Origin of the sequence: Paenibacillus sp. OK076 (assembly GCF_900110055.1) — a bacterium.
Classification (GTDB): domain Bacteria; phylum Bacillota; class Bacilli; order Paenibacillales; family Paenibacillaceae; genus Paenibacillus.
Window position 1 is genome coordinate 57,672 of the sequence record NZ_FOCH01000004.1, and the last position, 378,830, is coordinate 436,501.

335 protein-coding genes, 4 pseudogenes, 5 riboswitches and 1 other annotated feature are annotated in these 378,830 nt (G+C 48.0%); of the genes and pseudogenes, 247 read left to right on the plus strand and 92 right to left on the minus strand.

Annotated features, from left to right (window positions below):
- Positions 1–169: 169 nt before the first annotated feature.
- Positions 170–1,213, plus strand: coding sequence for an alkene reductase (locus tag BMY78_RS25060; protein ID WP_256222402.1), 1,044 nt, complete (start codon positions 170–172; stop codon positions 1,211–1,213).
- A gap of 126 nt (positions 1,214–1,339) precedes the next feature.
- Here BMY78_RS25060 and BMY78_RS25065 read toward each other — a convergent pair whose 3' ends face one another.
- Both BMY78_RS25065 and BMY78_RS25070 read right to left on the minus strand, forming a co-directional pair.
- Complete coding sequence (locus BMY78_RS25065) at positions 1,340–2,614, minus strand: MFS transporter (protein WP_177185869.1); 1,275 nt, start codon at positions 2,612–2,614, stop codon at positions 1,340–1,342.
- Positions 2,615–2,679: 65 nt separating this feature from the next.
- Positions 2,680–3,921, minus strand: a complete 1,242-nt coding sequence (locus BMY78_RS25070) for an ATP-grasp domain-containing protein (protein WP_090904071.1) — start codon at positions 3,919–3,921, stop codon at positions 2,680–2,682.
- A gap of 184 nt (positions 3,922–4,105) precedes the next feature.
- On the opposite strand from BMY78_RS25070, the gene BMY78_RS25075 reads away from it, so the two are divergent.
- Both BMY78_RS25075 and BMY78_RS25080 read left to right on the plus strand, forming a co-directional pair.
- Positions 4,106–4,669, plus strand: coding sequence for a type 2 periplasmic-binding domain-containing protein (locus BMY78_RS25075; RefSeq protein WP_090904072.1), 564 nt, complete (start codon positions 4,106–4,108; stop codon positions 4,667–4,669).
- Positions 4,666–5,076 (plus strand): DUF2000 family protein, encoded by a 411-nt coding sequence (locus BMY78_RS25080; protein ID WP_090904073.1) that lies wholly within the window; start codon positions 4,666–4,668, stop codon positions 5,074–5,076. Before BMY78_RS25075 ends, BMY78_RS25080 begins: the two co-directional genes overlap by 4 nt.
- A gap of 67 nt (positions 5,077–5,143) precedes the next feature.
- Here the strand turns inward: BMY78_RS25080 and BMY78_RS25085 are convergent, their stop codons facing one another.
- Positions 5,144–6,349: an MFS transporter gene (locus BMY78_RS25085; RefSeq protein ID WP_090904074.1), complete on the minus strand. Its 1,206-nt coding sequence runs from the start codon at positions 6,347–6,349 to the stop codon at positions 5,144–5,146.
- Positions 6,350–6,613: 264 nt separating this feature from the next.
- On the opposite strand from BMY78_RS25085, the gene BMY78_RS25090 reads away from it, so the two are divergent.
- Positions 6,614–7,195, plus strand: a complete 582-nt coding sequence (locus tag BMY78_RS25090; RefSeq protein ID WP_090904075.1) for a TetR/AcrR family transcriptional regulator — start codon at positions 6,614–6,616, stop codon at positions 7,193–7,195.
- 98 nt (positions 7,196–7,293) lie between these two features.
- On the opposite strand, the gene BMY78_RS25095 is transcribed toward BMY78_RS25090, so the two are convergent.
- Positions 7,294–8,418, minus strand: coding sequence for an LLM class flavin-dependent oxidoreductase (locus BMY78_RS25095; protein ID WP_090904076.1), 1,125 nt, complete (start codon positions 8,416–8,418; stop codon positions 7,294–7,296).
- 269 nt (positions 8,419–8,687) lie between these two features.
- On the opposite strand from BMY78_RS25095, the gene BMY78_RS25100 reads away from it, so the two are divergent.
- From BMY78_RS25100 to BMY78_RS25160, 13 genes are all read left to right on the plus strand, one after another.
- On the plus strand, positions 8,688–10,082 hold the full coding sequence (locus tag BMY78_RS25100; RefSeq protein WP_079695876.1) for a hypothetical protein: 1,395 nt from the start codon (positions 8,688–8,690) through the stop codon (positions 10,080–10,082).
- A gap of 272 nt (positions 10,083–10,354) precedes the next feature.
- A complete protein-coding gene (locus tag BMY78_RS25105) occupies positions 10,355–11,020 on the plus strand; it encodes a hypothetical protein (protein WP_090904077.1) in 666 nt (221 codons plus the stop codon).
- Entirely contained in the window at positions 10,986–11,741 is a 756-nt protein-coding gene (locus BMY78_RS25110) for a hypothetical protein (RefSeq protein WP_090904078.1), read from the plus strand. The genes BMY78_RS25105 and BMY78_RS25110 overlap by 35 nt, the downstream gene beginning before the upstream one ends.
- 132 nt (positions 11,742–11,873) lie before the next feature.
- Positions 11,874–12,035 (plus strand): aspartyl-phosphate phosphatase Spo0E family protein, encoded by a 162-nt coding sequence (locus BMY78_RS25115; protein WP_111620111.1) that lies wholly within the window; start codon positions 11,874–11,876, stop codon positions 12,033–12,035.
- Positions 12,036–12,196: 161 nt separating this feature from the next.
- Positions 12,197–12,706: a DUF1453 family protein gene (locus BMY78_RS25120; protein ID WP_090904080.1), complete on the plus strand. Its 510-nt coding sequence runs from the start codon at positions 12,197–12,199 to the stop codon at positions 12,704–12,706.
- Between the two features lie 247 nt (positions 12,707–12,953).
- Positions 12,954–13,142 carry an aspartyl-phosphate phosphatase Spo0E family protein gene (locus BMY78_RS25125; protein WP_064642743.1) on the plus strand — a complete coding sequence of 63 codons (189 nt, stop codon included), beginning with the start codon at positions 12,954–12,956 and terminating at the stop codon, positions 13,140–13,142.
- A gap of 228 nt (positions 13,143–13,370) precedes the next feature.
- The gene (locus BMY78_RS25130) at positions 13,371–15,194 is read left to right on the plus strand and encodes a cache domain-containing sensor histidine kinase (RefSeq protein WP_090904081.1); all 1,824 of its coding nucleotides are present in this window, start codon (positions 13,371–13,373) and stop codon (positions 15,192–15,194) included.
- A 5-nt stretch (positions 15,195–15,199) separates the two neighbouring features.
- Positions 15,200–15,967, plus strand: a complete 768-nt coding sequence (locus BMY78_RS25135; RefSeq protein ID WP_090904082.1) for a response regulator transcription factor — start codon at positions 15,200–15,202, stop codon at positions 15,965–15,967.
- Positions 15,968–16,070: 103 nt separating this feature from the next.
- Positions 16,071–17,366, plus strand: a complete 1,296-nt coding sequence (locus BMY78_RS25140; protein ID WP_090904083.1) for an ABC transporter substrate-binding protein — start codon at positions 16,071–16,073, stop codon at positions 17,364–17,366.
- Between the two features lie 30 nt (positions 17,367–17,396).
- Entirely contained in the window at positions 17,397–18,098 is a 702-nt protein-coding gene (locus BMY78_RS25145) for a beta/alpha barrel domain-containing protein (RefSeq protein WP_256222404.1), read from the plus strand.
- Between the two features lie 34 nt (positions 18,099–18,132).
- Positions 18,133–19,047: a carbohydrate ABC transporter permease gene (locus tag BMY78_RS25150; protein ID WP_079695868.1), complete on the plus strand. Its 915-nt coding sequence runs from the start codon at positions 18,133–18,135 to the stop codon at positions 19,045–19,047.
- Entirely contained in the window at positions 19,031–19,885 is an 855-nt protein-coding gene (locus tag BMY78_RS25155) for a carbohydrate ABC transporter permease (protein WP_090904085.1), read from the plus strand. The genes BMY78_RS25150 and BMY78_RS25155 overlap by 17 nt, the downstream gene beginning before the upstream one ends.
- 48 nt (positions 19,886–19,933) lie before the next feature.
- Positions 19,934–21,277, plus strand: coding sequence for an FAD-dependent oxidoreductase (locus BMY78_RS25160; protein ID WP_090904086.1), 1,344 nt, complete (start codon positions 19,934–19,936; stop codon positions 21,275–21,277).
- A 527-nt stretch (positions 21,278–21,804) separates the two neighbouring features.
- Here the strand turns inward: BMY78_RS25160 and BMY78_RS25170 are convergent.
- The 4 genes from BMY78_RS25170 to BMY78_RS25185 all read right to left on the minus strand — a co-directional run bounded on the left by BMY78_RS25170 (position 21,805) and on the right by BMY78_RS25185 (position 25,028).
- Positions 21,805–22,455 carry an amino acid ABC transporter permease gene (locus BMY78_RS25170; RefSeq protein ID WP_063566273.1) on the minus strand — a complete coding sequence of 217 codons (651 nt, stop codon included), beginning with the start codon at positions 22,453–22,455 and terminating at the stop codon, positions 21,805–21,807.
- Between the two features lie 131 nt (positions 22,456–22,586).
- Positions 22,587–23,309: an amino acid ABC transporter permease gene (locus BMY78_RS25175; protein WP_090904088.1), complete on the minus strand. Its 723-nt coding sequence runs from the start codon at positions 23,307–23,309 to the stop codon at positions 22,587–22,589.
- Between the two features lie 103 nt (positions 23,310–23,412).
- A complete protein-coding gene (locus BMY78_RS25180; RefSeq protein WP_090904089.1) occupies positions 23,413–24,243 on the minus strand; it encodes a transporter substrate-binding domain-containing protein in 831 nt (276 codons plus the stop codon).
- 32 nt (positions 24,244–24,275) lie between these two features.
- Positions 24,276–25,028 carry an amino acid ABC transporter ATP-binding protein gene (locus BMY78_RS25185; RefSeq protein ID WP_079695864.1) on the minus strand — a complete coding sequence of 251 codons (753 nt, stop codon included), beginning with the start codon at positions 25,026–25,028 and terminating at the stop codon, positions 24,276–24,278.
- Between the two features lie 436 nt (positions 25,029–25,464).
- On the opposite strand from BMY78_RS25185, the gene BMY78_RS25190 reads away from it, so the two are divergent.
- Positions 25,465–27,078, plus strand: coding sequence for a glycoside hydrolase family 28 protein (locus BMY78_RS25190; protein ID WP_090904090.1), 1,614 nt, complete (start codon positions 25,465–25,467; stop codon positions 27,076–27,078).
- 114 nt (positions 27,079–27,192) lie between these two features.
- Here the strand turns inward: BMY78_RS25190 and BMY78_RS25195 are convergent, their stop codons facing one another.
- Positions 27,193–28,044, minus strand: a complete 852-nt coding sequence (locus BMY78_RS25195) for a helix-turn-helix transcriptional regulator (protein ID WP_090904091.1) — start codon at positions 28,042–28,044, stop codon at positions 27,193–27,195.
- 258 nt (positions 28,045–28,302) lie between these two features.
- Between BMY78_RS25195 and BMY78_RS25200 the strand changes: the two genes are divergently transcribed.
- On the plus strand, positions 28,303–28,761 hold the full coding sequence (locus tag BMY78_RS25200) for a cupin domain-containing protein (RefSeq protein WP_024632300.1): 459 nt from the start codon (positions 28,303–28,305) through the stop codon (positions 28,759–28,761).
- A 96-nt stretch (positions 28,762–28,857) separates the two neighbouring features.
- Here the strand turns inward: BMY78_RS25200 and BMY78_RS25205 are convergent, their stop codons facing one another.
- Positions 28,858–29,685 (minus strand): aldo/keto reductase, encoded by an 828-nt coding sequence (locus BMY78_RS25205; RefSeq protein ID WP_090904092.1) that lies wholly within the window; start codon positions 29,683–29,685, stop codon positions 28,858–28,860.
- 336 nt (positions 29,686–30,021) lie between these two features.
- Between BMY78_RS25205 and BMY78_RS25210 the strand changes: the two genes are divergently transcribed.
- From BMY78_RS25210 to BMY78_RS25225, 5 genes are all read left to right on the plus strand, one after another.
- A complete protein-coding gene (locus tag BMY78_RS25210) occupies positions 30,022–31,278 on the plus strand; it encodes a DUF445 domain-containing protein (RefSeq protein ID WP_090904093.1) in 1,257 nt (418 codons plus the stop codon).
- Between the two features lie 340 nt (positions 31,279–31,618).
- Complete coding sequence (locus BMY78_RS25215; protein WP_063566264.1) at positions 31,619–31,900, plus strand: hypothetical protein; 282 nt, start codon at positions 31,619–31,621, stop codon at positions 31,898–31,900.
- A 40-nt stretch (positions 31,901–31,940) separates the two neighbouring features.
- Positions 31,941–33,092 (plus strand): Tle-like phospholipase domain-containing protein, encoded by a 1,152-nt coding sequence (locus tag BMY78_RS25220; protein WP_256222408.1) that lies wholly within the window; start codon positions 31,941–31,943, stop codon positions 33,090–33,092.
- On the plus strand, positions 33,052–33,234 hold the full coding sequence (locus tag BMY78_RS33530) for a hypothetical protein (protein ID WP_256222409.1): 183 nt from the start codon (positions 33,052–33,054) through the stop codon (positions 33,232–33,234). Before BMY78_RS25220 ends, BMY78_RS33530 begins: the two co-directional genes overlap by 41 nt.
- Positions 33,235–33,287: 53 nt before the next feature.
- A complete protein-coding gene (locus tag BMY78_RS25225) occupies positions 33,288–33,560 on the plus strand; it encodes a hypothetical protein (protein WP_053780102.1) in 273 nt (90 codons plus the stop codon).
- 202 nt (positions 33,561–33,762) lie between these two features.
- Here BMY78_RS25225 and BMY78_RS25230 read toward each other — a convergent pair whose 3' ends face one another.
- From BMY78_RS25230 to BMY78_RS25245, 4 genes are all read right to left on the minus strand, one after another.
- The gene (locus tag BMY78_RS25230) at positions 33,763–34,533 is read right to left on the minus strand and encodes a YcnI family copper-binding membrane protein (RefSeq protein WP_339848275.1); all 771 of its coding nucleotides are present in this window, start codon (positions 34,531–34,533) and stop codon (positions 33,763–33,765) included.
- Between the two features lie 312 nt (positions 34,534–34,845).
- Positions 34,846–36,561, minus strand: coding sequence for a copper resistance CopC/CopD family protein (locus BMY78_RS25235; protein ID WP_177185870.1), 1,716 nt, complete (start codon positions 36,559–36,561; stop codon positions 34,846–34,848).
- Between the two features lie 159 nt (positions 36,562–36,720).
- Entirely contained in the window at positions 36,721–37,377 is a 657-nt protein-coding gene (locus BMY78_RS25240) for a response regulator (protein WP_090904095.1), read from the minus strand.
- Position 37,378: 1 nt separating this feature from the next.
- Positions 37,379–38,209: a sensor histidine kinase gene (locus BMY78_RS25245; RefSeq protein WP_090904096.1), complete on the minus strand. Its 831-nt coding sequence runs from the start codon at positions 38,207–38,209 to the stop codon at positions 37,379–37,381.
- A 302-nt stretch (positions 38,210–38,511) separates the two neighbouring features.
- Here BMY78_RS25245 and BMY78_RS32980 point away from each other — a divergent pair, with 302 nt between their 5' ends.
- Positions 38,512–38,679, plus strand: coding sequence for a hypothetical protein (locus BMY78_RS32980; protein WP_162842449.1), 168 nt, complete (start codon positions 38,512–38,514; stop codon positions 38,677–38,679).
- Between the two features lie 127 nt (positions 38,680–38,806).
- On the opposite strand, the gene BMY78_RS25250 is transcribed toward BMY78_RS32980, so the two are convergent.
- The 3 genes from BMY78_RS25250 to BMY78_RS25260 all read right to left on the minus strand — a co-directional run bounded on the left by BMY78_RS25250 (position 38,807) and on the right by BMY78_RS25260 (position 43,199).
- Positions 38,807–40,639, minus strand: a complete 1,833-nt coding sequence (locus tag BMY78_RS25250) for a bifunctional diguanylate cyclase/phosphohydrolase (protein ID WP_090904097.1) — start codon at positions 40,637–40,639, stop codon at positions 38,807–38,809.
- A gap of 254 nt (positions 40,640–40,893) precedes the next feature.
- Complete coding sequence (locus BMY78_RS25255) at positions 40,894–41,526, minus strand: DUF5317 domain-containing protein (RefSeq protein WP_177185871.1); 633 nt, start codon at positions 41,524–41,526, stop codon at positions 40,894–40,896.
- A 239-nt stretch (positions 41,527–41,765) separates the two neighbouring features.
- Positions 41,766–43,199 (minus strand): hypothetical protein, encoded by a 1,434-nt coding sequence (locus BMY78_RS25260; protein WP_090904098.1) that lies wholly within the window; start codon positions 43,197–43,199, stop codon positions 41,766–41,768.
- Positions 43,200–43,476: 277 nt separating this feature from the next.
- Here BMY78_RS25260 and BMY78_RS25265 point away from each other — a divergent pair, with 277 nt between their 5' ends.
- The 6 genes from BMY78_RS25265 to BMY78_RS25290 all read left to right on the plus strand — a co-directional run bounded on the left by BMY78_RS25265 (position 43,477) and on the right by BMY78_RS25290 (position 49,564).
- The gene (locus BMY78_RS25265; RefSeq protein ID WP_090904099.1) at positions 43,477–44,508 is read left to right on the plus strand and encodes a BMP family lipoprotein; all 1,032 of its coding nucleotides are present in this window, start codon (positions 43,477–43,479) and stop codon (positions 44,506–44,508) included.
- Between the two features lie 104 nt (positions 44,509–44,612).
- The gene (locus BMY78_RS25270; RefSeq protein WP_090904100.1) at positions 44,613–46,112 is read left to right on the plus strand and encodes an ABC transporter ATP-binding protein; all 1,500 of its coding nucleotides are present in this window, start codon (positions 44,613–44,615) and stop codon (positions 46,110–46,112) included.
- The gene (locus tag BMY78_RS25275; RefSeq protein ID WP_024632283.1) at positions 46,109–47,176 is read left to right on the plus strand and encodes an ABC transporter permease; all 1,068 of its coding nucleotides are present in this window, start codon (positions 46,109–46,111) and stop codon (positions 47,174–47,176) included. Before BMY78_RS25270 ends, BMY78_RS25275 begins: the two co-directional genes overlap by 4 nt.
- On the plus strand, positions 47,160–48,083 hold the full coding sequence (locus BMY78_RS25280; protein WP_076290669.1) for an ABC transporter permease: 924 nt from the start codon (positions 47,160–47,162) through the stop codon (positions 48,081–48,083). The genes BMY78_RS25275 and BMY78_RS25280 overlap by 17 nt, the downstream gene beginning before the upstream one ends.
- Positions 48,084–48,129: 46 nt before the next feature.
- Positions 48,130–48,801, plus strand: a complete 672-nt coding sequence (locus BMY78_RS25285) for a sulfite oxidase-like oxidoreductase (protein WP_053779836.1) — start codon at positions 48,130–48,132, stop codon at positions 48,799–48,801.
- A 1-nt stretch (position 48,802) separates the two neighbouring features.
- Positions 48,803–49,564, plus strand: coding sequence for a nucleoside phosphorylase (locus BMY78_RS25290; protein ID WP_090904101.1), 762 nt, complete (start codon positions 48,803–48,805; stop codon positions 49,562–49,564).
- Between the two features lie 187 nt (positions 49,565–49,751).
- Here BMY78_RS25290 and BMY78_RS25295 read toward each other — a convergent pair whose 3' ends face one another.
- On the minus strand, positions 49,752–50,639 hold the full coding sequence (locus tag BMY78_RS25295) for a LysR family transcriptional regulator (protein WP_090904102.1): 888 nt from the start codon (positions 50,637–50,639) through the stop codon (positions 49,752–49,754).
- A gap of 210 nt (positions 50,640–50,849) precedes the next feature.
- Here BMY78_RS25295 and BMY78_RS25300 point away from each other — a divergent pair, with 210 nt between their 5' ends.
- Together BMY78_RS25300 and BMY78_RS25305 are read left to right on the plus strand one after the other, a co-directional pair.
- Positions 50,850–51,740, plus strand: a complete 891-nt coding sequence (locus BMY78_RS25300; protein ID WP_090904103.1) for a DMT family transporter — start codon at positions 50,850–50,852, stop codon at positions 51,738–51,740.
- Positions 51,741–51,890: 150 nt separating this feature from the next.
- Positions 51,891–52,502, plus strand: a complete 612-nt coding sequence (locus BMY78_RS25305; protein WP_090904104.1) for a hypothetical protein — start codon at positions 51,891–51,893, stop codon at positions 52,500–52,502.
- 65 nt (positions 52,503–52,567) lie between these two features.
- Here BMY78_RS25305 and BMY78_RS25310 read toward each other — a convergent pair whose 3' ends face one another.
- Positions 52,568–52,753, minus strand: coding sequence for a hypothetical protein (locus BMY78_RS25310; RefSeq protein WP_090904105.1), 186 nt, complete (start codon positions 52,751–52,753; stop codon positions 52,568–52,570).
- A gap of 180 nt (positions 52,754–52,933) precedes the next feature.
- Here BMY78_RS25310 and BMY78_RS25315 point away from each other — a divergent pair, with 180 nt between their 5' ends.
- The 8 genes from BMY78_RS25315 (at position 52,934) to nfsA (ending at position 60,373) form a co-directional block, all read left to right on the plus strand.
- Entirely contained in the window at positions 52,934–53,116 is a 183-nt protein-coding gene (locus BMY78_RS25315; protein WP_063566250.1) for a hypothetical protein, read from the plus strand.
- Between the two features lie 212 nt (positions 53,117–53,328).
- Positions 53,329–53,811, plus strand: coding sequence for a GNAT family N-acetyltransferase (locus tag BMY78_RS25320; protein WP_090904106.1), 483 nt, complete (start codon positions 53,329–53,331; stop codon positions 53,809–53,811).
- A 166-nt stretch (positions 53,812–53,977) separates the two neighbouring features.
- Complete coding sequence (locus BMY78_RS25325; RefSeq protein ID WP_090904107.1) at positions 53,978–54,379, plus strand: metal-sensitive transcriptional regulator; 402 nt, start codon at positions 53,978–53,980, stop codon at positions 54,377–54,379.
- A 48-nt stretch (positions 54,380–54,427) separates the two neighbouring features.
- Entirely contained in the window at positions 54,428–54,628 is a 201-nt protein-coding gene (locus BMY78_RS25330; RefSeq protein ID WP_090904108.1) for a copper ion binding protein, read from the plus strand.
- Positions 54,629–54,788: 160 nt separating this feature from the next.
- Positions 54,789–57,317, plus strand: coding sequence for a heavy metal translocating P-type ATPase (locus BMY78_RS25335; RefSeq protein ID WP_256222413.1), 2,529 nt, complete (start codon positions 54,789–54,791; stop codon positions 57,315–57,317).
- Between the two features lie 332 nt (positions 57,318–57,649).
- Complete coding sequence (locus tag BMY78_RS25340; RefSeq protein ID WP_090904109.1) at positions 57,650–58,810, plus strand: YhgE/Pip domain-containing protein; 1,161 nt, start codon at positions 57,650–57,652, stop codon at positions 58,808–58,810.
- Positions 58,811–59,037: 227 nt separating this feature from the next.
- Entirely contained in the window at positions 59,038–59,646 is a 609-nt protein-coding gene (locus BMY78_RS25345; protein WP_090904110.1) for a TetR family transcriptional regulator, read from the plus strand.
- Complete coding sequence (gene nfsA / locus BMY78_RS25350; RefSeq protein ID WP_090904111.1) at positions 59,630–60,373, plus strand: oxygen-insensitive NADPH nitroreductase; 744 nt, start codon at positions 59,630–59,632, stop codon at positions 60,371–60,373. The genes BMY78_RS25345 and nfsA overlap by 17 nt, the downstream gene beginning before the upstream one ends.
- A 112-nt stretch (positions 60,374–60,485) precedes the next feature.
- Here the strand turns inward: nfsA and BMY78_RS25355 are convergent, their stop codons facing one another.
- The 7 genes from BMY78_RS25355 to BMY78_RS25385 form a co-directional block, all read right to left on the minus strand.
- Positions 60,486–61,292 carry a TatD family hydrolase gene (locus tag BMY78_RS25355; protein WP_090904112.1) on the minus strand — a complete coding sequence of 269 codons (807 nt, stop codon included), beginning with the start codon at positions 61,290–61,292 and terminating at the stop codon, positions 60,486–60,488.
- 95 nt (positions 61,293–61,387) lie between these two features.
- Positions 61,388–62,287 (minus strand): ABC transporter ATP-binding protein, encoded by a 900-nt coding sequence (locus tag BMY78_RS25360; RefSeq protein WP_090904113.1) that lies wholly within the window; start codon positions 62,285–62,287, stop codon positions 61,388–61,390.
- Between the two features lie 45 nt (positions 62,288–62,332).
- A complete protein-coding gene (locus BMY78_RS25365) occupies positions 62,333–63,091 on the minus strand; it encodes an ABC transporter permease (protein ID WP_090904114.1) in 759 nt (252 codons plus the stop codon).
- Positions 63,091–63,381 carry a thiamine-binding protein gene (locus BMY78_RS25370; protein ID WP_090904115.1) on the minus strand — a complete coding sequence of 97 codons (291 nt, stop codon included), beginning with the start codon at positions 63,379–63,381 and terminating at the stop codon, positions 63,091–63,093. The genes BMY78_RS25365 and BMY78_RS25370 overlap by 1 nt, the downstream gene beginning before the upstream one ends.
- A gap of 223 nt (positions 63,382–63,604) precedes the next feature.
- A complete protein-coding gene (locus BMY78_RS25375; protein ID WP_090904116.1) occupies positions 63,605–64,645 on the minus strand; it encodes an ABC transporter substrate-binding protein in 1,041 nt (346 codons plus the stop codon).
- Between the two features lie 221 nt (positions 64,646–64,866).
- Positions 64,867–64,979: riboswitch (TPP riboswitch) on the minus strand.
- A 145-nt stretch (positions 64,980–65,124) separates the two neighbouring features.
- Entirely contained in the window at positions 65,125–65,880 is a 756-nt protein-coding gene (locus BMY78_RS25380) for an NAD-dependent epimerase/dehydratase family protein (RefSeq protein ID WP_090904117.1), read from the minus strand.
- Between the two features lie 18 nt (positions 65,881–65,898).
- The gene (locus BMY78_RS25385; protein ID WP_090904118.1) at positions 65,899–66,285 is read right to left on the minus strand and encodes a VOC family protein; all 387 of its coding nucleotides are present in this window, start codon (positions 66,283–66,285) and stop codon (positions 65,899–65,901) included.
- Between the two features lie 191 nt (positions 66,286–66,476).
- Here BMY78_RS25385 and BMY78_RS25390 point away from each other — a divergent pair, with 191 nt between their 5' ends.
- Positions 66,477–66,965, plus strand: a complete 489-nt coding sequence (locus BMY78_RS25390; RefSeq protein WP_090904119.1) for a DUF2798 domain-containing protein — start codon at positions 66,477–66,479, stop codon at positions 66,963–66,965.
- A gap of 449 nt (positions 66,966–67,414) precedes the next feature.
- On the opposite strand, the gene BMY78_RS25395 is transcribed toward BMY78_RS25390, so the two are convergent.
- Positions 67,415–68,650 (minus strand): MFS transporter, encoded by a 1,236-nt coding sequence (locus tag BMY78_RS25395; protein ID WP_090904120.1) that lies wholly within the window; start codon positions 68,648–68,650, stop codon positions 67,415–67,417.
- Positions 68,651–69,031: 381 nt separating this feature from the next.
- On the opposite strand from BMY78_RS25395, the gene serS reads away from it, so the two are divergent.
- The 29 genes from serS (at position 69,032) to sdaAA (ending at position 100,953) form a co-directional block, all read left to right on the plus strand.
- Positions 69,032–70,330 carry a serine--tRNA ligase gene (gene serS / locus BMY78_RS25400; RefSeq protein WP_090904121.1) on the plus strand — a complete coding sequence of 433 codons (1,299 nt, stop codon included), beginning with the start codon at positions 69,032–69,034 and terminating at the stop codon, positions 70,328–70,330.
- Between the two features lie 219 nt (positions 70,331–70,549).
- Positions 70,550–71,197 (plus strand): response regulator transcription factor, encoded by a 648-nt coding sequence (locus BMY78_RS25405; protein ID WP_090904122.1) that lies wholly within the window; start codon positions 70,550–70,552, stop codon positions 71,195–71,197.
- Positions 71,190–72,575, plus strand: coding sequence for a sensor histidine kinase (locus BMY78_RS25410; protein WP_090904123.1), 1,386 nt, complete (start codon positions 71,190–71,192; stop codon positions 72,573–72,575). Before BMY78_RS25405 ends, BMY78_RS25410 begins: the two co-directional genes overlap by 8 nt.
- Positions 72,576–72,743: 168 nt before the next feature.
- Entirely contained in the window at positions 72,744–73,769 is a 1,026-nt protein-coding gene (locus BMY78_RS25415) for a polysaccharide biosynthesis protein (protein ID WP_090904124.1), read from the plus strand.
- Entirely contained in the window at positions 73,718–74,824 is a 1,107-nt protein-coding gene (locus tag BMY78_RS25420) for an undecaprenyldiphospho-muramoylpentapeptide beta-N-acetylglucosaminyltransferase (RefSeq protein ID WP_090904125.1), read from the plus strand. The genes BMY78_RS25415 and BMY78_RS25420 overlap by 52 nt, the downstream gene beginning before the upstream one ends.
- Before the next feature lie 450 nt (positions 74,825–75,274).
- Positions 75,275–76,381, plus strand: coding sequence for an Ig-like domain-containing protein (locus tag BMY78_RS25425; protein ID WP_090904126.1), 1,107 nt, complete (start codon positions 75,275–75,277; stop codon positions 76,379–76,381).
- 307 nt (positions 76,382–76,688) lie between these two features.
- Positions 76,689–77,240 carry a GrpB family protein gene (locus BMY78_RS25435; protein ID WP_090904128.1) on the plus strand — a complete coding sequence of 184 codons (552 nt, stop codon included), beginning with the start codon at positions 76,689–76,691 and terminating at the stop codon, positions 77,238–77,240.
- 3 nt (positions 77,241–77,243) lie between these two features.
- Positions 77,244–77,648, plus strand: coding sequence for a ribosomal maturation YjgA family protein (locus BMY78_RS25440; RefSeq protein ID WP_090904129.1), 405 nt, complete (start codon positions 77,244–77,246; stop codon positions 77,646–77,648).
- A 15-nt stretch (positions 77,649–77,663) separates the two neighbouring features.
- The gene (locus BMY78_RS25445) at positions 77,664–78,221 is read left to right on the plus strand and encodes a GNAT family N-acetyltransferase (protein WP_090904130.1); all 558 of its coding nucleotides are present in this window, start codon (positions 77,664–77,666) and stop codon (positions 78,219–78,221) included.
- Positions 78,222–78,272: 51 nt separating this feature from the next.
- Positions 78,273–78,602, plus strand: coding sequence for a DUF952 domain-containing protein (locus tag BMY78_RS25450; protein WP_090904131.1), 330 nt, complete (start codon positions 78,273–78,275; stop codon positions 78,600–78,602).
- 33 nt (positions 78,603–78,635) lie between these two features.
- Positions 78,636–79,226, plus strand: a complete 591-nt coding sequence (locus BMY78_RS25455) for a DUF1572 family protein (protein WP_306459226.1) — start codon at positions 78,636–78,638, stop codon at positions 79,224–79,226.
- On the plus strand, positions 79,223–79,813 hold the full coding sequence (locus tag BMY78_RS25460) for a histidine phosphatase family protein (RefSeq protein WP_090904133.1): 591 nt from the start codon (positions 79,223–79,225) through the stop codon (positions 79,811–79,813). The genes BMY78_RS25455 and BMY78_RS25460 overlap by 4 nt, the downstream gene beginning before the upstream one ends.
- A 109-nt stretch (positions 79,814–79,922) precedes the next feature.
- A complete protein-coding gene (pxpB, locus tag BMY78_RS25465; RefSeq protein WP_090904134.1) occupies positions 79,923–80,633 on the plus strand; it encodes a 5-oxoprolinase subunit PxpB in 711 nt (236 codons plus the stop codon).
- Complete coding sequence (locus BMY78_RS25470) at positions 80,630–81,655, plus strand: 5-oxoprolinase subunit C family protein (protein ID WP_090904135.1); 1,026 nt, start codon at positions 80,630–80,632, stop codon at positions 81,653–81,655. Before pxpB ends, BMY78_RS25470 begins: the two co-directional genes overlap by 4 nt.
- Positions 81,655–82,422 carry a LamB/YcsF family protein gene (locus tag BMY78_RS25475; protein ID WP_090904136.1) on the plus strand — a complete coding sequence of 256 codons (768 nt, stop codon included), beginning with the start codon at positions 81,655–81,657 and terminating at the stop codon, positions 82,420–82,422. The genes BMY78_RS25470 and BMY78_RS25475 overlap by 1 nt, the downstream gene beginning before the upstream one ends.
- Positions 82,423–82,485: 63 nt before the next feature.
- Entirely contained in the window at positions 82,486–82,944 is a 459-nt protein-coding gene (locus BMY78_RS25480) for an NUDIX domain-containing protein (protein WP_090904137.1), read from the plus strand.
- Between the two features lie 423 nt (positions 82,945–83,367).
- On the plus strand, positions 83,368–83,784 hold the full coding sequence (locus tag BMY78_RS25485; RefSeq protein ID WP_076290637.1) for a pyridoxamine 5'-phosphate oxidase family protein: 417 nt from the start codon (positions 83,368–83,370) through the stop codon (positions 83,782–83,784).
- A 477-nt stretch (positions 83,785–84,261) separates the two neighbouring features.
- Positions 84,262–86,520, plus strand: a complete 2,259-nt coding sequence (locus tag BMY78_RS25490; RefSeq protein ID WP_090904138.1) for a bifunctional 2',3'-cyclic-nucleotide 2'-phosphodiesterase/3'-nucleotidase — start codon at positions 84,262–84,264, stop codon at positions 86,518–86,520.
- A 213-nt stretch (positions 86,521–86,733) separates the two neighbouring features.
- Entirely contained in the window at positions 86,734–87,777 is a 1,044-nt protein-coding gene (locus BMY78_RS25495; RefSeq protein ID WP_090904139.1) for an EAL domain-containing protein, read from the plus strand.
- 227 nt (positions 87,778–88,004) lie between these two features.
- Complete coding sequence (locus tag BMY78_RS25500) at positions 88,005–90,107, plus strand: methyl-accepting chemotaxis protein (protein WP_090904140.1); 2,103 nt, start codon at positions 88,005–88,007, stop codon at positions 90,105–90,107.
- Between the two features lie 181 nt (positions 90,108–90,288).
- Positions 90,289–91,581, plus strand: a complete 1,293-nt coding sequence (locus BMY78_RS25505) for an arsenic transporter (protein ID WP_090904141.1) — start codon at positions 90,289–90,291, stop codon at positions 91,579–91,581.
- 762 nt (positions 91,582–92,343) lie between these two features.
- A complete protein-coding gene (locus BMY78_RS25510; RefSeq protein WP_090904142.1) occupies positions 92,344–93,267 on the plus strand; it encodes a phosphate ABC transporter substrate-binding protein in 924 nt (307 codons plus the stop codon).
- 139 nt (positions 93,268–93,406) lie between these two features.
- A complete protein-coding gene (gene pstC / locus BMY78_RS25515; protein ID WP_090904348.1) occupies positions 93,407–94,315 on the plus strand; it encodes a phosphate ABC transporter permease subunit PstC in 909 nt (302 codons plus the stop codon).
- Between the two features lie 2 nt (positions 94,316–94,317).
- Positions 94,318–95,205 carry a phosphate ABC transporter permease PstA gene (gene pstA, locus BMY78_RS25520; protein WP_090904349.1) on the plus strand — a complete coding sequence of 296 codons (888 nt, stop codon included), beginning with the start codon at positions 94,318–94,320 and terminating at the stop codon, positions 95,203–95,205.
- Positions 95,206–95,217: 12 nt separating this feature from the next.
- On the plus strand, positions 95,218–95,973 hold the full coding sequence (pstB, locus tag BMY78_RS25525; protein WP_090904143.1) for a phosphate ABC transporter ATP-binding protein PstB: 756 nt from the start codon (positions 95,218–95,220) through the stop codon (positions 95,971–95,973).
- 188 nt (positions 95,974–96,161) lie between these two features.
- Entirely contained in the window at positions 96,162–97,298 is a 1,137-nt protein-coding gene (locus BMY78_RS25530; RefSeq protein ID WP_090904144.1) for a phosphotransferase enzyme family protein, read from the plus strand.
- Positions 97,299–97,333: 35 nt separating this feature from the next.
- Complete coding sequence (locus tag BMY78_RS25535; RefSeq protein ID WP_090904145.1) at positions 97,334–98,611, plus strand: MFS transporter; 1,278 nt, start codon at positions 97,334–97,336, stop codon at positions 98,609–98,611.
- Positions 98,612–98,948: 337 nt separating this feature from the next.
- Positions 98,949–99,072: riboswitch (glycine riboswitch) on the plus strand.
- Between the two features lie 257 nt (positions 99,073–99,329).
- Entirely contained in the window at positions 99,330–100,019 is a 690-nt protein-coding gene (gene sdaAB, locus BMY78_RS25540; protein WP_076290630.1) for an L-serine ammonia-lyase, iron-sulfur-dependent subunit beta, read from the plus strand.
- The gene (gene sdaAA / locus BMY78_RS25545; protein WP_090904146.1) at positions 100,009–100,953 is read left to right on the plus strand and encodes an L-serine ammonia-lyase, iron-sulfur-dependent, subunit alpha; all 945 of its coding nucleotides are present in this window, start codon (positions 100,009–100,011) and stop codon (positions 100,951–100,953) included. The genes sdaAB and sdaAA overlap by 11 nt, the downstream gene beginning before the upstream one ends.
- A gap of 184 nt (positions 100,954–101,137) precedes the next feature.
- On the opposite strand, the gene BMY78_RS25550 is transcribed toward sdaAA, so the two are convergent.
- A complete protein-coding gene (locus BMY78_RS25550; protein ID WP_090904147.1) occupies positions 101,138–102,892 on the minus strand; it encodes an alpha-glycosidase in 1,755 nt (584 codons plus the stop codon).
- Positions 102,893–103,109: 217 nt separating this feature from the next.
- Between BMY78_RS25550 and BMY78_RS25555 the strand changes: the two genes are divergently transcribed.
- The 6 genes from BMY78_RS25555 (at position 103,110) to BMY78_RS25580 (ending at position 110,773) form a co-directional block, all read left to right on the plus strand.
- The gene (locus tag BMY78_RS25555; protein ID WP_090904148.1) at positions 103,110–103,793 is read left to right on the plus strand and encodes a response regulator transcription factor; all 684 of its coding nucleotides are present in this window, start codon (positions 103,110–103,112) and stop codon (positions 103,791–103,793) included.
- Positions 103,790–105,334, plus strand: a complete 1,545-nt coding sequence (locus tag BMY78_RS25560) for a HAMP domain-containing sensor histidine kinase (RefSeq protein WP_256222414.1) — start codon at positions 103,790–103,792, stop codon at positions 105,332–105,334. Before BMY78_RS25555 ends, BMY78_RS25560 begins: the two co-directional genes overlap by 4 nt.
- An 84-nt stretch (positions 105,335–105,418) precedes the next feature.
- Positions 105,419–106,333, plus strand: a complete 915-nt coding sequence (locus tag BMY78_RS25565; RefSeq protein WP_090904351.1) for an ABC transporter ATP-binding protein — start codon at positions 105,419–105,421, stop codon at positions 106,331–106,333.
- The gene (locus tag BMY78_RS25570) at positions 106,330–107,046 is read left to right on the plus strand and encodes an ABC transporter permease (RefSeq protein ID WP_090904149.1); all 717 of its coding nucleotides are present in this window, start codon (positions 106,330–106,332) and stop codon (positions 107,044–107,046) included. The genes BMY78_RS25565 and BMY78_RS25570 overlap by 4 nt, the downstream gene beginning before the upstream one ends.
- Before the next feature lies 1 nt (position 107,047).
- The gene (locus BMY78_RS25575) at positions 107,048–107,782 is read left to right on the plus strand and encodes an ABC transporter permease (protein ID WP_090904150.1); all 735 of its coding nucleotides are present in this window, start codon (positions 107,048–107,050) and stop codon (positions 107,780–107,782) included.
- Between the two features lie 276 nt (positions 107,783–108,058).
- Positions 108,059–110,773, plus strand: a complete 2,715-nt coding sequence (locus tag BMY78_RS25580; protein ID WP_090904151.1) for a PAS domain-containing hybrid sensor histidine kinase/response regulator — start codon at positions 108,059–108,061, stop codon at positions 110,771–110,773.
- 129 nt (positions 110,774–110,902) lie between these two features.
- Here the strand turns inward: BMY78_RS25580 and BMY78_RS25585 are convergent, their stop codons facing one another.
- The gene (locus tag BMY78_RS25585) at positions 110,903–111,856 is read right to left on the minus strand and encodes an L-lactate dehydrogenase (protein ID WP_090904152.1); all 954 of its coding nucleotides are present in this window, start codon (positions 111,854–111,856) and stop codon (positions 110,903–110,905) included.
- A 500-nt stretch (positions 111,857–112,356) separates the two neighbouring features.
- Between BMY78_RS25585 and BMY78_RS25590 the strand changes: the two genes are divergently transcribed.
- From BMY78_RS25590 to BMY78_RS25610, 4 genes are all read left to right on the plus strand, one after another.
- Positions 112,357–113,010 carry a hypothetical protein gene (locus tag BMY78_RS25590; protein ID WP_090904153.1) on the plus strand — a complete coding sequence of 218 codons (654 nt, stop codon included), beginning with the start codon at positions 112,357–112,359 and terminating at the stop codon, positions 113,008–113,010.
- A gap of 113 nt (positions 113,011–113,123) precedes the next feature.
- Positions 113,124–113,966, plus strand: a complete 843-nt coding sequence (locus BMY78_RS25595; protein ID WP_090904154.1) for a serine/threonine protein kinase — start codon at positions 113,124–113,126, stop codon at positions 113,964–113,966.
- Positions 113,967–114,511: 545 nt separating this feature from the next.
- On the plus strand, positions 114,512–115,258 hold the full coding sequence (gene map, locus BMY78_RS25605) for a type I methionyl aminopeptidase (RefSeq protein ID WP_090904156.1): 747 nt from the start codon (positions 114,512–114,514) through the stop codon (positions 115,256–115,258).
- Between the two features lie 174 nt (positions 115,259–115,432).
- Positions 115,433–116,446: an NADP-dependent oxidoreductase gene (locus BMY78_RS25610; protein WP_090904157.1), complete on the plus strand. Its 1,014-nt coding sequence runs from the start codon at positions 115,433–115,435 to the stop codon at positions 116,444–116,446.
- Between the two features lie 100 nt (positions 116,447–116,546).
- Here BMY78_RS25610 and BMY78_RS25615 read toward each other — a convergent pair whose 3' ends face one another.
- Positions 116,547–117,032 (minus strand): CcdC family protein, encoded by a 486-nt coding sequence (locus BMY78_RS25615; RefSeq protein WP_177185872.1) that lies wholly within the window; start codon positions 117,030–117,032, stop codon positions 116,547–116,549.
- 461 nt (positions 117,033–117,493) lie between these two features.
- Between BMY78_RS25615 and BMY78_RS25620 the strand changes: the two genes are divergently transcribed.
- On the plus strand, positions 117,494–118,624 hold the full coding sequence (locus BMY78_RS25620) for a hypothetical protein (RefSeq protein WP_090904158.1): 1,131 nt from the start codon (positions 117,494–117,496) through the stop codon (positions 118,622–118,624).
- An 88-nt stretch (positions 118,625–118,712) separates the two neighbouring features.
- On the opposite strand, the gene BMY78_RS25625 is transcribed toward BMY78_RS25620, so the two are convergent.
- Complete coding sequence (locus BMY78_RS25625) at positions 118,713–119,285, minus strand: TetR/AcrR family transcriptional regulator (protein WP_090904159.1); 573 nt, start codon at positions 119,283–119,285, stop codon at positions 118,713–118,715.
- Positions 119,282–119,933: pseudogene (locus tag BMY78_RS25630) on the minus strand (MBL fold metallo-hydrolase). The gene BMY78_RS25625 and the pseudogene BMY78_RS25630 overlap by 4 nt, the downstream one beginning before the upstream one ends.
- Positions 119,934–120,369: 436 nt before the next feature.
- Here BMY78_RS25630 and BMY78_RS25635 point away from each other — a divergent pair.
- Together BMY78_RS25635 and BMY78_RS25640 are read left to right on the plus strand one after the other, a co-directional pair.
- Complete coding sequence (locus tag BMY78_RS25635; protein ID WP_090904160.1) at positions 120,370–120,834, plus strand: Rrf2 family transcriptional regulator; 465 nt, start codon at positions 120,370–120,372, stop codon at positions 120,832–120,834.
- 248 nt (positions 120,835–121,082) lie between these two features.
- Positions 121,083–121,709, plus strand: a complete 627-nt coding sequence (locus tag BMY78_RS25640) for a nitroreductase family protein (RefSeq protein WP_063566195.1) — start codon at positions 121,083–121,085, stop codon at positions 121,707–121,709.
- 114 nt (positions 121,710–121,823) lie between these two features.
- On the opposite strand, the gene BMY78_RS25645 is transcribed toward BMY78_RS25640, so the two are convergent.
- Positions 121,824–122,507, minus strand: a complete 684-nt coding sequence (locus tag BMY78_RS25645) for an S-layer homology domain-containing protein (protein WP_090904161.1) — start codon at positions 122,505–122,507, stop codon at positions 121,824–121,826.
- Between the two features lie 325 nt (positions 122,508–122,832).
- Here BMY78_RS25645 and BMY78_RS25650 point away from each other — a divergent pair, with 325 nt between their 5' ends.
- The 6 genes from BMY78_RS25650 (at position 122,833) to BMY78_RS25675 (ending at position 130,060) form a co-directional block, all read left to right on the plus strand.
- Positions 122,833–123,888: a lactonase family protein gene (locus tag BMY78_RS25650; RefSeq protein WP_090904162.1), complete on the plus strand. Its 1,056-nt coding sequence runs from the start codon at positions 122,833–122,835 to the stop codon at positions 123,886–123,888.
- Positions 123,889–124,137: 249 nt separating this feature from the next.
- A complete protein-coding gene (locus BMY78_RS25655) occupies positions 124,138–126,012 on the plus strand; it encodes a rhamnogalacturonan lyase (protein ID WP_090904163.1) in 1,875 nt (624 codons plus the stop codon).
- Positions 126,013–126,493: 481 nt separating this feature from the next.
- Positions 126,494–127,573, plus strand: a complete 1,080-nt coding sequence (locus BMY78_RS25660; protein WP_090904164.1) for a sulfate ABC transporter substrate-binding protein — start codon at positions 126,494–126,496, stop codon at positions 127,571–127,573.
- Between the two features lie 82 nt (positions 127,574–127,655).
- Positions 127,656–128,492, plus strand: coding sequence for a sulfate ABC transporter permease subunit CysT (gene cysT, locus BMY78_RS25665; protein ID WP_063566191.1), 837 nt, complete (start codon positions 127,656–127,658; stop codon positions 128,490–128,492).
- A 226-nt stretch (positions 128,493–128,718) separates the two neighbouring features.
- A complete protein-coding gene (gene cysW, locus BMY78_RS25670) occupies positions 128,719–129,594 on the plus strand; it encodes a sulfate ABC transporter permease subunit CysW (RefSeq protein WP_090904165.1) in 876 nt (291 codons plus the stop codon).
- A 226-nt stretch (positions 129,595–129,820) separates the two neighbouring features.
- Entirely contained in the window at positions 129,821–130,060 is a 240-nt protein-coding gene (locus BMY78_RS25675) for a YezD family protein (protein WP_062322628.1), read from the plus strand.
- 148 nt (positions 130,061–130,208) lie between these two features.
- Here BMY78_RS25675 and BMY78_RS25680 read toward each other — a convergent pair whose 3' ends face one another.
- Positions 130,209–131,129 carry a hypothetical protein gene (locus tag BMY78_RS25680; protein WP_090904166.1) on the minus strand — a complete coding sequence of 307 codons (921 nt, stop codon included), beginning with the start codon at positions 131,127–131,129 and terminating at the stop codon, positions 130,209–130,211.
- 217 nt (positions 131,130–131,346) lie between these two features.
- On the opposite strand from BMY78_RS25680, the gene BMY78_RS25685 reads away from it, so the two are divergent.
- From BMY78_RS25685 to BMY78_RS25725, 10 genes are all read left to right on the plus strand, one after another.
- Positions 131,347–131,760 carry a GNAT family N-acetyltransferase gene (locus BMY78_RS25685; protein ID WP_090904167.1) on the plus strand — a complete coding sequence of 138 codons (414 nt, stop codon included), beginning with the start codon at positions 131,347–131,349 and terminating at the stop codon, positions 131,758–131,760.
- Positions 131,761–131,973: 213 nt separating this feature from the next.
- A complete protein-coding gene (locus tag BMY78_RS25690; protein WP_090904168.1) occupies positions 131,974–132,351 on the plus strand; it encodes a ribbon-helix-helix domain-containing protein in 378 nt (125 codons plus the stop codon).
- On the plus strand, positions 132,332–133,612 hold the full coding sequence (locus BMY78_RS25695) for an MFS transporter (RefSeq protein WP_090904169.1): 1,281 nt from the start codon (positions 132,332–132,334) through the stop codon (positions 133,610–133,612). Before BMY78_RS25690 ends, BMY78_RS25695 begins: the two co-directional genes overlap by 20 nt.
- A 185-nt stretch (positions 133,613–133,797) precedes the next feature.
- On the plus strand, positions 133,798–133,935 hold the full coding sequence (locus BMY78_RS32985) for a hypothetical protein (protein WP_157258615.1): 138 nt from the start codon (positions 133,798–133,800) through the stop codon (positions 133,933–133,935).
- Positions 133,936–134,049: 114 nt separating this feature from the next.
- Positions 134,050–136,791, plus strand: coding sequence for a class III lanthionine synthetase LanKC N-terminal domain-containing protein (locus BMY78_RS25700; protein ID WP_090904170.1), 2,742 nt, complete (start codon positions 134,050–134,052; stop codon positions 136,789–136,791).
- Entirely contained in the window at positions 136,769–137,569 is an 801-nt protein-coding gene (locus BMY78_RS25705) for a hypothetical protein (protein ID WP_090904171.1), read from the plus strand. Before BMY78_RS25700 ends, BMY78_RS25705 begins: the two co-directional genes overlap by 23 nt.
- On the plus strand, positions 137,566–139,026 hold the full coding sequence (locus tag BMY78_RS25710; protein ID WP_090904172.1) for a hypothetical protein: 1,461 nt from the start codon (positions 137,566–137,568) through the stop codon (positions 139,024–139,026). Before BMY78_RS25705 ends, BMY78_RS25710 begins: the two co-directional genes overlap by 4 nt.
- Positions 139,008–140,777, plus strand: a complete 1,770-nt coding sequence (locus tag BMY78_RS25715; RefSeq protein WP_090904173.1) for an alpha/beta hydrolase family protein — start codon at positions 139,008–139,010, stop codon at positions 140,775–140,777. Before BMY78_RS25710 ends, BMY78_RS25715 begins: the two co-directional genes overlap by 19 nt.
- A gap of 253 nt (positions 140,778–141,030) precedes the next feature.
- Entirely contained in the window at positions 141,031–141,663 is a 633-nt protein-coding gene (locus BMY78_RS25720) for an NAD(P)-dependent oxidoreductase (protein WP_090904174.1), read from the plus strand.
- Positions 141,664–141,765: 102 nt separating this feature from the next.
- The gene (locus tag BMY78_RS25725) at positions 141,766–143,436 is read left to right on the plus strand and encodes an NAD(P)H-hydrate dehydratase (RefSeq protein ID WP_090904175.1); all 1,671 of its coding nucleotides are present in this window, start codon (positions 141,766–141,768) and stop codon (positions 143,434–143,436) included.
- 514 nt (positions 143,437–143,950) lie between these two features.
- Here BMY78_RS25725 and BMY78_RS25730 read toward each other — a convergent pair.
- From BMY78_RS25730 to BMY78_RS25750, 4 genes are all read right to left on the minus strand, one after another.
- The gene (locus BMY78_RS25730) at positions 143,951–145,603 is read right to left on the minus strand and encodes a methyl-accepting chemotaxis protein (protein WP_090904176.1); all 1,653 of its coding nucleotides are present in this window, start codon (positions 145,601–145,603) and stop codon (positions 143,951–143,953) included.
- A gap of 27 nt (positions 145,604–145,630) precedes the next feature.
- Positions 145,631–146,638: a BMP family lipoprotein gene (locus BMY78_RS25735; protein ID WP_090904177.1), complete on the minus strand. Its 1,008-nt coding sequence runs from the start codon at positions 146,636–146,638 to the stop codon at positions 145,631–145,633.
- A 419-nt stretch (positions 146,639–147,057) separates the two neighbouring features.
- Positions 147,058–148,668: a gamma-glutamyltransferase family protein gene (locus BMY78_RS25745; protein ID WP_090904179.1), complete on the minus strand. Its 1,611-nt coding sequence runs from the start codon at positions 148,666–148,668 to the stop codon at positions 147,058–147,060.
- 206 nt (positions 148,669–148,874) lie between these two features.
- Positions 148,875–149,774, minus strand: coding sequence for a glucose 1-dehydrogenase (locus BMY78_RS25750; protein WP_090904180.1), 900 nt, complete (start codon positions 149,772–149,774; stop codon positions 148,875–148,877).
- 168 nt (positions 149,775–149,942) lie between these two features.
- On the opposite strand from BMY78_RS25750, the gene fosB reads away from it, so the two are divergent.
- Positions 149,943–150,362 (plus strand): metallothiol transferase FosB, encoded by a 420-nt coding sequence (fosB, locus tag BMY78_RS25755; RefSeq protein ID WP_090904181.1) that lies wholly within the window; start codon positions 149,943–149,945, stop codon positions 150,360–150,362.
- 129 nt (positions 150,363–150,491) lie between these two features.
- On the plus strand, positions 150,492–152,303 hold the full coding sequence (locus BMY78_RS25760) for a S9 family peptidase (protein ID WP_090904182.1): 1,812 nt from the start codon (positions 150,492–150,494) through the stop codon (positions 152,301–152,303).
- A 173-nt stretch (positions 152,304–152,476) separates the two neighbouring features.
- Here the strand turns inward: BMY78_RS25760 and BMY78_RS25765 are convergent, their stop codons facing one another.
- From BMY78_RS25765 to BMY78_RS25780, 4 genes are all read right to left on the minus strand, one after another.
- Positions 152,477–153,514, minus strand: a complete 1,038-nt coding sequence (locus BMY78_RS25765; RefSeq protein ID WP_090904183.1) for a phosphotransferase family protein — start codon at positions 153,512–153,514, stop codon at positions 152,477–152,479.
- Between the two features lie 21 nt (positions 153,515–153,535).
- The gene (locus BMY78_RS25770; protein WP_090904184.1) at positions 153,536–154,510 is read right to left on the minus strand and encodes an SMI1/KNR4 family protein; all 975 of its coding nucleotides are present in this window, start codon (positions 154,508–154,510) and stop codon (positions 153,536–153,538) included.
- A 166-nt stretch (positions 154,511–154,676) separates the two neighbouring features.
- Complete coding sequence (locus tag BMY78_RS25775) at positions 154,677–155,708, minus strand: ribonucleotide-diphosphate reductase subunit beta (RefSeq protein WP_024632189.1); 1,032 nt, start codon at positions 155,706–155,708, stop codon at positions 154,677–154,679.
- Positions 155,709–155,866: 158 nt separating this feature from the next.
- Entirely contained in the window at positions 155,867–158,200 is a 2,334-nt protein-coding gene (locus BMY78_RS25780; protein WP_090904185.1) for a ribonucleoside-diphosphate reductase subunit alpha, read from the minus strand.
- A 762-nt stretch (positions 158,201–158,962) separates the two neighbouring features.
- On the opposite strand from BMY78_RS25780, the gene BMY78_RS25785 reads away from it, so the two are divergent.
- From BMY78_RS25785 to BMY78_RS25805, 7 genes are all read left to right on the plus strand, one after another.
- Complete coding sequence (locus BMY78_RS25785; protein ID WP_024632187.1) at positions 158,963–159,289, plus strand: MTH1187 family thiamine-binding protein; 327 nt, start codon at positions 158,963–158,965, stop codon at positions 159,287–159,289.
- A 207-nt stretch (positions 159,290–159,496) separates the two neighbouring features.
- Positions 159,497–159,613, plus strand: coding sequence for a YjcZ family sporulation protein (locus BMY78_RS33105; protein WP_208642743.1), 117 nt, complete (start codon positions 159,497–159,499; stop codon positions 159,611–159,613).
- 44 nt (positions 159,614–159,657) lie between these two features.
- Complete coding sequence (locus tag BMY78_RS33110; RefSeq protein WP_212677023.1) at positions 159,658–159,762, plus strand: YjcZ family sporulation protein; 105 nt, start codon at positions 159,658–159,660, stop codon at positions 159,760–159,762.
- A 164-nt stretch (positions 159,763–159,926) separates the two neighbouring features.
- Positions 159,927–160,232 (plus strand): hypothetical protein, encoded by a 306-nt coding sequence (locus tag BMY78_RS33535; RefSeq protein ID WP_090904186.1) that lies wholly within the window; start codon positions 159,927–159,929, stop codon positions 160,230–160,232.
- Positions 160,233–160,807: 575 nt separating this feature from the next.
- Entirely contained in the window at positions 160,808–161,404 is a 597-nt protein-coding gene (locus tag BMY78_RS25795; RefSeq protein ID WP_090904187.1) for an RNA polymerase sigma factor, read from the plus strand.
- On the plus strand, positions 161,401–162,381 hold the full coding sequence (locus BMY78_RS25800; RefSeq protein ID WP_090904188.1) for an anti-sigma factor: 981 nt from the start codon (positions 161,401–161,403) through the stop codon (positions 162,379–162,381). The genes BMY78_RS25795 and BMY78_RS25800 overlap by 4 nt, the downstream gene beginning before the upstream one ends.
- Before the next feature lie 241 nt (positions 162,382–162,622).
- Entirely contained in the window at positions 162,623–164,146 is a 1,524-nt protein-coding gene (locus tag BMY78_RS25805) for an HD domain-containing phosphohydrolase (protein WP_090904189.1), read from the plus strand.
- Here the strand turns inward: BMY78_RS25805 and BMY78_RS25810 are convergent.
- A complete protein-coding gene (locus BMY78_RS25810) occupies positions 164,139–164,792 on the minus strand; it encodes a phosphatase PAP2 family protein (RefSeq protein WP_090904190.1) in 654 nt (217 codons plus the stop codon). The genes BMY78_RS25805 and BMY78_RS25810 overlap by 8 nt on opposite strands.
- Positions 164,793–165,024: 232 nt before the next feature.
- On the opposite strand from BMY78_RS25810, the gene BMY78_RS25815 reads away from it, so the two are divergent.
- The 4 genes from BMY78_RS25815 (at position 165,025) to BMY78_RS25830 (ending at position 169,030) form a co-directional block, all read left to right on the plus strand.
- Positions 165,025–166,440: a sensor histidine kinase gene (locus tag BMY78_RS25815; protein ID WP_090904191.1), complete on the plus strand. Its 1,416-nt coding sequence runs from the start codon at positions 165,025–165,027 to the stop codon at positions 166,438–166,440.
- Between the two features lie 208 nt (positions 166,441–166,648).
- Complete coding sequence (locus BMY78_RS25820) at positions 166,649–167,806, plus strand: MFS transporter (protein ID WP_256222440.1); 1,158 nt, start codon at positions 166,649–166,651, stop codon at positions 167,804–167,806.
- Between the two features lie 20 nt (positions 167,807–167,826).
- Positions 167,827–168,507 (plus strand): oxidoreductase, encoded by a 681-nt coding sequence (locus BMY78_RS25825; protein ID WP_256222415.1) that lies wholly within the window; start codon positions 167,827–167,829, stop codon positions 168,505–168,507.
- 148 nt (positions 168,508–168,655) lie between these two features.
- Positions 168,656–169,030, plus strand: coding sequence for a RidA family protein (locus BMY78_RS25830; protein WP_024632179.1), 375 nt, complete (start codon positions 168,656–168,658; stop codon positions 169,028–169,030).
- Between the two features lie 99 nt (positions 169,031–169,129).
- On the opposite strand, the gene BMY78_RS25835 is transcribed toward BMY78_RS25830, so the two are convergent.
- Positions 169,130–169,888 carry a tryptophan-rich sensory protein gene (locus BMY78_RS25835; protein ID WP_090904194.1) on the minus strand — a complete coding sequence of 253 codons (759 nt, stop codon included), beginning with the start codon at positions 169,886–169,888 and terminating at the stop codon, positions 169,130–169,132.
- A gap of 655 nt (positions 169,889–170,543) precedes the next feature.
- Here BMY78_RS25835 and BMY78_RS25840 point away from each other — a divergent pair.
- The gene (locus tag BMY78_RS25840) at positions 170,544–171,539 is read left to right on the plus strand and encodes an arsenic resistance protein (protein ID WP_177185873.1); all 996 of its coding nucleotides are present in this window, start codon (positions 170,544–170,546) and stop codon (positions 171,537–171,539) included.
- 165 nt (positions 171,540–171,704) lie between these two features.
- On the opposite strand, the gene BMY78_RS25845 is transcribed toward BMY78_RS25840, so the two are convergent.
- Together BMY78_RS25845 and BMY78_RS25850 are read right to left on the minus strand one after the other, a co-directional pair.
- Positions 171,705–173,336 (minus strand): response regulator transcription factor, encoded by a 1,632-nt coding sequence (locus tag BMY78_RS25845; protein ID WP_090904196.1) that lies wholly within the window; start codon positions 173,334–173,336, stop codon positions 171,705–171,707.
- A 5-nt stretch (positions 173,337–173,341) separates the two neighbouring features.
- Positions 173,342–175,168 (minus strand): cache domain-containing sensor histidine kinase, encoded by a 1,827-nt coding sequence (locus BMY78_RS25850; RefSeq protein ID WP_090904197.1) that lies wholly within the window; start codon positions 175,166–175,168, stop codon positions 173,342–173,344.
- A 143-nt stretch (positions 175,169–175,311) separates the two neighbouring features.
- Here BMY78_RS25850 and BMY78_RS25855 point away from each other — a divergent pair, with 143 nt between their 5' ends.
- The 21 genes and pseudogenes from BMY78_RS25855 to BMY78_RS25960 all read left to right on the plus strand — a co-directional run bounded on the left by BMY78_RS25855 (position 175,312) and on the right by BMY78_RS25960 (position 202,525).
- On the plus strand, positions 175,312–176,193 hold the full coding sequence (locus tag BMY78_RS25855) for a carbohydrate ABC transporter permease (RefSeq protein WP_063567994.1): 882 nt from the start codon (positions 175,312–175,314) through the stop codon (positions 176,191–176,193).
- Positions 176,194–177,030 carry a carbohydrate ABC transporter permease gene (locus tag BMY78_RS25860; RefSeq protein ID WP_076290578.1) on the plus strand — a complete coding sequence of 279 codons (837 nt, stop codon included), beginning with the start codon at positions 176,194–176,196 and terminating at the stop codon, positions 177,028–177,030. It abuts the gene before it with no gap.
- Positions 177,031–177,634: 604 nt separating this feature from the next.
- Complete coding sequence (locus BMY78_RS25870) at positions 177,635–178,933, plus strand: ABC transporter substrate-binding protein (RefSeq protein ID WP_090904199.1); 1,299 nt, start codon at positions 177,635–177,637, stop codon at positions 178,931–178,933.
- Positions 178,934–179,419: 486 nt separating this feature from the next.
- On the plus strand, positions 179,420–180,010 hold the full coding sequence (locus tag BMY78_RS25875) for a TetR/AcrR family transcriptional regulator (protein ID WP_090904200.1): 591 nt from the start codon (positions 179,420–179,422) through the stop codon (positions 180,008–180,010).
- 78 nt (positions 180,011–180,088) lie between these two features.
- Positions 180,089–182,110, plus strand: coding sequence for an alpha/beta fold hydrolase (locus BMY78_RS25880; RefSeq protein ID WP_090904201.1), 2,022 nt, complete (start codon positions 180,089–180,091; stop codon positions 182,108–182,110).
- A gap of 228 nt (positions 182,111–182,338) precedes the next feature.
- Complete coding sequence (locus BMY78_RS25885) at positions 182,339–183,289, plus strand: DUF1177 domain-containing protein (RefSeq protein ID WP_090904202.1); 951 nt, start codon at positions 182,339–182,341, stop codon at positions 183,287–183,289.
- 96 nt (positions 183,290–183,385) lie between these two features.
- Entirely contained in the window at positions 183,386–184,057 is a 672-nt protein-coding gene (locus BMY78_RS25890) for an AroM family protein (protein ID WP_090904203.1), read from the plus strand.
- Positions 184,058–184,076: 19 nt separating this feature from the next.
- A pseudogene (locus tag BMY78_RS25895) lies at positions 184,077–185,013 on the plus strand (aminopeptidase).
- Positions 185,014–185,242: 229 nt separating this feature from the next.
- Positions 185,243–185,875, plus strand: a complete 633-nt coding sequence (locus tag BMY78_RS25900) for an aspartate/glutamate racemase family protein (RefSeq protein ID WP_090904204.1) — start codon at positions 185,243–185,245, stop codon at positions 185,873–185,875.
- A 396-nt stretch (positions 185,876–186,271) separates the two neighbouring features.
- Positions 186,272–187,804, plus strand: coding sequence for a PucR family transcriptional regulator (locus BMY78_RS25905; RefSeq protein ID WP_090904205.1), 1,533 nt, complete (start codon positions 186,272–186,274; stop codon positions 187,802–187,804).
- 312 nt (positions 187,805–188,116) lie between these two features.
- Positions 188,117–189,127 carry an ABC transporter permease gene (locus BMY78_RS25910; RefSeq protein WP_177185880.1) on the plus strand — a complete coding sequence of 337 codons (1,011 nt, stop codon included), beginning with the start codon at positions 188,117–188,119 and terminating at the stop codon, positions 189,125–189,127.
- Between the two features lie 51 nt (positions 189,128–189,178).
- Positions 189,179–190,054: an ABC transporter permease gene (locus BMY78_RS25915; protein WP_063568004.1), complete on the plus strand. Its 876-nt coding sequence runs from the start codon at positions 189,179–189,181 to the stop codon at positions 190,052–190,054.
- Positions 190,055–190,317: 263 nt separating this feature from the next.
- A complete protein-coding gene (locus BMY78_RS25920) occupies positions 190,318–191,901 on the plus strand; it encodes an ABC transporter substrate-binding protein (RefSeq protein ID WP_090904207.1) in 1,584 nt (527 codons plus the stop codon).
- 95 nt (positions 191,902–191,996) lie between these two features.
- Positions 191,997–193,334, plus strand: coding sequence for a M20 family metallopeptidase (locus BMY78_RS25925; protein ID WP_256222416.1), 1,338 nt, complete (start codon positions 191,997–191,999; stop codon positions 193,332–193,334).
- Between the two features lie 59 nt (positions 193,335–193,393).
- Entirely contained in the window at positions 193,394–194,371 is a 978-nt protein-coding gene (locus tag BMY78_RS25930; protein ID WP_090904208.1) for an ABC transporter ATP-binding protein, read from the plus strand.
- Positions 194,368–195,330 carry an ABC transporter ATP-binding protein gene (locus BMY78_RS25935; protein ID WP_090904209.1) on the plus strand — a complete coding sequence of 321 codons (963 nt, stop codon included), beginning with the start codon at positions 194,368–194,370 and terminating at the stop codon, positions 195,328–195,330. The genes BMY78_RS25930 and BMY78_RS25935 overlap by 4 nt, the downstream gene beginning before the upstream one ends.
- A 257-nt stretch (positions 195,331–195,587) precedes the next feature.
- Positions 195,588–196,040 (plus strand): chemotaxis protein CheW, encoded by a 453-nt coding sequence (locus BMY78_RS25940; RefSeq protein ID WP_090904210.1) that lies wholly within the window; start codon positions 195,588–195,590, stop codon positions 196,038–196,040.
- A gap of 286 nt (positions 196,041–196,326) precedes the next feature.
- On the plus strand, positions 196,327–199,530 hold the full coding sequence (locus tag BMY78_RS25945) for a DEAD/DEAH box helicase (RefSeq protein WP_090904211.1): 3,204 nt from the start codon (positions 196,327–196,329) through the stop codon (positions 199,528–199,530).
- Between the two features lie 246 nt (positions 199,531–199,776).
- Entirely contained in the window at positions 199,777–200,595 is an 819-nt protein-coding gene (locus BMY78_RS25950) for a hypothetical protein (RefSeq protein WP_090904212.1), read from the plus strand.
- 317 nt (positions 200,596–200,912) lie between these two features.
- A complete protein-coding gene (locus BMY78_RS25955; RefSeq protein WP_090904213.1) occupies positions 200,913–201,887 on the plus strand; it encodes a M15 family metallopeptidase in 975 nt (324 codons plus the stop codon).
- Positions 201,888–202,108: 221 nt separating this feature from the next.
- A complete protein-coding gene (locus tag BMY78_RS25960; protein ID WP_090904214.1) occupies positions 202,109–202,525 on the plus strand; it encodes a RidA family protein in 417 nt (138 codons plus the stop codon).
- Positions 202,526–202,690: 165 nt separating this feature from the next.
- On the opposite strand, the gene BMY78_RS25965 is transcribed toward BMY78_RS25960, so the two are convergent.
- The gene (locus BMY78_RS25965; protein ID WP_177185874.1) at positions 202,691–203,764 is read right to left on the minus strand and encodes a copper amine oxidase N-terminal domain-containing protein; all 1,074 of its coding nucleotides are present in this window, start codon (positions 203,762–203,764) and stop codon (positions 202,691–202,693) included.
- A gap of 282 nt (positions 203,765–204,046) precedes the next feature.
- Between BMY78_RS25965 and BMY78_RS25970 the strand changes: the two genes are divergently transcribed.
- Together BMY78_RS25970 and BMY78_RS25975 are read left to right on the plus strand one after the other, a co-directional pair.
- Complete coding sequence (locus tag BMY78_RS25970) at positions 204,047–204,523, plus strand: GNAT family N-acetyltransferase (RefSeq protein WP_090904216.1); 477 nt, start codon at positions 204,047–204,049, stop codon at positions 204,521–204,523.
- A gap of 38 nt (positions 204,524–204,561) precedes the next feature.
- Positions 204,562–205,632, plus strand: a complete 1,071-nt coding sequence (locus tag BMY78_RS25975; RefSeq protein ID WP_090904217.1) for a Gfo/Idh/MocA family protein — start codon at positions 204,562–204,564, stop codon at positions 205,630–205,632.
- A gap of 115 nt (positions 205,633–205,747) precedes the next feature.
- Here BMY78_RS25975 and BMY78_RS25980 read toward each other — a convergent pair whose 3' ends face one another.
- From BMY78_RS25980 to BMY78_RS25995, 4 genes are all read right to left on the minus strand, one after another.
- Positions 205,748–206,788, minus strand: a complete 1,041-nt coding sequence (locus BMY78_RS25980; protein ID WP_090904218.1) for a zinc-binding alcohol dehydrogenase family protein — start codon at positions 206,786–206,788, stop codon at positions 205,748–205,750.
- A gap of 204 nt (positions 206,789–206,992) precedes the next feature.
- A complete protein-coding gene (locus BMY78_RS25985) occupies positions 206,993–207,361 on the minus strand; it encodes a hypothetical protein (protein WP_090904219.1) in 369 nt (122 codons plus the stop codon).
- A gap of 78 nt (positions 207,362–207,439) precedes the next feature.
- Positions 207,440–207,775, minus strand: a complete 336-nt coding sequence (locus BMY78_RS25990; RefSeq protein ID WP_090904220.1) for a hypothetical protein — start codon at positions 207,773–207,775, stop codon at positions 207,440–207,442.
- 267 nt (positions 207,776–208,042) lie between these two features.
- On the minus strand, positions 208,043–210,727 hold the full coding sequence (locus BMY78_RS25995) for a UvrD-helicase domain-containing protein (RefSeq protein WP_090904221.1): 2,685 nt from the start codon (positions 210,725–210,727) through the stop codon (positions 208,043–208,045).
- 345 nt (positions 210,728–211,072) lie between these two features.
- On the opposite strand from BMY78_RS25995, the gene BMY78_RS26000 reads away from it, so the two are divergent.
- The gene (locus BMY78_RS26000; RefSeq protein WP_090904222.1) at positions 211,073–211,864 is read left to right on the plus strand and encodes a zinc ribbon domain-containing protein; all 792 of its coding nucleotides are present in this window, start codon (positions 211,073–211,075) and stop codon (positions 211,862–211,864) included.
- A 73-nt stretch (positions 211,865–211,937) separates the two neighbouring features.
- Positions 211,938–212,729, plus strand: coding sequence for a TrmB family transcriptional regulator (locus tag BMY78_RS26005; RefSeq protein WP_090904223.1), 792 nt, complete (start codon positions 211,938–211,940; stop codon positions 212,727–212,729).
- A gap of 194 nt (positions 212,730–212,923) precedes the next feature.
- Here the strand turns inward: BMY78_RS26005 and BMY78_RS26010 are convergent, their stop codons facing one another.
- Positions 212,924–213,607 carry an NUDIX hydrolase gene (locus tag BMY78_RS26010; protein WP_090904224.1) on the minus strand — a complete coding sequence of 228 codons (684 nt, stop codon included), beginning with the start codon at positions 213,605–213,607 and terminating at the stop codon, positions 212,924–212,926.
- A 79-nt stretch (positions 213,608–213,686) separates the two neighbouring features.
- Between BMY78_RS26010 and BMY78_RS26015 the strand changes: the two genes are divergently transcribed.
- On the plus strand, positions 213,687–213,989 hold the full coding sequence (locus tag BMY78_RS26015; RefSeq protein WP_063567890.1) for a hypothetical protein: 303 nt from the start codon (positions 213,687–213,689) through the stop codon (positions 213,987–213,989).
- Positions 213,990–214,277: 288 nt separating this feature from the next.
- Here BMY78_RS26015 and mscL read toward each other — a convergent pair whose 3' ends face one another.
- Positions 214,278–214,772 carry a large conductance mechanosensitive channel protein MscL gene (mscL, locus tag BMY78_RS26020; RefSeq protein ID WP_090904225.1) on the minus strand — a complete coding sequence of 165 codons (495 nt, stop codon included), beginning with the start codon at positions 214,770–214,772 and terminating at the stop codon, positions 214,278–214,280.
- Between the two features lie 268 nt (positions 214,773–215,040).
- A riboswitch (purine riboswitch) is annotated at positions 215,041–215,140 on the plus strand.
- A gap of 299 nt (positions 215,141–215,439) precedes the next feature.
- On the opposite strand from mscL, the gene BMY78_RS26025 reads away from it, so the two are divergent.
- Together BMY78_RS26025 and BMY78_RS26030 are read left to right on the plus strand one after the other, a co-directional pair.
- Positions 215,440–216,027: a xanthine phosphoribosyltransferase gene (locus tag BMY78_RS26025; protein WP_090904226.1), complete on the plus strand. Its 588-nt coding sequence runs from the start codon at positions 215,440–215,442 to the stop codon at positions 216,025–216,027.
- Between the two features lies 1 nt (position 216,028).
- Positions 216,029–217,390, plus strand: a complete 1,362-nt coding sequence (locus tag BMY78_RS26030; RefSeq protein WP_090810282.1) for a nucleobase:cation symporter-2 family protein — start codon at positions 216,029–216,031, stop codon at positions 217,388–217,390.
- A gap of 322 nt (positions 217,391–217,712) precedes the next feature.
- Here the strand turns inward: BMY78_RS26030 and BMY78_RS26035 are convergent, their stop codons facing one another.
- Positions 217,713–218,051 (minus strand): DUF4870 domain-containing protein, encoded by a 339-nt coding sequence (locus BMY78_RS26035; RefSeq protein ID WP_090904227.1) that lies wholly within the window; start codon positions 218,049–218,051, stop codon positions 217,713–217,715.
- Positions 218,052–218,334: 283 nt separating this feature from the next.
- On the opposite strand from BMY78_RS26035, the gene BMY78_RS26040 reads away from it, so the two are divergent.
- The 8 genes from BMY78_RS26040 to BMY78_RS26075 all read left to right on the plus strand — a co-directional run bounded on the left by BMY78_RS26040 (position 218,335) and on the right by BMY78_RS26075 (position 228,688).
- The gene (locus tag BMY78_RS26040) at positions 218,335–219,915 is read left to right on the plus strand and encodes a contractile injection system protein, VgrG/Pvc8 family (RefSeq protein WP_090904228.1); all 1,581 of its coding nucleotides are present in this window, start codon (positions 218,335–218,337) and stop codon (positions 219,913–219,915) included.
- 277 nt (positions 219,916–220,192) lie between these two features.
- On the plus strand, positions 220,193–221,092 hold the full coding sequence (locus BMY78_RS26045) for a pentapeptide repeat-containing protein (protein ID WP_177185875.1): 900 nt from the start codon (positions 220,193–220,195) through the stop codon (positions 221,090–221,092).
- A complete protein-coding gene (locus tag BMY78_RS26050; protein ID WP_143067083.1) occupies positions 221,068–221,565 on the plus strand; it encodes an imm11 family protein in 498 nt (165 codons plus the stop codon). Before BMY78_RS26045 ends, BMY78_RS26050 begins: the two co-directional genes overlap by 25 nt.
- Complete coding sequence (locus BMY78_RS26055; protein ID WP_090904231.1) at positions 221,562–222,212, plus strand: hypothetical protein; 651 nt, start codon at positions 221,562–221,564, stop codon at positions 222,210–222,212. Before BMY78_RS26050 ends, BMY78_RS26055 begins: the two co-directional genes overlap by 4 nt.
- A 20-nt stretch (positions 222,213–222,232) precedes the next feature.
- A complete protein-coding gene (locus tag BMY78_RS26060) occupies positions 222,233–222,610 on the plus strand; it encodes a DUF4280 domain-containing protein (protein WP_090904232.1) in 378 nt (125 codons plus the stop codon).
- Positions 222,611–222,640: 30 nt separating this feature from the next.
- Positions 222,641–225,877 (plus strand): AHH domain-containing protein, encoded by a 3,237-nt coding sequence (locus BMY78_RS26065; protein WP_090904233.1) that lies wholly within the window; start codon positions 222,641–222,643, stop codon positions 225,875–225,877.
- An 18-nt stretch (positions 225,878–225,895) separates the two neighbouring features.
- On the plus strand, positions 225,896–227,173 hold the full coding sequence (locus tag BMY78_RS26070; RefSeq protein ID WP_090904234.1) for a suppressor of fused domain protein: 1,278 nt from the start codon (positions 225,896–225,898) through the stop codon (positions 227,171–227,173).
- Positions 227,174–227,446: 273 nt separating this feature from the next.
- The gene (locus BMY78_RS26075; RefSeq protein ID WP_090904235.1) at positions 227,447–228,688 is read left to right on the plus strand and encodes a M48 family metallopeptidase; all 1,242 of its coding nucleotides are present in this window, start codon (positions 227,447–227,449) and stop codon (positions 228,686–228,688) included.
- 103 nt (positions 228,689–228,791) lie between these two features.
- Here BMY78_RS26075 and BMY78_RS26080 read toward each other — a convergent pair whose 3' ends face one another.
- A complete protein-coding gene (locus BMY78_RS26080) occupies positions 228,792–229,073 on the minus strand; it encodes a transposase (RefSeq protein ID WP_090904236.1) in 282 nt (93 codons plus the stop codon).
- 395 nt (positions 229,074–229,468) lie between these two features.
- Between BMY78_RS26080 and BMY78_RS26085 the strand changes: the two genes are divergently transcribed.
- The 9 genes from BMY78_RS26085 (at position 229,469) to BMY78_RS26125 (ending at position 237,157) form a co-directional block, all read left to right on the plus strand.
- On the plus strand, positions 229,469–229,657 hold the full coding sequence (locus tag BMY78_RS26085; protein ID WP_017690840.1) for a hypothetical protein: 189 nt from the start codon (positions 229,469–229,471) through the stop codon (positions 229,655–229,657).
- Between the two features lie 233 nt (positions 229,658–229,890).
- On the plus strand, positions 229,891–230,652 hold the full coding sequence (gene map / locus BMY78_RS26090) for a type I methionyl aminopeptidase (RefSeq protein WP_090904237.1): 762 nt from the start codon (positions 229,891–229,893) through the stop codon (positions 230,650–230,652).
- A gap of 569 nt (positions 230,653–231,221) precedes the next feature.
- Complete coding sequence (gene coxB / locus BMY78_RS26095) at positions 231,222–232,274, plus strand: cytochrome c oxidase subunit II (protein ID WP_090904238.1); 1,053 nt, start codon at positions 231,222–231,224, stop codon at positions 232,272–232,274.
- Positions 232,275–232,345: 71 nt separating this feature from the next.
- Positions 232,346–234,196: a cytochrome c oxidase subunit I gene (gene ctaD / locus BMY78_RS26100; protein WP_371129195.1), complete on the plus strand. Its 1,851-nt coding sequence runs from the start codon at positions 232,346–232,348 to the stop codon at positions 234,194–234,196.
- Positions 234,193–234,819 carry a cytochrome (ubi)quinol oxidase subunit III gene (locus tag BMY78_RS26105; RefSeq protein WP_090904240.1) on the plus strand — a complete coding sequence of 209 codons (627 nt, stop codon included), beginning with the start codon at positions 234,193–234,195 and terminating at the stop codon, positions 234,817–234,819. Before ctaD ends, BMY78_RS26105 begins: the two co-directional genes overlap by 4 nt.
- Positions 234,820–234,822: 3 nt before the next feature.
- On the plus strand, positions 234,823–235,143 hold the full coding sequence (locus BMY78_RS26110) for a cytochrome C oxidase subunit IV family protein (RefSeq protein WP_076290536.1): 321 nt from the start codon (positions 234,823–234,825) through the stop codon (positions 235,141–235,143).
- 106 nt (positions 235,144–235,249) lie between these two features.
- Complete coding sequence (ctaG, locus tag BMY78_RS26115; RefSeq protein ID WP_090904241.1) at positions 235,250–236,173, plus strand: cytochrome c oxidase assembly factor CtaG; 924 nt, start codon at positions 235,250–235,252, stop codon at positions 236,171–236,173.
- A 36-nt stretch (positions 236,174–236,209) separates the two neighbouring features.
- Positions 236,210–236,674, plus strand: a complete 465-nt coding sequence (locus BMY78_RS26120; RefSeq protein ID WP_024632131.1) for a DUF420 domain-containing protein — start codon at positions 236,210–236,212, stop codon at positions 236,672–236,674.
- A 111-nt stretch (positions 236,675–236,785) separates the two neighbouring features.
- Positions 236,786–237,157: a hypothetical protein gene (locus BMY78_RS26125; protein WP_090904242.1), complete on the plus strand. Its 372-nt coding sequence runs from the start codon at positions 236,786–236,788 to the stop codon at positions 237,155–237,157.
- Between the two features lie 109 nt (positions 237,158–237,266).
- On the opposite strand, the gene BMY78_RS32650 is transcribed toward BMY78_RS26125, so the two are convergent.
- Positions 237,267–237,593, minus strand: coding sequence for a hypothetical protein (locus BMY78_RS32650; protein WP_143067084.1), 327 nt, complete (start codon positions 237,591–237,593; stop codon positions 237,267–237,269).
- Positions 237,594–237,767: 174 nt separating this feature from the next.
- Here BMY78_RS32650 and BMY78_RS26135 point away from each other — a divergent pair, with 174 nt between their 5' ends.
- The 7 genes from BMY78_RS26135 to BMY78_RS26165 all read left to right on the plus strand — a co-directional run bounded on the left by BMY78_RS26135 (position 237,768) and on the right by BMY78_RS26165 (position 245,265).
- The gene (locus BMY78_RS26135; RefSeq protein WP_090904244.1) at positions 237,768–238,574 is read left to right on the plus strand and encodes a hypothetical protein; all 807 of its coding nucleotides are present in this window, start codon (positions 237,768–237,770) and stop codon (positions 238,572–238,574) included.
- A gap of 92 nt (positions 238,575–238,666) precedes the next feature.
- On the plus strand, positions 238,667–239,056 hold the full coding sequence (locus tag BMY78_RS26140; RefSeq protein WP_063567922.1) for a GntR family transcriptional regulator: 390 nt from the start codon (positions 238,667–238,669) through the stop codon (positions 239,054–239,056).
- 20 nt (positions 239,057–239,076) lie between these two features.
- Complete coding sequence (locus BMY78_RS26145; protein WP_090904245.1) at positions 239,077–239,973, plus strand: ATP-binding cassette domain-containing protein; 897 nt, start codon at positions 239,077–239,079, stop codon at positions 239,971–239,973.
- Between the two features lie 20 nt (positions 239,974–239,993).
- Positions 239,994–240,896: an ABC transporter ATP-binding protein gene (locus tag BMY78_RS26150; protein WP_090904353.1), complete on the plus strand. Its 903-nt coding sequence runs from the start codon at positions 239,994–239,996 to the stop codon at positions 240,894–240,896.
- Positions 240,889–242,184, plus strand: coding sequence for an ABC transporter permease (locus BMY78_RS26155; RefSeq protein WP_090904246.1), 1,296 nt, complete (start codon positions 240,889–240,891; stop codon positions 242,182–242,184). The genes BMY78_RS26150 and BMY78_RS26155 overlap by 8 nt, the downstream gene beginning before the upstream one ends.
- Before the next feature lie 166 nt (positions 242,185–242,350).
- A complete protein-coding gene (locus tag BMY78_RS26160; RefSeq protein ID WP_090904247.1) occupies positions 242,351–243,571 on the plus strand; it encodes a TraB/GumN family protein in 1,221 nt (406 codons plus the stop codon).
- 464 nt (positions 243,572–244,035) lie between these two features.
- Positions 244,036–245,265, plus strand: a complete 1,230-nt coding sequence (locus BMY78_RS26165; RefSeq protein ID WP_177185876.1) for a family 8 glycosyl hydrolase — start codon at positions 244,036–244,038, stop codon at positions 245,263–245,265.
- 255 nt (positions 245,266–245,520) lie between these two features.
- On the opposite strand, the gene BMY78_RS26170 is transcribed toward BMY78_RS26165, so the two are convergent.
- The 6 genes from BMY78_RS26170 to BMY78_RS26195 all read right to left on the minus strand — a co-directional run bounded on the left by BMY78_RS26170 (position 245,521) and on the right by BMY78_RS26195 (position 252,255).
- Complete coding sequence (locus tag BMY78_RS26170) at positions 245,521–246,846, minus strand: 6-phospho-beta-glucosidase (RefSeq protein ID WP_090904248.1); 1,326 nt, start codon at positions 246,844–246,846, stop codon at positions 245,521–245,523.
- Between the two features lie 53 nt (positions 246,847–246,899).
- The gene (locus tag BMY78_RS26175; protein ID WP_090904249.1) at positions 246,900–247,892 is read right to left on the minus strand and encodes an N-acetylglucosamine kinase; all 993 of its coding nucleotides are present in this window, start codon (positions 247,890–247,892) and stop codon (positions 246,900–246,902) included.
- Positions 247,893–247,927: 35 nt separating this feature from the next.
- Positions 247,928–248,941 (minus strand): LacI family DNA-binding transcriptional regulator, encoded by a 1,014-nt coding sequence (locus BMY78_RS26180; RefSeq protein ID WP_090904250.1) that lies wholly within the window; start codon positions 248,939–248,941, stop codon positions 247,928–247,930.
- Positions 248,942–249,071: 130 nt separating this feature from the next.
- Entirely contained in the window at positions 249,072–250,463 is a 1,392-nt protein-coding gene (locus BMY78_RS26185) for an ABC transporter substrate-binding protein (RefSeq protein ID WP_177185877.1), read from the minus strand.
- Between the two features lie 53 nt (positions 250,464–250,516).
- Positions 250,517–251,401: a carbohydrate ABC transporter permease gene (locus BMY78_RS26190; RefSeq protein ID WP_090904251.1), complete on the minus strand. Its 885-nt coding sequence runs from the start codon at positions 251,399–251,401 to the stop codon at positions 250,517–250,519.
- Positions 251,398–252,255, minus strand: a complete 858-nt coding sequence (locus tag BMY78_RS26195; protein ID WP_090904252.1) for a carbohydrate ABC transporter permease — start codon at positions 252,253–252,255, stop codon at positions 251,398–251,400. The genes BMY78_RS26190 and BMY78_RS26195 overlap by 4 nt, the downstream gene beginning before the upstream one ends.
- 489 nt (positions 252,256–252,744) lie before the next feature.
- Here BMY78_RS26195 and BMY78_RS26200 point away from each other — a divergent pair, with 489 nt between their 5' ends.
- Positions 252,745–253,101 carry a FlxA-like family protein gene (locus BMY78_RS26200; protein WP_090904253.1) on the plus strand — a complete coding sequence of 119 codons (357 nt, stop codon included), beginning with the start codon at positions 252,745–252,747 and terminating at the stop codon, positions 253,099–253,101.
- 128 nt (positions 253,102–253,229) lie between these two features.
- Here BMY78_RS26200 and BMY78_RS26205 read toward each other — a convergent pair whose 3' ends face one another.
- The gene (locus tag BMY78_RS26205; RefSeq protein ID WP_090904254.1) at positions 253,230–257,735 is read right to left on the minus strand and encodes an AAA family ATPase; all 4,506 of its coding nucleotides are present in this window, start codon (positions 257,733–257,735) and stop codon (positions 253,230–253,232) included.
- Between the two features lie 316 nt (positions 257,736–258,051).
- Here BMY78_RS26205 and BMY78_RS26210 point away from each other — a divergent pair, with 316 nt between their 5' ends.
- The 11 genes from BMY78_RS26210 (at position 258,052) to BMY78_RS26260 (ending at position 270,448) form a co-directional block, all read left to right on the plus strand.
- Positions 258,052–261,726, plus strand: a complete 3,675-nt coding sequence (locus BMY78_RS26210) for an invasin domain 3-containing protein (RefSeq protein WP_090904255.1) — start codon at positions 258,052–258,054, stop codon at positions 261,724–261,726.
- 111 nt (positions 261,727–261,837) lie between these two features.
- Positions 261,838–262,572 carry a class I SAM-dependent methyltransferase gene (locus BMY78_RS26215; RefSeq protein WP_090904256.1) on the plus strand — a complete coding sequence of 245 codons (735 nt, stop codon included), beginning with the start codon at positions 261,838–261,840 and terminating at the stop codon, positions 262,570–262,572.
- Between the two features lie 175 nt (positions 262,573–262,747).
- Positions 262,748–263,326, plus strand: a complete 579-nt coding sequence (locus BMY78_RS26220) for an RNA polymerase sigma factor (RefSeq protein ID WP_090904257.1) — start codon at positions 262,748–262,750, stop codon at positions 263,324–263,326.
- A complete protein-coding gene (locus BMY78_RS26225; protein ID WP_090904258.1) occupies positions 263,323–264,591 on the plus strand; it encodes a hypothetical protein in 1,269 nt (422 codons plus the stop codon). The genes BMY78_RS26220 and BMY78_RS26225 overlap by 4 nt, the downstream gene beginning before the upstream one ends.
- A gap of 60 nt (positions 264,592–264,651) precedes the next feature.
- Positions 264,652–265,110, plus strand: a complete 459-nt coding sequence (locus BMY78_RS26230) for a 2-thiouracil desulfurase family protein (protein ID WP_090904259.1) — start codon at positions 264,652–264,654, stop codon at positions 265,108–265,110.
- 272 nt (positions 265,111–265,382) lie between these two features.
- A complete protein-coding gene (locus tag BMY78_RS26235; protein ID WP_090904260.1) occupies positions 265,383–266,060 on the plus strand; it encodes an NAD(P)H-dependent oxidoreductase in 678 nt (225 codons plus the stop codon).
- A 102-nt stretch (positions 266,061–266,162) separates the two neighbouring features.
- Positions 266,163–266,606 carry a MarR family winged helix-turn-helix transcriptional regulator gene (locus tag BMY78_RS26240; RefSeq protein ID WP_371129193.1) on the plus strand — a complete coding sequence of 148 codons (444 nt, stop codon included), beginning with the start codon at positions 266,163–266,165 and terminating at the stop codon, positions 266,604–266,606.
- Between the two features lie 179 nt (positions 266,607–266,785).
- Complete coding sequence (locus tag BMY78_RS26245) at positions 266,786–267,367, plus strand: NAD(P)H-dependent oxidoreductase (protein ID WP_090904261.1); 582 nt, start codon at positions 266,786–266,788, stop codon at positions 267,365–267,367.
- A 93-nt stretch (positions 267,368–267,460) separates the two neighbouring features.
- The gene (locus BMY78_RS26250) at positions 267,461–267,772 is read left to right on the plus strand and encodes an ArsR/SmtB family transcription factor (protein ID WP_063567799.1); all 312 of its coding nucleotides are present in this window, start codon (positions 267,461–267,463) and stop codon (positions 267,770–267,772) included.
- 164 nt (positions 267,773–267,936) lie between these two features.
- Positions 267,937–268,971 (plus strand): LLM class flavin-dependent oxidoreductase, encoded by a 1,035-nt coding sequence (locus BMY78_RS26255; RefSeq protein WP_090904262.1) that lies wholly within the window; start codon positions 267,937–267,939, stop codon positions 268,969–268,971.
- Positions 268,972–269,287: 316 nt separating this feature from the next.
- Positions 269,288–270,448, plus strand: a complete 1,161-nt coding sequence (locus BMY78_RS26260; protein WP_090904263.1) for an AI-2E family transporter — start codon at positions 269,288–269,290, stop codon at positions 270,446–270,448.
- 139 nt (positions 270,449–270,587) lie between these two features.
- On the opposite strand, the gene BMY78_RS26265 is transcribed toward BMY78_RS26260, so the two are convergent.
- Positions 270,588–270,959, minus strand: a complete 372-nt coding sequence (locus BMY78_RS26265; RefSeq protein WP_053779670.1) for an ArsR/SmtB family transcription factor — start codon at positions 270,957–270,959, stop codon at positions 270,588–270,590.
- Positions 270,960–271,222: 263 nt separating this feature from the next.
- On the opposite strand from BMY78_RS26265, the gene BMY78_RS26270 reads away from it, so the two are divergent.
- The 7 genes from BMY78_RS26270 (at position 271,223) to BMY78_RS26300 (ending at position 279,261) form a co-directional block, all read left to right on the plus strand.
- A complete protein-coding gene (locus tag BMY78_RS26270; protein ID WP_090904264.1) occupies positions 271,223–273,604 on the plus strand; it encodes a heavy metal translocating P-type ATPase in 2,382 nt (793 codons plus the stop codon).
- Between the two features lie 117 nt (positions 273,605–273,721).
- Positions 273,722–274,081: an SdpI family protein gene (locus BMY78_RS26275; protein WP_090904265.1), complete on the plus strand. Its 360-nt coding sequence runs from the start codon at positions 273,722–273,724 to the stop codon at positions 274,079–274,081.
- A gap of 244 nt (positions 274,082–274,325) precedes the next feature.
- Positions 274,326–274,763 carry a MerR family transcriptional regulator gene (locus tag BMY78_RS26280; protein WP_090904266.1) on the plus strand — a complete coding sequence of 146 codons (438 nt, stop codon included), beginning with the start codon at positions 274,326–274,328 and terminating at the stop codon, positions 274,761–274,763.
- A gap of 141 nt (positions 274,764–274,904) precedes the next feature.
- Positions 274,905–276,122, plus strand: a complete 1,218-nt coding sequence (locus BMY78_RS26285; protein WP_072734865.1) for an MFS transporter — start codon at positions 274,905–274,907, stop codon at positions 276,120–276,122.
- Positions 276,123–276,141: 19 nt separating this feature from the next.
- The gene (locus tag BMY78_RS26290) at positions 276,142–276,564 is read left to right on the plus strand and encodes a universal stress protein (RefSeq protein ID WP_090904267.1); all 423 of its coding nucleotides are present in this window, start codon (positions 276,142–276,144) and stop codon (positions 276,562–276,564) included.
- A 90-nt stretch (positions 276,565–276,654) separates the two neighbouring features.
- Positions 276,655–278,079, plus strand: a complete 1,425-nt coding sequence (locus BMY78_RS26295; protein ID WP_090904268.1) for an aldehyde dehydrogenase family protein — start codon at positions 276,655–276,657, stop codon at positions 278,077–278,079.
- 366 nt (positions 278,080–278,445) lie between these two features.
- Positions 278,446–279,261, plus strand: coding sequence for a MerR family transcriptional regulator (locus BMY78_RS26300; protein ID WP_177185878.1), 816 nt, complete (start codon positions 278,446–278,448; stop codon positions 279,259–279,261).
- A 154-nt stretch (positions 279,262–279,415) separates the two neighbouring features.
- On the opposite strand, the gene BMY78_RS26305 is transcribed toward BMY78_RS26300, so the two are convergent.
- Positions 279,416–279,904 (minus strand): GAF domain-containing protein, encoded by a 489-nt coding sequence (locus BMY78_RS26305; RefSeq protein ID WP_076290504.1) that lies wholly within the window; start codon positions 279,902–279,904, stop codon positions 279,416–279,418.
- 186 nt (positions 279,905–280,090) lie between these two features.
- Here BMY78_RS26305 and BMY78_RS26310 point away from each other — a divergent pair, with 186 nt between their 5' ends.
- The 5 genes from BMY78_RS26310 to BMY78_RS26330 all read left to right on the plus strand — a co-directional run bounded on the left by BMY78_RS26310 (position 280,091) and on the right by BMY78_RS26330 (position 283,694).
- A complete protein-coding gene (locus BMY78_RS26310; RefSeq protein WP_090904270.1) occupies positions 280,091–280,387 on the plus strand; it encodes a hypothetical protein in 297 nt (98 codons plus the stop codon).
- 197 nt (positions 280,388–280,584) lie between these two features.
- On the plus strand, positions 280,585–281,157 hold the full coding sequence (locus BMY78_RS26315; RefSeq protein WP_090904271.1) for a GNAT family N-acetyltransferase: 573 nt from the start codon (positions 280,585–280,587) through the stop codon (positions 281,155–281,157).
- Between the two features lie 204 nt (positions 281,158–281,361).
- Positions 281,362–282,870, plus strand: coding sequence for an MDR family MFS transporter (locus tag BMY78_RS26320; protein WP_256222442.1), 1,509 nt, complete (start codon positions 281,362–281,364; stop codon positions 282,868–282,870).
- A 118-nt stretch (positions 282,871–282,988) separates the two neighbouring features.
- Positions 282,989–283,477, plus strand: a complete 489-nt coding sequence (locus tag BMY78_RS26325; RefSeq protein ID WP_090904273.1) for a hypothetical protein — start codon at positions 282,989–282,991, stop codon at positions 283,475–283,477.
- A gap of 31 nt (positions 283,478–283,508) precedes the next feature.
- Positions 283,509–283,694 carry a hypothetical protein gene (locus BMY78_RS26330; protein WP_143067085.1) on the plus strand — a complete coding sequence of 62 codons (186 nt, stop codon included), beginning with the start codon at positions 283,509–283,511 and terminating at the stop codon, positions 283,692–283,694.
- Between the two features lie 90 nt (positions 283,695–283,784).
- Here the strand turns inward: BMY78_RS26330 and BMY78_RS26335 are convergent, their stop codons facing one another.
- Complete coding sequence (locus tag BMY78_RS26335) at positions 283,785–284,246, minus strand: MarR family winged helix-turn-helix transcriptional regulator (protein ID WP_062326256.1); 462 nt, start codon at positions 284,244–284,246, stop codon at positions 283,785–283,787.
- Between the two features lie 294 nt (positions 284,247–284,540).
- Between BMY78_RS26335 and BMY78_RS26340 the strand changes: the two genes are divergently transcribed.
- A complete protein-coding gene (locus tag BMY78_RS26340) occupies positions 284,541–285,857 on the plus strand; it encodes an MFS transporter (protein ID WP_090904275.1) in 1,317 nt (438 codons plus the stop codon).
- A 103-nt stretch (positions 285,858–285,960) separates the two neighbouring features.
- On the opposite strand, the gene BMY78_RS26345 is transcribed toward BMY78_RS26340, so the two are convergent.
- Entirely contained in the window at positions 285,961–286,239 is a 279-nt protein-coding gene (locus BMY78_RS26345) for a hypothetical protein (RefSeq protein WP_256222423.1), read from the minus strand.
- 299 nt (positions 286,240–286,538) lie between these two features.
- Between BMY78_RS26345 and BMY78_RS26350 the strand changes: the two genes are divergently transcribed.
- From BMY78_RS26350 to BMY78_RS26360, 3 genes are all read left to right on the plus strand, one after another.
- Positions 286,539–287,270, plus strand: a complete 732-nt coding sequence (locus BMY78_RS26350) for an ABC transporter ATP-binding protein (RefSeq protein ID WP_063567817.1) — start codon at positions 286,539–286,541, stop codon at positions 287,268–287,270.
- A 20-nt stretch (positions 287,271–287,290) separates the two neighbouring features.
- A complete protein-coding gene (locus tag BMY78_RS26355; protein ID WP_090904276.1) occupies positions 287,291–288,541 on the plus strand; it encodes an ABC transporter permease in 1,251 nt (416 codons plus the stop codon).
- A 112-nt stretch (positions 288,542–288,653) separates the two neighbouring features.
- Positions 288,654–289,040: a hypothetical protein gene (locus BMY78_RS26360; protein ID WP_090904277.1), complete on the plus strand. Its 387-nt coding sequence runs from the start codon at positions 288,654–288,656 to the stop codon at positions 289,038–289,040.
- A gap of 176 nt (positions 289,041–289,216) precedes the next feature.
- Here the strand turns inward: BMY78_RS26360 and BMY78_RS26365 are convergent, their stop codons facing one another.
- Positions 289,217–290,485 carry a BaiN/RdsA family NAD(P)/FAD-dependent oxidoreductase gene (locus tag BMY78_RS26365; RefSeq protein ID WP_090904278.1) on the minus strand — a complete coding sequence of 423 codons (1,269 nt, stop codon included), beginning with the start codon at positions 290,483–290,485 and terminating at the stop codon, positions 289,217–289,219.
- Positions 290,486–290,654: 169 nt separating this feature from the next.
- Between BMY78_RS26365 and BMY78_RS26370 the strand changes: the two genes are divergently transcribed.
- From BMY78_RS26370 to nadE, 3 genes are all read left to right on the plus strand, one after another.
- Positions 290,655–292,376 (plus strand): two-component system sensor histidine kinase NtrB, encoded by a 1,722-nt coding sequence (locus BMY78_RS26370; protein WP_090904279.1) that lies wholly within the window; start codon positions 290,655–290,657, stop codon positions 292,374–292,376.
- 168 nt (positions 292,377–292,544) lie between these two features.
- The gene (locus BMY78_RS26375) at positions 292,545–292,979 is read left to right on the plus strand and encodes a BrxA/BrxB family bacilliredoxin (RefSeq protein WP_090904280.1); all 435 of its coding nucleotides are present in this window, start codon (positions 292,545–292,547) and stop codon (positions 292,977–292,979) included.
- A 137-nt stretch (positions 292,980–293,116) separates the two neighbouring features.
- Positions 293,117–293,926 (plus strand): ammonia-dependent NAD(+) synthetase, encoded by an 810-nt coding sequence (gene nadE / locus BMY78_RS26380; RefSeq protein WP_090904281.1) that lies wholly within the window; start codon positions 293,117–293,119, stop codon positions 293,924–293,926.
- Between the two features lie 99 nt (positions 293,927–294,025).
- On the opposite strand, the gene BMY78_RS26385 is transcribed toward nadE, so the two are convergent.
- Positions 294,026–294,841: an alpha/beta hydrolase family protein gene (locus BMY78_RS26385; protein ID WP_090904282.1), complete on the minus strand. Its 816-nt coding sequence runs from the start codon at positions 294,839–294,841 to the stop codon at positions 294,026–294,028.
- Positions 294,842–295,027: 186 nt separating this feature from the next.
- Here BMY78_RS26385 and acpS point away from each other — a divergent pair, with 186 nt between their 5' ends.
- Both acpS and mutY read left to right on the plus strand, forming a co-directional pair.
- Entirely contained in the window at positions 295,028–295,444 is a 417-nt protein-coding gene (gene acpS, locus BMY78_RS26390; RefSeq protein WP_090904283.1) for a holo-ACP synthase, read from the plus strand.
- A gap of 58 nt (positions 295,445–295,502) precedes the next feature.
- Positions 295,503–296,834: an A/G-specific adenine glycosylase gene (gene mutY, locus BMY78_RS26395; protein ID WP_090904284.1), complete on the plus strand. Its 1,332-nt coding sequence runs from the start codon at positions 295,503–295,505 to the stop codon at positions 296,832–296,834.
- A gap of 116 nt (positions 296,835–296,950) precedes the next feature.
- Here mutY and BMY78_RS26400 read toward each other — a convergent pair whose 3' ends face one another.
- Positions 296,951–297,562: a superoxide dismutase gene (locus BMY78_RS26400; RefSeq protein ID WP_024632995.1), complete on the minus strand. Its 612-nt coding sequence runs from the start codon at positions 297,560–297,562 to the stop codon at positions 296,951–296,953.
- 537 nt (positions 297,563–298,099) lie between these two features.
- Here BMY78_RS26400 and BMY78_RS26405 point away from each other — a divergent pair.
- The 9 genes from BMY78_RS26405 to BMY78_RS26445 all read left to right on the plus strand — a co-directional run bounded on the left by BMY78_RS26405 (position 298,100) and on the right by BMY78_RS26445 (position 309,131).
- Complete coding sequence (locus tag BMY78_RS26405; protein ID WP_024632996.1) at positions 298,100–298,525, plus strand: GNAT family N-acetyltransferase; 426 nt, start codon at positions 298,100–298,102, stop codon at positions 298,523–298,525.
- Between the two features lie 433 nt (positions 298,526–298,958).
- Complete coding sequence (gene lepB, locus BMY78_RS26410; protein ID WP_256222425.1) at positions 298,959–299,564, plus strand: signal peptidase I; 606 nt, start codon at positions 298,959–298,961, stop codon at positions 299,562–299,564.
- 178 nt (positions 299,565–299,742) lie between these two features.
- Positions 299,743–301,584, plus strand: a complete 1,842-nt coding sequence (gene queG / locus BMY78_RS26415) for a tRNA epoxyqueuosine(34) reductase QueG (protein WP_090904285.1) — start codon at positions 299,743–299,745, stop codon at positions 301,582–301,584.
- 15 nt (positions 301,585–301,599) lie between these two features.
- A complete protein-coding gene (locus tag BMY78_RS26420) occupies positions 301,600–302,631 on the plus strand; it encodes an HD-GYP domain-containing protein (protein ID WP_090904286.1) in 1,032 nt (343 codons plus the stop codon).
- 223 nt (positions 302,632–302,854) lie between these two features.
- Positions 302,855–303,118, plus strand: a complete 264-nt coding sequence (locus BMY78_RS26425; RefSeq protein WP_076290490.1) for a YneF family protein — start codon at positions 302,855–302,857, stop codon at positions 303,116–303,118.
- Between the two features lie 88 nt (positions 303,119–303,206).
- On the plus strand, positions 303,207–303,800 hold the full coding sequence (folE, locus tag BMY78_RS26430; RefSeq protein WP_076290489.1) for a GTP cyclohydrolase I FolE: 594 nt from the start codon (positions 303,207–303,209) through the stop codon (positions 303,798–303,800).
- A 268-nt stretch (positions 303,801–304,068) separates the two neighbouring features.
- Positions 304,069–304,923 (plus strand): lipoate--protein ligase family protein, encoded by an 855-nt coding sequence (locus BMY78_RS26435; protein WP_090904287.1) that lies wholly within the window; start codon positions 304,069–304,071, stop codon positions 304,921–304,923.
- Between the two features lie 70 nt (positions 304,924–304,993).
- The gene (locus tag BMY78_RS26440) at positions 304,994–305,218 is read left to right on the plus strand and encodes a hypothetical protein (protein ID WP_053779639.1); all 225 of its coding nucleotides are present in this window, start codon (positions 304,994–304,996) and stop codon (positions 305,216–305,218) included.
- A gap of 271 nt (positions 305,219–305,489) precedes the next feature.
- Positions 305,490–309,131 carry an S-layer homology domain-containing protein gene (locus BMY78_RS26445; RefSeq protein WP_090904288.1) on the plus strand — a complete coding sequence of 1,214 codons (3,642 nt, stop codon included), beginning with the start codon at positions 305,490–305,492 and terminating at the stop codon, positions 309,129–309,131.
- Between the two features lie 135 nt (positions 309,132–309,266).
- Here the strand turns inward: BMY78_RS26445 and BMY78_RS26450 are convergent, their stop codons facing one another.
- Both BMY78_RS26450 and BMY78_RS26455 read right to left on the minus strand, forming a co-directional pair.
- Positions 309,267–310,586, minus strand: a complete 1,320-nt coding sequence (locus BMY78_RS26450) for a Fe-Mn family superoxide dismutase (RefSeq protein WP_090904289.1) — start codon at positions 310,584–310,586, stop codon at positions 309,267–309,269.
- 199 nt (positions 310,587–310,785) lie between these two features.
- Positions 310,786–311,814, minus strand: coding sequence for an alpha/beta hydrolase (locus BMY78_RS26455; protein WP_090904290.1), 1,029 nt, complete (start codon positions 311,812–311,814; stop codon positions 310,786–310,788).
- 358 nt (positions 311,815–312,172) lie between these two features.
- On the opposite strand from BMY78_RS26455, the gene BMY78_RS26460 reads away from it, so the two are divergent.
- Both BMY78_RS26460 and thiC read left to right on the plus strand, forming a co-directional pair.
- The gene (locus BMY78_RS26460) at positions 312,173–312,916 is read left to right on the plus strand and encodes an IclR family transcriptional regulator (RefSeq protein WP_063568040.1); all 744 of its coding nucleotides are present in this window, start codon (positions 312,173–312,175) and stop codon (positions 312,914–312,916) included.
- Between the two features lie 119 nt (positions 312,917–313,035).
- Positions 313,036–313,149: riboswitch (TPP riboswitch) on the plus strand.
- Between the two features lie 342 nt (positions 313,150–313,491).
- Positions 313,492–315,297, plus strand: coding sequence for a phosphomethylpyrimidine synthase ThiC (gene thiC, locus BMY78_RS26470; RefSeq protein ID WP_256222427.1), 1,806 nt, complete (start codon positions 313,492–313,494; stop codon positions 315,295–315,297).
- Positions 315,298–315,808: 511 nt separating this feature from the next.
- Here thiC and BMY78_RS26475 read toward each other — a convergent pair.
- From BMY78_RS26475 to BMY78_RS26485, 4 genes are all read right to left on the minus strand, one after another.
- Positions 315,809–316,507 carry an aspartate/glutamate racemase family protein gene (locus BMY78_RS26475; protein ID WP_143067086.1) on the minus strand — a complete coding sequence of 233 codons (699 nt, stop codon included), beginning with the start codon at positions 316,505–316,507 and terminating at the stop codon, positions 315,809–315,811.
- Positions 316,508–316,709: 202 nt separating this feature from the next.
- The gene (locus tag BMY78_RS32990; RefSeq protein WP_161490662.1) at positions 316,710–316,877 is read right to left on the minus strand and encodes a hypothetical protein; all 168 of its coding nucleotides are present in this window, start codon (positions 316,875–316,877) and stop codon (positions 316,710–316,712) included.
- Between the two features lie 545 nt (positions 316,878–317,422).
- The gene (locus BMY78_RS26480) at positions 317,423–318,241 is read right to left on the minus strand and encodes a zinc ribbon domain-containing protein (protein WP_090904293.1); all 819 of its coding nucleotides are present in this window, start codon (positions 318,239–318,241) and stop codon (positions 317,423–317,425) included.
- A 74-nt stretch (positions 318,242–318,315) separates the two neighbouring features.
- Positions 318,316–319,260, minus strand: coding sequence for a helix-turn-helix transcriptional regulator (locus tag BMY78_RS26485; RefSeq protein ID WP_090904294.1), 945 nt, complete (start codon positions 319,258–319,260; stop codon positions 318,316–318,318).
- An 83-nt stretch (positions 319,261–319,343) separates the two neighbouring features.
- On the opposite strand from BMY78_RS26485, the gene BMY78_RS26490 reads away from it, so the two are divergent.
- From BMY78_RS26490 to BMY78_RS26520, 7 genes and pseudogenes are all read left to right on the plus strand, one after another.
- On the plus strand, positions 319,344–320,039 hold the full coding sequence (locus BMY78_RS26490; protein WP_090904295.1) for a response regulator transcription factor: 696 nt from the start codon (positions 319,344–319,346) through the stop codon (positions 320,037–320,039).
- A complete protein-coding gene (locus BMY78_RS26495; RefSeq protein ID WP_090904296.1) occupies positions 320,032–321,120 on the plus strand; it encodes a HAMP domain-containing sensor histidine kinase in 1,089 nt (362 codons plus the stop codon). The genes BMY78_RS26490 and BMY78_RS26495 overlap by 8 nt, the downstream gene beginning before the upstream one ends.
- A gap of 431 nt (positions 321,121–321,551) precedes the next feature.
- Positions 321,552–321,879: pseudogene (locus BMY78_RS33815) on the plus strand (M15 family metallopeptidase); the annotation flags it as partial.
- A gap of 231 nt (positions 321,880–322,110) precedes the next feature.
- Positions 322,111–322,662, plus strand: coding sequence for a VanZ family protein (locus BMY78_RS26505; protein WP_090904298.1), 552 nt, complete (start codon positions 322,111–322,113; stop codon positions 322,660–322,662).
- 13 nt (positions 322,663–322,675) lie between these two features.
- A complete protein-coding gene (locus tag BMY78_RS26510) occupies positions 322,676–322,891 on the plus strand; it encodes a hypothetical protein (protein WP_143067087.1) in 216 nt (71 codons plus the stop codon).
- Positions 322,892–323,018: 127 nt separating this feature from the next.
- A complete protein-coding gene (locus tag BMY78_RS26515) occupies positions 323,019–323,417 on the plus strand; it encodes a hypothetical protein (protein ID WP_090904300.1) in 399 nt (132 codons plus the stop codon).
- Between the two features lie 34 nt (positions 323,418–323,451).
- Positions 323,452–323,766 carry a hypothetical protein gene (locus BMY78_RS26520; protein WP_090904301.1) on the plus strand — a complete coding sequence of 105 codons (315 nt, stop codon included), beginning with the start codon at positions 323,452–323,454 and terminating at the stop codon, positions 323,764–323,766.
- Between the two features lie 108 nt (positions 323,767–323,874).
- Here BMY78_RS26520 and acnA read toward each other — a convergent pair whose 3' ends face one another.
- Positions 323,875–326,589 (minus strand): aconitate hydratase AcnA, encoded by a 2,715-nt coding sequence (gene acnA / locus BMY78_RS26525; protein ID WP_090904302.1) that lies wholly within the window; start codon positions 326,587–326,589, stop codon positions 323,875–323,877.
- Between the two features lie 362 nt (positions 326,590–326,951).
- Between acnA and BMY78_RS26530 the strand changes: the two genes are divergently transcribed.
- The 7 genes from BMY78_RS26530 to BMY78_RS26560 all read left to right on the plus strand — a co-directional run bounded on the left by BMY78_RS26530 (position 326,952) and on the right by BMY78_RS26560 (position 333,621).
- On the plus strand, positions 326,952–327,971 hold the full coding sequence (locus tag BMY78_RS26530; RefSeq protein ID WP_090904303.1) for an amidase domain-containing protein: 1,020 nt from the start codon (positions 326,952–326,954) through the stop codon (positions 327,969–327,971).
- A 138-nt stretch (positions 327,972–328,109) separates the two neighbouring features.
- The gene (locus tag BMY78_RS26535) at positions 328,110–329,210 is read left to right on the plus strand and encodes a D-alanine--D-alanine ligase (RefSeq protein ID WP_090904304.1); all 1,101 of its coding nucleotides are present in this window, start codon (positions 328,110–328,112) and stop codon (positions 329,208–329,210) included.
- Between the two features lie 31 nt (positions 329,211–329,241).
- Positions 329,242–329,565 carry a hypothetical protein gene (locus BMY78_RS26540; protein ID WP_053779624.1) on the plus strand — a complete coding sequence of 108 codons (324 nt, stop codon included), beginning with the start codon at positions 329,242–329,244 and terminating at the stop codon, positions 329,563–329,565.
- Between the two features lie 155 nt (positions 329,566–329,720).
- Positions 329,721–330,722 (plus strand): UV DNA damage repair endonuclease UvsE, encoded by a 1,002-nt coding sequence (uvsE, locus tag BMY78_RS26545; protein WP_090904305.1) that lies wholly within the window; start codon positions 329,721–329,723, stop codon positions 330,720–330,722.
- Positions 330,723–330,829: 107 nt separating this feature from the next.
- On the plus strand, positions 330,830–331,693 hold the full coding sequence (locus BMY78_RS26550; protein ID WP_371129194.1) for an inositol monophosphatase family protein: 864 nt from the start codon (positions 330,830–330,832) through the stop codon (positions 331,691–331,693).
- A 25-nt stretch (positions 331,694–331,718) separates the two neighbouring features.
- Positions 331,719–332,009, plus strand: coding sequence for a hypothetical protein (locus tag BMY78_RS26555; protein WP_090904307.1), 291 nt, complete (start codon positions 331,719–331,721; stop codon positions 332,007–332,009).
- A 295-nt stretch (positions 332,010–332,304) separates the two neighbouring features.
- Positions 332,305–333,621: an SGNH/GDSL hydrolase family protein gene (locus tag BMY78_RS26560; protein ID WP_090904308.1), complete on the plus strand. Its 1,317-nt coding sequence runs from the start codon at positions 332,305–332,307 to the stop codon at positions 333,619–333,621.
- A 118-nt stretch (positions 333,622–333,739) separates the two neighbouring features.
- Here the strand turns inward: BMY78_RS26560 and BMY78_RS26565 are convergent, their stop codons facing one another.
- Entirely contained in the window at positions 333,740–334,294 is a 555-nt protein-coding gene (locus BMY78_RS26565; RefSeq protein WP_090904309.1) for a hypothetical protein, read from the minus strand.
- A 203-nt stretch (positions 334,295–334,497) separates the two neighbouring features.
- Here BMY78_RS26565 and BMY78_RS26570 point away from each other — a divergent pair, with 203 nt between their 5' ends.
- From BMY78_RS26570 to BMY78_RS26600, 7 genes are all read left to right on the plus strand, one after another.
- Complete coding sequence (locus BMY78_RS26570; RefSeq protein WP_090904310.1) at positions 334,498–336,285, plus strand: sensor histidine kinase; 1,788 nt, start codon at positions 334,498–334,500, stop codon at positions 336,283–336,285.
- On the plus strand, positions 336,260–337,813 hold the full coding sequence (locus tag BMY78_RS26575) for a response regulator transcription factor (RefSeq protein WP_090904311.1): 1,554 nt from the start codon (positions 336,260–336,262) through the stop codon (positions 337,811–337,813). The genes BMY78_RS26570 and BMY78_RS26575 overlap by 26 nt, the downstream gene beginning before the upstream one ends.
- Before the next feature lie 221 nt (positions 337,814–338,034).
- Positions 338,035–339,318: an ABC transporter substrate-binding protein gene (locus tag BMY78_RS26580; RefSeq protein WP_090904312.1), complete on the plus strand. Its 1,284-nt coding sequence runs from the start codon at positions 338,035–338,037 to the stop codon at positions 339,316–339,318.
- Between the two features lie 140 nt (positions 339,319–339,458).
- A complete protein-coding gene (locus BMY78_RS26585; RefSeq protein ID WP_076292266.1) occupies positions 339,459–340,361 on the plus strand; it encodes a carbohydrate ABC transporter permease in 903 nt (300 codons plus the stop codon).
- A 2-nt stretch (positions 340,362–340,363) separates the two neighbouring features.
- Entirely contained in the window at positions 340,364–341,203 is an 840-nt protein-coding gene (locus tag BMY78_RS26590; protein ID WP_024633028.1) for a carbohydrate ABC transporter permease, read from the plus strand.
- A 174-nt stretch (positions 341,204–341,377) separates the two neighbouring features.
- Complete coding sequence (locus tag BMY78_RS26595) at positions 341,378–342,502, plus strand: rhamnogalacturonan acetylesterase (RefSeq protein ID WP_371129196.1); 1,125 nt, start codon at positions 341,378–341,380, stop codon at positions 342,500–342,502.
- Between the two features lie 196 nt (positions 342,503–342,698).
- Complete coding sequence (locus BMY78_RS26600; RefSeq protein WP_090904313.1) at positions 342,699–343,109, plus strand: sensory rhodopsin transducer; 411 nt, start codon at positions 342,699–342,701, stop codon at positions 343,107–343,109.
- Between the two features lie 72 nt (positions 343,110–343,181).
- Here the strand turns inward: BMY78_RS26600 and BMY78_RS26605 are convergent, their stop codons facing one another.
- The 5 genes from BMY78_RS26605 to BMY78_RS26625 form a co-directional block, all read right to left on the minus strand.
- A complete protein-coding gene (locus tag BMY78_RS26605) occupies positions 343,182–344,339 on the minus strand; it encodes a Ger(x)C family spore germination protein (protein ID WP_090904314.1) in 1,158 nt (385 codons plus the stop codon).
- Entirely contained in the window at positions 344,336–345,805 is a 1,470-nt protein-coding gene (locus tag BMY78_RS26610; protein WP_090904315.1) for a spore germination protein, read from the minus strand. Before BMY78_RS26610 ends, BMY78_RS26605 begins: the two co-directional genes overlap by 4 nt.
- Positions 345,786–346,892, minus strand: coding sequence for a GerAB/ArcD/ProY family transporter (locus BMY78_RS26615; RefSeq protein ID WP_090904316.1), 1,107 nt, complete (start codon positions 346,890–346,892; stop codon positions 345,786–345,788). Before BMY78_RS26615 ends, BMY78_RS26610 begins: the two co-directional genes overlap by 20 nt.
- A 69-nt stretch (positions 346,893–346,961) precedes the next feature.
- Positions 346,962–347,954 (minus strand): tryptophan--tRNA ligase, encoded by a 993-nt coding sequence (gene trpS / locus BMY78_RS26620; protein WP_090904317.1) that lies wholly within the window; start codon positions 347,952–347,954, stop codon positions 346,962–346,964.
- 162 nt (positions 347,955–348,116) lie between these two features.
- Positions 348,117–348,419 (minus strand) — a binding site (T-box leader).
- Positions 348,420–348,446: 27 nt separating this feature from the next.
- Positions 348,447–349,382 carry a DMT family transporter gene (locus BMY78_RS26625; protein WP_090904318.1) on the minus strand — a complete coding sequence of 312 codons (936 nt, stop codon included), beginning with the start codon at positions 349,380–349,382 and terminating at the stop codon, positions 348,447–348,449.
- 133 nt (positions 349,383–349,515) lie between these two features.
- On the opposite strand from BMY78_RS26625, the gene BMY78_RS26630 reads away from it, so the two are divergent.
- Complete coding sequence (locus BMY78_RS26630; protein ID WP_090904319.1) at positions 349,516–350,910, plus strand: aminotransferase-like domain-containing protein; 1,395 nt, start codon at positions 349,516–349,518, stop codon at positions 350,908–350,910.
- An 83-nt stretch (positions 350,911–350,993) separates the two neighbouring features.
- On the opposite strand, the gene BMY78_RS26635 is transcribed toward BMY78_RS26630, so the two are convergent.
- Positions 350,994–352,313, minus strand: coding sequence for a glutamate-1-semialdehyde 2,1-aminomutase (locus BMY78_RS26635; RefSeq protein ID WP_090904320.1), 1,320 nt, complete (start codon positions 352,311–352,313; stop codon positions 350,994–350,996).
- An 81-nt stretch (positions 352,314–352,394) separates the two neighbouring features.
- Entirely contained in the window at positions 352,395–353,438 is a 1,044-nt protein-coding gene (locus BMY78_RS26640) for an LCP family protein (RefSeq protein ID WP_090904321.1), read from the minus strand.
- Positions 353,439–353,642: 204 nt separating this feature from the next.
- On the opposite strand from BMY78_RS26640, the gene BMY78_RS26645 reads away from it, so the two are divergent.
- The 4 genes from BMY78_RS26645 to bcp are packed head-to-tail and all read left to right on the plus strand — an operon-like array spanning position 353,643 to position 356,788.
- A complete protein-coding gene (locus BMY78_RS26645) occupies positions 353,643–354,689 on the plus strand; it encodes an ABC transporter ATP-binding protein (protein ID WP_063568167.1) in 1,047 nt (348 codons plus the stop codon).
- A 1-nt stretch (position 354,690) separates the two neighbouring features.
- Complete coding sequence (locus BMY78_RS26650) at positions 354,691–355,485, plus strand: ABC transporter permease (RefSeq protein ID WP_024630763.1); 795 nt, start codon at positions 354,691–354,693, stop codon at positions 355,483–355,485.
- Positions 355,486–355,498: 13 nt separating this feature from the next.
- On the plus strand, positions 355,499–356,275 hold the full coding sequence (locus BMY78_RS26655) for an ABC transporter permease (RefSeq protein WP_170867911.1): 777 nt from the start codon (positions 355,499–355,501) through the stop codon (positions 356,273–356,275).
- A 48-nt stretch (positions 356,276–356,323) separates the two neighbouring features.
- Positions 356,324–356,788 carry a thioredoxin-dependent thiol peroxidase gene (bcp, locus tag BMY78_RS26660; protein ID WP_090904322.1) on the plus strand — a complete coding sequence of 155 codons (465 nt, stop codon included), beginning with the start codon at positions 356,324–356,326 and terminating at the stop codon, positions 356,786–356,788.
- Positions 356,789–356,881: 93 nt separating this feature from the next.
- Here the strand turns inward: bcp and BMY78_RS26665 are convergent, their stop codons facing one another.
- The 5 genes from BMY78_RS26665 to BMY78_RS26685 are packed head-to-tail and all read right to left on the minus strand — an operon-like array spanning position 356,882 to position 362,154.
- Positions 356,882–358,006 (minus strand): GerAB/ArcD/ProY family transporter, encoded by a 1,125-nt coding sequence (locus tag BMY78_RS26665; RefSeq protein WP_090904323.1) that lies wholly within the window; start codon positions 358,004–358,006, stop codon positions 356,882–356,884.
- 45 nt (positions 358,007–358,051) lie between these two features.
- Positions 358,052–359,158 carry a GerAB/ArcD/ProY family transporter gene (locus BMY78_RS26670; RefSeq protein ID WP_090904324.1) on the minus strand — a complete coding sequence of 369 codons (1,107 nt, stop codon included), beginning with the start codon at positions 359,156–359,158 and terminating at the stop codon, positions 358,052–358,054.
- Positions 359,159–359,178: 20 nt separating this feature from the next.
- Positions 359,179–359,415: a hypothetical protein gene (locus tag BMY78_RS26675; RefSeq protein WP_090904325.1), complete on the minus strand. Its 237-nt coding sequence runs from the start codon at positions 359,413–359,415 to the stop codon at positions 359,179–359,181.
- A gap of 6 nt (positions 359,416–359,421) precedes the next feature.
- Positions 359,422–360,624: a Ger(x)C family spore germination protein gene (locus BMY78_RS26680; protein WP_090904326.1), complete on the minus strand. Its 1,203-nt coding sequence runs from the start codon at positions 360,622–360,624 to the stop codon at positions 359,422–359,424.
- An 18-nt stretch (positions 360,625–360,642) separates the two neighbouring features.
- On the minus strand, positions 360,643–362,154 hold the full coding sequence (locus tag BMY78_RS26685) for a spore germination protein (RefSeq protein ID WP_090904327.1): 1,512 nt from the start codon (positions 362,152–362,154) through the stop codon (positions 360,643–360,645).
- Positions 362,155–362,327: 173 nt separating this feature from the next.
- Between BMY78_RS26685 and BMY78_RS26690 the strand changes: the two genes are divergently transcribed.
- Complete coding sequence (locus BMY78_RS26690) at positions 362,328–363,638, plus strand: MFS transporter (protein ID WP_090904328.1); 1,311 nt, start codon at positions 362,328–362,330, stop codon at positions 363,636–363,638.
- A 147-nt stretch (positions 363,639–363,785) separates the two neighbouring features.
- Here BMY78_RS26690 and BMY78_RS26695 read toward each other — a convergent pair whose 3' ends face one another.
- Positions 363,786–364,430: a DedA family protein gene (locus BMY78_RS26695; protein ID WP_090904329.1), complete on the minus strand. Its 645-nt coding sequence runs from the start codon at positions 364,428–364,430 to the stop codon at positions 363,786–363,788.
- Positions 364,431–364,675: 245 nt separating this feature from the next.
- Between BMY78_RS26695 and BMY78_RS26700 the strand changes: the two genes are divergently transcribed.
- From BMY78_RS26700 to guaA, 5 genes are all read left to right on the plus strand, one after another.
- Positions 364,676–365,947, plus strand: a complete 1,272-nt coding sequence (locus BMY78_RS26700) for a polysaccharide deacetylase family protein (RefSeq protein WP_090904330.1) — start codon at positions 364,676–364,678, stop codon at positions 365,945–365,947.
- 103 nt (positions 365,948–366,050) lie between these two features.
- The gene (locus BMY78_RS26705) at positions 366,051–367,040 is read left to right on the plus strand and encodes an AAA family ATPase (protein WP_090904331.1); all 990 of its coding nucleotides are present in this window, start codon (positions 366,051–366,053) and stop codon (positions 367,038–367,040) included.
- Complete coding sequence (locus BMY78_RS26710) at positions 367,037–368,263, plus strand: DUF58 domain-containing protein (protein ID WP_090904332.1); 1,227 nt, start codon at positions 367,037–367,039, stop codon at positions 368,261–368,263. Before BMY78_RS26705 ends, BMY78_RS26710 begins: the two co-directional genes overlap by 4 nt.
- Entirely contained in the window at positions 368,250–370,613 is a 2,364-nt protein-coding gene (locus tag BMY78_RS26715; protein ID WP_090904333.1) for a DUF4129 domain-containing transglutaminase family protein, read from the plus strand. The genes BMY78_RS26710 and BMY78_RS26715 overlap by 14 nt, the downstream gene beginning before the upstream one ends.
- 315 nt (positions 370,614–370,928) lie before the next feature.
- A complete protein-coding gene (guaA, locus tag BMY78_RS26720) occupies positions 370,929–372,467 on the plus strand; it encodes a glutamine-hydrolyzing GMP synthase (protein WP_090904334.1) in 1,539 nt (512 codons plus the stop codon).
- Between the two features lie 138 nt (positions 372,468–372,605).
- On the opposite strand, the gene BMY78_RS33660 is transcribed toward guaA, so the two are convergent.
- Positions 372,606–373,883: a flagellin N-terminal helical domain-containing protein gene (locus BMY78_RS33660; RefSeq protein ID WP_090904335.1), complete on the minus strand. Its 1,278-nt coding sequence runs from the start codon at positions 373,881–373,883 to the stop codon at positions 372,606–372,608.
- Between the two features lie 135 nt (positions 373,884–374,018).
- Between BMY78_RS33660 and BMY78_RS32655 the strand changes: the two are divergent.
- The 5 genes and pseudogenes from BMY78_RS32655 to BMY78_RS26745 all read left to right on the plus strand — a co-directional run.
- Positions 374,019–374,081 (plus strand): annotated as a pseudogene (locus BMY78_RS32655) (hypothetical protein); the annotation flags it as partial.
- 50 nt (positions 374,082–374,131) lie between these two features.
- A complete protein-coding gene (locus tag BMY78_RS26730; RefSeq protein ID WP_090904336.1) occupies positions 374,132–375,172 on the plus strand; it encodes a leucine-rich repeat domain-containing protein in 1,041 nt (346 codons plus the stop codon).
- Between the two features lie 96 nt (positions 375,173–375,268).
- Entirely contained in the window at positions 375,269–375,520 is a 252-nt protein-coding gene (locus BMY78_RS26735; protein WP_090904337.1) for a hypothetical protein, read from the plus strand.
- A gap of 397 nt (positions 375,521–375,917) precedes the next feature.
- A riboswitch (purine riboswitch) is annotated at positions 375,918–376,017 on the plus strand.
- Between the two features lie 180 nt (positions 376,018–376,197).
- Positions 376,198–377,574, plus strand: a complete 1,377-nt coding sequence (locus tag BMY78_RS26740) for an NCS2 family permease (protein WP_090904338.1) — start codon at positions 376,198–376,200, stop codon at positions 377,572–377,574.
- Positions 377,575–377,810: 236 nt separating this feature from the next.
- On the plus strand, positions 377,811–378,200 hold the full coding sequence (locus BMY78_RS26745) for a hypothetical protein (protein ID WP_090904339.1): 390 nt from the start codon (positions 377,811–377,813) through the stop codon (positions 378,198–378,200).
- The last annotated feature ends 630 nt before the right edge of the window (positions 378,201–378,830 follow it).

Here is a 378,830-nt window from a genome sequence, read left to right on the forward strand (position 1 = left end):
CCAGATTGTTTAGTTAGGTATCTCTATGAGAGATACATCTATATATTTCAATCATTTTACGATATATATATGCCGGCTTACAATATCGTTATCAACAGCGCATTTTTAGAACAATGGAATATGCAAAAATGCTGACAATGACAATGGAGAAGGAGTAGTGATGAAGAATATGTCTACATTATTGAGTCCGGTGACGATCAACACATGGCATTTGAGAAACAGAATAGTGATGGCGCCTCTTACCCGAGGGTTTGCCAATGATCAGGATGGGACTGCGACGGAAGAGATGGTGGCGTATTACGAGCGACGTGCCCGGGATGGTGTGGGGTTGATCATTACAGAGGGGATTAATCCCTCGTTGGCAGGCAAAGGAACCTATGGCATCCCTGGATTATATACAGCTGAACAGACCGACTCATGGAAGAAAGTAACGAATGCCGTCCATAAACACGGAGGAACCATCATCGCTCAGTTGTGGCATGTGGGCAGACTGTCTCACTCCGATCTGATCGGTACCCCGCCACTGGCACCTTCAAGCATTCCCGCTCAAGGAAGAGTCCATAAATTGCATAAGCCATATCAGATACCTCAAGCTATGAGTGTGCAAGATATCCGGGATAGCATTCAACAATTTCAAACGGCTGCCCGCAATGCGGTACTGGCTGGATTCGACGGAATTGAGCTGCATGCAGCACATGGTTATCTGATCGACCAGTTTATCAATGAGAAGACGAACCACAGAACAGACGAATACGGAGGCGATATCCAGGGTCGATTGCGTTTTCTGAAGGAGATCATTATTGCAGTTCAAAAAGAAATCAGCGTGGATCGCATATCGGTACGATTTTCCGAGAAAAAAGATGATGACCCTTCCTATGTCTGGGCAGACAAGGCTGGAGTGCTGAACGCCTATCTGAATCTGTTCCGCGAGACAGGCATTACAATCTTGCACCCATCAACAGATCGATACACCACAGTCTGGACTGGGGAACAGAATTTCCACGAGGCGATTCGCGAGCAGTGGGACGGTATCATCATTGGCGTAGGGGACCTTGAGGCAAAAAAAGCAGAGCAGGCTGTACAGAATCGGAGCATTGATTTGGCAGCGTTCGGCAGACCGTTTATCGCCAATCCCGATCTGGTGCAAAAATTGCGTACGGGGCAGCAGTGGGTCGAGTACGATGCCAATGCACATCTGATTATGTTGGTGTGAATGTAGCAAGAAAAGGGCAGAAGCTGATCCTGTGAATCACTCTGCCCGTTGTTTCTGTTTTCGATGCTAACTATGATTAAATGTCTTCCATGCTGCAGCAACTTGCGGAGGGTTGGGTCAGAGTGCTCAAACACTTTGTGATAAATCCAGCGGTTCAATTTCACTTTTTCTGGTTGAGCTTTTTTCGATATACCATAGGATGATCATGCACAACGCATAGACCAAGCTGAAGGCCAGAATAATGATCCATAAGCTCCCCATGTCCATGTTTTTGATGAAAATACCTGTCAAGTATGGGCTAAGTGTATAACCCAGACAGCCTACGAACAGCAGCAAGCCGTTAAACCGCCCCTGATGTGTATCCGGCACTCGCGAAGCGATATATAGATTGATATTGGTTTGCACCAGAATCTCTCCGACGGTCCATAGTACCGTAGAGACGGCGACGATGGCGAAATGGGGAAAATAACCCATCAGGCTCAATGCACCAAATCCAATGCCATAGAAGAGCGCACCTGTGGCAATGGAGTTTAGCGCAGTTAACTTACGTGTAACGGATAGGATCAAGGTGGTCAGGATAATGACGCTGATAGCATTAATGGTCATGACTGAGCCGTAATAGGCTGCCCCGTCTTCTCCGAACGAATCATTCATTTGTAGCGGAAGGCTAAACGAGGATTGCATATAAATAAAATAGTTGAGAAATGATACCAAGATGAACAAGGCGACGAGCGGATTTCTCATAAGAAGTGTGAATAAAGGAGTGGGAGGTTGGCTCGATTGTAGATGTGCAGAATTCTTGCTGCCCGTAGACGCCATTACCTTGCTTGTACCGATCTTTACCTGGTTGATGATAATGAAGGTGGATATCAGAAATACAGTGCTGATACTGATAAAGACGATATGGACATGATCCTTGATGAAAAAACCGGCTACCAATGGTCCGATGGCTATCCCCAAATTGGCTCCCAAATACATAAGAGAGAAGGCCGACTTTCGCTCTTTCTCCTCCGTGCACAGTTGAATGATTAATGCGTTATACGCAGGGCGGGTAATGCTGATGAAGAACATGACAGCGATCAGTAAATAGCCAACCGTAATAGTGCCCGACCAGAACGAACAGCATAGTATCATTGTGGCGGACAGCAATTGCCCGGTAACGATAATTGTTTTTTTGCCCATAAGATCACTTAAATAACCGCCAAGAAGGACACCTGGTCCACTAATCAAGGCTGCCAGTGATACAAAGATACCTGCACTGACAACATTCATCCCCATCTGTAAAGTCAGGACTAAGGTAATAAGGGAAAACACAAAATCTCCTGCGCTGTTAATCGTTCTGGCTAAACAGAGGTAATATATTTCACGGCTCAAACCCGCGTATGATTTAAATAAAGACAATAATTCCAGCCCTCCCCCATACCACTGTCAATTCAAAAACAAGCCTTTATGGTCCATCCCGCGTTTTATACGGGTTCGGTAACAGTAACTTCAATCTTGAAGCGATCGTACATATTCAGCAGTGTTTGACGCAATTCTTCGAATGAATTCCCTTCCACAATGGCAAAACCCGATCTGGTCATCGTATCGCTCACGTCCCCGGCACGTTGTCCCACTTGATAGGATACATTGAAATCAATGATGCCGGAGATATCTTCATAATCTTCTATCCCTGATATGCTTTGAATCATTCCTGCGCGAGAAGGGAAGCAGATCATACCCGTATATTTATTATTCGTCTGTTGTTTGTTGAACTCATATATTCCAACTTCCAGATCGCTGACTGCCTCGAATAAATCAACACCATGTGTGTTCTTGATACAAGGAGGCATAACCTGTGAACCCCCGATTCTTGCACCGATCTCTCCAAATACCACTTCTCCCTCCGAAGTTAGAAAAAGCTCGGCATGTGTTACGGAATGATTAATCCCCAGTGCAGCAATGACCTGTTCATTGACTTCCTTGATGTGGTGAATAAAGTCAGCCTCAGTGCCTTCAGGAAACGTAATGCTGGCCGGCGGCTTCTGCTTAGTAGCAATATCCAAGCAGTTATACAGGTATTGGGAAACGGATGAAAATAGAACTTTCCCCTTGGAGACAATGGAATCACAGTGAAACTCTGTACCGTTGATGAACTCCTCCAGCAAGTCCCGTTGCTGCGCTTGTCTAGTATGGTGAAGATAATGGATCAGTTCTTCCATGCTGGACAATTTGAACGTATTTATACTTCCATATCCGCTGAGTGGCTTCACAATAATTGGGAACCCGTGTGTATCAGTGAAACGAATGTAATCCTGTTCATGAAGAGCGATTGCAATGTCAGACGTCCGAATTCCTCGTTGATGGAGCATCTGTTTCATAATCCATTTATTGCGGACGGCTTCAGCCTGGTTGCGCTGCATGCCGGAGATACCAAATTCGGATCGAATCTGGCCACCGATCTCAATCGCATTCTCGCCCGGAGTTAACAAAGCTACGATGGAGTGGGAACGTCGGATTTCAATAATGTGTTCCCTGATGTCATCCACGGATTCCAAGTGGTCCACGTATCTAATCTCATCGAAGAAATCCTCAAGCAAATCATCATGAAGCAGATTGTGACGTTCAATAATCAGAATTTTTTTGTAATCAGCAAATTTTTTCAAAGGTTTTACGAAATTTAAGCCTGATGGAAGCCTGAAATCAGATATGTATACAATTGTTTTCATAAATCCTCCTTCAATGAAGAACAAAAATTAGAAAAAGACCATTTCATAACATTATATATAAAAATATTCCATTTTCAATACGGTTTTTGTAAAATTTTTGTTACGTTAAAGTGTTAATTGACAACAGGATTTTTTTGGTATACGATCGTACCGGATTTGAATAAAAGGGAGGAAATAGAAAAAAATGGAGATTACTGAAAGCAAATATGCCATACTGGGAACATTGGGAGACGATGAAGGATTCCTGACTTGCAGCATGCATATCGCTAAGAAACTCAACAACTCTGATATAATCAAACCGTACCCCGAATTTGAAGCGGCCGCGGAAGACTTGAAATCAGGGGAAATTTCCTGCCTATTGGTCCCCGGGGCTTATCCCAAGCTCAACAGTTTCATCATGGATTCCGAATTAGTGGTGTCTGAGAGCTTTGTAGAGAAGATTCCTGCGCTGGTTCTATCCGGATTCCATGCGGAATGTCCTGATCAGATCGACGTTATTTTTCATCATCCGGCAACTACATACTTGTTATCTGAACTCAGTATAATCTATAGAGAGAGCAGCACCGTATCGTCCAACCCCGAAGCCTGCAGGAAGGTCATGCATCACACTGAAAGGTCCATTGCGGTCACGAATCAGCTTTGTGCCGATCATTACGGGCTCGTGACCTACAAGGTATTGCGTGAGGGAATCAATATGCCGTGGGTATGTTTTACAAAAAATGTACAGAGGATGAATGCACTCGTATGAAGAGAATAGCTATTATATTGGATAAAAATTTGGAGATTGGCGCCGCAGCGAATGTAGCTGCCTTATTGATGGGACAAGCAGCCCTTAAAGAGCCGGATTTATATTCTGATACACCTGTACTGGATCTTAGCGGCGTTCAGCATGCAGGCATCCGGTATAGCACGGTTATTTTGAAGGCTGGGGAGAATCAATTGATCCAGTTGGCTAAATCCTGTTCAGCTGACAACGACGAAGTGAGCTATGTTGTGTTTTCACAGAAGGGTCAATCACTCAATAATGCATTCGAACAATATGCAGATGAGATCGCTTCGATGGAAATGGAAGTTACCAAAGTTGTAGGTGTCATTGTGTGGGGAGAGGATGACAAGGTTAGGGCCACAACCAAGAAGTTTAGTGTCATGAAATGATGATGGACAAAGGGCAGAAGCTGATCCTGTGGATCACTCTGCCCTTTGTTTACGTATGGAAGGATGGTTACGGGTTACTGACAACGGTGACTTTCTTTTCCGTTAAGTAGTATACAAGCGCCAGCAGAGGCATCACCAGACCAATCAATGTGGTGAGACTCCAACCTCCATGTGCGTAGGACCAGCTGCCAAGAGATGATCCAATTGCGCCCCCTACAAAAAAGATCGACATAAATATCCCGTTTACCCGTCCTCTTGCTTCGCTTAACGAATAAATGATGCGTTGTCCCAGCACCAGATTGCCCGAGACCGCCATATCCAGTGTGATGGCAACGACCACAAGCAAAATAAGGGTAGCGGTAGAGTGACCCTGGAACAGATAGGCAAGCCCAAAAGATGCAACCGCGATGACCATGGCGAGTCCGGTTAAGATGCGGGTTAAACCTTTATCCGCCCATCTTCCGGCAATAGGTGCTGCGATGGCACCCCCAACACCAGCCAGTGCAAACCAGGCAATTCCCTGCTGGGACATGCCATATTCGTTGGCGAGCTGCAAGGGAACTGTAGTCCAGAACAAGCTGAAGGCGCCAAACAGACTGGCCTGATAGAGAGCTCGGCGGCGAAGCATGGGAAATGTTTTGAGCAGGGAACCTAATGACAAAATTAATTGTCCGTACTTCATCGCAGGTTGTGGCTGACGTGCAGGAAGTGCACGTGACAGGAGCAATGTAAGCAATCCGATAATGATTGCCGAGAAGACAAAGACCGCTTGCCAACCGAGCAGGCTTGTAATAAAACTGGCGACTGGCCGAGCCAGCATGATGCCCAGCAGCAGACCACTCATCACATTGCCGACAACCCGTCCGCGTTGCTCCTCAGAAGTGAGGTAGGTGGCATAGGGAACTAGAATTTGCGCAACGACTGAACTAATCCCGATGACGAGGGAAGCAGTCAGAAATAATACGGCATGGGAAGAGAAGGCAGCGGCAATCAATGCAACGCCCAGAATGATGAGGAAAAAAGTGACCAGTCGCTTATTCTCCAGAACGTCACTGAGCGGAACGATAAACAGCAGGCCAATAACATATCCGATCTGTGTTAATGTCACAATCAGTCCAGCAGCAGCAGAGGAAAGCCCTGTTGTCACGCCGATTGGTCCTATAACCGTCTGAGCATAATACAGGTTTGCCGCAATCAGCCCGCACGCCGCAGCCAAAAGCAAAATCAACCAGCTTGGAACTGAATGTGACTTCACATCAGGTTGTATATCCATGAGTATCACCCTCCACATGTTCTTAAATTATTTTTTATTCAAGTAAATTAGTATTGCAAATTTTGAATTACTAAACGGTGCGTTTACTAATTACAAACATATAATAAACTAAACGTTTAGTATTGTAAATAGGTGTGGGGATTTTTTTTTGCATGTCGGAATTAAGGTAAGAACGAAATTGTTTAATGTATCGGTGTTTTAGTATAATGAACGTACAGTTTTTATGAATCACAGATGCATTTGTTGCACCAAGGAGGGCTTATGATGACAGCCAAAAGAGGGCGTCCCCGCAATGTGGAAACCCAGAATGCGATTCTTGCAGCTTCCTATGAATTATTACTGGAACACGGCTTCGGAGCGGTTACGATCGAAAAAATTGCTGAACGTGCTAAGGTGAGCAAAGCAACGATATATAAATGGTGGCCCAATAAAGGTGCTGTCATTATGGATGGGTACATGTCTGCGACAACGGCAAGATTACCTGTACCGGATACAGGATCGGTATTTGAGGATGTGCGCATTCATGCGAGCAATCTGGTTGTTTTTTTGAGCAGCCGGGAAGGAAAAGTGATCACACAGATTGTCGGAGAGGGACAGTCTGATCCAGGGCTTGCAGAAGAATACCGAACCAGATACATTCAGCCTCGTCGGCGCGAAGCGTGGGGAATTTTCGAAAAAGGTGTAGAACGGGGAGAGTTGAAAAAGGATTGTGACATCGGACTGTGCATAGACCTCGTCTATGGAGCGATGTTCTATCGCATGCTGGTGACTGGCGAAGCGATAGATACTGAATTCGTGCAGCGTTCGTTGATTTCCTTATTTGAAGGGATTAAATCTGGATCATAGAGAAAGACATCTTGGGGGAGGGATAGGGCGATTCGCAAGAATCACCCTGGATACATAAAGGCTTGTGGATGAATGGGGAATGTGTGGAGAATTGAGAACTACACCTGGAAGATCGGTGAGATGGCTGGGGGCCATGAATCGGGAGAAGGCGAAGTGGAAGAGGGAAGAGACTGGTTCAGGATCGGGGGCTCGTTCCATATGAAACTGGGTATTTCGCGTCGTAACACTGGTGCTACATCCTGGGCGAAGCGTTCTACCTGCTCCAGCTGCTCCGCATGGCTGAGTCCATCCACGCTGATGCTCAGTACCTGATGTCCATATGCGGCATGGTAATTGAGGATCTTTTCAATGACCTGCTCTGGACTACCAATCAGTACAGGGCCATGTGCAATGTTATCCTCCAGGTCCTTAAAGGGTGACTGATTGTGCTGCGCAGCGGCCGTAGCATGAAAGGCCTCATAATAAGGCGTATAACGACGGATCGCCTCTTCGCGTGTATTCGCGAGGTACAGGCTGCCTGCCCCGGAGCCGACCACCGCTCGGTTCGCATCATGACCATAATAATCGAGACGCTCCCGGTAATGGTCAATTAACGCTTTATATTTTGCCTGCGGGTGGAAGGAATTCGAGCTAAATATCGGTTCGCCATACTTCGCTGCAAGCTCGGTGGAGCGGGTGCTTGATGCGCTGCCATGCCAGATCGGAATGGATTGCTGGAGCGGTCTCGGCTGAGTGGTAACCTCTTGAAGGGGAGGGCGATACGTTCCCTGCCAGGTTACATTCTCTTCAGTCCACAGCCGTTTCAGCAGTTCGTAGCGTTCACCGAGCGAATCCCATTGTTCCTCTTCGCTAATGCCAAACAGGGGATAGTGCCGCGGATCATTGCCTTTGCCGATGATCATCTCCAGCCGTCCACCCGATAATTGATCCAGCGTGGCATAATCCTCGGCAACCCGTACCGGGTCAAGTATACTAAGAACAGTGACTGTTGTTAGCAACCGGATACGTGAAGTCGCAGCAGCGACGGCGGTCAGCACGACGGGAGGTGAGGAAGACAGAAAAGGTGCGCCATGCCGCTCACCGATCCCATATGCATCGAACCCCAGCCGTTCGGCCAGCTTGGCTTGTTCCAGAATATTGTGAAACTTCTGTTGTGTCGTTAATGATTCACCAGTTACGGCATTTGGAAGATTCATCATGAGACTAAATAAGGCAAATTTCATCTAACCATCCCCTCGGATTGGATTGGAAAAGCACCTGGGTTGTCTAATCCTATGGAAATAGTAGGATATTCAAGCTAAAACTAACTTTACCATGTTGCCCTGCATTCTTCTAATGGATTTTTTCTATAAGGCGGATTAAAGCTGCTCAAACCTGGACAAATGGGCAGGAAATTGCCACGATTTTTATTGACCGCTGTAAAATTTAGGATTAAAATTGTGCATATCATATAAATTCAAATTTTTGGATTTTCATTGTGGAGGTGGGAGACATGGAACCTACAACTACGATACGCTCCTTTATTGAGGACTACATCAGGAAACAGGGCTATACCCTGCAATACTTTGCCGATATATCGGGTGTGAACGCTGGAACGTTAAGTGCGATCATCAAAGGAACGCGGCCAATTGCCATGGCTCAACTGGATCTGATTACTCAGGGCATGAAGCTGGAAGAAGGTCATTTCTACGAAATTTATGGCGCTGAGTGTTTTGTGGAATCTGCACCGCACTGGAGAAGACTGGAGCCTTTTCTGCAACGTTGCGCCGAGTTGGACAAGCTCGAGTGTATTCAGCGGATAATCCAGCAAGTGACGGATGACCGCTCCTATATCTCCGAATTGTTTGAAATGGCAGAAGGCATGCTTGAACGAGGACAAAAGAAAGCGGCCCGCATGTTATATGAATGTGTCGCGGAGTGTGAGAAGTACCAACACTCGGAACGTCTCGCATTGTGCCAATATCGTATTTTCACACTATCTCTGGGTCAGGATCAGCATGAAAATCTCAGGGCGGCCGTGCACTTCGAGCCATATATTAATAGGCTGGATGAAGAGCGGCAGCTGGATGCGATCAAGGACCTGGCGAATACATACTCAGCCCTACGTTATTGGGACAAGCTGTTCGCCCTAGCAGATGAATTGGGGCGTAAAGCTGAATTAATACAATCTTTTACTAAGAAAAAAGTCGATAAAGTAAACAGGGTAACTGCATATCCATTATTCGTATATAGGGCTTACTCGAATCTCCTCAAGGCAAATGCAAGTGAGTGGAGTGGGAAATATACTGAAGCACTCGGCTATACACAAAAATATGCTGATATAGTTAATATTGCAGATCCTAGTGAGGAAGATCAGATATATATCAATATGTTTATTGGTTGGATTGAAGCGAACACCTATTTGTACAGCCTGATGATGGGAAAGAAAGAAGTACTCCCAGCTTATGTGGCTTGGATTGAACAAAATGAGGAAGAATTACTTACTGCTCTCGTGAAAATTGTAGAAGCAGCAAACACTTATGATATGAACATAGATCATGTCCTTTTGAAGTTTGATAGTAAAATTAATACAATTTTGAGTGATAGGGCTTTAAGAGAAGGGTATAATGAGCAAATTAAGGATGATTTACACAGTAAATTTCTAATTGAGTTCGCAATATATCATTTTAACCAAAATCGTTATTCGGATGGGATGCTACACCTTGTTACTTGTTTGAGTTCAGCTATTAAAATTAATAATCATACTGATATCATACAATGTGTTGCTCTCTTTGAGAGATACAGGTCTTTTGCATCTAAAGAAGTAGAGATAACGTACCGATATCTAATGGAGGAGGTATATAATTATTATGAAAATAAAAAAAGTCATGGCTATATTTTTGTGTAGTGTAATTTTTGTTTTTGCATTCCATATAAATCCAATTAATTTAGATCAGAAATATACCCCGTTAACACATGGTACTGGAAATTTATAATCTTATTTGGCTGCAATGTTATATAATATTTACTCTGAGATTTCAACAGCGGTTTATTTCCGGAAGCGGGGGTAAACCGCTTTTTATTTTGCTCAGATTGACCATTGTAAAATTCAGGATTAAAATTACATATATTAAGAAATGATGAATCCTTAAGTTAGTTTGGTTGATGGGGGTGGGAGAATTGAAACTTGCACCTACGATACGCACATATATAGAGAATCACATAAGAGAACGAGGATATAAACTACAGCAATTTTCAGATATCACGGGTGTTAACGTTGGTACATTAAGTGCCATCCTCAAGGGCAGCAGACCTCTGGCTATGAATCAGTTGGATCAAATCACTTCTGGTATGGGGCTGGAGAAGGGATACTTCTACGAAATGTACAGTGTGGAATGTTTTGTCGAAGCTGCACCTCATTGGAGGCGTTTGGAACCGTTCCTGTATCGCTGCGCTGAACTTAACAAGCTAGGCTGTATTAAAAAAGTGGTTTATCAGGTTACAGATGATCGATCCTATATTTCACAATTATTTGAAATGGCAGAGAATCTATATTCCAAAGAAATGAATGAAGCGGCGCTTATTTTATATGAATGCGTAGCCGCAGGTGAGAAATATCATCACTCGGAACGGTTGGCGTTATGCCAGTACCGTATTTTTTTGCTTCATAAAACCATGAGCAAATTCGATAATCTGGCAGCAGCGGTCCAATTGGAACTCTATATTGAGAAATTGGATGAAGAAATACAACTGGATGCTGTTAAAGATTTAGCGAATGTTTATAATACAATACATCATTGGGATAAGGTATATGAATTGGCCGAAGAACTGGAACGAAAAGGTTGATTTTCAACTTGAACTTCTATCTCGAAGACGCAAAAATAAAAAAAGAATTGCCTTTTACCCCATATTTACATATAAAGCATATGCAAATCTATTGAAGGCAAGTGTCTGTGAAGTACGTAAGGAATATGTAAAAGCTTTGGAATATACAGATGTTTACGTGAATGTTATTGAAGTCTCTAATCCAACAGAAGAAGAGCAAGAATTAATAGAACGTTTCAAAGGATGGGCAGAGGGGAATCGGTATTTATACCATTTGATGAATGGGAACCATGAGGTTATTGACCCTTATCTGAATTACCTGGATGCTAATCCTCATGAGATTTTAATAGCATTCGTAAATATTGTGCAAGCAGCTAACCAGCACTCACTGGATATTGATTATGCCTTGGATAGATTCGATCCTTATATTAAACAATTCAACACGGATATGCATTTAAAAGGGACGTACAATATGCAGATGTTGAATCATAGATATATACGTTTTTATTATGAATTAGCGAAGTACAGGCTCAACCAACAAAGATACGCAACGGGGATCGAAACTTTGCTCACGAGCCTGGAGTTATCATCATCAAGTAACGATGACCTAATGTCTATTAAATCTATTGATCTATATGGTAAATTCAGAAGGCATGTAACGAACCAACAGGAAGAACAGTACACTAGGTTAATAGAGGGCCTGAGCTCGCAAAATTTTGGGAGTAGAATTAAAAGCATATAACTACAGAGAGCTAGTATTGTTTGACGTAACCAACTTTACTATGAAGATTTATTATACAATTTTTGCAAAGCATTCTATTATGAATTTTTAGATAAATGTACCCTAAAATAGGTTGAAAAAGGGGTGCATGCTGTGAGAGAAATCAAACAGATCAAAGATCAAATCGAGCAGAATCGGCAACATTTGCGTCGGTTGGTGGAGAAACATGGCATGCATGATGATAAGGTTCTTAAGCAGTCTATGGTGCTGGATGAACTGATTAATAAATACATTCGACTAAGAGAGAAATACTAATTTGTTAATGCTCTTATCCTCCACTATGATCCACCCACAGGTGGACCTCGTTATCCACCCACAGGTGGACCTCGTTATCCACCCGTTTGTGGACGCTAGAGCGATGTTCTCCCTGCTATGCTTAAAGCATCAAATCAAGCAAATTACAGGGGGAACAACATATGACAACGAGCATGTGGATTCAGATGATTATCATGTTTGCGGTATTAGTATTTACTTCAATTGGACGAAAGCCAGTACGTTATTATCGGTTATTGCTACCTTTCGTTATTATGGGTTATTATGCAGCCAAATTTCTTAAATACATGACTTTTACAGGCAATAATGTGCTGTTTTTGTTGGTGGCTGTGATTGTAGGAGCAATGTTTGGAATGATTGTGCTGGGAATAACGCGTATGGAATTCGATGCGACGGCAGGTAAGTGGTATACCCGAGTGGGGATAGGTAGTGTGGTCGTTTGGGCGGCGGCATTCCTGCTACGCATTGTCCCGGTGGAATGGATTACGCATCATCCGCAGCAAGCATATCACTATGCAATTGAGCATCAATTGGATCTTCAGAATATCGGTCCTGCATTTATATTAATGACGGCTGCTATGGTTTTGGTGCGTGTGGCAGGGATTCTAATCCGCTCCAGAACGAGCAAAGTACAGCATACGATTGGAACATAATTTATAATGGGTTTCTGTCTTTAGTTTTTACGTTAAGGGACTCCATTTTTTCCATGAGTACGATATGTAGTTTGGCGTGAGTGAACTATATCCATATGCGGTAGTTGTGACAATTTTCACAAATCAATGCAAAATGTTGGTTATGAAAATATTATTATGTAAGCAAACATTTTATTTTGCAAAGGAATAAAATATGAATTTTTTGGCAATGTATCCTAAAATGTTTTAAAAAGAGGGGGTGCATGCTGTGAGAGAACCGAAGCAGATTAGAGACCAAATCGAACAGAACAGGCATGAGTTAAGTCGATTGGCGGAATATCATGGCATGCAAGACTACAAAGTCCTTCAACAATCGATGGTATTGGACGAACTAATTAATGAATATAATCGCTTCAAATATAAAAAACACTTTATGAAAAGACAGCCGATTGCATAATGCAGTCGGTTTTTTGATGCAATAGAAGAGTAGTCGACTGTAGCGATACAGTTGGCTTTTTTGCGTTCCCCCGAAAGCCTGCGCTTCAATCTTGAAATTCCGTACCAATCCCATGGTTGGCAGGATAGCCATCGATCATTAAAACTGGATATGATGACCCCAGTTATATCCAGATTGATCTATGAAGAGGGATTATACAATGATCGGGAGAGGGAGGGATGAACGGAAATGATGGACAAGGTACAGGGTTATTTGGGAAGAAATATGAATCTGCGCACCAAGCTGCTCCTGTTGTTCCTGGGGCTGACCTTGCTGCCGCTAAGCTTGCAGGGAGTAGTGAATTACCTGCATTTCTCGCAGACGATTGATCGCAAGACGGAGCAGTTCACCATTGATATTGTTCGCCAGATTAACACCAATCTGAATCGGCTGCTCAAGGACTTCGAGCGGTTGTCGCTCTTGCCGCTCTACGATCAGATGGTGCTCGGCATTCTGGGCAAATACAATGCTCCGATGGGATCGGGTACATGGGCGAGGTCCGATGATTATCTGAAAATGAAGCTCTACACGTCCGGTCAGGCGTATGACCGACCGGAAATTCGTGGCATCCATCTGATTAGCAACAGCGGCATTTTGTTCTCCAATCTGGATTCACTGGCAGTGAATCCGGTATGGGACAGCAGGCAGGATGACTGGTTTGCAGAGCTTAACGGCTCGGAAGGCGAATGGCGTCTGCTTCCTCCGCACGAGCCCAGCTATTACACGGGCAGTCATGAAGAGCCGTATATATCGGTTGCCCGTGAGATTCGTGATCCGGGCACACTCCAGCGACTGGGCTACATCCTGATCGACATCCGGCTGGAAGCCTTCGGCCAACTCTTGTCCAATCTGAATTTTGAGCAAAATGCGAGCCTGATGATTGTCGACAGCAAGCAGCGGCTCCTATTCGAACGCACCTCAGCCGGAGGCTTGTCCGCATACGACCAACTGTTAACGCATGGCCAGCTTCAAGGCTACGCAGGCAACCAGAAGGTTGTCCTTGATGGGAAGCCCTATCTCTACGTACAGCACCATTCCAGCTATTCAGGACTTTCGGTGATCAGCCTGACACCTATTGCCGTTATTCAGAAGGAATCAGGCGAGATGCTCACGTTTACGTTTGGATTCGCTGTGTTATGTATGGCGGCGGTAGCAGTTCTCGCGGTTCTCTTATCCTACCGCATAACGAGGCCGCTGATTCGATTGAAGCACAATATGATTCGGGTGGAGCAGGGAGACTTTAGCCAGCGCGTAGTGCACTTTAGCAATGATGAGTTCGGACAGATTAGCAGGGGTTTTAACCGGATGATGGAAGAGATCCATCGACTGTTCAACGAGGTATTTCTGTTGGGCATTCAAGAGCGAGAGGCGGAGTTGTCAGCATTGCAGAGCCAGATCAATCCCCATTTTATATACAACACATTAGAGTCCATCAACATGATGGCGGTCCGCAAGAAGCACGCTGAGGTGTCTGATATGGTGACGGCACTTGGCAAGCTGCTGCGTTATACGATTGATAAGGTGGACCGGAGGGTTCCGCTTCAGGAAGAATTGGCGTTTGTACAATCCTATGTACGCATTCAACAAGTACGTTATGACGGCAAGCTGGAGGTAATCTACGACATCGATGAAGCTGTTACAGATTGTCTGATTCCCAAGCTGGTATTGCAACCGCTGGTGGAGAACGCTGTCTATCATGGCATTGAAGGGCAGACCGATGGCGGAGTGATCTGGGTATCTGCATTGAAATTCGATGATGAGCTGCTGATTATTGTACGTGACAATGGCAAAGGCATGGCTCAGGCGGAGATTGATGAATTAAATGAATCCATTGCTCGGCAACCATCCAATGAGGCATTGCGCTGTCATGCGGGGGACAGGCTGGGACTTAACAATATCGCCCAAAGGCTCCGCCTCATGTATGGAGAAGGTGGCAGCTTGAGCGTCGATGGCAGTCCCGGGCAGGGCCTGGCGGTGACAGTATCCATTCAACTTCAACCGAAAGGGGAATGAAGCGCATGTATAAAGTATTGCTTGTGGAGGATGAGACGGTCATCCGTCAAGGACTGAGAGAGCTGATTGTACAGGCGGCTCCTCAGTTCGAGGTAACAGGTGAAGCTTCGAGCGGAGTGGAGGCACTGGATTTTCTGAGATGTGAAGTACCGGATGTGTTGATCACGGATATTCGCATGCGTGGAATGGACGGGCTGACACTGGTATCCAAAGCAAGAGATATGTACCCTGAACTGCTGATGATCATCATAAGCGGGTACGGGGAGTTTGAATATGCACGCAGGGCGATGGAGTACGGGGTGTTGAACTATCTGCTGAAGCCGATTGAACGTCATGAACTGGCGTTATGCATCCAAAAAATTCAGTTGCTGCTGGATCGCAGGTACGGCATTTCAACCCTTCCAGTCACGGAGCCATCTGGGAAAGCAGAGCACTCCGGCGGAGATGCGCGAAAGATTATCCGAGATGTGAAGGAGCACATCAAGCAGCACCCCGATGGGGACCTGCGACTTCAGACCATAGCAGCTCTGGTTCATCTGAACCCCACCTATCTAAGCCAGTTGTTCAAGAACGAAACAGGAACCAATTACTCCGAATACGTTGCTGAGGCTCGTATGGAACGGGCCAAGTGGCTGCTGGTTAACACAGGGCTCAAAATCTATGATGTTGCAAGGTTATCCGGGCATCAGAGTCCCAAGCACTTCATGCTGGTATTCAAGCAGCAGGTGGGATGGACAGCAGGGGAATATCGTGACCGATTCAGCATTTCTTGAAATACCATACCATTTCTGTAATTGACGTGATTTATGAGCGGGCGATGCCTTCGTTATACTTTGGATGCACATGTATACCACTACGTCCATAAGGGGGATTTTCATGAAAAAAGCAGGACTGATAATGCTACTCTTACTCATGATGGTTGCTTCAATCGGGTGCACAAGCTCCAATTCCGGAAGTGATTCTGGGCAAGCAACCGGGGAGAATGGAGAGGTTGAGCTGAAATTCATGATGTGGGGCAATCAGGCACATATGGATGTATACAACAAGCTGATCGATGGCTTCACGCAGGAGAATCCAGGCATCAAGGTGACGATGGAATCCGTTCCTTTCGCAGAATACCAGCAAAAAATTTCGGTGCTTGCCGCTGGCGGCTCTCTCCCAGATATCGCCTGGGTATCGGAGCGGATGGTGCCACAATTCAAATCCAATCACATCCTGGCTGATGTATCCGAGTTCAAGGATGATGCCCAGTTCAAGCTGGATGATTATATACCAAGTACACTGGATTTGTTCCGTGATGGCGATCAGCTGCTGGGGCTGCCCTTCTCCACACCTCCAGTGGTCATGTTCTACAATAAAACGCTGTTCGACAAGGCCGGCCTGACCGACCCGAATACACTTGCCAGCCAAGGGCAATGGACATGGGAACAGTTCGAGAAGTCCGCCAAGACGATTACCAGCAAGGAGGCGACCAACCGGATCTATGGCGCCAACTTTTTTCGCGACTGGAAGACCTGGGCTGTGCTCTCCTCGTATTCATGGTCCAATGGCAGCGGCCCGTTCGACGAAGGCATGACGAAGTTCACCTGGAACGATGCTTATGGCGTACAGACCTTTGAACTGCTGGAGCGCATGATGTTCACCGATGAATCGCATCCAAAAGCAGGCGAGCAGGTCAGCTTCGATGCTGGCAATGTGGGCATGTTCTTCGATAACTACAGCTATGTTTCCAAGGCAAGAGAGATTACGGATTTTGAATGGAGTATCGCTCCTATGCCTTCCGGCTCACAGGGCAGCGTACCGATGCTGGGGCAGGCTGGATATGCCATGTTCAACGACAGCAAACATCCGGAGGAAACCAAGAAGCTGTTGAAGTATTTTGCCAGTGAGCAGGGTATTCAGGCGACGGCCACCTATTTTGTGCCTCCGCGTACCTCTGTGCTGAACTCCGATGCGTTCATTAATCAGCCGAATAATCCGAGCAAGGAGCATATTGTGCAGGCGGTGATTAATGAAATGCCAAAAGCGCGCTTGATTCCCGGTCATATCCGTTGGCAGGATATCGACAATGTGGTATTGCAGGGATTTGATCGATTGTTCGCTCGTTCAGCGACACCCGAGGATAATCTGAAGCAAATGCAGGAAGAGATCCAAAGCGTACTGCAACAATAAATCATTTTATAGAAACAGGAGGTGAGCATAGTGGGCAAATTCAAGGAATTGCTTGATCGGAAATCGCTGTCACTTGTGGTCAGCCTACCCGAGAACGACCTATCTTTGGCCCGGGCAGCAATTGAAGAGGGCGCTGATGCACTGAAGGTGCATTATAATGTCGGTCATCGCGCAAGCGGGAATCATTTTGGTCCACTGTATAATTATGCCGAATTTTTTCAGGCGATTCGTAGCGAGTTTGGCGGCCCGCTTGGGGTCGTACCGTCCGGCAGTATTGATGGAGCAAGGCGAGAGGATGTGGAGAGGCTTTCCGGGCTGGGTTTTGACTTCTATTCGATCTATGCACATCACTTGCCTTCCTTCATGCTGGATGATCTGGGGTTGGACCCCACGTTTGCAATCAATGACGAATATGAACCTTCTCTCATCACGTCGGCGGCTCATTACGGCTTCACCGCCCTGGAGGCATCCATTGTGCCTGGGAATGAATATGGTACACCGCTAAGCTTTGCGGACGTGCTCAAGTACCGCCGTCTGGTCTTGCAGGCGCAAATTCCGGTATTGGTTCCTTCCCAGCGTAAGCTGGTGCCGGAGGATGTTCTGGTGCTGCACGATACCGGAGTCAAGGCGATCATGCTTGGAGCGGTCGTAACAGGCAGAGCGGAGGAGCAGCTGCGAAGGGCTGTTAACGCCTTCCGTAATGCGGTGGACAATCTGAACCGTCCAGACTAGAGGGAAGAAATTTGATAAAGGGGAGGGCCTGACTGTGACCCATTCACGCAAGCGTACAGGAAGAGGTCCGCTCGCCAGAGAGGCCCAGATCGCGGGATGGCTGTTTGTATCACCGATGGTGCTCGGGTTTACCCTGCTGCTGCTGTTTCCCATGGGTCTCGCGCTATACATGAGCCTGACCGACTGGCCGCTGCTGGGGGATCATCATTTTATTGGACTGGAGAATTACCGGAATGTGATGACAGACGCCATGTTCTGGAAAGTGCTCGCCAATACGGTTTATTTCACTGCGGGGCTTGTGCCGCTTAACATTGTGCTTGCTCTGCTGCTCGCATTGCTGCTATCCAGAAGTTTGCGCGGCATCGGTATTTTTCGAACAGCCATCTTCGTTCCGGTCATGACCTCGCTGATTGTATGGTCTATCGTATGGAAGCTGATGTATGCCACAGAGTCGGGACTGATCAATCAGCTTCTGTTAATGATAGGCATCAAGGGGCCTGCCTGGCTCTACAATCAGGATCTGGCGATGCCTGCGGTTATTGTGACGAGTGTACTGAAAAATGTGGGGCTGAACATGGTGCTGTTCATTGCAGCCATTCAGCAGGTGCCGCGTTCACTTTACGAAGCGGCAACCCTGGACGGCGCGGGCAGAAGGGGAACTTTCTTTCACGTCACGCTGCCCATGATTACGCCAACGGTGTTTCTAACCATGGTCATGACCGTGATTGGCTCGCTCAAGGTGTTTGGACAGATCTACGTCATGACACAGGGAGGGCCGAGCAACAGCACGAAGGTATTGGTCTATTATATCTGGGAAAAAGCATTCAAACTATTTCAGTTCGGCTACGCTTCTTCGCTTGCGTATGTGCTGTTCTTTATCGTGCTGATTTTGACACTGCTGCAATGGCAGCTTCGAAAGAGGTGGGTATTCAATGAAGGCGATGCCTAATTCTTCGATTCGCAAGACAGGCAGTGCCCTTGGGACGTATTTGCTGCTGACTCTGATCTCGCTGATCATGCTTGTTCCATTTATCTGGATGATATCGACGTCATTCAAGGAGCCCCAGAGCATATTTACCTATCCACCACAGTGGATACCGGATACCTTCCGATTTCAGAACTACATCGATGTCTTTCGATTGATTCCGTTTCATCGTTTTTATTTTAACAGTGTATATATTGCTGCTGTGGTTGTGTTGGGTACGGTGTTCTTTGCATCACTCGCCGGGTATGCATTTGCCAAAATTCCGTTCAAGGGACGTAATGTGGTATTTCTCATCCTGCTGAGTGCGATGATGATTCCCCATGAGGTGACGGCAATTCCCATGTTTCTGTTCATGCGGCAGCTGGGATGGATTGATACACATCTTCCGCTGATTTTACTGCCGATTTTTGGGGCGGGCGGCGTGTTTGGCATCTTTGTGATGCGGCAGTTCTTCATTACAGTACCCACCGAGCTGGAGGAAGCGGCGATGATTGACGGCTGCAACCGATTCCGGATCTATGCACGTATTATGCTTCCGATTGCCAAGCCCGGTATGGCTACGCTGACAATCTTTACGTTTGTGACGATCTGGAATGAGTTTTTCGATCCGTTGATTTTCATTAACTCGCGAGAACTGATGACGCTGCCGCTTGGGTTATCCTTGTTCACGGATGAAGTGGGAACAGCCTGGCAATATCTGATGAGTGCCACTGTTATGGCGACCCTGCCGCTGCTGATTGTCTTTTTCCTGGCACAACGGCGCTTCATTGAGGGAGTTGCCATGACAGGACTGAAAGAGTAGCCCATGCAATAGAACGGAAGGAGTGATAACTTGAGTGAACGGATAAGGATGAGGTTGAAAAGGGAAGAAGCGGATGTGGTTGTTGTGGGAGGGGGTCCGGCGGGTATAGCGGCAGCCATTGCTGCTGGACGACAAGGTGTTCGAGTAGTACTGGTGGAGCGGTACGGGTTCGTTGGTGGAATGTCGACTGCCGCCATGGTCTACCCTTGGATGACCTTCCATACGGAGAGTGGTGAGCAGGTGATTCGAGGCATCGCCCAGGAAATCGTTGACCGACTGCAGGCACGTGGCGGCTCTCCGGGGCATCTTCGGGATACGGTTGGATTTGTTCATACGGTTACGCCTTACCATCCGGCGATCTATCAGGTGGTAGCGGCAGAAATGCTGCAGGAGGCGGGTGTCCGGTTGTTATTGCACAGCTTCGTGGATGAAGTGGTTATGGTGGATGATCGGGTAGAGGCGGTACGTCTGACGAATAAATCTGGGCGAATGGAGCTAAGAGCGAACGTATTCGTGGATGCCAGCGGTGATGCGGATGCGGCTTATCTTGCGGGCGCTTCTGTTGCAAAGGGGCGAGACGGCGATCACCAATCACAGCCGATGACCATGAAATTCCGAATGCGTGGTGTGGACCTTGGACGAGTAAAACAATACATGCAGGAGCACCCGGAGGATTTCTATGCCAAGACCCCTTTCTCCGAACTGGACAGTATTCCGTTAACCGGGGTGAGCGGCTTCTATTCCCAATGGAAAAAAGCAGGTGTGCCGATTAATCGGGATCAGGTATTATTTTTTACCGGACCGGCTGAAGATGAAGTATTGATTAACTGCACCCGGGTGCAGGGGCTGGATGCTACAGATGCAGAGGATCTGACTTCTGCGGAACAGGAAGGTCGGAAGCAGGTGCTGATGATCGCTGAGTTTCTGCAGCGCGACGTGCCTGGCTTCGAAAGGGCTTCCATCTCAGCGGTAGCACCGCAGATCGGTATCCGTGAATCCAGACGAATCATCGGGCATTATGCGTTGACCAAGGACGATGTGGTTGCAGGGCGAAAGTTTGACGATGTAATCGCCAGAAGTGGCTATCCGATTGATATTCATGATCCTTCCGGTCAAGGCGTCGTAGCCGCTTTTATAGAAGGAGACGGAGCATACGATATTCCGTACCGCTCTCTGATTTCCCGCAATATTCGCAATCTGCTGGCGGCAGGACGCTGTATCTCCACCACACATGAGGCTCACGCAACGACAAGGCTGACTCCAAGCTGTATGGCTACGGGGCAGGCTGCGGGAACAGCAGCCGCTTTAGCTGTTCAGATGAAGCTAGATCCGTTGGAGCTGTCGGTAGCGGTGCTGCAAAAGGAACTACGCCGTAACGGAGCAGCGATCTAGGGGATGAGCTGGTTGTGGGCGAATTAATAGTGGGAGTGAGTTTTAATTGAATCACTGGGGCGTAAATTTTAACGAACCTGAGACGTCTAATTTGGGGATATCAGCTGATATGAAAAATGTAACGAATCTCAGTGAAGTTATTTCACCTCAAAACACTGAAATAGCGGGTAAAAGCAGGGGAATCAGAGGAATAGAGCGTCTACGATTCGTTAGATTAGAAACTGTCTCACAAATGGCTAAATAAGCTTCCCTCAGTTCGTTAGAAATTGGTGGGAAGTCCTAGTGAATTTATGAGCATAACTGTAGGTCCCAAAAAAACTCTAAGTCCACTGCATACGTGGATTTAGAGTCTTTGGGACGCTTTCCTTCTTTTTATCAAATTCGGTTCTTTCCTTCATATCTATTTCCATCGTATCTAATCAACCATGAAGCCTAGGTTGCTTCAAGTTACTTCAAGTTACGTTACTTCAAGTTACTTCATGTTACTTCATGTTTCATATTCCTTCTTGCCTTATTCCTTCCATGCATCAAGTCATTCGTGCTTCAAGTCGCCGTGCCACAATGGACAACGTATAGTTAATGACGAAGTACAATACGGCTGCGAGCAGCAGGGCAGGGATGACGTAATCGAAGCTCTGCCCACCAAGGATCTGCACATTGTGCATCAGTTCCGGCAGGGAGATGATGATCGCCAGTGAAGTGTCCTTCAGCAAGGAGATGAACTGGCTCACCATCGGTGGCGACATGCGCCGCAAAGCCTGAGGCATAATGATGCCGCCAAGTGTCTGCATGTAGCTCAGTCCCGAGGAACGGGCGGCTTCCACCTGACCACGTTCTATCGATTTGAGTCCGCTGCGGACAATCTCTGCGATCATGGCGCCTTCGAACAGACTTAGTCCAACAACCGTGGACCAGAAGACAGACATTTTGATCCCGAGCTGGGGAAGTACGATATGAATGAAGAAAATGATCAGCAGCAGCGGCAGATTCCGAATCGTATCCACGATGACGGCCACAATCTGTGACAGGACCGGAATTCGGGTGTATCGAACGGTACCAAGCACGGTGCCGAGTACAAAGCTGAATACAATCGACAAACCTGCCACTTGCAGAGTGATCAGGAATCCGTGCAGCAGGAAACGAAGGTTGGGCCAGGCGTAGGCCCCGCTAAAGTCCATGGATCATCGGCCTCCTTCTGTGTGCGGACAGAAAATGAAATAATTTGGAAAAATTAGCTGCATAGCATAGTAGATAGTAGAGTTGCACCTTAAACTGGTGTACTAAACACAGAGAGAATATCGTTCGAATTTTACATGGTGACCTGACCCGTTGGTTTGTTCTTTTTTGGTTTGCCTTTGGTTCGGCTGGCGTCAGCATCGCTTTGTCCGAAACGGCGCTCCATATAGTGAACCAGGAAGCTGAGCGGTAAAGTCAACACCAGGTAGAATAGCGCAACAATGGTGTAGACGCTCAGTGGTAGGAATGTATCCGAGTTGATCAGATCGGCAAAATACATCAGATCCATGCCCGCTACGACCGCGAGGATGGATGAGTTTTTGACCAAATTGATAAACTGGTTGCCAATGGACGGCAATACAATCTTGATCGCTTGTGGCAAAATGATCAGGTTCATGGCCTGTACGTAGGACAGACCGGAAGATCTCGCCGCCTCTAACTGCCCGCGGGGGACTGTCTGAATGCCCGCCCGGATTGCTTCGGCAATGAAAGCGGCCGTATAGATGGTCAGACCGAGTGTACCCGAGATGAAGCCATCCAATGAAATGCCGAGTGCCGGCAAGCCAAGGTAGAAGAAAAATACGACGAGCAGCAGCGGGATGTTGCGGATAAACTCCACAAAAGCCGTGCCGATCCAGTTGAGCGGTTTAATGGGGGATATCCGAAAGATAGCCATAATTGCACCAAGAATAAAGCTGCCAATCAAGGCCATGATGCTCACCTGGATGGTGTTGAGGAACCCTTCCAGGAATCGATCCGAGTGTTTAATCAGTATACTGAAGTCCAATTTGCCCATGTAGGCGAAGCCTCCGTTCTCCAGAGGTAGAAGCGGCGATTGCGTCCTATCCATGCATGGCACAGCATAGGCGAGGTCGCCGCTTAACCATCATTAATCGGGGTTACTCGGGCTTGCTGCCCAGCCATTTCTCGTGCAACGTATCATATTCTCCGCTGTCCTTCATGCTTTTGAGCAGGCTGTTTACTTCTTCAACGAAGGCAGTGTCGCCTTTGCGAATCGCCATGCCGTAAGGTTCGCTCGTGAAATTGCCACCAACCAGCTTGAAGTTGTTATCGGTCTGCTGCATGCCGATCAGGATAATGTTATCGGTCGTCAATGCTTCGCCTTTACCCGCTTTGAGGGCTGTGAAGGCATCCTGATAATTGTCGTATTCGAGGACCTCGGCATCCGGGGCTTTTTCCCGAATATTTTGCGCAGAAGTCGAGCCTTTGACGGCAAGTACCTTCACACCGCCGAGACTTTCGAGACCGGTAATCGGGCTGTCGTTTTTCACAAGCAGGGATTGCCCGGCTTCAAAATAGACATCACTGAAATCCACTTGTTCCTTACGTTCATCCGTAATCGTCATCGTGGCGATGATGATATCAATGTCGCCGTTTTGCAGCATCGGAATGCGCGTTTTGGACGTTACTTCCTTCAGTTCTACCTTCGTTTCGTCTCCAAGAATCTGTTTGGCAAGTGCTTTGGCGATATCAATATCGAATCCTTCGACTTCGCCGCTTGCGGGGTCTTTCAAACCGAACAATTTGGTATCATATTTCACGCCGGCAATGAGCTTGCCGCGCTCTTTAATCTGTTCAATGGTGCCTTTGGCTTCGGTACTCCCACCAGAACCGCCGCTGCTGCTTTCCTCTCCAGTGCTACAACCGGACAATACAAGGGATAGAATCAAAACAAGCATAAACGACGGCCACTTTAATACATTTTTCATTTGGTAAAGACCCCTTTCAAAATGGATTATTCTCAGTGGTGAATCAGACGACTCAGGAATTGCTTGGCCCGTTCTTCTCTCGGGTTGTCGAAAAATTCAGCGGCGGAGGCTTCTTCCACAATTCGGCCTTCATCCATAAAGATGACTCGGTCTGCGACCTCGCGCGCAAATCCCATCTCATGGGTAACGACAACCATCGTCATCCCGTTGTGGGCAAGAGACCTCATAACATCCAGAACTTCCCCGATCATTTCGGGGTCCAGTGCAGAGGTGGGTTCGTCAAAAAGCATGATTTTGGGCTCCATGGCAAGACCTCTTGCAATGGCTACACGCTGCTGCTGTCCACCGGACAACTGGGAAGGATAACTGTCTGCCTTGTCGGCAATGCCTACCCGGGTCAGATACTTCATCGCCGTAGAGGCTGCCTGTGCTTTGGGCTGTTTACGCACCTTCATGGGTGCAAGGGTAATGTTATCGATGACTTTTTTGTGAGGGTAGAGATTGAAGTGTTGAAATACCATGCCGATATCACGGCGGAAGAGGTTGATGTCCACCTTTTTCTGATGTAAAGGGACACCGCTGACGACAAGTTCACCTTCGGTAATCGTCTCCAGACGATTGATGCAGCGGAGCAATGTACTTTTGCCTGAGCCGGAAGGGCCGATAATGACAACGACTTCTCCTTCTTCAATGTGAAGATGAATATCTTTGAGGACATGAAAATGGCCAAAATGCTTCTGGACACCCCTAAATTCAATCAAGAGACCCCATCCTTTCTGCAGCATCTGTGTGTAAAAGGAATTATAAGGAATAAATTGAAACTAGTTATTTAATCATACATACTCATCCTGCTAAAGGCAATTGGTTTGTGATAAAACATGACATAAGTAATGGGTTTTATAGGGCTATAGCCAGTAATTATGTTATATATTTGTTATATTACTAACCTATTTATGACGAATCCTGACAGAAAAATGAATCCATTCTCCTAGTTGTTTTACAACCATTGGAATAGATGTATAGAGTATACTGGAAGAGATGTTTACTTTATGACTCTGATCATAAAAACAAATAACCTCAAATTCTGAATGTACATGGCAAAAAAGCTCAACCCTATGCCCTATGGCATTGATATGATGGAGCGAGAATGCGCTTTCCAGTAAGTAATCCAATATTATAAACAGTCCGATCCAATTATAGTTAGAGAGGATGTTCTGAACGATGAATACATATTACTCCCCACTGGACACAGGAGAAGGTATTGAATTTGATACGAAGGCTTATGAAGTGAGTTTACCTGTCATCCCGGCACGGGATTTTCAGATTACGGATTATGGTGCGGTAGGGGATGGCTTGACGGATAATACCGAGATGTTCCGGCTGGCTATAGCAGCTTGTGCAGAAGCGGGCGGAGGTCGAATTGTCATTCCGGAGGGTGTTTGGTTAACGGGGCCGATTGTGCTTCGCAGTCGAATTGAGCTTCATGTTCAGGCGGGTGCTCTGGTTACGTTCAGCCGTAATTTCGATCAATATCCCCTGATTGCGTCCAGCTTCGAGGGTTGGCAGGCAGTGCGGTGTCAGTCGCCCATTGATGGTGAGCAGCTGGAGGATATTGCGATCACGGGTGAGGGGATTTGGGATGGCGGTGGAGAGGCATGGCGTCCGGTGAAACGATCCAAAATGACTGCATCGCAGTGGAATCGACTGGTTTCTTCGGGCGGTGTGGTGGAGCAGGCTGACGGAGATGAAGCCATTTGGTGGCCATCGACTTCTGCCCTTGAAGGCGGTGCGATTGCGAATCGTCTGCATCTGGAGCAAGTGTGTGACGTGGCTGCTTATGAGGAAGTCAGAGACTTTTTGCGTCCTAACATGGTCAGCTTGCGTCAATGTAAACGAGTGCTTTTGGACGGCCCAACGTTCCAGAATTCGCCGGCATGGAACCTGCACCCCTGGGCATCCGAGCATGTCACGATTCGTAAAGTGAGTGTGCGGAATCCATGGTTTTCCCAGAATGGGGATGGGCTGGACATCGAATCCTGCCGTCATGTCGTTGTGGAGCAGAGTGTATTCGATGTTGGTGATGATGCGATCTGCCTGAAATCCGGCAAGGATGCAGAAGGTCGTGAACTCGGTCTGCCCTCGGAATATATTACGATCCGCAATTGCACCGTGTATCACGGTCATGGCGGTTTTGTCATTGGCAGTGAAATGTCCGGTGGCGTGCGGCATGTGCGTGTCTCGGACTGTACGTTTATTGGAACAGATATTGGGCTTCGCTTCAAAAGTGCGCGTGGGCGCGGCGGGGTCGTTGAAGATATTCAGGTGGAGCGAATCTATATGAAAGATATCATAATGGAAGCTATCTCGTTTTCCTTTTTCTATGCCAATCAGGAGGGATCAGCTCGCGGTAGCGACTTGACTCAGGAGATTAGTGAGGAGACTCCGGTGTTCCGGGATATTCGGATATCGGATGTAGTCTGTGCAGGAGCGGAAACCGCGTTATTGGTGAGTGGACTGCCGGAAATGCCGCTGGACGGTCTGGTCATTCAGGGATATACGGTGACGGCTCGTAACGGGGTGCAATGCGCTCATGCGAAGCACCTGCGAATCGCCGAAATGAACGCACATATTACCGAAGGATCGTTAATTCATTTGCATCAGTGTAAGGGTGCGGAGCTGGAATCGATTGAGGGTGTGGGCGCAGACGGTCGGCTCCTAATGGTGACAGGACATGAATCGGCAGGGATCGTATGCCGGGAAAGTGATGCAGATACAGAGGGGCGCCAAATCTCCGTTGGTCCTGAAGTAAGAAGTGGTGTAATCATCCGCAGGTAAGAAGGGTTCGACGTTGCATAGGTTTATCTTATCACCGCGGGCATATCCTGGCGCGCGATGTCATGGCAGATTGTCGTATGACAGACGTCCGGCTTCGCCAGTCGCTTTGAAGATCTATCGATGTTCTTTGCGATAGCGAAGCGGCGTAGTCCCGGTCACCTGTTTAAACGTTTTATTAAAATGGGCTGTATGCTCAAATCCTACCTTCTCCGCAATCAGCTGCACCCGTTCTTGGGTGGACAATAAACGTCTCTGTGCCTCCCGAACCCGGGTAACACGCAAATATTCGCTGAAGCGAAATCCGGTAAAACGGCTGAACATTCGGCTAAGATAAGATGGACTGATATAAAATCTCGCTGCGGCCTCTTCCAATGTAAGGGGCTCATTATAATGATTGTTCACATAAGTGACGATCTCACTGATCTTATCCTGCATGGGATGATGCGGAGCCGGAGAGGTTTGCCGAGTATTCTCTTGCACCCGGTGGATCTGAATCAGGATCTGGGCGAGCAGGCTTCTCACCACGATTTCATAATGAGGTCGGCGCTCCTTGCATTCTTTCAGCATCTGCCACAGCATTCGTTCGATCTCAGGCTGCTCCGCATCAGGAAAGTGCAGCAGCCTTGAACGATCGAAGGGAAGCAGACCGCATATTCCAAACTCCATCCCGGTGGCAAAAGAAGGCGAGAACCCGATCAGAATTCGTTCAAAGCCGGGAATGCTTCCTTTGGACGTCGTATGTACATCATGGGGATTGATCAGGATCAAATCACCTTTGCGGGCGGTAAGAAGCTGACCATTCATGGAATAGACACGTTCTCCTTCAAGCAGATAATACAGTTCGTAAAAAGGGTGTGCGTGAGGCTGTGGCATGGCGTTCCCGTTGTGTCTGCTCATGTGTTCAATGGTGAATGAACTCTCGCCAATTCGATATTTGGGTCCAATCCGATTCTCTATAACACTCATAACACGTCTCTCCTCTGCGCCAGCTGATTTACGGTTAATATCCATATCATAACGGAAAATCCAGTTTGTTGTAAACGCTATCATTTAAATGAGGGTCCGACCAGACGTAATGAATAGAATGTGGGCGGAATGATTTTCGGAAAGCTAATATAGGCTGTAAAGGTGACAAAAGTCTATTCATGTTTTACAGTAGGGGGAGTGAGGCTAACCTCTGGATAGGGGTGTCTCCAATTCGATTTGGAAGGAAGGAAACAGAATATGACGACGCATGAATTATCGCCACTCGTTGCTGCATTGAATATGCAGCCACACGTTGAAGGCGGTTGGTATAAGGAAGAATGGAAGGCATCGTATCAAATTCCACAATCCGTACTGCCGGATACATACTCAGGCCCTCGATTCTCGGCAAGTTCGACATACTTCCTGCTGCACTCGCACGAAGTCTCGGAATGGCATACTGTTTTGTCTGATGAGCTTTGGTTATGGCATAGCGGCAGTCCGATTGAATTGAAATTGGGCGGCAACGGAGAAAACCCGGAAAATGAAGAAGTGCTCGTACTGGGTATGGATATTGCTGCGGGTCAATCGCCGCAGGTACTCGTTCCAGCCGGAGTATGGCAAACCGCACGCCCGCTGGGTGATGAGCCTGTACTGGTAACGTGCGTTGTAGCACCAGGTTTCCATTTTGATGATTTCAAACTGGTTTCCAAAGGCTAATATAACCATAAATTAACAAGCAAAATCCCGATTCAGGTGCGTGTGCATCCGGATCGGGATTTTTTGATGTTTTCTAGCTGTGATTATATATTGAAATTAGAAGTTAAAGTTGTCCGGATCGGAACCAAAGCGTTTATTCTCGTTCAATTGGTTAATGCGTTCGATTTCTTCCGTGGTCAACTCAAAATCATACAGGTCCGCATTATCGCGAATGCGCTGTGGTGTAACGGATTTAGGTATGGTCACAATACCATTTTGCAGATCCCAACGTAGAATGACCTGTGCCGGTGACTTGCTGTACTTGGCAGCGATCTCCAGAAGTAGCGGATGCTCCAGCAGATGTCCCTGACCCAGTGGAGACCATGCTTCAATCTGGATCTGATGTTTGCTGCAATACTCCCTTAGCTCCGTTTGGATCAACAGCGGATGCAGTTCCACCTGATTCACAGCAGGTTTAATGGTTGCATCGGTCATCAGGTCCTCCAGATGGTGAATCTGGAAGTTACTCACCCCAATGGCGCGGATGCGTCCTTCCTTATGCAGCTTCTCCAACGCTCTCCAGGTATCCTTATACTTGCCCTTGACAGGCCAGTGGATCAGATAGAGATCCAGATATTCCAGTTCGAGTCGTTCCATACTTGCTTCAAAAGCGGCCAGTGTGGATTCGTAACCTTGATCCCCGTTCCACACTTTGGTCGTAATGAACAGATCCTCGCGGGCGATTCCGGATTCACGAATACCTTGAGCTACACCCGTTTCGTTGTTATACGCTTTTGCTGTATCAATACTGCGATAACCAGCCTGGATAGCCGTTTTGACGGCTTCAACCACTTCTTCTCCATCTTTAACTTTGAATACGCCAAAACCCAGCCAAGGCATTTTGACTCCGTTATAAAGTGTCGTTGTGTCCTGCACATGTTTCATGGTCCGAAATTCCTCCTCTGATTCATTCATTATTTCATTATGTAATTACCCTGATGATCGGCAGCCAATCGTAAATGGATGACTGTCTGTATTGATTATACTAAAACCTTTTTGGTAATGGGAAAGAATACGAGCATTTCGATAGGAAAAACCCCTCTTTTATCCTTTTTCGCCAGCCAGAGGTTTGGTTTTGACGCGTGCGGGTGATAAGATGAAGTATACGAAATATGGAAACAGAAGCTTTCCTATGGAAGGGATCACATGAAGAACAGAGGAGCACGGGAAAGTTGGGTGTCATTGAACCCGTGTGATTAACGATAAAGGAGTAAGAATACAATGGCTAAACCTAAACAAACCAAAAAAGCAGCAGCTTGGTCTCTTGTTGTTATGGGAGCGGGATTTGCCGCATCATTGCCGTTTCAGGGCGGCGTAGTAGGCAAACTGCTGGTAGGTTCATTTGAAGCGGGCTTGGTAGGTGGACTAGCGGACTGGTTTGCCGTAACAGCGTTGTTCCGTCATCCACTGGGTATTCCGATTCCCCATACGGCATTGCTGCCCAAGAATCGGGACAAATTGACCGAAGGCCTTGTTTCCGCAGTGGAAAACAACTTGCTGAACAAGGATAGCATCACCGAGAAAATTGCGGGTTTCAAGGCGGCAGAAATCGTTCTGGATACGATGACACGGGAACTTCACAACGATGGAGTCAAAACCATGATTGATACGCTCTGCAAACGAATCCTTGCAGGCCTGCCGCTCGAGCAGATTGCTCCATTGGTTGCGGGCGAGATCAAATCACAAGCGGGGGCCTTCGATCTGGGTCCGATTCTGGAACGGGCTTCGATCCAGATGAGTGAGCGTGGATATGATGCCAAAGCACTGGACTATGGTCTGAAGCAGGCAGAGGAATGGCTGGTGAAGCCGGAGACCATTATGTTTTTGGGTGAAAGTGGCTTAAAGGCGATCAGTGGCATCCAGATGAACGGATTAATGCAATTTGCGATGAATGCGTTCATGGGTTATCTGAATGAGGAGCGTCTGGGCAGCATTTTGCAAGGGTATCTGTTTGACCGAGTAGAGGACATGAAGCGTGAGGGCAGTGCTCTTCGTTACAAAGTGCTAGATCTGTTGCGAACCCAGGCTATCCGGCTGGCGATGAGTGAAAGTGTTCAGGATGGAGTCAACGGCTGGAAAAACAACATGCTGGATGGATGGAATGCAGAGGAAACCGTACTGAACAAGCTCATTGAATTGAGGGATAAGGCGCTCACTGCAATGGAAGATGGTCAGTATGTGGATACGTTTGCTCTGCCTGCGATTGAGCGGGTATTGTCCGATTTGCGGTCAGACGATGCTTTATTGGCAGGGTTGAATGCGAAGATTGTGGAAGGCGTAACGACGCTGCTGGAGAAAAACCATTCCAAGATCGGCAATCTCGTGCGCGAAAATGTCAACAAAATGGACAATGCCTCATTGATCTCCTTGATTGAGGATAAGGTTGGACAGGATTTGCAATGGATTCGGATTAACGGGGCTGTTACCGGATTTATAATCGGGATTGTGTTAACCGCCCTGCGGATGGTATTGGAGTAACTCATTGATAATGGCAAGATTAGGGCCGCTCACTGGAGTGGCTCTTTTTCGTCTGGGCAATTATAAATGGCGAACTGATGCATAATCCAGAAAATGGGGTAATGTACACCCAAATGACCGATTGGAATCATGTAGGAACAAAGTTACATAAAAACGATGCCAACAGCCGATGTGATCATGTTGATTTTGTACTATGATGCACATAACAGAAGAAAAGAGTGGATATACGAATATATTTAATGAAAAAGAAAAGGTGATTGATATGAGGTTGAAGCGGCGGCTCGCATGTATATTTTTTTTGACCATACTATCCACTTTCATTTTGGGAGGGTGTCAGAACATGAAGGAAAGTGAAAAACAGGCTTATTTTAAAGAAGCGGAAGCGGAAGCCGTAAAATATTTGAAAAATAAATATGAACTGGATGTCGTGATTACGAACAAAGAGTTGTTACCTGAGATGGCGCTTGATTCTATTGCTATGGAAGGACATGTGGTTGAACATGAAGAGCAAGAATTTACGATCTCGTATGACTATGAGGATAAAAAAATCAAAAACTTTGGCATGAGTCCGGCAATTAAGGAAGCCATTATAGCTAAGGGATATGATCCGTTTAACAAATAAATCATAATTCAGGATTGATTTTCTTGGAGGTGCGACGGCTGTGAGTAACTCACCTAAAATTGATGACGAAACATACAACAAGATGTCTGAATTAGCATATGAGAATCTGAAAGCAGGTATGGAGTTTGAGAATCTTCCTGGATGGCAAGTTCTTGAGGACACGCATGGAAACAAAAAATCCGGCTTTGATGCGGTGACCTTCTACAATCCCGAGACCAAACAGGCGGTAATCGCATATCGGGGCACGGAGGGAAGTGCTTCGCTGGATCGCAGCGTTCCTGATTATTACGCGGATGCTCAAATCGGTTTGCCTGAGCTTGGCAGAAAGATCGAACAAAGTACGGATTTTACACCGGATTGGTTGGCAAATGGCATTCAGAAGGTAAGAGATGTTACGGGGATCACTACAGTCGAGAATGCTGTGGGAGAACTGGATAAAAAGCTGGATAAAACGTTCAGTCTGGGACCGAACCAGATGTATGAGGCGGAAGACTACGCCAATGATATGCAGAAAAAATACAAGGATCTGGATTTCTCGCTGACAGGGCATTCGCTTGGAGGGGGGAATGCCCAGTATGCGGCTGCATACACGGGACTCTCCGCGGTGACGTTCAGCGCGCCATCCGTAATCTCCAGTCTCACGCCAGAGGCAAAACGAAAGGCCGAAGAGGGTGGGTTTGATAGCCAAATTATCAATTATGGGCATCCCGGAGACTTTGTAACGAGCGGCTTTTTTGGTGGATACGATCGTCACGTAGGTTCCATGTATTACATCAATTCCAACTATGAGGATATGAATGATGACATGGGCATGTGGGATAAAATCAGCAACACCTTTGGTGGTAAAGAGTATCACAGTTTGAAACAGTACAATTTTGAGAACGGCTATATTTCCAACGATCTATATGATCCGGTTACAGGCGAGCAAATCCATTATTCACCACGTCAGCCGTTCAATGTCCTGTCTGATCTCGCAGCATTTATGCGGAACCTGGGTGGGCAGGCAGGCCGGTTTTACAAGAGGTATGGCCTCGGCAGCAGGAGCGTCTGGCCTGATTCAGGTAACGCCCGAGGAACTCAAAAGTGTCGCTGCCCGTTGGAAGCAAAATGCACAACAGTGCAATGCAGAATTGAATACGGTACGGAGCCGGATGGCTCAATACCTGCATTCCAGCCGCAGTCGCAGACTTGAACCTATCGTCACTCATCTGGATGCGTCTATTAACGAATTGAGCACATGGCATATGAAACATACGAGTCAGTTCTTGAACTTTATCGAAGAGAAGGCGGAAGCCTTCCGTCAAGCGGATGAGAGTCAGGTCAGTTTTAAATAGAATTTTGCGTGAAGGGCCTGGCGATTGGCAATTACATAAGGGAGGGAATACGAGTGAGCGGACAATTGCTGGTAGAGCTGAATGATCTTCGGATTGCGGAAAAAGAATTGACCCAGCTGCTTGCCCGTCTCCAGGCAGATGAGCAGGAGGCGAGGAGCCTATACAATCGTCTCGACGACTGGAAGGGACAATCGGCCGATTATACAAGGCAGCAGATTGAAGCGTTCTTCGCGGGTCTGTCTGGACGAATACAGTCGATTGAACAACAGAAGAAGAGCTTGCTGCAATATATTGAAATCATGATCCAGACGGATCAGGGACGATAGAGGAAAAGTTGTATGGGAACGCTGCTCTTAACCGGTGAACTTAAACATGAGTTTGAGTTTTGAAACCGAAGTTTGAATTCGAAGTTAGCGTAAGCGTACAGCTAACAAAAAGGAGCCTTGGCACATCGGGATAAATCCCGTTCGCCAAAGGCTCCTTTCTTTTTTGTTTACATACAAGACTGCATGTTTTGCATGTTAGCTTTTAACGTTTTTTGCGGCGTGTTGCCAGAGCGATACCCAGGAAGGATAGGATCAACGCCAGAATGGATACGATCAGGGTAGCCTGTTGCAGCTTCAATGTGCCTGGATCTGAATCCGTGTTGTTTGGCTCACCAGTAACGGTGTCGTTCAACGCGTCACCCAATGTGGTATCGTCGTTTGCCTTCGTATCGCCACCCGTTGCAGCTTCATCATCATGACCCGCATTGCCGGCTGTACCTGCGCTGTCATGACCTCCGCCTGCAGCGGCATTACCTGCAGCAGCAGGATCTTGGCTGATTGCCGTGATACTGTGCGGGTTGCTGTCACTTGGTCCGCCTGTCCATTCCACGATGCTGCCATCGCTATAATACTGGAACGCATCCCAGGCGACTTCCGTTTCCGCATCCGGATTCTGTGCTACGAAGTTGAACTGCTGGAATTGACCAGCCAGAATGCCTTCGTTATCTCCGTCCACTTCCCAAGTGATAGATGTTACTTCATTGGAATCATTTTTTTCGGTAGTGATTTTCCAGCCTGCCAGTGGTTGGTATTGCTTGAATGCAACGCCTTGCGGTACTTTCAGCGTGACTTTGGTGGTAGGCAGCTCTTTTTCGGATGGAATCTTGATGCTATACGTCTGCCATGCGCCTGTCTGTGCCACAGTTGGGTTAACGGTAACGTGAGCGCTGGCGAATCCGGCGAACAGCATCAGCGCGGCGGCTCCAGCAGCGAGGCTGGATGTCAGTTTGGAAGTCCATGATGTTTTCTTCAAAATAAATTACCCCTCTCAAATCTTATCATTTATGTTTCGGCCCATTTTTTAAAATAAGTGCCTGATGTGCTGCAAAGCCAACGTTCCGGTTACGAATCGTTCTTTCAATCGCTGTTATTCCCAGATTTTTGATTCACTTTATAAGTGAAAATCCGGGAATAGCGTATGCTTCCGAAGCAGCTTTCTTGCAGAAAGCTTTTAGGTGAACATTACACTTCTCCAGAATCGATTTCGTCCCCTTCACTACAATTGCAGCTTGTTGAGACACTGATTTTAGGCTGAGTCGCCTTTCAAATCTGAATCGGTTTTAACCTATGGATTAGCGGTGTCGATCTCAAATTCGGTATCAAGTGAATCCAGAGATCGGGTTAGCAGATGCACCTTGATATTCCAGCGTCCTGGCATGGAGATGTATTCTTCTGCCTCATATACGCCAGTATCATTTTTCGGAATCGTGATCTCGTAAATGCCCATATCCATATCCAGGTGGGTCAGTGACAGTGTGATCTGTTCCAGATCGTTAACTGTAGTGCCGTCCGGTTTCTTCACATCGACCTTAAACTGATTCTCTCCGGTACGATTTGGGCTTACCTGAAGTGTAATTGTGGTTCCGTCGTCCATGGTCTGCGCTTCTTTATAAGGTCCTGCGGCTGCCGGTTGTCCAGGAGACAGGTGTGTCAGTACGGCGGCCAGCGCAAGCACGACGGCACCAGCAATCAGTTCCGCCTTCAGGCTGCCGGCGAGTCGGTTACCGCTGCTTGTACGTGCCATTCTGGCATGACGCCAGGCCAATAGAAGCATCACCACAAGCAAGACAACTTTAGCGATAAGCACGAGACCATACGCCGTTGTGAACAAAGACGTAAGGAGAGGTGCAGGCAAAATGATCAGGCTGCTGTATATCCCCGTAGCGACGAGAGCAGCAACAGCACCAATGCCCCATGCTGTGAATCGTCGGATCGCCGTCCAGTAGACCTCTCCTCGCACCGTGGAAGGCAGTTTATCCGCGAGCGGAGGCAGACACGCAGCCATGGCGGTTAGAGCGCCGATCCAGAAAGCGGCTCCGATCAGATGAACGAAGTCCATTGCGATGGCGAGCTCACGTTGCTCCGCCGCAGCCGGATGTCCTGTCATGGCATGGGTGAACAACCAGCCAAGAACGAGGACCAGTGATCCGTATGATGACCAGATCCGGATACGCAGCGAGCGATCCCGGTCATATCCGGAGAGGATAGTAACCGCCAGCAGCATCACAATGAGCATCTGTACCATCCAGATCTGGCCGAATGACGTCAATTTGAGTGCACTGCCCATCAGTGCCCAGCTGAACTCCCCGATGGAAACGCCTGATTCATACAATGTGTTCAGGGGCAGGCTGATCAGAGCGGCAACAGAAGCGGCACCATAATTGATCCATAACAGCCTGTAGCTCCTTGGCACTTCCAGTGGTTCTCTCGCCATGGAAGCAGGCGCAATCCGGAACAGCAGGAAAGCAAGTGTGCCTAGAATCACAGACAACCCCAGATATTGGATCCAGTCGGTCAGCGACAAAATCCATTTTAACGGTCCGCCAACCTGGCCTGAACCAGAAGTTAAATCTGCGAGACCAGCAGGAGCGCCAGATGGTTCCCCGATATGAAACACATAGGCTCCCTGAATGGGGTGACCATCCGCAGACACGGCCTTCCAATTCACGGCGTAGGTTCCGTTTCCAAGTCCGGTCCGCAGTCCGGTCTCCAGAATATGAGGACGAGCCTCATCGACGTGCACATTGCCGTCATCTGCCTGTGTTCCGTCAGGTGCGGTGATTTTAATATCATAAAAGGCCGTTTGCAAAGACTCATTGAACTCCAGAGTCAGTTGTTCAGGCGCAGTCGCAACCAGTTCATCTTCACCTGGTGAGGCCTGCACAATATAAGCATGGGCAGATGCCCATTGTGGCATAACAAGGCAACACAACAACATCAGAGCGACCATCAGTGCCCAGTGCCGTTTGCCCAATTTCATGGTGAATCTACTCAAAATCAAAAAATCATCACCCTTAGGTCTAGAATTGTAAGTCATTCTTTGTTATCTGAGCACAATCTATACCATTATAACTTTGTCCAAAATAACACCGTATGACTACATTGGGCTATAAAAAAACGAAATGATCCATGGAATTGTGACAAAAACATGAATGCCCTGCTATTTACGCAGCTTACGGCCTGCGAGTCCGCTTTCCAATGCATAGCGGGTTAATTGCACACGATTTTCGAGATGCAGTTTCTGTAAAATATTCTTCAGATGATTTTTAACCGTTTGGTCCGAAATGCCAAGTTGGTCGGCAATCTCACGGTTGGTATATCCCGCAGATACCCATTGCAGGATCTCAAGCTCCCGCGTAGTCAGCGGATTATCGGGTACATCCTCCGTGCGAGGCGCAGGGAACTCCTGGAGGATTCGATAGGCAAGCTCCTTGCTCAGGGGTGCATCATCACTGACGATGGCGCGAAGGTATTCAAGCCAGGTGGAGGGAGCCAGATTTTTGAGCAAATATCCCTGGGCCCCCTGCTTCAGCGCTTCGAACAGGTACGTGACATCATCCGATACAGTAACCATGACGATAATGACATACGGAAAGCGCAGTTTGATCTGGCGGGTGGCTTCCAGCCCATCCATATCCGGCATCTGCACGTCCATCAGAATAAGATCGGGCATCCATTGCCCGGTAAGCTCCAGCGCCTCCAGTCCAGTCGAAGCGGTACCAATAACTTCAAACAGACTGTCCTCGGATAAAATACTGCAGATCGCCTCACGCGCGTGCGCGTGATCATCGACGACCAATACCCGTACAAGTTCCATATTAAGCATGCCCCTTTCCAATGGTTATTCGTGTGTAACCAGGCCTTGAATCAAGGGCGAAAGACCAGCCCATCTGAGCTGCACGTTCCTTCGTAATTCGCAGGCCGTACCGATCCTTCAGGTGCAGTGGATCACCGCTCACACCAATACCGTTATCCTGAATGAAGATCGACCAGGCAAAAGGAGTCCCTTCTGCAATCACCCGAATATCTGTAGCCCGGGCATGTTTGCGTACATTAAGCAGTGCTTCCCGAATGCAGGCGAGCAGTTCTACCTGCTCCTTGGGGGAGAAGAAGGTGCTGTCCAGATCCCATGCCAGATGCGCCGAAGGAACCGTCTCCTCTATGAGCAATTCCACCTGTGACAGCAGGGAAGTTCCCTCCGGTACTGCCGCTTGTCCAGGGACGTAGCGGAGCTGGGCGATGGCCTGCCGTACGTAAGCGTTGACCTCGTGTACGGTTTTGCGTATTTCCTGAATTTCATTCTCGTGACCACTTCCAGCCAAACTGCGCTCGGCCTTGTCTGTTTTTACCGACAAGAGAAAAAGAGACTGTGAGATGCCGTCGTGAAGCTCGCGGGCCAGTTGGTCCCGAGCTTCGAGTGCCACTTTGGAAGCACGCTCCTGCTCCAGAGCGGCCCTGGCACTCTCCAGCATGTTGAATAAGCGACTTAGCAAGGTGACGCTTATGAGGTATAGGATTAGAGGGGTAAGCCAGTTACCCACATCCATGGAGAGGTACGGCATCAAAAATTGGTGACGGATGTATTCCCAGAGACCAACCGTAAATGTGGGGACCAGCAGAATCATCCATTTAATCTGTTTGTATGACATGAATACAGAGCTCCTTTGATATAAGGTCCACTTATATGTATCCGTTTCAAGGGTTGGCACCATTATAACGCATGCTTGCTTCAGACCCTAGTCTGGCTTTCTTCGGAGGAACCTCGGGTGGATAAGGGAGCATTTAGAAGGATATCTAAGAACAATACGGGGTGAAATTATGTCACGCAGGGTGAGCCTTGATGAGTACAGATGAGGGGGGCTGCATCCATTTTCCCTATTGGAGGAGGTCCTCTATACTTATATAGAACGCAAATTTATTACAAAAGATGTTAAGGAGTGAACGCAACAACATGAATCAAGAGGTATTGGAACGTCGCAGCGAGTTGCTTAAGAAGAACATTCATCAAATGCTTCTTCAAGACAATCAGCACGGAATCAGTCGTCAGGATAACATGTTTTTGCAGCAGATGATTAAAGAGCTGCATCAGACTTCACATGAGATGAATACCACTCGATAACGCAGAATCTGCACAAGAATGAAATAATCTGGTGCATGATTTACTCTATGATGAACATGAAAATGGCGCTATCCCCGATTCGGCCGGGGGTAGCGCTTTTGGCTTTTTAAGGGGGATTTCTGAGGTGTTACACAAGTTGTTGCTGCACCGTTCGTGTCTGAATATATCGGATGAACAGTTCGGCTAGCTCGGGATCGAACTGAGAACCGGAGCACATCTTCAGTTCCTTGATCGCTTCATCCACATTTTTCGTTTCCTGATACGGCCGCTCCGTCGTCATTGCATCAAAGGAATCAATGACCGTGAGCATCCGGCACAGCCTTGGAATCTCACAGCCTTTCAGACCATAAGGGTAGCCTGCCCCGTCATACCGTTCATGATGCAATTCAATATAGGGAATGAGATCGGCAAAACGCTCGTTGGTCATGGCCATTTTTTTGCCCCAGGTGACATGGCCCTTGATCGTTTCCCATTCTTCAGCGGTGAGCTTTTCTTTCTTATTCAGGATGGACCACGGAATTTCAAGCTTTCCGATGTCATGAATCAATGCGCCCAGTACAAAATTGCGCTTCTCCACATTATCGAGTTCCAGCAGCTCACTTATATCGAGAGCATACTTATATACGCGTTTGGAATGTTTGAATGTATCCATATCCTTATATCTGAACAAGTTGAGCTGCTGCTCAATGTCTCGCACATCCTGCACCAGATCAATCTCTTGCTCCATGCCGTCGTTACTGCCGTGGCGATGCACATTGTTTTTGCCCTGCTTTTTGGCATAATACAGCGCTTTATCCGCCTGATCTACAAGTTGTGACTTGTTGTACATATCGACCTCATAACGTGCAACACCCGCGGAGAACGAGAGACAGCCGTGCGGAAACACTTCAACTCCTTCAAAAGGTGTATCGTTCAGCTGCTTGCGCAGCTTGTTCATGAACGCATAAGCCTCGTCCAGGTCCATGCCTGGCATGAGTAAGGTGAACTCTTCTCCGCCGTAACGAAAGGCGGTGACCGGAGTACCTTCCGTCTTCCGATTGAGGAAATCTCCCAGAAGAGCCAGCAGGCTGTCACCCTGGAGATGACCGAAGCGGTCGTTGTATTTTTTGAAATCATCAATATCGATGAGTCCCAGTGAAAGCGGGGTTCCCTGGGAACGGGCGTTAGCAAGCTCGCTTTCCAGCATACTTTCAAAATGGCTGTGGTTAAACAAACCTGTGCGTTGATCCGTATTCGCCTTTTCCTCAATACTCTGATACATCACAAACAGCTGTTTGAACGCATGCGATAGTAGAATGCTAAGACTGAGATAGAGCAGCAGGCCGAGAACGCCGTTATGCACAACGAGAATGGTCAGCACAAGTGCCAAAATCAATGTACATAAATAGACGAGCAGTGATTCGGTAACGAACACACGCTTCATCTGCTGTAAAGCATCCTTTGTTGAGAAATGAAAGAACAGGCCGAGCGTGATTGTATTAATGATGAAGTAGGCTGCAAGTGCCGCAAAATAGGGCAGCAGGTTATATCCATCCAGTGCTCCTGGAACTCCTCCAGTCCAAGTAAATACATAAGCAGCTCCAGCAATCATAAGGCTGTAAATGCTGAAATTGACGATATGTTTCCACCAGGTGAGTTTGCGGTCCTTGATTAACAGAATGAGGGAAACGGGCAGCAGTACAGACAGACTGAATGCACCACCAAACATGAAGATAGAGGCGAGGTACACGGAAGAGTCCATGGATTGCTGATTGCCTTTGGGCGGAATTTGAAACGTGAAGTAATCCAAAATCAGCGCCGCACCGAGCATCGTGTATACCATTACCCATTCTTCAGCGGATAGATGGAGATAAGACCACTTGTTCATATACAGAAAAATACCGATGCCCGTGCAGCTAAGCAACACGACATACATGCTGCTTCGATCTGCTTTATGGATAAGGTTACGAATAAAGTTCATAAAAATTCTCCTGCTTGGTTTAGTCTGCTCTTGATGTGAATATATCGGCTTGTACTATATTGATGTATAACATAACAAGTTACCTCCCAAAAATCCAGAAAGAAAAAACAGGCCGCTGGCAGCCTGTTTGTCTTGGTTGGCGAAGTATATGTACTAGCCGCCCAACTTGTATCCTGAAGTCAATGCAACAACGACAGAAGCTACGATGATTGCGTTGATAACAAGACGAGAATATTTAATGCCTTCGAATTTTTTCATGGAAAAGACCTCCCTTCCTTGGAGTCTGTCCGAATCTCTTCAGGCCTGATTGAATTAACTGGCTGCAGAGCATCTCTGGTTCGATTCACCATCATGTACTGGATAAACAGGAATATGCCAATGTTCATGACCACATCGCCGATGCTGATTACCTGGGTCCGCGGATAAGGGCTGGACAGCGGGATGATATCACCTAGAAACGAAAGATGTGTGGAAGCATCCATCATATAATGCTTTGATACGGCTCCGCCTTCGCGCAGCATGTCCACATAATAGGGCCCAAGAACAGCCGAGGCGTCCACGGAAACAGGCATACGCCCACCGTTCACCGCCATGACGATGAAATTGAGAAAGACACCGATCCAGATCAGCGTAAAACCCTTGTAATGTCGATTAAGCCACAAAAATGCCAGACCTGTGACATAAACGGCAGCAAACAGGTATCCATTGATGGATGCAACCCAATCAAGCCTTTCCTGCAAGAAAAAGATGAAGAACTGGGCCAGCAGCAACAGCGGGAAAATCCATCCGCCTCGCAGCTTGAGTGCTGCAAACTGGTGGAGACCATACCGAAATCCTCCCCGGAACAGTCCAACGATCAAGCCGAGCAGAATGCCGTCGTATACCATGATTAACTCCTGTCTTACAGATATGTGTAAATGTGATTGCGTGTTTATGTACCTATTGTTATTCGACCTTTTACTGGTAAATCCTGCAATGAAAAATATTTTTTTAGAAGAAATTTGCAAAAAAATAAGCAAAAAACCGCCTTTACGAACAAATGGGTCGAATCCATTGTAAAGTTCGGTAAAGTCGGCTTTATATTGTGTCAAAATGCGAGCTTTAATGCACTTGATATTTGTTCAGTTTATTCTGATTCTCCGTTCAGATAATTGAAGAACGGATGGTCAACCCAGAAGGTGTAACTGGATATGTCCGCATCAGGGGCGAGCTTACGGAATCCTTCCTGAATCACCTTGGAATTCTCTTTAAGGGAGAAGGATTGTGCGTAATAGTTGCCAAGTGAAATTTTATTGTTGGCAATGACCGGATATTCCGCCAGAGCAGTTGGCGAATAATACAGCGGCTGCCACCAGGAAGCATGAATCAAGGCGGAGGTGTCATCGCTATTCTTTTTGGCGTACTTCAATATAATGTCGTTGAAGCGGGCTTTGTCCGCTGTGTTATTGAACTCGAACTGAATGTCATACTCTTTGGCGTAAGCGATGTAGTTGCCATTCTCGATCTGGGTTACTTTGTAATCCGGTGTTTCCTTGGGCTCTCCCCATTCCTTCAAATAAATGAAGGCAGATGTCTTCGGCTGGAACTGTACGTCAGCATCAATGCCTTCGCTGCGCAACAGTCCAATTAACTGCACCGCGTGTTTAATATCATCATGTCCGTAAGTTAAAGTCAGTTCATCGATGAAGTTGGAATCAAAGCGACTATCCTTAAGATTGTAACCAGTGACGAGATCATTCCGCAGTGCTTGATCCACAATGGTCCGCAGTTCCGGTGCTTCTATTAAATCAGCGGTGCGATAGGCAGCGTACAATTTGGAGTAAATGTCAGCGTCGCCGGAGCGGCCAATTTCATTTTTATATTTTCCCTGACTGGTTAATACCCGTCCAAGCAAAATGTTGGCAAAATCGGAACTTGCTTCGCCGCCCTTACGGAGAGCGGGGTACAGACTTTCCGGGATCAGACCGGTATCAATGGCAGCGGCCAGTTCTTGCGCAGCTTGTCCCTGAACGCGTCCTGAGCTAATGCCAAGTTTCGCGAGTGCCTTCGCTGTTTTGTCTTCAGGGTATGTATAGGCCAGCTCTTTGAATCCGGCTGCTTTGATTGCGATGAAAACAGCGGCATAAGTGCTAAGTTTGTCATTGGCACGCACTTCCGTACCGGATAGGATGCCGTTGTTATATAAAGAAACGGCAGCTTTATACGCAGAATCACTCGAGTTCAGATCAGTGAAGGCCGGAGCCTTGACTTCACTGTCACTTGCTTCATATGTAGCCGGAGCAGCTTGATCGGCTTCAAAAATGGAAGCAACCGCCTTGATGAAGTCCCCCTTTGTTAACTGCTTCGGCAATTGGATATTGTATTTGGCTTGCAGGAATTGGGCGTAATCGGCCGCACTCTCAGTATAGACTGAAGGAGCTTGTGCTACTGGTCCTTTAACTGCTTGCGGGGGAGTTTGTCCGGTTGGAGTGGCGGATGCCGAAGCAGGCAAGCTGAGGCTGCCGAGTGTAACCGGAGCGGCAAGCAGAGCGGCCAATGTGATCTGGGTGATTTTTTTCATATGAATAGCCTCCTCAAAATAGGGTTGGAAAATAAAGAAGATCGGGTTATAATTCTGACAAATCCTATCTGAATATAATAATTGGATTGACTTTAGCATGGAGCAGCTCTGGATGTCAACGGAAAAAACCTTGGTATAGAGAGGCTTCGGAGGCTTTATGGAAGGCAAATCAACTATTATATTCCATTTAGTGTATACGCTCAAAGATTTATTGACAAGGATCGACAGTATCCGCTAGGATTATAAAAAAAGAATAGTGAAAAGGGGAATTTTCAAAATGAAAAGAGGTTTATCGTTCGTCTTATCGATCATCATGTTGGCTATTTTACTGGCGGCTTGTGGAAATTCTGCTTCCAAAGACGAACAATCGGCCCAAGGTAGCGATAGTGAAAAATCACTGCGCATGGCGCTTGTACTTCCTGAAAAAATCGGGGTTAACCCGTTCTTCGTACAGATGGATGAGGGTTTCAAAAAAGCGGGTGAGGAATTCAAGGTAGATACCAAGACGATTGAATCGACTGACCCGGCTGCATTTGAGCAAAACCTGCGTGCTGCAGTTGCTGAAAACTATGATCTGATTATTACAGCAACGTTCCAGGCAGAAGATGCATTGAAAAAAGTGGCTGCTGAAAACCCGGACAAGTCCTTTGCTATTGTGGACACAACGGTTGATCTGCCTAACGTTCGTAGCGTTGGTTTCCATGAATATGAAGGAGCGTACCTGCTTGGTGCAGCTGCCGGACTGTCTACGAAAACAGACAAAGTCGGCATGATTGCCGCGATGGACGTTCCATTGATCAAGAAATATACAGAAGGTTTCAAAGCTGGTCTGGAATCGGTTAACCCAAAAGCGGAATTCCTCGTGAACTACGTTGGTGGATTTAATGACCCGGCCAAAGCAAAAGAGCTTGCGCTGGTGCAATTCGGCAAAGGGGCTGACTTCATCGCTGGAGCATCTGCTGTAGGCGATCTGGGCGTGTTCGAAGCTGCGAAGGAAAAAGGCTTCTATACTTCCGGTCAGGATACAGACCGTACCGTTGAAGATCCGGAGCATATTGTATTGTCTCAATTGAAGTCAACCGACACGGTTGCTTATCAGACAGTGAAGGATTTTGTAGAAGGAAACTTCAAAGCAGGTGCTGTGAACTACGGCTTGAAAGAAGATGGCGTTGGCTTGACGTATGTAACACGTGACAGCGAATCTCCATTGAATGCTTTTGTTGGACAAGAGGTTATCGACAAGGTTAAAGCGATCAAGGATGATATCGTATCCGGCAAAATCGTTGTGAAAGATCCTTTGCAACAATAGTATTCTTTGTCCCATAGGATGAAGTGATGGAGTTGATCAGCCGGCTGCCCGATCAGGCAGCCGGTTTTGCTGCTATTTAAGACCGAGAGGAGAGAACGCGAGATATGCTGTTGGAGATGGAGCAGATTACGAAGAAATACGGCGGCTTCACCGCTAACCGGGACATCCGTTTTAATTTGCGAGAAGGAGAGATTCATGCCCTCGTGGGTGAGAACGGCGCTGGTAAAACAACCCTGATGCGTATGTTGTACGGAATGGAGCAGCCGACATCAGGCACAATCAAAGTTCGTGGACGCGAGGTCAGCTTCGCTACCCCGTCTCAGGCCATGGCAAGCGGTATCGGCATGGTGCACCAGCATTTCATGCTGTTTCCTTCCTTTACGGTTGCCGAGAACATCGTGATCGGGCGTGAACCGTCTGCGGCAGGTGTATTTGACCGCAAACAGGCAGCGGCCCAGGTGAATGAGTTGGGCAGAACGTATGGCATGCCGGTGGATCCGTGGAAAAAAGTATTTGAATGCCCTCTGGGCATGCAGCAGCGTGTTGAAATTCTCAAGGTGCTGCATCAGGGCGCAGATATCATTATATTGGATGAACCTTCAGCGGTACTGACACCGCTGGAAGTGAAAGAACTGCTCGCGAATATGAAGTCCCTTGCCAAGCTGGGCAAAACCTTCGTATTGATCACGCACAAGCTGCAGGAAGTTATGGATGTGGCAGACCGGATCACGGTTCTTCGGGATGGTCAGGTGACAGGTACATTGGAAGCAAAAGACACGAATGTAGAGGAATTGTCCCGCTTGATGGTAGGTCGTGAGCTGGTTCGCATGGACAAGCAGCCATCCGTTCCGAGAGAAGCGGTGCTTCAGGTGGAAGCGGTCAATCTGTCAGGGGCAGAGGATCGTTCTGCACTCAAGGATATCCATCTGCAAGTGCGGAAAGGCGAGATCGTTGGAATCGCGGGTATTTCCGGCAATGGCCAGTCTGAACTGATCCAGATCATTGCGGGTCTACGCAAGGCAGATAGCGGACGCGTCCTGCTGTCAGGGCAAGATACAACCAATTGGCCAGTGCGGCGCATTCGGGAGCATGGACTTGCCCATATCCCGGAAGACCGTTATATGTGGGGAGCGGCGAAGGATGCGAGCGTCCGTGAAAATGGACTGATGGGCCATCATCACCGGCTCCAATCACGCGGTATCATTAAAGCGAAGGCAGCACGGACCATGGTGGAGAACTGGATCAAGCAGTTCAGCATCAAAACGGGTTCTGCGGAAACAAAGGCACAGTTCCTTTCGGGCGGTAACCTGCAGAAGCTGATTGCTGCGCGTGAGTTTGCCCAGGATACGCCGTTTCTGATTGCGGCTGAACCTACACGGGGTGTAGACATCGGAGCGATGGAGACCATCCACGCTGAATTGCTGCGCAAACGGAATGAGGGGGCGGGTATTCTGCTCGTTTCCTCTGAATTGTCTGAGATTTTGCAATTATCGGATCGGATCATTGTTATGTATGAAGGCGGAATTGCCGGGGAACTGAAGGCAGATGAAGCAACAGAAGAACAGATCAGCTTGTTGATGGCAGGAGGGAAAGAGCGGATATGAATCGGGTAAAAGAAACACTTCGTGGACTCGTACAGCCGCTGCTTGCCGTATTCATCGGTTTGCTGGCAGGTGCTGTAGCCATTCTGGTCGTTGGCGGGTCTGTGGTGGATACGTATGCGGAGATGTGGAAAGGGGCCTTCGGCAACTTCTACTTCTTCACTAACACACTGGCACGTTCGACGCCCATTATTCTTGCAGGGCTGGGCGTAGCCCTGGCGTTCCGCGCCGGATTTTTCAACATGGGTGCTGAGGGGCAGATGGTTCTGGGTGGACTTAGTGCAGCGCTGACGGCGCTCTACCTGCCGGGCCCAGGCTGGTTTGTCTGTATTGCAGCCATTGTGGCGGGGATTATTGCCGGTGGAGTCTGGTCGCTGTTTGCAGGCTGGCTGGATGCCCGCTTTGGCATGAATCTGTTGATTACAACGCTGCTGCTCAACTACATTGCAATATATTTTGGAGGATACATGGTATCCTACCCGTTTAAAGACCGCACGGGATCGGCGGCAATGGCTCAGACGCCCATGATTGATCAGAGTGTCTGGCTGCCGAAGCTGTTCCAGGGCATGGGACTGCATGCCGGCTTCATCATTGCTATTGTGGCAGCGATTCTCATCTACTGGTTCACACACAAGACAGTAACCGGTTATGAGATTCGCATGTTGGGAAGCAATCCTTCGTTTGCAACGTATGGCGGCGTGCGCCGTATCCGCATGATGATGCTGTCCATGATCATCAGTGGTGGACTTGCAGGTCTTGCGGGTGCAGGGGAAGTGTTGGGTACACAGTACCGTTTCCTTGATGGGTCGTTGTCATCTGCAAGTTATGCATGGAGCGGTATTATGGCGACATTGCTTGCCCGCTCGCATCCGCTAGGAACAGCTGTGGCGGCCATCCTGCTTGCAGCGTTGCAGACAGGTGCCATGGGGATGGAACGAAATACGGATGTGCCGCTGGAAGTGGGCAGTGTCATCCAAGCGGTATTGACGTTATTTGTATCGGCTCAGATCGGATATTCATTCCTGAAGCGGAGAAAGGAGAAAAAGTCCAATGCAACAACTGTTTGATGCAGCCATGTTTGGCTCTACCTTGCGGATTATGACGCCGATCCTGCTTGCAGCGCTCGGTGGGGCTTTATGCTCTCGTGTCGGTCTGTTCAACGTGGGTCTGGAAGGACTCGTACTGATCGGTGCTTTCTCCGCTATTGTCGGTAACTATCTGTTCGGTAATGTACTATTGGCCGTACTATTCTCGATTGTGATCGTCATGTTGTTCTCTGCGCTATTTGCCTTTATCAGTATTAATCTGAAGGCCAACGCCATTGTGGTCGGGATCTCGCTTAATTTTCTGGCGACAGGACTGACGACTTTTGCGCTTCGTGCGATTTTTGATGTAAAAGGTGCTTACTATGACAAGGATATGGTGGGACTCCCCAAATGGGACATTCCTCTTATTAAGGACATACCGTGGGTAGGCGATGTGATCTCAGGGCATAGCCCGCTCGTATATCTCGGGATTATTATCGTAATTGCCTTGCAGTTTTATCTGTTCAAAAGTGTCTCTGGTTTCCGTCTTCGTTCCGTGGGTGAGAATCCGGTAGCGGCACAAAGTATCGGCATCAAAGTGCGCGGCATTCAATATGGTGCAGTTCTGATGTGCGGCGTATTGTGTGCCTTGGCGGGCGCACAGTTATCGCTAGGTCAGGTTACGATGTTTACCGAGGGCATGACCGCAGGTCGCGGCTTCATCGCATTGGTAGCAACGATGCTGGGTCAAGCGAATCCGCTTGGCGTTATGGGGTCCAGTGTGCTGTTCGGGTTCATGGAAGCTCTTAGTATCCGATTGCAGGGCTTTGCGCTGCCAACCCACTTTACCATGATGCTGCCGTATATTGTGACACTGGTGGCGATGTTCTTCTTCAAGGACCGTACTTATGCACAAGACGCACTGAAAGCGGGCGGAAGCTCACGTTAATTCCTGAGTGTTATGCTGGAAGCATATAAAGAAGGAGGAATCACACTTGCATAATAAGGCTGAACGTCTGAAAAAAACGAAAAGCCCGGCACCCAAAGCGGGTGCCGAGCACGGAGACCGGCTGCCGCCGGGGCAGGTACTGACCGAGAAATTCCCGATTCTGCACGAAGGTGAAGTGCCGGAATACGACCTTTCCACCTGGGATTTGAAGGTATTCGGTGAAGTTGAAGAGGAGAAAGTATTCTCCTTCGCCGAGCTTCAGGCGATGCCTCAAGTGAACACAGTGAGCGATATTCACTGTGTTACCCGCTGGTCCAAGTTCGACACGCCGTGGGAAGGCATCCGGTTCTCGGATTTTATCAAGCTTCTTGGCGTCAAACCGGAGGCAAAATACGTCATGATCCACGCAGACCATGATTATGAGACCAATGTTCCGCTCGAAGAACTGATGCATGATGATGTATTGCTTGCTTTTAAATTTAACGGTGAGCCGCTCACACCGAAGCACGGTTATCCGCTGCGCTTGGTTGTTCCACAACTCTACTTCTGGAAGAGTGCGAAGTGGATACGCGGTCTGGAATTCATGAAAGAAGATCGCAATGGCTTCTGGGAAGTCAATGGTTTCCATCATTTTGCCGATCCGTTCAAGGAGCAGCGCTTCTCGGGTGAAGATATTCCGATTCCGGAAGACGAATGGACGAAAAAGGAGTTTGATTAAGATGTTGATGCCTATTTTGCAAATTCATTCCGAGGATATGCCTGCATATGCCATTGTCTGTGGTGATCCGGCACGTGCAGAAAAGATCTCCCGTAAGCTGGAGCAGGCAAGAGAACTGGCGTTCAGCCGGGAGTATCGCACGTTTGTAGGATTGTACGAAGGTGTACAAATGGCCGTGGTCAGCCATGGCGTAGGATCACCCGGAGCAGCCGTCTGCTTCGAAGAACTGATCCGGGCAGGGGTAACGACCCTGATTCGTGTAGGTACAGCGGGCTCGTATACCGCGGATTATCCTGCGGGAAGTGTAATCGTCAGTACAGCTGCTGTACGTACGGACGGGCTTACGCGTCAGCTCGTACCGGATGGTTTCCCTGCGGTCGCGGACCTTGGCGTTACGCAAGCGTTAATCGAGGCAACTCGTGAGCATGCAAGTGGAGTGAAAGAAGCTTCTGATGCGGGTAAAGTTGGCGTAGGCATTACCGTTACGCTGGATGCTTTCTTCACCGGGGTTGAAGAGATTCCTCACCGCAAGTACAAGCAGGCGGGTGCTCTTGCCGCTGAGATGGAAATTGCTGCGCTCTACATCGTAAGCACACTGCGCGGTGCTCGTGCCGGAGCTATTGTGGCTATCGATGGATTCGCAGATAGCGACTTGGCGGCAGAGTATGATCCGCATACCAATGCGGTAGCTGATGCAGTAGAGCGTGAGATCGAAGCCGCTCTGCGTGCACTGGCTGCACTCGCTCGCCAGGATCAGGCGTAAAGCTGAGATCATCAGGGTATTTTGTAGTACTACTACTGGTAAAATTGCAAAATACGCAAATGATGTCCATCTGAGGTGGACAATATAAAAGGGCGTCCCATAAGGTCATGAACATGACCTAGGGGGCGCCCTTTTGAATTTGAAATAGAAAGTGACTGGCGCTAGATTGGAAGGTGCAATCGATTCGTTAGCGTTGTCCAAACAACTGCTGCGCCGTCTCAATAAATAACCGGGATGCGGGAGAAGCATCAACAAGTGAAGGAACGGCAATCTCGATATTGCGGTAGGCTTTCGGCTCTGTGGGGAGTGCTTTGACACCCGGAGGCAGCCAGGATAGTGAGATTGCAGGCAGCATGGCGGTTCCGAGTCCCTGTTCAATCATGCTGAGGCAAGTGTTTACGTTATAAACCACAAATCCGAAATGTAATTCTGCATCTGCTCGATTGAACAGATCAACAATCGGTACCTCGTAGCCGCCTTTGCAAATAATCATGGGGTGTTTGTCCAGCATTTGTACGGGAAGTATCTCCTGATCAGCAAAAGGTTCATCGTCCCGAAACACCGCGAGCATCTCTTCGCTATAGAGTGGAAGCGTCTCATAAGCCACTTCTGCTGGCTCTTTGTCGGTTGCAATAATGAGAGCCACATCAATGGCGCGTGAGCTTAACCACTCCTGAATTTCAAGGATGTTCCCCTCGTGCAGTTCAAACTGAATCTGAGGATAGCGATCCCGAATCGAGCGGATAATTTTCGGAAGCAGATGGGCAGATGACATGGGGAAAGAGCCAATACGAATCGTACCAATCTCCAACCCTTTTTCGGCGGCAACGACCTGCTGTACCTTATCAAATTGCTGTAAAATCCGGCGGAAAATGACCAAAATTCGCTGTCCCACATCCGTAAGCACGATGCCGTTCCTGCGATCTCGTATGATTAGAGTGACATCCAGTTCATTCTCCAGCGAAGAGATGGCCCGACTGACTGCGGGCTGTGTCATATTCAGTTCCTGGCCTGCACGGGTGAAACTTCCCGTCTCTGCAATTTTCACAAATAACTGCAACTGTGAGTTGTTCATAACAAATATGGTATGCTCCTTATGATTAACATGCATTTCAATTATTTCGATCATTATTGTATCATGAAGACACGGAACGATCAAAGAACGGATGTAAAACGGGTCTGGATCGGATTCCAAATGGTTTGCAGGCATAGAAAGAGCGCAGGATAATGTACACGATTGATTAAACTGCGCCTGTAGATGTGTGCCGGATAGGAGAATAAACATATGGCTTTATCACGTGCAAAAGCAGGCTGGGTCCTGGCTTTTCTGGTACTCATGTGGGGAGTAAACTGGCCCCTGACCAAATACGCATTAAATTTTACACCGCCGCTTATATTCGCAGGCATGCGCCTGTTAATTGGGGGTCTGGTGCTGGGGTCGTATGCTTTTCCCCGCTACAAAACGCTGCGGCTGAAGCAAACCTGGCATATTTATGCCATATCTGCGGTGCTTAACATCATCTTTTTCTACGGTTTTCAGACCGTGGGGCTGACGGAAGTACCGGCAGGCTTATTTTCATCCATCGTGTTCCTACAGCCTGTGCTGCTCGGAATCGGGGCATGGTTGTGGCTGGGTGAGTCCATGTATGGACTGAAGATTGCCGGATTGGTGCTCGGTTTTGCAGGGGTGGCTACGATCAGTATTGGCGGCATGACAGGCAAAGTATCCCCTGAAGGGGTTATGCTTGGGCTGTTAAGCGCAATTAGCTGGGCGATCGGGACCGTATATATGAAGAGAAATTCAATGAAGGTCGATGGCATCTGGATGACAGCCATTCCGATTCTGATCGGCGGAGTTGTTCTGACGTTGACAGGAACGGTCACAGAGAGCTGGGCTGATGTGCAGTGGGTGCTTCCTTTTATACTGGATACGCTGTTTATTTCGGTGTTTGTCATTGCGTTGGGCTGGCTCGCGTTCTTCAAACTGGTCAGCTCCGGTGAAGCCAGCAAAGTAGGATCGTTTACGTTCCTGATTCCGTTGATTGCCCTTCTATGCAGTGTGCTGTTCCTCGGAGAGTCGGTGACGGTCAATTTGATCGCAGGTCTGGTCATGATTATTGCAAGCATTCTGCTTGTGAATGTTAAAGTGAAAGGCAGTAAGGTAGCGAAAATATAAAGTATGCGGTGAACTTTCTCAAATTGGCTGTTGTAGCTGAAAGGGAAGGTTCGCCTTTTTTTGGTTAAACCGAGAAAAGAAGAGGGGATGCAGGTGCAACAGCGAATTGTATTTGCGTGGTATGTCATTAAATTAAGAGGGTGATTGAATATGGGCTGGAGTGAATTACGTGAAATCCCGAATGAATACAGCGATGAGGTACAGCAGATTGATGAGCAACTCTTGAAGATGGTTACAGCCAGAAAGAACATAACCGGAACTACCCAATACCAGCCCCCTAAAGATGTCATCGATAAATGGGTGAAATTACTGGATATGAAGGAGGAAGATATCCGTTATGTACTCCGTAGCGTGCAGCCGATGCCGCAAAGGCACTACTTTCCACGTGAACCCCTCCAATTGAAGAGTGTGGTGCCGATCATGAAGAAAACAATCAAAGATTCGTGTGAGTATATGATCACGCATTCGATGCAATATGAAGGAGAAAGTCTCGTCTATGTGGAGATTCAATATAAGGGGAATAATGCTGAGCGTATACAAATGGTACCACATTTAGCTCTGGAGATAATCGGTGCACAGATACATACAACCATGAGACACGGCAGTCGTGGAGGCGGTGGCGAGACACAACTCACTTTCCGAGTAATTCCTGCCCTTCCTTCTTCTCTGGAAAACGTGCGATTCTCCTTAATTCCTTCAATACCAGAGTTGGAATACAAAGTGGAGGAAGTCTTTTTGGATAAACAGGTGGACTTCGATTAACAGGAATCAGGATTTATCATGAAAAATGACGTATGGATGATGCGCATGTACTAAGGGCGCACGATCTATACGTCATTATGTTTATCACGGGAAATAATGCCTTTCTCCTTCTCATAGGCTTCAATATGCTGTTCAATCAGATACTCAATTTGCATCGCGATGGATCGTTTGTTTTTGTCAGCAATCACTTTAATTTTCTCGAAATTCTTTTCTCGCAGCCTAAGTGTAAAGACTCTTTTATCTGTAGCCATGAAATATAAAACTCCTCTAAAAATGATATTAATATTGTAGCATTACATGCTAAATTTCATTTTTCATCAAAGTGGAATACATAAATCAGAGGATATAATTCCTCGTCAGAATGACAATGCAATAAATGGGTAAGTTATATATAGGAACATCACCATGATATCGAAAAGGAGGACTCCAGCATGACACAGAACAATCAACCTCAGGATGAGGCGGCAATTCGCAACAAACTGGATGAAGACGGGGATTCCTTGATGGAGAAAAAGAAAATTTTGAGCGGTGTGGATATTGAGCCGCAAGCAGACGAGTGGTCTGCGAAACCTTCACCTGTAGCATTTGATGAAGGTAAATCATCCAAAGAATAAGAGGTACCAGATATAGGTTGAGAAGAAGCGGGTACCGTTAAGGTATCTGCTTTTTTTTATAAAATAAGAAAAGGATTAGCTCTGGATGAGGGTCATCGTTCTGATATTTAAGGTAATTGTCCGCAACACGCAGTCGGGGTTCATGAAGCACATCGACAGATGTTTTTTTGTTGTATAATCATGGAAACGTTTTGTGAGGGGAGAATGTGAAGATGAGTGAGATTAACATTAGACGGGCTGTCATCGGAGATTATAAGGGAGTATCTGCATTAATGGACGAGCTTCATCGCCTGCATGTAGAGGCCAGGCCAGACGTATACAGAGAGCTGCAGCCGAGAATGAGTCATAAGGAATATGAACAACTACTAGAAACGGATCATCGTCATCTCTATGTTGCGGAATTGCTGGAACAGGGTGAGATTGTTGGATATGCGAGCGCACAGTTAAATGTTATTCAGAATGTGACTTTGTTAAACGATCGAAGGATGTTATACATCAATGAAATCATCGTTGGCAGCAAACATCGTGGACATGGGACAGGTAAACTGTTAATGCAGGTGTTAATTGAACTTGGTAAAGAAATTCAGGTTGACAGTGTTGAACTGACCGTGTCTACATTTAATACCGGTGCACAGGCTTTCTATGAGCAGTTGGGTCTGTCTGTACGCAGCAGCAGAATGGAATACATACTATAATGCACCTGTTCGAAGACGATTCAGATGTCTGGAAGTTAGTGTAGACGTAGGAAGCATGGAATACATCCATTTGATTTGCAGCAAAATAAAAATAAAGAAATGGTCTTGCATACCCCCATGGGGTATGTTACTCTTATAACAGAACGAAAGAAAAGGGGTGTTCGCGATGGAACATCAGAGCCATCCCAAGGAACCTTTGGAGTCATCCGTAACAGAGGTGAACGAAGTGTCACAGTCCGATGATCAGCAAGCTGATTCATGTCATACGGCAGGCAGTGATGGAAAGCATGTGCGCAAGAGCCATCACTCCCAAGAGATGAAGGGCAACCTGATTTCGCGATTGAACCGTGTTGAAGGACAGATCCGCGGGATCAAGGGCTTGATCGAAAAGGACACCTATTGTGATGATGTGCTGACGCAGATCGCGGCGGCTCAGTCTGCTCTTAATTCAGTAGGCAAGCTGTTGCTGGAAGGTCATATGAAGAGCTGTATCGTTGAGCGTATTCAGGCCGGAGAGCATGAAGTTGTGGATGAATTATTGGTAACGGTAAGGAAGTTAATGAAGTAATTATTTTTGAATGAATTCATCATTTATATATCTAAGGAGGAACTATCCATGTCTAATATTACGTTGAACGTTACAGGAATGTCTTGCAATCACTGTGTGAAATCGGTTGAAGAAGCCGTGAAGAATGCGGGAGCGAGTGGTCAGGTTGATCTGGCAGCAGGAACTGTCGCAGTTGAATATGACGAGCAAAAAGTCAATGTGGATCAGATCAAGGCAGCCATTGAAGATCAAGGGTATGACGTAGTCTAATCATCGCAGGCTTAAACTGAACTTGCCTTTGCATGGAAAGGAATTCAACAGCTCTTTTCCGATAAATAAGTTCATTGTTTAAGCCTGATTTTTCGTCTTTTATATACCCCTTGGGGGTATTGAATGAATAGAATATTTCATAGAGAAAGGAGCTAACAACATGGATAAGTCATCAACAACGGCAAACGCAACAGCATCAGAATCCGCACCATCGCCAGAAGCAGCTGGATTACAGACAACTCTGCAAATTACAGGCATGACCTGTGCTGCCTGCTCTACCCGGATTGAGAAGGGATTGTCCCGAATGGAAGGGGTCAATCAGGCGAATGTGAACCTCGCCATTGAACAAGCAACGGTATCCTATGATCCGAAGACAACGAACATCAATGCTTTGCGGGATAAGGTGGAGGCGCTTGGCTACGGTACAGTAACGGAATCCGTGGATCTGGACATTACAGGCATGACCTGTGCTGCTTGTTCTGCTCGAATCGAAAAGGGTCTTTCCCGGTTACCGGGTGTATCCCGAGCTAACGTGAATCTGGCGCTTGAGACGGGACATGTGGAGTTCGCAGCGGGAGCGTTGAAAGCATCCGATATTACGGCGAAGATCAAGCAGCTTGGTTATGGCGCGGAATTGCAGCAGACACAGGAAGATACCCAATCAGTGCGAGAGCGTGAATTACAGCGCAAAAAGTGGAAATGGATGATCTCCGCCCTGTTATCTTTGCCGCTGCTTTGGGCCATGGTGGGTCACTTCTCATTCACTTCGTGGATCTGGGTACCGGACCTGTTCATGAACCCATGGTTCCAACTGGTGTTGGCAGCGCCAGTACAGTTTGTGATCGGATGGCAATTCTATGTAGGAGCCTATAAAGCGCTGCGCAATGGCAGTGCCAATATGGATGTACTGGTTGCTTTGGGTACAAGTGCAGCGTTCTTCTACAGTCTGTATCTGACCCTGATCAGCGGCAATGCAGCTTCGACCATGATGGATCATGGCGGGGCGGGCATGGCTGCAGCAGCCATGCCAACTGTGGAACTATATTATGAGACGAGTGCAATCCTGATTACGTTGATCCTATTGGGAAAATGGTTCGAAGCCGTAGCCAAAGGGCGCTCTTCTCAGGCGATCAAGAGCCTCATTGAACTGGCTCCACGTGAAGCCAGAGTGATTCGTGATGGACAGGAGGTTATTGTACCGTCGGCATATGTTGTGGTAGGTGATCTCGTTCTGGTCAAACCCGGAGACAGCATTCCTGTGGATGGCATCGTGGAGGAGGGGCAGTCTTCTGTTGACGAATCCATGTTAAGCGGAGAGAGCCTGCCCGTGGATAAAAAACCGGGGGACACCGTTACAGGCGCTACGCTGAACAAAAATGGAGTATTACGACTGCGTGCCACCCGCGTTGGCTCGGACACGGCATTATCTCAGATTATTAAAGTAGTTGAGCAAGCGCAGGGTTCCAAAGCCCCTATTCAGCGGATTGCCGATGTGATTTCAGGCATCTTTGTTCCGATTGTTGTAGGCATCGCGGCAGTGACGTTCCTGATCTGGTATTTGTTCGCAAGTCCCGGTGACTTTGCCGGTTCGCTGGAGAAGGCGATTGCTGTTCTGGTCATTGCCTGTCCTTGCGCGCTGGGCCTTGCAACGCCAACGTCTATTATGGCTGGATCGGGACGTGCGGCGGAATACGGTGTATTGTTCAAAGGCGGCGAACATCTGGAATCGGCACAGCAGATCCAGACCGTTGTATTGGACAAAACAGGTACAGTTACCCAAGGCAAGCCCGTGCTTACAGATGTGGTGACCGCTCCAGAGTGGTCGGAAGCAGAGCTGTTGCAGCGAGTGGGGGCAGCTGAGCAGAGTTCGGAGCATCCTTTGGCTGAGGCGATTGTAGAAGGAATCCGAGCTAAAGGTCTGGAGTTAACCCAATCCGAGCAATTCGAGAACATACCGGGATATGGTGTGCGAGCTCGGGTTCAGGGACAAGAGGTCCTGGTCGGGACACGTAGACTGCTTACGGATGCGAAGGTGAATGTCTCCGAGGAAACCATGCAGCAGATGAACAACCTTGAAGAACAAGGGCGTACAGCGATGCTGGTCGCGGTAGACGGTCAATGGGCTGGGGTTGTTGCCGTGGCTGACACTATCAAGGATACTTCACGGGAAGCCATTCAGCGGCTTCATGCTATGGGAATCGATGTCATCATGATTACGGGAGACAATGAGCGGACAGCACGCGCTGTAGCGGAGCAAGCCGGAATTAATAAAGTTCTGGCTGAGGTGCTGCCAGAGGGTAAAGCGGCAGAAGTGAAAAAACTTCAGGAAAGTGGCCTCAAGGTAGCGATGGTTGGAGATGGAATCAACGATGCTCCGGCCCTTGCTACAGCCGATATTGGTATGGCGATTGGAACCGGAACCGATGTAGCGATGGAAGCAGCGGATATTACGCTAATGCGCGGGGACCTGAACAGTATTGCAGATGCGATCGAGATGAGCCGGCGCACGATGGGCAATATCAAGCAGAACCTGTTCTGGGCACTTGGTTATAACGTGATTGGTATTCCAATTGCAGCAGTGGGCTTCCTGGCTCCTTGGTTGGCAGGTGCGGCCATGGCGTTCAGCTCCGTGTCGGTTGTACTGAATTCGCTGCGTCTGCAACGAATGAAACTGAAAAGCAATGACTGATGTCCATTGAGGGACGTGATTCAACTTTTTATTATGCTCAAAAGTAAGCAAGGTGCGGTCCGCTACGGCGATCCGCGCCTTTTTTTGTTGGGGAACGATGTTTGAGATATGTTAAAGGAGCTGTCCTTTCCTTGTTAAAAGAGGTGAGGATGTGAAGTGATGTCCTCTTATGAAATGGAATTCATTGTTTGCGAAACACATCTTTATCTTTCTGAACCTTTCAGAAATAGTTTGACAATATAGACATATAGACTTAAAATTTAAAACGATCGTTTGATTTAAACAATCGTTTACATCAAATTCGAACTAATGAGTAATGGAGGACATCATTTATGTTGCAGGCTTTACGTATATTGTTGAAAAAACCGCCAGTAATTGTGGGGATCGTGACGGCACTTATGTTCCAAGTGATCTTCAGCGTGATCTGGATGACAGCATATTCCGGAGTGAATGACCGGATGAATGAATTGACGGTTGCCGTTGTCAATGAGGATGGAGAGCAGTCCAAGGGGATCGCAGATCGTATGGCTGAGACACTTCCTTTTCATACCGTAACGAATCTCAGTGCTGCTGAAGCACTTGACCAGTTAAATCATCGCAAGATTCATATGGTGCTCAATATTCCTGCAGGGTTTAACGAGATGATTCAGACAGCCGGTTCCACTGCCGAAATCAAATACACCATTAACGAGGCGAACCCGGTGACGATCAAAAGCATGATGCAAGGTGTATCGCAAAGTGTGACGAACACGATTAACAAGCAAGCAACCGCACAAGGTGTGCAAGCTGTGTTGACCGCTTCCGGAGCGCCTGCAGCTCAGGCAGCTGAAGCTGCTGCCAACCTGACTACACGAGTGGAAGGTACAACCACTTCCATTAATCCGGTTAACGGCATGAACAACCAAATGGTTCCGATGATGATGGTACTCGCTTCTTATGTGGGAGCCATGATTATGGGGATGAACCTGCAGACAGCGATGGGTATGCTGTCCGCTACTCACTCCCGCTGGACATTGTTCGGTGCCAGAGTGGTTATCAATCTGGGGTCTGCTCTTGTCGTTTCCCTGCTGGGATCATCACTGATAGTGTCCCTGGGCGGACAGATCGAGCAAGGATTTATCGCATTCTGGTTGTTCCAGGCGTTGTTCCTCTGCACGTTCATGTTCTTCTCCCAGTTCTTCCTGATCTGCTTTGGACCAGCGGGAAGCTTGTTCAACATCATTTCCCTGTCCCTGCAACTGGTATCCTCCGGTGCAATGGTGCCACGTGAATTGCTGAACAGTTTCTACAGTGGTATTGGCCAGTATCTGCCAGCCACATATGCCGTTCAAGGTGTTCTGAGCGCTCAACTGGGCGGTCCTGGAGTTCAAGCCGCTGCTGGCTCGATTACCATTGTATTGCTGGTTGCTGTAGCCCTTTCCCTGGTGGTGACGTTGTTGAAAAAACAACGCATGCCAGTTGGGGCACCAAGCCCGGCTCAAATGAACAGCTAATATTCCAGACGTAATGGTTGGTCTTCATAGGATATGATCAAGCACCCCGGTGATATTCACCGGGGTGCTTGGTTTAATAGTAGCTTAAGGTGGCTAGCCTTGCAGGATTGCAGGCCACACACCTTGCGCTTTGATGCACAAACTTTCATAATGAAACGATAGAGTAGTCTCGCTGCAGCCTGGTGAGCTGGAGCAAATGAATAGAACGGACAAGAGGAGCGGACGGAATGACGGAACCGGAATTGGATATAAAAACGAGGATTTTGCTTGCAGCCAAGAAGCTTTTTGCACAGCAGGGGTATGACGGGACAAGTGTTCGTCAAATCTGTGATGAGGCGGGTGCAAATGTATCGCTGGTCTCGTATCATTTTGGCGGAAAAGAAAAGGTGTTTGAAGCCTTATTTGAACACTTTTTTCCTGATCATATGATGAACGAGTTGGCTGAAGAGTCCATGTCCTCCCCCGTGGAGGGTATCCGACGAATCATAGGTGAAGTCGTAAAGTTCACGATGACGGACCGGGAGATGAGCGATATTGTGCAGCTTGAAATTACGCTGCGTACCCATCGTACAGCTACCGTGTTTCGTTTTCTGGACCCCGTCTGGACCAGAGTGAGAGAACTGCTGCAAGAAGGCAAGGAGCAGGGCGTGTTTCAGATTGAGTCCGTATCTTATGCGATGCTTCAGGTCATGGGTGTGGCTTTGGCACACAAACGGGCCAAGAATTCACGATTTAGCTTTGACTATCAGGACATGAACACAGATGAGCTGGCCGAGCAGACCATTGAATTCGTACTACGAGGATTGGGAGTGAATAGCGATGAACGAAACCATTGAATTGATGATGAAGCACCGCTCTGTGCGGAAATTCAAGTCAGACCCGGTAAGTGAGGAACAGCTGGCAGCCATCGTGGCGGCCGGGCAGATGGCTTCCTCTTCAAGTAGTGTACAGGCCTATACTGTAATTGCTGTTACCGAACAGGAGCAGAAGGCCAAATTGGCTGAATTGGCAGGCAATCAGTCTTACGTGAACGAATGCCCTGTGTTTCTCGTATGGTGTGCTGATCTATATCGGTTAAGTGATGCTGCCAAGCGTCATTTGCCTGAAAAGGAATCCTATGAGGACTCCACTGAAAACTTTATGGTGGCGACAATCGATGTAGCACTCGCATCGCAAAATGCTGCACTTGCAGCAGAGTCACTGGGTTTCGGAATTGTATATATTGGTGGGCTGCGCAATCGCATTGAGGAAGTTAGCGAAGTATTGGGCTTGCCTGAGGGAGTATATCCAGTATATGGAATGTGTATTGGTGTTGCTGATCAGGAGACGGGTATTCGTCCGCGTCTACCGCTGGATGCGGTCTTACACCATGGCCGCTATAACGCCGAGCAGACCCTCAAAGGCGTCGAGAGCTATGACGAAACGACTGCTGCATACATGAAGGAGCGCACCCAAGGGGAACGCTCTACGCCGTGGTCCGAAATGATGGCGAAACGTCTCACAGAGCCGGTACGTCTACAGATGAAGCCATTCCTCGAAGGCAAAGGATTCTTGAAACGTTAAGCGTAAATACAAAAGAAGTCAGTTCGGCGGATGCCAACTGACTTCTTTTTTGTATACTATACTGTACCCATTTAGTTGAGGAATCAGCACAAGACTGGACGCCAACTCGTCTCTAAGGGAGACCGTAGAAGCGTTTCGTATTCTGATAAAAGAGACGCGCAGCCCGCTCCGTTCCCATACCGGTCACTTCACTCCAAGCTTGAATGACCTGTCTCGTCATGGCAGGGTGCGTCATTCTTCCCTGGAAAGGTCCCTCGAAGGGCCAAGGCCCATCGGTCTCTGCCATAACCTGCTCGGAAGGATACTGGCGAGCTAATTCGCGAATTTCCTCTTCGTATATGATATCAGGTGTGAATGAGACGAAATATCCGTTGTCAGCCATTCGCTGGACGGTCCGCTTGGAACCCTTGAACCAGTGAAAATGAGCCCGGCGATGATGATATTGCTCCAGCAGATCACAGGCGATATCGGCATCCTCGTATACAGCGTGCAGTATAATCGGTTTACCGTGTCGCTTGGCTAGCTGGATAAATCGCTCCAACAGATCGATATAGCCGCGCTGATCAAAGCATTGTCCTAATTGTTCGGCTTCCTGTCGGTTGTAATAAGGCAATCCAACTTCCCCAATCGCTGTGGCTTGTTCCATATGCTTTTCGATCCAGTCGAAGAACAGATCCTGCTCTGCCAGGGACGGCAGGGGCTGCTCCGGATGGAAGCCAAAGGCCGGATATACGGTACGGGGGTATTGTGAAGCGAGTTCCAGGTTGGTCTGGGCAGATGCCAGATTCATGGAAACGGCGATGACGGCCTCAACCTGTTGGGACGGGAAGGAATGCAGCATCTCACGTTGTTCTTCAGGTGTATATTTGTCCAGGTGAAGATGGGCATCGATCAAGGGTGCAAAAGCGGTTGATTGCATGGCTGGACCCCTCCTTTTTATCTTTTACCAATGATACGCAGAGTAGTTAATCTTAGATCACCCATTTTAGGAAAATAATAACTTAAAAACCCGCACTATTTAGATAGGCGGGTTTTCTGCTGTTCTTCTCTCATCCACTGGGAAATCTGCCGTTTCCGTTCAAGAAAAGCAGACTCCTCCGTAATCGCTTCCCGACGTGGACGATCAAAGGGAACATCGACCTCGTGAAGTACAGTCGCAGGCCGATTCGACAGGACGTAGATACGGTCAGCGAGCAGCAGTGCTTCCTCGATATTATGCGTAATGAACAGCACCGAGCGGCGGTTTTGTTCCCAGATATCGAGCAGCCAGCGCTGCATATCGCTGCGGGTCAGTGCATCCAGCGCACTGAAAGGCTCGTCCAGCAGCATCAGCTCCTGCGGACTGAGTAGGGCGCGCAGAAAGGCAACCCGCTGCTGCATACCGCCCGATAACATATGCGGATAGGCTTGTTCGAACCCGGCCAGTCCGACACTGCCCAGCCACTTTCGGGCATCTGCAAGCGCCTCAGCCCGGGGGGGTGCATCCGCAGACACTTCACCTGCAAGCAGCACATTGTCCTCAATGGTACGCCATGGGAAGAGGGCAGGCTGCTGCGGCATATAGCTAATCTTGCCGCGTTGCCCGGTAACATTCTGACCATTCATCAGGATTTGTCCCTCCTGTGGTTTCAGCAGGCCGCCGATGATGTGAAACAGGGTGCTTTTGCCGCAGCCGGAAGGGCCGACGATGGCTACGAATTCTCCTTGTTCCACGGTCAGGGACAGGCCATCCAGAACAGGCAATGTGCTGCGTCGCTCGCGGAACGAAGCATGCACGTTCAGAACTTCGAGCGCTGGTGATGATTGATGTGCAGGTAAGGCCACGTTTTCTTGCTCGGGACCTCCGCTGCTCGTTGGAAGGGTTGCACCTTCATCCGGCTCAGCAGCTACCCGCTCGTTGTGTTCGGGTGTCATCTTGTCATCACTTCCTAACCTTTATAGGGTGCATATATTTCAAAGTTATCGCTTTTGTGGTCGCCAGCGTACGAGCAGCTTCTCCAGTAGCGCAATGAGCAGGAAGAGCAGCAGGCTCAGTGCTACAATAATCATGATTGCCACGAAAAGACGATCCGTCCGATAGGCTGATTTTTGCAGCATCATATAATAACCGATCCCCTTATCTGCACCGATCCATTCGGCGATAATCGCACCCATGACGCTGTACGTAGCGGCGATTTTAATCCCCGAGAATACCGAGGGCAATGCATGTGGAAGTTCGAGCTTCCAGAAGATTTGGCCGCGTTTTGCACCAGCCATGCGCATATAGTTCATCATCGCTGCATCGGTGCGGGTCAACCCGTCCATAGCAGCTACAGCCACCGGGAAGAAGCAGACCAGGATGATAGTAATCAATTTGGGCAGCAGCCCAAATCCGAACCAGATTAACAGGAGCGGCGCGAGCGCGATGGTCGGAATATTTTGACTAAGGATAAGTAATGGATAGAGTGCAGATTTCAAAAATGGAATCAAATGCAGCACCATCGCAATCAGTAATCCCACGAGCGTACCTGCTGCGAACCCAATCAATGTCAGCTGGATTGTTGCCCATGCATGCATGCCAAGTCGATCTGCTTGGGACGCTGCTTCATGGGCGATGTCCGAAGGCGCAGGCAGCATCCATTTCTCAATATGGAACAGGGAGACAGCTCCCTGCCATATCGCTATAAAGAGAATAACCGCCACAAAGGGCGGCCATACGCTTTTCCAATAGGCATGCATTAGCGATATTTCTCCGTCAGGGTGTCCATGCTGAAGCCGCTTGGGCTATGGGCGATCTTGATCTGTGAGATGATGCTTGGACTGCCGGCTTCCACGAGAACTTCGTGCATTTTGCGGACAACCTCCAGCAGTTCCTCCAGTTCACCCTCCATCGTGGTATCCAGTGCATTAACCTGATATTTCAAGCCGGACTGCTGAATCACTTCAATGGCACGATCAACATAAGGATAGGAATTTTCGCCATTTGGCGTTTTAGGAATGACTTGAATGCTAAGTAGTGTGCTTGCCATGAAAGATCACTTTTCCTTTCGAGTTAAATTGCATGAGTTAAACCAGCTTTACACTTGACCACTCCGATTGCAGTACCCTCTTCCGATCGCTGTTATCCCCGAATTTTTTTGATTTCATTTTCCGCAAGGGGAAAATCCGGGGATAAAGGCGACCACTTCGTTTCTTCAGATGGGTTCTGCACTCTTCGTTCTGGTGTAAAAAAAAGTTAAACTTAAAAAATTTTTATTGGGGTAAGAACTCGTTTGTATACGCTTTGGATACATCTACCTGCTCATCGAGCAGTTTTTTGCTAAACATCCAATCTGTATAGTTCTGCCATACTTCCTGCTTCTGCTCACCCCAGCGCGGTGCGTCATCCTGATATTTCGGACTCAGCCACTTCTGGCTTGCGAGTACGAGGTCCTTATCCAGATCCGGTACGGCCTTGATCAGAATGTTCGCAGCGTCTTCGGGATGATCAATCGCATATTGATATCCTTCGGAAGTGGCTTTCAGGAATGCTTTGACCAGCTCGGGATCGTTCTGAATCGTCTTTTCATTGGTAACGAGTACAGGAGTGTAGTAGTCCAGTGCCTCGGAATAATCCTTCACATATAACATGTCGATCGGTTCGCCGCGCAGTTCGGCTTCAATACCCGTCCACGCGTAGAAAATCCAGGCAAAGTCGATATCACGTTTCACAGCGGTGAAAAAGTCGGCGTCACCCATGTTAATGTTTTTCACTTTGGATACATCGGCGCCTTCACCTTCCATAATGGATTGCATCACGGCTTCTTCGACTGGGGAACCCCAGCCGCCATAGGTTTTGCCTTCAAAATCTTTGGGAGACTTGATGTTTCGATCCACCGGAGCGGCAAATCCGGACGTGTTATGCTGAATAACCGCAGCGATGGACACGAGTGGTACGCCTTGTGTGCGGGCCTGAGTCACGCTCTCCTGATAACTTACGCCAAAAGGCACTTCATTTGATGCAACCATCGTATCTGCGCCACCGGCACCTGGTTGTACAATCTCTACGTTCAAGCCTTCGGCCTTGTAAAAACCTTGATCTACGGCCGCATACAGGCCGGTATGATTCGTATTTGGTGTCCAGTCCAGCACTACTTTAATGTCCTTGAGGGCTGCGTTGTCACCTTCATTGCTGTTTTCGGTATTGCTGCTGCCAGTTTCTCCTGAAGGTGCAGCTTCTTTGCCGCCACATGCGGCCACAGCCACTAGTAGTACGCATAAGAGCATTAGGCCCATCATTTTACGCCATCTCATCTTCATTTCTCTCCTTCATGTTGTCCGGCCAGTGGCACGGGGTACTCCTTGGCTTCATATCCAAGCATCTTGCATAAATCGACAGATTTATACCAGCTATGATCCGGATGACGTCATTTTTTTTAGCTCTCTGGCTATATAAAAGAACATTAAAAAAGCGCCCCGTTAATCCGGGACGCGTGCAGGCGTTAGAGATGTGGCACTCAGCAAAGAGGCTGGGCCAATTCGATATACTCCGATTCCTACGCTGGCATGATCCAGATCAGGTCTAAGGGTCAGTATCTTGGTGGGATACACTCTCAGTCGGCCTATTCCGACTCCCCTGGGAAACTATGAAGTTACGGGCATTACTATGTGTAATTATAGGCCAGAGGCCTATGCATGTCCAGTCAGGAACTGGATGGGGACACGTATGAAGTTATCAAACAGGCCGTTATACATATGTATAACGGCCTGTTAAGATGTGTGATTTTCAACAATTATCGTGGCGAATCATATAAGGAAATCTGACTGAGTGCAAAAGCATCGGATTTCGGGTCATAGCCTACCTGTTTCTGAGTGGCTTCCAGATTCAACCGTTTAAACCTATTATTCGATATCCCATGCAGTATGGTGAAGGGCTCCAGCTCTGTAGCTGTAATTGCTTTGAACATCAAATTACACAAGTCAGCCGGACTAATATACGCGCTCATATCCCTTGCCTCCAGCACGGGTCCATCCGGTTGAAAATCATCATATGCACCGATACGTATTGCAACACTTTGTAAACCTTCGGTATACGCAAAATAGGAAGCAAGCGATTCTCCAAAACATTTGCTAACCCCGTACAAATTCCGTGGGCGTGTCGGCATGTCTGGATAGACCTGAGCATCAATGGGATACCCCTCGATCGTCTGTGCACTGCTTGCCAGAATGACTCTTTGCACACCTTGGTCCTTGGCTGCACGGAATACATTAAATGTACCTTTGATATTGATGTCCAACAACGATTCATAGAATCCGGCATGCGGGGAAGGATCTCCCGCCAGATGTACAACCACATCCATGCCTTCGCAAGCGTGCTGACAGGCTTCGGGATCTGTCACATCCAGTGTCATGATCTCATGGTCTGTCCCTTGATACGTATGCAGTCTGTCGATATTCAAATCTGTTAGTCGCAGGTGAAATGCTTCTGACAAGTGTTGGGACACGTCACGTCCAATTTTTCCGGCTGCACCGGTAATTAAAATGTTCATAAAAATCAGCTCCAATTTTTAGCGCTGGAAGAACTCAATCCATTCCTTTTCAGGTCCATAGATGAAGAAATAACGGTAACCGTTAGGCAGTGTAATCATCTCTCCATCAATAAACTCGGCCTCGGTTTCTTTAATGCGGTTATACTCGGCCTCAAGGTCATCGACATGGATGGCAAAGTGGTGCACCGTACCTTCGGAAGGCAGCTTGTCGCTGTATCCCTGAATCAACTCAATCTCGGTCTCATCGCTTCCGTTGAAGCCGAGAAAGGCGAGCTGAATGACACCGTTGGTATGGGTTACCCGGTCTTTCAATTCAAGACCAACAATCTCCGTGTAGAAACGCAGCGTGGTCTCCAGATCGCGAACGGCAATGCCGACGTGGTCAATGCGCTTTTGAAAACTCATAATCAAAAATCCTCCTTTAAATATGCAGTGGATCTTTTCTACCATTTTAAGGGATATCATAGGGCTGTACTACGGGGTTGTCAAATCCGATTTTTAATTTGGGAAAATTATAATTGTTCACAGAATGTTCACTTATGAGGAAGGCTTCATCATCTCTATAATTACGAAGGTAAACAGAGAGGATGAGAGATTTGCCAACGACGAAGAAAGAACAGATTGTTTTTGGAATGATGATGTGCACAGGAATGGTCATCGTCATGATGACTTTCAATTTATGGCACAATGGGTTATTGAGCAAGATGTCCGCGCTAGATATACTGCTTCAATTCATATTGTGTTTTATTATTGCGTTTCTGGTGGAGTTCTTCATTGTTGGACCTGTAGCGAGAAAAATTGCATTTTCCTTACCTTTTGACAAATCCAATAAAATTTTGGGCGTGCTCGCTATGTCATTTTTCATGGTCATTGGGATGGTTCTGATCATGTCCTTGTACGGAATGATTTCCGCTTATCTTGCGAATCAGTTAAATGGAGCCTCCGTACTAAGTACGTATCTTCATACGATTGCTCGTAATTTCAGTCTGGCGCTTCCTTACCAAATTATTATTCTGGGACCACTCGTTCGATATGTATTCGGTAAATTCATTAAGGATAAGGGGAGTGTAGTCCCTTCAACCTAAATAACGTTAGTTCCGATTTAGAGCACCTGAAAGTATTTCCTGGGCAATCTTGTGCAAATAAATAGATCGTATGATCACCTTCAATGAAAGGTGATCTGAGGCAAAGGTAGGACACTTTCTACCATGATTACAGCGCTAACGAATCGAGAACATCTTATTAGGCCGGTTTTTAAGGAATGAAAAATCTAACGAATCTCAGCGGCGTTATTATGCTAAGAAACTGCAACGAGACCTTGATTTGGAGCTAATTATCTAGAATAACGTCTCTAGGATTCGTTAGATTTCAAACATGCAGAAATGGAGATGAATAGCGTGTACCAGGTTCGTTAGAACAGAATAACGCTACAACAAAATGTCCACCGCCAATTCATGGCGGTGGACATCTCAATCTCTATAATAGGTATTCTATTTCTGATTCTAATTCTCAGGTCTGCCTCGACACATAACTGTTAAGTCACTGTATCGACCACATGTTTGTTCTGCCATTGATACGCAATCACGCTGATCATCAGCAGACCAACTGCTAAAATGGCAAGCATCCATGCGGACTGGTTAACCTCCAGATGGTCCAGACTCCAGCCTGTAACCAAAGGCAGAATGGCACCACCAACCCCACCTGACGCAATCAGGATGCTGGGCGTTGATTCTTCTGTTCCAGGCAGCATTTTGCTGGCGAAGACGAGGGCAATGGAGAATACACCAGATAATGCGAGCCCGAGCAACAGAATGATCAGAAATGCCGACCAGATCTGGTTGGTAAAAGGAAAGATCATCAGCAGCACAACTGCTGCAAGGCAACTGTACAGAACGTAGACGCGATATTGGAATTTCTCCGCAATATATCCGGCAAACAGTCGTCCAACGGACATGGCGATCCAGAAGCAGGTAACACTAAGTGCAGCACCTGCTTCCTTCATGTTCATTTTCTCAATCAGAATGGCTGGCATGAAGTTGGCAAGGCTCATTTCAGTGCCGACATAGAGAAAGAAAAATAAAACAAATAAAGACAGAAGAGCCAAATTACGGCCGTGATAGGTTGAGCGAGTTGGTTTAATGTCTTCAGGATTCGATCCTTGAGGCAATTCAGCAGCTTGAGTGTGTACAGAAGTCTGGTCTGAGCTGCGTCGACTCAGCTCGTTGTCCAGCTCACCGAATGAACTTTTGGCCCAGAAGATAAAAGTCATCGCTGCACAGACGGCAACCACGAGGAACGACATGCGCCAGTACCCGGCAGAAATCAGACCGCTGGCAATGAGCGGCATGACCATGGCGCCGATACCAAATAACACTTCAAGTCGGCTCATGGCAACCGCCGTGTTATCTTTAATTGCTGCAATGATAATTGTACCGATGACAGCTTCTATCATACCGAATCCGAATCCGGCTGCAGGTGCAATGACGAACATCCAGCCCCAAGGAGGCAGCAGCATATAGGATAACTCTGCAATGCAGAGCAACGCTGCGGCAATTAATAGACCGCCTCGTTTCCCGAAGCGTTTATTCAACCACGGAGATAACAATACACCACCCAGGAACCCGGCAAATTGGGCAAATATCAGTGTGCCTCCCTGACTATAATCCTTGCCATAATGTTCAAGAGCAACGGGTAGGATGGAGCCGAGAACCACATGGGCAAGTCCGATGAGGAAATAGGACAAGCATCCAATCCAAAGCAATTTTTTCATGAAGAAAAACTCCTTCTAGATATTATGTTATGTAGTAAGTCTGCCATTCAGGAGTATTTCCTAAAAACAAACAATCTCTATCATAACAGGACATGTAAGGGTATGCACGGATAACTTGCAATGGAGGCTAAAGTTCGTATATACTGAAAAACAACAATTACAGATCGGACCATGCCGTTGAAGAGCATCCAACTCGGAGGCGTTTTCGCCAGGGGAGCGAACCATTCCCCAAGTTAACCGGAACCGCCCGTTATCGCGGACCAAGAGGCTGAACCAGAATATTCTGGTTCAGCAAGTTGGGTGGCACCGCGAGCAGAGCGCTCCTCGTCCCAAGGGATGAGGGCGCTCTTTGTATTTTTACAGCCAAAGGAGACGGTGACCATGTTGGAAATGAAGTGGATTCGGGAACATGCAGAAGAGGTGCAAGCTGCGGCAGTTGGCAAGAGAATGAATATCAGTATTCGCGAATTGTTGGAACGGGACGAAGAGCGCAGAGCTCTTTTACTGGAAACGGAAGAAGGGCGTAGAGTACGTAATTCGTTATCTGCGGATATCGGCAGACTGATGCAAGCTGGTGAGCGTGAGCAAGCCGAGGGTTTAAGAGGACAGGTGAAACAGCTGAATGATCAGTTGGCGCATGTTGAAGCCAAGCTTGCCGTTGTGCAGGAGGAAGTGACAAGGCTGCAATGGTTGGTACCCAATGTTGTATCGCCGGATACGCCATTGGGCGTATCGGATGAGGACAATGTGGAGGTGAGACGTGTGGGTGAGCTGCCGGTATTCGATTATGAGGCCAAGGATCACGTGGAACTCGGTGAACGGCATGATCTAATCGACATCCCACGTGGGGTGAAAATCGGCGGAACACGAAGCTATGTGCTCAAAGGAGCAGGGCTGCTCCTGCACCGGGCTGTACAGCAACTTGCGCTTGATCTGCTGCTGAAGCATGGATTTACGCCAATGGAAGTTCCTCTGATGGTGAGGGAGAATACCCTTTTGAACACGGGGTTCTTCCCCACAGGGAGGGATCAGGTCTATGAATTACAAGGCGAGAACAAGTGGCTGGTGGGAACATCGGAAGTGCCGCTGGTTTCGTATTATGCGGATGAGATTGTGGATGTGCAGGAGCCAATCAAGCTGGCTGCCACATCGACATGTTTCCGCAGTGAGGTTGGCTCAGGCGGGCGGGACGTACGCGGATTGTACCGGGTGCATCAATTTGCCAAAGTGGAACAAGTCATTCTCTGTGCACCGGATGCGAAAGAATCGGAGCGAATGCTGCAGGAAATTACAGGACACGCCGAAGAATTACTGCAATTGCTGGAACTGCCTTATCGAGTAGTTGCTGTGTGTACAGGGGATATGTCGCAGAAAACGTACAAACAGTACGATATTGAGACCTGGATGCCAAGCCGCAATGCGTACGGGGAGACACATTCGTCGTCGAATCTGCATGATTTCCAGGCTCGGCGTTCGAATATTCGTTGTCGTGATGCCCAAGGCAAGCTTGCATACTGCCATACGTTGAACAATACGGCTGTGGCTTCGCCACGTATACTGATCCCATTGCTGGAGAATCATCAGCAGGCGGATGGAAGCATTCGTATTCCAGCCGCACTTCAGCCTTATATGGGCGGTGCCGAATATTTGATTTTGCCGCACGAAGATGAAGAGATTTAAAAGGATTACACGCTGTGTTGAGAAGTAAAAAGGGAACCCTTGTGGGGGTTCCTTTTTGTTTTGCCTGTGATGTTGGGACCAGTGAAGAGTGTTCAGCGCTTTTGTGTTACGAAGGCCACAGTATAGAGATGTGGGAAATGGCCAAACCAGACGGGTATGTCACACAGCTGTAACGTACAGATTGTATAGTAGAATCCAGTTTGGAAAGGAGGTGCAGATATGAACCTGCTGCTGGCGGATGATGAACCGCTGATGCTGCAAATATTGAAGGCCTATTTTGTTAAAGAGGGCTTTCAGGTGTTTTTAGCCGAGGATGGGGAAGCGGCCCTGAATCTCTTTTATAATAATCAAATTGATTTGGCGGTTTTGGATTGGATGATGCCAGGTCGCAGCGGTGTCGAGGTGTGCCGGGAAATCAAGCGTACGAGTCGGGCGAAGGTACTGCTGCTGACAGCCAAAGGGGAATCGGATGATGAGTTTGTTGCCTTGAAGGCCGGGGCGGATGATTATCTGCGCAAGCCGTTTGATTCGCGTATCCTTCTGTTGCGTGTAAAGAAGCTGCTGCAACTATCCTCCAAGATCATGGTGGGAGAACTGACCATCGATCTGGAAGGCCAGAAGATCTACCGTGGTGGAGTGGATGTAGGGGCTACCCATAAGGAATTTGAATTAATGAGGGTTCTGGGAATGAACAAGGGGCAGATCGTAACCCGTAAAATTTTGCTGGATCAGGTGTGGGGTTTCGATTATTTCGGTGAGGAACGCACCGTAGACACTCATATCCGCAGACTGCGTGAGAAAATTGGAGAAGATTCGATCAAAACGTACCGGGGAATGGGCTACTGCCTAGAGGATCAAAATGAGTAAACTGACCCGAAAACTGCTCGTGCGCATTATTGGTGCATTGTGTGTTGTCTTTTTCCTATCCTTTATCGTCAATACGTTTTTCCTGCCCAGCTATTTTTTGTATCAAAAAAAGCAGAAATTGGCCGAGTTAACGACTGAAATCTCTGCTTCAGAACATGGCGTTCAGCTGCCACGGATTGAGGGCCTTGAAAGGCAATACGAGGTCGCTATCGCTTATGCTTCGTTGAAGGATAGCGTGAATGATATTAACGATCAATTGTTATTTCAATATAACCGCAAGGGGATTGCCCTCAGTAAATTTTGGCTGACAGAGGAGAGTATTTCTGCGCTGCGTGAGGGTGCCCGGGTTAATAAATTCTATGATCAGACCAAGTTGAAATCAAGCTTTCTCGTGAACTTTGTGAAGGTGGGGGATTCTGTGTTTGCTGTCGGCGAATCCATCTCCCATTCAGCGGAGACGATTCGAATTATTAATCAGTTCAACGCGTACATATGGCTCGGCATGCTGCTGTTGCTTATCCTGCTTTCCGTGTTGTATACTGCCCGGATTGTTAAACCGCTCGCAAAACTAAGCGAAACGGCTGAGGCCATTTCCAATTTATCGTTTACGAAGGTGGATATAAAGACAGGTGATGAGATTGAGTCTTTAGGACGCAGCATCAATGTGATGAGCGACAAATTGCAGCAGGCGCAGCATTCTTTGGAAATGAAAAACGCCAATCTGCGAACGTTCATCTCGGATATCTCGCATGAATTGAAAACACCGCTCTCCCTGATTCGAGTCTATGCCTCTGGTATTCAGGATGGCCTGGATGACGGAACCTATGCTGGGGTAATCGAGCAACAGAGCGAAGAGCTGGCTGGTTTAATTGACCGTCTCTTGGAGCTATCCCGATTACAGGCTGAAGTATATGATGTTGAACCCGTTGATCTTCGCCAACTGCTCACGGAGACCCTTCATACCTATGAAACCGTATTTCAGCAGCATGGCTTGCATGTGGAAGTGGAGGATGGATGGACTGCCGAGACCTGGGTGCTGGCTGATCGACGAAAGCTGGAGTCTGTTCTGCACAATTGGATGACCAACGCGGTGAAATATACAAGCGGTGACCGAATAACCATTACACTTGAACTGAAAGAGGAAGCGGCATATTTCGGTATCGCCAATGAAACGGATAAGGAAGAGCATGAACAGTGGGATCAGGTTTGGGAGCCCTTCTATGTAATGGATAGTTCGCGCAGCAAAAAGTTTAGCGGGACGGGACTGGGCTTGTCTATTGCCCAGACGATTCTGGAGAATCACCATGCCGACTATGGCCTTAGCGTAGCCGATGGAAAAGTTATGTTTTATTTTTCTTTACCTTTAATACAACGTTAATGAAGGAGCCGCCATGCAAATGGTGGTTTTTTTGTGTGTGAGAAGCAACCTGAATTAGAGCTTGTTAACGTTGGGAAAAGCCAATTGTTCCCCTGTCATACTGATGTAACACAATTGCCTTAGGATAAGGCCTATCACCAAATCTGAACTTTTATGGAGGGATATCCGATGTTCAATAAAACCTTTTTAATAACGGGAGGCACTGGCTCATGGGGAGAAGAGTTGGTCAAACAATTGCTCGTTCAGGAGCCAAAAGAGATACGTATTTTCTCACGAAATGATTCGCTTCAGGCTCAAATGAGACAAGCCATCCCTGACCCGAGAGTGAAGTTTGTACTGGGGGATATCAGAGACCGCTGGGAGCTGGCAGGTGCCTGCAAGGATGTAGATGATGTCTTTCATCTTGCGGCGCTTAAACATGTTCCGGTCTGCGAGGACCAACCGGATTGTGCAGTCAAGACCAATATTATCGGAACGCTGAACGTCATTGATGCTGCAATCGAGAATGGCGTGCGGAAGGTGGTATATGTCTCTACGGACAAGGCAGCGAATCCTTCCAGCATGTACGGGATGACCAAAGCCATCGGGGAAAAATTGATTTTATTAGCTGACATTCGTTCCGCTACAAGCTTTGTTTGTGTACGAAGCGGGAATGTTCTTGGTTCCACGGGCAGCGTAGTACCGTTATTCAAACGCCAGCTTGAGTTGAAGCAGCCACTTAGCGTTACCGATTCCAGAATGACACGTTTTTTTCTTCCCCTTGGAGACGCCGTGGAAATTATCCTGTCGGCCATGGAGCAATGCAAGGGCGGCGAGATTATTGTACCCCGAATGCCATCCTGCAAAATAACGGATATCGCACAGGTTTTGGCAGAGGATGCTGGGCAAAAGGATGTTCCGATACAGTTCATCGGTGCCCGTCCGGGTGAACGGCTTTATGAAACGCTGATTTCAGATTGGGAAAACGTTAAGGAAGCGGAGGAGGAGAAGTCCTACTTTGTTGTTACGACCTCCCCTTCAGCCAAATTAGCGGATAAAGAGGGTTGTGGGACATCTATTCTTCCTGGCAGAGGATATCATTCGGAGGATGTCATCATGACCAAGGCGGAAGTACGCGATATGCTGTGGAGAGGGGGATTTCTGTGTTCAAACGGAGGATCATATTTACAGGAGGCGGCTCCGCCGGTCATGTGACAGCCAATCTCATTCTGATCTCCAGATTGCTTCAGGAGAAATGGGAAATCCATTATATCGGTTCCAAGCATGGCATCGAGCGTCAATTAATCGGCAAAATCCCGGCAGTTCACTATCATGCGGTTGCAACAGGCAAGTTGAGAAGGTATTGGTCGTGGGCGAATATTTCCGATGTGTTCAAAATTATGCTAGGAGTGCTGCAGGCTTATCTGCTCATTTTAAGAATTAAACCTCATGTATGCTTTTCGTTAGGGGGATTCGTAGCTGTTCCTGCTGTAGTGGGTGCTAGGTGGAACCGGGTTCCGGTGCTGATTCTGGAGCCGGATCTACATCCGGGTCTGGCCAACAGGCTGTCACGGCGATACGCCCAAATGATGTGTACTACGTTTATGGATACCGCGACGTTCGCCTCCACGAAAGGTTCAGGAAAGACGATGTACGTGGGACCTGTAATCAGGGAGGAGTTGAAGCTTGGCAGCCGAGCACGGGGGATTCATTTTTGCCGATTTGTCTCCGACAGACCTATTCTGTTGATTATGGGTGGCAGTCAGGGCTCGGAAAAGCTTAATCATATGGTACTTGAAACACTGCCGGAACTGCTCAAGCGTTATCAAATCATTCATATATGTGGTACAGGTAAATTGAACTCATCCTTCCCAAGTTTTGCAGGCTACAAGGCATTTGAATATGTGCATGAAGAACTTGCGGATTTAATGGTTATGGCGGATATGGTCGTGTCACGTGCTGGCTCCAATGCGATCCATGAGTGGTTGTTGCTGCGGAAGCCGATGCTCCTGATTCCCCATGCCAACGGCGGATCTCTTGTTGGACAGACGCTGAACGCGAAGTATTTTCAGGAGCGAGGTTATGCAAGAGTTCTCCAGGAAGAGCAGCTGAGTCCTCAGACATTCCTGCGAGATATTGACCTTGTATATATGGAGAGGGATCATATGGTAGGCCATATGAAGGCGAGTGGAACGGACAACGCCGTTGACAAGGTTCTGCAGCTTATTCGTACAACGGTTTCTTCGGTAGAAAGAGCTGAACATGAGTAAAAGATTTCCCGAGCTGCTGCTGGTCATGTTCTTTTTTCTCATCGTATCTATCCTGATTATCTCAAAACATTTATTGAATTAAACTATATAAGTAGAACTAAAGATTTTACACTGAACACTCCGATGACAGAATAACCTTCCAATCGCTGTTATCCCCAGATTTTTAAAATTTCCTTTTCTCAAGGGGAAAATCCGGTGATAAAGGCGAACGCTTCGCTTTTCCAGGTTTTTTCTGTCCTCTCCGTTTCTGTGTAAATGAATAGTTTAATTTATATAGGATTGCAGCCTGTTACAATTCCGTTCTTATTCTGAATAAAGAGGCATTTTTCAGTCACTTCCTAGTGACTTGAAGAATGCCTCTACTTATTTGGGATATTCACTTTTATGTAATGAGTTTCCGATATAATATAATAGAAGTAAAATATTGGATTACAGGAGATGAGGATTGCAATGAATGGAATGAAATTAGCAATACGAGGCGCCTTGGCCTTTATTTTAGTATTGGCAGCATTGGCTCCTTCGCTTGCCCTAGCAGCCACGGGTGACGTGACATCTATCGAGATTACCAACAGTAGTCCGCAACAGATGAGTGTGTCCCAGACAGCTACGCTTCAGGTGATGGCGGTTATTGAAGGATTTGATAACAAGCAGGATGTTACGGGTGGCGTCACATGGTCCACGAGTAACGAAGCTGTTGCCACCATTATTAAAGGCAAATTGAAGGCTGTGGCAGCGGGAGAAGCGACAATATACGCACAGGTAGATGGCGCCAAAGCGCAATTGGTGGTTAAGGTTCAGGATAAAATTAAAAGCATCAAAGCTTCGCCAAGTTCCTATAATTTTGTCAAAGGTAGTGAAAGTACGCTGCCCAAAGTAAGCATTGTGCGTGCAAACGGCAAGGAAGAAGACGTGACATCCGAGATTGTATGGACGGTATCGAGTGCTTCCGCGGTGCTGGAGAGTGGCAAAATCAAAGGAATTACGCCTGGCAGAGTGATGTTACAAGGCAAATATGGCTCAGAGACGGTTAAAGTTCCCGTAGCGATTACGGACCAGATTACCAAAGTCGAAGTGACTCCTGCTGTCATGCAGCTGAATATTAAGAAATCGAAAGCGTTGAAGGTCATCGGTACATATGCCAATGGGAAAACGATTAATCTTTCGAAACAGGTAACGTGGACCTCTTCCAACAATAATGTAGCCATCGTCAAGAATGGTACAGTCAAAACACTGACGGAAGGACAAGCCACCTTGACAGGAACTTATCAAAATCAGACAATAAAGGCAGAGGTTACCGTTGTTCCTTTGCTCAAGAAGCTGATCACAGGCCAGAAAACACTCGTCTTATCGCCACAGGCAAGTACAACACTGAGTGTGATGGCGCAGTATGATACAGGCAAAACCACGGTTGTAACGAGCAGTGCGGTATGGAGCAGCACCAAACCAAGTGTAGCCACAGTAACGGGCGGCAAGATTGTGGCCGTGGGTAAAGGCAAAACATCCATCACTGCCAAGTGGGGCAATAAAAAAGTTACTATACCGGTAACGGTAAAATAAAATTTTCAACGAATGAAGTATATCCATTAAGGTCATTTCATCATCGTGAACAGAAACAGATGGGGCGTAGACATACGCCCCTTTTAAGTATAAAAAAATTGGATGTGATGAAACTGAATTCTTCAATTATAAGCTCAGATAACAATTTCTATGGTTTGACTTACGTAAAGTATCTTCTTCTCATCCTACTTTCGATACTGACACTCGGGATGATTGCCACAGTTGAGGACGCGAAGAAACGATCCCATATGAAGTACCTGGAAGAATACCGATTGAAATTCAGTCCTGCAAAGGAGGGAGCATCTGCATGACAGTTCATCTGCAACCGGAAAATTGGCCTAAATGGGCGACAGAATCGGTAGAGATTGTTGAAGCTAACCCTATGTGGGGCCTACAGGCTCAGGAAGAGATTCGCCAGCTCAGAGAACTATTACAGCAGCTCAATATTCATCGATTTGAACATATCGGAAGCACGTCCATTCCCGGATTGCCCGCAAAGCCCATTATTGATTTGATGGGAGAGGTGCAGTCGTGGGAGGACATGGACTTGATTGCCGATCAGCTGAATCCGGTCGACTGGAACTACGTTCCACCTGAACTGGATGGTCGGGAATATAGACGTTTCTGGGTCAGAGTGAAAGATGGCAAGAGGGCTGTACATCTTCATCTGATGCGCCCAGGCGAAGAACGTTGGGATCGCCAAATCCAGTTTCGGGATGTGCTAAGACAGCGGCCGGATCTGGTAGAGGTTTATGCGGCTTTGAAAGCTAAACTTGCTAATAAGAATAAGGATGACAGAGAAGCATATACCGCTGCCAAAACGGATTTTATTTTACAAGTGCTTGATGAAGGCATTTGATCCATGATGAAGGCGTTTTTCAAAGAGAGGCTGATTTATTTCTTCGCAGTGATCATAACCATGGCGGCAGGACTGGCGTCCAGACACTTTGGTGAACTTTTACCGGATTTTGTACGTGAGCATTTTGGTGATGCCTTGTGGGCAGCGATGATTTATTTTGGGGTACGGATGGTTTGGATTAATCGCAGCAAAGAGTTGGCGCTGATGGTGAGCCTGCTTTTTAGCTGGGCCGTCGAATGTTCGCAAATGATTCAGACTTCTTGGCTGAACGAAGTGCGTTCAACGGTGCTGGGTGCGCTTATTTTGGGACGTGGATTTCTGGTAATGGATCTGTTGAGGTATGGTGTCGGCATTCTGTGTGTGTATGGGATTGATCGTTATTTCCTAAGAAATAAGAAGGCTAGATGATGGGGAGGGACTTAAGTGAAGGTAGAGAAGCTTTTTACGGAATCACCTGAGTTTGAGACAGATCGCTTGGTACTGAGACGTCTTACGCTTAACGACCTCGATGATTATTTTATGTTTGCCTCCGATCCCAACGTGAGTCAGCAAAGTCTGTGGAACTGTCATGAAACGTTGGACGACTCCGTTCAATATATTCAAAGGGTGTTGGACAATTATGAGAAAAAGACGGTCTATATATGGGCCTTTATTCTGAAGGAAACGGGGAGGCTGATCGGGCGAGGTGGCATTTTTCATCTCAATGAATCCATGCAAAGTGCTGAGCTGGGGTACGCGATTGCCAGCAGTTGCTGGGGCAAAGGCCTTGCGGCAGAAGCGATGCAGCCGATTGTTGCGTACTGTTTTCAGGAATTGGACTGCAATCGGCTGGAGGGGAAATGCAATGCAGGCAACATCGGCTCTGCACGAGTGATGGAGAAGCTGGGCATGTCATATGAAGGTTTGCTGCGTAAACAATTGAAGATTAAAGGTGTGTTTACAGATCAAAAATTGTACTCCCGTATCCGGGATGATCTATAATACTTCCAATGACATGCAGGATACATAGAAGAAATTGAAGGAGGCGGAACAATGATCTACAGTATTATTTCCCAAGCGGTATGGGAGCAGGTGTCCAAACAGAGCGTGTATGCACCGGATAGCCTGGAGACGGACGGTTTCATTCATTGTTCCACTAAAGAACAGATTCCATGGGTAGCGGCTCAATATTATCAAGGGCGTACGGATTTGTTATTGCTTGGCATTGATGAGAGGGCCTTGAAACCGGAACTGGTGTATGAGGACCTGTATGAGTTGAATGAACTATTTCCGCATATCTATGGTGAACTTAATTTGGATGCTGTACGGAAAGTCATTTCCTTTGAACCGAATGAGGACGGGACGTTTTCTTTTCCTGAATAAATACATTTTGTGAAGGGTTGTGGACGTGTGGATATGAATCAGGTATTTCTGGATACAGCCGAGAAGCAATTTTTGTATTACAAGCAGCTTGGGGAAAAGGCCATGGAGCAACTGGAATCCGAGCAGCTGTTTCAATCCTGGAATGAAGATGCCAACAGCATTGCGGTTATTGTGAAGCATCTATGGGGCAATATGCTGTCCCGTTGGACGGATGTGCTGACGACCGATGGAGAAAAGCCATGGCGTGAACGTGATGCGGAATTTGTGAATGATATTTCTACCCGGGAAGAGCTGCTCGCCAAATGGGAGGAAGGCTGGAACTGTCTGCTTGGAGCCATTCGTTCTTTTACACCGGAGCAACTGTCTCATATTATATATATTCGCAATGAAGGACATACCGTCATGGAAGCAATTATCCGGCAATTGGCGCATTACCCCTATCATGTGGGGCAGATTATCTATGCGGCCAAAATGCTCAAAGAAACCTCATGGAACAGTCTTTCCATTCCGAGAAATGGTTCGGATCAATATAATGGTGGCAAATTTGCCAAGCCGAAGGCACGAAAACATTTTACAGATGATGAATTACACATAGAAAAAGGTAAAGGTGAGGAACAGCAATGACACAGATCGCATTGATTCGCCATGGAAGCACGGCGTGGAATAAGGAAAAACGTTCACAGGGACAAACGGATAATCCGCTGGATCAGGAAGGAAGAGAACAGGCACTATTGCTTGCTGCAAGACTGAGTGAGGAAACGTGGGATGCCATCTATGCAAGCGACCTGGAGCGTGCAAGTGAGACGGCTCGCATCATTGGAGATCGTTTGGGAATACAGGAGATTCATTTGGACCCGAGGTTGCGTGAAATGGGCGGTGGGCAGGTGGAAGGTACGACCGAGGCTGAACGTGTAGCCAAATGGGGAGCAGATTGGAACACTCTGGATTTAGGCCGAGAGCTTGCGGATGCAGGTACAATTCGAGGCATTGCCGCGTTAGAAGATATTGTACGGCAGCATCCCAATGGAAAAGTGATTGTTGTCAGCCATGGCGCTATTCTCCGGAATACATTGCGAGGTCTGGTGCCTGAAATTGATGTGAGCGCAAAGCTGTCCAACACGTCGATCACCCGGATTTCTTGGGAAGCGGAGTCCTGGCAATGCGAGCTATACAATTGCAGCGCACATCTTGATTCCTACAAGGAGTTGTGATAGATAGAAGACGCAGAGCCCTTTCCCGCTGTTCATTCACTTATTTTGCAGGCTTTGGAGAAAAAAATGATCAAGGGATTATAAACTTGTGGACAAGGAGGGTGATAGCATGACTAAACTGCCATATTCATGGACTGAGGATGCGCTGTCTCCTCTGGGCGAAACAGGGGTTATGATCCGTTGTGGGGACACCATATCTGAAGCGGTGCACCAGAGGGTGATGTCGGTATGTGCTTTGCTGGAAAAGAGCCGGCTGCCGGGCATCTTGGAGTGGCTACCTTCATTTGCATCGGTCACACTGTTCTATGATCCATTGCTCTCCCCATACCACGAGGTATGCGGGATGCTGCTTCATGAGTTGAATAAGATGCAAGAGGTGACGCTAATTCAACCCAGAACGATCATTATTCCTGTATGTTATGGTGGTGAATTGGGTCCTGACCTGGAATACGTCGCTACTGAACATGGGCTTACGCCAGATGAGGTCATAGCTATTCACACATCCGGAGATTACCTGGTTCACATGATCGGATTTGCGCCGGGTTTTCCGTATCTGGGCGGATTAGCGGAGAAGATCGCTACGCCCAGACGCTCTACACCTCGGCTTCGGGTTGAAGCGGGAACGGTAGGCATTGGTGGAAAACAAACGGGAGTTTACCCGGTAACGACCCCAGGGGGATGGCAGTGCATCGGGCGTACGCCACTAGCGTTGTTTCGTCCGATGGAAAATCCGCCAAGTCTGCTGGCAGCTGGTGATCGGGTTCGTTTTGCATCGATATCTCATCAGGAGTATCTGGAATTAAAGGAGGGCGAACGATGAGTATTGAAGTCATTCGCCCAGGTTTGTTATCCACCGTTCAGGACGAAGGAAGAACAGGATTTCGCCGGTATGGGATTCATCCGGGCGGAGTTATGGATACCTTTGCAGCCAGAGCAGCCAATGCACTGGTTGGGAATTCCCGTGATGCGGCTGTGCTGGAGATGACGATGACGGGACCGGAGCTTCGTTTCCATAAGACTCGGCTGATCTCTCTATGTGGTGCGGATCTGACGGCAACTGTGGATGGCCTGCCTGTTCCGCTATGGCGTCCGGTCGTGCTGCTTGCTGGAAGTGTGCTGAGATTTGGGCGATGTCGTTCTGGCTTGAGGTCTTATATGGCGATTGCCGGTGGAATCGCAGTACCTGAGATGATGGGTAGTCGCAGTACGGATCTTAAGACAGGTTTTGGTGGGGTTGAAGGACGTGCCCTGAAGGTGGGTGACAGGTTGTTTGCGGGGGAAGCTTCTTATGAAGCGCAATCGGCGTTGCATGGATTGAGTGTAGAAGCCGAGAAGAGCAACCGGCGGATGCATGCACCTGCCTGGTACTTGTCCAGCAGGGAATGGCCCGCCTACCATGCTGAACCTGTTATTCGTGTCATGCCGGGCAAAGATATTGCAGCGTTTGATGAAGATAGCCTGGAACGATTCCATAAAGAACGATATGTGATCTCTCCCCAATCGGATCGAATGGGGTATCGCTTGGAAGGTGCGAAGCTGGAACTCGGTCAATCAATGGATCGGCTGTCTGAAGCCGTCACCTATGGCACAGTTCAGGTGCCATCAGACGGTCAGCCCATCATATTGATGGCGGATCATCAGACCATTGGGGGTTATCCAGTGATTGCACAGGTGGCCCGGGTAGATTTGCCGATACTTGCACAGGCTAGGCCGGGTGCACGGGTTGCTTTTGAACGGATTACATATGAAGAAGCACAGCAGCTATTCCTGGAGCAGGAGTTGGAGTGGCGGCTAACCGATCAGCTGATTCGCAGGAGATTGGCAGAAATGGGGGACCATTAATGAACACGGTGGATATCAACTGTGACCTTGGTGAAAGTTACGGGGTGTACCGGATGGAGTCGGAGGAGTCGATTCTGCCGCTAATCACTTCAGCCAACATCGCTTGTGGGTTTCATGCGGGTGATCCGGCAACGATGCGACAAACGGTGCAGCAAGCATTGGAGCATCAGGTCGCTATAGGCGCCCATCCCGGTCTGCCGGATTTACAGGGTTTTGGCAGAAGACGTATGGACATTACACCCCGGGAAGCCTATGACATGGTAGTGTATCAAATGGGTGCGCTGAATGCTTTTGTCCGTTCATACGGAGGGCGCATGCATCATGTGAAACCTCATGGAGCCTTGTATAACATGGCTGCTGAAGATGATCGTCTCGCTGAGGGAATCGCTGAGGCGATCTATAAAGTACAACCGGAATTGTATCTCTATGGCCTGGCCGACAGTGCAATGATACAGGCAGCGGATCGCATTGGACTGCGCAGCGTCAGTGAAGTTTTTGCAGATCGAACCTACGGCCCGTATGGGAAGCTAACCCCACGCAGTCAGCCAGGAGCTGTCATTCAGCAGACGGAACAAGCTCTTGCTCAAGTGCTGCGTATGGTGAAAGAGGGCATTGTTGTGTCGACGGGAGGTACACCTGTATCCATAAAGGCAGAAACCATTTGCATCCACGGTGACGGAGCGCATGCCCTTGCATTTGCTCAAGAGATACGTACGTTGCTTGAATCTGAGGGAGTTAGGCTGTCTGCACCTGGAGATGCTAGATGATTGCTATAGTATCCGAGGGCCAGAGGTTGAAATATACGAGTTTGTAAGGAGTGAAAGTAGAGCATGAAACCGATACGTAATTCGGCGAAGGCTGTTATTGTACAGGATGGACGTTTGCTGGTGATCCGGTTGGAGGATCAATATGGGGACGCTTATGTTTTCCCCGGCGGAGGACAGGAGAAAGGCGAAGAACTCAAGGATGCCGTTGCGCGTGAATGTCTGGAGGAGATTGGACAGGCGGTGACGGTGGGAGAACTGCTGCATATCCGGGAGTATATCGGAAAAAACCATGAATTTGCAGAGTGGGATGCTGATGTCCACCAGGTTGAATTCTATTTTGAATGCAAGTTAGTTGACCCAAAAGCTACGATCTTTGAAGGCTCCAGTCCAGACGACCATCAGGTCGCTGTAGAATGGATTCCTATCGAAGAGCTGTCCAAGGTTCGCTTATATCCGAAAACCATTGGTGAGTTGCTGCAGAATAAGAATTCATCACGCATTTATCTTGGAGATTTGAATTAAAACGGTCACGTTTACGAACAGGTTCATGGATTCACCATAGATGAGGTGGGTACACTATAAGTACAGGCTTATATATAAAATCTTAATATAAGCGGAACCAAGAGTTACACGGCAACGAAGTGGACAGAAGTCTAATTAAGCGAAGCATTTCTATCTAAACTTTGGCTTAGCATCTTAATTGGAAGAACTGTAGAAGTAGTGGAGGGGACGGAATCGATTCTGGAGAAGCGGTAGCGTTCGCCTTTATCCCCGAGATTTTATCCTATGAAATAGGATTTCAAAAAAAATCTGGGGATAACAGCGATCGAAAGAACGATCCGTACCCGTAACGGCTACCCACGCAGGTCGTCTGTCAGTGGAGTGCTTCAGTGTAATGATAGTTAGTTCAGCTTATATACCCCCAAATCGAAAGGAGCATTTCCCATGAACCAGACTGAACTGGAACAAAACATTGTAAAAGCATTGGAAAACAACCCTTTTTGCAGTTTCTCCACGGTGGAGAACGGTAAACCGAAATCCCGCTATATGGCGCTTTTCAACGATGGAATGAACATTCATCTGGCGACAAACCGCCGTACACACAAGGTAGAGGAGCTGGAGAATAATCCGAACGTCAGCCTTTTGTTAGGTTATGAAGCGGGCGGCTCCAAGGAAGTGGTCGAGATTGAAGGAACATGCGAAGTGACGAAAAATGAAGGTTTGCGCGAACAGGTATGGAATGATGAACTAAAAGCTTGGTTTGACGGCCCGAACGATCCCAATTATGTCATTCTGGACATCACCCCAAATCGGATTGAATACACCGGCAAAGATCATGAGCATCAGGTGTGGGAGCAGTAATTTCGCATATTGAAAATCACCTTTTCTGAGTGGAGGCCGTGCCAACAATTCGGAAAAGATATAGCCAACCGTGAACGCCAGAAGGCTTCACGGTTTTTTGATATGAAAAGATTCAGCTAATATGGATATAGATGTAAGACACATGTAATATACGTTTTTAACAACGCGAGTAAACTATTTTCATCCAAAAACATGCAAAAGATGTCGAAATCACGCATGTTATTGTAAACTGGGGCAGGTATGTGCGGATAACGTAAAAAATAATGCTTTTCAATGGCTAAACATTGCGTTATGATTTGGAATGTAAACGATACGCACAGATATGAATAGATGTTCATGTGAGATAAACTAACCTGAGATTCTGAACCATACGATCGGAAAATCAGTACGCACAACCCATGAGATCTTTCGCATTTCTGCGCTTATTCGTTTGCCCACTAATGCATGATTCAATGTACATAACCGGGAGGGGTTATTTTGAGAAAGAGTAAAAAAGTATTATCGAGCCTGACTGCCGCTTTGGTTGCATTAAACGTGCTTGCGGTATTTCCGGTACCTGTATCGGCTGCGGACGCAACCAAGGTTAAATTGCGGATCATGGAAACAACGGACATTCACGACAACCTGATTAACTATGATTACTATTCCGACAAAGAGACAGACCAGTATGGTCTGGCGAAGACAGCTACACTGATCAAAAAAGCCCGTGACGAAGCGAAGAACAGCCTGCTGTTCGACAACGGTGACCTGATCCAGGGTAACCCGCTCGGGGATTATGTAGCGAAGATTGATCCACTCAAAAAGGGTGAGACTCACCCTGTATATAAAGCGATGAACCTGCTCGATTATGATGCAGGAAACATCGGTAACCATGAGTTTAACTATGGTTTGGATTTCCTTGACATGACGCTGGAAGGTGCAAACTTCCCTTACATCAATGCCAACGTATATGTAGATGACGGTGACGACGATGAGACAAATGACAAGAACTATTTTACCCCGTATAAAATTCTAGACAAAAAAGTTACCGATGAGAGTGGCAAAGAGCACACCATCAAGGTGGGTGTCATCGGATTTGTACCACCACAAGTGATGCAGTGGGACAGCGCTAATCTGGAAGGCAAAGTCATTGCCAAAGACATTATCGCTACTGCGAAAAAATTCATTCCTAAAATGAAGGCTGAAGGTGCCGACATTATTGTGGCTATTCCTCACTCCGGTTTTGAAGATATTCCGCAAACGGATCTGATGGAAAACTCGGTATTGTATCTGAGCCAGGTTGAAGGCATTAATGCCATCCTGTTTGGACATGCCCATAAAGTATTCCCGAGCGCTGATTTTGCCGGTAAAAAAGGTGTAGACCTTGAAAAAGGTACAATCAATGGCGTTCCTGCTGTAGAGCCTGGTTTCTGGGGTGACCACCTTGGTATTATCGATTTGGATCTGGAACTGGTAGACGGTAAGTGGAAAGTGGCAGACTCCAAAGTGGAAGCACGCCCTATCTATGACACAGCCAACAAAAAAGCTCTGGTAGATGCTGATCAAGAGATCGTTGATGCTGTTCATGACGAACATGAAGGTACGCTTGAGTATGTGCGTGGCCCAGTCGGCGAAACGACAGCTCCAATCAACAGCTTCTTTGCACTGGTTCAGGATGATCCATCCATTCAGATCGTAACGAATGCACAGAAATGGTATGTTGAAAAACATATGCAAGGAACAGAATACGAAGATATTCCAGTCTTGTCTGCAGGAGCTCCGTTCAAAGCAGGCGGACGTTCAGGTGCTTCGTATTACACGAATATTCCTAAAGGCACCATTGCGATCAAAAACGTAGCTGACTTGTACGTGTATCCAAATACGGTACATGCCGTGTTGGTTAATGGCGCTGAGCTGAAAGAATGGTTGGAATGGTCTGCTGGCCAATTTAACCAGATCGACCCGGCAAAAGGCGGACAACAGCAGTTGGTTAATATGGACTTCCCAACGTATAACTTTGACGTTATCGATGGTGTTACGTACCAGATTGATGTAACTCAACCAGCGAAATACGATAGCAAAGCAACGATTGTGAATGCTTCGGCTAACCGGATTAAAGACCTGAGCTTCAATGGCAAACCAATTGATCCGGCACAAAAATTCATCGTGGCAACGAATAACTATCGTGCTTCTTCGTCCAAACTGGCTAACCCGGACGGTAAACGCATCGTCTTGGCTGCACCGGATGAGAATCGTCAAGTAATCATTGATTATATCCGTGAGAACAAAACGATTAACCCGGCAGCAGATGGCAACTGGTCGCTTGCGCCAATTAAGCCTTCTGCAGGTGTAACGGCAGCTGCACTTAACGATCTTGAAGTGGTGTTCGCGTCTTCCCCAGATGCCAAAGCATTGGTTGAAGCGAACCCGGCGATGTCCTTCATTGGGACAAACGATGATGGTTTTGCTGAGTATGGCTTGAAATTGACAGGAGAAGCAACAACGACTCCTGAAACAGGTACGGAGCCTGCTCCAACGCCTACGAAGCCAGACCCAACTCCAACTAAACCTACAACCAAGCCACAACCTGAGAAACCAACAGGCAGCAAAGTGGTATATGTAGTGAAAAAAGGAGATAACCTCTACCGCATCGGTTTGAAATACGGGGTGGACTGGCGTAAGTTGGTTTCCGCAAACAAAATTACAAATGTGCACAATCTTAAAGTTGGACAGAAAATCGTAATTCCCGCTTCTTAAGATGAATTAGCGGTAAATGAAGACCGACAGTCAGCAGACTGTCGGTCTTTTTCATGCTATGCTGATCCGTTAATGCATCAGTAACCGTCATAGTTGAAGTCATCAAAACAGTAGAGATAAATTTCAATACCCATGCTATAATATTTACAAACTTTGGGTATATACCAGTAAACATTAATGAGATAGAATCACAAACTGGCAAGGGGGTTCTACATGAATTGCAGTGGCTGCAGCCCAATTCATCCTATAGAGGATCAAGGTACCCTGTATTTGCGTCCCATCTCCCCCGCTTTGCTCGAAGCACTGCAAGTGCAGGGAAGATATGTCGAACATTCGGATGAACTCGTCTGGATGCATTTTTTGAATCTTGAATCTGCACAGCAATGTATTGAGGATATTCGGAAGATTGAAGCGACCCTGCCGGATAAGTTAACGGTTCAGGTCACTCAACTATATGGTCAGGCTGATGCGGATAGCTGGATCAGTCTCTCCATGCAGGAAGCTCGCCTCAAACATGCCGATCTGGTTTCCGTTATCCTGGAGCATCAATTTAGCAGTCATATGCAGCCGATCGTAGATGCATCGGAGCAGATCATCGGATTTGAGTTTTTACTTCGTCCTGCTGAACAGGGCAGATCGTTCAGTGCTTATGAATTATTTGAAGTTGCACGGGATACCGGATTGCATTCTTTTCTGGATCGGACAGCACGTATTGCTGCCATTGAGACGAGTGCCGTTCTTTTACCGCATGGTGTCAAACGTTTCGTGAATTTCCTTCCTTCTTCCATCTATAACCCCGAATTTTGCCTGACGCACACCTTTGAAGCGATTGAACGCCTTTCGCTAGACCCTAAGGATTTTGTGTTTGAAGTGGTGGAAACGGAACAGATTCAGCATATGTCCATTTTGCAGCGTATTTTTGAGGTGTATCGTTCTCATGGGATGTCGGTTGCCTTGGATGACGTGGGAGCCGGATTCTCGACGATCGAAGTAATGAATCGGCTGGAGCCGGATTTTGTCAAAATAGATCGGAGTCTCATTGATCATTGTGATCATGTTCTAAACAAACAACAGCAAATTATCGATATTGTTGAGATGTCGCGTCGATTTGGCGGGCGAGTACTTGCTGAAGGCATTGAACGAATTGAGGAATTTGAATTCTGTCGATCCGTGGGTATTGATTTGGCACAAGGATATTATTTTGGTAAGCCAACCGCATATCCTCCACAAGGTCCTTACGGAAAAACCTCTGCGTGAATGTAATAAAATATGGATGTACCCACAAGTCACTTCGCATGATCGGAGTGGCTTGTTTGACATGCCATGGAATTTTTTCAATCAAATAAATACGCTCATTCAGCCGATATATAGGATAGGCCTTTAGATTAGATCGGCGTCTATATGACACCTTATTTAATCAGGTAAAGAGGTCCTACATAAAAAAAGAAAAAGGGCAGATTTATATTTGGAGGGGGAGAAGCAAGATGGGTAACATTCGGGGGAACGAGCAAGAAAAGGCAGCAACCAAGCCGGTCAAAGCAAAAGACAATAAAACGAAAAAGAAAAACAAAAAGAAAAAAGGCTTCGTTTGGAGCATAAGAAACAAATTATTGGTATCCTTCCTGGCGATTCTGCTCTTGCCGAGTCTAACCATAGGGATCGTTACGCTGATTATCGCTGATGATACAGTGGAAGACCAGCTGATGGACAGTGCCAAACAAAGTGTAGACACAACGAATTCAATCATTGGCACACATGTGGATGCGAAGATTCATGATATCAATTATTTTGCCAGTCTGATTGTGACTGACATGATAAAAGGGCAAAATGAAAGCCCTGAGCTTGAGCTGAAATTGAAACAGTATCTTGGGTTGCATCCGGATGCTTTAAATATCTTTGTGGGAACCAAAGAGGGAGTCATGGTCCGAGGTAAGGAGTCTGCGGGCAGCTCACAAGGGTCCGCTTATGATCCCCGGGAACGAGAATGGTATAAGCTTGCGATGGAGAAGCCAGGTGCTCCAGTAGTTTCACCTGTATCCAAGAACACGGACGGCATTGCTGTTGTCTTTGTCTCCAAAACGCTTGATGATCAATCGGGTGTCGTTGGTTTGTCCATGGATCTAACAAAGCTGCGAGAACAGGCATCCATTAAGGTTGGCAAAGAAGGGTATGTCATTATCATGGATGCGGATAAAAATTACATTGTATCTCCAGTCGCGGATGCTGGTACAAAAGAACAAACAACAGCGCTGGATCCAATGTTTGAGAGCAAGGAAGGCGAATTCAGTTATATCTATAATGATGATCCAAAGACCATGATTTTCTCTACTAATGAAGAAACCGGGTGGAAGATTGGCGGCACAATGTTCAGAAGTGAAGTATTAAATGCAAGTAAAGACATTCGGATGGCTACCCTGTTGGTCATTCTGACGGCAACCTTCTTAACGCTGATATTTATTATCTGGTTTACACGTTCGATGCTACGTCCGATTAAACGTCTGCAGGAATCCGCTAGAGCAGTGAGCAAAGGCGACCTTACGGTAAAATTGGACACAGGGCGCAAAGATGAGGTAGGCGATCTGGCGAAATACTTTGAACGGATGGTCGACAATCTGCGCATGATGATTCTGGGTGTGCAGGAAACGGCAGAGCAGGTGTCTGCCTCCTCGCAGGAATTGTCCGCCAGTGCGGATCAAACAACCAAGGCCATTGAGCATTCAACGATGGCGATTCAGGAACTTGCCGAGGGTGCGGAGCAGCAAGTGAAGAGTGTAACCGATGGATCAGGACAAATGAGGCAAATCGCGGAAGATGTTCGCATGATGTCTGAGCGTGTGCAATCCATTACAACGAATATGCGACATACATCTGGAGCGGCCTATTCAGGCAACGAGGCAGCAGGTCAGGCAGTTGAGCAGATGAATAGCATTCAGGAAACGGTGGAACAGCTCGCGACGGTGGTTCAGTCACTGAATGCACGGTCCGTTGAGATCGGCAGCATGGTAGATGTGATTGCCACAATCTCGAAACAGACCAATCTGCTGGCACTGAACGCTTCCATTGAAGCGGCAAGAGCGGGTGATGCTGGCCGTGGCTTCGCAGTCGTAGCGGGTGAGGTGCGGAAGCTTGCAGAGGAATCGGGAAGCTCGGCTGCGCAGATCGGTGAACTCGTTCATAATATTCGTCAGGATATGGATGCTGCTCTGAACGCTATGAATGCAGCCCAGACTCGGGTTGGAGACGGAATTCAGGCCGTGAATACGTCTGGACAATCCTTTGCACAGATTCGGGAGGCTGTAGAGGATGCTGTTCATACGCTGGACAATTTGTCCGAAACAACGAAACAGTTGGAGAGTGGTGCTTCCCACGTTGCCAAAGCAATGAACGATATATCGACCGTGACCCAAGAATCTGCTGCGAATACGGAATCCGTCTCGGCATCTTCTCAGGAACAGCTGGCATCTGTGGAGGAGATCGCTTCGTCTTCAGCACATCTGAACAGTATGGCGGAGCAACTGCAAGGATTGTTGGGTATGTTCAAAATGGTGGAGGACACGCCGAAGGATAAGGACAATTCTAACCATTAGACGATATCTTTTACCGCAGTTTCTATAGAGATAGAAGGAAATAAAGATAGACATTTCTCCTGAAGCCCTGTATAACTATAGCGTCTGGTTTATCCGCAAGAATTGCGGTGTAATCATATCGCGCAGGCCATTCTCATATCATGCTCCAAAACATGATGAATATAGCGGAACAGGAGGCTTTATGACATATGTAGCAATTTTGATTTTTGTCCTGACCATCACATTGGTTATCTGGCAACCACGCGGATTGGGTATTGGCTGGTCCGCCATGGGCGGGGCTTTGCTGGCGTTGATGTGTGGTGTCGTCAGTCTGAACGATGCCTCTGATGTGGCATCCATTGTATGGAATGCAACGCTCGCTTTTGTCGGTATTATTATGATTTCATTAATACTCGATGAGACAGGTTTTTTCGAATGGGCAGCTCTTCATATGGCAAGATTGGCGGGAGGAAATGGACGCAGGCTGTTTATCTATTCCATTTTGCTCGGGGCGGCGGTATCAGCTCTCTTCGCCAATGATGGTGCAGCGCTCATTCTTACCCCGATTGTGCTTGCGATGGTACGTGCATTGAAGTTCGATGAGCGCATGGTGCTTGCCTTTGTTATGGCCAGTGGATTTATCGCGGATACAACGTCGTTGCCGCTGGTCGTCAGCAACCTGGTGAATATCGTATCTGCGGATTATTTCGGTATTACATTTGTGGAGTATGCGGTGCGGATGATTGTGCCTAATCTCTTTTCCATCGTGGCGAGTACGGGGATGTTGTTCTTGTTTTATCGTAAAAACATCCCGCTCCGCTACGATATCTCTGCAGCACGTGATCCACGGGAAGCCATTCGTGATCCGCGGATGTTTCGCATCGCCTGGTTTATGCTGGTGCTGCTGCTCGTGGCCTATGCTTCCAGTGAGTTTTTGCCGATCCCCGTATCGGTTATCGTCGGTGCAGTAGCTCTTTTGTTTGCCATATTGGCGAGAAAGAGCGAAGCCGTGGACCTGAAACGCGTAATCAAGGAGGCCCCATGGTCCATTGTCGTGTTCTCGGTCGGTATGTACATCGTGGTGTATGGGCTGCGTAATGCCGGATTAACCGATCACCTGAGCCGCTGGCTTGATGCCATCGCAGACCATGGTCTGCTGGCTGCCTCAATGGGAATGGGCATGATCGCAGCAATATTGTCATCTGTAATGAACAACTTGCCTACCGTGTTAATTAACGCACTCGCGATTCAGGGTGCACACACCGATGGCATTGTGCGTGAGGCCTTGATCTATGCCAATGTGATTGGTTCGGATCTGGGTCCCAAAATGACCCCGATCGGTTCACTTGCCACATTACTGTGGCTGCATGTGCTGTCCCGCAAAGGTGTGAAGATTACATGGGGATATTATTTCAAGGCAGGCATCATCTTAACCATTCCCACCCTATTAATTACCTTGGCCGGATTAGCTTTGTGGCTATGGATATTGGGTTAGTAAAATCGCATTTTACATTAACAATCATCAAATGATCCAATATATTGTAAAAAGCTGCTCTCACACGCTGGTGTTACCTACTAGCTATGAGGCAGTTTTTTTGTTTCTTCTATAGAAGAAACAAATTCTCTTTCTTCATTATGCATTTACACTAAGGCCAGCCTTCTATAGACTGGCCTTCTTTTTGCCATCCCCCAGGCTGAGGATTAAAATGCCTGGGACCCCACCAGCGGTGACACAGCGCAGGGAACGGAAAGATTGTGTAAAAGCGAAGCGTATTCTATGTAAGAATTTTAATTGTAAGAAAAGATCAAAATGATCATTTGTTCTTGATGGGTAGATTGAGTAGATAAAAAAACTGAACGTAGTGGAGGGGACGGAATCGATTCTGAAGAAGCGGCAGCGTTCGCCTTTGTCTCCGAGTTTTAACATTATACATATCAAATCAAAAAAAATTGGAGACAACAGCGATCGGAAGAACGATCCGTAACCGGAACGGCCACTCGAAAGTATTAGCGACTTATTCATTATGTGATGAAAAACTGGACACAATACGGATTGAAACAACGTCCGTTCACGAAGCGGTCACTTCAGCGCAATTTGTCTCAGGTAAATTTCAATCCACAGTAAACATTTTTAACATTGCGTTTACAAAACATTGATTTTGAGATGACATAACGAAACTACAATGAATAAAGAGTTGATGGTGAACAAAAATAAAAGCCAAATCACCGTCACTAAATTGGGGGAGGAAAACAAAACATGTTTAAAAAGTTGCCGTTCATTTTGATGACCTTAACGTTCGTACTGGTTCTCGCAGCATGCGGATCGAAAAATGACGCTGGTACAGAGGGAAGTAATAATTCCACAGGAGAAACTGCTACTGAACTTAGCGGTAACATTCTGGCTGTTGGTTCAACAGCACTGCAACCTCTGGTAGAGCAAGCTGGACAAAAATTTATGGCAGTTGATGAATATAAGAACGTAACAGTACAAGTGCAAGGCGGCGGTAGTGGTACGGGTTTGACACAAGTATCCGACGGACAAGCTACAATCGGTAACTCTGACGTATTTGCAGAAGAGAAAATCGATGACGCAGCAAAAGTAAGCGAATTGAAAGATCACCAAGTGGCTGTTGTAGCCATCGCTCCAGTAAGCAACAAAGATGCAGGTGTACAAGATTTGACGAAGCAACAACTGATCGACATTTTCTCTGGTAAAATCACAAACTGGAAAGATGTTGGCGGTAAAGATCAAGCTATCGTTATCGTAAACCGTCCTAGCAGCTCCGGTACTCGTGCAACATTCGAGAACTTTGCACTGGGAACAAAAGTTGAAGATATCCAAGGTTCTATTCAGGAGGATTCCTCCGGTACAGTTAAAAAGCTCGTAGCTGAAACGCCAGGCGCAATTGGTTATCTGGCTCTGTCCTACCTGGATGACAGCCTGCAAGTTTTGAAATACGAAGGTGTAGAAGCAACAGTTGAGAACGTAGAAGCAGGAACTTATCCGGTATGGGCTTACGAGCACATGTACACTAAAGGTGACCCGGATGCAGCAACAAAAGCATTCCTTGACTACATCTTGAGTGACGAAATTCAACAGAAAGATGTGACGGAGCTTGGTTACATCCCAGTATCCGGCATGAAAGTAAAACGTGACGCTGCAGGCACTGTGACTCAATAATCTTTGAACTTGCGCATACAGCGAGAGAGGCGGACCCAGGTCCTGCCTCTTTGCGCGGTTTGCTCTGGAATAATCCCATATTTATGAATTCTACTATAGAAGGATGGTTGTTATGGAACAGACCGAAGGGGGAACGGTAATGAACAACAAGTTGAAACCGCGCCGGCCCTTGAGAGAGAAGCATTATTGGGAAGAGTGGACGGGACGGATCTATACGTCGATTTGTGTCGTTTTCCTGATCGTTGTCATGTTTTCCATCGTTTATTTTGTAGCGTCCAAAGGCTTGTCGACCTTTTTCCAGGATGGCGTAAGTTTGCGCGAATTTATATCCGGAAAAACGTGGAACCCAACGGGGGAACCTGCTGCCTATGGAGCGTTGCCGTTCATTACCGGTTCATTCATAACAACATTGCTTGCAGCTCTGATTGCAAGTCCGCTTAGCTTGTGCGCAGCGCTCTTCATGACCGAGATTGTACCAGGTAAAGGTAAAAAGATATTGCAACCTGCGATTGAATTGCTGTCCGGTATCCCTTCCGTTGTGTACGGGTTTATCGGTCTCAGTGTGATCGTTCCATTGTTGCGCAGCATGTTTGGCGGAGCCGGCGTCGGGATTGCAGCCGGATGTTTGGTTCTGTCTGTTATGATTCTGCCTACCGTAACTAGCATTATGGCAGATGCATTGTCTGCACTGCCGAAAGGTCTGCGTGAATCATCCTATGCGCTGGGGGCAACTCGCTGGCAAACGATCTACCGTGTCATTATCCCGACGGTTCTTCCAGCTTTGCTGACAGGGATTGTACTGGGCATGGCACGCGCATTTGGTGAAGCTCTGGCCGTACAGATGGTCATCGGGAATGCCCCGCATGTACCGACATCATTGCTCGAATCGGCTTCAACATTAACGAGTGTAATCACCCTGAGTATGGGTAACACCACGATGGGATCTGTTCATAATAATGCACTGTGGAGTATGGCGCTTGTCCTGCTGGTGATGACCTTTGTCTTCGTCATTCTGGTTCGCCTGCTTGAAAGGAGGAACCGGGTATGAAAATGAAGGCTAAAACGGTAGATAAAGTTGCCACTTCCATTATCGTTGTTCTGGCCCTGTTCATTGTTGTTCTCTTGCTCGGTTTGCTTGGCTTCATTCTGGTACGTGGGATTGGGCAGATTAACTGGCACTTCCTGACCAGTGCACCACAGCTGCTCAAAGGTGGTGGCGGGATTGGACCGCAATTATTCAACTCGATCTTCCTGCTTGTTCTGACCTTGATTATTACGATTCCGCTCGGATGGGGCGGCGGTATTTATATGGCTGAGTACGCCAAGCCAGGCCGGATCACAAGCTTTATTCGACTGGTTGTCGAAGTGTTATCCTCGTTCCCGTCTATCGTTATTGGTTTGTTCGGACTCTTGTTGATTGTTAATACATTTGGTCTCGGATTCTCCCTTCTATCGGGTGCTATGGCCTTGGCAATATTCAATCTTCCACTCATGGTGCGGACAACGGAGCAGGCGTTCCGGGCCGTTCCGAAAGAGCAGAAGGAAGCGGGTCTTGCACTCGGATTGTCCAAATGGAAAATTATTACCTCCATTCTGCTGCCTGTGGCATTGCCAAGCTTAATCACGGGTACGATCCTGGCATCAGGACGGATCTTCGGTGAAGCAGCAGCCCTGATGTTCACAGCAGGTATGAGTAGTCCGCCGCTGGACTTCACGGACTGGAATCCAACAAGTCCAAGGTCTCCGATCAATCCATTGCGTCCGGCAGAGACGCTGGCCGTGCACATATGGAAAGTAAACAGTGAAGGCATTGGCCCGGATTCCAAAGAAATAGCAGCTGGCGCTTCAGCCGTGCTTGTACTTCTCGTACTGGCGTTCAATCTCAGTGCACGCTGGATCGGTCGGGTGGTTTACCGCCGCATGACAGCTTCGAAATAAGGAGGAACCAACATGGCCATACCTTTTGGTACGGAACAGTTAAGCATATATTATGGGCATTTTCAGGCCGTTAAACAGATCAGCCTGACGTTTCCCGAAGCCAGTGTAACGGCACTCATTGGACCATCCGGCTGTGGTAAATCCACGTTCCTGCGGTCGCTCAACCGGATGAATGACGAGATTGCCGGTTCCCGCACGGAGGGACATATCTGGATGGATGGCAATGATCTGAATGAGCCAGGCACAGATGTAATCAAACTTCGCCAGAAGATTGGCATGGTGTGGCAGAAGCCGAATCCTTTTCACAAGTCCATTTACAATAATATCGCGTTTGGCCCCCGCTACCGCGGTATCAAGAGCAAGAAGGCATTGGATGAAATTGTGGAAAAAAGCTTGCGCCGCGCTGCGCTCTGGGACGAAGTGAAGGACAGACTGAATGAATCTGCCCTGGCCCTTTCGGGTGGACAACAGCAGCGGCTTTGTATCGCGCGCGCGTTGTCGGTTGATCCACAGATATTGCTGCTCGATGAGCCGGCATCTGCGCTTGACCCGGTATCTACGGGTAAAGTGGAGGAGTTGATCTCGGAGCTCAAGAAGGATCTTCGGATCGTAATTGTTACCCATAATATGCAGCAAGCGGCACGCATCTCGGATTATACGGCTTATTTTTATCTGGGAAGCATGGTTGAGCACGGAGATACGGAGCATATTTTCACCAATCCGGACAATCGTCTGACTCAGGAATATATTATGGGACGTTTCGGTTAACTGTTATATTGGATGGAGTATGAGATAGAGATAGTTTTATAGAGATACAAGGAAGCATAACACTCGGGCGAGGTCGTTCGGGAGTTATGCTTTTTTACATCTTCGTAAATATGGAATAGTTTGCCAAAGTAAAAACAATCATGCTACGATATTTGTAAACACTTCCTTTAATTTGATAAGAGAAGGAGATGTGGATTATAACTACCCATAAGATTTCCCATGACACCATGGCAACTGAAATTATCTCGCATTATTCCATAGAAAAGCCTTCGGTTTCCTTTATCCGACATAATGAAAATCTAACGTATCAGGTGGTTGATGAATCAACCGGACAGAAGTATCTATTGCGAATACATAAAGCCGCTTTTGCAAGCATGACGGGCATTCAGCATACACGACCTGCACTTGAAGCAGAGATGAATCTACTTCATGAATTACGGGCTACCAGTCCATTGCGGGTGCAGACACCCGTTCGCAATACATCGGATGAGTGGGTTACCGTCTGGTTGGACGAAACAGGAGAAGAGATCTGTTGTACTGTTCTGGAATGGATTGAGGGCAGGGATATCAAGCAGGGAGAACGTCTGACAACAGCGCAGATTCATGATTTGGGTGTACAGTTGCAGATATTGCATCAATATGGACGACGACCGAAGGAAACTCCCAAGCCGGGGGCTGGTTCATGGGAGTCTGAAAGCGGACAGCAGGTGAATGACCGTGAACAGCATGCTGATAAGACGACCATCTCAGGGGAGTATACCGATAGCGACAGCCCTACCTTGAAGCAAAAGGAAGTAAGACCAGCCTATGGCTCGATCAAAGAGAATCTGGTCATGCTGGAGCAATTGGAGGAAGGCGTTAGACGTGGCATCTTTACTCCTGAAGATTTCGATCTGATTCGCGAGACGTTTGAGAACATTAACGGGCAACTCGATACGTATCCGTATAATGCTGAGACATGGGGAATAATTCACGGGGATATTACTCGCGGCAATCTGTTAGTGACGGATCAAGGCATATCCATGATTGATTTTTGTTTATACGGTTATGGCTACTATCTGTTTGATGCCGGTGGTGCAGCTCTTATTTTCAATCCGGAGGAACGGGATGTCTTCCTATCGGGTTATACGGAGCAGACAGGACCACTAACGAAGCGTGATATTCGGTTAATGGAAGGATTCATGCTGATCTTTACGTTTGGCTATTTCGCATTCCAGATGGAGAATGAATCCAGGTACGAATGGATGAAAGAGCGAATGCATCTTATATGCAGCAAATTTTGCAGACCATATCTGCAGAATGAGAGTATTTTCTATGATTTATGATTTATAATTTCTGATTTCTAGTGGGTGGTAGCGCTATGAAGAACATTCGTGCAATAAGAGTTGCATCAAATGGGCAGTCTGGTGGCTGGAAGCATGCCGGATTGCTGCTTAGTGGAGTGGGCATATCCAATCTGGGTGATTTCATATATATTGTGGCAATTAACCTGATGGTTTTGGATATGACACAGTCTCCAGCGGCAGTCGCAGGGTTATGGATTATCTCGCCGATTGCTTCGGTGTGTACTAAGTTTTGGTCAGGCAGCCTGATTGATCGTTATGATCAGAGGCAGTTGATGATTGGTGCTGATATGCTACGGGCATTGTTGGTGGCGATGCTCCCACTGATGTCCAGTCTATGGATGATGTACGCAGTGATGTTTCTGATCAGCATGTCCTCCTCCATATTTGTCCCTTCCTCTCAGGTATATATTACCCGGCTGGTGCCTGCTGAACGGCGCAAGCGCTTTAATTCCCTACAAGCTCTGATCAGCTCAGGGGCATTTATTACCGGTCCGGCAGTCGCAGGAGTGATGCTGATATATTTATCTCCTTCGGCAGCCATTTATGCCAATGCGGCTTCCTTTGCTGCTTCTGCATTGATTCTAATGTTTCTTCCCAAACTGGGCATTGGAGAACAGAATATAGGGACAGGCAGCAGACTGACCCCTCGGATGGTTGCCCAGGATTGGAGAGCTGTACTGAGCTTTAGCCGGAAGTCGGGCTACGTGGTCGGTATATATGCTCTGTTCCAGATTATTCTGGTCGTCGGCATGTCGCTGGATGCCCAGGAAGTGGTATTTATCCGTCAGGTGATGAACCTGCCTGAATCGCAGTACGGAGCATTAATGAGTATCACCGGGATTGGTTATTTGGCAGGCTCCATGCTGGTTTGGCTGTTCGCCAAACATTTGCCGATCCGTCACATGATGGGTGGCGGTGTACTTCTGGTTGCGCTGGGTTATTTCCTGTTCGCCCGTTCATTCTCGTTTGAGCTGGCGGCGGTTGCTTTTATTCTGCTCGGTCTCTGTTCGGCACTGGCGGATACGGGCCTGGTTACCTTTTATCAAAATAATATCCCTGTGGATATGATGGGGCGAATGAGCAGTGTACTTGGACTGGTGTTAAGTGTGCTGCAGGTGGCTTCCATTTTGATTGCAGGGGTAATAGCAGAGCAGTTGTCACTTCGTATGGTATATACAGTTGTATCTGGGGTCATGCTGTTAGCTGCGTTGGGATTGTGGGTGACGAGCATGTTTCCTTCCCGAAGCAGGTATTACGATGAACCGGCGAAGTCCAAGGCGATGGTGGGGTAACAGGCAGAAATAAGGCAATTCCAGTACAGAATAATGGTTGCCTGAATACCCGAACCGTTCAGTGGAACATAACATAAATAGTATTAAACACAGATATTGGCTAATAGAAAATGAAAAATGTATACGCTTTCTAGATGAAACGCATTAACACATTCATGTGATGAAAGTTTACAGTTCATCAGTTTATCTTGTGTATAAAATGGAAAAAAGCAAATATTCACAAAGAAATCGTTAAGTTTGTTGACACTGATCTTCCTGTCGATTAATCTTAATGAGAAAGTATTAAAAACTTCAATTATCGTTCTGGTACAAGATCAGAATGGTTCCATACAGCGAATGATAGCGAGCGGGAGAGACCTGGGCATGTCGAGTAAAATGGCAGCTGTCGGGCACCGAAGGAGCAAGCTGCTGCGCACCCGGCGCAGCGGTTAATCTCTCAGGTAAATGTACCATCGTTGGACGCAACTCTGGAGAGTGCGCGAACTGCGCCACCCAAGGGGTATATGGTCAAGCAGCACGGTGTGCAGGGTGACATCACCTGTGAATACAGGGATGCATCGATTCGCCGCGCTTCTTATCATGAAACTCTCAGGTATCGAGGACAGAGAGAGGGCCTAGGGCCTTCTTCTGTCCTTTTCTCATGTCATCATTCAGTAATAAAGGAACATTATGGGTGTACGTCTGGATGAAAATGACGATTATAAATGGAGGGTTTGCGATGCGTTTTAAAGACGTTTTTTCAATTATTGGTCCGTCCATGACAGGTCCATCAAGTTCACATACGGCTGGAGCGGCAAGATTGGGGCGAATTGCTCGTCAGTGGCTGGGATGCACGCCTGAACGCGCCCGATTAACGCTGTACGGCTCGTTCGCCGATACGTATCAGGGGCATGGTACGGATCTTGCGTTGATCGGTGGCCTGCTTGATTATGTGACGGATGATCCACGTATACCGGATGCAGAACAATATGCAGAGGAAGCGGGGATGGAGGTAGAGTTTTTTACAAGCGGCCTGCCTGCTCCTCATCCAAATACGGTCAAGATTGAACTGTGGCATGGAGACCGTCAATGCTCACTAATTGGTGCTTCCATTGGCGGAGGTAGTGTATCGGTGCATGCATTGAATGATTTTCGTGTACAGATCAGCGGAGAGTTTCCCACACTTGTACTGCGCCATTCGGACAAAGCAGGGGTGCTCGCTTCCGTAACCTCCACCATCAGTTCGTCCGGGGTGAACATCGGGTACATGCAAGTGGATCGGAAAGCCCGGGATGGTGAAGCATTAACAGCGATGGAGATGGATGGTGTGCCGAATCCTGAGATGTTGAACCGTCTGCGGTCACTGGATCATATGCTGGACATTCGCGTGATTGATTTAAAGAGAGGGGTCGAGCCTGATGCGGTTTAAACATCTACATGAACTGAATACCATCTGTACAGCAGAATCCAAAACCATCGCCGAGCTGATGATCGAAGAGCAGGTTCAGGAGACGAATATCCCGGAAGCGGATGTTGTACGGGAGATGTCGGATTACTATCAGGTGATGAAGGAAGCTGTACACAAAGGGCTGACAGAAGATACGACATCACGCAGCGGTTTGACTGGCGGAGACGGCAAAAAAATGGCTGAGTACATTCGTAAAGGTGAGACTTGTTCTGGAGATGCCTCTGCACTGGCCATGGCGTATGCCCTTTGTGTATCGGAAGTGAATGCCTCCATGGGCCGGATCGTAGCGACACCGACAGCCGGTTCTTGCGGCATCATTCCGGGTGTGTTTATCAGCTCCCAAGAGCGTTTTGGCTGGAGTGACGAGCATCTGGTCAACGGTCTGTTCTGTGCGGGAGCGATTGGTTATGTCATTGCCAACAATTCATTTATCTCCGGTGCCGAGGGTGGCTGTCAGGCTGAAGTGGGTTCTGCCATCGGTATGGCCGCTGGAGCCATGGTGGAGCTGCGAGGAGGGACGCCGGAGCAAGTGGTTCATGCGGTTGGCCTCGCGTTAAAAAATACATTAGGCCTCATCTGCGATCCAGTGGCAGGCCTCGTGGAAATTCCGTGCATCGTCCGTAACGGACTGGGTGCCGTAACCGCTTTGGCTGCAGCCGACATGGCGCTGGCCGGGGTACGAAGTGCAATTCCTTCTGACGAAGTCATTGATGTCATGCTGGAAGTGGGCAGTGCGATGCCGAGCAGGCACCGTGAAACGGCCCAAGGTGGGCTTGCCCAAACACCGACAGGACGGAAAATGATGGAGAAGCTTGCTAAACCGAAGGCGAAGCGTGCTGAGCCTGAGGTTGAAGCTGAGTCCCCTGCTGAAAATAAACCAGAAGCCAAGGCGTAACATCCATGAACGAACATGAACTGAATTTAACTCGTGGAGCCTGGATCATGAACGGTGATCTGTTCCCATCATAATATAAAAGCCGATACGAATTCTTCCTGATGAAGAAGCGTATCGGCTTTTTTGCTTATTCGGGGTTGCTTTCAATGCGTTGGAATGGCAAGGACACCACAATATGAAGATGCTATGCGATATCTGTACTTAGTACAGCATATCCGTATGCGGGCAACTCAACGACCAGGATTCCTTCTTCCTTGGCTGTGCGATAATTCTCGCCAAATAACTCCGTCCATTCCCCTGCGCCCGCCTCCAGCTCGACGATCGCTGTTTCTTCCGAACGATTGAACAGGATCAGAATACGCTCATTATCATCCTGTCGTTCCATCACAAGCTGGCTCCCGCCTTCACGGGCCTGCAGGAATCGAATGCTGCCTTCTGCACGCAGGGCAGGATGGGCATGACGAAGTGCAATCAGCTTTTGATAAAAGGTGAACAGCTCGCGGTCCTGCTTCGTCTCATCCCACTCCATACATTTCCGACAACCGGGATCATGCTCTCCGTCCAGCCCAATCTCGTCTCCGTAATAGATGCACGGAGTACCCATATAAGTGAATTGGAACAGCGCAGCCAGTTTCATCTTCCGCTGGTCGCCCTCACATAAGGTGAGCAGCCGTGGTGTATCGTGGCTGTCCAGCAGGTTGAATGCCACTTCGCTGGCTTGCAGCGGATAGCGGGACAGTTGTCGACCGATCGAGTTCGCAAACTGTTCGGCGTGCATGGCATCTTTTACAAAGAAACGATTTACGGCTTCCGTAAATGGATAGTTCATCGAGGCATCGAACTGATCACCTTGCAGCCAGGAGGAGGACTCATTCCATACCTCACCCAAGATATAGGCATCCGGATTCGCAGCCTTCACTACACGGCGGAAGTCGCGCCAGAACGCATTATCCACTTCATCCGCGACATCCAGCCGCCAGCCGTCGGTACCCATTTCCTTAATCCAGTATTCCGCCACCTCCAGCAAATACGCCTTCACCTCCGGATTTTCCGTGTTCAGCTTCGGCATGTGAGCTTCGAATCCAAACGTTTCATACGTAGGAATGCCATCCTTCACCTCCAGCGGGAATTCATGCACATGGAACCAGTCCTTGTATTTGGAATTCTCCCCATTCTTCTGCACATCAACAAACGGCGCGAACGTCTTCCCGGAATGATTAAACACCGCATCCAGCAGCACCCGGATTCCGCGTGCATGGCACAGCTCAACAAGCCGTTTGACCGTATCTGCATCACCAAAATGACGATCTACTCGCAGATAATCTTCGGTATCGTATTTGTGATTGGTCGTTGCCTCGAAGATCGGTGTGAAATAAATGGCGTTAATACCCAACTCTTCAAGGTAATCCAGATGGTCGATGACGCCCTGGAGATCACCGCCGAAGAAGTTAAACGGGGTCGGCTTGCCTCCCCACGGTTCCACATGTTCCGGATTGAGGTCGGGGTTGCCATTTGCGAATCGTTCAGGGAAGATCTGATAGAAAATTGCATCCTTAACCCATGCAGGCGGTGTAAATACAGCCCCAGGGTGGATATATGGGAACTGGAACATGTGACCAGGGTCGTCGGGTTCATGGTCTTGGAAATCCGTTTCGGTCATCCAGATTTGTTCTGTGCCACTTTTCAGCAGGAAGGAATACTTCAGTCGATGATACGGAGGCTTTACTTGCCCCTCATAATAGTCGAACATGGAGTCGGATGTATATTTGGTTAAAGGAACCAGCTCTTTGGTGCGATCCCAGGCGTATTTGTCCCCAGTCAGGGCATGTACCTCGGTAAGATCATTCTTTTTGGCACGCAGACGCAGACGAATGGTATCCTTATCGTAGGCATAGGCCCAGTTCCGTTTTGGTTGATGATAGATGGCTTCCAGCAGCATGTTGAATTTCCTCCCGTCGTATACACATGTATTATGTGAGCAAGTCGAAGCATTCGATGCAGAATTATGCGAAGCGGATGATTAAGGTATAATTTAAAATAAAAGGACATCAATGATTGCGGAATCAACATTTGTACAATTTATATAAACAAGATATCTCATTATGTTTCAAATATATAATTAACCCAAAGGGTGCAGAAAGGAAACGAATACACGCATGAAAACGAAACTGTTATACATTGAAGACGATACGGAAATTGCCACCTGGGTCAGAGCCGACTTGGAGGAGCGTGGATATGAGGTGCTGTGGCTCGGAAGTGGTGAAGGTGCGGCTGAAGCTGCCGGGGGCTGTTCGTTGGTTATTCTGGATGTCATGCTGCCGGGACTGGATGGATTTACGGTAGGACAGCGACTCAAAAAGGAACATCCAGAAGTGCCCATTGTCATGCTTTCGGCCAGAACGTCCATTGACGACAAGCTGCATGGGCTTGATTTTGCCGATGATTATGTAACCAAGCCATTCCATCCCGATGAACTCGCCGCACGGATTGAAGTCCAGCTTCGAAAGGCAGGAACGGCAATCTCCGCCGATACCGTGGTGAAACTGGACCACCTGTCCATCTACGAGAAGGACCACCGGATCGTGAATGAGGAGACGGGGGAAGAAATTATTTTATCAGGCAAACAGTTTCATATCTTCGCCTACCTGCTCAGGCATATGGGCATGATTCGAACCAAGGAACAGATCTACGAAGCCGTTTGGAACGAATCTTACCTCGACGGAGACAAGACATTAATGGTACATATTCGGCATCTGCGTGAGAAGCTGGAGCGTGATCCGGCGAACCCGACTATCATTCAGACCGTTCGCGGTGTCGGGTATCGTGTGAAGAAGCCATGAGCAAAAAGGCGACGATGCGCGATTCATCCAATAGGGATAGAGGAGTGAAAAGAAGCTTTCCAGGCAAACGGAAAATGCGTTTTGGACGGACCCTGATGTCCCGATATATTCTTCTGATCTTAGCAGCGGTTTTGTTTGTGCCGGTCATTCTCCCCATTACATCCATCATCTATGTGGTGGTGGTGAACAATACAGATAAAGAGAATACGGCACCTTATGGGGATAGCACGAAAATCAGTAACCTGTGGACCCGGGAATCCGAGAAGCTGGATGGGGCGACATCTGAAAAAATCAATCAACGTATGGAGCAGCTGCACCGCAAATATCCCAAATCTTCGATGTACCGTGTGGACCAAAAAGGTGAAACAGCATTTATTCTCGCTGGAGAGGATGTTGATGTATCGGAATCCACCGTGGATGGAACAACAATGACGACATTGAAGTGGACGTTGAATCATCAGACAACCGAGACCCGGATTCCTTCGATATGGAATGCAAACACCTCCCTGGAATTTATGAAGGAAGCCTCCTATCGTGATCCGCTAACGGTGGTTTCTTTTGTAGGGGGAGATAGCGAAGACAAGGGACAAGGCTTTATGGTGATTGAAGTCCCACGGTATCTTTTGCAAAAGCCGCAGAACAACTGGCCTATGGAACTCTTGTATTTGGGTGGACTGATGATGATTATCTTCCTGTTATTTATCATCATGTCGATCCTGTTCTTTGCGCGAATTCGCAAGCGGCTCATCCGGCTCCAGACGGCGATGATCACTCCGGGCAAGGAGGGTATTCCACTTCCTGTTGAGATTCGCAGATCAGACGAGATCGGACAGCTGGAGGAATCGTTCAATGAAATGGTGCATCAGTTGACAGACAGCCGTCACCGGGAGCGGGAGGAAGAGCAGCTTCGCAAACGTCTTGTCGCGGGACTGTCTCATGATCTGCGCACACCGCTGACTGTTATTCGTGGGCATATGCATTCTCTTCACAAAGAACCACTAAGCACGGCTGCGGATACTTCATTGCGTCGTATGGAAGCCAAGATGGATGACTTGAGCGGACTGATCGATAACATGTTGTCGTACAACCTGCTCACCAGCGGAAAATATACATTGAAGCTGGAACAGAAGGACGTCCTGCGAATCGTTAGAGAAACGGCAGCAGCATGGTATCCTGTGTGGGAGAAAGAGCAGTTTGAGATTGATATCGATCTGCCGGAAGAACCATTGACCTGGCAGGTGGATGAACAGGGCTTGCGTCGTGTTCTCGATAACCTGTTTCAGAATGTCATCCGTCATGCAGCGAGTGGGAGATATATTGGCATATCGACAGAACAGATCCATGGGGAGATAGCTCTTGTCATTCAAGATAGGGGACCAGGATTGCAGGAAGATTCGGATACCAAGGGAACAGGTCTCGGGTTATCTATCGTGGATCTGCTGATTCGTGAGATGGGTCTGCGGAAGAGGGTGGACAGCTCCGAGAACGGACTGCGGGTGTGCCTCTATAGCGGCGAGGGAGCTGGGAAACCAAGGGCCTAACCTTTTTTTTAAACTAAACTTAAACTTCAGGCGACTTCAGCTTTAACCTTGGAAGGTTATGATGATATCCGAGGTGATCAAACAGTGAGTAATAACATTATTCAAACCGCTAACTTATGGAAAACATACCGGGACCGTGCGGCGGTCCGTGAACTTGATTTGCATATTAAAAAGGGAGACATTTACGGCTTCCTTGGTCCCAACGGCGCTGGTAAAACAACAACCATTCGTATGCTTCTTGGCTTAATCAAGCCAACCAAAGGTGTCATCCGTGTATTCGACAAGGATATCCGCAAAGATCGCATGGACATTCTGCGACGTGTAGGGTCATTGGTTGAATATCCTTCATACTATGGACACCTGAACGCCGTGGAGAATCTGGAAACCTTGCGTCGGATATTGAATGTCCCCAAATCGAGGATTGCCGAAGTTCTTTCCATTGTGGATCTGACCCGGGATGCCAAACGTTCCGTAAAAGGTTATTCGCTTGGAATGAAACAGCGTCTGGGGATTGCAAGTGCCCTGCTGGGCGAGCCGGAGCTGCTAATTTTGGACGAGCCGACGAACGGCCTTGATCCGGCGGGCATTCAGGAGATTAGGGAATTAATCAAACGCATGCCGCTGGAGCACGGCATTACCGTCCTGGTGTCCAGCCATTTGCTGAGTGAAGTGGAACAGATGGCGAGCCGGGTCGGCATTATCCGTGAGGGGAAAATGGTCCTTCAGGATACGATTGCCAATCTGCATAGCCAGACGGGCAGTTCCATTCGACTGACGGTTTCCGAGCCGGAAGAGGCGATGAAGCTGGCAAGAGAGCAGGGACAGTTCGGTCAACGTGAGGGAGCCGCTCTCACGTTCCCGTATATGGATAATAGCGCGATTGCATTGCTGGTTCGCCGATTGGTTGAGCAGGATCACGCAGTCTATCGTGTGGAAGAGCACCGTCAGTCTCTAGAAGACTTGTTCATGCGAGTCATCGGTGAGGGGGCAACGGTATGACGGGCCGTGCGTTATCGTCCGATTGGCTCAAAATTCGTGGCAAAGGCATCTGGTTCCTCGTTTTCTTGGCCCCCATCGGACTGACAGCGATGCAAGCTTTGAATTTCGGGCTTCGTTTGGACTATCTGAAAGAACAGTATGGGGGCCATCTGTGGGAGAGTTTGCTGGATAATGTGGTTGTTTTTGTACCACTTGCCTTGATGCTGGGGGCGACGATTCTCAGCTCAATGATCGCAAATGTGGAACATGAGCAGGGATCATGGAAGCAATTGCTGGCGATGCCGATCTCAAGACCTGCGGTATACCTGGCCAAGTTCCTGCTCGCTTGTATGCTGCTCATCATCTCATGCTTGTTATTATCAGCGGGAATTATTGGTCTGGGTCTGGTGCTTGGATTCAACGCGGGTGAGATTCCATGGATACATGCAATTAAACTGGGTTTACTGCCACTGGCTGGCGCGCTTCCGGTGTTATCGCTGGAGCTATGGCTGACAATGGTAAACAAAAATCAGGCTCTTCCCGTCACGCTTGGCATTGTCCTCGCGGTAATGGGCATGTTCGCACTAAGTATCTCACCGTACTTTCCGCTTGCATGGGCACAGATGGCTTGGGCCAGCCCAACACCATTCGTGTATGTCGGTTTGGGCGTAGGTTCGGGTCTCTTGATCATGCTGCTGGGGATGCTGCACTTTAGCCGGAAGGATGTGGCCTGAGATGAATTTTGCAACGACTTATCTTCGAATCCTGTCCTCTGAGCGGCTCAAAATGGGCAAATCACCTGTCTGGCTTCTGATTCTGCTTAGTCCATTGATCGCACTGCTTATCGGGCTGCTGTCCACACCATCAGGTCAATGGAGTGTACTTATGGGTTCAATGGTCTTTCTTCACGGTTTGTTATTGCTGCCCATTCTGACTGGTGTATTCACCTCTTTCGTCTGTCGTTTCGAGCATGCGGGGGGAGGCTGGAAACAAATGCTGGTGCTGCCGCTTACCCGTACAGGCGTATATGCAGGTAAACTGACCATCGTGATTTTGCTTCTGGCAGGCACACAATTGCTGCTGTTGGGGTCCATCCTGCTGGCGGGTACGATCCAGGGTATGACCGGTCCTATCCCTTGGGGGTTCCTTACAGGTAAGCTGCTGCTGGGACTGTTTGCTTGTGTGCCGCTCGCTGCTCTCCAAATGTTCGTTTCCTTGATATGGAGCAGCTTTGCCGCACCGCTGGCATTGAATTTTGCGTTGACCGTACCGAACATTCTGATCGTGAACTCGGCTACATTTGGCCCGTATTACCCTTGGGCGCAACCGATGATTCTAATGACACCGATCGAAGGTGGAGGATTCGGAGCGTACAATGTTCCGCTTGGGACCATGCTGGCGGTTGTCGGGGGCAGTGCAATTCTCTTCATTTTGATTGGCGTTTTATATTTTAGAAAAAAAGAAATTTAATTACCGGATCTCACAATTCGTTGTGTAATAAATTCCTTTTAAGCAAACATAGACCTCGGTTATTGACGGACTATGTCGCTTAAAGGGGATTTTTTTGTCGTTTTTACATGGTTATGGTGAAGAGATTTTAAGCAAATTTGAACTGGAATCTGGTAAAATAAAAAAAGCTGTTTCTAGGAAGGCTTACATGGTTATTCGAGGGTAGGCCCATTTCGCAGATAATTATATTTTTTGGTTGTTAGATGAAGATATAGGCTAAGAAAAGAGGGGTAAGCCTTGGATATTAATAAAACGGAAACCCTGAAGCGCATTATTTCTGAGGGAAGTTCTTACCAATCATTGTTTTTTAATCACCCGGATGCCATATATGTGATGGACATCCATGGAAACTATATTGATGCCAATCCCTCGATTGAGAGGATTTCAGGGTATACATTTGAAGAACTCCGTCGGTTGAATCGAGATGTGATCTGTCCTCCAGAGAGCGAGGAGTTACGAGGAAAATACATTAGTGAGGTACTGGCTGGACATTCAGTCAGTAATTCAATCACGTTTTATCATAGAGACGGTTCTCTGAAACAGGCCGAGATTACCTATGTTCCCATAACGGAGAAAGATGAGATTGTGGGGATATACGGTATTGCCAGGGATGTAACTGAGATCGTAGAAGTGGAACGTAAATTGCATGAAACGCAGGAGAAATATCAGATGTTGGCGGACCATGCTCAGGATCTGATTACCACGAGTTCAATGGACGGCAAGCTGCTCTATGTTTCTCCTTCCGTCTATCCGTTGCTCGGATATCGCCCGGAAGAGGTGACAGGAAAGTCCCTGAAGGATTACTGTTATCCTGGGGATTATCCTGAACTTTTGGAAATGTCATCGAGTGGGAATGGCTGCAAGATGCGAGTGCTTCATAAGAAGGGTCACTACATCTGGATGGAAACGCTGGCGAAGCCTGTGGCTGGAGAAGAGGGCAAAAATACTCAGATTGTAAGCATCAGCCGGGATATTACCCAGCACAAAAATGCAGAAAGACGTCTTAGAGAGAGTCGTCAACGGTACAAATCTCTCTTCGAACATAATCCGGCAGCGGTATATTCGCTCAATCTCGAAGGTAAATATACGGCAGTGAACCGAAATCTGGTCAAAATGCTGGATGTGCCTCGAAGCAAATTGATCGGGCAGTCCTTTCTTACGCATCTGGATAAAAGTGAAGTACACAGCGGGCAGGCATACTTCGAACTGGTGAAGCAGGGTAAACCTCAACATTATGAAACTCGGATCGTGAATTCCAGTGGCAGGAAGGTTGATGTATCTATCATTAATGTTCCCATCATTGTGGATCAGGAACTTGTGGGTGTGTATGGGATCTTGTCTGATATTACGGAGCGTAAGGATTATACGGAGCAGATTCAGGAGCTTAGCAAACAGCATGCCCTGATTCTTAACTCGGTTACAGAGGGCATCTATGGATTGGACGCAGATGGCATCACCCGATTTATGAATCCGGCTGCTGCTTCCATGTTTGGCTATGAAGCGGAAGAGTTTGTCGGCAAAAATTCGCATCCCATCATTCATCATTCACGTGCAGATGGCAGCTATTTCCCAAAAAATGAATGTCCTATTCATATGACGGTGATGGACGGGCAGCGGCGCACGGTGAAGGAGGATGTGTTCTGGCGCAAAGATGGAACCAGCTTTCTGGTGGAGTACCAGGTTACACCGATTATCGATGAGGGTCAGATTCGTGGTGCCGTTATCGTGTTCAATGATGTGACTGGTGATCGCGAAATTGTGCGTGCCAAGGAAACCGCTGAACTCGCGGCACAGGCCAAGTCGGAATTCCTGTCCATGGTCAGTCATGAAATTCGTACACCGATGAATGGAATCGTGGGGATGACTGAATTGCTGATCGGGACCGATTTGTCAGAGGAACAGCGAGAATACGCCGAGATCATCCGTGAGAGCGGCGATGCACTATTAAATATTCTGAATGACATCCTTGATTTCAGTAAATTGGAGTCCGGTAAAATGGCTTTGGCCTACGAACCGTTCTCGCTGCGCATCATGCTGGAACAGGTTGCGGAACTTTTCTCCCCAAAAGCGGAAGAGAAGCAGCTGAAGATCCGATATCGACTTAATCCCGATATTCCTGAGTTTATGGTGGGAGATGCGATGCGTATTCGGCAAATTCTCGTCAATCTGGTGAGTAATGCCTTGAAGTTTACGGATCAGGGCAGCATTGATGTCACGGTGGATATTATTCGCGGCAGTCGACCGGAAGCGAGTGTGCTGGACTTTGCGGTGAAGGATACGGGGATCGGTATTCCAGAAGATAAGCTGGATCAGTTGTTCCAGTCGTTCTCTCAACTGCATCCTGTAATTAACCGCAAATATGGCGGGACAGGTCTTGGATTGGTCATCTCGAAGCGACTTGTGGAGATTATGGGGGGTAGTATCAGTGTGGAGAGTGAAGATGGGAAGGGATCAACCTTCCGCTTCGCAGTGCCAGCCACAAGTGTAGATGCGACTGCAGAGGCAGAGCAATCTGCACGTCAATTCAACCATGATCGCACACGCCAGGGGGATAAGGTGGCGATGCGTATTCTGGTTGCCGAGGATCACCCGGTAAACCGGAAGATTTTATCAGAGTATCTGGAGAAGCTTGGTTACCAGGCAGATGTATGCACCAATGGGGTTGAAGCGATCGAGGCTATTTCACAAAATGCCTATGATATTGTTCTTATGGATCTTCAGATGCCTGTTATGGATGGGCTGAAAGCGACAGACCTTGTACACCGATTAATTCCGCAGGAGCGAATTCCGGCTATTATAGCGGTAACCGGAAATGCCAAACGTGAAGACAAGGAAGCTTGTTTGGAGATTGGGATGCGCGACTTCATCAGCAAACCAATCATGCTGAGTGAATTAAAACGGGTATTACAGCAATGGGGACCAACAGATGAACCTCAGCTTGCACCGAGCTGAAGACTCGTACTCCCAAGGTGTATTAAAATAAACAAACATAAAAACGCCAATGACGCTTCTGTATCAGGAGGTTATTGGCGTTTTTGTGTTTCTGGTTATTTTGTTATGGGCCATCCTTGAATGAACTGGTCAAACCAAGGTAAGACGGTTGATATTACCCGACAGTACCTCACAGGAACGCTCGAATTTCTCACGTTCAGATGCATCCAGATTCAATTCGATAATCTCCTGAATTCCATTCCCGCCAATAATGGCTGGAACACCTGCACAGACGTTGCTCTGTCCATACTCGCCATCGAGGATCGCGGAGACAGCAATGATCTTGTGTTCATCGTTGAGAATCGAACGGGTAATATGTGCGAGTGCGTTACCGATTCCGAATTGAGTGGAACCTTTACGGGTGAAAATTTCCCAACCGGCATCTTTCGTCTTGCGGGCGATATCTTCCAGGTCCAGATGTTTGAAACGTTCCTTGTGCTGCTCCATAATGTGCATAATCGGTTTGCCTCCGATGGTGACATGCGACCATGCCACGAATTGAGATTCCCCATGCTCCCCGAGAGCATATCCGTGCACGCTGCGTGGATCGATGGAGAAGACTTCGGACAACAGTGTTTTGAGCCGGGAGGAATCAATAGACGTACCTGTACCGATGACTCGTTCACGCGGAAGACCGGACAGCTTCCATACCATATAAGTTACTATGTCAACCGGATTGGCCGCGACGACAAAAATCCCCCGGAATCCACTATTCATGATAGGAACAACGATATCTTTGGCAATGGACTCCGCTTCCTCCAGAATATCCAGACGAGTCTGCCCCGGCTTCGGATTCGCTCCGGCAGTCAGGACAATGACGTCCATGCTGCCGCAATCTGCATAAGTGCCAGCGTATACCTTCGTGCGGTTATGTGTGAAGTCCATGCAATGGGAAAAATCCAGCGCCTGTGCAACCGCGCGGTCATACGTCCGGTCAACCATCATAATCTCTCTGCATATCGATTGATTAATCATCGAATACGCACAACTTGAACCGACAAGTCCCGCCCCGATCACCGCTACTTTACCTGATTTGCCTAACACTGCCGTTCAGCCCCCATTTACATTTGATTTATCCGTTCACAATGAGACTTATGTTAAGTATAGTCCTTTATTTTATGCGAATAACTGCTTCTACGTTACATAAGATAACACATGGAAAAGCTGTGCAGCAATGATTTCCTCTGTCGCGGGAGCGTATTGGAGTAATGGGGTTAACAAAATTGACATGTATAATTCATATTCATAAAAAGTGACGGCGTTTGCACCAATCAATTTCGACATGACAGCATTCATGCTCCTTGTCGGATGAAGGGTTATTTTTACGAATGAGGCAGCTGACAAAAGTTCTTATGAATCCGCAGAAACAGAAGAAAAGCGTCAAAGGGATCTGCAACGAGACTGACGAATACATACGGACAAGCAAATGAAAAATGCGTACTTGATCCATGAGACAGGTTGACCCGATCCGATGACAGTTCCAGAAGGGAACGCTGAAGCCACTACCTTGTATCAAAAAGACTTCATTCCGGGAGGGAATAATAATGATTGAAGAAGCAGGAGCAACGACGGAAACGGCCAAGAGCCTGGGCATTGGTGCCAGTACTCTTCGTAAATATGCGGCGGCGCTTGAGGAACATGGGTATCGATTCGAGCGTTCCGCCAACAAATCCAGGTTGTTCAAGTCGGACGATATCGAGTGCATCGAACGTCTGATGACAGAACTTAGGGAACATAACCTGCCACTTGCAGATGCTGTGGTGACTGTACTGACTCCGGATGTGCCTGTGATGGCAGTGGAGGATGTTTCGAAGATGGAGGTTGCCGCAACAGGGATGCCCACAGTATTCCCTGAGGGACCTGAGCCAACTGGAGCCTTGAGATCTTATGAAGGTCTGGGACAACTGGTGAGTGAAGTGACATATGGTGCTGTTGGACAGCAGGATGATCAGGTCCAGCTGCTGCAGCATCGGGTGGACGAACTGGAGTTAACGCTGCAGCATCTGGCGGATACCCATCTTGCTCTTCAGGAGCAGATGGAGAAGCAGCGCCTGTGGATGAATGAGAAGCTCGAAGAGGAGCGGGACCGTGAACTGGTCACCAATCTGCGCAGCTTCCAGGGCAGAAAACGCAAACCCAAAGGAGCGTCGCTCCGAATGTTGTTCGGGCTGCTGCCCAAAAAGCATAAAGAAGCTTGAGGGTCTGGTCCATGCTCGTCGTGATTTTACACAGGCAGCTTGATATAATGAGCCCATACAACAACAAGACTGGCTGCTGATCTGTTCTGCTTAAACGGAGAACAGGAGATCAGATGGCTGGCGTGGGAGGACCTGTGGAGCTGCGACGAAGCTGGCAAAAACTGCTTGGCCTATGGACTGATCGCCCCCGGCGGAAAGGTACGAAGATCGCCGGGCGTTATACGATATATGACCTGCTCGGCATGGGGAGTTATGGACTGACATACCTGTGTACCGATGAACAGACTGGCCAGGATGTGGCTTTAAAAGAATCCAAACCCAGCAAGGGTAAACTCGCTGTACGGTTGCTGGACAGGGAGGCGGATGTGATGAATCGGATGGAACATCCGGCCATCCCACAGTTGCTGGATGTGTTCACATACCGGGCGCGCAGTTACATTGTTACTGAGTATATCTTAGGGGAGACACTGGAACAGTGCATATTCGATCAAGGCCGCAAATATACGGAACAGGAATGTCTGGAGCTGGTAAGGCAATTACTGGCTCCCATTATGCATGTTCATGAGCAGGGATTTATCCATGGGGATGTGCGTATTCCGAATGTCATTTTACGTGACGGACAGACGCATTTAATTGATTTTGGCCTGGCACGGCGCATGGGGGAGCCGTTGTTGCCTGAGCTGAAACGCCGGATGCGTGAATTACCCGAGCCTGAAGATGAACTGGCTGCTCCGGACCAGGATTTGCAGGATCTCGGTCATTTTCTTTTGTTCATGCTGTATTCCGCTTACGAGCCAGAAAAGGGTCGCAAACCGGCCAGCTGGCAGGAAGAGCTCAAGCTCACGCCGGGAGTTCGCGATATGCTGGAACGACTGCTTGGACTTCGTCCAGGCTATGAAGGCGATGCGCTGGAATTACAGGCGGATATTGACCGTGTACTGATGAAATTGCGATGAAGAAATAAATAAAGGGTGTTTTGCTAACCGTGAGGACGGTTGGCAGAACACCCCTTTTAATACATATACGATGATTTAGCGCCAGTCTACCTGATACGAACCATTCTGTTTTGAAATTGTAATACCCGTTTAGCTGGAGCTGTACTTTCTGCTTTTATAATAACCGGAGCCGTGGCGGCTATCCCGGTGCTTTGCATCCGAAGATGAATATCGTCTGTAGTTGCGTTTGCCAGAGGAACTGCTGTAACGTTTATATGAACGTCGATCTGATGAGCTGCGCCTACGGTGAGATGAAGATTTAGAATCCAGAAGTTTGCCTATAATCTTTTTGAACATGAACGTTCATCCTTTCGACTTCAGCCGTTTTAAGCATATACGGGGCTTCGATTGGACAGGTTTCGGATTTTTTTAAGTAGGATTGTATTCATTGGACAGGGGCTGGGCGTATAATAGGATGCTCGACGATTACACGGAATTTTTTATTTTGAGCAATTCGCGTTACAATAGAAGACAGGATGAGATTTTAACGGACAGGAGTAGTTGTAATGATTACGTTGAAGACCAAAGAACAAATCGAACTTATGAAGAAGGCCGGAGAAATTCTTGCCGCATGCCATAGAGAAATCGCAGGAATGATCCGTCCAGGGATCACGACACAGGAAATTGATCAGTTTGCAGAAGCTTTTATGAAGAAAAATGGCGCTACACCGGAACAAAAGGGGTATAACGGGTACCAATATGCGACATGTGCGTCGGTTAATGATGTGATCTGTCATGGATTTCCGGGAAAATATGTACTCCAAGATGGAGATATCGTTACGATTGATATGGTCGTGAATCTGAATGGCTGGCTGGCCGATTCCGCATGGTCGTATGCGGTGGGTCAGGTGACTCCAGAAGCACAACACTTGTTGGACGTCACCAAAACATCGCTCTACAAAGGGATTGAAATGGCTGTGATCGGCAACCGGATCGGTGATATCTCCAATGCGATTCAGACGTATGCGGAAGGTGAAGGCCTATCAGTTGTCCGTGAATTTATCGGTCATGGAATCGGCGAGAAGATGCATGAGGAACCACAAGTGCCTCACTACGGCCCACCACACCGTGGTCCACGTCTCAAGGAAGGTATGGTTATTACGATTGAGCCGATGCTGAACATTGGTACGTATCGCAGCAAGCTGGACTCGGATGGTTGGACAGCACGTACTCAGGATGGAAGTCTGTCTGCCCAATATGAGCATACGATTGCCATTACAGCAGATGGTCCTGTCATTCTGACTGCGCAATAATGGCCCCAGATGTCTCCAATGTGATGATATTTGCATATTTCAAGGCGGCCCACGTTTGTGATCCGCCTGTTTCGGTTTAAACTATTTAGAGGCGATACACATAGAGCCAGTGGTGAAGGATATCAGCTGACAGAGGGTTAACCCCTGTCCACTGGCAAGAAGGAGGTCATTTTGGTGTCTGAAAATAAACAGATCGTACTTGCGTCTCGTCCCGAAGGTGCCCCATCCAGAGAAGACTTTAAATTCATTGATGCACCGCTTCCTGAACCGGAAGCAGGACAAGTCCTGGTACGTACGCTATATTTGTCTGTAGACCCATACATGCGGGGCCGCATGAAAGATACAAAATCCTATGCTCCCCCCTATGCGTTGAATGAAGTGATCAAGGGCGGAACGATTGGGCAGGTGGTGGAGTCTTCGGAACCCAATCTGCGCAAAGGGGATTTAGTATCCGGCATGTGGGGCTGGCAGCAGTATGCAGCCGTAAATACGGGAGACATTTCCCTGATCGATACAGAAGAGGCTCCGATTACGGCTTACCTGGGTGCACTTGGCATGACTGGTTTGACCGCTTATTTTGGCATGGAAGATATCGGTAAGCCGAAGGACGGCGAAACGGTGGTCGTATCGGGAGCAGCCGGAGCGGTAGGCATGATTGCGGGTCAGATCGCCAAGATTGTAGGAGCACGTGTAATCGGGATTGCAGGTTCTGACGAAAAATGTGCTTATTTGAAAGAACAACTGGGATTCGACGTGGTGTTGAACTATAAGCACGAAGAGGATATGTCTGCTGCTATTGAACGGGCTTGCCCGGCTGGCGTAGACGTTTATTTCGACAATGTTGGCGGTGAAATCTCCGATGCGGTACTGCGCCATATTAATCGGAATGCACGTATACCGCTCTGTGGACAGATTTCGTCATATAATCTGGAGAAGCCGGACATCGGCTTGCGCCCGCAGACGTTACTGTTAACCAATACAGCGTTGATGAAAGGCTTCCTGGTGGGTGACTATGCCAAATCCTTTAAGGAAGGCCGGGCCAAATTGGCAAAATGGATCAAGGAAGGTCATATTCAGTTTGAAGAAAACATTGTGGAAGGTTTTGACCAGACGCCGGAAGCATTTATGGGCCTCTTCTCTGGAGATAACCTGGGCAAACAGCTAGTAAAGGTTGCGGACCCTGAATAGATATAGACCCTTGAACATATGCCAGAACAGGAAAAGACACGTTCCGCACGGTGAAGTGCACAGAACGTGTCTTTTTAGTTGTTAGAATGTTGCGATGATGCTAGGATTCCGCAGCAACAACTTCCTTATAGTGCTTGTACATGTATACCCGCCAGCGTACGATCATACCGAAGGCCAGAAGGAAGAACAAGCCACCCGTTTGAGGAATGCTCACATAACGCTGAATGACTTCATGCAGGATTAGACGTATAGCCAGCAATCCAAGCAGAATGAACGCGAAGCTTCGTGAACGTGTGGCAAAAATTTCATCGTTAACTCGTTCAAAGCGAGTACTGCGAATGAGGGGATACGAGAATATAAACCAGCCCACCAACAGCGCAATGAGTGCCCATAGAAGCGGGACATGTGTCTGGGGTACAACAAACATGAGAAAACCCGTGCTCATTCCCAGCGGGGGAATAAGTATTTTGCGAATGGTTACCGGACGATGGCTAGCTTTCATTCGAATAAAAATGGCAAGCAGGGCCATGACGAGCATACCCACAGTTGCACCGATCTGAAGGTAAAACGGACTGATTTGAGCCACGTAGAACTCCCTCTTTCTGGAATAATATGTTATCCGGACATCCGGAACATGATGCGAATTACCGGAATTTTCTGTTTCTATTATATCACAAACGAAGAAAGCCGATAGAATGCTTAGTGTATCATTTACCCGGATTGTATATAGAGGGTTCATTTGAAAAATTTGTATTATTGTACCCAATGTGAAGCCGTTTATTCGAATAAGGGGAAATCAGGAAATGAACGAACATGTAGGGTCATAAAAATCGACGGTGACTAGACAGATAACCAAGTGGGTCATATAGAGCTTGTCAGGCGACTGCACAAACATATGAAACAGATGAAAGAGCGTGGACGTATTATATACATTCCCGATTCAATCTATGGGTGGATGGGCTACAGGAGGAAGGACAGTAAGAACGGAAAGGAGTAATATGCTGATCATAGGAATACCTTGGAACAGAGCAAGGAGGAATACGCTTCATGAATAGAAATCACAGGCCACTCACGGTATGGACATTGGCTTCTCTGACTGTGGTATCAGTGGTCCTGGTTATCCCCTGGATTATGTGGCAATCACAGGCACCAACACCGCTTAACATCATGATTGTCGACAAAAGTAAACCGGACTTGTCCTATGTGGGACATAAAGGACTGGTATGGATTTTGAATCAGCAGAAGATTGTTCAGCAGACAGGGGAACATTATAATTATGAAGAAGATTACTACGGGTATGATATACAGAATGGGATCTCCCGTATTGAGCGGAAATTGCCGGATGAGGTGACCGACACGGACCTGATCTATCTGACGGCGAATCATCATCTTTCATCTACAGAAACGAATGAACGTATACAAGACAAAGCCTATGAAGGTCTTACGATATATGATGCGCACAAAATTCGTGAAGCTGCGACCAAAGGCGTAACGATTGTCGCTGAGTTTAGCGCCTTGTCGAATGCTGTTTCGGACATGACAAGAGAGCAATTGTATCCGATTCTGGGCATGAAAAGCAGCGGATGGCAAGGGAGATCGGTATCGGATCTGCAGAGCCTGGATGAAGTGCCTCAGCAGTTAAGAATGAACTACGAGCTTAGGGAGAAAAGGCAGTGGCCTTATCATGGAGCAGGCATTGTACTGGTTCACAACGATGGACGGGTGATTGTACTGAAGCAAGGCCGGGATGTAAAGACCGGTGACATAAAATTCGTCTTCACACAGGAAGGTGGGGAATGGAGTGGAATTACCCGAGACATCCATTACAGCGAATGGTTCGACATCATTGTGCCTGAACAACAGGCTACGGTTCTGGCCTGGTATAAGACGGATCTAACGGAGAATGGACAGCAGAAACTGATGGACGCAGGTATTCCGGGGGGATTTGCTGCTCTTACCCGGTATGAGGGCCATAATCGGACGTATTATATGGCGGGATCCTTCGGAGAGCTGGAACATTATTCGTTCTGGCGCCGTATCAAGGGATGGGATGTGGTGAAAACGAAGCTTACTCCGGATCAAAAGAGCGTTCCGGATCGGTTTTACTGGAAAGTATACGTACCCGTGATGAAGAAGATTTTGCAGGAAGTCCAGACAGGGCAAGCACCCTGGCAATAGAAAAACCGTTCTTTCGGTAGCGAACGGTAGGATACATAAAGAGGGCTGCAGATGATCTGCAGCCCTCTTCCATTGGGTATCGAGACCATCAGGCTTTATGAAGGTGTCGCAACCCATCCAGGAAAGCAGTCACGGTCAGCTGCAGGCTCTCATCCGGGTCAAAGTTCATGCCGAAGCCTCCTTTTTCACCGATGGAGGCGAAGCCGTGGCAAAGACTGCGTAAACCGCGAACGGCATGGAGCGCTTCCGCCTCACTTAGCGAATAGGGCTGCAGCAGGCGGAGCAGCAGATCCAGGGCAGCTGTACTCTCGACTACGAGCTGCGGTTCCTGACGGTCCGGGGCATGGAAGAAGGCTTCATACAGCCCTGGATGCTTGTGGACGAAGCCGATATATGCAGCAGCGACCTCCTGAATGGCTTCGTCGCCCGAACGGCCGGCCGAAGCCTCAGTTAATGTACGCCTGAGCTGCTGTGCGGACAGTAACGCCAATTCCTGGCGAAGCCCGGGAAGACCGTTGATGTGGTTGTAGAGCGACGGAGAGCGCACATCCAGCCGCTGGGCCAGAGCGGCCAGTGTTAGCGAATGGAATCCGTCGCTGTCGGCAAGCTGGGTGGCGGCGCTTAACAGAGCGCCGCGATCCAGCCCTTGACGGGGGCTCACAGATGCCCCCCGGCAGGGCGCAGCCGCTGCTCTGCGTCTGCCGTAGCTGCGCGCATGGCCGCGGCGGGCTGATGCAGCATTCGTCCGTGCCCTACTGCGAGCACGGACGGTTCCAGCTCAGCCAGGCGCTTGGCGCTGGCAAGAGCAAGTTCACGGTTCCACGTCGCCAGCGATGAGCACGCGGCTGCGCGTATCCATGAAGGCCATATGGCCCGGCGTATGGCCTGGGGTGGCAATGGCGACCAGGGATCCGATTCGGTCGCCATCATCGAGCAAGCGGTCCGGGCGGGTGCGGATCGCTTTGGGGACACTGCCGCGTACCGGGGTCTGCGGCTCGTCGGGAAGCAGGGAAGCGTCTCCGGCCAGCAGCGGGGCATCTCTTCTGGAGATGCAGACCTCGGCTTTAGGCAGCGCATCCTTAAGACCATCCAGTGCTCCAACATGATCGCCATGGGCATGAGTCAGAATGATTCTGGTAATCGGTTTGCCTAGCGATTGTGCTGTAGTCAGAATCCCCTTCAGACTGAATGGCATTCCGGCATCAATAAGAGTAAACCCATCATCTTCTTCAACAAGATATACGTTCACAGGGAAGAGGCGTGGGAGGAATGAAACTTGGACAACAGCATGCTCACGTGTAATTCGCATCATTAAATCCTCCTTAAAACTAATGTTGTTAGTAATATAACTAATGTAATTAGTTTTTGCAATACCCTATGTGAATATGCTTAAAAAATAGGATATTTTAAAATCTCAAAACACTTTACAAAAAAAGCGTTTTCAAAATAAGGATAACCGATTATAATAATCTCGTAAGCCCTTTCATATGTCTATCTTATTGGAGCCTTTCGCGAAGCGAGGGGCTCACTTTTTTTGTTCTTTTCCCTTAAACAACGTATAGAACTCAGCCGTTTTGCTTAGCCTGTGAAGGGCCTATATATACTGATATGACAGGGGATAACAGGATTTTCAACCACCGGGTGGAGAGTGTTGACAAACATAACTGTTATTCCTATAATAACAGTTATACTTACCTTGGATTGAATTTTCATCGGTGAACGTTATGCCGGGAAGGGAGTAAGTAATGAACAGTGAATTTACCATTGCTGTGCACTGTCTGGTCTTTCTGTCCATGAAGGATGAGTGTATGGCCAATAGTGAAGACTTGTCTCAAAGTGTGGGTACGCATCCAGCCAGAGTACGCAAGGTGCTTAGTGTGCTGCGGAAGCATGGATATCTGACCACTAAGGAAGGTGCCCATGGTGGATATCTGCTCAGCCGTCCGAGTGAAGAAATCAAGCTTGGGGAACTGTACAGACTGGTAGCAGGTGGATCGCTTGGTCCCAGCTGGTGTTCGGGAGAATCCGGTTCAACGTGCGTTGTTTCTTCCAATATGCAGGATGTGATGGGAAGTATCTACGATGGAGGCGAAGAAGCATTAAGCGCTTATTTTGACCGTATATCCATTGAGGATGTGAAGCATCGTATCGGTAATGGGGAAGAATGTTCCTTGGCTATGGAACCCTTGTCCATGAAGGAAAGATCCTGACAGATTGAATCGTTAACCGTTCTTCATGATCTGGCCTTGGACTGCTGCTGTCAGGCATGGTGGACAGGCTATATAAGGGCGTTTGCTCCGGTTGTAAGATCCGTTGATGTTTCAGGCGATTCCGGGCATAACGTGAACACAGATGGAAGCGATCGTCTGCGCTGATGTTATTTTCGGAAGGTGAGTACTCGGTAGAGTTTGGCCTTGCGAACGTAAAAAAATAAAAAAGAACTTGGGGAGTGGAACGCATGTCCAGCATTGAAAACAATGAAACACTTCGCGTGATTAACGAACGTCACGCTGTCAAAAAGTACGAAAGTGGTTTTGTTATGCCTGAAGCAGATCTGAACGCTATCCTGACAGCCGCTTCCGAAGCACCGTCTTCATGGAACCTGCAGCACTGGAAATTCCTCGTGATTGAATCCGAAGCAGACAAAGCCAAGTTGCTGCCAATCGCTTACGGCCAAAGTCAAATCACAGACAGCTCCGTTACGATTGCTGTACTCGGAGATCTGGAAGCAAACCGCAACGCCGTGATTTATGATCAGGCTGTTGAAGCAGGTGCGATCCCGGCTGAAGTTCGTGACGCATTGGTTGGACAGATCAATGGTGCTTACCAAAATCCGCAAATCGCCCGTGATGAAGCAATCCGCAATGCATCTTTTGCTTCACAGAACATTATGCTTGCTGCACGTTCCCTGGGATATGATACTTGCCCAATGGGTGGTTACAACCCGCAACAATTGATCGAAACATTCAACATCCCTGCGCGTTATTTGCCAACGTTGTTGATCACTGTAGGTAAAGCTGCAGTTCCAGCTCGTCCGGCAGGTCGTTTCCCGCTGTCTGAAGTTGTTGTTAAAGGTTCTTTCTAAGACTGATTTTGGATCAGTTATCGCTATAGATATCAATAGATATAACATAAATAGCCGCATGTCCCTTCTAGAGGGAACATGCGGCTATTTGGTATTTAAAATAAAGATGGGGCATTATTTCTCTGGTGTTTCCGGGATTTTCGGTGCATTGAAATCTTCCAAATACTCAATTGCGTTATACATCATAACCGCAGCTTCAGCGCGGGTAATCGTATCCTTCGGATTGAAGTTGCCCTCGGCATCGAGCGTGTTAATCTTCAAGACAAGGGAGCGTTGAACAGCGCCTTGAAATTCTGGCGTAAGCTCTTTTTCATCCGTGATATTTACAGGTTTGATGTTAATCATCGGCAGGCCGCCTTTGGCTTCAATGCCCTGCATCAAGAAAAGGGTGTACTGTTCACGGGTCAGCGCCTTGGAAGGATCGATATCGTTGGACATCTTAATACCATTGAACTGGGCACGGACAAAAGCATCGCTGTACCATACGCCATCTTTTACGTTGGAGAAGTAGTCACTTGGCAGGGGTTGTTTGACAAAACGAATCGTGTCCAAATTCAGATTCAGACCATCTGCAATGAGCTGAATACCCTGAGCCGTGTTTAGTTCCTGTTCCGGTTTGAACAAGCTATCACTCACGCCTTTGATTAAGCCATCCTGATGCAGGGATTCAATCTTGTCTGCCCCTGCAATACCTTGAATATCAGTGAATTCCGCTTGAGCGGCGTGAATTGGACCAGCGCTCAGAGAAAGGGTAAGTAAAGCTCCGGCTGTTAATGCAGCCAATATATTTTTTTTCATGTCAGGTTCGCCTCACTTTTCCAGGGAATATCCCTTTGTTTATAAGCTATTTGTCCCTATAGACGACCTTATTCCTCAAAAGGTTGCTGCAATTTTCCATTGGTTTTCAATATGAAATTCCGTTGGATTAGGTACAATGTGGTTGGACTATTGTAAGCCCTCTTGCTTTGTATTATGTTGAGGGAGGATAACCGCTGAAGCAAAAGACAGTGAATTGGGTAAGTACATAACAGTGGAATCAACTATTCGGGTTAATACTTCTTATCATTGCTTGTAATTACGGAGTAAGGTCAATCATTTGAATCAATAAGGAGAGAATGAGACGATGGAACCGACAGCAACGAATGAAGCTTTTTTCTATACAGGTACTTATGCATCAGCAGATCAACCGGGGATTTTTCTCTGTGCGTTGAACAAGGATACAGGCGAGTTGCGGATTGTAAGTCATATGGATGGGGTGGATAATCCATCCTATCTGGCTTTATCTTCGGATGGGGATTGTCTCTACGCGGTAAGTGAGACAGATGAGGGAGAGGTGCTGGTCTATCGCAGGGATGCCGCAACGGGTGAGCTGCACCTGATGGATCGCAAGTTGACGAAGGGCGCTTCGCCTTGTTATGTGTCTGTCAGTGAGGACGGCAAGTGGGTGCTGACTTCGAACTACAGCAGCGGCAGTGTGAACGTATTTCCGGTAGGAGATCAAGGCACGCTTGAAGAGATGAGTGCTTTGATTGAGCATACGGGAAGAGGGCAGAACGATGACCGTCAGGAAGGGCCGCACGCTCACTCCATTCAACCGGACCCTTCGGGTCAGTACGCCGTTGTCTGTGATCTGGGTCTGGATCAGATTATTGTGTATCGTCAAGAAGAAGGCCGCTTAGTAACGCATCGTGAGACGAATCAGCCTCCAGGCTCTGGACCGAGACATCTCGTCTTCCACCCAAACTCGCAATGGGCCTATGTGATTAATGAATTGAGTAACACCGTTACGGCATTCATGTATGATCAGCGTCGAGGTGAGTTCACTACGTTGCAGCATATCACCACACTGCCTGAAGGACATTCTGGAGAAGGTACGGCAGCGGACATCCGTGTCTCCCCGTGTGGTCGCTTCCTGTATGCTTCCAACCGCGGGGACGACAGTATTGTGCTGTATCACATTGACCAGGAATCCGGTGAGCTGGAGGCGATAGAGTGGACTTCCACTATCGGTCAGACTCCGCGTAACTTCAACCTGCTTCCCGGTGGTATTCTGCTGGTGGCCAATCAGGACAGCAACAACCTTGTTGCTTTTCAGATCAATGGTGAAGATGGACGTCTGACACACAACGGATTCAAGTTGGAGATACCCCGCCCAGTGTGTATTACTCCGGTAGTATAAAGTGAGATGACACAACATTCTTTGTTACGTTCAGATTCCGAAAGATCGAGCGTGCGAGAAAAGAAGCATTCCAGTCGAAAGATTCATCTTTCGGCTTTTTTCCTTTTTTTCATATATGAAATTACTAAGCTAGACCTATAGATGGAATTATATGTTTATTTTAAAATGATTGTATTAAAGCGCTTATATATAAGATGGCGCTACCAAGGGCATCGGGCTTACCAATTCGATTGGGGAGGCAATGGCTTTATGGGAAAACGATCGTTATGGAAGCGTACATTGCGGACCGCGGGGGTATCCCTGCTGAGTTCTGCGTTACTGGTTACTTCGCTCGGTCTTGGAAACACGCCAGTCACTCATGCTGCGGGTGCCCGTCAGATGGAGTTTCTGGACCGCGGTGTGGTTGCAGTGAAGACAGGTACAGGTGTGTTTGTCAGTTGGCGGCTTCTGGGTACGGAAGGATCGAATGTATCGTTTAATGTCTATCGGGATGGAACCAAGGTAAACGCATCGCCCATAACGAACAGCACCAACCTCCAGGATACAAGTGGGACAAGCAGTTCCAAATATACAGTTCGAGCCGTAGTCAGTGGAACCGAGCAGGCTGCTTCGGCGGCAGCGAGCGTATGGGGCAATAATTATTTGTCTGTACCTCTCAGTGTACCCACAGGAGGCACAACACCGGATGGTGTAGCTTACACGTACAGTGCCAATGATGCGAGTGCAGGCGATGTGGACGGGGACGGCGAGTATGAACTGATCGTGAAGTGGGACCCGTCCAACTCCAAGGATAATTCCCAAAGCGGCTATACGGGTGAAGTATTTATCGATGCGTACAAATTAAATGGAACACGCCTGTGGCGTATCAGTCTGGGTAAAAATATCCGTGCGGGTGCCCATTACACCCAGTTCATGGTGTACGATCTGGATGGAGACGGCAAGGCCGAAGTGGCGATGAAAACGGCTGATGGTACCAAGGATGGTACGGGTGTAGTCATCGGGGATGCCAGCAAGGATTATCGTAATTCTAGCGGATACGTTCTGTCCGGACCGGAGTTCCTTACGATCTTTAATGGACAGACCGGCAAAGCACTTTCCACGGTGAACTACGAACCGGCGCGCGGCAATGTGTCCGATTGGGGAGACAACTACGGCAATCGGGTCGATCGATTCCTTGCAGCCATTGCGTATTTGGATGGGGAGCGGCCAAGTCTGGTCATGGCGCGTGGATACTATACCCGAACCGTGCTGGTGGCGTACAACTGGCGGGATGGGCAATTGACGAAACAATGGACTTTTGATTCCAATACATCAGGTAATTCCGGTTATGGTGGACAAGGTAATCATAATTTGAGTGTGGCAGACGTGGACGGTGATGGCAAAGATGAGATCGTATATGGCGCGATGGCGGTGGATGATAACGGCAAAGGACTCTACACGACAGGACTTCATCATGGGGATGCGATGCATCTCAGTGATCTGGACCCGGATCGTGCAGGACTTGAAGTATTCCAGGTGCATGAGACACCGTCCAATGCCGGAGTGGAATTCCGCGATGCGCGTACAGGTCAGTTGATCTGGGGCGTACCTACGACCAAAGATATTGGGCGCGGCATGGCAGCCGATATCGATCCACGTTATAAGGGTGCCGAAGTGTGGGCGGATGGTGGTTTGTATACAGCCAAAGGACAGAAAATTGGGACAACCCTGCCTTCCTCCACGAATTTTGGCATCTGGTGGGACGGTGACCTGCTCCGTGAACTGCTGGACAGCAACCGGATTGATAAATGGGACTACGCCAATAGCAAAACGGTTAATCTGTTGACCGCATCCGGTGTTTCTTCCAATAATGGAACGAAATCCACACCGAATCTGCAGGCTGACCTGTTTGGCGACTGGAGAGAAGAAGTGGTATGGCGGACCAATGACAGCTCTGCACTGCGCATCTACACGACAACAGCCGTTACGGACAAACGGATCTACACCCTGATGCATGATCCGGTATACCGTCTTGGTGTAGCTTGGCAAAATGTAGCCTATAACCAACCGCCACATACTGGCTTTTATTTAGGAGATGGCATGAGTACACCTCCCGTACCGAATATCCGGTACGCTGGCAAATAAGAGGGAAAGGGCATGAACTCATGCCAATCCCAGGGCTGATGTTACAGCGTATAAAGCTTACCGCTGACAAGGGAACAACGGTCTTTGGTCCGTTGTTCTTTTTTTTCTGCCATTTCCACAGATATTCGGTAGAAATCGGAAAAAAACGTTTGACAGTCATGTGTACTGCCCTTATGATACGTATATAACTCACTAAACAGGTAGGAATAATAAAAATGACTAAGCCCTATTTTCGGGAGCAGTCATTTACAGTCACATGAGAGATCGTAACGTGAACAGAATAACGTTCTCACCGTATAGACGGAGGAACACCGCAGCGCATCATTTCTGGATGAAGCATACACGGCCTTTGGGCCGGCATGACTTTATGAGGGAGAAGTGCGCGGGGGTTCCTCCGTTTTTTGTTTTTTTTTCGGTGCGTTCCATGCTGTTCAGCCTGCCTGAGGTAATCTTGCAGATCCATTCGGGGGGAGTGTTAGCTATGAAAAAGAGAATTCATAAGGGTATTTTGGTTGGTCTGGCATTGGTGTTAACAGGGGTACTGGCGGCATGCGGATCGGAAAGTGGTGGCACGAATGCGACAGCAACATCGGGAGGAACGGAAGGCGGCAAAGAAGGGGCAAAAGCGATCGAGCTGCTGAATGTATCCTATGATCCGACACGTGAACTCTATGAGCAATATAACAAGGCGTTTGCGGCGTATTGGCTAAAAGAGAAAGGTCAGGAAGTAACGGTTAAGCAATCTCATGGCGGTTCAGGTAAACAGAGTCGTTCTGTCATAGATGGGCTGGATGCGGATGTGGTTACGCTGGCATTGGGATACGATATCGATGCTATTGAAGACAAAGGTCTGATCAATGCGGGGTGGCAGGACAAATACGAGCACAACAGCTCCCCGTATACTTCAACGATCGTGTTTTTGGTACGCAAAGGCAATCCGAAAGGCATTAAGGACTGGGATGATCTCATCAAGGGAGATACCCAGGTCATTACCCCGAATCCGAAAACGTCCGGTGGAGCACGCTGGAACTATCTGGCGGCATGGGGATATGCGCTCAAACATAACAACAATGATGAAGAGAAGGCCAAAGCATTTGTTGCAGAACTGTTCAAACATGCGCCTGTCCTTGACTCTGGAGCACGTGGGGCGACGACTACGTTTGTAGAGCGCGGTATTGGTGATGTACTGCTTGCATGGGAGAATGAGGCTTTCTTGTCAGTTAAAGAGCTGGGACCGGACAAATTCGACATTGTTGTGCCTTCGGTCAGTATTTTGGCTGAACCACCTGTAGCAATTGTAGATAAAAATGCAGACAAAAAAGGTAGCCGCGAAGTGGCTGACGCCTATCTGAAATATTTGTATAGCGAAGAGGGGCAAACCATTGCTGCTGAGAACTATTACCGTCCAACCCTGGACAGCGTGAAGGAAAAGTTCAAGGATCAGTTCCCGCAGCTTGAGCTGTTCACATTGAACGATGTATTCGGTACATGGCGCGATACCCAGGCCAAGCATTTTAATGATGGCGGTATCTTTGACCAGATTTATGTTCCGGGCAGCTAATGCTTCTGACGTCGATGATGTTGCTTGACCATGTAAGCGGCCAACCAGTCCGACCGACTGAAGGCAGAGAGGATGAACGTGCATGAGCAAGGTGATGGTGGCCCGGAGTCGCACACTGCCGGGATTCGGATTAACGATGGGTTACAGTGTGCTTTACCTGAGCCTGGTTGTACTTATTCCACTCGCAGCGCTCTTGTTTAACTCCACGGGGCTGACCTGGTCCACACTGATTGAGGTGGCGACGAATCCCCGGGTACTTGCTTCTTTCCAGGTGAGTTTTCTGACTGCAGGTGCAGCGGCGCTGATCGATCTGGTTCTCGGGTTACTCTTGGCTTGGGTACTTGTCCGGTATGAGTTCCCTGGAAAACGGCTGTTTGATGCCGTTATTGATCTGCCTTTTGCTTTGCCGACGGCAGTGGCCGGGGTTGCCTTAACGGCGCTGTATGCCGGAAATGGCTGGATTGGGCAGTTTGTGGAGCCTTTGGGCATCAAGCTGGCCTATTCACAGGCGGGCATTACGCTCGCGCTGATGTTTATCGGGATTCCGTTTGTGGTGCGTACGGTGCAGCCGGTTTTGCAGGAACTGGAGACTGAGGTGGAGGAAGCTGCCGCTACGCTGGGAGCGGGAAGATGGCGGATATTCCGGAAGATCCTGCTTCCGGATCTGATCCCGCCGCTGCTGACAGGTTTTGCGTTAGCCTTTGCCCGAGGCATTGGCGAATATGGCTCAGTGGTATTTATCTCAGGCAATATGCCGATGAAAACGGAGATTGCGCCCTTGCTGATCATGGCGAAGCTAGAGCAGTTCGATTATGCGGGAGCCACGGCGGTAGCCTTGCTGCTGCTGTTGGTCTCTTTTGTCCTGCTCTTGATCATTAATTCACTTCAACGCTGGAGCCGTAAGGCAGGCAGAGCCTAATGCATAAGCCCACCTATATAAGTTGAACTTAACATTTACACGATAACGGAGAGGACAGAAAAATCTGGAGAAGCGGAGCGTTTGCCTTTATCCCCGGATTTCCCCTTTTTAGGAGTGGTTCATAAAAAATCTGGGGATAACAGCAATCGGAAGATGTTCTGACCGCGCAGTGGTTTAGTGTAAAATCATTTGTTCAACTTATATAAACCAAAAGGAGGTACATAATATGGCGGGTTCCGTTCCATTGACGCCTGCATCCAGTGTGCGAACCGGGCCGGGGCCAAACCGTGCAACCACGGAAGCACCATGGGTCAAATGGTTGTTGATCGGATTGGCAAGTCTGGTGCTGCTCTGGCTGCTCATCTTGCCGCTGGTGATCGTGCTGATGGAAGCGTTAAAGCAAGGCTGGGGTGTCTACATCGCCGCGCTTACCGAGCCGGACGCGATGTCGGCATTGAAACTTACGCTGCTGGTTGCCGGGATCACCGTACCGCTCAATACGATATTCGGTGTGGCGGCTGCGTGGGTCATTACCAAGTTCCAGTTCAGGGGCAAAGGACTCATGATCACCCTGATCGATCTTCCTTTTTCGATCTCGCCTGTGGTAGGCGGATTGATCTTTGTCCTCGTCTTTGGTTCGAATGGATGGTTTGGACCGTGGCTGGCCGAGCATGATATCAAAATTATTTTTGCCCTGCCCGGCATTGTCATCGCAACGTTGTTCATTACGTTTCCCTTCGTCGCCAGAGAACTGATTCCGCTAATGGAAGATCAGGGCACGAGGGAAGAAGAAGCGGCGGTTACACTTGGGGCATCCGGGTGGCGGATTTTCTGGAATGTGACCCTGCCCAACATCAAGTGGGGACTGTTGTATGGCATTATTCTGTGTAATGCGCGGGCGATGGGCGAGTTTGGGGCCGTGTCTGTTGTATCGGGACATATTCGCGGGGAGACCAACACCTTGCCGCTGCATGTCGAGATCCTGTATAACGAATATCAATTCTCCGCTTCGTTTGCCGTCGCCTCCTTGTTGCTGATTTTGGCTCTGGCAACGTTGCTGCTCAAGAGCTGGTTGGGTCATAAAACGATTCCCGAAAAGTGATTTAACACTCCTGTATCCCTGCCAATCATCTTGGTTTTGAAGAGGGTTCCGAATGTAAATGGTTTTTGTTTAAAGTTCATGAAAATTCGGATTGACAGCTACTGGAAGCCCTGCTAATGTATAAACCAAGTATATGGGTTGGATAAGAATGAATTATAAGTCGGGTTGGATGACAGCGCACTTGAGGAATATAGCGGGCAGTAGCCCGAGAAGAGGAGGCGGCTCTATGGCTAAGCCGTTAAAAGTGGATGAGGTATGGATGGATCGAATTGCCGGACAACTGAATGACATGGAGTTTGGCTCGTTACACATCGTTGTACACGAAGGCCAGATTGTGCAGATGGAGCGGACCGAACGCAAGCGTTTTGAAAATACGCCCTCCGGCAGCGCCTCCAAATCCGGCAGCACTGCACGAAGCAGCTCACCCCGTTCATTGCGCTCATCGAATGCAAGCGCGAAGGGATAGGGTTTATGTAATTCAGGATCGAATTAGGCATAATGCAAAAATAGTAGAAATCAAAAAAAGAGAAGCCGATGATTTTGCCGGCTTCTCTTTTCTAGTTTTGAATGAACTGAGTCTGATGATGCCGGGTAAACCAAGTTAAAATAAAGGTTTATTTTTCGGAAATGGCTCCAGATGTGCGTGGTTTATAGAGGTTTAGCTCCACATCCAGGTTCTCATCCTCATGTGCTTCTGTACTGTGATTCAATTCCTTATCCGAATCGGTGTGTCCCGCGTAGGGGCGATCACTGCGAGAGGGCGCTCCTGTCAGGCTGAAGCCGGAGATGAACAGGATGAGTTGCAATCCTAATGCGTAGGGCGCAGCAGCAAGTCCGATCAGATGAAGCAGGGAGCACATGGCAATTAGGGTAAAGAGTGCTTTGGTTACTGTGCCCGATGAACCTTGTCTTGGGCTGGACCAGAGCAGATAACCATAGAATACCGTGATGATTAAGGAAACGAAGCGTATCCATGGCAAAGCGTTGGACCAGGAATGCCAGAAGGGATATAACAACCCTTGTTGACGAAACACAAAATCAGCGATCAGGTACAGTACAGCCACGACAGCGGCAGGCTCAGCAGCCGGACGAATGACATTCCAGATCGCCCTTCCCCAATGATCAGGATGTGCGTATCGATTCAATTCATCGGACAATGCTGCACTCTCTCGCTCCAGAGCCCTGTGCATCAATGCCAGTCGAGCGGGATCAACATCGATGATACAGCTGCGGATTTGATCCTGAAGCTGTGGAGACAGATGCACTGCGGCTCTGCAGGACAGCATAGCACTTAATAATTCATGATGCTCATGTTCCGTTAGATCAACATTCCGATGTTCTTTGGCTGTGAGTTGTCCCAATAGGGTTGTACTTATGTATAATGTATCTCGTATCTCTTGCATTCGCCTGTCACGGCTTCGTCTGACCTCAGTTGCAGACCATACGTAGAGTCCAAGCAGTACAGTGATCATTCCGAGTAGTACCGCCACGTAGCCCGGATATGAGAATAGAGCAAGCATCCAGCGTTGAAGCACAGTGGTTCCTCCTTTGCAAAAACTGTAGCGTAGCATGAAACACGGTTCACATAAGCTTTCTCTCACTATTACACAGGAATTGCGTGAATTCAAGCAGGAACAGTAGGAATTTACTGTCATAAGAAGGACCAGAGCACCCATGCAAAGAAGATGTAAATTCTATGAATTTTTTAATTCTGTCATAATCATCGGTTTAATTAGGAAGGGAGCATGATCTATGAACCAGATCAACATTGAACACACACCGCCCTCAGCAGCAGAATACCTAGCGTTACGGAAAAGCGCAGGTCTTAGTGCGATGAGCAAGGAGGGAGCGGAGATTGGGCTGCCGAATAGCCTGTTTGCCGTATGTCTGCGTGCAGAAAATGAAATCGTAGGCATGGGCCGGGTCATCGGGGACGGTGGTTGCTTCTTTCAGGTGGTGGATATCGCCGTGCGCCCGGATCAGCAGGGAAGAGGATATGGCAAATTGATCATGAGCGAGATCATGAATTATTTGCGTGAACATGTGCCTGCTCGTGGACTGGTTAGCCTGCTGGCTGACGTCCCTGCCGATCGTCTGTACGCTCAATATGGCTTCACCTATACCAGTCCGAAATCGGAAGGCATGTGGTGGAGGCAAGGGGAATAGTTGATAGAAACAAGGAGAATTAAGCCTCGCCTTGTGTATATGGAATTAGTCTAGCCAAACTCAATTCGTACAATCGGTTATTCAAACCTTTGGTTGTCATCCAAAGGTTTTTTGCTTTACATCCAATTATTTACAGGTATAATGTAAATCAAATACAATTTACGATTTACAAATTACGATAATAACAATAAATGCAGAATGGAGGATACGAATTTGGATAAGAACCAGCGGACTCAATTTAATCAAATGGTGGAACGATCCATGGAGCAGGCCAGCAGAAACCTTTCGGGAACCAAGGGGGTCGTCTCGGTAAGATTAAGTCAGGAAGAGATTGATATTATTGATCAGCTTGTATTTCTTGAACTGGCCAAGAATCGATCTGATGCAACGGCTATGTTAATTAGGGAAGGGATTCGGACTCATCAATCGCTATTGAACGAGATTCAGGAGTATACGGCAGAGCTTGAGCGCGTAAAGGCCAAGATACAACGGTCCATTCGCAATTCAGGTTTGTTGACACGTCTGCAAAATGAAACTGAAAGTGATAGTGAGGGGAAAGGAGAGGGAGTGAATGAAACAGACGAAAAATGAAATCCATAACGACAGTTACGGATCTGTTCTGCGTCTTCCATCTTTTTGTGTACTTCTTGCAGGCAGACTGATATCCGGTGCAGGTCAAATTTTATTTTCCATGGCTACGATGTGGTATATTCTTCAACTAACCGAGTCAGCACTCGCAGCAGCACTGATTCCTATGTTGCCATACTTTATCTATGCTTTTTTGGGCATACCACTGGCTACAATCAGTGATCGGCTGCCCAAAAAGCAGCTCTTGATCTGGACAGATATACTTAGAGCGTGCGTGGCCTGTATATTGGCGCTTTTATTCATGAGTGGTCAGATGGTACCGTGGCATATCTATGCTGCCAATTTGCTCATTGCGATTCTTGGATTTTTGTTCAATCCGGCAACCCAGACCGTCATCCCCGCAATTCTGCCCGACCCGTCGAAACAGTTAGCACCAGCCAACGCACTTCTAAATTCATCTTCCAAAACAATTGAATTGCTTGGATATGCTGTAGGTGGCATATTGGTGGCGTTCATCTCAGTCCAGTCAATCCTTTTCATCTATGCACTTACCTTTCTGCTATCTGCTTTCTCCATTGTCTTTATTCATATTCCGGTGACCAAAGTGGTCAAACAAAAAGGGATTTCTGGCTTCATGAAGGATAGTTTGCAAGGGATTACCTTTTTGTTCTCACGTAAAATTCTGGCCAGCTGCATCATTTTTGGTGCCATTATCAACTTTGCTGGTGCGCCTCTGCACATCTTCACTCCGATTTTTGCTGACATGGTTCTTCATGCCGGACCACAAGGGTACGGTCTTCTCCAATCGGCCTTTGCCGCTGGTAGTATTGCAGGCTCTTTGCTCAGCGGGAAATATGCCAAACGGCTTTCGCTTGCTCGATGGTTCCTGATCAGTTACCTCATCTCAGGTGCAAGTTTGTTACTCATGCCTATGTTTCCTAATCTGTATATCGCCATCGCCTGTTCATTCTTGTTAATGCTGGGGCTTGCCCTCGTAAATGTACCTCTGGTTACCTCGATCCTTCTATCCACACCGGAAGAAAAGAGAGGGCGTGTCATGAACAGTATGGGAGTCTTAATGAGTGGTGTCAGTAATCCACTCGGTTTATTGCTCGGAGGCTGGTTTATTGAAACGTATAATCCATCCTGGGTGTACATGGGGATTGGTATATTTGTTATTGTGATGGGGCTGGGGAGCATGTTTGTTAGGCCTTTCCGAGAGGAGCAGGGGAAACATTCCAGACAGCAAGCGGCATCCGTTTAATTATAATCAATGTGAGAATACCTCCATTTTTTATACGATAATTCCGATTGGGTTAACATGAGTATGTCGCGTAAATGGATATCTTAAATAATTTATGTAAAATAATTCAATTAAAAAGAAGGAATATCAAAATTTATGTAGAAATTGGTTATTAAGAGGGGGAGACAAATGGGAGGTAATTTATCATGGAAAACAAGGAAATTTTATCTGTACAGGACTTGATGGCATTAGAGGTTGAAGAGGATAACTACATGTTCGAGGAAACCAGCCTGTGTACCGTGTGCAGCTGGACAAGCTCACAGACAATCGCTGTCGAGAGCTAGGAACATCTTCATTAAACGCTCTATCCAGTAAATTTAAGGATAAGTCTTTGATTTTCGCATTACTAAAATAATTGTACCTCCCCCTCTAACTTTAACCAACAGGAGTGATTCTCATTGAAATTCGCAAATGTATCCGTTAAGAAGGACGCCTTTGAGAACGCTTTGGAACATATAATCAGGGAACTTCCCCAATCCATCCAATGGTCGAATGACGGCCATTGGATTTGTTTTAGACCAGAGGATTTGAAACTTCCTTCACAAGGCTGGAAAATACATCTATCTGTGGTTCCTGGAGAAGGAGCTGAACTGTTACGCCGCATTACACCTGTTTTGACGGAGCACGGTGTACAGTGGAAGGTTGTGAACAGTGGATTGAAATTGATTGAAACTTCTAACGGATCGATCCCCCTGCCTCAAACGGGTAAATGTGTCACGATCTATGCAGCAAACGAGAAACAGTTTCTGCACCTGCTTGAGGATATGCATGTATGCACCATCGGGTTCGATGGCCCGGCTATTCCTACAGATCGGTCATACCGCGGGAGCGCATGCGTATTTTATCGTTATGGTGCGTTCACAGACCGATTCTATTATGACCGATATTCGGCAGCAAAAGTGCATGCGATCCAGAATATTGAGGGAAATCTGGAGGAGGATCGCCGTGTACCTGGCAGGTATAAGCCGGAATGGGTCAACGAGCCGGAGGAACTACTTCACATCCAGGCCACCAAGAAGGATATTTCTTCTTCCAACGTATCCAGTCCTAATAACAATGAGTTTGGAATACGAAATATTCGTGTGAAGCGTGTGCTCAAGAAGTCTGGCAAGGGTGGCGTATTTCTTATTTCCTGTACGCAGCATGCACAAGCCGTTATGAAAGAAGCGGTCCATCGCATGCGTGTCGATAGAGCAGGACGCTCTGCCCACGACTATGTAGAAAATGAATATCATGTACTTGAATTATTGAAGGAAACGGGCTATACACCCCAGCCACTTGATTTGTTTAATTATGAGAAAAATCGGTATCTGATTCTGGAGTATTTTGATAGCATCAGCTTGCGCGAGTATATTCATCGCAGACATGTTGCTGCAGATTATACATGGACGGAGATGGCTCGGATCTGCCAGGATATTCTGGATATGGTTGAGACCTGTCATCGTAAGGGAGTCATTATTAATGATTTAACACCTAACAATATTGTCGTAATGCCGGATGGTAATGTACGTCTAATTGACCTCGAATTGGCTTACTTACGAAATGACGAGAGGGAGACCAAGCCATTGACTGGGCATACGCCTGGATATGTGTCTCGTGGACGGGAACACAGTCAGAGATCAAGCTTCCAGGATGATATCTATTCACTCGGGGCTGTTTTCTATTATATGGCATCATCTGTGGACCCCTATTTCAAATATCAGACGGACTACCTCAAATGTGGTCAGGCTTTGTTGAAAGGTCTGGTTAATATGGAAGAACTGCGTTCCCTGGGTAATCTTTCTGTACGGATCATGACTGGTGTTTATGAGCAGTTGGCAGATATTCGCAACGATTTGGATGCAATTTCAAAAGAGCCGATGAATGAATGGCAAGGATCATCTCTGCCATTGAACAACGAACTAACTGGAGCCGAGGTATTGCGTCAGGCACAAAGGATGGCCGATTGGCTTTATACATCGCTTGATTTTGATAATAGGCAAGAACTTTATCCGGAAAACAGCATGAGCCGGATGTTTCATCCGGCAAATTTTAACTTTGGATGGACAGGCATGGTCTACGGCTTTAACCAGCTTGGTCATATTACACAACTTATTCAGTATCATCAGTATGCCCGAGAAGTTATGGAATGGATTTTGGTTCATCACCCATACATTCCGGACGAGACACCGACCGGATTATACTTTGGGTATGGGGCAGTTCCGTGGAGATTGGCTGAGACTGCAGAGGCGTTAAATGATTCTTCATTGCTTGATCTGGCGGAGAATCTGGCATTACAGCTAACTCAGAATGGACCGACCCAAACCAATATCAGTCATGGAGCTGCAGGTCTGGGATTAATGTTATTGGAGATTTATCGCATTGGGGGCCGCGCGGAACTACTTGAACGAGCTGAGTTATTGGCTGCTTATATATTGAATCAGGAAGAACGGAACGAGGATGGACTGAGTATGTGGAAAGTGAAAGAGCAGCCAAGTAAGAAAAATGGTGGGCATTATTCCCTGGGATTTTCTCACGGCATCGCGGGGATTGGTTATTTTCTACTCGCAATTGCAGATCAAACCAATAAGGAAGTCTATTTATCAGCAGTGAAACGAATTGTCTATACATTGGATCGTACCAGTCATACCGGTCAGAATGGCCAGAAGATGTGGCCTGCAACATCTGAAAAACCGGATACGCTCTGGGTACACTGGTGTAATGGTTCGGCTGGCATCGGGCGTTTTCTTCTGGCAGCTGCTGATGTGTTGGGTGATCCGGTGTCTGCGAGGCTTGGCAGAGAAGCTGCAGATGCGGTGGAACAGACCACGATCTTTGCTTCCTTCGGGCAATGTCATGGGTTAGCTGGCAACGGTGATCTGCTGCTTTTGGCGGAGCGTTGTCATCCTGGCCGGTATGCGGCCAGACTGGAACAATATGCACAGACGCTGTTGGCGATGAGAAGTGACGAGCACGACATGTGGATGTGGCCACTGGAAGATATGGAATCATTCTCACCGGATTATATGACAGGATATATGGGCGTATACTCCTTTCTGCTTCGTCTTTATTACCCTTCAGTGTGTGCAGAACCGTTGGTATATTCAGGTTTTAACCCTGTCAAGGAGGCGATGAATTATGATATTAACAGCTATATCTGATGTTCTTCCTCAATTTCGGCATGAACAGGGCGAGTACGGGCATCGTTATTATGCAGCAGCCCCAGATTACTGCGAAACCGGATCTTCATTAATGATCATTGATCACGGACAAAGGCAGTATACACTCGATTTATGGAGTGATGCAGGTTCCATGACGTATTGGAAGGATCGGGTTCAACCCATACTTGAGTCACTCGAATGGGATGCTCTATATGCAACGTTTCCTGTCTCATTTCCATGGGAAAAACTTGGATTACGGGTGGATGTTCTTGCGCATAGGCATCGATTTATCGGTAAGTTGAAGGATATCCCGGCTTCTGATATTCCTGATGATGCTGCAACATGGATTTCTACACTGGGACAGGCGGAGGGGGTAGCGCAGATTCTTTTGGAAAGCGATCCCTCCTGTCCCGGCTTGGAAGCTGCACGTCAGGCAGTCAAAGATATCTATAGAGGAGCATATGGAACTTTGCTGAAGGGGTCCGGATTGGTTGAATTAGAGGGGCAACAGATGGGAGCTTGCTTACTCAGTGATGAGTTCGGATCTGTATTGATTGCTCATATATGCACAGTACCTAATGTGAAACGTAAGGGCTGGGCGCGCTGGCTTGCTGCTTACGGTCTTCAACGATGTATAACAGAACAATATGAAACGGTAAAAGCTTCGCTCGATGCGAACAATATCGGCAGTTATCGATTAATGGCTTCACTGAATTTGCAGCAGATTCCCGAGCCTGCACAGGTATGCCGGATTACGAAAGAGCGTGATTGCTCATGATCCCTGTATTACTTGAGAGTACGCAATATCGTGATCTGCGAAGCAATTGGCTTCGTTCGAGTCATGAGCCTGGGCTGTTTGTCGCTCAAGGGGAGCCGGACGCAGTGAAGCATGAGGTCCAAAAGCTGCACACTCACTGGCAGGATCAGGCTATTGTAATATCGGTGGATCATCCGTATTATTCTCTTCCCATCATCTATCAGCTAAATGCAATTCAGCCTTCCGGCGATCTTGTGGCCTGCAAAAACGCCTTATTAAGATTCAAAACAGCGGGCTGGGCTCCGGGTAATAGGAAATGGGTATTGGTGGAGGTAGCGTCCCATTTACATGCATCTGATCTCGGGGCTATCCACCATCTTCTGTATCGTCAGAAACTAAGAGGGGTCAGTGTACTGGTATTTTTCCACCGATATCCTTCCAAAATGCCGACACGCGGTGAGATGCACTGGCTTCCAATTTCGCTTGTCAGAGAAACACCGGACCATACCCGAAGTTCATTGGATAAACATCTTGCCATGGCGAGAAAAAAAGGCGGACAAGAGAAAACATTGGCGCTCTACAACAGGATGGCCTGGATTTTGCTGTCCAAGTCGGATGATCCGGTCCGGTATAAGGCTTGTTTGCATTTTTTTAAACAGAATACATTATTTCAACGTTTGTCAGCGGCTCAGCAAGCGGTTTTATGGTTCGAATTGGCACAGCTGCTAACCAAAAAAGGCAGGGATTATTCGGGAGCACGATACTGTTATTCAGAAGCTCGAAAGCTGCTCTCACATAAGGAATTAACCGAGTCTTTCCGGGTTGGGAAATGCTGTGCGCTGGATAATGGTGAAGCATTGATTGAACTGCAGGAAGGCAATGCTGATCGTGCAATTGAGCTGGAACGGCAGGCCAGTCGGCGTATTCAGTTGCTTCCTGATGGTCCTGAGCAGCGTACTTTTCAGATTCAGACTGCGTTAAATATTGCAGGGTTGCAGCTTAGATCAGGCCAATGGGCTGAGGCTCATACAACTCTGCTGGCAGCGGAGAAACTGTGCACTGAGCAGTATGTCGATTGGCTCAGTCCCATACTCGATTTAAGAATGGAAATACATCGGCAGTGTGGTGAAGAAGAGAAGGAGTACCAACTGCTGATTCGGTTGCTTCGATTAAAGACTGCCTCCGTCAATGCCAAGCGGCTCCGTCGTGCGGTGGAGATTGCTGGAGAACAAGTACGCCGAGGGTCAACCGACCTGGCTACCGAGGTTTATCACCTATTAATGATGTCCCTTCCTGCTGCCAATCTGCCACAAATTGAGAAGATCCAGCAGGCCATAAGAGAGCTTGAAACAGATGTCTCACCTGAAACTTCTGTCCTGGATCAATACATCAACAGATTACGTAGCCAGTTGGAGGAGTGGGAGCAACTGAAGCTCTGGAATGAGAGGAGGGAATCCAGTTGCGTCGTACCTTCCTGACTCGAATGAGCATTAATCGGGAGCGGACTGGAATGCTGTTGTCCTATGATAATGGTCATACAGAATGGTGCACACTTGATGAGACAGGTCAGACAAAAGACAGGCATTGGCTGTATGAACATACGTCAGATTCAATGGATCGGACGGAGCATATTCAGTTTATTGCACCTAATCAGGTTCTGATAATCACTCAAGGAGATGCCGGGAAACGGCTGCATCTGTATGAAATGCAAGCTCAAGTGAAGCTTGTCCATACCTGTGCGCTGCAATTACCTTTTGCTGTTCTACAGGCGGCTTGGCAAGACGAAAAGTTGCAGTTGCTTTTTGCCATCCGAAATAAAGGGGGTTCTGTTCGATTAGGGCTTTACGATACGAAACGAGATGAGGCTAGATGGATTACAGCTAATCTGAATCATCCGCAATTGGCTTTCTGGTCGGGAATTGAACAGGAAATCGGTCTGAATGTTGATGGACAGGGGAGAGTGTATTCATACAGGGACAAAGTCGTTCAAAGTGCAGAATGGATGTATACGGCATATCCGTATCCAGTCATGGACAAACAGGGGGATATCATTGCGGTATCCATCCCTTCAGAGCAGGGATTCAAACCGGGATGGCTGAAACAGGGTGAGGATGTTGTGCACGAATTGTTCCCACAGTGTGAAGCGTTCTCTGAACTGGCAAGGGTACAGATTGATCTAGATACACAGAAAATTCTGTGTGAAGGTATAACTTGTGGCAGATGGCATTATGTGCAATATGCATTACAGGAGAAAAAGGAAGTATTTCAGCTGCGAGATTATCCAGGGACGCTGACACAGGCTGTTCTCAGCAGGGACAAGCAGGGGCTGGTGGGCAAATACGAGACTATCGCGACAGCTCCGAGACCAGGTCTATTTCGTTTTCAAGATCAAACCAACGCCATTCCTTGGGTTCAAGGGCAGCAGGAAGTTATAACTAACGGTCGCAACGGTGGAGAACTGAAGGTGGAATACGGGGAAGCCTCCTATCGGTCCGAGATCATTCCCTATCTGGATATCCATCCAAAAGGTGCTGTACAGGCCGTCATTTACCTGCACGGAGGCCCACATAACTGTCTGTTCGACAGTTATAGTCCAGTAATGAAGAGGTTATCCGAGGCTGGTGTACGGGTGATCGGGCTCAACTATCCGGGCAGCTCCGGCTTTACTGGTGGATACAGGAGTCGTAATGAGAACGATTGGGGCGGTGTGGACGCAGATGTGGTCCGGTTTATTCGGGAACAGGTCTTATCCTCCTATTCAGACGTAGCTCTGTATGGCGTCAGTTATGGCGCCTATCTTGCATTGCTGGCTGCGGGCAGAGACCCAGTACTGTGGAGTGCTGTGGTAGCGTGTGCCCCCTTTACGGATTTGGGCAAGCTGTATACAGGAGGAGGGGCAAAGCTCAGATCTTTTTTGCAAAAAGAGATCGGTGAACTTCTTGAGGATGAATCCGCGCTGAGGACCCGAAGCCCGGTAGCCTACGCTTCTGCGCTAAGCGGAAGTGATATCTTGTTTATTCATGGGCAAGCAGATCAACTTTGTCCGGTGGAGCAGACGGAACAAATCTATCAGGAAATATTGAAATACAAGCTGGCTCTGGACGAACCCTCAGGCAGACTGGAACTTCATATCATTAAAGACTTAGAGCATGAAATTTATTCGGAACGGTTCTGGGCCCAGAAAGCAGTCGATTTTTTAACCTTTACCAAGGTGGGACAGGCAAAATAGAGGTATGCCAAAGCCGCTTTGCGGCTTTTTTGGCATGGGTTGGAGTGTCTTTTTGAACGGAAAAGGGAGTTGTGATTCCTTGTTTTAATAACGAATGGACCCGGGAATGGGGAGATGAGCTAGACTCATGGTTTACAAGAGAGTGAAGACGGTTTAAGATGGCGTGAGCCGTTTAAGGTATATAACAATGGGATTAAGTATTAAAATAACGGTAAGTTGACAAGATGATATCTACTGAAAAGAGGGATTTGATATGAAAGTTGCCATTTTTGGAGCAACCGGAGCGATTGGAAAGACGATACTGTGGGAGTTGATGGACCGCGGACATGAGGTAACGGCGATTGTTCGTGATCCTTCGAAGGTTGAGATGGAGCATGAACGTTTGCGTGTGGTAGAGGGGGATTTGCTTAACCCGGACCAGGTTGCCGATTTTACAGCCGGACAGGAAGCTGTTGTGAGTGCCTATGGACCGAAGTTTGGTGCGGAGGAAGAGATGCTGGAAGTTACACGTTCATTAATTGAGGGTGTTCGCCGTGCAAAAGCAGGACGTTTGGTTGTCGTTGGCGGAGCAGGAAGCTTACTTACGGATTCTGGAGAAATGCTGATGGACACACCAGGATTCCCTGAGGAGGTTAAACCATTGGCGAAAGCTCATGTTGATGCGTATAACCTGATCGAGGCATCGGATATCCACTGGACTTACATGAGTCCTGCCGCTACGATCACAACAGGAAGACGGACAGGCCTGTTCCGGGTTGGCATGAATCGTGTGATTACCGATGATCTGGGTGAGAGTTCGATTTCCGTTGGTGATTTTGCAGCCGCTTTGGTGGATGAACTGGATGATCCGCAATTTATTCAATCCCGGTTTACGGTGGGCTATTAATCGTTATTTGTTTAAACCAGATCGATGAAACGGAAACTCAATAGTTAAGGCTTGCTAGGCAGAAATATTTCGAAAAGGGTTGTCACCGGGGAGGGATGAACGTTGTTTATCGTAACCGCTGAACAGATGAGAGCTGTGGATGAGCATACGATTCAGACGCTTGGCATTCCTGCTGCCAGTCTGATGGAGAACGCAGGCAGAGCCATCGCCGAGGAGGTTATCCGGCTGTGCCGGGAAGGCGATGTTGACCATCGTTCGGAGCAGAATGCCTGCTGGAACGATGTAAACGGGAAGTGGGCGCACACCGGGCCCGGTGATCGGCCTGCTCATGGTGGCGACATCATCGCCGATCCGGCGCTCGTGATGGAGCAGCCCGGCGATCAGCAGTGGTACATGCTGATCGGCAAGGGTAATAATGGCGGCGACGGGCTGGTTGCGGCGCGCCATTTGGTTGAAGCTGGGCTCGGCGTGACTTTAGTCTACGCCGATGCGCCTGATGCATTGCGGGGCGAAGCCGCAGTGCAGCGGGATGCCGCCGCGCAGCTCGGCATCCCTGCTCTGGTCCACGGGCGCGAAGCCGTGGACTTCAGCCGGTGCACAGGCATCGTAGATGCGCTGTTGGGCACCGGCTCGCGTGGGGCGCCGCGCGGAGCATATACGGCGCTGATCGCGGCGGCGAACGACAGCGGCAAGCTGGTCGTGTCCGCCGATGTGCCAAGCGGGCTGAATGCCGACACCGGGGAGGTATATGAGCCCTGCATTCAGGCCAGGGTAACTGTATGTCTCGCGCTGCTTAAGTGCGGACTCGTGCAGTACCCGGGTGCCTCTGCCGCGGGGCGCATCGTGGTGCGCTCCATCGGCATTCCCGCGCGGCTTGCGCCGCAGCATGGCCCCTCGGTCCGTCTGCTGACGGAAGAGGTGCTGCGCAGCGCGCTGCGCGTGGACACGGGCCGCCTCCGGGCACCGGACGGCCACAAGGGCACTTACGGCCATGTGCTGCTGGCCGCAGGAAGTCTGCCGATGAGCGGCGCAGGCCTGCTCTCGGCCAAGGCTGCGCTGCGCGCTGGCTGCGGGCTCGCCACATGGGCGCTGCCCGCGGCACTGCTGCCGCATGTCATCGGCACCGTGCCCGAGCTCATGCTCGCTGCCGCCGCAGATGGCGACAGCGGCGAATGGAACGCGGCTTCCGCGGACGCCGTGCTGCGTCTCGCGGAAAGCCGCGACGTGCTCGCGACCGGCCCGGGCCTCGGCCGCTTCAAGGACGACACAGACTGGCTGCGCCGTCTGTGGCAACATTCGGATCGCCCGCTCGTCATCGACGCGGACGCCCTCAACATGCTGGCAGACGCTGGCCCAACAGGGCCCCGCGACTGGGGCAAACGAAGTGCGGCGACTATCCTGACGCCGCACCCGGGGGAGATGGGCCGACTGCTGGGCATGTCGACCCCCGAAGTGCAGCGTGACCGAATCGGACACGCTGTACGGTACGCCCGCGAGCAGGGCGTGACCCTGGTGCTCAAGGGAGCACGAACGGTCATCGCAACGCCATCCGGCGAGGCGTATATCAACACCACCGGGCACGCCGGCATGGCAACCGGAGGTGCCGGAGACGTATTGACCGGCATTATCGCCGGTCTGCTCGCCCAAGGGCTCAGCGCGGAGCAGGCTGCCTCCTTTGGCGTGTTTCTACACGGCCGGGCAGGGGAGAGAGCCGCGCTGCTGCGTGGTGATCCGGCATCCCTGCTCGCCGGGGATATCGTGGATGCACTATAAATCTTGAGCATGATTGGTGCCGCACTCTTGGTGCATTCGTTACTGCATAAGCTGCATTTACACCGCGCTTTGAGCTCGTGTGACAGGTGCAGTTAGAGAGTGCATGTCCTTCATATGCTGCTTGTCTCTGCACACAGCATAATGATATAAACCATTCATAACATTAAGAAAGGGATGTCCCGCAAGTCATCAACATGACGTGGACATCCCTTTTTAGTGTGAATACCGTTTAACGAACCGAGCACACGCTATGAGCTGCATTTTCCAATGATCTGCGTTTTAACGAATCACAGCGACGTTATTTTCACTGATCGGCAGGCTCTGGCCCAAGTCTGTACCAGTATAACGAGAATAACGTGGCTGAAGTTCGTTAACCTGTACATTCGATCCAAATCCCCCAATTAAGGTGTGGTCGATTCATTAGAATTGATTAGCGATTCGAGACGAGAAGGGAAGTCTCTTCCAGCCTTCGGTACAATCGCTTCTCTTCTTTCTTTCTTTCATCCTGACTCCACTACAACCGGAACCGTAAAAGCTCCTGATGCATCTCTGCACTGATATCCCGCAGGGTTTTCACCTTAGTGCTTGCTTCGGCGAACGAACGTTGCTGCTCGGCCGTTGAAGCTGTAATTTCCTCACTGCTTGCAGCCGATTGTTCCGTTATGGCACTTATATTTTCAATCGCCTGCTGAACCTGTGCGCTAAGTTCACTGGACTGCTGCATGTCTTCCGTAAGCTGATTAATACTTGTGCTGATCCGCTCTACACTGTGACGAATTCCGGAGAAGGATTCGCCGGTTTTTCCGGTGGCCTGCTCCTGTTCTGCAAAGAGCTGGATGCTCTGTGTCACAGAGTTTTTCACTTTGCCCATAGCTGCTGTGATTTCGCCGACAGCCGCAAAGATATGCTGTACCGATTGCTCAGATTGCTCAGCCAGTTTCTTCACTTCCCCCGCGACGACAGCAAAACCGCGTCCCGCTTCACCAGCACGTGCCGCTTCGATGGAAGCGTTCAGAGACAGAAGGGTTGTCTGTGTAGCAATGCTTGATACATAGCCGGTCATCGTTGCGATCCGGGAGGCGCTCTCCTCCAGTTCCTGGACAGTCTTCTCTACCTCAGACATGGCAATCCGGTTTACTTCAGCCAGTCGAAGCTGTTCCTGTACGGCAATATGTCCCTCCTGAACGGAACTCAAAACTTCGTTACCATAAATGGCCGATTGTGAAGTCGCCTGTAGATTGCTTTCAAACATATGCTGCATTTTGTCCACGACCATGACTGTGTCGCTTAGATCCTCAGCAATTTTCTGACTGCCAATCGACAGTTCTTCGGTTGTTCGGGATACTTGCTGAACAATGGCCTGCACGGTATCATTGCCGCGGTCAATGTCCTGCGCCATCCCATCAACACGGTTTCCTGCGGCACCAATGGATTGAATGATACCGCGTATGTTCCCCGTCATAAGACGGAAGGAGCGGTTTAAGTCATCCAGTTCATCTTTGCCACGTGTCTCCGTAAGCTGCTGCGTAAGATTGCCGTTTGCAATCTGTCCTGCAGCTTCCTTCAAGGTGCGAATGCGCCCCGCCAATTGTCGTGAAGTGTACATGTTGAACAGCAGGACAGCGACCAGCAGGACGATGGCTCCGACGAGAGCAATCTGCCAGGTTCGCTGGATGTCTTGTTCAAGATCTACTGTGTATTGGTCATATCGATCCCGGGTCACCTCATCCAGCATATAGATATCATTTTGTATGCCTTTGACCCGTGAGCTGAAACGTTTGGCGTCCGAACTGTTCATGGCTGTGATGGCTTCGGTGGCGCCCGTGTCAAGAGCCGTCAATTTGGTTTGGATCGATTGGATCAGGCGAAGCTGTTCATCCGTTTCCAACAAGCCTTCTGTGAGCTGCTTTACCATGGTTTTACCTTCATTCAGCAAGCGTGCTACATTATCCTGATTGCCAGCTGTCATGGAGAACGAGTACACATCGAGCGCCTGTTCGGTCTGTATCTGGTTAGCGTTCAGCTCCGTGACCTTCAGCATGGCAGGCACCAGATTTTGATTTTTGGCATTCATGTTTAGCAATTGAATGATGATATAGGCTACTAGCAAAAGGCATAACAGTAACGATACGATGGCGTTCAATATCAGCTTTCCCTGCAATTTCATAAGCGTGCCTCCATATTAGCAATTGGTTTATTGATCTAGGGTAATTTTGGTTTTGCCGGAAGCGATCTGTGCTTTCAAATCTTCGAATGTTTGCTGTTGTTCGTCCGTGAGTGTGATGTTATGTAGGGCGGTTAAACCTACGCCGTTTTCTGCCAGACCATAGAACATTTCTTTTTCGGGAAATGAATGCTGGTTCTGAATGAACGTATTAATGGCGTTATGAAGAGAGACATCTACATTTTTGAGCATGGAAGTGAGTACTGCTTTTTCTGCTAAAAAGAACTGATCCTGGTCCACGCCAATGGCGTATTTACCCAATCGCTGAATCTCTGAAAGTGAGCCTATACCGGTAAGTCCGGCAGCAACATAAATCACGTCAACTCGTTGTTCCTGAATCATCTGTGCTGCGAGCTTACCTCCAAGATCAGGATTGCCGAAATCCCCGGCGTACACGACATGCACTGCGGCATCGGGATTAGCGGCCTTTACACCTTGCTCAAAACCTTGCTGGAAATCGTGAAGCACCGGAATATCCATTCCACCCAAGAAGCCTACATGGTCTTCATTTGTTGCAAAGCCAGCAATGATACCTGCAAGATAGCTGCCTTCTTCTGCTTTGAAGGACATGGAGGTCACATTGGGGAGATCGGAATGCCCGTCAATGATGAGAAAACGCTGATCGGGATATTTTTGAGCAACCTTCTCCAAATCGGCTTTTATCGTGTCGCTTAGACCAATAATCAGATCAACCTTATCCTTCGCAAATTGCTCAAAGGCTGCCTCGGATGTCAGATCCTTTCCCGGTTCCTTGTAATCAAACACAATACTGTTCTCGTTTCTTGCCTGTACCAATCCTTCAAAAGATGCGTCACTGAAGGAATGATCACCCAGGCCGACATCTGTAAGAACGATTCCGACTTTGGTTCGCTGATCTGCGGGGGACACCTTATCGGTTGCCGAGCATGCTCCCAGGACCATAATAACCAGAACCATCATCATGGTGAACCAGAATTTGATTTTCCCTTGTGTTTTCATGTGCGTATGCCCTCTTTTCTATAAGATGGAGATGACGTGTGAGGTGAGCAATTCCTCTATATGTATATCGGACGGGAGCAGAGTCTCTGTAATGGGAAGGATGAAAATTTACGGAAAATCTATGAAAATAAAATGAAAACTATGAATTATACATGGGATTTACATTTGAAGAGACATGAATTCTATACAGAACCTGTAATACGTCTTGCTGGTCAACGGGGAAAAAAGATAAAAAAAGCAAAGAAGAGACCGATCAGATCTCTTCCTTGCCTCTTTCCTGAAACCAAACGAATGATGAATGACTACATATCATGAATCAAAAAATTCATATATATGAACGGTTTTCCCTGTTCCCCTTAGCATATGCAATACGCCTGAGCGTTACGTTCCCGCTCTCATTCAGCTGCACCTGCAGCCTATTACCACGCTGCTACCGAGCCATCGGCCCGGCTTTCCGTACCGCCGCACAATACGCCGTTGTCCGGGTTGCGCCAGATGATCTGGCCGCGACCAAACATCGACGGATCGAGGGCGACTTGTATATCATGCCCTTTGCGGGCAAGTGCCTGTGCAATATGCTGAGGGAATCCGGGCTCAACCAGGATCGTTTTGCCTTTGGTCCACTGCCAGCGCGGAGAATCGAGCGCAGCCTGTGGGTTGAGGTGGAAGTCCACCGTATTCATGACGATCTGCACATGACCCTGGGGCTGCATGAAACCGCCCATGACCCCGAATGGTCCGATCGCTTCCTCGCCGCGTGTCAGAAAGCCCGGGATGATCGTATGATATGTCCGTTTGCCCGGCGCTAGCGCGTTGGCGTGATCGGGATCAAGTGAGAAATTATGTCCCCGGTTTTGCAGGGCAATGCCTGTGCCTGGCACAACTAGTCCGGAGCCGAAGCCCATATAATTGCTCTGGATGAAGGAAACCATGTTGCCCTCACCATCTGCCGTTGCAAGATACACCGTTCCGCTTGCCTTTGGATCGCCTGCTTCAGGTGGAAGTGCCATATCACCAATGAGTTTGCGCCGTTCGTCTGCATACGCTTCGGATAATAATTCCTGCACGGTTACGCCCATCTTGCGTTCCTCGGTAATGTATTTCTCCCCATCGGCAAACGCCAGCTTCATGGCTTCCAGCTGCCTGTGGTATGCCAGGACGGATTCCTTTTCTTCAAAATCAAAGACCTTTAGCAGATTGAGCGCTGCCAGAGCAATCAGCCCCTGACCGTTCGGTGGGATCTCCCACACGTCATATCCGCGATAGGAGACCGAGATCGGATCAACCCATTCAGGCTGAAATGCAGCCAGATCTTCTTTGGTGAGGTAACCTCCGTGTTCTGCCATAAAAGAGTGAATACGCTCCGCGAGTTCACCTTCATAGAAGTCTCGCGACTCGCTCTCGCCAATCCGGCGCAGTGTTGCCGCATGATCCGGCGAACGCCACATCTCGCCCACGGCGGGAACACGCCCGCCTGGGGCAAACGTCTCAAACCACGCCCGCCCGGCTTCCGCATCGCCTTGGCGTGCATAGATGTCGGCTGCCCGTGCCCAATGGCGGGCCAGCCCCGGCGCAAGCGGGTAACCTTCTTCCGCGTAGCGGACAGCCGGTTCCAGCGCTTCCGCCAGCGTGAGCCGCCCGAATCGGCGGCTCAGCTCAGCCCAACCAGCCGGTGCGCCAGGCACCGTCACCGGGATGACCCCAAGCTTCGGCATCTCCGAATAGCCTGCCGCCTTGAGCGCCTCAATCGATATACTCTGAGGCGCAGGCCCGCTGGCATTCAGGCCATGCAGCTTGCCCTCGGTCCAGACGAGGGCAAAGGCATCGCCCCCAATGCCATTGGACGTTGGCTCCAGCACGGTGAGCGCAGCAGCGGTGGCGATCGCGGCATCAATGGCGTTGCCGCCCTTTTTTAACACGTCCAGACCGGCTTGTGCAGCCAACGGCTGTGAAGTGGCGACCATACCTTGTTTGGCATAAACGGGCACACGGTAAGACGGATACGGTTGGTAGAGTGGATCGTAGTTCATCAGGTTGTTCAGCTCCTTGTCGCAAGATGTCAGGTTCCGGCTCGCCGGATCATTTACTCCTAACCCTCTTCGGAACAGATGACGTGTTCTCCTGCTGCCAACGCGAAATCCAACCTGACATGGCTCGTGAACGGGGATGATACAGTTGAATTCATATCAATGCAATTATATTTTTTTTACAAAGATTTGAGGTGTTCTCCAGATGACTAGGTTGTTACCATGTCGCCGCCATTGACATGAATGCACTCACCGGTGACATAGGAGGAGTCGCGAGATGCAAGATAGACGTAGGCAGCCGCAAGTTCATAAGGTTGGCCTGCCCGGCCCATCGGCGTCTCGGTTCCAAATACCTGTACATCTTCAGCGGAGAAGCTGGATGGAATGAGTGGTGTCCAGATGGGTCCCGGAGCCACGCAATTCACCCGGATTCCTTCCGATGCGAGCGATTTGGCGAGTACACGAGTCAGGGAGACGACAGCCCCTTTGCTGGATGAGTAATCGATCAGCTGCACTTCACCTTTATAGGCCGTAATGGAAGCTGTATTGATGATGGATGCTCCTTTGCACAGATGCGGGAGAGCCGCCTGAATAAGAAAGAAATAGGCAAACACATTCGTTTGGAACGTATGGTACAGCTGTTCTTCCGTAATATCGACAATGCTCGGCTGTACGTACTGCACGCCATGATTGTTAACAAGGACATCGATCTTTCCGAAGGTTTCCATGGTCGTACGGATGACAGCCTCGCAGTTTTTCTTCAACCGCAGATCAATCTCGATTAACAGACACCGTTGTCCCAGCTCTTCAATGCGTTCACGTGTCCTTTCGGCGTCGGTCCGTTCATATAAATAAGCGATGGTGATATCTGCACCTTCCTTGGCAAAAGCAATAGCTGCTGCTCTGCCGATTCCACTGTCACCACCGGTTATAATAGCAACCTTGCCTTCCAGCTTGCAGCTGCCAATATAAGCAGGATCTTCGCTGATCGGTTCAGGCACCATCAGGGTTTCCAGACCTGGCTGCAGGTCCTGATGCTGGGGCGGGAAAGCCAACTTTTGTGGCTTGCACACCGTTTTCTCACCGTAAAAAGGATAGACAGGATTCATTCGGTTTACATCCTCCTCGCACGTTCGTTCATACGTCTAAACTATGCATTCGCCCAGAAGAAGGTGCGGCAGGAGCAAGAAGGGCATTTGTTTTTGGTCCAAAATATACCATAATAAGGATGTAGCTATTGCAACAGTTCATTAAAATGTGGAGGTGTAAGGAGCCAAATGAATATTCAGGGGATTAATCATCTGTGCTTTTCCGTATCCAATCTGGAGCGGTCCATTACCTTTTATGAGCAGGCTCTCGGTGCCCGTATTCAGGTGAAAGGCCGGAAGCTGGCATATTTCGAACTTGCCGGACTGTGGATCGCTTTGAATCAGGAAGATGTTATTCGCAACTATACGGAACGAACGTATACACATATTGCCTTTACCGTAAAAGAAGAGGAATTCGACGAATCTGTGCAGCAGCTGCGAGCAGCCGGGGCTCACATTCTTCGCGGAAGACCACGTGACCCTAAGGATGCATTATCCGTTTATTTTACCGATCCTGATGGTCATCTGTTCGAGCTACATACCGGAAATATGAAGCAAAGGCTGGAATATTACAGGGAAGACAAACCCCATATGACCTTTTATACGTAATCAATGAGTTAAAATGGAAAAAAATGTGCCATATCTATTGTACAAACAATGGATGTACATATAATATGGACAAATATACCCTTAATTTACCACCGTTTGATACTTAGTTCATACTTAAGGAGGTTTGTCATGATTCAGTTTCCCAAACCGGATGTAGAACAGTATTTCCAGACGTATCGGATTTCCCATTTTGCCGTATCGGCCGATGAGAAACGTTTGTTTTTTGACAGCAATCTGAATGGCCAGCCCAATATCTGGGCGATGGATCTGCCGGGTGGCTACCCGTATCCTTTGACATATTTGAATCAGAGCAGCCAGTTTATCAAACCAGACCCAGAAGGACGTCATATTCTCACGGCGTTTGATCGGGACGGGGATGAGAATTATCATCTGTATGCACTTCAACCGGAAGGCGGGGTCCCATTTCCTGTCGTTCCGGCAGAGCCCAATGATCGTTGTTATTTCTCCCATCTGTCCGAGGATGGACAGCGTCTTTATTATATGACAAGTAGGGATAACCCGAACTATCTCAATTCACGCCGGATTAACCTGGAAACGGGAGAGGATGAGCTGCTGCATCAGGGGGAAGAGGTCACAAGCAATCTGGTTACTGTGAGTTCGGATGAACAGGCCTATGTGATCTTGAATGTATACTCCAATACCTACCAGACAGCATACGTGTATCGGAACGGTCAGTCAGAATCCATTATTCCAGTCTCCGAGCGGCAGAGTCAGGTCTCGTATGTCTTATTTGCAGACAATAATCGGCTTCTGATGATTACAAATGATAATGAACCGTACACCTATGTGGCCGAATACCGGCTGGATACTCATGAATTTCGTCCTCTGTGCAAAGTGGAGGGAGAAGACGTGGATATCATCCGCTGGCACAAGGATTCAGAGACGTTATACTTCTGGACGTTTACAGGTCCCGAGAATCGGATGTACGCGCTGGACAAAGGTTCGGAGCAGCCTCGGCGTATGGACATGCCACTGGATACGGTGGAAGATGTGACGGTTACCAAGGCCGGCAATGTGTATATCTTGGGGCGTGGAGCTATCCAGCCGCATAATATCTATCGGTTGATGGCAGGTAGTGAGTCCTGGGAACCGTTGACTGCGAATCGGGTAACAGGGCTTGATCCGAGCGATCTCGTCTACCCGGATGTCATTCGATATAACTCCTATGACGGACTGGAGATCGAAGCGCTTTTTTTCAACGCGAAGCCGGAGCAGGCTAATGGTTACACAGTATTTTGGCCGCATGGGGGGCCACAGGCATCGGAAGCGAAATTCTTCCGTCCGATGTTCCAAATGATGCTGGCTCAGGGTTATCATATTTTTGCTCCGAACTTCCGAGGGAGCACTGGATATGGCGCCGAGTTTGGCAAAATGGTCGAGAGAGATTGGGGCGAGGGCCCAAGGCTGGACTGTGTTGCCGGTATAAACTGGCTCTTTGACGAGGGTATCTCATCACCGGATCGCCTGTTTGTGGTGGGAGGCAGTTACGGCGGGTATATGACCTTGCTGCTGGCAGGGCGTCATCCGGAATTATTCCGCGCTGCGGTCGATATTTTTGGACCTAGTAACCTGTTCACCTTCCTGGAATCCGTGCCGGAAGACTGGAAACCGATGATGGACAACTGGCTGGGTGATCCGGTCCGTGACCGCGAACGTTTAACGAAGGACTCACCAATTACGTATCTCGACCAGATGGTGAACCCGATGCTGGTCATTCAAGGGGCCAATGATCCAAGGGTCGTCAAGGCGGAATCCGATCAGATCGTGACCGCGTTGCAGGGGAAAGGGGTAGACGTGGAATACATCGTTCTGGATGATGAAGGCCATGGCTTCTCCAGAAAAACGAATGAGATTCTCGTTTATCGGCGGATGCTGGAGTTTTTGCAGAAACATCAGGAGTCACCCGTCGCACAGGCTTAAGGTGAGCGAGGTTTCGTCTTTGATCGAAATATATATGGGTATGACGAAAACCGCCAGAGATCATCCTTGATCTTTGGCGGTTTCATTCGTGCTCCCGCATGTTGGGCGACATATATGGAACGATACATACCTTAGTTTGGAGGGTTGTTATCCATTGGGAGACCTGTCCAAATCTACTCATCCAGCAATGCGAGAATTGAATCGATGGACTGCTCCGCCCACTGTGCAAAAGGCAGGTCGGCTGCCCACGTCACTTGTCCTGTTGCTTTGGCTTCACCCCACCACAAGATACGTTGATAGAGCAGATGCATGCTGAGACGTGTACGGAAGTGTTGGCATTTCTCCTCATCTGCTGCACAGACCAGATCCCGGTAGCAGCGAAGGAACTGTGCGGCCAGTTCTGGTTGACCCTCACGAACATACCTGGTGGATATTTTGGTTAGGTCGGCTGTGCCGTCTCCGAAATAGGCGGTTGTAAAATCGAACAGACCACTAATCTGCCACCCTGAAGAACGGCTGTCCAGATTTTGAATCAAAATATTCTCGACCTTGAAGTCTCCCATGACAAAACCCGGAACAGCTTTGGAACGAAATGCCGGTTCAGCATTCTTGAATTGCTCGTCCACCCACTGAACATCTTCATTCGTAATCACCGAGTACTGTTCAGCATCATGTAACCAGTGACGAATGGTTCCGTACAACCAGTCCAGATAATCGCCTGCAAAGGAAACAATCTGCTGCGCTACAGGGTCATATTCCCCGGCATCAGGCACCTTCCAGCGGTGCAGTTCAGCCAAAGTATGGGCAAACATACAGGCGATTTCTTCCTGATCTTGCTGTGACAGTGAAGCCTGGAATGTTGGATCATACAGGTGATTCCCGGGCAGGCGCGGCATTATGGCATAACTCCAGCCTAGCAGATGGGTATCTTCATGTAATAAATATGGATCAGGGACAGGAATGGACGTATGTTTCGCCAGTTGTTCTACAAAGAACTTTTCTTCCTGTAACTGTCCTGCATATAAAGGATTGCCTTTCAGAACATACTCTCCACGGGAAGAGCGAATGAGCAGGGTCTGACCCATAACCCCTTTATCCGTTCGTCGATAATCTTCAAGGGTTCCCAGGTCAAGCTCATTCAGCGCATCCTGCAATGAAACTGCGGCCACTTCGCCAAGTTGATTGGAACCAAAATATATACGGGTTGTCATATGGTCGGACCCTCCTGGATTTTAGTCCTCATTCTCTTCGTCAGACAGGTCATACGTATCCTCATCGACCAATCCACGGATGAAAGCTTCAAAATTCGGCGCAAGATATGTAATCTCATAATCATTTTCCTGATCCACATGAACTACACAGGGTTCACCTTCAGGACCACAGAAGCGATAATCCAGCATAACGACATCATGACCAGCGGATGGACAATCACAGATCACAATCCCCAGATCGGGGTATCCCCAATCTTCGATCATGAACCGACTTCCCAGCTCACCAGCGAGTGCGTATATTTTATCGTGTCCGATTCCCATAAGGCTTGAAATGGCTATGTGATCCTCAGCCCATGAAGTTGCTTCTTTGGTGGGAAATACAGTGAGCGCAGGTATACCGCCGTTCTGCGTATTCATCAGTTGAATATAGGATGCGGGCAGCTTGTAACCTAGTTCTTGCTCAATAGACACAATTTCTTCTTCGTCAAATGGGTCTGATACATGATTGTCCTGCGCATAATCGCTCTGTACCCAGAACGTTGCAGGATCATAAGTCCCTGAAGCGGCTCTTAGATGGTTCTGTATACCGCTCTGCTTGAATGCGGCAAGCTCCTCTTCATGACGCTGGCGATCTCGACGCATCTTGTCCGCTTCGGGACGAATCTGACGAAGGAATTCCAAGGTAGATTCATCGTGCGGCATGAGTTCGTCCGCTCTCTCAAAAGCCAAAAGTGCTTGTTCATAGTTGGCGATATAACAGTACGCGTAACCCAAGCGATATTGCCAGAGCGGGTCAGATGCCCCTTGTTGATGAACAGAAAGCAATTGCTCGACAGCTTCGCGATAACGCCCTGTATTATTATAAGCTCTGGCGAGCTGGCCGATGAGATTATAGTCTCGTTCCGTTTCCGGTATAGCTTCAATACGTTCAATGATACGTCCAAATTCATCCTGCTCATGCCACGATTGGAGTTGTTCCAACAGTTCACTTTGCATTACGTAGGCCTCATTTCAGTAGGGGATGAGAATCTCTTCCAACTATTTTACAAGGTTCAGAGATAAAAAAACACTCCTGCTTGTAGACAACCACGATGGCTTTCTACTAACAAGGAGTGCTTTAATGTAATAATTATGAATGATTGAAGAATGCAATTAGCTGGGTTTACAGATCGTCAAATCCGTTATCGTCGCCGACTTTGCCGTAGTTACGGGATTTGGCTTCGAAGAAGTCTGTTTTCGTCGCATTCAGCGCTTCGTCGGAGAATGGTTTGATCCAAGGCATGCAGTTCACATCCACGCCTTCATAAGCTTTTTCCATACCCATCAGACGCAGACGTTTGTTAGCGATGTACTTGATGTAGTCTTCCAACTCATTCAGGTCAATTCCGCGTACATTGCTGAGTGTGTAGTGCGCCCAGTTGGTTTCGAGTTCAACGGCACGGTTAATCGTTTTGTACACATAGTCCATGTTCTCTGGTGTGTTCAGTTCAGGGAAGTCTACCAACAGCTGTTTGTACACTTCAGCGAAGAAGTAGCAGTGTTGGTTCTCGTCACGCTGAATATAAGAGATCATTTGGCTGGTTGCCATCATCTTCTGGTCACGGGCCAGGTTGTAGAAGAAGGCAAATGTACTATAGAAGAAAATACCTTCAAGTACCAGATCGGCTACCATAGCCTGGAAGAACGTCTGTGGAGACGGGTTATCCCGGAAGGTTTGGTAGATGTCGGCGATGAACCGGTTACGGTCAAGCAGCACCGGATCATGTTTCCAGTATTCAAAAATTTCCTTTTGCTCCCGATCGGATACGATGGAGGACAGAACGTAAGAGTACGATTGGTTGTGTACAACTTCCTGTTGTCCGATGATTGCCGAGATCGCTTCCAGTGAGGAATCCGTGAAATAACGTTTCACGTCACCTACAAACATTGTTTGCATGGAGTCCAATACAGCGAGCAGGGAGATATTGACTTTGAATGTACGCTGTTCTTCCGGGTCCAATTGGGCAAATTGGGAAGCATCCTTGGACATTGGAATTTCATCCGCGATCCAGTGGTTGAGCAGCAGTACTTTATATAGTTTGTACATATGAGGCATACGAATATCGTTCCAGTTCAGAATGCCTGAGCATTCCCCTTCAATGATACGGGTAGACTGGTTAGGCGCTTCGGTATTGAAAATTTTCTGCAATTGCATAATCCGTTCACTCCTTTTGTAACATCTATATCAACATCTCATGATGTTGTGGTCGTGTTTTGGGCAAAAAAGTACCAGGGCAACGCCATTTTGCAATCAAAACAGGATGCCCTGGTGGTCATCGTAGATCTAGTGAGCTTTCAGCATCACGATAAACATTAGCTTGCGCAAGAATCGCATTCTTCAATAGTCAATGCCCGACTGCGGACATAATAAGTTGATTTAATGCCGGCTCTCCAGGCGTGCAGATGCAGTTCCAGGAATTCCGTTGCTTTGATATCTGGACGAACATACAAGTTGAAACTTTGTCCCTGATCGACGTGACGCTGACGGGCGGCAGCCATATTGATGGAAGCATGTTGATCCACCATGAACGCTGTTTTGTAGTACCAGATCGTTTTTTCGGACAGGTCAGGTGCCGGGTTGGCAATCTTATATGTCGTTTTCTCTTCATAAGACAACAGTTCGTAAAGCGGATCAATGCTGGCTGTTGAACCGGCAATGATGGATGTTGAACCATTTGGTGCAATGGCGAACAACCAGGCGTTACGTACACCGTTTTGCTGTACTTGTGCTTGCAGTTCTTTCCATTGTTCAGTTGTAACGAATTGACCTACGCGTTCACCAGTCGTGTAATCCCGTTGGTCGAAGTATTTACCCGTTTGCCAATCGGAACCTTGGAATTTCGGATAATGTCCTTTTTCCTTGGACAGCTCCATGCTGGCTTTTACGAGCAAATAGTTAATTTTTTCATACAAGTTATCGTTATAAGTGACTGCTTCTTCCGATTCCCAACGAATGCCTTCAAGAGCAAGTAGGTGATGGAGTCCGAATGTTCCCAGACCAACTGCACGGTATTGACTGTTGGTGTATTGGGCTTGCAGTACTTCAATGTTGTTAATGTCGATTACGTTGTCCAGCATACGAACCTGAATCGGTACCAAACGCTCCAATACATCATGAGGTACAGCACGTGCCAAGTGAATGGAGTTCAGGTTACAGACTACGAAATCGCCCGGCACTTTGGAAATCACGATGCGGGTTTGTCCATCTTTGGTTACGAGTTCTTCCTTTTCAACAACAGTTGCAGATTGGTTCTGCATGATTTCCGTACAAAGGTTGGAAGAGTACACCATGCCGTGTGCACTGTTCGGGTTCGCACGGTTAACCGTATCCCGGTAGAACATGTAAGGCGTACCGGTTTCCAGTTGGGATTTCATAACACGTTTCATGATGTCAATCGCCTGAACCGTGATCCGGGACAACAGCGGGTGGTTGACCGCTTCTTCATATTTCTCACGGAACGCGCCTTCGCCTACGGACTCATCATAGAAATCTTCCAGTCCGAGTGGACGACCGTTCTCATCTTTCCAGCCCATCACTTTTTTCGTTTCATGCGGGCAGAACAGGCTCCATTCGCCGCGGCTGGCTACTCGCTCCATAAACAGGTCAGGCAGGCAGATGCCGTGGAATACGTCATGCGCACGCATCCGCTCGTCACCATTGTTCAGCTTCAGATCAAGGAAGGCCAGAATGTCTTTGTGGAAAACGTCCAGATAAACGGCGATCGCACCTTTACGTGTTCCGAGCTGGTCTACGCTGACCGCAGTATTATTCAGTTGACGAATCCAAGGGATTACGCCAGAACTTGTGTTTTTGTGACCACGGATGTCCGAACCGCGAGCTCTGACTTTACCGAGGTAAACGCCGATGCCGCCGCCCATTTTGCTGAGACGTGCTACATCTGTGTTGGAATCGAAGATGCCCTCAAGGGAATCATCCACGGTATCAATGAAACAGCTGGAGAGTTGTCCAGCCACCTTTTTGCCCGCATTGGACATTGTAGGTGTAGCTGCCGTCATGTACATGTTGCTCATTGCCCAGTAAGCTTCTTTAACGAGATCCATACGTCTCTCAGCAGGCTCCTGATGCATCAGGTACATCGCGATAACCATGTAACGCTCTTGAGGCAGCTCCATGACTTTTCCGTCAAAATCATGAGCCAGGTAACGTTCTGCCAGTGTGAGCAAGCCGATGTAGTCGAACAACAGATCGTTTCGGTAGTCGATGCATTCAGCAAGTTCGTCGATCTGCTCTTTGGTGTAACATTCCAGCAGTTCTTCGCGGTAGATGCCTTTCTTCACAAGATCCACTAGAAGCGGGTGGAAAGCACCGTAAGGCTCTTCTGGGTAAGATTTGTATCTGCGGTTGGTTGCCGCTTTCTTGTAAAGGGAAGTAAGCAGGGAGCGTGCCGCTGCAAATTTCCAGTTAGGCTCTTCCTTCGTTACCAGTTCCAGCGCGCTCATCATAAAAGCGTTGCTGATCTCGTCTCCGGTCACTTCGTCACGACGGAGCTTGCTGTTTACCCCGCGTACCAGACGTTCCTTGTCGAGCATGTCCAGTCCTTCCAGAATACGATCTGCATATACCGAGATGCGCATATCATCAAAGGCAAGCTGGCGGTTGTTCGGCTTGGTCACAACTTGTGGCATGAATATTCCTCGCTTTCGCATGTTTAAGAGATAAATTGGAGAAATTCTTTATATAAAGAATTGAGTGTCTTCTTACGGTGAGATAAAGAAAATAGCTGCATATTGCGGACTGAACGGCGGTGATCGCGAGTCTTGCCTTATCTTGCACATAGGAGCAGCACGCAGAACATGGTCACATAAAAAGCATTCTCTCTGCCTATTGGCTGAAAATGCCCATGGATGTTCTGAGTTCCTTGCTGTCTTTAAAGGTTCATAAAGAGACAGAAAAGGGTGCTTATGTAATCTTTTGTCTATAAGCAGACACGCCTGTAAATAGAGGATACCGGTGCAGTCCAAATAGCCCCGTTGACCTCCGAGTCAAGTCTGTTTCGAGAAAACGATTTACACCTACAGGGACGTGCCTTTGGAGGTGATTTCATCCTGTTTTTCGCGAGATTTCAGAAGATGACTAATAGAAGTGGGGTAATTCAATTTTACTACATTTTGTTGCTGTTCTCTAACTGTAACCCAACATATAGTGTTTGTAAACAGGGTCAACACAGTGAAACGTAATTCCGAGTATACCATTTAAGCCAGGATTCCGCAAAGGAAAAGGACTGGAAGATTTGAAGATTTATCAAAAAAAAATTTTGGTCAAATCAGATGACGTTATCACGTCAGTTTGAATTATGCCTCCTTCAACTGGTAGAATAAAAACAGGCAAAAATCGACTAAAAATGAGCGGCACCGGTAACTTGCGGGGCCCAAGGGAGGCGGAGCGAAATGGCAATAGCAGAAGTGACCGTAATTCCAATTGGCACCGGGACAACCAGCTTGAGCAGTTATGTGGCAGACATGCAGAAAGTATTGGAAAACCAGCGGGGCATTACATATCAGTTGACCTCCATGAGTACCATTATCGAAGGCCCGCTCAATGAAGTATTTACAGCCATTGCGGCTCTGCATGAAGCTCCGTTTCTATCGGGAGCTCAGCGTGTCTCCACCTCCGTCAAGATTGACGATCGTCGTGACAAACCGGATGCCTCCAGTGTGCAGAAGCTGCAATCGGTTCAGGAGAAACTGGCATCCCGTCAGGCACGGCCGAACTAACGGAAGTCAGCAGCGTACGGAAAATGGCTTTATACAATGTACTGCAAGTCTCTGTCTGAGGCTTGCAGTTTTTTGCATTCAATGGGAACAGCGGAAAAGGCATTTTGCTTTCCTTCATAGTGACCTGCCCAAATTTAACCAGAGCCCGATCTAGCGTGTGATTTTTGCATATAGTGAACTGTACCTCAAATCAAAGGAGGGTTTTCAATGAGTGGAGTAGTTGGAGGAGTAGGTTACGGTGTTGGCGGAGCATGGACATCGACTGGCGCCATTTTGGTACTCTTCATCCTGTTGGTCATCATCTCTAAAGCATTCCTGATCTAATAAGAGTATCTGGACCCTAATACTTTAGTAAAGGAGGGTTCCCCATGAGCGAAGTTGGAGGCGTAGGATACGGCGGCTGGACATCGACTGGTGCAATCTTGGTTCTGTTCATTCTCCTTGTCATTATCACTAAATCTTTCTGGGTATAATGTGTTGAACTCCGCCTTAACCGGTGGGGTTTTTTTTGGTTTAAGGACAAGCCTATATCCATAGTGAAAACGCCTATTTTGTCAAAGTAGGGCCATAGCCCGGTCCAGAGGTAGGCATAATACATAGCTTAGGGGTGTAGGCAAATGTTAAGGAGGAATGAACAATGAGCGAAGTAAAACCGAATTCACCGAACGGACAGGGACACGTATACGGATACGTGGGAGGGTATGAGCACATGCATGGATACACAGGTCATGAAATGCATGGGTACGGGTATGGTTGTGGAACAATGCCAGCGGGCTATGGCTACGGATACGCTCATCATCCCAATCATGCGCCAATGCTGCACGGTTACCACCAAGGTTGTGGAACTTCCTATGGACACGGCGGGGGAAGCTGGGGATCGATGGGTACGATTCTCGTACTGTTCATCCTGTTGGTTATTATCTCCAAAACAATGTTTATCTAAATTGTGCAACAGCAACTGTATTAGGGAGTTGATCCATACAACTCCGTTGAAAGGCACCGAGATTGTATCGGTGCCTTTTGGCTGTTTGGACACTATTTATTAAAAATGGACATGGAAAAACACCCGGAACCCAATTCCGGGTGCTTTGTGTATGTTTTCAATCTTCTCAAGAATAAGTGACATCCAAAACAACAAAAGCCCTACCTCTCTTTTGTCCTTGCGGCTCCGATGACCGCGCCAGTGTGAATGGGAACATCTTGTGAAACTCTGTACTACCGGGTTATTGTGATTCAGGTTCTTCAATCTTCATAGGTTAATGTGCATATTCGCTGCGGTCGCAGCATGAAGAAAATATTCCGGGGTTTAAAGAAGACAGAAAATCATATGAGGTTGTTTAAATACCAACTCTTATAGTGTACCACAGGCTGTAATTTTTTGCAATAAAAAGGAAGGTTGAAGCTTTTTTTGAAAACAATTGCGAAAACATTTCAGATTATTTCTTCAATAAGGTAATCCTCTTCAAATGATTCTGCGTAGGTTATAATAAGAGGGATGACACGGAAAGGGGCCCTCGCATGACTGAATCAATAGAGGACAGCAGGTTGATGCGGCAGATTGCGGAGCGAGATGCTTCTGCACTGGAGCTTTTATATGACCGCTACGAGCGGGCGGTGTATTCTTTTGCTTATCGGATCGTTGGTGATCCAATGACAGCAGAAGAGACTGTCCAGGAATTATTCCTGCGGGTTTGGAACAATGCTGAACGATATGAGGCCTCACAGGGGAAGCTGACCACGTGGATGTTCGCCATAACGCGCAACATTGCAGTGGACATGCTGAGGCGAAAATCCAAAAGCGCAGCTACAACCTCAGTGGAGAACGAAACACTGGCGGCCTATGCCGATGAACATACAAATACAGAAGAAGAAATAGAGCGCAAGTGGGAAGGTGTCCGAATCAAGGAAGCCCTGTCCCAGTTGAATGGTGACCAGCAACAGGTCATTGAATCGATCTATTATGCAGGTTTAACCCAACAAGAGGTATCCAGCAGATTCGGGATTCCGCTGGGTACAGTAAAGAGCCGTGTCAGGCTTGCGATGCGGCAGCTTCAGAAGCTGCTCGCCGATGCTGAAATGCATCCGGACGCGGGAAGGGAGGGCATACATCCATGATAGAACGACATGAGGAATGGTCTGATCTGGCACCGGTGTATGTGCTGGGAGGACTCGAAGCGGAGGAAGTGGCAGCATTTGAAGCGCATTTGGCCCATTGTGAGTCTTGTCGCCAGGAGGTGAGGGAATTGCAGGAAGTAACAGGCTTCCTGCCACTCGCGGCGGAACCTGTTGCACCGCCGCCTGGCATGCGAGCACGTGTGCTGGGCAACGTGCTCGGACACGCGCAGGAGAGCGCCGAAGCGAAGCCGGCGGCTGCTCCTGCGCAGCCTGAAGCACCCGCGGTGCTTCAGGAGGATCTTGCGCCGCAGCATGAAGCGGCGCAGCCCGGGCAAGGCTTGCCGCCGGAGACGGCGGTGCCTGCAGCCCGGGCAGAAGAGGCTGCACAGGCACAGCCGTGGCAGCCTCAAGGGCGCGCGCGTGCGCGCAGCAGCCGCGCCTGGCGCATAGCGAGCGCAGCCCTCGCGGCAGCGGCGCTTGTGCTCGGCATCTACGCCGGGCAGCTGCAAGGCCAGGTCGATTCGCTGAAGCAGCAAGCTGCGGGCTCATCAACAGTGGAAGAGCAGCTTGCTCAGGCGCAGGCGCAGAATGCGCAGCTGCAAGAGCAGCTTGCTTCATCCCTGCAGCCTGCACAGGGAATGCAGACAGGCGAAGCCGTCAAGCTTAGTCCTGCGACACAGGACATTGTGGCCCAAGGACTGGCTACTATCGTTATTGACAGCAAAGGCACTCACCTGGTCGTACAGGCGGAGAACCTGCCTACGCTTGAAGGCAAAGAGGCGTTCCAGGTGTGGCTGATCAAGGGTGATACACCTCAGAATGCGGGGACCTTCCTGAGCCATAATGGAACGGGAGCAGTATACTACACGTTAGACTCTGTCAATGACTACGACACGGTCGCGATCACACTTGAACCGGATGCGATGGGTGATGAGCCGCGTGGTACAATGATTCTGGCTGCCAAGATTAAAGGATAAGAAATGTTTTGCCATATCAGGCTGTTTCCTACGGGAGGCAGTCTTTTTTGTATGGTTGTACGCGTACATATAAGTAGATGAGCGATTCATAGTTAATTCCAGTATGGGGGGTTCCCGTCCGTGAAATGAATTAATTTTTTCAGTCCGAATAACCGATAACAAATAGGAGGCTGTACCCTTGATCTCCCTCTGTGGCATCAATGGGGAGAACTGGTTTACACCTAGAGAGTGAGGGGTTGGGGTGGAAGTATACCGTTCATTTATCTTTCGTCTGATACGAAATTATCTTATCGGTTCGATGGCGGCTGTTTTTGTGGTAGGTACAGTGGTTATGGTGTCTACCTTACAAATACCGAATATTCAATTTGTACGCCTCATTTTCATTGTGTTGATTTCACTATTGTTCATGCTTGTTGCTGAACTGATTACGCTCTGGGCACAACTTGGCCCCATTCGGCAATTCTTTGCCGCCGAACATCATGAAGAGTCCGAACTGACGAAGATGTATGAAAGGATTCACCGGTTTCCGGGACAAACGATTTATCGTATTTTGGGTCCGCATATGCTTGGTTTTTCCCTGCCTGCTGCCGGATTGACATTATGGATGATCTCCACGGGATGGCTGGAGTTTCCTTATGGCTACGTAGCCGTTGCAGCTGCGTGTGCCTTATTGATTGCCGTGATGCATGCCCTGATTGAATATTTTCTGACGGTTCGAACCGTGAGACCGCTGCTGCTGGAAGTTCGCCGCAGAGGTAAAGAACAGCATGGTATGGAGCCCTCTCTCGGAGGACGTGTTCTGGTGTCCATTCAGCGTAAATTTCAGCTGAGTACGGCGCTGATCGGTTTATTTCCATTATTTCTGTTCTTCTTGGCTACATCGATCCGTCTTCAATATATGGATAGCGAGTTTGCGAAAGAGTATACTCTGTGGGCCATTCTTATCGTTGTGCTGGGCGGGGGCTTCGCCCTTGTGGGAAGCTGGCTGCTGATTCGGGATGTTCGCGGTCCAGTTGCGGAGCTGACGGAGGAGATGAACCGAATTCAAGAGGGAGACCTCGGCAGAAGAACGCCTGATCTCTACGCGGATGAATTTTCTGCACTCATCTCCGGATTCAATATGATGATTAATCGGCTTGAGATGAGACAGGAGCGCAATCGACAGTTGCTGCAAAGTTATTTTTCCACCTTGGCGGCTGCATTGGACGCAAGGGATAAATATACGGCCGGTCATTCCATGCGGGTGGCAGAGTATTCCCTTATGATTGGCAAGCTGAGCGGCATGAACGAAGAGCAAGCAGATTTGTTATACAAATCAGCACTGCTGCATGATATCGGGAAGATCGGCATACCCGACGAAGTGTTATTGAAAGATGGAAAACTCACCGATGAGGAATTTGCCATCATTCGCACACATCCCGTTCTTGGAGAGAGTATTTTGTTACAGATTGAACCGATCGATGCGATGGCAGATTTTCTGCCGGGTGTAAGGTCTCATCACGAAAGATATGATGGCAAAGGGTATCCGGATGGCATAGCAGGCGAAGAGATTCCGCTATTTGGCCGTATCATTGCCGTGGCTGATGCTTTTGATGCCATGACGTCTGATCGTCCGTACCGGAATGGGATGAGTCATGAGAAAGCGCTATCTATTTTGGAACAAGGAAAAGGGACCCAGTGGGATCCCTATTTTGCAAGCTTGTTTATTGATGAATGGAGACGACAACAGCATCTCCAGAAATCGTCGGAGCGAGGGGTCAGCTGATCCCCTCTGTCCACTTCGATTCTTTTCTGCGACGACGGTGCAGCGAGAGCCCGGTGATAATTGTGAAAATGCATTCACCCAGTACGACCGCACCAAGGGCGTCATAGATGACATGTTGTTTAATCATCAAGGTGGATAATATAATCAGTGCTGCCCCGGCAGCAACCAACACCTTAACCTGTTTGCGAATGCTCTGAACGGAGAGAACAGCACGCATCACCAGATAAGAATGAAGAGCATGAATACTTGGAAAACAATTATATGGACGGTCCTGGCTGTAGAGCCACCCAAGAAGAGATGCACCGAGACCTGTACCTGTTAACTCGGGACGCGGCACCATGGTCTGAAAATTAAAGTAGATCAGGTAGCAGATCCAGACACAGATGTTCATGGATAACAGGACGCGATAATAAGTGAGCCGATCCTTGGCGCATAAATAAGCCAGCACACCGAAGACAAACGGATACCAACCCAGATAGGGTATGGACATAGATGGTACATAAGGGATGATCCGGTCCAACGGGGAATTCAGCACATAGAAACCACGTTCCGGACTATTCAGAATATCATAGAACATCCCCATGACAGCCAAGGAAAGCATCAAGCTTAACGACAGCCAGTAGGATTTGCTTTTTAACACGTGCACAACACCGTTTCTCCTTTCATCCAGGTCCGCAAGGAACTGGATCACAGCAAATAAAATCGAACAACAATATATTCTACTACTTTCGGCGCACAAATTGAATCCTGATTTGTGTATTTTTGTGCATTTTTTTGACGACGAAGCAATGTCGAAGGTTGAATGGGCATGATATGATAGAGATGCATACGAACTATAGGTTTTATGTCAATGAATACACGACAACAGGAGTGAGTGAATGCAATTTTCAAAAATGTTCGTATTAAATATGGGGATGCTCATTACCATTGCTTACCTTGCTAGTGTGTTCTATAAATACATCGTAATACGAGCTTCATCACAAGTAAAACAGATCAGTTCGTTGTTTGTGCTTATTTTTGCAGGCTGGATCAGCACGGTATTTGGATTTCAGCTTAATGATGAAGTGGTTTTCGATCTTCGCTTTGTTCCTTTAATTGTTGCCGTTTTGACGTACAGACAACCCTATAGCGTTATTATTGTTGGTGTTGGGATTGGACTGACCCGTTTAACTTTCGGTATCAATGATGCTACGGTGGCTGCACTGATCAACATGTCAATCTTGGGTGTGCTGTGTGCAGGGTTAAATATATGGATGAGACGCAGTGACTACAGGCTAATTGTTAAAGGTATCATCGTCATATTGATTGTAAATGTGGTCAATAGTGTGAACATTGCTATCGTCGGCGTTATCCCGGCTACATATTTTTTCTCTCATATTATGCCGTATACCCTTCCTGTTGGCATTTTACTTAGTCTTATTTTTGCTTTTATTTTACGAGATTTCCAGAACGAACAGAATCGGATTTTGCTCATCCAGAGCACCAATCGTTTGTTGTCTGTCCAAAAAGAAGAGTTGCAGAAAGCCCAGATTGTGCTGGAAGACCGCGCCAAGCAGCTGAGTATTGCTTCCCAGTACAAATCGGAGTTTCTGGCGAATATGTCGCATGAACTGCGAACACCGCTGAACAGTGTTATTAACTTTGCCCAGATGATCAGCGAGAACGGTGATACGATGGAGCAGGAAGATGTCGTACGTTTTGCCACAATGATTGAACATTCGGGTCAGGAGCTGCTAACGTTAATCAATGACATTCTCGATCTGTCCAAAGTGGAGGCGGGCAGACTGGATATTGTCTTGGAGGATATCAGTATTGCACAACTCACGGAAGATGCCATGACTCACTTTCAGCTGGTTGCTGAGAAAAAGGGAGTAGAGCTGCAATTGGTCAAAAAGCCAGGATTGCCAGAGACCCTCTGGTCTGATCCCCAGCGAGTCCAGCAGATATTACGTAATCTCATGTCCAATGCCATCAAGTTTACGGTTAAGGGGAAGGTCACACTGACCGTGAGCACCAAGCAAATCAAGAAGTCAGGCATTCTGAGTCAATGGATTGTTTTTTCGGTGCAAGATACAGGAATTGGCATTGCCAAAGATAAACATCAGTCCATTTTTGAAGCATTTCAACAGGCTGACGGGTCCATCACCCGGAAATTTGGGGGTACAGGACTTGGCCTGTCCATTAGTAGGGATCTGGCGAGATTACTGGACGGATCGATCGAACTTGAAAGCGCTGAAGGCAAGGGTAGTACCTTCTATCTCTACCTTCCGTTGAACCGTGAAAAAATGAGTTGACAACCTTCACGCTGTGAGTAGAATTTGGGGTGACAACTAGCATCGACCGGCACATGAAACCCGGTCTAAGGAGTGTATCCCCATACAGAAGACGGTCAACGTTAACCCTCCTCCGTTTGTAGGCAAGCCACGGCGCAAGGGTTCGACACAACGCACGAATTTATCCATTGCAACATGGGAGGGTGTACCGGCAATTATTTTGCAGACGTTGCTGGGAGGCCCATTTTTAACCGGATTTCTGCTGTACCTTGGGGCCGGGTCAAGACATATTGGCTTTGTGCTCGCTATTACAACGTTTGTCAATATCGCCCAGATTGGAGCGGCTTACTGGATGCAGCGCATTCGCAGCCGCAAACGCATGCTTATATTGTTTGTGGGGGTGCATCGCATCCTGTGGAGTTCGACGGGACTCATTCCGTTCCTGTTTCCCAAGGAGTGGTGGGTAGGCATTTATATTGGTGTGTATACGGTTGCATTCATAGCCAATACGATTGGCGGGATGATCTGGACCTCGTTGATTGGAGATATTGTTCCTGCCAAGGTGAGAGGGCGTTATTTCGGAATCCGAAACACGATTCTGAACGCACTTGGAAGCGCATGCTTATTTGCGGGAGGCATCGTTCTGGATCGTTTCCCCGGAGAGACTGGCTTCTTAATCCTGTTCATTCCTGTGTGGATCTGCGCCATAGCCAATACGGTTATTTATTTCTTTTATCCGGATGTACCGTTTGAACGTTCAACTGAAAAGGTTTTTTGGGGGATGTTCAAAAAGCCGTTTCAGGATCCTTCCTTTCTGAAGGCTGCACTGTTCCTCGCGGCCTGGTTACTGATCCAGACGTTGATCGTTCCACTATTTTCCTATGTAATGCTTGACCTGCTTAACATTAATTATCAGACGGTATCCATCATTACTGTAGTGCAGACGCTCGTCATGATGGCCGGATTCTATATCTGGGGCAATCTGAACGCGAGATTCAGCAACAAAACCTTATTATTTTGGACATTACCGATCATCGCCTTCTCCTGTCTGTCATGGGGATTGATGTCGTTTATGCCTGTTTTGATAGCGCTTTTTTTATCCCATATTTTTCTCGGTATTGGTGTGGGTGGATTCAACCAGCTTGCCTTTAACTTCACAATCGGGGATACACCGAAAAGCGAAAGACCTATGTTTGTCGCTGTGTATTCGGCACTGACCGGAGTGACCTCGTTTCTTGGACCACTGATTGGTGGCTGGTTATATGAGAGAATGGAAACCTGGCCAGATGCGATGAATTGGGTTTCCGCCTATGGATTCCAAGTGGGTGTTGGTGCAGCGATGCTGGTTCTTACGTTTACGCTTGGACGTCGTGTGCTTCTGAAATAGAGAGATGTGGAGGGATGTACTTGGAGAATCACGAACGGCAAGCTCTTGTGATTGGAGCCACTGGGCTTGTGGGTGGACTATTGGTACGCAGCTTGCTTCAGAATCCGGCTTATGGCCGGATTCGTGTATTGGTCAGACGCCGGCTTGAATTGGAGCATCCAAAGCTGGAGCAGCACATCGTGGATTGGGAACAGCTTGAGGAGCAAAAAGATCTGTTTCGCGATGTTGATGACTTATATTGTTGCTTGGGTACAACGATTAAAAAAGCCGGAAGTCAGGAAAACTTCCGGCAAGTGGATTTTCACTACCCCGTTAGAGCTGCCAAACTTGCCAAGGAGCAAGGTGTATCCCAGATGCTTGTCATTTCTTCCATGGGAGCCGATGCCGGGTCACGGGTATTTTATAGTCGGACCAAGGGAGAGATGGAAGACGCGTTATCGGCTATCGGTTTACGTTCACTGCATATATTCCGTCCGTCGTTAATCCTCGGAGATCGCAAAGAAAAACGGTTGGGTGAGCAGTTGGCAGCTCATGCCATGACGTTTCTGGATCGCTGGATGAAAGGCAGAGTGGATAAATACCGGGCAATCCAAGCTGCAACCATAGCTCGGGCCATGATAAACATTGCACTTGTTCAAACCAATGGAAACCACGTCTATTCCAATGATGTTATTCATGTGCTTGGACTGGATGAGTCCTGAGATATTCATGGTTTGCCCATATCGGAATGAGAGCTAAGGATAGACGTTTCTTGCCTGGGCGGGATCATGTTATAATAAGCTTCAAAAATGAGTTCGAGGCTTGTCTCCTTGCGGCGGCAGGACAGCGAACATGAAGGAGAACTCGTCCATGAAAAAACCAATCTCTACCGATCAGGCGCCAGGCGCTATTGGTCCATACAGTCAGGCTGTTGAAGCAGGCGATTTCATCTATACATCCGGTCAGCTTGGCCTCAACCCGCAAACAGGGGAATTTGGAGCCGATGTACAGGAGCAGACTCGTTTGTCCCTGAGCAATGTGAAGGCCATCCTTGAAGCAGCAGGCACGAGTATGGACAAAGTTGTGAAAACGACGGTTTTCCTGAAAGATATGAATGATTTTGTTCCGGTAAACGAAGTGTACAGCACGTTCTTCGAACAGCCTTATCCGGCACGCAGCGCAGTTGAAGTTGCTCGTCTGCCGAAGGATGCACTTGTGGAAATTGAAGTCATTGCCCTCAAATAGGGGAAACTGATATCCGCCAAGTAAGAAAGATACATAAAAAGCCGATTTCGGGTCATATGACCGAAATCGGCTTTTTGAATTTAAATGAACAGATCCGGATTAATCCCGATCCTGATTACGGGCGAAGAACAGCCATACCGCATAAATGGCCAGTACGATCGCAATGATAATTGCCGTATAATACACGGAGGTGACGTCTTTTTGTTTGAGTGCGATGGCAATGTATGCCCATGTAAAGACAAGTGGGTATACACTATCCCGGTAAGGAAAGCTCACCAGTACAGCCAGCACCAGGCCTACAATTAACATGATGATGGTCCAGGTAGTTTCACTGAGTCCAAAGCCATCCCAGCCAATTTTATATAATAATACAGCCGCATTGATAATGGTTGCCACGCTAACCCATCCAAGATATATGCTGAACGGCAGCTTCACAAGCCAGATTTCGGCAGTTGTAGGAAGGGTGATTGCACGCGTTTTTACATACAACATGATAAGGGTGAGCAGAAGCAGGACGATGACGACTAAGGCGAGACCGATTTTGAGATTTTGAAAAGCAAAGATCCACGCTACATTAAAGGCACAACTTGCCAGAAACCAGTAACCGAGGCGGGTAATGGAGTCCCTTTTCCACGAAGAGGGAACGAATTGATAGATGACAAAGCCAGCGAGCAGCAGATAGATCAGTCCCCATATGGAGAAAGCATAGCCCGAAGGGGTGAGCAATACAGGGTACATATCCGATACTTCCTTGTTGGTCCTGCCTCCGATCGGCAGCGCGTTGGAAAGGTAGTTTACTACGATAACAGCGATAAACCCAATCGCGTTTAACCACTTGTACGGATTGTTACGTGACATTGTGTTTCCTCCTTGGTTTAACAAAAATGAATGAACCACGGGTCAGTCTATAATGAATATACCCAGTTCTTTCGCATTCTAATAAGAAGCCGCAAAAAATTCACAGGATCATTGTCTGACTGTCCTGCGGTTTGCCGCTCTCTTATTCGTTGTGCTACGTCTCAATGTACGCTGGTTGAAGCAGAGTTATGTTAATCCATGAAATTCTATCTTATTAATTTGGCTGGTAAGTTTATCTATATTTTGTTCATAACGTTCTGCTATACTCAAATTTAGGAGAAATGTAATCGGTGGGAAGACACGGCGAAGCTGCTCCGAAAGGAGGTGGAGCCGTGTCCCTTGATTTGATCGTGAAGATTCTGGACGCTTTATTAAAGATCGTCAGTATTTGTACTGGCCTGATAACTTTATTTGGCGTAAAGAAGACACGTAAAAACAAGAAAAACCACCGACGATAGGTTGGCCCCTTAATTCGGTGGTTTTTCATGCATTTGAAGTTCGCGCCGTGGTCACCCATCGGTCTTTTGTCTGGATATCCGCAATGTTAGCGCATTGCGGATATTTTCATATTACCCAGAACTGCTTTCTAATATGACAATAACATATACTACAACTCACTACAAACGTACAATTATCATTTTGATATTGTGATAAAATGCTAATTCTCAGAGGGAGAGGAAGAAGGTTGTTTACGAGAGAAACGATGGAGAAGCAACAAACGTGGTTTTATGTCGTGGCCCTATTCGTGGGAGCAGCGATTGGGCTGGGCACCCCTGAATGGGGGGCAGCGATGCATTATACGGTTTCACCTGTGCTTGCCATTTTGTTATATAGCATGTTTGCACAGATTCCTTTTTTACAGCTCAAAGAATCCTTGTCTAACCTGCGATTTATTGGTGCTTTGCTGGTCGCTAATTTTATCGTTGTACCTGTGGTTGTGTCATTGTTAACCCTGGCGTTTCCACAGCCTCCGGCCGTGCTCATCGGCGTTTATCTGGTACTACTAACCCCTTGCATTGATTACGTCATTGTTTTTACACAGTTGGGTCGGGGCAATGAGAGACTGATGCTGGCTGCAACGCCAATCCTGTTTGTTATACAGATGGTTTTATTACCGGTATATTTGTGGCTGTTCATCGGGAAGGAAGCGGCACAGGTCATGCAAGTGGGGCCTTTCGTGGAGGCTTTTCTGTTCCTGATCGTTATTCCGTTGCTGTTGGCTATTCTTACGCAATTTGTGACCAAAGGCAAGGCCGGAGGAGAACGGGTGATGAACGCAACCGCCTGGTTGCCTGTACCCCTGATGGCTTTGGCATTGATAGTGGTTGTCGCGTCGCAAATCGGGAAGGTCTACGATGATTTTGCTGTAATTGTGGATGTTCTGCCCATCTATATTATTTTTCTGATGGTTATGCCCTTCATCTCACGAATCGTAGTGGCTCTATTCCGATTGGACACAGGCGCAGGCAGGGCCGTTATTTTCAGTGCAGGGACCCGGAATTCACTTGTTGTTCTGCCATTGGCACTTGCATTGCCGCAAGAGTGGGCCACAATTGCTGCCGCAGTGATTGTAACCCAGACGATCGTCGAGCTGGCAGGAGAGTTAATCTATGTTCGTATTGTTCCTTCCGTCATACTGCGGGATCGCTGATCCCTTAGAAAAGAAGATCAGAGTGTATCCATCAATATGCATTCATATATGTAAAAGGGAAAGGGGCTATTCCCAGAGTCATGAACATGACGGGATGCCCCTTTTATCGTTTAACGAATCGAGCATGTTCTATTAGACAGATTTTCAACAGATCCGGCGTCTCAATTAAGCATTTCCGTCAGATAACGTTTTGCGGTACTCCCCCGGTGTGATGCCCTCCATTTTTTTGAACACTTTACTGAAATACTTCTCGTCCTGATAGCCGACCATCTCCGAGATTTTTGCAATTCGTAGTGAAGGATTCTGTAACAGCAGCTTGGCGTTATTGATTCGCAGTTTGCCCAAATACTCCGACCAGTTCAATCCGAACTGCTGTTTGAATTTGCGAGATATATATTCACGACTCAGGTAGAACCGTGCAGCAATCTGCTGCAGAGACAGGTCTTCCTGATAATGAGCATCCATATAACGAGCGATCTCACTCATTGGGTCCGGTGTGGCGTGATGATGTGCGGTGAGGGCTTTTCCGGCTGCGAGCAACCGCTGTTCCAGCAGGGAGCGGAGCAAGGGCAGTGATAACAGCCCATCATGATCCAAAGGCAATTCGGCGAATGGAATGGATTGTTCCTCTATCGCTTCATCTTCCTCCTTCGGTGGGGCGCCGGCGGCATCGTCGAGCCAACGGCCAATCATCCATTCCATTTCATCCATCCATTGCTGTATCTGCTCTGCAGTTATGACATCGAGCCGGGTGATGGGATCAATCCATTCTGAAACGGCATTGGACACGCTGGAAGCGCGCCCGCTCATCGACGCGAGACGTAAGGACTCCTCAAAGGTAGATAACCGCAGCCCTTTGTTTCCGTTGGAGGGCTCCAATGCATTGTGAATACACCGCTTCATTTGCAAGGCATTGCGTCGCCACAACCGCAAACTGGCTTCCTGATAGGCTCCCGAGGTTCCAGTAGGGTAAAACTCACAGCTGGAGATACCAAAATGGAGACGGCGTTGGATGATCTGTTCCAGACCATCGTTCACTTTTTCGAGAATGGTTTGAAGTGTCGAGCACTGACCCCAATACAGGAGAACGACTTCATCCGGCTGATCAAGCTGGCGGAACACGACACCTTCGGCAGGTGGGGATAACATCTCCGCACAGATATTCAGAACGGAGAATACAAGAAGGTCAGGCTGGCTGCGATATTTTGCCAAGCATTGAGCATCGAGATGCGAAAGGCTGGTGACGGCCACACTGCAACTGTCGATATCCTTGGGCAGATTTAATTCATCCCGCAGCCGCTGGAATTGGGTATTGTTGCTTCCGCGTCCCACGACAAGCTCTGTGAGCAGTCTGTCATGATAATGCGGACGCATCTGATTAACCACCATGGATTGTCTTGTGGACTGCACACGAACGGCATCGGCTTCTTTCCAGGCATCGACTGCCCTAAATAAGGATGAATTCAGTTCATCTGCTTCGACTGGTTTGAGCAGGTAGTCCGTACCCCCATATCGAATCGCATGTCTGACCAGTTCAAAATCATCATATCCGCTGATGACCAGTACCTTGCTGTGTGGGGCATGAACAGATATCCATTCGAGCAGAGCCATACCATCCTTGCCAGGCATTCGCATATCGCTGAGTACAATTTGCGGTTGATGGGCCGTGATGGCAGCGACCGCTTCGTGACCATCTGCCGCTTCATACAAGGTATCAATTCCTGCGGCTTCCCATTGACCAAGCAGCTTTATCGCATCGCGGACGTGTTTTTCATCATCGACAATCAAGGCTTTCATGTTGTTCACTCTCCCGCGTATATTTTGACTGTGATCTCTACGCCATTCGGTTCCATATTGCCAATCGTAAGCGTCGCATTGTATCCCGGAGGTGAGTTCAGTTGCAGTCTGCGCATCACGTTACGCAATCCAATCGACTCAGTCTCGTCCGGTTCCTGAGAGGAATCGGAAGATATAGATTCCGGACGCAACCAACGCTGAATCTCGGACAACTTCTCTTCGGGTATGCATGGTCCGTTATTTTCCAGTCGAATCTGAATCCAATCGTCAGCCGTTCGCTGACTGGATATGCGTATCCTGCCTTTGCCAGGCTGAACATCTGCTCCATGCTTAAAGTAATTTTCAATTAAAGGCTGCAAGGTCATCCTCGGCATTTCGGCGCGCAGGGTATCTTCGGCAAAATCCAGTTCAACTTCCAGGCGGTCAGCGAACCGCTCTTTTTGCAGTTCCAGATAGAGCCGTGCATGCTCGGCTTCTTCGTTCAAAGTGACCCGGGTCTGGTCACGCATGCTGTAGCGCAGCATTTTGGATAGGGAAGAGAGCAGCACATACACCCGTTGTCCTTGCTGTTGAAGCGCCAGTGTACCGATAGATTGCAACGTATTATACAGAAAATGGGGATGGATTTGGGCTTGCAGCGCTTTGAGCTGATTGGTTTTATTCGCTATTTCAAGGCGATATTCCCGCAAAATCAAGTTGTTCACCGTATCCATCATATCCCGGAAATGACGGGCCAGCACACCGATCTCGTCCCGACTCGTTAAACGGATATCCACATGCAGGCGTCCTGCCTGAATCTGGTTCATATAACGCATTAATTGCTTGAGCGGTCCGGTGATCCGGATCGAGATGAACAGGGTTGCCACGATGACCAATAACAGTGCGGCAATAGCGATCATGGCATTATTCCACGTTAAGGTGGTGGCACTCGCGTAAAGTGTTTCATTCGGAATCTGTTTAACAATGGTCCAGTCTGCAAATTGGCTTCCTAACTGCTGGTACACATACATGGAATGATCCTGTTCAAAATGACCTGAAGCGCTCTGTGCTGTCCCTGCAATGGAACGTGCCGAATTCAGCTCAGTCGCTGCCTCCTGCCGTAATGCATCCGTTCCGCTGACTTCCGACTTTCCCTCGTAAATAATCTGGTTCTGATTGTCGATGACATAGATCTGTTCCTTTGTCGGATCATACAGTCTGCTGCAGATTTCGGCAATGGTATCCATGTTCAAATCGATGGCGAGTACACCCAACCGTTCTGTTGATGGCACATCCTTGATCACACGATGAAGGGTAATCACTGTTCTTGGTGGATCATCCGCAGACGCTGCCTTGAAGCCGTAGGAATGACTAAGGTGCGCCGATTCGACCCAGATATCCTGACTTTTAGCGTCCGATTTTCCATGAAGCGAGTCAGAGTAGGCCTGTTTGCGCTCTTCCCGCTTCGGGAAAGGGTTCGCAATTAATGTCGATTGATTGGCAGCAAAGGAGTGCAGATACAGCTGGAATACATCGGGTACAGCCGAACGTATCGTCTGCAAGGTGGTGTATACCTCGGCAACTGCACGATAGTCGCCGGGAATTTTCGCCAGATTCCGTAGAAAATTTGGATCGTTGTACACAGCAAGCGAAGCTCTTGCCACGTTATCCACGTAATTGTTGAGATTGGTGGACGCCTGGAAAATCAGGCGTTTGTTCTCTGCGACGGCCTGCTCGCGCAGGGCGGTTTTGGTCTGGATAAACGTCATGCTGATGGATGCCAGCAGCGGAATGGTTGTGGCAATGAGCATAAAAGCGATTAGCTTGGTGCGAATGCTGTAGTATTTTGACATCGTGACACCCCTTCTGGTTGCAGGTTAAGAAAGGACAATATTTTACACCCAACTGTTCACCAGGGTCGGTGTTTCCCTGTGCGAGATTGGAGTTTAATAGAACAAGAGACCAATTTCATCCATCTATAGAAGGGGAGAACGATATGAAGCATCGCAAATCTTCACAGCTGTTACAGCAGCTTGTGTTCGTGGGTCCCTCCATCGTCTTTTTTATTCTCATTATCGTGGTCCCTTTCCTGCTTGGCATGGTGTATTCCTTTACCGACTGGAACGGGGTGTCGGCGAACATTCATTGGGTAGGATTCGACAATTTCAAGCAAATTTTTGCGAATGATCCCAAGTTTCTATCTGCGTTTTGGTTTACGGTGCGCTTCACCGTGGTTGGTGTAATCTTGACCAATGTTATCGGTTTTTTCCTGGCGTATTTCCTGACCAAGCCGCTCAAGACGAGAAACTTTCTGCGCACGATCTTTTTTATGCCTAACGTGATCGGTGGATTGTTACTCGGCTTTATCTGGCAGTTCATATTTGTGAAAGGGTTTTCAGCAGTAGGCGACGTAACCGGATGGTCCTTCTTCAACCTCCCATGGTTGGGAGACGAGCCGACCGCCTTCTGGGGTATCGTCATTGTATTTGTCTGGCAGACCGCAGGGTATCTGATGGTTATCTACATCTCGTCCTTGACCAACGTATCACCCGATCTGCTGGAAGCTGCCGAAATTGATGGTGCCAGCCGCTGGCAGGTACTGCGCAGCATTATTTTTCCGCTCATTATGCCGGGAGTCACAATCTGTCTGTTCCTTGCCATCTCCTGGTCATTCAAAATGTTCGATCTCAATCTGTCGCTGACCAAAGGCGGACCGTTTGGATCAACAGAATCGGTAGCGCTGAATATTTACAATGAGGCTTTTGTGAATAATCGGTACGGCATCGGTACAGCCAAAGCACTTGTGTTCTTCGTCATCGTTGCCATTATCACCATGATTCAGGTGCGTGTGACGAAGAGCAAGGAGGTGGAGGCATAGATGGAAACGTCAAAAAATTACCGCTTCAGTACCATTGTAACCGAGATTGTTATGGTGCTCATTGGTTTATTGTTCCTGGTTCCGTTTTACTTCCTGTTTGTCAATTCAGTCAAAACATTCGGTGACCTGCTTACCAATTCGGCCGCATGGCCGGAGGTGTTCCAATGGGGCAACTATGCAAACGCCTGGGAGAAAATTAAATTCCCGTCAGCCCTGATGAACTCGCTCATCGTCACCGTAGTCAGCAATCTGCTGCTCGTGTTGATTAGCTCCATGGCCGCCTACCGAATGGTACGCAGCGATACGCGCTTCAACCGGATTTTGTTCGGCGTGTTTATTGCCGCCATGGTGATTCCGTTTCAGTCTATCATGATTCCACTCGTTACCGTAACCAGTAATCTTGGACTGATCGATAGCCTCTTCGGACTCATCATCTGTTATCTTGGTTTTGGCGCACCGATGTCCATCTTCCTGTTCCACGGATTCGTCAAATCAGTTCCGCTCGAAATTGAAGAGGCAGCTCGGGTGGATGGAAGCTCCGCCTACGGCGTGTTCTTCCGGATTGTATTCCCGCTCATGAAGCCGATGTATGTAACCGTCATCATCCTGAATACACTCTGGATCTGGAATGACTATCTGCTTCCATCCCTGATTCTGCAAAGCTCCAATTTGCGTACCATTCCGATTGCGACCTTTGCGCTCTTCGGACAATATACGAAGCAATGGGATCTTGCCCTGCCTGCACTGGTGCTTGGCATCATGCCAATTATCATCTTCTTCCTGCTGATGCAGAAATACATCATTCAGGGCATTACCGCTGGATCAGTTAAAGGGTAAGTACGGGGTAGGAGCCACTCCGGGATCATGTGGGGGAGCGAGGGAAGTCCACTCCGAGATCATGTGCGCTTACGGTCGCAGTTGCTCCTCGGTGGCCTGAATGAATGAAGGCAAAGAAGCCACCAAGTATCAAAGGCGAGCGCTTCGCTCCTCCAGCGCATCATGATCCCTCCGCTCCGACCTCGCACGGAGGTGAGCAAAGGGATTCAGGCCCGCAAAGCATGGGCCTGACTCCTGGGAAAAAGATAAAAACATGGGTCAAAGTTTTAACGAACTCACCGCATCTTATGAGGTGAATAATTGAGGTATAGAAAGTTTAACGAACCTCAGTAACGCTAGTCTGGTGCAAAACGGCATCAGAGCCTTAAAAATCGACCATATCGGCGAAATAACGCTTCCAGGATTCGTTAGAATGCAAACCATAGCAAATAGGAGCGATTAGCGTGCGCTGGGTTCGTTAAACTGGATGAACGAGATCACTAAGTAAGTGCAGGGGTTAACGACTTGCGGAATTTCGGTTGTGAATCAATCGCCGCCTGCATCCTGGTGGCTAAAAAATGCAACGAAGCTGTTATACTGAAACTACTATAGGGAGAGTGTATGTATGAAAAGAATGACCAAGTTGACGTTGCTTATGCTGATTGCTTTTTCTGTAATGCTTGCGGGTTGTGGCAACGGAGATAAGAGTGGAAGTCCTGTCAACACAGACACCCAAGGTGGCGGAGAGGCTGCTGCAGGAGACAAAACGATTAAAATATTCCAGTACAAAGTCGAAATTGCGGAAGCGTTTAACCGTCTCAAAGCGGAATATGAGTCCTCCCATCCAGGAATTAAGCTGGACATTCAGACCGTGGGCGGCGGCAGTGACTACGGTGCTGCATTGAAAGCCAAGTTCGCTGCTGGCGAGCAACCGGACATTTTCAACGTTGGTGGTTATCGTGAGCTGGACACATGGCTCGAATACCTGGAGGATCTGTCAGGTGAAGCATGGGCAAAAGATGTGCTTGAAGTTGCCAAAGAGCCGATGACCAAAGACGGCAAACTGTATGGACAGCCGCTGGCACTGGAAGGCTATGGCTTCATTTATAACAAAGACCTCTTCCAAAAAGCAGGCATCACTGAAATTCCAACGACACTGGAACAATTGGATCAGGCTGCACAAAAGCTTCAGGCCGCAGGCATTACCCCGTTCTCCAATGGATATCAGGAATGGTGGGTACTCGGCAATCATAACGTAAACGTGGCATTTGCGAATCAGGCAGATCCGGTGAAATTTATTCAAGGTCTTAACGAAGGTACGGAGAAAATCCCTGGCAATCAGGTGTTCACGGACTGGATGAATCTGCTCGACTTGACGCTGAAATACAGCAACAAAAACCCGCTCACAACCGACTACAACACTCAGGTAACCCTGTTTGCCAGTGGGGAAGCAGCGATGATGCAGCAAGGGAACTGGACGCAGGTACAAATTGATGGCATTGATCCTAATCTGAATCTCGGCATTCTGCCGATGCCAATTACGAATGAACCGAACGACAAATTGTTTGTTGGCGTACCGAACTACTGGGTTGTGAACAAGAATTCGCAAGTGAAACCGGAAGCGAAAGAGTTTCTGGAATGGCTCGTCACATCCGACATCGGGAAACAGTATATGACCAAAGAATTCAAGTTTATCCCGGCATTCAGTTCCATTCAGGCATCCGAAGAGGATCTGGGTGACCTCGCAACGGATATCATGAAATACAGCCAGGAAAACAAAACATTAAGCTGGAACTTTAACCGTTTCCCTGAGGGTGTTCCACAAGAATTCGGCAGCACGATTCAGGCATATGTAGCAGGCAAATCGGACAAAAAAGCCCTGCTTGACGCATTGCAGCAAAACTGGGATAGTCTGAAAAAATAATCACTCGGATGAGCTATCCGTATAAGTGTATAAGTAAAATAGTGCTGTCTCATCCTTGAATGGTTATCCACATACTAGTATCCACAGGCTATTGGAGCCATTCGCAACTGATTTGATTCGATGGACAGTTCATATTATGTAATTCATATTTCGAGTATCTCGAGCCTCGAACAGGTCAGCCAGAATTTCATTCTGGTTGGCCTGTTTTATTGTAAGTGGACGCCATCATCATTGCCGAATGGAAGAACAAATGGCGAACCCGCTCTTGAAATGTGGATAACTCCATCATATGGTGAGGCCCAATGACATATTTAACACAGAGTTAATACTATATGTGGATATCCTGTGTGTACAATGTTCTAAATGTGGACAAGTACGAGAAATATTTGGGCAAAGATCATCTTTTGTTAACAACATAACTTGTATTTGTTTGATTAGTACTGTATAGTTCTATTTATGAAAAATGAAAATTCAAATTCTGCTTCTATGAAATCCAAAAGTTCCAATCCGGTTAATCGGACCAAGGCAGTCGAAGTGGCTGCTCAGTTATTTTTGCGTCAGGGTTACAGCTATGTCAGCATGGATGAGGTCGTGCGGGCAAGCGGGGTATCCAAATCGAATATTTATTACCATTTCAAAAACAAGGAGGAATTGCTCCAGGCCGTGGTGCAGTACTGGATTGCCCAGTATGAATCGGAGATCTACCTGCTGCTCAATCAGCGTGAACGAGAGGTCACAGAACGGATCTATTCGTTTATGGCCTTACTGTCCGCAGGCATGGAAGGGCGCGATTATAAAGGGAGTTGTCCGTTTATTACATTGTATATGCAGACACCAGCCAGCGCACCCGAAGTGAAAGAGAGCATAGCCCGTTTCTTCCGTGAGCTGCAGCCGATGATGGAAAAGCTGTTGCAGCAAGGGGTGGATCGTGGCGAATTTCGTAAAGGGATTGAGCCGGGACCCGCGGCTGCTTTATTTATCGCTGCATTCGAGGGTTCACTTGTACTCGCGGAGACTGCACGTGATATAGGGATAATTGAACAGTCAGCACGTACATTTTGTCAGATGCTTCGGTAAACGAAGCTCTTTTTTTGATCATAACTAGTACTGTATAGTACTAAAATAAATAATGCTAAAAAGGGAGAGAGATTAGAAATGAGTATACATAATTCATCATCATCATTAAACGCAGGAGGTAAGACTGATTCCAATCCAGCTAAGAACAACATAGCGACTGAATCAACCACTATTTTGATGACAGGCAGTACCGGATTTATAGGCAAGGAGGCAGTAAAACAACTTGGGCACAGTGAAGTGCAGTTATTACTGCTTGTACGCTCGGAATCCAAAGCGAGGATGGTTCTGAATGCATACGGAGTAACGGATTTCAGCCGAATAACTTGTATTCAGGGAGATCTGTCAGCTCCTGGCCTCGGACTGACCAAAGCTGATCGTGAACGTGCTCTTCAGGCCAATGTCATAATTCATGCAGGTGGAACGATGGATGTCACATTGCAACCGAAGGTGGCAGAACAGATTTTTATGAATGGAGCAAGAGGGATGGCCGAATTGGCCGAAGAAATCCAGCGTAAACAAGGATTGAGGCACTTTATCCACGTGGTTGGTTTTATGAGTCCGTATGGAAGGAAGGATTCTCCGCCTATATCTTCAACGAATGAAGATGTTGGGGATAAGTCGAGCGGTCAGAAGTCATTGATTAGCAAAGCCTTCCATTCGGAAAGTGCTTATGAACATATGAAATTCGAAGCGGACCGCTATATTCGACAGCACGCTGAGCAGCATTCGTATGTCTTATCTGTTGTTAACCCGAGTACAATCGTGGGTCCATATCCTACAGGGGCAACCGAACAAACGGGCGGAATTGGCATGATGATACAGGCAATGAGAAGGCGTAGAATGCCGGTGATTCCTGGCGGTCGACAGCATTGGCTGCCCCTTGTATCCAATGATGTGGTTGCAAGGACCCTTGTTTTTCTGACTCAGGATAGCAATCCGTCTGGCGGGACATATCCCTTGTTGTCCAGAAAAGCGGACGGACCGGATATGAAGGAACTGATTCGGTTACTGGCGGCAGAGTTGGATGTATCTGCACCTCGATGGTCAGTGCCTCTGCCCATGATCCATGCAGCGATGAAGGCTGGTGGTACAAAGATCAGCGGGATACCGCCTGAATCGATCGCGTTTATTACCAAACAGGAGTTTGAAGTGCAGCAGACGGAGCGGTTATTTCGACGAATGGGACTAAACTTGCCTGAAGTTAGCGAGCTATTACCTTACGTAACAGCCGATTTGGATTATCGTTTCAGCTATCCTGCACAGGAGGATCTGCCTCAGAGCTGGACTAGGGCACGTAAGGGCAGTCTTGCGGTGCTGCTCCATGAGGGTCAAGGGGAGCCGTGGGTGATTGTTCATGGTTTGATGAGCAGTGCTGACGATATGATCCCGCTGGGAGATGCGCTATGGAGTATGACGGGAAACCCTGTATGGCTTGTGGATCTTGCCGGATTTGGGCGTTCTCCGGTTCATCGGAACAAGATAATAGGTGCGGCCTTCAAAGGGCAGGTCGAAGCGATGCGAAGTGTGCTGGATGAGATACAAGGTCCGGTCAAACTGTTAGGACATTCTGTTGGGGCAGCCATAGCCGCGGCGGTGATGCAGGAGAGTGGACGTGAAAATATCCAGCTTGCCTTGCTGCAACCCGTATGGGGAGCTTCAAAAGACGGAATGCAGCGCCTGATATCAAGGCTCCCGAGAAGAATGCTGCAAGGACTGTTATCTCGGATGACTCCACAGCAAGTGGCTGGACAGTTAAAAAGAGCAGATGTTTCGGAGATCAATCCAACCCTGCTGAAAGGTTATGCGAGAAGAGTTTCTTCTGGTTTGAAGTCTCCCCGCATCGCAGGAGCGAATGCTGATTTGCTCCACTGGATACAGTCTCATTCAAATGATAAAGTGTCGCAGACAAGTGCAGATGCGCAGCGCACACTTATGGTTTGGGGGACAAACGATAAGGGATACGCGCGCCCCGAAAATATCCATTCCTCCGTTCAACATGTGGAACTTCCCTATGGGCACCAATTTCCCCTGTTTCATGCGGAAGAAACTGCTTCGCTGCTTGTGGAGTGGCAAATGAAAAGAGGGTATGCGAAGAAATGAAGTGTGCATTCCCAAAATTACATGATATTCAAGTCGCTCGATAATAAAATGTTAAATTATATTACACATACAGTTAGATAAACGGAATGAAAACGTTATTTTCACTTCCATTTATACTTGTCGCACAATAAAGCGATGCTCATTTTGGCAAGGCAGTACATTGTGAGCCTCTTCTGAACTGCGATAGACTTGATTTCAAGATCAACAGCTAAGAGGAGGATGTGTACAATGCCACTTCAAAAAACGTTATTGGCACTGGACGCGCTGGACAGCGCTTATGTAAATGGTGAAAGTGTAAAGCAACTATTTGTTCAATACCCACAGGTTTCCGTTGAAGTGCTGACCGTACAAGGGGAAAAGGGAAGCACGGATTTTGTTAAAATCATCATCCCTGGTACACAAGGCAAGCTGTCGGGAGGGCAGGCCCCGACCATGGGGATTGTCGGACGACTGGGTGGAATCGGTGCCCGTCCTACACGCATCGGACTCGTCTCGGATGCCGATGGCGCCGTTGCTGCTGTCGCAGCAGGACTGAAACTCGCCGATATGCAGACCAAGGGTGATTCGCTCAAAGGTGATGTCATTGTAACTACGCATATCTGTCCGGATGCTCCCACGCTTCCGCATGAACCGGTTGATTTTATGGACTCTCCGGTCGACATTTTGCAGATGAACGAACATGAGGTTCTGCCTGAGATGGAAGCCATTTTGTCCATTGATACAACCAAAGGAAACCGGGTGATTAACCATAAAGGCATCGCCATTTCGCCAACAGTGAAAGAGGGATATATTTTACGGGTGAGCGATGATTTGCTCCGAATTATGGAGATGACCACAGGGCAGCTGCCTGTGACCTTCCCGATTACAACGCAGGATATTACGCCATACGGCAATGACTTATACCATATCAATTCCATTTTACAGCCAGCTGTGGCTACACACGCACCTGTTGTAGGCGTAGCAGTAACTGCTCAATCCGCAGTTCCGGGATGCGGCACAGGAGCGAGCCATGAGGTTGACATTGCAAGCGCAGTTCGTTTGGTCGTGGAGACAGCCAAGGAATTCACGAATGGCACCTGTTCTTTCTACAATGTGGAGGAATATAACCTGATTACTCGTCTGTATGGATCAATGAAAGTACTTCAGACCCCAGGGATCCAGGCAGCTCCGTCTGCATAGTTTAGTCGAGAAGTTCACGGTTGAAGCGGCAGGTGAAAATAATGCTGTGGACATACGTGGCTTCTACAGCCGATCTGATATGTAGGAGGCAATAAGATGACCAAGCAGCTTGGCATGATTACGATTGGACAAGCTCCGCGAACCGATGTTGCGCCTGTCATAGAAAAGTATCTGGAGGGGCGGGCGGAACTCCTTCAGGTCGGAGTGCTGGACGGGCTGTCGGCAACTCAGATTGCTGCGCTGGCCCCGGAACCTGGTGAATATGTGCTCACTTCCCGTCTACAGGATGGCAGTGCGGCTATCGTATCCCGTGAAAAAATCAGACCGATGCTGAATCAAAAGATTCGTGAATTCGAAGCAATGGGTGTCCCCAATATTCTGCTGCTGTGCACAGGTTCCTTTCCAGGTCTGCGTTCAGCCAAGGTGCACCTCATTGAGCCTGACCGCATTATTCCTCCAGCCGTACAGGCGATGGCCGATGGCCGCCGTCTGGGGCTTATCGGACCATTGCCAGAGCAAGCGGGACAGCTTGATTTGAAGTTTTCCTCCCTGGTCCAGCCTGCGTTTGCCGCTGCTTCTCCCTATACATCCGGGGAGGCTGAGTTCCGGCAGGCGACGGAATCATTAAAGGGGCGTGTTGAACTTATTTTACTGGATTGCATGGGGTATGATGAGCGCCACCGTCAGTGGGTTGCCAATGCCAGCGCAGGAATCCCGGTCATTTTGTCGAATGCTCTAATGGGGAAGCTAGTAGCGGAAATGGTCTGACACAGGAGGAGACGAACCAATGAACCAGCAACGAATTGACGTCAGTAAAAATGTTTTGGTGGAATGCCTTGGACTTCGCAGTAGTGAGACACTGGCTGTCGTAGCGGATGATGCCAAGAGAGAACTGGCCGAGTCCATATATGAGGCAGGCAAGGCACTGGGAGCAGATGCGGTACTAATGGTGATGAAGGAACGGAGCAAATCCGGTGAAGAGCCGCCTGCGCCGATTGCCGAAGCGATGAAGTGTGTGCGTAACTCGTTATTCATTAACCCATACGCAGGCGCGTAAACAGGCGGCAGCTGCTGGAACCCGGGTAGCTACGATGCCGGGCATGACGGACGATATGTTCATGAACGGAGCCATTACCGCAGAATATCCCAAAGTGAAGGCATTGACAGATAAGGTTACGGCCATGCTGAGTGCAGGGAGAAGTGTCCGTATCGAAAAAGATGGACACCAGCTGTCGTTCTCCATTCAGGGTCGTAATGGCGTACCGAGCACAGGTATGTACCTCAATCCAGGTGAATCCGGCAATTTGCCTTCCGGTGAAGCGTACATCGCCCCCGTTGAAGGCATTGGCGAGGGTGAAATCCTGGTGGATGGCTCAATTGCAGGAATAGGTGCGATCAGTGAACCTGTTCTACTGACAGTTAGAGAAGGGCGCCTTGTTACAGCAACTGGCGTTGAAGGAGACAAGTTGTTATCCATGCTGGGTGAAGGGGATGGTCGGATTCTTGGCGAATTTGGCATTGGCACCAATGACAAGGCCCGAATTACAGGTGTTGTCCTGGAGGACGAGAAAGTCTACGGTACGATTCATGTTGCTTTTGGAAGTAATAATACCTTTGGCGGCACAGTTGCAGCAGGTGTTCACATTGATGCCGTTGTGCAGAAGCCGGATGTGTACATTGATGATGTGTTGATTATGCGTCAGGGAGAACTGCTCGATCAATAACAGAGCAGAATATTCAAGGGATAACCTTGTAGATCAAAAAAAAGTGAATGAGAGCGTATGCACAACATATCCACAGTGGGGACCAATGCGTAAATTACGCGGTAGTTTTAGCGACAAATACACAACATATTCACAATATATAAAGAGATATCCACATAACTGGGGGTAACTATCAACAGTTTGTGGGTAACATATGCACAAGATATCCACAGCCTGGGGAGGAATGCTGATGTTGGGTCTTATCAGAGTGATTACGCTTCATCATGAAGAAGATATCCACAGACACGGGGCATTGATTGAAGGACGTTATGGCATTCAGGTTCGGAGTCGCTGCATTCCCGATCAACCGCTGGGGGTATATGATCAGGCCACAGAGCTTGAATCGATTCCCAAAATTGTGGATCTGGCACGAAAACTGGAACAGGAAGGCTGTACCTCCATCGGTATCAGTTGTGCAGCCGATCCGGCTCTCGCAGAAATGCGTGCCGCTGTTGACATCCCAGTCTATGGTGCTGGATCATGTGCAGCACATCTTGCGCTCACTTCAGCGGCGCGTGTAGGTGTATTGACCATCCTTGAGGAAGTGCCTCATCTAATTCGAGGAATACTAGGTGATGCCTATATTGGGATGGAGCGTCCCGAAGGTGTGGTAACTACGCTGGATCTCAACACGCCACAGGGGCGAATCGCGGCTATGGAAGCCGCCAGAAGACTGAAGGCGGAGGGCGCCGAGTCCATTGTTCTTGCGTGTACAGGTTTTGCAACGATGGGATTCGCCTTGGAAGTGGAAAAAGAACTGCATATCCGGGCGCTTGACCCGATCTATTCATTGGGAGCAGCTGTGTCTGCGTTGAATGTCTGATCTATGGAATGCCGGATGTGGATATGTGATGATTTTATATTTGGGTTAATTTGATGTTGACGCCGATGCAATGTGTATAACTGCATCGGCGTTATTTGTGTTGGATAAGGTGTTATCGGGGCTCTTGGAATAGCATGGCGCAGGTGTGCGAGGAGCGTGGATATAATTATCCTATTTTGTAATGTGAAGCGATAAAGTAATGAATTTATTTTCCATGCAATTAACTTCTACTAACAACGTATTGTTAATACTATAATTTATAAAATGAATACATAACATACGGATATCACAGAAATTCCCGTTTTTTTTGATCAGATAGTCTGGTAAACTATCCAAAAAAATTAGATACAGTATGCAAAAATGATTTGCAAATCTGGCTCAGGGTGGTCGATAGGTTTGAAAACGACAGGTATAACATTGAAAGAACTGTTGAATATTCCTATACTCAGCAAGGCCAAAGTCATTAGTGGGCACCAGGGATTGGATCGGGTTGTGCGGTTCGTGGATATTATGGAGGTGCCCGATCTGCAAGGGTGGTTGCGAAAAGGCATGCTTATGCTGACGACAGCCTATTCAATTCGTGATAATCCCGGCTTGCTCGGAGAACTAATCTATACACTTAATGAAGCAGGGGCGGCTGCTCTGGCTATCAAGCCTGCGCGTTTTCTCAAAGAAATCCCGAAAGAAGCCGTTGCAGCCAGTAATGACTGCGGCCTGCCCATCATTGAAATTCCTCCGGAAATACCCTACATGGATATTACGCAGCCTGTTATGGAATTGGTACTGGATCGACAGGCCGCACTTCTCCGCAGGTCAGAGGAAGTATATCGGACACTGATGACCATGGTACTTGAAAACAGCGGAATACAGGCGGTGGGGGACAATGTGGCTGAGCTGCTTCAGGCACCCGTGGGTGTTATCGACAATGCTGGTCAGATGATTGTGTCTTCACCGCCGGATTATGATTGGAAAGAAGCTGTGGACCCACTCGTATGGGAGATAAATCTCGATCGGCGGAAGGTTGCCCGACTGCTGGTGGACAAGGACTCCCTGGATGAAATGGAACAAGTCGGTATTGAGCAAGCCAGATTAGTATTATCCCTGGAATTGATGAGAAACAAGGTGGCGGAAGATACCGAATTGCGTCTTCGGGGCAACTTCATTGACGAACTGCTGACACCACCTCTGCTGTTGCCACATGAAGCCGAATCGAGAGGTCGCAAGCTTGGCATGAATCCGGAGCATTTATGGGAAGTTGCCGTGATGGAAGGTGAGACTGCTCCGGATGAAGACTTATTGACCGAATTGCTTGGTCAGGAGGCCAGAAAACGGAGGGTGGCGCCTCATATTGAGTTTCGGACCAACAGGGCGGTGCTCTTCTTGCCAACACCGGAGTCCCGGGATGCGGTATGGATAGATGACGTTCAATCCTGGTCTGATACGATCGGGCTATGGCTCGAAGATCCGGCCAACAAGCTTGGACAATTCAGGACAGGCGTAGGCACCCAGGTTCCACTTTGGAATATGCATCAAAGCTATGGCGAGGCCAGAAATGCACTCCTCGTATCCTCCCGTTTGTCCGGTGGGCGTACAACCCGGTTTGAGGATGTAGAGGTATATCATTTGCTGAGCGAAACGGCGAATGATCCGGGTTTTGCGGCATTGTTTGAGCGGAAGCTTGGGAAATTGCGTGCTTATGATGATGAACACAGCGGTGATTTGCTGCGAACGTTTTTTTATTATCTGGAGAGCCGGGGCAGCCTGATCGAGACAGCAAACCGGCTCTATATTCACCGGAATTCCGTGAAATACCGACTGGAGCGAATACGGGACATTACGGGATTCGACCTGAATCACCCGCGTGAACAATTTGTCTGTCATCTGTGTCTTGTGTATTACTACATGAAGCAGGATAAACAAGAGGTGTAGGACCTGCCAATCGGACATTTGTTTCTACAGCAATACCAACGATGAACTTTATGGTAGATATAGGTCGAAAAATAGCGAACTATGTCTTAGAGTGTAATTTAACATGACATAAATAGGAGACATTAGTGCACAACCGACAAACGGTTGTGCTTTTTTTTAGCTAAAAGGGACGTAGTTCGACGCTCGGATTCTAGGTAAAATAAGCACAATTACAAAGAAGAGACGGATAAACAGACAAGTTTTCAAGACTGGGCCGTCCACAGAGAAACGTAAAACAGCAAGTGAGACATGAGAGTTAAAGGGGTTGATCGATTGTTTGCTTACACGCTCCGAAGGCTGCTGCAGATGATTCCGGCACTGATCGGCATTGTGGTGATTACCTTCATCCTGTCCCGCGTTCTTCCGGGAGATCCCGCCATTGTCATGGCTGGCGAACAGGCCACGGATGATGTCATTGCCAAAATCCGAATGGACATGGGATTGGACAAGCCATTATTTGTACAGTTTTTTAGTTACGTGGGACAGTTGCTTCAAGGGAATCTGGGATTCGCCTACCATACCGGTCATACGGTACTGAGTGATTTCGCTACCCGCTTTCCGGCAACCATTGAGCTGACGTTAGCCAGTGTGATTATAGCCATCTGTGTTGCGATTCCGGTAGGCATTATCGCTGCAACTCGAAAAGAGTCCTTTATGGACCACATCTCCAGGGTGTTCTCCTTGATTGGAGCATGTGTACCCATCTTCTGGCTGGGACTGCTGTTTATTTACATCTTCTATTCCATCCTCGGCTGGGCTCCGGCTCCGATGGGACGCATCAGCGGAGACCTCAATCCACCGACGCATATCACCGGATTGTACGTGGTAGACAGTCTTATGACCGGAGATATGGTTGCACTCAAAAGCAGTCTTGCTCATTTGCTGCTCCCAGCCATCTGCTTGAGCACAGGGACAATGGCGATTGTGGCGCGTATGACCAGGTCCAGCATGCTGGAAGTCATCGGACAGGATTATGTGCGTACCGCACGAGCCAAGGGCTTGAGCGAAACCGCGGTCGTCGGCAAACACTCCCTGATCAATGCGCTGATTCCCACGTTGACCGTTCTTGGCCTTCAGTTTGGCGGATTACTCGGTGGTGCGGTCATCACGGAAACTATCTTTTCCTGGCCTGGCGTCGGCGGTTATGTCACAGATTCGATTCTGGCTGCTGATTATGCACCAATTCAGGCTTTCACACTGGTAAGTGCCATTCTGTTCAGCTTTATAAATCTGGCGGTGGATCTGGTCTATGGATTGATTGATCCACGAATCCGTTATGAATAGGGTCGCCGCGAAAGGAGGAGTACCGCTGTGAGTACTGCCGCACCGACTTCCATGGGAACCAAACCTGCACCGGCGGTTGTTCCCAAACCTAAAACCTTTCTGAGATTGTTGCTCCGCAATCGGCTCGCTGCTATTGGTCTGGCCTTTATCGTGATGTGGACTGTCATCGCAGCGATTGCCCCATGGATTGCCCCTTATGATCCGTACGTGACGAATACGGCTGTGAAGCTGGAATCCCCGTCAGGTGGTCACTGGTTCGGTACCGATAACTATGGTCGTGACATTCTGAGTCGTGTTCTGTATGGAGCCAGAATCAGCATCTGGACAGGCTTGATTGCTGTCAGCATCTCGTTTGTCATCGGGGTTCCGCTGGGCGGAATTGCTGCTTACTACGGCGGACGTACTGGCAATATCATCATGCGGGTGATGGATGTGTTGCTTGCATTTCCCTCGCTGGTACTCTCCATGGCCATTGCGGCTTCCATCGGCAACGGACTGACGAGTGCCATGATTGCTGTAGGGATTGTGGGCATTCCCGAATTTGCCAGATTGATGTATGGGCAGACGGTATCCCTGCGCGAAAAGGAATATGTGGAAGCCAGCAGAGCGATTGGTGTGAGGGACAGAGTGATTCTGTTTCGCCACATCTTGCCGAATGCTTTGGCACCGCTGTTGGTACAAGCTACGCTCGGTATGGGCTTTGCCATTCTGACGGCATCCAGTTTGAGCTTTCTCGGTCTTGGCGTCAAACCGCCTACAGCCGAATGGGGAGCCATGATCTCTGAAGGCCGGGAGTATATCATTTCCGGACAATGGTGGCTCGTGACATTCCCTGGACTGGCTATAGCCACATCCATTCTTGGCTTTAACCTGCTCGGAGATGGTTTCCGTGATGTACTGGATCCAAGGTTGCGTTCGGGAAAATAGAGGTGGGTCACCATCAGCCTCTACAGAACCGATTCATAGATAGCTAGCTGGCGGAACCGACTTGCGGGGAATGCCTTGGACTAATGGCATGCAAGGTTCCATCGCCGGCAGTAGGCAGAATGAATGCTGCTGCGGTTGGTATCAGGAAATGGGTAAGTTGCTTTCCAAGGTACTGGTGCACACATTTACTTTGTCTAATAAAAGCTGCAACGTTTTATAGTATCACATCATAAGACTGGTTCAAAAAGGGGAGGAAACTAAACATGAAAAAGCTCAAATGGTTTTCTGCAATGATTGCTCTTACCGTTGTTCTTGGCGGCTGTGCCAGCAATGCCAACCAGCAGCCTGCGGCATCCGGCTCAGGAGAGGAAACAAAACCCGCGCCAACACTTACGGTTGCTTATTCTGAGGGGGGAACCACGATGGACCCGGCGGAGGCGAATGACCTGACCTCGGATACCTTGGTACTGGCAACCTATGACCAGTTGGTAACCTATGGTGTCAAAACGGTGGATGGTGCTGACGTAGCCAACACGGAGGATATTCAGCCGATGCTCGCCGAGAGCTGGGAAGTGTCTGATGACAATACAACGTATACGTTCAAAATCAAAAGCGGTCTGAAATTCCAAAGTGGAAATCCGGTCAATGCGGATGCGGTTGTGTACTCTTTTGATCGTGTGGCGAAGTCCAGCTCCGGCAGCTTTCTATACGGAATGGCCGACATCAAGAGCGTGACCGCCAAGGACGACTCCACCGTGGAGATCGTACTGAATAAAGCAAACCACATGTTCACCCAGATCATTGCCATGTATACCTTCTCCATTGTGGACCAGAAGCTGGTCGAGGAAAAAGGTGATGATTATCTGAAAACGAATGCTGCCGGATCAGGCCCGTTCACGCTTGAAAAGTGGGACCCGGCCAGTGAAGCAGTCTTCCAGGCTAACAACGACTACTGGCAGGGTGCACCGAAGCTCAGCAAAGTTACGCTGAAATTCACGAAGGAAGCCTCCAACCGTGTTCTGCTGCTGAACAAGAGTGACGTGGACATGGCGATCGAGATTCCTCCCAAAGATGTTGCAGCTTTGCAGGAGAACAGTGATTTGACCATCAAGTCGAATGCGAGTAACCGCATTTTGTTCTTCGCGATGAACAACAATGTCAAACCGTTTGATAATGAAAAAGTGCGTCAGGCCATCAACTATGCGATCCCTTATGATCAATTGATTAACGATGTTATGTACGGTCAAGCCAAAGAGATGAAAAGTGCTGTAGCAAGTAACACACCGGGCTTTACGGATGCAGGCTATGTGTACGAGTACAATCTGGACAAAGCCAAGGCGTTGTTGAAAGAAGCAGGTTATGCGGAAGGGTTCAGCTTTGACTTTACCCTCGGTTCCGGCTTTGACGACTGGGAGTATGATGCGGTTCTGATTCAAGCAGAGCTGGCCAAGATCGGTGTCAAAATGAACATTAACAAAGTCGCTCGTGCACAGTTCCTGGAACAGCAAAAAGAAGGGAACTTAGTCTCTTACATCTCCAAATGGACTTCATTTGTTAACGACCCTGGGTACCATCTGGGCTTCCTGCTCTATGGCAAAGGCTCTTCCAACTACATTCATTACAACAATGCGGAAGTTAACAAGCTGTGGGAAGAAGCAGGTGCCGAACCGGATCAGGCGAAACGCAACGAGCTATACATGAAGGCACAGGAGATTATTACGACAGAAGCGCCATGGGCGTATCTATACGAATACAACCGGGTTGTCGGCATGAATAACAAGGTCAGCGGATACGTGTATTATCCGGATGAGGTTCTGCGTTTCTACCCGCTTAGCAAAGAGCAGTAAACGAACGGACGATCTGGGGGACAGGCAATCATGCCTGTCTTCTGACGATTCGTACGGACCACCATACAGCCCATATTGAAAGGAGCCTGAACAGGATGGATTGGAAAAGGAAGGTACTTGATGCAATCGAGGAGGGCCAGGACGAACTACTGGAGCTCTGTTCACAATTGATTCGTTTTCCGACGGAGAACCCTCCAGGGGATTCGCGTGAGATTAGTGCTTTTATTATCGAATATCTGCATCAGGCCGGAATCGACACCAAAGTACATGCGGCAACGGAAACGATGTTTAACCTGATCTCCACGTTGAACGGAGAAGGGGCAGACAAGTCAGACAAACATCTGATTTTCTGTGGTCATACCGACGTTGTGCCAGCCGGGGATCTTTCCCGTTGGGATTTTGATCCGTTCTGCGGTGAAATCAAGGACGGATATATGCTGGGACGCGGGGCATCCGACATGAAAGGCGGACTTGCTGGCTTAATCTTTGCGACGGTTATTCTGGCGAAGCTGGGTGTACCTTTGCGTGGAGATCTGTCGCTGATGATTGTTCCGGATGAAGAAACAGGCGGTGACCTGGGGGTACCATGGGTTCTGGAACGTGGTCTTGCAACCGGTACGGCGGCAGTCATTGCAGAGCCGTCCAGCCCGCAGCATCCAACCATTGGACAAAAGGGAAGCTGCTGGTTTGAATTTACGGTGGAAGGGACACCGGGTCATGGCAGTCTTCAACCTATTGTAGGCGATAATGCGATTGTGAAGGCAGCTAAAGGCATTGAAGCCTTGCAGCGGCTGTGGGACATCAAACCAGACATCCCGGAAGAGGTGAAGGAGATTATCCGCATCTCGCAGGAGTACGCGCGTGATCGGGAGAAGGCAGGTCTGGCTTATCAGGTGTTCGACCATGTCACGGTGAATATCGGTTCCATTCAGGGTGGAACCAAGGTGAATGTGGTAGCGGATCGCTGCACTGTTCAGGTGGACTCTCGCGTTCCATTTGGTGTGGATTACCGGGATGTATTGGACCGTGCTCGCTCGCTTCTGCTTGAAGCAGGAATAGAATCGGAGCTGAAGCCGTTTGGCTTCCAGGGCAATGCCAACTGGACTCCAGCGCATGAACCAATCGTGAGCCAACTGGTGGAGAGCATCAGCGAAGTGAGCGGCGAAGAGGCGTACGGTGTGCTGCAATGGGCATCCAGCGATGCACGCCACTTCCGGAATCATCAGATTCCGGTATTGCAATATGGTCCGGCAGAGCTGTCCACAATTCATAATTTCAACGAAAAAGCACCCGTATGGCAGATTATCCAGTGCGCCAAAGTATACGCGCTGAGCGCGCTTAAATATTTGGGCGTGGAAGGTATGGAAGATGAAATGTCCTTGAAGAATTCGAAGACTGCTGCTTCCGAAGAAGCTACGACGTCCAAGCGTTAATTCTTTTAGAAGAAAAAAGAAAAAAAGTTCAAAACGTAATGGTAGGGGAGGGGAACAACATGGCTGAACTGCTCGAAGTTTCGGATTTGCGGACAGAATTCATCACGGATGCAGGCGTAATCCGTGCAGTGGACGGGATCAGTCTTTCCATACGGCAGGGTGAAACGCTGGGTATTGTCGGAGAATCGGGATGCGGGAAAAGTATTACATCGTTATCAATCATGCAGCTGCTCCCCAAAAAGATCGGACGCGTGGCGTCAGGGGAAGTCCGTTTCCAGGGGAAAGACATGCTTAAGCTGTCCGGGCGAGAAATTCGTCGAATTCGGGGCAACCGAATGGCCATGATTTTCCAGGAGCCGATGACCTCGCTCAATCCGGTATTCAAAATCGGCAAACAAATCTCGGAAGCGGCACGATATCATCTGAAGCTGGGCAAAAAAGAGGCTTGGACACGGTCGGTTGATATGCTTCGCAAAGTCGGCATTCCCCGTCCTGACAAAATTGCAGAACAATACCCGCACCAGCTCTCAGGTGGCATGCGCCAGCGGGTGATGATTGCCATGGCGATGGTGTGCAGTCCGCAGCTGCTCATTGCAGATGAACCGACAACAGCCCTGGATGTGACCATCCAGGCACAGATTCTGGACTTGATGCGTGACCTCCAGCGGACGGAGAATATGGCAATCATGATGATCACTCATGATCTCGGCGTAGTAGCTGAGATGTGTGATCGCGTCATGGTGATGTATGCCGGACAAGTGGTGGAAGAGACGGATGTCAAAACCCTTTTTGCCGATCCCAAGCATCCATATACTCGCGGTCTACTCGCTTCGCTGCCGCAGCTTGCAGGGGATCAGGATCGTCTTCAATCCATTCCAGGTCAGGTGCCGAATCCGGCCCATATGCCTTCCGGCTGCCGTTTTGCCCCTCGTTGTCCGGTGAAGGAAGCACGATGCGAGACGATACAGCCCGAATTACTGGAGACAGCACCAAGCCACAGCTGCCGCTGTCTGCTGCAACAGGAGGGGATTATATGAGTGCGATATTGGAAGTCAGAAACCTCAAGAAGCATTACCCTATCCGCAAAGGCCTGTTCTCCAAACAGGTCGGTGCCGTCAAAGCAGTCGATGGTGTAACACTGTCTGTGGAGCGCGGGGAAACACTCGCCGTGGTTGGAGAGTCCGGCTGCGGAAAATCCACCACGGGGCGTGCCATCCTGCGTCTGATTGAACCAACAGATGGTGAAGTATTCTTCGAAGGCAAGGATGTACGGAAGCTGCCGCCAGAAGAGCTGCGTCGTTTCCGAACGGATATGCAGATGGTGTTCCAGGACCCATACGCCTCCCTTGATCCTCGATGGACAGTACAGCGTACACTGGAGGAGCCGCTGCTTACCCACCACAATCTGGGCAAAAACGAGTTAAAGAGCCGAATCGAAGAACTGATGGAAGTGGTCGGATTATCCCCCTACCAGGCACATCGCTTTCCGCACGAGTTCTCGGGTGGACAACGCCAACGGATCGGGATTGCCCGTGCTCTCGCTTTGAATCCCAAATTCATTGTGTGTGACGAGCCTGTGTCAGCGCTGGATGTGTCCATTCAGGCACAGGTGCTGAACCTGATGCAGGATCTGCAGGAACAATTTGGACTGACGTATATGTTCATCTCTCATGACTTGTCTGTCGTTAAGTTCATCAGTGATCGTGTGGCTGTCATGTATCTGGGCAAAGTGGTCGAGCTTGCGCCAACATCCGAACTGTTTACCGAGGCGCTGCATCCATATACCAAAGCATTAATGTCCGCTGTTCCGGTTCCTGATCCGAATGTGCAAAAGGAACGGATCGTCCTGGGCGGCGATGTGCCCAATCCGGAAAATCCACCGTCCGGCTGCACCTTCCATACCCGCTGTCCGTATGTGAAGGACGAATGCCGCTCCGTCATCCCGGAGCTGCGGGAGATTTCACCAGGGCGTCAGGTGGCGTGCCATTTGTATTAGAGTGATCATTCGAACTGAAAAATACGTTCAGAAATTGCAAACAAACTCCCGGTTTACTTGGAGCTCTGTTTGCATTTTTCTTTTTATATCTGCTCTGCTGCCTTTATTTTCTGACGATAGAATCTTCATATTAAGAAATGGGTAAAAATTTATCTCGCTTTAACCGATATAAACACAGAGAAAGCAACATGAAATGTAATGATTCATGATCAAGATGACTATAAAAAGCTTCTATTGAAACTGAAAACAAGAAGGGTATGAAAACATCTATGGATGAGGAAGTTCAAATTCAATACATCAATTTCTCGGTCGGAAATCAGATTTGTGCGCTTCGAATTGATGAAGTTCATGAAATTATTAAAATGCTCCCGGTAACCACCGTTCCTTTTGGCAGTCCTGAGATCAAGGGTTTCACACCCTTGTACGGCAAAGTGGTCTCTGTTGTGAGTGTCCGCGTCCTGCTCGGCATGCCTGACGAGGAGCCTACACCTTCGACGCGTATCATTGTTGTACCTTACCACGACGATTATGTACCGCTCGTCGTCGATTCCGTGGATTCCGTGGTGATGTATGATCGGTTTGAAGAGCCTACGGAAGAATATCGACGTTACACAACGGGCATATTCAAGGAAATCGCACACAATGACGATCATGAGGCGGGCATTCTTAATTTGGATGTATTGCTCGGTAATTTAACCAAATCGCAGTAAACGCAACGTTGAAATGTTATATACAAAGCACATATCCGCTTGATTTAGATAATGCTCCTTATCCCTTTTTGGGAACGAGGGGCATTTTTTAGTGTGATCACCTAATCGTTGAATGCAATGACGTGGTGTGTTTCACCTTTTAACAGCCATACATAATATAGTACGAAGTGGTTTGAAGATGGTTTTTCGAAGTGATGTAGCACTTTTTATGCGTAAACGTTTTTAAATCCGAGCATTTTCGTATATGATGGAGAGTAACAATGCGAAGGGATGACGGGAGACTGTAATGATGCAATCGCTGTATGGAGTATGGCTTGGTGACGTATTTTTTTGTTTTTCCGGTGAAACATCGGAGCCACGTGTGGATGCGTGGAGCCACGTGGTACGGAAGCTGAATTTTGGCGACGGGGGTCGTCTGTTTCAGCCTGCCGCTCTGCGCCTTGCGGAGCTTCGTTGGCCCAATCCGATGCGTAATGCCGCGGAAGCGAAGGGTACGAAGCGGCGTCAATTGCTCGGACGGACGTTGGAAGGGCTGGCAATCTCGCCTAAAGATACATTCAAGCTGCTGCTCCATTGGGACGAAAGTATATTGAATGCGGCAGGAATTCAGGCCGGAGAAGAGATTCGCTATTGGGTGAAAGCAGCACAGTTTACACAGGAACTGCTGCTGCGTGGAGAATTTGCTCCATCCGCTGAGTTTGCGGCCAAGACGGGTGCGCGTCGGCGCACCGGACAGGAAACACTGACAGGTGTATGGCGTCCGCGTCTGCTGCAGGAAGCGGATGTGGAACGATTCCGGGAGTTGGCGGAATCCATGCCGCCGATCGGATTGTCTGCACCTGGAGCATACGCATCTTCTGAACCGGAATCACGGGAGGAAGCGGGAGCAGCCGTATTATTTTCATTTATGAGCGGAATGATTCATGCGGTTGTCACGAGTGAGATGGAAAGCATGGACAGTGAGCTGTCTCGTTACCGCACGCCATTCCGGCGTGGGTCCTCTCCGGTAGCAGAGCTGTGGTGGAATAGTCTGATCTCGATGTTCCGCCCGGTGACGGTGCAGGGACCTACGGAAGAAATGGCAGAACTCATTGGAACGCTGCAAGAAGCTGGCGGTACGGCGAGACCCGTGGTAGGCAGTGAAGAAACGGCTCCCACGGAAGGGGAGCTGAAGCTGGTACTGCGGCTGGAACCGCCCCTTGGTGATCATGAATCATTGTGGGGGATTACCTTCTGGGCAGACAGTGTGCAGGAATCTGGGCTGAGATTGCCTGCGCGCACAATCTGGGCACATCCGGAACGAGATCTGGACCGAGGTAAAGTGCGTTATATTTCAGCTGCAGAACAGTTCCTGATGGCGTTGGGGCATGCATCAGAACTGGCACCGGAGCTGGAAACGGCGCTTCTTCATGCACGACCGGAAGGAATGAAGCTGGAACAGCAAGCCTTTTTTGAATTTTTGACCTATGCTGTGCCTCGTCTGCAGAAGGCGGGAGTAACCGTGTTAATGCCTTCCCGCTGGAGCCGAGCAGGGAAACGCCGCGCTGGGCTACGTCTGGAAATGCTCAATCGTGGCATAGAAAGACCGGTCGGGGCCCCGTCTGCACTGGGCATGGAGCAGCTGGTTGCCTTCAAGGCAGAACCGATGCTGGACGGCAAACCGGTTACGGCGGAGGAGCTGGCTGCCCTTGCAGAAGCAACGGTGCCTTATGTGATGTTCCGCGGCGAATGGATTGAAGTGGATACAAAAGAGATTCGCCAGGTTCTGCGTTATATGAAAAAAGAAGAAGAACAATATATGCCTCTATCCGAATGGCTGCATCTGGCAGCGGAAGAAGGCGAAGATACCGCATGGAAGGGACTTTCCGTCTTTGGTGCGGAATCCGAGGGGCTGCTGTCCTTTTTGCTCGACGGGCAGGTGCTCCGCAGTATTGAGCCTCGTCAAGTTCCGGCAGAGCTGCAAGGCGAGCTGAGACCCTATCAAGAGCGGGGATACCAATGGTTATCCGCCATGCGTGAGCTTGGGTTCGGAGTATGTCTTGCCGATGATATGGGACTGGGAAAAACGATTCAGGTTATCACCTGCTTGCTGGACTTGAAACAGGAGGAACAGCAAGCCGCGGCAGATGAAGCGCGTGAGCACGAAGCGTTTATGGGGATGGAAGAAGAGTTCGGGAACAGTGAACAACCGCATGTGCATGATGCGCATCTGCCTGCACTTATTGTGTGTCCTACCTCGTTGCTCGGGAACTGGCAGCGTGAGCTGAAGCGTTTTGCTCCGAATCTGTCGTTATATATTCATCATGGCGGACAACGGTTGCACGGCAATGCCTTCCAGGCGGAAGCACAGTCCCATGATATTGTGCTGACGACCTATCATCTGGCTGGCCGGGATGGCCCGGATCTGGCTTCATTGCACTGGTCTACCGTTGTGCTGGATGAGGCGCAATATATTAAAAATTACCGTACAAAGCAAGCGCAAAGCGTCATGCGTCTGTCTACGCCGCATCGCATTGCGATGACGGGTACGCCAGTGGAGAATCGACTAAGCGAGCTGTGGTCCATTTTCCAATTCCTCAATCCGGGGTATCTGGGCACGGCTTCTTCATTCCGCCAGCGCTATACCGGACTGGGCCCATCCGAAGAAAATGCAGCCTCTTTGCGTGAGCTTCATCGGCTTGTATCGCCCTTTATGCTGCGCAGGCTGAAAAGTGATCCGGATATCCGCAAGGACCTGCCGGAGAAGCTGGAACTGAAATCCTATTGTTCCCTGACACCAGAACAGACCGTTCTGTATCAGCGGGTGGTGGATGATCTGATGGGCGGATTGGATGGACGAAACGGTATCGCTCGTAAGGGAATTGTGTTGTCATCACTGACCAAGCTGAAGCAGATCTGTGACCATCCGGTGCTGGCGGACAGCAGCCGGAAGGAACATGGCAAGGCTGAGGCATCCGGCAAAATGGAACGTTTGCTGGAATTGCTGGATGCAATCCGTGACAACGGGGAGTCGGCGCTGATTTTCACTCAGTATGTGGCGATGGGGGAACTGCTCGTATCCCGGCTTAAACAGCGCTATGAGGAAGAACCTTACTTCCTGCATGGCGGAGTATCGAAGTCGCAAAGAGATGATATGGTGGAAACCTTCCAAAAAGGGGAAGGGCCATCGTTGTTTGTCCTGTCTCTTCGTGCCGGAGGTGTGGGCCTGAATCTGACGCGTGCCAGTCATGTCGTTCACTACGATCGGTGGTGGAATCCTGCGGTGGAGAATCAGGCGACGGACCGGGTATTCCGGATTGGGCAGAATCGAAACGTGCAGGTGCATAAGCTGATCTGTCAGGGTACCCTGGAGGAACGGATTGATGAGCTGATTGAGAGTAAAAAGGCACTTTCTGAGCAAGTGGTCGGTTCCGGTGAGAACTGGCTGACCGAGATGTCGGACGATGAGCTGCGTGGCCTGATCTCGCTTCAGGGCGAGACATGGCTGTAAGTTGCTATATAAGTTCAACTAATGAATATTTACACTGGCACTCCGATGACAGAACAACCTTCCGATCGCTGTTATCCCCAGATTTCTTTAATTCCTTTATAAAAGGGGAAATCCGGGGATAAAGGCGAACGCTTTGCTTCTTCAGGTTATTTCTGTCCTCTCCGTTATTGTGTGAATGTTTAGTTAAACATATATAGATACACACTCACATAAATGAAGAGTGTAATGACAGGAAGGGGGATTGTTGTGAGCGAAAAATGGAATGTAGAGCTGCATATGTCCCCCGGTGGATGGATAGCAGAAGTTAGTGCGGCTGCTAATTCAGGCAAAGAGGCATTAGCAGCCGCAGGCAAGACCGAATCAGCCGAAGGCTTGTTTACGGTAACAGGCACGCTGCCGCAGCTCAGTGAAGCTGAACGCGAGGCTGTGCTGGAACAGCTGCGCAAGCGCCCGCTGGCGCTGTACGCGCTGCTGCGCGGCGGCCCTGCCCCGGCGGAGCAGGGCGGGCTGCTGCCGCGGTATGCGCCAAGCGAGGCTGAGCACGGCACAGCCGCTGGCAGCTCGCTGAGCGCGGGCGGCGCAGCGACGTGCACCTGCGGCCGCACGGGCTGCGCGCATGCCGCGGCCGCTGGGCGCGCCGTTGCCGCGCGCTTCGCGGCCGAGCCGCTGCTGCAGCTGGCGCACGCCGGCCTGCCGCGCGAAGCGCTGCTCGCCGGCGTGCTGGGATCATGGGCGGAGGAACTGGCCCATGATCCCAGCGGCCCCGGCCGCGCAGCCGAAACGGCCGGCCGCCCGCAGGCGCGGGGCGGCGAAGGCGGCGCAGCCGTCGGCGAGTGGATCGCCGAGGCAGCCGCGGACGGCGCCATGCACCAGCCGGGGCCTGGCTTCGGCGCCGTGAAGGTGCGGCTGGCGCAGCCGGGCAAGCCCCCGGCAACGCCAGAGCTGGCGGCCCTGCTGCCAGGCGTGCCTGCCACCGCAGGGCTGGCATTGATCCGCGAGCGCGTAGCTGCGCGGATGTGGGAGGCTGTCCAAAAGAAGAAGAAGGACAGCCCGGCAACCAAATGATGCACCATTACGAGCGGGGGGAGATCTTAGATCATCCCCGCTTGTTTGTGCTGTGCATCGGCGTAATCCTTTTGATCCAAAATGGATATATACATTTCTAATTCGCTTCTATGGCGTTGAACCTTGGGATAGGGCTCTAAAAGTCCAAAAAACGACCGTACAAGCTGTACACCCGGCATATCTTTAGGGTGACCTCCTCTCAAGGAGGTCTTTACCGGTGGAGCTTCGCAGCAATTTGAGGTATACTGTCGCAGGGGAAGACAAGCCCACATGCACGAATACGGCAATTATTATTACTATGCGATAGGAGTTTTTACATGAAATTACGTACAGGACGACAGCGCCACATTGCGGTTATGCTGTCCTCACTTATGATATGCGCCGCTTTGTTATCTGCTTGCCAGGACGGCTCAGGCTCGGAGGAGAACCAGAATCTGAACGCAGCAGGAAGCGCACAGCAAGAGTCGGACGGTACCACGGTTCATTTGACGGAGGATACTGGCAAGGATGGCAGCAACACAGGTGGGGCTGACAGCTCATCTTCGGACAATAACAATGAAGGTACAGATAGTGGTTCCGGCAATGCATCAACTGGGGGAGCGGGTTCTTCTGACGCAGGCAATGGAGCCACCACAGCAGAGAATTCCCTGATGGAGAAACGCAGCATTAGCGCGCTGCAAACGACGATTGATGCACAAGCGGTAGTGACCAATTCAGAAGCGATGACAGTGATCGTTAACAAACAGCGCAGCTTGCCAGAAGGATACGAGCCGGATGATCTGGTGGAGCCTAACGTACCGTTCTCCTTCGACGGGCCGCATGAAAAGCGTCATATGCGCAAGGAAGCTGCCGAAGCGTTGGAGAAGCTGTTTGCCGGTGCCAAAGCGGACGACATTGAGCTTCGTGCGGTATCTGGATATCGTTCTTATCAGCGCCAGGTGTCGATCTATAACAACAATGTCAAAACCAAAGGTCAAGAATACACGGATCGTGTAAGCTCTGTGCCAGGCCACAGCGAACATCAGACCGGACTAGCGATTGACGTTTCCAGTCCAAGTGTAGGCAATGCCATAGAAGAGGTGTTTGGCACATCGAAAGAAGGCCAGTGGTTGGCTGAGCATGCAGCAGAATATGGGTTCATCATCCGTTATCCAAAAGGTGAGGAAGCGATAACCGGCTATGTGTACGAGCCATGGCATATTCGCTATGTTGGCACTGATCTGGCTCCTGATATTGTGAAAAGTGGACTGACACTTGAAGAATACTTTGACGAAGCTAATATCAAGCTGTAAGCCTGATGCTTCATCTTTTGATTGAGGAATAGGATCTCAATCTCCAAAGCCGCTGAATGATTCAGCCCCTGTCCAAGGCACGGGAAATCACTCAGGGGCTTTTTGATTTGAGCTAAGTTCAGCTAATATCCTATTTATTTGCTTGTTCAGCAAGTCGGCAGGCTGATATAATTCATGTTTAATCAGGAATCGAAATCACAGTTAAAGCGAGGGAAAGCAGAATGAACAGACAGCAGGTGTTTACCGGTTCTCCTTGGGAGCCGCTTGTAGGATATTGCCGTGCCATTCGTGTTGGCAACCGAATTGAGGTTGCGGGTACTACAGCCATGCAGGATGGTGTTGTGGTTGAAGCAGGAGATCCATATGCACAGACGAGATTTATTTTGCAGACCATCGAAAATGCACTGAAAGAATTGGGAGCAGACATGTCTCATGTCGTGAGAACCCGCATGTTTGTTACTGACATTTCCCGGTGGGAAGAAGTGGGCAAGGCCCATGGTGAATTTTTTGGTCAGATCCAGCCTGTCGCCACAATGGTGGAGGTCAGTGCACTCATTGATCCTTTGCTGATGGTAGAGATTGAGGCAGAAGCGATTGTTGAAGCACAAGCTGAAGTTGATGCCGAAATAACGGAATAGAGCTGTTATATACATATTGTCAAAATGCAGTATAGAGAAAAAAAACCTTACCCCCACCTCCATAAAGGAGGAAGCGTGGGATAAGGTTATTTCTGCATTGATATAGTGTAATCTAGCTCTACTGAGCTCTACGCCTAAATTAGGCTAGCCTTCTTTTCTGAGAGCTTATTTCGCTTCAGGTTGATCGGCTGGTGTTTCGATGACCACTTTCCAAGCCGTTCCGATTGGTGGCAGGCTGCGAGTCAGGACCGGGCTATAGAATCCAATCACTTTAGCACCTTTGGTCAGTTCCTCTGGTTTGATCGTTTCCCCTTTATGATTCACCAGTTGTGTATCTTTGGTAATGTTAAGGATAACATGGTCAGGGGCCGTCTCTGTCAGACGGGAGCCAGAGATCTCGATCTGAGTACCATTATCTTCTGTTGTTTTTACATTTTCAATTGTACCTGCTGTACCCAGAACCTCTTTGGGTTGTGCTTCGGATTCAGAAGCAGCAGTATCCAGTACAGTGACTTTGTAAGTAGGGGTTTGCGGCGGTAAACTGAGGGTTGCAATCTCTGAATGCTCAGCTTCCACGTTCATGCCAATGGTCAAATCGGTAAGCTTGATATCTTTGCCATCCGCGGATTTGAACACGGTATCTTCACTAACATTAAGGACGATACCCTCTGTACCTGCACCGCCGATATGGATGGATTGATACTTGCCTTCACTGTTAATTCCCGTAATGACCCCACGCTCAGTAACGGTTTTCACTTCCTCTTCACTGGAGATGGTTACTTGGTTACCTGTTGTATTCACTTGTGCGTGCAGTACTTTATCTGCAAAAGAAGCGGGTACAAACAATGTACCATTTGTGATTTCAGGTGCTGTTCCCAGCTTAAGCAGCATTTTATTGACTGAATACTGGTCTTTGCCTGTGGTTACAAGTGTCCAGAGGGTACCTTTTGTCAGCTCCGCAGATTTGTTTTCCTTGTTCCATTTCAGTTCAATGCCAAGTGCTTCGGTGAGATCACGAAGTGCGATCATAGGTACTTGACCATCCTTGTTCCAATAACCGTCAGTCATCGGAGCACCGTTCACAGATACTTTTACAGCTTCAGTTGCTTTGCTATCGGCTGATACGGAAGTTGAATTAACAGGCTGAATGCTGTCCAGGTTTGCTGCGTATGCGGCTCCCCCGCCCAGGGCCAAGGACAGGACCATCAGGGCACTAACTTTTTTCATGTTGTTGTTCATCGTTGATTTCATCCCTTCTCATCTTGGTTATGACGCGGTAAACTCCTATTAAGGCCACGTTCCATCCTTATAGACGGGACAACTTCGTCCAGTGTTGCACTTTAAGGTAATTAATGTGAGCAGCATGGTAGTCTATTATTTGAAAAACATGCCAGATTCCCGGTTATAAGAAGCAGGATGCGGTTAAGGATCAATGAGTGGAAAACGTGTGATTCAGACGTGGAATTAACCCTGGATTACATGGGGGTGGGGAGCACCCAGATAAGAGGAGGGGGAAGTCACATGAGTGATATGTTAGTGGCGCTTTACCATTTGCCAGAGCAAGAGAGTGGACTGAAAAAGTTGGAGGAGTCCTCTATTGTTATCCGTAGAGCCATTGCACCAGAGAAGCAGGTTGTGCTGGATTGGGTGAAATCCCATTTTAGCCAGCCCTGGGTGGATGAATGTGATGTAGCTTTTGCACGTCAACCTGTGACTTGTTATATTGCACTTGAGCATGGGAAGATGATCGGCTTCGCTTGTTATGAAGCAACATGTCGTAATTTCTTTGGTCCAACAGGTGTGGGTCAGGAGGCACGGGGCAAAGGTGTCGGTACAGCGCTGCTGTTGGCCTGTATGCATGCCATGAAGGCAGATGGTTACGCTTACGCGATTATTGGATCGGCGGGACCCGTGGATTTCTATGCTCAGACCCTGGGGGCCGTGAAGATCGAAAATTCAACACCAGGGATTTACAAAGGCATGCTCCGGGCAGACTAGACGATATTCATGTTCTGGAAAAGGAAGGGAGGAAGAAGATGACCACGAGCAAAATGCTGCATATTGGCATGATCGGCACAGGCTCCATCTCGGATCTTCATATGAGGTGTTATGCCAAGAACGAGAATGCCGTCATTTACGCCATCTGTGACCTGAACGAACAGCGTGCAGCCGCGGCTGCTGAGAAGTATGATGCACAATCTGTGTACACCGATTATCGGGAGATGCTGAAGGACCCGCATGTGGATGCCGTTAGTATCTGTACATGGAATAATACACATGCCGAATTTGCGATCGCTGCCCTGGAGGCAGGTAAACATGTGCTGCTGGAAAAACCGGTAGCAACCAATGTGGAAGATGCGCTGCGGATTGAAGAGGCTGTGAAGAGAAGCGGATGTACCTTTGTCGTGGGCTTTGTGCGTCGTTATGACAACAATATGCAGATGATGCGCGGTTTCATTGATGCCGGTGAGTTTGGTGAGTTGTACTATGCCAAAGCTTCTATCCTGCGTCGCTTGGGAAATCCCGGAGGCTGGTTTGCGGACAAAAACCGTTCCGGCGGTGGCCCGCTCATTGATCTTGGCGTACATATTATCGACCAATGCTGGTATCTGATGGGCAAACCGAAACCTGTTTCGGTGAGTGGCAATACGTATCGAAAACTGGGCAATCGTGCCCATATCGAGCATCTTTCTTTTTACAAAGCCGCAGATTACAGTTCAGCTGTCAACAATGTGGAGGATATGGCGAATGCACTGATTCGCTTCGAGAACGGGGCTTCTTTGGCCGTAGATGTGAGCTTTACCCTGCATGCACGTGGGGAAGAATCTTCAGTCAAATTGTACGGTGAGCGTGGTGGAATTGAGTTGGAGCCTGCAACGCTAATCGTCACCGAGAAACACAATACGATCTTAAACATTGAACCTCAGACAGACTATAAAGGTCTCGATATTCACGGTGCCTTCCAGAATCAGATTGATCACTTTGTGGATTGTTGTCTGAATGGTACCGAACCCATCAGTCCCATTGCGGATGGTGTGGCTTCGACAAGAATGCTGTGCGGAATCTACGAGTCAGCCGAAAAAGGTCAGGAGATTCGTCTGGACTGATATAGAGGTTGAATTTAATGTGGTATGAAAGGGTGTTGTTTCTCCATCTTATCTTTGGAGAGACAACACCCTTTGGTGGATTCATTGATCGTGATCAGACAAAACGGATGTACATTTATTTTTCAAACCCTTCCAACACGATTTTGCCAATCGCAGTGCCCGATTTACTTTTTCGGTAGGCTTCCAGCAGATTAGCCGCATTAATGGGTTCAATCCGCTCTGCCATCGTTGTATGAATCTTGCCAGCCTCCACCAGATCTGCGATTTCATTAAGCAGAAGATGCTGTTCAATCATATCATCAGTCTGGAACATCGGGCGGGTGAACATCATTTCCCAGACGAGCGTTACGCTTTTTGAGAATAACTTTTGAAGTTCGGGTGGTTTTTCGAAGGGTAGAATGGAGCAAATTTTCCCCTGCGGCAAAATAACGTCTGCCATCTGTTCCATATGCTCATCTATATGATTTAGCACGAAAATGTATTGTACACCAGCGAGTCCAAGATCTTTAAGTTGTGGTCCAAATGGTTGATGATGGTTGATCACGTGGTCTGCTCCGTTTGATTTTGCCCAAGAGACGGATTCGGGACGAGAGGCAGTTGCTATAACTTGAAGTCCAGCGAGCTTGGCTAATTGAGTAGCGATCGAGCCGACGCCTCCCGCTGCCCCGATAATAAGCATGCTATTGCCTTCGTTATCCGATGCATTCCTGGAAATGCCCAAGCGCTCAAAAAAAGCTTCTCCTGCCGTAAGGCTTGTCAGAGGTAAAGCTGCTGCCTGGGCAAAATCCAGATTTTTCGGCTTTCTGCCGACAATGCGTTCATCCACTAAATGAAACTCACTGTGTCCGCCTGGGCGTATATTGCTCCCCGCATAATATACTTCGTCACCAACGTTGAACAAATGGCAATCGGAGCCGATGTCCACTACCACGCCCGCTACATCACGACCAGGCACGGTCAGGGATAAGTCGTTCGGTTGTTTGGAAAGATGCGACCTCCAATCCGTCGGATTGACAGACACCGCCTTCACCTCAACGAGTAAATCCTTTCCTGTAGGTTTGGGTTTCTCCAGTTCTACCTCCTGAAATGGCGGTATGTCAGTCTCTAGCCCGGGTTCGTAATATCCGAATGCTTTCATCATGATTGGGTTTTCCATCGCTATAGTTATCCTCCTCGCAGAAATAAGTGTATATATATAAACATATATCATAATATCAAAAATAAACAGTAGTATCATTTTTGGTTTATAGTATCAATAATGATACTATTGGAGTTAAATTTATAAAAAAGACTCCCACCACTCCTGAAGCAGACAGGTCGTCTGGTTTCATCGGAGCGAGGAAGTCTTTGATAAAAAAGTTCATTTATTCAGCGGTGAGTTCTCATACCCTGGATCATCATAATCCGTATCTTGCAGCCGTGAAAGTACATTCATGCTCTCAATCGCCTGCCGGGTATCCGAAGTGCCATGGTCGTAAAGAAACGTGTACAGCAACGTCATGCCATCTGAGAATTGTTCTGTTGCTTCGTCATGATCCGCCGATTTGTAGGGTACCGGAGCTCGTTGCAGTGTATAGGCGTCTTCATCCTCCAGCACTTTCATCAGGTCTTTCAGCCGATTTAACTGTTCATCGTTCACCATGACTTCAAACGGAGTTGATTCGTTCTTGGTCTGTTCAATAAGATTATGGGTTACCGATACATAGTAATGCTTTTTGCCGTCCTGCATAATCCAACCTCCATTCTAAAATGGAAAAAAGACGCTTCTACTGTTAATAAACAGCAGGAAGCGTCCTGAAACGAATGGCTATCGTTTGCCTTCGTCTTTCTCATCAATGTGCTCAGTTACAACCGACCATCCATTGCCTATGCCATCCAAACGACCTTGTTCAAAAAAATCAATTCCATTAACTGTGATACTCACTGCAACCATTTCCGGTTCATTTTCTACGGGATCTACAACAATAAATCCTTTGTTCAATAAATATGTGATCGTTCTCTGTCTCTCTATGTGTGCATCCGGATAGAATCTTTTTTTGGGGACGATACAAGAAGGGTTTTCAGTAAACCATATCGTATACAGTTCTTGTAATATATCGAATCTTTCTTGTATCCGCTCTTTAATTACAGCTTCCAGTTCCATAACTCACCTCTTCTAATTTGTGCAAAGGGGCTATCTCGAAAGGGATGCTCCTCTCGCTCCAAGCGTTAACGAACCTACCGCATACTAAAAGACTAATTCTCAAAGATTACATATTTTAACGAACTTCAGTGACCTTATTTAGGTAAAAACGGACGTGCGAACCTAAAAATCGGTCAACATTGAAGAAATAAGGTCACTATGATTCGTTACACCTCAGTTTTGCGCAAATCGGAGCAAATAGCGTGTGCTAGGTTCGTTAAACCTAACTCATCTTCCGAACCGGCTAGTTACCGGAACCTTCCGTGTACCGGCCTCCATCGTGCCTGAACATAGTGGACAGGGCGGAGGACCAGAGGTCGCTTTTTTGGATGAATTGGCAGAAGAACCATCCGGTTTCTGGCGCAACCACGCTTTGCAGGTGGACGAGCTGCACTTCCAGATTGCCACGGTCTCCGTGCGTTCTGTCTTTCCTGAGGAATGCGACCCAGAACGGTTTGATGAAGACGAAGCGGCCTGACTTACACCCGTGGTGCTGAACGCCGTGTGATTGCGAATCACCCCGCTGCCGCGCCGCTCACTGAGACGATCCTCGTCTCGTTCATCGAGTACTTCCAAATCACGCCGATCACTTTGACGGATCGCGCTGCGCTGACCTGCACTTCGTAGATCTGAACCACGCTGAACGGGACTCATTGCATCCCGTCCCTGCGGCCGCGATCCTGAACGGACGGATGCTGCATTTCCATTTCTAGTTCTACTCTCATTGCCGTTAGCTTTACCATTCGTGTTCCCGCTACCCTTCCAGCTGCTGCTACCACTGCCGTATGACGTGTGATTGCCAGTCTGGCCATCCTCGCGGTTTTTGCGTTTATCCGGTACCTCCATGCCGAAGGCTTCGAGCAGAAAGCGGGAAACGTCCGCCGGTTTTCCGTGATGACTGGCGGGAGAAGTGATGTATAAGTACTGTTTGGCCCGTGTGATTGCGACATAGGCGAGACGTCGCTCCTCTTCCAGAGCCATATCCAGTTCGGCATCTGTCTGCTGCACCGTAAGAGCAGCCTTCTGGTCTTCCGGGATATCCTGCCGCAGTGCCGTGCTGTGAGGCACGATTCCTTCGCTGGCGCCGATCCAGTATACACATGGGAATTCAAGTCCCTTGGCCCGGTGAATGGTCATCAGTTGGACTGCATCGCTGTCCTGTGAACGGCGCAGTGATTCCATCTCGCGGTGTCTGCGGGAGAGTTCATCGGCGAATTGGATGAACTCTTCAACGGTTTCGAATTTTTTGGCGGCAGCTTCGAATTCGTCCAGTGTCTCCAACATCGTTTCCTTATAATGGGTAAAGATGCTGGGATCACCGCTTTCCATATACTTGTCGTAAAACTGGCGGCGCATCTCCTGGATCGCGATCACCGGTTTCAGCTTCGTCAGTGATTTGATCAGCTTGATGCGTTCCTTGACCTGTTCCTGCTGAAAAGGCTTCAGCTTGTCCCATTTGGCCAGATGGATGAGCGGATATTTCTTCGCTTGCTGCTCTTCACTGCGCTGAATCCACTCCAGTCCGGCATCACGGGATACATAGAGAGGCCCCAGCGCACTCGGCAGAGCCTCTACAGCACGTGGATTCAGAGACAAGCGCATATGATCCATCAACGGTCGAATCAATGACTGGTCATAGAAGACCGGGGAAGCGCCGTGTTGTACAAACGGCACATCTTTCAACACAAGCTGCTCAAATATAGCCCGACTGCTGCTGGCTGTCCTGTGCAGGATTGCGATATCCCGATACGTATGCAAACCTTCCTCAACTTGCTGACACAACTGGTTAACAACCCAAGCTGCTTCTTCCTCGGCATTGGAGGGGGTTGCGAACCGTGGCGCATCTCCGCGATGTCCGGCTGCGCGCAGCCGCTTGTCACGTCTTCGTTTGTTCCGGGCGACCAATTCACTGCCCAGTCCCAGAATACGCGCATCGCTGCGGTAGTTAATATCCAGCGTCACGATGCGTGCACCGGGGTAAACTTTATCGAATTCCAAAATGGATTCCTGGCGTGCCCCATTAAATGTATAGATCGTCTGGTCATCGTCTCCCACAACCATCAGGTTGCGGTGGGCAGCAGCCAGTTTTTGCACAATTTCATATTGCAGACTGTTGGTATCCTGGAACTCATCCACCATGATGTACTGAAAACGCTGCTGAAGCGGCCCCAGTACAGCAGGATCACGAAGCAGAGCGGCGGCTCGCAGCAAAATATCGTCAAAATCCATCTTGTTGCGATCCCGCTTCCAGGCTTCATAACCAAGGAGAACACGTTTGGCATCCCGTTCCTCCTGTGATTTCTCAGGAAGATCGCTTGTTTCTGAGCCTTGCATTTTCCAAGCAGACAGCATGGCCAGCAGACTCTCAGGCTGAAAAGCCTCACTCATGCCATTCTGACGCAGAAGCATCTTGAGCACGGTATGCTGCGCACGGGACTCGCCAAAAATCTCCTCCTGCACGCCGTAATGACGCAGCAGCGTCAACGCGAACGAGTGGAATGTACGGGCCTGCACCGCTCGTGCGGCTGCGGGACGAATGCCAGGCAGCGATGCGATGCGGTCCTTCATCTCAGTGGCAGCTTTGTTCGTGAACGTCACCAGCAGGATGCTTCCCGCTTGAGCGCCACTAACCTCCATCAGGTAGCCGGCACGTGCAGCCAGTACGGTTGTTTTGCCGCAGCCAGCTCCTGCGAGAGTCAGCAGGGGTCCTTTGCCGTGGCGAACCGCTGAGATCTGGGGTCCGTTCAGACGGATGCCTACCTCTTCCAGAGAGCGGAAATAAGGCGCATCCCGATCATCGCTGCCCACGAGCTGCCTACTGGTCTCCAGCGGAGCTGAAGGGGACTGGGGCAGGGATGCCGCCGGGGTAACCCCGAGCGGACGGGGGTAAAACGTTGAGTTCGGACTTAACATCATTCATCCACCTCTATATGCATTCAGGGATAGGACTATCCCGGCTTAAAAGTAATTCATTTGCCCTTTTCACAATCGCATTGTAAATTGGTATGATAGGGATAACCGCCCAAGTAGGCGGATCAGTAGGGCCAAAGCTTTATTATACCCGAACGTATGGTCCTGGCGAAAGCCCCCGAATTCATCCAGCATCGGCAGAAAACGGGCATTCACGCGAGATTTCGCAACTTTTTGGTATGATATCGTATAAGTTATATACTATAAAAAATCAAATGAAAATGGGTTTTGGAACAAATGGTGTTGAATCAAAAGGTTCAACTCTGACGGGACAGAGGAGGAGAAGTCATGAAACTGCTTCAGCGAATTAAGAACGGAGCAAACAAAGCAACAGAGCGTGCCCAGCACGCCGTTGAAATCGGTAGAATTAATAATCAGATTGTGGGCTTGCAGCAGGAACAGGAAGTCCATTTTACAGATATGGGTCGTATCTTCTATGAAGGTTATCGCGCACAGGACATGACGCGTGCCGAAAAAGAGATGGTGGATCTATCGGGGCTGTGCGATGAATTGCAGGACGAGATCGATGGACTGCGCAACAAGATTGCACAACTGAAAAATGAGCGGTTATGCGAGTGTGGACACGTCGCTACACTGGATGCCAACTTCTGTCCGAAATGCGGACGCAAGTTGGGTGAGTTCAAACCCGCAGCAGCATCTGTAGGGGGAACAAGCCCTGCGAGACAGGAAGCAGCCGTGGCCCACAGCCCGGAGCGACCGATCTACGATGCGCCAGTTGAAGAGGAACTGGAGGAAGCTGAGCCGTATCACACGGTGATTCCGTCCATTGCGGACCTGGAGACCGAATCCGAGTATAACAGTACGGAGTTTACCCAAGAGGAAAAGGAAGCGTTCGATGCCGAGTGGGAACGCCGTCGGGATGAAGAAATGCAACGGGAGCGTGAGCGCCAGCAGGAGCTGGATGAGCGTATTCGGTACTGGAAAGAAAATAATCCAATCGTGAACACCGTGGACGTACAGACCGAAGTGCCACGCGAAATGGTGAACTGTCAGATTTGTGCAGCAGAGCTGCCCAAAGGCTCGAAATGGTGCCCACGCTGCGGAGCAGAACAGATCTGATTTGATGCAGTAGACGCGCAGCTGAATCATTGTGGGGCAGCGCTGGTTGCTTACAGCATGGGGGGACGGGAATATGGACCAACTGCTGCATCATTTGCGTCATCTGGGGTTTACCGAGATGGAATCTAAAATTATGGTGGAACTCGCTCGCCAAGGTTCGGCCTCGGGATATGAGGTTGCAAAAAGGCTGGGTGTGTCCCGTTCCAATGTATATGCCACCCTGCAACGGCTGGAACAGCGGGGATTCCTGCGCTGCAGCGCTGGTGAGCCTGCGAAGTACAGTGTCTTGAAGCCTGAAGAGATGACAAGCATGATCTCAAGTCAGATGCGTGCATCTCTTGAATATGTGCAGAGCAGTATGCCGCAGCATGAGCCGGAGAAGCCGGTCTTTTACAACATTGAAGGCGACAAAAATGTATTTGAGAATCTAAGCCGTGAACTGGCTGAGGCCAAACATGAGATTGTGGTGGACGTGTGGCGTGAGGAAGCGGAGTTGTTGCGTGCAGACTTGCAGCGTGCTGAAGATCGAGGTGTGCGCCTTTTATGGTCATGTGATGGCGGAGAGGGTATTATGGATCAGCCAGCTCCTTGGCCTGGTTTGCCCTCATACGGAGCAGATAATGGCCGAAAGTTCTCTTTAGTGGTCGATCGTCGTTGGTGTATGTTAGGGATGCGCGGGGAATCTTGCGCCACTCAAGCGATGGTAACAGAACATCCGGTCATGACCGGACTGCTGCTGAATCATTTTGCTCAGGAATTGGTGTTGTATGAGCTGGAGCAAGACATGGGGGATGAACTGGAGTCTCGTTACGGGACTCGATACGAAAACCTCTCAGCACGTTATTGGTCCGTACCTTCAGAGTGAGTATGAACTCCAAAATACATGCTTAAAGGAAGCAGGCGCTGCCATGTGGCAGACGCCTCTTCATGCTAGTTAACAGAAGCAGTGATGTTCATCACAGCAAATGTTCCCTGTTGAGCTAATGTAATAGGGTATGAATTCATGCTATTTTTGAGAAAATGAAGCTATGAACGTAACTTTGTTATAGGCAAAATTGGTTAGTTTTTGCGCAAGTGAACTAACGCTTCAAGTACATCGATATAATATTCCGTACCGTGTGGCACGAACTCGGCTGCTCTAATCTCGCGCATGTGACGTGTTTGAACGGGGAGAGGAACAGAGTTTCGATTTGCCTGATCCATCTGATTGGACACTGACTGCACGGCTTGCACTCCTGCGGCTTGAATCACATGGATATCGCCACGGAACAAGGCAATCAAGTCTTCCAAAGGCACTTCGTAGAGGCTGTCGACCTCGCTTGCCTGCAAGGTATAGGCTTCGAGAGGCTGGTTCAAGCACAGTCCAAAGACAGAGCTGAATTCCCGATCAATAAAAGGTACGCCGCGAACCTGCCCTTCAAGTTGCTGTCTTGCCGTCAACAGGTAGGTCAGCGTTTCAAAAGGTGCTTGCACGCCCAGTTCTTCCTCAAGCTCACGACTGGCTTCATGCAGCTGTTCTCCGGCTGTGAGATGCCCTGCTGCGGTAATGTCGTAACATCCGGGGAAGGTATCCTTGATATCCCGTCTTCGCTGAAATAGAACCAACCGCTGTGAACCTTCGTCCCGCACGATCCAGCAGTGGAATGAACGGTGCCAGAATCCCTCGGCATGGACCACGCTGCGCAGCTCTGTACCTATCCAATTTTGCTGATCGTCGTAAATGTCGAAACGTTCTGGGGTCATGATACGTATCTCCTTATATAGCAAGTTTTAAAGTTCAAAATTTCACAAAGTGTGTTTTAAACGAAAGGGGAACCACCTTATGGAATGCATTGTACACTTTCAGGTCATTTATCCGCAACCTCAGGAACGTAAAAGTCTTAGAGGGTTGATTATGGTAGGGCAAGGTCAGGAACCGGCAAATAGCCAGCTAACAACGATGTTTAAGGATATGGGATTCAACGTACGTTTGGAAGACGAGAGCCAATTGTTGTTCAAACCTGTGGATGCGTCGATGAATTTTGATTATATCCGGGTAACGGAGCTCGATACCGGGGAAGAGGTTTATAAGGAAGATCGGGATTTGAAGTCGATTTTGGAGCACTTGCTGCCGCGTCGATTCTAGTTTGTACATTTGGTGAGTGTAAGGATAGTAATGAGAGTAAAGTAACATACCCTGCTTGTGAGATTAAGAAAGGCCCCACCATTACGGTGAGACCTTTCATGTGGAAGCCGATTGAATTCCACCCGCCCCGTGCGGGATTGCAACAACACGGATGAAGAAGAATGACGGACAGATCAAGCAGGATTTTTTTTACATAAACCTTTATATATTAACAATTATCCTCTACTATTCGCTATATAGAGTTTTGGGTACACTTTAAATTCTAATGAACTCAAAGCATGGAATCGATTAAACCGTTGCGCCGTTACCTTCAGCTTCCAGCTCTGAAGTACAGTGCGAACAGCGAGTAGCCGCAGCCGGAATTTCAGAGAGACAGTATTTGCAAGCCTTGGTCGTTTTTTGCGGCTCGGGCTTTTTGTGTTCTTTGCTTTTGATGTAATTGATACCCTTCACCAGCATGAAAATACAGAATGCAACGATGAGGAAATCAATCATCACGTTGATGAACTGCCCATATGCAATCACCGTAGCGCCAGCCTCATTGGCTTGAGCGAGTGTTGTGATCTCCTGTCCACTGGCAGTTCGCATATCCCAATCCAGATTAAAAATTTTCTGACTGAAATCAACTCCTCCAAGCAACTTACCTACAGGTGGCATGATAATGTCATTCACGAGGGACGTGACAATTTTACCAAAAGCAGCCCCGATAATGACACCGACCGCCAGATCGATGACGTTGCCACGTACAGCAAATTCTTTAAATTCCTTCAGTACGCCTTTCATGTCTGCAAATCTCCTTTACCCAATAAATTCATAATACAGGCGGCGTTTCCATCGATTCTCCGTTCAGACACGCGCTTCCGTTCTCATATTGTACATAAAAACACCGCAGCAATCATCCCTTTATTGCAAATTAAGACAAGTTTCCGCAACTTCCATGAAAATACTTCTTTATTTCACGGCGCCGATTCGGTATACTTCTAACATTATCAGTTCCGTTCACACTTTTACATTCAGGTTCGCGATCATACATTGTAACGAATCATGGAGCTTAAAATTAAATATGCCGACTCGTATATGTGCAGGAATAGGCCTGCATGTTTCTACCCGATCACCGGAATGATCGGACTACGGGAAAGATCTGCAACGTTTTAAGGTATGGAGAGAGAGGATTCTCGGGCAGCGTGTCTGAAAAAGCATGTTCAGGCCCTTTCATATCCCTTCTTGGATAGGGAGTTTTGAGGTTTGCTCGGAGTTAACCAGTTATCAAGCTCGTCCATTACACTACACTTGCAGTACCTATGCGGCTTGTCCACATACGTACAAGTCCGTCTTTTCCCGTCTCCGGTTCTTCCGCAGCGTGTAAAAAGGCGGGCTTTTTGTTTTTTTACAGCGGGGATCGGGTCATGCAGGCTTCTGTACGAGAGGGCGCACAGGGGGAAGAATGACGATGCAATTGTTAAAAGACAAGGTAATACAGGAAGGCATTGTCCTGTCCGAGCAGGTACTCAAAGTGGATTCATTCCTGAACCACCAGATGGACCCGGTTCTGATGAAGGAAGTGGGCAAGGAGTTCATCCGCCGTTTTGACGGGGAGAACATTACACGTGTACTGACGATTGAATCCTCAGGGATCGCACCAGGCATCATGACTGCGCTGGAACTCAACGTTCCGCTTATTTTTGCACGGAAGCAGAAGTCACTTACACTCACGGAAGACATTCTGGTTGAGAAAGTTTACTCCTTTACGAAGCAGGAGACCAATGAAATTACAGTTGCGAAGAAGTTCATGCAGCCTGGTGACCGTGTACTGATCATTGATGACTTTCTAGCCAATGGCGAGGCAGCATTTGGTCTGGCCCGCATTGTGGAGCAAGTAGGTGCTGAAGTAGTGGGGATTGGCATCGTGATTGAAAAGGCGTTCCAACCGGGAGGCCGCTTGCTGAAAGAAGCAGGATACCGTGTGGAATCACTGGTTCGCATTGGGGCGTTGTCAGACGGGAAAGTTACGTTTGCGGACGAGGAGGTCACGATCTAATATGGCACGCGAACGTATTTTCCAGCGGCATCGGCATCCGATCAAAACGTTCTCGCTAGGTCTCCAGCACGTACTGGCGATGTATGCAGGAGCTGTCGTTGTACCGATTATTGTCAGCAAAGCCCTTGGTTTTACAACGGAGCAGTTAACCTATCTGATTGCCATTGACCTGCTCGCCTGTGGTGTGGCAACTCTGCTTCAGGTATGGGGCAATCGGTTCTTCGGAGTGGGGCTGCCCGTCATGCTTGGCTGTGCATTCCAGGCTGTATCACCGATGATTTTAATTGGGATGAAGAGCGGCGTGTCTGCCATTTATGGTGCGATTATTGCATCAGGGATATTCGTTGTATTGTTCTCGGGCATTTTTGGCAAATTGATTCGGCTCTTCCCGCCAGTCGTCACCGGATCAGTAGTAACCATTATTGGTCTGACCCTGATTCCAGTTGCGTTCAACGATCTCGGCGGCGGTCAGGGCGCAGAAGATTTTGGCAGTGGTGTTCATCTTCTGCTCGGTTTCGGCGTATTGGTGTTCATCATTCTGATGACACGGTTCACGACGGGATTCGTTCGTTCCATCTCGGTGCTGATCGGCCTTCTCGTGGGCACAGTGGCAGCAGGGCTTATGGGTGAAGTGAACTTCGCTCCAATTCGTGAAGCAAGCTGGTTCCATGTCGTGCAGCCATTCTACTTTGGTACGCCGACGTTTGAGATTGTACCGATTCTGACCATGATCCTGGTGGCGATTGTCAGCGTGGCTGAATCCACGGGTGTATTTATGGCTCTTGGCAAAATTTTGGATAAAGACCTGTCTTCCAAAGATCTGGCCCGTGGCTATCGTGCAGAAGGTTTGGCGATTGTGCTGGGTGGTATCTTCAACTCATTCCCGTACACGACCTATTCACAAAACGTAGGGCTTGTACAGATGACTCGTGTCAAAACGCGCGATGTTATCGTTGTAGCGGGTGGACTGCTTGTGGTTATCGGCTTTGTACCGAAGATTGCTGCATTGGCACAGCTAGTTCCAGGTTCTGTTCTTGGCGGGGCCATGGTTGCATTGTTCGGTATGGTAGTATCGTCTGGTATTCGTATTCTGGGCAGCCAGGTTGATCTGAACCGTCATGAGAACCTGTTCATCATCGCCTGCTCTGTAGGGATGGGGCTGGGTGTAACGGTTGTACCTCAATTGTTCGCAGGTGCACCGGACTGGGCACAGATTATGCTGGGTAACGGAATTATTGCAGGTAGCTTTACTGCCATTTTCATGAATTTGCTCTTTAATGGTCTGGGTACTCAAGCAACGGCGGCCAAAATGGCTGAGCGTCAAGCAGATGTGATCCTTGGAGATAATGGCAAGTCGGCGTAAAAAGTAAAGAGCTGAAATCTTCGTTGCCATTACCGGACGCCTTCAACATGTATATTATGTTAACTTTAAATTCCTCATGGATTGAATAATAAATGTTGTGAATCAAAAAGTTAAACGGCCTGAACGATTCAGGGGATGAATCATCTATCCTGTGAATCGTTATTGAAGTCATAATGAATGAAATAAACGGAACACCGGAGACCTTGCTCATTAGAGAGCAGGAGATCCGGTGTTTTTTCTTTTTTTGCCCAAAACAAGATGGATTATTATGTAGACTCACGGGATGAATTACTTTGGGAGGAAGCCGATAGAGCGTTACATACTACAGATGGCGCAGCTGTTTCTCTGCAAAGTCTCCGACCCATGGCAGCTTCAGCCATTTGCCTTGCAAACTGGTGACTACCATGAGAAGCCAGACCACCACACCAAGCATGGACAATAGCGATGCCAGCAGTGGCCCAAAAAGTGGGAGAAATGCACACAACACATGACCGACCATAATGAGGCCAAATACCGTGACGGATTGAAGTGCATGAAACAGAACGAATCGGCTTCGTTTCTCAACAGCCAGAAAGACGATTCCGCCTATAAAAGTGAACAGATAACAGAGCATGCCGGCAATATTTTCATCCAGACCGCTTGATGATTTCATGGGGGACATTCGGTCCAGCCTCCTTTGTCCTTTTTAACTAGGTTATGAGGGAGTGGGACAGAACTGAACCGGTTTGATCAAGGAATGTTCCAGATGGACAAAGAAAATGTAACACTCAATATAGGTAAACACCACGTGAGACTATAGATTCATTTGAAAATAGAAGTGCGTATATATACATCCAATTTGAGACTTTCTACATATTCAAAATATTCCATAAAATTCCGAATTATATAAATACAATTATAAAGGGTAAACCATTAATTAATTTGAGATACAAGGAGGCTTATTCATGAATACATCCGCAACAACATACGGTCAGGTTCGGGTAACACCTTACGAAATCGTTCGTCTTCAGACCCTTGAAGTGAATAAAACGATGAACGGACATGCACGAATGAGAATGACGGCAGTGATCCCGGAAGCTCGAAAAGACAGCTATGTGCAAGCAACAACATCCCAAACCGATATTAAAGTGAAAATTACCGATGACGAAGGACATGAGAAGGTGTTCTTCTCCGGTGTGGTGCTGCATGTGAAAGTGAACGTCATTAATGATGTACATACACTAATGGTTGAAGCGGTGTCCCATACCTACTTATTGGATGTAAAACTGCACAAGCGCTCCTTCCAAAACCCTAATCTGTCCTACAAGAATTTGGTGCGCAAGATTATTTCTCCCTATGAAGGTTCAGATGTCATTGACTTTGCTACAGATGGCCGTAAAATCGGAGATTTTGTGATGCAGTATGAGGAAACAGATTGGCAATTTATCAAAAGGATGGCTTCCCATTTCTACACTGGAGTTGTTCCGGATACATCTTCAGGAAAACCCAAGTTTTATTTTGGCTTACCCGAAGGCCAGTATAAGGGTGAATTGCAAGCATCCCATTACACAGCAACCAAACGAATTGCCGACTATCGATCTGCCAAGGAAAATAAAGTACCGGGTGTCAAAGATCCGGATTATATCGTATACGAAGCGGACAGCAGGCAATGGTTCGAAGTAGGGAATGAAGTAGAGTTTAAATCCAAAAAGTGGATTGTAGGTGAGGCGAAGACCCGATTCATCGATAGTTTGCTAAATCATACATACTTCTTATTTCCAGTGGAGGGGCTTCGTTATAAGAAGAGCTACAATACTTCCATTATTGGCGCTTCCATTCAGGCTTCGGTTCTTCAAGTCAAGGGGGACAAAGTTCGTGCGAAGCTCGATATGGATGAGCAGCAGGACGAGAGCACAGCCTATTTCTTTCCCTATTCAACGATTTATGCTTCCGAGAACAATACGGGCTGGTATTGCATGCCTGAAGTGAATGATAGCATTCGTATTTATTTTCCAAGCAAAAAAGAGGAAGACGGCATTGCCATAAGCTCTGTAAAAAGGCAAGATCCTGAGATTGTGCCAGCTGCACCGAAACAGGCTTCAACCGCATCACCAGCGGCTGGAAAGGGTGGCGCCTCGGGACAGTCTGGGGGAAGTCCAAGCGGGAGTAATCGTAATAGTTCAGGCGCGGCTGGAGGTGGAAGTAAATCTAGCCCGGCCAGCAGAGTAGCCCCGCCCCCAGTGCCCGAAGATCGAATGGGTAATCCAGACATCAAGACATTCCGAACCAAGTATGGGAAAGAGATCATGCTGGCTCCAGACAAAATTGTGATCTCGGCGGGTGGAATGTATATCACGGTCAGTGACGAGAATGGCATCGAGATTGTAAGCGATCAGAATGTCAGCATTACAGCGGGTCAGGATGTCGTCATGTCCGGACAAACGATTCGGATCGCAGGCGAGAAGGTTGAGTTAACCGGAAAGGGCAATACCATCACGTTGGAAGAAGAGTTGAAGATGCACGGGGCGGAGATCAAGATGAATTAGCCATGAGTGGTAGAAAGGAAGAGAAATGAACAAAGCGGAAGCGATTGCACATTTACAGCAGGAAATATTGGAGCCCGCACTTCAGGAACATCTCTCGTCACTTAGGGTGTACATCATGCAACATCAGAACTCGTTAATCCAATCGTTCGTAGAGTCTATGCGGCAACTCTGTGTAAAAGCAGAATGGGCCCAACAGGAACTCGGGAAACAACCAGTCTCAATCCTTCATTGTTCCATGTTGAGAACATCTATATTGGAGGGGAGTTACACCTGCTTAATGGAAGCCTACTCCGATCAATGGTATTGGGATGAGGTGGAGTGTATGCACACATATGATGCGACGTGGGCATTCCAGCCGTTGTCTTCGTTACAACAGCTGCTTCATATCGAGATGAGACGTTATGGAGGTGTACTGAATGCTTCTGATGTTGAACGGATGATGTTGCAGTCCGCGGGGAGATTCAATGCCTACGTCATTGCGCTTGCACGTCTGGCCGTTCCTCATGTTGTGAATTTGAAAGAGATGGAACACATCGACCGTGCAGATCAGTTTCAGATCAGGGTAGGTGAATATAAGGACTGGAGTGAACCCGTGTATATCAGGGACTATGGGTATAGGGACATGCAGAATATCCGCAAGAAATTATCAGTAGCGGAAGGGCTGGAATGTGCTTATGGAGACTATACGTCACTATCCTTGGCAGAAGGATTATATGACCACGTTGATATCAGGTATTCCGATTTCAGTCATGCCGATCTGAACAAGAGTAACTTAAGAGGTGCTGTGATGATTGGGACCAAATGGGAACAGAGTGATCTGAGTGGAGCTGACCTCAGAGGGGCGCTACTTATGGATGCTGTGTTCCGGGAATGCAGTCTGCGTGGAGCCAACCTGTCTGATGTCAGTGACGGAGCGAGTATGGAATTCGAGGAAAGTATTCTTGGTCTTCAGGGAATCTGTTTTGCCGGGGCCAATCTGGAAGGCGCCGACCTTCGGGGAGCACAGTTATTCCATGCTGATTTCCAGGGGGCTAGGCTGAGTCAGGCACAGATATGGATTCATGACCGTGAGAGGTATACACATGTTTTGAATGAAGAGCAGATTGAATCGATACGCTGGGTTGTATCCCATGAGGAAGAGGAGGAGGAGCTATGGTCCCACGATTTTATGAACTGACCGAAGATCATCGGATATTGAATCCGTTCAGGCCTCCCATATTACAAACCAGTTTTGATGAGTTGCCCATTTCATCTGTCATGATGATTGAACGCAGACTGAATGAAGAGCCGACCGATTGGATAAGTAGGCCTTCATATTTTGTTAGTGATCGCATGAAGCGGCTGATGGAATTGGTCGATGAAGCAATGTTGTTCAAATCCGTCACCTTCATCGATCAGGGGAGTGGGGAACAGTTGAGCTACTGGGCGAGTCATATCCCTGCTGTGCTGGCTTCGTCTGACCATAGCCTGTTTTATCCGAATGGTTCAATACAGCAGCTTGTATTGCAGGGTGAGGCGGTTAAAGATCAACGCATATTTACATTGGAGGGTGTAAGAGGGAGTGGTGTAATCGTGCGTCTTGATGTAGCAGAGAGCATGCTTCGCAGAGGGTTAAGTGGCTTTGTTTTACGAAAGGTGGATCTGGAATGAACCGATATGGTGATGAGATGCTGCTGAAAATGGATCGGGATTTGCGTTTGGCAAAGCGCATTCAGGAAGCTGAAGCGGCAAGTGGGGAGCTGATGACGCAGGAAGAGGTTACATTCGGAGTACGCCAGGGTCTGATCGAGACCGAAGCAGATATCATCACGTTGAACAATCACCAAATCTGGGAGGGGATAATAACCCTTCCTTTACCGGATCGTCTGGTCCGGGTTCCCCGAGGCAAACTACAGGAGGGCAGAAACAGCCATGGACGAGATGAGGTCATGTGGATTGATGAGCAAAAGGGTATCAGCTTAAGCCTATCTAGATCATCTCATCCATTGCACGTAAGCCAGATTGAGGGAATGGGCAGGATCATCACGGACCAGATGCGAACGCTCAAAAAGGATGCGCAATGGTTACATGAGGAGACGGTACAAGGAGATAGCCTGATTGTCTTCTATGGAGAATCCATTCAGCCCTCAACCTCGGGATTGGCTTACGATATTGTGATCGTTACATCGGTAAAAGGAAGAGCGGTCACAGGGAATGTCCGTTTTCCGGTTGAACAGCTTCATCTATGGCGACTTCTAACAAGGGCGATATTCACATGTGCCCGGATGAGTGAAAACCGAAATGGACCAATCCATTAATTAACATAGGGGGGACTAGAATGCTGCTACCCATGCTGTTCAAAGCTTTGATGTCAGGAGGGTTCGGTGGTGAATTTACCTATGTGGTCAGAGGTGCCGAGATTTCCTGCAGTCAGGGATCAGATCCGGGTGTGCTGAACCTGCCTCTTTCCCACGGCATCTATATCAAGGAACAGCCTGTATTAAACGTTGCGGACGTGATTCCACTGGCTAACGTTGGACGATGCGGGTTTTGCAAAATGGACGGAGCATTGTGTGAACCAGATACGTTCTTTAACAAATGGAGCCAGGGCAAGGAGGATGTGCTGGTGGAAGGTGAGGCTGCTCTACTCAGTCGATCTGAACTGATATGCCGAAAAGGCGGGATTATCAAGATTGAGGTCGATGGTCAGTTGTAAGATGCAGACGGATAAGAAAGGGGAAACACTGTGCAGACCTTGGAAAAATCAACGCTAACCTATGGGGATATCCATGTCCATTGGCCGTATGGCAAGATACGCCTGGATAAGCTGGAATTGATCCAGCAAGCAGGAGCACATGGTCGGTTATCCTTCAGTGGATGGGTAGATGAAGAATGGGAAGAAACCATTATCCAGAAAGCTGGGAGTCACGATCGAGTCGGATTCATCCAGATAGATGAATCCGGAAGGGAGTTACCCCTGTTCAAGGGACAACTCCATGAGATCAAAGTCGAAGCAACCAGAGGGATCGTATATGTGATGGCTGTAGTCATCTCACATACCTATGAACTGGATGCCTTACAGAGAACGAAATCCTATCAGAACGAGAATCTACGTTATCTGGACATTGTTAATCGTGTTATGAAGGGGTATCCTGAAGGAGACTATATTGATTTTGCCTTTGATGAGACGAAGACGGGCGCTTTTATCATGCAGTACCAGGAGACTGATTGGAGCTTTCTGAAAAGGCTCGCTTCTCATCTGGGAGCAGATCTGGTGCCGGATGTGACTGCACACAAGCCCAGGTTCTGGATTGGTTATCCCGAAGGCAGAGGGGCATTTGAGCTGAAAGCCATCCCTTTCGAGAAGAGTCGTAATATTGAGCGTTTTTTACATACCGAAGCCCAGGGAAAACATGCGGTAACGGAGGCGGAGTATACAACGTATACCTTCGATCTGGGGCAGGAGCTTCAATTGGGGGATGAAGTATCCTCTGATGGCCGTATCTACAACATAACCTCTCGCCAGGCGATGCTGGAACGGAGCTTGCTACAGTGGAAATATACATGTGCATTGCCAGCATCGCATCCACTGCCCAGACAGCTTCAAACGATGATCACGGGTGCGGCTATCGAAGGAAAAATCATTGATGTGAAACGTAACCAGGTGAAGGTTCATCTGGATATGGATGAGGGTCAGCAGGCTGGGGAGGCACGCTGGTTCCCGTATGCCGCGGAAGGCAGTCAAGTATGGTACATGATGCCCGAACCCGGCGCGAAGGTGAAACTGTATTTCCCAAGTGCGGAAGAAGACGAAGCCATGGTGATGCAGTCGGTTCGTCAGGAACCAACGGAAGCGGGACATGTGGAGAAGAGCGGTAAAGTGATGCAAGACCCGGGTGTAAAGTCTTTCGGTAACCCGCAGGGGAAATCGTTCACCCTTGGCGACAGTGAACTTGTCATGAACGCTCAAGAGGGCGCCTTGTATATCTCGATGGCTGCGGGTAACGGGGTTACATTGAACAGCACAACCCACGTGCAGATCCAATGCATGGGTGACCTGAACATCAGCGGAGCCAGCGTCAGTCTGGAGGGTACAGAAGGTCTGTATATTCAGACGATGACAGATCATGTGGAGCTTGTGGAAGAGGTCAACGGCAAGAGTGAGAATGTAGTCCTGGAAGCCGAGATCCATCGTTCCTTTGACATGATTCAGTCTGCGTTCGACCAGAGTCTGGCCAGTATGGGAGAGAGCGCGCTGAAGGAAGCGCGGCTGAAACGGAACTGGGATGCACGTGAAAAGGGCAAATTGGACGGTGTGATCGAAGAGGGAAAAAGCCTGCTCAGTATGGTCGGTGATGTGGCTGACCTTGCATTTACAGGGATCGTCGGGGGTGACAATGCCCAGGGATTATACAGCTGGGTCAAGGGAGAAGAAGTAGGGTCATTAACGGAGCGGAATGCCACGGTACAAGGAACGATTACGGGCGTAAATAACGTCATTGATTATACGGGAGACTTGGTCACGGGCCAGAAATCAGGGAAAGAGATCTGGCAGGATGTATCCGGTGCGGGAGAAGCGTATGCCAAGCCATTCATGGACCTGAAAGGCGAAGACAACCGCACGATGCTGACCCTGAAGGAACAAGAGAGTTACGACGCTGGTCGGAACGATGTCAACGCTGCGGTACGGGTTGTTGATACGGTAACGGCTGTAGCTGGCGGAGCATCCTTGGTCAAAAATGGCGTCAAGGTGCTCAAGGGTGGTAGTAAGAAGTCTGGTCATGCAGATGGAGATGGAGCCAAGGGCGGCGTTCCACATGGTCATGGAGATGGGCCAGATGGAGCCTCAGGCGGTGCTATGAAGGATGGCAAGCTCAAGACCAATGCGGCATTAATGCCTTCATCTCTCGCGGAACTGGGAGAACGAATCAACCAGGCTATGGGTAAAATGACTGCAGGTGCAGCAGCCAGTGTTCCATGGCGAGTTCAACGAGTGAGGCTGAGCAACGGCCAGACCGTGCCTGTGATTGTGAAGAATGACAGTCACATGTTCTCCGATACAGGTGGAAATCATGGGAAAGGCAGTGATTCTGGTAGCTCGAAGGGATCGCCGAGCACTTCTCATGTGGATTCGAAGAAGACAGGGAAGTCACAAAATGTGGAGTCTAGTCCTTCATTCATTTCACCGAAGGTTGAGGCATCCAAACCCCAAAATACATGGATTCCCAAAGATAGTCCATCTGAAAGTACCAAGCCGAGGACTAGAAATCACCAGGAATACTATGATCCACATCTGAATCAACAGAGTATTTCCAAACTAAATGCAGCAGCAGATGAAGGAATCATTACTCCCAACCAATGGACCGGGAAATTGGAATGTAAGAGTGGGGATCTGGAACATCTAACACAACGTGAGTTACAAGAGATTAATAAGCTGCTCATCGCTGGAAAAAATGTGAATGCAGATCGGATAATGACGTTACGCAATCAGTCTTCGAAGCTTGCAGAAGATTATTCTGATAAAGTTAAGGAAAGTAACGGATGGGAGCTCAGCAAGGAATATCCTGCATCCAGGCAGGATTCCGTAGTACTTGGAAAGGAACTAGAAGAAGCAGGTATTACCCGTCCGCCGGATTCTCAAGCGCATCACCTCGTGCCTGTAAATCAAGGGGGGCTCCGAGAGCTAATCGAGAAGTATGGAATTAACATCAATTCCTCGGCAAACGGAGTCTTTCTTCCTCAGAAAGCAATGTCGGACTGGCCGGGGCAAGTGACGCATTTCCCGTTCAACAACATAGATAAAAAAGGGAATCCTATGTTCAGACATGGTCAGGAGTATATTGATTACATGAAAGAGAATTTACGAGATATAGATACATCTAATTTAAGTCCAGAAGTAAAGAAAGAGCGTATTTTATCTTTTTTAGAGGAAACAAGGGAAGGTTTGTTAACCGGTAAGTTGGAAATTCTATATCAAGATTAGTGAAATGAGGAGATATAAATGAAAGTTTGGAAGCTGTCTGAGGACTCTGTTAATCAATTACTTGATTTTACAGAAGTACGAGGAGTGAACGAGGGTATTAATAAAGGGAACTCACTCGCTAAATTATGGAATGAAGTAGAGATGATTACGTATAGTGAAGGAGAATCTGCTGATATTTACAGCATCGCAAGTCAAGTAACAGATTTAGTTTTGAAAGAGCGTGCTGCGAATATATTAAGTGATTTACTAGAAGACAAGGTTGAACTTTTGCCAGTACATCATAATAAAGAGAAATACTACGTAATGAATATATTGAATATTTTAGATTGTGTTGATATAGATCAGTCTATACCTAGTAAATATGGTGGATTTAAGAATTTTGTATTTGAGGAAAATGAAATTCAAAACCAGCACATTTTCAAGACGTTGTCTTACAACTACGAAATCCAGAATGAGCCGTTTATTTCGAGTCAAACGTTTGTTTCCGATGAGTTCAAACAACGCGTCGAAGAGGCAGGGTTACAGGGATTTCGCTTCCGTTTAGCTTGGTCAAGTGAACCCGAAGTCTACGTGGAACGTAATCCACAGATTCGAGTAACGGATCGTCAGGATGCGGAAGCACATATCGGCACATTCTATGGACCTATTCATAATATGATTCCCGCAGATTCGAACGATGCAGGCGACCCGGAAATCTATATAACCGAACCGACTCCTGCCGTACCGTATCAAACGCTCGTTTCTTTTGGAAACAGTTACTTCCGGGGTGTGACACCAGCTTCGCTGGACACCGGATATGCAGAAATTGTTATGCATCTACCAGCGGATGCGCAGTTGACGAAAGAAAACTGGGAGAATCGTCCGCTTGGCTGGGTCGTACCTATGATGCGGCATTTTGTAAAAGAAATCATGCAGCGTGGATATTTTATAGGGCAGTGGCTTGTCTTTCCCAACCAAAGTGAAGAGGATTTGGCGGACACGTATCGGGAAATGTTTAGTGAGACAGGAGTACCTGCGCATACACAAATCCTGCCGTACGACGATAGTACCTCCTACTGTGGAGTCATGATTGTCCCACCGCTTCCACAATGCGCAGAAGCGTTGAATATGCCGTACCGGGATGAGGGGAAGGAGATGGAGGGCGAATGGCCGATCTATTTCCATACGTTGCTGCCCTTGTACCGGGAGGAGATTATACACTTTTTTGAGAAAGGCCGGGATTCCCTGATCAGCAAGTTGATGGCCAATGGCGTTGAGGCAGTATATCAGTGGGATCGGAAGAATAGTTGTCTGTAGGTAATTGAAATACTTGAAGATATAGAATAAGAAGCTTTTAAATAAAACAGATTGATCTCGGTCAAAGGGGATCAATCTGTTTTTTGTTGAAAACTTTAGTGATAAGAACATATTTGAAAAATAGAAGTGCGTATATACACATTCAATTTGAGACTTTCTACATATTCAAAATATTCCATAAACTTCCGATTTAAATTTAGATAAAAGGGAGGGGATAGCAAGCTTCATTCGGAATTTAACATTACATAGTGTAGTTGAGGAGTGAAAGGAATTTTGCATTACACAGAGCAAGAGACTTGTCCGGAATGTGCAAACAAGATGAAAGTGAATCCGGGGTATAGCACCTGGTGTGAGAAGTGTAATTGGAATGTTTATGAGGATGAAAGAGGACAAGGAACTGATAAGGGGGTAAACGGAACGGACGGGAATGGTAATGAACGATCATCAGACCGATTGTTAGAGGAGCTTAAGTATAACGTCAATCGGGAACTTCCCTTCACTAAACAGAGGTTTTACACCTATTTGGTTGCTCTAATCGTGCATCTGTCAACGTTATCCATTTTAGGCGTAGCAATCTTTTTCTTTTCAACCAATTCAACATGGCTGGGTATATTTGGTATTTCGTTGCTTTTCCTCTGGATCACAATTATATTGCCATACCGGAAGCGGCTTCCAGGCAGGGTGATCTCTAGAGACGATTATCCAGAACTGTATGGAATGATTGACGAGATTGGGGAGCGATTGAATGTTCCACCTGTGGATATGGTCATCATTAGTGAAGAATATAACGCATACAACCTGCATCTCAAAAGAAAAAAGAGAGCACTTGTCCTGGGCATTCCCTTTTTTGCAGCCCTAACGTTACAGGAGAAGATAGCCGCCATCAGTCACCATATGAGTCAATTTGCACATCCGAACATTTCCAACAGCTCATTGGTCGAGAGAGCCATGCATGTACTGAATTCTTGGATTGACACCGTTGATCCACAAGATAGCGGCCTGTTATATTGGGTGGTGTTTCCACTTATAATACTACGCTTATTGTTATTTGCTGTTATAGGCGGTATCTATGTATTGTTAATCAAAAGCATGCGGAATGAGATGCAGCGAGTATTCTACATCGCAGATAATGAAGCATCGGAGACAGCTGGCAGTGAGGCAGTGTTATCTCTATTATTGAAGGCCGAGATGGAAGGTCTTTTTTCACAAACGGCTGAACAGGTTGCGGAATATCAATATAACAAAGAGCTGTATGAGGAGTTTAGAAAACGGATTTCTGCCGTTCCAACTCAGGAAATTCTTCGTATTCAGCGGATACAGGAAATGAATGATACTCAAAACCGTAGCTACCATCCTCCAATGAAGAATCGCATCGAATTGATACGTGAGCACTGGGCAATGATTCCTGCGTATCAGCCGGATGCTGCTAAAGAACGAAGAATCAATGGGGAGTTTCGACAGCTGGAACAGCGTTCCCAGAAAATTCTTCTTAACGATCTAAGGGATGCAAGTTAACTCTCTGTATTCTCAATTGCATATAGTATAGAAAACAGGGCAGCACCAACCAATGATTGGTATGATGCGCCCTAGTTTTAAAGTGATTTATTGCGTTTAGAACTTAACGGTCGCCACGCTGAAAATGTCTACGTGGATGTGTGGTCTTGCCGATCTTATCGGTGTCATTCTCTTTAGGAACCAAACGCTCGTCAGTACGACCATCGTGATGGTTGTCAAAAGCGAATTCCGTCAGTTCCCATTCTGTCTTGCCGAGAACGGGATCGGCCGGGAAGTGTTGTCCGCGATGCAGATGTTCTTCTTGTCCGGCTTCGTTGGTATATATTCCGTCCACTTCCACCTTTTCATGCGAAAGGGGCAGCATTTCTTTATCCTTTTGATCCATAAAACAACGCCTCCTTGATCCCAGTGTTTTAACTGTATGGGTTGTCCGTGATAATATCCCCCGAATAGTTCAGTGTTATGCTGGATATATTAGTTCCGTATAGAAGTATCGTATTTGTAAAAATAATTCGGAATTAAACTTTTTGGGCATAGAAACCGTTATAAATATTAGGTAAGATTGTCAAGTCGTAAGATACTTCCGAATATGCTACAATAAGATTATGATTCAAACCGAATCATATCGGGTATTTATAGTGTCAGGTACTTGCTTAAGCAAGGGTTCCCGACCTAAAGCTTGCTTTGAGCCGCGCACACAACTTCATGAATGGCATTTAAGACTTATTCGGCATTCTCTAAACGGAGCATTCACTTTCAACGTTTTGGGAGGGAATTACAATGGCAACGAAAGGTCACAATGAGGTCAAAGAAAGTTTGAGGGAAATGACTCGGATTTTCCGTCCTAAAGATCCAAAAAAATTCGTGAAGGAGTACGTGAGAAAATACCGGATTACGGGTGGATACGAGGAAGAATTGACTTCTGTGGTTGAGCATGAACTTGTCAAGATGGATTCTTCCGTGTCCTGAAACACACACAACTCTGATTATACTGTTCCGATATGAATAGAACCGTCTCCCGGGCTTTAAGCTCCGGCAGACGGTTTTTTTTGTTTTGAAAATAATATGTACATACTTGCAATGGGTCACCCGCTTACCTAAAAGAAAACCGAATAAGCAGCATAAGCTTTGTTCCATTTTTAGGGGCTTTGTTCCTTGCCTGCTGCATATACATGGAAGTACACATATGGCAGGAAGGATGAATGCATGTGGACCCTATTTTAAAAACAAAAGAAGAGATCGGCTACATGCGGGAAGCGGGACGAATCCTGCGAAGCTGTCACGAGCAGATTGAAAAATGGCTTGCCCCCGGAGTGACGACAGGAGATATTGACGAGCGGGTGGAGGCTTTTCTGGCTGAGAGAGGAGCTACACCTGAGCAAAAGGGGTATAGAGGTTATCCTTACGCTACATGCGCTTCAGTTAATGAAGTGGTTTGCCACGGCTTCCCTGATGACCGGAAATTGGCCCAAGGGGATGTAGTGACTATTGATATGGTGGTGAACAAAGACGGCTGGCTTTCCGATTCTGCATGGACGTATGGGATCGGTGAGCAACGAAGGTCCATCAGCAAGCTAATGCATCGAACGGAAAGGGCACTTCATAAGGCGATAGCACAGGCCGTGCCAGGAAATACGCTGGGGGATATTGGAAACGCGATTGAACGGACAGCAAGGCTGTATCGTTACGGGATTGTGAAGCCTCTTATTGGTCATGGGATCGGTCAATATATCCATGAACCACCAAACGTCCTCCCTTACGGGAAACGCAGAACAGGTATGATGCTGACAGAAGGCATGGTCATTACAATTGAACCCATATTTACAAAAGGCAGCTCTGGAGCGGTTGTATGGGATGAGGATGGCTGGACGGTGAGAACGGTGGATGGAAGCTGGGGCGTTCAGTATGAGCATACGGTAGCCATAACAAATGATGGTCCCCTTATATTAACTGACGGGACTTAGATGCTGTATCTATGGGAAGCTGGTAAGAGCGTGTGTAATGGTGTCCGGGATGTTCAATAGGTTCAGGCTCCATGCCGTTTGGTTCTAAAAGGGAGCGGTATGGAGCTTTACTGCGGCTTCCAGTAGTTGTAAGAGAGACAACCTGGTGCATGCTTTTCTGTTTTGCATAATACTGCATGTTTTCAATGTGAGAAATATCGGCAAAAAAATCAATTTCATCACCGAAATTTTCAAAAGTAGAGAGTAATATTTTTAAGTGAAATCGGTTACAAATCAAGTTGTGGTGCGGTTTTTTACATATAGTGAACAATTTGTGAACATGTGTCCAAAGATTGACAAAATCATACCCTCAACTTATATTTAATAAGTGATTGAACCATATAGAATGAATTGGAAGAATGCGCAGACATGCCCTTAGCAGGAAATGACGGGAGTGGTGGAAGCGTTATTTTTGTAAGCATTCTGTATGTCGGACAGGATTACGTGTATCGTGCTGAAATGGGTTAAATTGAGTTTATTTCGGGCGACAACGGCAATCTACGAAAATGTTAAAAAAGTGGGGTAGATCAATGATGAAACAGTGGCAGGTTGCAAAGCGAATTCTCCCCTTGCTGGCGGTGTTCTCTTTGCTGCTATCCGCATGCGGGCGGGAAGACTTGTCGGTAATGAAACCTCAGGGTCCTGTGGCGCAAGGCCAATATGATCTGATGAAGCTGTCCATTACGATTATGATCGTGGTGCTCATCATTGTATTTGCTATTGCTGCGTATGTGTTGATCCGGTTTCGCAGACGAGCCGGGCAGAATGAAGTGCCCGAACAGGTTGAAGGCAATTTCAAGCTGGAAGTAATATGGACAGCCATTCCGTTGCTGCTCGTTATTGTTCTGGCAGTACCGACGGTCAAAACGATTTTTGCCCAAGGCGAAGATCTGTCCAACGACAAAAATGCAGTTCAGGTCAAAGTCACCTCGCATCAGTACTGGTGGGAATTCACTTATCCTCAATATGACGTAACCACCGCTCAAGACCTCATCATCCCGACCGGAAAGAAAATCGCATTCGAATTGAAAACCGCTGACGTGCTTCACTCCTTCTGGGTGCCGTCACTTGCGGGTAAAATGGACACAAACCCGGATGGAACGCTTAACAAGTTCAGTTTCTCGGCGCCAAATGAAGGCGTTTACCGAGGTAAATGTGCTGAATTATGCGGCAGATCGCATGCCTTCATGGAATTTAAGGTAAAAGCGGTCAGTCAGGAATCCTTTGACAAATGGGTCAATGAAATGAAAGCCCCGGCGGTACTTCCGGAAGATACCCAATTGGCTGAGAAGTTCAAAACAAACTGCCTTTCTTGCCATGCAGTTGGGGATCAGGGTGGACCAGTTGCGCCTAACCTTACAGGTATCGGTGGCAAGCAATCCGTGGCAGGTATTCTGCTGAACCAGGGCGAAGGCCAGGAAGACGGTAATCCGGTGCTGGACAACATGAAAGAATGGCTCCATGATCCACAATCCGTGAAGCCGGGCAATACGATGCCTAATCCGAAAGACCTTGGACTCACAGATGAAGAAATCGACGGAATTGCCGAATATCTGGCCAACTACAAATTGGACTATGAATAGAACAGCAAGGACGAAGAAGGGGGTACACAACCTTGGCTCATGCTCATAGCGTCAAGCGTTACAGGGGCTTGATGGATTGGATTACCACCGTCGATCACAAAAAAATCGCCGTTCTCTACTTAATTGCGGGTGGATTTTTCTTTGGAATCGGCGGCATTGAAGCCATTTTGATTCGGATTCAGCTCATGAAACCGATGAATAATTTTGTGTCGGCGCAGGTCTTCAACGAATTGATTACGATGCACGGAACAACGATGATTTTCCTTGGTGTCATGCCTATTATTTTTGCCGTAATGAATGCCGTTGTGCCTTTGCAGATTGGGGCACGGGACGTTGCTTTCCCTTTTGTTAACGCGCTGGGTTTCTGGACATTCCTGTTTGGCGGACTGCTCTTGAACCTGAGCTGGTTGATGGGAGGGGCACCGGATGCCGGATGGACTTCGTATACGCCTCTCTCTGGCAGCGAGTACAGTGGGACGCACGGTGTGGATTTCTACACTATAGGACTCCAGATCGCCGGTCTAGGGACACTCATCGGGGGCATTAACTTTCTCGCCACCATCATTACGATGCGTGCGCCGGGAATGTCCTATATGCGGATGCCGATGTTCACCTGGACCACATTTATTACATCAGCCATCATCCTTTTTGCATTCCCTGCCATAACGGTAGGACTTGTATTGTTAACGTTTGACCGTATACTGGGAGCCAATTTCTTCGATGTTGCAGGTGGCGGTAACCCGGTACTCTGGCAGCATATCTTCTGGATCTTCGGGCACCCGGAAGTATACATTCTCATTTTGCCAGCATTTGGTATTATTTCTGAGGTTATTCCAACCTTTGCACGTAAAAGATTGTTTGGTTACAGCTCCATGGTGTTTGCAACCATTCTGATTGCCTTTCTGGGATTCATGGTATGGGCGCATCACATGTTTACGACAGGTCTGGGAACCGTCGCTAATGCATTGTTCTCGATCTCAACCATGCTGATTGCTGTACCAACAGGGATCAAAATATTTAACTGGCTCTTTACGATGTGGGGCGGACAGATCCGTTTTACGGCAGCAAACCTGTTTGCTGTTGGATTCGTTCCAACCTTCGTTATGGGCGGGGTAACTGGTGTCATGCTGGCCTCTGCGCCTGCGGATTTCCAGTTCCATGATACGTACTTTGTTGTCGCTCACTTCCATTACGTTATCGTTGGTGGATTGGTGCTAGGTTTGTTCTCGGGGCTACATTACTGGTGGCCGAAGATGTTCGGTCGTGTTCTGAGCGAAACGCTCGGAAAGTGGACGTTCTGGACGTTCATGATCGGTTTCCAATTAACGTTCTTCGTACAGCATTTCCTTGGATTGATGGGGATGCAGCGCCGGATCGTTACATACTTGCCGAATCAGGATTTTGACCTGCTTAACCTAGTCAGCTCCGTTGGTGCATTCCTGATGGGTGTTGGGGTTATCCTGTTCCTCGTGAACATCGTGATCACAACGAGAAAACCAGCAGACGCACCGAATGATCCGTGGGAAGATGGCCGTACGTTGGAATGGTCGATTCCATCTCCACCGCCGGAATACAACTTCAAGCAGACGCCTCTGGTACGTGGAATCGATGCGTATTGGAAGGAAAAGATGGCAGGACATACGGAGATGACACCAGCTGAACCTGTAGGTTCGATCCATATGCCGTCAGCGACGCCGCTGCCGTTTGTTATGTCCGTCGGTATATTCATTGCTGGACTTGGTCTCATGTTCAGCAAGGATGATTTTGGCAATGCGTTTATGAACGGATTGTTCAACAATTATATTGTGGTCATTATTGGCCTTCTGATTACATTTGGTGCGATGGCGCTGCGGTCACTTTACGACGATCATGGCTGGCATATTGAACCGGAGGATCAGGATGAGAAGGGGGTTAGAACATGACAACTTCACATGCCGAACCGGTAGACGGCAAATTGCCGCATGAGCCGGAGAAAGCAACGCTGGAAGGACGCAACAAGCTTGTCGGCTTCTGGTTGTTCCTTGGCGGCGAGACCGTATTGTTCGGAACCCTCTTCGCAACCTTTTTGGCCCTTCGTGGGCAAACGAATGACGGACCGACGGCAAATGAATTGTTTCATCTGCCCCTCGTGGCTGCCGCAACTTTTATTCTCTTGGTCAGCAGTTTGACAAGTGTATTTGCCATCCAGGCTATGCATAAGGGCAAGCGCAATGCTCTTGCTCTCTGGCTTAGCATCACCGTTGTACTGGGTCTCGGATTCCTCGGTCTGGAAATTTACGAGTTCTATGAATATGTGAAACATAAAGAGTTCGGCATGACCACAAGTGCATTCAGTTCAGCGTTCTATACGCTGGTCGGGTTCCACGGAGCTCACGTTGCATTCGGTATTATGTGGATCGGGCTCATTATCGGTCAACTGTTCAGAAAAGGATTAACGGTCGTAACTGCACCTAAAGTATACGTCTCCGCAATGTACTGGCACTTTATTGACGTGGTCTGGGTGTTTATCTTTACGGTCGTGTACCTGCTCGGAAAGGTGGGGTAACACATGTCGGTACAGGATAAGAGTGATCAGCAGCCTGTGAAGCATCGTCACCGGGCGGAAGGTCCACAGAAACACGTTGTTGTTTTTATCTTCTCGATCGTCCTGACGCTCATTGCATTCGCGGCTGCCGCCGCGGGAGGAGTTAATACGACCTTTACCATTATTATATTGGTGGTTATGGCGATCCTGCAGGTGTTTGTACAGCTCGGTTACTGGATGCACTTGAAGGATAAAGGGCATTTGATGCCGATCCTGTTCATGTGCTTCGGATTTTTCGTAGCTTTTACGTGCATCATTATGGCACTCTATTGGGTTTGGTGGTAAAAGAGATGGCGGCGGCGCAGTGTCGCCGTCTTTTCCCCTTTTAGGCGAACCGATCGGTCAATGAATTCAGGCAATAACCAAAACAGGTCACGGGGAGGTTTCCCGTATGCTCGGGTTGCAATATTTTAGTTTCAACGATTTATGGAGTCCACTTATTATGGCATTGTTTCTGCTCATTGCCGCAGCTTATCTGGTGCTCGTTGGTCCGTTCAGTGAGCGAATCAAGGGGGCAGATCAGGCCACAACTGCACAGAAAATGATGTTTATCACAGGGCTTACGGTGCTGTATCTTGCACAAGCAGGGCCATTCAATCTGCTGGGTCATGTGATGTTCAGTTTCCATATGGTGAGTATGGCTCTGTCCTATCTGGTTGCGCCACCGCTACTGATGAAGGGATTGCCCCTTTGGGTATGGCGCGGAATCATAAGGTGGCTGCCGACACGGCAGTTATCTTTTTTGACTCATCCAATCGTGGCGGCTGTGCTGTTTAACGGGTTGTTCTCGTTATATCACCTGCCCGTAGTACATGATTACGTGATGTTAAACTTTACGGTTCACCGTTTGTATTACATTGTACTTTTCATTACTTCCATGCTGATGTGGTGGACGCTGCTCAATCCGTTGCCGGAAGGCAGACAAGCGTCGGGGCTGTCCAAGATTGGATTTATTTTTCTGAACATGGTGCTTCTGACACCAGCCTGTGGACTGATTATCTTTGCTTCCGAACCCTTGTATGCGACCTATAGCAATCCCGCCGTATGGGCTGAGGCGATGCGGTATTGTGTGTCCGGGGATTCTACGGCGTTGCTGCGATCGTTCGGTGGACCGGCGTTCTTCAACTTCCTGTCCTCTGCCAAGGAGGATCAGCAGGTGGGCGGTATTTTGATGAAATTTATACAGGAAGGCATCTTTGTCTCCATGCTGGCGTATGTCTTTTTCCAATGGTACCGCAAGGAAAAACGGGAAGATGATGATGATCCATACCCTGTAGAGAAAACGGGAGGACCGCTTAATCCTGCAGCGAAATAACACAAGTTTTGTTTGGACAAGAGGGGGAAACACACGATGGATATGTATTTTCTGCTACCCACGATCAGTACTTCTTTCATTGTGATTAGCGCGGTGCTGGTTGGAATTGGCTGGGTGCTAATTATCCGTGGCAAACGGGAGGCGCACCAAACCGCGATGATTGCAGGGGCCATTGCTGCCCTTCTGTTCTTTGTCATTTATATGTCTCGTACCATCTTTGTCGGGAATACGGCTTGGGGCGGGGATCCGGAGATGGAGATCTTCTATCGAATATTTCTGATCTTTCATATTATCCTTGCCACGGTGGCAGCGGTCTTCGGGATTTCCACTTTAGTGCTTGGTTTCAAAAAGAAATTCAAGACACATCGCCGCTGGGGGAGATTCACATCCATGATCTGGTTTAGCAGTGCGATCACAGGCGTTATTGTATACGTTCTGTTGTACTTGCTTTATCCTGGTGGGCACACACGCCCGGTATGGGAAGTCATCTTGGGTGTTTAATGCGATGAATTAAATTCTTTGAAAATATGAAAATGGATGAATCCATCCGTTGATTGGTCCAAACTTCCTCTCGCATTCATTCATAGAATGAGTTCGAGAGGGGGGAAACAAATGAAAAAAACAGTCCATGTAAGTCAAACGTATCCACGCCTTACGGTGTATTCAGAAGAGGCTTATCGCGGAAGAAGCAGGGTATATCGTGGTAACACGGGTCTCCGTAATCTGGACAACATCCTGGGTGGGGTAGAGAGCCTGCGTTTTTTCTCGACAAGTTTGAATGCAACGTTGGTTGTGTTTACGCGACCTAACTTTCAAGGTGGGTTCCGCGTCTTTCGTGGGAATACCAATTTGAGAGATTTGGATGATCTGATCCGTGGCAATGATGTGGAATCCCTGATCTCCACCAATCAGCGATTGACTCTGGAGGAGATTCGTGAAATCCGTAGAAATCGGACTCTGCCGAGTGGCTACGATCTCGTTTAAGAATTAGACCTCTTCTGTATTTCAGGTGCCGGGAAACAGGAAAGAGCTGTTCCGAATTGTGTTCGCACAATATCGGATACAGCTCTTTTTTTGGTTTGAGGAGTTAAATTCAATCTCCACCACCGCCGCCACTGTCCCCACTATCTCCACTGCTGTCGTTGCTGCTTCCGCTATCGCTGCTGTGATGGTGATTAGATCCCGAAAAAGGATCGCTGTCATGATGCTTGTGATCGTGAAAATGTTTGGAATGATGAGTGTAGGAGTCATCATTGGTCATGACCGGGTATGCCGGAGAAGAGTCGGTGTAGCCGCTGTTACGCTGTACACGATGTCTGCCTTTTTTGGTAGTGTGCCGTTTGGGTTCGTCTCGAACAATGAGCCAGATAACCACGATAAGGAAGAGGAGCACAAACCCGATCTCAACTAGCCAATCCATGAGTGAATCCATCCTTTCTATTTATCTCTGTAGTATCTCTATAAGTTGAACAAATGAAATTACAATAAATCACAATAAATCACTGTACGTTCAGAATCAAGTTTTATTTTATCTTATCTCTAACCTGAATCCTATCCAAACTTCCTGATTCAGGAAAATAAGGGGTTGACGGGAATGAGGAACGGTCTGTATACTGTGTATATTGATATATACAGTAGATACAGTGAGCAAGGTGTTCCAATGACTGATGGAAAGGCAGGCAATGATATGAACGAATGGAAGCAGGCTTGGTGGCTGACCCGCAGCGAGATGAACAAGGATAAGCTCCAATGGCTGTGGACCGCAATTTTTATGATATACACGGGTAGCATGAGCGGTGTGTTGTTATTAGGACAACAGAAGACAGATTTCATTAATCCTGTTGTAGATACTTTCTTTTTGATCATGGTGCCATTTCAGGGATTTGTGTTCAGCAGGCGTTCCTTCCGTTATATACAGGAGGATTCCTATACACAGATGTTGGCCTACTATCGCAGACTTCCCATTCCAAACGAAACGGTGATGTGGTCGAGACTTCAGCAGTCTCTGATGGCGTTTACGTATAATGGTATCTTTTTCTATGGATCACTGTATGTGGTTGGGTTGCACGAGGAAGGATTCCGGTGGGATCAGTACCTGGCCTTTGGCCTAACTTGTACAGGTTACGGACTTCTCATGACAGGCTTATATATTTACGGAGAGTTTCTGTACAGTGGTAAAAAATATTTGCTTCTCAGTTCGCTGTTCTTGCCGCTTACGATCATCATATCTTTGCTGATCCGAACGTCGGGCAGTTACGGATTTTCGATTGTAATTGATATGAGTAAATCATGGGGGCTGCTTTCCCCGATTATGTGGGTTGCTTTGGTGGCTGGCATAGCAGGATTATGGCTTTTCAGTCGATTGACGCTGAAGAAACTTTCCACTCGGGATTTGAGTTAACGGTATGAGGGATGAACGCAAAAATGAATACAGGATGAAACCGGCACGGACAGGTAACAGACTGGAGTGTACCGGAGGGCGAGGTGCAAGATGTGAAAATACCCATTCAAATTAATGAAAATAGCGCTGAACCTCTATACCACCAAATTGAAAATCAGTTAAGATCGTTAATTGTTACGGGTCAGTTGGGGGAGGGAACACATTTGCCGTCCATTCGCGAATTCGCCGGATCACTGAATTGCAGTGTTATAACGGTTAGACGGGTCTATCAGGATCTGGAGAATGAAGGGCTGCTTCGTACGAAGCAGGGGACGGGTACATTTGTGGCCCAGGTAGAAGCCGGCGACAGAGAACATTATAGATTGAAGGCCGCGCAGGAAGCGATGCAGGCAGCGGTGCAGTCCGGAAAATCGGTAGGATGTACGGAAGAAGAACTGGAGAGTCTGTTCCGGGAAGTCCTGAAGGCTGTTTACTCGAAGTGAAGTGAGGGAGTGATTCATACATGGAGCCCATCGCAGTTCAGTTGAACGGCGTATCCAAAATGCGAAAACGCAGAGTTATTGGTCCAATCGATCTGACCATACCGGAAGGGTATGTAGTTGCTATTCTCGGTCATAACGGTTCAGGTAAAAGCACACTTCTTAACATGCTACAACAAGTGGTACTGCCAGATGCAGGGCAGATTATATGGTTTGGGAAGGAACATGAGGGGCCTCTTCCTATTGAACTGAGACAACAGATCGGTTTTGTGGCTGACAACGCTGGGCTCGAAGAGAATCGGATAACTGCACAGGAAGCAGCTAATTTTCGGGCCTACTGGTACCCGCGTTGGGATATGAAGTTGTTCGACCAACTGATTCACGATATGGAAGTACCTGTTGATGTGAAGCTGAACAAGATGTCCAAGGGTGAACGGCGGAAATTCGAGATCGCTGCTGCAATCGCAGCTCGCCCAAGACTATTGCTTTTGGATGAGCCTTCATCAGGGCTGGACCCCTTTGCCTGGAAAGTGATGATTGAGCAGTTCCGTACCTTCATGGCGGAGGGAGACACCACGATTCTGATTGCCACACATATTGCGGATGAAGTCAAAAGGCTTGCAGATTACATCGTATTGATGCACCGTGGTCAGTCGCTGGGGATGGCCGAGAAAGATATGGTGCTCGATCAGTGGAAAGAAGTCTGGTATGAAGGAGACTTGCGACCAGAGAGTATCCCCGGTGTTGTGGAATCTTCTTTGGAAGAGAGGGGTCTGGTTCGCGTCATTACAACCCGGATCAGCGAAGCGCAGGAAAGGCTGGAGCTGGCAAATAACCGGGTATTGAAAATCCGCAACTTGGAATTGGATGAAGTCCTGGCATTCTGGATTGCCGGGTATGCACCCGTACAGTGGAAATAACCGAAGGGAGACGATAAATGATGAACCGATTGGAATTGAAGCAGGTAGTCAAGCAATACGCAGACAAAACGGCAGTTAATGGTGTGACGCTTAATGTACAAGAAGGGGAGATTTACGGTCTGCTCGGAGCCAACGGTGCTGGTAAAACAACAACAATGCGTATGGTGCTCGGATTGATCCATCCGGACGGAGGGAATATCCTGTACAACGGCAAGCCCTACAACACGGAGTTGCAGCAGATTATGGGCTATCTTCCGGAAGAGCGCGGTTTGTATCCGAAGGTAAAGGTCAGTGAACAGATCAACTATCTGGCCCGTCTGCGCGGCATGAATGGAAAGGATGCGGATCAGAGTCTGAAGTATTGGTTGGACCGATTCGAAGTGCCGGAGTATTACGACAAAAAGATTGAGGAACTATCCAAAGGGAATCAGCAAAAGATGGGCTTTATTGCCGCAGTGGTGCACAGACCGCAAATTCTCATTCTGGATGAAGCCTTTAGCGGACTCGATCCGGTCAACGTGGAATTGCTGAAATCCACGGTGAAGGAGCTGCGTGATGAAGGCACAGCCATTCTGTTCTCGACACACCGGATGGAGCACGTTGAAGAATTATGTCGTCAGATAACAATTCTGCATCGCTCCAATACCGTTGTGCAAGGAGAGATCAAGGAGATCAAGAGCCGTTATCCGCGTGAGCATGTATTCCTGAGCACCACGGGTAATGTAGGTGGTCTGGAACAGCTGCCGGGTGTGAAAAAGGTAGAGCAAAATGAGCGTGGATACCTGATCCATATTGGTCAGATGGAAGCAGCTCAGGAAATTCTGAGAGCAGCCATGGCTCAGACGACCGTTGAACATTTTGAAATCAAGGAACCAACGCTTAACCAAATCTTTATTCGTGAGGTAGGTGAGTCGAATGAATAAAATGGGGACAATTATCGGATTTACGTTCAAAAACAAAGTAAAAACGAAGTCTTTCATGGTAACGACTATTGTACTTGCACTTTTAATTACGATTGGACTCAATATTCCATATTTCATTACCCTATTTAATGGTGGTCCCATCGGTGGAGGCTCGAGCACAAATCCGGTGAAGATCGGTCTGCTGAGCACGGGACAAACGGAGGTAGCTGAGAAGCTGGAGACATACTCCTCCGCACAAGGAAATGAAGCATACCACTTTGTTTCGGACGCGAGTAAAGATGAAGCGGCCCTCAAAGCCGATGTGGAGTCGGAGCTTTTGGATGGGTACCTGAAGTTTGAACCTGTTGCTGGGCAAGACTTCCCACAACCTGTCTTGTATTCAAGCGAAGATATCTCCCCGCAGGTTATAGCACCTATTGAAGCTGCGCTGCAAATTGTGAAGCTTGATGTCGTGGTGAAGGATACACTCACGGCGGAGCAAAAACAGCTCATCAGCACGCCGGTAAAACTGACAGAGCAAAGCCTTGATTCTAGCCAAAGTGGAGCTGCTGCGGAGTCGGAAGGTACCATGAGTGGCATCAACTACATTGTGGTATATCTGCTCATTATCCTGTTGTTCACATCAACGATGATGACAGGGAATATGATTGCTTCCGAGATTACAGCTGAGAAGAGTTCGCGTATTATGGAGATTTTGATTACGAGTGTATCTCCGCTCAGTCAGATGTTTGGTAAAATCATCGGTATTTTCATGGTAGGTTTGCTGCAAATCGGTATTTTCGGTGCAGTAGTTGCTGGCAATATGCTGCTACCGCATAACCGTGATGTATTGAGCGATTTCAATATGAATCTGAGTGATGTGAACGTCGCAGTCATTGTATATGGACTTATCTTCTACATTCTGGGTTACTTCCTGTATGCGGTGATGTTCGCAGCCATTGGTTCCATGGTGAGTCGGACAGAAGAACTGGGTCAGGCCGTGCTGCCAATTACGATGTTGTCCCTGGTGTCCTTCTATATCGCGATCTTCAGTATTGCTACACCGAACATCCTGTTATTGAAAGTAGCAAGCTTCATTCCGTTCACATCGCCAACGGCAATTCTGGTTCGGATCGGGGCAGGCGTTGCGCCAACCTGGCAGATCTGGACGTCCCTGGCCATTCTCGTGGTATCCATTATCATCTTCGGTTGGCTCGCAGCGAAAATCTATCGTACAGGTGTGTTGATGTATGGTAAACGCCCAACCTTCAAGGAATTGTTCAAAGCGATGAAGGCGTATAAAATTTGATGTAACTTTACGGAGGAGTAGTAGGTAGTGGTTTTTTGATCTCTCAGTAAAACAATTGAATGGGAGCAGGTGCTGCACTAAAGATAGTGGGTGTGGCACCATCTCTAATTTCTCTTCTAGTGAACATATCTTTTCATTATTTCATTCTTAAAGGAGAATACATAATATGAAAAACTGGAAACGTATGCTCTTGTCCCTGACAATCTCGGTCGGTTTGCTCGCATCGGCAGTACCGGCTATGGCCTCTCCGCAAGAGACATCGGTAAAGGTGAATGACGAAACGGTTGAATACACCGCAGGTGCACCGATTAACAATAAAGGAACAACACTTGTTCCGCTTCGTTCCACGCTGGATGCGATGGATGTGAAGCTGACGATAGCAACAGATGATACAATTACAGCCGTCGTTAACGGCAAGACGATTACTTTGAATAGCAAGCTTACACGTATTAATGGCGTAACATATGCGCCGATTCGTATTGTAGGGGATGCAACTGGTTATGAGGTCCGTTGGGATGCTGCTGCACGCACAGTGCTGCTGGTTTCCAAAGGTGGCGAAACAGAAACTGTTCAAACCGGTGGACGTGGCTTCATGTGGGAAGTCGAAAGCAACGGCAACACCGTGTACCTGGTAGGTTCTATGCATATTGCGGATGAAAGCTTTTATCCATTGCGTAAGGAGTTTGAAGAAGCCTTTGCCGAGGCAGATTACCTAGGCGTAGAGATCGATATCAGCAAAGCAGCTGAAGAAGCGCAGCAGAAGATTGTTCTGGATATGGGCTCGTATCAGGATGGCACAACACTGAAAGATCACATCTCCAGCGAGACGTATACTCAACTGGGCGATATTTTGAAGAAGAATGGATTGGAAGCGAACGCACTGGATACCTTTAAGCCTTGGGTGGTGGAGAGCACGTTAGCCAGTCTGAAGTCTATGAAATCTGGTTATGAAGCTTCTGCGGGGGTTGATCTGTATTTCATTCAGAAGGCAATCGAGCGCAAACTTCCGGTGATCGAGCTGGAATCCTATGAATCTCAATTGGGAATGTTCAATGACTTCTCCAAGGAGCTGCAAGAAAAAACATTGAAAGCGACTTTGGACAATTTCGATGTGTTGGATGACAGCGTGAACCAAATGGCCGAAATGTGGAAAACAGGGAATGACGAGCAACTGCTGGAGCTGACGAACAGCTTTTCTGATGATGAAGAGTACAACAAAGCAATGCTCACTGATCGTAATGTGGGGATGGCTGACAAGATCGATGGTTACCTGAGAAACGGCAAAGGTGAAGAGTACTTCATCGTAGTTGGTGCAGCGCACTATCTGGGTGATCATGGGATCGTGAAGTTGCTGAAAGATAAAGGATATACAGTGGTACGAAAATAAAAGAATTATAGCTCCTTTTATGGGAGCCTGGTATTCTCCCCTCATGGTAGACAATAGATAGTGAAAAAAGAGATTAGTAAAATCCCCCTCAAGCACTGGAAGAGGGGGATTTTTGTATGCCTGTGAAGAAAGGAGTACTGTTCCGTCCGTGAGTAAGGCTGGATGTACAGCTGGATTATGGAGAAAATTAATTAGGGTAAGAAAACGGTGGTCTCTGCCAAAATGTCGAATCAGGACTTTAGATTCAATCTCGGAAATGTCTATTTACAAATATTAGAAGAACAATTAAAATAAATGTAAGCGTTTTAAAAGTTAAAGCGCTTTAACTTTTAGATGGAGGTGATTGTGTCTCTGGATGCCAAAAACGAATCATGGTTTCTCCATCAAGATGCTGCACTGAATTTTCGGCTTAAAGGTTATGTCACGGATCAAGACCCATTTGGATCTAAAAGGAGCGTAAATTTATGAGAAAAAGTAAGGAATTTTCGGTTAGCAGCAAGGCTGTTATGATGTGTTGTCTCGCTTTTCTTCTGATTCCGGCGGGCTTTGCCTTCGCCGCTCCAAACAAGCCATTCCCGCAGCATACGACATATACCAGCGGTTCGATCAAGCCGAACCATGTTACGCAAAATGCGATGGACAGCGCCGTGAAAGCGAAATGGGACAGCTGGAAATCAGCATATTTGAAGACAGCAGGCACAGGCAAGTATTATGTGAAATATCAGTCCAACGGGGATACTGTATCTGAAGCTCACGGGTATGGAATGCTGGCAACGGTTCTAATGGCTGGTTATGACAGCAACGCGCAGACCTATTTCGACGGACTTTATCAATATTATAAGGCTCATCCGAGCGCCAACAATTCGAAACTGATGGCATGGAAACAAAACAGCAGTTTTCAGAACATTGAAGGCGCCGACTCGGCCACGGATGGAGACATGGACATTGCTTATTCGCTCCTGCTTGCGGACAAGCAGTGGGGGAGCAGCGGCAGCATCAACTACCTTCAGGCCGGCAAGGACATCATCAATGCCATTATGCAAAGTGACGTGAATCAGTCTCAATGGACGCTGCGTCTTGGCGACTGGGCAACGGACAACACCTACAAAAATGCTACCCGTCCATCAGACTTTATGCTGAATCACTTGAAGGCGTTCCAGGCTGCAACGGGTGATGCCAGATGGGCGAACGTGATCGACAAAACCTATACCATTATCAACTCCTTATACAACGGGTATAGTTCATCAACCGGATTGCTTCCAGACTTCGTCGTTCTGTCGGGTTCAACGTACAAGCCGGCTTCAGCCGATTTTCTGGAAGGGGCCAACGATGGTAACTACGATTACAACTCGTGTCGTACGCCTTGGCGGATCGCAACGGATTATCTGATGACGGGTGACAGCCGGGCGCTCAATCAGCTCAGCCAAATGAACAGCTGGATTACGACCAAAGTAAGCGGCAACCCTAGCAGCGTAAAGGATGGTTATAAACTCAACGGCACGGTTACAGGTTCCGGTGGCAGCGGCGCGTTCTATGCACCGTTTGGTGTCAGCGCTATGACCTCGTCCACGAACCAAAACTGGCTGAATTCCGTATGGACCAAAACGGCGGGCAGCTCCAATGAAGGCTACTATGAAGACAGCATCAAGCTGTTCTCCATGATCGTGATGTCCGGCAACTGGTGGACATACTAAACAACTTGAAATGGATTGATTGCTCATATGCAAGCAGGCAGGGAGATTAGCTCCCAGCCTGCTTTTTAAATGGAAGGAGAGCTAGAAGAATGATTTATTGACCTATTGGAGCGAGTGATATAGATGGGCAAATGCTTGGAAACGACAAACCGCCATAGCTCAGGAAATCCTGGGATACGGCGGTTTCGTTTGGTGTGAAGGTACGCTGATCGACGTTTTTTATGGCATTAGGAAGAATGGGTCATAGCCGAATTATTATGCATTAGCTGCAGTTTCAGTAAAAAACTGCGGCAAATATTCCTTGTTGGCTTCGAGCATTTCATCCAGCATCTGAATCGCCACTTCGACCGAAGGGACCAGAGGATGATGGACCAATGCCTGTAGTGCCAATCCACGATCGCCGGTTACGGCAGCATCGATGGCGAGGCGCTCATAGGTTTTAACCGCATGGATCAGTCCGACGGCCATAGGAGGAACCTTGGTTAGCGGCAGGGGCAGCGGGCCGGTTTTGGTGACAACGCAGTTGACTTCAATGCTGGCATCGTCCGGCAGGAAATCAATAATGCCTTGATTGGCTACGTTCAACGTCTGAATGTCATTCGTTCCGTTGTACAGTGAGCGCATCAGGTTTACGGCTGCTTCGGAATAGAAGGCGCCGCCCCGCTGCTCCAGCTGTTTCGGTTTATCTTTCAGGTCCGGGTCATTATAAAGCTCGAACAGTTCTTCTTCGACGCGTTTAACCACTTCCGCACGGTTTCCGCCTGTTTGTAAGGATTCCAGCTGTTCTTCAAGCATGGCATCGGTCATATAGAAATATTTCAGATAGTAGGAAGGAAGGGCATGCAGGGATTGCAGGAATTCCGGATTCCACTCCCGTACAGGCACGTTCTTCGCGCTGTAACCGGCTGTATCAGCCAACATCTCATCCAGTTTGTCTTCTCCGTTCACATCAATACGCGTAATCCAGTGCAGATGGTTCAGGCCGACAAACTCGGCATAGATGCGGTCCGCTTCTACGCCGTATTTGGCCGAAGTCTGCTTGATCAGGCCGATCGGCGCATTACAGAGACCGATGCTTTTAACGTTGGAATACTTCAGAATGGCTTCCGTGACCATACCCGCCGGATTCGTGAAGTTAAGCAACCAAGCATGGGGAGCAAGTTCTTCAATATCACGGCAGATATCGAGCAGGACCGGAATCGTCCGCAGTGCCTTCATCATACCTCCGGGACCAGTGGTTTCTTGGCCGATCACACCGTATTTCAAGGGAATAGATTCATCGCGGCCACGGGCGTCAAGCATGCCGACACGCATTTGAGTGCTGACGAAGTCCGCACCCTTGATGGCTTCGCGGCGGTCGAACGTCAAATGAACCTCAATGGGGAGACCGGATTTCTCCACCATACGTTTGGCCAAGTTGCCGACAATATTCAGTTTGCGCTGTCCTGGCTCAATATCGACCAACCACAGCTCGCGTACCGGAAGCTCGGCATGGTGAAGTATGAACCCCTCAACGAGCTCCGGAGTATAGGAAGATCCACCGCCGATTACCGCTATTTTCAGTCCTTGTTCATATGCCATTTTACACACTCCAGTCTTTTAAAATTTTTTGAGTTGAAAGTGTTTGTAGACGTTTATCTTGTTGTTTGCTTGATATGTTCGAATTCGCGGAAGGTCCGCATTTTGTCATATACATCCTGGCTTACCGCATGTCCGCTCGCATCCATAGCAGACCATAAGGCACCGACAACAGGCTCGGTGGCCAACGTTACAATGGTCGCATTCGGAGCGATGGTTGCAACAGTCTGTTCAATCTTGCTCCGAATCCAGCCACGATCCCCCCTTGTTAGCAGACTTCCAGCCAGGACTACGTCAAAAGTATCCTTTTCCATTTCAAGTTTGTGGATCACCGCAGCCGCTGATTTGCCAAGCTCTACGCCTTGACGGGTCAGAATTTCCAGAGCTACAGCATCGTCCTCTGCGGCAGCTTTAAATAGCAGCTTCGCTGCATGGACAGGCACATGCTTGCCATGATCCTGATAGTCATCGAACATATCGCTGACACTGTTATACCCAAGAAAGTTCAACAGCAGGGGAGTCAGGAGCGTTGGCTGCTCACGACCGTCCCAAGAACGGATGACAGAGCGGAACACCTCAATATTGAGGGAACCGCCACCGCCGAAATCACCGTACATATAATCAAAACCGCCGACCTGCACATGTTCTCCTGCCGGATTGCGGCCAGCGGAGTTGGTACCTGTGCCGCAGATCAGTGCGACCCCGTAAGGTCGGTTCGTACCTGCGCGCAGGCTGATCATGGTATCACAGTTAATCGAGTAATTCTGGGTGAATCCGATTCCCTGAACCAGAGGGTGCAGGATTCGGTAATCTACTTCCCGGTCTGCTCCTGCAAGTCCAAAATAGGTGTGGGAGACTTCATGAATCTGCAGTCCTGCCTCGTTCAGGGCTCCTTCCGCGGCTTCTCGTATGCTTTGCGCGGCCAAGGCGCGGTCAATCTGGTGATTGCCGTTGCCGCCCATGCCTTTGCCAAGCACATTGCCGCAGTCATCGGTCAGCAGGGCGTATGTTTTTGTTCCTCCCCCGTCGATTCCCAAGTAGTAAGCCAATGGTCGTCACTCCTATATATAAGGTTATATTATTTTTATCCAGTTGTACTTTTGGTTGGTGATCCAGATCCAGTAGATTCTCTCACGATGAGTTCAGGGTCGATCTTTACATTAGCCCCGCGTTTCATCGTACCCTCCATGCGTTTCAGCAGCATATCTGCAGCAGCAATCCCGATGCGGTCGGCAGGCTGCCGGACCGTTGTCAGATGGGGGTGCAGCTTGGATGAAATATACTGATCGTCATAGCCGACGATAGCTACCTGTTCAGGCACCTTGATGCCTTCTTCCATGAGGGCGTTCACGACCCCAAGCGCGATATGGTCATCGCCCGCGAACACCGCGGAAGGAAGGCGTCCCTCTCGCAGCCATTTGCGGCAGATGTCATAACCAAAATCGATTTCGAAATCACCTGTAATCATGTCGAACGGTGCCAGGTCTTTTTCCTTGAGTGCATCCAGAAAACCGCTGCGGCGCTCCCTCGTACTGCGGAACATGTTCTGTCCGCTTAAGTGCGCGATGGAGGTATGGCCGAGATCAAGCAGATGCTTCGTAGCGGCATAGCCGCCTTTGTAGTTATCGATGGTTACCGAAAAAGCATCGTTCTCCGGCTTCTGATTGTCGATGAGCACATAAGGAATATTGCGTCGCTTCAGTTCCACAATGTAGTTATCCTCTTCCATCGGGGAGAGCAGGATCAGACCGTCCACCCTGTCCTCCTGGATCAGGTAATGGGTTTCATCAGAGCCAATGCCGGTAGAGACCGAGACGGCAAGAAAATAGCCGTGAAGTGCAAGCACTTCGTTCAGCTCTTTAACGACGGTGTCGAAGAAGGAGTCCTGAAGAGTGGTCATGATCAAACCGACGATTCCTGTCTTGCCGCGAGCTAAACTCCGCGCAGCAGCGTTAGGATGGTAATCGAGTTCCTTGATGGCCTCCAGAACCTTTTGCCTATTTTTCTCTCGCACGGATTCGGCACCGTTTAAAACGCGAGAAACCGTCACGACGGACAGTCCTGATTTCTTTGCAACATCAAATATACTAACCTTCATTGTGTACTCTCCTTGCGGCAGATTTTCCGTACTTTATATTGACTTAACATTAGTATACATGTACGGAGGCTTAGCCGCGAAGCTAATTTGATAGATGTACCGCCCCTTGCGGGACGGCACAACTCTAGCGTTAACGATTGATAATTTCCATGACCTTTTTCTGAATCGTCGGCATCACTTCTTCAACGGTGTTGTGTCCGGTATCAATCGGCTGCATCTCGTTGATGAACATGTCGTTGATCTGAGAATAGTGGGTGATCAGGTGGTTATAGGATTCAAATCCGTATTTTACAGCACCTTCGTAAACCTTCTTCACATCTGCTGGATCGATGCCATCAAAATGCTTGTAATAGGTTTCGGCAGCCTTCGTATTTACAGGAGGGTTGCCACCGCTCAGTTCGATGGATTTTTCCTGAATCTCGTCGCTGACCAGATACTTGATCCATTCAAAAGCTTCCTTCGGATGTTTGGAGCCCTTCAGAATCAAGAGCGGATCGACGAAAAGTACACTGCGGACCTTGTCATTGCCGCCGGCAGGTACTGCAGCCACGCCAACCTTGAAAGGGAAATCATTGGAGCCCGCAAGGCTCCATGAGCCGCTGACGGTCATACCCACCTTGCCGGTTACGAACGCATCACCGTTTTGCCCCGCTACGCTTTTGCTCCATTCCGTTGTCGGAGACACTTTATCTTTTAAGATCAGGTTGAACAGCTTGTTATAGGCTGCGATGACTTCCGGCGAATCGAAATGAGTCTCGGATGGTACACCGCCGTTGGTCCAGGTATCCTCGGAGTAGGGCTCAGCTCCGAAATAGAGCGGGCGCATATCGCGCTCGGACCATGTGAAGTCAACGCCATATTGAGTTTTGGCAATATCATTGGATACATGCGTCATTTGCTTCGCATCTTCAACCATTTTGTCAAACGTCCAGCTCTTGTCCTCGTAATCGCTTGGAGGATAAGGAACGTTGGCTGCGTCGAACATGTCTTTGTTGTAGAGCATTAGAGAGACGTACATGTTGACCGGGATACCGTAGACATGGTCTTTGACGGTATAGATTTTCATGAGATCATCCGGGATGCTGTAGTCAGATGCTTTAAATCCGTCTTCCTTAATCATGTCGTTCATGTCGAGCAGCATGTCTTTGTTGTAATACTCAGCAAAACCGCCGTAACCATAGTGGCTTGTGACGTCAGGAGATTTGCCGCCGGCAATCAGCGTTTGGAGTTTACTGTCGAACTGCTCGTAAGGAGCTTTCTCGACTTTTACCTTAATATTCGGATGTTGGGCTTCAAAATCCGGAACCAGCTTTTCGATAAAGGTGCGATCCTCGGAATCAATGGTGTAGTGCGTTATGGTGACTTGCCCTCCTGAGGAGCCGGAGTTAGCGTTATCGCCATCGTTCCCGGTTACGATATCTCCCGCAGATTTGCCGCCGCTACAGCCGGACAATGCGAATACGACGAGCATGCTGGTCGCAAGCAAGAGTGTAAAAGACTTTTTGATCCTTAGCGTTTTCATGAACTACAGTCCCCCATATATTCAAGTTTTTTGCCGCCCCTGCGGCGGAGCCTTTACTTGATGCCTGTAAGTACAATTCCTTCTACAAACCGCTTCTGGGCTATCGCAAACAGAGTCACGATCGGCAGCATGGCGAGCACGGAGGCAACCATGAGCAGATGCCATGGCGGGATTCGGAAACGCGAAGATGTGAAGGAAGACATACCGACCGGAAGCGTAAACTTATCCGATGAGCTTAAATAGAGCACTGGTGTCAGAAGGTCGTTCCAGCTGTAAATGAAAGCAAAGATTGCAACGGTTGCAAGCGCGGGACCGGACAGAGGCAAAGCGATCTGTCGCCACATCCGGAACTCGCTGCAGCCATCTATGCGTCCGGCGTCAAACAGCTCATCCGGCAGGGTGGAAAAGAACTGTCGCAGCAAAAAGATGTTGTATGCCGAACCGAAAAATGCAGGGACAATCAGCGGCAGGAAGGTATCGATCCAGTTCAGCTTGGAAAAGAGAATGAACTGCGGGATCATAATCGCCGGATATGGAAGCATCATGGTGCTGAGCATGAGCATGAACCACAAGTTGCTGCCCTTGCCCCGATATCTGGCGAAGCCATAGCCTGCAAGCGCCGACGAAAACAGGGTGCCCACAACGGTCAAAATGCCGATAATGAGACTGTTCATATACATTTGACCGAAGTTCAGCGTGTCGAAAATCTCTCTGTAGTTACTCCATTGCCATGATTCCGGCAGAAAGGTCGGAGGAAACTTCAGCAGTTCCTTCTTCGATTTCAGCGAGGTCGAGACCATGAAAAACAAAGGGAGGAGCATGAGAAAGGTGGTGACCACAAGGGCAATGAAGCTGGCAATGCTAACCGCATCGATTTTGCGCCGGCGTTTATTTACAGAAGGTGAAGCCCCTGGTCCGGCAGTCGGAATCGTACTCATTTGCCCCCGCCTCCTTCATAGTGAACATACCGGTTCGAGAGTTTGATAATGAGCGCCGTAAACGCCATGACGACGATCAGCAGCACCCAAGCGAGTGCCGAGGAGTAGCCTGCCCTGTATTCCTTGAAGGCGCTGGTGTAGAGGTTGTAAACGTAGAACCAGGTCGAGTAGTTTGGACCCCCTTGGGTCATTACATACGCCTGAGTGAATACCTGGAAGGAATCAATGACGCCCATAATCAGCTGGAACAAAAGCACCGGTGAAATCATGGGCAGCGTCACGTTCAGGAAAATTCGGAAGCGTCCCGCACCGTCAAGCTTGGCGGCTTCCACGAGACTTGAAGGAACGCCTTGAAGTCCTGCAAGGAACAGGATCATGCCTGAGCCCACCGTCCAGAAGGACATAATCATCAGAGCATAAAGCGCATAATCAGGGCTCATGAGCCAGGCTGGGCCGCTAATGCCGAACCAAGATAGCACGTAATTGAACAGACCGATTGATGGGTTGAAAATCCAGTACCACAGCAAGGACATGGCGACGCCGGATACCATACTCGGAAAATACATGGCCGTGCGGAAAAACCCGCGAAACGGTATTTTTGCATTGAGCAGGAGCGCGAATCCGAGTGCCAGCAGCAGCTGGATCGGTACACTGATAAAGGTATAGCGCACCGTTACGAAAACAGATTTCCAAAACAGGTCATTTTGAAACATTTCTTTGTAATTCGCGAGTCCGACATATTTCGGCGGGTGGATAATGTCATAGTCCGTGAAGCTGTAATAAAGGGATGACAGAATCGGATACAAGGCAAACACGAAGAAACCGATAAGCCATGGAGAGATGAAGAGGTACATGTAAAATGTCTGCCGCCGGCTTTCGCGATGGGTCACATAAACACCAACCTTTCTATCGGGTATAAAGTTATAACGCTTTAACTTTCAGAGTTGGGTTTCTCATAAATAAAAGGTTTCACATGATGTTATGTAATTGAAAGTTAAAGTGCTTTAACTTTATTATCCGGACTGATGACAATATCATAGTGGATGGTTTCTCATTTATCAACCCTTTTTTTGGATGGTTGTAAGCGCTACCTTCATGGATGCTGCCGAATTTCTTTTAAGAAGCCTGACGAAGGCTGATATAGAAAGGTATGGGGGGAATTTTATAGCGTTAGGAAATTCATGAAATTTCTTGTGAGAAATTTTCACGAAAGGACCTCGTAGCTTTGTCCGAAAAACTAGAAAGGGCCGACAGCCAATCATTCAGCAACCTTTCAGTTGAAATTAACGTGCCTTTCGTCTGGATGGGATATAGTGGAACCAAGAAAGAGGAGGAGATCAACGATGAATATTTCTTCAGCAGCAAGTTCCACGACATCCTACATATCCACATCTTCATCCAGTTCGAACAGCACAAGTGAGTTGGAAAAACAAAAGACGAAGCTTGAGGCCGAATTGGAAAAGGTACAATCCAGCAAGGACGATGAGAAAACCAAGGAGACCAAAACGAAGCAACTGCAGCAGCAAATCAAGCAAATTGAAGCTCAAATCTCACAGCAAAGCTCCCAGAGCAGCGGGGCAAGAATAACCAAAGAAGCACTGCCGGCCAAACCACCAACCAATGGCATGCAAGCAGCCTCCCCGCAAGAAATTGCAAATGCATCAACGGACAGCAATGGCCGATTTGACATTCGGGTCTAAGATATTGAAATAAACCGAATTAATTCATGAATTTTTCTATATAGCAATAAATATCCCCGATCATTACATGATCGGGGATATTTATTATGTGAGACGAAAACGAAAATGATATTTATGCTCAGCAAAGCTCATTCGAGCAGATTAAGCTCCTTAGCCTGAGCAATAGCTTTGGTACGCCGGTTAACTTTGAGCTTGGCAAAAATATGTTTGACGTGGACCTTTACTGTACCCATCGCAATGACCAGATGCTCTGCAATTTCCTTGTTGGACAATCCGGCTGCAATCAGTGCCAGCACCTCCAGTTCGCGTTCCGTGAGCGGCTCTTCAATCAAGGTCGAAAGAGAATCTGTTCCTTTCGCGATGTCTTGCGAAGACTGAGAAGGATCAGATGTTTCATGGGAATGGTGAAGCAAGCCCATCAGGATAACATGAGACGCCATCGTCACGAGTACAGAGTTTTGCTCCTCATGGAACACGCCTCGTGTGAGCCTGTTTTCCAGGTAAAGGACGCCCAGCAATGTGCCATGAACCGCTACAGGAATACACAGAACCGATTGCGGCTGATGCTTCGACATATAAGGATTGTGTATGAGCCAGCTATCCTCGCCTCCGTTATAATAAACCCTTTCCTGGGTGCGGAACACATAGCGAATGATGCCTTCCGGCAACCGGTTCATGTCATGAATGTTTTCATTAGAGGATGCAGAGGAACTCTCCATATCCGAATAACCCTGTATGAAAAAGGGCTCTGCACTGCCTGTCAACAAGGCCCCTTTGCTTGCACCTGCATAGATCAGGATGGATTTCATGATGTCTGCCACCACAGTATCCATTTCCGTCTGACTGGACGTGTCCTGCATCGTTTGCAGGAGAGGAGAGAGGCCAAGGCGGTCTATGGCAGCAAGCTGATCCGGGAAGGAGGCAGATCGCATACTTTGCTCCATCTTCTCCATTTTATCGCTGCTATCTGAAGGGGGCAGGGAGGTGTGTGAAGCATGCTCCGGCTCTTGTTCCTGGTGCCAGTGCTGCTGCAATTTTTTCAGTTGGGTTACTTTGATACGCACCTCCCACTGCTCATATCCCTGAATTGAAGATTGCAAATAAAAAGAAGCGCTCTTCCGCTTGCCCTGATTCTCATAGTGAGTGGCAGCAATCTCGCTGGCGAGACTGGCGACCCTCAGATCGCCCCGCTCCCTGGCTTCCCGGATGCATTGATCATACAGATGCTCAGCCCTCTGCATATCCCGCGAGACACGAGCAAGCTCAGCCTCAAGCAACAGCAGCCTGGACTGGTAGTTTACTGGACTCCATGCCGCCCATTGGCGAAAACGACGTATATTTTGATTGAAACGCCGCTTGAGGGTCGGCCATGTGGACCGTTGATGGGGCTGGATACAGGCGGCCACCATGGCGAGTGATTCATAGAACAGGCATTCCGGCAAATGGGGCAGATGCGTCGCATAAATTTTATGGGATCGGGCTTGCCTTGCCCATTGCATCGCTTCCTCGTAATGACCTAGCAGATAACATAGCTGCGTTTTGTAGGTATTATATTGAAACAGAGTGGTGCCAGATGTCTCTTCCCCCGATATCCGCTCCAGAAATTCATTTTCATCAAAATGGGCACGGCTGAATGAGTCCGGTGCATCTGTCTTTCCTTGAAGGGCAAGGATATATTGCTGATACAGGTAAATGTTTTGTCTTACAAATTCATCCTTTGTCGTCTCCAGCACCGTCAGATAATCGGCAAGGTTTTTGGAAAATTGCCCAAGGGGTGCCCTTGTGTATAAAGAGTTCACATGTGCGCCGATGGCATAGCTGGCAAATATATAATCCCCTGAATTCATGCCCATCTGGATGGCATCTTCCAGATACATATCCCCTTCCCTCGCATCCCCGACAAACTGGCACAGTACACCGCCAAACATCGTATAGGTTCTGCTTTGAATGGATGGAATGTTGTAACGATTAGATAATTCCATCCCGACCTTGCCCATGGCATATCCTCTTTCAAATTTCCCCAACGCAATGCCCTGAAGCAGGCCATAGGCCGAATAAACTGCTGCGGAAACCGGCGTGTTTCCATATTGAAGAGAGAGCTGGATGGCCCGACACATGAGCAGAAAAAAAACTTTTTTATTGGTGAAGAAGGTTGAGGGCGTAATGGCAAAAATTAGATTCATGGCTGAAATTCGTTCCTGATCTTGCATTTCCTCCAAGTGAGTCAACTGCTCGTATCGATTTTGAAGCATCCATTCTATTCGTTTGCTTTCTATAAACAGCGTGAATTTCCCGGGATTAGGCGTGATGGAAATCCGAAGGTCATGCAAACATTCGAGGCCAAGGGCGGTGCCTTCCGAATATTTTCCCTGGTTAATATATTGCATAATTCGAATCATCTGTACTTTGCTCCGCTCGACCGGATTGCGCGCACGTTCAAGCAAGAGTTCAATCTCCTGTTCGGATTGCGCATGGTGGCCGCATAAATATTCGCATTCCGCCCTTTGGATATGTAATTCAAAGCACGTTTCAAATGCCATTTCCCAATATCCCGCTGGGAGTAGCTCAATCGCTTGCCTGAAATAACCTAACGCAACATCGTGGGCGGAGGCTGATTTGGCACGGTGACCCGCATCCGCATTCAATTGTACGAGCCGCAGAATCTCCTGTGGATCTGCTATGCTGGCGGAACCACGATTCAGATGATGAACCTTCTCATAGGTGTGCTCTTCATTCTCCGGGTACAGATCCCTCAAACAACTGCCAATTCGGAGATGAAGGGCTTGTCTGGAGGTGACATCCATGGAGCTGTAGATCTGCTTCTGAATATGGTCATGAGCGAATTTGAATTGTTGATCGGAGGTAGGCATAATCATCCCTTCGGCAACGATCATGGACCATAACGGAAGCAGCACTTCGGCGTGTTGGTTCACCACCAGGGCAATGAATTTAGAATGAAACGTGCTGCCTACACAAGCTGCCACCTGAAGAAGCTCCTGAGCCTCCTCGTTAAGACGGCGCAGTTTAAGTGTGATCAGATCCTGAACCGAGTAGCTAAGATTATGCTCAATAATCTGCCCAAGGTCCCACTGCCAATGGCGGTGCTCTTCATCATACAGCAGTGTTTGATCGTCCTGGAGACGAAGCAGAATTTGTTGAAAATGAAACGGGTTTCCACCCGATTGCTGATACAGCAATTCCGTCAATGACTGTGTAGCATGTGTATCGCTGTTTAGCTTCGCCGTCACGATTCCGTTCATATCCTCCAGACCTAGCGGACTGAGATGGATATGTCTGATGACCGCTTGCAGGGCAGCGCTTCCGTCAGCCTGATATCCGGGCAGCTGACTCACGTCGGTTTCCGCCTGACGATAGGCGCACACAATCATCAAATACTGGGATTCCGGATCACAGAGCAAGGCATCAATTAATTGAAGAGAGGAAGAATCCGCCCATTGCACATCATCGATAAATAACACAAGCGGACATTCCCTGGTTGCGAGTGTCTGTACAAATTTGCGAAAAGCATGGACGAACCGTTTCTTGGATTCATTGGCAGGCAGTTCCTCTACAGCGGGTACTTGGCCCAATATCATGTCGGCTTCAGGGATAATGCTCGTGATCACTCCTGCGTATATCCCCAATGCTTCGCGCAGCTTGTGTCCCCACTGCATAGAGGCTTGTTTAGTCTCTCCGAGCAAATGGCGAATAAGTCCACGGAACGCCTGAATAATCGGCTGATAGGGGCTTTCCATGGATAACTGCTCGAATTTTCCGGTGATATAGAAAAATGGTCTTGCATGCTGTTCATTGCGGAAGACCTGGTGGATCAGGCTTGTTTTGCCCATTCCAGCTTCGCCTGCAACGTACATCATCTCGGTTGAGCCTAAGCAAGCGGAATCGAAAGCCTGAATGAGGACTGACATTTCATGCAACCTTCCGTGAAAGTCCGACTCTGTGAGAAGTGTATCCGCAGATTGTCCAATACGATCCAGATCAGCGAGCAGATAAGCTGTGTTTGGATAGCGAGAGTCCGGATTTTTCTCCAGCAGCTTCATCACGATGGATTCCAGCGCATCTGATCCATGTATACCAGACAAATTTAAGGGGGAGGGGCTTTGAGCGAGATGCAGATACACCCATTCAAGTGCAGTATTAGCGAGAAAAGGAAGTCGACCTGTGAGCATTTCGTAAAAAATTGCACCAAGGGAATAAAGATCGCTCCGCTCGTCAATTTGTCGCTGCATTCTGCCTGTATTTTCAGGTGAGCAATACGGCAGAGACCCTTCGGGTATACCGCTCTCAATCGGGTGTGGGCGTATATAACCTTCCGCTGAACGCAGCACCGTACAACCGGAAGTATTCAAAGAAACCTCGTAACCATTATTCAGCACGTCAATGTGCTCGGGCCTTAGATCCAGATGTAGGGTCTGCAGTCGATGAACATTCCCGACACAGGATACAATGGCTCTCGCCAGAGGGAGAAACACTTCAAGCTTCATGGGAGAATAATGTTCAATGAATTCTTTGAGGGTTATCTTAGGTGCATCGTTTCTTATCCGATCCAGGGGAAGTCCTTCTTTTCCTGAATCTCTATCTTCTGTTGCATGTTTAATAATGTTAATTCCTGTCATGGCTGTGCACCTCATACATCAACATACTAGCTATTAGGTCTTATTGTAATGGAAGATCAGTCCACGTTACAGACCAAAAGAATAATTATCGAGCAATGATTCCTTATAATGATTCCCTTATCATATCCCGCTTTCAAGAAGAACTCTATACCTCCATGGGATTAGCATTTCAGCGTTGGTTTGCTGAGGATTAGGTATAAGATACCCCTTTGGAGGTATGGCCTAAGAGAACGGTCCCATTTTATGTTATTGGGTACGTGGGTATAGTTCACGGCATGAAGCAAGCGAACAGCAACGATTAAGAAGGGGGATATGAATGAACAGTTGGAACAAGGGAAAGAAATGGTTGATCCTGATTCTATGTATTATGGTTGCAACAGGGGGAGCATCAGGTGCATATGTGATGGCTGACTCGCCTGAGGTCCTGGATCAGGAGCAAGCGAGTTGGTCGGGAAATTCATTTGTTAATCGGGATTATCCCAGATATCAGACGTTTACTCCGGCTATAACAGGCAATCTGAGCAGGATTGATCTGAACATATTCGATAGTTATAACGGTTTGGGTGCCATTCAGATTAAAATTTATAAGGAAAGTGACCTGTCCACCGCAATTGCTGAGGCAAAGACTGTTGTTAACTATGCGTCAGGCTGGACATCTGTTAATTTTTCCGGAGAGTCTGCTCCTTATATAAAAAGGGAAACCCAATACAGAATGATCGTATCTACCGAAAATGGTGGGTCTAATATCGGTTTTGGGTGGTATATGGGTTCTGGTAATCCTTATCCGAGAGGCTCTTCCCCGGCTGCTAATTATGATTATTCCTTCAGAACGTACATGATTGCCGATTACTCGATATCTATGGAAGAGAGCCGCATTGTGAGTACACAAGCCAGTTTGATCGCAGATGGAACGAGTCAGAGCACGATCACGGTGAACTTGAAGGATGCCCAGGGCACCCCGCTTACCGATGGTGGTGAGTCGGTGGCGATTACATCGACATTGGGCACCGTCAGCGCCGTAACGGATAACCAGAATGGCACGTACAGTGCAACGTTAACCGCACCGACGACTGCGGGCAAGGCGACAATCAGCGCCACAGTTGGTGGGAAAGCGCTGACCGCAACGAGCACGGTGAATTTTGTACCCGGTACTCCGTCACCAACGAGCAGTGTATTGGAAACGTCCCATGCATCTTTAACAGCCGATGGAACGAGTCAGACAGCAATCAAGGTGACGTTAAAGGATGCGCAGGGCAATCGGCTGACGAGTGGAGGCGAGTCTGTGGCGATTACATCGACACTGGGCACCGTCAGCGCCGTAACGGATAACCAGGATGGAACGTACAGCGCAACGTTAACGGCCCCAACAACCGTGGGTACGGCAACGATCAGCGCAGCCGTTGGGGGAAATGCATTAACCGCAACGAGCACGGTGGAGTTTGCTGCAGGCTCTTCATCATTAGTGAGCAGCGTATTGGAAACGTCCAATGCGTCTCTAGTAGCTGATGGAACGAGCCAGACCGCGATTAAGGTGACGTTAAAGGATGCGCAGGGCAATCGGCTGACGGGCGGAGGTGAGTCGGTGGCGATTACATCGACACTAGGCACCGTCAGCGCCGTAACAGATAACCAGGATGGCACGTACAGCGCAACGCTGACGGCCCCTACAACCGTGGGTACGGCAGCGATCAGCGCAACCGTTGGGGGAAATGCATTAACCACAACGAGCACGGTGGAGTTTGTGCCAGGACCGGTGAGTTCGTTTCAGTCTACTGTGACAGCAAAAGAGTTGGTTGTGCCAGCCGATGGACGCAGTGCAGCCACCATTCTGGTGAAGCTTACCGATAATTATGGCAATCCGTTGCCAGGTCAACAGGTGCTACTTCAGGCTGACGGCGGCGCATCTGTCATCCATGATGCCTACGGCTGGACTAGTCAGGATGGAACTGCTGTTTTTCAAGTCAGCAATACAGCGGCAGAGCGAGTCACCTATGCTGCACGATCGGTAAGTAGCGAAGTGGTGTTGGATCAGACGGTGGAGATTGCGTTTGTATATGAGCAGCCTCCAAAGATTGAATTGCACGCTGACCCTGCCGATCCTACTTTTGACAGTGTGAAGGTCACCGTAACGGCAACGGCTTATGGGCAATTGAATAACATCTCAATGATTAAATGGGCGGCAGGTGCTCAGTCCGTCTCCTATTTTGATACGCAGGGTACAGAAATTACCGATCATTTTGAAGTGCAGGAGAACGGTATTTATGCTGTGTATGTGAAAGATGCCGCAGGCAATGCGAATGTGAGTCAGATTGATGTGCAGAACATTGTGAAGAAGAGCAGCAACGGCAACCTGTCGGACTGGAAAGTTACGGGTGTGGGGGGCGTGCTTGCCCTGAATTTCGATCCGGGAAAAACAACCTATACCATTGAAGCCACTCATGCTGTGAATGGTCTGAGCATGGTAATGACCGTTGCTGATTCATATTCAGTGATAGATGTAAACGGTCAGCCGGTAACCAGTGGATCAAGTACAGTCACGTATCCACTTGTGGTTGGGATGAATACATTCAAAGTGCGTGTCACAGCACAGGATCAGTCTGTGCAGACGTACCAACTGAATGTAAATCGTGCCGCGGCCAGCTCAATCCCTGGCCCGACACCAACCCCGAATCCGGGCTCGAATCCGAGTCCGTCTGGCTCAACAAGCGCTGCGAGTCATCCGAGTGATTCCTCGCTCGTGACATCGGTGCCGATCAAAATTAATGATCATGAAGTATCGGGGATTGCCAAGCTTCAAGACGATGAAAGCGGAAAGAAATCCGTTGAAATCCCAATGGACATGACTACCTTGAAGAAGGTGCTTGATGAAGGGTCCGGTGAAACGGTCAGCGCTATTTCCATCGCTTACGAGCAAGCGGTGGCGAAAGTCGTATTGAAGCTCCCCGCAGATGCTGTAAAGCTGCTTGTAGCCAAAGTAGCAGATATCACGTTGGTTAGTGCCTATGGGCAGTACCGTCTGCCACTATCTGAACTGGTCCTTCCGAAATCTGGCGTGTCCGGGGATACGGAAGCTCGAATCACGATTGAGCTTGGCGATGCTGAAGCAATAACCGGACTCAAGGATGCAGCCATTAAAGGGGCGCTTCAAATTGCAGGCCATCCGGTGGATTTCAATGTGCAGGCCATTCGGAATGGTGTAGCAACAGAGGTAAACCAATTCAGCCGATATGTGGAAAGGGCAATTTATTTGCCTAGTGATCAGGAAAAGGTCACAACTATTATGGTATGGGACGAGGCGCAGAAGGAATTACGTCCTGTACCAACCCGGTTCGTGGATATAAACGGTCATCCGGCTGCTATTATTCAAAGTCTCACGAACAGTGTATATGTCCCGGTATCCAGGACGTCTACATTAACCGATATCAAAAACCATTGGGCTTCGGCGGAAATCAGCAAAATGAATGAGCGGATGATTGTCCAGGGTATAAATGGCAGCCGATTTATGCCGGATGCATCTATTACCCGGGCCGAACTTGCCACTATACTGGCCAGAGCTCTTGGTCTTCCGGATGCTGATGCAGTGCAAGGAGAGGGTGAGGCTGGCTATAAAGACGTAAGTTCTTCAAGCTGGTACAGCGGGGCTGTTGCCACGGTTAAGGCTTATGGAATGATGGATGGCTTCGAGGATGGGACCTTTAGACCCGAACGGGAAGTATCCAGACAAGAAGCCATCGTGACCCTAGTGAGATCCATGCAACTGGTTAAAGGCTCTACATTAACTGTTCAACCTCAGGCGCAAGTGGACTTGTCTCTGTATGCCGACAGCCATCAAATTGGAAGCTGGGCCAATGCTGCTATGCAAACAGCGATTCAAATAGGTCTGGTGAAAGGGTACGGAGAGGAGCTTCGTCCACAACGCTCGTTAACTCGTGCCGAAACAACGGTGCTGTTATATCGGATGCTGCTTCAAACCGAATTCATTGATGGATAAATGTAAAATAAGTATAATCTGGCGGGCCTTTGGGCTCGCCTTTTTTAGTAAGATCACCATTTATATGGTAGAGTGAATGTATTATTTTTGCAGCGGGAGGTATCGCCAATTATGAAGCAAAACAAATACGATGAAGCCGAATTTTTCGGCAATTACAGTCAGATGGCCCGATCAACCCAAGGGCTGGAGGCTGCTGGCGAGTGGCATGAACTGCAAACGATGCTGCCTGAATTAAAGGGTAAGAACGTACTGGATCTGGGGTGCGGCTTTGGTTGGCACTGTCGATATGCACGTGAGCAACAGGCTAGTTCTGTGGTTGGCGTGGATTTGTCTGAAAATATGCTGCAGCGGGCACGCGAGATGACGGATGATCCTCATATCGAGTACCAGCGCATGGCGATTGAGGATATTGATTTTGTACCCGGACAATTTGATGTGGTGATCAGCTCACTGGCTTTGCATTATATCGAACGTCTGGATCAGGTATACGCCAAAATCAATGCATGTCTTGTCCAAGGAGGTACTTTTGTCTTGTCTGCCGAACATCCCATTTTCACAGCGCGGTCTGAGCAGGACTGGCATTATGGACCTCAGGGTGAAATACTGCATTGGCCTGTGGATCATTATCAAGAGGAAGGGCAGCGGGTAGCGAACTTCTTGAATCAGGACGTGGTGAAATACCATCGGACAATGGCGACTCATCTGAATGAATTGATTCAAGCTGGTTTTGTCATTCAACAGGTAGCCGAGTCCAAGCCATCTCCTGAGATGATGGAGCAGGTTCCCGGTATGCGAGACGAGAATCGTCGACCGATGTTTCTGATGATTGCCGCGGTTAAGGCTTGAGCAGCAGCTTTTGGCATCAACATGAAGTTTATAGGTTTTATACTCGGTAGACCAGCGCGTTCAGTACATCTGGACTTTGCTGGTTTATTTTATTTTGCAGGATAGGGAGAAGAGATAAACGATTTGGGAACCAAATGGGATTAGACGCAGTCTTATTAAGTGAGGTGAACATCAGTTGGACTATCAATATCTGGCACACGCTCAGACGATCGATAATTACACACTTAGCAGTATGATGGATGATTACGGGAACGACGTATGGAACTACGCGTACTTTCTGACTAAGAGTACCGAGCAGGCGGATGAATTGTCACAGGAAGTGTTTATCCGGGCATATTCCGGGATCGCCCACTTTCGAGGAGAATGCTCATTGAAGACATGGCTGCTGACCATTACTAGGAACACGACATTTACATACCGAAAATCTAGATTTTTTCGCAGCAGTTTATGGGGAGAGACACTACCAATTCGAACGGAACAGGTTACTACGAGCCAGGGTGAGATGAAGCCTGAAAAATGGGTTCACCCCTCTGCCGAAGCCGAGGCGATCAGCAGGGAGCACGTTCATGAAATCTGGGACATCATCATGGCTCTGCCGGACAAATTCCGGGAATTGCTTTTGCTGCATCTGAAGTATGAGCTTACAACGGGTGAAATTGCGGAAATGCTGGGCATCAGCGCAGGAACGGTCAAATCGCGACTGTCCAGGGCGAAGGCGAAGGTAAGGAAACAGTGGGAGGAGCGAAGCGAATGAAACATATGGATGACGAATGGGAAAAAGTAGTCAGAAAGGAGCCGTTTGCGGCGTCTCCTTTTACCGAGGAGCATAAGCAGAACGTACTTCGCCAGGTAGCCTGGCTTAAATCGGGATCTGCACAGAAAATGAGTGGTGCTGGGGATAAGTCCGCCGAGCCCAAAAAACTGCCCACTCCACACAGACGTGGTCTTCGCTCCCGCAGAGCCGTTATGGCGTGCACGACGATTGCAGCCGTGGCAGCGGCGGTCATTCTCTGGAACGGACAGCTTGTGGAGCCTGTGATTGAAACAGTGTATCCCACAGCAGCGCTGCAATATACGGATGATGCCGGCATGAGCCTGCTCACAGACAAGATGAAAAGGAATGTAGCCGTCACGATGCGAGACTACCTTGGCAAACAATTACGTATAACCAAAGTGCAGGACTTGCCTGTGTCTGGAAGAGTGTCCGTCGAGGCTGGAAAAGAAGGAGATGCAGAATATGCGTTGATCTGGCTTGATGCAGCAACAGGCAATCTGCGTGAGGTGGAAATGAGACGGGAGATGGCAGCTAATGAGCTGGAGCATCGTTATTTGCGCCAGATTCCTTCACTTCTTGAAGGGATAAAAAGTGACCCTACGCTAAAACCGATCTCAGCCAGACGTTATGTGAAAATGAAGCAGGGTCAGGAAAAACCGGTATGGTTCACTACATTGTTTTTGGAAAATAGTAGGGGCAGAGGCAGTATCGAATGGACAAGGGATGAAGCAGTATCCGTTTCTGGTAGTGTGAGTTCAGATACTGTATCACAAGATTTAATAACAGAAGCCAGAATGTCGATTGAAGCCTTGTCTGGTGAGCCCGCACCTGATTTGAAAAATATAATTTTTGAACAAAATGGCAAGACGCTTGAAGATACAACGGACCTGTATTTTGGAGATCGTTATTTAGTAAGTAGAATTGGTGGGATGTTTAGCGATAAATATACTGTTATGGATTTCCAGAGGGAGATTCCAGACCTTGAAACTCGGGAAGAGTATGAACTTTACTTTGAGAAGTTACGTAACATGAAGGAAAGTGTAATCAGGCAGAACGCAGCACCAGTAATCAAACAAATATTCAAAATCGACCTTGATCTATATAAACTTGAAAGAGATCCAAATACGCCTGGAATGGTCACATTCCTTTCAGCAGAGACAGAGGTTTACCATACTTTTAAGGTTCGATATGAAGAAGATGCACGGATTACGATGATCACAATAGATGCCAATGCCAACCTCTAAAATTTGATTTCATATGGTACAATCAATTTAATAGATGATTGGCGCATAAGGAGCATAACGATGAAATATTTAGTGAGTTCATGTCTTGCTGGCGTAGCCTGCCGTTACAACGGAACAGCGAGTCTGGATGCAAAGATTCAAGAGCTTGTGGAGCAGGAACAGGCGAAGATGGTCTGCCCGGAGCTGCTTGGAGGATTTTCCACCCCGCGGGAGCCGGCTGAAATTATCGGCGGTACGGGTAAGGATGTGCTGGCAGGTACAGCCAAGGTAATGGAGAAGAGTGGCAAGGATGTGACGGATCTGTACATTAAAGGAGCCTATCAGACACTTGAATGGGCACAAAAACTGGATGTCACCTGTGTGGTGCTCAAAGAATTCAGCCCTTCCTGTGGTACACAGATGATCTACGATGGCAACTTTGCTAACCACAAAGTCGCGGGCGAAGGGGTTACTTCTGCTTTGCTGCGGCAAGAGGGATTTACGGTTATTTCGGAAAATGAGTTCATGGAACAACTCTAATTCTCGTAATCATAATCATCTCTGACACGAATGACAGGTAAGTCGCCTTGGGGAGCAGCAGATCCATGGCGACTTGTTTTTTTGTTACAACAGGCTATGCAACCGACTGTTGAAAACCTTGTTAGATAACAATAGTTACTTTTATGAACTAAGAAACATTATTGTGCGTACTTTTATATTTTGATTATAGAATCTAAAATAACACTCAGGTATTCGGTTTAGACAATGACCATGAATATAAACATAAATAAGAAAAAAGGATGTGCAGACATATGGAACAATCAGCAAAAGCTATTACAAAAGAAAACATTTTGAACGCTTACTATTTTCGGCATGCAACCAAACAGTTTGATGCTTCACGTATCATTTCGGCAGAAGATTTTGAGTTTATTCTGGAAACAGGACGATTGTCGCCAAGCTCAATTGGATTGGAACCATGGAAATTTCTGATTGTGCAGAACCCGGACTTGCGGAAGCGTCTATCCGAAGTTTCTTCGGGGGCTTCGAAACAATTGGCGAAGGCCAGCCATTTTATTGTCATTCTGGCGCGGTCTGATGCGAGTTATAACTCGCCTTACGCGGAATATATGCTGAAAGAAATCAAAGGCATGCCGGATGACGTTTTTGAGTTGACCCGTGAAGCTTATGGCAAATTTCAAAAGAACCAACGAATGCTTGAGAACCCGCGTACTTTATTTGACTGGGCGTCCAAACAGACCTATATCGCTCTCGGCAATATGATGACTGCGGCAGCGCTGATTGGTATCGATTCCTGCCCGATTGAAGGGTTTATCTATGAAGACGTACATCGTATTCTGGAAGAGGAAGGTCTGTTAGAGGATGGAGTATGGGATGTTTCCGTCATGGCTGCCTTTGGTTATCGGGCGGAAGATCCGCCACGCGAGAAATCCCGTCAGCCTTTGGATAAAATCACGCAGTGGATTGATTAAAGCTTCACGTGATCTGCTGTTTATATATAAATATCACAAGCCCCGTCTCTTCCTTTTTGGAAGGTCCAGGGCTTGTGATATAAAAAGCTTGAAAATACATAGATGTCTATGTATAATAAGCTCATGCCAAAATACAACGCAATTGCACTGATCGCAAGAATCAGAGATCACATTAACAAACAGATTGTTCAGGAGCTGGAGAAGCATGATGTTACAGGAATCGTCCCGTCCCACGGTGACATCCTCATGTTCCTCTACCGTGAAGATGTACTTTCCATCAAGATGCTGGCGGAGCGAGTCCACCGAACTCAACCAACCGTCACCGTACTGGTGAACAAGCTGGGAAAGCTGGGATATGTAGAACGCAGTAAGAGTGCCGAAGACAGCCGAGTGACGATGATTCGTTTGACAGAGCAGGGGCGGCAACTTGAACCTGTATTTCATCAGGTATCACAACAGATTAACGGGATGGTGTATGGTCATTTGACGGACGATCAAGCGGATCAACTGGAGAGTTTGTTGACCGGTATCGTTAGCAAGTTATAACCATAACCAACTAAAAGCATTTTGCATTATCAATAAACCGAGGCGATCGGACGATCAAAAAAATGTAAAATGCTTTAACCCCTTTTTTTGATCATATATATAGACATCTATGTATATGTAGAGTGTCATTCAAGATTTTGGCAGCGAAATTTAATATAAATCTGGAGGGGTTATTTCTTATGAAACATCTTATCGTATATGCACACCCGCGCACAGACAGTTTGAACCACGCCATTTTAAACACGGCAGTGGAAACACTTAAGGGTCAAGGCCACGAAGTCGTTGTACGTGATCTGTACGCACTGGGATTCCAGCCTGTATTGAGCGCGGCGGATACAACGTCCATGCGTGCAGGACAGACGCCTCAGGATATTGCAACCGAGCAGCAATTTGTTGCTGAAGCAGAGGCCATTACCTTTATTTATCCCATCTGGTGGGCAGGCCTTCCTGCAATCATGAAAGGGTATATTGATCGTGTATTCGCATATGGTTTCGCTTATGCTTCCGGTGAAGCTGGCATCGAGAAATTGCTGACAGGCAAAAAAGGTCTGATCATTAATACACATGGCACGCCAAGTGAAATTTACGATCAAATCGGCATGACTGCCAGCATAAAAATGACTTCCGATATCGGTATCTTCGATTTTGTAGGTATTGAAGTGATAGATCACTTGCTCTTCGGCAGTATCGGATATTTGGAAACTACAGCTTATCAGTCCATGCTGGAACAAGTAAAAGAGACGGTCAGCACCAAGTTCTAAACGTATACACATGCATATATTGGCAGGCCGGTTCATTCGTCGAATCGGTCTGTTTGGTTTGCAAAATGAAAGAAAGGCGGTATAATCTTACCCATGGAACCTATACTCATATTCAAAGCATTATCCAACGAGACACGTCGACAGATTCTGTTGTGGCTCAAAAACCCGGAGCAACACTTTCCACCGCTGGAGTTATCCCAGCATCCGGATGCAGGAAAGAGCGGCATATGTGTTGGAACGATTCAGGTGAAGGCCGGACTGGCTCAATCCGTCATATCCAGCTATCTGCTGACTATGCTGAAAGCCGGGTTGCTGATCTCCGAGCGCAGGGGGCAGTGGACGTATTATCGCCGCAACGAAGAAACCATTCGTCAATTTGCCGAGTACGTACAGCACGAGCTATAAGCCGGACGCCGAGACGGAAGCAAGAATGCAGGTGCAGGCGGGTATTCCGTCCGGATGTAAACGGCTTGAGGAGCAGCGCTGGCACATCATTTTTTTGCGCTTTTACATCTATATATCTGGATATACAAAAATAAAAATATACACACAGAGGAGAACTTTCTATCATGTCTACCGAAAACACAGCTTCATCCCCCAAAAAACATATTAACGACGTTAAATTGTCCATTCTGGATTTGGCTCCTGTCGTAGTAGGTGCCACACCTGCGGATGCGCTCCGCAACAGTCTGGATCTTGCTCAGCACGCAGAGCGTTGGGGATATCACCGTTACTGGGTAGCGGAACACCACAACATGCCAGGCATTGCTTCTTCCGCGACCTCGGTTGTTATTGGTTACCTTGCGGGTGGAACGAAGACTATTCGTCTCGGTTCTGGTGGTATCATGCTGCCTAACCATGCGCCGCTTGTCATTGCCGAGCAGTTTGGTACGCTGGAGTCACTTTATCCAGGCCGTATAGACCTTGGGTTAGGCCGTGCGCCAGGTAGTGACCGTCGTACGTCTCTTGCTTTACGCAAAGACCTGAACAGCGGTGAAGATTTCCCTGAATTGCTGGCTGAGCTAAGAGCATACTTCGATGCTTCTGCTACATCGTATCACGCGCCTGTTCGCGCTGTACCCGGAGAAGGATTGAATATCCCGATTTACCTGCTTGGCTCCAGTGATTTCAGTGCTCGTCTCGCCGGACAGCTGGGATTGCCGTTTGCTTTTGCCAGCCACTTCTCACCGGATTACACTCGGATTGCACTTGAAACGTATCGGAGCAGCTTCCAGCCATCCGATTACTTGAAGGAGCCCCATGTTATTGTGGGTGTAAATGCAGTCGTTGCGGATACCGACGAAGAAGCTGCATGGCTTGGTACGACGATGCAGCAGCAGTTCCTGAACATTATTCGTGGCACAACCGGGTTGGTGCAGCCACCAGCTGATATGGAAGGCAAATGGACGGATCGTGAGAAAGCTGGTGTAGAACAGACGCTGAAAGCAGCAGTGAACGGTTCTCCGGAAACCGTGCGTGGTCAACTGGAATCATTTATTGCTCAGACCCAGGCGGATGAATTGATTATTACGTCGATGATCTATGATCATCAGGCACGCCTGCACTCGTATGAGCTGATCGCTCAACTGGCGGGAAAAGCATAAACAAAAGCAGAAACGCAACAGCGGACGTGAACATAAAGCTCGGACGCCGCTGACATATTAACGGTTTGTCTCTTCGGAGGCGAGCCGTTTTTTTGGTAGGGATATTTTTCAAAGGAATCGTATGGGGCAGAAGGTTCTTTTTAGGGTAAAATGAACATACTGGTCTAATTTGAAACGGTTAAACAGCGCCATACGTATAAACTCAGTGTGTTATACATATGTTGGCTTGTACAAGCAACTTTATGTACAGTCAAGAAACATGCAGGTTTACAGCTAATGCTTTAATAAAGGATACATAAGAGAGGAAGACACGCCTATGGAGCAACCCGAGCAACCCCGTATTTGGCCGGATCGGTTTAAACGATTTTTTTTGAATAACAAGTTCGTGCTTTTTCTGTTAATTCTGCTGCTGGTAGGACTGAACGTGATGGTACTTACCAAAGTATCCTTTGTTTTGCACCCGCTCGCGGTGCTGATCAAGACGATTGTGCTGCCGATTATTCTGTCGGGTATTCTCTATTATCTGCTGAATCCGATTGTGGATGTCATGGAGAAGTGGAGGATCAAGCGTGGCTGGTCCATTCTGATCTTATATCTCGCTATCGGGGGTATTCTGACAGTCGTCGTGCTGGCAGTCATTCCGGTCGTACGTAACCAGATTACGAGTCTGATTGAAAATTTTCCAACTTACAGTGAGACGGTCAAACAGCAGTTTGAGCAGCTTACGGGCAGCAAACTGTTCGGTCAGTTCCAGGAGACAGTGAATCTGAATTCTCAGGACTGGTGGGGTACGATCTCCCAGAAAGCCACGGACATTCTGAACTCGACCTGGACCAAATTGGGCGGATTCCTCGGAGCGTTCACCGAGACGGTGCTGTCCATTGTAACGGTTCCGTTTATCCTGTTCTATCTGCTGAAAGACGGCAAGAAACTTCCGTCCAAAATTTTATCTTTCCTGCCAATCAAGAGCCGTACAGGTGCAATGCATGTGCTGGAAGATATCAATCACCAGATTAGTTCGTTCATTCGTGGACAGATTATCGTCAGCTTCTGCATCGGTATTCTGCTCTACATCGGGTATATGATTATTGGTCTGGACTATGCGCTGATTCTTGCGATTATCGCATCGTTCACGAGTGTTGTACCTTACCTGGGACCAGCAATTGCGATTACGCCTGCGTTGATCGTGGCTCTGGTCACTTCCCCGGTGATGCTGCTGAAGATGGTAGCGGTGTGGACGATCGTGCAATTAATTGAGGGTAAATTCATCTCACCTCAGATTATGGGCAAAACGCTCAAGATTCACCCCATCACGATTATCTTTGTCATTCTGACTTCAGGCAATCTGTTCGGTGTGGTGGGCATTCTGCTGGCCGTTCCCGGATACGCGGTGCTGAAAGTATGTGTGTCGCATATCTTCAACTGGTTCAAGGAAAGATCCGGCCTGTATGATCCGAAGAATAACAATCTACTGTAACAGGAGTAGGCAAGCCCATAGCTAGAGAATGATAAACTCTTTTTTCTGGCAAAACGGTGCCCTTATTCAACAGAACCCCCGTCCATCGGCGAACAGCCGAGAGACGGGGGTTCTGTTGTGTGAACAGGCAGGCTGATGCCTAGCCATGTTTAATATGTTGGAGCGTCTGCAGGAAGATCTGCTCAATGTGTGCATCATCCAGAGAATAATACACAGTCTTGCCTTCTTTGCGCCGCTTGACAATCCGCATGTTGCGGAGTGACCGCAGCTGGTGCGAAATGGCCGACTGTCCCATATCGAGCAGCACCGTCAGATCATGCACACATAATTCCTTCTGCAACAGCGCATCAATAATACGAAGCCGTGTCGGGTCGCTGAAAGCCTTGAACCAATCAGCCATCTCGGAAGAGGTCTCGCGATCCATGAGAGAAGCACGAATGGTTTGCACGTCAGCCTCTGTTCCAGAGCAGGCCGCGTCGCATTCGGCTGGAGCTTTAACCGGTTGTTCCATTTCCTATCACCACCTATGTTAACTCAACCTTTGATTTGATCAAATGTTTTTCGATAAGCCTATTATATCCAAAAAACGTCTAAAGCGAAATAATTACTATTAGCATATTCTGTATGAAAAATCAACTGGAATTGTTGACACTCATGTTTAAGCGTGCATATAATAGAGTTAACAAAACATATGAATGATTGCTCATATATTGATTTAAAATCAAAAAAATTACGGATAACTTTGTCTTACGTACTGCAAAGGGGAGAGTTCACATGGGAACCGGACAGGAACAGGTGAAAAGGGAACTGCTGCTGGATGGATTGGATTGCGCGAACTGCGCATTGAAGATTGAGAATGGCGTCAAAAAAATTAAAGGCATTACCGATTGCTCGGTCAATTTTGTGACCAAAACCTTATCCATGCACACCACATCCGATATGGATGAGCAGGTGGTGGAAGAAGCGAAGCGCAAAGTGCTTCGGCTGGAACCGCATATTCGCATCTCGGAAAAAGGTAAATCATCACAAGGCAGTCGTGGTGCTGCTGATTCAATAAATCACGCCAAAGGCAATGTGCACGCCCATGCAGGCAGCGGGGCTCACACGCATGAGCATACTTCGAGTGGGCACGATCATGCTGGTTACTCCCATGACCATGATCATACACATGACCACGGTCATCATCACGGAGCCCAAGACCACACGCATGATCATGGAAGTCATGCTGGACATGATCACGGTCATGCAGATAGTCACAATCATGACGCGCATGCCGGACACTCGCATGAACATGGCGCTGGGCAGACAAAGGTGCTGCTGGCACGTTTGGCGGCAGGGTCCATTTTGGTAGCAGCCGCGATCTGGTCTCCGCTAGAAGGATGGGCACAGCTTGCGCTCTATGTTGTTGCTTATCTGATCGCAGGGGGAGATATCGTTCTCCAGGCGTTCAAAAATATCATTCGCGGTCAGGTATTCGATGAATACTTCCTGATGTCCGTGGCCACCATCGGTGCTTTTGCCATTGGCCAGTACCCCGAAGGTGTTGCGGTTATGCTCTTCTATCAGCTTGGTGAGCTGTTTCAGGGACTGGCGGTTAATCGCTCAAGGAAGTCGATCCAGTCGCTTATGGATATTCGCCCGGATTATGCCAATATGCTGATTGGCGCGGGAGAAGAGACCAAGCGAGTGTCTCCGGACGAAGTACGTATTGGAGATCGCATCGTGGTTAAAGCGGGTGAGCGAGTACCTCTGGACGGTATCGTTAAGGCAGGTCGCTCCATGGTGGACACTTCCGCTCTGACAGGTGAGTCCGTTCCGCGTGAACTGGAACCCGGCAGTGATGTGCTGAGTGGGTTCGTGAACAAAAACGGGATGTTGACTATCGAAGTAACAAAAACTTTTGGTGAATCCACGGTATCCAAAATTCTGGACCTGGTGCAGAATGCGAGCAGCCGCAAAGCCAAAACGGAACATTTTATTAGCAAATTTGCCCGTTATTATACGCCGGTTGTCGTCATTCTTGCCGCTTTGATTGCACTCGTTCCGCCGCTGGTACTCAGTGGTGCGACATTCGCCGATTGGATCTATCGTGCACTGGTCTTCCTCGTGATCTCTTGTCCGTGTGCGCTGGTCGTGTCCATTCCGCTTGGTTTTTTCGGCGGCATCGGAGCTGCCTCGCGTAATGGGATACTCATCAAAGGAAGTAACTACCTTGAAGCCTTGAACGATGTCAAAGTCGTTGTTTTCGATAAAACGGGTACCCTAACCAAAGGTGTGTTCAAAGTTACAGCTATTCGCCCTGAAGGCAGGCGTACGGAAGATGAATTGATGGAGCTTGCTGCAATTGCCGAGGCCCATTCCAATCATCCGATTGCTGAATCCATTCGCGCAGCTTGGGCGAAAGATATTCGGACCCAGGGTGTGGATGATTACGATGAGGTTGCAGGGCATGGCATCAAGGTCACTGTGGATGGACGTGAAGTGCTTGCAGGTAACGCCAAATTGATGGAACAGGCAGGTATCTCCTACACAACTCCGCAAACCGTGGGTACGGTGGTGCACATTGCCGAATCCGGTTCATATGTCGGTCACCTGATCATTGCCGATGAGGTGAAGGATGATGCAGCGGCAGCCATTCAGGCACTCAAGAAGCTCGGTATTCGCAAAACGGTCATGCTGACCGGGGATGCCAAGGCTGTTGGTGAAGCTGTAGGGCGTGAGCTGGGTGTCGATGAAGTATACGCTGAGCTGCTGCCACAGCATAAAGTCGAACAGCTGGAGCGGCTCGAAGCTGCCAAATCACCGAAAGAGAAAATGGTGTTTGTCGGTGATGGTATTAACGATACACCAGTTCTGGCGCGCGCCGATGTAGGTGTAGCGATGGGTGGACTTGGTTCGGATGCCGCGATTGAAGCGGCAGACGTTGTCATCATGACGGATGAACCCTCCAGACTGGCAAGTGCGATCCGGATTGCAAAACGGACTCGAACCATTGTCTGGCAAAATATCGGTTTTGCGTTGGGTGTCAAAGCGATTTTCTTACTGCTGGGTGTATTCGGCATTGCCACCATGTGGGAAGCGGTATTCTCTGATGTTGGGGTGACCGTGCTGGCTGTCCTGAACGCCATGCGTGTACTGCGGGTGAAGGACATTTAAGTTTTACGAAACGATCCGGACGGCTCTTCGTATATACGTAGAGCCGTTTTTATCTTTCATGGCTTCATGTATATACGTTTAATTGCACATTGAAAGTGAAGAGAAGGGGAGAACATTGTGGCAGGAGCAATTGTTGGGATTATATGCGGAGTGTGCTATTTCATTTTGGGATTAATGGTGTACAAAAAGCCGCCGAAAAGGATTAATGGCATATATGGTTATCGTACTCCGCGAGCAATGAGTCATCCCGATTTATGGGAAGAAGCGCAACGTTATAGCGCCAATCTGATGATGCAGTTTGGTGTGATTATTACGGTATTCGGCATAATCGGTTTTTGGCTTACGGATGTACGAGCTTTGGTTCTAAGTCTTGTGGCTACAGGATTCTATACATTCAGGCTGTTTACCAGAGTCGAAGGCCGTTTGAAGCAAATGCAGCGTGTACAGCAAGAGGAACAGAAGGAGCAAGGTGCGTAGAGTAGGATGTGAAATCGCACCTGAACGAAGATCCGCGAGAGCGGATCTTTTTGCATCTTATAGAGGCGGTGAAACAACTAGAAACTACTTTTAACAACGTATTGTAAAATTTACACTGAGATAATCTGTTCATGTTTGAAACATACTACATACTCAAGCTTAAAATCTAACGTTGACGTTAACGTTAATAATATATATAATTATGTACATAACATTATAGACATATTAAAGTGAGGTGAAGGAAATGAGTTTATATAAAATTGATGATGTAGCGAAGGAATGTGGTTTGACCAAGCGTACCATTCGGTATTACGAAGAGATCGGTGTTATGCCTTCACCTCAGCGGACGGACGGTGGCACACGATTATACACCCGGGATGATATCGATTATCTCAAAAAGGTGGTTCGGGCGAAGGAAGTGCTTGGTTTTTCGCTTCAGGAGCTGCATACGTATGTGGCAACGGCGGATGCGCTGAACGAACAGCGTTTTGACTATCAGCAGACTACTGAAGTGAGAGAACGGATCGAAAAACTCACCAAGATGGAAACGACGTTGGATGACCAGCTGCAGCTGATTGAGCAGAAACTTCAGCGTATTCACGCCGTTCAAGAGGAACTTGAGGAATTGCGTGAACGGGTTCAGAACGGCATTCGGCGATTAGAAGGGCAAAAGAACACATAATTAGTATTACACGATAAGCACCGGGAGATCCGGTGTCATTTGTGCCGTTTTCTTACCTATATTTCTGAAAATAAAAATGATAATTTCATTGTTTTTCACAATTACTTCACAACATAAATCATGAATCAGGAGGAATTACGTATGAAAAGAGAACCCTCACTACCTGACGAATTGCCGTCATCCCGTGGTGGGCTGTTATCCCAGCCCAGAGCGGTATGGGCAGTAGCCTTCGCCTGTATCATCTCCTTTATGGGATTAGGATTGGTCGACCCGATTTTGCCTGCGATTGCAGATCAACTGCATGCTTCCAAAAGCCAGGTATCTTTATTGTTTACAAGTTATAACGCAGTTACCGGGGTAGCCATGCTGATTACAGGTGTTGTATCCAGCCGGATTGGTGTGAAGTGGACACTGCTCAGCGGGATTCTGCTGATCATTGTTTTCTCTTTCCTCGGCGGGACCTCTGACACTGTAGGTGCGCTTGTCGGTTACCGTGGTGGTTGGGGACTGGGGAATGCCCTTTTCATCGCAACTGCATTATCCGCTATTGTAGGACTGTCCACTTCGGGGACAGCCAAAGCGATTATTTTATACGAAGCAGCGCTTGGTCTGGGGATTGCCGTTGGTCCATTGCTCGGTGGTGAACTGGGTTCCATCTCATGGCGTGGCCCGTTCTATGGTGTTGCTGTTCTGATGGCGATTGCTTTTATCAGTATTACGTTTATGCTACCTAAGATGGCCAAACCGAAAACACGTAGTTCCTTGTCCGATCCGTTCAAGGCTTTGGGTTATCCTTCACTGAAAACATTGGCGATTACGGCCTTTCTGTATAACTTTGGATTCTTTACCTTGATGGCTTATTCGCCTTATGTCATGAATCTGGATGAGCACGGACTCGGTTATGTATTCTTTGGTTGGGGTTTGATGCTGGCAATTACGTCTGTATTTGTTGCACCAAGATTGCAACGTCGATTCGGATCGGTTCCTTCCATGAGCGTTATGCTGACCCTGTTCGCCATTGATTTGCTGGTAATGGCTGTAGGTACGGTAATGGGATCATCCACAACGGTTATTGTGGCCGTTATCGTTGCCGGGATTTTCCTCGGGATCAACAACACATTAATTACGACTGCAGTTATGGAAGCTGCTCCAGTGGAACGTTCTGTGGCATCGGCTGCATATAGCTTTGTCCGGTTCCTTGGAGGTGCGCTGGCACCTTGGCTTGCTGGTAAATTGTCCGAGTGGTTCCTGCCGGAGACACCGTTTTATTTTGGCGCATTGATGGTTCTGATCGGGGTCGTTGTGCTTCTGGTACGCCGCAGACATCTGCGCGATATCGATGCTGCCATTACGCATTAATGAACAGGAGGAATGGAAAATGCTGAAACGAATATTGGTTGCTGTCGATGGGTCGGTTCATGCACACAAAGGTCTGGAGCAAGCTGTTGTTCTGGCAGAAAGTCTGAAACAACCGGCTTCTTTGATTATCGTACATGTTAATCCTTCGATCTCGCTAAATGAGCCCGCACTGGGTGTGGATCTGGAAGCACGGATCGCAGAAGAAGGACAGCATATTATACAACCTGTTAATGAATTGTTAGCCGCTCGTTCTGTTCATTATGAAACGTTGCTGATTGCTGGTGATCCCGTGAATGAGATCTGCCGTGTAGCCAAGGATAGAGACTGTGATCTCATTGTGATGGGGACGGCCGGGAAAAGCATGCTCGCTGAAATCGTGGTGGGCAGTGTCAGCCACGGCGTCTTGAAACATGCAGGATGTCCGGTAATGACTGTAAAATAGTGGTATGACTTTCTTGTGTTGATGATGCTAAAGTGGTGTATAAATAGGTATGGGATAACGCTGCGTTAAACATGAATGGAGGATACAACAATGAAAAAACAACATCTGTTCATCGGGGGCAAGCCCACCGAATCAGTAGACTATATAGCACTCCAGGCACCGTACTCGAAAGAAACACTGGCAGAAGTATCCTCGGCGACAGCGGAGGAAGTGGAAGCCGCGATTGCGGCCGCAGTTCAGGCACGCAAAGAGATGCGCAGAATGCCTGCCCATCAGCGTGCAGACATCCTTTACAAGCTGTCCACCCTGCTGGAAGAACGGAAGGAAGAAGCAGCACGGATCATTGCGCTGGAGGCAGCGAAGCCGATTACTGCGGCGCTCGCCGAGGTTGATCGTACGGTGGAAACGTATCGTTTCGCCGCAGAAGAAGCCAAGCGGCTCACCGGAGAGACAGTTCCCATGGATGCAGCCAAAGGCGGCGAAGGACGCGTAGGCTACACGATGCGGCAGCCTTTGGGTGTTATTGGAGCCATTACGCCGTTTAATTTTCCGATGAACCTGGTGGCTCACAAAGTAGGACCGGCGCTGGCAGCAGGTAATACGATTGTGTTGAAACCTGCGGAGCAGACACCGTTGTCTTCGTATTATATTGCCAATTTGCTTCAGGAAGCGGGATTACCGGATGGCGCATTGAATGTGGTGAGCGGTGACGGCAAAACGATCGGTGATGTACTTGTAGAGCATCCTGACGTGGCCCATATTACGTTTACAGGCAGCCCTGCTGTAGGTACCAGCATTCGCAGCAAAGCCGGACTGAAACGCGTAACATTGGAGCTGGGGTCCAATGCAGCCGTCATTATAGATGCGGATGCCAATTTGGATAAGGTGGTACCGAGATGTGTGACCGGGGCTTTTACTTACCAAGGTCAGGTATGTATTTCACTGCAGCGAATCTATGTGCATAGCGCGATTGCGGATGAGTTCATTCGTCGTTTTGCAGAAGCAGCCCAAAAAGTCGTAGTTGGAGACCCGTTGAATCCGGATACCGTTGTCTCTGCGCTCATCACATCCAAAGATGTACAGCGTACGCTGGATTGGATCGATGAAGCGAAGCAGGCAGGCGCTGAGGTGGCGACAGGTGGCGAAGCCGAGGGAGGCGTATTGCGTCCAACCGTACTGATTAACGTTCCGCGAGATGCCAAGGTGTCTTGTCAGGAGGTCTTTGCCCCGATCGTTGTCATTAATTCGGTGGATTCGGTTGAAGAAGGCATTGAGCATGTGAATGATTCCATCTACGGGCTTCAGGCAGGTGTGTTTACCAATGATATTCATACTGCATTGCATGCAGCGGACCACATCGAAGCTGGCGGCGTGATGATTAACGATATTCCCACTTTCCGTGTGGATCATATGCCTTATGGCGGTGTGAAGCAGAGCGGGATGGGACGTGAAGGTGTTAAATATGCCGTAGAGGAAATGACCGAATTGAAGTTTGTCATGTTTAACAAGAATTAAGATCCAACCGTGAGACGATGGATATTCGAGATAAAATAGAAACTGGTGATCCTGTGCCCAAGTTAGCGGGTACAGGATTTTTTCTTTTTCTGCGTTCAGCCCATACCGTAAAAAAATACATAGCCTTTCTTTATTAACCCCGGGTTCACATCTGATGAGAAGGGTATAAATACTTATCATACCGCAAATCTACCAATGACATGCCGTTCATATCACCGAAGCGTTGTGTATCCATCCAGAGAATGAACGGATTACTGGGGTACAGAATTGATGGAAGTCTTATAATATCTCACTTAAATTTAAATAAAATGCAGTATGAACAAGCCTGAACCTTGGAGTTACAGGCCAGACAGGAGGTGTATTCCAATGGCATATTCCATGGTTGATGTATCCGGGATGTCCGGTGTAAGTCTGAGTGAATTGGGACAGTATGCAGAGAAAGGTCTGCTGAATCCAGCCTTCGTGGGTCAAGATGAGGATATCTACTATGAGAAGCCGGAGCTGCTGAGACTACAGCAGATTCTGTTCTGTAAAGAAGTAGGCATGGAGGAGGAAGAGATTGGCCCCATGCTCAGGGATACTCCCCGGGACATGATCCGTATTATGCAGCAGCATCGGATCGAGATGCTGGAGAAGGCACTTCATCTCCACGGAATGATTCAGACACTGGACAAAACCATCTCTTACTTACGTGGAGAGCAGGAAATGGATGAGTACGAACTGTACGCCGGGTTTTCCAGTAAGGGGCGTCACCAGCTTCTGAATGAACCGATCTCTGACCGAGCGCCAAAGAATGACTATTCTGAACGGATGCATACAGAGAACAGTCAGAACTACAACGCCAATTCACCGGAGCAGTCCACAATGCCTGATGGTCAGGAGATGAAGACGAAGGAAGATTTTCTCGATTCACAGGCGAAGATTGATCGAATTCACTTGGACTTGCAGGACGCTATTGAAGAAGGGTTAGAACCCGGCAGCCCGGAAGTACAGCAGATTATTGGCAGACATCTCGATTGGATCAAGGATTATTACACCCCAACCGCAGAGATTTACCGGGATTTGGCCAATCTGTACGTTGAGCACAAAAATTTTCGTCAGATGTATGATGGCTACCACCCCAAGTTGGCCGAGTTTTTGCGAGACGGGATGATGATTAAGGCGGAACAGGATTTATCCTAGCTGCATAAAGTATCTTGGGCGAGCAGAACATGGGTGTGAAGAAAAATAATCATAACAAAGAGCGCAGATCCTCTAGGAGAGTGCGCTCTTTGTTATTGCATATCATCGTATGACCGATGAACTCTGCATCGGCTTAAGACCTTATTTCAGGCAGTTAGGACAATTCCAGCTGCTCAGTGATCAGGCTTACCGCCTTTTCCAGGAAGATGCGGTCTTCATCGTCAAAACGGTTTTTGAGCGGGCTGTCGATGTCGAGCACCCCGTACAATTCGCCGTTTTTGATAATGGGTACAACAATTTCACTGTTCGATGCGGCATCACAGGCGATATGGCCTGGAAAGGCATGAACATCTTCAACGACCATGGTACGTCGCTCCGCAGCAGAAGTGCCGCATACACCGCGCCCAAGTGGAATACGGATGCAGGCAGGCAGTCCCTGGAATGGACCGAGTACAAGTTCTTTTCCATCATACAGATAGAATCCGACCCAATTGGTGTCGGTCATAAATACATTGAGCAACGCCGCAGCGTTTGCCAGATTGGCAATAGCGCTAGGTTCATCGCGGATCAGAGCACTTAACTGTCCCAGGACGGCGGTTTGCTGCTCGCTTCGTGTTCCTTCATAAGAAACAGCTTGAAACATGATGAATCACCCTCCCGAGCAAAAATGGTACTTATTTTCAAGATAGTGCAGAGCCTGCGGTTAGTCAAGCGGAGGATTTCGGAAAGGGCAGGTCAATTATGAAATTTCCTCCTGTTTCTCATCTTCCTGGGTGGGGTAAATACTTAGCAACCACGGCGGGCTACAACCCGGGAAGGAGCTTGGCTTATGCATGCAGAGGTACAGAATCTTTTTGTACGAATTCATCTTCTATATTTGGCCCAAAATCAGGATTTAACCGTTAGCGACGCATTGCCTCTATTGGAAGAACGGGGGTATCGCGTTGGAGAACGGGAGATCAAGCAGGAGCTTGAGCATCTGACACAGGAGAACTTCCTGACCGCCCATGGAGATCAATGGAGCCTTACCGGGACAGGCATTGAGGAGTTTAAGGAAATCTTAGCCGTGTTCGGCCGGGTTAGTGAAGAGTTGCTGGCGTCGGACAAGAAGACGTCTACAGCCTGAACCTAAATTCGGATAAGGTGTGCCGAAATTAGGATGTAAACTTGAGCTGTTCTTACGTACAACAAGACCGGGAGGGGAAGTGGCCCGGTTTTTTGACGTGATCATGATGATTGAACAGTTGCCATTCGGTGCAGGTTATGGTTAGATGGCTATTGAATATGAGGTCTGTGGGATAGATCGGATCGGAGTGTCTTTTCATGTATAAATGCAAAGGGAGAATTCCCGAACTAGAGACAGGGCGGCTGCGTTTGCGTAAAATGCGCCGCCGGGATGCGGCCCAGATGTTCGCTTGCTGGTCTGACCGGGAAGTGACCCGTTATATGAATTTGGCGCCTATGATCGGGACAAGTGAGGCTGCGGATATGATCGGGCTGCTGAACCATATGGCAGGAGAAGAGGAGGCGATTCGCTGGGGCATTGAACTCAAGGAAACGGGCCGAATCATCGGAAGCTGCGGATATAACACTTGGCAACTTGAAGGTGCATTCCGTGGGGAGATCGGTTATGAACTGGGGCGCGACTACTGGCGTCACGGTTATATGACGGAAGCATTTTCGGTCATGTTACCATTTGGGTATGAGACGATGGGTCTCAATCGGATTGAAGCGCTGGTTGATCCGCGCAATCTGGCTTCGGGAGAGTTTCTGACGAACCGAGGCTTCACGCGGGAAGGCCTGCTGCGTCAGGTGCAGCACACGTCTACCGGGTATAAGGATATGGTGATGTACTCCCTGTTGTATGATGAGTTTTTGCGTAAGAGAGATAAATAAAGAAAGCAACGAAGGGGCAGAACAAAGCTGGAGAAGCGTAGCGTTCGCATTTATCACCGGATTTCCCCTTTGAAGGGGATGAAAAAAATCTGGGGATAACAGCGATCAAAAGGTTGTTCTGGTTCGTAGTGGGCTGTGTAAATCAATGTTCCAATTATATAGAGAATTGAAGAGAGAAGGGTTTGTGTGAATACAACAGGAGGTTTGAACCGCAGTTTCATCCTGGCGGGATTGCTGCTGGCGACTTTTTTATCTGCAATCGAAGGTACAGTGATTGGTCCGGCAGGGCCAACCATTGTCAGTGAGCTGGGAAGTGTACAGCTGTTGAGCTGGATTTTCACGGCTTATCTGTTAACGATGGCTGTGAGCACGCCGATTTTCGGCAAAATCAGTGATATATACGGACGAAAGCCAGTATTCCTGATTGGATGTGCTTTATTCTTACTGGGTTCGCTTCTTTGCTGCCTTTCGCAGAATATGGAGCAGCTGATTATTTTTCGAGCGATTCAAGGGATTGGTGCAGGTGCGGTTGTGCCTGTTACGTTTACGATTATTGGCGACATCTACCGCATTGAAGAACGAGGCAAAATACAGGGCTGGATCAGCTCCGTGTGGGGCATTTCATCTCTGGTCGGACCGCTGCTGGGCGGTTATTTCGTAGATAATCTGGGCTGGCAATGGATCTTTGGGTTCAATTTGCCGTTCGGACTGCTGGCGATGTGGTTTGTGTTTCGTTATCTGAAGGAAGAAATGTCTCCGCGTACCGCGAAAATTGACTATATGGGTGCGTTGACCTTTACCGTCGGTATTACAGCATTGCTCTTTGTATTGTCCGCGGGTGGACAGTATTATGCCTGGAGTTCTCCTATTATTGTGGGACTGAGTATTGTCGCTATTTTATTTATGATTTTATTTTTTGTGGTGGAAAAAAGAGCCCAGGCCCCGATGGTACCGCTCCATCTATTCCGTATTCGGGACATCCGGGTGGCGAATATCGCCGGATTACTGACCAGTACCCTGATGATTGGCCTAACCAGTTATTTGCCACTATGGGTGCAGGGGGTTCGGGGCGGTAATGCGACTGAATCCGGGTTGCTGCTTGCGCCGATGTCTGTTGGCTGGCTGATCGGTAGTGTACTTGCCGGCCGTCTGTTAATGAAGATTGGATCACGCTTAACAGCGGTGATTGGCTTAACCGGGATCGCCATTGGATCGGGAGGACTTTTCCTGGTCGGTGGAACATCGCCTCAAGCCGTACTGTTTATATTGACGTTTATTTACGGACTCGGCTTCGGATTTGCTTTTACCATATTCACGATCATTTCACAGTCGTCTGTTGGGTATAAAGAGCGTGGATCTTCCACGGCGTTACATACCTTTATGCGTACGCTTGGACAAACCATCGGTGCAGCAGCCTTCGGCACATGGTTGAACTACCGGATATCCACGTTGTCGAGCGAGCAGCATCTGGCTGAGGCTGGGATTTCGGATGGGGACCTGAATCAACTGCTTGCTCCACATACGGAAGCCGCTCTGTCGGATGACAAATGGGCACTTCTGCGTAACGTGCTGGAAGGAAGTCTGCATTCCTTGTTCATCATTATGTTTGTCATTGCTATTATCTCATGGGTAACGACATTGGCTTTACGCAAACGGTTAATCGTTCCTGAAGATGCAGATGCTCCGCCGCAAGCGCAAGCTTCTGGGCAGTAAACGAAGTGAAAAGAATAATCATTGGATTAAGGCAGCTGTTTCTCAGCTGCTTTTTTGTTATTATTTTCTAGAAGGGATTATCTATAATTTACAATAATGGAATGGGAGGCGAATTAAGATGAGTAAGCAATCCCTGCAATCGTTCCGGTATGTGCCCTTTCCAATCAAGCTGCTGGCAGTCCTTATGACTTGCATTTCACTTTCCATCGTTGTCGGACTCATGCAATATGTTCCCTTGGCGGAACGAGCGGAAGATACATATTACTATCCCTTCTGGTATACATTGATCATAAGCACTCTTATCAATTTGGCTGTTCTTCTGTTTCTGATCCTGCCTTTATCGCTATTTGTGGACCAAGTGCTTGCTTCTCTGAAAATGAACAGACCTGTATCCAGGGTAATATATACAATCGTAGCTTATTTTCTTCTTGGTGTAGGCAGTGCGCTGTTGTTCTCCATCTTTGTGTACAGAATGCATGCCTTTCAGAATGCTGGCCCTTATCAATACGTAGTCATAACAACTTTTGTTTTTTTACTGTGGCAATCAGGTCTGGGATGGATCTTGAATAGATCACGTAAGCAGAAGCAGCAGACCAGCACAGGATAATATAGATATCTCATTTGGAGTAGGGGTGAGGATGATGTTTCCCAATAATCTGAATTCGTCCAATGAAGATGAAGCCAAAAGCAAGTACGAAGAGACGCAGAGGGAGATTGAGGGTCACAGCCGTTCAGGTCTGTCCAGTTACATTGTGGATTTGCTCATTGCAGGTGGATTGGTTGTTGCTGTTCTCACGGTGTTGATGTGGATTCTGTACCTTTGATTAGATTAATAAACAAATACGAATAACCGGTACCGCCTATTTAGGCGAACCGGTTATTTTTAATTTGGATCAGGTGATATGGGGCTGGCCTTAGCCGTTTGCGGATAAACGATCCGCACCAAGTGCAAGCCTTTCCAACAGCTCAGAGAGCAATGTCTTATCATCCTCGCTCAGACCGCTGACAGCACGATCTATTTTGTGAGCGTACCCTGGATAGATGTCATCCATCGTACGCTGACCTTCCTCAGTCAATTCCACGAAAATAATGCGTCTGTCCTGCGGACAGTGTTTTCGGTGTAAAAGCCCCTTTTGCTCCAGCTTGTCAATGACATATGTGACATTCCCGCTCTGTAACAGCAGTTGTGCACCGACTTGTTGAATGGGCTGTGCTCCTTTCATATATAACACTTCGAGCACTCCGTAAGCGGTGGGGTTGAAGCCATGCACTTTGCTTCCGGATACAGCGTGTTCATTCACGCTCTTAAATGTCTGGGCCAAGGTGCGGTACAGATGAAGAGAACGTTCGGTTCCGATTTCCTGTAATTCCAGCATACTGATCCCGCCTTTTCAGATTTATTGGAGTTGATGAATTTACATTTGACGATTCAGAGGTTCGCCATATTTCTATTGTAAGCACCTGTTTGCACGAAAAACATGCGATATGTCACAAGATTTGCATTTTTAGCAATTAAAATTTAATCATTTTTCGTATTGTCAGCATTCAGTACTGGAAAAATCATCCTGAAGGCACCGTGGCTTCTCCGTCTCTGGCAGGAGGTGGGGGCACAGCCTGCTCTCTATAATAAATTCATATCATGAATGGGTTGAGGGCGGAGGAGAAGAAGGATGACAAGTGGATTAACGATGCAGGAACGAAGACCCCTGAAGCACAATCGATCTTTTATCACTTTGATGGCTGCGCAGGCTATCTCCAATCTGGGAGACTGGCTGCACCTGCTGGCAATCCTTACGTTGGTGGGCATTCGCTGGAATGCAACGCCGTGGGAGATTACGTTTACCACGCTCTGTGCAGCATTGCCTGTCTTGCTTACCGGACCATTTGCAGGGGCGCTGGCAGACCGGGTCAATCGCAAGTGGCTGATGATCGGCGCAGACGGTGCGCGAATTGTGATCGTTGGAGGGCTCATTTTTGCCGATCAAATCTGGCATGTGTATGTATTGCTTGTTCTCAAGTCTTTATTCGATGTGATGTTCTCACCGGCCAAGAACGGCAAGCTTAAGGAAATTGTGCCTCAGGAGCAATTGGGGCAGGCGGTATCCATCAGCTCGGTGATTGAACAGATGTCCAAAATTATCGGTCCAGCCCTTGGCGGGCTGTTGGTTGCTGCTTTTGGGATTACCTGGTGTTTCGTGTTGGATTCCGCGTCTTTTCTGATCTCAGGCATTATTTTGCTATGGATTCCTGGAGCCCGAGTGATCCAATCTGTGAATCAGAACGTAGAACAAGTAAGGGAAGAGACAGCAGGTGTTGCACAAACAGGTGAAAAAGCTACGTTTTTGAAAGATACAATGGAAGGCATCCGCATGCTCGCATCTCTTCCTCATGTGGGAACCTCGCTGGTCCTGCTTGCTTCAGCCCTTCTGTTTCTGCAATTTGCGGATTCCCAGACGGTAGTCCTGTTCAGACAGCTTCCCGGTATTTCAAGTGATCTGCTCGGATGGTGCGTCGCAGCTAGCGGTGTTGGAACGTTAATTGCAGCGATGAGTGTTCAGAAGTGGAAAAGGGCGGGGCATGTTATCAAGATGGGGCTTGGAACATCATTGATGGGTCTTGTCATTGGTGGAGTAGGAATGATCGTAGGAGTATGGCCGCATGCCGGTCTTGGCGCCAATTTGCTGCTGATATCGTTATTTGCCCTGGCGGGTGTGGGGGTTGGGTTTGCCATTGTTCCGTTCCAAATTCTACTTCAGGAACAAACACCTGAATCCATGACGGGGCGTGTGTTTGGAACGGTTGGCAGCATCATGACAGCCAGTAACATCATGGGTCCGGTGGTAGGTGGATTTTTGGTGACCTCATTCGGAGTTATTCCGGCTTTTATTAGTTCAGGCATTTTGCTGACGCTGCTTGGCGTGATTTATGTAGTGATTCGCAGGCAAAAAAAGAACGATATGGACGGGAGTCTTGCAGCAAATCCATGATAACAGGTGAGTGAAACGAGTATACAAATATGAGATTTTCACTGTAATATAAAAAAGCAGGGGATCCAGATCCCCTGCTTTTTTCGTTTATTATAAAATTATGTTATCGCACGACTGAATGGTACTTTAATATAGATGCGATGCTTTCAAATGAGTGCTTGCCCTCTGCAATATTGACCATGAACTCTACTGCATATTGACGTTCCATTTGCCATTCAACATCAAAAACATCAAAAAAACCTTCCAGTACTTCAGGTCTCACATTTTCAGGTATTTTCAATTGTCTAACTTTTTTGAGTATAATCTCACCTTGACTGTTCTCAATAAATTCAATCTCATCACCTTGTGACACATCGAGCTTATCAATCAAAACCTTTGGCAAGCTAACGCCTAAGCTATTTACCCATTTTACCTATCTTACGAGATAAAATGTTCTTCTTAAAATTGTCCTCTTTCATTTGGGAACCACCATTCATAGTATGTTCCTCCTATCGTATGATCCAACTTAAGAAATGAATACGTAAGTAAGTATAAATGTTAGTACGTTATAACATATAACATGAATTGCAAATGTAAAATCATTATACAAAAGCTCAAAATGATCAAACAATTCCTCAAGAACTCGATTACAATATCAATATAGAACCCAACAAGCACCTGACAGGACAGGGAGTGAATGATATGGAAATCGAAAACGAAGATACAGCCGCACAGGAGTCCATACTGGACGTACATATTACGGAAGCAGGGTATGAGGCGGGTCAATCCACGATTAGGAACATCCGATTACACGTAGCGCCGGGGGAGCTGGTGGGAATTATCGGACCAAATGGGGCTGGCAAAAGCACGACCATCAAAACATTACTTGGCCTGCTTGAGCATGCGAAGTATGAAGTAACCATTGGGGGAGACGGACGCTATGCCTATATCCCGGAACAACCTGTGTTTTACGAATATATGACCCTGTGGGAACATCTCGATCTGGCAGCGGCGGCCTATGAGATGGAGGAAGAGGTCTTTGTTGCCAGGGCGGAGGAGATGTTGGTTCGTTTCGGCATGGATCACGTCCGCAATGATCTTCCGGCCAGTTTTTCCAAGGGGATGCGGCAGAAAATGATGCTGATGATCGGCTTCCTGTCCTCGCCGGATGTATATATTGTGGACGAGCCTTTCATCGGGCTGGACCCACGCGCTACCAAGGATTTTCTGAAGTTGCTGGACGATGAGCGCCGCCGTGGTGCGGGTGTTCTTATGTCAACGCATGTACTGGATACCGCTGAGCGAATCTGTGATCGGTTTATTCTCATCCATTCCGGACGCTCTGCTGCTGAGGGAACACTGGACGAAATCCGTGCAGCAGCAGATTTGCCGGACGCCTCATTGTTTGATTGTTTTGACACACTGACATCCTGACCGGGAAGGGGGGAGAAGAGATGGAGACCTCTCGAGCATATACGCCACTTGGTTTATATAGACGCAGACGCAAGGAGCACTTCAATGAACAGTTAAAAAACCTGAAACTGGTAGTAGATTGGACGGTATGGGTATACCTGCTTATTCCGGGTCTGCTGTATTTCAGCGGATGGTACGTGAGTTTATGGTCCAAACCACTGCCCTCCTGGGCGACCGGATTAACGCTGCCTATACTGACAGGGCTGATCGACATCATTATGCTTACAGGTGGAATTCTTATATTTGTAGAGGAAGCGGATGTGTTGTTCCTGAAATCAAGGTCGCTGTGGATGCGTACATTGATGAAACAAGGGATCTATCGGGGTTGCTTGCAGCATCTGGGTAAAATGATTGCAATTACGGCGTTGACCTCACCACTATGGTCCCGTGTGTATGACATGTCATTTATCCATATCGCGTTAATAGCGATTTGGTTTGGCACAGTAGCTTCATTCCAGGTCATTGTACTCCATATGACGAAAGTACGTTATACCGGATGGAGACGCTGGATTCGCATCATCCCTTTAGCAGTTGCAATGGGCATGTTCACGATTGGGGTAACATCCTGGATGCATGGACACATCTGGACACTGCTTGCAGGCATTGTAGCCGCAATCCTTCTTCTGATTACGGTTGCCCGAATGAGGCTGGAGATGAAGGGAACCTTTGAGGGTGATGTGCGTGAAGATTTACGAGAACGGCTAAAGTTTACCGCCCTTTTACTGAGCCGGTCTGTGACCAAGCCGAAAGCGCCGCGCACCCGGACGATCATATTCCGCAAGCAGCGAAAGTTGCTACGTCATCGAACCATCTCTAATCGGACAGCTGAGACGGCATTCAAAGCATTTTTTCGTAACTCCTCGACTATGAAATTGTACTTGCAGCTTGGGGGCCTTTCGATCGCTGCCGTTGCTTTGCCACCTTTCCCGGTCAATGTAATCGTGTGTGGCTTGTTGGTCATCATGTTAAGTGTACTTTTCTATCGCTCCTGGGAGGTATTTGCAACCTCGGACTATGTTCAGCTCGTATCCTACGATTCGGAGGCGTTAAATCGTGCAGGTGTGACCATGGTACGGATGTTGTTTGTTCCGCTGGGGATTTTAATGGGATTTTCACTGGGGGCAGCTTGGCTAGGCTGGTTGGAAGGTATCGTGACGGCTGTGGCTGTCGTGGCATTCGGGCTGTTCGTCCTGTCTATAACAGGCTGGATTCGGTTCATTCGATCCGCTTAGTTGATATTCTTCCTTGTACAGTAGCATATCAGATGAAGTAACTGACCATGCTATAGGAGACGGATCTTACCATTTTGAAAGTAAGGGATCAGCTCTCGCAAGGAGGAAAAAGATGATGATGGATGATAGTGAACTTCAAGTGCATTTCGCAGACAATGCAGCGCTGCTGGCGGCGCAGGCCACACTGGAGGAACTGGGGTATAAGCCCTACCAGTCAGGCCCGCTTGAATTGTACATTCCTACAGATCGCCAGGATACGCAATCTGCTGTGGAGATCGTACAGTCACACGGTGGTAGTGCGGTGTTTCTCTCCGAAACAGATGGATTGGATCAGTTTCAGAATATATCCATTCCGGCTCATCTTGTGAATGAAGATTGGAATGAAGGTTATGCGAGCGGTGGACAAGGGAGCAATCCCGAACAGGGAATGCATAACCGGGATGAAGATCCGACATTCGATGACTCAGTCGATGGTTTCTCGGGCAGTGTGAAGGCGTAAATATAACATGGGCAACGATGCTGCTTGCCTTGTTGATTACAGTGATTTTGAATTGGCATACATTTCAAAAAAACCTCGATACCCCACCGATAGCGGGATGTCGAGGTTTTTTCGTGCACTTAGTAACCTTATATGATGTGGAACCGGAATCGGTCCATGAACATCTTATGTTCAAGTTATGAGCGAGCGTTTTTATACTCTGCAGCATGCATGCCAGCCGTGTACCCCGTAGAGAAGGCAGCGGTAATATTATAGCCTCCCGTGTAGCCATGAATATCCAACACTTCTCCGCAAAAGAATAGTCCCGGTAGCAGCTTGGATTCCATTGTTTTGGGGTATATTTCCTTTAAGTGGATTCCCCCGCCCGTAACAAAGGCTTCTTTGAGAGAACGAGTTCCGTCCACGCGGAAAGTAAAATCCTTCATTAACCCCACTAATGTATTTAACATACCTTTGGGGAAATGGTGGAATGTGAGGTCTTCGCTGATCTCTGCACGCTTCATCATCAATGGAATCATACGCTCAGGAACCCACGTTTTGAGTATGTTTTTGACGGCCTTTCGGGATTCTTGCTCCAGCACCTGCTGAACCTGGGTTTCCAGCGCACCTGGGGACAGATCCGGGAAAAGATCAATACTCATCGTGACCTGGGGGTTCCCGGATTTCATTTGCACCTTACGAATGAACTGGCTGCAACGAAGCGCGATCGGTCCAGATACGCCGAAATGGGTGAAAATCATATCTCCACGATGAGAGATGACTGATTTGCCTTTGGCATCTAGAACAGATAACCCAACATCGCGCAGGGACAAGCCTTGCAGTTCTTTGGATTGAATCCAGCTCTCACCAGACACAATCGGCACTTCCGTCGGATACAGCTCTGTAATCGTATGTCCAGCCGCTTCAGCCCAAGGATATCCATCCCCGGTTGATCCGGTTTGTGGGACTGATTTGCCCCCGGTAGCGATAATAACAGAGCGTGCAAGTATCGTTGTGCCGGAAGCCAGCTTCACGCCCTGCACGTGTTGACCATTCTGAATTAATTCCTTAACCGGCTGTTTGGTGCGAATCTCTACCCCAAGGGAAACAATTTTGCCTACCAACGCATCAACGACTGTTTTGGCTTTATCGGTTACCGGGAACATTCTCCCGTTATCCTCCTCTTTCAGGGCAATACCGAGATTTTCAAAAAAACGCATAATTCCCTGATTGTCCAGATTCTGAAACGAACTATATAAAAAGCGTCCATTTCCCGGAATATGCCGGATCAGTTCATCCGTCTCCTTGGCATTGGTCACATTGCAGCGACCGCCGCCAGAGATCCCGAGTTTGCGGCCGAGTTGATCTCCTTTATCCAGCAGAAGCACGGAGGCTCCATGCTCGGCAGCAGCAACACAGGCCATGAGGCCCGCAGATCCACCACCAATTACAATGACATCATACATTCGTTATTACCCTCTTTTTTCATTGATTTTGTCTGTTTTCCGAAAAAGCTGTCTACTCCTGCCTGAATATGAAACAATACAAATGTATTAGCAGTTCTATTATGCAGTCTTAAGGGATATATTGTAATATACTGTCGCCTATGTTTTAATCAGAAATACATGAGGGAATGTGCAGGCAGAGGAGGGAGATGGCATTGTGGTTGCGTTGAAGGACATTCTTTTACAAATACTGCTTGCAGGAGCTGCGGTATTCCTGATTCCATTATTGCACTTGGGGCTCTCCAGGCAAGCGGTCGTCAAGGCAGGATATCATAGGATGGTACAGACCAGTTTTGCCGCGACCAGTGTGGTGAGCATGTTACTGTGCCTGCTTTTTGCCCACTATGGGAGCCCGGTGTCAATCTCCATCTCCTTGGGCATTGTGCCTCTGACGCTCGTCATATTGTATTGCAGGCCTCGCTTAGGCCTAATGCTGTCTCTTCTCCAGATATTCTTCTATTTTCTCTTTGCGCATCCCTATAATCTGTACGGATTTCTACTTCAAACGGGCATTCTTCTCTATCCTATTGTATGGTTGTCAGCCAAACGATTCAAGCATTATACACGTTCACGCAAAATGGGAACTGTTATCTCTCTGATAACGGCAGAGATGGTTGTGGCCAGTGTACTGTATATCGCATCCATGGAAAGCCAAACAACATTCTCCATCGTACAGTGGATATTGCCAGCTCTGGGATATACGATCGGTGCAATTATTGCTGGAATTCTTAGTATGCTCTGGATTGAACAGATGCAGCATCACCGGGGGCTTGAGCAACATTTGTCCGAAGTTCATCATAGATACATAGCCGAAACGGAAAAGCTTAACCAAATTCTGAATGCCGTTCCTTTATCCATAGCAACCGTAGATAAGGAAGGGACCGTTCAGTTCGTCAACGATACGATGGAGCAAACGGCGCGAGATCAACTGCCTTGCACAACCACACCGGATTTGATTGGGCAACCTGCGAGTCAGTTTGTTGATCAAGCTCAGGCAGACAAGATGGAAAGTAGTATTCGTAAAGCCATTGTTCATGGAGAAGTGAGTGGGCTGACGGTGCGTTACGGTTCAAACGTGTTCCAATCCCGGACCGTTCCCATCTACGCGTATTCAGCAGAACTGCCAAGAGAGGCTATCGGGGCCATGTTAATCATTCAGGATATTACTGAGCTTGAAATGCTGCGAAGCGAGCTCGATAATGTGGATCGCCTCAGTCTGGTCGGCCAAATGGCCGCAAGTATTACCCATGAAGTACGGAATCCGATGGCGGTTGTACGTGGATTTCTTCAATTAATGCAGGAAAAGAGTCCGGAATCCCTGGATCACTATTATCGGATCGTTCTGGAGGAGCTTGACCGGGCAAACAGCATTATTAATGATTTTCTGTCATTGGCTCAGAATCGAATTGCGGAGAAAGAAGAATCCCAGCTGCATGATATCATCCATGAACTAAGTCCTTTGTTATGGGCGGATGCGAATTTGCGAGGTCAGAGTATTGAATTTATGCTGGATCACAATGTGCCGAAGCTGCATCTGAATTCAAAGGAAATCAAACAAGTGGTACTTAATCTGGCTCGTAACGGCATGGAAGCCATGAGTGAAAAAGGGGTACTCACACTTGAGACCCGGTTGGTGGATGACACCGTAGAGCTGTGTGTGCGAGATACAGGCCCAGGCATTCCTAGAGTGAAGCAGGAGAAGTTGTTTGAACCTTTTTTTACGACTAAGGCCAAAGGAACCGGATTGGGTTTATCCATGTGTCTGAGTATCGTCGAACGACATAACGGAACCATTACCATCGAATCGGAGGAAGGCCAGGGTACAACGTTCAAGGTTGCATTTCAACGCTGAACTTTAAGCATGTTTTGCCAAGGAATGAGACATAATATTAATGGAGAAGCCTTTCCGCAGGCGGTGTTTGAACCTTGCTTTCATTGATTAGGGATGTATAATAGGAATAGCACAAAAGCATTTAATTTTTTAAATAATAGAACTTACATGTTTAAGGAGTGAAACCGAATGTCTATGTCATTTGATCAATACATGAAAGATATGGTTCAACCGATGCGGGATGATCTGACTCGTTTGGGAATTCAGGAGTTGCGTACTCCAGAAGAAGTTGAAGCAAGTTTGCCGGATGCCAAAGGTACCGCTCTGGTTGTCATTAACTCGGTTTGCGGATGTGCCGCAGGTCAATGCCGTCCAGGTGTATCCCAAGCCCTTCAACATGATATTACACCAGACCACCTGTACACGGTATTTGCTGGTCAGGATAAGGAAGCTACAGCGAAAGCTCGTGAATACTTTGCACCGTATCCTCCATCCTCACCTTCCATCGCTCTGATGAAAGACGGAGAACTCGTTCACTTTATTGAGCGTCATCAAGTGGAAGACCGTTCTGCGGAGGAAATTGCGGCTGAGCTCACAAGTGCGTTTGACCGTTTCTGCCGTTAATTAGCTCAAAGTGCGCCCCGCCCTTCGGATGACCGATGCCGGGGCGTTTCATTTTGAGCGAATAGGGTTATTGAACCATTCGGACCTTTCAAAATGGACATCAAATTTCATTAATTTAGAAACGGGGTGTGTGTACGATGAGTTTGCAACAACAGATCATCGCTGAATTGAAGGTTAAACCAAGTATTAATGAAGAAGAGGAAGTGCGCAAGCGCGTTGACTTTCTCAAAACCTATGTGAAGAATGCCAATTCCAAAGGATTGCTAATCGCAATCAGTGGCGGGATTGACAGTGCTGTAGCTACGGCGCTTTGCAAAAAAGCAACGGATGAGCTTACAGCAGAAGAGAATAAGGAATACAAAACGCTGGGTGTATTCCAGCCTTACGGTGAGCAATCGGACATTGACCACAGCTATGCTGTGGCAAAAGCTTATGACCTGAAGCATGTCGTAGAAACCAACATTGAAGATGCAGTTAACGAGATCGCACTGGAAGTGGAGCAAGGATTCAAATCCATGGGCAGCCCGCGTCATATGACTCACCAAGGCAAAGGGAACGTGAAAGCGAGAACCCGTATGGTGATGCAATATGCTCTATCCTTTGAGGAAAACCTGCTGGTTGTCGGAACTGACCATGCCTCTGAAGCCATCACAGGCTTTTACACCAAATGGGGTGACGGCGCCGTGGATATTACACCACTGAGCAGCCTGAACAAACGTCAAGTGCGTCAGCTGGCTGCGTATTTGAACGTGCCACAGGCCATTTTGGACAAGGCTCCATCAGCAGGACTCTGGGAAGGCCAGACGGACGAAGATGAGCTGGGCATTTCGTATGAAGCGAACAGTGACTATCTGGAAGGCAAACAGATTGATCCGGCTGCGCAAGAGCGTCTTGAAGCTTTTTACAAGCGTACCCATCACAAACGCAATGCCATTCCTGGCATCTAATATGGATTGCAAGCATGCCATGATTAGATATGGACAATGCAAGCATCTGAACGGCAAAGAGTCACTGCATATGGCAGCGACTCTTTTTGTTATGCAAGATTAGTTCATCCAAGTTGCGATCTGGCGAAGTGTTTCGTATATCGCCTGCTCAAGCTGCGGTGTTGATTCCTTGAATGGATGCACCGTATTAAAGGTATGATTTCCGCCGGGAATCTGATGCCACGGGATATCCGGGCGAGCCTGAACCAGTGCGGCCGAGCCGTCACGCAGCCGTTTGCCGTCTTCTGTTCCCTGAATAAGTGCCACACGCAAAGGAGAAGAAGCCAAGCGATCAATAATGGCGTAACGCTCCTTATGCGCGTCCAGGTCTTCCAGAATAGATACGTCCAGAGGCATCTGCTGGCCTGTTCGCCCGTTCGTGACATGGCTGCGGCCATGTGTACGCATTTCTTCTTTTTGTTCTGGGGTAAAGAGATCCAGGTTGGTTACCCCGTTCCAGGAGATTATGCCAACAATCTGCTCGGGATGATCCAGCGCATACACGAGGCTTACGCCTGCACCGCGGCTATGTCCAAGTAGAATTACCGGCAGTTCGCTAAGTTCTGGCTGTGTGGACACATAATCAAGCAGCGTTGCCAAGTCGGCAAGCTCCTGGCTGTACGTATTGACTGCAAACTTTTCAAGTTCAGAAAATTGCTCCAGATCTTCTCCAACACCGTTGTGAGAGAAATTGAAGGTCAGCACGTGATAGTTCTCGCTCAGCTTCGATGCAGCATAGGGGAACATGCCCCAGTCTTTGAAGCCTTTGTAACCGTGAGCCAGGATAATGATTCCTTGAGCAGGTTGCCGTGCAGTGAATATATTTCCGCGAATGACGGCATCTCCGCCTGCAGGCAGTTCAAATGCTGTGGACATATCTTATTCCTCCTAAAATTTCATCTAGTGCTGATTCATATTTTAACATAAATGGTAATGTGAACGAAGGTACTCGCATCCGTGCGCGCCTCCTGCTACAATAGAATACGTGTTCGGATAAGGTACCGATCGGATGACCGAATGGAGATCGTTTACAGCATAAAAGGTTAAGCGGGTGAAGCGTTGATGATATATGGCATTGGAAACGATGTATTGGAGATTGGTCGCATGCGCAAGCTGTTGTCTGGTCGCCACGCCGAAGCGTTTATGAAGCGGATTTTAACGCATGCAGAGCGGGAGATTGCAGATCAACGGGGAAAACGGATGGAAGAGTATGTATCCGGTCGATTCGCAGCAAAGGAAGCGGTGTCCAAGGCGTTTGGCTGTGGCATTGGAAGCATGATGAGTTTTACCGACATTGAAGTGCTGCCTGATGCAAAAGGACGTCCCGTTGCCACACTTTCTGATGAAGCATGGGAAAGACTGCAGCTGCCATACGGCAAACAGTATAATATTCATTTGAGTATTACGCACCAGACGGAGCTGGCTGCGGCCTTTGCTATTGTCGAGCAGATGGGGAAGACGTTGCCCGGATCTGATTAATAGTAATATGGGAGAACGTGTGAAGAACGTAAGCATGGTCACAGGAGAGGACGGGAATATGGGTTTATTGGAACAGAAACGACATTTCAGCGTGAATTTGCTGGATTGGTATATGGTCAACAGACGGGATTTGCCGTGGCGTCGCCACAACAATCCTTATTTTACGTGGGTATCGGAAATTATGCTGCAGCAGACTCGGGTGGATACGGTAATTCCGTATTTCAATCGTTTTATCGGCAATTTTCCAACGGTACAGGCTCTGGCTGAAGCACCGGAAGAAGAGGTTTTGAAAAATTGGGAGGGGCTCGGATATTATTCGCGTGCCCGCAATCTTCAGGCGGCTGCCAGACAAGTTATGGAGCTGCACGGTGGGGAGATGCCGCAGGACAAGCAAGCGGTCTTTGCGTTAAAAGGGGTGGGCCCGTATACAGCCGGGGCCATTCTCAGCATTGCCTTCAACCAGCCGCAGCCAGCGGTGGACGGCAATGTGATGCGGGTTCTGTCCCGATACTTTCTCATTGATGAGGACATTATGAAGGGCAGCACCCGGGTGTTGATGGAAGAGCTCGCAGGAGAGCTCATTCCGGAAGGGCGTGCGCGTGATTTCAATCAGGCGCTGATGGAACTTGGCGCGCTGGTGTGCACGCCCAAAGCGCCGCACTGCCTGACTTGCCCGGTCATGGAGCAATGTTCCGGCCGCATCGCCGGACGGGAGCTCACCCTGCCGGTCAAGACCAAGGCGAAGCCGCCGCGCCCTGAGCAGCGGCTGGTCGCCATTGTGGAGGGCCACGGTGCTCATCGCGGCCGTGTACTTGTGCGCCAGCGCCCAGCGACGGGCCTATTGGCCCGCATGTGGGAGCTGCCGCATGTGCTGGCGGCGCCCGCCGCAGCCGGCAAGGCGGCGGGGCCGCTGGCAGATGAGCCGGCCATGGCTTTGCTGGCCGGCAGTCTGTGGGCGGAAGGCTTCGCTGCCCGCCCGGAAGGGCTGGCTACCCATGCGGAGCATGTGTTCAGCCACATTGTCTGGAGCCTGCAGGTGTACAAGTGCACCGAGCAGGACCAGAGTAACGAGCTTCCGCTGATCGCCGCGGAAGCCAGAGCCGCCTACGATGCACAGGCGGCTGCCAAGGAAACTACTGCTCCAGCCCAAGTATCGGAGCTAGGCATCATCGATGCAGCCAACATCTCAGGCTCGCTTGATGAACAAGGCGAGCCGTTGTCAGCATTTGCTGCAAGTAAACAGGCGCATGATGTAATGAGTGGAAAAGGCGATGGGCTGACTTATCGCTGGATTGGTCCGGAAGATATGGACAAAATGGCGTTCCCTAACATTTTCCTGAAGCTTATCAGCAGTTATTTTGCAGGGGCATATGACGATGTTAGTGAGTAAGGGGCGCTTGCCATACAAATATTAAATCAACCAACGTGCAGCAAGCATAAGTATACAAAAAAAGAGCCTGATCCGGTCGTTTGACCGAATCAGGCTCTTCTATTATGCTGGCAGTCTTATTTCGCTGCAGCGTAACGTTTGTTTACTTCATCCCAGTTGATTACATTCCAGAAAGCACCGATGTAGTCAGGGCGTTTGTTTTGATATTTCAGGTAGTAAGCGTGCTCCCATACATCCAGACCCAGAACCGGAGTCAGACCTTCGAAGAGAGGGCTGTCTTGGTTAGGAGTGCTAGTGATGGACAATTTGCCATCTTTACCAACTACGAGCCAAGCCCAACCGGAACCGAAACGAGTTGTAGCTGCTTTTGCAAAATCTTCTTTGAATTTGTCAAAGCCACCCAGTTCACTATCGATTGCTGCTGCGATGTCGCCAGTAGGAGCGCCGCCGCCGTTAGGTCCGATGATTTCCCAGAACAGGCTGTGGTTAGCATGTCCGCCACCATTGTTGCGAACCGCTGTGCGGATACCTTCAGGTACGCTGTCGAGGTTAGCAATCAGATCTTCCAAGCTTTTACCTTGCAGTTCAGGAGCGCTTTCCAGAGCTGCGTTCAGGTTCGTTACGTAAGTATTGTGATGGCGATCGTGGTGGATTTCCATCGTTTGCGCATCAATATGTGGTTCCAGTGCGTCGTTAGCGTAAGGAAGTGCTGGTAATTGAAAAGTCATAGTGAAATACCTCCTGAGATTTTTGAATTTTTGTTAAGGTCAGCATTTTGCATAATTCAATTCGAATCGCTTCCGGGACAAGTTCTAGACGAATAGGATCACTTCGATCTATATCTTGCTGAGTGAAAGTCGCTCACAGGATTTATGCAAATTGCCCAGGTACCTATGTAATAATACCCTTGTCACTAATATTAAACCGCATTCGGGCTAATTAAGCAACATTTTTGTTTATTAAGTCCCCCCAGACGTTAATCCATTCATGGGTCAGAGATAACAAACATATTTTACCCATTATGAAACTATTTATGTGATTTCAGGCGTTTAAAGAGAGGAAAAGTTTAATATTCGGATGTAAACGGTTACAATTAAGCGCTTTCAAAAGAAAATGCGTGTTTTATGGCGTAAAGTATGGTTTAATTGACGAAGAAGCGGTATTTTCTCGTTTTTTGTCATTATATGAACATTGGGTTTTTGGTAAAAAGGGGAGCCCCTTTTTGTAAAACCTCATCTAAGCTAACGAAAAGGGAGATTTAAGACATGCACGTTCGTTCCTTTCAGTTGAGTGATGCAAGCCAGATGACAGAGCTTCTCCAGGTTGCACTATCGGAAGAGTGTTATGAGAACACGATGGGCCCGTTTGCCCGTCAATTGTCATGGGATTCTGACCTGATCATGGTTGCGGAAGAAGAGGGAGACCTCGTCGGCGCTTTGATCGGTACGATTGACCACAACCAGGGATGCATCTATCGTATTGCGGTCCATCCAGACTATCGTCGCCGCGGAGTCGGCAAAAAACTTGTCGAGGCCATGGAACAAAGGTTCCAGCAGCGTAAAGTCAGTCAAATATGGGTGGCGGGTGATGAGCACAACAAAGTAGCCATGCCTCTTTATGAAGCAATGGGTTACGGTGCCAATCAGATTATGAGCGCTTTCCAGAAACTCAGTATCTTGTCCAAAGCTTAGTTTGCATGGTTAAAAAAGAAATATAACAGATTTTCATTTCATATTAGGCGTATCTTTCAGCGTGTAACAACGTGAGGGATATGCCTTTCTATTTATATGAGTGCTATTCACCGATTATTCCCCTTTTTTCGCCACTTCTGAACGCCATTTCATTTAAATTAATCCCTGGTTTAACTGTTTTAATCTCGTTGTTATTCACCCTTCAAGGAGTGTTGGTGCTCATAACCAATTGTTTCACCCTTGCAAATGAAGTAGAATTAAAAGGATTATGATCACTCGATTTTGGTAATATCAGAACATATAAACACGGATAGACACGAAGCGTCAGCTTCCTGATATTTTTAAGAAAAACGTTCACTATATGCGATCTGTGTTCCTTGAAAGTATGCCGATCGACGTTTTTTATTACAAAATGGATAAACGAGGTGTCTCTTTGAACTCCAACAATCTTTCAACGGAGCATGTAGCCTCCAAGGAACGAAACAGTCCGGGAGTGCCTGATCAACCGGGGAAATCCTGGGGTGCAGAGCTTTGGGACTGGGTGAAAACGATAGTGATTGCTTTTGTAATCATGATGCTGTTGAACCTGTTTGTATTCAATCTTTCGATGGTCAAAGGTCAATCGATGCAGCCCACGCTGGTTGAGAAGGACCGTTTGTTCGTGAATAAAATTGTATATGATTTTGGGACACCGTCCCGATCAGATGTTATTGTGCTTCGTGATCCAAGCGAAGGTGTGGAGAAAAAAGATTTTCTGGTCAAACGGATTGTCGGACTTCCAGGAGACACAGTTGAAGTACGGGACCATCATTTATTCGTGAATGGGGAGCAGCAAGCGGAAACGTACACGGATACGGAGGTTCAGGACCCTGATTTTGGACCGATTACGCTGGAAGCGGATCATTACTTTGTGATGGGAGATAACCGTCATGAAGGCAAGAGCAAGGACAGCCGTGTGTTTGGCAGCATTACATCCAGTGAAATTGTAGGCAGGGCGGAGTTTATTTTTTGGCCGTTCTCGGAAATTAAAAAATTGTAAAATGTTAGCAGGACAAGGACAACAACTTCACGCTGCATTTTGCGTTAAACGATATAGACTCGGTTTCTTTGTAGCTCCGGTATGTCCGACTTGTATATCGAAATCAGCGCCTGTCCTCCCACCTGAGGCGGGCGTTCACTATTTACGGAATTAGCGTGGAAGAAGAGAGGGAATAGATATGACGAGTGTACAGACCGGAGCAGCAAAGGCAGCAGCTGTATGGGAGAAGTTAAAACAAGAGATTAAGGCAGCTGCTCCCGAGATGGGTATTGATGATATAGGATTTGCTTCAGCAGAGCCATTCGTGACCTTGAAATCCATTCTGGAGCAACATCGGGCGAAAGGATTCGAGTCCGGATTTGAGGAGCCTGATATTGAGAAAAGGGTGCGTCCTGCATTGAAAGATGGCGAGCCTGCTTCGCTCATTGCGATTGCCGTGGCCTATCCCTCGAAGATGGTCAATCCGCCGAAGTCGGAGCCTGGTGCATACCGTGGTATTCTGGCTCGTTCAGCCTGGGGGCAGGATTATCACCAAGTCCTGCGTGCAGCGATGGACAAGCTGGTTCATTTTATACGTGAGCGCGTACCTGAGGCCATGATCGAAAGTATGGTAGACACGGGGGCGTTGGTGGACCGTGCTGTTTCCCAGCGTGCGGGGATTGGATTCAGTGCTAAGAACTGTGCCATTATATCGCCCAAATTCGGTTCATGGATCTTTCTCGGCGAACTGGTCACGAATATTCCATTTCAGCCAGATAACCCGGTGACCGAGGATTGTGGTGAATGTACGAAGTGTATTGATGCCTGTCCAACTGGAGCACTGGTCGGGCCGGGACAACTGAATGCACAGCGCTGCATTTCGTTTGTGACCCAGACAAAAGGCTTCGTGGATGAAGAGTTTATGCTGAAAATTGGCAACCGTCTGTACGGTTGTGATACCTGTCAGATTGTCTGTCCGAAGAATCGGGGTAAAAACTGGGATCACCATCCCGAGTTTCATCCCGATCCGGAGATTGTAAAACCTTTGCTGATACCGCTGCTTGACATCGGTAACCGTGAATTCAAAGAGCGCTTCGGCCAAAGTTCCGCCGCTTGGCGGGGCAAGAAGCCAATCCAGCGCAACGCCGTGATTGCCCTCGGCAATTTCAAAGACAAAACCGCTGTACCGAAACTAACGGAGGTACTGAAGCGTGATCCGCGTCCCGAGCTGCGGGGAACTGCAGCTTGGGCGCTGAGCAGAATTGGAGGAGAAGACGCAATGAGAGCCATTGGGGAAGCTGCCGCTAACGAACAAGATGGGAACGTGCTAAGCATGCTGCAGAAGGCCAAGGAACGACTGAGTTCGTCCGCGACCTTACCCGATAAGCCTCAGGCAGAGCTAAAGAGCAACAATAAGCCTGAGGATCAGAAGGAACAGAATAAGACACCCGAACAGGAAAACGGGCAGACGACAGAGCCTGTCAAACCGGAAGCAGCAGCATGGAAACCATCAGCCGTAACAGGCCTGCATGGAACGCCGGTATATTACGATGAGGTACTGACACCGATCGGTACACTAACGCTCTGTGCGACGGATAAAGGCCTGTGTCACATTGATTTTGGTGCATTTCATGTGCGCGAGGCGCATCTGCAACAATGGGCCCGTACATGGATTGGCGAATATCGATATGAGAAAAATGAAGAGAAGCTGAGTGAAGCTGCACAACAGTTGAAGCAGTATTTTGCAGGAGAAAGAAAAGCGTTTGAACTGAAGCTTGATTTGTTTGGAACACCATTCCAGCTACAAGTATGGCAAGTCCTGTCCGATATATCTTATGGAGAGGCCTCAACACACCAACAGGTTGCGGAAATTATCGGCAGGCCCAAAGCTGTTCGAGCAGTTCTGGATGCTATTAGTAAAAATCCGCTTCCGATTATTATTCCCTGTCACCGCATCAGCGGTAAAGACGGAACCCTGGTGGGTTATGTAGGCGGGCTGCAAACCAAAGAGCAATTGCTCACATTGGAGCAGCAATCGTAAGAGCGGGGGACGTTCATGAAGTATGTTAACGTGGAGAGCGTGGAGGCGGGGGAGCTTCTGGGCAAAACCATATATTCCGGCAACGGCACGGTATTGCTGTCTGCCGGAGTTCAGCTCACCGTATTTATGGTCAATACGCTGAAGCGTATTGGCGTGACCATGCTGTACATCCAGGATGAAGCGTATAAAGATGTGGATACAGAAGACATTCTGGATGAAGCCACGAAAAAGGCAGTAATTAATGAAATGAGTGTTACACTCGATTCTATCCGTTCCGGGAAAGACTGGAGCCCGAAGAAGGTCGCCATCAGCATCGATAAATTGTTGAACGATGTTCTGAACGGGCGAGAACTACTTGTTCAGCTCACAGATATTCGGACCAAAGATAATGCACAGTATGTTCACGCCATGAATGTATGTTTGCTGTCTTCTGTCATTGGTCTGAATCTGGGGCTTAACTATGTTCAGCTCAAGGATCTGGCCGTCGGAGCACTATTGCATGACATCGGAAAGGTTGGGGAGCCACCTGGCAGTGGTTCAGCAGCAAACTCTTCCCTGCATCACACGTGGAAAGGGTTCGAGTTGATCAAGTCCAAACGGGAGTTTAATCTGCTTGTGGCACATACGGCTCTGCAGCATCATGAGCATGTGGATGGTACGGGACTGCCGAGGGGTATCCAGGGAAAAGACATTCATCTTTTCGCTAAAATCGTTAGTGCAGCTAACACGTATGATAATCTGATCAACGGCCTTTCGGGTAGAAGGTTGCTGCCACATGAAGCCTGTGAAGAGATGATGGCGATGTCTGGCACGAAGCTGGATCGTGACATTCTTATCGAATTCAACCGGAGTGTGTCCGTGTATCCGAACGGAACAGCAGTTCGGTTGTCTACCAAAGAGACCGGAGTCATTGTACGTCAGCACCGGGGTTTGCCCGGCAGGCCCGTCATTCGGGTGGCTCGGGGCAGTACACGTTATGATCTGGATGTGATTGAAGTGGATCTGGCTCAGCATACAACCGTTTTCATAGAGGCGGTACTGATGTAACTTATACGGATGCTCCTGGGAGATTTACTGAATGTTTTCGATCTGTTTTCTGGATGTTAAATTCAGCGTATAGCTGGAAAATCCGTTTGCTCAAGGCGTGCGGAAATGCTATGATAGCTTTCAGGAAATCCGGTGCGTGTCATGTTTGCATCGTGAACGTATAACATCATGTGCTGACACGGATCATCAGGCTTTTTAGATTGTATACAGAGGTGTCTAAGAGATGGAAATAGCAATACCGATTATTACATTGATTGTTGGTCTGGTCGGAGGATTTTTCATTGGGGTATACTACTTGCGGAAACAGCTTGAGAAAATGCAAAGCGATCCCGACATGCTCCAGAAGATGGCGAAGCAAATGGGTTATAACCTGAATGGCAAGCAAATGCAGCGCGCCCAGCAGATGATGAAGAACCAGCAGCCTGGCGCGAAGATGCCTCAGCCGCAACAACATCCTGCGCGTAAAAACTCGGGCCGCCGAAAATAATAGCTGTGAGCGAGCATTTTGCTTAATGCTGAAGTTGCTGAAGTGAATAGCTTCTTGCAGCATGTGGTTCGAAAGGAGGCGTTCGGCAGTGGCTGGCGTTAAAGATTATTTGAATTCAAAAGTATCCGACAATCGGGAGAAGATCGAGTATCACATTGAGCAGATCTTGCAATTGATTGGTGAGGATAGTACGCGGGAAGGGCTGTTAGAAACGCCTGCACGCGTAACCCGGATGTATGAAGAGATTTTTGGCGGGTATGAAGTGGACCCGCGCGATGTGCTTGGTGTGACGTTTGACGAGAATCATGAAGAACTGGTCATTGTGAAGGACATTGTCTATTACAGCCAATGTGAACACCATATGGCGCCTTTCTTCGGTAAGGTGCACATTGGATATGTACCGAGTGGCAAGATTGTGGGATTGAGCAAAATGGCCCGTCTGGTGGAGGCAGTTACCCGCCGCCTGCAGGTTCAAGAGCGAATTACCTCACAGATTGCCGATATTCTGACTGAGGCAGTAGAGCCGAACGGTGTCATGGTCGTCGTGGAAGGCGAGCACTTGTGCATGTGTTCCCGCGGCGTGAAGAAGCCGGGCAGCAAGACGGTAACGTCTGCTGTGCGTGGTTCCTTCCGTGACAATCCGGCACAACGTGCCGAGTTCCTGTCGCTGGTAAAAGATTAAGCTCGGGCTCATTCCATTCGTTGGACAAGCCAGAAGCATTCAATCTTTCGTACAATCATGGTTATTTCCATTACATTCGGCAAATTGCCGGATCTGAAATGGCAGAATAGATGCTTGTGCCAATGGAAGCATTCATAAATAAGCCGTGTTCCTTGGGGAACCGGCTTATTTATATATTACTTTTGCATTCACACAAGGGGATACATAAGGATCACGCAATTACTCAATTAAAATTCATCCAGATTAGTTTATTCGGAGGCTATCTTATATGAATGTACCGTCCAATTCAGATCAACCCGGATCGCCGGGAGCAAAGCAGCAGATGCAGCCGGATCATTCCTTGCGGCTACAGATTTGGGAGACACCGCTGCTGCGGCGCGGGAGCAGTGTGCTTGAAGCATTTGCTTGGGAAGAAGTCATGTGCCGCCGGGTGGGAGAAGGTCAGCTGCCCGTTGCTCATATTTGGCGGCATCCAGATGCCTTTGTAGCGGGGCTGCGGGATCGGAGGCTGCCTCAGGCAGTTGAAGCGATGGAACGCATTAGAAGCCAGGGAACGGCGGTCTGCGTTCGTCCATCGGGTGGTGCAGCAGTTCCCCTGAATCCAGGGGTGGTTAACGTGTCTTTAATTTTGCCGAACCCGGGACGTGCCATCAATATTCATGATGATTTCAGGGAGATGGCCTCACTGATCGCTGAGTCGCTAACACCATGGTCGAATCAGGCACGCACGGGGGAGATCGAAGGCGCCTTCTGTCCTGGCGATTATGATGTCAGTGTGGGTGGACTGAAATTTTGTGGGATCGCCCAGCGCAGACAGGCCAAGGCTTATATCATTACGGCCTTTATCATCGTGGAAGGACAAGGGGACCAATTGGCAGCCGACGTGCGTAAGTTTTATCAGGATGCAGCAGATGGAGCCAGCGAAGGGTACCCGGATGTTCGGCCCGGAACGATGGCGAGTTTGCAGGAACTGGCAGGTGTCCCTTCTGCCGCGGCGTATACAGCCTCGCTGGTACGTACACTGCGTCAGCGCTTTCCCCAAGCGGAGACGAGCCGTGTGTTGACTGTGGAACGGGAAACCGTCATACGGACGGCTGAGCAGATGAAACTGCGTTACGATTAGGTTCACAAGCTTGGACTTGGAATTGGTTAATAGAGATGATATGATGTGATTTCGGAAGGAGAGTGTCTACATGGAAACTTTAAGATATACGTACTTATATGAGGTCATTTCAACAGGCGAAAAGTCTGAATTCAGCCAAATGGCTACAAGCAAGGAAGAAGCAGCTGCCCTAATCGTTGCGCGTATCGCTGATCTTGAATTTACAGGTGAAGAAGATATCAAGCTGGGCGATCTGATCGCCATTAGCAAACAGGTTGGCGACAACTATGTTGCCTGTGAGGGTTGCGCTTCCTAAGGTAAACGCTCTGCATAGTGGGCCTCAAATGATAAGCAAGTCTCTAGTATAGAGACTTGCTTTTTTGTATCTGTATTTGATTTATTCGATTCAGGCGTGCCTCGCTGAACAATAATTGCACGGGAAGAAATATGTTCATTTGAAAGTGGTTTTGCGAAAATGCGAGAAAAGGCATATTTTCACGAAAAATGCCGATAAATGTTCAGAATCGGTTCAGAGCTTATAGGTATAATCTTCCTACAACAACAGAAAGAGAAGGGAAGATTCGAACATGCGAAAAAAGGATCACCAGAAGCGCTCCAGGCTCCTGAGACGAATAGGGATTGTGATATTAACATTCTTTATGGTCTTCGGAATGCTGCCAGTTGTATTTCAACAAGGTGTCGTACAGGCCAAGAGTTGCTATGATCTGACGGAAAAAGATTCTGATGATGTTGAATGGAAGCTCATTAGTACGCCTGAAGAGCTCTATTGTGTAAGAGAAGACTTAAACGGTAATTACAAGCTGAAGAATGATATTTCTGAAGCAGCCATGAGCACGTTTTTGAATGGAGGATCTTGGACTCCAATTGCTGACATAATAGAAGATGAGCTTATGCCTTTTACAGGCAGGTTCGATGGGAATGGTTATTCAATATCCGGTTTGAAAACGACGGATGAGAATCAGAACGATGTGGGGCTGTTCTCTGTATTACAAGGTGCTGAGGTTAAAAATCTTATATTAAACGATGTTTCTATAAAAGGAAATGTGATCGTAGGCGGACTTGCCGGACGGAGCATAGAGTCGCGTATTGAAGGGATCCAAATCAGTGGAAATATACAAGGGAATATGAGAGTAGGCGGTATTTCAGGTTTATCGGACGAAAGTGAGTATATAAATAACAGCACTAATGTCGAGGTGATTGCATTAGGTGAGGATGGCGACTCACTCGGGGGACTTGTTGGAGAAAGTAATAAGAGCACAATCATTGCAAATGCTGCTGAGGGTATAGTGAGTGGTTATGAGGCTGTAGGTGGACTGATCGGAGAGTCGAATGATAATTTCATTCGTCAGAGCTACGCTTCAGGACAGGTGACGGGTAACTACCAGGTAGGCGGTTTGATTGGCCAACTTAATTATGAACTTAGCCACACTATTGCGGATAACTATGTGGTTGGTTCAGTGAGTTCACATGCTACAGGGAATAATGATTTTTCTGCTGAAGCCATTGGCGGACTGATTGGTGAAGTGAAAAAATATGATGAATCAGCCTCCGCAAAAATAGATATTCAAAATAATTATGTAGCTGCGTCTATGGATATCACTGTTCCTGATAATTCATCATCACCCATTGATAATCAGACCATAGGGTCAGTCATTGGTAATCTGAATGATCCAGAGAATCAAGTTATCTTTACTAATAACTACTATGATTTAGCCAAGAGCAGTACGAACCAGCAGAATGGTTCTAATTATGCAATGGGTCTTACTACTGAGCAGATGAAACAACAATCTAATTTCAATGGATGGGATTTCGATGGAGTTTGGACAACTCGTAACAGGATCAATGATGGGTACCCGATCTTGCGTTCATCCAAGCTTATGACTGCGCCGACTCCACCACTGCCTGATCGGACAATAGATTATTTGTATCCATATCCTACAAGCGGAACAATTACTCAGTCCACATCTAAAGTTATAGTGAAGCTTAATGAAGCTGGTAGATTTTATTTTGACAATCAAGTGTTTGATGAAGAAATTGAGGGGCAGTCGAATGAAGATACTAAATTACATGCCCTAGCTAATCTATCTTATGTTGATCTAGAAGCTAATGAAGTAAGATCGTTCTTGTTTACAGGACTGGAAGAGAACACTTTGTACCGAATGTTCCTGGCGGTAGAAGATACGAATGGTCAGCTCTGGGACATGGGAGGTCGGGGATATGAAACACTTGCAAACTTAACGCCTCTTCCACAAAACGTAGTGGCTACACCTGGTGATGGTCAGGCTGCCATTGAATGGACTACAGAGCCAGAATTAGAATATCGCGTGTATATGTACCAAGGTACGGAGGCACCAAAGGATCCGGATCTGTGGACAAATGTGACGGACAGTTACATCGATGGACATATCGGTGGGCTGACGAATGGTGAATCTTATGTGTTTGCAGTTAGATCATATGCTTCCGATGAAGAAAATTCAGATTATGTTGCATCTAACGTGGTGATCCCGCAAGAGGAGAATAATAATGGTGGTGGATCTAATCCAAATCCAGACCCAGACCCGAACTTTCCTGTACCACAGCATGTAGTGGCAACAAAAGGTGAGAAAAAGGTTGTGTTAACTTGGGATCCAATCTTGAACGGATTAGCTTCGGTCTATATGTACGAAGGTTCATCAGCACCAGTAGACCCTTCACAATGGGTACTTGTTACTTCTAATATTTTGAATAGCAGTTGGGAAATTAATGATCTTAGAGAAGGCGAAAAATATATTTTCGCTGTTAGAGCTGTATATGAAGATGGCGTATCCGAATATGGAATTTCTAATTCAGTGAAGATTAACATAACTCCATCCAATCCAGAAACGCCAGGTAATGGGGGAGGTGGGGGAGTTATTACTCCAACTCCTGTAACGCCAACAACTCCACAAGCTCCACAGAAAGAAGTAATCAAAGTGGATGTGGCGAATGGGGATCAAGCTTCAACGATCGCTTCCTTGAAGATTAATCGTACTCGAGGAACAGATGGTACGGTTAAGGATGAACTTCTTCTTGATCAGAGCAAAACGCAAACCATTATAGACCAGTTGAAACAGACAGGCTCCCATACAGCGGTTGTCTTGATTCCAGACGCAAAAGATGAAGTATCACAGTGGGATCTGAAGCTCTCTCCACAATCGTCAGTAATGCTGGCTGAGCAAGGAGTGAATCTGGTTATTTCCAATCCTAATGTAAAGATTATCATTCCGGCGAGTTCCTTGAACGGACGCACAGATGATATTTATTTCCGTCTTGTACCGGTGAAGAAGGAATCCCAACGTTTAGAGATCCAAACGAGAGCACAGGCGAATGAGTCGATCATCCAATCTGTAGGTACAACGGATATCCAGATCATTGGACGTCCAATGATGATCGAAACGAATCTTCAGAGCAGACCTGTTACGCTCATATTGCCTTTAGATGCTAATCAGGTTGCAGGTGTGAAGTCTGAGGAGCTAGGTGTATATATTGAGCATAGTGATGGAACGAAGGAGCTTGTACACGGCAAACGGGTTACCCTAAACGGTGATAATCAGCAAGGCGTCGAGATTGAAGTAAACAAATTCAGTACATTCTCCATTGTTAGGGTCAAAGACTGGACAGACAACACACTGAAAGCACAACCTTATATTCAGGGGTACACGGATGGAAGTTTCCGACCAGAGCGTAATGTAACTCGTGCGGAAATGGCAACATTAATCACGCGTATTCTGGGAACATCTACTCTTGAGGGAAGTCATGAATTTACAGATGTTACATCCAGCCACTGGGCACAGGTATCTATATCAGCAGCAGCCCAATCCGGTTCTGTTCAAGGCTATACAGATGGCAGCTTTAAGCCGGATCAAGCGATTACCCGCGCAGAAATGGCTGTCGTGTTACAGCCGTTATTAACATCTGCTCAGATGACTACTGCGCCGACAGCATTTACCGATATGAACGAGCATTGGGCGCAACAAGCAGTAGAACAATTAAGTTCGGCGGGAGTAGTTACCGGATACAAGGATGGAATGTTCCGTCCAAGTCAGCCGATAACCCGCGCTGAAGCTGTTACAATGCTGAATAAGCTGATCGGTCTTCAAGCTGAAACGAATGCGTCAGGACATTGGTCGGATGTACCTGCCACACATTGGGCTTATGAAGCGATTGAGGCAGCTTCTATCCGCAAGTAAATAGTTGTATTCAAACTCAAAGAGATATCTTTCAGTCATTTGGCTGGAGATATCTCTTTTTTTACATCAACATATAGCACCATGGATTCAATGCGCTCCAGAGTACGCCCCGATGCTATGCTTAGCCCGAGAATTCTAATAAGGCGGCCATAACAGCTTGCGCGCAGTTTCATAACGTTCCGCCACAGCTGGCCAGTACACAACCTTCCACCAGTCCTCGATATATTTTTTGCGTTCATTCTGGTGTTTCAGATAGTAGGCATGTTCCCATACATCAAGCGGCAGGAGAGGCACGATGTCGGACTGAGATAAGTTCTGATGTTTCTCCGCCTGCAAAATTTCCAATCTATGCGCCCGCGGGCTCCAGACCAGCATGGCCCAGCCGCTGCCCTCCACTTTGTTGGCGGCTTCAGTGAATTGATTCTTGAACGCTTCATAGCTGCCAAAATCCCGCTTGATTTGCTCTGCGAGCATACCGGAAGGCTTGCCTCCGCCTTTGGGGTTCATGATCGTCCAGAAGATCGTATGCAGGTAATGGCCTGCACCATTAAATGCGAGTTCGCGTTCCCAATGTTTGACGAGTTCAAAATTATTCTTTTTCCGCGATTCTGCCAGCTTTTTCTCCGCGGTGTTCAGTCCGTCTACGTAGGATTGATGGTGTTTGTCATGGTGTATGCGCATCGTCATCTCGTCAATATATGGTTCCAGCGCATTGTAGGCGTAGGGTAGGGGTGGCAGTGTGTGTCCACCAATAGGTACAGGTTTCTCTTTGACCGGCACTGCTGTAGAGTTGGTTGTGCCCTCTGTACTTGCATTGGGGGACGGTACAGCCGCCGAATATTGTGTCTGTACCGCTGGAGTAGGGTTGTTGGCTTTTCCCGCAGCATTGGATGATTCTTCTACAGCTTCACGATAGGGCTGTTCAGACATGGGCATTGAAGTCACTACGTTGGCATCAGCCGGTTGTCCCGAGGTTTGAAGAATATCATTCAGTGAAAACGATGAATCAGACTCCAAATCCCGCAAAGCTCCAGATTGTTTCAGCGTTTCAAGTACCCCCAGGAAATACTCGGATTCGCGAATGAAATGCAGAATAACCACTTTGGCAATTGGCACTTGCTGAACAGCAGTACTTTGCTCCAGCAGGACGTACAGCTGTCTAATGAACTCACGCGATTGTGTGCAGGTCTCAGCCACGAGCTGTTCAATACAGCGGATGATGTAAGGAGCAGGTGGCTGGGTTCCCGGCAGTATTTGCTTCAACAGCTGATTCGCGACTCGTTCGCTATTCTCAAAGATCGCTTCCCATTCCGCAAGCCATTTGACATAAAAGGGTTCAAGATCAGGAACCAAGGCGCGAATGACAATCGTATGTTCCTTCTCTTGCTCTTTCCAGAAACGGACTTCTTCGAGTACCCTCAGAGGCAGCAGATGCCCATATCCATACCAATTCATATGCGGTAAACCTCCATTCAAGTGAATTGAAATTCAGATCCAGCAGCAGAAATTAAATTTGATTCTCCCGTTCGTTCAATTTGGCAATGTACAAGCTGGAGCTGTCTTTAATTACGTCCCAAAAGTATATTCTCCAGGTACCTTGTCCTATGTGTACACAAAAAAAGAGCCCCATAGGGGCTCTTGAATTACCGGGTTTTCACGATTCTCCGGTATTGGTATTGTCCACATCATCGCTGCTCGTCTTGGTCACATGACTCAGGAATGTGGAGACACGGCGCAGATATTCCTTCGGATGCTCCCGGAAGATCAGCTCATGATGCGCACCGTCCACAATCCATTCATCGGAATTCGGATTGGTCTGGTTGCCGGCAAGCAGTTCCGCAATCGGGTAAGGAGCTTTCTCATCCTCGGTACCATGGATAAAGAAAATCGGGAAAGGATAATCTTCTTTTTTCACTTCTTGATACGGAATCTGCTGCAATCCAGTCCCGTTCAGAATCGGGAACAGCAGGTTCATAATTTCCAGCGTAGGCTGACGCGGAAGATCAATCTGATTATGGATGTTGTGATACAGCGTATCCGGCTCAAGCAGGAATGTGCTGTCCAGAATCATGGCATCCACATCTTTGGTAATAAGCCCAGTCTGCAGAGCTGTACCTGCACCCATGGAGAAACCCCATACGACAAGCTCCTGAGCTCCGCGCTGCTTCGCAAACTGGATTGCACCAAGCAGCTGCTGGGACTCGGCTTTGCCGCCTGTGGCGACAGCTTTGTTGACCTGTGAAGCGAAACCGTAATCGAACATTACCACATTGAAGCCGAGTTGGTGTGCATAATGGGCCAGGTCATACATCGGTACCCAGGTCTCTTCACGATTCGCACCATATCCATGGCTGAATATGATGGTTTTGTTTGCATTATCATCAGCCGGAATATACCAACCCTGCATCGTTCGACTGCCGTCTGCCGCAGGGAATGTGATGTCTTGATACTTCATGTTCTTGGCCTGCATGGGATTGGAGAATACAGGCGCTACAGTTGGATTGGATAATACCCAAGCAATATAACCGTGCAGTGCGATGAAACAAAAGAGCAGAAAAAATACAACGGAGAGCAACAACGCCACGACAATATGTTTGAACCGGATCAGCCTCGGTGATAACGAAGAAGGCAGATCTGACACTTTCGTTTGCAGCGGGGCTTCGCTCTGGGATGTCGGATACATGATTGCCCCTCCTTTAAAAATCAAATGAAGATAACAACGAGACGAACAGAGCGGATAAATGATTTTTCTGACTACATAGGAAGCAAAATCTTAATTTAATATATCTTTATCGTATGTTCCAATATAGTCAAAGTCAATTGATTGAGGCCATTTGTTACGCAATTGTTATATAGTTCTGAAGATATCTGGTTAACATTTCCTTAGGGTGCAAATAGCAGGGGATTTTAATTTATAAAAAGAAAATATTTACAATTATTCCTATTCCAAATGGCTCTTTTTGGTTTACAGATGAGACCGTTTCTCATATAATTTATGTAACCAAGTTTCATGTGATGAAACATGAGGAGGGCAACTTGCCATGGAAGACCGAAAGTTAACCGTCCGGGCTGTAGAACGGGCGCTGGATATATTATTGTGTTTTACAACCCGCAGTGATCTGGGACTCACGGAAATTGCCAGCCAGATCGGTCTGCACAAAAGTACAGTCCATCGTCTGATGGCTACTTTGGAGGACAAGGGGTTCGTGATCCGGGATGCAGCCACCGAGAAGTATCGGCTGGGCATACGCATCTGGGAGCTGTCTGCCCATATGTCTCGCAGCGATGATCCAGCCATTTTACTCCTTCCTGCGATGGAGCGGCTCAGAGATCGACTGGGCGAAACCGTGAGTTTATATCTGCGTGATGGCAGTGAGCGGATTCGAATTCAGGCCGTGCAGAGTGATCAGGCGATTCGCCGTGTAGCTCCGGTAGGCGTCAGACTTCCGTTATCCGTGGGAGCATCCAGCAAAGTGCTGATGGCTTTTGCCACCGAAGAGGACCGCGAAGATCTGATGAATGGACCGGAATGGCCCGTATTTATCGATCCCAAAGTATATTTGGCGCAAATGAAAGACATTCTGGAATACGGCTACGCCACAAGTTATGAGGAGCGTGAACCAGGAGCCGCCGCTGTATCTGTACCCATCATGGATCGGAAAGGCAACATCGCTGCTGCTCTGTCGGTATCCGGGCCTGTTAGTCGCCTTTCGCAGGAGACGTTGCATGAATACGCACCTGTGCTGAAGGAAGCTGCTACACAGATGGGACTGATGTTATCCTGATTTTATGTTCTGGAATTTAAAGGTTGTTTTTATGATCCGGTTGCGCTACTCTGTAATGGACGGCCCAACAGGGTCAGCATAATTGAATATGAATCTGCGGCTGAGATGCTGCAACTTGTTAACGTTACTGGGGGAGTCCGAATTGTCCGGACTGAGACGGAATCGCATGAGATTCCGGACCCTTTGCACCTGATCTGGATCATACCAGCGTAGGGAAGTAATCGGCGATACGACCACGAACACCATATAATGTGACCTATGGATGGACTCCGTTATGGAGCCTGAATGAGTTGCGTTATTGGTGATGGACATAAGCCGGTTCCCTTGGGAACCGGCTTTTTTTATACAGTAAACAGGCGGAAGCCGTTGTCAGAGCTGCTTTTGGATAAAGAGCTGGGAGCTATTGGCGAAGCGGTGATATGGATTTTTTTTCCTCGACTGTCTGTATTACTTGAACTGTATGTCCCTATTTTGTGTGGTATGATCGCTCTTCCTTTTTCTATGTTGTGGATGGTTTGGACTCGTGCGCAAGCATTTCAATCCAGGCAATCACCAATGAGGAGGAGACAAGAGCGATGAGTACAGAGAACAGAACGCTGGGACAAGACGAGCAGGATCAGGTGTTGGAAAAGAGTGCAGGTGCGGCCGGACGGGTTAAGCCCTTCCCGGGCAGCCGCAAAGTGTACATTCAGGGCTCACGACCGGACATTGCAGTACCGGAGCGTGAAATTGCCCTTCATGACACGAATACTCCCCAAGGAGTGGAGCATAACGAACCGCTGCGTGTCTACGATACGAGCGGGCCGATGACTGATCCCGGATTTCATGCCGATATCCGGGCAGGGCTGCCAGCGCTGCGCACCCGCTGGATTACGGAGCGTGAAGATGTTGAAGCCTACCAGGGACGAACGGTAAAACCGGAGGATAACGGATTGAAACCCGGAGGGAAGCGAACTGGAGCCGAGAAGTATCCAGGCTTGCGTGGTAAACCGTTACGGGGACAGGCAGGGCGCTGCGTGACCCAGATGCATTATGCACGGCAGGGAATGATCACACCGGAGATGGAGTACGCTGCCATCCGTGAGGGTGTGGAGCCGGAATTTGTGCGGCAGGAGCTGGCGAGTGGCAGGGCCATCCTGCCGGCGAACATCAATCACCCGGAGAGTGAGCCGATGCTGATCGGGCGTCATTTTCATGTGAAGATCAATGCTAACATCGGGAACTCTGCGGTATCCTCCTCCATCGAGGAAGAGGTAGAAAAGATGACTTGGGCCGTACGCTGGGGATCGGATACGGTGATGGATCTTTCCACAGGCAAGGACATTCATACAACCCGTGAATGGATCATCCGCAATTCACCTGTACCCATTGGAACAGTTCCGCTCTATCAGGCGCTGGAGAAGGTCAATGGAGAAGCCGAAGCACTGACCTGGGAGTTGTATCGTGACACGCTCATAGAGCAGGCAGAGCAGGGTGTGGACTACTTTACGATCCATGCAGGCGTGCTGCTGAGATATATTCCGATGACCGCCAAACGCATGACGGGCATTGTGTCACGGGGCGGGTCCATCATGGCAGCATGGTGTCTTGCGCATCATGAGGAAAATTTTTTGTATACCCATTTTGAAGACATCTGCGAGATTATGAAAAGGTATGACGTGGCCTTCTCTCTCGGAGACGGACTGCGCCCAGGAAGCATCTACGATGCCAATGATGAAGCCCAGATGGCGGAACTGGCGACGCTTGGTGAACTAACACAAATCGCCTGGAAGCATGATGTGCAGGTGATGATTGAAGGTCCGGGACATGTGCCGATGCACAAGATCAAGGAGAATGTCGATCTGCAAATGGAGATTTGCAAGGAGGCGCCGTTCTATACGCTGGGACCGCTGACGACCGATATTGCACCAGGATATGACCATATTACCTCGGCCATTGGGGCAGCGATGATCGGCTGGTTCGGTACGTCGATGCTCTGTTATGTTACGCCAAAAGAACATCTGGGCCTGCCTAATAAGGATGATGTGCGGGAAGGGGTTATCGCCTACAAGATCGCTGCGCATGCCGCTGATCTGGCGAAAGGTCACCCGCGTGCCCAGCGGCGGGACGATGCGCTGTCCAAAGCACGCTTTGAGTTCCGCTGGAGGGATCAGTTCAACCTGTCGCTGGACCCTGAGCGTGCGCTGTCCTACCACGATGAGACGTTGCCGGCCGAAGGGGCAAAAGAAGCCCATTTCTGCTCCATGTGCGGGCCGAAGTTCTGCAGCATGCGCATTACGCAGGATATTCGTGCTTTTGCCGCAGACAAAGGTTTGTCCGAGAATGAGGCCGTGGCAGCGGGTATGCAGGAAAAGGCTGAGGAATACCGGACACGCTCCTAAGCGCCGTTACAGCGCAATCTGGGCGGCCTGACATGGTGAAAAGCCGTTCCTCTCCGTGATTGATGAGAAGAGCGGCCTCTTACTTGGTATGTGGTGCGCACGCTTAACTTCGAAGGACAAGGATAACGACACAACATATTTTATCAGTTATAGGTTGATTGTCTCCCAGATGTTTAATAAAATGAATATAAGTGAAAAACAAATAAGAGTAGCCAGGCCAATGGCTACTCCTGCACAACATTTGCGGTAGGTATTCCTCCAAGTGCAGCATAGTTCAGACGAAGTGACCCGTCAGGCCGTCAACCTGTGGCGGGTCACTTCTTTTTACGGTCGATGTATGTCAGGAGCGCAATAATTAGCATTGCGAACACGATTACGTCGTTGAAAGAGAAGTTCATAGGATCACCTCCCACCGGAGGCAACCTATTTCCCACCACAAATTGGCTGTGCAAAATAATTATACCATTCGAAAGTCTCTCATTCGAGAGTCTTTTTATTTTGCTTCATGAGTTCAACACTTAACTTTGGCCAAGCTCAACTTCTTCTCCAAATACGACGCAAGTGATGCCAGCGGGCTATAGATCGCCATGCCTTTATCTGCTGTAACCCGTGCTGCTGCAGGAGCCATGGACAGTTGAGCGGCTACTAGCGTGCTATCCGGATACTGCTCAGCAAGATGCTGTAAACCGCCGCTAACTGCTGCAAGATAACCTTCCTTATCGCCTCGCATAATTAACTCGAATGTGCCCGGGATCAATACTGCTTCAGTCTTTACGGTCACGGCCTCGTGTCGCTGCTCATCTTCATCATCTTGCTGCAAAGCCTGATTCACCCGCGCCATCGTTCCTTCAATCGTTGCGGGGTTGGTAAACGCAAGGATGTACTCGCCAGAATTTTGCTGCATTTCCTGAAGTAATGGATCATCAATTCCTATCACGGGCACGGGAACATGTTGTGCCTCTTGCTCGAGTACGGCTGCAAACAGGGTACAAGTGACGAGGATGGCATCTGCATGGCATTGGGCGATCCATTGCAGCGTCTGTGATACTTTCTCATGCGTAACTGCCTCGGTAAAATCAGCATCATGTTTGAGGCGATCCAGACCCGGATCGACATAATGTACAAATTCAACCTCATAAGGAGCGAGTGCTTCTTCAATCAGTGCAATATTGGAATAGTGAGCGTGAAAACAGCCAATGGTCATCATCATACTTGCCCCCTGAAATGGATTCTATCTCATATAAGTTCCGCAGATATTTAACCCATTATAGGGATGTGACAATAGACTGTACATATTTAAAATACGGAGGTAACAACATTTATCGTGAAAACGCGAATAGCCGTTCATCCACAACTTCGCAGAGGAACGGTGCAAACCACGTAAGCGATTCTCAATTCGCTCGTCATTTCATTTATCGCATAGAAGGGGCAGCGTTCTTTTTAGCCATTTTTTGTTGCAAAATTTCATGAAAGGATAGACCTTGAGTGTTCTCATTCTCCTTTTTGGGAGCAGTGGTCGCCGTGTTGCGCGGATATTGATGGTGGTACGGGATCATTTGCTGAATAGGCATGCGGATCATCTTGGTTCCTCCTTTAATGCATTTTCAAATATGCATATGTGATTATGAATAGGTTATGTATTCCGACGGATTATCGTCTCTAATACGCAAATAGGTATATGTGACTTGTTAGACGAAACAGGCAACTTAAGGTGTAATTCCAATTGGATTGTAGTGATTTTACCCCGTATTCAGGAGATGTAAACGTTTTTAAGTAAATTCAGGAGGAAAGGACCGCATATGTGAGGATTCGTATGGGAGGATAGAAGCGGTTGTTAAGTGAATAGACCCAGTTTTGAGAATGCCAATTGTGTCGAAATTAAGACATATTGTCTGGTTGTATAGGTACGACGCAAGCTAGCTAACTTGGTACCATGGTCGGTTGTCGGGTGCATATTAGGGCAATTTTCAACGAAAAGACAAAGCGGAAACGCCAAAAAGCCGTCAGGAAAACCTGACAGCCTAACAGCATTTTTCATAAATCGGTGTGCGGTATTCCATTGCTTAAATATAGATCGAAACGGTGCAATTGGAATTAGGAAATGACCTTAATCACTATTTTCTTATTATCCTTGGCGAACGGCAATATACAGGTCCACTTGTACGTTCTCAGGATCGAGGCTGCGCTCATCATACAATTCGAAATCTCCGGTAAATGTGCGTTCTCCCTGATTGTTCCAGGACCACACTGCACCCCAGGCCTCGCCTACGACCTCGCCCATCGGGCCCTTTCTGGAGGTGAACACCGCATATGTTGCAGGTGGCAGCTCAACGGAACTCACTCCCTCAGGCAACGCTTCATCCGAACCCACCTCATGCCCCACCAGTATGGTGTATTCTCCATTTATGCCATCCGTATAATCAGCGTAACAGCCATAGCGGGGGGCTTCAGGGGTTGGCTGATAATCTGAGGCGAAGTAGCTGTTCCAGAGTCCCTGAATACAGCCTTTTCCGCTCATTTCAATGGCATTGGTTGTTCTGGCGGACACACCGGCAAGGCGCTTTCCTGGCAGTGTGACATACCGAATGGGCTCTATGGAGAGCGTATTGTTGCGAGTTGTTTGATTAAGGTCAGCGGACTCTTCCGAAAGTTCTGCCCCAAATGTCACGTTCCGTTCTGAGCCAGATGTATTCCATCTTTTCAAAAAAGGAAGCTGGTTGCGCAGCATCGACCTTGCTGATTCCTCGTCCATACCTTCCTGGTTCAGAATGGCGGTGCACATTTCAATCATGCCCTCCAGCGTAATATCGGGCTGTTCAAACTTCCCTTCTTTATAACAATAGATACAGTATTCGCGGGTTGTATTACCACCCGTTTCTGTGCCGAATTGGGCAGGGGTAGTAAGTGGCATTCCGCAGCTCTGGCATACTGTGACGTTCATCATCAATTCCTCCTCGGTATGTACAGCTTGAATATAATAGAAGTATAACGGGAGGAACTGGACACCTGTCTGTCAGGTTAGGGGTGGGCTTTATAATTTTGTACAATTTGTTCGGCAATTCTACGAATCTCTTCCCGGATATGCAGAGGCTCCAGCACTTCGACATCCGCGCCAAACCCAAGAATGAACCCATACAACCAGTTGTCCTCTGGAAATGCGACTTGGCTGATATAATACCCCTCACCATCCGAAACGACGTTCTCTATGCCAAACCACTCCTCTGCGATGTGACGGATACGAGCATGGAATCTCAGGGTCAGGGCCACTTGATTATCCGGAGTTGCCCACTCTTGCTGCCAGGGCCTGTCCTGGAGGTTGATCGGCTTGCGCTCGAAGTTTCCTTGAGCAAGGATGATGTCTCGCATGCGGACCAGCTTGAACATGCGGAAATCGTTGCGTTCGTGACAGAACGCATAGAGATACCAGGAATGCTTTTTGAGCACAAGGGTATGCGGATCGGTCGTTCTATGAGTTTGAGTACCTTCTGCACTACAATAGGTAAATTTAATGGGCCGCAGTTGATCCATGCCCTGTTCAATGAGCTGAAGTTTAATTTGCAGCGCTTCGGGATGCGTCCACATCGAATAATCCACAATGAAGCGGCTGGTATTAGCCTGGAAATCCTCATTTTTGGCTTCAGGCACGATGCTGCTGAGTTTCTCCATTAACAGATCCCGTGCTACATTTGTATGGGAGGTGGAGACACTGCGCAGCGCAGTGACGATGGAGGCCAGATCTTTGTCAGTCAGTACGTTTCGGTCAAGCCGATAGCCCTCTGCCAGGCCAATACCACCGCTTGCACCCTGATAGGTGACAACAGGAATACCCGCCTGGCCCAGCGTGTCTATATCCCGGTAGATGGTGCGGATGGATACTTCAAACGTATCCGCCAGATCCTTGGCCTGCACCCGGCCACGATTGATCAACAGCACAACAATGGCTAATAAACGGTCGAGTTTCATATATTGGATTCCCTTCAATCATTTATAAGTTGGATTCAGATATGTTATATTGTTGAGCATCACATATAGGAGTGGAATAAGCAATGAAGCGTATTACGATTTTGATCGCAGATGATGAAGTTGAGATCGCTGATCTGGTTGCATTGCACTTGCAAAAAGAAGGATATCACATCATTAAGGCATTCGATGGGAAAACGGCGGTTCAAGCCGTACAGACACAAACGATAGATTTGGCCATTTTGGATATTATGATGCCTGGTATGGATGGATATGAGGTGACCCGCAAAATTCGGGAGCAGTATCATCTGCCTATTATTTTTCTGAGTGCCAAAACCTCGGATATGGATAAAATCACCGGGCTCGTGATGGGCGCAGACGATTACATGACAAAACCATTTAACCCGATGGAACTGGTTGCCCGGGTCAATTCACAGCTGCGCCGTTCCCTTCAATTTAGCCAGTCTGCACCGGTCCAGCGCTCTATTCTGGAGAAAGGCGGGCTCATTATCTCGCCAGATCAACATAGCGTCACCTTATACGGCAAGCCAGTAGAGTTAACACCGAAGGAGTTTGACATCCTTTATCTGCTCGCAAGTCATCCCAAACAAGTGTTCAGTGCGGAGAGCATCTTTGAACAAGTGTGGGGAGAGGCTTATTATGAGAGCGGCAATACCGTGATGGTGCATATTCGGACCCTGCGCAAAAAGCTGGGCGAAGATGTGGACAAGAACAAGTTTATCAAAACGATCTGGGGTGTGGGGTACACGTTCAATGAATAAACGCAGAAGTTTTCGAACGACCATGATTCTGTTGCTGGGTTTAAGCATGCTGGCATCTGGTGCGATTACCTTTGGGGTATATAAAGTGATGCAATACTATTACACTGGTGTTCGTGCGGAAGATCAGTTAGCAGAATATCGCCACTTTATGAGAAGCATAGGGGATATTTACTTTTTTCTCATCTTGTTCATACCGCTTGCGATCCTGTTTTTCTTCTGGTTTACCAAGCCGTATGTTACCTATTTCAAAAATATCTCCACAGGTATCCGGCAGCTCGCGAGTGGTGATTTCCAGCACCGTGTGCAAATTTCGACGAAGGACGAGCTGGGCGCGATTGCAGAGGATATCAATCTGGCGAGTCTGAAACTGAGGGAAGCGGTAGAACGGGGAGATTTTGCGGAGAGCAGCAAGGACCAACTGGTGGTAAACCTGGCGCATGATTTGCGTACCCCTTTAACATCAGTATTGGGTTATCTGGATCTGTTGATGAAGGATGATCAGCTGACGGAGGAGCAGGTCAGGCACTTTACAGCGATTGCTTTTACCAAATCTCAACGTCTCGAGAAACTGATCGATGACTTGTTTGAGATTACACGAATGAACTATGGCATGTTGCCGATTGAGAAAAAGAGACTTGATCTTAGTGAACTGCTAAGGCAGATGAACGAAGAGCTGTACCCTGTTTTTGAAAAGAACCGCCTGGTCACCCGACTGCACATCGATTCCGAGTTAACCATTTCCGGCGATGGTGAGGTGCTTGCACGCGTGTTTGAGAACCTGTTGATTAATGCAGCGCGTCACGGAACAGATGGTCTTTATGTGGATATCCATGGGCACCGTGATGCAGGACAGGTGATCATTCAGATCATGAACTACGGGGGACATATTCATCCGGATGATCTGCCTCATATTTTCGATATGTACTATACCGGAGATCGTGCGCGGACACCTCAGGAAGGGGGAACAGGTCTGGGCCTGTTTATCGCCAAAAATATTGTGGAGCAGCATGATGGGTCCATTTCGGCTCAAAGTGATATCGTACGGACCGTATTTGAAGTGCGGTTGCCAGCACTAGAATGAAATAAAAGGATGAATTTAAGAAAAACTTTAGAATTGCCCTGCTTTTTTTTAACTAGTTTTCTCTATCCTTGAATGACGAGGTAAAGGAGGAGCATGGAATGAAAAAGTGGGGATTTTTGATATGTATCATTGTACTGGGATATATCTTTTCCAAGTCACCCGCACTGTTTGAGCAGAAGGAAGAGGCGAATCTGGAAGTTCAGGATACGGGTGGAATTCGTGCAGGCTATACGAAAACAATTAAAGTGAATATGCAGAATCAAGTACATAAAGGGAATTTATTGCTCGTCAATTCGGAGTATCCCGTTCATGCGGAAGGGATTAGAACCGACATTGTCAATCTGGCGGAACAACATGAACTGATTCGGGGATACGGATTGCTGGATCAGAATATTATGCTGTCAAAATACGTAGCGCAAGCATTCCAGAAGATGGTTGAAGCTGCTGGGAAAGAGGACGTACGATACTTCATTATCAGCAGTGGCTATCGGGACTTTACGAAACAGGAGCAGTTATATAAGGAAAAGGGATCGGACTATGCGCTTCCCGCGGGTCATAGTGAACATAACCTGGGCTTGTCGATGGATATTGGCTCTACGCTGGCTGCTATGAGTGAAGCACCAGAAGGAGCCTGGCTGGAAAAGAATGCATGGAAATTCGGATTCATCTTGCGTTACCCGAAGGATAAAGTGGACATCACCGGCATTCAATTCGAACCATGGCATTTCCGCTATGTGGGATTGCCGCACAGCGCCATCATGTATCATAATCATCTGGTGCTGGAGCAATATTTGGAGCTGCTGCAGCAGAAAAAGAGCATTTCCGCTGAAGTCGGGGGCGAGCATTATTTTATACGTTATTACGATGCATCCAAAGATGAGACCATTAATATACCTGAGCATGGTCAATATGAGATATCGGGAGACAACATGAAGGGAGTTGTCGTAACGGTAGAGGAATAAACAACAAGAAATACATGGAGGTTCATATATGAAACCTAAGGAGTTCAACCTAAAGATGATATGGGTCGCGGCATTGATCGTGTATCTGTATCTGCTAACCAAGCTGATATTATTCAAGGGGCATACGGTGGATTGGAACATCGTGAGGGTTCAACTTATGGCGATCGCGCAGCAGCCGGATCTGATTCATACACGAACCGTTAACCTGAAGCCATTTCAGGAAATCTCGAGAGACTGGCATAGCCTGTCGTTACATCGTCCAGGTACCGCGATTCATCTGTTAGGCAATGTCATGGCCTTTATCCCACTGGGTATTTTTATTCCAGTACTGATGGGGAACAAGCTGTTGTCAGGGGCGAAGGTATTCGTACTTTCCTTGCTCTTAAGTTTTGCTTTTGAAGCGACACAGCTATTGACCGGCATGGGCATATTCGACGTGGATGATCTTATGTTGAACACTTTTGGTGGAATGGTTGGTTATGTTTTGTATACCATGCTTATCAGCATAAAACGAATCATTGTGGGAGGAACAGGTAGCACTGCGAAAAAAGAGTATAATACTAATCAGAGTCGGGTGTAAGGAGGGAAAGTATTTGATGATTTTCTTGGTTGTTTTAATGATTGGGACAGGAATGGTATTTATCGTTCGTCCGCGTTATGTTACTCAATCTTCGTCAGAGGATGGAACCAACAACAATCAAATTACCTCCAGATGGATTGGGTACTCACTGATCATAATGTCCTGTCTGTTTGTGGTTATGGCCACACTGCAATCACTGGATCAAGCATCACATTACATTGGGCATTAAAAGGAAGTGTAGAGGCGTTACATAGCCTTCGGTATATTAATAAGAGAAGCTCCCCATCGCGGCTGAGTACGGGGTGGGGATTTTTTATATCTGCCAGATACCCACATCCTTACAAGGAGGACATATATTGTATTCATTGGCTAAACAACTCGCAGGAAGAATGAAAGCGATCATGGACATCGAAAGTAAAATGGCTGAAGCTGAGCGTAATCAGCAAGGTGAAGAATTTGTGCGTGATTTAGAACAGAAAAGATCAGACTTAATAAAAACCTTTACAAGCGATGAGTTATTGGTCATAACAACCGTGATGGAGATAGGGCAATCAGAGAGAGGATATCGACACTACTTTGACTCAGATGACGTTGAGCTTATTTACCTCCCCATTGAGTTGAATGAGCATGAACTGATGAAGAAATACTCTCACTTTCTGGTACATAAAACAAAACAAGAACTAGCAGATGGAATTGAATATCATACACTCGTCTCGTCATTTTTAAAAGAAGGTATGGAAATTTTAAAAATCTAAACTGCTATCAAATTGGATCTAGGAGGTCTGCTAGATGATAATGAAGATTTCATACTATACACCAGATGGTTTCTATTATTATGTCCCCGATCAATATGCAGAGCAGATAAATGAGTGGAGAGGGGAGTTTTCTGATTTTTTGCAGAGTATAGAAGGGAAACATCCATTCACCCAATATACCGAATATATTGATCATGAGGGTAAGAAAGAATATGGTGTTTTTGTACGTTGCTACGGTGGGGATGATTTTGCAGACTGGATCAACGTGGAGAAATTAAACTGTAGAGGTGTATATCGCATTCCTGCACCACCTGATGATTCGGAAGTTGCATTGAGGATTGATTTTTAAACGTATATCGATTATTAAAAGCAAAATCAAAAAGCTCCCTGTCACCGTGCAGAGCGCACGTGGCGGGGAGCTTTTTGTATAACTTAATTGCATAAAATATAAATGCGATTAAGATTTTTTCATCATTTGACGCAATACGGTTTGCAGGATACCGCCGTTATGGTAGTAGTCCACATCAACCATGCTGTCCAGACGAGCGATAACAGGGAAGTCGAACTTGGTACCGTCCTCACGAGTTACGGTAACCGTCAGTTCTTGTCCTGGTTTCACATCATTGCTCAGACCTGTGATGTCATATGTTTCACGACCGTTCAGACCGAGGCTGGACCAGCCATGACCTTCCTGGAATTGCAATGGCATTACGCCCATGCCCACCAGGTTACTGCGGTGAATGCGCTCGAAGCTTTCTGCGATAACGGCTTTGACACCAAGCAGGAATGTTCCTTTTGCTGCCCAGTCACGCGAGCTTCCTGTGCCATACTCTTTACCTGCGATAACGATCAGGTTCTGTCCTTCGTCCTGATACTTCATGGAAGCATCGTAGATGGACATTTCTTCGTCTGTTGGCAGGTATTTCGTAATACCACCCTCAGTACCTGGAGCCACTTGGTTACGAATACGAATGTTTGCAAATGTACCACGCATCATAACTTCATGGTTACCACGGCGTGAACCGTAGGAGTTGAAGTCTTTGCGCTCTACGCCATGTTCTTTCAGATACAATCCAGCCGGGCTGGACGGAGCAATGTTACCTGCTGGTGAGATGTGGTCCGTTGTTACGGAGTCACCCAGCAATGCCATTACACGTGCGGAACGAATATCTGCAATATCCGTCAACTTGTCGCCAAGCTCCTGGAAGAATGGTGGATTCTGAATGTACGTGGAATTTGGATCCCACTCATACAATTCGCCTTCCGGTACAGGGATCGTATTCCAACGTTCGTTAGCTGTAAATACGTTCTCGTATTTGTTGCGGAACATCTGTGCGTTCAGCGAGCTAGCGATGGTATCCTTGATTTCCTCGGAGCTAGGCCAGAGGTCTTTCAGGAATACAGGTTCGTTGTTGGTATCATAACCGATTGGATCGGTTGCAAAATCAATATTAACGGTACCCGCGAGAGCGTACGCCACAACGAGTGGCGGAGAAGCCAGATAGTTGGCTTTGACCTGCGCGTGCACACGACCTTCAAAGTTACGGTTACCGGACAATACAGCCGCTACGGTCATATCATTCTCGGCAATTGCTTCACTTACTTCGTCTGGCAGTGGGCCAGAGTTACCGATGCAAGTTGCGCAACCATAGCCGGCAACGTTAAATCCGAGTTTGTCGAGATATTCGATCAGACCTGCTTTTTCCAGATACTCGGTAACAACGAGGGAACCTGGAGTCAAGCTGCTTTTCACATAGCCAGGTTTAGTCAGGCCACGTTCAACAGCTTTTTTCGCAAGCAGACCCGCTCCGACCATAACGCTAGGGTTGGATGTATTGGTGCAGCTAGTGATTGCCGCGATAACGACAGCACCAGCACTCAGTTCACTAGTTGAACCGTCAGGGTGTTTCACAGGCACTTTCTCAGCGATTTTCTCGTCGCTCAGACCATAGCCGCCTTTGTCGATCGGCGTACGGATAATGCTGTTGAAGCCTTCTTTCATTTGAGTCAGCTCGATGCGATCCTGTGGACGTTTTGGTCCGGCAAGACTTGGAACAACGGATGCCAGATCCAGTTCGATCACGTCTGTAAACTCAGGATCAACTGTATCCGCAGTACGGAACATGTTTTGAGCTTTGTAATAAGCTTCAACCAGATTTACCTGTTCGTCGGTACGACCGGTATTACGCATATAGTTCAGTGTTTCGCTGTCAACAGGGAAGAAACCAATTGTTGCGCCGTACTCTGGAGCCATGTTGGCTACTGTTGCACGGTCAGCCAGGCTGATGTTGCCAAGACCCGGTCCGTAGAACTCGACAAATTTACCGACAACGCCTTTTTTACGCAGCATTTGGGTAACTGTCAGTGCCAGATCCGTTGCGGTTGCGCCTTCGCTCAGGCTGCCTGTCAATTTGAAACCGATAACGTCCGGTGTAACAAAATAAAGCGGTTGGCCCAGCATACCTGCTTCAGCCTCGATACCGCCAACACCCCAACCAACAACGCCGAGTCCGTTGATCATGGTGGTGTGGGAGTCCGTTCCTACGAGGGAATCCGGGAATACAACAGTTTCGCCGTCAATGGTTTTGGTTGCAGCCACTGAAGCCAGGTACTCCAGGTTAACTTGGTGAACAATCCCTGTGGATGGTGGTACTGCACGGAAGTTGTTGAATGCCGTTTGCGCCCAGCGCAAGAAGCGGTAACGCTCTTCGTTACGCTCGAATTCAACCTTGATGTTGTAGTCGAGTGCATCGTTCGTTCCGAACGCATCAACCATTACGGAGTGGTCGATAACGAGATCGACAGGTACGAGTGGGTTGATCTGTTTTGGATCGCCGCCTGCTTTTTTCACGGTATCGCGCATTGCTGCAAGGTCAACGACCACGGGTACACCGGTGAAATCCTGCAGAACGATACGTGCAGGGATAAATGGAATTTCTTTGTTATTGTCACGGCCTTCTGCCCAGCCAGTCAGTTGTTTTACATGTTCTTCGGTAATAGCACGTCCGTCGAATTGACGAATAGCTGCTTCGAGCAGCACTTTAATGGAGAAAGGAAGCTTGGAAAGGTCGCCGTAGCCGCCTTCCTGAAGAGCATCTAAACTGTAGTAGCGATAAGACTTGCCTCCGACCTCAAGACTGCGGGCCGCGGAGAAATGATTCTTGGCTGACATACATGTACCTCCTTAAAATGTGTCGGTGAGATGAAGAAAACGTTCATTTAGGTGAAGAACAGGCCTTCATCGTTCCGTGTCCTTGTTCGTTAGTTTCATTAGGTGAAACGTAATTTCATAATCGTAACTTTAGTTTTAAGTATAACGTTTTCAGCTCCGTACGTAAAGGGCTTTTTGCCTGTCCAGCCAAGCTATTATTGAGATTGAATGCGTTCTCAAGTAAAGGGAATGGACGCGATCTCTTCCGTGCGTATTATCCCTGATAATAAGGTTTCAAAACAGAACCAGACACATACAACCGAAATTCTCTCATATAAATATAAAGGAGATTTTCATGCAATGGATCATTCCGGACAGAACTCATGCCAAAGGGGGACACAGGCTTGGAACGCGAATGGAAGAGTGCCTTATATACCTACGTGAACCAGTATAATCGCTGTGAGATCGATTATCGTCCACAGACAAGCGAACGGATTGTCACCGATCCGGAATTTGTGCTGGAACGGGGAGAGCGGATGGCCAGACTGGATCAATGGTACCGCAAGCGGCGGGCCGTGCCTCTTCGCAGTGAGACCAGCGCCAAGCTTGTGCGGACACTTATGGATGGGGCCGATGAATCAGTAGTGGATGTGCAATTGTACAGCAGGCTGTTCTATGAGAAGAACGGTTTGACCCATCGGGAAGACCGGATTGAGCGGGAACGCCTGACTTTTCTTAGGCAAGGTGGAGTTTGGACCATTGCGCGTGTGGAACGTGAAGTGCCGGAGCGTCGCCCGGTAGGAGAGGGCCGCCCTTTTCAACAAGCTGATTTTGTACAGGCGATAAATCGGCCGCTGCTTAATCGAGAAGTGCTGGGACAGGGCAGGAGATCGAGGCAGCAGCTGTATCGCAGGGATCTGGCTGTCGCCTATGCGGACCGGTGGTGGAATGCGGGAAACCCGGCATTTGAGGAATTCGATGTCGATTGCACCAATTATGTGTCCCAATGTCTCTTTGCAGGGGGAGCACCCATCCACTATACTGGTAAAAGAGAAGCAGGATGGTGGTACAAAGGCTATGTCAATGGCTCTGAAATGTGGAGTTACAGCTGGGCTGTGTCCAACAGTCTGGAGCGTTATTTATCCGGCAGCAGCTGGGGATTGTCAGCAACCGAAGTGGATCGTCCAGAGCAGTTAATGCTCGGAGATGTAATTCTTTACGATTGGGACGGGGACGGCAGGTTTCAGCACAGCACCGTTGTGACCGCTTTTGATGCGGGAGGTATGCCGCTTGTGAACGCACATACGGTCAGCAGCCGCCACCGTTTTTGGGATTACCGGGATTCTTACGCTTGGAACGAGCGGACGGTGTACCGGCTTTTTCATATTGCAGATGAGTTTTGAGGGTCAACGATTTTACGGGATTCGGTGACGTGGACGTCTGGTTCCGTGTAAAATAAGTCTAGATAACAGAATAAAAAGTGGTGCTGAACATGCAGACATGGCAGGCAGCATCATTGCACAGATAATCGGAGGTTACGCATGAGTATGGATAAATTAACAGTAGGCGTCGTTTACGGCGGGAAGTCAGGCGAGCATGAGGTGTCGCTGCAAACGGCGTTTGCTGTAACGAACGCATTTGATTATGAGAAGTATGAACTGGTTCCTTTTTATATCTCCAAGCAGGGTACGTGGAAAAAAGGATCTGTCATGCACGCGCCATTCGCGCAGATTGAAGATTTGAAGCTGGAGCAGGCGGCGGGCGGAACCCAGGAAGCGCTGAACGCGCTGTTCGGCCGTTTATATGGCGGAGAAGAGGCGCTGGACGTCATGTTCCCGCTGCTGCACGGTACGTTCGGTGAGGATGGCACGATTCAAGGGATGTTCGAGATGGCGGATATGCCTTATGTTGGCGCAGGTGTACTGGCTTCGGCAGGCGGTATGGACAAAGTGGTCATGAAGAAGCTGTTTGCGCAGGCCGGAATCGATCAATGTGCCTTTACGTATTTTAACGCTACTCAATGGAAGCAGACTGAGTATGAAATGATCTTGCAGGTGGAGGATCAACTGGGCTATCCGTGTTTCATTAAACCAGCCAATCTCGGTTCCAGTGTAGGAATCTCGAAGGCGCGTAACCGGGATGAACTGAAGAAAGCCGTGGAGTTCGCTCTCCGTTACGATACGAAGGTTGTCATTGAGGAGTTTGTAGAGGCGCGTGAAGTTGAAGTCAGTGTGCTCGGTAATGACGAGCCGATGGCTTCCGTACCAGGAGAAATCGTATCTTCCGGTGAATATTATGACTATGCAGCCAAATACATCGATGGACAGTCTCAGATGCTGATCCCTGCTCCGCTCGACCCGGAAGCAGCAGATCGCATCCGTGAGGCCGCCTTGCAGGCATTCCGTGCGATTGAAGGCAATGGCATTTCCCGTGCAGACTTCTTCATTCGCAAATCGGATGGGGCATTACTTATTAATGAAGTAAACACCATGCCTGGTTTCACACCATACAGCATGTATCCGCTCTTGTGGCGTGAGACTGGCGTATCGTATGCCGAACTGCTGGATCGCATGATTGAGCTGGCTTTGGAGCGCTACAATCGCAAGCAGGCGTTGAACTACGAGAACGGCGTACAGGCGTAGCCTGGGGACGACATTATAAGGAGGGGTATGAATGGGATTTCAGACCGAATTCAATTCCGTGTGCAAGTTCAAGAATGAACAAGAGCTGTTTGAATTGCTTGAATACGGCCGTGGCAAAATGGTCAAACAAGGCTTTCGTGTATTTCCTACCGGACAGAAAGTCATTGCTTACACACCGGATAACGTGGCCGTAGCCATCGTAAAAATCGTAGTCTCCATTGCGGAGATTAACTTCCAGGGTCAAGAAGTGACCGAAGTGGAGATGCAATTGATCCGTAAACTGAACGAGGAAGAATCACGCATTCAGACGGCTCTCGCGGACGAGATGTTCTTTGGTGAACAGGCACAGGGCTAGTTTGTTACATGTCGACCGGGACGAATAGACGGATTTGCCCAAATCACGATTATGGTCACTCTTTTAGGGTAAAACTTGGTTATATAAAGTGAAGGGAAGACTGCCGGCTTCATATGTCGGGAAGGAATCCCGCCCTAATAGAGAGGAAGAAATTCATGCTCGTACGTTTTGGCTATGTGGCGATGTCTGTGCTTGTGGAGAATGCTTCACCTTCCCGGACGATGACCATGTCCAGCTTTAAGAAAATTGATGATAGGGAAGCAGCAATTCGCAAGCTTGAACGGATTGCAGCCGAGAATTTGCATAATACATTACGTTTGCTCAGACATAACAAAGGAAGCCATATTCATGTATATCGTTTCTCCTCCAAATTAATCCCGCTGGCAACGCATGAGGATCTCAGTGATTGGGACCCGTTTCCCGCGCTCAAGCAGGATTTTGCCGCGATTGGCGATTTTGTGAAGGAGAACGAGATGCGTGTATCTTTCCACCCGGATCATTTTACGGTACTCAGCACGCCGCGGGAGGAAGTGCTGCGCAACTCCATGCGCGACCTTCGTCATCATGTACGCATGCTGGATGCCATGGGTCTGAATGCTACTGCCAAGAACAATATACATATTGGTGGTGCATACGGGGACAAGCCTAGTGCAGCGCTGCGTTTTGAAGAAAATTTTCTGAAGCTGGATCGGGATATTCAGGAACGGATGACGCTTGAAAATGATGACAAAACGTTCAATGCACCCGAGACACTTGCGGTCTGTCAACGTGTGGGGCTGCCTATGGTGCTGGATATCCACCATCAATGGGTGAACAATGAAGGCGAACAGCCGTGGGATCTTTGGCCGGATATATTGAAGACGTGGGAGTCTCCGCTGGCTCAAGCGGATTCACCGGCAGACAAGCCGTTGCCTCCCAAAATTCACGTCTCCAGTCCAAAGAGTGAGAAGGACCTGCGTGGTCATGCTGACGGTGTTGAGGTGGAGCCGATGCTCGCTTTTTTACGTCATATTGCAGCCGATACACCCGCCCTTGATGTGATGATTGAGGCCAAGCGCAAGGATGAAGCTCTGGTGCAGTTAATGCAGAAACTAGCATTCTATCACGAAGAGGGTGTGGAGTGGGTGGACGAATCGACGGTTATCATTCATCCGTAGCGCCAAAAGGGGCCTGGGCAACGAGAAACTTTACGACCCTTGGGGCGTATACTTTTAACAAGTATTTTAATTTTTCGTAGATTGATATAGAAAGTAGAGTGAACGCTTTGAATGAGAAGGAAAAAACACCTTATGTCGTGACAAGCAAAAGCTATACTGCCGTCGCCATTAATGCAGCTTCCAAAGCTGGAGAGTGGATCAAGAGCCGTCTCGGAACGGTGGGGGAGCCTGGAACCAAGTATTCGCCGCAGGATCTCGTTACTGAAGTGGATAAAGGTGCAGAGCAGATGATCCGCCGCCTGATTCTGACGCATTTTCCCCATCATGCCATTCTGGGTGAAGAAGGCGTGGAACCAGGACCGGAAGCATCAGCGAAGGCACTGAAAGAAGCTGAGGAAGAAGAGTTTCTCTGGATTGTGGACCCGGTGGACGGAACGACGAACTTTGTGCACGGTTTTCCGTTCTATTCGGTATCCATCGCTTTGGCTCATAACGGTGAGGTGATTGTTGGAGTAATCTACGATCCTTCCCGTGACGAGATGTTTGTTGCGGAAAAAGGAAAAGGCGCTTACGTGCACGGAAACCGGATGCTTGTATCGGGTGAACAGGAACTGGCTCAGAGCCTGATCGCGGTTGGCTTCCCGGCGGATACAACCTACGCGCTGCCAATCAATATGGCCGCTGTTCAGGCACTGGCACCGCAAGTACGCAGCCTGCGTGCAGGTGGTTCTGCCGCCCTGCACTTGGCATATGTTGCAGCGGGGCGCCTCAGCGCTTATACCGAAGTTGGTCTGAAGCCTTGGGATATCGCGGCAGGTGCACTGCTGGTTGAGGAATCCGGCGGCAAGGTTACCGATACCGTGGGAACGCCTTACCAACTGTCCGTGAGTCATGTGGTTGCCAGCAATGGCAAGATTCATGATGCACTGACAGATGTGCTGAAGAAAGCAAACGCAACAGGTCTGGAGTAAAAATTTACTGAAGGAGCGAACAACAATGGATGAATCCAAAGAACTGGAACGACGTTTGAGTGATATGCTGACTGAAGGGGACATGGAGGAGTCCGGCGATGCTGACAAACGTGAACGTCAGCTGATTCCTCCCAAGTACGAGGTTCGCATTCAGACAGAACGGGACCCGATTGTCGAAGAAACGTTGAAGTACCGGGACATGGCACGTGAGGTGGATGATCGCTACGATCGCTACCTTGAGCGGCCTGCCGGGAACAAATCGGATACCGATCCGATTGATTCAGATTCTGGAGAGTCGGAGAAACCGAGGTCTTGACAGGATAGCATTTTTATTGGTGTTAATCGAAGGGGCTTCCAGTAGTCATGAATATGGCGGGAAGCTTCTTTTGTTCGTTAGCTTGGGGACCAGCGACGACGATCAGAGGGGAGAACTTACTTACGGGGTAGCCTATTTCACACGTACAGGGTGAGCGCCTACTTTTTCGTGAAGACGACAGCGCCCCTTTAATAATGTTAGAATAGAGTTACACGAACTTCTGTCATCGGAGTGAACAGTGTAAATGTAAGTATTTTTTTATTTTATAGATACAAGAAAAAGGAGTGTTCTAAGAATGAAGCGTAAACGCATATGGAGAAGTACCGCCGCGGGATTAACGGCAAGTATGCTGGCAGGCATGCTGATTTTGGCATCATCCGCACAGTCTGCTCATGCTGCGGATAGTAGTGCGTTACCGGCAGGAAGCGTAACATCATCATTGCCTGTACAGAAAGATGCGGTAGCGGTAACCAAGGAATTCCGCCTCGTCACATTGGGGGACTCCATCACCGTAGGGTATGAGCCGAACCTCAAAGAATTGCCATATGGTTATGTAGAACGGTTGCAGGAACAAGGTCTGCTTCACGGACGTACTCAGGTGGACAACTATGGTATTGCCGGATTGAAGAGCAGTGGATTGAAAAACTTTGTAGATGCGATCAAGGAAGGGAAAGCGCTCACTTCCGAGGCCATCCAACCAAGCCTGCCTGACCCAAGAGCGGCACAAGTTGGAGCCAATATTGCGGCCATCCGGGAGAGTGTAGCTGAAGCCAATCTGGTTGCCATCACAATCGGAGGGAACGATGTATCCGAGTTGCTCGGTTCAGCAGATAAGCTAAGTGACGCGGAACTGGAAGCCAAAGTGAAGGAATTGCTATCTTCTTATACAGCTAATGTTAGCGCAGTTATCAATGATATTCATGAGATTAATCCTAATACCAAAATTGTAATTGCAGACCAGTACCAACCTATGCCTGAAGTAGCTGGCAAAGCACTCTATGCGAAACTGATAGAAGCTTCCCAAGGGTTTACTGCGACCATTGATGGAATTGCGACTGAATTTGCTGCTAAAGGAATGGATGTAAAAGTGGCTCATGTCGCCAAAGAGTTTATTGGCGGTGAAGGCACGATGACTCACATGATTAAGGATCGCGACTTCCACCCGAACCAGTTCGGATATGAAGCGATTGCCAAAGTATTCGCAGAAACAATCTGGGGCGATTACACCAAGCTGACTGCTCCTGCTGCAGGCCAGCCGATGAATATTATTGTCAGCGGTAAAACGCTGGATACGCCGTACAAACCGATCATCCGCAATGGCAAAAACTTTGTGGCGATCCAGGATATCGTGAACGCTGTTGGCGCAACCACGGTATGGGATAATAAAACATCAACTGCAACGATTACATACGGAGATCGCAAGGTTGCCGTGAAGATTGGTGCAACGGCTGTTCAGGTGAATGGTGCATCCGTAGCCGTGGATACACCTGCATTCCTGAACAAGGTGGGCACAGAATCCAAAACGTATGTACCTCTCGCCATGGTCGCCGAGGGTCTTGGCTTTGATGTGCAGTATGTAGCCAAGTTAAAAACGGTATTTGTAAATCCATAAAATGTAATAAAGTTTATTAAATAAAGTTTGTGAACTTAAAAGGATTTAAGTAAAAATGCTAAAGCCTTCCTACTAATTAGGAAGGCTTTAGCATTTTTACTTGGGAGACTGAATGAAATTATAAAGTCATATTAGTTTTCCTCTTTTTGAAAAGATGGTGAATCCAAGTGAATATCCATTCTATAATATGATATAAAACTGAAATGGATAGAGCTGACCAGAAATCTTGGATATATACCCCTTCAAAGGTAGAGCCCAAAAAATAAATAATGATACCGTCGATTAATATTGTGACAGAATTTCTGGTATAAACTGAAACATGTCTTATTACACCATAGTTCAAGGCAGCAATGATAATAGGATGAATAAGCGTTTCAAATAATATAAATCCAATTAAAATAAATACAGAAAATATAATCCCATCACCAATCTGTTCAAAATATAACGAATTACTCATACCCCCAAAAGTATAAAAAAACAAACTATATAGTACTGTGAAAAAAGCAACAGGAACAATGATCAGTAGAGATAACAAAGGAATAAGCCAAAGTCTTACGTTTACTGGTGGGGGCGATTCTTTATCTTTGCGAGCTATAAACTTAATGATTTCATTTAGTGATAGGAAAAGAAAAAGTAGCAAAATAATGAGAATAAGTATATGGGTAGAATTCATATTTCCTCCTTTGGAATTATTAATATATAAATTACTATAATTTCCATTAAAATAAAACCTACCACCCTTCGGGAATAACCTAAAATGTTGCATAAATATGACTTGTCATCTGACCATGGATGTGTAAATATGAAAATAACTTACAGCAGATCGAAAACAGTATCGAATGGCAGCACCCTTCGCGAGCCAAAGGAGCGCTTTGGATGAGAAAAATTAAGAACGCTTTCACGACATTGCCGATTCATCACAAAACCATTCTTCTCATCGGATTACTGATGCTGATCAGCTTCACGTTCTATGTGTCTGTCCTGGGATATGTGTTCGGCATTTATGACCGACAGATCTATGAGAAGTCCTCACAGGTGCTGAATATGTCTTCGGTAGGCATCGAGAACCAGCTGCGTGAAATCTCTAATCTATCCTTTAAAGTCATGTCTGACGAGCCGCTCCAGCAATACCTTCTTCAGTTGGAAAAAGCCGAAACGGGATATGAGCAAAATGGCCTGCGCAAAAAAATTACCAACCGATTGGTCGCATATGCAGGTTCGGAGAAATACGTCTATTCCATGATCTTTATCGATAATGATAATAATATTATGGCAGCTGGAAACCGGGAGGGGATCTCGGAGTCGAAGCAGAGTGAATTAGTTGCACTGGCACAACAATATTCGGGCTCCAATGCCTGGTACACGGGCGGCGACCAACAAGCCAGACTACTGTCAGTTAGACAGGTGAAGTCTTTTACCGGTGGAGCGTTCACGCTGGAGAAGCTGGGAACTCTCGTTATTCGTGTACGACTGGATCGGATTGTGCAGGACCAGATGCAGCACCCGGCAGAGGATTCACAGCTATTAATTACAGATGGCCGGGAAGTAATCTACCCAACAGAGTCGACTGTCAGTAAATCTGAAATTGAGTCTGAACTGAAGCGCACTCAACCCTATGGGATAGCCATGTTTGAGCAGGGAAGGAATTTTGTCGCCCGTGCAAATTCTCCCTATACCGATTGGGTGTATCTGTATATGACGCCCTTTGACCAGATGTTTAAGCAGATCCAGTTTGTTAAACAGCTGGTAACTGTCATTTTTATCATGATATTTCTGGCGGCGCTTATATTTGGAGCCAAGTTTTCTCGCAGCATTACACAACCCATCGCCCAGTTGATCAAGAAAATGCGCAATATCGAAAAAGGCGATCTGGATAAGCTGGAGGAAGCAGCGCTGGGCAATGTCCCGATATCTTCACAAAATGAGGTTGGATTGCTGCACCGCACGTTCAAGATGATGTTACAGCGTATACGCGAGCTCATTGACGAGAATTATGCGAAGCAACTTGTGATACGAGAGACTGAATTGAAAGCGCTTCAGGCGCAGATTAATCCACATTTTCTATATAACACACTGGAATCAATCAACTGGCTTGCCAAAGTACAGAAGCAGCACCAAATCTCCGAAATGGTTGAGGCCCTCGGATTTCTGCTGCGAAGCTCAGTGAACATGTCCGAGAAGTGGATTACTTTGGAAAGGGAACTGGACATCGTCCGCAGTTATGTGACGATTCAGCACACGCGGTTCGAGGAAAGACTTGATTTTGACATGGACATTGCGCCCGAAGTGGGAACTGCCCGCATTCCGAAGTTAACCTTGCAGCCATTGGTAGAGAACGCCATTCATTATGCATTGGAGCCAAGCATAGAACCTTGCCGAATTCGGATTAGGGCGAGAGCGGATGGAGACCATGTTGTAATTGAGGTGGAGGACGACGGCCCGGGCATGACTGCCGAATTTTTGGAGCAATTGCAGGAGGGACGCATACAGACGAGGGGACAGGGGATCGGGCTGTCAAACATCAAGGAACGGATCAGGTTGACCTTCGGCGACGAAGGCGAAATGATCATGAGCAGCAATCCCGGATCAGGGACCGTAGTATCGATCAGAATACCTTGGATCAGAGAGGACGATGACGATGTACAAAGTGATGCTCGTAGATGATGAACGTGTCATTCTGGAGGGAATTTCGCAAGTCGTGGATTGGGCTGCGGCGGGGACGGAACTGGTGGATACGGCGAGAAACGGTATTGAAGCGCTGGATAAAATCGGTCAATCCAGACCGGATATTATTATTACGGATATTTCGATGCCAGGCCTTGATGGTCTTGGACTCATTGAAAAAGCATCCGAAGCTTACCCTGGACTCCGCTTCATCATGTTGTCTGGCTACAAAGAGTTCGAATACGCTCGCCGGGCCATGCAATATGGAGTAAAGCATTATCTACTCAAACCGTGTAACGAGAACCAGATTCACGATGCCTTGTCCGAGTTGCTTCAGGAACACCAGGATGCCCAGGTGAAGGAACATGTGGCCGGAGAGATGAAACAGCGGCTGCAGCGGGTGCTGCCACATGTGAAGGAGCAGTTCCTGCTAGAGTTTATGACGAACCAAACCTATGGTCCGGTCGATTTGGAATATTATCAGGAGCTGTTTGACCTGGAGCTGGAGGATAACGAAGTTCGGCTGCTGCTGTTCCGAATCGCAGATGAACATGATTATAGTCATTTATTTGCGATCAAAAATATTGCCAGTGATCTGCTGCCCCATGTTCTGTTAAGCACTACCATTGAAGGCAAACTGTTAATTCTGCTGGGGGACTCTGCCGATTCGGTCGGTCTGAAGAAGAGCATCGAGGAAGTGCGGGCTGCTTTCACCAGACTATATAAACTGGAAGTTACGGCTGCCCTCAGTGAAGCAGATCGAATGATCCAGTCCCGACGTCTGTTCCGTGAGGCACTGCAATGTCTGAACCACCGCTTTTTTATCGGTGAAGGCAAGCTGATTACCAAAAGTGATCTGGAGCTGGCCGGCGAATGCGACGGTGTACATGTTGAACAAGATGCAGAGCAGCTCTGCCAGTTGATTAAGTCAGGCAATACCGAAGAAGCTGCAGCTGAAGTGGATCGCTTGTTCGAGCTTTTGTCCGGTCAGCAGCTGGAAATTGGGATTACTCGTTCGTATGTGGTGCAGTTGTATTCCGCAATGATTCATGTCTGTCCTCCTGAGGAGGCGACGGAATTCACCCAGCGGATGGCAGAGCTGCCCCACATCGATACCTTGTCTGGCTTAAAATCCTTTGTTGCCAGCAGTGCAGCCCGGTTAACCTCCGGTTATTACAAAAACCATATTAGCCGTCAGTCTTCTGCCGTGGAGAAGATGATGGATATTGTGGATCGACACTATGGCGAGGCTGATCTCTCTCTTAACGGGGTTGCCCATCAGATGTTATATATGAATCCGGATTATCTCGGGAAGATTTTCAAAAAAGTGACGGGAGAAAACTTCTCCAATTATGTGAATCGTTTACGCATTGAGCGTGCTTGCGACCATATTCGCAGAGGCGGGGATGTGAAGGTTTTTGAGCTTGCCGAATTGTTTGGCTTCGGAGGGAATTCACAATATTTCAGTCAGGTGTTCAAAAAGTGGACCGGCATGACACCTACCGAATTTCGTAGAACTGGCTTATAACAATTGACTGACGAACATGGAGTTGATATATGAGGGGGACGAACAGCGCTGATAGAGGTGCAGTTGTCCTCCTCTGTTTTTTGAACCAACAAGACGGTTTTGTGTATTCAACTATGGTCCGACATTTGAGAAAATGACAATATAAAGTTCGTGAAAGCGTTATCATAAAATAAAAGGTAACTCGTTCACACAACCATTTCAACATAAAAGGGGAGATTGGCATGGTGAAAAAGGCAATATTTCTGATGATGGCGGCATTGCTGGTATTAACAACGGCATGCAGCAGCAGCGGAGGATCGGGCGAAACATCTGCGGATGGTTCGGTAACACTTCGTATCGCATGGTGGGGATCGGATGCACGTCACGAATATACACAGAAGGTCATTGACTTGTACAAAGAGAAAAACCCGAACGTCAAAATTGACGTGGAATATGCTTCGTTCGATGACTACTGGAAAAAGCTCGCTCCACAAGCTGCAGCGAATCAACTGCCAGACATTGTTCAGATGGATATTTCCTACATCAGCCAATATGCACAGAATGGACAGCTCGAAGATCTGTCCCCGTACCTCGGAAACCAGATTAAAGTGGACGATGTATCCGAGAACGTAATCAGCACAGGCGTTATCAACAGCAAACAATATGGGGTACCTGCTGGTGTTAACGTACTGGGTTTCCAGTATGATCCTGCTCTGCTCAAAAAAGCGGGTGTGGATGCTATTCCCGAAAACATGACTTGGGAATCGTATGAAGAGCTTGGCAAACAAACGGCTGCCAAAGGACTCTTTTTGGATGGGGGCGTAGCGCCGGATATCTTTTTCCACTATTTCCTGCGTACCAAAGGATTGTCCCTCTACAATGCTGAAGGAACCGGTCTTGGCTATGATGACGACAAACTATTCGTTGAGTTCTTCGGACTCATGCGCCGGATGATCGAACAGGGCGCAGCGCCTTCACCGGATGTGGCGAACCAGACAAAAGGTATTATCGAGGAATCCGATCTGGTCAAGGAAAAAGGAATTGGCGTATGGCAATGGTCCAACCAGTTTGTAGCCTTGCAGCAGGTAGCCAACCGTCCGTTAGCGTTTGCACCAATGCCTGGTCCTGACATGGAAAAAGGACTTTATATGCAGCCAAGTATGTACTGGGCTGTAACATCGAACTCAAAAGTGAAGGAAGAAGCGGCCAAATTCATCGATTTCTGGGTGAATGACGTGGAAGCAAACAAACTGATCAAAGGCGAGCGCGGTGTGCCGATCTCCGGCAAAATCAAGGAAGCAATCGCTCCTGAGTTGAGTGATGCAACGAAACAGGTATTTGATTTCGTAGCGTCCATGGAGCCTAAGGCTTCACCAATGAGTCCACCACCACCGGTAGGTTCCCCGGAAGTCATTGCTTCTCTGGCGGACGTTGTGGAGGAACTGAACTTTGGTAAGGTGACACCGGAACAAGCAGCAGCGACATTCCGCAAAAATGCCGAGGCGGTTCTTGCCAACAATAAATAACAGTTGAATGATCGCTTGCTCATCCCATTACCGGGATGGACGGGAATAGGGCTACTCGCATAACGCGAGGGCCTTTCCCCGTCAGTAACTCGCAGCAAGGCTGCGGGAAGCAAGCAGATCAATAAAGGAGGTTCGTTCCGTTGAGGCAATATTCATCGTTGCGCAGAAACCTGACCGGGTATGCTTTTATTAGTCCTTTCATCATCGGTTTTCTGGGCTTTACGCTGATTCCGATGTTTGTATCCTTATACATGTCGTTTACGAGTTATAACCTGTTCACCTCTCCACGGTGGATAGGGCTGGACAACTACACCAAAATGTTCTTTGATGATCCGAAGTACTGGAATTCGGTTAAAGTAACGTTCTTGTATGTGTTTATTGGTGTCCCTCTAAGGCTGGTCTTCGCGCTTTTCGTAGCCATGATTCTGAATACGGGATCTCGTATGGTCGGAACGTATCGTACCTTGTACTACCTGCCGTCCATTATCGGTGGTAGTGTGGCCGTATCGATAATGTGGCGTAACCTTTTCAGTAATGAGGGTGTCATCAACAGTGCATTAACGGCAATCGGAATCGGGCCTATCAGCTGGTTTGGTGACCCGAATGCGTCTCTGGTTATGCTGATCTCGTTATCTGTTTGGCAGTTTGGATCTTCCATGCTTATTTTCCTCGCTGGTCTGAAAAATATCTCTCCCGAGATGTACGAAGCAGCAGGTGTGGATGGAGCCAACCCGGTGCGTAAATTTTTTGGTATCACCTTACCGCTACTCAGTCCAATCATTCTGTTCAACCTGATTATGCAAACGATCGGTGCATTTATGACCTTTGTACCTGCATATATCATCTCTAAAGGCGAGGGCGGTCCAATGGACGGTACGATGCTTTACTCGCTTTATCTGTTCCGTCAGGCATTTATGTTTAACAACATGGGTTATGCTTCGGCCATGGCCTGGATCATGCTTATTATGATCGGTATACTCACAGTCGCGGTGTTCCTGACATCCAAGTTCTGGGTGTTTTATGAATCTGAAGGAGGGAAGTAACGATGGTTTGGAGAAATGTGAAATGGCCCATCTATCACCTGTTCGTTGCAGCTTTGGCCCTCCTGATGCTTTATCCCGTTCTATGGATGCTTTTCAGCTCATTCAAAGAAAGTCGTACCATTTTCGTAACTGCCGAGTCCTTGTTCCCTACGGAATGGATCTGGAGTAACTACGCGGATGGCTGGAAAGGCGCAGGCGGAAGACCGTTTATGGATTACATCACCAACTCGCTCGTTATTGTGGTCATCTCTACGATTGGTGCCGTGTTATCCTCATCGCTGATCGCCTTTGGATTTGCCAGACTCAATTTCAAAGGACGTAACTTTTGGTTCTCCCTGATGATGTTGACTCTGATGCTGCCGCATGACGTTGTACTCGTACCTCAATATATTATCTTCACGAAGCTTGGCTGGTTGAATACCATTCTGCCGATTGTTGTACCTACGTTCTTCGGGATGCCGTTTTTTATCTTCCTGATGGTTCAGTTCATTCGTACAATTCCGAAAGAGCTGGATGAGGCGGCTACCATTGATGGATGTAACAAGTTCAGACTGTATGTACAGATTATTATGCCGCTCATCAAGTCGTCACTCGCAACGGCTGCGATCTTCTCCTTCTACTGGAGATGGGAAGATTTGCTCGGACCAGTACTGTATCTGAACTCGCCGGATAAATATACGGTCTCCATGGCGCTGAAAATGTTCCTGGACAGTGAGTCTGCCTCCAACTGGGGAGCGATGTTCGCGATGTCCATTGTGAGTCTCGTACCGGTTGTAGCCGTGTTCTTTATTTTCCAGAAACAAATTGTACAGGGCATGAGCACCAGCGGACTGAAAGGATAAACGATAACCACTGGATTCAAACCTGGATTAGCATGTTGAATAAGGAGGTTGTTCCTATTGAATAAGGCCCAGGGTAGTCAGGCTGTTGTCTCTAAGGCAACGGCAGAGGGCGATAAAGAGGCCGTTACCCATTGGAAGTTCAATTTTGGACCGGACTCTGGCAGTGCAGGTGAGATTGAGGGTTATTTGAAAGTGTCTGCCAGCACTGCATATGAAGAACAGGGAGAATACGGTTTTGAATCCGGCTCCCTTGTGTATGAGAAACAACGGATAAGTGAAGACGAAGGATCGGATTCCAGTAGGGCAAACAACGGCAAACAAGGGCAGGCCAATGTGTCTGCCCGATTACGTTCAGGCTTTTGCATTCCGCTTAAGGCATCTTTCATCGTTGATGTACCCGATGGAACCTATCAGGTCTTGTTAATTGCAGGGGATGAATTGGCGGAGACGATCACCCGTGTCAAAGCCGGAGAGGGCAGATTGATGCTGCCAACCATTCGTACACTTCCTGGGCAATGTGCAGAGGTTCGATTCTCGGTTGTGGTTCGAGGAGGTAAGCTCCGACTATCCTTCTCCGGTCCTGCGCCACGGATTAATGCATTGGAGATCACACTTGCCAATCAGACGATGACTGTGTTTCTCGCTGGTGATTCTACCGTGACGGATCAGCCGGAAAGTGGATATCCATACTGCGGCTGGGGCCAGCTGTTACCCGCACAGTTCAAACATGATGTTGCTGTAGATAATCATGCCCAGTCTGGGCGCAGCTCCCGGAGCTTTATCAATGAAGGCAGATTGGATGCCATTCTGGAGACGATTAAACCGGAAGATTTTCTGTTTATTCAATTTGGACACAACGATGAGAAGCCGGACCCTGACCGGGGAACGGAGCCTTTCACAACATATAAGGAATATTTGAAAAAGTATATCGATGCTGCCCGCGAAGCCAAGGCTTGTCCGGTGCTCGTGACGCCGGTGCACCGGCGCTACTTCGCTGATGAAGGCACATTAACCGACACGCATGGCGATTATATCATCGCCGTGCGTGAGCTGGCGGAGGAGGAAGGGGTGCCGCTGATCGATCTGGCTGAGCGAAGCCGCATTCTGTTCGAGCAAGCGGGTATTGAAGGCAGCAAGGAGGATTTTATGTGGGTGCTGCCGGGTGAGTACGTGACCTTTCCTGCAGGCATGGAGGATAACACGCATTTTCAGGAGCGCGGTGCCCGTCGCCTCGCCATGCAGGTGGCGGAAGCCATCCGCGAGCTGCGACTGCAGCCGCTGCAAATGTACTTGAGGTGAGGGGCGAAGGAGGGCGGAATCGGAGCAGAGGGAGCGAAGCGTCCGCCTTTGGAGCGGGATTTCCCCTGCTGAGGGGGAATGAAAAAGAAATCCCGAGCCAACAGCGGCCCGCAGCCCGATCCGCCCACCGAAGCGCCTGCCTCGCGAGCCACCCGCGCGTTTAACTAATTATTGCCTTAGCAAAGGAGAAATTATTATGGCACAGGATCAGACGAACACTTCAGCACATAAAACATCTCCCAAAGTGACAGGTCACACCTACTGGGTGATCCCCGATGGTTATATTCCACCGGACAGCTCGGGCTCGCTGGAGAGTCACGAGAGCATCTGTGTATTAAATACAGGCACAGTGGATGCAGAGCTGCAAATAACGATCTACTTTGAAGACAGAGAACCGCTTGAAGATATCTTGGCCGAGGTACCTGCACGGAGAACAAAGCATATCCGGACAGCGTCGCTGAGATCGGGTGAGCAACTTATCCCTACGGGAGTACCCTATGCTATTACCGTCTCCAGCAATGTTCCTGTTATCGTCCAGTACAGTCGTCTGGATACAACGCAGCCTGAACTGGCACTCATGAGTGTTATGGCGTTTCCACTGGGATAACATGTGAATTATGAAATAAAAAGACGACCCGTAACCTTGCATGAACTGCAGGCTGCTGATCGTCTTTTTGCTTTACTCATCGTATTTATACGTACTGGCATTGAGGATTTTCACATGAACCTCGACCTTACCGAGTTTAAACCGCTCAAGTGGATTTGCCCGTTTATATACCTCTTGTCTCCACAGGGGGAGGTCATGGCGATAGAGATATTCCACAAAACCGTAGGAATCAATCTTGCGTGATTTGGTTTTCTCAAACGTATTGCGAATTTCGGACTCAATCTGTTTCTCCGCCTCTTTTTCCATAACTTGAGGAGAAAGGTGAGAGTTATGATCCTCGATGATGGCGCTTTTAACCGACGTAACCAGGTCGAATGTTACACCATTTCCTTCTTTCCTCGCCTTAATCGTGGTCTTGGGGTTATTAAGCCTAAGCGTTAGCTGCGGCGTTTTGCTCCCGCTGCTGTATACGTACAACGGATATTGAAAGACGCGGTCATAATTCACGAAGCGTGTGCCATTAGCATCTTTGCCCGTTACCCTGCCTTGATTTTTACCGTTTGTAATGACGTAAAAACCATCCATTTTAATGAGCGGGGGTGCTTTATCCCCGTTATACCAGGTCTCGTTCTGATTGGTAATGGATGGCAAAAGAATAACTGAAGCAGGCTCCCGAAATCCGTCAAGGAGCTGATGAAGCCGGATGGGTTCATAACCGGAATGTTGCTTGTACAGCTTCATCGGTTCAAACAGCTCGATGGTCTGGGCGGATTGGTTCAGCAGGGCAGAGGGAGCGAGTACATCTGTAATTTTTTGTTCTGTACCATATAGCCAGGGAGTATATCTCAATTGTCCGGAATGCAACAGTGTATTGAAGATATCCTCCAGCCGTCCATTCAACACATTTTTGGATAATACAATCGCTTTTACATGGGTCCACAGCGTTTGTTGCTGAGACGTTTGATACAGGTCATCAATAGCCATACTCAGCGTAGAACCCTTACCCCGCCCGATCCAGATATCACTTGCTTGCCTTGAAGTGGGTCCTTCCTGCTTGGCAATATTGGAGAAATCAATAAGTTGAGCATAAGCAACGTAATGGTTGTCTACATAATCTATCCCTACAGCCGTGATAAAGTTAATGCTCTGAACCTCTTTGGAATCCCAGCACCCGGTCAACAGGATAAAGCAGCTTATTAACAAGCTAACCTTAGCCATCCATCTTGTCACGAGCGTTTCCTCCGGCGAGTGGAATCCTGGGTATGGAGTACAGCTGGGCGCTTGGTCCGTTTCATGGAAGGGGGCATGGATACGGCTTGGGTGAAGTCGCCGGGTATATAAGGAGAGACGGGTGACAGGTATGAGACACCATAACACTCCAAGGATACAAGGTGCACCAGCAGACCAAGCAGTCCAATGATGAAACCGAATAACCCAAGAATGGAAGAAATGACTAGCATTCCGATCCGGACTTGAGCAGTAGCTCCACTAAGCACGGTATTTACCAGAATATAGCTGGAGATCACAGAGATCGCCACCGTGACAATGATCGTGGGGGAAGTAATTCCTGCTCGAATAGCTGCATCTCCGATAATAAGCCCACCGACCACGCTGACGGTCTGTCCCAAGGCACGTGGGAGTCGGCGGCCAGCTTCATTAAATAGCTCGAACATAAATATCATTAGAAATGCTTCCAGCGTTACTGGCATAGGTAGACCCATCCGGGTACCTGAAATGGTTGCGAGCAGAGGCAGGGGGATCTGTTCCACATTGAAACTGGTCAGGCCGATATAAAAGGCAGGAAAGAAGCAGGCAATCAGTAATCCGGAAATGCGCAAAATTCGCTCAAAAGTAACAATGAAAAAAGGGGTGCTCTCGTCTTCTGGCGACTTTAGCTGATTAAACAGAGTGGTTGGAGCGATAATGGCTACGGGTGAACCTTCAATGAGAACCGCAAATCGCCCATTTAAAAGGGAGTCCACGACATAATCGGGTCGCTCCGTATTATCCGTGAGCGGGAAGATGCTGCGAATTCCCCCCATAATTGCCCGTTCCATAATCGAGGTACCGAGAAGGCCATCGATTTCAATTTGGTCGAGATTTTGGCGTGCTTCTTTCAGAATATCCGGGTTAATGATGTCTTTGACATACAACAGACCAATAGAGGTCTGGGTACGACCGCCTTTAACATATTTCTCATAACACATGGAAGAGGTTTTCATTCGTTTGCGAATGAGGCCGATATTCACGGACAGCTCTTCAGTGAACCCATCCCGAGGCCCTTTAATCGATGACTCGATCGCCGACTCCTCAGGGTTTCTTCCTGGGATACTCGCGATATCCAGACTGCAGGACTGATCACCATTTCCGAAAATGAGCAGTAATTGTCCGCTAAAAATCAACAGATTTAAATTTTCTGTATCTTTGAGATCATCCACCGGATTCAAGGTTAATCCCAATTCTTTGGGATGTGCTTCTTCTATGAACAGAGAATGCTGTTCCAGACGTGGGATAATAAACTGGTTGATTTGTTTGCCATCCACCAAACCGTCGCAGTAGATCATAATCACCGACATATCGGTTTCATCTTTGGCAGGAAAGGTCTGAATAACAACATCTGCGCAGGGATTGAACTGCTCTTCGAAAGAGGCAAGCAGTGTTTCATGGGACGTGGTGTCAATCGTTTGGTGCTCCATGATGTTTCCTCCTCTGATGGCGTGAACTGATGTATGCAACGGCTGTTGCAACTACCGCTAGTCCGCTCAGATACATGAGATTGAACGGGAATATGTATTGGACAAGCAGCTTTTCGAATGTCATATCATCCAGAGGATACAGCATGGAAAGAATAAATAAGACGCCAAGAGTGGCACAACATATGATCCTTCTGGAGGCGCTCTTAATATTCCAAATTTCTACTACAATATACATGGCCAGACTAATCCGGGTAAAAGAACCGGCCAGCCACTGGTAGATGGAAAAGAAATCAGTCTGGGCAATATATTTGCCCAAGGAGGCAATTCGCCATTCTTCAAAGGCGGGATATCGCATTTTGGCAGCTTCAAAAGGATCGAATTCCACGATCGCCCCAATGAGCGGGCCAAGGGTCAGCCCAAGAATAATGAACGCGAGCATCAGGTATTGCCATACACGTATCCGCTTGGAGAGGTGGGGCTGCAAGTACCAGATGAACAGCAGCTCAAACATGCCTGAAAGGCTGTAGACTGTACCATGAAGCACAGGGTGCCAGCCATGTTCAAGCACAGGCAGCAGACGACTGTAATCTTTGTATTGTGAATTAACGATTGCGACATAGAAGCCAAGCAGCACAACCAGTGGCAGGATCAATCCTGCTGTAAATGCCAGAGAACGTATACCTTTATAGGCTGCATAGGCACAAAGAGTCATCAGGGCAATGCTTGTAACCAATACTGGTGTCTCCGTCAGGTAATTGGTTTTGGCCCAAGTGGTGGTATCATGCAGAGTGAAGTAGATTACGGACAGAAAAAAGAGGCTGTTTCCCACCCGAAACAGCATGCCAAGAGGCTTGCCAAGATGGGAAGTCAGCCATTCATGCAGGGTTTGGTGCTGGAGAAAACGAGAGACAAACGCAAGCATCAGCGTGAATATAAGATAGGGCCCTGCAGACAACAGAACGGATATCCATGCATCTCTTTTGGCCGAAGACAAAAGAGCAGGGATGATCAGGACGTGGCTGATCAGGCCGACAGATAACATTATTAACATCATGGCTTGCAAAAAAGAAGGCTGTGTTGGTTTCATGCTGAGGGTACCTCTTTTCCCAATATACTGTTCTCAGCAGTGTTAACGTGAACAAGCCTTCTCATACTGTCAGTCGAAATAACGTATCCCCATCGCTTCTCGAACCTCAAGCATTGTCTCACGTGCAGCCTGACGGGCCTGACGTGTGCCTTCCACGAGGATTTCTTTCACTTCATGCCCACGTTGTTCATAGTAATTTCGCCGTTCACGGAAAGGGGAGAGCAGTTCGTTAATTGCATTGCCCGCCATCTTCTTGCAGTCCTTGCATCCAATGGTGCCGTCACTGCAGCTCGCATGAATCTCAGCGGCTTCATCCTTTCGAAACAGCTGGTGATAGGCAAACACCGGACAAATATCCGGATGCCCCGGGTCAGAACGATGAATGCGGGCAGGATCGGTTTTCGCTCTGGACAGCTTGGCATACACATCATCAGGATGAGCATTCAACGAAATGGCGTTGCCCATGCTTTTGCTCATTTTGCCCACGCCATCCAGTCCGCCCAGCCGTTCTCCGGTCAGAATACGTGGTTCAGGCAGAACTGGCGCATATAATTCATTGAACCGCCGTACCAGTTTCCGCGCTGTTTCGATATGTGGGATCTGGTCTTCACCTGCCGGAACAAGGGTTGCTTTGCAGAACGCAATATCCGCAGCCTGACTGACGGGATAACCGAGAAATCCGTAATAGAGGTCTTTATAGCCACGGTCAAGCGCTTCGTTTTTAATCGTGGGATTATGCCGAAGACTGTTCACCGTGATAAACATGGAGAAAATGACAGTCAGCTCGGCAATTTCCGGAATCATCGACTGGATGAACAGAGTGGCTTTATTGGGATCGATACCTACGGCAAGATAATCAAGTGTCACTTGATGTACGCTGTCTGCAATCAGCCCCGGTTGATCATAGTGGGTCGTGAGCGCCTGTACATCAGCCAGTAAAATATACGTTTTGTACTCATCCTGCAATTGCACCCGACTGCGCAGGCTGCCCACGTAATGGCCGAGATGAAGCTGACCGGTTGTCCGGTCTCCGGTTAAAATAATGTCTTTGTTCTTGTTCATGGTTCATTCTCCTTTGATGTTGTGATTTGTCGATCCTTAATTGCTGACGCCACCAGCCGTCTTCCACGACCATCACCTCCTTTCAGCCTGCAACAGTTTTGGGTACATAAATTAAATCAAAAAAGCCTCGTCCTTCATCCTGTTTCCCAGACGGGAACAGAACAGAAGGACGAAGCTTATACTTCGCGGTGCCACCTTAATTGGCCGCTGGTTGCGGCCCACTTGAGGGATACGGATGAATATATGCGGAAAGCCCACATATGCCTTATCGATATCCTGTCCATGGATAACGGCTGAACATGCCGCCTTGCCTACTGACGATCCGCGCTCCTGAGTTAGGTGGCAGAACGGGTTCAACTCGGAACTCCGAAGTCCATTTCCACATGACCGATACACCTGCTCACACCATCCGCCGGCTCTCTGAGGTATCTAATCCTGTGTACTTCTCTTCATCATTGTTGATAACGTCCGTTTACAATTTTTCACATTGTATCACGCTTGATCTGGTTTGACCAGCCCGCGTTTTCTTCCGCTCATATTGGTGCCAAGCACACCAGCGATGATCAGCAGGGCTCCAATAAAGTGGTATCCATGAACGGGTTCATGCAATATCCAGGCTCCGCCAGCGATCGAAATGAGTGTGGACAAATTACTGAATACACTCATTTTGGAAGCTTCCAGATGAGTCAGGGCATAACTCGCCAGCAGCGTGGAGAACATGGTGGAGAGGACGGCCAGATAGGCCAGTGCTCCCAGGTAAGATGCATCTCCGAGTGGCTTCACATAATCCATCATGGTTCCGCTCGATGCGTGACGAATCAGGGAAGCTGCGTTGAAGACGATAAATCCAACCATCAGGGTCACCCAGGTCAATTCCATCGGTTTATATTTCTGTGCCAAGGGTCGTGCCAATACACCATAACCTGCAAAACACACCGTGGAGAGCAGCAGTAAAGCAATACCTTTAAAATTGCCTGCTGACATCCCGCTCCCTTTCATCATGAAAATAAAGATTACACCCGCCACAGACAACAGCAGAAACAGTTTTTGCAAAAGGGATGTGCGTTCCTTGAGAAAGATAGAGGCCAACACAAGTGTAAATACGGGTGCCATTGCCTGAATAATCCCTGCTTCCGATGAGTTGGAAGAGACTAACCCGAATGCCTGAAAGGCAAAGAACAAAACAGGAGAGAGCAGCCCTAACGGAATGATACGCCACAGATCACGAAGGGTTAGCCTGATCTTGATCCATCCAAAAATGACAGGGATGCTGACTACGAGCAATGACAAAGCAAAACGATGGGCAAGTACATCAATGGGATGTGCGACACTCACCGTCATTTTGACAAATAAAAAGGATAAGCCAATAATGGCTGCGTATAAAACAGCTGCTACATATGCGTAAGTTCTAGTTTGGCTATTGTTCATAAGGTTTCCTCCAATGTGTGCGATCTGACCTTATTCAATATACTGCCAGACCAATAGTGGTACAATAGACAAAAACGATTACTGTACCGGTACACTTAAGGCAATGCTGAAGTCGGAGGAGAGGCAGAATCCAATGAGAAAATACGAGATTATCGCCGAATCACTGAAGGAATGGATTCAGGACCAATTGCGGCAGCAGAACAGTGGACAATGGCAGGATAAAGGCATCAAACTGCCGGCTGTACGTGTTCTGGCTGAGCAATATCAATGTAGTGTGAGTACAGCCATACGCGCGTACGAGTGGCTGGAGGAGCGGCATCTGGTCTACGCGGTGCCCCAGTCCGGGTATTATGCGGTTCAGAATGGAGCCGAGGTGGAGGATGGAGCGTGGCAGGGGCCGCTGGATTTTGCCTCCGCAGCTCCTGATCCGCGAGTGTTCCCGTATTCCGATTTTCGCCATTGTGTGGATGAGGCAATGGCGAAGAAACAGGCCGACCTGTTCTTGTACGGAACGGAGAGAGGCTTGCCTTCCTTGATTGAATTGCTGGAGAAGCAATTCGCCGATTATCAGGTGTTTGCCCGGCAGGAACAGTTCTTTATTACGTCAGGGGTACAGCAGGCCCTTGCTGTGCTGGCGCTAATGCCTTTTCCGAATGGGAAAAAGCAGGTGATGCTGGAACTGCCGGGTTATCATAATATGCCTTCGCTTCTACAAGGACTGAATGTACCGATTGCTGGTGTGAGACGCTCGCTGGATGGCCTGGATTGGGAGGCGCTCGGACGACAGTTCCGCGAAGGAGACATCAAATTTTTTTATGTCATGCCGCGTTTTCACAACCCGATTGGGACTTCCCTGACGGCAGCTGAGAAGAAAAAATTGATCCGCCTGGCGCAGCGTTACGATGTCTATCTGGTAGAGGACGATTTCTTGGCTGATCTGGAAGAGAACACAAAGCAGGACCCGTTATGGTCGTATGATACGGAAGGGCGAGTCATTTATCTGAAAAGTTACTCCAAAATCCTGTTTCCCGGCCTGCGGATTGGCGTGGCTATTCTGCCTGCAAGTCTTACTGCATCATTTAGTAAATACAAAAAAATGCTCGACATTGACACAGCGGTATTGTCTCAGGCAGCACTTGAGGTCTACATCCGTAACGGGATGTTTGCTCACCATGGCAAAGTCATCCGCAGCCGCTATGCTGCCCGGATGAACAAATTGTATGAACAGCTTAATGCCTTCCCGGACTTCAGTCCATTTGTGAAAGCACCGCGCACAGGAGGGGAGCATACGGTTCTGCCACTGCCTAAGGATATGCCGCTCAGGGTCTTGCTGTCCCGGTTGGATCAACGTGGAGTCATTGCCGATACAACAGAACGATATTATCCGGAAGGTGCACAGGAGATACATCAGGATAAAATGCTGCGGTTAAATATATCCAATGTTCCAAAGCAGCGGATCAAGGAAGGGCTGCGGATTATCCGTGAGGAAATAGTGAAACTGCAAAAGGCGTCCACACAAGCGGATTAATCGCTTGGGGGACGCCTTATTTCATCAGGTAAATTTCAGTGATGCCTGCTATGATGCGATATGTGAATGGTTTAGATAACCGTTTACGCCTGAGCCATAGCTTTGAAGGAAGCTTCTGCGGCTTCGAGTGTTTCCGCAACATCCTTGTCCGTATGTGCAGTGGTCAGGAACCAGGCTTCATATTTAGAAGGAGCCAGATTAATGCCACGATTTAACATATGACGGAAGAAGGAAGCGAACTGTTCACCATCGGTGTCCTGGGCTTGATCATAGTTCGTAATCGGATGGTCACAGAAGTGAGTGGAAAAGGCACCACGAATTCGGTTAATGGTTAACGCAATGCCATGACGATCCGCAGAAGCCTGAAGGCCTGTTGTCAGATCAATGGCTAGACGTTCCATCTCCGCATATACACCTTCGCCTTGCAGAACCTCCAGACAAGCGATACCCGCAGAGATAGACGCAGGGTTACCAGCCATCGTTCCGGCTTGATAGGCAGGGCCGAGTGGAGCAACCTGCTCCATGACCTGTTTACGACCGCCGTAAGCACCGATTGGCAGACCGCCGCCAATGATTTTGCCAAGTGCAGTCAGATCCGGTTCGATCTCCGCATGATTGTCCAGTCCCGCGTACGTCTGTGTGGAACCATAGTGGAAACGGAAGGCTGTAATGACCTCATCGTAAATGACAAGCGAGCCATTGTCCCGTGTCATGGCACAGAGTCCTTCCAGGAAGCCGGGTTCTGGCATAACCATACCGAAGTTGCCGACAATCGGTTCAACCATAACTGCGGCGACATCATCGCCCCAACGCTCCAGAGCCGCTTTCAGGCTGTCCAGATCGTTGAACGGTACTGTGATGACTTCGTGGGCAATGCTTGTCGGAATGCCTGCACTATCGGGAATACCCAGCGTGGACGGCCCCGAACCTGCTGCCACAAGGACCAGATCGGAGTGACCATGGTAACATCCGGCGAATTTCACAATTTTATTACGTTTGGTGTAGGCACGGGCAACCCGGATGGTAGTCATGACTGCTTCTGTACCGGAGTTTACAAAACGAACCTTGTCCATGGAAGGAATGGCTTCTTTCAGCATTTTGGCGAGCTTGATCTCAAGCTCAGTAGGTGTACCGTACAGCACACCATTTGCTGCTGCCTCGGTAATCGCCTGGGTAATATGAGGGTGAGCATGTCCTGTAACAATCGGACCGTAGGCCGCGAGATAATCGATATAACGGTTGTCATCGACATCCCAGAAGTGTGCACCTTGTGCCTTTTTCATAAATACAGGTGCACCACCACCCACCGCTTTGAATGAGCGGGAAGGACTGTTGACACCTCCTACAATATGTTGAAGTGCTTCTTCGTATAAAAGCTCGGAACGGGAACGTGATGGATTCATAAGATAACTTCCTTTCAAATTAGATAAACAAAACACAGCGAGAGGGCAGCATATGGGCTGCCCTCTGCGTGTTGCACTTCATTACTGTGCAGGTTGCTTGGAGTCTTGTTCGTCACCACTTGCCGTTTTGTCTTCGGCTCCGGTAGTACTGCCTTCTTCTTGAACAGGAGGATGAATGATATCTTGAATATATTGCTTGAGTTTTTCTTCACTGGTTACCGTCAGCACCTCAGCTCCGCCTGGTGTCCGCTCTTCCTTGAGCATTTTCATTGGCGGGATCTGCTCGCTGCCGTTCATGCTGCTCTGATATCCGAGTCCGCCCAGCTTCCACATGTCGGAGAGGGTCAGATTGGTATCTACATAAGGATTTACTTCTTCCAGAATGGAAGGCAATTTGGCAATCGTTGTTGTTGACTGCATTTTGGCTGCTACAGCTTTCAGGAATTCACGCTGCCGCTCGGAGCGGGCATAATCCGACATGGCATCATGACGGAAACGAACGTACATGAGAGCTGTATTACCGTCCAAATGCTGGTAGCCTTTTTTCAGATCAATATCGTATTCATTATTGTCCGCTTTACTTGTATAGTGCATGTCCTTCTCTACGTCAAAATCCACACCGCCAACGGCATCCACCAATTTGATGAATCCTTGGAAATCGGTATACACATAATACTGGACAGGGATACCCAGCAGGTCTCCGGCAGCTTTCATTGCCACGTTGGGACCATGGGTAATGGCAGTATTGATGCGTTCCTTGCCATATCCGTCAATGTTGACGTATGTGTCACGCAGAATGGAGAATAGATTAATTTTTTTGGTGAGTGGGTCAAGCGAAACGACCATCATGCTGTCAGAACGAGGGACTTCCCCCTTCTCCAGCCCGCGGGCATCTACACCCATAACGAGAATATTAACCGTTTCGGTGCCTTCCCATTTCGGAGGATCCGGTGTGCTTACTTTTTCAACATTTTCGATACCGGCAAACGGCGATTCATCGCCTTCCTTTTGCAAGCCATTCAACTGATTGAGAATAGAACCGAAATAAAATGCCGCAGCGCCTCCAACAATCAGCACGAAGGCGGCAAGAGAAATCCAAATGGTTCTCTTCGTCTTTCTGGTCATGCTAGCTCTCCTTTGTATTCAAAATAAATGAAGATGAGTCCAATTTGATCTAGCCCGGGCTTTCCGTACACGACTTATCTGTGAGCTGCAACAGAGGACGCGGCCTCAGACTATTTTTTAAAGCTTGCTGAATTTTGACTGATACTATTATAATTTCTTTTTGGGCTACAAGCAATTTCAACAAAATCCAAGTGAGGTATAATCATGCTGGCGATTGATGTCAAAGATTTACGCAAGTCGTTTAGCGTCCAGAAAAGTCGAGGAGGGCTTAAGGGCGCATTCCAGGATCTGTTTGCACGTCAATACCAGGAGGTCTTGGCTGTAAATGATATTTCATTTCAAATTCCGCAAGGCGAAATATGCGGATATATTGGGGAGAACGGTGCCGGTAAATCAACAACAATTAAGATGTTGACCGGCATTTTGGTGCCTACTTCAGGGCAAATATCGGTTGGTGGATATGTTCCGTATCAGGAACGTGAAAAGTTTGTGCAGAATATTGGTGTCGTATTCGGTCAACGCAGCCAGCTCTGGTGGGATATCGGAGTCATTGAATCCTTCCATCTGCTGCGCAAGGTGTATCGAGTAGGCGAGGTCGATTTCCGCAAACGTCTGGATGAACTAGTGGAGCGGTTGCAGCTTCAGGATCTGCTGAACCGTCCGGTGCGTAAGCTCAGTCTTGGACAGCGTATGCGCTGTGAGCTGGTCGCTGCGCTGCTGCACAATCCGGATATTGTGTTTCTGGATGAGCCAACCATTGGTCTGGATATTGTGGTGAAGTCGGAAATCCGCGAATTCCTGAAAGACATGAATAAGGAACATGGAACAACCATTTTGCTGACAACCCACGATCTGCAGGACATCGAAGCTTTATGTTCAAGAGTTATTATGCTCGATGCGGGCAATATCATTTATGATGGCGGGTTGGATCATCTAAAATCTCAGTGGGGCAAAGAACGGGAAATCCGGTTCAAGTTTGGTACGGCTCACCCTATGGAACAAATGCTGGAATGGACAGCTGCGCTTCCTGTTCGCTGGACGGTGGAGAACGAGCTGTCCGCCTCGGTCTGGATTCCACTTGAACTCAACGTGTCTGATGTGCTGGGACGTGTCGTTGGACAGGCAGATATTACCGATATTCAGATTATTGAGATTAACACGGATGAGATTGTGCGCAGTATTTACCAATCCGGTTCCGCCGAGCGTCCCGAGATTGTGGGCGCAAAGAACGAAGCGGTGGGTGTATCCTAACATGAATAGTGCATTTTTTGATTTTATGCGCATCCGGTTCCTGACGATGCTTGCATACCGGGTGAATTATTATTCCGGCATTTTGATATATACGCTGAATATCGGCGTGTATTACTTTACGTGGCAAGCCATTTATGGCAGTAGTGGTGAACTGGGCGGTTTTACGGCAGCTCAGATGACAACATATGTGGCGGTATCGTGGATGGCCCGTGCATTTTATTTTAACAACCTGGACCGGGAAATAGCGACAGACATTCGGGATGGCTCCATTGCCATTCAATTCATAAGACCGATCAACTATGTCATGGTCAAAATGATGCAGGGTCTGGGCGAAGGTATTTTCCGTTTCCTGCTGCTTATGATTCCTGGAATGCTCATTGCCATTCTGTTGTTCCCGGTTGAACTGCCTACCGCGCCGTCCGCGTGGATTGGCTTTCTGGTGATGCTGTTCTTCAGTTTCCTCATTAATTCCCAGATTAACGTCATTACGGGACTGGCCGCATTTTTTGTGGAAAACAATGAAGGCATGATGCGCATGAAACGCGTTGTGGTTGATCTGTTCTCCGGTCTGATCATTCCAATCAGTCTCTATCCGGGCTGGATGTCTGCAGTGATGAAAGTATTGCCTTTTCAGGCCATTACGTATCTGCCTGGCTCGGTTTTCACCGGAAGAGTGGAAGGCACGGGCATCTGGAGCGTACTCGGCATTCAGGTGTTTTGGTTTGTCATACTGCTTATTCCGATGATGCTGATCTGGCGTCAGGCGCGCAAGCGTCTGTTCGTGCAAGGAGGATAACAGAGTGTACTATATGGGTCTGATCTGGGAATATTTAAAAAATTACATGAAAACACGTCTCACGTACCGCGCCGACTTTTGGGTCGAGATCCTATCGGATTTGCTGTTCCAGGCCACCAATCTGATCTTTATCTTTGTGGTATTCCGACATACGGATAATTTGGGCGGCTGGAGTGAGAGTGAAGTCCTTTTTGTTTATGGATATTTTATGGTGCCTTACGGCATTTTCAGTTGTTTTATCAATCTGTGGGGGTTCAGCGAACGATATATTGTCAAAGGCGAGATGGATCGCATATTAACACGGCCTGCGCATAACCTGTTCCAGATTTTACTCGAAAATGTGGACCCGCCAGCACTCGTTGGTTCCTTTATCGGTCTGATCATTATGGTCATCAGCGGTGCGGAGATGGGACTTGTGCTGGAGTGGTGGCATATTCCAGCCCTCATTATTCTTACTATTAGTTCAGTGCTAATCTACGCAGGAATCTATATCACCTTGACGTCTCTGTCCTTTTATTCGGACGCGCCTACAGGTATCCTGCCATTAATGTACAACATTCAGGGATATGGGCGTTATCCGGTAACCATCTATAATCGTGCAATTCAGGTCCTGTTAACATGGGTCATTCCATTTGCCTTCGTGGGTATTTATCCGGCAGCTCTGTTTCTGGAACGATCCGAAATGCATCGTATGGCGATGCTGACACCTGTGATGGGATTGGTGTTTGGCTCCATCGGTCTTCTGCTATGGAATTATGGTGTGAAGAAGTATCGCGGAGCAGGATCATAAGAGAAGACCTTTGTGAAAGGTAATAGACGAGATTCAGGAGGTAATGAGATGACATTAACCGAAGGGAAACTGGCACCAGACTTTGAGCTTCCGTCCAGTACGGGAGAGACGGTGAAGCTCTCGGATTATCGCGGACAGCGGGTGCTCATATATTTTTACCCGAAAGATATGACTTCTTCCTGCACACAGCAGGCATGTGATTTCCGTGATCGTCATGAGGAGTTCAAGGGGTTAAATACAGTTATTCTAGGCATTAGTATTGATCCGATGAAGCAGCACGACAAATTCATTGCCAAATATGGATTGCCATTCATTCTGTTATCCGACGAAGAACATCAGGTTGCCGAGCAATACGGCGTATGGCAGCTCAAAAAGATGTATGGCAAGGAATACATGGGCATGGTACGCTCCACGTTTCTCATTGATGAAGAGGGTGTTCTGCTGAAGTCGTGGTTGAAGGTGCGAGTTAAAGGACATATTGAGGCAGCACTTGAGGCTTTACAGCAACTTTAGGAAGGTAAACTTGTCTGCTCTCTATACATCGAATAAATGTTCACTTCATAATAAAGGCTGTGTTCGCGGATTATACCGTGAAGCACAGCCTTTTTATGTGGGCAAGCGTTCTGGATGAGTCTGATTTTTTTTGTTCTTGCCAAAGCGAATGCGATGAACAAGTAACAGCAATAGCGGAATAATAAAGCTGCAAGTAATGTCCCAATCCACCCATGCAGGCATGATGGTTTCGATATAAAAAATGACATTGGGGGAAATCAGGATGCTCAGTGCAAACATAAGCAAAGATGAAGGGAGAATGAGTGGTTTGTATGTTTTCAACCGAAATAGATGAGCTAGTCCGATAACAAAAGCGAACATGTACAGCAGGCTTTTGAAATAGGTCGCAATTAACCAGGCAGTAGCCATGAAGGCTTCAATACGCTCAAAGAAGTTGCCGATATTAATTTTTTGGGACAGGGTATACGAAATGAAAATGTTATGCTGGGTTAGGAAAGGTCCCACAACCATAATGGAAAACAATAGCAGTACACATAGAAGCAGACCTCCACAGAAAGTGGCAAGCAAGAGGTCTCGTTTAAGGTGTGGCCCTGACATTACATAAGGAAGAATCATGGTAAGCACAAGCAGCTCTCCGAAGGAGGTGAATGATCCTCGAATAACGGTTTCAATCAAATGCACCCAACTTATGCTCAGAAATGGTTTCAAATGCGAGGCGTCTAATTTGGGCATTAACCCCATAAACAGGAAGGCCATAAAAAAAACAACAATGGGGGTTAATAGTTCACTGGTTGCTCCCATGGTATTTAACCCTTTCATTAGGCCCCAGGTTAGGGAACACATGAGCATAATTAAAATGACACGGATGGGGGTTTGGAGATAGATCTGGGTCGTCATGAAGTCTCCAACCTCACGGATACAGATGGCAGCGCCTATTGCGAAATAGAACAGGTAACCAGCAGACAATACTGATCCCATCCATGGACCAAGCAATTTCTTGCAAATTTCGATTAAAGATAGTTCAGGGAATGTTTGGTGCAGCTTGTACAAAATCCATATGATAAACAGACCGATGGGCTGGCTGAGGAAAGAGCATATCCATGCGTCCTGTTTGCCCAAGGTTGTGACTAACGAAGGATAGATCAGAATCATATCCCCAACCATGACAAGAAAGGTAAGCAGGGCAAATTGCCGAATGGTTACTTTTTCTTTTGGCATGGTCTCCAGCCTCCTTCCTGACATAGTAGAACTCCAGGCATTACCTTATCCCGAAGGTTTGTTTTTCCAGCGCTTTTTGAGCATGTGCACCAACAGTAACAGTCCCGGCAATATAATGCTCAATGTGGTATCCCAATCTACCCAATACGGAACGACCGTAATGACGATGAAGGTCAAATTGGGCGAGACCAGATTGGCAAGACCGAATATCAGAAATGTTGCTGGCAGAATAAGTACGCGATACTGCTTGAGCTTAAATAGTTCGGCACATCCCACAATAAATGCGTACATATACACCATTGCTTTAACATACGTGGAGATGAGCCAGGAAGAAGCCATAATGGCTTCAATACGCTCAAAGAAACCACCGATGTTAATCTTCTGAGATAAAATAAAGGAAGCATAGATGTTGTGCTGGGTAAGGAAAGCACCTAGAACAAGCAGAGAGATAGTAACCAATATTGCCAGCAACAAGTTGCCAAGTCCTGCCGCAACAAGAACATCCCGAGTTCGGTGAGCTTGTTTTATCGTATAGGGAACAATCATCATAATGGGGACCAGCTCACCTACCGGATATATGATACTGATGAGAATACCCTGCAGGATGGGAACGACGCCGGTATCTGTTGCAGGCTTCAAATTGCTGGGATCAACCTGAGGGAGCAGACAGAATGCAAGGACGAGAATAAACACGATCAGAATAGGCATCAGCAGTTCACTGCTTCTCCCCATCGTTTCCAATCCATGGTACAATCCCCAGCCAACTGTAATGACAAACATCAGAATGATGACGCGAATGGGGGTGTACTGAAAGATTTGGGAGGTGAGGAAATCTCCGACCTCTCGGGTGTGCGTGGAGGCACCTATTACAAAAAAGAAAAGATAAAATCCGGATACAAGACTGCCTGGCCAAAATCCCAGAATGCTTCGTGAAATCTGAATCAGATTTTCCTCCGGATACAGATTGCACAGCTTTAAAAACATGAGAATGAGGGCCATTCCCAGTGGAACCCCGATAAGAGCACATATCCAGGCATCTTGTTTGGCATAGGATGTGATGACCGAGGGATAGATGAGCATCATATCTCCCACCACCATCATAAAAATGAGGATGGACAATTGTCTTGTTCCGATGCGACCCTGCTCAAGCATAATGTCCCCTCCTTTTTTCCCTAAGTGCCAGTCAAGTGTGCCAGAAATTGATTTACAGGTTCATAGATCCATATGATGAGATAAAGTGGGCTGGGAATTTCCCACAGGTTTGCCGCAAAGACACTTAGAATGGTAGCTAAGAGCAGTAAGGCACTGTAAACAGCTGTTTCTTTCCATTCCTTGCGACGTATTAGACCCGGCACATCAAACCATCCAATGACCCCTGCGGTCACAATGACACTAAGTGTAAGTAACACCCTGTCTCACTCCCTAATTTGATCTTTGAACGAATCATCCAGTGTGCCTACACGTTTGATTTGTACATTGACATCGTAATGGACATCCAGATTTTCCAAATAACTATCCCATTCCTTCTCCACTTTTTTAAAGAACTTTGGATCAGCATGGTAAACCTCTTGCCCGAATCCGAAAATATCAACGTGAAACTTGCGCTGGACCGATTTAATGGATTTTTGCATCAATTCCACAAGCCGTTCCTCACTGTCCCGTTCGAGTTCCTTGAGTACTTTCATTGAACCAATTTTGATTCCGCATTCCACGGCACCTATGGAAGTTACATTTTTGATTTTAATGTTGATTAAAGGGTGATCTGCCACGACTTTTGCTTTCCGTTTGGTCGTTGTACGAAGTGTTTTGAAGGTCACATTTCCACCTTTGCGACAAGGCAGATGGCTGATGGTGGATACCACATTGTTTCTGATGTAGTTGTATCCCTTGGACTCATCCTCCGTTAGCCACCCTATCAGTTTGTCTCCTTTGAACACGGATAGTCCGGTAGAATTAAGGCTGGCAGGAGACTTAATGGTTGAGATGTTAGCTTGACTTCCACTTTTCTCCGATTGACCAACAACCTCTACACCGGTAATTACAGGCTGTATTCCAGGAGCCAAAATATATTCCATTAATTGATCTCCGGTTACGGTTGTTGTGGGTGACCACGTTTTGGTCGAGACATCCAGTGAATTAAACATCTTTTCCGCAGGGATGTTCTCAAGTGGCGTTAATACGTCAAGCACTTTGGACGCCGTTGTATTTCGTGCAACCATGACGTAATAGTCAGGACGAACCGTAGGCTCACGCATTAATGCTTCTGTGATATCATAAATGCCTACTTTGCGAGCATACTCCTCGCCAATGACCATTATGCGGATATGTGCCATGAATATACGACGGGGGCTAGACTCCGTTAGCTTTTGAATAGCTTCAAATAAGGTAGGCGCAGAAGCCTGATACTGAGTTACAGGCGTTCCTTTACCTCCCCCGGACTTGGAGGATACTTCATTGGGAACAACAACCTGGGCACTCACCTTGATCATATCGCCATCCTTGTCCACACCCAGTCCCAGCATAATGCCGAGTTCATTGAGTTCCTGTCGATCCCAGCATCCGGTAAGGAGAGGGAGCAGAACGACAAAAGATAGTATTAATTGGAACCATTTGTTCATACGCGTTCTCCTTACCGATTATCGCTTCGTTTTTTTGTTCGCTTGTCTAGTTTCGTTCGGAGTTCCGGTAGAGATCGGACGGGTTTTCATCCGGGTCCAAGGCACGCGGAAAATGGTATCTTTGAGATCTTTACCGATGTAAGGCGCGAACGGGGACATGTAAGACACCCCAAAAGATCTTAAACTGCATAGATGGGTTACCGTAATCAGCAGAACCATCAGAATGCCATAGAAACCAAAGGCAGCAGCCAGAATCATCAGGACAAAACGTAGAATCCGTACAGAAATGGAGAGGCCATTTTCCGGAATAACATAACTGGATATCGCTGTAATGGATACGATAATTACCATGGCAGCCGATACAACGCCTGCGTCTACTGCGGCTTGACCAATAACAAGGGTTCCTACAATGGAAACGGCCTGACCGACGGTCTTCGGAATCCGGATACCCGCCTCCCGCAAAATTTCATAGGTCAGCTCCATTAAGATAGCCTCAATGAATGCGGGGAATGGAACCCCCTCACGCTGAGCTGCCAGACTAATAAGCAAGTTGGTAGGCAGCATCTCCTGGTGAAAGGTAGTGATGGCAATATAGAAGGATGGAGCGAGCAGCGCGATAAAGAAGGCCAGATAACGAATCAATCGAATCAATGAGCTGATATCGGCACGTTGGTAGTAATCTTCGGGAGACTGAAAAAAATGTACAAACAAGGCTGGGACAAGCAATACGAAAGGCGTGCCGTCTATAATGATTGCTACTCGTCCTTCAAGCAGTGCAGCACATACGGTGTCTGGTCGCTCACTGTTATAGACCGTAGGGAAGATTGTACCTGTTTTGTCCTGCACGAGTTCCTCGATATATCCGCTTTCCAGAATAGCGTCAATGTCAATCTCATCAAGTCTGCGCCGCAGTTCTTTTACAACCTCTTGATCGACGATATGCTCCAGATATACAACGGCTATCCTGGTGTTCGTGACTCGGCCAATCTCCCTTTCCTCAATCCAGAGATGAGGGTCTCGAATTCGTTTGCGGATCAAGCCTGTATTCGTACGCAAATTTTCATTAAATCCCTCCATGGGACCGCGAACAACCGTTTGGGAAATCGGTTCACCGACGGCGCGGTCTTCCCAGCCTGCTGCTGCAATTTTTAGGCCCTGATTGGAACCTTCTAGGAGCACTACGGCAAAGCCCGCCAGAAGGGCATCAAGAATGTCTTTCATTTCGTTGATTAATATCACATTGCTGGCTGCCAGCACGTCATTCTGGAGATAAATCAGATGCTCGTTATCCTCCGAAAAGTCAGGCAGTTCACGGGTTTGTAACAAGGATTCAAGGATGGAATGATTAATAATCTGCACATCCACCATTCCATCGATGTACAACATGACAGAAGGCCATTTGTGCAGGCATTGCAGTGGACGAACCATCAAGTCTTTGCTATTCCCCATCACTTGGTTGCAGTAATCTATATTTTCCGTAAGATTCGGAGATATTTTCTGATCCTGACTGCTCTGCGATGCTGTACTCATTCCTTCACCCCTTATACACCCTATATTTGCAAATTAGTATGACCTGGATGAATCAGGATTATCACAAAAGTGTTATTGAATCGCACAAAATAAAAAAAGAACATTGTCAATCCTTATAAATTAGAATAATATCTAATTAGATTTATATCTAATATTAGAGAAGAGGATTTGTCATGTGGTATAGATCTTCCATTCTGGTTCTACTACAAAAAGAATCGGAGTACCGCAAGTTCTTTGTTGCGGGCTTAGTGAACGGCATAGGTGACCGTTTCTGTCAGGTCGCGATGCTTTCGCTAATTCTCAGCACAACAGGATCTGGACTTGCCGTAGGGCTTGCCCTTGGTCTGCGTGTGCTTCCATTTCTGCTGCTTGCCCCGGCAGGAGGTATGTTAACGATGCGCTTCTCACGGCGAAAGATTATGCTGCTTACCAATCTGATAAGGGTGCCATTTGCTCTGAGTTATTTACTCGTAAATAGTGCAAATGATCTGTGGATTCTATATACAGCGAGTACTTTATTAGCCTGTGCTGAGGCTCTCTATGCGCCGGTCCGCAAATCAGGCATACCACTGCTTGTTCAGCCGGAACATTTGCTCAAAATTAACGGACTTGAACAGGTAATGAACGGTACGGTGCTGATCGTGGGTGCCTTCCTTGGGGGGATCACCTCATCCGTGCTGGGACCGCAGGCTGCATTTATAACCAATGCGCTGTGTTTCCTGGTGGCAGCTGTTATGATCCGTAAAGTCTCGTTTCCATCCGGAATGAGTACTGAATCAAATGGGATGTCACTTGAACATGTGGAGAAAACATCCGCTGCAGCTTCTGGAAATCCTTCAGTGATTACTCGTGCCAATGGTGCAGTTCATGTTCCTTCGGTGATATGGCGGCTGGTTCGATCGTCTGTAGCATTACAGATCATCATCCTGTTTGAGTTATGGGTACCAGTCATTAACGGGATTGATAATGTGTTGATCAGCGTATATGCAATTGAAGTGTTTGCCCTTGGGGATTGGGGTGTAGGTCTGTTCTATGCGGCGCTTGGGACGGGGCTGGTATTAAGCAACTGGTGCTCTCGTTATTTTCAGCATTGGCTGCTTCCGGGAGTAGTAATATGTCTGCTTGTGGAAGGTGGATTGCTTATGCTGCTTAGTATGGCGACTCTGCCAGTGATCGCAGTTCTGATCTATATTCTGCTGGCCCTTATGTCGGGAGTAGGCAATGCTTGTCTGGATACACTGCTGATGCGTGAGACTCCAGAGAAATACCGAGGGCTTATCTATGGTTTGGTAACGGCTTGCAGTAGCAGCATGCTGGGGTTATCCATGTTTGGTGCAGGTTTGTTATTGGAAGTCGTGGAGCCACGGAATCTTGGTTTTGCAGGTGGTTTGGGTTTTGCGGGTATTGCTGTTTTGCTTACAACTTATGGATGGCTAAGGGCGCGTGAGGCTTTTAGGATTAGACGTATAACCAAAAAAACATGAAAAAAAGGAGCCGCAATATGCAGCTCCTTATTAATAATAGAGAGGTTAACCCGGAGATCCCACATCTAATAGGGCAGGAAAACCTCTGCGCTAGATGTGTCTGAAATCAACCACTAATATCATCGATCGTATGTGAGTAATTATTGTTTATTTTTGTCTTTGCCGAATGGCGGCAGGTTTGCGCAACGATCGGGCTGCCCACGCTTTTCGATAACGGTACAGTACGGCTGCAATCAGCAGCAGTCCGATTCCCGCCACGATGTAAGCTGTATATTGATGGGCAAGATGGAACACCGCGTTCCATTGGGGTCCGAATATTTTGCCAATACCCAGGAACAACAACACCCAGAACAGGGCGCCTGAATAGGCATAGAGAGCGAATTTACGAAAGGGAACAGCGGCTATACCCGCGAAATATCCGGTGAAATGTCTCACTCCCGGAATGAAATAACCGATGAAGATCAGGGCATTGCCGTACTTGGCAAACCACTTTTGCGTTTTATCCAGCTTGTCCTGTTTCATCAGAAACCATTTTCCATATCGTGTAATGAACGGCAGACCTGCTTTGGCCCCAATAAAATAAGTGATCGTCATGCCAATCGTCGTTCCCAGAAAAGCAAGGATGGCCAGAATTCCGAAGTCCAGATGTCCCTTGTAGGACAGAAACCCTGCATAGGCCATAGTTGTTTCTCCCGGGAAGGGAAGGGCGATGAATTCCAGCAATAAGCCAAAAAACAAAACGCTGTATCCGTAGGATCCAAACAGATGCTGGACCTTTTCAAGCAATTCCAATAGACTTCACTCTCCTGCAGACAGGGTGGGAGGAGATACGTACTCTCCAAGGCGTTTTGTTCACGATCCTACCTGTCCATTATGCTACCTAATCCGAAGCGAAGAATCAATCACGAGCCATCCCAAATTGTGAAAAATTATAAAACAAAATCGCGTCTTTTTTCAGCGCATCCTCCATATAATTCTAACAAATCTGCTGAAGTCTATCAGCAAATTCACTAGAGACGTTGGAGGTCGATTCGTACATGGTAACGCCAATACATACATTATTATCTGGAAAATGGTCTGTGCTAATCCTTCGCATTGTGGTACTGCTGTGTGTATTCGCTGCATCTGCAGGCACAACAACTTACGCTTCCTCTGTATCGGGCTCTGATGCACCCGCCTTCAAAGAAGAGAATACTCAAGACAAGGTAGTCTATTTGAGTTTTGACGACGGACCGGGTAAGCATACCCGTGAAGTATTGGATATTTTGCGCAAGGAGCAGGTTTTAGCCACATTTTTTGTGCTTGGTGAGCAGGCAGAACGTTATCCTGAGATGATCCGTGCGGTTGTAGAAGATGGACATGCTTTGGGCAATCATACGTTTAATCATAATTATGAACAGCTATACAGTGATTTCAAAGTGTTCTGGAAGCAGATCAAACAGACAGAGGCGGTAGTGGAGCGAATTACCGGATTTCGGCCAAATATGGTCCGGGCACCGGGCGGTACCTACGGACATTTTGACCAAAGTTATTTTGATCTGCTGAAATTGGGCGGGTACACCGTTATGGACTGGAACGTAGATAGTGGTGATTCCAAACGGAAGGGTGTTCCGGCTAAAGAAATCTTACACAATGCAACCAAGGTGCCTGCCGGGGCAAGTTCGGTCATTGTACTGATGCATGATGGAGGCGCTCATGCCGAGACGGTAAAAGCACTACCTGGCATTATCAAGTATTACCGTGATCAGGGTTTTCGTTTTGACACGATGAAGGCCTCGGATGAGCCTGTTCAATTCCGTATCAATTCCAATGGTAAATACAAGTCTCGCGAAGCCCCGGGTAAGGAATGGATCGCTGAAAATGTACAGGAGAACAGCAACCTGTGGTTGGCTGGCAAGGAACTGAAGGTGGAAATTGGCTTGGCAGCAGCGACGTTGAAGCAAGGAGAGTTTCGCGTGGAAGATCAGCGGATCATGGTGCCTTTGCGGACCTTTATGAAAAAGTTCGGTGGCAGCGCTCGCTGGAATGCAGAGACCCGAACAGCTACAGCCATATGGAAAGACCGAACCATCCATGCAGACAGCATCCGCGGAGAACTGACAACGAAGCGTGCAGACCAGATGAATGACAGGACGACGGAGGGGATCGTGCAGAGCCAGGGAGGAACGATCTGGGTTCCGCTGCGGGAATTGATGGAGCATATGGGAGTAACCATAGATTCCCTAAAGGCGAATGAAAAAGAATGGATGGTTAAAGCCAGCGTTCCTCTGGCAGCAGCGAACAGCATGTATTTGGATAAATTGATCTGAATAAAGTCGTTCGTGCAGGACTATTCTCTCTACTTCCGGGCAACACTGAATCATAGATTAGTATGGTTCAGGAATGCCGATGGATGGAAGGAGATCAGGAGAAATGTCTTATATCCGAATGGAACATGAACATGCCGTAGAATTGCTGAATAGAGTTATGAAGCGAGTTGAGAGTGTAATCATTGGCAAAAAACAAGAGATTCGTTATGTGTTAACTGCCATGCTTAGTGGAGGTCATGTACTTCTGGAAGATGTTCCGGGTACTGGCAAAACGATGCTGGTTCGCGCCGTCGCTTCTGCGCTGGATTGCTCCATGGGACGAATTCAGTTCACGTCGGACGTGATGCCGGCAGATGTGACGGGCACATCGATGTATCATCCGCATACGGGAGAATTCACGTTTCGGCCAGGACCGGTCATGTCCAATATTGTTCTGGCTGATGAAATCAATCGCGCTTCCCCCCGTACCCAGTCGGCACTTCTGGAAGCGATGGAGGAACGACGCATTACGGTGGATGGCACAACCTATGCTTTGCCGCGCCCATTCTTTTTGCTGGCGACGCAGAATCCGTTGCAGTTTGAGGGCACCTATCGTCTGCCTGAAGCGCAGCTGGATCGTTTTATCATGAAGATCGGACTGGGGTACCCTGATCCGGAGCAGGAAGTCGAACTGTTAACCCGGATGCAAAGCAGAGAACTGCTTGATGAACTTCGTCCAGTCATGCTGGCTGAAGAAGTGGTAGCCATGCAGCGTGAAGTAAAACATGTACATGTGGACCCTGTCGTCAAACAGTATCTGGTTGCTGTTGCCGTTGCCTCCAGAAGTCACCCGGCGGTAAGACTGGGAATCAGTCCGCGTGGGACATTGGCCTGGATGGCTGCTGCACAATCATTTGCTTACCTCCAAGGACGCAGTTATGTCATTCCCGATGATGTGAAAGAGATGGCTGTACCTGTCCTTTCCCATCGCGTTCAATTAAAAGCCCAGAACAGAGCGGAAATCTGGGCACAGGCGCAGGTGATTCAAGAAGCTCTGTCATCGGTCCCTGTACCTGTACAGATGGCGGCACAGGGAAGGGGACGGCGTCAATGACTGCGCTCGGTCAACGGATGTTGGGTGCTGTCCTGGTTGTGGCTTTTGCCTCGTTGTATGTATGGCATGGCGGCAAAGCCGCGCTATTTCTGTCCATTATGGCGGCCTTGATGCTCGCAAGTGCGCTGATTATCCATGTGTTCGGTCCGCGCAATATTCACATTCGCCGGCAAATGCATGCGAATCGGGTTGTGGCAGGCGAAAGAACGCTCGTGGCAGTGGAGCTGAAATTCGACTGTTCGATACCACTGTTATGGATGATTTTGTGTGAGAATACGCCTGCTGGCGTACATCGTAAATTACTATTTCCGGGAACCCGTCGCCAGTTTACGTATCAATATGAATTATCGGGTTTGCGCAGAGGCGTATACAGATGGGAGTCAGGCAGATTGCACTGGGGTGATGTTTTCGGGTGGAATACGGTCTCCGCAGAAACGGTGAATCATACCCCGCTCATTGTTGTTCCTCAGGCAGCGGACTGGGGCGGGAATGATCACGGAGAATACTCGGCAATGGGTGAAGATACGCTGTCTGAGCGGAGAAGCAGTCAGGGAAATCGCAGCCCTGAGTTCCGGGAATATCAGCAAGGAGACCCGCTGGGACGTGTTCATTGGAAAAGTACAGCCAAAACGGGTAAGCTTCAGACTTTTTTGCCTGAAACCTCCGATTCTGTCTCCCTGGGTATACTGGTGTATGAAGGTGCATCCGGTTATGAAGTACCGCAGTCAGAGAAGAGGGATACGCCTGCTTTTGAACGTGCGGTCCGTGCAGCTGCTCGCTGGATTCATACTGCTGAACGGGATAACATTCCTTATCATCTGTGGACGGAAGGCGGTGGGTCGGGATCTGCTCCTCAGGAGAAATGGAAACAGGAACTCCTGCACTCGCCTGAAAACCATGCGTTGGATAAGCTGGCGCAGGCACGAATTGCTACGGCTCAAGCTGCATCTCCGTCGCTTCGCACAGAGATGTTGGATAGAATGGCACTGGGGTCACGAATAGTGATTCTCACTGGCAAAATGGATGACGCATTGGTGGAGTGGGTAATATGTGCAATCCGTTTGGGATACAAGGTAGAGGTTCAGTTAACGGATCAAACCATTCGTGACATGGGCAATGCAACTCTGGAACAGCTTCGTCAAAGTGGAGTACAGATCCATTGGATCACAGACAGCGCATTACCTTCAATGAGAAAGGTGGAGGTAACGGATGTGGGAGCATAATGAAAACCCTCAAGCGAATTCCACTGTGGCTGACAGGGGGCGTACCGCCAGTTTCGGATTAGAGTCTGTGCATTCCATATATAAAGCGGAAACCAGAACATCTGGAGTAGATTTGAAGAGCCATGGCCACAGTTCGGAGCCTCTCCTTTACAGAATCGGTCTTTCTGCCATTTTGCTTATATTGTCCCTGGAGTGGATATATCCGGTTACGTCAACGGGTCAGCAGGGCAGTGAACGATTCTTGTCCGTGATGGCAGGATTAACGGGGGCCTTGCTGCTCGCGGGTTTGCTTCGTACCGGCTGGATCACGGGAATACTGATCAGAATCTTCTTTGCTCTAGCCGCATTATGCTGCATGTATGGAGGCAATGACCTTGTTGGATGGGCTGCTGCATATCCGACCACTCTTTCTGCCGATATGGGCAGTTTCATGAGTACGTGGCGTTTTCACTCGATTAGTGTGGAGACAAGAGGTCTGCTCATGATGTGCGGTTGGAGCATGCTGATGGCTTCCGTGCAGTCCCTTGTACTGCTGCGACGAAGTGTGATGCTGTTTGGCAGTGCAACATTGGTCTATTTGCTGCTGCTTGAATCTTTTGCCGGGCTCGATGTATATGCTTCGGTGATACGTTCTGTGCTGTGGATTTTACTCATGCAGGCCATGCTACAGTTGCTTCGCCTTAATGGCGGGGTCACCACACCGATCTTTAAGCAGAGTCCTTATGGCCGTTGGTGTACGGTAACGCTCGCGGTATCGGCAGGTATGGTACTTTTCTCAGCGATCCCTGGGCAGCTTGCTTCCATTCCTCCACCGGAACGTATATCCCTTGAGCAGATGGGTGAGCGGCTGGCCCGCTGGGCAGGCTATACACAGCACGGAAGCATTCCTGCCGCAACCGCCGTCACAGGATATAGTACAGCGGATGCACCAATGGGCGCACCTTTGGTGCAGGGAGACACGATCTTTTTTACGGCGATAAGTCCGGAAGCTACGTATTGGCGGGGCGAGACCCGTTCATATTATAACGGAAGTACCTGGAGTGATCCTGTGCAGAGCTTTGAGACGGCAAGTCCATCCGGATTGGTGCGTGCCGATGGTTGGGAGTACCCGGCCTATTGGCAACGTATTCGTCAAACGGTGACGATGAAGCGAGAGTGGAGAGGGCCCAATCCCCTCTTCACAGGTGGAATGCCACTCAATCTGTCGTTTCAGGATAAGAATAGGGATACTCAGAAAAACAAACGTTTACTGCTATCAAATGAAGATTCCGCCACATTATGGCTCGCGGCTACTTATGACAATCAAACGGTCAAAAGTTATACGGCAGATGTCATGATTCCCGTGGCAACACCTGAACAATTACGCCTTCTAGGGAAGAAGTCCAACATGAAGGATCCGGCGGCAATTCGCAGAACGTATCTGCAGCTACCCACTACGCTTCCCGGACGCGTGCAGGCTCTTGCCAAGGAAATCATTCAGGGAAGTGAGACCCGTTATGATGCCGTGCAAGCCGTAAAGTCGTACCTTGTGGACCACGCCGAATATACACTGGATACCCGTATGCCACCACGCGGAACGGATTTTGTGGACGATTTTCTATTCGTTACACGGCAGGGGTATTGCAATCATTTCTCGACAGCTATGATTGTGCTGTTGCGTGCAGAGGGCATTCCGGCACGCTGGGTTAAGGGGTTCGGACCCGGGGAAGCCGATGCGGACGTTTCCGGGCAATACATTGTGACCCAGGGAGATGCACACTCCTGGGTCGAAGTGTATTTCCCCGGCGCGGGCTGGATGCCGTTCGAGGCTACGCCAGGCTTCACCATGACGCAGGGTGAAGGCCAAGATGCCGCTGCGCTCAGCGGGCAGCAGCCCATTGCCGTAACCCCGCCGCAGACGGACGGCGGGGTGGCTCACGCGGGCGCATGGCTGCTCGCCCGCGCACGGGCCATTGCCGCGCACCCTTGGCTCGCGGCAGCCCTTGCGGCAGCGGCGCTGCTATGCGCCGCTGGGGCCATCCGCATGCGGCGGCTTCGCCCCGCGCTGCGGCTAAGGCTGCTGCTGGCGTGGCCGCGCAGCAGCTTTCCAGACCGCGAACGGCTGCTAAGCGCCGCCGCTCCGGTCTGGGCCGCGCTCGCGCGCCGCTACGGCCCGCGGCCCCCGGGAATGACGCTGCGTGAATATGCAGCGTCACCCGCCGTGGCCGCAGGCGCGGACGGCGCGGACATCGCGCGGTTCGCAGCCGACTGGGAACGGCTGCTGTACGGGCCGGACCGTCCGCTTCGCGCGGACAGTCTGGACTTCCTGCGCCGGGCACTTCAACTGGCCCGGCGCCTGCAGGCGCTGTAACACGCAGTACAGCGCAGCAATAACATAGACGCCTTTCTCGCCCCATAAAGCGAACGAGGCGTCTTTCCGCGATCATACACCGTGAACTTCATGCGGAAGATATCTTTTATTGATAAAATAGAACATCAACCCTTTTCTTATATTTCCGATCGGCAAATGTATAGAATGAAGGCAGGAATATTCGACCAATTACTGTAATCTCAGGCGTTGAATATGCCAAGTTTTGAGATGTCGAAAAAAGGAGTTTCGCCTTTCCTTGACGGTATGTTTTGTCGTTGCGTATAATTAGTTTCATTAATTGAGGGAGGCTCGGTAATGAATAAGCAAAATGAAATAGTGGTTGTCCTTGACTTTGGGGGCCAATACAACCAATTAATCGCCAGAAGAATCCGGGATTTGGGCGTATACAGCGAGCTTTTGCCGTATAACACACCGGCGGAGAAAATCGCAGAATTATCACCAAAGGGAATCGTGTTCTCGGGTGGACCATCTAGCGTTTACGCAGAAAATGCACCACACGTAGATCCGGCCGTTTATGATCTGGGATTGCCAATCTTCGGAATTTGTTACGGTATGCAGCTCATGGCGCAGCAGCTTGATGGTAAAGTGGAGCGTTCTGAGAAGCGTGAGTACGGAAAAGCAGACCTTGAGTTTGCAGCAGGCGCTACACTGGCAAAAGGCATTGAAGGTGAACATACCGTATGGATGAGTCATGGTGACCACGTGGTTACTCTTCCTCCGGGCTTCAAACTGGATGCAGGCACGGAAAGTGCGCCAATCGCAGCGATGAGCGACGACGAGCGCAAATTGTATGCTGTTCAGTTCCATCCAGAAGTACGCCACTCTGTTCGCGGTAATGAAATGATCAAAAACTTCCTGTTCGAAATCTGTGGTTGCGAAGGCAACTGGACGATGGAGACGTTCATTGAAGACACGATCAAGGATATTCGTGAAAAAGTGGGCGACGGTAAAGTATTGTGCGCACTTAGCGGCGGTGTGGATTCTTCCGTTGTTGCTGCATTGCTGCACAAAGCTATCGGTGACCAACTGACATGTATGTTTATCGACCATGGTCTGCTGCGCAAAGGCGAAGCGGAGAGCGTAATGGAGACGTTCGTCGGCAAATTCGACATGAAAGTAGTTAAAATTGATGCGCAGGAGCGTTTCATGTCCAAACTGGCTGGTGTGGATGATCCGGAACAAAAACGTAAAATTATCGGTAACGAGTTTATTTACGTATTTGATGAAGAGTCCAAGCAGTTTGATGATTTTGCATTCCTGGCGCAAGGTACACTATACACGGATATCGTGGAAAGTGGCACAGCGACTGCACAGACGATCAAATCCCACCATAACGTAGGAGGTCTGCCTGAAGACATGAACTTCAAGCTGATCGAACCACTGAACACCCTGTTCAAGGATGAGGTGCGCAAAGTGGGTACAGAGTGCGGCCTGCCGGACGAAATTGTACACCGTCAGCCATTCCCGGGTCCGGGTCTTGCGATCCGTGTTCTGGGTGAGGTTACTGAAGAGAAACTCAAAATTGTTCGTGATTCAGACTACATCCTGCGCGAAGAGATTGCCAAAGCCGGTCTCGACCGCGAAATCTGGCAGTACTTCACAGCCCTGCCGAACATGAAGAGTGTTGGCGTTATGGGTGACGCGCGTACGTATTCCTACACTGTAGGTATTCGTGCAGTAACGTCCATCGATGGTATGACAGCTGACTGGGCACGTATCCCTTGGGATGTATTGGAGAAAATCTCCGTGCGGATCGTTAACGAAGTGGATAACGTAAACCGTATCGTGTATGACGTAACTTCCAAACCACCAGCAACGATTGAGTGGGAATAGGTGTGAAATATTAGTGGACTTCATTGCTTAGAAGCCCTGATATGGTTGGAACCCTTGGATTTTTAAATAAAAAGCTCATTCTTGATAAATTGTTATCAAGAATGAGCTTTTTATATTGGTTATATGAATTAATCAACCCTAGTTCCGAAGTAACTCCAGTATTCGTTGGGGGTGACTGTTTGCTTGAGCAAGTATGGCTTGAGAGGCATCGGTTAGAATACTCAGTGTAGATATCTTTATCATTTCTTTGGATATGTCAGTGTCCCTGATTCGTGACTCGGATGCTGTAAGGTTCTCAGAATAGTTGGATGTGTTGTTATAGGCGTACTCTAGTCGATTTTGATAGGCGCCTAATTTTGCACGCTCCCCTGTGACTTTATCTAAAGCCGTTTTGATATCTGTTACTGTGATATGAGGAATGACTTCATAATCATCAAAACTTGCTTCCGAAAATGCGGTGAACAATCCGGTGTAGCCTTCAAGCATGGATGTATTGGCGGAATAGCCTTCGATCTTTCCTACACCCGTAACAGAAAATGTATAATAATTGCCTACAACAGTTCCGGTAAGTTCATAGTTCTGATCCAATTGGGCAGGATCCACTACTATGGAGGTAATTAATCGATATGATCCATTTACGCGTTCTCCAATATATAATCCACCGTACTGGCTATACCAACCAAAAACTTGGTTGTTAAAGTCGTCTCCTTTAATAATTATGCCAATATTTCCATCTGGATGTGTCGTCATGAATTTTCCATTGACCGTGATGGTCATATCGTTACCTTGAATTACTTCCGAGAGAATCGTTTTGTCACCAACGCCTTCAGTGGACTGTGTCAATAATCCGTTCTGGACTGTCCAGGCACCTTGCGCAGGATGCCATTGTGAAAACCTATTTTGATCGTTAAAATTCTCCCTATAATATAGGTCCAGATGCATGTCATTAATGCTTAGCGGAATTGTGTCAGTACCTGTATGGACAGCAGCATTAGTAAGTGACCCGTTCAAAAGGTAGATTCCATTGAATTGTGTGTTGTTTGTTATATCCTCTATATTTCGGAGGTTGTGTGTAATTTCTTGATTAATTGTTTCTTTATCACTATAGGTGTATGTATCATTTTCCCTTTGAACAAGTAGTTCTCTGATTCTTTGAAGTCCGCTTGTTATGCTATTGAGAGCACCTTCCGCAGTTTGAATTAATGAAATTCCATCTTGGATATTTCTTGCTCCTTGCTCTAAAGCCCTAATCTGAGCACGCATACTTTCGCTAATAGCTAGACCGGCAGCGTCATCAGCAGCGCGACTAATGCGTAGACCGGACGAAAGTCTTTCAAAAGAAGTTTTTTTGGCGTTACTATTATTATTAATTCTATTTTTGGCGTTTAATGCTGGCAGATTATTGTTAATTCTCATATTTCTCCTCCTATCCTAATATTAGTATACACGTTTCGTGGAGAAAATTAATCTGACAAGGATGGAAACTTAAACAAGACTGACCGTGTTGATGAGCTATGAAACTTAAAATGCATTTTTTATGAAAAATTTAAAACGTCCATCGATGGTATGACAGCTGACTGGGCACGTATCCCTTGGGATGTATTGGATAAAATCTGCAATTGATACTACGAAGAAGAACACTCTGTAAGGAGGAACTATAGCGGATGAAGGAAAGAATTGAACTCAACCCTGGATGGACTCTTGAAGATGTTGCTGCACTTACGTCTAATTCTGATCTAAAGATTGTCCAATACAGCGAGCACAATATCCCGGGTGTGGACTTGATGCAGATATTGAATGAGGAGCTGTTTGCAAATAGACCCGATGTTACTTTTCGTATATATGGCTTTCATTCGCAATCTGGCGACTTGTCTGTTCTAAAATATATGAACCATGTAGAAAAGCTTGTGATTGATTGTAACAGACGCATTCATGGGATTGAGGGCTTAGGTGAATTGCTAAGGTTAGAAGAGTTTGCATTTGACGTATTTGAAGCGGAATCTCTTGATGCATTAACACTTGTACCTGCCACTTTACAGCAGCTCCGCATCGGTAAAACCAAAACAAAGAAAACCAATTTGTCCGTACTTAACCGCTTTACTGAGCTTAAAACGCTGAGTGTGAATGGTCATACAACTAACATCGAAACGATCGGTACATTGTCTTCACTCCGGTCCCTCTATGTTTCGGGAATGCCATTAAAGGAATTGGGATACTTAAAAGATGTAACGGATTTGCGCGAACTTCATCTCAGTTTTGGTGGAGCAGAGAATCTGCATAGCCTTGCTGGAATGAAATCCTTGCAAATGTTGAAGCTTCTAAGAGTGAAGGGTTTATCCGATCTTACCGTATTGTCTGAACTAAAGGGGTTGCGCTTGTTAGGGATAGAGGACCAGCCACATATATCTAGTCTACCGTCTCTTGAGAATCTGACTGAACTACAGCGTGTTTTCCTGAACAATGTGAATGTGGAGAATGTCGAATGGGCAAAGACTTCCAAAAGTCTGAAAGAGCGCGCTCTTCTGCAAATGAAGCATATGAATGCCGAAGATATCGAATCCTTGATTCATCATACATCCTTGGAAAGAATGATCGTTCATTTGAAAAGTGCCAAACAGCAAAAAGTAGTGAAGCAGGCGATAATGGCAGCAGGCATGTGGGATGAGAGCGGATGGTGGTATAACGATGAATCGCTAAATATTTAATTCCTTTTTTAACTTCGTTTCATATTGTTTTCATGTCCGGCTTGTACACTGAGTACAGAATATGGCTATATGGCAATTGAAAGGAGAATTGAATGTATGCGTAAAACCGACAATATGAGCAAATGGAAGATGGGCATTGGAAGTGCGTTTCTGATGGTGATGCTGGCAGGATGCGGCTCGGGCATGCAGGACTTGGCTCTTGGTGCGGGGGAATCTTCATTTGTGAATTTAGAGGCAGCAGATTCGTCTTCCGATCAAGCCCAGAATCAGGAGTTGTCTGAGGGATCGACTAGTAATACACGTCAGGAACAACAGCAGGCACAGGACGTGCTTCAGACAGAGATTTAGAATATACCGCATAGGACCTACCATGTAAAAAATGAATTAGTAACCGTGGCAGCCTGCTCTCTATACCTAAGCTTTTTGAATATCCAAATACATGATCCTCATCACATAATCATTCTCTCGGTAAAGGTAACCCAAGAAGCTACCGCAATCAAAGTGTGCGATCCACTTTTGATTGCGGTAGCTTTTTGATTTGTTGCAGAAGAGGGAAACACCCTTTGCCAGGATCGACATATCCTCGAAAAACTCACCGGAAACTTCAGTTTAATTTGGGTTGTAAACCGCTGAACTGGTTCATTTTGTTAAATAATACGAACGATTTATATGATGAGTGATATTAACATTCGTTTTTCTCATTGACAAACTAGAGGTAACCCTCCTAAAATAGTGATTGGAAACACACAAATAGCGCATATTACTTCGTATAATCCCGGGGATTGGCCTGGGAGTCTCTACGAGATCACCCTAATGATCTGGCTACGAAGAGGAGAAGGCTGAGCACATGAATTCTACATGATTGCGTCGGGCAGGACATCACGCACATTAGAATTTTTTTTGTTCTCCGTAATTGGCACCGTGCCACTCCTCATCAGCTATAACCCTGGGTGATGCATTCATCTTCAGGGGTATTTGTCGTTTTTCAACAGGCTTCAACATCTCTAAGGGGGAATTAGTGAATTATGGATCGTTTCTTTAAATTAAAAGAAAACGGAACGAACGTTAGAACGGAGATTGTTGCGGGTCTTACTACCTTTATGACAATGGCGTACATTCTTTTCGTAAACACGTTGTTCTTGGGATCGGCCGGAGCCGGTATGTCGGACAATGCAGTATTTTTTGCAACAGCTGTAGGTGCTGGTTTGATGACCATCATTATGGGATTGTTCGTTAACATTCCGATCGCCCTTGCACCAGGTATGGGTTTGAACGCTTACTTCATGACCGTGGTTCTGAGTTCCAACGGTGCGATTTCCTGGCAGGCAGCTCTCGGAGCCGTATTTATCTCGGGTATCGTGTTTATTATTTTGACAGTGACCAAAATTCGTCAAATGCTGCTCGTTGCAGTTCCAGACTCATTAAAAATGGCAATTACAGTGGGTATTGGTCTCTTTATTACCATTGTAGGCTTCAAACTGGCTAATCTGGTCGCTGTAACAGTCAATGTTGCACCTGATGCGGATCTGAGTCAACCGATCCCGGGCAGCAGTTTTAACCTGTCTTTGGGTAATTTCATCACGCATCATGATGCATTACTGGCACTGATTGGCCTGCTCATTATAGCTGTACTGATGGTTATGCGCGTCAAAGGTGCACTGCTAATCGGTATCATTGCTACAACGTTGATTGGTATCCCGATGGGCGTTACGAATCTTAGCGGTTTGTCGGGTGCAAGCTGGTTGCCTAACTTCAGCGATCTGGCGGTTGGACAACTGGACTTGAAGGGTGCCATTAGCCTTGGATTGTTTGAAATCATCTTCATCTTCACCTTTGTGGAGCTGTTTGACACATTCGGAACGATGGTGGGTACAGCAACACGAATGGGGATTATGAAGGACAAGAAAAAAGGCGAGAAAACCATTGGTAAAGCAATGCTCGTCGATGCAGTGGGTGTAAGTGCAGGGGCTGCATTGGGTACAAGTACAATTACCGCATTTGTTGAAAGTGCCTCTGGCGTAGAAGCTGGTGGACGTACAGGTCTGACCTCTGTAACGACAGGTATCCTGTTCATCCTGGCTTTGTTTATTGCTCCGCTGGCATTGGTTGTCCCATCCGCTGCAACAGCTCCGGCATTGATCATCGTGGGTGTCTTGATGATGAATCAGGTTCGCAGCATTGAGTGGGATGACTTCCTGCAAGCTTTCCCGGCATTCCTTACAATCGTATTGATGCCTTTCACTGGAGGAATTGCAAACGGGATTTCCGCAGGGATTGTATCCTATGTAATTCTGGCCGTATTCAGCAACCTGGTTACGGAGCGCAAAGTGAAGATCCACTGGCTTATGTGGATATTGGCTATCATTGTTATATGCCGGTATGTATTTATCGGTGGAGAATAAAGGTTTGACTGAATGAATTGGGTCAGATACTTATCTTGTATTTCTTATTTGTACAAATGAAAGAAGCGGAAGCCTTGTACTTTAACGGGGCTTTCGCTTTTTTTTGTTTCTTATATATGTAGCGTTAGCTCTAAAAGAAGGGACAGGAGACTCTTTGAAATGTTCTACGTAGGGGATATTCTTGATCTATGGGAGATCGAAATTGACTTTCTTCTATATATAAAGGGGGAACATACATGAGTTATGATTTGATGGTTTTTGATCCAGCCAAAGCTCCAGTTGATAAAACGTCGTTTATGAGATGGTATGGTGAGCAGACAAAATGGTCAGAGGACCATTCCTATTCAGACATTAAGGTGAGCTCAGAGCAGCTTCAACGTTTTTACGAAGAACTCATTCTTATATTTCCTTCCATGAATGTAGACGACGATGTGTTTGAAGCGATGGAAGAAGCCGGAACAGATAATCGATTAACAGAATACTCGCTAGGAAAAGAAGTGATTTATGCTGCATTCGCGTGGTCTGTTGCGGAGGACGCCTATATAATGATGCGTGAGTTGGCAAGGAAGCATAACGTTGGTTTCTTTGATGTAAGCGGCTCGGATGGTGAGATCATCAGACCCTGATGTGTATACTTAAATAGCAAACTTGGGAAACAGCACTATGAGGATTACATAGTAGCTGAATATAACCCGATTGAAAGACATTCTACTATATAATAGAAACTAGTGTAATGTGAGAGAGTTGCTATTCTCAGAGATTAGAAAGATAGTTGGTGCTGCCGGATGAAGTATCGTGTAGAGTATAATAGGAGTAGGGGGGAGGAAGAGAACCGCTCACGGAAAAGTTGAAAATAAAGCTTGCATTCGAAATCTGTACATGGTATATTCTAATTCCGGCCAAGAAAACACGAGAAACACGGTGCGGCAAGCGAAACACCAAGCTTCGAAAGAAACTTAAAAAAGAGCTTGCAAAGTTGGTTCGAATGTGATAAGATATAAAAGTTGCTGAGGTGAACAACACACGGCAATGAAACAAGTTTGATCTTTGAAAACTGAACAACGAGTGAGTAACGATCTTGCTTGCAAGATCGACGCTGAGAAATCGGTACAAGCCTTCGGGCTGTATGCTTTCAAAGCAAAATAAATGAGATTTTTAATCTCGTCAGTTTCAAAATGAGCTTATCGCTCTTTTCAATACTTTATTGGAGAGTTTGATCCTGGCTCAGGACGAACGCTGGCGGCATGCCTAATACA

Bases quoted from the DNA above. Each gene is read 5' to 3' on its own strand.
- BMY78_RS26155 (WP_090904246.1), top strand. From the start codon at position 240,889: ATGAATAAAATGGGGACAATTATCGGATTTACGTTCAAAAACAAAGTA.
- BMY78_RS33535 (WP_090904186.1), top strand. From the start codon at position 159,927: ATGAGCGAAGTAAAACCGAATTCACCGAACGGACAGGGACACGTATAC.
- BMY78_RS25370 (WP_090904115.1), bottom strand. From the start codon at position 63,381: ATGGCAAGCACACTACTTAGCATTCAAGTCATTCCTAAAACGCCAAAT.
- BMY78_RS25875 (WP_090904200.1), top strand. From the start codon at position 179,420: ATGAAATCCAAAAGTTCCAATCCGGTTAATCGGACCAAGGCAGTCGAA.
- BMY78_RS25425 (WP_090904126.1), top strand. From the start codon at position 75,275: ATGAATGGAATGAAATTAGCAATACGAGGCGCCTTGGCCTTTATTTTA.
- BMY78_RS26235 (WP_090904260.1), top strand. From the start codon at position 265,383: ATGGAACAATCAGCAAAAGCTATTACAAAAGAAAACATTTTGAACGCT.
- BMY78_RS25980 (WP_090904218.1), bottom strand. From the start codon at position 206,788: ATGGAAAACCCAATCATGATGAAAGCATTCGGATATTACGAACCCGGG.
- BMY78_RS25365 (WP_090904114.1), bottom strand. From the start codon at position 63,091: ATGCATGCCTATTGGAAAAGCGTATGGCCGCCCTTTGTGGCGGTTATT.
- BMY78_RS26735 (WP_090904337.1), top strand. From the start codon at position 375,269: ATGCGTAAAACCGACAATATGAGCAAATGGAAGATGGGCATTGGAAGT.
- BMY78_RS25180 (WP_090904089.1), bottom strand. From the start codon at position 24,243: ATGAAAAATGTATTAAAGTGGCCGTCGTTTATGCTTGTTTTGATTCTA.
- BMY78_RS25720 (WP_090904174.1), top strand. From the start codon at position 141,031: ATGAAAGTTGCCATTTTTGGAGCAACCGGAGCGATTGGAAAGACGATA.
- BMY78_RS25915 (WP_063568004.1), top strand. From the start codon at position 189,179: ATGGGAACCAAACCTGCACCGGCGGTTGTTCCCAAACCTAAAACCTTT.
- BMY78_RS26120 (WP_024632131.1), top strand. From the start codon at position 236,210: ATGGATATGTATTTTCTGCTACCCACGATCAGTACTTCTTTCATTGTG.
- BMY78_RS26535 (WP_090904304.1), top strand. From the start codon at position 328,110: ATGAGTATGGATAAATTAACAGTAGGCGTCGTTTACGGCGGGAAGTCA.
- BMY78_RS25960 (WP_090904214.1), top strand. From the start codon at position 202,109: ATGAACAGACAGCAGGTGTTTACCGGTTCTCCTTGGGAGCCGCTTGTA.
- BMY78_RS26295 (WP_090904268.1), top strand. From the start codon at position 276,655: ATGAAAAAACAACATCTGTTCATCGGGGGCAAGCCCACCGAATCAGTA.
- guaA (WP_090904334.1), top strand. From the start codon at position 370,929: ATGAATAAGCAAAATGAAATAGTGGTTGTCCTTGACTTTGGGGGCCAA.
- BMY78_RS26460 (WP_063568040.1), top strand. From the start codon at position 312,173: ATGGAAGACCGAAAGTTAACCGTCCGGGCTGTAGAACGGGCGCTGGAT.
- BMY78_RS25185 (WP_079695864.1), bottom strand. From the start codon at position 25,028: ATGCTGCAGAAAGGATGGGGTCTCTTGATTGAATTTAGGGGTGTCCAG.
- BMY78_RS26265 (WP_053779670.1), bottom strand. From the start codon at position 270,959: ATGGAACAACCGGTTAAAGCTCCAGCCGAATGCGACGCGGCCTGCTCT.
- BMY78_RS26060 (WP_090904232.1), top strand. From the start codon at position 222,233: ATGCTGCTACCCATGCTGTTCAAAGCTTTGATGTCAGGAGGGTTCGGT.
- BMY78_RS26640 (WP_090904321.1), bottom strand. From the start codon at position 353,438: ATGACCAGAAAGACGAAGAGAACCATTTGGATTTCTCTTGCCGCCTTC.
- BMY78_RS26200 (WP_090904253.1), top strand. From the start codon at position 252,745: ATGAATATTTCTTCAGCAGCAAGTTCCACGACATCCTACATATCCACA.
- BMY78_RS26665 (WP_090904323.1), bottom strand. From the start codon at position 358,006: ATGCCAAAAGAAAAAGTAACCATTCGGCAATTTGCCCTGCTTACCTTT.
- pstA (WP_090904349.1), top strand. From the start codon at position 94,318: ATGAAGGCTAAAACGGTAGATAAAGTTGCCACTTCCATTATCGTTGTT.
- BMY78_RS26655 (WP_170867911.1), top strand. From the start codon at position 355,499: ATGGGTCTGATCTGGGAATATTTAAAAAATTACATGAAAACACGTCTC.
- BMY78_RS25775 (WP_024632189.1), bottom strand. From the start codon at position 155,708: ATGCAATTGCAGAAAATTTTCAATACCGAAGCGCCTAACCAGTCTACC.
- BMY78_RS33110 (WP_212677023.1), top strand. From the start codon at position 159,658: ATGAGCGAAGTTGGAGGCGTAGGATACGGCGGCTGGACATCGACTGGT.
- BMY78_RS26025 (WP_090904226.1), top strand. From the start codon at position 215,440: ATGCAATTGTTAAAAGACAAGGTAATACAGGAAGGCATTGTCCTGTCC.
- BMY78_RS25885 (WP_090904202.1), top strand. From the start codon at position 182,339: ATGCCACTTCAAAAAACGTTATTGGCACTGGACGCGCTGGACAGCGCT.
- BMY78_RS25560 (WP_256222414.1), top strand. From the start codon at position 103,790: ATGAGCAAAAAGGCGACGATGCGCGATTCATCCAATAGGGATAGAGGA.
- BMY78_RS26305 (WP_076290504.1), bottom strand. From the start codon at position 279,904: ATGTTTCAAGCTGTTTCTTATGAAGGAACACGAAGCGAGCAGCAAACC.
- BMY78_RS26035 (WP_090904227.1), bottom strand. From the start codon at position 218,051: ATGTCCCCCATGAAATCATCAAGCGGTCTGGATGAAAATATTGCCGGC.
- BMY78_RS26485 (WP_090904294.1), bottom strand. From the start codon at position 319,260: ATGAAACTCGACCGTTTATTAGCCATTGTTGTGCTGTTGATCAATCGT.
- BMY78_RS25380 (WP_090904117.1), bottom strand. From the start codon at position 65,880: ATGAACATTTTAATTACCGGTGCAGCCGGAAAAATTGGACGTGACGTG.
- BMY78_RS26340 (WP_090904275.1), top strand. From the start codon at position 284,541: ATGACAAGTGGATTAACGATGCAGGAACGAAGACCCCTGAAGCACAAT.
- BMY78_RS25060 (WP_256222402.1), top strand. From the start codon at position 170: ATGTCTACATTATTGAGTCCGGTGACGATCAACACATGGCATTTGAGA.
- BMY78_RS25070 (WP_090904071.1), bottom strand. From the start codon at position 3,921: ATGAAAACAATTGTATACATATCTGATTTCAGGCTTCCATCAGGCTTA.
- BMY78_RS26300 (WP_177185878.1), top strand. From the start codon at position 278,446: ATGGCATATTCCATGGTTGATGTATCCGGGATGTCCGGTGTAAGTCTG.
- BMY78_RS26630 (WP_090904319.1), top strand. From the start codon at position 349,516: ATGAGAAAATACGAGATTATCGCCGAATCACTGAAGGAATGGATTCAG.
- BMY78_RS25880 (WP_090904201.1), top strand. From the start codon at position 180,089: ATGAGTATACATAATTCATCATCATCATTAAACGCAGGAGGTAAGACT.
- BMY78_RS25655 (WP_090904163.1), top strand. From the start codon at position 124,138: ATGGGAAAACGATCGTTATGGAAGCGTACATTGCGGACCGCGGGGGTA.
- BMY78_RS26030 (WP_090810282.1), top strand. From the start codon at position 216,029: ATGGCACGCGAACGTATTTTCCAGCGGCATCGGCATCCGATCAAAACG.
- BMY78_RS25260 (WP_090904098.1), bottom strand. From the start codon at position 43,199: ATGAAAAAAATCACCCAGATCACATTGGCCGCTCTGCTTGCCGCTCCG.
- BMY78_RS26335 (WP_062326256.1), bottom strand. From the start codon at position 284,246: ATGCTGGAATTACAGGAAATCGGAACCGAACGTTCTCTTCATCTGTAC.
- BMY78_RS25155 (WP_090904085.1), top strand. From the start codon at position 19,031: ATGAAGGCGATGCCTAATTCTTCGATTCGCAAGACAGGCAGTGCCCTT.
- BMY78_RS25830 (WP_024632179.1), top strand. From the start codon at position 168,656: ATGAAAAAACCAATCTCTACCGATCAGGCGCCAGGCGCTATTGGTCCA.
- BMY78_RS26160 (WP_090904247.1), top strand. From the start codon at position 242,351: ATGAAAAACTGGAAACGTATGCTCTTGTCCCTGACAATCTCGGTCGGT.
- BMY78_RS26445 (WP_090904288.1), top strand. From the start codon at position 305,490: ATGCGAAAAAAGGATCACCAGAAGCGCTCCAGGCTCCTGAGACGAATA.
- BMY78_RS25270 (WP_090904100.1), top strand. From the start codon at position 44,613: ATGCTGTTGGAGATGGAGCAGATTACGAAGAAATACGGCGGCTTCACC.
- BMY78_RS25175 (WP_090904088.1), bottom strand. From the start codon at position 23,309: ATGGGCAAATTGGACTTCAGTATACTGATTAAACACTCGGATCGATTC.
- BMY78_RS25255 (WP_177185871.1), bottom strand. From the start codon at position 41,526: ATGGTATACGACGGCATTCTGCTCGGCTTGATCGTTGGACTGTTCCGG.
- BMY78_RS26425 (WP_076290490.1), top strand. From the start codon at position 302,855: ATGGAAATAGCAATACCGATTATTACATTGATTGTTGGTCTGGTCGGA.
- BMY78_RS25505 (WP_090904141.1), top strand. From the start codon at position 90,289: ATGACATATGTAGCAATTTTGATTTTTGTCCTGACCATCACATTGGTT.
- map (WP_090904156.1), top strand. From the start codon at position 114,512: ATGATTACGTTGAAGACCAAAGAACAAATCGAACTTATGAAGAAGGCC.
- BMY78_RS26195 (WP_090904252.1), bottom strand. From the start codon at position 252,255: ATGTACCTCTTCATCTCTCCATGGCTTATCGGTTTCTTCGTGTTTGCC.
- pstC (WP_090904348.1), top strand. From the start codon at position 93,407: ATGAACAACAAGTTGAAACCGCGCCGGCCCTTGAGAGAGAAGCATTAT.
- bcp (WP_090904322.1), top strand. From the start codon at position 356,324: ATGACATTAACCGAAGGGAAACTGGCACCAGACTTTGAGCTTCCGTCC.
- BMY78_RS25130 (WP_090904081.1), top strand. From the start codon at position 13,371: ATGATGGACAAGGTACAGGGTTATTTGGGAAGAAATATGAATCTGCGC.
- BMY78_RS26450 (WP_090904289.1), bottom strand. From the start codon at position 310,586: ATGAATTGGTATGGATATGGGCATCTGCTGCCTCTGAGGGTACTCGAA.
- BMY78_RS25995 (WP_090904221.1), bottom strand. From the start codon at position 210,727: ATGTTAAGTCCGAACTCAACGTTTTACCCCCGTCCGCTCGGGGTTACC.
- BMY78_RS26480 (WP_090904293.1), bottom strand. From the start codon at position 318,241: ATGATGAACGTCACAGTATGCCAGAGCTGCGGAATGCCACTTACTACC.
- BMY78_RS26690 (WP_090904328.1), top strand. From the start codon at position 362,328: ATGTGGTATAGATCTTCCATTCTGGTTCTACTACAAAAAGAATCGGAG.
- BMY78_RS26330 (WP_143067085.1), top strand. From the start codon at position 283,509: ATGATGTTTCCCAATAATCTGAATTCGTCCAATGAAGATGAAGCCAAA.
- BMY78_RS25985 (WP_090904219.1), bottom strand. From the start codon at position 207,361: ATGCAGGACGGCAAAAAGCATTACTATGTATCGGTAACCCATAATCTT.
- BMY78_RS25735 (WP_090904177.1), bottom strand. From the start codon at position 146,638: ATGAAAACACAAGGGAAAATCAAATTCTGGTTCACCATGATGATGGTT.
- BMY78_RS25750 (WP_090904180.1), bottom strand. From the start codon at position 149,774: ATGAATCCTGTCTATCCTTTTTACGGTGAGAAAACGGTGTGCAAGCCA.
- BMY78_RS25745 (WP_090904179.1), bottom strand. From the start codon at position 148,668: ATGAACTACGATCCACTCTACCAACCGTATCCGTCTTACCGTGTGCCC.
- BMY78_RS25975 (WP_090904217.1), top strand. From the start codon at position 204,562: ATGACCACGAGCAAAATGCTGCATATTGGCATGATCGGCACAGGCTCC.
- BMY78_RS25940 (WP_090904210.1), top strand. From the start codon at position 195,588: ATGAAAACATCTATGGATGAGGAAGTTCAAATTCAATACATCAATTTC.
- BMY78_RS26440 (WP_053779639.1), top strand. From the start codon at position 304,994: ATGGAAACTTTAAGATATACGTACTTATATGAGGTCATTTCAACAGGC.
- BMY78_RS25080 (WP_090904073.1), top strand. From the start codon at position 4,666: ATGAAGAGAATAGCTATTATATTGGATAAAAATTTGGAGATTGGCGCC.
- BMY78_RS25785 (WP_024632187.1), top strand. From the start codon at position 158,963: ATGGCAATAGCAGAAGTGACCGTAATTCCAATTGGCACCGGGACAACC.
- BMY78_RS26255 (WP_090904262.1), top strand. From the start codon at position 267,937: ATGTCTACCGAAAACACAGCTTCATCCCCCAAAAAACATATTAACGAC.
- BMY78_RS26635 (WP_090904320.1), bottom strand. From the start codon at position 352,313: ATGAATCCATCACGTTCCCGTTCCGAGCTTTTATACGAAGAAGCACTT.
- BMY78_RS25305 (WP_090904104.1), top strand. From the start codon at position 51,891: ATGGGCTGGAGTGAATTACGTGAAATCCCGAATGAATACAGCGATGAG.
- BMY78_RS26375 (WP_090904280.1), top strand. From the start codon at position 292,545: ATGTCTATGTCATTTGATCAATACATGAAAGATATGGTTCAACCGATG.
- BMY78_RS25485 (WP_076290637.1), top strand. From the start codon at position 83,368: ATGAACCAGACTGAACTGGAACAAAACATTGTAAAAGCATTGGAAAAC.
- BMY78_RS32985 (WP_157258615.1), top strand. From the start codon at position 133,798: ATGGAAAACAAGGAAATTTTATCTGTACAGGACTTGATGGCATTAGAG.
- BMY78_RS25100 (WP_079695876.1), top strand. From the start codon at position 8,688: ATGGAACCTACAACTACGATACGCTCCTTTATTGAGGACTACATCAGG.
- BMY78_RS25955 (WP_090904213.1), top strand. From the start codon at position 200,913: ATGAAATTACGTACAGGACGACAGCGCCACATTGCGGTTATGCTGTCC.
- BMY78_RS26400 (WP_024632995.1), bottom strand. From the start codon at position 297,562: ATGACTTTTCAATTACCAGCACTTCCTTACGCTAACGACGCACTGGAA.
- BMY78_RS26505 (WP_090904298.1), top strand. From the start codon at position 322,111: ATGAAACCTAAGGAGTTCAACCTAAAGATGATATGGGTCGCGGCATTG.
- BMY78_RS25730 (WP_090904176.1), bottom strand. From the start codon at position 145,603: ATGAAATTGCAGGGAAAGCTGATATTGAACGCCATCGTATCGTTACTG.
- BMY78_RS25320 (WP_090904106.1), top strand. From the start codon at position 53,329: ATGAGTGAGATTAACATTAGACGGGCTGTCATCGGAGATTATAAGGGA.
- BMY78_RS26490 (WP_090904295.1), top strand. From the start codon at position 319,344: ATGAAGCGTATTACGATTTTGATCGCAGATGATGAAGTTGAGATCGCT.
- BMY78_RS26230 (WP_090904259.1), top strand. From the start codon at position 264,652: ATGAAATATTTAGTGAGTTCATGTCTTGCTGGCGTAGCCTGCCGTTAC.
- cysW (WP_090904165.1), top strand. From the start codon at position 128,719: ATGGCGGGTTCCGTTCCATTGACGCCTGCATCCAGTGTGCGAACCGGG.
- BMY78_RS25595 (WP_090904154.1), top strand. From the start codon at position 113,124: ATGGCTGGCGTGGGAGGACCTGTGGAGCTGCGACGAAGCTGGCAAAAA.
- BMY78_RS25395 (WP_090904120.1), bottom strand. From the start codon at position 68,650: ATGAAAAAATTGCTTTGGATTGGATGCTTGTCCTATTTCCTCATCGGA.
- BMY78_RS25440 (WP_090904129.1), top strand. From the start codon at position 77,244: ATGATGAAGGCGTTTTTCAAAGAGAGGCTGATTTATTTCTTCGCAGTG.
- BMY78_RS26185 (WP_177185877.1), bottom strand. From the start codon at position 250,463: ATGAAAACGCTAAGGATCAAAAAGTCTTTTACACTCTTGCTTGCGACC.
- BMY78_RS26570 (WP_090904310.1), top strand. From the start codon at position 334,498: ATGAGAAAAATTAAGAACGCTTTCACGACATTGCCGATTCATCACAAA.
- BMY78_RS26405 (WP_024632996.1), top strand. From the start codon at position 298,100: ATGCACGTTCGTTCCTTTCAGTTGAGTGATGCAAGCCAGATGACAGAG.
- BMY78_RS26250 (WP_063567799.1), top strand. From the start codon at position 267,461: ATGGAACCTATACTCATATTCAAAGCATTATCCAACGAGACACGTCGA.
- BMY78_RS32990 (WP_161490662.1), bottom strand. From the start codon at position 316,877: ATGATCCGCATGCCTATTCAGCAAATGATCCCGTACCACCATCAATAT.
- BMY78_RS25375 (WP_090904116.1), bottom strand. From the start codon at position 64,645: ATGAGATGGCGTAAAATGATGGGCCTAATGCTCTTATGCGTACTACTA.
- trpS (WP_090904317.1), bottom strand. From the start codon at position 347,954: ATGAACAAGAACAAAGACATTATTTTAACCGGAGACCGGACAACCGGT.
- BMY78_RS26520 (WP_090904301.1), top strand. From the start codon at position 323,452: ATGATAATGAAGATTTCATACTATACACCAGATGGTTTCTATTATTAT.
- BMY78_RS26455 (WP_090904290.1), bottom strand. From the start codon at position 311,814: ATGTATCCGACATCCCAGAGCGAAGCCCCGCTGCAAACGAAAGTGTCA.
- BMY78_RS26280 (WP_090904266.1), top strand. From the start codon at position 274,326: ATGAGTTTATATAAAATTGATGATGTAGCGAAGGAATGTGGTTTGACC.
- BMY78_RS25815 (WP_090904191.1), top strand. From the start codon at position 165,025: ATGCAATTTTCAAAAATGTTCGTATTAAATATGGGGATGCTCATTACC.
- BMY78_RS26135 (WP_090904244.1), top strand. From the start codon at position 237,768: ATGAGGAACGGTCTGTATACTGTGTATATTGATATATACAGTAGATAC.
- BMY78_RS25190 (WP_090904090.1), top strand. From the start codon at position 25,465: ATGAATACATATTACTCCCCACTGGACACAGGAGAAGGTATTGAATTT.
- BMY78_RS26015 (WP_063567890.1), top strand. From the start codon at position 213,687: ATGGAATGCATTGTACACTTTCAGGTCATTTATCCGCAACCTCAGGAA.
- BMY78_RS25200 (WP_024632300.1), top strand. From the start codon at position 28,303: ATGACGACGCATGAATTATCGCCACTCGTTGCTGCATTGAATATGCAG.
- BMY78_RS26435 (WP_090904287.1), top strand. From the start codon at position 304,069: ATGAATGTACCGTCCAATTCAGATCAACCCGGATCGCCGGGAGCAAAG.
- BMY78_RS26210 (WP_090904255.1), top strand. From the start codon at position 258,052: ATGAACAGTTGGAACAAGGGAAAGAAATGGTTGATCCTGATTCTATGT.
- fosB (WP_090904181.1), top strand. From the start codon at position 149,943: ATGAATATTCAGGGGATTAATCATCTGTGCTTTTCCGTATCCAATCTG.
- BMY78_RS25345 (WP_090904110.1), top strand. From the start codon at position 59,038: ATGACGGAACCGGAATTGGATATAAAAACGAGGATTTTGCTTGCAGCC.
- BMY78_RS26055 (WP_090904231.1), top strand. From the start codon at position 221,562: ATGAACCGATATGGTGATGAGATGCTGCTGAAAATGGATCGGGATTTG.
- BMY78_RS26355 (WP_090904276.1), top strand. From the start codon at position 287,291: ATGGAGACCTCTCGAGCATATACGCCACTTGGTTTATATAGACGCAGA.
- BMY78_RS25770 (WP_090904184.1), bottom strand. From the start codon at position 154,510: ATGCAAAGTGAACTGTTGGAACAACTCCAATCGTGGCATGAGCAGGAT.
- serS (WP_090904121.1), top strand. From the start codon at position 69,032: ATGTTGGAAATGAAGTGGATTCGGGAACATGCAGAAGAGGTGCAAGCT.
- BMY78_RS26590 (WP_024633028.1), top strand. From the start codon at position 340,364: ATGGTTTGGAGAAATGTGAAATGGCCCATCTATCACCTGTTCGTTGCA.
- BMY78_RS25455 (WP_306459226.1), top strand. From the start codon at position 78,636: ATGAATCAGGTATTTCTGGATACAGCCGAGAAGCAATTTTTGTATTAC.
- BMY78_RS25765 (WP_090904183.1), bottom strand. From the start codon at position 153,514: ATGACAACCCGTATATATTTTGGTTCCAATCAACTTGGCGAAGTGGCC.
- uvsE (WP_090904305.1), top strand. From the start codon at position 329,721: ATGCTCGTACGTTTTGGCTATGTGGCGATGTCTGTGCTTGTGGAGAAT.
- BMY78_RS26240 (WP_371129193.1), top strand. From the start codon at position 266,163: ATGTCTATGTATAATAAGCTCATGCCAAAATACAACGCAATTGCACTG.
- BMY78_RS25090 (WP_090904075.1), top strand. From the start codon at position 6,614: ATGACAGCCAAAAGAGGGCGTCCCCGCAATGTGGAAACCCAGAATGCG.
- BMY78_RS26670 (WP_090904324.1), bottom strand. From the start codon at position 359,158: ATGCTTGAGCAGGGTCGCATCGGAACAAGACAATTGTCCATCCTCATT.
- BMY78_RS25470 (WP_090904135.1), top strand. From the start codon at position 80,630: ATGAGTATTGAAGTCATTCGCCCAGGTTTGTTATCCACCGTTCAGGAC.
- BMY78_RS26685 (WP_090904327.1), bottom strand. From the start codon at position 362,154: ATGAGTACAGCATCGCAGAGCAGTCAGGATCAGAAAATATCTCCGAAT.
- coxB (WP_090904238.1), top strand. From the start codon at position 231,222: ATGATGAAACAGTGGCAGGTTGCAAAGCGAATTCTCCCCTTGCTGGCG.
- BMY78_RS25840 (WP_177185873.1), top strand. From the start codon at position 170,544: ATGCTAATTCTCAGAGGGAGAGGAAGAAGGTTGTTTACGAGAGAAACG.
- BMY78_RS25795 (WP_090904187.1), top strand. From the start codon at position 160,808: ATGACTGAATCAATAGAGGACAGCAGGTTGATGCGGCAGATTGCGGAG.
- BMY78_RS26600 (WP_090904313.1), top strand. From the start codon at position 342,699: ATGGCACAGGATCAGACGAACACTTCAGCACATAAAACATCTCCCAAA.
- BMY78_RS26650 (WP_024630763.1), top strand. From the start codon at position 354,691: ATGAATAGTGCATTTTTTGATTTTATGCGCATCCGGTTCCTGACGATG.
- BMY78_RS26615 (WP_090904316.1), bottom strand. From the start codon at position 346,892: ATGAAACCAACACAGCCTTCTTTTTTGCAAGCCATGATGTTAATAATG.
- BMY78_RS25140 (WP_090904083.1), top strand. From the start codon at position 16,071: ATGAAAAAAGCAGGACTGATAATGCTACTCTTACTCATGATGGTTGCT.
- BMY78_RS26530 (WP_090904303.1), top strand. From the start codon at position 326,952: ATGCCAAAGGGGGACACAGGCTTGGAACGCGAATGGAAGAGTGCCTTA.
- BMY78_RS26580 (WP_090904312.1), top strand. From the start codon at position 338,035: ATGGTGAAAAAGGCAATATTTCTGATGATGGCGGCATTGCTGGTATTA.
- BMY78_RS26270 (WP_090904264.1), top strand. From the start codon at position 271,223: ATGGGAACCGGACAGGAACAGGTGAAAAGGGAACTGCTGCTGGATGGA.
- BMY78_RS25330 (WP_090904108.1), top strand. From the start codon at position 54,428: ATGTCTAATATTACGTTGAACGTTACAGGAATGTCTTGCAATCACTGT.
- BMY78_RS26560 (WP_090904308.1), top strand. From the start codon at position 332,305: ATGAAGCGTAAACGCATATGGAGAAGTACCGCCGCGGGATTAACGGCA.
- BMY78_RS26475 (WP_143067086.1), bottom strand. From the start codon at position 316,507: ATGATGATGACCATTGGCTGTTTTCACGCTCACTATTCCAATATTGCA.
- BMY78_RS25900 (WP_090904204.1), top strand. From the start codon at position 185,243: ATGTTGGGTCTTATCAGAGTGATTACGCTTCATCATGAAGAAGATATC.
- BMY78_RS25250 (WP_090904097.1), bottom strand. From the start codon at position 40,639: ATGAACTTTATTCGTAACCTTATCCATAAAGCAGATCGAAGCAGCATG.
- BMY78_RS26260 (WP_090904263.1), top strand. From the start codon at position 269,288: ATGGAGCAACCCGAGCAACCCCGTATTTGGCCGGATCGGTTTAAACGA.
- BMY78_RS25110 (WP_090904078.1), top strand. From the start codon at position 10,986: ATGAATTGGCCGAAGAACTGGAACGAAAAGGTTGATTTTCAACTTGAA.
- BMY78_RS25120 (WP_090904080.1), top strand. From the start codon at position 12,197: ATGACAACGAGCATGTGGATTCAGATGATTATCATGTTTGCGGTATTA.
- BMY78_RS25620 (WP_090904158.1), top strand. From the start codon at position 117,494: ATGAATAGAAATCACAGGCCACTCACGGTATGGACATTGGCTTCTCTG.
- BMY78_RS26310 (WP_090904270.1), top strand. From the start codon at position 280,091: ATGCATGCAGAGGTACAGAATCTTTTTGTACGAATTCATCTTCTATAT.
- BMY78_RS25460 (WP_090904133.1), top strand. From the start codon at position 79,223: ATGACACAGATCGCATTGATTCGCCATGGAAGCACGGCGTGGAATAAG.
- BMY78_RS25415 (WP_090904124.1), top strand. From the start codon at position 72,744: ATGTTCAATAAAACCTTTTTAATAACGGGAGGCACTGGCTCATGGGGA.
- BMY78_RS26165 (WP_177185876.1), top strand. From the start codon at position 244,036: ATGAGAAAAAGTAAGGAATTTTCGGTTAGCAGCAAGGCTGTTATGATG.
- thiC (WP_256222427.1), top strand. From the start codon at position 313,492: ATGAGTACAGAGAACAGAACGCTGGGACAAGACGAGCAGGATCAGGTG.
- BMY78_RS26040 (WP_090904228.1), top strand. From the start codon at position 218,335: ATGAATACATCCGCAACAACATACGGTCAGGTTCGGGTAACACCTTAC.
- BMY78_RS26610 (WP_090904315.1), bottom strand. From the start codon at position 345,805: ATGGAGCACCAAACGATTGACACCACGTCCCATGAAACACTGCTTGCC.
- BMY78_RS25855 (WP_063567994.1), top strand. From the start codon at position 175,312: ATGAAGCATCGCAAATCTTCACAGCTGTTACAGCAGCTTGTGTTCGTG.
- BMY78_RS25335 (WP_256222413.1), top strand. From the start codon at position 54,789: ATGGATAAGTCATCAACAACGGCAAACGCAACAGCATCAGAATCCGCA.
- BMY78_RS26645 (WP_063568167.1), top strand. From the start codon at position 353,643: ATGCTGGCGATTGATGTCAAAGATTTACGCAAGTCGTTTAGCGTCCAG.
- BMY78_RS25085 (WP_090904074.1), bottom strand. From the start codon at position 6,349: ATGGATATACAACCTGATGTGAAGTCACATTCAGTTCCAAGCTGGTTG.
- BMY78_RS25435 (WP_090904128.1), top strand. From the start codon at position 76,689: ATGACAGTTCATCTGCAACCGGAAAATTGGCCTAAATGGGCGACAGAA.
- BMY78_RS25205 (WP_090904092.1), bottom strand. From the start codon at position 29,685: ATGAAACATGTGCAGGACACAACGACACTTTATAACGGAGTCAAAATG.
- cysT (WP_063566191.1), top strand. From the start codon at position 127,656: ATGAGCAAGGTGATGGTGGCCCGGAGTCGCACACTGCCGGGATTCGGA.
- BMY78_RS25290 (WP_090904101.1), top strand. From the start codon at position 48,803: ATGTTGATGCCTATTTTGCAAATTCATTCCGAGGATATGCCTGCATAT.
- BMY78_RS25450 (WP_090904131.1), top strand. From the start codon at position 78,273: ATGATCTACAGTATTATTTCCCAAGCGGTATGGGAGCAGGTGTCCAAA.
- BMY78_RS26700 (WP_090904330.1), top strand. From the start codon at position 364,676: ATGGTAACGCCAATACATACATTATTATCTGGAAAATGGTCTGTGCTA.
- BMY78_RS25510 (WP_090904142.1), top strand. From the start codon at position 92,344: ATGTTTAAAAAGTTGCCGTTCATTTTGATGACCTTAACGTTCGTACTG.
- BMY78_RS25860 (WP_076290578.1), top strand. From the start codon at position 176,194: ATGGAAACGTCAAAAAATTACCGCTTCAGTACCATTGTAACCGAGATT.
- BMY78_RS26420 (WP_090904286.1), top strand. From the start codon at position 301,600: ATGAAGTATGTTAACGTGGAGAGCGTGGAGGCGGGGGAGCTTCTGGGC.
- BMY78_RS25850 (WP_090904197.1), bottom strand. From the start codon at position 175,168: ATGTCAAAATACTACAGCATTCGCACCAAGCTAATCGCTTTTATGCTC.
- BMY78_RS26070 (WP_090904234.1), top strand. From the start codon at position 225,896: ATGAAAGTTTGGAAGCTGTCTGAGGACTCTGTTAATCAATTACTTGAT.
- BMY78_RS25215 (WP_063566264.1), top strand. From the start codon at position 31,619: ATGAAGGAAAGTGAAAAACAGGCTTATTTTAAAGAAGCGGAAGCGGAA.
- BMY78_RS26365 (WP_090904278.1), bottom strand. From the start codon at position 290,485: ATGTATGATGTCATTGTAATTGGTGGTGGATCTGCGGGCCTCATGGCC.
- BMY78_RS25935 (WP_090904209.1), top strand. From the start codon at position 194,368: ATGAGTGCGATATTGGAAGTCAGAAACCTCAAGAAGCATTACCCTATC.
- BMY78_RS26575 (WP_090904311.1), top strand. From the start codon at position 336,260: ATGTACAAAGTGATGCTCGTAGATGATGAACGTGTCATTCTGGAGGGA.
- BMY78_RS33660 (WP_090904335.1), bottom strand. From the start codon at position 373,883: ATGAGAATTAACAATAATCTGCCAGCATTAAACGCCAAAAATAGAATT.
- BMY78_RS25835 (WP_090904194.1), bottom strand. From the start codon at position 169,888: ATGTCACGTAACAATCCGTACAAGTGGTTAAACGCGATTGGGTTTATC.
- BMY78_RS25780 (WP_090904185.1), bottom strand. From the start codon at position 158,200: ATGCCACAAGTTGTGACCAAGCCGAACAACCGCCAGCTTGCCTTTGAT.
- BMY78_RS26205 (WP_090904254.1), bottom strand. From the start codon at position 257,735: ATGACAGGAATTAACATTATTAAACATGCAACAGAAGATAGAGATTCA.
- BMY78_RS26565 (WP_090904309.1), bottom strand. From the start codon at position 334,294: ATGAATTCTACCCATATACTTATTCTCATTATTTTGCTACTTTTTCTT.
- BMY78_RS26745 (WP_090904339.1), top strand. From the start codon at position 377,811: ATGAGTTATGATTTGATGGTTTTTGATCCAGCCAAAGCTCCAGTTGAT.
- BMY78_RS26110 (WP_076290536.1), top strand. From the start codon at position 234,823: ATGTCGGTACAGGATAAGAGTGATCAGCAGCCTGTGAAGCATCGTCAC.
- ctaG (WP_090904241.1), top strand. From the start codon at position 235,250: ATGCTCGGGTTGCAATATTTTAGTTTCAACGATTTATGGAGTCCACTT.
- BMY78_RS26730 (WP_090904336.1), top strand. From the start codon at position 374,132: ATGAAGGAAAGAATTGAACTCAACCCTGGATGGACTCTTGAAGATGTT.
- BMY78_RS25310 (WP_090904105.1), bottom strand. From the start codon at position 52,753: ATGGCTACAGATAAAAGAGTCTTTACACTTAGGCTGCGAGAAAAGAAT.
- BMY78_RS25315 (WP_063566250.1), top strand. From the start codon at position 52,934: ATGACACAGAACAATCAACCTCAGGATGAGGCGGCAATTCGCAACAAA.
- BMY78_RS32650 (WP_143067084.1), bottom strand. From the start codon at position 237,593: ATGGATTGGCTAGTTGAGATCGGGTTTGTGCTCCTCTTCCTTATCGTG.
- BMY78_RS25870 (WP_090904199.1), top strand. From the start codon at position 177,635: ATGAAAAGAATGACCAAGTTGACGTTGCTTATGCTGATTGCTTTTTCT.
- BMY78_RS25695 (WP_090904169.1), top strand. From the start codon at position 132,332: ATGAAACAGACGAAAAATGAAATCCATAACGACAGTTACGGATCTGTT.
- BMY78_RS25660 (WP_090904164.1), top strand. From the start codon at position 126,494: ATGAAAAAGAGAATTCATAAGGGTATTTTGGTTGGTCTGGCATTGGTG.
- BMY78_RS25535 (WP_090904145.1), top strand. From the start codon at position 97,334: ATGAAGAACATTCGTGCAATAAGAGTTGCATCAAATGGGCAGTCTGGT.
- sdaAA (WP_090904146.1), top strand. From the start codon at position 100,009: ATGCGGTTTAAACATCTACATGAACTGAATACCATCTGTACAGCAGAA.
- BMY78_RS25635 (WP_090904160.1), top strand. From the start codon at position 120,370: ATGAACAGTGAATTTACCATTGCTGTGCACTGTCTGGTCTTTCTGTCC.
- BMY78_RS26350 (WP_063567817.1), top strand. From the start codon at position 286,539: ATGGAAATCGAAAACGAAGATACAGCCGCACAGGAGTCCATACTGGAC.
- BMY78_RS25945 (WP_090904211.1), top strand. From the start codon at position 196,327: ATGATGCAATCGCTGTATGGAGTATGGCTTGGTGACGTATTTTTTTGT.
- map (WP_090904237.1), top strand. From the start codon at position 229,891: ATGCATGTGGACCCTATTTTAAAAACAAAAGAAGAGATCGGCTACATG.
- BMY78_RS26150 (WP_090904353.1), top strand. From the start codon at position 239,994: ATGAACCGATTGGAATTGAAGCAGGTAGTCAAGCAATACGCAGACAAA.
- BMY78_RS25500 (WP_090904140.1), top strand. From the start codon at position 88,005: ATGGGTAACATTCGGGGGAACGAGCAAGAAAAGGCAGCAACCAAGCCG.
- BMY78_RS25300 (WP_090904103.1), top strand. From the start codon at position 50,850: ATGGCTTTATCACGTGCAAAAGCAGGCTGGGTCCTGGCTTTTCTGGTA.
- BMY78_RS25920 (WP_090904207.1), top strand. From the start codon at position 190,318: ATGAAAAAGCTCAAATGGTTTTCTGCAATGATTGCTCTTACCGTTGTT.
- BMY78_RS26705 (WP_090904331.1), top strand. From the start codon at position 366,051: ATGTCTTATATCCGAATGGAACATGAACATGCCGTAGAATTGCTGAAT.
- BMY78_RS25340 (WP_090904109.1), top strand. From the start codon at position 57,650: ATGTTGCAGGCTTTACGTATATTGTTGAAAAAACCGCCAGTAATTGTG.
- BMY78_RS26050 (WP_143067083.1), top strand. From the start codon at position 221,068: ATGGTCCCACGATTTTATGAACTGACCGAAGATCATCGGATATTGAAT.
- BMY78_RS26000 (WP_090904222.1), top strand. From the start codon at position 211,073: ATGAAACTGCTTCAGCGAATTAAGAACGGAGCAAACAAAGCAACAGAG.
- BMY78_RS26325 (WP_090904273.1), top strand. From the start codon at position 282,989: ATGAGTAAGCAATCCCTGCAATCGTTCCGGTATGTGCCCTTTCCAATC.
- BMY78_RS25930 (WP_090904208.1), top strand. From the start codon at position 193,394: ATGGCTGAACTGCTCGAAGTTTCGGATTTGCGGACAGAATTCATCACG.
- BMY78_RS25405 (WP_090904122.1), top strand. From the start codon at position 70,550: ATGAACCTGCTGCTGGCGGATGATGAACCGCTGATGCTGCAAATATTG.
- pxpB (WP_090904134.1), top strand. From the start codon at position 79,923: ATGACTAAACTGCCATATTCATGGACTGAGGATGCGCTGTCTCCTCTG.
- BMY78_RS25650 (WP_090904162.1), top strand. From the start codon at position 122,833: ATGGAACCGACAGCAACGAATGAAGCTTTTTTCTATACAGGTACTTAT.
- BMY78_RS26225 (WP_090904258.1), top strand. From the start codon at position 263,323: ATGAAACATATGGATGACGAATGGGAAAAAGTAGTCAGAAAGGAGCCG.
- acnA (WP_090904302.1), bottom strand. From the start codon at position 326,589: ATGTCAGCCAAGAATCATTTCTCCGCGGCCCGCAGTCTTGAGGTCGGA.
- BMY78_RS26005 (WP_090904223.1), top strand. From the start codon at position 211,938: ATGGACCAACTGCTGCATCATTTGCGTCATCTGGGGTTTACCGAGATG.
- BMY78_RS25555 (WP_090904148.1), top strand. From the start codon at position 103,110: ATGAAAACGAAACTGTTATACATTGAAGACGATACGGAAATTGCCACC.
- BMY78_RS25705 (WP_090904171.1), top strand. From the start codon at position 136,769: ATGATATTAACAGCTATATCTGATGTTCTTCCTCAATTTCGGCATGAA.
- BMY78_RS25240 (WP_090904095.1), bottom strand. From the start codon at position 37,377: ATGGAACTTGTACGGGTATTGGTCGTCGATGATCACGCGCACGCGCGT.
- BMY78_RS25685 (WP_090904167.1), top strand. From the start codon at position 131,347: ATGAACCAGATCAACATTGAACACACACCGCCCTCAGCAGCAGAATAC.
- BMY78_RS25570 (WP_090904149.1), top strand. From the start codon at position 106,330: ATGACGGGCCGTGCGTTATCGTCCGATTGGCTCAAAATTCGTGGCAAA.
- BMY78_RS25325 (WP_090904107.1), top strand. From the start codon at position 53,978: ATGGAACATCAGAGCCATCCCAAGGAACCTTTGGAGTCATCCGTAACA.
- BMY78_RS26125 (WP_090904242.1), top strand. From the start codon at position 236,786: ATGAAAAAAACAGTCCATGTAAGTCAAACGTATCCACGCCTTACGGTG.
- BMY78_RS26085 (WP_017690840.1), top strand. From the start codon at position 229,469: ATGGCAACGAAAGGTCACAATGAGGTCAAAGAAAGTTTGAGGGAAATG.
- BMY78_RS26540 (WP_053779624.1), top strand. From the start codon at position 329,242: ATGGGATTTCAGACCGAATTCAATTCCGTGTGCAAGTTCAAGAATGAA.
- BMY78_RS25210 (WP_090904093.1), top strand. From the start codon at position 30,022: ATGGCTAAACCTAAACAAACCAAAAAAGCAGCAGCTTGGTCTCTTGTT.
- BMY78_RS26385 (WP_090904282.1), bottom strand. From the start codon at position 294,841: ATGTCCACAGCATTTGAACTGCCTGCAGGCGGAGATGCCGTCATTCGC.
- ctaD (WP_371129195.1), top strand. From the start codon at position 232,346: ATGGATTGGATTACCACCGTCGATCACAAAAAAATCGCCGTTCTCTAC.
- BMY78_RS25575 (WP_090904150.1), top strand. From the start codon at position 107,048: ATGAATTTTGCAACGACTTATCTTCGAATCCTGTCCTCTGAGCGGCTC.
- BMY78_RS25170 (WP_063566273.1), bottom strand. From the start codon at position 22,455: ATGGACTTTAGCGGGGCCTACGCCTGGCCCAACCTTCGTTTCCTGCTG.
- BMY78_RS25195 (WP_090904091.1), bottom strand. From the start codon at position 28,044: ATGAGTGTTATAGAGAATCGGATTGGACCCAAATATCGAATTGGCGAG.
- BMY78_RS25280 (WP_076290669.1), top strand. From the start codon at position 47,160: ATGCAACAACTGTTTGATGCAGCCATGTTTGGCTCTACCTTGCGGATT.
- BMY78_RS25645 (WP_090904161.1), bottom strand. From the start codon at position 122,507: ATGAAAAAAAATATATTGGCTGCATTAACAGCCGGAGCTTTACTTACC.
- BMY78_RS25095 (WP_090904076.1), bottom strand. From the start codon at position 8,418: ATGAAATTTGCCTTATTTAGTCTCATGATGAATCTTCCAAATGCCGTA.
- BMY78_RS25275 (WP_024632283.1), top strand. From the start codon at position 46,109: ATGAATCGGGTAAAAGAAACACTTCGTGGACTCGTACAGCCGCTGCTT.
- BMY78_RS25295 (WP_090904102.1), bottom strand. From the start codon at position 50,639: ATGAACAACTCACAGTTGCAGTTATTTGTGAAAATTGCAGAGACGGGA.
- BMY78_RS25160 (WP_090904086.1), top strand. From the start codon at position 19,934: ATGAGGTTGAAAAGGGAAGAAGCGGATGTGGTTGTTGTGGGAGGGGGT.
- BMY78_RS25550 (WP_090904147.1), bottom strand. From the start codon at position 102,892: ATGCTGCTGGAAGCCATCTATCATCAACCAAAACGGAACTGGGCCTAT.
- BMY78_RS25890 (WP_090904203.1), top strand. From the start codon at position 183,386: ATGACCAAGCAGCTTGGCATGATTACGATTGGACAAGCTCCGCGAACC.
- BMY78_RS25475 (WP_090904136.1), top strand. From the start codon at position 81,655: ATGAACACGGTGGATATCAACTGTGACCTTGGTGAAAGTTACGGGGTG.
- nfsA (WP_090904111.1), top strand. From the start codon at position 59,630: ATGAACGAAACCATTGAATTGATGATGAAGCACCGCTCTGTGCGGAAA.
- BMY78_RS25410 (WP_090904123.1), top strand. From the start codon at position 71,190: ATGAGTAAACTGACCCGAAAACTGCTCGTGCGCATTATTGGTGCATTG.
- BMY78_RS25360 (WP_090904113.1), bottom strand. From the start codon at position 62,287: ATGACACCCGAACACAACGAGCGGGTAGCTGCTGAGCCGGATGAAGGT.
- acpS (WP_090904283.1), top strand. From the start codon at position 295,028: ATGATATATGGCATTGGAAACGATGTATTGGAGATTGGTCGCATGCGC.
- BMY78_RS26285 (WP_072734865.1), top strand. From the start codon at position 274,905: ATGAAAAGAGAACCCTCACTACCTGACGAATTGCCGTCATCCCGTGGT.
- BMY78_RS26190 (WP_090904251.1), bottom strand. From the start codon at position 251,401: ATGAGTACGATTCCGACTGCCGGACCAGGGGCTTCACCTTCTGTAAAT.
- BMY78_RS25135 (WP_090904082.1), top strand. From the start codon at position 15,200: ATGTATAAAGTATTGCTTGTGGAGGATGAGACGGTCATCCGTCAAGGA.
- nadE (WP_090904281.1), top strand. From the start codon at position 293,117: ATGAGTTTGCAACAACAGATCATCGCTGAATTGAAGGTTAAACCAAGT.
- BMY78_RS33105 (WP_208642743.1), top strand. From the start codon at position 159,497: ATGAGTGGAGTAGTTGGAGGAGTAGGTTACGGTGTTGGCGGAGCATGG.
- BMY78_RS26245 (WP_090904261.1), top strand. From the start codon at position 266,786: ATGAAACATCTTATCGTATATGCACACCCGCGCACAGACAGTTTGAAC.
- BMY78_RS26080 (WP_090904236.1), bottom strand. From the start codon at position 229,073: ATGGATCAAAAGGATAAAGAAATGCTGCCCCTTTCGCATGAAAAGGTG.
- BMY78_RS25245 (WP_090904096.1), bottom strand. From the start codon at position 38,209: ATGTCATACAAACAGATTAAATGGATGATTCTGCTGGTCCCCACATTT.
- BMY78_RS26555 (WP_090904307.1), top strand. From the start codon at position 331,719: ATGGATGAATCCAAAGAACTGGAACGACGTTTGAGTGATATGCTGACT.
- BMY78_RS26680 (WP_090904326.1), bottom strand. From the start codon at position 360,624: ATGAACAAATGGTTCCAATTAATACTATCTTTTGTCGTTCTGCTCCCT.
- BMY78_RS25530 (WP_090904144.1), top strand. From the start codon at position 96,162: ATGTGGATTATAACTACCCATAAGATTTCCCATGACACCATGGCAACT.
- BMY78_RS25925 (WP_256222416.1), top strand. From the start codon at position 191,997: ATGGATTGGAAAAGGAAGGTACTTGATGCAATCGAGGAGGGCCAGGAC.
- BMY78_RS25590 (WP_090904153.1), top strand. From the start codon at position 112,357: ATGATTGAAGAAGCAGGAGCAACGACGGAAACGGCCAAGAGCCTGGGC.
- BMY78_RS26315 (WP_090904271.1), top strand. From the start codon at position 280,585: ATGTATAAATGCAAAGGGAGAATTCCCGAACTAGAGACAGGGCGGCTG.
- BMY78_RS25760 (WP_090904182.1), top strand. From the start codon at position 150,492: ATGATTCAGTTTCCCAAACCGGATGTAGAACAGTATTTCCAGACGTAT.
- BMY78_RS25845 (WP_090904196.1), bottom strand. From the start codon at position 173,336: ATGAAAGCCTTGATTGTCGATGATGAAAAACACGTCCGCGATGCGATA.
- BMY78_RS25970 (WP_090904216.1), top strand. From the start codon at position 204,047: ATGAGTGATATGTTAGTGGCGCTTTACCATTTGCCAGAGCAAGAGAGT.
- BMY78_RS25675 (WP_062322628.1), top strand. From the start codon at position 129,821: ATGGCTAAGCCGTTAAAAGTGGATGAGGTATGGATGGATCGAATTGCC.
- BMY78_RS25495 (WP_090904139.1), top strand. From the start codon at position 86,734: ATGAATTGCAGTGGCTGCAGCCCAATTCATCCTATAGAGGATCAAGGT.
- BMY78_RS25355 (WP_090904112.1), bottom strand. From the start codon at position 61,292: ATGCAATCAACCGCTTTTGCACCCTTGATCGATGCCCATCTTCACCTG.
- sdaAB (WP_076290630.1), top strand. From the start codon at position 99,330: ATGCGTTTTAAAGACGTTTTTTCAATTATTGGTCCGTCCATGACAGGT.
- BMY78_RS32980 (WP_162842449.1), top strand. From the start codon at position 38,512: ATGAATCAAGAGGTATTGGAACGTCGCAGCGAGTTGCTTAAGAAGAAC.
- BMY78_RS26170 (WP_090904248.1), bottom strand. From the start codon at position 246,846: ATGGCATATGAACAAGGACTGAAAATAGCGGTAATCGGCGGTGGATCT.
- pstB (WP_090904143.1), top strand. From the start codon at position 95,218: ATGGCCATACCTTTTGGTACGGAACAGTTAAGCATATATTATGGGCAT.
- BMY78_RS26045 (WP_177185875.1), top strand. From the start codon at position 220,193: ATGGAAGCCTACTCCGATCAATGGTATTGGGATGAGGTGGAGTGTATG.
- BMY78_RS25990 (WP_090904220.1), bottom strand. From the start codon at position 207,775: ATGGAACTGGAAGCTGTAATTAAAGAGCGGATACAAGAAAGATTCGAT.
- BMY78_RS26495 (WP_090904296.1), top strand. From the start codon at position 320,032: ATGAATAAACGCAGAAGTTTTCGAACGACCATGATTCTGTTGCTGGGT.
- BMY78_RS26180 (WP_090904250.1), bottom strand. From the start codon at position 248,941: ATGAAGGTTAGTATATTTGATGTTGCAAAGAAATCAGGACTGTCCGTC.
- BMY78_RS26290 (WP_090904267.1), top strand. From the start codon at position 276,142: ATGCTGAAACGAATATTGGTTGCTGTCGATGGGTCGGTTCATGCACAC.
- BMY78_RS25640 (WP_063566195.1), top strand. From the start codon at position 121,083: ATGTCCAGCATTGAAAACAATGAAACACTTCGCGTGATTAACGAACGT.
- BMY78_RS25965 (WP_177185874.1), bottom strand. From the start codon at position 203,764: ATGAACAACAACATGAAAAAAGTTAGTGCCCTGATGGTCCTGTCCTTG.
- BMY78_RS26215 (WP_090904256.1), top strand. From the start codon at position 261,838: ATGAAGCAAAACAAATACGATGAAGCCGAATTTTTCGGCAATTACAGT.
- BMY78_RS33530 (WP_256222409.1), top strand. From the start codon at position 33,052: ATGGCTCAATACCTGCATTCCAGCCGCAGTCGCAGACTTGAACCTATC.
- BMY78_RS25385 (WP_090904118.1), bottom strand. From the start codon at position 66,285: ATGAGTTTTCAAAAGCGCATTGACCACGTCGGCATTGCCGTTCGCGAT.
- BMY78_RS25710 (WP_090904172.1), top strand. From the start codon at position 137,566: ATGATCCCTGTATTACTTGAGAGTACGCAATATCGTGATCTGCGAAGC.
- BMY78_RS25800 (WP_090904188.1), top strand. From the start codon at position 161,401: ATGATAGAACGACATGAGGAATGGTCTGATCTGGCACCGGTGTATGTG.
- BMY78_RS26710 (WP_090904332.1), top strand. From the start codon at position 367,037: ATGACTGCGCTCGGTCAACGGATGTTGGGTGCTGTCCTGGTTGTGGCT.
- BMY78_RS26010 (WP_090904224.1), bottom strand. From the start codon at position 213,607: ATGACCCCAGAACGTTTCGACATTTACGACGATCAGCAAAATTGGATA.
- BMY78_RS26715 (WP_090904333.1), top strand. From the start codon at position 368,250: ATGTGGGAGCATAATGAAAACCCTCAAGCGAATTCCACTGTGGCTGAC.
- BMY78_RS25265 (WP_090904099.1), top strand. From the start codon at position 43,477: ATGAAAAGAGGTTTATCGTTCGTCTTATCGATCATCATGTTGGCTATT.
- BMY78_RS26145 (WP_090904245.1), top strand. From the start codon at position 239,077: ATGGAGCCCATCGCAGTTCAGTTGAACGGCGTATCCAAAATGCGAAAA.
- BMY78_RS26360 (WP_090904277.1), top strand. From the start codon at position 288,654: ATGATGATGGATGATAGTGAACTTCAAGTGCATTTCGCAGACAATGCA.
- BMY78_RS25075 (WP_090904072.1), top strand. From the start codon at position 4,106: ATGGAGATTACTGAAAGCAAATATGCCATACTGGGAACATTGGGAGAC.
- mscL (WP_090904225.1), bottom strand. From the start codon at position 214,772: ATGAAAGGCGTACTGAAGGAATTTAAAGAATTTGCTGTACGTGGCAAC.
- queG (WP_090904285.1), top strand. From the start codon at position 299,743: ATGACGAGTGTACAGACCGGAGCAGCAAAGGCAGCAGCTGTATGGGAG.
- mutY (WP_090904284.1), top strand. From the start codon at position 295,503: ATGGGTTTATTGGAACAGAAACGACATTTCAGCGTGAATTTGCTGGAT.
- BMY78_RS25480 (WP_090904137.1), top strand. From the start codon at position 82,486: ATGAAACCGATACGTAATTCGGCGAAGGCTGTTATTGTACAGGATGGA.
- BMY78_RS26625 (WP_090904318.1), bottom strand. From the start codon at position 349,382: ATGAACAATAGCCAAACTAGAACTTACGCATATGTAGCAGCTGTTTTA.
- BMY78_RS26740 (WP_090904338.1), top strand. From the start codon at position 376,198: ATGGATCGTTTCTTTAAATTAAAAGAAAACGGAACGAACGTTAGAACG.
- BMY78_RS26105 (WP_090904240.1), top strand. From the start codon at position 234,193: ATGACAACTTCACATGCCGAACCGGTAGACGGCAAATTGCCGCATGAG.